This is a genomic window from Salinivibrio kushneri (genome assembly GCF_027286325.1).
Lineage (GTDB): Bacteria > Pseudomonadota > Gammaproteobacteria > Enterobacterales > Vibrionaceae > Salinivibrio > Salinivibrio kushneri_A.
This window is the reverse complement of the sequence record NZ_CP114588.1, coordinates 286845-748217: the sequence shown is the minus strand read 5'-3', so window position 1 is coordinate 748217 and position 461373 is coordinate 286845. Positions and strand designations below refer to the sequence as shown.

Here is a 461373-nt window from a genome sequence, read left to right as displayed (position 1 = left end):
CAACGGATAGCGAAGTCGCCCGTTAGCGGTTAAGCTAACCTTATATTTAATACATAGATTTAAAAAAATACAGAAACGGGGTGAATCATGTATCAGAAGCAAGTTGAGATTACTGCAGAAAACGGCCTACACACTCGCCCAGCGGCGCAGTTCGTAAAAGAAGCGAAAAGCTACGACGCTGAGATCACCGTTGAGTCTAACGGTAAGAGCGCGAGCGCAAAAAGCCTATTTAAACTTCAAACCCTTGGCTTGACCAAAGGCACTAAGGTGACTATCTCTGCTGAAGGTGCGCAAGCACAACAGGCCGTTGATCACCTAGTAAAACTGATGGACGAGCTGGAGTAATCCGGCTCTTTTTCTATCGGTTTTAAGTTGGATAAACGTAAGGTAAAGCTATGATTTCAGGCATCCTGGCATCACCTGGTATTGCTTTTGGTAAAGCACTGCTGCTGCAAGAAGAAGACGTTGTCATCAATAAAGATAAGATTGATGCGTCTCAAATCGACAAAGAAATTCAGCGCGTATTGGATGCTCGCGAACAGTCTAAGACGCAACTTGAAGCGATCAAAGACAAAGCAAGGGAGACCTTTGGCGAAGAGAAAGAAGCTATCTTCGAAGGTCACATCATGCTGCTTGAAGATGAAGAGCTCGAAGAAGAGATCGTCAGCTTCATTAAGTCAAACCTAGCAACCGCTGATCACGCAATCTACAGCGTTATCGAAGAACAAGCTGTCACGCTTGAGTCACTCGACGACGATTATCTGAAAGAGCGTGCCTCAGATATCCGTGATATCGGTTCACGCTTCGTCAAAAACGCACTTGGCATCAATATGGTGTCGTTGAGCGCTATTAACGAAGAAGTGATCCTGGTTGCAAACGACCTGACGCCTTCAGAAACAGCACAGGTTGACCTGAATTATGTGCTTGGTTTTATTACCGACATTGGTGGTCGCACTTCACACTCTTCAATCATGGCGCGCTCGCTTGAGTTACCAGCGATTGTGGGAACCAATGATGCGACCAGCAAAGTAAAAAATGGCGACATGCTGGTGCTTGATGCGATTAACAACCAAATCGTTGTCAACCCATCAGATGAAGAGCTCAGCAAATTCAAAGCGATTCGTGACCAACACATCGCCGAGAAAGCTGAACTGGCGAAGCTTAAAGATCTTCCGGCCATCACGCTTGACGGTCATCAAGTCGAAGTGTGCGGTAACGTGGGCACCGTCAAAGACTGTGACGGCGTAAACCGCAATGGCGGTGAAGGTGTGGGCCTTTATCGCACCGAGTTCCTGTTTATGGATCGCGACGCGCTTCCTACCGAAGAAGAGCAATACCAAGCTTACAAAGCGGTAGCGAAAGCCATTGATGGTCACCCAGTGATCATCCGCACCATGGATATCGGCGGTGACAAAGATCTGCCTTATATGGACTTGCCTGAAGAAATGAACCCATTCTTGGGTTGGCGTGCGGTTCGTATCAGCCTTGATCGTCGCGAAATTCTCCGCGATCAGCTGCGTGCCATTCTTCGTGCTTCGGCGCACGGTAAAATCCGTGTGATGTTCCCGATGATCATTTCTGTGGAAGAAATCCGTGAGCTGAAAGAAGCCATCGAGACCTATAAAGCAGAGCTGCGCCAAGAAGGTCACGATTTCGACGCCGAGCTTGAAATCGGTGTTATGGTTGAGACACCAGCCGCGGCTGCGATCGCTCACCATCTCGCGAAAGAAGTGGAATTTTTCAGCATTGGTACCAACGACTTGACCCAGTATACCCTAGCGGTCGATCGTGGTAACGAGTTGATTTCGCACCTGTACAACCCACTGTCTCCGGCTGTATTGACGGTTATCAAGCAAGTGATTGATGCCTCACATGCAGAAGGTAAATGGACGGGAATGTGCGGAGAGCTTGCAGGTGACGAGAAAGCAACGTTACTATTGATGGGGATGGGTTTGGATGAGTTTAGTATGAGCGCCATCTCTATCCCTCGCATCAAGAAGATTATCCGTAATGCCAACTTTGCTGATGTGAAAGCGATGGCCGACAAAGCACTCACTTTGCCAACTGCGGCAGAAATCGAGGCCTATGTCGAAAAATTTATTGCGGAAAAAACCGCTTGCTAATATACAATCAGCAAAGAATTACTGCTTAGGAGCAACACTATGGGTCTGTTCGACAAACTGAAGAAGTTGGTGTCTGAAGACGGCAACGACGCAAGTGCCATTGAAATTATCGCCCCATTGTCGGGTGAGATCGTCAACATCGAAGACGTGCCTGACGTTGTGTTTGCTGAGAAAATCGTCGGTGATGGTGTTGCGATTAAACCATCAGGCGACAAGATGGTTGCGCCAGTTAACGGCACTATCGGTAAGATTTTCGAAACCAACCACGCTTTTTCAATTGAGTCAGATGACGGCGTTGAGCTGTTCGTACACTTTGGTATCGACACCGTCGAACTAAAAGGCGAAGGCTTTAAGCGCATTGCGGAAGAAGGTCAAACGGTGAAAGCCGGTGACACCGTGATCGAGTTTGATTTGGGCATGCTCGAAGAGAAAGCCAAATCAACGCTGACGCCGGTTGTTATCTCTAACATGGACGAAATCAAAGAGCTGACTAAGCTTTCTGGTGCTGTCACTGTGGGTGAAACATCTGTATTGCGCGTCACTAAGTAATTCGGTTTTCTTAGTGAGGAAAAACGCAGCTTCGTGCTGCGTTTTTTTATGCCCGCTAGATGCATGGCCTATGTGAACTGATAAAAAAAGTGCTTTACGCGCTGGCTTCTCAGCCAATAAAGGCTCGCCCACACTAACCAAAGCCCGTGCAAGGCAAGCAACCAATCAAACCGCCCACCCGTCATCATGAGCGTATGCGCCACTTGATAGGCTTCCCACGTCCACAACAGCCACACCCACCAATAACCTAAGTGCCAATGCTGTGTTAGCCATTCAGGCGCCTTGTCGCAGTTCCCCACTAACAGTAATAGCCCAAGCGGCACCAGGCCAATCCCTAAGCTGAGATAAAACGCAGAGGTGTCCGGATAGACCAGTGCAAGCAGCTCGCTGCCCTGCTCTCGGCTGACACCGGCCATCGCCAGTAGCCACCATGCGCGACTTAACAGTAGCAGGCACAGTACGGCGATCTGGGGTGCCTTGATATACCCTTTGTCGTCGAAATGATGAAACGTGTCCATAAAATTTTTGATTGAGAAGTCACGCATTTACCATGGCGACATGCGATAAAAACTGCAAGCGCAAAAGCAAAATTTGTTATTCTTGGGTGGAGTCATTTTTTCAGCGTTAGATGGAGCCTTCATGGCCAAAGCAAAAACAACGATTTCGCCAGAGACGCAACAAGACGCCATGCGTGTAGCCAAAGCCACACAAAAGCCTGGACAAACCAAGGCTCAGACGAAACTGATCGCGCAAGGGATTGAGAAAGGGATTGCGCAGTATAAAAAAGAACAAAAAGCAAAGGCGCGCGCACAGGATAAAGCACGTAAAAAGCAGCAAAAGCCAACACCGGCGGTCGAACATCCCAGCGAGCCTGCGCCTTCATCTCAGCCTACTGCACAGGATAAAGGGCACAGCCGTTTACCTTGGCTTTTACTCGTCGTAAGCTGGATAGGGTTTATTGGTTACACGCTCGTGGGGGCATAATGGGAAAAAATCTGCTCGGCCTCATTGTACTTTTTACACTGTTCGGCTGCTCGAAAGGAGGCCCCATGGCAAAACAACCGCCTGTCACTGCCTGTGGTGACAGCCCTAATTGTGTTTCAACAGAAGATAGGCGCGCGAAGTATCAGTTAGCGCCCTTGTCATTGGCTAGCACCGATATTGCCTTTACCACCATCGTCGAAAAGATTGCCGCCATGCCACGTGCAGAAGTGGTTTCAGCCCAGGACAACTACGCACACTTACGCTTCACCACTCGGGTGCTGCGCTTTGTCGATGATGTTGAAGTCTCACTCAGTGATAACCAGCTCGCGCTTCGCTCTGCTTCTCGTATTGGCTATTACGACTTTGGCGCAAACCGTCGGCGTGCTGATGCCATTCGACGTACACTGGTCGAGGCGAAACTGGTCCGTCCTTCAGGCGATCACTAATTGATATACGAACGAATGTCTCGCTTTTTATCCTCGACCCAATCGCGACGAAACGGGCCCCAGTCTTTTAGCTGGTAATAACCATCGTTATGGCGCTTGCCATCTTGGATAAATGTCATATCAATGCCTAGCCCTGACAACGATTTGAGCACATCCTGGATAGTGCGGCGCGGCCAGCCTGTCGCTTCAATTAAACGCGGCACGTTTGGGCGTTCCATTTCTTCTACTAATGCGGCGAGATACAAGCGCCGAGCGAATACCGGGTTGAGTTCCATACGAACCTCCAACAATTACGAATGATCCCATTATTCATGGCGCCTGCTAAGAGGTTTTGCGTTTGATCAAAACGCCATCAAATCGACGTGCTGCAGGCGCATTTACCCACACATTTCACACGGTTTGAGCCATTGCATGACGTACATACCTACCGCGCCAAGTGTTGCGTTCATTAGCCAGCAGTGTCACTCTTAAACCTTTGCCAACAAGCACGATAAGACCATGACAACTGTATTCGGGATTAAAAACTGTGACACCCTAAAAAAAGCTTTAAAGTGGTTGGATAACCAAGGCATCGACTACCAGTATCACGACTACCGAAAAGATGGCTTAGACGCACAAATGCTGCAGACTTTTGTCGCTGAGCTCGGCTGGGAAGCATTAATCAACAAACGTGGCACCACCTACCGCCAATTGAGTGATGAGCAAAAAGCCAATTTAGACCAAGCCAGCGCAGTTGCGATCATGCTCGATAACCCTGCGATCATTAAACGCCCATTGCTCGTACACAAAGGTAGCTATTATCTCGGCTTCAAAGAGAATCAATACGCTGATATTTTCGCGTAATGTGATAGCCGATTCATTTTTGTTGTAAGGACCCCCCGATGACTGACTCTGCCACGCTGGCTTTAGCAAAAGATCTGATAAACCGAGAATCGGTCACGCCGGAAGATGCCGGCTGTCAAGATCAAATGATTGCGCGATTAGAAGCCTTGGGCTTCACCATTGAGACCATGGTATTCGAAGATACCACCAACCTTTGGGCCAGACGGGGCACTGACGGCCCTTTGTTCGCCTTTGCCGGCCACACCGACGTGGTTCCCTCTGGTCCGCGTGAGCAATGGCACACACCACCGTTTGAAGCGACGGTGATTGATGACCATCTCCATGGACGTGGTGCTGCTGACATGAAAGGCTCACTGGCTGCTATGGTCGTGGCTGTTGAGCGTTTTATTGCCGAGCACCCTGATCATTCAGGCTCGCTCGCGTTCTTAATTACCTCAGACGAAGAAGGCCCGTTTATCAATGGCACCACCCGTGTGGTTGATACGCTAATGGCGCGCGGTGAAAAGATTGACATGTGTATTGTGGGTGAGCCGTCCAGCACCCATCATGTCGGTGATGTGGTTAAAAATGGCCGTCGCGGATCCATCACTGGGGATCTCTACGTCAAAGGCACTCAAGGCCATGTCGCCTACCCCCACCTTGCCACCAACCCGGTGCATCAGACGATGCCAGCGCTCACCGAGCTCGTGCAAACACTCTGGGACAAAGGCAATGCCTTTTTCCCGCCCACAAGCTTCCAAATCCCCAATATCGAGGCAGGCACGGGGGCATCCAATGTCATCCCTGGGGAGTGTCACGCACAGTTTAACTTCCGTTTTAGTACGGAACTGGACAGTGAAACCATCAAAAAACGGGTTTACTCGATTTTAGACGCTCACGGGCTCGACTACACGCTGGAGTGGACGCACAGTGGCGACCCTTTCTTGACCGATAAAGGTACGTTACTGGACGCTGTGGTGGCTGCGGTGGAAGAGGTGAACCATCAAACACCGGAACTGCTGACTACTGGTGGAACCTCTGACGGTCGTTTTATTGCGCAAATGGGGGCGCAAGTGATCGAACTCGGCCCGGTCAATGCAACCATCCACAAGGTAAATGAGTGCGTGAGCATCCCGGATTTAGAAAAGCTGACTGACATGTATCAAAAGGTCTTGGAGAAGGCACTACCTTGATGCCGACACCCGCACAGCTCACAGGGCAAGACGCCTCAGCGCTCACACCGATTAACAGTCGGCCTAATGCGCCCTGCCTGCACCAAGCGGTTTTAGCCGACTTTGCCGCGCTACAACAGGCGGCATCGCAAGCGGGGTTCACGCTCATGATAGCCAGCGGCTATCGCTCGTTTGCACGTCAGTTAGCCATTTGGAACGGTAAATTTAATGGCGAAAAACCGGTGTTAGACGCTGAGAGTCGTCCGTTAGATGTGTCACCACTGTCCGAGGAAGCGCGGGTCAAAGCGATACTGCGCTGGTCAGCCTTGCCAGGGGCAAGCCGCCACCATTGGGGCACAGACTTAGACGTGTATGACAAGCGTGCACTGGGGCCGGATCAAACGTTGGCGTTAACGCCGCCGGAATATGATGATGGCCCTCAAGCCGAGTTTTCTCAGTGGCTCAAGGTGCATGCCCCCAAATGGGGATTCTTCCTTCCTTATGCAGAAGATAAAGGTGGGGTTGCGAGAGAGCCTTGGCATATCAGCCATATCGCCACCAGCGCCGCTCTCTTGTCAGCATTTAGCCAAGACATGCTTGCCAGCGCGATCGGCAATGCGCCTATTTGTGGTAAAGAGACTATTCTTGACCAGTTGGATTGGATATATTCAACCTATGTCACCAATCTGTGCGAGGTGGAACAATGGAATGGCTAACCAACCCTTACGTCATTATTGCCATCGTAGTGGCTGTAGTGGTCAGCAATATCATGGCGCTCAAATATACCGCCAACGCAAAATTTGGCCTTAAGTATAAAGACAAGCCAGATAAAACCACGTCATCCAAGGAAAATGATGCGGATAGCGAACCATCGCAGTCTGATGAGCACAAAGACTAAAATAGCGCCACGTTAATGGCGCTATTTTTCTCACCAAAAAAGCAAACGTTTGCTTTTTAAAACCAAAAATTACAAGGTAAGGCCGATACGCTTTGCCACCTCGATGTAAGCATCCACGACACCACCGAGCCCCTGGCGGAAACGGTCTTTATCCAGTTTTTCACGGGTATTGGCATCCCATAACCGGCAACCGTCGGGACTAAATTCATCCCCCAGAACAATATTGCCCTGATGATCAACACCAAACTCAAGTTTGTAATCAACCAACAATAAATCACCGTCGGCAAACAACGCTTTGAGAACATCATTCACCTTATAGGTCAGTGATTTCATCGTCGCCAGTTGTGCTTGTGTGGCGTAGCCCAAAGACTCACACAGGGATTCATTGACCATAGGGTCGTGCAGCGCGTCGTTTTTTAAAAACAATTCAAAGGTCGGTGGCGTCAGTGCCGTCCCTTCTTCGACGCCGAGACGACGACAAAGCGATCCAGCAGCGATGTTGCGCACCACGCACTCTACAGGGATCATATCTAGCTTTTTCACCACGCACTCGGTATCCGACAACAGTTGGTCCATTTGGGTGGGAATACCTGCTTGCTCAAGCTTTTGCATGATGAAGTGATTAAATTTGTTATTCACTTCGCCTTTTCGCTCAAGCTGTTCAACACGCTCGCCATCAAAGGCCGATGTATCATTGCGAAAGTGCAGAACAAAGCGGTGCTCATCCTCTGTGGCATAGACAGATTTTGCCTTACCGCGATACAACTCAGCACGTTTTTCCATTACCTATACTCTCCATTAGGCGCTAAAAGTAAGGGACGCTCACGGCGTCCCTATAAAATTACTCTGATACTTGGCTCACTTGTGCAATGACCGCTTTTAGCGCTGGGCTCAGCGCTTCTAACGTCGCCTCATCGACAGGTTTACCATCGCTGTTGGTAACGTTAAGTGACGTGCGGTTGCCGAGATCGCCCAGCAACAAGGTATAGCTGTTGTCCGGGAACGAAATCGGATCAACGCCAAGGGATTGCCAACGCTCATCACTTGGCGCGACGTGACGGGTTTTCACCGTGCCCTGCGACTGGTTACGACTTTCTACCGTGAACCCTAAAGGCTTGATGATAGCAGGCAGCTTTTCCCACACCACGTCATAGGGTGCACGAGCAATGATCACCGGCAGACCGCTGCGGTCAGTGCCAAAGCTAATCGGAATATCAGACTGGCGCTGCTCAGCCAAACGGCGCGCTTCGGCACGCAAGGCCGCATCGTGACTCACCGTGATAAGGTTGGTCATCAAGGTGTTGTAGCGCTCTCGCAATGCAGGCGTGAGTGGCTCATCGCTGGCTTTCGCACGCGAGTCAATCATATTCACCCCTAACGCAAAGCGGCGACCTTGCTCAAGACGCGATAGACGAAAACGTGCTTGGTGAGCACTGTCCTCTTTCTCCCAAGCGATCCAACCGGTTTCAACTTGGTCTGCGGTTTGCGACGCCACTGGAATCGTCTGCTCGCTGACCAAACGCTCTACCGTTTGCCACACTTTATCGAGTTGTTTTTCGTTAGCAACGGCAAGGGTGACGCCGCGGCTATCACGTTGTATTCGTGCGCCAGGGATCAGATCCAGCACTTGGCGCGGCGGGCGAATATCAACATCTTTGCCCACTTCCCCTTTAAACTCTTGCGAAGGAATTTGATAGTTGGTGGAGAAATATGGCGCTTGATCCGGCAAGGTTTGCCATGGCGACAACGGGGTTGTTTGCAAATAGCCAAAGTCATCTTTGGCTTGACGACGCTGCTCGACGCCACCACTGCAGGCCACCACACTGGTGGCCATGATGGCACATAGGCCGAGCTTAAATACTGGTTTCATTGACACTCCAACGGCTTACACCGCACCTGCTACACGCAGTGCTTCTCGCACATCTGGACGCAAGTGCTCGCTTAATTCAGTTAATGGCAGACGAAGGTGTCCATCCGCAATCAAGCCCATTTCGCGGACAGCCCACTTCACTGGGATCGGATTGGCTTCGTCAAACAGGTGGCGATGTAGGGGGATCAAGGTTTCGTTAATGGCATGCGCTTGCTCAGCTTCACCCGCGCGCGCCAGTTTGATCATTTTAGCCATTTGCGCGGCCGCCACATTATTGGTCACGGAGATAACGCCGTGTCCCCCAGCCAGGACAAAATCTAGGCCAGTTAAATCATCGCCACTGAATAAGAGGAAATCATCGCCACAAAGTTCCCGATGAATCGCTACTCGGCTCACATCAGCGGTAGCATCTTTAAGACCAATGATGTTGTCGAATGCCGCCAGTCGCGCCACAGTCTCCGGTTGAAGGTCCACCGCAGTGCGCCCGGGCACATTATATAAAATTTGCGGCAAGTCGGTAGCTTCAGCAATGGCTTTGTAATGCTGGAACAAGCCTTCCTGGGTCGGTTTGTTGTAATAAGGGGTGACACTCAGGCAAGCAGCAACCCCTGAGCCGGCAAACATTTTGCTGAAAGTGATCGCTTCATGAGTGGCATTCGCCCCCGTTCCCGCGATAACCGGGATACGTCCGTCAGCAAACTCCAGGGTCTTCAACACAATTTTAATGTGCTCATCCACGGTGACTGTCGACGACTCACCCGTCGTCCCCACTGCGACAATCGCATCAGTGCCCGATTGGATATGAAACTCGACCAGTTTTTCCAGGCTAACGTAATCAACTTCGCCGTGTGCATCCATTGGTGTGACGAGCGCCACAATGCTTCCAGAAACCATGTTCGTCTCCCTTATTAGTGATGCTTGCAATGTTACTTTTGGCGCTGGGCAAACACAAGAATAACCCTGCGTCTAGGCATGTCTTAATCGACATTTTTTCATCGATAGACAATGTGCCTGATCGTTATAATCGAGGAGGGGGAAGTTTGCGTCAATGGGCAGTAAAATCCTGTCAAGTCAGTGATCCTATTATCAAAAACTTGCGTAATCTCGAGCACTCTCTATCATCGTCCATTCGGTTTACCGACAAAAAGGAAACGCAGCGCATGCAAACATTAACCGAAGGCGCACAAGCGCCCGATTTCTCACTACAAGATCAAAATGGCGATACGGTCACTTTGAGCCAGTTTCAAGGCGACAAGCGCGTGCTGGTCTATTTCTACCCCAAAGCAATGACACCAGGCTGTACCACGCAGGCCTGCTCGTTACGCGACACAAAAGCCGAGCTGGATGCACTTGATACCGTGGTGCTTGGCATTAGCCCAGATCCGGTGAAAAAACTGGCTCGTTTTGTTGAACGCGACGCGCTTAACTTCACACTGTTGAGCGATGAAGATCATGCCGTCGCCGATGCGTTCGGTGTCTGGGGACCGAAAAAATTCATGGGCAAAGAGTACGACGGCATTCATCGTCTAAGCTTTTTGGTCGGCAAAGATGGCAAGATAGAACATGTGTTTAACAAGTTTAAGACCAAGGATCACCACCAAGTGGTGCTTGATTACTTAAACCAAGCGTAACGTCAGTCGACGTTGGCTGCAAAGCAGCCTAAACGCCGTTCACCAAAAGCGCACGCACACCGTGCGCTTTTTTGTGATTAGCCTACAGGCTTTGCCAACGCCTCCGGGTATCCGCGGCGTGTTGCAAGCTCGCAAGCGGTATCGATTATCTTCGCAGTGTTGGGGCGCGACAGCGGGTGATAAGAGGTAGGAGAGATCCAACCTGCATCTTCAAACTGTGTCAGCACTTTATTAATCGCGGTCAGCGCCGACGATGCTTTGACAATTTCCAAGCGCGCATAACGCTCACCATCAAACGACACATCCGAGGCACGTAGCGAAGGATCATCGCCCGGAATTTGCTGTGCCCCACACAAGGGTTTGCCGCCTACTTCGGCCTGTTTAAACGCCGGTAACCACCGAGCAAAATGGTCAATGGCGCGATCAGTACGTTCGCACACTTCTTGCCAGTCCCATCCTTTATCGATGTTTTTCACATAACGCGCATCGACAGTCGGTTGTGCCGACTCCGCAGAGCTTTTCACCAAACCATGCTCAAACAAGGTCACGTCTTGAGTCATACCATGAAGTTGGAAGAAGCCATCTGGGTAGGGCGTCAATTGAGCCATACCTTGTGGGGTGCCCCGCTGGCCATGGACAATGATCTCTGGCCAGTGATATTCGGTACTTGTCCAGTGCGCGATATACGCGGCTTTGTACTCGACCAAACGCTCGCGACCAAACCCGGCCATATCATCGATCGTGCCCGTACGGAATCCGGCAGCATTGATCAGATAGTCAACCTCAGTGCTCTGTATCTGGCCAGTATGGTCTTTGTAGGTCACCTGCCACCCAGACGCCAAAGGCTGGGTATCCATCACTTTGTGATTGAAATTAAGCTGGCAATGAGGTGCGTCGGCAAGAGTCAACTGCGCTTCCGCTGCTAGGCGAAACACACTGAGTCCGTACTCTTGCACCAGCACTAACGGGTATTTCATTGCACTTAAATCGAGCGATTGCGCCACCGGCCACATCCACTGGTCCGCGGCATCCGTCACGCTGTGATAATCCTGGTTGCGTAATGCTTCCAGTTCGTCTTGCTGATACAAACGGAAATAATCGCTCGGCTCACCCATGACTTTATTGTCACTATCGAGCTTAACCAATTGCGCATAGCGCTCACGTAGGGTTTCTAGGCGAGCAATCACGCTGTCAAGTGAACCGGGATCTTGCTGAGGAACCGCCAACACGGTGGGCCGGCGATTGACCGAATGGGGGTACATACGCACCGTGGCCACTGACTGTTCAAGTAAGGTCAGGCATTGATCGAGTGATATGTCGCGGTACAAGTTGCCGCCCGCGTGCAAATGACAAATCGGTGGGCCACTCACCAAGCCGGTGCCCGCTTCAAACACCTGGGTATCCACGCCGCGCTCAGCCAAGCGCATTGCTGCTGTGGTCCCCGCAACACCGCCACCTATCACAGCGACGCGAAACTTTTCTACTTGCGTTTGTTCTTGACTGTGTTGTGCCATGCCAACCCTGTTTTCATTACTACTTCTGTGGGCCAAACTGATCACGGCATGTCAATGGTTACCTGCCGTTCAGCCCCTTTAATTAGGGGCATAGAGACAAGATGGATCACTCAACATCTGTCTTGGGATCGTCATCTAACTCAATCACTGGCAACGCTTGCCATACCGCTTTCACTAAGGTCGCTAATGGAATGGCAAAAAATACTCCCCAAAAACCCCAGAGTCCACCGAAAACCAGTACGGCTATTATGATAGCGACTGGGTGTAAGTTTACCGCTTCAGAGAAAAGCACGGGGACGAGCACATTGCCATCCAGCGCCTGAATGATCCCGTAGGCTATCATCACATACCAAAAGCCTGGCTCGAGCCCCCACTGGAACAAGGCAACAATCGCTATCGGGACGGTGACAATCGCCGCGCCAATATAAGGCACCAAGACAGAAAAGCCCGTCGCCACACTCAGTAGTACCGCATAGCGAAGATCTAACAGGCTAAAGGTCAAATAACTGGTCACCCCGACAATAATGATCTCTGTCACTTTGCCGCGGATGTAGTTGGAGATCTGCTGATTCATCTCATGGCCGACCCGGGAGGCAAGACGACGATTGCGCGGCAACAAGCCTTTGAACATCGCCAACATTTGCACTTTATCTTTGAGCAAAAAGAACACCAGCAGGGGGACTAAAATCAGGTATACCGCCACCGCGACTAAGTTCACCAAAGACGCCAATGAACCTTTTACCAGTGTTTCACCCAGGTTAAGCACTTTATTTTGCAAGGTATCGACGAAGGTGTTCACCATGTGTGGGTTAATCAGCTCTGGGTAGCGTTCTGGCAAACTCAGCATCAGTGCTTGCATGTTATTAAACATATTTGGCACATCGGCCACCAAGCTGACCCCCTGGTTCCATATGGTCGGCACCAACCCAAATAACGCCATCAAGGTTAAGCTGACAAACACAGTCAGTACCACCAGCACTGACAAAATGCGGGGCAAACCCAGCCGGCAGAGGCGATTTACCGGCCAATCGAGTAGATAAGCCATCACGATCGCCACCAGCAATGGAGCAAGCAAATTGCCAAAAAAGTAAATGGTAATAAAACCAAAAAGGAGGATCGCCACCAGGCTCACGGCATGTGGGTCAGAAAAACGTCGCCGATACCAGCGATGTAACATATCAAACATAAAAAGCCCGCTATTTCTTTGTGATGAGTAGCCGCGAAGCTGGCGTGTCTAACCACCTCATGCTGAAGCCTTCGCGTTTAAAGTACTTGGGGATATCGTCTTTCGCCCCTTGATCACCGAGTAAAATCACCAATTGCTCACCTGACGGCAATAACGCGGCAGCGCGCTTTGCTAGCAATAGCGCCATTGGACAAACATGTTCTCGCAAATCAAGTGTTTGAGATTCCATTCTGGCTCACCGGTCGGTATTATCGTCAGTATTGTAATGGACATTAGATAGAACGCCAACGAAACCCTTGCGGCTTTTGTCGGTCTGTACCTAAGTACATCCTGCATTTAAAGGTCATCACGCTTATGTCATCTCGCGCACCTTGCTCGAACAAAGGAACAAAGGCTCGTCGCCTACTCGCTTATGCACTGGCGGGCGTGTTAGCGAGCGCACCTGTGTCTGCACGCGTTGAGTCATACCAAAGCGATTTGCCTGATATTGGTACTGCCGCCGTCAGTACCTTATCGGTTGCCAAAGAGAAAGAATTTGGTGATGCCTACATGCGGATGCTAAGAGCCAGTAAGCCCATCATCAGCGATCCTTTGCTCAACGAGTACATTAATGGCTTAGGCCATCGACTGGTGGCGAATGCTAACGACGTTCGTACGCCCTTTCGATTTATTCTCATTGATAACAAGGCCATCAACGCCTTTGCGTTTTTCGGTGGCTACGTGGCCATGCACTCTGGGCTGTTCCTTCACGCAAAAACGGAAAGCGAGCTGGCATCGGTGATGGCCCACGAAATCGCCCACGTGACCCAACGTCATTTGGCAAGAAGCATGGAAGAGCAAGCACAAACCTCACCGCTCACGGTGGCCGCCTTAGTGGGGTCGTTGATGCTTGCCATCGCAGCACCTGAAGCTGGGATTGCAGCGGCACATGCCGCCACGGCTGGCAGTATGCAAAACCAAATAAACTTCACCCGTCGCAATGAAGAAGAAGCCGACCGGATCGGCATTGAAACCCTCGCGCGCGCGGATTTTAATGTACAAGCGATGCCGCGATTTTTCTCGCGATTGGCCGATGAATATCGCTATGCCAGTCAAATGCCTGAATACTTCAGCACGCACCCCTTACCCGCTTCACGGATCACCGACTCGCGTGCTCGTGCCCGCCAATACCCGCAAAAGCGGGTGCCTGTCTCGCCGGATTATCAGCTGGCGCGCGCGCGCATCGTCGCGCGATATAGCGGTATCGCCAGTCGCTCTGCCATGGATTGGTTTGAACGGCGTCATAAAGAGGCCTCGCCGGCCGAAAAACAAAGTCTCGATTACGGGATGGCGCTGCTTGATATTGATGCACGTCGGTTTGACGACGCGCGTGAAAAGTTAACCCCACTGATCAAGGCACAACCTAATAATCGATTTTTCATCGATGCGATGACCGATTTAAACATCGGTGAGAAACAGTACGACAAGGCACTATCACGCCTTGAGCAGGCGTTGAACCATCAACCTAACAACCGCGTATTGTTGCTCAATCGTGCCTACACCCTCGTCAAGGCTAAACGAGGAGGCGAGGCAATCTCGATGCTGGAGCGGTATACGCACCAGCACCCTGATGACAGCAACGGCTGGTTTTTGTTACAACAAGCCTACGAAAATACGGGGACGCATCGAGACGGCGAGCTGGCTGCACAAGGTGAGCGCTATGCATTGCGCGGACAGTGGGACAAAGCCATTCGTAACTATACCCAAGCCGCTCAGCTCGCAGAGTTAGGCAGCTTAGCGCAAGCACGGTATGATGCACGTCTCGACCAACTGCGTCGCCAGCAAGCTCGCTTTAAAGCGCTTAGCGATCGGTAATTCAATCAAAAAGGATCATTGTTGTGACCACCATTACCCTCTACCACAACCCGCGTTGCTCCAAAAGCCGTGAAACACTTAAATTGCTCGAGTCTCACGGTGTGACGCCTACCATTATCAAGTACCTTGAGAACCCACTTTCTGCTGAAGCCTTGTCAATGTTAAAACAGCAACTCGGACTCAACTCATTTCGGGAGATGATGCGAACCAAAGAAGCGGACTATAAAGCGGCGAATTTGGGCGATGCCTCAGTGGATGAAACACAACTGCTCAATGCCATGGTTAATAACCCTAAGCTGGTCGAGCGCCCGATTGCGGTAAAAGGCGAAAAGGCGGTGATTGGTCGTCCGCCAGAGAACGTACTAGCGCTGATAAAATGACAAAGGTATTGGTGCTTTACTACAGCCGGTCAGGAAATACACGTAAGCTTGCCCAACAAGTGGCTCGGGGCATCGAGGCTCAAGGCGTGGAAGCGGTGCTGCGTACTGTCCCTGAACTGCCCGCTTACCCTGATGGCCAAACCCCAGCCTCGACGGCGAAAGACCCTTTTGTCACTCGGCAAGATTTGTTGGATTGCCATGGCTTGGCCCTTGGCAGCCCTGTGCGCTTTGGTAACATGGCCGCGCCCTTAAAGCAGTTTATCGACAGCACCAGTGGCGAGTGGTTATCAGGTGCACTGATTGATAAACCCGCGGCCGTGTTTGGCGCGGGCTCTATGCTGCATGGCGGGCAAGAAACCACCCTACTCACCATGACAGTGCCACTACTTCATCATGGCATGATGCTGCTCGGTGTCCCACATAGCGAGCGCGCGTTACACACCACAGAAGGCGGTGGTTCACCTTATGGTGCGTCAAGTGTGGCTGATGCAAACCAGCCTTTAATGGCAGACGAAAAACAAATCGCCAAAGCCTTAGGCCAACGTCTCGCGCGTTTCGCGCAAACCGTTCACCATCACTTGGGATAAAAGGATAAAATTGTGACTGACTCTCGGCTTGCATTAATGCGTAAGCTCTCGTTGTTGAGTAACCTCGGCCTGATTGCCTGGGTGATAATCTGGCACGCATCGTTATCGCCCCACCCTCACCTTAATGCTTTGGCGGTGACCATCGGCTGGACCATTCCTCTTCTACTCCCGCTCCCGGGGATCGTGAAAGGAAAAGCCTTTACCCATGCGTGGGCGAACTTTATTTTGATGTTTTACTTTTTACACGCCTTAACCCTTATTTATGTTGATGAAGGGGAGCGTTGGCTAGCCGCGACTGAGCTCGTCTTAGTGACTTGTGCGTTCGCCAGCAACATTGTCTTTGCGCGTTGGATGGGAAAATCACAAGGCCTGAAGCTGCCACGTCTTTCCCAAGTAGAACGTGAAGAACGTCAGCGTTTTGAAGGCAAGGATAACGTCTCGTCTGACTGATCACTGACCTTTATCCTCGCCCTTGCCATGTTAACCGCCTCGGCGAAGCCAAGCACCGTGCTTGGCTTATACTGGGTACGGGCGGCGAGAGAAATACCGGTGACCACACTTGCTACATGGGGCAATCACATCTACGCGGCTATGGCGTGTTTGGTGTTGGCACTGTTCGCATTGCAAGACGCCCAACCCCACAATTTCGCCGGCTTCATACACACCATGATGCTGAAGGTCGTCGAATACTTCCCGCCACTCTAGCTGAGTGCGGTCGGTGATTTCTGCCAGTTGCTCCCAAATCGAGTTAGCAATCAGATCGTTAAACACCTGGCTATCAATGTCCTCGTCTTGGGACTTGTTATACTGCTCGCCAAAGGCTTTCACGTCGCGCTTAAAGTAAGCTTCAATTAACGCCCACTCATCTTTGGTCAGATCCGCGGCCGCTTTGAGGTATTGATCAGATAACTCGACCCAGCGAGACAAAGCCTCTGGACTGTTTTCCAGCGCCTCTTTTACCCGCTCAATGATACTTTGTTGGGGTTCTTTCTCTTTATTCATGGTTCCGTCCTGATTCAAGTGTTGTTGCGGTCTCTGCCTTTCGTTATTCTATGACGATATTTCTCTTTCAGGTTTTACCTTTCTCACAGAATCTCGGAAGCCATCGATGCAAAAACAATATAGCCCGCAAGATATTGAACAAAAAGTTCAAGCCCATTGGGACGACAATAAAACCTTTGTGGCTCATGAAGACCCTAACAAAGAAAAATTCTACTGTCTTTCTATGTTCCCTTACCCCAGTGGCCGACTTCACATGGGGCATGTCCGTAATTATACCATCGGTGATGTCATCTCGCGTTATCAGCGCCTGCAAGGCAAGAATGTGATGCAGCCTATTGGTTGGGACGCATTTGGTTTGCCTGCAGAAGGGGCCGCCATCAAAAACAAAACCGCCCCTGCGCCTTGGACTTACGAAAACATTGATTACATGAAAGGCCAGCTGAAAATGCTGGGCTTTGGTTACGACTGGGATCGCGAAGTCGCGACCTGTAGCCCTGATTACTACCGCTGGGAGCAAGAATTCTTTACCACGCTTTATAACAAAGGCTTGGTCTACAAAAAAACCTCGTCAGTGAATTGGTGTCCACACGATCAAACCGTGTTGGCGAACGAGCAGGTGCATGAAGGCTGCTGCTGGCGTTGTGACACCCCTGTGGAGCAAAAAGAAATTCCACAGTGGTTTATCAAGATCACCGATTATGCAGAAGAGCTGCTGCAAGACATCGACAAACTGGATGGCTGGCCAGAGATGGTAAAAACCATGCAGCGCAACTGGATTGGCCGCTCAGAAGGCGTTGAGCTGACCTTTGACGTGGAAGGTGAGCACCCTGCACTGGATGTGTACACCACCCGTCCTGATACCTTAATGGGCGTGACCTATGTCGGCATTGCCGCCGGTCACCCACTGGCCGATGCCGCGGCCAAGAACAACCCAGCCTTGGCTGAATTTGTACAAGAGTGCCGTAACACCAAAGTGGCGGAAGCTGAGCTTGCCACCATGGAGAAAAAAGGCATGGCAACCGGCCTGTACGCGACCCACCCCCTTAATGGCCGTCGCGTGCCTATCTTTGTCGCCAATTTTGTCCTGATGGACTACGGTACTGGTGCGGTCATGGCCGTGCCTGCCCACGACCAGCGCGACTTTGAGTTCGCCAGCAAGTACAGCTTGGATATTGAGCCGGTGATCCTGGACGAAAATGGCAACGCGCCTGACTTGTCTGAGCAAGCACATACCGAAAAAGGCAAGCTATTTAACTCCGGTGAATTCGATGGCTTAGACTTTGATGCCGCGTTTGATGCGATTGCCGCCAAGCTTGAGTCTTTGGGCAAAGGCAAGAAAACCGTTAACTTCCGTCTTCGTGATTGGGGCGTTTCTCGTCAGCGTTATTGGGGCGCACCTATCCCTATGCTGAACACCGAAGACGGTGACGTGGTGCCAGTCCCGACGGATGAACTGCCCGTGATCCTGCCAGAAGATGTGGTGATGGATGGGGTACAAAGCCCGATTAAAGCGGACAAACAGTGGGCGCAAACCCAATACCAAGGCAAGCCTGCACTGCGTGAAACCGACACCTTCGATACCTTTATGGAATCGTCTTGGTACTATGCGCGCTATTGCTCGCCACAAGCCGATCAGATGCTCGATCCAAGTGCTGCCAACTACTGGCTACCTGTGGATCAATATATCGGCGGCATTGAGCACGCCTGTATGCACCTTCTTTACTCTCGCTTCTTCCACAAGTTGCTGCGTGATGAAAACATGGTCGATAGCGACGAGCCGTTTAAGCAACTGCTCTGTCAGGGCATGGTGCTGGCTGATGCTTTCTATTACACCGATGATAAAGGTGTGCGCGTATGGGTGTCACCAACCGAAGTCACCGTCGAACGTGACAGCAAAGGCCAAATTGTTAATGCGGTAGATAGCCAAGGCAATGCGGTTACTCATGCGGGCATGACCAAGATGTCGAAGTCGAAAAACAACGGCATTGACCCGCAATTAATGGTAGAAAAATACGGCGCCGATACGGTACGCCTGTTCATGATGTTCGCCGCGCCCGCGGATATGACCCTAGAGTGGCAAGAATCAGGGGTCGAGGGCTCACATCGCTTCTTGCGTCGCGTATGGAAACTGGTTTACGAGCACAGTCAGCAAGGGCCTGTCGTGGCACTGGATGCTAGCGCACTCAACAATGAGCAAAAAACGCTGCGCCGCGAGGTGCACAAAGCCATTGCCAAAGTCAGTGATGACATGGGTCGCCGTCAAACCTTTAACACCGCTATCGCAGCGATTATGGAGCTGATGAACCGATTGGTAAAAGCGCCACAGCAAAGTGAACAAGACCGCGCGGTGCTCGACGAAGCCCTTAAAGCCGTGGTATTGATGCTTTATCCCATCACCCCACATATCTGTTTTAGCCTGTGGAATGCACTGGGCGAGACTCACATCGACGATGCGGCGTGGCCACAAGCCGACGAAGCAGCCATGGTTGAAGATGAGAAACTGATCATCGTCCAAGTTAACGGTAAACTGCGCGCCAAGATCACCGTCGCCGCTGATGCGGAGAAAGAGGCCGTAGAAGCCCAAGCGATGGCGGATGAAAACGTGGTGAAATTTACCGAAGACAAAACCGTGCGCAAGGTGATTTACGTGCCTGGCAAGCTGGTTAACATTGTTGCCAACTAACAAGGAGCGATGGAGTGAATCTGTTTAAGACAATGCTTCGCTCCCTGCTTGTCGCGATGGTCTGTTTGACCATCGCGTCTTGCGGGTTTGCCTTACGCGGCAGCTACAATCTGCCCGATGAGGTTGATAAGGTCTCATTAACCAGCTTTGACCCTTACGGCGAGCTCACCCGGCAAATGCGAAATGCCTTGCGTCAACACAAGGTCGATCTTGTCTCTCCTTCCAAGGAGGTGGCCAATATCCACTTGCTCGGTGAAAGCAATAGCGAAAAAACGCTATCGCTTTACCAAAACAGCCGCGTGGCGGAGAAAGAGTTTCGCTATGTTGCCCGTTATCGCGTCACGATCCCCGGTAAAGGGAGTTATAGCTATAACACCACTTTAAGCCGTAACTTTCTTGATAACCCACTGACAGCGTTGGCAAAGTCCGTTGAGGAAGATAAATTGGTCGCTGAGATGCGTACAGAGGCCACTCGTCAAATCATGCGTCAACTTTCCCAGCTAAAAGGCGATATTGCTGAGTTTGAGCGCCAGCAGGCCGAACAAGCGGCGATGAAAGATCTCGAGCAAGGTGACACGCCGACTAAGCCAGACGTTATCATTGAAACGCGACAAACCGAAACGAACCCCGCGCAATGATGAGAACCTACCCCGACCAATTGGCGCAGCAGCTCAGCCAGCCACTGCGCCAATGCTATTTGGTCTTTGGCTCCGACCCACTACTCAAGCTAGAAGCACGAGACGCTATCTCACAGGCGGCTCGCGCCCAAGGCTTTGAAGAGCATCATAAATTTGTTATTGATGGACAGCTCGACTGGCAAGAGATAATTGACTGCTGTCAAGCGCTTAGCTTATTTGCGTCTCGACAGATCATTGAGCTGACTTGTCCGGAAAACGGTTTAACCAGCGCACAGACTAAACAGCTGACCGAACTGGCGACTTACCTACACCCTGATGTGCTCTTGTTGGTTCAAGGGGAAAGACTCAATAAAAAACAAGAAAGCGCCAAATGGTTTTCAGCGCTCGCCCAACACGGCTTATACGTGGTGTGTAATACCCCGGATGCCCGTCAACTCCCGCGTTTTATTGAGCAACGGTGTCGCCAGTTAGGGCTAAAGCCAGACCAACCTGCGCTACAGTTGTTAGCACAATGGCATGAAGGAAACCTCCTCGCCTTAGTGCAAAGTCTGCATATCTTGCAGCTACTTTATCCTGATGGGGCACTCACCTTGCCTCGTATCGAGAGTTCGCTATCGCGCCATCATCACTTTACCCCCTTTCAGCTCACCGATGCGCTGCTAGCAGGAAAAGCACAACGCGCACAGCGGATACTTGATCAGCTTCATGCTGAAGGTGAAGAGCCCACCCTCCTTTTAAGACTGATCCAAAGGGAGCTAAAGCAGTTGTACACCATTCACGAGCAAGGACAAAAAGGCAGACCGCTGAATGCCATCTTTGACCAATTCCGTGTGTGGCAAACACGTCGTCCCATGCTCACTGCCGCTCTCAATCGGCTTAACAAAGCCCGATTGACCGCACTGCTGCGCCGCTTAGCGCAGGTAGAAGTCAGACTAAAAACGGATTTTGGTAGCGACCCTTGGCCGGATTTGCAGTATTTTTGTGCACTCATGTGCCAAGCGTCCGAACCACTGGCTCCCTAGCGTGTCCAAAGGGTTAGCAAATGGTATACTGGCCTAATAAGACCATCAGCAACACATAGAGGTTTTCTTTGCAAGCTAACGAGTTAAAACAGTTTGTGACCGATAAGGTCGATGAGTTAAAAGCCAGCGATATTGTGACCCTGGATGTACGTGATAAATCATGCATTACCGACTTTTTAGTGCTGTGTACCGGCAACTCCCGCCGTCACGTTGCCTCCATCGCCGAACATGTGTGTGAGCAGGCCCAAGCCGTTGATATCGACTCGCTCGGCACAGAAGGGCAAGATGACAGCGAATGGGTTGTGGTTGATTTAGGTGACGTCATGGTGCACGTCATGCAAGAAGAGCAACGCCAGCTCTATCAATTGGAAAAGCTCTGGAACTAAACCATGAAAATCCAATTGATTGCGGTCGGCAATAAAATGCCTAAATGGGTAGAGCAAGGCTTTGAAGAATACCAACGCCGCTTTCCGAAAGACATGCCACTCGAGCTGATTGAAGTGCCAGCCGGCAAGCGTGGCAAAAATGCCGACATTGCCCGCATCTTGCAAAAAGAAGGGGAAGCCATGCTGGCGGCGGTCAGTCGTGGCAGCCGCATTGTAACACTCGATATTCCCGGCAAGCCTTGGGATACACCGCAATTGGCTAACCAATTGGAAAAGTGGAAGCTTGATGGCCGCGATGTCGCCATTTTGATCGGTGGGCCAGAAGGGCTCGCGCCACAGTGTAAAGCCGCCGCCGAGCAAAGCTGGTCACTGTCACCACTGACCCTCCCCCACCCGCTAGTGCGCATCATTATGGCCGAGAGCCTGTATCGCGCGTGGAGCTTGACCACCAATCATCCGTATCATCGAGAATAAGCAAAGATGAAGCGCCAACGAGTTGAAATCCGAGACCACAGCGCCGAGGCGGCCTTGTTTGTACGACGCGCTATCGTCTGTTTTGTCGGTATTATGGCGCTGGTTGGGGTGCTCCTGACTAACCTTTATCATATTCAGGTGACCGAGCACCAAGACTACCAAACACGCTCGAACGATAACCGTATCAAAGTTGTCCCCGTCGCCCCTAACCGCGGGCTTATTTACGATCGCAACGGAAAGTTACTGGCTGAAAACCGCCCCGTTTATCACTTAGAAGTGACCCCTGAACAAGTCGATGATATGCCGGCAACCCTGGCTCAGCTAAAAGACTTACTTTCATTGACCGACAAAGACATTACGCGCTTCCAGAAAGAGCGTCGCCGCTCGCGACGTTTTAATGCCGTGGCATTGAAAACTCAGCTCACCGACAAAGAAGTCGCGATTTTTTCCGCGCACCAGCATCAGTTTTCTGGGGTGGAAATCAAAGCCTACTTAAAGCGCCATTATCCCTATGGTGACGCACTCACCCATGTGCTCGGATATGTCGCCAAGATTAATGATCGCGATATTGCCAAGCTAAGACAAAAAGGGGTGCTCAATAACTACAAAGCAACCCGAGATATTGGCAAGCTAGGGATTGAAAAATACTACGAGTCAACACTGCATGGTAAAGCCGGCTACCAAGAAGTTGAGGTGAACAGCCGTGGCCGTGTGATACGTACACTTAAATATGTACCGCCGCAGCCGGGCAAAGATCTGATTCTTAACCTCGACATTGACCTGCAGCTCTATGTGCGCGGCATCCTTGGGGATCGCAGAGGTGCAGTGGTCGTCGTCGACCCTGACACCTCGGGTGTCTTGGCCATGGTCTCCACCCCAAGCTATGATCCTAACTTATTTGTGCACGGTATTTCTGGCAAGCAATACCGGCAGCTGCTGAACGATAAAGATCGTCCCTTGGTAAATCGCGCCACTCTTGGCATTTATCCCCCCGCCTCGACGGTGAAACCTTTCATTGCTGTCGCCGCTTTAGAAGAAGGTGTGGTCACCACCAAAACCACGCGTAATGACCCAGGTTATTGGCGGATCCCCAACTCAGACACTCGCCCCTTCCGCGATTGGCTGCCGTGGGGCCACGGACGCGTAAACATCGTGCAATCGATCGAGGAGTCAGTTGATACCTTCTTCTATCAAATTGCTTATGACATGGGGATCGATAAACTCTCTATGTGGATGGAAAAGTTTGGCTTTGGCCAATACACAGGCATCGACATTCAAGAAGAAAGCAGCGCTAATATGCCTAACCGCGAATGGAAGATGAGCCGCTACCGCCAACCTTGGTACAAAGGTGACACGATTCCAGTCGGGATTGGACAAGGCTATTGGACGGCAACCCCGATGCAGATCGTTAAAGCATTAACGGTGCTGATCAACCGTGGCGAAGTCAAAGCGCCCAAACTATTAAACAAAACACGCGATGAACACGGCACCCACAAGCCCGACGCCGAGCCCTTTCCTCCGATTAAAGGCGTCGACGATAAATATTGGGATGTTGGCCTCAAAGGCATGCAACTGGTTAACCACGGCCGCAAAGGAACCGCGCGTCGTTCATTCCGTTCAGCGGAATATTTATCTGGCGGGAAATCAGGTACCGCGCAGGTATTCGGGCTGGGTGAAGACGAAGAATATAACGCGGACGAAATTGCTGAACACCTGCGAGATCATGCACTTTTCATCGGTTTTGCGCCCTTTGAAAGCCCAGAAGTCGCTGTCTCTATGGTACTCGAAAACGCTGGCGGTGGTTCGAGCAACGGTGGCCCTATTGCCCGCCGCATCTTCGACCATATTTTGTTAGAAGACAAAGAGACAAAAGAGGCTAAACAATGAGTTCACTTGCCCAAGTCAGCGCGAAACGCTCTTTGTTCGATCGCTTGCACCTCGACTTGCCGATGCTCGTCGGTATTCTATTACTCATGGGCTTCGGGCTTGTGGTGATGTATAGCGCCAGTGGGCAAAGCATGGTGATGATGGAACGCCAGGCCATTCGTATGTTATTGGCTTTGGCTGTCATGTTCGCCCTTGCCCAAGTACCGCCTCGTCACTATGAATTTTGGGCGCCGTATTTGTATGCGATCGGTGTGGTGTTGCTGGCCGCCGTTTTGTTGGTGGGCGAGACCGCAAAAGGGGCACAACGTTGGCTCGATCTCGGTTTTGTCACTTTCCAGCCATCAGAGATCATTAAACTTGCGGTACCGCTCATGCTGGCGCGCTTTATTGGCAAAGACCCGCTCCCCCCCAAGTTTACCCACTTGCTGATTGCGCTGGTGTTACTGTTTGTTCCCACTATTATGATTGCCAAGCAACCCGACTTGGGAACATCAATACTGATTGCCGCCTCAGGGGTGTTTGTTTTGTTTCTGGCCGGGATTAGCTGGAAAATTATTACAGCAGCAGTGATTGCGCTTGCCAGTTTTGTCCCTGTGCTTTGGTTTTTCCTGATGCACGACTATCAGCGCACCCGCGTACTCACCCTGTTTAACCCAGAGTCCGATCCCTTGGGGGCGGGCTATCATATCATTCAGTCTAAGATTGCTATTGGTTCTGGTGGCTTAAGCGGCAAAGGCTGGTTGCAAGGGACACAGTCCCAATTGGAGTTTCTCCCTGAGCGGCACACCGACTTTATTTTTGCCGTCATCGCTGAAGAGTGGGGGTTGATTGGTGTCTGCGTGTTGCTGGCTTTGTATCTCTTTTTGATTGGCCGAGGGCTGATGCTCGCCAGCCGCGCCCAAACGGCATTTGGCCGAATGATGGCAGGCAGTATCGTTTTAAGCTTTTTTGTTTATGTTTTTGTCAATATTGGCATGGTCAGCGGCATTCTTCCTGTGGTTGGGGTACCCTTACCGCTTATCAGTTATGGTGGCACCTCCATGGTCACCTTGATGGCCGGTTTTGGCATTCTGATGTCTATTCACACTCATCGTAAAATGTTATCCAGGGCATAAACATGCGAGCTATTATCATTTCTAGCGCTATCGTCTTATTAAGTGCATGCAGCAGTCAACAAGGTCGCTACGACATGCACAGTGATAAAGCACCTGAGACGGTGCCACAAGTTATTCACGCAGAAAACGCACAACCCAGATATGAGCCCTACAGCCTCGCAGGTAACAAGGATTACACGTTAAATGGTCAGCGCTACCAAATCTTACGTGATCCAAAAGGCTACCGAGAGGCGGGGATTGCTTCTTGGTACGGTGAGAAATTTCATGGCCATCGCACCTCCAATGGTGAAGTGTATGATATGTACTCCATGTCTGCGGCGCACAAAACCCTTCCGCTGCCCAGTTACGTGGAAGTCACTAACCAGAATAACGGTAAAACAGCGATTGTACGCGTCAACGATCGTGGGCCCTTTCACAATAAACGCTTGATAGACCTGAGTTATGCTGCCGCCAAAAAGCTGGATGTCCTAAAAACGGGCACCGCCCCCGTGTCCTTGCGCCTCCTAACGCCGAGCAAACCAGCGGATGACGAATGGCACTCCGCTCGCCATCATGCCTATTATGTACAACTCGCCGCGCTATCGAATGGCCTAAAAGCCAATCAAACAGCGGAACAATTGGCGAAAACCCATGGTCTACCTACACATATTGCCCGCCGTGATACCGTTTATCGTGTTCGCTTTGGTCCTTTTTATGATCGAGAAAAAGCGCAACAAGCGATGCGCGCGGCAAAGCAGCATCAGTTGCCGGGGGCATTTATCGTCACCGAAGCACTTGTTAATGGCGACACACCTGCCACAAGCGCTAAAACAAATAATCAATAAGTTAAAGAAATCGACCCTGTCCCTCTATTCGCAATTTGGTATAGTGAAGGCACAGTATCGACATCGATAACCGACATAAGTACTAACAATGATGAATAAAACCGTTTTCCGCATGCGTACACTGCTTTCTGCAGCCTTGTTCGCCTCTGCTACCGCTCAAGCCGCGCCTGCTGTTGTCCCTGATGCGCCGCAAATTGCCGCCAAAGGCTACGTATTGATGGATTATCATTCCGGCGAGGTACTGGCTGAAAACAACGCCTATCAACGCCTTAATCCTGCCAGTCTGACGAAAATGATGACCAGCTACGTGATTGGTCAGGAGGTTGAGCGTGGCAATATCTCAATGGATGATGACGTCGTCATTAGTGAGAATGCCTGGGCCAAAAACTTCCCCGGCTCTTCGAAGATGTTTATCGAAGTCGGCACCACGGTCAAAGCAGCCGATCTGAATCGTGGCATTATCATCCAGTCGGGCAACGATGCCTGTGTCGCGATGGCTGAGCATGTGGCTGGCTCAGAGGACGCCTTTGTCGATTTAATGAACCGCTGGGGCGAAACCTTGGGCATGGACAGCACCCATTTTTCCAATGTCCACGGTTTAGACTCCAAAAACCTTTACACCACACCGTATGACATGGCGCTGCTCGGCCAAGCCCTGATTCGCGATGTGCCTGCGGAATACCGAATTTATAAAGAGAAGGCCTTCACCTATAACGGCATCACGCAATACAACCGTAATGGCTTGCTGTGGGATAAGAGCCTTAACGTCGACGGTATCAAAACAGGCCACACCGAGGGCGCAGGCTACAACTTGGTCACTTCAGCGACTGAAGGAGACATGCGTCTTATCTCGGTGGTGATGGGCACGAAAAGTGCCAATGCCCGTAAAGCAGAGAGCAAGAAGCTACTCAACTATGGTTTCCGCTTCTTTGAAACCGTCGCGCCACACAAAGCCAACGAAACCTTTGTCACAGAAAAGGTCTGGATGGGTGATACAGACGAAGTCGCGCTAGGCGTCACTGAAGATACCTTTGTCACCCTGCCTCGTGGCAAGGCACAAGATCTTAAAGCCAGTTTTGTGCTCGACAACACTTTGGAAGCGCCTATCAGTAAAGGGGATGTCGTAGGCAAGCTCTTCTATCAAGTGGATGATGAAGACGTGGCTGAGTATCCACTCGTCGCGTTAAACGATGTTGAAAAAGGCGGCCTTTTTAGTCGCTTAATAGACTACATCGTAATGATGTTCAAAAACCTCGTCGGTTAATCGCTCTCCGTGCCGCCCACCAACTTGGTGGGCGGCTTGTTTTCTCGCGCTTGGCAGATTAGTATTTCGCGTTAATCGTGATCAATCGCACAAACGCGTGCCTCTATCAGCCTGCAGTTGGGAGTTAACATGCAAGAGCAACCGAAATTAAAAGATCTGTTGGAGTTTCCTTGCCAATTCACCTACAAGGTGGTGGGCCAGGCAAAACCTGAGCTACCCGATCATGTGTTGACCGTGATCCAGCGTCATGCGCCAGGCGACTACAGCCCTGCTGTTAAACCGAGTGCTAAAGGCACTTACCACTCTGTCTCTATCACTATTAAGGCGACATCCATTGAACAAGTGGAAACCTTATATAAAGAGCTGGGTGAGATTGAAATTGTCCGCATGGTTCTCTAATACGAATACCCACACGACTGGCGGCTTTAAATCACGCTGCCAGCCTCTATAATATCGCCACTGACAACAACACGGGAAATGGGTTTGCTGCACCAACTCGTTGTAAGGCACCTTGGCCGTCAACCATACCTACGCGTCTGGGAACAGATGCGAGACTTTACCGATCGTCGCGACGAAAACACGCGTGATGAAGTCTGGCTGGTTGAGCATGATCCGGTTTTTACCCAAGGACAAGCGGGAAAAACGGAACATGTGTTGGTCCCAGGAGACATCCCAGTCGTACAATCAGACCGAGGTGGGCAAGTGACCTATCATGGGCCAGGCCAGCTCGTCGCCTATTTCCTGATAAATCTCAAACGTAAAAAAGTCGGTGTGCGGGCGCTCGTTAGCCATATTGAAGATCTTGTGGTGAGCACATTAGCACACTTCCACGTTGACGCTTACGCCCGCCCAGATGCGCCTGGTGTTTACGTTAGCGATGCAAAAATATGTTCTCTTGGGCTCCGTATTCGTCGCGGGTGCTCATTCCATGGACTGGCACTCAACATCAATATGGACTTATCACCGTTTCAGCGTATTAATCCATGTGGTTACGCTGGTATGGCCATGACGCAACTGAGCGATCAGGTTGGCAAAGTCACGCTCGAGGACGTTCAACCTGTGCTGGTAGACACTTTAACTCAACAGCTGATGTATTCTGAGGTTGAGTTTACAACGGAAAGCAGCGATTTATGAGCAAACCGATTCAGATGGAACGCGGTGTTAAGTACCGCGACGCCGACAAAATGGCGCTTATCCCGGTCAAAAATATGCCGGCCGAGCAAAAAGAAGTGCTGCGTAAGCCTGATTGGATGAAGATCAAGCTCCCGGCTGAAACCGCACGTATTAAAGAAATCAAAGACGCGATGCGCAAAAACAACCTTCACTCTGTGTGTGAAGAAGCCTCGTGTCCCAACCTTGCAGAGTGCTTCAGCCACGGTACGGCAACGTTTATGATTCTCGGGGCCATCTGTACCCGTCGTTGCCCTTTCTGTGATGTCGCCCATGGTCGTCCTGTCGCCCCTGATAGCGAAGAGCCAAAACACTTAGCGCAAACTATCAAAGACATGAAACTGCGCTATGTGGTGATCACCTCGGTTGACCGTGATGATTTGCGTGACGGTGGTGCCCAGCATTTTGTCGATTGTACCCGTGAGATCCGCGCGCTCAATCCAGAGATCCAAATAGAGACATTGGTTCCTGACTTCCGCGGCCGTATGGATCGTGCACTGGATATCTTGCAAAACAATCCACCCGACGTCTTCAACCATAATTTAGAGACAGCGCCACGCTTGTACCGCAAAGCGCGCCCTGGTGCCAATTACCAGTGGTCACTGGATCTGTTGAAAAAGTTTAAAGAGATACACCCCAACGTCCCTACCAAGTCAGGTTTGATGATGGGATTAGGGGAAACCAAAGAAGAGATCATCGAGGTCCTCAAAGACTTACGTGCGCACGGTGTCACTATGCTCACTCTTGGCCAGTACTTGGCACCAAGCCGTCACCACTTGCCGGTAGAGCGTTACGTGCCACCTGAAGAGTTTGACGAGCTGAAAGAGATTGCCCTTGACTTGGGCTTCACCCATGCCGCATGCGGCCCGTTTGTTCGCTCTTCTTATCATGCCGATCTACAAGCGAAAGGTGTAGAAATTAAATAGACGTCCAGACTGTCGAGACAAAAAACCGCTAGTCTGGCTAGCGGTTTTTTATTGTCAGTTATCTTGGATGCTCAGTGACGTGATAAATAGTCCGCTCGCCCCACCCACTTATAGGTAGTCAGCTCCTCAAGCCCCATCGGGCCACGTGCATGCAGCTTTTGCGTCGAAACTGCCACCTCTGCACCAAGCCCAAACTGCGCACCATCGGTGAAGCGCGTTGAGGCGTTGACATATACTGCCGCCGAGCCGGCACCATTAATAAAGGTTTCTGCCGCCTGCAAGTCGTTGGTCAAAATGGCATCGGAATGGCTGGCATTGTGCGCGCGCATGTGCGCGAGTGCCTCATCCACACTATCAACCACCACCACTCCAAGGGTTGGCCCTAGCCACTCGGTATCAAAGTCCCCTGCCTGCGCCTCACGCAGTTGCGCCACGCCATCCAGATACGGTAACGCACTTGATCCAGCGACAATGTGCAGCCCATGCTGATTAAACGCCGTCAGCAAGCGAGCAAATAATTGTGCTGCCACGTCTTTGTGAACCAGCAAGGTGTCTAGCGCGTTGCAGGCGGATGGGCGGTCTGTCTTGGCATTGAGGATCACATCAGGCGCTTTATCGAGATCAGCACTGTGATCGACATACAAGTGGCTAATGCCAAACCCCCCGATAATTACGGGAATAGTACTGTTTTGTTTACACATTTTGTGCAGTCCGGCACCACCGCGTGGAATGATCATATCAACGTAGTCATCAAGGGTCAGTAACTCAGAGACCAGCGCACGATCAGGTTTTTCAATATATTGCACCGAGGCATGCGGCAGCCCCGCTTTCTCCAACCCAGTCTGTATCACCTTCACTAATACCTGGTTAGTCGAGAAGGTTTCTTTCCCTCCCCGCAGAATCGCTGCATTGCCCGTTTTTAAGCACAATGCCGCGATATCAATGGTAACGTTAGGGCGCGCCTCATAAATCACCCCAATCACCCCCAGCGGCTCTCGACGCTTTGACAACGACATACCGTTTTCAAGCAGCTTATGATCGATCATCTGGCCCACAGGATCGGCTAAGGCTATGACTTGCCTCACATCGCTGGCCATATTGGTTAAACGGTCTGGGGTCAGGGTTAAGCGGTCCAACATCGCTGGATCCATGTCTGCCTCCCGCGCGGCGGCAAGATCACTTTCATTGGCGGCTAAAATCGCTGTTTGCTGTGCGTCAAGCTCATCCGCAATCATCGCTAGCGCTTGGTTTTTGGTGGCCGTGGATGTCACAGCCAATTGATGTGCAGCCTCTTTAGCCGCTTTCCCCATATTTTGTAAATTCATTGTGTCCCCGTCTTTGCTTTTTTAATTGTCTACCACCACAAGATCATCACGGTGCATCGCAACTGGTCCATACTCATAACCTAGGATATCTGCGATTTGTTGGCTATGCGCACCGGCAATACGGCGCAAGTCACTGGCGGTATAGCGACAAATTCCTCGCGCGACGCATTTCCCCTCCACCGACAGAATACGTACCACCTCGCCGCGTGCAAACGTCCCTTTCACCGCAACGATGCCTTTGCTCAACAAACTGCTGCCTTTTTGCGTCACCGCAGTAATCGCCCCCGCATCGACAACGATATCACCCGCTGGCGGAGGTCCGGCAAGGATCCAGCGTTTACGGCTTTCTAACGGGCTTTCTAATGGCAAAAAACGTGTGCCCGCGTTATCGCCAGCGGTAACCTTTTGAATCACCTCAGGCTTACTTCCCGCGGCAATGGTCACTTCGACACCGGCTCGACGGCCAATATCAGCCGCTTGAAGCTTGGTTGCCATCCCGCCGGTACCAAGCCCCCCGACACTGCCCCCCGCTAATTTGCGGAGTGTTTCATCAATGGTATGGACTTCACGAATCAGCTCGGCATCGGGGTTTGAACGCGGATCGGCCGTGAATAGGCCAGGTTGGTCAGTTAACAGTAGGAGTTTGTCTGCATCCGCGAGAATCGCCACCAAGGCAGATAAGTTATCATTATCGCCCACCTTGATTTCGGATGTCGCAACCGCATCGTTCTCATTCACAATCGGAATGATGCCATTATCCAGTAAGGCCTGAAGCATATCGCGGGCGTTGAGAAAGCGTTCGCGGTGTTCTAGGTCGGCCCGAGTAAGCAGCATTTGACCGACTTGAAAGCCATATAAGCCAAACAGGTGCTCCCAGGTTTGTATAAGACGGCATTGCCCTACCGCCGCCAACATTTGCTTGTTGGCCACGGTGTCAGCAAGCACTGGGTAGCCGAGATGCTCTCTGCCTGCGGCAATCGCCGCGGATGACACAATGATCACCTGGTGACCTTGCTGGCGTAAACGCGCACATTGACGCACCAGTTCGACCATGTGTGCTTGGTCTAAGCGCGCAGAGCCGCCCGTTAACACACTGGTGCCAAGTTTTACCACGAGAGTTTGGGAAGAGACGTTGGCCGCAAGGTCACCGTCTTGAAATGCATCTTGAATTGTCATGGTTGCCTGATCCACAAAAGCGTATGCCTCTCTTTTATCAATCCCTTGTACATTTAACAAGGGCGGGATCAGGCAAATCGATAGTTATTCAGAACAAGCCAGCTCTGGCTCGGTTAACGCATGGCTGGGCAAAAGAGTAAGGTTTAATTCATCTTCTACCAAGGCGCACAATTTGGCATAAAAATTAGTCAGGGTTTTATCCACGGCCTCTTGCGCAGCTCGCGGAACAGGTTTGTTGACCCAATCTCCTTTTTTATCATACAAACCAAAGCCGTAACGATACTCCAAGCGGTCAGAGTGCGGAGTCAGCTCAAACCACCAGCCCCAAAATTCACGTGCTTCGGGATCTTTATTAGCATCCACACACACAGAGAGGCTATCGAAAAAGTAGCGTTCGGTGTCCGACTTTCCTTCGCGAAAGTACGGGCCCAATGCAGTAAAACGTGTTTTTAATCGTCCGTGTGAAAGCGGTAATTTATCGCTCATCGTGTCCTCCAATGGCACTGTGACGTCCTTGTTCATGGTATATCATGGGCTTAGCCATCAGGTGAACGACAATATCCCGCTTTCAGCGGTGGATCACATCTTCATTTTTCTCCCCCTCTCACGGATAGCACCTGTGCTATTCGTGCCGCAGTCACCCGATTAGAGCACATCCTCGAACCACTTAACGGTTTCGGTCAAGGCACGGTGATAACCATCGTGCAGTGGGGTATTCGGTAAGGTCATGGCTTTGCCACCACGACTGTATCTGGCGATCATTTGATTATCTGACTCCGGACAAACGGGATCATCTTTTAGGCTAAGCGCTAAGATCGGCACCTCAGTGCGTCGGCCAGTAAGCAACCCTTGGTTTTTTAGCGACCAGGCCTGTAAGCGCGTTTTTAATGTGTCGATTGGAATGCGGCGCCCCAAGCGTGATCCGAGGGTATCTAGGTACATAGGTGGCATTTTTTTCATTAAAGAAGCGTCTGTCAGTAACGCATGCACAATGCCACCAAGTGAGGCACTGGCTTTCACGCGATGCGGCTCTAAAAACGCCATTCTCACCGCAGGATTCGCACCAAAGCGAATGCCCATGGTCCCCACACGGTGATGATCCACCCAAGGCACATCGACTAGTTTATCCAACATCGCGGTGTGCAAACGGCTGGTATCTTCATTGAGATGCCAATGACAGCTATGTCCTACAGAGGGCATATCCAGGGTTAGCACAGCAATATCGGCGGGCGCGAAGTAGTCAACGAACAAGCGCCACAAGTCAGTTTGTAAACTATCTAAGCTGCCGCTTAAGATAACCACTGGCAGCGTGGCGTCGGTGCGGGGTAAATAGAGATAGCCTTTCAGTGATTTTCCATCTAGCCGAGTCTCCACCGTTTTCACTGTGAACGGCAGTTGTGCAATCGCGCTCTCGAACGCCTTGAATGCCAAGGTTTCCGACTGCAGCGCAAGGCTATCGCCTTTTAGGTGTGGGTATGCAGCAATGCCAAAATATGTACAAGCTTGCAGCCACTGCTCCCCGGCTTGCTTCGCCTTTCCTTCATCCATCAAGGCTTGGGCGGCTTTTTGATGCTGCATGCCAACCGCTGTCCATTCATAATTCCAGTTTCCCGAGCGGTAGCCTTCAACGGTATCGAGCAATGTTTCTACCGAACGCGAGTTGTCTGAGTGAGCGATACGGGCAAAGATGGCTTCCATTTCGAGTGGCTCAACCCCTTGCCACGTCCACTGACCACGACGGCGCATTCGATACCAACTCGACTCACTGTCACCATCAAATGCCGAGTAATCTGACTGTTGGGTTTGCTGAACGGCACCGAACAGGGTCGATGTCTCAGTGGCATGCTTGTGTTTAGCAAACAGCTTCACCGATAAGTTTTGTGATTCGTTGTCCGACACACCCACTCCTAGGATTTTTATGTAACGTGCTGTTAGTTTAAACCATACACATATCAAGGCCATGATTTTCCGCACTAATCAGTCATGCCGGCCACAGAAACCAAAAACGCCGCGTGACAACGCGGCGTTTTTTGAATGCATGGCAGCACGGTTATTTGGCTATCGGCTCAACATAACTAACGGCCATATCCCAAGGCTGTTCAATCCAGGTGTCTTGGGCAATATCGACCACATAGTCATCAACCAAAGGTTTCCCTGCTGGCTTGGCACTGACGGTGACAAACCGCGCTTTCGGGTATAGCTGGCGGACCATTTCTGCGGTACCACCGGTATCCACCAAGTCATCCACCACGATAAAACCTTCACCATCACCGGGCGCTTGCTTCACCACACGCATATCGCGTTGATGGTCATGGTCATAACTTGAAATACACACAGTATCGACGTGACGGATACCCAGCTCGCGCGCCAATATGGCAGCGGGTACGAGGCCTCCGCGGCTCACGGCAATAATCCCCTTCCATTGCTCTGCGGGCAGCAATTTCTCCGCCAATTGACGGGTATACATCTGCATATTGTCCCAAGTGATAATAAACTTATTGCTCATGGTGAAAACCTCATGGCGACTCTCGCCTTGTTATAACATCAATGTGGGCAGCTGTTTTACACCAAGAAAACGAACTTGAGTAAGAACAACCCCGCCAAAATCCAAATACTGACAGGGACTTCTCGCCCTTTGCCCGCAAAGGTTTTTACGGCACAAAACGCAATAAAGCCAAGTCCGATACCGCTTGCAATCGAATAGGTCAGCGGCATCAGCAAACAGACAACCACCACGGGGGCCGCTTCTGTGAGATCTCGCCAATTGATACCGACTAAGCCAGACATCATCAAGATCGCCACATAAAACAATGCGCCGGCGGTCGCATAAGCCGGCACCATCCCTGCAAGCGGCGCAAAAAAGAGCGCGAGCAAAAACAAGATGCCAACAACGACCGCCGTTAGGCCAGTGCGCCCACCCGCGGCGACCCCGGAGACACTCTCGATATAAGAGGTCGTGTTTGACGTGCCTAAAAGCGCCCCGACGGAGGTCGCGGTACTGTCTGCCAGTAAAGCACGATTTAAGCGCGGTAGTTTACCATCTTTGTCGAGAAGTTCCGCGCGCTGTGCCACACCCACTAAGGTTCCTGCGGTATCAAAAAGGTCAACAAACAAAAATGCGAACACAATCGAGACCAGCCCCACTTCCAATGCGCCAGAGAAGTCTAGCTGCATAAACGTCGGTGCTAAGCTCGGCGGGGCTGACATCACACCGCCATAAGATACATCACCAGCAACCACACCAATCACGGTGACCGCTAAAATGGCAATCATCACCGCCCCTTTCAAACCACGATGCACAAGCCCAATGGTCAGGAAAAATCCCAATGCAGCCATCGCGGGCGCGAACGCAGTGACATCACCGAGCGCCACTAGGGTGGCGGGATGGTCGACCACAATCCCAGCATTTTGTAAGGCAATCAGCGCCAAGAAAAGGCCAATACCGGCAGAAATCCCGGTTCTTAGTGACATGGGAATGGAGTTAATAATCCACTCTCGCACGCGCAATACACTCAGTGCGATAAAGCAAAGCCCAGAAATAAACACCGCCGCCAGCGCAACTTGCCATGAGTGCCCCATCTGCAGAACCACCGTATAGGTGAAAAAAGCATTCAAGCCCATACCTGGCGCCTGCGCCACCGGATAGTTGGCAACAATCCCCATCACCAAACAACCGATCGCTGCAGCAAGACAAGTGGCGACAAAGACCGCACCTTTGTCCATGCCTGTTTCGGCTAAAATCGATGGGTTGACGAATATGATGTACGCCATGGTTAAGAAGGTGGTAAACCCAGCAATCACTTCCGTGCGAAGATCTGTGCCATGGGCTTTGAGTTTAAATAAACGCTCTAACATCGGTTATGTCCCAAACTAAAAGTGGTGTATCGCTAGATACCAAAAGGAAAACGTTTGCGTGCTAAAATTTGGCGCAAATCTTACCGATCGATGGCGGAAATTTCCAGCGTAAAAAGATCGGAACAAGGGTAAATATCGCGGATTCGAACAGATAACTGTCAAAACCATCATTATTAAGTAGCGAGCAGAGCACAATAAAAAAAACGCCACACATTGTGTGGCGCCAGAATTAAAGCGTTTGCTTCTGGATCAGAAATGTCTCTGTAAGAGCGGGGGAATCGTAAAACTTACTTGCTGTACCCGAACGGTGCCGGATACGTAAAACCTTGTGTATAGACTGACTGCTGGTTCCAGTAATAGCTTGATACCATGCCTTCCATTTTTTACCTCTCTCAAGTTTAAACCAATGTTGTTCACATTTATCTCGGTTCCTTGGAGGCGAATACTCGGGTTCACTCCATGAACAACTGGCAAGCTTGGTTGCCAATGTCTAGATAATAACCCAATGGTAATTTATTTACAAGCATTATGGTGAGTTGAGTCACAAAAAGTTCATATGTGTAATTTAATTACGTTAAAAACGCCTAATAAAGCTGGCATAAGCGGTTTCTCTGAGTGACTGTTGTCGGCATAGAGACAGTGATATCCTTGGGATTGTTTTTCCATTCCAGATAGGCCTGCTACGAAAAAGGCCATAGATAAAATAAAATGGAGTCTACCGTGTCTGAAATCAGCCAATTATCACCCCGCCCCATTTGGGCATTCTTCGACCAGATCTGTGCTATTCCTCATCCTTCTTATCATGAGTCGCAACTTGCTCAATTTATTATCGACTGGGCCAAAGGGCGTGGCCTAGCCGTCCGTCAGGATCAAACGGGGAACTTATTTATTCGTAAACCGGCCACGCCCGGAATGGAAAACCGTAAAGGGGTGGTGCTCCAAGCTCACCTAGATATGGTGCCGCAGAAAAATGAAAATACGGATCATGATTTTACTCGCGATCCTATTCGTCCCTACATTGACGGTGATTGGGTAACGGCAGAAGGCACCACATTAGGTGCGGACAACGGTATTGGCATGGCTTCATGCCTTGCCGTACTGGACGCCGATGATATCGAGCATGGCCCGCTCGAAGTGCTACTCACCACCAATGAAGAAGCCGGTATGGACGGTGCATTTGGCTTGGAAGCAGGATGGCTAGACGGGGACATCTTGCTTAACACGGATTCAGAGCAAGAGGGGGAAATCTATATGGGATGTGCCGGTGGCGTCGACGCCAGCATGCACTTTCCGATAGAGCGTCAGGCAGACGATGAGGTACTTGCGCGTTTTACGGTGGGTATTAAAGGCCTAAAAGGCGGCCATTCGGGCGTCGATATTCACACGGGTCGCGCCAATGCCAATAAGTTACTGGCCCGCTTGCTCAGCCATCATCTTGGCGAAACAGATACTCGCCTACTTGCATTACGCGGCGGGACATTGCGCAATGCCATCCCACGAGAAGCCTTTGCCGATATTGCCGTGCCTGCCGATCAACAGCAAGCACTGGCTGCAGCCATCGATGACTTTGCCATGCTGATGAAAGACGAGCTCGGCCAGCTGGAGGAACAAGTCACTGTCATTCTTGAGCCATGTGATAACCCCGTTGCGCCATTGACACGCGCCGTACAGTCTCGCTTATTAGCGGCGTTAAATGCGGCACCAAACGGTGTTGTAAGAATGAGTGATGATGTTCCAGGCGTAGTCGAAACATCACTGAATTTGGGGGTTATCAACACCGAAGACGAGCGCATTACTGTGCTATTTCTGATCCGCTCCTTAATCGATTCGGGCAGAGAAATGATGCAAGGAACGCTGCAATCGTTGGCCAGCCTTGCCAATGTCACGGTCGAGTTTTCAGGCGCATACCCTGGTTGGAAGCCCGATCCAGACTCGCAAATCATGCATATCTTCCGTGACACCTATGAAGGTATTTATCAGCGCAAACCCGACATTATGGTCATTCACGCTGGCCTTGAATGCGGCTTGTTTAAAAAACCCTATCCAACCATGGATATGATTTCATTCGGCCCGACCATCAAGTTCCCGCACTCACCCGATGAAAAAGTGAATATCGACAGTGTGGCTCATTACTGGCAGCAAATGCAGGCGATTTTAAAAGCGATCCCCGCTAAATCGGCTTAACCCAGTAAGCTCAGTTGGGGGGCATTATCGTCCCCCAACCCTACCGATAGTCCAATTAGGCGTATACGCCTTCCCTCACCACGATAGAACGCCTCATTCAACAAAGTATCAAACAGCGCGCGGTCGAGTGACTCACAGCGGTGGGCAACCGTGGTCGTTTGAAAATCATTAAACTTGATTTTTATCCCCTGCCGACAAATGCGGCCATTGGCATCGGCTTTTTCCAAGCGTACTAACAATGCTTGGTACAGGTGCTCTATCCAGGGTAAGCAAGCCTCAAGCTGATCAATATCTTCGGATAGAGTCCGCTCTACGCCCACGGATTTGCGAATTCGTTCAACTTCGACCTCTCGCCGATCAATCCCATGAGCGCGCTGCCACAACACGGCACCAAACTTGCCCATTCGCTGTATCAGCATTGCCTGGTCACAAGCTTGAATGTCAGCACAGGTGAAGAGGTTCCACTCGTGCAATTTCGTCAATGTCACCCGGCCAACGCCAGGAATCGACTGTAAAGGGAGGTCACGGACAAAGTCATCGACCTGCTCAGGTGCCACGACACAAATGCCATCGGGTTTGTTTTTGTCTGAGGCAACTTTGGCGACAAACTTGACCGGTGCCACACCGGCTGATGCGGTGAGACCAAGCTCTTGATAAATATCGCGCCGAATCGCTTGAGCTATCCGCGTCGCAGAGTTTTGTAGACACACAGTGTCGGTGACATCGAGGTAAGCTTCATCCAAAGATAACGGCTCAATGAGATCGGTGTAGCGATGAAAGATAGCATGAAGCTGCTGAGATACTTGACGGTATTTGCGCATATCACCGCGCATGACGGTTAGCCCAGGACATAGTTTAAGGGCTTGAGCGGTCGCCATTGCCGAACGGATCCCAAATCGGCGCGCCGGATAATTACAAGTCGCTATCACACCTCGCCCATCCGCAGACCCACCAATCGCTAAGGGAATGGTTTGTAACGCAGGATTATCACGCATTTCGACGGCCGCATAAAAACAGTCCATGTCGATATGGATAATTTTCTTGCTCGCTCGGCGGTTTTTTGAGCTCGTCATTATGCTGTGTCGCTAACAGCCCAACCGTGGCGGTCACCACGGTGGGCACTCTCTTTAGATGATTTGGTTTTTCTTCCATTCACGCGTTTTTTCCGCGCGGTCTTCTCGCTTTTTCCGCGCATCGCATGGCTCTGGGCAGTCACACTCTTTCTCGATACCGACGGCCCCCAAGCCACCACAGCTACCACTGATCGTTTTCTGCTGCACGATGTAACCAATCGCCATACCGGCAATGACGAGTACAAAGACAGCAAAGGTGATAAGAAAAACTGACATAATTGCTCACCTACTTCTAGTCGTCACGCCCAGTTTTGCTAAAACTGGGCGCTAGTTCCACGCCTAATGCGTGTAATAGGCGCCAGTGCAGTCCTGCACTAACGGTTTAGATACGGTTTAAAGGCCTCTGAAGCCATTTCTGTAAACCCATCATCGGTTTTGACCACCATAAACGCGGGAATATCCGCTTGGTTGGCCAGCGCCATTGCCTTTTCCGGCCCCAACACCATAAAGCCCGTCGCTAAACCATCGGCAGTCATGCAAGACGGATCAAGCACAGTGACGGACACGAGGTGATGATTGATGGGCCGCCCGGTTTCAGGGTCGATAATGTGCGAATAACGTACACCATCTTGCTCAAAATAGTTACGGTAATCGCCAGACGTGGCGACGGCCATATCACCGGGCTGAATGATCTCTTGCACAGATTGCGCGCCAGCACTGGGTTTTTCGATGGCAATCCGCCACGGGTTTTGATCTTGGTTGACACCCTTTAATTGTAACTCACCGCCAATCTCAACCAAATAATTATCGAGACCAAGCGTGGCGAGATAATTGGCGACCACATCCACCCCATACCCTTTGGCTATCGTCGACAAATCGACATACAGATCAGGATGGGTTTTGGTGAGGGTGTTACCTTCGACCTGTAAGTGCTCCAACCCAACCCTTTCCATGCGTGAGGCGATGTCTTTGTCGCTCGGAATATTCTCTGGACGTTTCTCTGGGCCAAAGCTCCATAAGTTCACCAACGGGCCTACAGTGACATCCAGTGCCCCTTGAGTGAATTCATTCAGCCGAATCGCTTCTTTCACCACGGTCGCCGTTGCTGGCGATACGTCCATTGGTGTGTCAGCCTTCTGCTGATTGAACTGGCTAAGTTCAGAATCGGTACGATACGTCGACATCTGATCGTTAACCGTTTCCAAACGTGCATCAATCTCAGCTTGAACCTTATCTTGCGACGGGGTGTTCTCTGTGGCGATATACTTCACGGAGTAGTATGTGCCCATGGTCTCACCAGTCAAATGCACCAGCTCTGGCGCGCGATCGCAACCAGCCAAGCCCATAACGACGGCCAATAGCCATGCGCAGCGTAACCATAACGTCTTCATAGTGGTGTCCTTCGACATCAGTTTCATACGTAAAATGGCTGACCCATAGGCCAGCCATTAAGCGGTAAGACAGACTGTCGGTGTTTATCCGCCGAAGTCATCCAACAGGATGTTTTCGTCTTCGACACCCAAGTCTTTAAGCAAACCAATCACGGCGGCGTTCATCATCGGCGGCCCACACATGTAGTACTCACAATCTTCTGGCGCTTCATGATCTTTCAAGTAGTTTTCATAAAGGACATTGTGAATAAAGCCCGTGTCCCCTTCCCAGTTATCCTCTGGAAGCGGATCCGATAGCGCACAATACCACTCGAAGTTATCGTTTTGCTCTTGGAGCATATCGAAGTCTTCGACATAGAACATTTCTCGCTTAGAGCGCGCACCATACCAGAAGGTGATCTTACGATCGGTGTTCAGACGCTTAAGCTGGTCAAAGATGTGTGAGCGCATTGGCGCCATACCGGCACCACCACCCACAAATACCATCTCCGCATCGGTGTCTTTAGCAAAGAACTCACCGAATGGCCCAGAGATTGTACACTTGTCGCCTGGCTTGAGTGACCAAATATAGGACGACATCTGACCTGGTGGCACATCAGGATTACGTGGTGGTGGCGTTGCCACACGCACGTTCAGCATGATAATGCCTTCCTCTTCTGGGTAGTTTGCCATCGAGTACGCACGGATGATCTCTTCATCCACCTTCGACTCATAGCGGAAGAGATTAAACTTCTCCCAGTCTTCACGATATTCCTCAGGAATATCAAAGTCTGAGTATTTGATGTGATGCGGTGGCGCTTCAATTTGAATATAGCCACCAGCTCGGAATGGTACCGACTCGCCATCAGGGATACGCAGTTTCAACTCTTTGATAAAGGTGGCTTTGTTATCGTTGGAAATAACTTCACATTCCCACTTCTTCACCCCAAAGATTTCTTCGGGAAGCTCAATTTTCATGTCTTGCTTTACAGCAACCTGACATGAAAGACGCTCACCTTCACGTGCTTCACCTTTGGTGATGTGGTCAAGCTCGGTTGGCAGAATATCACCACCACCTTCTTTGATCTTCACGCGGCACTGACCACATGAACCACCGCCACCACAGGCAGACGATACAAACACACCAGCACCGGCCAGTGCGCCAAGCAGCTTACCGCCTGGCTGAGTCACGATCGCTTTTTCAGGATCGTCATTGATATCAATTGTGACGTCTCCGGTTGGTACCAGCTTGGATTTGGCGAACAAGATCACCAATACCAATGCCAGCACAATCAGAGTAAACATCACTACACCAAGAATAATGTCCATTGACTATTCCTTTTCTCGCAGTTTACCCGGCTTACAGTTGCACACCAGAGAAAGACATAAAGCCCAATGCCATCAGGCCAACAGAGATAAAGGTGATCCCCAATCCCCGCAGTGCTGGCGGCACGTCTGAATACTTCATTTTCTCACGGATACCCGCAAGGGCGACGATGGCTAACATCCAGCCTACCCCAGAGCCGAAGCCATATACGACTGACTCTGCGAAGTTATAATCACGCTGTACCATGAATGATACGCCACCAAAGATGGCACAGTTCACCGTAATAAGCGGCAGGAAGATACCTAACGCGTTATAAAGTGGCGGGAAGAAGCGATCTAATACCATCTCCAAGATCTGAACCAATGCGGCGATAACACCGATAAAGGTCACAAAGTTGAGAAAGCTAAGATCGATCCCTTTCACCAGTGCATCTTCGCGTAGGATCAGGTTATAGACCAAATTGTTAACCGGTACTGCGATAGTCAATACCACAACAACGGCGACACCGAGGCCGAACGCTGTTTTTACTTTCTTAGACACCGCCAAGAACGTACACATGCCGAGGAAGAATGCCAGCGCCATGTTCTCAATAAAGATTGAGCGCACCAGCAGGCTCAAATAATGTTCCATGTGCTGTTACTCCTTCGCTTCAACTTGTTCTGGTTTGAAGGTACGCACAATCCAAATCAAAAAGCCGATTAGGAAGAATGCAGATGGGGCCAGCAGCATCATACCGTTTGGTTGATACCAACCCCCTTCACTGACCACAGGCAGGATAGACACGCCAAAGACAGAGCCTGAGCCGAGCAGCTCACGGAAGAAGGCAACCGTCATCAGAACGAAACCATAACCCAATGCGTTACCTAAACCATCGATAAATGACGGCAGCGGCGACGATTTCATCGCATACGCTTCCGCGCGCCCCATCACGATACAGTTGGTAATGATAAGACCAACGAATACCGACAGCTGCTTGGATATATCGTAAACAAAGGCTTTCAGTGTCTGGTCAACCACGATAACCAATGACGCGATGATCGCCATTTGCACGATAATACGTACACTGTTAGGGATATGATTACGAATCAGCGATACGAACAAGTTAGACATCGCGGTAACAAACATAACCGCCAAGGTCATAACAAAGGCTGTTTGCATCTGCGTGGTCACCGCAAGCGCCGAACATACACCGAGAACCTGAAGGGCAATCGGGTTATTGTCTAGCACCGGCGACAGCAGATTTTTCTTCAGTTCTTTCGTTTCAGCCATTGGTCAGGCCTCCCTCACGAACTTTTGCTAAGAATGGACCAAAGCCCAAATCACCTAGCCAGAAATCAAATTGTTTCTCTACACCGTTACTGGTCAGGGTTGCACCCGATAGCGCGTCAATACCGTGCTCGCTATCACTCGGTGCTCCACCTTTAACAACCTTAATAGCTGGCTCGCCTTGATCGTTGAATAGCTTTTTGCCATCCCACTTCGCGCGCCATTTCGGGTTTTCAACTTCGCCGCCCAAGCCAGGAGTTTCCCCTTGCTCGTAATAGACGATGTCGGCCACCGTATTGCCATCCGGTTCGACCGCGACAAACGCATACATCATGCTCCATAGGCCAGAGCCTTTAACGGGCAGGATGAGGCGTTGTAAATCACCTGAGTCGTTTTTCACCAAGTAGATTTTTGCGATATCGGCACGACGGCCAAAACCAGCAATATTTTCTTCACTACTGAGTTTTTTCGACATCCCAGGGTCTTTGGCCGCTTCACGTTGGTCGTAGTCAGCAACTTCTTCGACGTTGGCCGCGTCAGGGCTAACAAAGTCGCCTTTCTCCAAGCTAACCAGGCGCGGTTCAATGTACTTGTTATAAGCATCATTGATCGCACTCTTACCGCCCGACACCTCAATGCCGGCAACCGAGAGGATGTTCTTTTGTACGTCTAGCTTTGCGTTCATCTGCTGCAAAGGACGTAACGCTACCGCTGCACCGGACACCACGATTGAGCATACCAAGCTCAACGCGATAACAACGATCAGCGTCTTCTTAATACTATCGTTACTACTTGCCATTACGAGCCAGTCTCCGTTTGATGTTGCCCTGAATCACCAAGTTATCGAACAGAGGTGCAAACAGGTTAGCGAACAGGATCGCCAGCATCATACCTTCAGGATATGCTGGGTTGACCACGCGAATGATCACAGCCATGGCACCGATCAATGCGCCGTACCACCACTTCGCTTTGTTAGTAAACGCGGCTGAAACGGGATCCGTTGCCATAAACATCATGCCGAATGCAAAACCACCCAGCACCAAGTGCCAGTAAAAAGGCATGCTAAACATCGGATTAGTGTCAGAACCAATCAACTGAAACAAGGTTGATGCCACGACCATGCCGGCGAACGTGCCCAAAATGATACGCCATGAGGCTATGCGCATGTACACCAAGGCCGCACCACCAATCAAGATGGCAAGGGTTGATACTTCACCGATAGAGCCTGGAATATTACCGAGAAAGGCATCCATCCAAGACATCGTTTGTCCAGTGACATTGTGTTGCAGTGCTTGTTCACCGCCTGAGTACCATTGGCTCAGTGCCGTTGCGCCTGAGTAACCGTCTGCAGCTGTCCACACCAGATCGCCTGAGATCTGCGCGGGATACGCAAAGAACAAGAACGCACGTCCGGCAAGCGCAGGATTTAAGAAGTTACGCCCTGTGCCACCGAAGATTTCTTTCGCAACCACCACACCAAAGGTGATGCCCAGTGCAGCCTGCCACAATGGCAAGGTTGGCGGCACGATAAGTGCAAAAAGAATCGAGGTGACGAAGAAGCCTTCGTTGACTTCGTGCTTACGTACGATGCAGAACAATACTTCCCAGAAACCACCCACAATGAACACAGTGGCGTAAATCGGTAGGAAGTAGGTCGCGCCTAGAATGGTTTTGGTTCCCCACCCCGCGGCGGTTAGCGGCCCCGCAATTGACTCCGTCAGCCAATAGTGCCAGTTCCCTTCAATGATTTGCGCAAGCTGTGCGCCTTCATATAAATGGTTCAGGCCCATGATGGCTTGGTTACCGGTGTTATACATGCCCCAGAACATCGCAGGGAACACGGCAAACCACACCATGATCATGATGCGTTTCAAATCGATGCTGTCACGTACATGCGCGCCGGCTTTGGTCACCATACCCGGGGTGTACAAAATGGTGGCGACCGCTTCGTACAGGGCAAACCATTTTTCATGTTTGCCGCCTGGCTCAAAGTGTGGCTCGATTTGCTCTAGAAAATTTTTAAGGCTCATCTGTTACCCTTCCTTCTCAATCTTTTCTAGGCTCTCGCGGAGCATTGGTCCGTACTCGTACTTGCCTGGGCAGACAAAGGTACAAAGGGCCAAATCCTCAGGATCTAACTCCAGCGCGCCCAGCTGTTGCATGCTATCTGTATCGCCAGCACAGATATCACGCAGCAGCATTGTTGGCTCGATATCTAGTGGCATTACTCGCTCATAATTACCGATTGGTACCATGGAACGATCACTGCCGTTGGTCGAGGTGGTCAAATTGAAAAGTTGGCCTTTGAATAGGTGGCCAAGGTAGGCACGCGTCACCGAGAAGCGGTTTTTACCTGGCGACAACCAACCAAACAGCTCTTTTTCGTTGCCTTCACGCAATACAGACACTTGCAGGTGGAAGCGACCCAAATAAGCATGCGGGCCAGAGGCTTTGGTTCCCGAGAGCACAGAGCCAGAAATAACACGGCTTTCACCCGCCATTAGCTCGCCATCAGTCAACTCATCAAGATTCGCGCCTAACTGCGTGCGCACCAAGCGTGGCTTGTTAACCATCGGGCCTGCCAATGACACCACACGGTCAGTGTTGATTTCACCGGTAAGGAACAAGTGGCCAAACGCAATCACATCTTGGTAGTTCAGATGCCACACCTTTTTCTCCATGCTTGCTGAGCGCAAGTGGTGGATATGGGTGCCAACTAAGCCTGCTGGGTGAGGACCAGCGAAGACATGTTGTTCAACGTTAGGTTGCTGACTGGTGGGTAACTCAACATCCGCCTTACAGACAAACACTTTTTTGTCAGTTAAGCGGGAGAGTACATCAAGACCTGCAACGAATGCCTCTTTTTGCTCATCAATGATCACCTTCGGATCCGCGGCGAGCGGATTGGTGTCCATTGCATTTACAAAAATAGCTTCCGGCAACGCATCAATAGCGGGCGAACGGCTAAACGGGCGCGTGCGGAGCGCAGTCCACATCCCCGATTCAACCAATTGATCAACTACCGCTTGACGCTCAAGAGACGCCAGTTGCGAAGCTTCATACTTGCTGAATGTGACTTGCTCGTTACCATCGACTTCAATGACGACAGATTGAAGAACACGTTTGGCACCGCGGTTGACTTCAACCACTTTACCAGCTGCTGGAGCAGTAAATACCACACCTGGGTTTTTCTTATCTTCGAAAAGACCCTGGCCTTTTTTCACCACATCACCCACTCGCACATGCATCGTGGGGCGCATTCCAACGTACTCTTCGCCAAGCAAGGCGACTTTCTTGACAGCTGGGCCATCATTTATCACCTGAGCAGGAGTCCCAGCAATGGGGATATCCAAACCCTTTTTTATTGTAATCATACGCACTTGCACTACATTAACGGGAAAAAGAATTCTGTTATTGCGCAGTTAAAGACACGACTTTCGACTGTATGGTGGCCTGAGGGCGCACCGTCGCAACATCCTGCTAACCATAACGTTACACAAAGGTAGCCTAGGTTAGTCTTTAAGCACGGCATTCTATCACTAACCCCAGTATTGATTCTATGGGTATTGTCACTAGGGCGTGGCAATTATGCATACCTGTTCAAACAATGCTCGTTGTAAGCTCACAGTTTTACTGTTGTTTTTTTGCTCGCCTTAAGGTTACGTTCCCCGACTACACGCCCTTAGCGTTGTGTGCCAAGGGGCGCGTTGACACGATCGCCACCGATGACTTTATGTAAGAATTTGTTGCCATAACGTGAAGAATCAACACGCCTAAGCATGTTGGCTAACCATTATTTCAAACCGCCACCGCGGCATGCTGGCGAATCTGGTGCTTGCGCCTGCTCTTGCCACTCTTCTGGGGTGTAAGTATGAATAGCCAATGCATGAATATCATTGGCAAGCTCGTCCGCCAAGGTGGTATTGATAGCACGATGACGCTGTATTAAACGCTTACCTTCAAACTCATCTGACACTACGACAACCTTGAAATGACTCTCTGCGCCTTCGGGCACATTGTGCATATAGCTTTCATTGCGGACATCAAGATGAACAGGCGCAAAAGCGTGTGCCAGTTTCTCTGTAATTTGCGTTTGAATTTTCATGGCTTCCCCAACCTATTAAGGGCAAGTTGCCCAGATCTTAGTCGTTATCGATAAAATTGCGAATTCAATAGCCTGATCACGTCATCATTAATGGCATACGCACCGAGTTTGAATTGCAGTTGTGGTGTGAGTGCGACAATATACGCAGTCTGTGACCTCCGACGCAAACGCTCTCATGAAAACACAACTTGCGATTCCAGGTAGCGAATCGACCCTGACATTGCACCGCTACCCACGCCGAAAAAATGAAACGCTGCAAGCGTTTGATGCAGCAGATGAATATATGGTGGAACACGCTAGCAACTGGCCATTAAAAGACGGGGCGCGGGTTTTAGTTCTCAACGATCAATTTGGCGCCTTAAGTTGTTGGGCATGCTCGCAAGGTTATGAAGTGATTCAAATCAGCGATTCTGTCGTTTCACAGCAAGCAACCACCGCAAACCTTAAGCAAAACCAGCTGCCGCCTATCCATCAACTTTCGAGCATGGAGGCGCTACCTACCGCCCTCGATGCGGTGATGATGCGGGTGCCTAAAAGCAGTAAAATGTTAGCGTGGCAACTCCAGCAACTGGCTTCTGTAACAACGCCGGCCACACGCATCCTCGCCGGTGCCAAGGCAAAAGAGATCCATACCTCCACACTGAATCAGTTTGAGCACTGGCTTGGCACCACCACCACCTCATTGGCGAAGAAAAAAGCACGTTTGATCTTCCCCACTGCGGACGCTCCTGCACAAAAACCGAACGATCCGTGCAGCTATGTCAATGTGCCTGAATTTTCGATGCGTCTGGCTAATTGGCCAAACGTTTTTTCAGCCAAAAAACTAGATATCGCGGCTTACTTAATGCTTCCGCAAATCCCAAGCTCGAACGAAGAAAGAAAAATTCTGGATCTTGGTTGTGGCAATGGTGTGCTTGCCCTGCAGGCGGCCCGCACCAATCCTCAGGCATACATTTATGCCGTCGATGAAAGCCATATGGCCGTCGCCAGTGCGCAACACAACCTTGAAAGCCATGGTATTGACCCAAGTCGCTTTGAATGTTCAGCACGGGATTGCTTGACCGATTTTGACCACACAGATATCGATCTTGTGCTGTGCAACCCACCGTTTCATCAACAACAGACCATCACTGATCATATTGCGTGGCAAATGTTTTGTGACGCAAAACGTGTTCTGACCACGAATGGAGCGCTTTTAGTCATTGGCAACCGCCATCTCGGCTATCATACTAAGCTAAAACGTCTTTTTGGTAACGTGACTGTCGTTGCGTCAAATAAAAAATTCGTTATTCTCAAGGCAGTCAACGCCCAAATTTAACAAAAGGATGCTGAACCCCATGAAGAAACTGATTATTGCCGCCGCCGTGTTGGTCCTTGCAGGCTGCTCGACACCTCGCGAGCCACAACTAACCATTGCACCGTCCCCAGCGTCATCCAATCAGCAACAGGTCAACAACCTTCCTGTGGTGGTAAAGAGTAAGGATTTACGGACGGCTCAGTTCGTCGCGGTGATTGATAGCGGTCGCTCTAATGTCAAACCTTTACATGCCAGCCAAAACTTGCGCGTGGTTCTTGAAGACACACTTTCACGCCAGCTTTCGGCACAAGGGTTCCGCGTTGTCGCAAATGGTCCTGGCATGCTCCGCCTCGATATTCTTGACGCCTTAGTCCGTGTTAAGCACACGGTGTTTAAACACGACATGGAAGCGTCCGTGCAACTGCAGCTGGTCGCTGAATCGCCTGATGGCCGCTTTGTTAAACGTTATACCGGCAAATCAACCCAGAGTGGCGTTAGCAGCGCCTCGCCTGATGATATCGAAATGGCATTAAACAACCTGCTGGAAGCTGTCTTACAAGACATCGCCAATGATGAGCAGCTGCTTGATCACATGAAAGCGCACTTTTAATCATGAAGTTACGCGCACTTTTATGGGCACTTGCACTGGTCGTGGCGCCAGTGCAAGCTAATGTGATGGTAGCCGTTGAAACGACCCAGGGAGACTTTGTCTTGCAACTAAATGAGGACAAAGCCCCCAAGACGGTCAGCAACTTTTTACGCTACGTCGAGGATGGCAGTTACGTCGGCACCCAATTTCATCGGGTGATCCCACGTTTTGTGGTGCAAGGAGGCGGATTTGATAAAGACCTCAATCGCCGCCCATCCTATGAGCCAGTCGATAATGAGTCGCGCAATGGTCTGCGTAACAGCCGCGCCACTATCGCGATGGCCAGAACCCAAGATCCCGACTCTGCCACTCGCCAATTTTATATCAATGTCAGTGATAATGGCTTTTTAGATGCAACCCCAACTAAGCTGGGGTATACGGTGTTTGGCCGCGTCGTGGAAGGGTTTAACACTATCCAGGCCATGACCGAGCAGCCAACCGTCACTATCCCTAGCAAACGGATGCAGGATGTGCCGCAGCAACCGATTATTATTACCGCTATCAATCGTGTCTCAACCCCCTAGTCTTTAAGTAGGCCAGCTTATTATGCAGTCATCCAAGCTAAAAACGACCTTGGCGGCCTACGCCGACCGTCGCCTGCTCTTTGTTTTTTTAATGGGGTGCTGTAGTGGTTTCCCTTGGGTATTAATTGGCTCCAACTTAAATGGTTGGCTGGCCGATGAGGGGTTATCGCGCACTGCTATTGGCCTTTTTGGCTCAGTGTTCGTGCTATACGCCGTCAACTTTTTGTGGGCGCCCCTGCTTGATAGGCTTAAAATCCCGGTACTGAATGAGAAGCTCGGCCATCGCCGCAGCTGGATTGTGGTGACACAATCACTGATGCTTTTGGCCACCTTGGCCTTGTCTCGGGTTAACATGCAAGGCCTGCAAGCGATTGACCCATGGGTCACCACCCTTGTGCTTTCATCGCTGATTTTTTCTATCGCCCTCGCGTCGGCCACACAAGACATTGCCATTGATGCCTTCCGCATCGATAACTTCGCCGAGCACGAAACCGAGAAGTTTCCGCTCGCCTCGGCGATGTCAGTCATTGGTTGGTGGACAGGTTATTCCGTGCCTGGCTATATCGGCTTTATTAATGCCGATGCCATAGGGTGGAACCAAGTTTATGTGATAATGGCCGGCTTTGTCGGCTTAATGATTCTCGCGACCCTGTATGTCAAAGAGCCTGTCAGTGATCGTGAACAGCGCCAAGACAATGCCACCAAACATTATCTCAGCCAGGGCTATAGTGGCTTCCAAGCCTGGTTTGCTGTGACGGTGGTGGAACCTTTTGCCGAGTTCTTCCGTCGCAACGGCATTAATGTAGCCCTCACGCTGCTGTTGTTTGTCTTTTTGTTCAAACTGGGCGAAGCCTTTCTCGGTCGCATGTCGATCGTGTTTTACAAAGATGTCGGCTTTACCAATGAGCAAATTGGTTATTACTCCAAGCTGGTCGGCTGGGGGCTTACCGTGGTTTACACCTTGATTGGCAGCTACATTAATCTACGCTTTGGCGTGATTAAAGGGCTGTTTATTGGCGGTGTTGCCATGGCATCCAGCAACCTCATGTTCGCCTGGATTGCAATGGTCGGCCCCAACGAGCACCTGCTCCTGGGTGCCATCTTGGTGGATAACTTTACCTCGGCCTTTGCCACTATTGCATTCGTCTCTTTCTTGACCTTCTTGACCGGCCGTGCGTTTTCGGCCACCCAGTATGCACTGCTCGCGTCCTTGGGGAACCTAGGTCGCACTACGGTCGCGTCGTTCAGTGGCATGATGGTCGACTGGCTCGATAGCTGGTCAACATTTTTCGTAATAACCGCGCTAATGGTGATCCCAGGACTGGTCATGCTGATCTACATCGGTAGGCACTTTCGCCAATCACCGTCACAAAATGAAAAGCGTGCTGGACACTGCCTAAATTCCCGTCGTGACTAACCCAGAGATATCACAGTGGAGTGCAAAATTTTGCGCGCCACTGTGATTGATTCAGTAACAATGATCACATAAAACTGTCATGCAACGGTTTACAATCCGCCGCTGATCACAGCCTTTTTTTGTGTCTATGTTTATTACATTCTTTATAGTGAACTTAATCAATATACTGCGTCTATCCAATGCGCACTGCGCAACAACAAGACCCAGCAGAGGCAGTCACTATGAAAAAATCCCTACTCGCACTCGCCGTTATCGCCGCCAGCGGCGTATCCGTTGCTAACGCCGCCGATTACTCGGATGACATCTACAAAAATGATCATAAATGGCTTCAGTTTAATGCCATGTACTCGATTGATGAAAAAGTACAGTTTGGTGATGACACCGATAAAGATCATAACTATCTAGAAATGGAGTTTGGCGGCCGCAAAGGCGTGGTCGATCTCTATGGTTATGTGGATATTTTTGACTTGGCTGAAGACGACAGTGATAACAACAATAAAAAAGGTGCATCGAAAGCGTTCATGAAGTTGGCGCCGCGCTTCTCAATTGATGGCATCACCGGACAAGATTTGTCGTTTGGCCCGGTACAAGAAGTCTACTTTTCAACCCTGTTTAACTGGGGCGGTGGCGATGGTGATGTCAACAACTCGTTCTGGGGTATCGGTGCCGATGTCGAGCTGCCGTGGTTTGGTAAAGTAGGCATGAACCTTTATGGCTTGTATGACATCAATAACAAAGATTGGAACGGCTATCAGTTCTCGACTAACTGGTTTAAACCTTTCCACTTTTTCGACAACGGTAGCTTCCTGTCATACCAAGGTTATATCGATTACCAATTCGGTGCCGATGACACCTTTAAAGGCAACAATCAAGCGACCCATGGCGGTGCGATGTTTAACGGCCTGTACTGGCACTCAGACAACTACGCCCTCGGTTATGGTCTAAAAGCCTATAATGATGTTTATCTTTTTGAAGATGGTAATGCCAACAATGTTGTAGGTGCAGTCGCTGACAGCTCAGGGATTTCTCACTACCTTAGCGCGACGTATAAATTCTAATCTTATCAGCGCCGGTCCCTGCCGGCGCTGTGCTCCCCGCCTTATATTGTCTATGATACACTGGCCTTTTAACCAGTAGGCGAGTGTCATGCGGATCACCTTGATAGGCGCGGGTGCGATCGGCACCTTATGGGCAGTAAAATTAAGCCAAGCTGGCCATCACGTTCATCTTATCACCCGCGATGGCGCTGATGAGCGAACGCTGAATCTTGACGGTCACTCCCTTATCTTGCCCGCCAACCAACCAGACTTACTTCGTTGCAGTGATCTTTGGCTGGTTTGCACCAAAGCCTATGACGTGCAAGCAGCCTTAACCCCGTGCTTTACTCATCTCGAGCCGGAAACCATGGTAATGCTGATGCATAATGGGATGGGACCGCACCAATGGCTCATTGATTCCCTACCTGCCAGCCAGCCGCTGCTACTCGCAACCACCTCACAAGGGGTATTTCGTACTGAAACAGGCGAATATCAACATACGGGCCATGGCCCCACGGCGCTCGGGGCAGGTAACAAAGCCGGTGAAGCCTGTCAGTTTCTTGCGGATGTGTTGGATCATGCCTTGCCGACAGCAACCTGGCAGACCAATATCATTGAATCGCTATGGTATAAACTGGCAGTCAATAGCGTCATCAACCCGCTCACCGCTTTACACGGGATCAAAAACGGTGAGCTGCTCAAGCTTGATTATGACCCTATTATTGATGCGCTGTGTCAAGAATTAGCCACTGTGATGCGGGCGGAGCGGATCCTCGCCTCTGCCACCGAGGTGCGTCAACGTGTGGAAACGGTCGCCAAGGCAACCGCTGACAACTACTCTTCAATGAATCGCGATGTGTTTTACCGTCGCCCAACAGAGCTGGAATACATTACGGGCTATGTGCTGCAACGCGCACAGGCACACCAGATCTCAACCCCACACCACCAGCAGCTCTACCAAGCCGTTCAACAAGTAGAGAGCAATAAGGAATCATCATGAGTGATAAACGAGTCCTGATTTGTATGGCCAATGGCACAGAAGAAATGGAAGCCGTGACCGCCATCGATGTGATGAAGCGTGCCGGATTTAACGTCACCGTGGCTAGCGCCGATCCGGAAGGCGCGCTCACGCTAACTTGCTCACGTGGCGTCAAGCTAGTTTGTGACGCCGCATTGGCAACGGTCGCCGACCAGCCTTTTGACTGTGTGATCTTACCCGGTGGAATCGAGGGCGCCCAGTGCTTAGGAGAAAGCAACCTGATCACCGAGATAATCAAGCAACAGCAGAGCGACAATGCGTGGGTGGCAGCCATTTGTGCCGCACCGGCGTTGGTGCTACAACGCCATCAGCTATTCCCGCAGTCACACATGAGCTGTCACCCCAGCGTCAGCGATCAGATCCCGGAGCAGTGGTTAAGCCGTCGCCGCGTAATGACCGATTATGATCATCGTTTGATTACCAGTCAGGGCCCAGGCTCGGCGATGGAGTTCGCGATTGAAATCGTTCACGTCCTCGGCGGCAAAGCTTTGGCTTGGCAAGTGGCTGAGCCGATGATGCCCCTGCCTCAACTGCACTATGAGAAGAAGTTTACTGAAAACTAAACACCGGACATGATCGCAAACAGGCAGCCAAATGGCTGCCTGTCTTTTTACTATGGTAAGAACCTACGCCTACACCCGATACACTTTGACATTCTCAAAGCCCATATCTTTAAGATACAGCGCTTGCAAGCGACTCATCACCCCTCGCTCGCAATAGAGCAAATAGGTTTTCGTTTGGTCAAGGTCGCCAAACTGAGTCGCCAATTTAAAGAAAGGAATGTGCACGATATCGACGCCTTCAATCTCAAGAGGTTTATCTTCTTGCTCTTCTCGACTGCGGATATCCAGCACCACTGCGCCTTTCTCAACCTCATTAACCAGCTCCGCTTCCGGTGCTTTCTCTTGGCTCAAGGTCTCGATGTCTCGGATATCCATCACGGTGGCGTTGTCAACCACTTGCTCAAGCAGGCTAAAATCAAACTTGGTTTCTTCGTGTTCAAGCTTGGCTTTTTCCGCTTTCACCGTTGGCTTTTTCGAAATCACGCCACAATACTCAGGCATGGTTTTGGCGAAGTCTTCTGTGCCAATTTTACGTGCTGTTTGAATAATGTCTTCTTTGTCCCAGTTAATCAGTGGGCGCAAAATCAAGCTATCGGTGACGTTATCAATCATGCGCAGGTTGGTCAGTGTTTGACTCGACACCTGCCCTAACGCCTCGCCAGTGACTAGCGCCTGAATACCAAACCGTTTTGCCACCATGGCCGCCGCACGCATAAACATACGCTTAAGCACCACGCCCATTTGCGCGTTATCAATGTTTTCCAGGATGCTGTTGACGACTGGCTCAAAATCAATCGAAATAAACTTCACTTTGGCCGACGAGCCAAATTTATTCCAAAGGTAATGAGACACCTGCTGCACACCCGTTTCATGCGATTTGCCGCCCAGGTTAAAGAAACAGTAGTGCACTTTACTGCCGCGCTTAATGTGCAAATAACTGGAAACGCCTGAATCGAACCCGCCAGAGATCAAGCTCAATACATCTTCTTGTGTACCGAGTGGAAAGCCCCCCAAGCCTGCATGACGATGCTTCACCACGTTGAGCTTGTCGTGGTCCACTTCCATCATCACGGTGACATCCGGTTTTTTCAGTTGCACGCTGGCCGACGGGACGGCTTGGTTTAAACCACCACCGACATAGCGCTCAAGATCGATAGAAGTAAAGTCATGCTGCCCACGACGTTTAGCGCGCACACAAAAGGTCTTCCCTTCGATTTGGTGACGCACACCGGCCAACGTGAGCTCATAGATATGGTGTAAATCGTTAAACAGGGTTTGCTCAACCTCAAGCACGGTTTGCACCCCTGGTGTGTTGGTCAGCACATCCAGAACCAATTGGCGCTCGTTAGGTTGTTTTAGCGTCACCTCAATGTGATCTCGACGGTTATATACCGCCGTATTATCAGTCCGACGCTTTAAAATATTACGAATATTGCACTCGAGGATTTTAGTAAAACGCTTTCTGACTGACTCACTTTTGACGATCACCTCAGGGTGAATTTTAACGATAAACTTCATAACCGGTTCGATACAGCTGGGAACAAAGCCGCGGATTATACAATAACCAGGCTGCCGCTGAAACCGGCTATTTTGACGTCTGAAGAAAGAGGACGTGCTCGGCGATAACTTGTCTTTACCAACAATCAGTTATCGCCGAGCGGCATGACTAAGGTGCATTTTGTGGCGCATTCTCAGTAGAGATTTCATCCGAGAAGGTGGGTTTTCCTTGTATCACAGCGATCTCCACACGCCGGTTCGACGCACGGTTTTCCGGAGAATTGTTGGGCGCACGCGGCTTGGTATCTGCCAGGCCTTCCACTTTCATACGTAAATGGTTAAAGCCAGGCACTTTTTCCATCTCCTGCGCCACTGACACCGCACGCTGTGCGGAAAGGTCCCAGTTAGAACGGTAAAGCTCCGACTCCAACGGTGTGCTGTCGGTATGCCCTGAGACTTTGATTTCCCCTGGCACATCTTTTACCAATTGCGCAATTTGGCGCACCATAGGACGGAACTTAGGTTGAAGAAACGCAGAGTTTTGTGGGAAGGCCCCTTTTTCGCGGATCCTTATCACCAACTGTTGCCCTAAGTTTTCTACTTCAACCGCTCCCTCATCGATTTCGCGTTGCAACGCCTGCATCAACGCTTTTTGCAGCTGCTCAAGTTGCTGCTGCATTCGCTGCTGCTCCAATTGTGACGCCACTTGGGCGCTGGTCCCGCCTTCCTTATCTGACGTATTGCGTTGGGAGCCGCCAGACCGATCATCTTCGCCCTCTTGAAAGTCTAAGGTGCGCTGCGTCATATCAATGGTTTGCTGCATGATGACTTCAATCGGGGTCGGCTCTGGGCGACCCGGACGGAACTCTTGGGCGATTACACTGGTTCCTTTAGGAATGTCTTTCACCTCGAGCACATTTTGTACCCCGAAAGCGAACTTCATCGACCCAGCAATTTGCTTAAACTTAAGCACATCCATCTCTGAAAATGACAAAAGAAGGACGAAAAAGCACATAAGAAGCGACATCAAGTCCGCAAACGTCCCCATCCACGGCGGTAAGCCGGGAGGCGGGCATTTGCATTCCTCTTCTTCTTGCTGTTGTGCCATGAAGACTCCTTACTTCGCGCTCGCTAAGGCCAGCGCCTCAGACCGATTAATTATCGACATCAACCTCACGCTTGCCCTCATTGAGATAGTTTTTCAAAAAGCCATCAATGACGCGCGGGTTTTGTCCATCTTGAATCGCAAGCAAGCCGTCCATGATCAAACGCCGATTCAATTTTTCTTGCTCCTTACGCAGCGCCAGTTTATTGGCAATGGGCGTCGCCACCATATTGGCGAGCATTGCACCGTACATGGTGGTCAACAAAGCGACCGCCATCGCCGGCCCAATCGCCTTCGGATCATCCATATTCGACAGCATGGCTACCAGCCCAATCAAAGTCCCGATCATTCCCATCGCGGGTGCTACGTCCGCCAGAGCACTGTAAAAGCCAATACCATGGTCGTGCCGCTCTTCGGTAAGGTTAATGTCTTTATGCAATGTGGCACGGACCACATCGGCATCATGACCATCAACGAGCAAGTCCACGCCCTTTTGCATAAACGAGTTGCTCACTTCCATCTCTTCTAAGGCGAGGAAGCCACCTTTACGCGCCGCGTCGGCCATCTCAATAATTTTGGCAATCAAATCCTCTGGGTCATCGGATTTGAACATGAATGCCTTACCTGCAATTTTGAAACAGGCAAAAAACTGCCCCATGGTGTACTTGGTGAGAACCACAAATAAGCTCCCCCCGATGACGATAAGCACCGATGGCACGTCAAAGTACATGTTCATGGTGCCGCCCAACAGCATCGCCATTATTACGAATGCAAACGAGCCGATAATGCCGATGAGCGTCGCTATATCCACGTCAGTCTCCCTTCAGTTACATCAAGTCTTTGTTTTTCATTTTTTTGGGGTATTGGTTATATCGGCAACCAACCCTATAGGTTTAGCGTAAATACACAGATACCAACAAGGATAACATGCCTTTTACTGCGGTGGCGTAAAGCACACAAAAACACATCGAGTGGTTTGACCGCCTGTGGCCACTGAGTTACCGTCTAGCCTCTCTTTTCTAATTTTATGGCATCATGGCTGTGAAGAAACCAGAAAATATGACCTTTGAGGACACGCTCAAAGAGTTGGACACGATTGTTGGCGCGCTCGAATCCGGTGAGCTTCCCCTCGATACCGCGATGAAACGCTTTGAGCGTGGTATTGCACTCACTCGCCAAGGACAAAAAACCCTTGCAGACGCCGAGCAGCGCGTCGAGATCTTGCTCTCGCAAGAAGATGATGGGCCACTAACCGAGTTTTCTCCTCAAGACGATGATTAACACTGTTGTACACGATGCGCTGCGCGAAACGCAAACGCGAAGCAATCAACAGCTTGAAGCGTGGCTCGACACCTTCCCCTCGCAAGATCAAGCGCTTATCCAAGCAATGCGACATGGTTTACTCTTAGGTGGCAAGCGGATTCGTCCCTTTTTAACCTATGCCACTGGGCAGCTGTTTGGCATTGACTACGAGCAGCTCGACACGCCTGCTGTCGCGGTGGAGTGTATTCACGCGTATTCGTTAATTCATGACGATTTACCCGCCATGGACAACGACAGTTTGCGCCGCGGCCAGCCAACCTGCCATGTTGCCTTTGATGAGGCGACCGCGATCTTGGCTGGCGATGCCTTGCAAACACTCGCCTTTACCGTGCTGTCTGAAGGTCGGCTCAATCCAGCCGCCCACCCTTATCGTATAGAGATGGTGAAGACCTTGGCGGCCGCCAGTGGCGCCTCAGGCATGTGCTTGGGGCAAGCACTTGATTTAGCAGCTGAAGGGCGCGCCGTTGACCTTGAAGCGCTTAAGCGCATTCACCGCAATAAAACCGGTGCGCTGATAAAAGGCGCGGTAAAACTCGGGGCCTATGCGGCCGGCGAGACTGGCGTTAGCCACTTGCATGAGCTTGAGCGTTTTGCCGATGCGATTGGGCTCGCATTTCAAGTGCAGGACGATATTTTGGACATCACCAGTGACACGCAAACGCTAGGGAAACCGCAAGGATCAGATGTGAACGCGGATAAAAGCACTTATCCGGCACTGCTGGGGCTGGCTGGTGCGCAAGAAAAAGCCGAACTACTTTACCAAGAAGCACTACACGCCTTGGAGGCAATCCCCTACAATACCGAACAACTGGAAGTTTTTGCCCGATATATCATCGAGCGCAACAACTAGCATGATTAATAAAAGCGCCGAACCATTATGACACTGGATATATCAAAATACCCCACTCTCGCTCTTGCTGATACGCCGGAAGAATTGCGTACCTTACCACGCGATCACCTGCCGCAGCTTTGTGAAGAGTTACGGACCTACTTACTTAACACAGTCAGTCATTCAAGTGGCCATTTCGCGTCTGGGCTTGGCACGGTGGAACTGACGGTGGCGCTACACTATGTCTATAATACTCCGTTCGATCATTTGGTGTGGGATGTAGGTCATCAGGCCTATCCACACAAGATCCTGACCGGCCGACGTGAGCGCATGCAAACGATCCGGAAAAAAGACGGTTTGCATCCCTTTCCGTGGCGAGAAGAAAGCCCCTATGATGTGCTGTCTGTGGGCCACTCATCGACATCTATCAGTGCCGCCTTGGGCATGGCCATCAGCGCACAAAAAGAAGGCCAGAACCGGCGTGTGGTTAGCGTGATTGGTGATGGCGCAATCACGGCTGGCATGGCATTTGAAGCCATGAACCATGCTGGCGATATCAAACCCGATATGCTCGTGGTGCTTAACGATAACGAGATGTCGATTTCTGAAAATGTCGGCGCGCTGAACAATCATTTCGCCCAACTCCTCTCTGGCAACGTCTACACCAGCATTCGTGAAGGTGGCAAGAAAGTGCTATCAGGCGCACCGCCAATCAAGGAGCTGGTACGCCGCGCGGAAGAACACCTGAAAGGCATGGTTGTCCCTGGCACCATGTTTGAAGAGCTGGGCTTTAACTATATCGGCCCGATTGATGGCCACGATGTCGAAGAGTTGGTCAAAACCCTCAAAAACATGCGCCATTTAAAAGGGCCGCAGTTTTTACACGTGATGACCAAAAAGGGCAAAGGCTACGAGCCAGCGGAAAAAGATCCGATTGGTTACCATGCAGTGCCCAAGTTTGATCCCAGCGTACACACACTGCCTAAATCCAAGCCGACCAGCCCAACGTTTTCTAATGTGTTCGGTGATTGGCTATGCGATATGGCGGAACAAGACGACAAACTTCTCGCCATTACCCCGGCGATGCGAGAGGGCTCGGGCATGGTGCGCTTTTCTAAAGCGCACCCAGATAAATACTTTGATGTTGCCATCGCCGAGCAGCACTCGGTCACACTGGCCGCAGGCATGGCAATCGGTACTTATCACCCAGTCGTTGCCATCTATTCAACCTTCTTACAACGCGCCTATGATCAAGTCATCCACGACGTGGCGATTATGAACTTGCCGGTGCTGTTTGCCATTGATCGTGGCGGGATTGTTGGCGCAGATGGCCAAACTCACCAAGGGGCTTTTGATTTAAGCTATTTACGCTGTGTTCCCAACTTGGTGGTGATGACGCCAAGTGACGAAAACGAGTGTCGGCAAATGCTGTACACCGGCCACATTCATAACGGGCCGGCAGCGGTGCGATACCCTCGCGGCAGTGGTATCGGTGCAGAGATTGAACAGGCGATGCAAGCGATGCCGATTGGCAAAGGGGTGATTAAACGTCAGGGAACGCGGTTAGCGATGCTTAACTTTGGCACCTTGTTGCCTCACGCATTAGAAGCGGCTGAAGCGCTGGATGCCACCTTGGTTGATATGCGCTTTGCCAAACCACTGGATGAAGCATTGCTCATCGAAATGGCCAACACGCACGACTACCTCGTTACGGTAGAGGAAAACGCAATCGCCGGCGGGGCGGGCTCTGGCGTGATTGAAGCCATGATGCGTCATGGTGTTATCAAGCCAGTACTACAAATCGGCCTACCCGACCGTTTTATCTCTCAAGGCACCCAGCAAGAAATGCACGCCGAGCTTGAGTTAGATGGTCCCGGTATTAAAGGACAAATTCAGCGTTATCTCACTAAGCTGGCGCAATAGCGTCTCACGAGTCAGGCGTAACACCGTAAACACCAAAAACCCGCCTATATAAGCGGGTTTTTTCATGCTTTATCGCACGATTGAGGTCAACGCCAGCGCGATGGCGATAGCTTTATTTAGTGCCAAAGATCTTATCACCCGCATCGCCAAGACCGGGGACAATATAGCCTTTGTCATCCAGCTTTTCGTCAATCGCTGCCGTGTAAAGCTCAACATCAGGGTGTGCCTTTTTCAATGCCTCAATTCCTTCTGGAGCAGACACCAACACCAAGACTTTAATTTGCTGACAACCTTGCTCTTTGAGTAAGTCGATGGTCGCAATCATCGAGCCCCCCGTGGCCAGCATAGGGTCGACAACCAACGCCATGCGCTCATCGATATTGCTTGCCAACTTATGAAAATACGGCACAGGTTCGAGCGTTTCTTCATCGCGATACACACCGACCACACTGATGCGAGCCCCTGGCACGTGCTCAAGCACCCCATCCATCATGCCCAATCCAGCGCGCAAAATAGGCACCACGGTGACTTTTTTGCCTTTGATCTGATCGACATTAACCGGGCCGTCCCAGCCATCAATCGTCACGGTTTCTGTATCGAAGTCAGACGTCGCTTCATAAGTCAGCAGACTGCCGACTTCGGTGGCAAGCTCGCGAAACCGTTTGGTGCTAATATCTCGCTCGCGCATCAAGCCGATTTTATGTTTGACTAACGGGTGCCTTACTTCCACGACCTTCATCTTAGACTCCTTACAAAAAACAAATTCTCGGTAGTATACATGAAAGGTTTTTGCTAGCGTAGGCTCAGGGCTTGACATATCGCCCAGATTCTCACCAAACAGCTGACGCAAACGTTTTCCTTTCTCTGAATGCACTGATAGAATAGCGCCGACTTTTGACTTCCAACTCCGGCGAGGAATTGCAGTGAGCGGTAAACAATCATCTCTTAGCTATAAGGACGCTGGCGTCGATATTGACGCGGGTAACGCACTAGTCGACCGCATTAAAGGGGTAGTAAAACAAACGCACCGTCCCGAAGTCATGGGAGGCCTAGGTGGCTTTGGCGCGCTTTGTTCATTGCCAACTAAATACAAAGAACCGGTATTGGTCTCTGGTACAGACGGTGTGGGTACCAAACTACGCTTGGCACTGGATGCCAATAAACACGACACTATCGGCATCGATCTGGTTGCAATGTGCGTTAACGATCTGATCGTTCAAGGGGCTGAGCCTCTCTTTTTCCTCGACTACTACGCCACAGGTAAATTGGATGTTGACGTTGCCGCCGACGTTGTGACCGGCATTGCACAAGGCTGCCAGCAAGCAGGCTGCGCCCTTATCGGTGGTGAGACGGCAGAAATGCCGGGCATGTACAGCGGCGATGATTACGATGTGGCTGGTTTTTGTGTCGGTGTTGCTGAGAAGTCTGCAATCATTGATGGGCGCCAAGTCAGCGATGGCGACGCCTTGATTGGCCTAGCGTCGAGTGGCCCGCATTCAAACGGCTACTCACTGATCCGAAAGATCCTCGAGGTCAGTCAAGCAAATCTGAGTGACGATCTAGAAGGCCAACCACTCATCAATCACTTGTTAGCCCCGACCCGCATTTACGTCAAATCGGTATTAACGCTCCTTGAACAGACCCCGGTACACGCTATTTCTCATATCACCGGTGGCGGCTTTTGGGAGAACATCCCCCGCGTATTGCCCGCTGGAACCAAGGCAGTGATCGACAACACCAGTTGGCAATGGCCGGCTGTGTTTAACTGGCTGCAAGAAAAAGGTAACGTCAGTGACTACGAAATGCTGAGAACATTTAACTGTGGTGTGGGACTTGTGATTGCACTGCCTCAGGCTGAAGCTGAAAACGCGATTGCCCTGTTAAATCAAGCCGGCGAAACCGCCTGGCAGTTGGGTCATATTGCTCACGCGACGAGCGACGACGCACAGGTGGAGCTGAAAGCATGAAACGCATTGTCGTATTAATTTCCGGCAGCGGTTCTAATTTGCAAGCATTGATTGATAGCGTCCACCAGCAACACGCGCACATTACTGCGGTGATCGCTAACAAAGCCGATGCGTATGGTCTGACACGAGCTGAGCACGCAGGCATAACGGCTCAAGTCGTCGCCAATGCCGATTATGCTAGCCGGGAAGAGTATGATGCGGCGCTTATTAGAGCGCTGGATGCTTATCAACCCGATCTCGTGGTACTGGCGGGTTTTATGCGTATTTTAACCCCAGGTTTCGTTGCCCACTATGCGGGCCGGATGCTCAACATCCATCCGTCATTGCTTCCTAAATATACAGGGCTGCATACCCACCAGCGCGCCATTGATGCTGGCGATAGTGAGCATGGGACATCGGTGCATTTTGTCACTGAAGAGCTCGACGGCGGTCCAGTGGTACTTCAAGCTCGTGTGCCTATTTTTGAAGACGACGACGCTGAGTCTGTCGCCGCGCGCGTCCAACAACAAGAGCACAGGATCTATCCACTGGTGGTCAAATGGTTTGTCGACGGACGCCTTAAAATGACAGAAGACCGCGCCTGGCTTGACGGCCAAGCTCTTGGACCAGCAGGTTACGCCGCAGACGCATAGCCCCTCTCCTTTAAAAAAAGGCGCATTTGCGCCTTTTTTAATGACTAGGTTGCCGAGGTTTGGTTAGCGCAATACACCTCACCAAAGTGAAACACACAATATTCCCCCTCCGCCATCTTATGCCAGCGTTCGTTATTGGTTAGGGGCTGCGTGGCAATCACCGTCACCACATCATTCGGCGTGGTTTGCTCATGAAAATCGACCGTCATCTCTTGGTCGATCAGGCTAGCTTTGCCAAACGGGGCGCGACGTGTGATCCAGTGAAGATTATTGGTGCAATAAGCCATGACATAGTCGCCATCGCTAAATAGCATGTTATACACGCCCAATGCACGTAAACGGTCACAACGCGACGCAATAAAATCAAACACCTCGCACATGTTGTCTGGCTGCTGAGGGTAATGCTTGAAAAGCTCGTTCAACAGCCAACAAAAGGCTTTTTCGCTGTCCGTTTCCCCGACAGGCTTAAAGTGCCCAGTATCCAGGCTCTCAAACCCAGATAACTGGCCATTGTGGGCAAACGTCCAATAACGCCCCCAAATTTCGCGAGTGAAAGGATGTGTGTTTTCTAAGCTAATCCCACCTCGATTTGCTTGGCGAATATGGCTAACCACCGCACAACTTTTTATTGGATAACTGGTAACCAGCTCTGCGACCTTGGATTGGCTACTGGGTGCCGGATCTTTAAAGGTGCGAAACCCTTTGCCTTCATAAAAGGTGATCCCCCAGCCATCGCGATGCGGACCCGTTTTACCGCCGCGCTGAATCAAGCCAGTAAAGCTAAAACAAATATCGGTTGGGACGTTGGCACTCATGCCAAGCAGCTCGCACATTCTTTCATCTACCTCCGCGGGGTTACGCTGCCATTTCCTTTTCCACTAGCTGGATAAGAATATGGATAATTTTGATATGGACTTCCTGAATACGATCCGCATAACCAAAGTGAGGCACACGGATTTCGATATCGGCGAGACCTGCCATTTTGCCACCGTCTTTTCCCGTGAGCATAATGGTCTTCATGCCTTTTTGTTTGGCGACATCAATGGCATTGAGGATATTCCCCGAATTGCCCGATGTAGATAGCCCAAACAACACGTCGCCTTTCATACCCACCGCTTCGAGATAACGCGAGAAAACATACTCGTAGCCAAAGTCATTCGACACGCACGAAATATGGCTTGGGTCTGAAATCGCGATGGCTGGATAACCAGGACGGTTTTCTCGGTAGCGCCCAGTCAATTCTTCAGCAAAGTGCATGGCATCACAATGCGAGCCACCGTTGCCACAAGAGAGCACCTTGCCACTAGCCTTAAAGCTATCGGCCAGCAGTTTAGCGGCTTTCTCGATTTGCTCAATGTTATTGTCATCGCTTAAAAACGCTGTTAACACATCGGCAGCTTCTGTCAGCTCACCGCGAATAATATCTTGGTACATGGCACCTTCCCACTGTTAACAAATATCTGACGATCTCGCCTAACAGGCATCGCGTCACATGACTGTCAGTGTACCCGCATCGTTTTGCGGCTGTCGACTGCCGCGCCCTCCCGACAAGCGAGCCAGGTCACGTTTGCTTGAATGGCAACCTATCTTGCCAGTTACACCCGTACCAAGGTGGTGATTTTCTCACCTTGCAAGCCAAGTCACACCGTACCATTTTACAATTCGTTAATTATTTGCTTACATTGAGTGGTACGACCTCTTACCACAAACCGTAAGAGCCAACCAAACCTTAAGGAGATGACGTGATGGCAACAGGGTTATATATCGCCGCCATGCTAATACTGGCCGGTGTACTCGCATACCATCGTGCTAAGCTGCTGGTATCGACTGCCGTGCTTGCAGTCGGGCTAGTTGTAGGGACAATCATGGGCAGTGTCGGGGAGATCACTTGGTTGATCTTTGCCGTGATCGCGTTGCCGCTCAATATCGTGACATTTCGTCGCAACTGGCTCAGCAAGCCCGCTTTCAAAGCATTTAAATCCGTGATGCCGGAAATGTCAGCGACGGAAAAAGAAGCAATTGATGCGGGCACAGTCTGGTGGGAAGCGGACCTGTTCCGTGGTGCGCCGGATTGGAACAAACTGCATGACATTCCCGCCCCCACGCTGAGTGCGGAAGAACAAGCATTTTTAGATGGACCGGTCAACGAAGTCTGTCGCATGGTCGATGACTACCAAGTCACACATGAGCTGGCCGACCTGCCTGAAGATGTTTGGCAATACCTGAAAGACAACAAATTCTTCGCCATGATCATCAAAAAGCAATATGGTGGCCTAGAATTCTCTGCCTACGCGCAATCCTTGGTGCTGCAAAAACTATCAGGTGTGTCTGGCGTGCTGTCATCTACCGTGGGTGTGCCTAACTCATTAGGCCCAGGTGAATTGCTCCAGCATTATGGCACTACCGAGCAAAAAGACCATTACCTTCCTCGTTTAGCGCAAGGTAAAGAGATCCCTTGTTTTGCATTGACTAGCCCAGAAGCGGGGTCTGATGCAGGCTCGATTCCTGACTATGGTGTGGTCACCAAAGGCATGTGGCAAGGTGAAGAAGTGCTGGGGATGAAAATCACCTGGAACAAACGCTATATCACCCTCGCCCCGGTTGCGACCGTTCTTGGTCTGGCATTCAAACTGCGCGACCCTGAGCACCTGTTAGGTGATCAAGACGAGCTCGGCATTACCTGTGCGTTGATCCCAACGGATCTCGAAGGGGTTGAAATTGGCCGCCGTCACTTCCCGCTTAACGTGCCTTTCCAAAACGGCCCAACTCAAGGTAACGACGTCTTCGTACCGATGGACTTTATTATTGGTGGCCAAAAAATGGCCGGCCAAGGCTGGCGTATGCTGATGGAGTGCCTATCAATTGGTCGCGGTATTACCCTACCATCCAATACCACGGGGGGACTAAAGTCAGCCGCCCTAGCAACAGGGGCTTACGCACGCATTCGCCGTCAGTTCAAACTCCCCATTGGTAAAATGGAAGGGATTGAAGAGCCTCTCGCGCGCATTGCTGGCAATGCTTACGTGATGGATGCCGCCAGCGCGCTGACGGTGACCGGTATCGATATCGGCGAGAAGCCCTCGGTGATTTCTGCCATCGTTAAGTATCACTGTACCCACCGCAGTCAACAGGGTGTGATCGATGCGATGGACGTCGTCGGCGGCAAAGGTATCTGTCTGGGACCGAAAAACTTCCTGGGGCGTAACTATCAAGGCTCACCCATTGCGATCACGGTAGAAGGCGCCAACATCCTGACGCGCTCAATGATCATCTTCGGTCAAGGTGCGATTCGTTGTCATCCATTCGTGTTGGATGAGATTCGTGCCAGCGAAAATAGCGATCAGCAAGCCGCCCTCGCCGCATTTGACAAGGCCTTGTTTGGTCATGTTGGCTTTGTGTTTAGTAACGTTGCGCGCGCGTTCTGGCTTGGTCTTACTGATGGTCGTTTGTCAAAAGCGCCACGCAAAGACGCAACACGTCGTTATTACCAGCAGATGAACCGTTATAGTGCCGCACTCGCGCTACTTGCCGATGTCTCTATGGCAGTATTAGGCGGTAACCTCAAGCGTAAAGAGCGCCTGTCAGCACGCCTAGGTGATGTGCTGAGCCAGCTCTATCTTGCGTCAGCTACCATGAAACGCTATGCCGATGAAGGCTACCAGAAAGAGGACCTCCCTCTGGTGCATTGGGGCATGCAAGACGCCATGTACCAAGCTGAACAAGCACTGGATGGTTTTATCGCTAACTTCCCTAATAGAGTGGTTGCCGGCTTGGTACGCGTACTGGTATTCCCGCTGGGTAAAGGACGCCGTCAACCTGGGGACCGTCTCGATGGAAAACTGGCGGTGATCTTACAATCACCCAGTGCAACACGTGACCGCCTCGGTCGTGGCCAATACTTCGAGCCTGGTAATGCGATTGGTAACATTGAAAAAGCGCTGCATGATATTTTGAACGCTGAACCTATCCACAAGAAAGTCTGCGAAGGTATCGGTGAAAAACTGCCGTTTATGTTCCTTGACCAGGTTGCGGATAAAGGCTTAAGCGCCGGTGTCATTACCGAGCAAGAAGCCGAACTATTGCGAGAAGCCGAGCAAGGCCGACTTGAAACGATCAATGTGGATGACTTTGATCCGTCAGAGCTGCCTGCAGCGTCGGTCAAGGAGAGCAAGATGCATAACGCGGCCTAACCGTATTTTCTTGCATCGATAGCTTGACGTAAAAAAGAGAGGGCTTCCCTCTCTTTTTTTATTTCCCCGAATAGATGCGCTTCCTCACTCGACCGCGCTAGTCGTTTTTATCCGGTCTATCCATGTCAAGCTCACTTCCTTGAGCTTCTCCGTCGCTGTCCAATGGAGGCGCTTCCAGCTCTTGCGCTGCTTCAGCCAGTTTGCGCGCTTTGCGTTTTCGCAAGATAAACCAGGTTGCGGCCCCCATCAGCATCACCAACAGATTCCCCAACCCAATAATTAACAAGGAAGTGGTTCGAGCTTCTTCTCGCTCCCGTTGTTGGCGGCGCTTTTCCGCCGCTTCCATCATCGCTTTTTCACGCGCTTCGCGCTCTGCTTCGGCTTGTTCTAGCGCTGCGTAGTCGGTAACTGCAAAGGTTTGTTCGGGAAGCGGGAAAACTAACGGGCGTCCCGACAACTGATCGGTTGCATACAAGGTTGTTCGCCACTTGTATTGTCCAGGTGTGCTGGCATAAGGAATATCGAGTGTAATCGTTTGTTGTTTTTCCTCCGCGGTGGTTTGATACACCGTGGTTTTGCCTTCCGTATCGGTAAACTTAGCGTGAACAGAGACACTACCAGGCTCGATACTGGCCTGCTCGGACTGCACGATCAATTTGTGCGGCTCCCCATCCTCTTGGCTTTGTTTAAACGTAGCCATCAAAGGTGTCGGGTAGACCAACACTTGTTGCTCTAAAGTACGGAAAAAAATGCCATTGCCCGAGGTCACGCGTGCGCGGTATTTGCCTGGCATGACGTTAATCGGCAAAGACACGGTAAACACCCCGTCATTCGGTGCTTCATCAAGCCCCGAGCCGTCGTCACTAAATTGCCCCAATGCTTTGGGCTGTGGACGCTGATCAGGGTTAAGCGACTCCGGATCTTCGACGAACTCAGTGAAGTGTACGGTCAAATCAACACGCTCAATGAAGTCACGCAAGTTAAGTGGCTTATCCCCCAGCATGAGCTGTGCGGTAAACTTCACCGCCTCGCCTTGATAAAGACGACTGGGTAAGTCTTCAACCTGCATACGCAAATCGCTTAGAACACGGACTTTGTTGTCAGGGCTGACTCGGCCAATCGCTTGCCATGGTCCTGGCATGGGGTCGGTAATCGACACGATATCCATGTCTGATTCTTGGTGCCAAGATACTTTCTCTGGGTGGCGCCATGCATAATACTTGGTGCCGTCCGGACGTACCAACACGACCGGCATGCTTGGCTTTTCGCGATAAATCACGAAGGCCGCACGCTCAATGGTTGGATCAACACGGAAGCGATTTTCCAGCAGACGAATTTCTTGCTCGTTAGCGTGTGCCAACAAGGGAAAACAAACACACACCGCCCACCATCGCTTCTTCATGCATTCTCCTACTGCCGCCAAAGACAGCTACCATTTTGCTCGATAAAGTCTAAACGCGCTTCATGCGCACTCATTTCATCGGCCGATGCGGGAATAACCTTTAGCGATTTCTGACGCTTAACGGTTCTTGGTGCCATTGGACTCGCATTATCCGTATCAGTACCGGCATTAAACGACAGGTTAGTTTGTCCCCCTGTCATTAATAGGTAAACGTCAGCGAGGATCTCCGCATCCAACAATGCGCCGTGAAGCGTTCGCCGAGAGTTATCAATACCGTAGCGATCGCACAACACATCAAGGTTGTTACGCTTTCCAGGGAAGATTTTCTTCGCCATCGCTAAGGTGTCTGTGATGGTGCAAAGCTCAGTGGTTTGCAGTGAGACACCTAGGTTTTTGAATTCATAATCCATAAACCCCACATCAAAGGGCGCGTTATGAGCGATCAACTCCGCCCCTTGAATAAAATCGACAAAGGCTTGATGGATTTGCGCGTATTGCGGCTTGTCGGCCAAAAAGGCATCGGTGATACCGTGCACCGCAATCGCCTCAGGGTCGATAGCACGAGTGGGCTTTATATAGGCATGAAAGTGCCGCCCCGTGAGCTTACGGTTGATGATCTCTACCGCGCCGATTTCAATAATATTGTGGCCTTGGTAATGCGGCCCCCCTTCGCGGTTCATACCGGTAGTTTCGGTATCAAGCACGACGAGGCGATCGTAATTCGCTTTCATGGCAATAACTGTGTCAAACTTGGCTCAGATGAATAGCTAATAGTATCAAAGATGACCAAGCAGGTAGAAATTTTCACAGACGGTTCTTGTCTCGGCAACCCAGGTCCGGGCGGGTATGGCGTGGTGATGCGCTATAAACAACATGAAAAAACCTTGAGTGCCGGTTTCACCCTCACCACCAACAATCGCATGGAGCTAATGGCCGCCATTGTCGGCTTAAATGCGCTCAATACAAGCTGTAACGTGGTTCTCACCACAGACAGCCAGTACGTTCGACAAGGGATCACCCAATGGATCCATAATTGGAAAAAACGCCAATGGAAGACGGCGGACAAGAAACCGGTGAAAAATGCCGATCTGTGGCAACAGCTTGATCAAGCGGCATCTAAGCATCAAATCACGTGGAACTGGGTAAAAGGCCACGCTGGGCACCCGGAAAATGAGCGTTGTGACGAGCTCGCGCGCGACGCCGCCAACCACCCTACAAACACCGATGAAGGCTACCAGCCTGTAGACTAATCCAATTTTTAACCGCCGTTGGGAACAACCCCGCCCAGCGGTGAGACAGCTTGCTTGAGTTTCCAACGAGGCTTAATCGGTTTTAACGGGTAGCTACGCTTACGGGCAATAATCAAATAAATGGCGCCGAGCGCTGGTGTCACCATACTGGCGCTACTCTCTATCCAAGCATGGCGAGCGCTGGGTCGATGAGTCGGCCATAGTCCCATTTGGTGCGCCTCAACCACCTCATAATTCATCACACTCAACCAATCTTTAACGCGAAGAGGTGAAAACATACGTCCCGACCACGGGAGCCGTTGATGCCTGCCACGTAGAAACTTTTTTACGCCCAATAAGCTTGTGGGATTAACACCCGATATAATCAAGCAACCGTCATCAATCATCACGCGATCAATCTCTCGCAATAAACGGTGCGGATCATCGCTATAATCAAGTTGGTGCGCTAATACACACGCATCAAAAGATTTCTCGATAAATGGCAAGGCATAGTGTGTCGCGGTCACATTGCGCATTGGGTTATGTTGGTCGACACAGACTTGGTGTTGAATGTTACACTGTTCACTGACTAGCTCGCAGCTTAAGCCGCCCAATTTCAGCAAGTGGTAGCCAAATAAGGTCGGCAGCCATTCATCCAGCCGAGTTTGCAATTGGGTGCGCGCCCAATCACCGTAAGCAACTTGGTCCCACGTATAGGGATAGTCAAACTGATGTTCTATGCGCGCTGGTTTCATTGATTAAGGCTCATTCTATCGCTGGAGAACCCAATGCTTCATGTAAAAAGCATACCTGCATTTAACGATAATTACATATGGCTCATTATTAGTGAAGATAATCGCTGCGCCGTGGTCGATCCAGGTGAGGCAAGTCAGGTTATTGACTACCTCAAAGCGAATTCATTGACTTTATCGTGCATTCTTATCACGCACCACCATTGGGATCACACCAATGGTATTGACGATCTTGTACGCTATGCGCCAAGCGCGAAAGTGATCGGCCCCGATGTTCAACCTATCCCGCGACTGACGATGGCTGTCAGCGACGGTGACCAAATTGATGTCTTTGACCACCGCTTTCTCGTGGTCGGCGTCGAAGGACACACAGACGATCATATTGCCTTTGTCGGAGACGGTAAGCTGTTCTGTGGCGATGCGTTATTTTCAGCCGGTTGTGGCCGTTTACTCGGTGGCACCGCTGAGCAATCGCTTAACTCATTGAAAAAAATGGCATCATTACCCATTGAAACGCAAGTATATTGCGCCCATGAGTATACCGCCGCCAATGTCGCGTTTGCGCTGACTGTAGAGCCTGAAAACGACGCATTACATCTATACCGGGAAGAAGTGAACCGCTTACGCGCCCAAGGTAAGCAAACACTCCCCAGCACTATTGAGCGAGAAAAGCGTATTAATCCGTTTTTGCGAACCCAAGAACCGACAGTCATTCAAGCGGTCGCTGGTCGCACCACAGCCGACGATGAGCTTGCCGTTTTCCGTGCGCTGCGTCAGTGGAAGGACGAATTTTGAGCTGAGTCTCTTGTCATCAATGAGACCAGCCCCTATCATCATCGGCTATTTTGGACGAAGGTTTTATGCAATGAAGTACCGTTTTGTTATATTGAGCACGCTGTTGCTGAGCGGCTGTCAGTCTATCGGCGACGCTCAAAATACGGATATCGCCTCCGAGGCACCGCCCGTTGTCGCAAAAGAAACAACGCGCTCGCCTGATAAAGCCACAGAGACGCCCAAGAAAACCACACCAACAACGCCCACGGTACTTTCCCCGCAAAAACAGGATGATGTGTGGCAACGCATCAGTATGCAGCTTTCGCTTCCAGTGCCTGATAACGCCTCGGTGCGCCGTTATCGTAATTGGTACTTAAAGTACCCTAATCACCTTGCTACTGTGGCTGAACGCGCCACGCCATTTTTACACCTAATCGTGGAGAAAGTCGAAGCGCGTAACATGCCACTGGAGCTAGCGCTGCTTCCTGTCGTAGAAAGCTCATTTGACCAGTTTGCTTACTCGCATGGTCGGGCTGCTGGCCTTTGGCAGTTTGTTCCAGCAACCGGCCGCCGGTTTGGCCTAGAACAAAATTGGTGGTACGACGGCCGGCGTGATGTGATGCAATCAACCGATGCGGCGCTCGATTACCTCGAGTATTTGCATGGCATGTTTGACGGCAACTGGTTACACGCTATCGCTGCATATAACTCCGGTGAAGGACGCGTGGCTCGTGCTATTCGTCGCAACGAGCAACGTGGTCAACCCACCGACTTTTGGCATTTAGATCTCCCCAAAGAAACCAGCAGTTATGTGCCTAAGCTGATCGCGCTTGGTGATGTGCTACGCAACCAAGAACAATATGGGCTAGACGTGCCAGAAATCCCGAACCAGCCTGCACTCACCTTGGTCGATCCTAAGATGCAAATGGATCTCGCCCTCGCGGCGAACTATGCCGGATTAAGTGTTTCTGAGCTACAAAGCCTTAACCCCGCGTATAACCACTGGGCAACATCACCATCAGGGCCCACCCATTTGTTGTTGCCCAACGAAAATGTGGAACGCTTTAACACTGAGTTGGCTAAAAATGACAACCAAGGGCTTCGCGTGGAGCGCTATGCAGTAAAGTCAGGCGATAGCCTGAGTGAAATCGCGGCTGAGTACAACACAACGGTCAAGGTTTTAAAACGCGCTAACCAACTCCGCTCCTCACGTATTCGCGTGGGTCAGCGCCTGATGATCCCTGTTTCGCTGAAAGATGAGTCACAATACACGCTAAGCGCACCACAGCGCCTCGCAGCATTGCAAGCAGCGGAGCGAGATGGCCATAAGCGCACCCACACCGTACGCCAAGGCGACAGTTTTTGGACAATCGCCCGCCGTTATGACGTTGATTATCGTCAGCTCGCTAAGTGGAACGGCATGAGTCCTCGCGATACCCTCAGCATTGGCCAGAAGTTGGTCGTTTGGGATAAAGAAGGGGATGCACGTCGCATCCGTACAATTACTTACCGAATTCGCCAAGGTGATTCATTGAGCAGTATTGCACAACGCTACAATGTATCAGTTGCCGAGCTGGTTAAATGGAACCAGTTACGCCAGAACGCGTATATCCAACCAGGGCAGAAGCTAACCCTGCATATCGACATTTCTCGGAGTAGCGGCTCATGATGCAAGCCTCAGCCAATCCATTGTTTGCCTTAAGAGACATCGTCCTTCGTCCCAGTGCATGCTTTGCTGCATTAAGCCAGCGCCCGGTATGGGGCTGGTTGGCTTATTTGCTCATGTGCCTCAGCGCTATTGCATTTTGGAGTGCTTATTTTGACCACACTAACCTTGCCGCGCTGCAGCAAGCACTCGCGCAACAATTGTCGATGCCGCCTGCAGACGCCGAAAAGTGGTTACAACGTGAAACACTCCTTGCCTCTGAAGTGCTCGGAGATTGGTTTGGCCGAGCGGCAGTCATTTTTGCCTTAGCACTTTGGTTTCGGTTAGCCACGAAACAAGACGCCCCTAACTTTGGCTATCGTCACTGGCTCGCAGCATCTTGCTTTATCTTTATACCCGCGGTCGTGGGCGATTTAGCAAGCTATACCAATATGACCTTATCATCCGGTTTTATTTTGCCGGCTCATGCGGACTTAAACAGTCTTAATGGCTTACTCAAATTGCCGCTCGCCTCCTCATGGAGTGCATGGGCAGCAAGCTTACCGCTGCTGCTCCCGTGGTACTGGGTATTAAGTATTACGGTTATCGGCACTTGGACACCACTCAATCATGGCAAAGCGATTGTCGTCGCCACCCTGCCTTGGGTTGCCGTCTTTGCCAGTTGGGCCATCATCATAGCACTAAGCTAGGAACATTCTGCGAGGGGAATCCCCTCGCTGCCTCTATCCTGTGACTTTCAATTGTGCCTCTATCGCTGCGTGATCGGAGGCACCATTATCTATCGCACTCGCCTTTTCTACCGATAATCCACGGTAGAAAACATGATCCAGCGGCAACCCAAATTTAGTCATTCGCTCATCGGGGTGATAACGCATTTCTTGCAATGACAGACGCGTAACCATCGCTCTCACCGCGTCTAACCGCCGTTGAGACCACGTATTAAAATCACCGGCTAAAATAATAGGCCCATCGACACGCGCCAATGCTTGCTCCAATGCAGCCAACTGCTTCTTATAAGCGGCCATTGCATAAGTAAAGTTAATGCTATGGATATTCACCACCGCAAGGCGTTGTCCATTGGAGAGCTGGTATTCACTATATAGAGCACTTTTAGGAAGGCGCAAATACGGCTCGACCGCGGTATACGCACAACTGTGTAAAGGATTCACTTTGGAAAGATTCATCACCCCTGCAACGGCATCTTGCATCGCAAACGCATAAGCTTGGTCATAGTGCAAGGATGCTTGCGTGATCCAACGCGCTAATTGTGGACCAAAGCTTGCCTCTTGTAACAACATCAATCGGTGAGGTTGATGATACTGACTTAACGCCGTGTCCCACTGAGGACGCTGTTGTTTATAAATATTCCATACCAATAATGAAAAACGGCCTTGTTCATCAAGTGGTAAAGAATGTGTGTAATCAACGCACTGGCGATGTATACCAGACACCGTATGGAGCTGGGTGCTGTCAGGCACGGTGAAGTAGCCATTGACGCCAATCACCGCAGCAGGGACAAAAATAGCACTGCCCCATGCCACTACCTTACCAATACGTCTTTTCATTGCTTAATCACCACCATAACGCTTGCCAGTGTGAGTATAGGTTGTTACTAGAATGAGCGCCGATTTTGCGATCACGAAGGCTGAAAGACAAGTGATTGCCCTGACTTATTACTTGCTGCTTACTTCAACTCAGAGATAGGATAGAAAAGAAATAATAACAAAGTGCATTCATGGAGCGACGCCTATGCTTAACAACCTCTTCGTATACGGAACCCTGTGTCCAGAGGGCACAAATCACCATGTGCTCTCGGATGTCCATGGTCAATGGTTCCCTGCAAGTATACAAGCAATACGCACTGATCGTGGTTGGGGATCGGCCTCAGGTTATCCTGGCATTGAGCTCAGCGACTCTGTCAAAGATCGTGTTGAAGGCTGGCTTTTAAAAGCTGAGGACTTATCTCACTTTCTACCTAAACTCGATGCATTTGAGGGCTCTGGTTACCAGAGAGTGATTGTGGAAGTCGAATATCACAGTGAGAGCCGAACAGAACCAATGCATACCACGGCATTTGCCTATGAGCTTTGTTTTAGTCACCAGCCCGATGCAACAGGCCCAAGCCAATTTGTGGCCAAAAACTATTAGAAGACTTGTTTGAATAGATCAAAAAAAAGCACTGACTGATGTCAGTGCTTTTCAAGTGGCAGGGGTAGAGGGATTCGATCGGACTGGCGACCCAGCCCCCAACACGCGGACTTTGATGTCACACCAAAAACCACCCATAAGTTAGTCTATCGGTAATATTGAAATCAAAAAAAAAGCACTGACGGATGTCAGTGCTTTTCAAGTGGCAGGGGTAGAGGGATTCGAACCCCCAACACGCGGATTTGGAATCCGCTGCTCTGCCAATTGGAGCTATACCCCTATAAATAGTGGCGGAGTGGACGGGACTCGAACCCGCGACCCCCGGCGTGACAGGCCGGTATTCTAACCAACTGAACTACCACTCCGCACCAATTCTGTCTCATCAAAGTCTTACGCAAACCTGCTTTGATGATTAAATCGCGAGCTATGCGTAGGGATTTTTGAAGCGAGACGCGCAGTGTATGCCAATACATGAGCATCGCAGCTATCAAAAATCGCAAGCAATAGGCGCAATTTATAATCAAAGCCTGGCGATGTCCTACTCTCACATGGGGAGACCCCACACTACCATCGGCGCTGCTTCGTTTCACTACTGAGTTCGGCATGGAGTCAGGTGGGTCCAAAGCGCTATGGTCGCCAAGCAAATTCGGTAATCTAGAAAGCTGTTCGTTCTCGCCACAATCAACTGGCTTATTTCAAGTCCAACCCAAAACCTCTTGGGTGTTGTATGGTTAAGCCTCACGGGCAATTAGTACAGGTTAGCTCAACGCCTCACAGCGCTTACACACCCTGCCTATCAACGTCGTCGTCTACGACAACCCTTTAGAGAGCTCGAAGCTCTAGGGATGACTCATCTCGGGGCCAGCTTCGCGCTTAGATGCTTTCAGCGCTTATCTGTGCCGAACTTAGCTACCGGGCAATGCGTCTGGCGACACAACCCGAACACCAGCGGTTCGTCCACTCCGGTCCTCTCGTACTAGGAGCAGCTCCCCTCAATCATCCAACGCCCACGGCAGATAGGGACCGAACTGTCTCACGACGTTCTAAACCCAGCTCGCGTACCACTTTAAATGGCGAACAGCCATACCCTTGGGACCGACTTCAGCCCCAGGATGTGATGAGCCGACATCGAGGTGCCAAACACCGCCGTCGATATGAACTCTTGGGCGGTATCAGCCTGTTATCCCCGGAGTACCTTTTATCCGTTGAGCGATGGCCCTTCCATTCAGAACCACCGGATCACTATGACCTACTTTCGTACCTGCTCGAGCCGTCACTCTCGCAGTTAAGCGGGCTTATGCCATTGCACTAACCTCACGATGTCCGACCGTGATTAGCCCACCTTCGTGCTCCTCCGTTACGCTTTGGGAGGAGACCGCCCCAGTCAAACTACCCACCAGGCACTGTCCTCACCCCGGATAACGGGGCTAAGTTAGAACATCAAACATACAAGGGTGGTATTTCAAGGATGGCTCCACAGCAACTGGCGTCGCCGCTTCAAAGCCTCCCACCTATCCTACACATGTAGGCTCAATGTTCAGTGCCAAGCTGTAGTAAAGGTTCACGGGGTCTTTCCGTCTAGCCGCGGGTACACAGCATCTTCACTGCGATTTCAATTTCACTGAGTCTCGGGTGGAGACAGCGTGGCCATCATTACGCCATTCGTGCAGGTCGGAACTTACCCGACAAGGAATTTCGCTACCTTAGGACCGTTATAGTTACGGCCGCCGTTTACCGGGGCTTCAATCAATGGCTTCTCTTGCGATAACCACATCAATTAACCTTCCGGCACCGGGCAGGCGTCACACCGTATACGTCATCTTTCGATTTTGCACAGTGCTGTGTTTTTAATAAACAGTTGCAGCCACCTGGTATCTGCGACTGCCCATAGCTCCATCCGCAAGGGACTTCACCGCGGGCAGCGTACCTTCTCCCGAAGTTACGGTACCATTTTGCCTAGTTCCTTCACCCGAGTTCTCTCAAGCGCCTTGGTATTCTCTACCCGACCACCTGTGTCGGTTTGGAGTACGGTTCCTACTTACCTGAAGCTTAGAGGCTTTTCCCGGAAGCATGGCATCAATGACTTCACCACCTTGGTGGCTCGACATCGTGTCTCGGCCTTGATTTCCCGGATTTGCCTAAGAAATCAGCCTACGCACTTGAACCTGGACAACCATCGCCAGGCCCACCTAGCCTTCTCCGTCCCCCCATCGCAGTAAGCAGCAGTACGGGAATATTAACCCGTTTCCCATCGACTACGCCTTTCGGCCTCGCCTTAGGGGCCGACTTACCCTGCCCCGATTAACGTTGGACAGGAACCCTTGGTCTTCCGGCGAGGAGGTTTTTCACCCCCTTTATCGTTACTCATGTCAGCATTCGCACTTGTGATACCTCCAGCATGCCTCTCAGCACACCTTCAACAGCTTACACAACGCTCCCCTACCCAATATCCATAAGGATATTGCCGCAGCTTCGGTGTATCGCTTAGCCCCGTTACATCTTCCGCGCAGGCCGACTCGACCAGTGAGCTATTACGCTTTCTTTAAATGATGGCTGCTTCTAAGCCAACATCCTGGCTGTCTGAGCCTTCCCACATCGTTTCCCACTTAGCGATAACTTTGGGACCTTAGCTGGCGGTCTGGGTTGTTTCCCTCTCCACGACGGACGTTAGCACCCGCCGTGTGTCTCCCGGATAGTACTTACTGGTATTCGGAGTTTGCAAAGGGTTGGTAAGTCGGGATGACCCCCTAGCCTTAACAGTGCTCTACCCCCAGTAGTATTCGTCCGAGGCGCTACCTAAATAGCTTTCGGGGAGAACCAGCTATCTCCGAGTTTGATTGGCCTTTCACCCCTAGCCACAGGTCATCTCCTAACTTTTCAACGTTAGTGAGTTCGGTCCTCCAGTTGATGTTACTCAACCTTCAACCTGCCCATGGCTAGATCACTCGGTTTCGGGTCTAATGCAAGCAACTCGACGCCCAGTTAAGACTCGGTTTCCCTACGGCTCCCCTATGCGGTTAACCTTGCTACTTACATTAAGTCGCTGACCCATTATACAAAAGGTACGCGGTCACCCCACATGGAGGCTCCCACTGCTTGTACGTAGACGGTTTCAGGTTCTATTTCACTCCCCTCACAGGGGTTCTTTTCGCCTTTCCCTCACGGTACTGGTTCACTATCGGTCAGTCAGGAGTATTTAGCCTTGGAGGATGGTCCCCCCATGTTCAGACAAGATATCACGTGTCCCGTCCTACTCGTTTTCACGTCTAAGGCGCCGTCGGTTACGGGGCTATCACCCTTTATTGCCAGGTTTTCCAACCTGTTCACCTAACGCCTAAGCCGCTTAAGGGCTGCTCCGGGTTCGCTCGCCGCTACTGCCGGAATCTCAATTGATTTCTTTTCCTTCGGGTACTTAGATGTTTCAGTTCCCCGAGTTCGCCTCTTAGCGCTATGTATTCACGCTAAGATACCTGCTTATGCAGGTGGGTTTCCCCATTCGGACATCGATGGCTCAAATGCTTCTTACCAGCTCACCATCGCTTTTCGCAGGTTAGTACGTCCTTCATCGCCTCTGACTGCCAAGGCATCCACCGTCTACGCTTAATCACTTAACCATACAACCCCAAGAGGTCTTTTTTACGTCGAGATTGTCTAAAAAAGAAATCTGCGTCGCAAAACCACTGAGTGTTGAATCATCAACTAATTAAGGTTTTGTTTTTGCCGGACTCAAAATAGAGACTTTGCTTATCACTAAGACAAAGCCCAAGCACACTTGATTGTGTGAGTGACATTTCTGTCACTGATTGAGAACTTTACTGTCATTCTTTAAGAATGACTTGTCAGCTTTCCAGATTGTTAAAGAGCATGTGAATCTATCAAAAAGATAAATCACTTTAATTTTTGCTTTCAGACAGCAGTCATCGCAACAGATGTCAACTGCTGTAAAAACAAAGAGTAAAGTGGTGGAGCTAAGCAGGATCGAACTGCTGACCTCCTGCGTGCAAGGCAGGCGCTCTCCCAGCTGAGCTATAGCCCCATTTGGTGCTGCTTTTCTCTTGCAGAGAAAATGGTGGGCGATACCGGGCTCGAACCAGTGACCCCCTCCTTGTAAGGGAGGTGCTCTCCCAACTGAGCTAATCGCCCATCCTTCAGACTTGGTGGAGCTAGGCGGGATCGAACCGCCGACCTCTTGCATGCCATGCAAGCGCTCTCCCAGCTGAGCTATAGCCCCGCGTCTGAGAAAATGGTGGGTTGTACAGGATTCGAACCTGTGACCAATTGATTAAAAGTCAACTGCTCTACCAACTGAGCTAACAACCCAATGGCGTCCCATAGGGGAGTCGAACCCCTGTTACCGCCGTGAAAGGGCGGTGTCCTAGGCCTCTAGACGAATGGGACACGCTGATATGTTTGGGAACATATCCTCTTTAATGCTTCAACCTATACAATCTGTGTGAACACTCGCAAAAATAGCGTCAGTAAGGAGGTGATCCAGCCCCAGGTTCCCCTAGGGCTACCTTGTTACGACTTCACCCCAGTCATGAACCACACCGTGGTAAACGCCCTCCCGAAGGTTAAGCTATCTACTTCTGGTGCAGCCCACTCCCATGGTGTGACGGGCGGTGTGTACAAGGCCCGGGAACGTATTCACCGTGGCATTCTGATCCACGATTACTAGCGATTCCGACTTCATGGAGTCGAGTTGCAGACTCCAATCCGGACTACGACAGACTTTAAGGGATTCGCTCCACTTCGCAGCTTCGCTGCCCTCTGTATCTGCCATTGTAGCACGTGTGTAGCCCTACTCGTAAGGGCCATGATGACTTGACGTCGTCCCCACCTTCCTCCGGTTTATCACCGGCAGTCTCCCTGGAGTTCCCACCATTACGTGCTGGCAAACAAGGATAAGGGTTGCGCTCGTTGCGGGACTTAACCCAACATTTCACAACACGAGCTGACGACAGCCATGCAGCACCTGTCTCAGAGCTCCCGAAGGCACCAATCCATCTCTGGAAAGTTCTCTGGATGTCAAGAGTAGGTAAGGTTCTTCGCGTTGCATCGAATTAAACCACATGCTCCACCGCTTGTGCGGGCCCCCGTCAATTCATTTGAGTTTTAACCTTGCGGCCGTACTCCCCAGGCGGTCTACTTAATGCGTTAGCGCCGAAAGCCAAAGTCTTAAACCTCAACCTCCAAGTAGACAGCGTTTACGGCGTGGACTACCAGGGTATCTAATCCTGTTTGCTACCCACGCTTTCGCATCTGAGCGTCAGTCTTTGTCCAGGGGGCCGCCTTCGCCACTGGTATTCCTTCAGATCTCTACGCATTTCACCGCTACACCTGAAATTCTACCCCCCTCTACAAGACTCTAGCCTGCCAGTTTCAAATGCGGTTCCGAGGTTGAGCCCCGGGCTTTCACATCTGACTTAACAAACCGCCTGCATGCGCTTTACGCCCAGTAATTCCGATTAACGCTCGCACCCTCCGTATTACCGCGGCTGCTGGCACGGAGTTAGCCGGTGCTTCTTCTGCAGCTAACGTCAAGCAATGCACGTATTAAGTACACCACCTTCCTCACTGCTGAAAGTGCTTTACAACCCGAAGGCCTTCTTCACACACGCGGCATGGCTGCATCAGGGTCTCCCCCATTGTGCAATATTCCCCACTGCTGCCTCCCGTAGGAGTCTGGGCCGTGTCTCAGTCCCAGTGTGGCTGATCATCCTCTCAAACCAGCTAAGGATCGTTGCCTTGGTAAGCCATTACCTTACCAACTAGCTAATCCTAACTGGGCCCATCCCAACGCGATAGCTTACATGTAGAGGCCACCTTTGGTCCCAGCTCGTAATGAACTAAGACATTATGCGGTATTAGCCGTCGTTTCCAACGGTTATCCCCCTCGTCAGGGCAGGTTCCCAGCCGTTACTCACCCGTCCGCCGCTCGACGTCCAGCAAATCCACCGAAGCTTCAATGCTGCCGTTTCCGCTCGACTTGCATGTGTTAGGCCTGCCGCCAGCGTTCAATCTGAGCCATGATCAAACTCTTCAATTTAAGTTTTGGTGTTTGCTTTCCTATAAAGGAAAGACAAACGGCTCGATAAATACTGTTTTGTTCGTCTCTTACGAGACCAACGAATTGACTGTGCCGAACAACTATAAAAGTTGTCGTTTGGTCACTCAGTTCATCGAATAAATCTTTTTGTCTATTCTCAACGAGTGCCCACACAGATTGCATAGGTCAAATTGTTAAAGAGCGCCGCCCAATCTTGAGCGGGAGTGGCATTTTACGCCACTTTGACATCGAGTCAAGCGTTTTGTTTGCTTGGCTATTTTGCCGTTGTTAGCGCGGCTTGCCGTGCCAACGAGAAGCGAATTATAGAGACTTGTTTTTTTGATGCAAGCGTTTTTGTTCAAAAAAATCTAACTGTGCAAATAATCGCCAAGACACTGTTTGCATGTCGTTTTAACGATTAGCAAGCCAACCGGGTATATCAGCGATAGAGTCAACAACATCAGTTGCTAATGCGACACCTTGTTCGGTGACAGGTTTGCCTGAGCGCACGAGCAAACGGGTTGCAACTCCTGCACACTCTGCGGCTTTCATGTCATCCGCTTTATCTCCCACCATCACCGAGCGTGACATATCAATGTCGAGCTCTCGCTGGGCATCAATCAACATACCCGGCTTGGGTTTGCGACAATCGCAATCAATTCGATATTCACCGACGCCTTCAGTGGCATGATGTGGGCAGTAATAAATCCCATCAAAGTCCACGCCTTTGTCGGCAAAGTTCCAATCCATCCATTCCGTAAGCTGTAAAAAGTCTTGTTCAGAGTAATAACCACGCGCGATACCGGCTTGGTTAGTTACCAGCACTAATAAGTACCCTTTCTCTTTTAGGGCGCGGCATGCACCGAATACACCTTCGATGTACTCAAATGTATCGATATCCGCCACATAGCCGTGGTCGACATTGACCACACCATCGCGATCAATAAAAACAGCGGGAAAACTCACTCACACTTCCTCTTTCGATATCAGACGATAATTATGACACGCTGCGTGGTTGCTTGCATCTTTGCACACTCAATGAAACTCGCGTGTTAAGATTAGCACGCGTTTATTAACCGAACTTCACCCTATGCAAGATACTTTCTCTATCTCTCCCATTGGCACCTTGATTTCTCCCTTTAAGGAAAAGTTTGCTGTGCCACGACAACCGGGCCTAGCACCCAGTGCTTTGGCGTATATTGAATTACGCGATGATGCGAATCAGCTTGATGCCGTAAGGGGCATTGAGCAGTTTTCTCACCTTTGGGTGCTATTCTTGTTCGATCGCAATTTAGATAACGGTTGGTCCCCGACAGTTCGTCCCCCTCGTTTAGGTGGAAACGAGCGAGTCGGCGTGTTTGCCAGTCGTGCGACCTTTCGTCCTAATGGCATCGGGATGTCGGCGGTAGAGCTGGTTCGCGTTGAGTCCACATCGGGTCAAGTGCGGTTAGTTGTACGAGGGTGCGATCTTGTCAATCGAACGCCAATTATCGATATCAAACCTTACATTCCCTACTCTGACTGCATTGATAATGCTCAGGGCGGATTTGCTCATCAAACGCCTACCTTGATGCCGGTGCATTTCTCCAAGCCCGCCCTCGCGACACTCTCTCAACATCGTGATGGCGCATACCAACGCCAAGTGATTGAGGAGGTGCTCGCACAAGACCCTCGCCCTGCCTATAGAAAGGGCAAGCCAGATACTAAACACTATGCAGTCCATCTTTTCGATTTCAATGTGCGTTTCATGGTGTCTGACGACCAGATTCACGTTGAGGCCATAGAAGCTTTTGTCGAAACTCCCCCGCGCTGTTAATATGCCCTACTTATTATTGATCGCTAATATCAACGGATAACTTTACATGCGTACCAGTCAATATCTGCTTTCTACTTTGAAAGAAACCCCTAGCGACGCAGAAATTGTCAGCCACCAGCTGATGTTGCGTGCGGGTATGATTCGAAAACTCGCTTCAGGCCTTTATACCTGGCTGCCCACCGGTGTTCGCGTGCTTCAACATGTTGAGCGTATTGTTCGTGAAGAAATGAACCGTGCCGGCGCCGTTGAGACCATGATGCCTGTAGTCCAACCAGCAGATTTATGGCAAGAAACCGGGCGTTGGGAAAAGTTTGGCCCTGAGCTGCTACGTATTGCTGATCGCCATCAACGTGATTTTGTCTTAGGCCCCACGCATGAAGAAGTGATTACGCACTTGGCGCGCAACGAAATCAATTCATACAAGCAGCTGCCGCTCAACTTGTACCAAATCCAAACCAAGTTCCGTGACGAAGTACGTCCTCGTTTTGGTGTCATGCGCTCTCGCGAATTCACGATGAAAGACGCGTATAGCTTCGATATCGATAAAGCAGGTATGGAGCAGAGCTATGAGAAAATGCGCGCGGCTTATTGCGCCATCTTTGATCGAATGGGGCTTGACTACCGTGCCGTGTTGGCAGATACCGGTGCCATTGGCGGTTCCGCCTCGCACGAGTTCCATGTTTTGGCAGACAGTGGTGAAGACCTGATTGCTTTCTCGACCGAGTCTGAATACGCAGCGAATCTAGAAAAAGCCGAAGCGCTCGCCCCCCAGGCACAAGTCGATTCCCCCACGCAAGCAATGACGTTGGTCGATACGCCGAATGCGAAAACTATCGCTGAACTGGTTGAGCAGTTTGATCTCCCGGTCGAAAAAACAGTTAAGACGCTTTTCGTCAAAGCGTCTGAACAAGTAGAGTCCGATCTTATCGCGCTGATCATCCGTGGCGATCATGAGCTCAATGAAGTAAAAGCGGAAAACCTACCTGAGGTGGAAGCACCGCTCACTTTCGCCACCGAAGAAGAAATTCGCACACTTGTTGGTGCAGGCCCTGGCTCTTTGGGTCCGGTAAACCTACCCGCGCCTTTCATCGTTGATCGCAGTGTTGCAGTGATGAGCGACTTTGGTGCCGGTGCAAACACCGACGATAAGCACTACTTCGGCATTAATTGGGGACGCGATGTAGAGCTAGGTCAAGTCGCTGATCTGCGCAATGTCATCGAAGGCGATCCTAGCCCTTGTGGTAAAGGGACATTGATGTTTAAACGTGGCATCGAAGTGGGCCATATCTTCCAGTTGGGTAATAATTACTCACAAAAGATGAATGCAGGCGTGCTAGGCCAAGACGGTAAGAACGCCATGTTGGAGATGGGCTGTTACGGCATTGGTATTACGCGTGTTGTGGCTGCTGCCATTGAGCAAAACCATGACCAAAACGGTATTATCTGGCCAGATGCTATCGCTCCCTTCAAGGTGGCCATTGTCCCGATGAATATGCACAAGTCTGAGCGTGTCCGTGAAGCGGCTGAAAAGTTATACGCCGATCTTACCGCAGCCGGTATCGAGGTACTCTTCGATGATCGTAAAGAACGTCCAGGGGTGATGTTCTCAGACATTGAGCTAGTGGGTGTGCCGCATACCATCGTAATCGGCGAGCGCAGCATGGATAATGGCGTGTTCGAGTATAAGCATCGCCGAGAGGGCGAGAAAGTGCCTTTCTCCATTGACGATGCACTGACTTTTATTCAGTCAAAGCTTGACTGAATAGCGCTGAAAGTAAGCATGTAATGCCCCGCCCTGCGGGGCATTTTTGTATCAGCTAATCGTCTCGAGTGCTTTGTGGTATGCCTTTTCAGCAAAGTCCCAGTTGACCACTTGCCACCAAGCATTGACATAATCTGGGCGCTTATTCTGATAGTTAAGATAATAAGCATGTTCCCACACATCACAACCTAGCAGAGGCTCTCCTTTCACCTCTGCGATATCCATCAATGGATTATCTTGATTAGGTGTCGATGTAATCGCAAGCTGTCCATCTTCTTTCACCACCAGCCACGCAAAGCCTGAACCAAACTGACCTATCGCAGCCTGACTAAAGGCCTCTTTAAACGCATCAAGTGAGCCGTAGGTCGCCACAATGGCATCGTAGAGTGGCCCTTCAGGTGCGGACTTAGGGTTAGGCGTCATTGATTGCCAATAAACCAAATGGTTGTAATAACCTCCGCCATTATTACGAATGCCAGCAGGCAGCGTTGAGACCTCAGCAAATAAAGCCTCAAGCGATTCACCATTACGCGCCGTCTCTTCGATCGCTGCAACAAATTTATCGAAATACGTCTTGTGGTGACGCTGATGATGAATGCGCATGGTTGCCTCATCAATATGGGGCTCTAGCGCATCATAGGCATAAGGAAGATCGGGAAAAGAGTAAGTCATGGTGTTGCTCCATCGATGATTAAGACACCACCACTCTAGATCGAAGTGATAACGATTTTCAACCTCGTTATCATTAATGATGTTTAGGGTCTGTGATATACCGCCGCGCGTGAGATGAAACAGCATCTATAATCAAACTGTTAGAGTGGTAATAACGGTAGGCCTATGTCAAAAAACAAACCTAAAATTGCCTTGGTGCTCACCGGCGGCGGCGCACGAGCGGCTTATCAAGTGGGGGTCTTATCGGCAATCGCTCACTGGTATCCGCGGGTGCATACGAGTCCATTTACCATTTATTGCGGCACATCCGCGGGGGCTATCAACGCAGTGTCTCTGGCAAGCTATGCGTCATGTTTTCGACTAGGTGTCAAAAAATTGTCTTGGCTGTGGCACCGGTTGAATACATCTCGGGGGCTCGCTAGTCAGCCCAGTGCACTTGTCGGTCATCTTTTGTCGCAGACCGGACAACGCTTTCAATCTCATTACCAACCCACTCAGCCTTTCGGGTTACTCAATAACCGACCGCTAAGAGAATTGCTCAATCAAACGATCAGCTTTAACAAGCTTAACTATCAATTACTTGCTGGTCATTTAAATGGCTTGTCTGTCACTGCCTCAAACTACCAAACGGGGCAATCGGTGAGTTTCTTTCAAGGCGTACCTCATATCAAACCGTGGGAAAGAGCCCGTGCAGTGGGAAAGCGAAGTCAAATTTCCACCGAACACTTATTGGCCTCTTCAGCCATTCCTTTCATTTTTCCCGCCTCTAGGATTGGCCACGAGTTTTATGGTGATGGTGCAATTCACCAAATTTCCCCGTTGCGTCCCGCTGTCAAAATGGACGCGGAGCGGATTTTAATTCTGGATCTGACCACAGGGATACGGCGGCCTGAACAAATAAAACACACCGCACCAGGTTTAGCGATGCTCGGCGGTCATTTAATGAATGCTATCTTTGCGGACACGCTCTCGGCAGACTTAGAGCATTTACAACGGCTGAATCACGTTACCAGCGCGTTGTCCCCCGACCAAAAAGAGCGCCTAGGGCTGCGCCACATTGATGTTCTCCATCTTCGGCCTTCTGAGCCATTTGAACCCATGGCGAGCCGTTACTACAGCCATATGCCACTCGCGCTGCGCAGCTTACTTAAACTTTTGGGGATTAATGCTAGCCAAGATGCCACCTTTGCCAGTTATCTGTTATTTGAACCGGCATACCTTCGCCAGTTGATTGACATTGGCTACCGTGATGCACACAATCACCAGTCTGAGATCCTTTCTTTATTGACAGATTAGTTACTTTAAAACAGTATCCTCACTCGCATCCATCCATCACCATTAGCAAAAACATATAGACTGGCACGATACCTGCTTCATAGATTGAAACCGACGTTGTTACTGAGTAGTTGATCACGCATGAATGCCTCGCACATCAAACAATATACAAACTCTGATCGCGCCCCACGGATTGTCCCGCTGGGTGCCGATCAACGTTTGTTGTTGTTACAAAAGTTGCAAGGCCATCTTGATATCAAAGTCTTGTTTGAAATCTACGCGCGTGAGCTGGAAAAGCAGATCGATATTGGGCGAATTATTTGGGAGCATGATGATATCTCCAACATCATTCGTCGTGGCGCTCAACACACATTTCGTCAGACGTTTTCCATCAAGTTCAATAAGCAGCCTTTAGGGGTTTTGCAATACTCTACCCCTTACAAGCTCGATCCCGATGAAATCAGCTTACTCCATACTTATCACAAGCTGCTCGCTGGTCCACTGAATAATGCCGTTGAATATACGCGGGTGAAAAACATGGCATTGCTCGATGGTCTCACCGGTCTACATAATCGCACCAGCTTTGAACAAGACCTTCAGCATGCCGTCGCCGTCTGTGAACGGGAAAACATTGGTCTGGTCATGGTGATGTTCGATATGGACAACTTCAAACAAGTTAATGATACCTATGGTCATTTGGATGGCGATAAGGTATTGCGCCGTTTTTCATTGCTGGTCAAAGAAGCCGTGCGTGGCAGCGATCGTTGTTATCGACTCGGCGGCGATGAGTTTGCCGTTATCTTGCAACCTGCCAGTAAAAGCTCGGTGAAACACGTGACCTCACGAGTGAAGAGCTTAGTTGGCCAAGATCATTTGTTATCAAGTCACCAAATTAGCGCGTCAGTTGGTTTCTCTGTCTATCGACAAGGTGATAATAACTTGTCGCTCTATGAACGTGCTGACCAAAGTATGTACCGGCAAAAACGCGCACGTTAGCGCTTTCCTCTCCCCAACGAGATTGGGTATAGTGATCCTCATCATTACTTGAGGAGAACACCATGAAAATAGCAGACTGCTGTGACTTAATTCGCCAACGCTATGCGGAAATTGGCAGTGGCGAACAAGGCTATATACCGGCGGCGATCCATTGCGCATTAAAAGCCCTCAACGATATTGCACAAGACACTGAGATCCAGCAAGCGCGTCGAGAGCAAGCCGCATTTGCCGCAGCCAACTTGTTGATCAGCGATCACGAGGACTAAGATGGATTTAAACAATTACGCCACCATGGACCCTGTCATGCTGATGAGCATTGTCAATATGAAGCTACGTGACGAGTTTGACAGCTTAGAGGATCTGGTTCGTTATTATGATATCGACAAAGCCGTGTTGTGCACGCGGCTCGAAGAAGCAGGTTTTACGTATATCGAAGACGCCAACCAATTTCGTTAAGCCCAAGCCTACGTAAAAAGCGGACACATGGTCCGCTTTTTCTCTTAGTTGGGTCTCCCCATTATGCTTGTTAGCCCAACGAGACCCAAAGAACGGTTGCCACGAGGACAGGACAAACGAACTTGACGTAGACAGGCCATATCTTCCAAAACATCCCCTGCTCAATATCCTCGTACCCTTCACGCAAGGCTGACAGTTTGCGGTCACGCGACCAAATCCACCCACCGAACAAGCAGAATAACAAGGCAGCAAAAGGCTGGAAGTACTGTGTCGCCACTTTCGCCACAAGACCAAATAAAGTGCCAAAGTGAAACACGATAACGGCACTGAATGCAGCAATCAGTCCACCCAGTACCCAGCTGGTGATTTTACGGCTTGAGCCTAGCCGTTCACTGGCGAGCGCAACTGGGCACTCGAGCATCGAGATAGAAGAAGTCAGCGCCGCAATGGTCATCAACAAGAAAAAGACCAAAGACACGTAAGGCCCTGCAGCGCCCAAGCTTTCAAACAACAAAGGTAATACGGTAAATACCAGTGTATCGGCACTCAGCAAGCTACCATCTTGAGCATAAATTTCCACGCCCTGATTCATCGCCACGAACATCGCAGGCAGAACCACCAGACCCGCAATGACTGCCACCGCTGTATCGACCAAGGTCACACTCAATGCCATCTTAGGTAGGTTTTCTTTCTGACTGAGATAAGAGCCGTAAATCAACATCGAGCACCCACCAATGGTTAGCGAGAAAAAGCCTTGCCCCATCGCTGCGAGGAGCAGATCTCTGTCCATGATCTTGGAGAAGTCAGGAATAAGGTAGTGCTTTAAGCCCTCGGTCGCGCCGGGGAGTGTCATGATGTAGAGGAACATCGCGGCAAACAGCACGAATAACGCTGGCATCAAACGGGTTGACCAACGCTCAATACCTTGTTTCACACCTGCTTGCACGATAAAGATAGTCAACACATAAAAGAGGATAGCGCCAAACAAGTTACGTGAAGCCGAGAAGCCTTTTAACCAAGCTGCCACGTCGGTAAAGTGCAAGATCTCTGCAACCGCCGCAAGGAGAAAAGACACTAACCAGCCCCCAACAATGCTATAAAACGCCAGCACCATACAAGGAACAGCCAGTCCCACTAGGCCCACACCACTTCCTAAGCGCTTCATCAAGGGATTATCACTGAGTGCACGCATGCTATCCAACGGGTTCGCACGCCCATGACGGCCAATAGCCATTTCCACCACCAGCATGGGAAATGCCACTAGCAAAATCATTAACAAGTAGACGAGTAAAAAGGCGCCTCCGCCATTACTGGCCGCTTGAGTGGGAAATCCCCAAATATTACCCAGCCCCACTGCAGCACCTGCTGCAGCAAGAACAAAGCCAATTCTAGTACCGAATAATTCGCGACTTGATGCCATTACTGCTTACCTTATGTATCATTAGACTAGTACATTAAGTAATTCGTCACGATTAAGCAAGACAAGATAGCCTAACTGCTCAATTAATCATCACCAGTTCAGTGTTCTACTCTCACCCAGTTAGCCCGAGGTTTGCTCTAACACCTTGTGACCGAGCGATGTTGAGTGAGCGAACCCACTACGTGACAGGGGGATTAAGGCTCATGCTGCCAAACAAGCCGCCAATGTTTACCGCTTGCGGTCTGGCTAACATACCTATCGGCAATGGCCACCACTGTCTCGCCATCGCAAATAATCGGTTGGCGTCGACGTAACCAGCTGGGGATCCCGGCTTCTTGATAAAGTTTTTTTAGCTTTCGCCGCCCTTGTCGGCCAGCAGGATGAATCGATAAGCCACGGGGGTTAAAGTGTACATGCAGTACCTGCGACGCGAGATCTCCCAGCGCGAGCCCTTGCGCTGTCGATGAATAAGGCAGTAAGTATAAGGTACCTAGCCCATCTGGCAGTGCTAGCGGCTTTTCTGACGTCAATGTTCCCTGCCATTGGGATAAGTCCGCATAAGGCATCACGATATAAAGCTGTTGCTGGAAGCGGCGAATGCTCACCGCCCCAACGCTCAAGCTTGGATTAGCATCCGGTTTAGCGTTGATGACATCTGAGAGCAATGCCTGTAACTGGGCCTGCGTTAAGGTAATACTGTGACGCTTTAGCCAATGGCGCAGCATGGCCTGCGTGAGTGCTAAATCGTCTTGTGGTAATGCGGTAATAGCCAGACTGCCCGCTTCTGTCTCCGCTTGTGTCACCATCGGCTCTATCAGTCGCGCCAACAACGACGCTTGTTCACCACACAAGCGCTGAGTTCGCTCAACAGCTTTACGAAACCCTGGCCAACGAGCATCCGCTTGCGGTAACCATTGGTGGCGCAAAAAATTGCGATCAAAGCGGGTGTCTTGATTACTCGGGTCGTCCACCCAATCGAGTTGATGTTGGCGCGCATACACCTCAAGGCTCGCCCGTGATTGCGTCAATAAGGGACGCACAAGATAGCCTTGACCCAAAGGTCGCACGGCTGGCATCCCTGCTAACCCTTCCAGACCACTGCCGCGTTTCAGGGCGAGGAAAAAGGTTTCAACCTGATCATCACTGTGCTGGGCGGTTAACACCAGTCCATCGGGCTCAAGCAGGTGCGCGATCGCCTGATATCTTGCTTGTCTTGCCGCATGTTCCACACTCAGCGACGTATCCAAGCTCACCCTTTCTATACAGCAGCGAAATCCGGCATTGTCCGCCCACATCTGGCACTGCTCAGCCCATTTATCTGCATCAGGATGCAAACCGTGATGAACATGAACCACAAGGTAATCATGTTGGGGGTGCTGGTCGCGATACTGGGTTAATAATTCTAGCAACACGCGAGAATCTAATCCGCCACTCAGCGCCAACACCACCTGTCGCGGTGCCGACGTCAGTGGAGCTAATGTGTCACTCAGTTGATGGTAAAGCATAGCCATTCGTCATTGATATAATCTGTCATTGTTGCCGCCGTTTACATAAAAGAAAAGGGCCCGCAGGCCCTTTATCGCAGCTCATTCCATCACGATTAGCAGTAACCGTAGTTGAGCAAGCGCTGATAACGGCGATCCCGCAAGCTTTCGGTATCAAGACTGTCTAAATCGCTTAGCTGGGTAAGCAGTGTTTGCTTAATGCTATCAGCCATCGCGTTAATGTCGCGGTGTGCACCTCCCAGAGGCTCAGTGATCACACTATCAATCAAGCCAAGTTCTTTTAGACGTGGCGCGGTAATTCCCATTGCATCAGCAGCTTGCGGCGCTTTCGCAGCATCACGCCACAAAATAGACGCACAGCCTTCGGGGGAGATCACCGAGTAGGTGGAGTACTGCAGCATATTGACATAATCACCCACGCCAATCGCCAACGCACCACCAGAACCACCTTCACCGACCACATTACAAATCACGGGTACGGTTAGGCCCGCCATTTCTTTGAGGTTACGGGCAATCGCCTCTGATTGGCCTCGCTCCTCGGCACCTACCCCTGGGTAAGCCCCTGCAGTATCGATAAAGGTAATCACCGGCATATTAAAACGCTCGGCCATTTTCATCAGACGCAGTGCTTTGCGGTAGCCCTCGGGCTTAGGCATACCAAAGTTACGCTTGACCTTTTCATTGGTGTCTCGCCCTTTTTGGTGGCCAATCACCATCACTGGACGCCCTTCTAATCGTGCCATTCCTCCTACCAGTGCTTTGTCATCAGCATAGGCGCGGTCGCCAGCCAATTCATCAAACTCATGGAAAATACGATCCAGGTAGTCATAGGTATAAGGGCGTTGAGGATGACGCGCAAGTTGTGCCACCTGCCACGCGCCTAAATCACCAAAAATTTTTCGCGTCAACTCTAGGCTTTTTGTTTCCAGTTGTTCAATCTCTTTATCTAAGTTAACCGCGTCTTCTCCACCCCGCTTGGAAACAGCGCGAAGGGCCTCAATTTTGGCTTCTAGTTCTGCGATAGGTTGTTCAAACTCTAAAAAATTAAGACTCATACCAAGAGAATCCTATTGGTCACCGCCAGTGTACGCGACACGTCACCAGCCTGGCTTAGTTAAACTCTAATTCGACCTGTTCGTTGCCGAGCAAGCCTTTCAAGGTGTCGATTAATTCATCGGTTGGCGTTACGCGCCACTCTGCGCCTAAACGTAACCGCGCGCGCGCATCGTCGCGCTGATAGTAAAGATTCACAGGCACTGTACCGGATCGGTAGGGTGCCAGTGCATCATGAAATCGCTCAAAAAAGGGCGCATCGACTTGATCCGAGGTCATCGAAATCCCTAAACAACGCGCATATTTTTCCCGCGCCTGACTGATGTCCATCACTTCACGGGCGGTCATTTTAAGCCCCCCGTTGAAGTCATCAAAGCTGACCTGTCCTGAGACCACTAAAATCCGATCTTTCTCCACCAAGTCGAGATATTTGTCGAGTACATCAGAAAAAAGCATCACTTCCATGCGCCCCGAGCGATCATCGAGGGTTAAGATCCCCAAACGCGAGCCCCGTTTGGTGGTCATTACCCGTGCAGCGATCACCAACCCTGCTACCGTCGAGACCACATCACGCTTCGTTGCATGGGCATCTTCTAGCCGCCACGTGATGTAGTTTTTTAACTCTTTGCGATAGCTGTTGACCGGATGGCCGGTCAAATACAAGCCCAGCGTTTCTCGCTCCCCTTCTAGCCACACTTTATCTGGCCACGGGTCAGCGTGTGCATAGGCATGCTCGACTTCTTCAGGGGCATCAGTCAACACCCCAAACATATCGGTTTGCCCGTAGGCTTCCGCTTGATGATGTTGGCTCGCAGCACGGATAGCCTCATCAACCGAGGCCATCATCGCGGCACGGTGAGGACCCAACTTATCCATGGCACCGGCACGGATTAGGCGTTCAATCACACGTTTATTGACTTTTTTGGTATCAATGCGAGCACAAAAATCAAACAAGTCTCGGAAATACCCCTCTTGCTCACGCGCAGCAACAATCGTATCGATAGGGCCTTCGCCGACGCCTTTTATCGCGCCAATGCCGTAAACAATTTCACCTTTCTCATTAACGGTGAAATGATGCAATCCAGCATTAACATCAGGCGGCAAAACGGTCAGTTTCATGCGCCGACACTCTTCCACCAGTCCCACGACTTTATCGGTGTTATCCATGTCTGCGGTCATCACCGCCGCCATGAATTCAGCAGGATAGTGGGCTTTTAACCACAGTGTTTGGTATGAGACCAGCGCGTAAGCAGCGGAGTGCGATTTGTTGAAACCATAGCCGGCAAATTTTTCCACCAAGTCAAAGATCCGCATGGCAAGTTCGCCATCGATGCCGTTTGCAATCGCCCCTTTTTCAAAAATGTCTCGCTGCTTGGCCATTTCTTCTGGTTTTTTCTTACCCATGGCACGACGTAGCAAGTCTGCCCCGCCCAAGGTATAGCCTGCGAGCGTCTGAGCAATTTGCATCACCTGCTCTTGATAGAGAATGATGCCATAGGTGGGCTCAAGCGTTTCTTTTAATGAGTCGTGTTGCCACTTTTCATCTGGGTAAGACACGATTTCACGGCCATGCTTACGGTCGATAAAGTTATCCACCATCCCCGATTGCAACGGACCAGGCCGGAACAAGGCCACCAATGCGATCATATCTTCAAAGCAGTCAGGCTGAAGGCGCTTAATCAGCTCTTTCATGCCACGCGATTCAAGCTGGAATACCGCGGTCGTCTCTGCCTTACGCAGCATCTCAAATGACGCTTGGTCCGCCATCGGGATCGCGGCGATATCAATAGGATCTTTCCCTTGACGCTGTAAGCGCGGATTTATCATTCCCAGCGCCCAGTCGATGATGGTCAGCGTCCGCAGACCCAAGAAGTCAAACTTCACCAGGCCGGCCGTTTCCACATCATTTTTATCGAACTGGGTCACCGGATGATGCCCTTCACTGTCGCAATAAAGGGGAGAAAAATCGGTAATCGTGGTGGGTGATATCACCACCCCGCCCGCGTGCTTACCGGCATTTCGGGTAACCCCTTCGAGCATCCGCGCCATATCAATCAGCGCTTTGACTTCTTCATCGCTGTTGTACACCTCAACCAACTGGGGCTCGGCGTCAAAGGCTTTCTCGAGGGTCATTCCAGGATCGGGTGGTACCAGCTTTGAAATCCGGTCCACAAAGCCATATGGGTGCCCTAACACGCGTCCCACATCACGGATAACGGCTTTCGCGGCCATGGTACCGAAGGTAATGATCTGCGATACCGCATCACGCCCGTACATTTCAGCGACGTGATCGATCACTAGATCACGCTTATCCATGCAAAAGTCGACGTCGAAGTCGGGCATGGAGACACGTTCGGGGTTCAAAAAGCGCTCGAAGAGGAGATCAAACTGGAGTGGGTCAAGGTCGGTAATTTTTAGCGCATAAGCCACCAAAGAGCCGGCCCCTGAGCCGCGCCCTGGGCCGACAGGGATATCATTGTCTTTTGACCACTGGATAAACTCCATCACGATCAAAAAGTAGCCGGGAAACCCCATTTGGTTGATAACCCCAAGCTCGCGCTCTAGCCGTGCATCATAGTCGGGGCGTCGGCGCGCTCTTTCCGTTTCATCAGGAAAGAGAAAGGCAAGACGCTCTTCCAAGCCTTCTTGTGAGCGCTTGACCAAGTATTGGTCAATTTCCATTCCCTCTGTCGGGAAGTTAGGCAAAAAGTACTCATCCAATCGCACCGGAACGTTACAACGCTTGGCTATCTCGACGCTATTAGTCAACGCCTCGGGAATATCCGCGAAGAGATCACACATCTCTTGCTCGGTACGCAAATATTGTTCAGCGCTGTATTTCTTGGGACGGCGAGGATCATCGAGAGTAAAGCCATCGTGAATCGCAACCCGGATCTCATGCGCATCAAACTCTTCAGACGAAATGAAGCACACTTCATTGGTCGCCACCACGGGTAAGTCATGATCGGCGGCAAAATCGACCGCAAAGTGAAGATAGACTTCTTCATCCTGGCGCCCGGTGCGCACCAGCTCCATGTAATACGCATCCGGAAAATAGGTTTGGTAAAAGTGCGCACACTCTTTTGCCAGCGCTTGATTGCCTTTAAGCAAGGCTTTCCCCAAGTCACCACGGCAGCCGCCGGATAACACAATCAATCCTTGTGCATGCTCCATCAGCCACTGCTGATCGATGACTGGGCGATGCTGAACATGCCCACGTAAGTAGGCCTTGGAGATCAGCAAGGTCAGGTTCTTATAGCCCGTTTTGTCGGCTGCTAACAAGGTCAGCTGACAAAGCTCCTCGCCAAACGCCTCTGATTGCACTAAGAAATCAGCGCCAATTATCGGTTTCACACCGACATTGTTTGCGGTGTTGTAGAACTTAACCAACCCACACAGGTTGCTAAAGTCAGTAAGCGCCATGGCAGGCATGCCCATTTCCGCCACTTTTTTTACCAGTGGCGGCACCTTGGACAAACCATCAACCATGGAAAAGTCACTGTGAATACGTAAATGGACAAAACGTGGCTCAGACATACGGCTCGTTACTTAACGGTAATAAGGGCTGGGATCACACGACTAGTCAATGCCCAGTGCGCGCTTAACGGGTTTAAAACTTTTACGGTGCATAGGTAATGCGCCATGCTCGGCCAACGCTGCCATGTGGACCTTGGTGGGGTAGCCTTTGTGTTGCGCAAACCCATAGTTCGGGTAAGCCGCGTCCAACATAGCCATTTCATGGTCGCGGTCTACCTTAGCAAGGATCGAGGCGGCACTGATTTCTGCGACCCGCAAGTCACCTTTCACGACAGCCTCAGCAGGCATCGATAATGACGGTACCCGATTACCATCAATTAACGCATAATCCGGCGTGACCGACAAGCCATCAACCGCGCGCTGCATCGCCAGCATGGTGGCATGTAAGATGTTGAGCGAATCAATCTCTTCGGGTTCGGCGCGCCCGACGGCCCACGCCAAGGCTTTTTGTTTGATTTCATCATACAAAGCAAGACGCTTTTTCTCGCTCAGTTTTTTTGAGTCCGTCAAGCCAGCAATAGGCTGCGCGGGGTCTAAAATCACTGCCGCTGTGACAACGGCCCCGACCAGTGGCCCACGGCCTACTTCATCGACACCAGCAATGAGCTTTGCATCTGGGTATTCAAAAGGGTGTTCAGTCATGATTGTCTAATAACGTTAGTACGGCATTGGCTGCAGATGTATCCGCATCTTTGCGAATGGTGTGATGCAACTCAGTAAAGGTGGCCAACAAAGCCTGGTTATCACTATCGAGTTGGGCGCTGACCGCATCGGCTAACGCCTCTGGTTGACACTCGTCTTGCAACAGTTCAGGCACTAAAGGCGCATCAGCCAGAATGTTGGGTAAGGAAACATACTTTGTTTTCAGCAAGCGTTTAGCAAGCCACGCTGTAACCGGCTTGACTTTATACCCCACCACCATCGGGCGTTTAAGCAACATGCACTCTAATGCCACTGTTCCTGAGGCAAGCAGCACCGAATCAGCGGCGCTAATCACGTGGCGCGCCGTATCATCAATCAATGTGAATGAAAGCTCAGGCGCCATGGCCTGCCACGCCTGTTCAAATTGCTGTCGCCGAGTTTCGTTAACAAGCGCCACCACAAATCCCAAATCCGGATACCGCGCCGCCAGTTGCTGACACGCTTGTATAAACGGCGGGGCTAACATCGACATTTCACTACCACGGCTGCCAGGCAGCACGGCTAACCAACGTTTTTGGCTATCTAACCCAAGGACACGCTGCGCCGCGAGTTTGTCCACCTGCATCGGAATGCTATCGGCCATGGTGTGGCCGACAAACGCACAAGGCACATTAAACCTATCGTAAAATGCTTTCTCGAAGGGCAAAAAGGCCAGAACAAGATCCGTCGCCGCGGCAATCTTAAAAATCCGCTTTTGTCGCCATGCCCACACTGATGGGCTAACATAATGGACGGTCTTTATCCCTGCTTGTTTTAACGACGCCTCGAGACGTAGATTAAAATCTGGGGCATCGATACCAATGAAGACATCCGGTGGATTGGCGGTAAAATGCTTAACCAACTCTGTTTTTACTTTCAGCAAACGTGGCAGCCGTCCTAGCACTTCCACCAGCCCCATGACAGACAGCTCTTCCATATCGAATAGGCTGTGACAGCCTTGAGCCATCATTCTTGGGCCGCCAATACCGACAAACTCAACATGGGGGTGTTGGGCACGCATCGCCTTTATCAGGCCTTCACCTAAAACATCGCCGGAGATTTCCCCGGCGACAATTCCAACTCGTAATGGGCGTTCACTACTGGGTAACATTAACGAATAACGCCTCGCGTCGAGCGCTCAAAAAAGTCAATAAACAGCGCTAGCGCCGGCTCGCTTTCCGCTTGCTCGGCCAGCTCTTTTTTCACTTCTTCCAGTGTCTTACCTGAGCGATACATGTTCTTATACACCGAACGAATTGCACGGATAGATGACTTTTCAAAGCCACGGCGTTTGAGCCCCTCAATGTTGATGCCAAATGGCGCGCAGTGATTCCCCTGCGCCATCACATAAGGAGGAACATCTTGCACGACTATCGACCCTCCACCGAGCATCGCGTGACTGCCAATGACGCAGAACTGGTGAATGGCTGACATGCCACCGACAATCGCATAATCATCGACATGAACGTGGCCCGCTAAGGTGGCGTTGTTGGCGAAAATACAATGATTACCGACCACACAATCATGGGCGACGTGGGCATTAATCATAAACAAGTTGTCGCTGCCAACTTTGGTTTCGCCTTTATCTTGAACGGTACCACGGTGCATGGTGACACTTTCTCGAATGGTGTTACGATCACCGATTTCGAGCGTGGTTGGCTCTCCAGCATATTTAAGGTCTTGGCACGCTTCACCAATGGAAGCGAATTGATAAATGCGATTATCTGTCCCGATACGGGTCGGACCTTTGATCACAACGTGGGTCATCACCTCGGTGCCTGTCCCGATTTCAACCCCTTCGCCAATATAAGAAAAAGCGCCAATTTTTACGTTTTCGCCCAATACGACGCCGTCTTCGACAACCGCAGTGGGGTGAATGTAAGCCGTTTCGTGGATCACAATTAGATCTCTCTTCTTGCGCACTTCAGTTCCGCCGAGCAGACAACCTCACCGTCTACTTTTGCCACCCCATTAAAGGCCGCAATACCTCGACGCTCTTTAATAAATTCCACCTCAAGCACCAATTGGTCACCCGGTGAGACCGGACGGCGGAATTTCGCATTATCAATGCTTGCAAAGTAGTATAGCTCGTTGTCTTTCGGCTTACCGAAGGTCTTAAATGCTAATAGGCCGGTCGCCTGCGCCATTGCCTCTAAAATGAGTACGCCTGGGAAAACCGGCAATTGCGGAAAATGACCCGTAAATTGAGGCTCATTGACAGTGATATTTTTAATCGCGTGAAGGTATTGCCCTTCTTCAAAATCGATAACGCGATCAATCAACAAAAAAGGATAGCGGTGTGGTAACAGCTCTTTGATTTCGTTGATGTGTAGAACTTTGTTTTCGCGAGTCAAGGTAGTATTCCCGTTCAAATCCAATACTGACTTCATTAACGCAAAACGGCCCGCGTTACTAAGGCGGGCCTGTCATCTCGGCGTTAATCTTGTTTTTCGAGCTGATTTTCCAGCTCTTTGAGCCGTTTGTGCATCTCATCAATCTTGAGTACACGCGCGGCAGTCTTCCGCCACTCGCGGTTGGGCTGCAACGGAATCCCGGACGAATACATGCCCGGCTCAGTGATTGGCCGCATCACCATCGCCATTCCCGTGATGGTCACGTTATCTGTGATTTCCATATGGCCATTAAACACGCTGGCACCACCAATGATGCAGTGTTTGCCTACTTTGAGGCTGCCTGCCATCACGGTTGCACCGGCGATTGCCGTGTTCTCACCGATCGACACATTATGCGCAATCTGACACTGGTTGTCGATAATCACCCCGTCGGCAATTTCGGTATCATCCAATGCGCCTCGGTCAATGGTGGTGCACGCGCCAATTTCAACGCGATCACCTATCACTACACGACCAAGCTGCGGGATTTTCACCCACTTGCCTTTATCATTGGCATAGCCGAACCCGTCCGCACCAATCACGGTACCCGCTTGAATCAAGCAATCTTGCCCTATCACTACCTCATGATAGAGCGTGACATTCGCCCAAAGCTTGGTCCGCGCGCCTACTTTTGTCCCTTTGCCAACAAAACACCCTGCGCCGATTTGCACGCCATCGCCAATAAGCGCACCAGATTCAATCACCGCGTTAGGGCCGATGGCAACGCCTTCTCCCAAGACTGCATCGTCAGCCACCACCGCCGATGCGGCAATATCGGTGGCACAAGCAGGCGTCGAGTCAAGAATCTGCGCCACTTTGGCATAAGCCAAATACGGGTCTGACACCACCAGCGCATTGCCTTGACAATAAGACAAGTCCCCTTCTTTGAGCATCACGGCGCTGGCGCGGCATAGTGCCAAATTTTTACGATATTTAGGGCTGGATAAGAAGGTAATTTGCCCTTCTCCCGCTGAATTCATCCCTGCAAGCGAGGTTATCGTTACAGCGCCATCTCCGTGGAGCTGTGCATCCAGTTTATCCGCTAATTCAGCGAGAGTAATCGAAACCATGGGCTCCTCGACTTTTATTTAACTGCGTTGATCACTTTTTCAGACAAGTCATCGCTTGGGTTAGCGTACAAGACGGCATTGGCGTCAATCACCATGTCATAGCCCTCTTGCTCAGCCACTTGGTCGACCGCTGTCTTGAGCTTTTTGACCAGTTTAGACTCTTCTTGACCACCACGCTTGCGTTGATCTTCTTGGAGCGCTTTCACTTTCAGCTTGTAATCCGACTCCATCGACTGAAGTTTACGTTGAAGCGTCACTCGCTCGTCTTCGCTCATCAGCTCACCATTGCGCTTGAGCTTTTCTACGCCCTCGGAGAGCTTTTCTTTCAAACGCTCAATTTCAGCCACGCGGTCTTTAAATTCACCGCGTAGTTTTTCGTTGAGGTTGTTTTTCTTCGCCAGTTGCGACATCACGGCCCCGGTTGATACGTAGCCCACCTTCTGTGCAGCATCAGCCGCTGATGCGTACATGGACGTCGTCAATACCGCGACACTCAGTCCCGCTGCTTTCAAAAATGATTTCACAATAGTCTCCTTTCTGATCATCAGAATGTGCGCCCGATCGTGAAGGTAAAGAACTCTTCATCGTCGCCAGGCTGGCTTGTAATAGGTTTTGCGATGGAAAATACCAAAGGTGCCATCGGGGACATCCACTGCAATGCCATACCATAAGAGGCACTGATATTGGATGGATCTGAGTAGTCTTTTGTGCCTGCGGGATAGCCCATGTTGATAAGTTCTTGGCGATCAAACTCAGTGTCCCACACTGAGGCGGCATCAATAAACACACTGGTACGGATTTGCTCGCGTGCTTCCTCTGAGGCAAACGGCGTTGGCACAATCAACTCAGCACTGGCGCGTGCCATGGCGTTACCACCGACGGCGTCACTCGAGCCATAGCTACCTTCTGAGTACTCCACGTCTCCGTCTGACTGCTCAGATCCTCCCTCCGACTTGTCTTTGTAGACCGCTTTCGGGCCTACCGTATTCGAACGGAAGCCACGCAGTGACGAGAAGCCCCCCGCGTAATAGTTCTCATAAAACGGCAGCATGTGATCTTGGCCATTGGTTTGGCCATAACCGTTACCATACGCAAGTCGGCCACGCATCAACAGCGTAAACTCGTGCTCTTGTGTCAGCGGCACGTATTGGCGGATGTCATACTGCATTTTAAAGTACTGTACATCCGAGCCGGGTACCGTCATCCGATACGATGCGCGTTGGTAGTTACCTGCGGTTGGGAAATAGCCGCGGTTGAGGTTATTGCGCGTCCAGGATACTGAAATATCAAAGTCGTCAACTTCCAGGCCTTCATTGTGATTAAGGTTATCTTGGTGAAGGTCTAAGAACTTATCAATTTGATAATAACTGCCGAGGTTCTCAATCTTGTTGTGCGTGTACCCTAACGAGAAATCAATCGAGTTCAGCTCATCAGTCCAAAAACCCCACGTGAGGTTGGTACCGTAACTTTGGTTGGTGTACTCAACGATGTTGGCGTCGCGCGCTTCAAATTCGTTATAGAATACCTTACCGCCTAGGCTTACACCGTCGAGCGTAAAGTAAGGGTCACGGTACTCAAGCGTCAGGTTTTTGCGATAGTCGTTGACCATGGCGTTGATACCAAAGCGGTTCCCCGTACCAGCAAAGTTATCTTGCTGTAAGCCGAGCTGTAAGCTCGCGCCTGACTCGGTGCCATAACCGATACCAAAGTTGATGCTGCCTGAGTTAGCTTCTTTAACTTTGTAGTTAACGTCGACTTGATCATCCGTGCCGGGTACGCGCTGAGTGTCCACTTCAACATTCTGGAAAAAGCCGGTTCGACTGAGACGCTCTTTACCACGGGTAACCGCTTTTGAGTTAAGCCAAGTGCCTTCAAGCTGCCGCATTTCACGGCGTAACACTTCATCTTTGGTGGTGGTGTTGCCAGAAAAGCGCACATTGCGCACATAAATACGCTTACCAGGCTCAACATTGACCGTTAACGATACCTGCTGATTATCATCATCAAAGCTGGGTAACGTGTTCACTTTCGGATAAGCAAAGCCTGTCTCACCCAAATGCCGTTTAATCGCTTCTTCAAGGGCGGTCACCTTATCGCCGTTGTAGGTATCACCACGGGTAAAAGTGACTAATGAGCGGTAAACGTCTTCATTTTGTGGATCACCACGAAAATCCAAGTCCGCCACTTGATAAGGTTCACCTTCATTGACGTTCAAGGTGATGTACACACCTTTTTTATCCGGTGAAATCGCCACTTGGGTGGATTCAACACGGAACTTCAGGTAACCGCGATTAAGATAAAAACTGCGTAGTTTCTCAAGATCGCCCGCGAGTACCTGCTTCTGGTACTTCTCGTTGGCGAGGAAGTTCCACCACGGCACATCAGCGCGCAGGTCAAAATTGTCCCGGAGTTGCTCATCGCTAAAGACATCATTGCCGACAAAGTTAATTTGCTCAATCTTGGCGGACACGCCTTCGGTGAAGACAAATTTCAAATCAGCACGATTGCGCGGCAAGGGGGTCACCACGGCTTTCACCGACGCACTGTATTTACCCACACTGTAGTAAAAGTCTTCGAGGCCTTTTTCGATTTTGCTCAGTTGGGTGCGATCGAGCGCTTCGCCAACACGAAGGCCTGACGATGTCAGGTTCTCTTTTAGCTGCTCTTCCTTGATCGCCTTGTTTCCCGAAAAAGAGATACTGGCGATGGTCGGACGCTCTACCACTTTGACCAGCAGGGCATCGTCATCACGATACACGCGAACATCTTCAAAGTTACCTGAGGCAAAAAGCGCATTGATGACGTCTGCGACATCTTCATCGTCTACCTTGTCGCCGACCCGTACAGGCATCGACAATAAAGCAGCCCCTAAACTGACTCGTTGTAGCCCCTCAAAGCGGATATCGCTGACCTGGAATGCGTCAGCATGCGCCATACTACTGCTTACTAAAAGAGACGCTATTAATAGTTTTTTCATCGCCATCTGCTATCTGACTTATCCTTGAATACTAACCGTTTAAAGTCGGGCGAAGTCGTTAAACAATGCCACTGCCATTACCATCATCAACACGGCAGCGCCGATTCGATACCCAAAATCCTGCACACGCTCCGAAACGGGTCGTCGTGTGACAGCCTCAATCCCAAAGAACAGCAAATGGCCGCCATCCAATACGGGCAGAGGGAGTAAATTGATAATGCCCAGGTTCACACTAATCAGTGCCATAAACCCTAAAAATGAGATCAACCCGATCTCCGCGGTCATCCCCGCGCCTTTTGCTATCGATATAGGGCCGCTCAAGTTATTCACCCCTACATCACCCGTAATCAGCTTTTTGATCATATTGACCGTCATACTGATTACTTGGCCTGTTTTCTGTACCGCTTCAGGTATCGCGGCTAATGGCCCATATTGCTGGGTGAACCGATATGATTCGGGCCACGCTTCCAGTTGCGGCGCAATACCGGCGTAACCTGTCACTTTACCATCGACCTGACGCGCATCAGGGGTTAACACAACAGACTCTCGCTGTCCCTCTCGCATGACCATCAATGACAACCCTTGATTCGGGCTGGCTTTAATCACCTCGACCAAGCGCTGCCATGACGACAGCTCCGTGTCACCCACTGCAATAATTTTGTCGCCTTGCTTGAGACCCGCTTGCTCTGCCGCACTTCCTTCAACCACTTGTGCGATCGATAAAGTAATCGCAGGGCGATAAGGCGTGATCCCCAATGTCGTCAGAGGCGATTGTTTTTCTGGATTAAACTGCCATCGGCCTAAATCCAATTGATAATCTCTGTCATAACTGGATGTGGGCGCCGGCTTAGCGGTGAGCGTCATGCTCTCATCACCGATATGGCCGATCAATGCAAAATTAACAGCTTGCCAATCAGCGGTTTCGACGCCTGAAACCTGGGTTAGTTCCATCCCTGGCTCAATTCCCGCTTCTGCGGCGATCGAGTTGGGTGCAATTTCACCAATCACAGGCTTTACCGCAGGAACACCTATCATCATGATCAGCCAGTAAGCGAAAACGGCGAATATGAAGTTAGCAACTGGGCCGGCGGCGACGATCGCACTACGCTGCCATAAAGGTTGGTTGTTAAAGGCCAGAGGTTTATCCGCCTCTGGCACCGCCTCAATACGCTCGTCCAACATTTTGACATAGCCGCCAAGGGGGATCGCGGCAATCACATATTCGGTGCCGTCCTTACCAAATTTCCGCCACAATGCGCGACCAAAACCAATGGAAAAGCGCTCTACTTTCACCCCACAACGGCGAGCGACCCAGAAATGGCCAAACTCATGAATCGCTACCAGTATTCCCAGTGCGACGATAAACGCCGCTGCATTCCATAGAAAACCGCTCATTGTGCCACCTTAACAATCTGCTCATCCGCAGTCATGCGCGCTATTCTATCCAGCTCAAATAAGCAATCCAAGCTTGTCGGTGTCGGGAGAGATAACTGGGTCATCACCTGCTCATTGATGCGAGCAATATCCATAAATCCGACTTTTCCTGCCAAGAAGGCCGCTACGGTTTGTTCATTGGCTGCATTCAAGCTTGTCGTTGCCGCCTGCCCTTGCTCACACGCTGCCATGGCGAGCGATAAGCATGGATAACGCTGTGCGTCGGGGGCCATAAAGGTAAATTCACCAATTTGGGTAAAATCGAGCGGGGCGACAGGTGCTTGTACTCGTTCGGGGTATCCCATCGCATGCGCAATGGGGGTGCACATATCCGGTGTTCCTAATTGTGCTAACACCGAGCCATCACACATCTGCACCATGGAATGGATCACTGACTGAGGGTGAATCACCACCTCCAGCTGGTCAGGCTTGGCATTGAATAACCAACGCGCTTCAATGTATTCCAGCCCTTTATTCATCATGGTGGCGGAATCGACCGAGATTTTCGGCCCCATCGACCAGTTAGGATGCGCGACCGCTTCTTCGATACTGACAGCCGCTAAGCTATCCGGATCGCGATAACGGAATGGGCCACCCGATCCCGTTAATAAGATTTTACTCACGCCTGCTGCGTTAAGATCGCAACGTCCAGGGGCTTGCTGTACCGCGTGAGGCAAGCATTGAAAAATGGCATTGTGTTCGCTATCAATCGGCAACAGCTCTGCACCATACTGGTGGACAGCATCAATAAAGAACTGCCCTGACATTACCAAGGCCTCTTTATTGGCAAGTAGCACACGCTTTCCTGCCTTCACGGCGGCCATGGTCGAGGGCAATCCCGCTGCGCCAACAACGGCGGCCATCACCATGTCAACGTCTGGTAGCGATGCGAGGTGACACAGGCTCTCGGTGCCGCCAAGCACTTCGGTGCGTAACCCTTTTTCTGCAAGCGCTTTGCTCAGTTGGTGCGCCGCCCCTTCATCCGCCATTGCAGCGTAAGCAGGCTGCCAACGTGCACACAAAGCGATCATCTTTTCAACATTGGTATGAGCCGCCAATGCCGTTACGTCATACTGCTCAGGGTTCGCTTCTACCACTTTCAATGTGCTGGTGCCAATCGAACCTGTCGCGCCTAAAACGGTAATTTTTTGCATGTAAACGACTCGTTTCACTTAATTCGCAAACGCGAAATACAACACGGTAAAAACGGGAAATGCGGCTGTCAGACTATCAATACGGTCGAGAATACCGCCATGACCAGGAAGAAGGTTACCGCTGTCTTTGACCCCTGCCACACGCTTAAACATGCTTTCAGCAAGATCCCCCAACACCGAGGCTAAAGCCGTCACCACCGCAATCGCTAACAACACCCCAAGGTTGGCAAAATGAAGCTCTAAGACGTAGGCGCCAAGCCAGGTCACCCCTACCGCCGCTGTCAGCCCGCCAAGCAATCCCTCTAGGGTCTTATTTGGGCTCACCGCCGGTGCCATTTTGTGTTTGCCAAACTTCTTTCCGGCAAAGTAAGCACCGCTATCCGCACACCAAACCAGCACAAACACCAGCAGTACTAATTTAGCGCCGTAGTAAGTGGAAAACTGATAATCCGCTGCACGCAATAACAATACACTCCACATAAAAGGAAGCATGGTGAGCAGGCCAAACATCAGGCGAAGTAGTTTGCTGTGGGTCCAATAGCTGCCTGAGCGTGGGAATGCGAGCACGAGGACAGTGGCAAACAGCCACCAAGCAGCGCCTGTTGCGGCGACCGCAAAAGGCGGTAAACGTACGTGCCCCAATGCCATGGCGTCAAAAGGGAGAGCAAACAGAGACAATGCCAACGCAGCAGCGGGAATGATAAAAGTAAGCAGTCGTGACGACGCTGAAACAAATTGCGTCCACTCCCAAAGTCCAATAAGCGTGACGACCGCTATCGCTGCCACAAAAGCAGGAAACGGTAAGTAGAAGACGCCCGCGACCACTAACGGGACTAAAAAGGCCGCGGTTAAAACTCGTTGTTTGAGCAAACTGATTCCTCGTGGTTACTTATCCGTGGTTATCATGGCTTTTATTTGCTCGCCCGTGCAGCCAAACCGTCGTTCTCGGTTGACGTACCAAGCCACAGCATCATACAAACTCTGTTCGTTGAAGTCCGGCCAATACTGCTCGGTAAAACACAGCTCGGCATAAGCGGCTTGCCATAAAATAAAATTACTGATGCGGCACTCTCCGCTGGTGCGGATCATCAAATCCACATCCGGTAAGTCAGCCAGCATCAAATAGCGAGCAATATCTTGCTCACCGATATCGTTCGGTTGCAACTGCCCTGCCGCGACTTCTTCGGCCACTCGGCGCGTTGCTTGGGTAATATCCCACTGCCCACCATAGTTAGCAGCAATATTGAGTACTAAACGGTCATTATCGGCCGTTAGTGCTTCGGCTTCGGCGATTTTGGCCTGCAGTGACGGGCTAAAGCGAGAGGTATCACCGATGATGCGTAATTGCACCCCATGACTGTCGAGTCGTTTGACCTCACGAGAAAGCACATTGATAAACAGCTCCATCAATACACTCACTTCGTCTTCAGGGCGACGCCAATTCTCACTGCTAAACGCAAATAACGTCAGGGCTTTTACCCCTAGTTCAGACGCGGCTTTCACCGTTTTACGCACCGCTTTTACACCCGCCTTATGTCCAAACACACGGGCTTTGCCTCGTGCCTTAGCCCAACGCCCATTGCCATCCATGATCACGGCAATGTGCTGCGGTAAAGCGGCAGACTCGAGCTGCGCATCAAGAGACTGGGAACTCATGTTTCTCCTTGGCAAATAAAAAGCGCTGTACTGCACGCACAGCGCTTTAGCATCGGCGGTAAAGTCTAATGAGATTTAGACTTCCATCAACTCTTTTTCTTTTGCATCAAGAAGTGCATCAACATTCTTGACCGCTTCGTCAGTCAACTTTTGAATGTCATCTTGCGCACGACGCTCGTCATCTTCAGAGATTTCTTTGTCTTTAAGCAGCGCCTTAAGCTCATTGTTAGCGTCGCGGCGAATATTACGAATTGCCACACGGCCTTGCTCACCTTCGGCACGCACCACTTTCACCATATCTTTACGGCGCTCTTCAGTCAGTGGCGGCAAAGGAACACGGATCACGGTGCCTGCAGAGGCTGGGTTGAGGCCCAAGTCTGAGGTCATGATTGCTTTTTCAACCGCTTGTGTCACTTGCTTGTCGTACACGCTAATCGCCAACGTACGCGCATCTTCCGCCACGATAGAGGCGAGCTGATTCAAGGGGGTCGGCGCACCGTAGTACTCAACAGTGATCCCTTCAAGCAAACTCGGGTGGGCACGGCCTGTGCGCAATTTACCTAGCGTGTGTTTTAGCGCCTCTACACTTTTATCCATACGCGATTTCGCGTCGTCTTTTATGTCATTAATCACGGGAGTATCCTTGCGATTGAATTAGTTTGTAAGATTATGCCACCGATACCGGCTTAGCTGTTAGTGATCAAAGTGCCTTCTGCCTCGCCCATCACGACACGGCGTAATGCACCTGGCTTGTTCATATTAAAGACACGAAGTGGCAGCTTATGATCGCGTGCTAACGTAAATGCGGCCAAATCCATCACTTTCAACTCTTTTTCTAAAACATCTTGGTATGTTAGCGAGTCATAAAGCGTTGCATCCGGGTTTTTGGTTGGGTCATCGCTGTAAACCCCATCGACCTTGGTTGCTTTGATCACAATATCAGATTCAATTTCAATACCGCGTAAGCACGCTGCCGAATCTGTGGTGAAGAAAGGGTTACCTGTCCCTGCGGAGAATATCACCACGCGACCATTGCGAAGCTGGCTGATCGCTTCTGCCCAATTATAGCTATCACACACGCCATTCAAGGGAATGGCTGACATCACTCGCGCGTTCACATAGGCACGATGAAGTGCATCACGCATTGCCAATCCGTTCATCACGGTGGCTAACATACCCATGTGATCGCCCACAACACGGTTCATTCCCGCCTCAGCAAGACCAGCACCACGGAATAGATTACCGCCGCCGATAACCAAACCCACCTGAACACCCAGCTCGACCAGTTCTTTGATTTCTTGTGCCATACGGTCTAGCACAGTGGGATCGATACCGAATCCATCATCGCCCTGCAGGGCTTCACCGCTAAGTTTAAGTAAAATTCGTTGATAAGCTGGCTTAGGATTTGTAGTCATTTCACTACCTTTCTATTAGGCACTAGTTAGGGAAGAAGGTTATGGAAGACCGCGGCGAGCACCGCGGTCTGAGTCAGAAAAATTAGCTTTGTTGTGCCGCAGCAACTTCTGCAGCAAAGTCTACTTCTTCTTTCTCGATGCCTTCGCCCACTTCAAAGCGGATGAAGTCGGTCACTTCGGCACCTTTTTCTTTCAGCATCTGGCCCACAGTTTGTGATGGATCCATCACGAATGCTTGACCCGTCAGAGAAATTTCACCGGTGAATTTCTTCATGCGACCAGCAACCATTTTCTCTGCGATGTCAGCAGGCTTGCCTGATTCCATTGCGATATCAACCTGAATTTGCTTCTCTTTCTCCACCACGTCGGCAGGTACGTCTTCAGGGTTAACATAGTCAGGCTTAGACGCTGCAATGTGCATAGCCACGTGCTTGATGGTTTCTTCGTCCGCTTTTGCCGCAACGATAACACCGATGCGACCGCCGTGACGGTAAGAACCCACTTTCTCGCCTTCGATGAATGAAACACGACGGATATCCATGTTTTCACCGATTTTAGCGACCAGATCAGCACGCTGCTGTTCAAATTTTTCTTTCAGTGCGTCGATCTCAAGGCCTTCAGCCAGTGCTGTTTCAGCAACTTGATCAGCAAATTCCGCGAAGTTTGCGTCTTTTGCAACGAAGTCAGTTTCACAGTTGATCTCAACGATCGCTGCTTTGCCTTCGTTTTCTTTCACTAGGATCACGCCTTCAGCTGCAACACGGCCAGCTTTTTTCGCTGCTTTTGCCGCACCGCTCTTACGCATGTTCTCGATTGCTACTTCGATATCTGCGTTCGCTTCAACCAGTGCTTTTTTACATTCCATCATGCCAGCGCCAGTGCGCTCGCGAAGTTCTTTAACCAGGGCAGCGGTAACAGTTGCCATTGTTCAATCCTCGATTCGAAACTATTTGGGTAAAAAACAGGGGCCCGAAATCGGCCCCTGCTAACCATACTTAGCTTACAGCATGAAAGATGACACGCTGATGGCTAAGAACGCTCACAAGGAGCTGTCGTCTTATTCAGCGACTTCAACCAGCTCGTCTTCTGCTTGCGCAACGATGTCTTGGCTACGGCCTTCTTTGTATGCGTCAGACGCGGCATTCAGGTAAAGCTGGATAGCGCGGATTGCGTCATCGTTACCTGGAATGACGTGGTCAACGCCGTCTGGGTTAGAGTTAGTATCTACCACTGCAAATACTGGGATACCCAGGTTGTTCGCTTCTTTGATGGCAATGTGCTCGTGATCCGCATCGATAACGAACATTGCATCAGGAAGGCCGTTCATGTTCTTGATACCACCCAGTGATTTGTCGAGCTTTTCCATCTCACGGGTGTACATCAGTGCTTCTTTCTTGGTCAGCTTCTCAAACGTACCGTCAGTAGACTGAGTTTCCAGGTCTTTCAGACGCTTGATAGATGTACGAACGGTTTTCCAGTTAGTGAGCATGCCGCCCAACCAACGGTTGCTTACATAAAACTGCTCGCAGTTTTCTGCTGCCGCTTTTACCGCTTCGCTTGCTGCGCGCTTAGTACCAACGAACAGGACTTTACCTTTACGCTCACCGATTTTTGACAGTTCAGCCAAAGAATCGTTAAACATTGGTACAGTTTTCTCAAGGTTGATGATGTGCACCTTGTTACGTGAACCAAAGATGAAAGGCTTCATTTTTGGGTTCCAGTAACGAGTTTGGTGACCGAAGTGTACGCCCGCCTTGAGCATGTCGCGCATTGAAACAGTAGCCATGATAATTTCCTCTTGGGGTTAGGCCTCCACATATCCCATCCACCGACCCGCTTGAGGGCACCCCGGTCAATGTGTCGATATGTGTGTGATTTAAAATAAAAAGTGTTGAGTGAAGACCATCAAACTGAAACCCAGCTCGGCTAGATTGATCACAATGACGGTTTTCGGCGCGCTTTATACCACAAAAACACCAGCAAAATCCAGCAATATTGCGCATTCGGTCAAGCGTGGTTGCCACTAGATGTCATCGGGATCCCGCCCCTTTTGGTTTCCAGAACGCAGATGGCTTGGTACCATAGCGCTACGATCATACGGCTGCTCACCTCATTCACTGCGACAAGCGTAGCAGGTCTGGGCGGCTGTGCTCGATGATACCAAGCGTGAAAATATCGGGCTCTCGTTCTCATCGTCATCATTGAGCGACCCAAATTAAAGTGAGAAAGCAAAATGACAATCCCAATTAAAACAGAAGAAGAAATTGAAAAAATGCGCGTCGCTGGCCGCTTGGCATCCGACGTGCTCGTTATGCTTGGCGACTATGTAAAACCCGGTATCACCACCCGTGAGCTGGATGACATTGCTCACAAATATATGACCGAAGTACAAGGCACGACGCCGGCCACATTGGACTACCACGGTTTTCCAAAATCAATGTGCACATCAATTAACCACGTGGTTTGTCACGGCATTCCGAATGATAACGATGTGTTGCAGGATGGCGATATTGTCAATATCGATGTCACTGTGATTAAAGACGGCTACCATGGCGACACCTCGAAGATGTTTTTGGTCGGAGAGGTCTCTTTGGAAGACAAACGTCTTTGTCGTGTGACACAAGAAAGCCTCTATCACGCGATCAAAAAAGTAAAGCCTGGGGCGACCGTAGGTGAGCTCGGAACCGCTATTCAGAAATTCATTAAAAATAGCAATACACGCTACTCTATCGTCAAAGAGTACTGTGGCCATGGCATTGGTGCGAGCTTCCATGAAGACCCTCAAGTGGTCCACTACAAAAATAATGATCGCACTGTACTCAAACCTGGCATGTGCTTCACCATTGAGCCTATGATTAATGCAGGTAAATACGGTACCGTGCTTGATGAAGACGACGGCTGGACGGTATACACCATCGACGGTAAGAAATCGGCCCAGTGGGAGCACACCCTGCTGGTCACCGAGACTGGCGTCGAAGTATTAACGTTGAGAGAGGAAGAAAACCTCCCGCGTTACATCAACCACTAATCCAACCATTAAAAGCCGGCTTCGCTCCGGCTTTTTTTTGCGCAAAGGATCGCCATGACAGACACAGTGATTACGCCACAGCACCTCGGGGATGATCAGCTCGACCCCATTACCCTAAAAGCCCAATTTCAGCAATTGCTTGAACAGCAAAAACAGGATTTTTTGGCGAATGTCCCTGTAGCGGAATTGGTATACCAGCGCACCGATTACATGGATGCCTTACTGGCGCGCTTGTGGCATCACTTTGGGTTCGCACACACCTCACTTGCCTTAGTTGCGGTGGGGGGGTATGGCCGGCGCGAACTGCATCCACTGTCAGATATTGATTTGCTCCTGCTCTGCCAAGCCCCATTAGACGCTCACCAACAACAAAGTTTAAGCGATCTGCTTACCCTTTTATGGGATTTAAAGCTTGAAGTCGGCCACAGTGTACGCACCGTCGACGAGTGCATTCGTGTTGGGCTTGACGATCTGACTGTCGCCACCAACTTGCAAGAGTCCCGCTTGTTATGTGGTGACGCTCAGCTTTTTGATGCGCTTGAAGCGCGCGTGCATGATGACAGCTTTTGGCCCAGCGAACGGTTTTATCAAGCCAAAGTTGAAGAACAAAAAGCCCGCCACCGCCGCTATCATGACACCGCCTACAAGCTTGAGCCTGATTTGAAACTCAGCCCTGGCAGCCTGCGCGATATTCACACCCTATCGTGGATTGCGCGCCGTCACTTTGGTGCCACCAGCTTACGAGAGATGAGTGATTTTGGCTTTTTGACCGACGCGGAATATCGCGAGCTCAATGAGTGCCAGAATGTATTGTGGCGTATTCGATTTGCGCTTCATCTTGAGCTTCGCCGCTACGACAACCGCCTGACCTTTGCACACCAAACATCGGTCGCGGAGCTGCTTGGCTATCGTGGTGAAGGCAACCGTGCGGTCGAAACCATGATGAAAGACTTCTTCCGCACGCTTGGGCGCGTCGGCGAGCTTAACAAAATGCTGTTACAAATCTTTGACCAAGTGATCATCGACAATGGCCGCACCGGTGAGGTTGAGGTGTTAAGTGACGATTTTCAGCGATGTGGTCGCACCATTGAAGCACGCAAGCCCGCCTTGTTCCAAGCGCGACCGGAAACCATTCTCGATATGATGCTGCATATCGCCAATGACACCTCGATTGAAGCGATTGCGGCGCCAACTTTGCGTCAGTTGCGTACAGCAAGACGTCGACTCAATCATTTTTTGTGTCAGCAAGAAGACGCGCGCGAAAAGTTCATGGCCTTGGTTCGTCATCCCAACGCGCTGCACAAGGCCTTTGGTTTAATGCATCGCCACGGGGTGATGTCAGCCTACTTACCACAGTGGAGTCAAATTGTTGGGCAGATGCAGTTTGACTTATTCCATGTCTACACGGTTGATGAGCACACGATCCGCCTGCTCAAACATATGCGCTTATTTGATGATGAGGCCAACCGAGACCGCCATCCGATCTGTTGTGATGTCTTCCCCCGTTTAGCACGCCGCGAGCTTTTATTGATTGCAGCCATTTTCCATGACATTGGCAAGGGACGTGGCGGGGATCATAGCGAAATTGGCGCCATTGAATCGCATGATTTTTGTTTAGAGCATGGTTTGTCAAAGCCAGAAGCGAATATTGTTAGCTGGCTGGTACGTAACCACTTACTTATGTCCGTCACCGCACAGCGCCGCGATATATACGACCCAGATGTGATTACCGACTTTGCCAAAGAAGTGCGTGATGAAGAGCGTCTGGATCTTCTCCTGTGTCTCACCGTGGCCGATATTAATGCCACCAACCCAGATTTATGGAACAGTTGGAAGCGGACACTGATCGCAGAGCTGTATTACTCAACGCAAAAAGCGCTACGGCGCGGCTTGGAGAATCCACCTGATGTGCGTGAACGCATCCGTCATAACAAACACTTGGCCGCCGCCATGTTGCGCAAGCAAGGCCATAGCCCGAGGGATATAGAAGTGTTATGGCAGCGTTTCAAGGCGGACTACTTTCTGCGCCATACCCATAAACAAATTGCTTGGCACAGTGAACATCTCCTTCATCACGCCGGCGATGTCCCACTGGTGTTAGTGAGTAAAAAAGCCACCCGTGGCGGAACCGAGATTTTTGTTTACTGTCAAGATAGGCCCAGTTTGTTCGCACGCGTGGTGGCTGCTCTCGATAAGAAAAACCTTAGCGTCCATGATGCACAAGTGATGACCAGTAAAGATGGCCACGCCCTCGATACCTTTATGGTGCTAGACCAAAATGACGATGCCATTCCTCTTGACCGTCACCCGAGCATTATCGAAGGGGTCAGCAAGGCGCTGGGAGAAACAGGCACCATTACTATTCCCAAACGGCGAGCACCGCAAAAGCTCCAGCACTTTTCGGTTAAAACCCAGGTACTTTTCTTACCCACGAAAAACGGTCGTCGCACATTGATGGAGCTGGTCGCACTCGACACACCGGGGCTACTGGCTCGAGTGGGTGCCGTCTTTGCGCGCCAAGCTGTCAGTGTCCATGCCGCTAAAATTACTACAATTGGTGAGCGCGCCGAAGACTTTTTTATCGTCACTGACGCAAAGAACCAAGCGTTGACCTCAGAGCATCAGGAGCAGTTAAAAGCGGCACTGGAGAAGGCACTCGCTCGCGCCAAGTAACGAGCATCCCCATAAACAATGCTAAGCGACGGTACGTTCGTCGCTTAATAAAAACAACATACAACCATGAGGTGGCTATGTATCAGCAGTTGAAAAACATTGGCATTGAACATCCGGAAAAAATTGAGCGTTATTCACTGCGCCAAGAAGCCAGTTATGACACGCTCAAAGTGTACTTCAGCAAGCAAAAGGGCGATCTTTTTGCGCGAAGCATGAAGTTTAAGTATCCACGCCAGCGGAAAAATGTGGTTGTCGACAGCGGCACCGGCCGGTCTCGAGAGGTCACGGAGATCAATCGCAGCCTGTCCCTAGTGATCGATGAACTGGATCGCATCGTTCAGCACGAGCACACAGAGCAAGACGTGAAGCGAAAGGTACTCACCGATCTTCGTCATCTAGAAAAAGTGGTCGCCAGTAAGATTGCCGAAATCGAAGCCGAGCTAGATAAGCTCTAACACGAAATGTTGTGCGGCCTGCAAGGTGCGGCCTGCAAGGTGCGACCTGCAAAGTGCGGCCTATCACGGGCTGCTTACGCCAAGGAGGGGGCTAGGCACATCCCATTCCAGTGCCGACAGCACACGCTGCCACGTAATATCGAGCGGGGCCTGGACCTGAACTGTCTCTGCGCTAACTGGGTGGATAAACTGCATGTCACTGGCATGCAGCAACAGCTGGTGACAATCAAAGTGTTCCCGAAAAACGCGGTTATGCCTGCCATCACCATGGGTAGTATCACCGATAATTGGGTGACTTAAATGATGCATATGGCGACGTAACTGGTGCTTTCTCCCCGTTTGTGGCTGCATAGCGACCAAACTATAACGGCTGGTTGCATAGCGCCCAGTGGCAATAGGAAGCTCTACCCTTGCCAGCGGTTGATAATCCGTCACGGCCGGTTTTGCTGTGGGCGGCTGGCTCGCATCTTTATCCGCTATCTTATCTTGCTCTTCCACCAGTGGGTAATCGAGTCGACCGGCTTCTGAGATCCAACCTCTGACTATCGCATAGTAGGCTTTTTTAATCTGCCCTTGCGCAAACTGTGGCATCATCAAGGACGCCACCTCGCTAGATAACGCAAACACCAACACACCAGACGTCGGTTTATCGAGCCGGTGCAACGGATAAACACGCTGGCCAATCTGGTCCCTGAGCGTCTGCATCACGAAACGCGTTTCCCCTTTATCCAGCCAAGAACGATGGACCAACATCCCTGCGGGCTTGTTCACCACAACCAAGGACTCATCGCGGTATAAAATGGATAATGGTTGTTCACTCATCATTGGGTTAACAGCGCGTCAATACGATAAGTTACTTTGACCACCGCTGTCGCCCCTTGCTGCTCTTTCATCGCTTCTTCCACATAGGGGGCGATTTCAAAATTCCTTGGCAGTGGCTGGCGAGCAACAACCAATGCACGCATTTTAGGCAGAAATATCCACTGCAACCACTCATGACAATCGAGCGTGTCCACCGCAAACGGTTCGCGACTTGCCAACCGTTTTGGCGATGGTGGTACCGACTGGAGCAGATCACACGCATCTAACACTTGCTCAAGCTCATCCAGAAGTTGCTCACATTGTTGGTAAAGTGTCATTGACAACCCCATCATTACTCAAATAAGAAACCGCGAAGCATAGCATGATCCCAGCCAAGACAACATCAACAAGACAAGCATCTAGCCAGGAAAAACTGATATACTCGCGCGCATCAAGCGATAACTAAGAGCGGACATCATGGAAACGGTTCACGCCCTCAGCACCCTATTTGACCACGCCGATTGCCAATTCAGTGTTTACGACTTAGGTCGTCGTGTGTGCCAGCTGGATGAAACGACCTTTCGTGCGGTTGAGGCCAATCAGCAACCTTACCCTCACCCCTTACGCCAACATGCCCACATGGCTGTCGCTTTCTGGCCATCAGGCGGCGCTCCATGGGTATGGTTCTTAAAAATGCCTCTCGATGAACGCGGCCTACTCAATCACACCGCGATGGGAGATTTTTTACAGTATGTCAGCGCGGCCATGGGAGAGCGCTTAACCGCGACACCGAATAAAGAGCAGCGTGAGAAACTGGCCAACAATCCCTATACGTTTACGCCCACCGACGACAAGATGGCGATGTTCCATGCCACATTGACCTATCAACTGGGACGGCCAGCCAGCCAGTATTATGATCATGCGCAGCATTACTTAAATGGCGAGCTTGGCTGGGATAATTGGCAAGGTGTTGGCCTGCAAGGGCTCGCTGATACCTGTGTACGCATGGCCGAGCAAAACAATGCCACCCGTGTCCGCAAAGCGCTGAATAGCCTTCCAACGACGCCGCTGTATGCCCTACTAGGCTGTTTAGAGCATTGCCAAATCAATGAAAAACTCGCGGCAAGCGTGCGCGATATGTTTAGCCAAATGTGTCAGGCTCAGGAAGTAGACCTTTTCTTGGTCAGCGCCCTACTCCGCGCGCATGCTGGTGCCCCAGAAGCCACGCGTCATCATTTAATAGATGCCGTGCTGGAGAAACCCGAGCTGCATCATCGCGAGATTTTTGTTGCGATTGCGGGACGCTGCTGGGACAGCTTGACGGACGACACAGTGTTAGATCGCTTCTTGATTGCGCTTGCCGATCAGCACGATACCGCACTGTTTCAACAAATCTACGCTGATCTTGTGATGCTGCCGCCGCTTCGTGGCGCACTGCTTAGCCGTTTACACGGTGATACCTCTGCGGCACTTACCCAGGCAATGTCACGTATGCAACAAGCTGTCAGACATACCTCTAATGATCACTGATCTGCTAACCATTGTCTTGGTCGTTGTCGTCGCCTTGCTGTTCTGGCAACAGCGGCGACAATCCGAGCAAGCGCACCAGTACATTCGCCAATACTGCCAGCGGATGGAGTTGCAATTATTGTCTATTGCACGAGGCCGTCACACCCTACGCAGAACCGAACAAGGGTGGCAATGGCTCACCCAGTACTGGTTCGAGTTTTCTGCCACCGGGGATGATCATTATATCGGTCACGCTCAGCTTAAAGGGTTAAGATTAAAGGCGATAGACACACCGGTTCATGCGATGCCAAGAGCAGACCAAACCGGCAGTTAGATACTCCCCAAAAACGCTAACCATGTTGATAATAAAAAGGCGGAGAGAATAATTCGCGCGACGTGAAAAGCTGTACTAGATTAGAAGTATGGTGCACACGCAAGGTTAGTGCTAACGGCGCGTGACAGGGAGTCGCCGGTGTCGGTTTAACCGACTAGAAAAAGGAAAGGGCGCAGCTTGCGCCGCGCCCTAGAGTTTTACTTGCAGCCATCCTGCTACTAAAAAGGTGCTCCCTGCATCATTCCTTGATCAGTCGCCGATTCCTTCAGCGTCGTTCCATGTCTCTCCGTCTTGGAGGTGTCCTTTCGTCATCCTGACAAACCGAAATTCCCGTTTTCGATAAGCTCTCCATCCTGGAGGTGTCCATGACTTCGTCCTGAAGTAGTCCTTAAGCCCCCATCCTGGGTTGTCCTAAGTCTTCCTGACGTACAAGCTTCCTGCTTGTAGAGAACGGCTCCATCCGTTGTCCTTTTTGCAATCCATGCCAGCGCTTCTTCCTGAAGTACTGCCTCATCCTGAGGTACCAAGTCCTTGGTGATTCCTGTTCCCTGTGTCAGTTCCCTTCCGACACCGATAAGATTACGCGACTGAGCGTTTGGTACAAGCCATTCTCACCTGTTCAATCTCTCATTTTTTATCTTAAACAAGAAAATAAACGGTAAATACATGTAATAAAAGAAAAAATAAATACAAGAAGGTCAATTTTCGTAGCAAGATTCTGCTTTTGTCCCACGCTCTTGTAAGAGATATCTCACACAGAGTAGGGAGCTTTTCTATTCATTGCTCTGTGCTCACAGTCACCGCTTTCATCACAGCACTAGGTGAAGGCTGCTACTATAGTGAGTATAGACGCGTATCAAGCAACTAGGAGGGACAATGGAAACCTTTCAACATGACTTACAGCACCTTTTTGAACAACTGGGCTTGGCAACCGATAAGGCCTCAATTGAGCACTTCCTATCCAGTCACTGCTTGGTTGAAGGGCAAACACTGGTCGATGCCCCATTTTGGAATGCTGCGCAACGGGCGTTTATTGATGAAGCCATAAAGGAAGACGCGGATTGGGCGGAGCAGGTTGATACCCTTGATGCGCTGCTGAGAAAGCCCTAATCTCTCTCTTTTCTGTCATGTCGCTAGGATTAACTGATGAGCTATCAAGCTGAGCTGGCGCGAGCACTCAAGGTGCTCGACGCAAAAGGGCAAACCGTCACCGTGGCAAAGGTGAAAGCCCAATTGACAACACAAGTCCCCTTACCCTTGATTATCCAAGCGGTGAAAAATGCGAAGACCAACACACCGTTACCCGAGATGCCCGTCGATGATATCAGGCTATCTGATGCTGCGCGTATCAGCCAACTCGAACAGCAAGTGGCCGAGTTGAGCGAGCGATTAGCGACGCTAGAAGCCCAGTATTCAAGCCGCTAAGCCAGTTTAAAGTCCCAAGAAAGGTTGGAGACTAGCCGGCAACGATCGCACTTAAATAGAAAGATATCGTGAACCGGAGCCTTAAGCCGCCAAGGCTCCCCACACTTGGGACATGGGCGTTCAAGCTCACTCTCTCTGTCTTTACCACCAACACGATATTGATAGTAGTAGGTTGGTGTTCCCGTTAAGTACTCTATCCGCCCTCTAAGATCCCAACCGCGCTGGAATAACCGAGTTTGAGGGTTTGCTAATTCATTAAGCCCAGCAAACTCGGCGTCACTGGCGCCGGCCATTTGTAATTCATCACAGGCTTGCCATTCTGTTTGCCATTTTATCACCGCTTTGTGATCACCGTTAAAGGTGGCGGGTAAGCGATAAAGCGGAATGGGTAGCAGCGTATCGCCACAACGCAGCGGCGAACACGTGTGAACAAAGGTGGTGTAAAGCACTTGCCAAGTCGGTGAGACACTCGGAGCGGCTTGTTCTGAGTTCAAATCGCGTCCCAACACACGCACTTTCGGTTGGGTTAAGCACGCGTCGGCCAGCTGCTGCAACGCACGTTTCACTTGTGGGCTGTGAAAGCGTGGGTGCAAGGCATCTTCATCGGGACATACAACACGAAGCTGAAACTGGCCTTCTTGCATCAAGATCGGAAACTCGCGTCCGAGCACTTGGCCATTATAACGTAATGCATCCATGAGGCCATTGATCGTACGGTCAACCGCACTAACGGTGGTATTATCAAAGCACTCAAAGGTCAGTTCCGTGATAATCATGCCACATCAACCTCTAGTGCCGAGAGAAATGCGTCAAGATTGGGGGCGATCACATCACGCGTGCCTTTATTAAGGGTTTCTCTTATCACTTCCCCGCTCATGTTATCAATCGCTATGATCACCATTTCATCCGCGGTGGTCGCGATGAACACACTCGGCGTAAGCTTGCGCTGACGCTGCATCATCAGATGTCCCAAGATGTTTTCTTGTAAACGCGCCAAGTCATCGTCACTCCACACCTGAAGCAAGCTTAGCGGCTCCCCCTGATAACGCACCGATAAATCTGCACAATAGAATGCGTTATAAAAGTCTTTAATATCACTGTGCAAACGCAAGGCTATCGCTTGTTCTACATTGGTAAAATCAGCTAACGCGTCGCGCTTGACCGGTTGCCACTGTAATTGGTGGTCATTTTCGCTCACGATACAGGGAGATGGCAGCCCAATGTAAGCATCTGTACAGGGTAAATGTTGATAATGACGCTGCCATACCGCCATATAATTCTGTGTTAGCGCCCAAAGGGCACGATGTACTGTGTTCTCCATTCGCAACCTATAGCAAGATTCAGTAAACTTTACCCATTCTACTTGAATCAATAGCAGATCCGTATGAGCAATTATCAAGATGCCGATGCCCTCGCCAATTTATCGCTTGGCGAAAAAACAGATTACCCAACCCAGTACGATCCATCACAACTGCGTGCTGTTCCTCGCGCGCTAAATCGTCAGGCCATCGGACTAGATAATGCGCCGATGCCCTTTACCGGTTACGACACCTGGACCCTATATGAGCTGTCATGGCTCAACAAAAATGGTTTGCCCCAGGTCGCGATTGGCGAAGTCCGCCTCCCAGCCTCAAGCCCCAACTTAATCGAGTCAAAATCATTTAAGCTGTACCTCAATAGCTTTAATCAAACTCGCTTTGACAACTGGCAGCAAGTAGCTAACGCATTGCAAACCGATTTGTCCGCTTGTGCGGGTGAAGAAGTGGATGTCACCTTGTCACCGCTCAGTGAGTTAGAGGGAGAAACCATTGCAGGCTTGGCGGGTGAATGCATCGATCACCAAGACATCAGCATTGATGACTACACATTTAATCCCGACTGGCTTGACGGTGCGGCTCAAGGCGCGATTGTGTCTGAGACCCTCCACAGCCATTTACTCAAATCAAACTGCCTTATTACTAACCAGCCAGACTGGGGCTCGGTGAGAATCGCTTATAAAGGCAAAAAAATAAATCGCGAGAAGCTACTTCGCTACTTGGTGTCATTTCGCGAGCATAATGAGTTTCACGAGCAATGTGTGGAGCGCATTTTTATGGATATCATGCGTTTTTGTCAGCCGGAAAAGCTCACCGTTTATGCCCGTTACACGCGTCGCGGTGGTTTAGACATTAACCCATATCGTACAAATATGGGTAAAACACCAAGTGAAAACAATCGTTTGGCAAGACAGTAATACCACAGGCTGCCATCAGGCAGCCTTTCTCTCATCGCTTTACATAGAGGATGGCGCATGCGCATCAGCCGACTACTCGTAGGCCTGCTTTTTTGGTTAACGTCGATAACGGCGTTCGCTTCAATCCACTCCTCACCCGTGCTCACTAATGCGGAAAAACTTCTCGAAACGTCTCCGGCGCAATCGTTGGAAATCAGCAATCGTTTTTTAGCCCAACGCCGCCTAACCACCGGCGCGAATCGCTCACATGTGAATAACGACACGGATCGCTCGATTCGCACGCCCTTGCATACCGTATATGCCTATTTGATCAGTGCCCGAGCTTATGCTTATCTCGATCAACCTATAGAGGCTAAAGCCGCGCTACAAAAAGCGTATCAAGTGGTCGATGAGTACGATTTAAAACACGTAAATGTACAAGTCTTGCTGACCGAGGCCTCGCTTATCTGGCACCTTGAACGTGACTCCACACGTGCCCTAGCGATACTCGATGCCGCCCAAAAAGCCATTGAAACCTTGCCAGAAAGCAGCTTAAACGGCCAAGCAAGCCGATTTAAAAGCGCTTTACTGCGCGCCAATATTCTCGCGGCAACCGCAGACAGTGAAACCGCGCTTGTCGCTTATGAAAATGCACGCAGCCAACTTAACAGTGATCCTCAAGACTTACGGGATAAAGTCGAGTTTCAGCTCTCATTAGGTGGTTTTTTACTCGACCAAAAGCAACATGAGAGTGCTTTGACCGAGCTACTCAGTGCTTTCTGGATAGCCAGCGAGAACGAATACACAGCATTGATTGCCGATGCCAATATGAAGCTGGCTAAACTGTATAATCAACAAGGTGTGCTCAATCAAGCCCTTGAGCACGCAAATCAAGCCGCTGCCTTTTTTGAGCATTTTTCATTAAGCCGACGTCTATCAGCGTCGCAGCGCCTGTTAGCCACCATTTATGAGCAACAAGCCCGTTATAATTTCGCCTTGGTGCATTATTTTAATGCGCTTGAAATTGAGCAAGCACTCGGTCGCCTCCAACCGCTTGCCCAAGTACACCTCGCCATCGCCCGCACTTATTATCAGCTAGAGCACTTCCCGCTCAGTGACAGGTATATCCAAGATGCGTTAAGGCTGGTCGGTAGCCTACCCAACTCTCCCCTGACCACACAGGCAATGTTGTTGCAGGGACGTATTCATCTTGCACTGTCTCAACCAAAGCAAGCAGAGAAAGAAATTCGCACCGCGCTGGAGCGAGCAGAGGTAGAAAAAGACCACCAAACCATGACGATGGCGCATCATGCCCTCTCCAGAGCCTTAGAGTCGCAAGGCAAGTATCAAGCGGCCCTGATGATGCAACGTGATTATGAAAAGCTACGCGCACAGCAAACACAATCAGAGCAACAACAACAAGCCGATACTTTTAAACAACAACAGCGTGTGGTCGAACGGCAGCTACAGATGGATGAACTGCAACGTCAGCTAGATAGCGCACACCAAGAGCAGCTTCACCTACAAAAGGTCAACTATTTCCTATTAGGTAGCCTTGGGGTGTTAGTAGCCATTGTTTATCTTCGTCATCGTGCCGCGGTGATGCGTCAGGTAGAACTCGAAGAGCTGCGTGATGACTTTTATACTCACCCACGCACCGGGCTGAGAAACTTACGCATGCTGAATGCTAAATTGCCGCGATCGTTGGAAAAAAGTAATGCCAACTTTGAACAATGGTATCTAAACGACATGATCCACCAGCCACTGAGTGATCGGCTACGCTTTGCCATGTTCGACGTTGCCTTGCTAAAAGCGTTATTTTTGCGCCTCGGCTATCAAAGGGCGCAGGATATCGAGCGTCAGCTTGGCGACTACTTGTCCGATCGTGTCACCCAATCTGGCCGCTTATATCATTTCGCCGATACCTTGTTCATTTATATCGAGACCAATTGGGACCAAGACACCCAGCCCGATGCGCTTGCGCATTTTGTGCAGTCTTTGATCGCAGACTTTGTCAGCCATTATCAAAGCAGTCAGCCACAAGCGGTGAGTGAAGGTGACCAACCCCCAGCACTCACTCCGCAAGTTGCCATTGGTCTCGCGGAATACCCTTTTTTACCGCGCGCGTACACATCGATTAACGACCAAGAACTAATCGAGATTTTATTAACGGCCACCCATCAAGCCAGTGATCTCGCGCAACAGACTGGGGAAAGTCATTGGGTACACTTTAGCGCGATTAACACGGCCCCTGCAGCGAGCTTTGTGAACACCAACTTACGTCATGCTTGTTTGAAAGGCATTGACTCTGGATTGGTAAAGGTTAAATCTTCAGCTAACGACTTATTGAACTGGCAGAAGGATCACGAATCTGATAAAAAGCCATCGTCAGTTATTGATGATCGTAGCAATAAATCGGTATAGCTACGGATAGTTAGTGAAACTGTTTTCGCTACCAATGGCGCCAAAACGCGAATATAATCAGGTATTTCCTCGATAAAATGACTAAGTCCACTCCATCACCGTTGTCGGCTCAAACCGCTCAGGCGGGTAATAATGCGTCGCCCTCAGCGTATCGGGAGCTGGCGCTTAGGTCGCGTAGAGAGATCCATAGCCTTAAACGGCTGGTTTCGCGCTTCATCGCCACGTGCTCGGGTAAAAATAACTTGGTCGACCAAAAACTGGCCGAGTTCCGTGACGTATTGTATTCAACGCAGGATGTTAGCGCGTTGCTTCCGCGTTTAGCCGTTATTGAACGCATGGTGGGTCATCAAAACATGACACAAGCAAAAGCACAGTCACACCTCGATGAGCAGTTTCATACCAGTGGTGAAACACTACAGCGAGTGACAGGTCTTCCCGTTCAATTGAAACGTGACTTGCGAGATCTATTGGCACAACCGGCGAACGGTGATACCGAACGCACACAACACCTCATAAAATTACTTCAACTGTACGAACGCGCTGTGACCTTGCAAGTGGCAAGGCCCCGCACTCAGCAAACACCAGACATCGACAACGATCAAATACGCCGCGTCGCTGATGAACTACAAAACCTGATTACAGAGCTCGATATCGACGGTCAAGCAGGCGACAAGTTGCTTGAAATCCGCCGTGAATTGCTGACCGATATATCACCGGCTACCGTGGTCTCTTTGACGCTTGCGGCACTCAAACTGATTCTGGAAGCCACCCAATCAGAGCGGCAGGCTTCACAGCAATTTCTCAGTCAAGTCAATGATGACCTAGTATCAATAAGCCAACAAAATACCCGAGCGCATGATCACGCGACGCAACTGCGGCAGGCACATCAAGATGTCGATCAACGACTCGATCGCACCATTACCGATATTGAACGCGAACTCAAATGGAAAGACGCGGAAAAAGCCAACCCAGAAGCCGCATTGACCCAAGCGCTTGCAGAGCTGAAAGTGATCGCGCAAGAAAACAAAGCGCTCAAAAATCGCGAACAAGCCTTGGAAGAGCAGTTGGCACACAATCAAAACCAACTTAGCGCCTTAGCAGAGCAAACCCTCGATCAACACCGTCGCGTCGGTGACCAAGAACGTAAACGCCTGTTAGACCCACTTACCCGTGTCTACAACCGTGCCGCCCTAAACGATCGTTTGGAGCATGAATACCGGTTATGGAAAAAGTACCAACGCGAGTTTTGCCTTGCCGTCATTGATCTTGACCACTTTAAACAAGTGAATCAGCAATTTGGCTACGAAGTCGGTGATAAAGCCTTGAAAATTATCGCGCGTAGCATTTATCAATGTCTGCGCGACACCGACTTTATTGCCCGCTTTGGTGGCGAAGAGTTTGTAATTTTACTGCCCGATGCGGACGATGAAACGCGGACCGATATTTTGGCCAATATTAGCCACACCATTCGCAAACTCCCGCTGAAGTTTAAAAACGAGCGCGTTTCAATTAGCGTCTCAATTGGTGCCACCCTCTTCCAAGGTGAGGATACCCCCACGCCGGTGCTAAAGCGTGCTGACCAAGCGCTCTATCAAGCGAAAAACAGTGGTCGCAACCAAATCATCTGGTGTTAAGTTTTACTGGTCAATTGTGGCTAGCGTGTGTATTTTTAATTAACACACTGATTTTTATAGCACCGCTCGACAGCCTTGCTTGCGTTAAACAGGATGTCGGCGTGTAAGAGGTTGTCGCTATGATCACACACATTAGTCCGATTGGAACGATGGATCTGCTTTCTCAAATCGAGGTCGATCGTTTAAAAGCCAGCGCCAGCAGTGATCTGTACCGCTTATACCGCAACTGCTCATTGGCCGTTTTAAATTCAGGTAGCCATACAGACAGCTCCAAAGCTCTGTTAGAAAAACACGCCAACTTTGAAATTCGCGTATTGCGCCGAGAGCGGGGCATTAAACTCGAGCTGGTGAACCCGCCGGATCATGCCTTTGTCGACGGTAAAATCATTCGCGGCATTCAAGAGCATATGTTCTCGGTACTACGCGACATTATTCACGTCAATGTGCAGCTCGAGCATAGTCCTGCCCTCAACCTCGACAGCTCACCGCATATCACTAACCTAATATTCGGTATCTTGCGGAATGCAAAAACGCTCCGTCCAAGGGTCGATCCTAATCTAGTGGTTTGCTGGGGTGGGCATTCGATCAACGACATCGAATATCAATACACGCGAGAAGTGGGCCATGAGCTTGGTCTGCGTGAACTGGATATTTGTACGGGGTGTGGCCCAGGTGCGATGGAGGGGCCAATGAAAGGTGCAGCCATCGGTCATGCCAAGCAACGCACTTATGACAGCCGGTTTATTGGCTTAACTGAGCCTTCTATTATCGCTGCTGAGCCGCCGAACCCTATGGTTAATGAGCTGGTGATCATGCCCGATATTGAAAAGCGCCTAGAGGCATTTGTCCGTATCGCACATGGGATTGTCATTTTCCCAGGCGGCGCAGGAACAGCGGAAGAGCTGCTTTATATTCTTGGCATCATGATGCATCCTGATAATCGCTCACAACCTTTGCCTATCGTGTTAACCGGCCCGAAAGAAAGTGAGGATTACTTTCGCGATATCGATGCCTTTATTCGTGATGTCTTGGGCGAGGAAGCCACCCAGTATTATGAAATCGTGATTGACGATCCGGCTAAAGCCGCACGATTGATGAAAAATGCCATGCCCGCCGTCAAAGAGCATCGCAAAGCCACCGGCGATGCCTATTCGTACAATTGGTCATTAAAAATCGAGCCGGACTTTCAACATCCCTTTGCGCCAACACACGAGAATATGGCTAACCTTAACTTGCACATGAATCAGCGCCCAGAGTTACTCGCTTCAGCATTACGCCAAGCATTCTCGGGCATTGTGGCGGGGAATGTGAAAGACGAGGGAATGCGCAATATCGAGCAACATGGCCCGTTTAAAATCGATGGTGACAAGTACTTAATGGCAAAAATGGACAAACTGTTACAAAGCTTCGTCGACCAACAACGGATGAAGCTACCAGGCACCGCCTATGTGCCGTGCTACGAAATTGTCTCTTAGCCCTAATACGCGCACTGAGCCGGCGAGCTGCAGGTAACCGGCATAACGCACACTGCGTTATGCCGCTAACACAGGTATAATGCGCGGCTCATGCTGCGCGTTATTACTGGTTTTTATTATGTCTAACCTCCATGTTGTCATTATCGATGCAATGAACCTCATCCGCCGTGTCCACGCGGCTCAGCCCGAAGGCGATGCCATCGACACCACGGTGAATGCCTGCATCAAAACCCTCAATAAAATCATCAATCATAGCCAGCCGAGCCATATTATTGCTGTCTTTGATCACATGGGTAGTGATCGTGGCTGGCGCGCAGAGATCCTGCCGGCATACAAACAACACCGTAAGCCAATGCCTGCAGTGCTCGAACAAGGGTTAGATGCCATTCAAGATGCATTTTGGCAGTACGGCGTCGACTCGTTGCTTTCTCAGGGCGATGAGGCTGACGACATGATTGCCACCCTCGCCTTAAAAGTGGCCGAGCGCCAGCAAGATGTCACGATAGTATCGACTGACAAAGGCTATTGTCAGCTATTACAACCGACAGTCCGGATCCGCGATTACTTTCAGCAGCGCTGGTTAGATCTCGCATTCGTCCAGGCGCAGTTCGGCGTTCGCCCGGAGCAGCTTTGCGATTTTTGGGGGCTCGCGGGGATCAGCAGCAGTGAGGTCAGTGGCGTGCCAGGTATCGGTCCCAAAACCGCGGCCAGCTTGCTGAGCGACTATGCCACTATCGATGCGGTGTTCGCTGCCGAGGATCTCGCGCCAAAGTGGCAGAAAAAACTCAACGGTCATTATGAGCTGGCTCAACGTTGCAAACAGGTCGCGCAACTAAAAACGGATATCCCACTAGGCTTTAACCTACAAGATATCCGTTTTGAGCCCGCTACAGAGGGCCAATCCTCGTAACCGTATTCAGTGGTGATGGATAAACATGAAGCTCGGTATGCAGAGCTAAGAGAAACCCAGACAGCACTTAGCGCTGACGTTTTACCCGCCGTAAGTGCACTGTGATTTCCTCGCGATCATGATACAGATGCTTCGCGCGCATTTCATACGCCACATTATAATCATCAAGAAATGCACCTAAGGTCTCGAGGTTTTCTGTCACCTGCTCATAGCGACGACTCATCGGCAATTTCAAATTAAAAATTGCCTCTTTCGCCCACCCTTCAATCAACCACTCACCCATCAATTGGGCTACACGAGAGGGCTTTTCAATCATATCGCACACCAGCCAGGTAACATTCTTACGCGTCGGCTCGAACTTAAACCCATCTTCAGCGTGGTGAAAGACTTGTCCGGTTTCCATCAATTGCTCATCCATTGCGCCATTATCGACCGCGTGTACGAACATTGAGCGTTTAACCAACTGATAGGTCCAGCCTCCGGGGCACGCACCTAAGTCGACCGCCCACATGCCAGGCGCTAAACGCGTCTCCCACTCTTGCTTGGGAATAAAGTGGTGAAATGCCTCTTCCAATTTTAAGGTCGAGCGACTCGGCGCATCGGCAGGAAACTTCATCCGCGGCAGTCCCATGTAGTGCGGAGAGTTATTAGTTGTGAGTGAGTAGCCAACCAAACAGGTACCTGGGGCAGTAAAGCACAGATGGATAACCGGCTTTTTGGGGTTATCTTTTGCAAGCAGCACACCGTTTTTACGCAAAGCTTGGCGCAGTGGCACGGTGAATTTACGACAAAACTTCAACAGGGCTTTTGCTTTATCGTTATCTGGGGTTTCCACCCGTAAGTCGCCGCCTTTGGGTAAGCGATCGCCCACGGCCAAAATCGGTGAGATGCGATCGTCAGGATCAAGCTCAGAAAGAGAGGCGGTGATAGCGATCATTTGCCGAGCAAAAATCAGTGAGTCGAGAGGGAGATCACGCACAACACGCTCCGCATCGCTCTCTTGATAGCACTCAAACAGGACATACGCACTGTTATTGACCACGCGCGGGAACCCATACACCCCCATGTCGGTGGTTTTTTGTTGGATCTCGGCGGCACAGTCTTTCTCGAACCCCGCACGACAATAAAGCAGAACCTGATTCATAACACCCTCTGGCTCGAACATATCACCACGCTGTGTGGCGGTAAAAATAAGCTGCGCATTATATCTGCCATCCAGACCAGAAAGAAATGCCCGCAAGGCTTTTATTCATTTGAGCGGACTCAGCGCTGATGAGCGCGCCAAGCCCCTATGGCTAGCCCCGCCCAGCCGATCAGAAAACTCACACCGCCCATCGGAGTAATAGGTCCAAGCCAATACCAAGATGTCAGCGCCAGCAGGTATAAGCTACCACTAAACGCCACAACACCGATAAACCAAGCCCAAGCCACAATGGCAAAACAGCGAGAAGAAACCTGGGAGGCAACACTGCAAACTCCCAATAAGGCGAGACTGTGCCACATTTGATACTCAACCCCGGTTTTAAAAATGGCTAACTGATAGTCTGACAGCACCGCTTTTAAACCATGAGCCGCAAACGCACCCAGCCCCACCGCGAGGCCGGCACCTATCGCTGCGAGGCTCACCCAGTGATGTAACTTCATACTTGTCCACCTTGCTGCTCGATAAACCTAAATGCACTGTCGACGGCAAACTGGCGGTTGCCGACCTCAGTATGTCCAGAGGCTTTACGGGGCTTCAAACTATGATCACCATCCGGTGCGATGACCACCTCAATCGATGGCGATAAAGCATAATTGTTGATATCTTCTTCACGGCCAAAAGTGTCACGTGCACCTTGTACAATCAGCAGTGGACGCTCCACGGACGCCAAATGCTCACCTTTATACTTTTCTGGCTTCCCTGGCGGATGGAATGGAAAGCCAAAGCAAATCACCCCGCTGACGGAGGCGTGATCCGTCAAATGGCTCGCCATACGTCCCCCCATTGATTTACCCGCTAACCATAATCGGCTACCGGCTGGCCTTACGTCATCCACGTGCTCAATCATCGACTCAAAATGAGCCAACAGTTTGGGTGCACGATCCGGTGGGCGTTTTTTGCCATCTTGCTCGCGCTTTTCCATGTACGGAAAGTTAAACCGCACGACTTTGCAGTGCTTCGCCATCCGCGCAGCCATATCAGCCATGAACTCGTGATCCTTTCCAGCGCCCGCTCCATGGGCAAAAATCACCCAGTCTGTTGCCGTTTCCGGCCCATCAACATTCAAACCTGTCATAAATTCATTTTCTCTTGTTCTTTCGCTGCCGTCGCCAACATCCATTCTCGGAACGCGGTAATACGTCCGGTATCGGCATCGCGCTGCTGGCTAACCAAATAGAAGCCATTGTCACTCTTTAATACTTGCTCAAAAGGCTGCACCAAACGCCCAGATGCTAACTCTGGTTGAGAAAGCACATTGTTTCCTAGTGCGACACCTTGCCCATGTGCCGCCGCCTGCAACACCATGGATGAATGACTAAAAATAGGCCCATGCTCAACATTCACTTCATTGAGTTGGTGTGCTTTAGCAAACGCTTTCCATTCTTTGCGTGAGCGGTCATGCAATAAAACATGATGAACCAAATCATCTGGGGTTTGCAGAGGCTGCCCAGACTCCAGTAGCAGTGGCGAACACACAGGCAGCAAGCATTCTTGATACAAAAGATCGCAGCGTAATCCGGACCAGTGTCCCCGGCCATAGTAAATGGCAACATCGACATCATCAGTCAGAGACCCCTCTTCCAAATCAACCGCTTTTATCCGAACATCAATATCAGGATGCGCGGTATTAAAATCAGCTAATCGAGGTACTAGCCATTGAATGGCAAAACTGGGCGGCAAACTAATCGTCAGCGCCCCTTTGGCACTGCGTTCCAGCACTTTATCCGTCGCATAAGAAAGCTCAGAGAAAATATCTTTTATATCAAGAAAGTACCCTTGTCCTTCTTCGGTCAATAGTAACGAGCGATTACGCCGGCGGAAAAGCTTCAAACCGAGAAACTCTTCTAATGCCTTGATTTGATGACTAACAGCCGCTTGGGTCACAAACAGCTCTTCTGCTGCTCGGGTAAAGCTCAAATGTCGCGCGGCCGCTTCAAATACACGCAGCGCGTTAAGTGGGGGAAGACGCCTCGCCATATGCTGACACCTCTATGCATTAATTTTTCTAATCGTTGGCATTATAAATTGTCGATTGCTGATATACCAGCAAACTCCTATAGTGCTCCCCGCATCCACTTGTGACGTCTCTCTATTTAGACTGTTTCCGTGGTTGCGATGTTGTGTTTGCATTTGTCTAACACTGGTTAGACAGGTAGTCGTATCTACCACTTTTAACTTCCTGTATTTTGACATTGTCTGTCATTACATATTTGTTAGCACTGAGCGTCGCTCAGTGCTTTTTTTTGTCTGTAATAGAGCATGAACCAACAACAGACTTGAGTTACATCCACGAGATAGCGATCATAGACGAGATTTTATTTCGGACGATGACTATGACCGACGGTTTTGATCCCCATTCCCTACGCGCCCAGTTTCCCGCTTTCAATACGCCAGGCTGGGTATATCTAGACAGTGCCGCCACTGCCCAAAAGCCGCAGTCAGTAATTGATGCGATCAGTCGCAGCTACATGATGCCAACGGCAAATGTACACCGCGGTCAGCATCAAGCTTCCTTATCGGTGACCGAGCGTTTTGAGCAAGCACGGCGAGATGTGGCACATTTTATCGGTGCCAACCCACAAAATGTGGTCTGGGCCCGTGGTGCGACAGAAGCCATCAACCTGGTCGCCTATGGCTTAAGCCACGCGCTTGTCCCGCAAGATGAAATTCTCGTCAGCGAAATGGAGCACCATGCCAACCTGATCCCTTGGCAATTGATGGCGCAGCGCACCGGTGCTCAACTGGTAAAAATCCCTTGCTGCCCTCGCACGGGTAGATTAGATATGAAGGTATACCAACAACGCTTATCCGTGCGGACACGCATTGTTGCGATCAGTCATGTCAGCAATGTCACCGGCACCCGCCATCCTATTGAGGAAATGACTCAACTTGCGCACAAATATGGTGCAACCGTGATCATTGATGGCGCACAGGGCATCGTCCATGAGCCTGTTTGTATGCAAACACTGGACACTGACTATTATGTTTTTTCTGGCCATAAACTTTATGGGCCCACAGGAATTGGTGTCTTGTATGGAAAAACGGAAGCTCTCAGCGCGCTCGCGCCTTTCCACGGGGGCGGAAAAATGATCACAGACGTGTCGTTTGACCACCATACGCTCGCCCCCATCCCCGCTCGTTTTGAAGCAGGCACACCTAACACCGCAGGGGCCATTGGCCTTGCAGCTGCCATTGATTGGTTCAAACAGCAAGACAGCCAAGCAGTAGACGCACACATAGCAAGCTGTTACCAACAACTCATAGACGCTTTACGCACACGGCCGCGCATTCGTTTGATCGCGCCACAGGCGTCCAGTTCCATGGTCTCTTTTGTTGTTAGCGACGAGCATCATGCCGATGTCGCTGAGTTGTTGGCCCAGCAAGGTATTGCTGTTCGCTCTGGCCACCATTGTGCCCATCCTTTTATTAAGGCGCTTGGTGTCGATGGCACCATCAGGGTTTCTTTAGCGGCCTACAATACACACCAGGATATCGCACAGTTTATTGCAGCATTAGATAAGACCCTAGATTTACTAGATATTTAACCATAAGGCAGGACAGATAATGGCGTTACCCCACCACCCTTTTGGCACCGAGCTTAACCAAACGACTGTCACCGAGATGCTCGCGCAACACACCAGCTGGGAAGATAAATACCGACAATTGATTTTGTGGGGAAAACGGCTGCCAACCTTTACCGATGCCCAAAAACAAACAGCAAACCAAGTAAACGGCTGTGAGAGTGCGGTTTGGTTTCTGCATCAGGTCGAGGGGGACACCCATTACTTTGCCGCCGATTCCAATGCCAGAATTGTTAAAGGCTTATTAGCGATCGTGCTTGCCTGTGTTCACGGTCAACACGGTAATGCCATTCACACCCTCGATATAGACCGCGTTTTCCAACAAGCGGGACTTGCGCACCATTTAAGTGAGTCACGCACCAATGGCTTGCACGCAATCATTGAATACATTCATCAGATCACTCGTTAGCTTCCAAGATCACTCTTTAGCCCCTTACCCGCGTGGTGGCCTGTCGCCACCGCTCTCTACTCACCTCGCAAACAGTGATCATTTCCTGACCACTGTGCCTACTTTAAAAGGCAATCATCAACATAGAGTCGCAAGTCATACTGGTAATACAATGGATTTCATGAACTTAGCCAAGCCGTGGGTAATTCGAACAAAAACCAATAAATAAACATAAAATAAACATAATATTAACAATAAATTGCAGTGTTTCGTTATTAGTTTGACCAAGATCTCGAATGCAGAACATGAGGTTTTTATACTTTGCGTATTTGTCTAGATTCGTTAGCTTAGAAGCAGGCAGTCATAAAAGGGTCACACCAATCCGTTAGGCTGCCTAACAATATCGGCAGAATGATAAGTTGATTTTTGGCACAACTATTGCTGCTGTGAGAAAAAGATGACTGTAATTCTGGTTTGAAGTGGTTCCAGATGCGGCTTCAGGCATCTCGTTTAGTTTGCTTGTTGTAGTGAATGGAGTCATAAATGAAAAAACTGGCATTAGTAACCGGCGCGAAAGGTGGAATCGGATCGGCAATTACCGAGAAATTGGTGGAAGATGGATACCGCGTCATCGCGAGCCACTTTACAGGGGGAGCGGAGTGCGCCCAGGAGTGGTTTGAAGAAAAGAAATTTAACCACGATCAAGTTCGTCTGTTTGAGCTTGATGTCACCGATACCGAACAATGCGCCTCACGGATTGCCAAGCTTTTAGAAGAAGAAGGCACGGTGGATGTACTGGTAAACAATGCTGGTATTACCCGCGACAGTGTGTTCAAGAAAATGAATGCCTCACAATGGCATGACGTCATTAATACCAACCTCAATAGCCTCTTTAACGTCACTCAGCCCTTATTCGCCGCCATGTGCGAGAAAGGAGGAGGACGCATCATCAATATCTCATCGGTCAATGGCCAGAAAGGTCAATTTGGCCAAGCCAACTATGCCGCAGCCAAAGCCGGCATGATGGGCTTCAGTAAGTCACTCGCGGCAGAAGGCGCGCGGGCCGGTGTTACTGTCAACGTCGTGGCGCCAGGCTATACCGCCACACCAATGGTTACCGCCATGCGCGACGATGTGTTGGAGTCAATCACCAACCAGATTCCAATGAAGCGCTTGGCCAAGCCAGAAGAAATTGCGGCATCGGTGGCTTACCTTGCCAGCGACGCAGGTGCTTACATTACGGGTGAGACGCTGTCGGTAAACGGCGGCCTCTACATGCAATAAATCAAGGATAGATTGATGGAACGTATTTTTATTGTGGCGGCAAAACGCACCGCCATCGGTGCCTTCTCAGGTACGCTCAAAGACGTCCCAACGGGGCAACTCGCCGCTTATGCCATCAAAGGCGCACTAAGTGAAACATCACTTGCCCCAACCGCGATTGATGAAGTCATCGTAGGCAACGTGGTTAGCGCAGGACAAGGGATGGGGATTGGTCGTCAAGCTGCGATTTACGCGGATATCCCGCCCCATGTCCCCGCCTATTCAATCAACATGGTCTGCGGCAGTGGCATGAAAAGTATCATGGATGCTGTCACCCACATCCGAGCTGGCGATGCACAAGTTGTCGTCGCGGCTGGGGTTGAAAACATGTCTCAAATCCCATTTGCGGCAGCGGGCAACCTCCGCACTGGGCAAAAAATGGGCAACTTTGCCATGAAAGACTTGCTCATTAATGACGGCCTCACGGATGTGTATAACCAATATCACATGGGGGTGACCGCTGAGAATGTTGCGAAAGAAGTCGGGATTACCCGTGAGCAACAAGATAGCTTTGCGCTTAGCAGCCAACAAAAAGCCGTTTCAGCCATTGAAGCGGGTCGATTTAAAGATGAAATCATCCCGATTGAGATCAAACAGCGCAAGCAAACCATTACTTTTGATACCGATGAGTACCCAAAAGCAGACGCCACACTAGAAGGCCTCAGCAAGTTGCGGCCCGCCTTTGATAAAGAAGGCTCAGTAACGGCCGGTAACGCCTCTGGTATCAACGATGGCGCGAGTGCGGTGATCCTCGCGTCTGAGTCCGCAGTCAAAGAACACGGGCTGACTCCCCTCGCGGAAGTAGCCGCCTACGCTCAGCACGGTGTCGATCCGAGCATCATGGGCTTAGGCCCCGTAGGGGCTGTCAATACGGCATTAGAGAAAGCCAACCTGACCCTAGACAACGTTGATTTGTTTGAGCTTAACGAAGCATTCGCTGCACAAGCACTGGGGGTCATACACCAATTGGCGGAGCACCATAAGACAACACCTGATGCGATATTGGCGCGCGCCAATGTCAACGGCGGTGCCATTGCACTCGGTCACCCGCTAGGGGCATCAGGTAACCGAATCGTGGTGACCTTGCTACACGAGCTCGCGCGAAGAGGCGAAACCCATGGGGTTGCTTCTTTGTGTATTGGCGGCGGCATGGGTACAGCTTTAATTGTTAAGCGTACACAAGCATAAACGGACACTTGCGACCTTGGGTTAACAACCCATACACAACACTATCAGGAGATACACCATGTACACAGATATGTTTAAAGCGTTTTCTGAGCAATCTGAAAAAGCCCTGGCTCCCTATGTTAATTTCAACAAGTTGGTAGCCAAAAATGTTGAGACGCTGACTGAGCTACAAATGAATGCCATGCGCACCTATAGCGAGCTCGGTCTAGAGCAAATGAAAGCAGCCAGCGAAGTGAAAGATGTCTCTAGTATGACGTCATTCAGCAGCCAGCAACTGGCCGCTTTGACCAAGCTGTCTCAGCAAATGATGGATGACAGCGCCAAGCTGCAAAACATCGCCAAAGAGTTTAAAGAAGACATCGACAAACTCACGGCTGAAAACATGAAAGCCGGCACCCCAGCATAAAGGCAGGGTTTTTTGCACTAGCGCCTGCTGTCGCGGACAGCAGGCCCTTATAGTGCTTATCCGATCAAGAGGGCAAGACTATGTTTCATCACTTCTTTTCGGACTACCTTGCCAGGCTGCAAGAACAAAACCAGCAATGGTGGCAGGATCTTGAGCAGGGCAAGGCAGCCGTAAATACACCGTTCAATCAAGCCATGCAGGAAGTCAGCCTGCAAGACACTGCTCAGTTGCTGGAAGGCGCGGCTCAACAACCCGCTGCACTTCTACAAGTGCAAATGCAGTGGTGGGAACAACAAATGCAAATCTGGCAGAACGCCATGCTCGCTCGTGATAACACGGGAGAGGTCGTGAGCGAAGGCAGTGACGATAAACGTTTTAAGGATAAGGCTTGGCAGGAAGATGTCCTTTATAACTTTATCAAACAGTCCTATCTGCTGTTTGGGCGTACCTATATGGAAACCATCGACGCCATTGAAGGCCTCGATGACAAAACCCGTGAGCGTCTCTCATTTTTCTCGCGCCAGGCGATCAACGCCATGGCCCCGAGTAATTATATTGCGACTAACCCTGAACTGCTCAAAATGACACTGGAGTCTCAGGGTGAAAACCTACTGCGCGGTATGGAACAGCTTAAGCAAGATATGGAGTCTAGCGCGGATATTCTAAAAGTGCGCATGACCAATAATAACGCGTTTCGCGTGGGTGATGATGTGGCCAACACCCCTGGCGACGTGGTGTATAAAAATGAGTTATTCGAACTCATTCAATATCGTCCGATGACGGAAAAAGTGCATACCACTCCCATCTTGGTCGTGCCTCCGTTCATCAACAAATACTATATTCTCGACTTACGCGAGAAAAACTCACTGGTTCGTTGGTTGGTTGAGCAAGGGCATACGGTATTCTTGATGTCGTGGCGTAATCCCTCTGCCGAACAAGCTGAGATTGGCTTTGAAGACTACGTGACCCAAGGCACCGTCAAGGCGGTCAGTGCCATCGAAGACATTACCGGCCAATCGCAAATAAATGGCGTGGGCTACTGTATTGGCGGTACCGTTCTGGCTTGTACTATCGCTTACTATGCCGCGAAGCGCATGAAAGCACGGATCAAATCGGCGAGTTTCTTCACCACCTTGCTGGACTTCTCGCAGCCAGGCGAAATTGGCGCCTACATCAATGACAGCTTGATTCGAGCCATTGAAGCGCAAAACACGGCGCGAGGCTACATGGATGGTCGTTCACTAAGCGTTACCTTTAGCTTATTGCGCGAGAATAGCTTGTACTGGAACTACTACATTGAGAATTACCTCAAAGGTAACAGTCCCGTCGACTTTGATTTGCTGTATTGGAACAGTGACAGCACCAACGTGGCCGCCAAGACGCACAACTTTATCCTGCGCGATTTGTACCTTGAAAACAAACTGGTGCAAGACAAGGGAGTGAAAGTTGGTGGTGTCTGGATTGATCTTAACAAAATCAAGGTACCGAGCTATTTCATTTCAACCAAAGAAGATCACATCGCGCTTTGGCAAGGCACTTATCGAGGTGCACTGAATGTTGGCGGCAATAAAACCTTTGTTCTGGGCGAGTCAGGGCATATCGCCGGTATCGTGAACCATCCCGTTAAGAAAAAATACGGTTTTTGGACCAACGATAGCTTGCCTGACAGTGCCGATGAGTGGCTCGATAACGCCTCTCACCACACCGGCTCTTGGTGGACCCACTGGGAAAAATGGTTGCGTAGCTATAGTCCAGAAGAGCAAGTGGAGCCATACCCAACAGGCTCTGAGACTTATCCCGTACTTGATACGGCACCTGGCGAATATGTTCGCCACGTTCTGCCCATCGAAGCGGAGACTCAGCAAAGTAAGGCGACGCCAACACCTGAAGAAGAACAGGCCTGATCACACGTCACAGCCTGCGTCCCAATATTGAGAATGGGGGTGTACACTCAGAGGTAAACGCTGAGGTGCACCCCTTTTTTTATATGATTGAACTACACTCAAAGCCATGGAAGCAAAACGGTGTAGCGTCAATATGAGATGGCTAGGGTACTGTCTATTAACCACTCTTCTTTTCATTTCGGTGAGCATACAGGCTCAAACACTGCGCCTGGCATCGGGTGAATATGCTCCCTTTATCACCCAAACTGAGCCTAATGGGGGCCCAATAACGGCGATCGTGATACAAGCGGCACAAGAGGCAGACATCGCGGTATCACTGGGTTACTTCCCATGGCATCAGTCGATGGCTCTCGCTCAAACCGGCGAATGGGACGGCACAATAGGCTGGGCCTACACAAAAGAACGAGCGAATAACTTCATCTATTCGGACCCGATTTATACCGAAAGCGTTGGCTTCTTCTACCTTACCGAACGCGAGTTTGATTGGCAGTCTCCTAAAGATCTGGGTGGCTTTGCTATCGGTGTGACTAAAGGCTTTATTGACGTTAAAACACTGACTGAACTGCAAAAGTCAGGCATCGACGTTAAAATCCAAGAGTTCCTTGATGAAGAATCAAAAATCGATGCACTACTCGCTCAGCAAATCGACTTAGCGTTAGGCAACATAGACGTACTCAAAAGGGTGATCGCACAAGAGGTTGAGCCTAAGCAAAAACAAAAGATTGCCCATCATCCGCGCCCAATAAGAATTACTCCGCTATACGTTTTGTTTAACCGACAAACAAAGCAAGGCTATGATCAGGCCGAACGCTTTAACAAAGCATTACGGCGACTCAAAGCGGATGGGCGGTATCAAATGATTTGGAGTCATTTTCGCCAAGCCCACTACAATCAGTAGTCCTTGGCTGTCACGACGTTTTATATCTTGGAGGTGTTATGTGGCGAATAATGCTCGTGACCCTGCTCCTTTATTTACCTTCCATCGCCACCGCACAAGTTCAGCTAAAACTGTTGGCAGGCGATTACCCCCCTTTCCTCTCAGATCGCTTAGCGCATCAAGGAGTGGTTGCCTATATCGTTAAAGAGGCAGGCCGGCGACAAGGGCTAGAGATAGAGATCGAGTTTACACTTTGGCAGCAAGCAAAAATGAAGGCGCAAGAGGGTGCGGTTCATGGGACGGTTGGCTGGGGCTACACCCCAAAACGTGAAAATGACTTTGTTTACTCTGCCCCCATCTATACCGAAACCGTGGTGTTTTTTCACCTCAAAAACCGCCACTTTGATTGGCAGTCGTTAGCCAGCTTAAACGGCTTACGCGTTGGAATTAGCGAGAGCTATATAGAAGATGCCATGCTCGCCACCTTTAATCAGCAAGGTGGCGATGTAGTGATACGCCGGTACCCTAACGAAGTAGAGAAGCTGCGCAGCTTACTCACTGGCGAAGCAGATGTGATTATTGGTAACCAATATGTGGTGATGAACACCCTACGCACTGTGATGCCTGATGACACGCGTCAGCACATCACCTTTCACCCTACTCCGCTGCGTGTCACTCCTCTCCATGTTCTACTGAGTCGCCAGCATCCTGAAAGCACACGCTGGGTAGAACGCTTAAACCGCGGTATTCATCAACTCAAAAGCAGTGGCGATTACCAAAGAGCATGGAGTGCGTTTCGTATGGGCGAATTTGGCTTGCGCGCACTCCCCTCAGAGTAAAGCAGACTCAGCTAGCCTGCTCGCGACGCTGATCAGCGGCAATTAGCTTTTGTAAAATGCGCGAGACAGCGACAAAACCAAAACTCGCGGTCACCATGGTTGCCGCTCCAAAACCACTGGCACAGTCCATGCGTTTGGGTCCCTCGGCTGACACTTTGCTTTCACACACACTGCCATCAGGCTGAGGGTATTTGAGCTGCTCGGTGGAATAGACGCAATCAATGCCAAACTTACGCCCCTGGGTTTTCGTGAAACCATGAAAACGACGAAGGTTGTTACGCAGCTTGGCCGCGAGCGGGTCTTGAATCGTTTTAGTCAAATCCGCCACTTGGATCTGGGTAGGGTCGATTTGACCGCCTGCCCCCCCAACGGTTAACACCTTAATTTTATGTCGTTTACAATAGGCAAGTAACGCCGTTTTCGGTTTAATACTGTCAATCGCATCCAACACATAATCAAACCCAGAATGGATATAGTCGGCGAGGTTATCTGGGCTGATAAAGTCATCGACGACGGTAACCTGACACTCTGGGTTAATCGCCGTTATACGCGCTGCCATCACCTCGCTTTTACTTTGTCCAATGGTCTCTTTCAGTGCATGAATTTGACGATTGGTGTTGGTGACACACACATCATCCATATCAATTAATGTAATCGCACCCACACCGGTTCGCGCTAACGATTCTGCTGCCCACGAGCCAACACCACCAATGCCAATCACACAGATGTGGCTTTGACTAAATACTTCGAGCGCACGCTGGCCGTAGAGCCTTGCGGTGCCTCCAAAACGCTGCCAATAGGCATCTGATAACTGGCGTGTCATACCCGTCTCTTTGTTCATCAAACCGAGGGGCGTTATACCGACTTGCTCGATAATTGTCTAGCGGGATCCCGCTCAAAGCGGTCACAAAGCCAATGCACCACTTGGCTAACGCCTGCAGCGCGCTGCTTGTAGCTTGCACTGTAGAGGTAATACCCATAACCGCTATCAATACCTAACCCCAAAGGATTCACCACTTTTCCTTGTCGTAGACTGGTTGTCGCCATAAAGGTAGGAATTAATGCCATCCCCATGCCTTGCTGCACCCCCTCCAATGCCATAAAAAAGTGCTCAAACCCCGCGCCATACTGGGGGTTGCTATCCGTTAAGCCAAATTGCTGCCAAAAATATTCCCACAGTGTCGGCCTGGTCAGGTGAGAAAGCACCGGCACCGTGGCAAGTAGCGCCGCACGTTCAATGGGCTGAGGGACAATAGCGGCAGCGGCTAATAAAGATAGGTGTTCATTAGCCAGACAGATTGACTGGGCGCCTGCTTGTTGATGTGGCTGGCAACGAATGAGGATATCGACCTCTTTTTCTTTCCCCTGAGGGATAGAGTCGCTGGCACTGACTGTCACCGATACCGAAGGATAACGAGCTTTAAAGTCTTGCAGTTGCGGAATTAACCACAGACTGGCAAAAGAGGGTGGCACCAGCAAGCTAACTGACTCTTGCTGTACACTCTGTTGACGTGCATACGCCGTGGCATTAGCAATTTCATGGATCCCTGAGGAGACTGATTGAAGATAAGTCTCTCCAATGGCATTGAGCACCACCCCATACGCGGTCCGCGCAAACAAGGGTTGTCCAATCCACTGCTCTAACTGTTGGATTTGTTTACTGATAGTACTTTGACTGACATGCAATGCCTTGGCCGCTTCCGAAAAACTGCCTTGCTGGGCGACCACGACAAACGCTTGCAAAGCTCGCATCGATGGCAAACGCGCTTCCATTCCCATTCCTTTTTTTCATACCTGGTGAAAATATATCCTTTGTCACACAAAATACAATCGGGCCATACTCACAGGCAAACGTCACTATGAGACAATCGTATGAGCCACGTATTCCATCGCCACTGTCATCAAGCTCTTCCGACTATCGCAAGTGGTAGCGGCATGTATCTGACTGACACGCAGGGAAAGCGCTACCTAGATGCATGTGGTGGTGCCGCAGTATCTTGCCTGGGTCACCACCATCCTGCGGTATTGGATGCGATTCGCGCCCAACTCGAGGCTATTCCCTATGCGCATACTGGCTTTTTTACCTCCAAGACCAGTGAAGCACTGGCCGACATGCTCGCTGACTTCGCACCGGAGACGATCAATCATGCCTACTTGGTCAGTGGCGGATCAGAGGCGATGGAAGCGGCCTTAAAAATGGCGCGCCAGTATTGGGTCGAAGTTGGCCAGCCGCAGCGCCAACACTTTATTGCCCGACGCCAGAGTTATCACGGCAACACACTTGGCGCGCTGTCCGTGGGTGGCAACGCATGGCGTCGCGCACCCTTTGCACCTTTGTTAATGGACACTAGCCTGATTGCGCCCTGTTACGCCTATCGTGATCAACGCGCAGATGAAACCGCATACGAGTATGGTCAACGTGTGGCTAACGAGCTTGAAGCCATGCTGTTAGAAAAAGGACCGGATACCGTGATTGGGTTTGTCGCCGAACCTGTGGTGGGCGCGACAGCCGGTGCATTGACCGCAGAAGCAGGCTACTTTACACGTATTCGTGAGATCTGCGACCAGTACAATATTTTGCTGATCCTTGATGAAGTGATGTGTGGCACAGGACGCACTGGGCGCTTTTTCGCCTTTGAGCATGAACATATCGTTCCAGATATTGTGGCTATCGCCAAAGGGCTTGCCGCCGGTTATCAACCTATTGGCGCGACGCTTGTGGCCGATCCTATCTACAACGCGATCGCTAACGGTTCAGGCTTTTTCCAACATGGCCATACCTTTATGGCGCATCCTACCGCCTGTGCGGCAGGACTCGCCACATTAAAAGCTATCCAGCAAGACAACCTAATAGACGCGGCCGAACAGCAGGGAGAGGCGTTAAAAGCCGCCCTGAGTCATCACTTCCATTCTCATCCTTTTGTCGGCGACATTCGTGGCCGAGGACTCTTTCTCGCGCTCGAGTTAGTGGCAGATAAAGCGTCGAAGCAGCCTTTTTCGTCCACATTACCGCTGGTGAAACAAATCAAACAAACCGCGCTGGAAAACGGCCTGATGTGCTACCCCATGGGCGGCACCATCGATGGCAAGCAAGGGCACCATATATTATTGGCGCCTCCCTACATCATTAAACAGCCGCATATTGATGAAATAGCCGAAAAACTAAGGATAACCCTAGACACCTGTCTGCCACACTAAGCAGTCAGTCTTGCTCTTAATTCAGGCTTAAGGAGAAAAGATGACCGACACACGCACCATCATGGTTGCTCCCAATGGCGCGCGGCTGCAGCCTTCACAGCACAGTGCCGTCCCCATTGATTCGCCATCACTGATTGACTGCCTGCAAGCTTGCGCCGACGCCGGTGCCGCCATGGCGCATATTCATGCACGAGATAAATCTGGCGCGCATAGTCTGGACCCCACGCTCAATCGTCGGCTTTACCAACAAGTCCAAAATGCGGTCGGAGATCGCATGGTCATCCAACTCACCACTGAAGCTGTCGGCCGATATACTCCTTCACAACAAATCGCATTAGTAAAAACGGTTGAACCTGAAGCTGTCTCTGTTGCGCTTCGCGAACTGGTTCCTGACCCACATGACACCCATGAGGCCAAAGCGTTTTTTTCTTGGTTACACCATTGCAAGATCTACACTCAGTTCATCCTCTACCACCGACACGATGTTGAGCGCTACACACAATTGCGTGAAGCTGGGATCATTCCGACTGGTGGGCATCATCTACTTTTCGTCGCTGGGCGCGATAAATCGCCACCGTTTGGCCACCCAGAAGACATCGTCGCCATGTGGCAAGCACTCCCCGACCATGACAACGTGCCCTGGTCAGCCTGTGCATTTGGCCACAATGAGATCCGCTGCCTGACGACTGCAGCGCTTCTGGGAGGAGACATACGAATCGGCTTTGAAAACAACACCCAACGCGTTGATCAACGCCAAGCCATAGATAACGCAGCTCAGATCACAGATTTACGCAACACACTGGAAAAGCTGGGATATTGTACTAAACCTGTACAAGCACTAAGGCAAATCATGACCCAATCGTTTTAACCCAATACAATTGCTTGCAAATATTGTTAAAAGATTGAAAAAATAGCGCGGTGACACTTTTTTGTCATATTGTCATTGAGTGTCATACCAACTTCGAGGGTGCGCCCGGATAGCAACCTCTAACTTAAAAAGGAATCTTAAGCATGAAAGCGATGAAACCTACCCTGATTGCGCTCGGCTTTTCAGCCGCACTAGGAACCGCGGCAAGCGCGCAAGCAAATCAGTTTGTGACTATTGGTACTGGCGGTGTGACCGGTGTTTATTACCCAACCGGTGGTGCGATTTGCCGTCTCGTCAATAAGAGCAAAGATGACCACGGTATTCGCTGCTCAGTAGAGAGTACAGGCGGTTCAATCTATAACATCAATACCATTCGTGCTGGCGAGTTAGATATGGGTATCGCCCAATCTGATTGGCAATACCATGCTTACAAAGGCACCAGCAAATTTGAAGACCAGGGCGAGTTTAAAGAGCTGCGCGCTGTTTTCTCCATCCACCCAGAACCGTTTACCGTGGTAGCACGTGCCGATGCGGGCGTAAAAACCTTTGATGATCTGGAAGGCAAGCGCGTTAACATTGGTAACCCAGGCTCAGGCCAACGTGGCACTATCGAAGTACTGATGGATCAAATGGGCTGGGACATGGACAAGTTCGGCCAAATCTCTGAGCTAAAGGCGGCGGAACAATCCAAAGCGCTGTGTGATAACAAAATCGATGCCATGGTGTACACCGTGGGTCACCCAAGTGGTGCTATCCAAGAAGCGACTACCGCATGTGACAGCGTATTGGTGGAAGTTGCCAACGACGCCGCGAAACAGCTAATTGAAGACCGTGACTATTACCGTCAAGCGACTATTCCTGGTGGTATGTACCGCGGTAACGATAATGACGTCACCACCTTTGGTGTTGGTGCGACGTTCGTTTCTTCCACACAAGTCCCAGAGGACGTTATCTACAACGTCGTGAAAGCGGTGTTTGAGAACTTTGACGATTTCCGCCGTCTGCACCCTGCATTCGCTAACCTGAAAAAAGAAGAGATGGTGAAAGACGGCCTGTCTGCACCACTCCACCCAGGTGCAGCGCGCTACTATCGTGAAGCAGGGTTAATTGAATAAATAACCTCCCGCTTACCAAAAAGCGAGCGTTAAACGCTCGCTTTTTTATTGCCTCTAGACTCTCAATTTATCTTGTCCGCGAGGGCTGACTTACTATTTGTGGCGCTAAGGCGTCCAGTTTCCAAACCCGACCAAAGTGCTTGTAGTGCCCGGCTTGCTCGCCTGCTTCACTCCCCATGCCATGATATAAATCCAAGTGATTTTCTTTCACCGCCCCACCGGTATCTAATGCCATTAACAGCTTGAGTACATGCTCGCCTGTCCAGTTGCCTTGCTCATCCAACTGAGGCACTTCAGCAAGTAGCACACTCCCCATCGGTAAATAACGTCTATCCGCCGCCACAGACGCGCCGGCTTTCAATGGAATACCTGCCGTGCCACTCACGGGATCTGCAGCCTTAGGGGTAAAGAAAACATAAGAGGGGTTTTGCTCGAGTAATTCACGCACTTCCTCTTTACTGTGGGCTGCCACCCACTCTTGGATCGCTTTTAGCGACATTTTTTCGCGCGGGACTTCACCTCTCTCGATCAGCACCTTTCCAATGCTGACATAAGGGTGACCATTCTTGCCACCGTAGGCAAAATACTCCAGTTGGTCGTTATCACCAAAATGCACAAAGCCGCTGCCTTGTACTTCCATAATAAAACTATCGATAAGAGAGGCACTGTAGCCCAGCTCTAAGCCCTGCCCATCCAAAGCTCCTGCATAGATAGCAGCACGGTCTGGACAATCATCACCACATGGGGGTTTGGCGTAGACAGGGTATCGGAACAAGGCATCCGGTTGGTGGCGCATCTCTATCACCGGAGAAAAATAACCGGTAAACATGACGTTACCAAAGTCATCCCCCCCGGCCATTTGGTTCACCCCTAAGCCATAATCCGCAAGCGCCTCAATCTCACCTCCCGCGTCCAACCAGGCTTGCAAACGCTGATAAACCGCTTGATGCTCCGCCACTAACGAGGGGGAGTTAGCGGTCACCTCCGCTAACTGCTCATTGAATAAACTAAAGTCTCGCGGACTTTCAGAGACCACTTGTGGTACTGGGGTGAGAATAGATTCAAATCGCCCATCAACATATTGTTGACCCCGGTCGGTAGGACGCATACACCCTGCCAACGACGCCACACACGCCATCACGACTAACGCTTTTTTCACACTATATTCCAATCAGTGAGTTAATAGCGCTAAGGCTCGCAAAAACCACCCAGCTTGGCAATCAGTTATCGAGGCTAAGTTTGTAACTGTCTGCAAACCAATACAGATTTATTGTGACCCTATTCAGCTTACTTCCTATACCCAGGCGACATTCATCAAAGTGTCATATATTTATTATGTACTATCCCTGCAACAAAACTGCATAGAAAGTGCAACATGGAGGAGTACAGCAGCGATGGATTTAAAAGTTGGGCGGTCAACACTACTTGATAGTGATGCAGTGGAGTACCAATGGATCCGCATGATGGCGAGCGAAGGCTGCACACGCCAGGTGATTAATACCAGTATTCAGCGTTGTCTGGGTGGTGACGCTGAAACCGCCGATCTCTTGCGGAAGGTAGCGACAAAACAGTGCTCGGTCAACGAGCTGCTCACCACATTGGAATCACAGCACTACTGATCTGGGTCGCGTAGCGGATAACGCTTCCCTCTTATGAGCGCTTATCTTTGGCAAAAAAGGAAGTGTAGTGCGCAGGCTCAACACGTTCGAGTGTTTTTTCATCTTCAACTCGGTATAGGTAGGTTTCAGTACCTATCGAGTATTTAAGCTTAGTGCCATCAAACTGGTACTCGGTGGTGGCTTTACTTCCATTGGTATAAACGCCATCAGGGCGTATTTCAAACCGATCGGCAGCGTAGGAGGCGACATCCTGCTCAACCCACTCACCATAAAGCTGTTTGTCTGTCATATGTGGCGCAAACAGCTCTGGCCGAGTGGCCACGGTAAAACTCACCCAGCCCAGTACGAGAACAATCACCAGCATGACAAATTGTTTGGTTAACCGCACGATACAACCCCACTTATTGGTTTTATTGCAATTTTAACGAACTAACTGACCTACATTGATAAATCACTTGCGAATCTTGAGAGATAGTTCCCAAACATTGCACGAATAATGATAAACGTAGTGCAAAAAACATCACGATGCAGAGCGCATCGTTACCTCTCCTCTGCAATTATCTGTTTGCTTGGGGGTTGACACGCACCAAACAAAAAGAATAAAAAGGCACTATTAGTGAATAATTAAACGGATGCGCGCGTGAAAATAAGAAGTACCGCACTGGTTAAAGGATTTCGCCAATCGGCGCCGTATGTCAACGCTCACCGAGATAAAACCGCGGTGATCATGCTGGGTGGCGAGGCCATGACGGATGAAAACTTTCAGAATATCGTCAATGATATCGCCCTACTCAATAGCCTAGGCATGAAGCTGGTATTGGTGTTTGGCGCCCGTCCACAGATCAATCGCGCTCTCAATCAGTACGGACTGGAAACGCCTTATCACAAAGGAATACGCATCACCGACAACCACGCACTTGAGGTGGTCAAACAAGCAGCCGGCCAAGTGCAGCTCGACATTACGGCGCGTTTATCTATGGGGCTCAACAACACCCCAATGGCGGGCGCCCAGATTAATGTGATCAGTGGTAATTTTGTTATCGCGCAGCCGTTGGGCGTCGATGATGGGATTGATTATTGCCATAGTGGCAAAATTCGCCGCATCGATATTGACGGCATTCAGCGCCAGCTCGATCAAAACGCGCTCGTACTGATGGGGCCGGTAGCCAGCTCAGTCACAGGCGAATGCTTTAATCTCACCTCCGAAGAGGTGGCGACTCAGGTCGCGATTCGGTTACGCGCAGACAAGTTGATTGGCTTTTGCTCCGAACAAGGGGTCTTAAACCAAGACAATGAGGTGATTTCTGAGTTACTGCCCACCCAAGCCCAGCCACTTCTAGAAGCGAGAGAAGCCGCTGGCGATACTGGCTCTGGCACCAGTCGTTTTTTACGAGGCGCAATTGCCGCGTGTCGCGCAGGCGTTACGCGTAGCCATTTGATCAGCTATAAAAAAGATGGGGCATTAATCCAAGAGCTGTTCTCGATTGAGGGGATCGGCACCCAGATCGTGATGGAGCGTGCCGAAAAAGTGCGCCAAGCCCAGATTGACGATATCGGTGGGATCTTGGATTTGATCAGGCCTTTGGAGCAACAAGGGATCCTAGTGCGCCGCTCGCGAGAACAATTGGAGCAAGAAATCCCACGTTTTACCATCATCGAACGGGATGGGTTAGTAATAGGCTGCGCCGCACTCTATCCGTTTAGTGACGCGCGCACCGGCGAGATGGCATGTGTTGCTATTCATCCAGACTACCGTGATGGCGACCGCGGCGTCATGCTCCTCAATCACCTCAAGCAACGTGCTAAAGCCAAAGGGCTCGAGACCATTTTTGTGCTCACCACCCACAGTTTACATTGGTTTTTGGAACAAGGCTTTTTGCTCTCTGATGTGTCAGCACTCCCCAACACTCGCCAAGAGCTGTACAACTATCAGCGCCGCTCTAAGGTGCTGACCTTAGCGCTTTAGCGGATATCGCTACACTCAAGGCGCTATCAAAGCATCCGGCAAACCACTATACCTTGCGGTGCGTGCGCCCACACCGTGGCGCAGCACCGGCCAAGACGCGTAAAGATCAAGCTGGCGCTTCGCCCGCGTGATGCCGGTGTAAATCAGCTCGCGGGTGATCACCGGTGAAATGGTGGGCGGACATACCAACACCGTATGCGCAAACTCCGAACCCTGTGATTTATGCACCGTCATCGCAAACGCAGTTTGATGGGCGGGCAGACGGCTGGCAAGCAAATAGCGCACCTCGCCATCGTGGGTTTCAAACGCTACTCGCGTAATCCCCCCTTGCTGCAACGCAATCCCAATGTCACCGTTATACAACCCCAGAGCATGATCGTTTTGCAAAATCATGATCGGTCGGCCGTGGTACCAAGTGTCACGCTCTTTGGCGATCAGCCCTGCCGACGCCAAGTGCTGCTCAATGGCTTGGTTGAGACCAGCAACGCCAAATGGACCTTCAGTCAATGCACACAACAAACGAAATTGGCTAAAGGCACTCAGCACGTCCGTCATCGATGACGGATTTTCGAGCGTTGCATTATCGAGTGTGGTTAAGTAATCGCGATATCCTGTCACCGCTTGTTGCATCAGGGCCTGATAGCTGTCATCACTCAACACATGGTGGGCAATATCGCTATAGCCGCGTTTTAACACCGCCCCCACCTCAGCCATTTCTCCTCGGTTCACCGCAAAGGCGAGCTGGCCAATGCCGGATTGGGCATCAAAGCGATAACTCTTGCGCAGCAGACACAGAGCACTGGCAATCGCTGGCGCGTGCGGGTTTTCGGGTACGTCAAAGCCTGTTAGCTGGCTTAAACGCGCTGCTTGCGCCGCTGGATAGCCCGCCTCGGCGTACTGACAAATATCGCCTAGCACCGCCCCCGCTTCCACAGAGGCAAGCTGATCTTTATCCCCCAGCAAAATAATACGTGTTGAGGGCGCCAAGGCATCGAACAGCTGTGCCATCAAAGGCAAGTCCACCATTGAGGCTTCATCGACAATCAACACATCCGCATGCACGGGATTATTTTTATGATGGCGAAACGCCACTCGCTGCGGAATCGCCCCTAATAATCGGTGAATGGTACTGGCTTGGGTCGGCAGCGCCGCTTTCACGTCATGATCAACAGGCAAGGCGGCAATCGCCCGCCCCAGTGATTCAGTCAATCGGTTAGCCGCTTTACCGGTCGGGGCCACCAGCTTTATCGTGAGCGCTGCAGACGTTGTACGCTCGGCGTGGTGCGACGCCACCAGCGCCGCCAACAAACGGGCGACGGTGGTGGTTTTACCCGTACCCGGCCCACCCGAAATCACCGCAAAAGGCTGGGTCAACGCGGTGGCTGCCGCCACTTTTTGCCAGTCTATCTCTGCCTGTGAGGCGGCAAATAAATTATCTAGGGTTTGTCTGGCCTCATCCGGTACTGGCAGCGCCGTCAGACGCTGGCGAATATGCCCTGCCACTTGCTGCTCGGCATGCCAGTAGCGATGCAAATACAGTCGGTGTCCGGCAAGCACCAAGGGCGTCGCCTGCGTCCCGTCAGACACCACCGACGCCTGTGCCAATTGCTCGCTTGGCACTTGGCTATCAATGTGCGCCAATAAAGGCTGCCAAGCGATGTCACTGGGTGGCTGCCACTGGTGCAAATCAAGGCAGACATGGCCTTTGCCCACTTCGCGGCTCAGCAGTGCCGCCCATACGGTGATAGCAGCCTTATCTAATTGGGTGTCTTCTTCGCCCATCAAACAAGCAAATTGCACATCAATCGCTCTTAATTCCCCGCGCTGGTAAAGTGCCATTAATGCTTGTTTCATATCGACTCTCCAGCAAAGAGGTTGTCCAAGGCGTCAATCAGCGCCTTGTCGGGACGGTGCGCGAACACACCGGTCTCGCCGCTATCACTGGCGCCTCGTAAAAAGAAATAAAACACGCCCCCCACATGGGTGTCGTAATCATAATCTGGGATCCGCTGGCGCAAAAAGCGGTGCAGCGCCAAGGTATAGATCTGGTACTGAAAGTCGTATCGGTGCGCGATCATCGCCTCTTTGAGCGCATCAGGATGATAATCGGCCACGCTGTCCCCTAAATGGTTCGATTTCCAATCCAGTACGTAATACTTGCCATCGGCGCGGAAGGTCAGATCGATAAAGCCTTTTAACATCCCGCGCGCCGTGTCAAAGGTTAGCTGGCCAGCACGCGCTGATAACGCATCATATCGCGCGGCGAGTCGGTTCAGTCGCTGGCAGTCCAGTGCGGCCAAAGGCATCACGAACTCCATCTCCGTTAACCGACTGGCGTTGTCAATTTGGTTCAGCCTCAGCCCTTGCTCATTAAGCGGGTGCTTCAATACCTGAGTCATCCACTGCTGCAATATCGGGCACCACTGCGGGTCATAGTTTTCCAAGCTAAGGTGATGGGTGATGAGTTCAGCGACCTCTTCACCCATCAAATCAGCGGTAAAGTCCACCTCTTCAAATAAGGTGTGTAAAAAGGTACCGGCTCGCGCGCCTTTGGGAAACGCAAAAACTGACCAAGGATCCACCGCCACATCCGCTGTCTCCTCGTCAGCGAGATCGTCGTCCGCGTCCAAGTCGTAACTGGCTAATGTTGGCAAAGCACTGATGTGATGGCTTTGTTTTAACAGCCCTGAGTAACTGGTTAAGCGCCACTGACGGTCAATCTTGCCGTCAAACTGACGGGCGGTTAGCGCCTCGTGCGCCCCCGTTTGAGGGGTATAACGGCTCTCATCCGGTTCAGGCGGCGCGACCACCGCCACCGCATCGCTTGCGCTCGCCAATCCAGCCAAACTCTCGGCCAGCAAGCTAGCATCACCGGCTTCTCCATGCTGGAGCAAATAACCGAGGGCCGTTAAGTGCAAAGCCGAGTCTTTTTGCCGACTGTTACCTTGTTTAAGAGGCGCACAGCCGATAAAACACCCATACACAGCACGGGTCACCGCCACATACAGCAAGCGGATATCTTCAGCCAGCCGCTCTTTTTCAGCGCGCTCTTTGCCTTCATCGACATTATCCAGCGCCAGCACCGGCTGATACTGTTCATCATGATAAAACGGTTGGCTACTTTCGCGATATTGACAAGCGAACGGCAAGTAAACCAGATCGTATTCCAAGCCTTTCGATTTATGGATGGTGACGATTTGCACCAAATCACGCTCCGACTCCAACCGCACCTGCTGCTCTTCCGATTGTTGAGCCGGCTCGGCCATTCGCTCTTGTAGCCAACGGATCAGCGCGTGTGGGTTGTCCAATTGCTGGCTGGCACTTTGCAGCAACTCCGCGATATGCAAAAAATCGGTCACACAGCGCTCGCCTTGCGGCATCGCCAACCAGTTTTCTGCCACTTGGCGGGCACTGGCGACTTGGCGAAGCATCGGCATCACCCCACGGCGCTGCCAGGTATCACGGTAATGGCTAAAGGCCACCACCTCTTGCTCCCATAAGGCTTCGTCTTGATTGAGTAACGCCAGCTGCTCAGCGGTCAGGCCAAATAAAGGGCTGGCTAGCGCTGCCCGCAACTTACGCTCGTTTTCAGGCTGCATCACCGCCACTAAAATGCGCTCAATATCGCTGGCGACGGGGCTGGCGAACACATTATCACGGTTAGAAAGATACACAGACGCCACGCCTTTTTCGGCCAGTGCTTGCTTGACCAGCTGTGCCTCGCGTCCGGTACGCACCAACACGGCGATATTGTGCGGCTGAATGTCGGCTCGGCCGGACGGAGTTTGTAGATAACTATTGCCCGCCACCGATTGGTTGAGTACCTGAGTAATATGCTGTGCGGTACTCACCGCCAAGGTCTGTTCAAAATCTTGCTTGGCACACAACTCATCCGGGCTGTGATGCCAAAAGGTGAGCGCGGGCTGCTCGTTTCCCTCCACCACCAGCGCTTTTTGTTTGGCGCTAGGCGAAGAGGCCACCTCTAAAAAGGGAATACTGTCTTGATAGACAAACGGTGCCTTGGCACGTGAGAACAAGGCATTGACTCCGCGTACCATGCCATCTGTCGAGCGCCAGTTGGTGGCGAGGTTATAGTGATCACTCACCTGTGCACGGGCATGAATATAGGTGAAGATATCGGCACCACGAAAGGCATAAATCGCCTGTTTAGGATCGCCAATCATCATTAAACCGGTGCGCTCATCCTCTTCCTCTGTGTCTGTGTCTGTCTCTGCGTCTGCGTCTGCGAATACAGGGGCATCGTCCGCCACTGGCGGCTGATAGACAGTACTAAAAATCTGATATTGCAGCGGGTCGGTGTCTTGGAACTCATCAATCATTGCCACTGGATATAAGCTGCGAATACGTGCAGCCAACTGGCCTTGGCTATCTTGGTCAAGTGCGCTGGCAAGTTGAGAAAGGAGATCGTCAAACGAGAGCCACCCTTGGCGACGTTTTTCTTGGCGGAGCAGCTGCCTCACTTCTTTAATCGCCAGCGCGGTTAAACCCGGTTTTAACGTCGGCGGCTGATCAACCAATGCCTGAATTTGATCAAATAGCGCTAGACTCGGTGGTTCTGCTTTACTCTTGGCCGCTAATGTCTGTTGAGCGAATTTTTCCAATTTGTCAGGCAATTGGTAATCAAGCGTCTCGGCATTGGCCCATTGTTCCACCGCATTCAGCCAGTTTGCCAGATGATCTTTGCGATAACTGCGGCCATCGAGTTTAGCGGCGCTGAGTTGTTCGGTGATCTGCTCCCCCGCCTCGCGCCATGCGCGCTTCACCCCGTCAATCTTGGCAATCGCCGCTTGGTGTGCCGCCATAAGATCTTCGCCGAGATCTGGCGCCTTGACCGTGACAGCCGGCCCGGATAAATAGGGCGCAATCTCTTTTAATAAGGCCTCTGGCGCGGGCCAGTAGCTGCTCACCACACCGGCTAACGATTTAGGCAGCGGATAAAAACGACGACGCCAAAAATCGGCCGCCGCGCGCGCTTTGATCTGTCGCTCGTCGGTGACAAATTCATGACTGAACAGGCTGCCCGACTCAAACGCATTTTGGGTCAGCATCCGCTGACAAAAACCGTGAATGGTATAGATGGCCGCCTCGTCCATCTGACGTTCGGCCTCTAACAGTCGCTGCGCCGCGGTTTTATGATCGCTAATCTCTGCCAGCAAAGGTTCAATGATAGGATCGTCACTCTTACCGCGCATAAAGGCAAAACGCGCCTCATGAATGCGACGCCGAATACGGTCTTTTAGCTCTTGGGTTGCCGCTTCGGTAAACGTCACCACCAGTATTTGCTCGACCCGACACGGCGCTGTGCGGCCATGCCCAAGCAACAATCGCAGGTACAAGCCAGCAATGGTAAACGTCTTTCCGGTGCCAGCGGAGGCTTCGATTAATCGGACGCCATCAAGTGGCAAGGTGAGCGGGTTGAGGATCTGCGGTTCCATATCATTATTTCATCGCCTAGTCTGCCCGCTATTGTAGCAACCCCTTGGGGTAAAACATATTCTAACTACGTTTACCCCGCTGAGCTCGCTAAGATTTTCCTGCCCAAATCATCGACTTTTATTTATACTCACACCACCCCAAATGATATTAATACTCATTATCAAGGGTTGATATTTATTTTTATTTCTATTAATAATGGTTCGCTTATAACTATCATTCATATACAACTCATACAGGGAGTACCACCATGCCGCTCATCCACCGACTTTCGGTGCGTAATAAGCTCTTACTTTTAGTTGGCTTAGCCGTATTGAGTCTCGTCAGTTTGGCCGCTTACCTTTCTTTTTCCCATTTTGAGGCCATCAAGCAAGAGCGCATCGCTCAAATGCACAAAAAAGTCGATATGGCCTGGCACTACCTAGACGCCATGCACCGGCAATACCCCAACCAAAACACGCCCCCCGAATCTGTTCTTCATGCTGTCAGCGCACTCAAATATGGCCAAACCGGCTACTTTTTTATCGTCGATCGCAATGATGTGATGATTGCCGGTGCCGAAAGTGCAGTAGGCAAAAACACGCGGCAAATTGTTGATGCCGACGGCCAATCGATTTTACCCGCTCTGACCCAGGCCGCTAATCAAGCTAATGGTGGGCTCGCTCGCTATACTTTCCAAAAGCCGGGCAGTCATCAAGCGGTTGAAAAGCTCAGTGTGGTAAAGCGTTTTGGTCCTTGGAATTTGATGGTAGGCTCAGGGTTTTACCTCGACGACCTGCGCGCACAAGCCTGGCAGCAAGCACTTAAAGCAGCAGGCGTTACCGCCTTGATTAGTGCGGTGATGATCGTGCTAGCCAGCGCTCTCACTCGTGCAATGCTGACACCATTGATGGCGCTACGCGGCGTCATATCCTCACTCGCAGGTGGCGACCTTACTCAACGCGCAACAGTGCATGGTAATGACGAAATTAGCGACATGACTCGGCATACCAACCAAGCTTTAGATGCACTGCAGCAGCTAATCTCGCAAGTAGATGCCAATGTGAGCGAACAACATCAAGGCAGTGAAGAGGTGGCAAGCCTTGCTGCCAGCACCGCCCGTGCGGTTGAAGAGCAAAACCGCACTCTCGACTCTGTGGCAAGCGCCGTTGAAGAGCTTTCTACCGCCGTGCGTGACGTGCAATACCTTACCGAGTCAAATGCTTCGCAAACCGATAGCGCCACACAGCTCATTAACGATGTCGATAGCAGTTTGCAACGCGCCACCAGCGCGATGGAAACCGTGCAGCAACGTGTTGATGATACGTCCGAGATCTTGCGTGAACTCGCCGATTCCACCCAACAAATCAGTGATGTCACGACTGTCATCAACACCATCTCTGAACAAACTAATCTACTCGCGCTCAATGCAGCGATTGAGGCAGCACGAGCGGGTGAAGCGGGACGTGGATTTGCAGTGGTTGCCGATGAGGTTCGCCAATTAGCGCAATCCACGCAAGAGTCGACCACGCGCATCAGTGATATTGTCGGCACGCTGCAAACTCGAGCTGAAAATGCGGTGAGTAGTATGGCGGATGGTCAACAACAAACACAGACCTGTGTCAGTGACGCGCAAGCGGCGCGCCGTGACATGGGTGCGTTGCAAACTCAGGTTCAAGAACTTGCCGCTTTGAATGGCCAAGTGGCCACCTCAACCACTCAACAAGCAGCGGCCGCTGAGGAAGTCGCCAAAAACCTGGCAGCTATCACCGAGGTGTCTCATCAAAATGCCCAAGCCAGCGATGACACCCGTGATCTGACTGACAAAGCACTGTCACTCAGCCACCGTGTCAAGCAAGGTCTCTCTCAGTTTTCGCACTGATAAAGCCTTAATAATGAGAGGATCACCAAGGCTACTTGGTAACTCCTTGGCGGTGAGCGATGATTCACTCAAAAGCGAACATAAAAAAGGCCAGCATGGCTGGCCTTGGTTCATTGATTGAGACTCGAGGTTTACGACTGAAGCCAAACTGGGTTGGTCCATGCCGTGCTGCCGTCTTTGTCTTCCACTTCTAAGTTGATCCAACCCTCTGCATCCGCAGGAATAGGCAGTGATAGCTCAAGACGCTGTGTGCTCTCTTCAGGGTTAATGGTAATGCTGTTTAGCACCTCACCACCTTGACCGATTAAGCGCACTTCTTTGAGGCCATCAGCGGCGACAACGTTAATATCCCATTTATCACCTGCCTTGGCGGTTTCACCAAACATGATGTTTTGTGGGTACAGGATTGGCCCCTGGGTGGCATAGCCGTGACCGGCTTTTAACGCTTTAGCAAAAGCGAGCGGTGTCAATTCACCATCAACGCTAGCCATCATACGAATACGACCGGTGAGCTGGTTCCACGCATCATGGGTATCGGTACCCGCAGTGAGGTACATGGCTTCGCCTTGATCCCAAAGCTTGTGCGCTTTTTCAAGCGTCGGCTCGTTATCGACACGTGCGTTAAGCTCCATCAGGTCGAAACGGTCGGTCTTACCACCCGGCACCGCATCCTTAGCGATATTGGTGAAGTAGCCATAATCGTTATATGGATGGTTCATCGGCACCACTTCTGCCCCCATATCATGTGCAGCATCAATCAAAGTATGCACGTCATCAGTACCCGGATCGACCGTCAGCGCGGCGCCATTGTCGATGGGGAATGGGTTCATGTGACCCCACGATGGTGAGATTTCAATCGATGGAATGAAAGGCACACCACGTTTTGCTGATAAGTCAGCAAACACTTTGTGATTAATGGTGGAGTCGTGATCACTGATAAAGGTCAGATCCAAGTCGGTTGCCAACTGAGCACGCACCACGATTTCTGGTGGGGTTACCCCTTCCAAAACATTGCCGTGGTGGTGCAAATCAGCACCATACCAATGGTTACGATTTGGGAAGGTAACCTGTGGCACTTTCACCACTTGTTGGTTGGTTTTGCCCGACTCGAGCGTCACGTCCAAGGTTTGTGATTCTGCGGTAAAGCCCGCACCGGCGTTAATGCCCAGCTTGTATTCACCCGGTGCCAGTTTTAGCTCAGCATGGCCTGCTGGCAGCAAGTCCGTGAAGAAGGTGCGTTTACCCAAAAATTCAACCGGTGGCGCTTGGCCTTCGATGATGGTCACACGCGCATCTTTGGCTACACCAGAGGCGGCTTCTTCTACGTTAAGCGCAAGCGTCGCTGGGCTTTTCAGAGACGTGAAGTCCAATGTTTGTTCACTGTCAGCACTCACGGTAATGGATTGCGGCTGGCTATTCGCATGCCCGGTTGCTGTGCCGTACACTTGGTACTTGCCTTCCGGCAATGCCATGTTGTACTGGCCATCTTTAGCGAGCGTCCACGCGTAAGGGTGACCGTCTTTCTCAATCATCACAATTGCATCGGCAGGCACGTTACCGTTGTCGGCGCGAAGTTGGCCGCTAATGGTGCCCGTCGCTTCGCCATGACGCTCAGCTTCGGCTTTAACAATTGGTGCCATATCACCGTTTGGAACAACCTGGAGCTTTGAGTCAAAGGTACGGGTTTCACCGGCTTTAAGCGTGTGGCCCAAATACATATCGCGGCCATTGTATTTGATGCGATCAAAGTAAGGCGCATGCAGTGCGAACGCCCAATCTCGGTCATACGCCACCATGCGATCGGCAAGGGCATTATCGGCCATCGCTTCTTCATTGCCTTCAAGCCCCGGCACTGCGAACTGATAACCCGTATCCGGCCAGATTGTGTGGCCTGATTCCAGCTCAAGATCGTCTTCGCCTTGGTTGCTCATCACGGTTTTCAGCCCAATCGAATCAGAGCCAGCTTCCAAGGTATACCAAGTGGTAATGTCGACCTTGTCGAAGTTACGGCTCACTTTGATCACCGCTTTTTCATCGCTGTCTTCAACAATATCAATCGACTTGCGATCGTTCGGCCAGGCCGACCAGCTATTAGGGATGAAATCTGCAAAAGCGACTCGGTCTAGATCAATTTTGCCATTTTTCACCGCCGCAAGATCCACCAAGGTGCCACGTGGCACACCCCATGGTGGCGCAGACTCGACCGCCAACGCGAACGCGACATGCTCGTTCTTCACAGTGATGTCTTGAGCGTGGGTTGCCTCGCCATCGGGGATCGCAGTCTTGCCTTGAGTAATACTGACGTCGGCGTGCGCTGAGGCACCCAGCAACAGGCCAGAGACTAAGGTTGCCACTGCGCTTTTTGAGAATTTATGCATGAAGGCACTTCCTTTTTTTCATGGTTTGTTATGTGAATTTTCGATGACATTGTGCGTTAAGTTAATTACACGTTCAAATAAAAAACATCACAAAAACGCCACAAAACCACACCTTTAATATGTCCACTAACAATTAAAAAATACACAACAATATGATTAAAAAGGAATTTAACTGAATAGCAACTATTCAAATGGTCGTTTAAAAAATATTTAGACCCCAAATAGATTGACCCCTAACGAGAGGCGGATCGCGCAATCTATAACCAACAAGTTGGTAACAATTGTCACTCTAAAAGCAGAAATATCGATGCACCTCACGCCTTACATATGATGATCGCCCGATCGCATCAATGACTAATCAATCAACATAAAAGAATAAATAATCAAAAAAATCAATAATCACGCGTTTAACGGCAATCTAAGTACAACATAGAGCCAAGCGTGAACTTGGCTAATAAGAGAGAAGCGGACAGCGGAGAGCGGAGAGTTAAGAGTGTGAGGTGGAGACAGAGGCCGTATCACTCCTACGAGGCGGGCCTCTCTGGGTGCTAGTGTTTTTGTCGCTGCGCTAGCATCGGCATTAAGTGGCGATCGCCTGTTGCTAACAGCGCTTGGCCGAGGCTCTCTCGCCATTGCGACCAAACACGGTAAACGTAAGGATCTTGCCCTTCGCCAGGATTAAAGCCCCCCACAAACCCCTCGCGTATCGCTTTCAGCGCTTTCTCTTGGCCGGTTTCACTGTTATCAAAGCCTTTTTTGCCATCTCGGGCTTTTATCCCCGCGCCGACTGAGCTTGGCAGATAGGTAAGCGGCTGGTTGAGGCCATGTTGATAGTCTTCAACCAAAGCTTGTAAGTGTGCAAGCGCGTCATCTTTGCTGAGTGGGGAAAACTCGATGGTTTCTTTCACCCCCACCAGCGTACTCGGCACGGCTTCGCCCATCGCGCATTGGCATAAATGATCGATCCATACCGCAAGCTGATGACGCACGGTCAGATCGCCGCAATGAAAGCGGACCAAGCTGTCTTGATAACGCCGGTTGAGCCAACCTTGCAGTTGTACCTCACCCGACGCAGTGGGAAGGGTCAGATTAAGCTCAATATCGGGGCGCGGCGCGGCGAGTAAAGGCGTTAAACGTTGGTACATATCACGGATCACCGTGACTTGCGTATCCAAGGTCAGTTCGCCAAAGTACGCCAAAGGCAACTTGCCCTGCCCACGCTGTCGAGCCATAAAATCCTGCACACTTTGGGGACTGTCATCGGTTTCAATAAAGTGCGCTAACAGCTGATCGCGTAGCTGAAAGCGGTGCAAGGTATCTAAGCTAAAAGGTTCAAATTCTTCTAACGGCGCTTCTAACTGCTCAAAGAAGACTTTCAAGCGGCGTTGGAAAAAATAACGCACGGGCAACCGCCAAAAGCGCTGCAATTCAGCCAACTCAATCACGGGATCCTTGTGGCTGTCCGGATCAGGGTTTAACGCATCGCCAATAAATGCCGGCAGTTGTGTCCCTTGTCCTTGAGCAGCCGGTAGCCACTCTTGTGCATAACTTCCAGCACCGGAAAAGGCATCAGGGCTAAAGGGCGTTAGCGGATGGAACTGGATAAGTTTTTCTTCCAACTGCTGACGTGACTGGACTTCGGGTAAGTCGCGGTCACCGGCCAAACAGTAGCCTTGAGTACAATATTCAAGCAACTCGGTGACCAGTACCGATGGGACTTTTAAGCTGTTGTCTTGCACTGAGCGACCGACATAACTGATATATAAACGCTGCTGTGCTGACTGCAGCGCTTCTAAAAACAGGTAACGATCATCGTCGCGGCGCGATCGATCCCCCGCCCGCGTGCGACCGACCATCAAATCAAAGCCGACACTGGGCACTGTGCGCGGGTACACGCCATCATTCATCCCAAGCAGACACACCACATCAAAGGGAATGGAGCGCATCGGCATCAAGGTACAAAAGTTGACCTGACCGGCCAAAAAGCGCTGGCTGACTCGCTCGTTATTGAGGCGATCATTAAAGTAATCGCGCACCACGGGCAAGGTTAGCGTGTGGGTAAAGGCGGCATCGCTAAGCTGTGTCAGCCAACTGTCTAACTGGGTACGGATCAATTTGACCGCTAACTCTTCATCGCCTTCAATGGCGAAGCAATCATCCAACATTTGAGTCAACCGCGCCACCCACGCCTTGCCATCGCATTCAATCGCCAATTGCTGCTGGTAGTGAATCAAGGTGTCGATAAACAATCCTAAACGCCCGGCCAGCTCCGCATTAAGTCCTTGGACTTCATCATAAGGGACAGTGTCTGCAAACAAGCCGGCCTCACTCGGCATCGCGTAGCCGAGTAACATACGTTTCAGGCCAAATAGCCACGTATTCTGATACTGCTCGGGCAAGGCAAATTGGCTCGCGGTATGGGTATCAAGCCCCCAGCGAATGCCGGTTTCTTCCACCCACTGCTTAATCTGATCAAACTGTTGGCTGTCGATGGCAAAACGGCGCGATACCGCCGGCACCTCAAGAATTTCCAATAGCTCTGCCGCACTGCATCGACTATCAGGCAGGGTGAGCAGACGCAAAAAGGCGGCTAACACCGGGCTTTCTTGATCGGCGCTGCGATCTGAGATGGAAAACGGAATAAAACGCTCACTCGGTGCATTACCAAACACCGCTTGAATGGCGGGGCTGTAGGCATTGATATCCGCCACCATCACAATCACATCGCGGGGGCTCAGTGATGGGTTGGCCTCAAACATCGCCAGTAGCTGATCGTGCAGCACTTCGACTTCGCGCATCGGGCTGTGACAGGCATGAATTGCGATCGAAGCATCATCTGGCTCGATTTCTGTTTTCGCCGCACTGGTTTCAGTCTGCTTGGGATCGCCCGGCTCATTCAAATCCAAAATATCGGCTTGGATGTGATGCAGAAGATTATCGCGAGTGACCTCAACAAAGCCGCTATCAATCTCATTACAGGCCATTTCCGAGAGCAGCAGTAAGTTATCGCGTCCCAGTTTTCCCATCGACGCCAGCAAGCTATTCCCTACTTCACCGTGCTCAGGCTCATCAAGCCCCAGTGCCAATTGGCTCTCGGCGGGGATGTCTTCAATTCGGCTGATCTTATCCCGCGCCAATGCGGCACGTTTAGCCAGATAGCGCTTGTCGCGAATATCGCCCCAATAATAACGGCATGGATTGGTGAACATAAAATGCACCTCCACATGCTCGCCCAGTGCTTGCAACGCATCCAGATAGCGTGGTGGGAGCGCGGAGATGCCAAACACGAAGACCCGCTCAATATCAGCCAGTCCCTCAGGTTTGTGCTGATGACTGGTTAAGGTATCGATAAACTCTTGATACAGGTTGGCGCGATGATAAGGCGATTGACCCAACGCCAAGGTGTGATCGTATAAGCGGCGCCACAGTTTTTGCTGCCAAGGCTGCACATCGTCAAGCTCAGGCACCGGTTGTTCTTGCTCCCATGCCAGCACCCACTCGGGGCGATAGACCAAATACTGGTCGAAAATATCGGCCACTTTTTCGGCCAGCTGGTAAGCACGCTGCTGATCCTGGCTGTCTTCCAAATACGCGGCTAAATCAGCGAACTCTGGCGCATCCAGACAGCTGGGTAAGATATCCATCAGCTTCCATGTCATCGCCTCTTTATTGAAATCACTGCGCTCAGGCACGCCATCCAACACCCGCACAAACAACTGCCAGATAAAGGTGGCGGGAAGTGGGAACTCGACGTTAGCGACAATTTGCTGCTCGTTGGCGAGTGCCATTTTTAACCACTGCGCCATGCCGGGGCTTTGCACCAGAATAAGTTCTTTTTGAAAGGGGTCAGACAGCGGACGCTGTTGGATCAGAGAGACCAACAGCGATTTCAACAGATCGAGCTGATTAGAGTGATAAACAGTAAACACAAGGCGCTCACATGGGAAAGATAACTGGCATCGATTGTGGCCGATTGCCGTACTAAGCGCAAACCGCTACCGACACGCCGCGACCTCGCACACGACTTGCTAACCGTGTGATAGCACAGCAAATCGCTGCGCGATTAAACCCGATTGTCACCCACACTGAATGCGATCAGCTGGCTGATATGGTTCAGTGAACGACCCGACTCTTGTTGCCACTCATTAAATGCCTGTTGCGCCGCTTGCATCGCCCGCTTGGTCTCTCGGCCGCTATCAACGATTTTAGTCGCGCGCAGGTAGTGCTCGATATCGCGGGTGAACAAGAAGGTGTCCTTGCCCATTCGGCGCAAGGTATAAGCCCCCGTATTACCGCCTAAACGCTTACCGTGCTTTTTTAAATACTGCCATAACCCGACAATATCTTCGCTGGGCCAATCGGCGACAAACTGACTAAAACTGCCGTGCGATTGCTGCACGCGGTGGATCATTTCCGCGTTGTGTGGAATGGTCATCACCTTGGTGAGGTGACGAATAATCGCTGGGTTGGTGGCTTTTTCTTCCCACATTTCCGGCGGCATCAGCAGCATTTTCTCAATATCAAAGCCCCAGAACACCTCTTCAAATCCGGGCCATTTTTTACGCACTACCTGCCAACTAATGCCCGATTGAAACACCTTCTGGCTAAACGCGGCTAACCAGCGATCATCCGGTATCTCACACAAGGCATGACGCGCAAGCGGCGCCACTAGCATGCGTTCTAACTCATGTTGGCCACCTTTACGCTCAGCGGCACGTTGATAAATGGTGCTAAATTTTTCTCTCATGTCACAATCATGGCAGGGTCGGTGGACAATGCCCCTTATCCTACTGTATAAAAAGACAGTGAATCAACGAAGAGAGGGTAATTATGGCCGTTATCGTCAAGTACGTGGTCGAACGCGAAGGAGAAGAAAAGATGACATTTACCTCCAAAGCCGAAGCCGACGCCTACGACAAAATGTTAGATATGGCGGATGCGATGTTCGATCTGATTGGAGAGAGCGAGCTGGTGGACGACGAAGAAAAGCGTGAAGCCTTGTCGCTATACCTTGCTCAACACAAAGACTCCGTGCTCGAAGCGCTGGGTGCCAAACGCAAGGCGGCAAAGAAAAAGCCGGCTAAAAGCGAGACCAAAGCGGACACAAATAGTGACGACAAAGACGCCGACGCGGCCTAATGTTGTGATTGCAGACCCTTTTAACATCCGCGAAAGAGCAAGCCTATTTGGCTTGCTTTTTTTATGCTTGTTTCCTGGTGCCTATGCATCAACATGAATCGGTGCGCTGACCTGTAACGGTTTTTGCTTTCACCAGCCGTTAAGCGCTTCCAACCACCGCCGCTTGTCTTTAAGATGAAGTGTTTGATGTTTTAAGCCCAACGACACAAGGAGATCTCCCCCAATGGCAAGCTTTGCTCTGGCACTCGGTACCGCCACTCAAAACCAGGACGGTAAAATCATTGAAGCCTATTTCCCGGCGCCCCTGCTTAACCCTAGTGATGATCTGGTGAGTGCCCTAAGCGCGCTAACCGATTATAGCGCCGGTAATCAGGTACTAGAGATTGCACCAGAAACCTGCGCTGCAATCAGTGAAGCCTTCGCTGCCGCTGGCGCTCAACAGGCAGCTAACTTTGCGAGCAAGGCTCAACAAACCACACAACCGCTGGTGCTGGTTATTCTAGAAAACGACAGCAAACCCGCATCGGTGGCGGAAGGCTTTTTAAAGCTTCAGCTGATCTCACACCGCTTGGTCAAACCTCACGGTGTGGTGCTTGACGGGCTCTTTGGCCTGCTGCACAACATTGCTTGGACCAACCAAGGCCCGATCGACTTGCCAGAGTTGCCTGAGCGTCAAATGGAAGCCCGCCTGAAAGGCGAAACGCTGACCGTTGAGTGCGTGGATAAATTCCCGAAAATGACCGATTACGTGGTGCCTGCCGGCGTGCGTATTGCCGATACCGCCCGAGTGCGTTTGGGTGCCCATGTGGGCGAAGGTACGACAGTGATGCACGAAGGCTTTATCAACTTTAATGCTGGCACCGAAGGCAAAAGCATGATTGAAGGCCGCATCTCTGCAGGTGTGATGGTCGGTCAAGGTAGCGATATCGGCGGCGGTGCATCGATTATGGGTACGTTAAGTGGCGGCGGCCAGATTGTGATCTCAATCGGTGAGAACTCACTCTTGGGTGCCAACGCTGGCCTTGGCTTCCCCTTGGGCGATCGTTGCACCATCGAGTCAGGGTTGTATGTTACCGCAGGCACCAAAGTCACCATGCTCGACGCCGACGGCAATGTGGTAGAGAGCATCAAAGCACGTGACTTAGCGGGTAAATCCGATCTCTTGCTACGCCGCAACTCCAAAACGGGAGCGGTTGAATGCCTCACCAACAAAACAGCGGTCGAGCTCAACCACGAGCTGCACGCCAATAACTAATTAAGCGCGCGTTTAGCGTTCTTCAAAGGCGGCCAACTTGGTCGCCTTTTTTATGCCCATTTTGCTTGAACCACTATTGCATCACCGCAATGCGCCAAAAAGCATCAGCAGGTTTGTGGCACATTGTTAACCACAAGTAAAAGGTAGGGAATACATAGGCGCGACGCGCCCCTGACTGGCGGGTGAATCAGCATTCGTGACCTCTCCCAACGTAGCATTTTTATCAGTGAGTTCAAGGCTTTTCCGGCCTTTTCGATGTCAGGATTCGTGAGTGCTCACAGATCCTCCTATCAACATCTCTCCCCCCTTTAAACATGAGCTAAGTCACGTTATCAATAATGGAAAGCGGTAATCTGAAGATGAACCTAATACAGGGGAACAAAGAGGAAAGAGTATGAGAGTGGAAATTGCAGGCAAAAACATCGAAATCACTCCCGCCATCCGTGAGCGCATCGAAAGCCGCTTTGAAAAGCTGGCCAAGTGGCAGGTGGCACTCATCAATCCTCATGCTGTGATCAGTAAGGAGCCAAACCACCAGTTCAAAGTAGAAGCCAAAGCTGGGCTACCAGGTTCAACATTGGTTGCCTCTGCCGAAAGCGACGACATGTACAAAGCGATTAACGAGGTGGGCCAAAAACTCGAGAAGCAACTGAATAAGGTCCAACACAAAGGCGAAGCGCGCCGTAATGATAAATCAGCCGCGACGGTTGCGATGGAAGAAAATCCAGCCGATGAGGAAATCTAACCCTCAGCGCAACACCTAAATCGCTAAACATGTTAGCCCCGCCTTTGCGGGGCTTTTTGATCCTTGACACGCCTGCCTGCGCCCCATATGGTTAATCCATACGCAAACATAACAACACAACGCCCAATGCTGATTCTCGCTCGTTTTTTTCGCTTCTTTTTTATCTCGCTAACGCGGGAGGAAGCGTGCTAAGCCCAATCAGCCTGGCGCACTAACCTCCCAACCGGGAGGTTTTTTTGTATTAGAACAAGGATAATGTATGCCAGACACACCACGCCCACTGGATGAGATACGCACACGGATAAGTCAGCTTGATCAAGAGCTGCTGACGCTATTGGCCGAGCGACGTCGCTTAAGCCTGGATGTCGCCAAAAACAAAGTCGCGGTGCAAAAACCGATTCGCGATCAAGCCCGCGAACAAGCCTTATTAGAAAAATTGGTGACCAAAGCGCAAGATCACCAGCTAGACGCTCACTATGTATTGAGCCTGTTTCACACCATTATCGAAGACTCGGTACTGATTCAGCAGCGCTACCTGCAAAACCTGGCCAACCCAGACAATCAGCGTCCAGTGGCACGGGTTTCTTTCTTGGGTAACCAAGGCTCTTACTCCTATCTCGCTGCGCGCCAATACTTTAGCCGCAAGCAAACCGAACTGGTGGAGATGGCCTGTGACAGCTTTAAAAAGGTAGTAGAAACGGTAGAAACCGGCCATGCCGACTACGGTATCTTACCCGTAGAAAACACCAGCTCTGGCTCAATCAACGAAGTGTACGATCAGCTGCAGCACACGCGTTTATCGATTGTCGGTGAGCTGACGCTGCCTATCGACCACTGCCTGCTGACTGTCGGCGACCAAGACCCAAGCCAAATTGATACCTTGTATGCCCACCCGCAGCCGCACCAGCAATGCAGCGAATACATTGACACCTTGGGTAACGTGAAGAAAATCTACTGCTCCAGCACCGCTGAGGCTATGCAACAAGTGGCGGATTTAAACCAGCCCAATGTGGCCGCGATTGGCCATGCTGCCAGTGGTGAGTTTTACGGTTTAACCGCAATTAAGGGCGAGATTGCCAACCAACAGCAGAATCATACCCGCTTTATTGTGGTGGCCCGCAAGCCGGTAAAAGTGTCGTCACTGACCCCTGCCAAAACCACGTTTATTATGTCGACCTCACAGCAAGCCGGTTCCTTGGTCGAATGCTTGATGGTATTGCGCGAGCGTGGCATCAATATGACCAAGCTCGAATCTCGCCCCGTGCTCGGTAACCCGTGGGAAGAGATGTTTTACGTCGATGTTGAGGCCAATATGGCTAGCAACCTGATGCAAAGTGCACTGGACGAGCTCACCACCCTGACCCGTTATCTAAAAGTGCTCGGCTGCTACCCGTCAGAAACCATTTCCCCCACCGAGGTATCGCTGCCGGACAGCCACGACTAACCGCGAGTGGCCATTAACGCCAAAAGCCCACGATGTGGGCTTTTACTAATTAATTACCATTGTATCGCCTAAACGACCGTGTGAAGTCCATGCTGAACGCCCCCAAAATAGTCAAATTTTCGCTCAATAAGGTCGAAAAACTGACCGTCCTTTTTTTCATAATAACGAAACAACGCGTAAGCAATCAGGTCCGCGAGTTGAATCAATCTTGTTGCTTCAGAATCGATAAAGGCAGGGACTTCTGCCATATTCCTCAGACGCCCCCAGTCATGACCATCGAGTTTAAACGCTTTAGCGAGTGCTTGAATCGGTGCTTCTTTGCTGCTTTTGTCAAAAAGAATCAGACCTCTTTGGGTATTATTGAAGTGAACATGTTGTCTGGCTAAGAAATGATCGAAGCGGGTTACAATTTGTTGAAAGGTATAATGAACCGGATCATTTGGAGAGATGGCACCTTTTCTTACAACTGAAGCAAATATTCTAAATTTACGCCCATCAATTAAGCTAAGAGCCTGTTTGATGGCTTCTAGGCGCAACTCTTTATCAAATTTCCGCCAAAAGCCTCGCCCCGCAAGCATTGGTGCGCCGTGGAGTTCAACAGCGTGGGGGTCTTGTGGATTGAAGATTGCCGCGATTTTATCTAACTCAAGAGAAAGCCAATGTGCAGAGCGCTCGAACACACTGAAGCCAGCGAGAACAAAATGCTCTTGGTCTGCGCCACCAGGAGTGCCTGATTCATCTGCGTACAACAAAAACATATACGAACCCCTAAGATAATAGAGAGTCGCTACGAAAGGAAATGGGGGGAAAGAAGGCGGCGGAAAGAGCTACGAGCTCAGCGCACTACAACAAGGCAGCACACCATAGATTGTTTCCAACCGCTCGGTAACTATATCCCTAAATCACAGACTCTGCAACGATAGTTCTAATACGCTTTCGACCGCTTGCTGTAGCCTCAAACACGCAATAACCGTACATCTCATAGCGACGAAATAATACATTCGAATCCGCTTAGCCTACTACAAAGACTCACTTTTCCACGTGCGAGCCTGATTATAAATACCCTATCACTTTATCCATGCGATCCAGTTCTTAGTCCGTCATATCGATATACAAGCTATCTCACTTTATCTGTGTGGCTCTCTACCCTCCTGCCCCTTGAAAAGGTAAGCCTTGACTAAGTCGCGGTGCGATGGGTGGCGTCGTTGGCTTGTCGCAACAGGCCTTGGCTTTCTTGTAAAAAACGTGGGGCATAGTCGCCAAACCAGTTTTCTACTTGCGCGAAGGCATCAACAAAGGTGGCTTTGTCGTGTTGTTCAAGCAAATCAATCGCTTCGCCAAAACGCTGGTAAAAGCGCTTGATCATCGCCAGGTTTTGCGGCGAGGACATAATAATATCCGCATACAGACCCGCATCTTGGGCGAACAAGCGCCCCACCATCGCAAGCTCTAAGCGATAAATCGGTGAACTTAGTGCGGTGAGCTGATCTAAATTGGGGTTTTCTTCTGCCAAATGGACCCCGTAAACAAACGACGTAAAGTGGCGCAGTGCTTGGATCAACGTCATACCTTCATCATGCTCAATGGCACTGATCCGATTTAACCCGGCGCCCCAGATACGAAATTGCTCAAGCAACCATTGGTACGCCTCAGGGTGGCGGCCGTCGCAATAAACAATCACCTGCTTGGCAAGGCTGGCCACATCTGGACCAAACATCGGGTGCAGCCCGACCACGGGCCCTGAATGCGCTGCTAACATCGCTTGTAGCGGACCTGATTTGACTGAGGTGAGATCCACTAATAAGCAATCGTCTGGCAGTTGGGTCAGTTTACTAATGACCGTTTCCGTGACGTCAATGGGTACCGACACTACCACCATTCCTGCATTGGCCAGCAGGGCGTCGGCATGCCCCCAATCATCTTTATCCAGCACAGTGACTTGGTAACCAGAAAGCGCAAACAAACGCGCAAACAAACCACCCAGCTGCCCTTTACCGCCAATGACGACGATCTGGCGTAAATCCGGGTTTAGACACTTAAAGCCAGAGTCGTTTTCACTGCTGTACGACTCGCGCATGGTACGACGCAGCACATCTTCAATTAAATCCGGTGGCACGCCTTGCGACTGTGCTTCTTGACGACGCGAAGCGAGCATCGCCGCTTCACGGTCCGGTGCATAAATGGGCAAGCCATGCTGGCTTTTTACCTCTCCCACTTCTGCTACCAGCTCTAAACGGCGCGCGAGCAGGCTCACCATCTGTTTATCGACATCGTCTATTTGATCGCGCAGTCGGCTTAGTTCCGCCACCATGATTTAGTCCTGTTGAATCCGTTGTTGAAGAGAGGTTGCCAGCTCTTGGTGAGCATGACGGAGCAATTGTTCGGTAGACGCCCAATCAATGCAAGCATCGGTGATCGACACCCCGTATGCCATCTCATCTTTCGGCAGATCCGCTGATTGGTTGCCAGCGTTGAGGTGACTTTCAATCATCAAGCCAATCACAGAGCGATTACCTTGTTTGATTTGATGGATCACATCTTCCGCCACCAGCGGTTGCCGACGATAATCCTTGCGAGAATTCGCGTGGCTACAATCCACCATCAGGGACGGGTTAAGCCCCGCGGCTTCCATTTGCTGCTCACATTCGGCAACGGAGACTGAGTCGTAGTTAGTTTGCTTGCCGCCGCGCAAGATCACATGGCCGTTCGGGTTACCTTGGGTATTCAGTAATGCCACTTGCCCAGCTTGGTTGATCCCCATAAACCGGTGCCCAGACGCAGCGGCTTTCATCGCATTGGTGGCGGTGGCCAGATTGCCATCCGTGCCATTTTTAAAGCCGATTGGCATCGACAGGCCACTGGCCATTTCACGATGGGTTTGCGACTCGGTGGTACGCGCACCAATCGCCGCCCAGCTAAACAGATCGCCAATGTATTGCGGGCTGATAGGATCCAGCGCTTCAGTGGCCAGCGGGATCCCCATTTGCGCTAAATCGGTAAGCAGGCCACGCGCTTGCTTTAAGCCTGATTCCACATCAAAGCTTCCATCCAGGTGGGGATCGTTGATCAAGCCTTTCCAGCCAGTAGTAGTGCGGGGTTTTTCAAAGTACACCCGCATCACGATAAACAATTGGTCGCTCAGCTCATCCGACAAGGCTTTCAGACGACGCGCATAATCTTTTGCTGCCTCCACATCATGAATCGAGCAAGGGCCACACACCACGAGTAAACGATGATCGCGTTTGTGAATAATATCCGCCACGGTTTGGCGCGCTTGGCTGATCGCCGCACGCGTGCTTTTTTCAATCGGAAATTGCGCGCGAAGTGCTTCTGGCGTGAGCAGAACTTGCTCATCGCGGATATGGACATTGGTCACCGAATCTTGCTGCATAGCCTTGCCTTTAATTGTTCATTAAGTTTTACACAAACAATACCAGGCTCCATTTTAAAAGCAACAGCTAGTGTACTATTTAATTTACTTAGTAAACTTAAGTTTACATTGGAATTTGAGATAGAGTCTTAAACCGTCAACCGTTACTATAACCTATCCGTGATTTTTGTGTGGGTGGTTATGGCCCTGGTTCTTTCCCTCTTGCAGCAAATGAGCGTTTATCTGGTGATCGCCTATTTGCTGAGTAAAACGCCGGCGTTTATGCCGCTGCTGAGCATCTCAGGACGGCTGTCGCATAAGGTCGTTTGTTATTTCCTCTTCTCTGGTTTTTGTATTCTCGGTACCTATTTTGGCCTAAGCATCCAAGACGCGATTGCCAACACCCGTGCTATCGGTGCAGTAATGGGCGGCTTACTGGGCGGACCGGTCGTGGGCTTTTTGGTTGGGCTAACCGGTGGCTTACATCGATATAGCTTAGGCGGTTTTACCGATCTCGCTTGCGCTATATCGACGACCGCCGAAGGCTTGATTGGTGGCTTTATGCACCGCTACTTAGTGTCCCGCAACCAAACCAGCCGTTTGTTTTCCCCTACCGTGGTGTTAGGGGTGACCTTTGTCGCCGAGCTGGTGCAAATGGCGATTATCCTCGCGGTGGCTGAGCCCTTTAGTCGTGCATATGAGCTCGTCAGTGCGATTGCTGCGCCCATGGTGATTGCTAACTCGGTCGGTGCCGCGATGTTTATGAGCATTATTGTCGACCGAAAAACCCTGTTCGAGCGCTATTCAGCGGCGTTTTCCAGTAAGGCGCTAAAAATTGCTGAACGATCGGTCGGTATTTTAAGTAGCGGCTTTAATCAGCAAAGCAGTGAACAAGTGGCTGCCATTATTCAGCAAGAGACAGGGGTCGGGGCCGTCGCAATTACCGATCGCGAAAAGATCCTCGCCTTTACCGGTATTGGCGATGATCACCACCTGCCAGGAACACCTATTGCCTCAGATTACACCCGTCGCGCGATTGCCGATGATCAATTAATTTATATCGATGGCGCCGATACGCCCTACTGCTGTTCGCTGTCACCTTACTGCAAACTCGGTTCAGTGCTGGTGATCCCATTGCGCGGCGGTGACGGTTATGTGCTAGGCACGGTGAAGCTTTATGAGCCTAAACGGAAACTCTTCTCGGCGATCAATGTCACCATGGGTGAGGGGATCGCGCGACTCCTCTCCAACCAGATTTTGACGGGGCGTTATCAGCGCCAACAAAGCTTGCTCACCCAAGCCGAGTTAAACTTATTGCGCGCCCAAGTGAACCCACACTTTTTGTTCAATGCCTTAAATACTATTAGTGCAGTGGTCAAACGTGAGCCGGAACGTGCTCGCCAGTTAATCCAGCACTTATCCACCTTCTTTCGCAGTAATCTCAAGCAAAATCGCGAGACGGTGTCGCTTGAGCAAGAGCTGAATCACCTTGATGCGTATTTAGAACTCGAACATGCCCGCTTTGCCGATCGTATGAGCGTTGAGAAGCAGATTGATCCGGCTATCTTGCACGCGGTGATCCCAAGTTTTACCTTACAACCTTTGGTTGAAAACGCGGTGAAACATGGGATCAGTCAATTAATGGCAAACGGTAAAATTGTGATCCGTGGCTGGCAAGAAGGCGAATGCCTGTATTTACAAGTGGAAGACAATGCTGGGCTTTATCAACCCACGGTGCAGCACACAGGACTTGGGATGCGGATTGTCGACAAACGCGTGCGCGGTCTATTTGGTGGCCAATATGCACTAAAAATGACCTGTCAGCCCGATGTGTGGACACGGGCAACCGTTACCCTCCCCTTAACGTATCAAGCGCCCAACAAGGAGAGTCAGGCATGATAAAAGCACTGATTGTTGATGATGAGCTACACGCCCGTGAAGCCTTGGAAGACGAGCTACTCGCGCTTGGCGGCGTTGAGGTGGTTGGACAGTGCAACAATGCCATCGACGCACTAAAAACCATCAACCAAATCCGCCCCGATGTGGTGTTTTTAGATATTCAGATGCCGCGCGTGACCGGCTTAGAACTTCTCGCGATGCTCGACCCCGACACCATGCCTAAAGTGGTCTTTGTCACTGCCTATGATGAATATGCGGTGCAAGCGTTCGAGGAGAATGCGTTCGACTATTTGCTCAAGCCCGTCGAGACCATACGATTGAAAAAATCACTGGAAAAGCTCACGCGCGAACTGAGCCAGAAGCAAGACTACCAAGTGATCACGCCCGCGTTGGATTTACTCCCTTGTGCCGGACATAACCGGATTACTCTGATCCCTCACCAAGAGGTGGAGGTCGCACGTACCGCACTAAGTGGGGTCGCGCTACTCACGGCAAAAGGCGAGTCTATCACGCACCTTTCACTCAAAGTTCTGGAAGACAAAACACCACTGATACGCTGTCATCGCCAATACTTAGTGCATCCGGCTGCTATCCGCGAAATCCAGTTGCTCGACAATGGCCTTGCCGAAGTGATCACTCAATCTGCGTATGTGGTGCCTGTCAGCCGACGCTATCTCAAGTCATTAAAAGATAAGCTCGGGCTGTGTCAGTAAGCCGTGTTCACCGTGCGCTAGTAGAAAAGCCCATTGGTTTGGTTTTGAAAATCATTATAGCCGCGCTGCCATTCCATCCTAAAGCGCTGGGAGCCAGGACGACTTTCACACACGCCCATATAGGGGTTGCCATCTAATCCCAATTGGTAGGCATGGGTAGGATCGCAGTAAGCATCAATACCCTGAATATAGCCTTGCTCGTAATCGAGATAGTTGGCATTGATGGTTTCGCCGGCGTCGGTGGCTAACGTCCGCAAATCGCTCAACGAGCGCTGTGGCAATCCGCGCTGTCCATCTTGCTCGCCAAGTCCATACCAGTTCTGCTCATCGACCAAGCCTTGGGTGGTCGACGCGGCGCATCCGACCAAGAGTACAACAACCCATAGTGAAAAAATCGTTTTTATCATGCTTAACCCTTACCCTACATAAAAAGCCCCAGCAAAAGCTGAGGCTTAGATCTTAGCGTATTTGCGCAGATATTGCCGTAAGACCAATCATTTAGATAAAAATCAATCGACGCTAATCAAGGCTGCTCGCTCTGGTGACATGGCAATCACTTCTCATCCGCGATCAGTTGTGGATTAGGCTTATACCCCACAAAGAAAGCGATAGTGGCAGCAATTGTCGCCCCCACGCCGATGATGGTAGCGATATTCATCGGCAAGCCAAACCCGATTTCAGCATTGGCCAAGTAAGTGACGGTCACTGCGGTCATAAACATTGCTGGAATGGTGCATACCCAGTGCAATTTATCGCGTTTAATCAGATAAGCTGCCGCGGCCCATAGCATGATCATCGCGGTAGTTTGGTTCGCCCAGCCGAAGTAACGCCAAATCACGCCAAACTCCGCTTTGGTGATCAAAAAACCGACCACAAACATGGGGATCGCAATCATCAGGCGCTTCACCATCGGTTTTTGCTGAATTTTCAGAAAGTCGGCGATAATCAGACGCGCGGAGCGGAAAGCGGTATCACCCGAAGTAATCGGCAGCACTATCACGCCTAAGACCGCCATAATGCCTCCGACGGTGCCTAGGAGCGAGGTAGAAACCTCATGCACCACCGCAGCCGGGCCACCGTTAGCCAGCGTTTGATTAAGCGCCTCACTCGACTCATAGAAGCTCAAGCCCAGGCTACACCAAATAAGTGCAATCACACCTTCACCGATCATCGCGCCGTAGAAGATAAAACGCCCTGACTTTTCATTTTGCATGCAGCGCGCCATCAAGGGCGACTGGGTGGCGTGGAAGCCGGATACTGCTCCACAAGCGATAGTAATAAACAGCAATGGCCACAGTGGTAGATCGGTTGGGTGGAAGTTGGTCGCAAAGTCTAACCCTTGGCTGTAGAAGCTGTGATCGCTCACGGCCAAGCCGATGATCAAGCCGACCGACATAAAGACAAGCAAGGCACCAAACACGGGATAAAAACGGCCGATAATTTTATCAATGGGTACCACTGTCGCCAGCACATAATAGGCAAAGATAATACCGACCCACATCGCCACGCTCATCTCTGACAAGCTACCCAACAACTTGGCGGGACCGAGCACAAATACCACGCCGACCAACATCAACAGCAACACCGCAAAGAAGTTCATAAAATGTTTAGCGAAGTTGCCCAGATGTTCACCAACCACAGAAGGCACAGAAGCCCCATTTGCGCGGACGCTCAGCATGCCTGAGAAGTAGTCATGCACAGCCCCCGCAAAAATGCAGCCAAACACAATCCATAACATGGCGACAGGGCCGTACAAGGCACCGAGAATCGGGCCAAAGATTGGGCCTAATCCAGCAATATTCAAAAGCTGAATCAGGTAAACTTTTTTGTCCGACAGCGGCACATAATCCACGCCATCGTTCATGCTCATGGCCGGTGTCGCTTTTTGCGGCTTAGGCCCAAATATTTTGGTAATAAAGGTGCCGTAAGTGAAATAGCCCACAATCAAGGTCACCACGCATAATAAAAACCAGGACATCGCTGTTCTCCGTGTCGTTAGCAGCTAAGCTGCCAATCTTTTAGTAGGGTACAGGTGCCATTTTGCCTACCTAGCCGCCACATTCATCTGCTTTGTCGGTGAGTGGTCACATGGCCGAGTAAACGGTTGTAAGTGCGATTGAGCGGTTGAGCGGTTGAGGACAATAAAAAAGCCCGTCCATTTGGACGGGCTTTTTGAGCAATAAACGCCGAGGGCGATTACTTCTTGTTAAGACGCTCTTTGATTCGAGCTGACTTACCAGAACGCTCACGCAGGTAGTACAGTTTGGCACGACGTACTGCACCGCGACGTTTAACAGTAATGCTGTCGATAACTGGCGAATGGATTTGGAAAGTACGCTCTACACCTTCACCGCTTGATACTTTACGTACGGTGAATGCAGTGTGTAGACCACGGTTGCGCTTAGCGATAACCACACCTTCATATGGCTGCAGACGCTCACGGTTACCTTCTTTTACTTTAAGCTGTACCAGGACAGTGTCACCTGCTTGAAACTCAGGCAGGTCTTTTTTCATTTGCTCTTCTTCGAGCTGCTTGATGATGTTACTCATTGTTTATAACCCTAGAATAAACTGAAACTCAATTTGATTCGGCACTTGCACGGTGTTCTTTGATGAACGCGGCAAGTAGTGATTCCTGTTCGTCAGTCAGAGCTAGGTTTTCCAGGAGCTCTGGTCGTCGTAACCAAGTGCGACCTAGCGATTGCTTTAATCGCCAGCGACGAATGTCCTTGTGATTGCCGGATTTTAGCACCTCTGGTACCCCCAACCCGTCTAACACTTCTGGACGTGTGTAGTGTGGACAGTCTAACAACCCGTTAGCAAAGGAGTCTTCCTCTGCTGACGCCATGTCCCCGAGTACACCCGGTACAAACCGAGCAACCGCGTCCACCAGCGTCATTGCGGGCAGCTCGCCCCCACTGAGCACAAAATCTCCCACTGACCATTCTTCGTCTACATGGGTTTGAATAATGCGCTCATCTACCCCTTCATACCGGCCGCAAATCAAAATAAGTTTGTCATTGCTAGCCAGTGATTTGACCCCCGCTTGGTCGAGCTTGCGCCCTTGCGGAGAGAGGTAAACCACTTTCGCTTTATCGCCTGCGGCATGTTTGGCAGCGTGAATAGCATCGCGCAACGGCTCAACCATCATCAACATGCCGGGGCCACCGCCGTAAGGTCGGTCATCAACCGTACGGTGCTTGTCTTGAGTGAAATCACGCGGATTCCACGTTTCGACGTTTAACAGCCCTTTTTTTACCGCTTGGCCCGTGACTCCAAAATCAGTGACCGCTCGGAACATCTCAGGAAACAGGCTAATAATGCCAACCCACATATTTCCGCTCGCTTACTGTTGGAGTTTAAAAACCAGGATCCCAGTCAACTTCGATCCGTTGAGCAGTGCGATCAATTGACTTGATAACCTGCTCTTCAAGGAACGGAATTAAGCGTTCCTTTTTGCCAAAAGCATCTTTGAGGTTGGCTTTGACGACAAGTACGTCGTTAGAGCCGGTTTCGAGCATGTCAGTCACCGTACCGAGGTGATAGCCTTTTGCATTCACCACGTCCATGCCAAACAGCTCACGCCAATAAAACTCTTCATCTGACAAAGCAGGCAGCGACTCAGTCCCTACTGCAATCTCAGCATTGGTCAGCATCTGCGCGTCTTCGCGCTGATCCAGCCCTTTGAGCTTGGCAACATACCCCTTGTTGTGGCGTTTCCAGTCTTCTAACTCGAAACGTTGCCACTGCCCGCGCACCTGGATAAACCAAGGAGAGTAGGCAAAAATGCTCTCAGCTTCTTCAGTGTAAGAAAAAATCTTGAGCCAGCCACGAATACCGTATGACGCGCCTAGCTTGCCAACCACGATAGTATCTTGCTCACTCATTTCTTCTTTTAACCCTGACACTGGAGACTTACGCTGCTTTCGCGGCGTCTTTAACTAGCTTAGCCACACGGTCAGAAACCGTTGCGCCTTCGCTAACCCAGTGGTTTACGCGATCCAGGTCAAGGCGTAGTTTCTCTTCCTGGCCTTGAGCTACAGGGTTAAAGAAACCGATTTTCTCGATGAAGCGACCGTCGCGCGCCTGGCGGCTGTCAGCTACAACGATTTGATAAAATGGGCGTTTTTTCGCGCCATGACGTGCCAAACGAATGGTTACCATATCGTCCTCATTTGCATTACTTAATAAAATTGGCCCCGTTTCGCGTAAGCAATGCGGGGCCTCGTGCCAAAATAAAGCTCGGGAATTTTACTCTTTATTGCTGTGAATGCAACTGGTTTAGTCAAATTTCCACCAGTTGTCCCAAGCCTCACAGCGAGTTGATCTGCCTGCCAGCACTGGGCTGACAGGCAAGTCCGCTATCTGATTAGCCCATGAATCCGCCAGGCCCGCCTGGGCCACCACCCGGTGGCATCATGCCTTTCATTTGGCGCATCATGTTGCGCATGCCACCTTTTTGCATCTTCTTCATCATCTTCTGCATTTGAGTGAACTGCTTAAGAAGACGGTTCACATCCTGCACTTGGGTACCTGAACCTGCAGCAATCCGCTTTTTACGCGACCCTTTGATGATTTCTGGACGCTGGCGCTCACGTGGTGTCATCGAATTGATGATCGCTTCCATCTGCAAGAACATTTTGTCATCAACGTTATCTTTCACGTTGTCGGGCACATTCGACATCCCAGGCAACTTATCCATCATGCCCATCATGCCACCCATGCCCTTCATCTGCTCAAGCTGGTCGCGAAAATCAGCCAAGTCGAAGCCTTTTTTCTGCTTAAACTTCTTGGCCATTTTCTCGGCTTTGTCTTTATCGACATTACGCTCGAGATCTTCGATCAACGACAGGACATCGCCCATCCCCAAGATACGGGATGCCACCCGGTCAGGATGGAAAGGCTCCAGTGCGTCGGTTTTTTCACCTACACCCAGGAATTTGATCGGCTTGCCGGTGATATGGCGCACCGATAATGCCGCACCGCCACGGGCATCACCATCGACTTTGGTCAATACCACACCCGTTAACGCCAACGCATCATTAAAGGCTTTGGCGGTATTTGCCGCATCTTGACCTGTCATCGCGTCGACCACGAACAAGGTCTCTACTGGGTTGACCGCACTATGAACGTCTTTGATCTCGTCCATCATGGCATCATCAACGTGCAAGCGACCGGCGGTATCGACAATCACCACGTCGTAGAACTTCAGCTTGCCGTGGTCAACGGCCGATTTGGCAATATCGACGGGGTTTTGATCGGCGCTAGATGGGAAGAAATCTACCCCGACTTCACCCGCCAAGGTTTCCAGCTGTTTAATCGCCGCCGGGCGATAAACGTCTGCAGACACCACCAAGACTTTCTTTTTTTCCTGCTCGGTAAGCATCTTACCCAGCTTGCCCACACTGGTGGTTTTACCCGCCCCTTGCAAGCCTGCCATCAAAATCACTGCTGGCGGCTGGGCCGCAAGATCCAATTTTTCATTGGCATCGCCCATCACCGCTTCTAACTCGGCTTGGACAATTTTGATAAATTCCTGCCCAGGCGTCAGGCTTTTAGACACTTCAATGCCAACGGCACGCTCTTTGACGCGTTTGACAAAATCACGGACCACAGGGAGCGCGACATCGGCTTCCAGCAGCGCCATACGCACTTCGCGTAGGGTCTCTTTGATATTGTCTTCCGTTAACCGACCACGGCCGCTCACATTTTTGAGCGTCCGGGATAAACGTTCTGATAAGTTTTCAAACATGCGTTACTCGCCCACTCGTCCTATTGGCCCATGATTTTTCATCTGGGTGCAATCGCTGTCGCGAAATTACTGAGATTATACCGCAATCCCCCCATCGCTTGCATGTATCGATAGCGACGAAGATTGAGGCAAGGTATACTCACACCTTCATTCTTATTGATTAACTGACTGATCGGTGACGATGGAAATTCTGACAGCCTTATTGGCATCAATGCTTTATCTGGCCGCCATTTTGCAGATCATCCCCGGCTTGTCCAGCAACAATCAAATTAGTGCGAAGCCGGTCTTTTTCACCGCCTTGGCTGCGCTGGCGCTGCATGCCTACCTGTTAAAAGACCTGATTTTATCAGGCACGGGGCAGAACCTTAGCATGCTCAACGTCGCCTCCTTGGTGAGTTTTATCATTGCGATGATGACTACCGGACTAATTTTTAGGTTGCGGCTGTGGTTCTTGCTACCGGTGGTTTATGCCTTCGCAGGGCTAAACCTTGCGAGTGCGACACTGCTTCCTGGCGCCTTTATTACCCATCTCGAATCGCATCCAGAGGTGCTGTTGCATATTTCTCTGGCGCTGTTCGCTTATTCAACCTTGATGATAGCCACCTTATATGCGCTACAACTGGCATGGTTAGACTATCAGCTCAAACACAAAAAACGTCAGGTCATTAATCACAATGTCCCTCCTTTAATGATGGTGGAGCGGCAGCTTTTCAACATCATTTTGGTGGGTCAGGTGTTATTAACCTTCACTTTAATGACTGGATTGCTCTTTGTCGATGATATGTTCGCGCAAGGGAAAGCGCACAAAGCCTTCCTTTCTATGGCCGCTTGGGTCGTGTATGGCGTTCTCCTTTGGGGACATTATCAATCAGGCTGGCGTGGACGTCGGGTGGTCTGGTTTAGTATTGTGGGCGCCTTTCTACTCACTTTAGCCTATTTTGGCAGCCGTTTTGTCCGTGAGATCCTGATCGCGGGGTAAGACAGTGCGCGCATATGGCAAAGGGCAAACGGCCCCATAGGCGCGTGGCAGTAGTGTACACTCGAGCATAGGCTCTGATCTTCAAACAAACGTAAGGAACAGTTCGTTGGACGACATATCGACGGGAATTTTAATTTCCCTTTTGGTATTGCTTATCGTCATTTCCGGTTATTTTTCCGGGTCTGAGACAGGCATGATGGCCCTTAACCGCTACCGGTTACGCCACCTTTCTAAATCAGGCCATAGCGGCGCTAAGCGAGTCGAAAAACTGCTCACTCGGCCAGACCGGCTGATCGGGCTTATCCTGATTGGTAATAACCTGGTCAATATTCTTGCCTCGTCGATCGCGACCGTTTTAGGCTTGCGCCTTTACGGTGATGCCGGTATCGCGATCGCCACCGGCGCTCTGACCATGGTGATTTTGGTTTTCGCTGAGGTGACCCCAAAAACACTTGCCGCCCTCTACCCTGAGCGGGTTTCATTTATCAGCAGCTTTGTGCTGACCATCCTGATGAAAATTTTCTATCCGTTGGTCAGTTTGGTGAATTTTATTACCAATGGCTTTTTACGGATACTGGGGTTAGGCGCCAAGGCGGATGGCAAAGACAGCTTAAGCACCGAGGAACTGCGCACGATTGTTAATGAAGCAGGCAGTCTGATCCCTCGCCGCCACCAGCATATGCTGCTGTCGATTCTTGAGTTAGAAGAAGTGACCGTGGATGACATTATGGTACCCCGTAATGAAATCACCGGGATCAATATCAATGATGACTGGAAGTCAATCATGCGTCAGTTCACGCATGCTCCGCATGGACGGATGGTACTCTATCGCGACACCATCGACGAAGTCGTTGGCATGCTGCGGGTGCGCAAAGCGTACCGCTTAATGGTAGAGAAAAACGAATTTAACAAAGAAACGCTGCTTCGTGCCGCCGACGAAGTGTACTTTATTCCTGAAGGCACACCACTGAACGTGCAAATGCTGAAGTTCCAGCGCAACAAGCAACGTATTGGTTTGGTCGTTGACGAATATGGCGACATGATCGGCTTGGTGACTTTGGAAGATATTCTCGAAGAGATCGTGGGCGAATTTACAACATCATTGTCACCGAGCTTGGCAGAAGAAATTACACCATTGACCGACGGAGGGTATCTGATTGAGGGCAGCGCCAATATTCGCGACTTGAATAAGAGCCTTAATTGGGCCCTGCCGACCGATGGGCCGCGTACTCTCAATGGACTCATCCTCGAACACCTGGAAGATATTCCTAACAACCGCTTAAGTGTGGAAATTGATGGCCATCATATTGAAATTGTCGACGTCGCAGACAATATGATTAAGCAAGTCAAGGTGTTACCAGCCAAGCAACCACAAGCCAGTTTAGACAGTTAGTTTGACGCCATCGCATCAGCGATATCACAACAAGTAAGCTGAGCAAGTCATAACAACCGTGAAATAAACGGGAAAAGGTGGGGCATTCCCCACCTTTCTGTCTTACTCTTTTTCATTCGCCACATGATCGACCGGTGCATCAGCCATCATCAAGAGCTGTTTTCCGTACAGGTGTAATGCCGTAATGCTTCAATAAAGCTGGCCTCTTTGATCGGTTTAACAATCACATAGTCTGCGCCCGCTTGATAAAAGGCCTCATGCACATGGCCGTACGCATCTGCCGTGCAAGCATAGATAGGGACAGCGAGCCCCAAGGTTTTACGAATCGCTTTCGTCGCATCAATGCCGCCAAGCTTGGGCATATGATTATCCATTAATACCAAATCATAATCTGCCTGTTGGAGACGTTCGAGCGCCTGCTCCCCATCTTTCACCCAATCAACATCAATCTGGTATTTTTTGCAAAACGCTTGAGCCACCATGGCATTGATTTTGTTATCCTCGACCAGCAACAACCGCTCTATACCCAAAGACGCGGGATCAAAGGGGTCAACCTCTACGGCTTGTTCGGGTTTAGCGTGTGTCACGGTCACAGGCACAGTGACCATAAAGCGGCTACCTTTATCTGGCTCACTGGTCACATCAATGTCCCCCCCGAGCAAGTCGAGTAAGCTTTTCACGATAGATAATCCCAAGCCACTGCCTCCGTATGTCCGCGTGACGCTGGAGTCAGCTTGTACAAAAGGGTCAAACAAGGATGCTAGCGCTTGTTGATTCATCCCCACCCCCGTGTCAGTAACCTCTATATGTAAGCTTGTTTGCTCACCCGACTCGACCAATTTGATGTTCATCCCCACCTTGCCCACATGGGTGAATTTCACCGCATTGCTCATCAAGTTGAAAAGGATCTGAGTCAGGCGTGATTGATCAGAACAAACCATGGTGTCACCCGCAACGGGCGCATCAATCGTCAATCCAATCTGTTTACTCTCACAAATCGGGGTATAGATATTCTCAACCGTGCGAATCATGTCGTGCAGATAAAAGTCGCCGTGCTCGATGGTCATCTTTCCTTGTTCTATTTTGGAAAGATCCAGCACATCATTCAACACAGTGAGTAAGTGCTCACCACTTTGGTAGAGGCTCCCTAAAAGCTCTTTTTGCTCTTTCTCTTTCGCCTTATCACTCAATATCTGGGTGATGCCTAAGATACCATTGAGCGGTGTTCGAATTTCATGACTCATCTTAGCTAAGAACTCAGACTTGGCACGGGCAGAGGCTTCTGCCGCTTCTTTGGCGCGTTGGCTCTGTTGCTCCGCTTCAATCAATGAAGTGATTTCTTGCCCCTGTCCAATCACCGCTTTCACTTGGTTGTCGACCATTAAAGGCGCCAGGTTCCAACGATAAACCCGACGATCAATCTCGATATTGACCCCTTTTAAAATCGTACCGTTAACTGACCGTTTAAGATGCGGTGAAATGGCATACATGAATTGGTCATATAACCAACTGGACGCATGGATCTGCTCATCATAATTCAGCTTTAATTTGGCCGCGGGGTTAATACGTGTGATGGCAAAGTCGGTGTCCCAAACGATGATAGGTGACAAGGCATAATCAAACAGATCTTGCAGGGAGCGCTCTTTTTCATACAAGGCATCAAAGGTGGACTCCAAGGTCTTACCGATATGGTTAAACTCTTCAATATCCGAGCCCGCAAAAGGCAAGGTACGCTGTCGCGAACGCGCACCTTGGGTATAACGCATCAATTTTTCCAGTGAATCCGCGATGCGCGTTTGCACAAATCGGTTCACCCAAATCGCTGCCACGATAATCACCATCGTGGTCAACAGCAGGTTAATTCCCATTTGGCGTTGCAGTGCCACCACATTGTCATTTTGCTGTGCCGACAATAGCGCTATTTTTGAGGGCTCACCGGCGATGTGTAACTTGGCTTGGCTCACCAAATAGTGACGAAATGCCTGGCTCTCTCCTGGCGCAGGAAGCGTAAGATCGCGACCAATGTCATCGTTGCCGCTCAGTGTCGAGGCAAGCGTGACATTATCAGCAGACAGCCACACCGCTTGCGTACCGCTGGCGCGCTGCAAACTTTTGACAAACGAGAAGTTGCCATTAAGCATCACCACCACATATAAGTAACCACCCAGCTTGCCACTAGACTGAAACACGATTGGCGTTCGCCGCATCAACAAATAACTTTGCTCCACCTCTGTGGTTATGGTGGTTAACGTCCAGCGGTTAACGCCTCTGAGTTGCAGACGTAACTGTTCCAGCTCGTCACCATCAATCCCATGAAACAAGCTACTGCCATCATGCCAAAGCACCCGATCGTCTTTGGCGATAAAGCGGAAATCGGGGGTGTTGGCCACGTCTTGTTGCTCTTGTTCGATAAAATAGTCATCCAACGCCGCGCTGTTCTCATTCGCCACCATTGACTGCAGTGTCGCACTCGCGGCATTGGTATTTTGGTGGATTTGTAGTGATGTGAGACGACTGTCAAACACATTTTGCAACAGGCGAGAAGTCTGCGTCAGCGTGCGGGTGATTTCTTGATTAATCCCCGCCAAAGTAAGCTGATAACTCTGTATATACACCCCGGCCGTCACAAAGAGGAAAAAGACCACAATCAAACGGGTCAGTAATTGAGACAGTGACAGCTTCGGCGAACCCGATATGGCCATTTTTTAGTCCGAATACCTAAATGCTTTTTTCTTAAGTGCCTCTATTCGCTTGGGATCATCGTAGCGAGTGACCACTTCAAACCGCCCAGAATAGACCACAGGCACAGGTTGATGTTCAATGTCACGTTTGATCGCCTCGGCCATGGCAATCCCTGTATCATCATTCATTCTCATCACAGTCACATCAAGTTGACCGGCGGCAATCGCGTCAAGTTCTGCTGAGCCCCCGCCCCAGCCATTGAGTCCAACCGTGTCACGGCCTAGCTCATCGAGGGCCTGGACAGCGCCAAACGCGACGTCGGTTGCACACGCGTAAATAAAGTCGAGCTTTGGATTATTGTTTAGCATCGCTTTGGCCGCCTGGTAACCCGACTCTCGGTCACCCTTGGTGTAATAGGCAGACAGCAAGCTGCTATCAGCGTGCGAGCTCATGGCCTCAATAAAGGTATCTCCCCGTGCATCACTGACATAACCTTGCGAAAAATAAAGCACCGAATAATTCACGCCTTCAGGATATCGCTCCTGGTAATAGGTTGCCAATGCACGGCTACCACGTTGGTGATCAAACCCCACATACAAGAATGGCTGATTATCTTGCCACGCTTTTACGGGCGTGGTGATATTTTGCAAAATAAGCTTGGTTTTGTTCTGGGATAACACATGGTTAATAAACTTACGGTGGCGCACGCTATTCAAGGTAAAAATGAGGTAATCGGCCCCATCACGTAACGCTGCATACAACGAGGCACTTTGTTCACGAATATCGGTATTGGGGCGCGTCGTGACTTGTTGGAGCTGATAAGGGATATTGAGCGCAGTCAGCCGCCGCTCGAAGGCACGTACGTTACGCTGCCAGTAGTCGGATATTTGCTCGCCCGGCACCACCACAGCGATTTTTATTGGATCCATGGCACCGAAAAAAGGAACCGGCTCTGCTTGTACGAGAGCGTCCAATTCGGTGGTTAGACTTTTTTGCTCAGGGTGCAGCGCAAGGTACTCATCATAAGACCAAAAGCCATTGAGTGATCCGTGGGCATTCGACATCACCATCAGCAAGGTGATCCCGGTTAACCAACGGAAAAAACGGATCGCGTCATTTAGATGTCTGGTGCGTAAACTCACTTTTATCCCACAGCCTTTTTGTTTCCAAGTCAGTGTCAGCTTAGCGAAACCCGTGCACGGACGCAGCGAGAAAAGCGAGAAGCGTGCTTGATGAGGCAAAAAAGAAGCAACAAAGCCTACACTTCCCAGGCATTTATCTAGCAATCAAGACAAAAAAGGGAGAAAGCCATAAATACCAAGAAAAACGGCAGCCCAATATGGACTGCCGTTGACGTTCAAGGCTGAGGCGCGCTAGTCAACGCGCAACGTTTGTAGCATGGACTCAGGTAAGGAAAGATCATCGTTTTTATTCACGGTCACGCCTGCATCGATGATGGTACGAGCGATATCTTTCGCCTCGCTGAGTGAGTGCATCTCATATGTCCCGCATTGATACTCGTTGAGCTCAGGGATCTTGTCTTGCGACGGCACAACCAGCACATCTTCCATCGCCAGTTCCCATGCTTTCGCCACCTCAGGCTCTTGTGGTTCGCCAATCAGACTCATGTAGAAGCCAGTACGACACCCCATCGGCGAGATATCAATGATCTCAACCTTATCGCTGTTGAGATGCTTACGCATAAAGCCAGCAAACAGGTGCTCGAGCGTGTGGATCCCTTTTTCTGTCAAGTGCTCTTCGTTAGGGCGACAAAAACGAAGGTCAAACACAGTGATAGTATCACCGCTGGGCGTTTGCATCGTTTTGGCAACACGCACAGCCGGCGCATGCATGCGAGTATGGTCAACCGTAAAACTATCTAATAGTGGCATCTTACCTCCTTTATCCCTCGCGATGACCTTAGAATGGCCACCAGCTCAGATTATCCTCGAGTCGTTGTCGGCAACCTTTTAATTGCCAACCGTAGTCCTTTGCTTGTTGTTCGACTTTACGCGCCACGCGTTTTAACCCGGGTTTCCCCTCAAACGAGCCGCGCTGAAATCCACCTCTACCTTCATGGTAAGCCAAATACTGACGATACACATCCCACTTAGACACCCCGAGTTGGCGGTAGGTTGCATCGGTATACCAACCAATAAACTGTAACGCATCGGCAAAGTCAGTGCGGGAGCCGCCATTGTCTGTGGCTTTTTGATAATCAGACCACGCAGGATCTTGCGCTTGCGCATACCCATACGCACTGCTCACTCGCCCCCAAGGTAAAACCCCTAGTACATAATCACGAGGCGGTAAGGCATCATGAACAAACGCGCTTTCCTGCTTAACAAATGCCATCGCGACTTGGATGGGCGTCCCCCAATCTTCTTCCATTTCGACCGCCGCTTCAAACCAGTCGGGGTGCTGGTCGAAAATATCACAAAGATTGTTAGGGTTGTCCGGCGGCGGTGTGGCACATCCGGATACGCCCACAACAAGAAAGAGGGCAGCTAAACGACAGATCAAGCGCGCTCTGGTCATGGTGAGCCTAGTTACCAGCTTTCGGCCATGGGCACATCTTTAAAGTAAGCATTCAAAAAGGATTCAAAGGTTTGAGTATCACTCTCTTCTACCGCTTTTTGACGCGCGACGCTCTCTTTCGCTTCTTGTAAAAAGTCTGCATCACTGTGGATCTTGTAGGGCACATCCGCTAGCGCCGCTTTATGGTCACACGCAAGACCCAATCCCAAGCCGCCAATACCACCTTGCGCTATCACGTCCGCGAGCACCCTACCTGATAGGGTAAGCTCTGGGTTATCAAAGCAGGCGATCATCTTGTCACATACTGTTTCATAACGATGGTCCCCAACGGCTTGATCCATCACTTTCGCCAACTGCTTAAGCTCACCCATCACTTGTAACCCCCACGCTGCTTGCGTCAGGGTCTCGCCCTCACATCCTGTGGTCAGGGTTAAGCCTGGTTTGCGGCCTTCGAGTACAATTTTGTTCCAATTGTCACGCCAGCAATTGAGCTCAGGGTCGGTCATCGGCTCAGAAGGCGATAACGCACACCAGGAGACAAAGAGATCAAGAAAATGGATCTGATCCTCTTCAATCCCCACCGGGCTGTATGGATTGACGTCCAAAGAGCGCACCTCAATGTACTCGACACCGCCTCGCTCAAGCGCCTCGGTCGGCTTTTCACCGCTTTCGGCATTCCGTTTGGGGCGTATAGGCGCATAGAGCTCGTTTTCAATTTGCAGCACATTGGTGTTGAGCTGACGATACGTCTCGCCATCACGAATACCTAACTTGGCAAACGCCTGTGAGGGAGTACGAATCGCGCTTCTTAATCCTTCAAGGTATTGCTCTAGGGTGTTAAAACCAATTTTCAGATCCGCTTGCGCATTATTGGTATACCCTAAATCACTCAAGCGCAGCGACGTTGCATAAGGTAAGTAACACGTACCTGACGGCATATGTTCAAAGGGCAACTGGCTTTCCGCATGCTTGATAAACGAGCCACATAACGCAGGTGACGCACCAAATAGATAAGGGATCATCCAACCATGGCGGTAATAATTACGAATAAGATCAAAGTAACCTTGGGTGACTGACGCTTGGCTTACTGTGTCTGAGTGGTACAAATGCTGCCAAAATGTCTCAGGCAAAGAAATGTTAAAATGCACCCCTGAGATCACTTGCATCACACTGCCATAGCGATGCTTGAGCCCTTGGCGATACAAGGTCTTCATCCGCCCAATATTTGAGCTGCCGTATTGCGCTAAGGTGATATCGTCTTCCGATGCCACCACGCATGGCATTGACATGGGCCACAATTGTTCGTCGCCCATTTGCTGATAGGTAAAGCGATGGATGTCCTGTAACTCGTCCAGCATCCCTTTCACCGAGGTGTTAACAGGCGTAATAAACTCCAACAGCGATTCAGCAAAATCCGTCGTGATCCAACGGTGTGTCAGCGCGGATCCAAGCGTCTCTGGATGCGCCGTCTGCGCTAAATGCCCCGCTGGTGTAATGCGTAATGCCTCGCGCTCCAATCCGCGGCCAATCCCCTTTAAGGCATCTGGGTTTTGCGCTAAACGCGCTAACCGTTGGGTAAAGTCAGTCAAAATGTATCTCTTATTTTTTTAAGCTGCGTGGCGGTCAATATAAACAAGCTATTACTCAAAAGCCATCACGCAGCGGAGTAAGTTTATCCAAATAGGCTTATCGGTAATCAAGTGCTAACGTGCGCACTGGCAAGCCAAGTTGACGTAAGCTATCGCCAAGGCGAGACGCATCCCCGACCACAATGATTTGATAGTCGTTAGGATCAAACCAACGTGCCGCTTGGGCATTCAGCTGTTGCAATGTGATTGATTGCAATAACGCTTTTTGTGCCTCACGGTAGTTGTCGTCTAATTCAAAGGCCTCAATATGCGCGATCAAGCCTGCTTTTTCCCATGGCGTTTCATAACGCAGCGCATCACGCTGACCACTAGATTGACGCAAGTAAGCCAATTCTTGTGCGGAAAAGCCATTTTCTTGTGCATGCGCCATTTCTTGCCATAGCGCTTTGATCGCATCGTGTGTCGCATCTGCGCGCACATCGGTACTGACTTCTATAGTGCCTGTCTGCCGGCCGCCATAAACACCACTGTGCGCGCCATAGGTATAGCCTTTATCTTGACGCAAGCTTTGATTCAGGCGTGCATTAAAATTGCCCCCTAAATTAAAGTTGGCTAAGCGGGTTTTAAACATCGAGCCAGTGGCATCGTAGGGCATACCATGGCGCACCATACGAATACTGGTTTGTGGTGCTTGCGGCTTATCCACCAGCCAAATTTGTGCCTGGTCGTAGTCTTTCGGGACGGCACGCGCCACCTGAGCCGTAGGTTGCATTTGCGCTTGCCACGGCGTGATCCGGTTGGCTAAGTTGATCGCATGTTCACGAGAAAGATCCCCCACCACGATCAGTTGGCTGCCTTTCAATACGTAGTGCTGACGGTAGAAGTGTTTAACATCGTCAAGTGTCATCGCTGCAATATCTTCCGCGACGCCTCCCTCTGGGGCACGGAAGGTGGCATCTTGATATAACAGCTGGTTTGTCGCTTGGCTGGCTAACCAACCTGCATCATCAGCGCGAGATGCCATGCCCTCCAATAACTGAGCTTTAACACGGTCAAAATCTTTTTCTGCAAACGTCGGTGCACGCAAGGTTTTGTTTACCAGTTTAAGGGTCTCTCCCAGGTGCTTTTTCAGTGACGTTACTGTGATTTGTGTGTAGTAACTGTCTGCAGCGACATTGACTCGACTGCCCAGCTTGTCTAGCGCTCGCGTCAGCTCAGCGGCTGACATACCTGCCGCGCCCTCGGTAACCATCGTTGCCGTTAAGTTAGCGATGCCTCGCTGATCGTTAGGCTCCATCAAGGTGCCGGCGGGTAAACGAAGCTGCAAGGTGACCGTGGGTGTCTCGCGACTCACTGTGCCTGCCAGGTGAATACCATTGTCCAGGTCTGCCCGATAAATGCGTGGCACATTGACCGTGACACTCCCATTAGGAGCCGGGATCTGGGTGCGATCGAAACTTTCTGGGGTATCACGTCGTGCTAACGTGTCGTGCTGGTTTTGCGTCTGTGCTTGGTCATATTCTGGACGTTGATAGATAAAATTCGCTGGCGCAGCGACCAAGTCCGTCCGTCCAATAGGGACCACACTGGTATTTACTGCGGGCTGATCTTTTATCCACTGCCGATAGCTTTCCATCACCTTGTCAGGGGTCACCGCATTAAGGCGTGCAAGGCGCTGATTCATACGGTTTGCATCACCGTAGAGCGTATAGTCACTTGCTAGCTGTGATACCTTGCCGTCCACACTTTGCAGCGCAAAGATATTATCGGCTTCCACCATGGATTGAATTTGGTTGATATCCTCGTCACTCACCCCTTTTACCTCAAACTGCGCCATGGTTTGTGTTAACAAGGTACGGATTTCAGCCAGTGATTGGCCTTGGCGGCCGACACCGTAGATATCAAACGTACAGGCCAGCTCACCACACTGGTGCGATGCACCTGCACTTAACAACTGCCCAGTTTGTACAAGAGATTGATAAAGCACACTGTCACGCCCTTGTCCCAATACATTGGCCAGCACTCCCAGGCGCGTCGTGGTATCGGTCTCAGGCACACTGGTAGGAAAGGTCATCAGTAATACCGGTTGTGAGACCTTATCTTCCAATGTCACAAAGCGAGGGCCGTCCAACGTGACCGATTGAGGTTTCGCCTCTGGTATTGATGGGCCTCGAGGAATATCACCAAAGTATTTTTTCACCCAAGCAAGGGTTTGCTGAATATCGATGTCGCCACCAATGGTGAGGGTGGCGTTGTTAGGGCCATACCAGCGTAAGAAAAACTGCTTAAGATCCGTCACATCTACACGGTTAAGATCCTCGACGTAACCAATCACTGGCCATGAATACGGATGGCCCTCAGGATAGAGTGCTTGATTAATGGTCTCGTTAACGCGGCCATAAGGGACATTATCTATACGAAATGCCCGCTCGTTTTTCACCGTGTCACGTTGCACTTCAAATTTGCGCTGAGAGACAGCATCCAGCAAAAAGCCCATGCGATCAGATTCAAGCCAAAGGACACGCTCTAATTCGTTGGCTGGCACCGTTTGATAATACTGGGTGGTATCACGATTGGTTGAGCCATTGTTATAGCCTCCCACTTCTTTTATGCGCTTACCGTGATCATCCACATGCTCTGAGCCCTCGAACATCATATGCTCAAAAAAGTGTGCGAAGCCTGATTTTCCCGGCTCTTCTCGGGCAGAACCGACGTGATAGCGAACATCAACGTTAACAAGAGGGTCGGAGTGGTCCTCATGCAACAACACCGTCAGTCCATTATCTAATTTAAATTGCTGATAAGGGACTTGGGCGCTGCCCGCGGGGGGCGAAACGGTTTTGATCCACGTAATGCCCTCAGGCGTTTGAGTCGGCGAAGAGCCTGTAAGCTGACACCCTGACAAGACAGATAGTAAGAAAAATGTGGCGAGCAATAAACGTGGCATATAATAATTCCTAACCTGCTACCCAACGGAATGAAATCACAATCACTAGGTAGCGTGATGCTTTTGCAATAAAGATGACCACCCAACACCAAGACTGTCGAAGGCGCAGCCAACCAGCCACCACGCATAACGGATCACCAATCACCGGCACCCAGCTTAGCAGCAGCGCGGCATAGCCGTAGCGTTGCAGCCACGCGAGCGCTCGACGGTGCCATGATTGATGCGGCTGATAATCGGGCAGCCAGCGCCCGATAGCGTAATTGGTCATGCCACCGAGCGTGTTGCCTACCGTGGCAATCGCCACAACGATCCCATCCACGAATGCGTGCTGGGTTATTAAATATACCAGGTTGGCCTCAGAGCCACCTGGCAATAAGGTCGCACTTAAAAAGCTGGTGGCAAACAAGGTTGCCAACAGCATCCAATCGTCCATTCGACCCCATGCATTATCATTGGTTCAGCACCTGCCACCACGACAAAGCGCTCCCACGGGCTTGGTGGTTAACCCGAGGGCATTTCTAACACGCGCTTACCACGTGTATGCCCTGTTTCTAACGCTTTGTGCGCCTGTGCGCCCTGTTCAAGCGGATAGACGGCCGCGATATCTATCTTCAGATCGCCCTGATCAAGCATGTCGAGCAAGCGCTGAGTCTGCCAAGTATTTGGATCAACCAACATACCTGTCGCTTTCAGCCCTCGCTCGGCAGCAGCGGAGGTAATGGTATCGCGCGTATTAGTGGGGACGGTGACGATACGCCCACCTGTTTTCAGGCTTGCTAATGCATCAATGGCGGCGTCTCCCCCCACCAAATCAATCACCAGATCAAATTCACCATTAGCAGTGGCCCAATGCGCTTGATGGTAATCGATCGGTGTCGCATCCAGTTGACGTAAAAAGGCATGATTGTTTTCAGAGGCTGTGGCATAAACCTGCGCCCCAAGACGAACGGCTAACTGTACCGCAAGGTGCCCCACGCCCCCAGCGCCCGCTAAAATCAATACTTTTTCATCACGCACCAGTTTACCATGCTCAAGCGCTTGCCAAGCCGTCAACCCTGCCAACGGCACTGCAGCGGCATCCACCATAGGCACACTCGGCGGCACGGTTGATAACAACCCAGCATCGGCGACCACATATTGGCTGTATCCCCCGCCTTCCGTTGGGAAGCCAACCATCCCAGCGACACGATCCCCCACATCAAACTTGCTTTCATTGGTGCCATTCGCCACCACCACCCCGGCAACATCATAGCCCGGCACCCAAGGTAGCTTGTCTTGATTGTGCTCTGCAGCCCAACCAAGCCCGGCACGCGTTTTTGCATCAATGGGGTTAACCCCAGCAGCTTTTACTTGAATCAACACCTGCTCTTCAGAGGGAGATGGAATCGGACGATTGACCGGGGTAAGTACCTCGGGCGCACCAAATTCAGTGATTGCAAGTGAGAGATTATTCGACATATTGACTCCTTTCGCATGCCATTGTGCTTATGCTGGCGTACAACGTTATGGTATTTGCCTTAACGACGAGATTAAGCACAGAGCCATTGCAAAGCGTAAACCTCTAGTCTTAACAAAAAAAGCGGCAGACTCAATGCCTACCGCTATTTTCTTTTTATCTACTCGGTGTCAAATCACCCGGGCATTAGCCCACCAAGGCCAACAAGATACCAGCCGCGACCGCAGAGCCCAACACACCGGCCACGTTCGGCCCCATCGCATGCATTAACAAGAAGTTATGCGGGTTGGCATCGAGTCCTACTTTGTTAACCACTCGGGCCGCCATCGGTACGGCTGAAACGCCGGCTGCACCAATCAACGGGTTGATAGGGTCACGACTAAAGCGGTTAAGGAGTTTGGCCATTAAGACCCCAGTCCCGGTACCGATGCTAAACGCCACTGCGCCCAATACCAAGATGCCGAGGGTTTCAAACTGAAGAAACTTATCGGCTTCCAATTTGGAGCCTACCGCCAGACCAAGAAAAATGGTGACAATGTTGATCAGCTCATTCTGGGCAGTGCCCGATAAGCGATCCACCACGCCACACTCTCGCATCAAGTTACCGAGGCAGAACATACCAACCAGCGGTGTCGCCGAAGGCAAGAATAAGATGGTCATCATCAGTACCGCCAGCGGAAACAGCACTTTCTCGGTTTTCGACACATGACGAAGTTGCTTCATCTCAATCTTGCGTTCGCTGTCAGAGGTAAACAACTTCATGATTGGTGGCTGAATAATGGGCACCAGAGCCATATAGCTATAGGCTGCGACGGCAATGGCCCCGAGCAAGTCCGGTGATAAACGGCTCGCCAAGAAAATTGCCGTTGGCCCATCCGCGCCACCAATGATCGCAATGGAAGCGGCATCTTGGAGGCTAAACGCCATGCCTGGTACCAAGTTAAGCAATATGGCGCCAAACAAGGTGGCAAAAATACCAAATTGTGCCGCCGCGCCGAGCAACAAGGTGCGCGGGTTAGCGATCAGCGCACCAAAATCGGTCATTGCTCCCACCCCCATAAATATCAGGAGTGGGAACACGCCAGTATCAATCCCGACATGGTAGACGTAGTAGAGCAGACCGCCCGGTTCGTTAAAACCGGCATTGGGTATATTCGCCAATATAGCGCCAAAACCGATAGGTAACAAAAGCAAGGGCTCAAAGCCGCGTCGAATCGCCAAAAAGAGCAATAGACAGCCCACGGCAATCATTACAAGCTGTGGCCACTGAAAGTTTGCCAGTCCAGTTTCCGACCACAGGATCATTAATCCTTCCATGCTGCCCTCTTATCCTAGGTGCAATAGTGGCATACCGACGGTCACGGCATCGCCTTCTTTCACTTGTACGTCTTGGATGGTGCCCGCATGGGCGGCTCGTACTTCGGTTTCCATCTTCATCGCTTCCAGGATGATTAAGACATCACCTTCCTGTACATGCTCACCTGGCGTGACCATCACCTTAAAAATGTTACCTGCTAGAGGCGCCGTAACTGGCTCTAGGTTGCTTGGCGCAGCTTGAGGGGCTGGCGCACTCGCCGAAGTCGACGCCTGACTGACTGGCTGAACATCACCCAGCGCACCATCAGGCCCCACATCGACCTGATAAACCTGACCGTTAACACGCACACTATAGGTTTCCACGTCGTCACTGCCTGATGGCTGAGGAGCCGCGGGCGTAGGGGCTGGCTCCCCGGTAGGTGCCGGTTCAAACGCAGCCGGGTTGCCTCGGTTTTGTAAGAACTTCCATCCCACCTGAGGGAACAGGGCGTAGGTCAGCACATCATCAATGGTCTGCTCCGCCAAGGTGACATTCTCGGCCGCGGCTTTGTCGGTCAGTGTTTGGGTCAAAGCCTCCATTTCCGGTTCTAGCTTGTCAGCAGGACGACAGGTGATCGCCTCTTCGCCGTCTAACACGCGAGCTTGGAGGGTGGCATTAACCGGCGCGGGTGCTTTCCCGTATTCCCCTTTTAAAAGGGCTGCCGTTTCTTTGGTAATACTCTTGTAGCGCTCACCGGTTAGCACGTTAATCACCGACTGAGAGCCAACAATTTGCGAGGTCGGGGTGACTAAGGGGATATAGCCTAAATCTTCACGAACCCGTGGAATTTCCTCCAGCACCTCGTCCATTTTGTCGGCCGCACCCTGCTCTTTAAGCTGGCTTTCCATATTGGTCAGCATGCCGCCGGGCACTTGTGCAATCAAAATACGTGAGTCGACGCCTTTAAGCTGCCCTTCAAATTGCGCGTATTTTTTACGCACGGTGCGGAAATAAGCGGCAATAGACTCAAGCTTATTCAGGTCGAGGTTCGTTTCGCGCTCAGTGCCTTCAAGCATCGCCACCACGGTTTCCGTCGGCGTGTGCCCGTAGGTTTGGCTCATTGAAGAAATGGCGGTATCGAGTACATCCAAGCCCGCTTCGACCGCTTTGACGGCTGTGGCCGTCGATAACCCTGTGGTGGCGTGACAGTGCAAGGATAAGGGAATATCACAAGCCGCTTTGATACGGCTCACAAGCTCATGTGCTTCATAAGGTTTTAACAAACCTGACATGTCTTTAATGCACAACGAGTGACAGCCAAGATCTTCCAACTGTTTAGCCAAGTCGGTCCACGTGTCCATGGTGTGCACAGGACTGGTGGTGTAAGAGATCGTGCCTTGCGCATGCGCACCGACGTCCACCGCCGCACCAACCGCTGCTTGGAAGTTGCGCACATCGTTCATCGCATCAAAAATCCGGAACACATCCATGCCATTTGCATGTGCGCGCTCGACAAACTTGTGTACCACATCATCGGCATAGTGGCGATAACCTAACAGATTCTGACCACGTAGCAGCATCTGCATCGGGGTATTTGGCATCGCTTTTTTGAGCTCTCGCAAGCGCACCCAAGGATCTTCCCCCAGATAACGAATACAAGCATCAAAGGTCGCCCCACCCCAGGTTTCCAATGACCAAAAACCAATTTGATCCAGCTCGGCGGCAATCGGCAACATATCGTCCAAACGCAGACGTGTGGCAAACAACGACTGATGGGCATCACGCAATACCACATCGGTAATAGCTAACGGCGTAGACATAACAAACTCCTTTTTTATATGTGCCTGACCACTCAACGGTGACGTTGGCGGTACTGCTGAACAGCCACAGTGATTGCGGCAATCACATCCGATGAAGGTTGTGATGCGTCAGGTGCTGCTTGGGCTTTGGGCTGAGTGGCCGCTTTGGCCGCGGCAGGTGGGATAGGATCGCCAAAACGTTCCAGTTGGCGGACCAAAAAAATTAATATCGAGAGAAATACGAACACGACAACCATGCCAGTTAACATCAGCATCATCGCCTGTTCTAAAAGCGGGCCTAAATCCATGATTTCTTCCTTGTCACACTCACTTTTGCTTACATCTAAGCAGTGATTGTCCCCGTTATTATCCATTTATCTTGGGGGCAAATTCATCATCGGCGTTCAAAATACTAACAATTCGCATAAATGACAATCTGACTATTGCGTTTTTGTTACCTCATAACGTCCGTTAATGGGTATTTTCACTCACTGATTAAAAAAGATGGATAAACTGGATGTTTATGCAAACTCACGGCCAGCAGGCAAGTAGCAATGGCGCCCGGCTAAGCGTCACCGTATAGAAAAGCGATTCCAGCTTCACGACTGTGGCATTTTTGGAAAAAGCGTTTTTCCGAAAGCGACCAAGATCGTTGAAAGCTCGGTACTGATAGGCATTCCGAGATGATAAGCAGTCAGCTGATAAGCGTGTTGCAATAAGACGACGGCACAGAGAAAAGGGTAAAGACGTGAAAACTGTCTGTTTTGCACGATTGGTGTAAAGTCATGTCACAAGGGGATATCGCGAAGAGAAGCAAAATGGCGCGTCCGGGAGGATTCGAACCTCCGACCGCCTGGTTCGTAGCCAGGTACTCTATCCAGCTGAGCTACGGACGCGCTGACGGATTTGCTTAGGATTGAAGATGGCGCGCTCGGGAGGATTCGAACCTCCGACCGCCTGGTTCGTAGCCAGGTACTCTATCCAGCTGAGCTACGAGCGCGTGTCGACAATCTTACGTTCATCATGAACAATCTTGCGGGTCTTCCGTGAAGAGATGGCGCGTCCGGGAGGATTCGAACCTCCGACCGCCTGGTTCGTAGCCAGGTACTCTATCCAGCTGAGCTACGGACGCACATCTTAACTACAAGGCAGGCTTGTAAATCATGGCGGTGAGGGAGGGATTCGAACCCTCGATACGGCTACAAACCGTATACTCCCTTAGCAGGGGAGCGCCTTCAGCCACTCGGCCACCTCACCGCAAGTAGTGGCGCGTCCGGGAGGATTCGAACCTCCGACCGCCTGGTTCGTAGCCAGGTACTCTATCCAGCTGAGCTACGGACGCGCATCTATCTTGCTTGCAACAACATGGCGGTGAGGGAGGGATTCGAACCCTCGATACGGCTACAAACCGTATACTCCCTTAGCAGGGGAGCGCCTTCAGCCACTCGGCCACCTCACCGTCGCTGCGGGTGCACATATTACTTTGAGCCACATATATGTCAAACACTTTTCTGGCAAAAATCGTCTTGCCACCAACAAATGGACAATTATCACCCACAGCCTGATTTTATTGTTGGATTTATCGCCGCTTCATTCTGATTTTATGGAAAAAGCAGCGATAAAAAAGGCCGACCTAGGTCGACCTTTTCTTGCCTTGTTAGTAGTCGTTTTGACCACTTGCAGGCGTGCCTTTCTCGGCCTGAATACGCATGTAGATCTCTTCGCGATGTACCGAAACATCTTTCGGTGCGTTCACACCAATACGGACTTGGTTACCTTTCACACCCAGTACGGTGACAGTCACTTCATCACCAATCATCAAGGTTTCGCCCACACGGCGAGTTAAAATCAGCATGCTTCTACTCCTTGAGTATCAATCTTTTACTTATTCAATTAGTGTCTGAGCCAGATAACCCGCCAGCGTATCGGCTCGTTACCTGTGATCGTTGGATTCTTTCCCTGCTAATGATGCCAATACGGGCGCCAAAACGTCCGTATTCACACTATGGCTGAATTATCAAACCATATCCAGAAAGGGGCAGAGAAATTTACTGTTTTATCATCATGCCGTTAGCCGAGAAGGCGATTGACCTGAGATAACAGTGTAAGAGAAATCTGTACTGCATTGGCTGGCGTGGCGATAAAATCTAACCAGTATCACGTCTTACGCCAGTGCGTCGCTTAAGGCGTTGCACTATACAGAATCAGAAAAAAAGTGCAATTATTAATCTAGATCACAAAAAAGGGTCGCATTACGCGACCCTCTTGACTTTTGTGGAAAAACAAAGGTGGCTTAAAGTTGCTCAGCGAGCCACGTCTCCGCAGAGGCTAACGCACTCGGCAGTGCACTCACATCACTACCACCGGCTTGCGCCATATCAGGGCGACCACCGCCTTTGCCACCTACTTGCTGCGCAACAAGGTTGACCAGTTCACCCGCTTTTACCGTGCCGGTAAGATCTTTGGTGACACCCGCAATCAGGCCGACTTTGTCGTTGGCCACATTGCCGAGCAGCACAATGCCACTGCCCATTTGGTTTTTCAGATCATCTACCATGCTACGTAGTGCTTTGTTATCCGCGCCATCAAGCTGGCTAATCAGCACTTTTACCCCGTTTAGCTCACGGACTTGATTAATCAGCCCAGCACTCTCTTGTGCGGCCAGTTTCTGCTTAAGCTGCTGAATTTGTTTCTCTAAGGCTTTCGCTTTGCTCTGGGCATCGTCAAGCTTGGCTTCATAGTCTGCCTGTTGCTGATAAACGCTATCAATGGCCGCTTGCCCGGTAATGGCTTCGATACGACGCACACCGGCCGCGATACCCGCTTCAGAGACGATTTTAAACATCCCAATGTCGCCCGTACGCGTCGCGTGTGTCCCGCCACACAGTTCGATAGAGAAGTCGCCCATGCTTAATACGCGCACCTGGTCATCGTATTTCTCACCAAACAGTGCCATCGCGCCTTTTTGCTTGGCCGCGTCAATATCCATCACCTCAGTGTGTACTGCATTGTTTCGACGAATTTGCTGGTTCACGATCCGCTCAACCGCTTTGAGTTCATCGGCGGTGACCGGCTCAAGGTGTGAGAAGTCAAAACGTAAGCCGTCAGGGCGAACCAAAGACCCCTTCTGAGCAATATGCTCACCCAGTACCTCACGTAGCGCAGCATGCAGCAAGTGAGTCGCAGAATGGTTCATCGCTACCGCGTGACGACGCGCAGCATCCACGCGAGCGGTTGCTTGTGTCCCGACACTCAGTTGCCCTTCCGACAAGCTGCCGTAGTGCGCAATGGCTTGCCCCGCTTTCTGGGTATCCGTCACGGTGAAGCGCCCTTGGTCTGTTTCAATCACCCCTGTATCACCACACTGGCCACCAGCTTCAGCATAGAAAGGGGTATGGTCAAGGATCACGACCGCTTTATCGCCAGAGACCAAGCTCTCAACGGAGTCTCCGTCGACAAAGATCTCAGTAATCTGACCGGAGCCTTCTGTCCCTGTGTAACCACAAAAATCAGAGCCATGCTCCACTTTTATTGCTTGGTTATAGTCAGTGCCAAACTGCCCCGCTTCCCGCGCGCGTTGACGCTGAGCTTCCATCGCCGCTTCAAAGCCAGCTTCATCAATCCGATAACCGCGTTCACGCGCAACATCATTGGTTAAGTCTGCCGGGAAGCCGTAAGTGTCATAGAGTTTGAAGACAGTTTCGCCATCCAACTCGTCACCCTTAACCTTGTCCAAGGCCTCTTCCAACATCAGCATCCCGCGCTCAAGCGTGCGGCCAAAGTTGTCTTCTTCAATCTTAAGCACTTTTTCCACCATGGTTTGTTGTGCACGCAGATCTTCTCCTGCTGTGCCCATGATGGTGGCGAGAGGGCCAACCAGCTTATAGAAAAACGCCTCTTTGCTGCCAAGCTTGTTACCATGACGAACCGCACGACGAATGATTCGGCGCAACACATAGCCTCGCCCTTCGTTAGAAGGCATCACGCCATCAACAATCAAATACGCACACGAGCGGATGTGGTCAGCTACCACACGCAAAGACTGATTAGTCAGATCTTCAACGCCGATGATGTCAGCGACTTGCTTAATCAATTGCTGGAAAACATCGATTTCATAGTTGGAATGGACGCCCTGCTTGATTGCCGCAATCCGCTCAATCCCCATGCCAGTATCCACTGACGGCTTAGGTAAGTTCTCCATGGTGCCGTCAGCTTGACGATTGAATTGCATAAAGACGATATTCCAGATCTCAATAAAGCGATCTCCGTCTTCTTCTGGCGTCCCTGGAGGACCGCCCCAGATATGCTCACCGTGATCATAGAAAATTTCGCTACATGGTCCGCATGGCCCAGTATCACCCATTTGCCAGAAGTTATCTGACTCGTAAGGCTTACCGCCTTCTTTATCACCGATACGCACAATGCGATCCGCTGGGACACCAATTTGCTGATGCCAAATATCAAATGCTTCGTCATCGGTTTCGTATACAGTTACCAACAGCTTTTCTTTTGGTAAGCCAATGGTTTCAGTGAGAAACTCCCAAGCAAACGCAATGGCTTCTTTTTTGAAATAATCACCAAAGCTGAAGTTACCCAGCATTTCAAAGAAAGTATGATGGCGCGCGGTAAAACCGACGTTTTCAAGGTCGTTGTGTTTACCACCCGCACGCACACAGCGCTGTGCTGACGTTGCGCGCGTGTAGTCACGCTTTTCAACCCCTAAAAAGGTGTCTTTAAACTGGTTCATTCCTGCGTTGGTGAACAAAAGCGTTGGGTCATCGGCTGGCACGAGCGACGAGCTAGGCACAATCTGGTGCCCTTTGCTTTCAAAGAACTTGAGAAACGCTGTACGGATCTCATCAGTGCTCATATACATTGGCTAATCCTGATAATCGAATATTGCGTTAGCAACCAGATATGGTCGTGACGCGATGGAAGCATGGTTTTATTTACGCCATTGTAAACAACCGATCGCGTGCGGAAAAGAGACAGAGTGGGATTGGTTTAGAAATGCGTGTCCGGATCGTAACTGAGTGCGTATTGGATTTGATCAAAGTTAAAGCCACGTGACTGTAAAAAGCGCATGCGCTTCGCTTTTTCTTTTTGGTCCGTTGGCGGAAGGCGACCATCTAGATCGGCATATTTGCGCTGTGCGGTTTCTCTGGCTAGCGCATACCAGTCAACCTCCTGCTCCTGTTCGGCGCGTGCTAACAACTCAGTGTCGATGCCTTTTCGCTTGGCGTCTTGGCAAATGCGTAACCAGCCATGGTGTTTACTCACACCTTGTCGCAACAAGCTGGCAGCAAAGCGTGAGTCGTCAAGCCAACCACGTGCGAGGCACTCATCAAGGGTCAGCGCAATCGCGTCTTGATCAAACCCGCGTTGAGTCAGTTTTTGCTGCAATTCGTGAACAGAATGATCACGGCGGGCCAACAAGCCCACCGCTACTTCTTGGCACGACGCGGCCATTACAGCTGGTCGTCCTCGGTTTCTGCCTCCGCGTTCGCGTCGACCGCTTCGTTATTTAGCGCGGTTTGCAATAGCATCTCACGCAAGGTGGTGTCGATTTCTTCAGCAACGTGCGGGTTTTCTTTTAGGTACTTGCAGGCGTTTGCTTTGCCCTGGCCAATTTTATCGCCTTTGTAGCTATACCAAGCACCGGCTTTTTCTACCAGCTTATGTTTCACGCCCAAATCCACTAATTCGCCTTGCAAGTTAATACCTTGGCCATAAAGGATTTGGAACTCAGCTTGTTTAAAGGGCGCAGCAACTTTGTTTTTTACCACTTTTACGCGGGTTTCGTTGCCCACCACTTCGTCACCTTCTTTAATTGCACCAATGCGGCGAATATCCAGGCGAACCGAGGCGTAGAATTTTAACGCGTTACCCCCAGTCGTGGTTTCTGGGTTACCAAACATCACACCAATTTTCATGCGAATTTGGTTGATGAATACCATCATGGTATTGCTGTTTTTGATGTTGGCTGTGAGCTTACGCATCGCTTGTGACAACATACGCGCTTGCAGACCCATGTGTGAGTCGCCCATCTCGCCTTCAATCTCAGCTTTAGGTGTCAAAGCCGCTACCGAGTCAATCACGATCATGTCGACAGCGCCCGAGCGTGTCAGTGCATCAGCGATTTCCAACGCTTGCTCACCGGTATCTGGCTGAGAAACCAAAAGGTTATCGATATCCACACCCAGCTTGCGCGCATAAATAGGGTCAAGGGCATGCTCAGCGTCGATAAAGGCACAGGTCTTACCCATTTTTTGTGCTTCGGCAATCGCTTCTAGCGTCAGCGTCGTTTTACCTGATGACTCTGGGCCATAGATTTCGATAATACGACCAAAAGGCAGGCCACCTGCACCTAGGGCGATATCGAGAGACAAAGAGCCGGTCGATACGGTTTCGATGTCCATCGTGCGGTCATCACCCAGACGCATGATTGAGCCTTTGCCAAATTGCTTTTCGATTTGTCCGAGTGCGGCTGCGAGCGCCTTTTCTTTGTTATCGTCCATTTCAGTCTCCAGGAAATAAAACGCTATCGCTATGCGATGAAAGCTATCAGTAATTGGGGCTAAGTATACTGTCCATTTATACAGTGTCTAGCCCTGTATAGAAAAAATCTTTGTGATGCGACACGCCTCCAGTTACGGAGACAAGCGCGTCAGAGCATGTGACAAGGCATGCACGACCGTTTGTTCACGGACCGCGCGCCTATCACCCTCAAAATGACACACTTCAGTGTCGGTTTCGCCGCCATGCCAAGCCCATGCGAACCACACGGTGCCAACAGGTTTATCCGCACTGCCACCACTCGGACCAGCGACACCGCTAACAGCAATCGCCAAGTCAGCGGCAGCTTCATTGAGTGCGCCCTCTGCCATGGCCGTTACCACAGGCTCACTGACCGCGCCGTATTGGGTCAATAAATCGTCTGGCACATGCACCTGTTGATGCTTAGCCTGGTTGCTGTAGGTGACCCAAGCTTGCTGAAACCACTGCGAGCTACCCGGCACGTCCGTCAAGCAGTAAGCAATACCGCCACCGGTGCAAGACTCTGCGGTGGTCACCGTTAAGCCCGCATCCAATAAGGCGTCGCCGAGTTGCTTTGCTAGCGAGAATAACTGTTCCACCATTCACTCCTTTTGTTTAGGGTGAAGAAACCAGTACCGCAACTTTACCCTTTGCCGTACGATCACGTATTCTACCTACCCTTTTCAACGTTCCATTTTGCAGGTCTAGTCGTGACAGTACAAGCGCTCGAAAAGCACACCCCGATGATGCAACAGTACCTCAAACTCAAAGCGCAGCACCCTGAAGAGCTGCTGTTCTACCGCATGGGGGATTTTTACGAACTCTTTTACGACGATGCCAAACGTGCCTCTCAGCTTTTGGATATATCGCTGACTAAGCGCGGCAGTTCAGGCGGAGAACCGATCCCCATGGCGGGTGTGCCCTTTCATGCCGTGGAAGGATATTTAGCTAAGTTAGTGCAATTGGGCGAGCCGGTGGCGATTTGTGAGCAAATTGGCGATCCGGCCACGAGTAAAGGGCCGGTTGAGCGCCAGGTAGTGCGCATCGTCACCCCCGGTACGGTATCGGATGAAGCGCTGCTTAGCGAGCGGGTTGATAACTTGGTCGCCGCACTGACCTGTCATAACGACCAATTTGGTTTTGCCACCCTAGATATTACATCAGGGCGCTTCGTTCTGACTGAACCTGCCACCTACGAGCAAATGCAAGCTGAGCTGCAACGCACGCAACCGGCAGAGCTGCTTTACCCAGAAGACTTTCCCTACCCTGATTTACTTGCGGTGAGCCGCGGCGCAAGGCGCCGACCGATTTGGGAGTTCGATCTCGACACAGCTCGCAGTCAACTGACCGGTCAATTTGGCACGCGCGATTTAGTCGGCTTTGGCGTGGAAGACTGTGCGTTGGGGCTCTGTGCCGCCGGCTGTGTGTTGCAGTACGCCAAAGAAACACAGCGCACTGCGCTTCCCCATATCCGTGCCATCATCAAAGATCAGCAAGACACCTCTGTGGTGTTGGACGCTGCCACACGACGTAATTTAGAGATCACCCAAAACCTTGCTGGCGGCACCGACAATACGCTAGCTGACGTTTTGGATCGCACGACGACGCCGATGGGCAGTCGCTTACTGAAGCGTTGGCTGCATCAACCCCTGCGCGACCCTCAAGTGCTCAACCAGCGTTTGGATGCAATCGGTGCGCTACTTGATAGTGGTCTGTACATCGATTTAAGCGCCGCACTCAAACCGGTTGGCGACATTGAACGCGTACTGGCTCGCTTGGCAATGCGATCCGCTCGCCCGCGTGATATGGCAAGGTTGCGCACCGCGTTAGCACAGCTGCCTGAAATACAGGCACGGCTCACCGAGCTGGATCATAGTGCGTTTTCTGATTACCTCACCGCCACCACACCGATGCCAGAGCTGCAAGACTTACTCAACCGCGCAGTGGTCGAAAACCCGCCGGTAGTGATCCGTGATGGCGGCGTGATTGCGCCAGGTTACAACGCGGAACTGGATGAATGGCGTGATTTATCGGAAGGCGCATCACGCTACTTAGAAGAACTAGAAACCCGCGAGCGCGAACAATATGGCATCGATACCCTGAAGGTGGGTTATAACCAAGTTCATGGCTTTTACATTCAAATTAGCCGTGCGCAAAGTGACCGAGTGCCCGCGCACTATATCCGCCGGCAAACGCTTAAAAATGCTGAACGTTACATCATCCCCGAATTGAAAGAGCACGAAGATAAAGTCTTAAGCTCTCGTTCTAATGCATTAGCGTTAGAGAAACGGCTGTGGGAAGAGTTGTTTGATCTATTACTGCCACATTTGGCTCAACTGCAACATGCTTCTGAGGCATTGTCTGGCCTTGATGTTCTGTGCAACCTTGCTGAACGCGCTGAAACTCTCAATTATCATCGCCCAGTGCTCACCGATAAGCCGGGCATCGATATCGAAGCCGGCCGCCATCCAGTGGTAGAGCAAGTAATGAATGACCCCTTTATCCCTAACCCTATCGCCTTAAGCCCTGAGCGCCGAATGTTGATCATTACCGGACCGAATATGGGGGGTAAATCCACGTATATGCGCCAAACCGCGTTGATCACCTTGCTGAGTCATATTGGTGCTTATGTGCCCGCTGACCGTGCAACCATTGGGCCCGTCGATCGTATTTTCACTCGTATTGGCGCCTCTGATGATCTCGCTTCCGGCCGCTCAACCTTTATGGTGGAAATGACGGAAACCGCCAATATTCTCCACAATGCAACCGCTAACAGCTTGGTGTTGATGGACGAGATTGGCCGCGGTACCAGCACCTACGATGGCTTATCTTTGGCGTGGGCCAGCGCGGAATGGTTGGCAGAGAAAATCCAAGCGATGACCTTATTTGCCACCCACTACTTCGAGCTCACCGAACTGCCAGGGCAAATGGAAGGCTTGGTGAATGTGCATCTTGATGCCATGGAACATGGCGATGACATTGCGTTTATGCACGCTGTGCAGGAAGGGGCGGCCAGTAAATCATATGGCCTGGCGGTTGCAAGCCTCGCCGGCGTCCCCAAGCCGGTGATTCGTCGTGCCAAGCACAAACTGGCACAACTGGAGCAAAGCGGTCACCAAACGGTTCATGCTGAACAAACGGTCGGTGATCCAGCATCCGCTCAGCTCGCCTTGCTGCCTGAACCCAGCGAGCTGGATAACGCAGTCGATGCGTTAAACCCTGATGAGATGACGCCGCGTCAAGCCCTAGACGCCCTCTATGCGCTAAAGGCGTTACAGCAATCTCGCTAATCGACTACGCCGTCACTTTGTGAACGTTACGACTGCAAATAAAAAGGGACAGCCAATGCTGTCCCTTTTTGTTGTCTGTGAATACGTGTTGACTCCGCGCAACGGGTAACTCGATTATTGCTCAACATTAAAGAGCGATTCGATGCTCAGCCCTTGATGTGTCAACATGTCGCGCAAGCGGCGGAGCCCTTCCACCTGGATTTGACGTACACGCTCGCGAGTCAAACCAATCTCACGTCCCACATCTTCCAGCGTTGACGCTTCGTGACCCAAAAGCCCGAAACGACGTGATAACACTTCTCGCTGCTTAGGGTTAAGCTCTTGTAGCCACTGCACAATCGACTTTTTCATGTCATCGTCTTGTGTGGTGTACTCTGGACCGTCTTGCTTCTCATCCGGAATGATATCTAGCAAGGCTTTTTCTGAATCGCCACCAATGGGGTTATCCACAGAGCCAATACGCTCGTTAAGACGAAGCATCCGATTGACGTCTTCCACTGGCTTATCGAGCTGCGCCGCGATGTCCTCAGCGGTCGGTTCATGATCTAGCTTTTGTGCCAGTTCGCGCGCCGTACGTAGGTACACGTTAAGCTCTTTCACCACGTGAATAGGCAGGCGAATGGTGCGCGTTTGGTTCATGATGGCACGTTCAATGGTTTGACGAATCCACCAAGTTGCATAGGTTGAAAAGCGGAAGCCGCGTTCAGGGTCAAACTTCTCTACCGCGCGAATGAGGCCGAGGTTTCCTTCTTCGACCAAATCGAGCAGCGCCAACCCGCGGTTTGAATAACGACGTGAGATTTTCACCACCAAGCGAAGGTTACTCTCAATCATGCGTTTGCGAGCGACTTCGTCACCACGCAGGGCGCGACGTGCGTAGAGCACCTCTTCTTCAGCGGTAAGCAATGGCGAGAAGCCAATCTCGCTGAGGTAGAGTTGGGTGGCATCAGAGGCCTTTGAAGTGGCCGCTTGTTGCTGTACTGCCTCTTCGACTTCTTCGAGCACCTCGTCAGCTTGTGCCTCTACGGTGTCGAATTCAACGTCTTGGTTCAAGCCGTCCAGTTTCTTTGCGGTATTTGTTTGGCTCATAGCGCCTCCCTTATGACGTAGCAGCTAAGCAGAACTCATTTCTGCTTATACCGGCCCCGTCACATTGGTGGCTGCGGCGATATCACCTTGATTACTCTGTGCTACCGCTTTGGCAGATAATGTAACGGATTGACCGATTTTCCTTTGTAGCGAATTTCAAAATGCAACCGAACACTGTTTGCACCAGAACTGCCCATGGAAGCTATTTTCTGCCCCTTTTTGACAGCTTGGCCTTCTGAAACATAAAAACTATCGTTGTGCGCATAGGCGCTTAGATAATCATCATTGTGTTTCACTATTATTAACTTACCGTAACCCCGAAGTGCGCTTCCGGCGTACACGACTTTTCCATCTGCCGCTGCCTGAATGCCCTGTCCTCGTTGTCCAGCAATATCTATGCCCTTATTGCCTCGCTCTGTGCTAGAAAATCGGGACACCATCCGGCCTCTGGTTGGCCATTGCCAGCTTATTTTTTGTTGGTTTGATGGGCTGGCGGTCCGCTTGTTAACAGCTTGTTTACTTTTTTCTTTAGTTTGACTGTACCTCGACGATGACCCCGATTCAACGCCTTTTGTGCGTTCACTCGCGGTTTTAGACTTCTTTTTTTCCTCGAATTTGCTAGGGTTAGCGCTTTTTCTAGAAGATACTGCTGCCACGCTCGCACTTGCAGCTGACGTTGTGGCAGAGGCCACATTTGTGGCGCCTGATGTGGATTGGGCCACATCAGGACGTTGATAAGCGGGCTTCCACAACGCCAGTGTCTGCCCGGGGTAGATGGTATAGGGAGGCTGTAAATTATTGTGTTCGATGATGTCGTCAATATCACGATCCGTGATGTAAGCGATATAGTAGAGAGTATCGCCCTTCTTCACTTCGTAATAACTGCCGCGATAGCTGCCTCTATCGACGCTGGTATAGTCTGGTGTCACACTGGATACCGGTGCTGGCCCTCGCCAGGAGCAACCAGATATAACCACTAATAGTGACAGTAAAAGCGCGATTTTCATCTGTTTTTAAACACAGCTCCATCTCTGAGACAGTTTATGCCAGCTCACCTGCCACTAGGGGAACAAATTTAACCGATTCAACTGTCTCGGTGTGAAAAGTGGCGCCTTGCCGAGTAACTTTCATCAGTGTTTGCTCATCATCACCAATAGGGATCAACATTATGCCGCCATCATTGAGCTGATCGCATAACGCATCAGGCACGTGGGCAGCGGCCGCCGTTACCATGATCGCATCATAAGGGCCCTTCGCCGGCCACCCTTGCCAACCATCTCCATGTTTTGTTGAGACATTATAAATATCTAGCTGCTTTAAGCGCCGTTTGGCTAGCATTTGTAATGGCTTGATCCGCTCGACAGAATAAACATGATCGACCAAGTTAGCGAGAACTGCCGTTTGATAACCCGATCCGGTGCCAATTTCCAAAATGCGACTGTCGCGTCGCAAATTGAGCAATGATGTCATCTTAGCCACAATATAAGGTTGTGAAATAGTTTGTCCCCACCCAATAGGTAACGCATTGTTACCATAAGCTTGGTGGGTCATGGCTTCAGAGACAAATAAGTGCCGAGGCACCGCCTGCATGGCGTCTAGAACGTCGGTGTCGTTGACACCTTGTTGCTGCAAAAATTGAATAAGTGATTGCTCTTGACTCAACGTCTGCTTCCTTTATCACTGAGTATAAGTCTATTGAAACGGTCGCCGCCTCAATGCGGCTCACCAACGATGACGTGTTTGCCGTCTACTCACTTAACCATTGCGAAAACACGCCCAAAGTATCATGCGCAGTTAAGTCTACCTGCAGTGGCGTAATAGAAACGTATTGCGCCGCAATGGCGTGAAAATCGGTTCCCGGCCCTGCATCTTGGGTTTGACCTGGCGCACCGACCCAGTATATCGGTTTGCCCCGCGGATCGCTTTGTTTTATCACGTCTTCAGCGTGATGGCGGGCGCCAAGCCGCGTCACCTTCCACCCCTCTAGACTATCGATTGGTACATCGGGCACATTAATATTAATTAAGCGGTGGCTGGGGGCTGCATGCCGTTGGTTCTTGGCTAAGAATTGCTTCACGACGTGTGCGGCTGTCTCAAAGTGCTGGTGGCCACATAGCGAGACAGCAATAGCCGGCGCGCCCAGGAAAAAGCCCTCTGTCGCCGCGGCCACTGTCCCCGAGTAAAGCACATCATCCCCAAGGTTCGCGCCATGGTTAATCCCGGTAATCACAAAGTCCGGCTCCCAAGGGAGCAGCTGGCGTAATGCCAAATGGACTGAGTCAGTGGGAGTGCCTTGAACTGCATAGCGCTGGGGACCCAGCTCACGCACTCGCAACGGATTTTCTAGCGTCAGTGAGTTAGACGCACCTGAGCAATTGCGATCAGGCGCGGCCACCACCACATCCGCAATGGTCGATAAGGCCTTGGTCAAGGTTTGGATCCCTTGAGCGTGATAACCGTCGTCGTTACTAATCAATATTCGCATTCTGTTCTCCTTGTTGGCTTGCGACGACGAGCTCTCGCATCACCGCGGTGGCGAAGGCCCCTGCAGGTAAAAAGAAACTCACGGTTAAAGTGTCCGCATCGTGTGTCCAGGCCATCGCCTGCGGCACTAAACACAACAAACGGCGATCATGACGCATGCGATTATCGCGAATCACCGCGAGTAATTCAGGCTCTTTGTCTACCACCGCTTGCTCAAATTGCTGAGCTTGCGCCGCTGTCGGTAGCGCATTGTCACCAGTTAAGGGACCGGTAATGCCAGAATGATAACTGCCCTCTTGCTCAACCAGATGCGGTTGCTGTTGTTCATCAAAGCACAAGTCGCCAATCAGGGTAGAAGCAAAGACACCCGCTTCTATCCGTGCAGACACCACCTGATTAAACAGCAGCGATCGCGCCGCCGATAGGTAAAAGCTACGCTTGCTCTTGTCACGGACTTTTTTCTCGCCACGCCCCCAGGCACGCGCCATCTCAACATTGTTGCCATCACGCCCAAAGCGCTGTGCACCAAAATAATTAGGTACGCCCTGCTTTGCGATGGCCTCTAGCCGCGGCAGCAAACCCTGTGGTGAGTCAAGATCGCGAATACACAATGTAAATTGATTGCCGGTCAGATCGCCGGGACGCAACTTATGCTGATGGCGGGCTGTCCCTTCAATACTCACGACGCCTGGGTGATTTTGGACAAACGCGGTTAAATCCGGATCCGCTTTACCTGGCAGGTGAACACTGAACCATTGCTCAGTGACAGCGTGGCGGTCTTTTAGCCCAGCCCAGCTCACTTGTCGTGAGGTAACACCACAGGCTTTTGCCAACTCATTGGCCACGTACTTAGTGTTTTCTCCGCGCTTTTTTATCCGCACCAAAAAGTGCTCTCCTTGGCCTGAAGGGGTAAAGCCAAGTACCTCTGAGACAATAAAATCGTCCGGTGACGCTTTCAAGGTGCCAGACTGGGTCGGTTGACCATGTAAATATGCCAAGGGCGCGAGTAAGTCCGTCATACAGCCTCTTTGTTTAATAGCACCACAGCCTCACAAGCAATGCCCTCTTTTCGTCCGGTAAAACCGAGACGCTCTGAGGTGGTTGCTTTGACGTTGACTGCATCGATTGTCACGCACAAATCGCTGGCAATGGCTTCACGCATTGCGTCGATATGTGGACCCATTTTCGGCGCTTGGGCGATAATAGTAATGTCAGCATTACCAAGCCGGTAGCCTTTGCGCCGTACTTTGCTGTATACATCGCGAAGAAGCATGCGGCTGTCAGCCCCTTCCCATTCGTCACTGGTATCGGGAAAGTGCTGGCCGATATCGCCTGCTGCAATCGCGCCTAACAGGGCATCACACAAGGCATGAAGCGCGACGTCACCGTCTGAGTGCGCGACCAAACCTTGTTCATAAGGCACGCTAACCCCGCCGATGATAACAGGGCCGTCTCCGCCAAATTTGTGTACATCAAACCCATGTCCAATTCGAATCATGATTTGCCTTCTTGTTGTGAAAGGTAAAACTCGGCCAGCCACTTATCCTCGGGGTGAGTGACTTTAATGTTGCTGGCACTGGCAGGGACCAACACCGGCTTCCCCCCGAGCGCTTCAACGGCAGACGCCTCATCCGTCACTTGCTCACCGGCCTTCGCGAGGGCGTTTGTAAGCAGGTGGGTTAGAAACATTTGCGGGGTTAATGCATGCCAAAGTGCCTCTCGCTCCACCGTATGGGCCACCTGTCCTCGCACGTCCGCACGCTTCATGGTGTCTCGAACAGGCGCGGCGAGCAAAGCGCCATCTGGGTGAGACTGTGCCTGTTCAATCAAGGCATCAATATCAGCATGCGACACACAAGGACGCGCGGCATCATGCACCATTACCCACTGTGTGTTGACCACCTTTAGCCCAGCTTGCACAGACGCAGCGCGGGTCGCCCCTCCCACGACAACATGGACATTCGGACGCTCACTCAAGTTTGTTTGCGCAAAGTAACTATCGTCAGCACCAATGGCGATGATCACATCAGTAATGGCAGGATGAGAGAGTAACCGCTCAACCGTATGCTCAATCAACATTTTGCCGGCTAAAGAGAGGTATTGCTTCGGGCAGCTAGCTTGCATCCTGCTTCCAACACCTGCGGCTGGTACCACGGCACTTATTCCGGGCTGTAAAGCAGTGTTGGGCTGCAAAGGAGATTGTTCGACCACAAGTTATCTTCTTTGGTTGTACCGCCAGTCAACGGCTGACAGTTACTGGGATTTATCGACTAATCGGAAAAATGTCTCGTCCGGCTTTATCATGCCCAGCTCATTGCGTGCGCGCTCTTCAATCGCTTCTTGCCCACGCTTCAAATCCGCAATTTCTGCGTACATTTGCTGGTTACGCTTAACGAGTTTTTGGTTGGCTTGTTGCTGTACGGCGACATTGGCTTCAATTTGCCAATAGTCTGTCACGCCATTTTTACCCAGCCACAGTTCGTACTGCAGCCACACCAGCGTGAGAAACAGTGCAACCGATAGCAGCCTCATACCTGTACTCCTTCCAATATCGGCTCAAGGTATTCAAACCCTGATAAACTAACCGCATAGGCTAGCGGATCCGCTGGCTGGTGTCATGGTTTTCCTCAATGAAAAAAGCCGCCCCGTTAGACGGGACGGCTTGGTCAAAAAGGTGCTTAAGTGCCGATTATTGGCCTTTCACTTCTTTTAAACCGTTGAACGGTGCTTTTTCGCCCAACGCATCTTCGATGCGGATGAGCTGGTTGTACTTCGCAACACGGTCAGAACGGCTCATTGAACCGGTTTTGATTTGACCTGCAGCTGTACCTACCGCCAAGTCAGCAATGGTTGCGTCTTCGGTTTCACCTGAACGGTGAGAAATCACGGCAGTGTAACCAGCATCTTTCGCCATCTTGATCGCCGCCAAGGTTTCGGTCAGAGAACCGATTTGGTTAAATTTGATCAAGATAGAGTTCGCGACACCTTTGTCGATACCTTCTTTTAGGATCTTGGTGTTAGTTACGAACAGGTCATCACCGACTAGCTGTAGCTTGTCACCCAGCAGCTCAGTTTGGTGCTTAAAGCCGTCCCAGTCAGACTCGTCCAGGCCGTCTTCAATAGACACGATTGGGTACTCTTCAGCCAGTTTCGCCAAGTAGTGGTTAAACTCTTCTGACGAGAAGGTTTTACCTTCACCCTTCATGTTGTAGATGCCTTGCTCTTTGTCATAGAACTCAGACGCCGCACAGTCCATCGCGAGGGTGATATCTTTGCCCAGCTCGTAGCCTGCTTGCTCAACCGCTTCTTTAATTGCAGCAAGTGCCGCAGCGTTTGACTCTAGGTTTGGCGCAAAACCACCTTCGTCACCTACCGCAGTGCTTAGGCCTTTGGCTTTCAGTACTTTTGCTAGGTTATGGAATACTTCCGCGCCGATGCGCAGTGCTTCTTTCAGGGTTTTCGCACCCACAGGCTGGATCATGAACTCTTGGATATCAACGTTGTTATCCGCGTGCTCACCACCGTTCAGGATGTTCATCATTGGCAGAGGCATTGAGAACTGACCAGCAGTGCCGTTTAGTTCAGCAATGTGCTCAAACAAAGGCATGCCTTTCGCAGCCGCAGCCGCTTTCGCGTTGGCCAGAGACACCGCGAGGATAGCGTTGGCACCAAACTTAGATTTGTTATCGGTACCGTCGAGATCGATCATCACTTGGTCGATATCGGCTTGGGCTTTCGCGTCTTTACCTTGTAGGGCTTCTGCGATTGGGCCGTTAACCGCTTCAATCGCTTTTAGAACGCCTTTACCCATGAAACGTGACTTGTCACCATCACGCAGTTCTAGCGCTTCGCGAGAACCCGTTGATGCACCTGAAGGTGCTGCCGCCATACCGACAAAGCCACCTTCTAGGTGTACTTCAGCTTCAACGGTTGGGTTACCGCGTGAATCGATGATTTCACGGCCTAGAACTTTAACGATCTTAGACATTGTGATTCCTCTCGTCTGTCATTGTTTTTAAAAATAAAAGCGGCTGCCTAGGTTCAGGCGACCGCTCGAATCTCGTTTATAGCTCACCGCGCTGTTTTTTGCCTGCTGCCGCAACAAACCCGGCAAACAATGGGTGGCCATCACGTGGTGTCGACGTGAACTCTGGGTGGAACTGGCACGCAACAAACCATGGGTGCTCAGGATTCTCGATGATCTCCACCAGCTTTTTATCTGCAGAAAGGCCTGAGATTGAAAGCCCCGCTTTTTCTAGCTGCGGACGCAATAAATTGTTCACTTCATAACGGTGGCGATGGCGCTCGTGGATCTGCGTGTTGCCATAAAGCTGATGCGCTTTAGAGCCTTCGGCAAGGTGGCAAAGTTGAGCACCAAGGCGCATGGTACCGCCCAGGTCAGAGGTTTCACTGCGCTCTTCGACTTTGCCTTCTTCATCGACCCACTCAGTGATCAGTCCCACCACCGGGTATTTACTCTCTTTGTTAAATTCGGTCGAATTTGCCCCTTCCATACCCGCGACATTACGCGCGTATTCAATCAGAGCGACTTGCATACCGAGGCAGATACCCAAGTAAGGAAGTTTGTTTTCACGGGCATACTGTGCTGCCAAGATTTTGCCTTCCACGCCTCGGTCACCAAACCCGCCTGGTACCAAGATAGCATCCAAGCCTTGCAGCATTTCAGTGCCACGCGTTTCAAGATCTTGCGAATCAACATACTTGATATTGACGGTGAGGCGGTTTTTCAACCCACCATGCTTCAAGGCTTCGTTGACGGACTTATATGCATCAGGCAGCTCGATGTATTTACCCACCATACCAATGGTCACTTCGCCCATGGGGTTGGCTTCTTCGTAGCTCACTTGCTCCCACTCTGACAGGTCAGCTTCCGCCGCTTCAATGCCAAAACGGTTACAAACCAGATCATCCAAGCCTTGAGAACGGATGAGTGATGGGATTTTGTAGATAGAGTCTACGTCTTTCATGGTGATCACGGCTTTTTCTGCCACATTACAGAACAGCGCAATTTTGGCGCGCTCATTAGCCGGGATCGGACGCTCACTACGGCACACCAACACATCAGGCTGGATGCCAATTGAGAGTAGCTCTTTTACTGAATGCTGAGTTGGCTTGGTTTTCACTTCACCCGCAGCCGCCAGATAAGGAACCAGAGTCAGGTGCATAAACATGGCATGCTCGCGGCCAACTTCAACGGTCAGCTGGCGAATCGCTTCCAAAAATGGCAGCGACTCAATGTCACCGACAGTACCGCCGATTTCCACAATCGCAATATCGTGACCTTCACCACCCGCGATGATGCGGTCTTTGATTGAGTTAGTGATGTGTGGAATCACCTGAATGGTCGCTCCCAGGTAATCTCCACGGCGCTCTTTGCGCAGTACATCCGCATACACACGACCAGAGGTAAAGTTATTACGCTTGGTCATTTTGGTGCGGATGAAGCGCTCGTAGTGACCGAGATCAAGGTCGGTCTCCGCGCCGTCTTCCGTGACGAATACTTCCCCGTGCTGGGTAGGACTCATTGTCCCTGGATCCACGTTGATATAAGGGTCGAGTTTCATGATAGTGACGTTAAGGCCACGTGCTTCAAGAATGGCTGCTAATGAGGCTGCAGCAATACCCTTACCGAGGGAGGATACAACACCGCCCGTAACAAAAATGTAGTTCGTCGTCATGCTAAACCTGAGAGTTGGATTTAGAGGAAATTAATGAAGTTCTGGACGGGATATTATGATACCAGACCCCATTGACTCCCACAATGTGAAAGCTACCACACACCTTGATGTTTTTAATTGTCACAAATCAATTATGCCAATTACAGGATATTTACTTACTTGCTTTTTTAACCAACTGCCATGCCGATTCTAGTTCATCCAGCTGACATTGTTGAATGTTTTTTTCACTATCACGTAAGTGCTTTTCAACACCACGAAAGCGAGCTTCAAATTTTTGATTGGCACGGCGTAACGCTTGCTCCGCATCCGTTCCCAAGTGACGAGCCAAGTTCACCACCGCGAATAACAAATCCCCAACTTCTTCCTCCACACGCGCCTGATTGACAGAAGTTTGCGCCAGCTCTTGCTCGACCTCTTCAATCTCTTCCCGCACTTTATCTATCACAGGGGCGACAGTCGGCCAATCAAAGCCCACACGTGCACAACGCTTTTGCAATTTATACGCTCGTGTTAAAGCGGGTAGCCCTTGAGTCACCCCATCGAGCACACTTTCCGGTTGCATAGAGGACGACTTCTCGGCGCGTTCTTGCGCTTTGATCCCCTCCCAATCTGGGGCTAATAACGGCCGTCCCTGCGAGTCTTTCGGACCAAAAACATGGGGATGGCGACGCGTGAGCTTGTCACAAATGCCGTTCACCACATCCTCAAAATCAAACTGGTTTTCTTCCCGCCCCAATTGACTGTAGAACACAATTTGAAAAAGTAGGTCACCGAGCTCATCTTTTAGGTCTGACCAGTGTTGGCGCTCAATCGCATCCGCGACTTCGTACGCTTCTTCTAAAGTATGAGGCACGATGGTGTCCGCAGTTTGCGCTCTATCCCACTCACAGCCGTTGTCGGGGTCACGTAAGGTCGCCATGATGGTCAGTAGTCGCTCGATGGATGCCATGAAAGTGTTCCTTATAAAAAAAGCGCCCTGTCAAGACAGGGCGAAGTGTTAGCGAAGACGTTTGGCCTCGACCACGTCTTTAACTTGCTCAAGCCGGTTAACCACACGGCTTAGGGTATCGAGATCAGAGATTTCTAAGTCAAAATCCATGATAGACATTTGCTTTTTGTAATCCACTCGGCTTTGCATGCCCGCGACGCGTGCTTTCTCATTGCTTAGTACGGTGTTGATGTCTTTCACCAGCCCGGTACGCTCATTGGCAGATAAGCGGATCCGCACATGGTATTGACCAATGTGTCCTTTGCCCCAAACCGTGGCAATAATGCGCTCAGGCGCATGATGACTCAGTTCGTTAAGTTGTTCACAGTCAGCGCGATGTACGGAAATCCCCCGCCCCTGGGTGACAAAACCTTTAATCTCATCACCAGGCAATGGCTGACAACAACGCGCTAAGTGCGTCATGAGGTTATCGACCCCTTCAACCACCACCGCATCACGGTGTGCTTTTGCCGAGCTCGGTTTTTGTTCGCTTTGTTGTAACTTTTCTAATAGCTGCTGCTCTTCTTCTTCCAAGCTTGGCTTGTTGATCAGGCTATTGATGTGGTTAACCACTTGGTTAATACGCAAATCCCCGCTGCCTATTCCCGCATACAGTTCATCTAGGGTATTAACGTTAAAGCGTTTTAGTGCCAAGTTTGCATCTTTACTGACACCGCCGATTTTTTGCAGCTCGGTATCCAAGATCTCTTTACCAGCGGCGATGTTCTTATCTTTATCTTGTTTGCGGAACCAAGCATTAATTTTGGCGCGCGCTCGACTGGAATTCACAAAGCCATGGCTGGGGTTTAGCCAGTCTCGAGAAGGGTTAGGCTCTTTTTGGGTAATGATTTCTACCTGATCGCCCATCTGAAGGTGGTAAGTGAAAGGCACAATACGCCCCTCCACCTTGGCACCAATGCAACGATGCCCCACTTCGGAGTGAATATGGTAGGCAAAATCTAAGGGGGTGGCACCATTGGGTAAGTCCACCACATCACCGCGCGGCGTAAAGGCGTAAACCCGATCATCGAAGACTTGGCTGCGTAATTCATCGAGCATTTCGCCCGAGTCTGACATTTCTTCTTGCCAGGCTAACAGTTTACGTAGCCAGGTGATTTTCTCATCGTACCCACTACGACCACTGGCCGCCCCTTCTTTGTACTTCCAGTGTGCGGCGACCCCAAGCTCTGCATCATCGTGCATTTGCTTGGTGCGAATTTGAATTTCTACCGGCTTGCCTTCAGGCCCTAGCACCACAGTATGAATAGACTGGTAGCCATTGGGCTTGGGGTTAGCGACGTAGTCATCAAACTCCTTGGGCAGATGGCGGAATTTGGTGTGCACCGCCCCTAACGCGGCATAACAATCTTGGAGTTCTTCGGCGATAATGCGCACCGCTCGCACGTCGAACAGCTCGTCAAATTGCAGATTTTTTTTCTGCATTTTGCGCCAAATGCTGTAAATGTGCTTAGGACGGCCATAGACTTGCGCATTAATGTTGGACGCTTCCATGGCCTGCTGAAGATCTGCTACAAAGGCGGTGATGTAGTTCTCACGGTCAATCCGTCGTTCCGCAAGCTGTTTGGCTATTTGTTTATACGTTTGCGCATGTTGATAACGGAATGCGTAATCCTCCAGCTCCCACTTCAACTGGCCAATCCCTAACCGGTTAGCCAACGGGGCGTAGATGTTCGCACTTTCTTTTGCCGCTTGTTGGCGAACAGACTCCGATGCGTCTTTCACCTCACGCAGGTAACAGATGCGCTCAGCCAGTTTTATCACCACGCAGCGAAAATCTTCCACCATCGACAACAGCATACGTCTGACATTGTCGACCTGAGACGAGGTTGCTTCTGTCTCGGTTTGGGTGTTTAAGTGACGGATAGCGGCTGTCTGTTGTACCCCTTCAATCAGGGAAACGATCGACGTCGAATAGGTGTCAGCCAGGGTCTCTAAACTCACGAGTCTGGCTTCCACCACGGGAAAAAACAGGGCAGCCAATAAGGTATCAGCATCCATGCTTAAGGTGACGAGAATTTCTATCATCTCTCGACCACGCCACAGTGGTTGGCTGAGCTCTGACTCATCCTCACTCAGTGCTCGGCAGTATTGGTAAGCATCCACCAACGCTTGGGTGGTCGATGCGTCTTGCCCTAACCGCTTTACCCAAGTACTGAGTTCAAACGCTTCGTCTTCATGTAGGTGGGCTTCTCGTACCGCAACCATAACCGTTCCTATCCTTATCTCTCAAACTGACCAGAAAGGCGTATCCGTATCGACCGGCCACAAGGGCCACGCTTATTCATGCCTACTTTTTCTTTACCGGCATAAACAAGGCCATCGACTCCATGTGTCCTGTTTGTGGAAACATATCCAACATACCCAGCTTAACCAGTTGATAGCCATTATCGAGCAATACACGTGCATCACGTGCCAACGTTGCAGGGTTACAAGACACATAAACAATATGTGAAGCATTAGATTGTGCCACAAAGTCTATGACACCAGCAGCCCCTGCGCGTGCGGGATCGAGTAAGATTTTGGTAAAACCCTGTTGCACCCACTCATCCGCGAGCTGGTCGCTGTTTAAGTCTGCTTGGTAAAAATAGGCATTATCACAATCGTTGGCCGCTGCGTTATCCGCCGCTTGATTGACCATCGCTTGTACGCCTTCAACGCCAACCACTTGGTTAACATGCTGAGCCATCGGCACACTAAAGTTACCCAAACCACAAAAAAGATCCAACACGCGATCGTCTTGCTCTAGTGCTAACCACTCGAGTGCCTGCGCCACCATTTGTTGATTGACCCTAGCGTTCACCTGAATAAAGTCACTGGGCGCAAACGCTAATTGGCAGCCAGCCACTTGATAGGAGGGCGCTGGCCCTGTCAGACGCTCAGCATCCATATCACCTTGGTGCAGGTACAAGGTACAACCTAGTGCCTGCGCCCATTCCATTAAGGTATGGCGGTCGTCACTGTGTAAAGCCTTAGTGGTACGCAGCGACACCACACGCGTATTATCGGCATCAATGAGATCTACATGCCCTAAAATTCGGCGGCCACGCAGGCTATCTAAACAGGCGCGCAGTCCAGCCAAGATTTGATTTAATGACTCGCTTAACACCGGACAATGACTGACATCGATAATGGTGCTGCGCTGACGCGCACGAAAGCCCATCGCCAATGCGCCTTTTTTATCAACTTGTAAGCTAATGCGCGCACGGCGGCGATAATGCCACGCTGCACCCTCTATCGGCGTTGACAGCGTTATCTCATCACCGGCAAATTTTTGCATCAGCTCATTGAGCGCTTGCTGCTTATGCGCTACCTGCCCTTGATGACTCAAGTGCTGCAGACTGCAACCGCCACATTGCTGATAGAGCGGGCAACCAGGCTCAACGCGCTGTGTTGCGTGGCTATCTAACTTAATTAATTGACCGCGCGCGTATTGGCGCTTTTGCTCGGTCAATTGCACCAGGGCTTGTTCACCGGGCAAGGTTCCCGGGACAAAGACAGGTTTTTTCTGCCAAAAACCGACACCGTCGCCATGATGATCCAGGCGTTTTATCGTCAGTAGTTGATGCTTTTGCTCAACCTTTTTCTTTTTCTCGGGCTTAAAAAAGCGCGCCATGATTTATTCCAGTGTTAAAAGCTTGTCATCAAGCCAGTCAAGAGATCCTGCCAGTGGGAGTTGTGATAGTTCGCTGACTATTTTGTGATTGAATCATGTACACTGGCGGCTAAATGTCGTGATTATTTTCCCATAGTTTATCTAGCATGACCAAATATGGCCTCCGCACCCGTGTCTCCGTTCTGACCATCGCCCCGACTCTCATTGTCGGCTTACTTCTGAGTGCGTTTTTTACCAGCACCCGCTACCAAGACCTCGAACAGCAGCTGACCGTCACCGGCTCTGCGATCATTGAGCCACTGGCGATTGCCAGTGAAGTGGGGTTAAAAAATGATAGTCGTGAAAATGTGCGTCGGTTAATTGGCTTTGCTCACCGCCAACACTCGCAATTTGTGCGCAGTATTGCTGTGTTCGATCGCCGCAATGAACTCTTTGTGACCTCAAATTATCACCGCGATCTGGCCATGCTCTCGGTTGACAGTGGGCAACCCATCCCTACACAACTGCAGATAAGCCAACAGCAGGATACCTTGATACTGCGCGCCCCCATTTTGGAAATTGGCCGATTTACCCCCGGGCTCAATGTTGAGCGGCCGCTTGGCTATATTGCCATGGAGCTGGATTTAAGCTCGGTGCGGTTAAAGCAATACCAGGAAATGATCACGGCACTGGTGATGGTCGCCTTGGGCGGTATATTGTCGTGCTTTTTTGCCTATCGCTTAATTGCGGATGTCACCCATCCAATTGGTAACATGGTGACCCTAGTCGATAGAATTCGGCGCGGCCATCTCGATGTTCGAATTGAAGGTGAACTGCTCGGCGAACTCGACACCTTGAAAAACGGCATCAATGCAATGGCCATTTCGTTGTCAGAGTATCATTTAGAAATGCAGCAAAGCATTGATCAAGCGACCTGTGACCTTCGCGAAACGCTCGAACAGCTGGAAATACAAAACGTTGAACTCGATATCGCCAAGAAAAATGCGCAAGAAGCGGCGCGGGTAAAATCCGAATTCTTGGCCAATATGTCGCATGAACTGCGTACCCCACTCAACGGGGTGATTGGCTTCACCCGTCAAATGCTCAAAACCGAGCTCAGTAGCAGCCAGCGTGACTATTTGCTCACCATTGAAAAGTCGGCCAACAACCTGCTCACTATCATCAATGACATCCTCGATTTTTCTAAGCTAGAAGCAGGTAAACTGCTGTTGGAAAACATCCCGTTTGATGTTCAAGACATGCTTGATGAGGTGATGCGCCTACTTGCCCCAATGGCGCATGAGAAAGGGTTAGAGCTTACCCTACGCACCGATGCGCGCATTCCTGCTGGGGCTGTGGGCGATCCACTCCGTATTCAACAAGTGCTGATAAACCTTATCGGTAATGCCGCCAAGTTTACCGAGCGCGGTAATATTGATGTCAGTGTCGATCTCAAGCAACTGCATGATGAAACCGTCGAGTTACAGCTCATGGTTAAGGATACCGGTATTGGTATTTCCGAACGCCAGCAAGCACAGCTTTTCCAAGCCTTTAGGCAGGCAGACGCCAGTATCTCACGCCGCTACGGTGGTACAGGGCTAGGCCTCGTGATCACACAGAAACTGGTCCAGCAAATGGGGGGAGATATTGGCTTTACCAGTCGTCTGCACCAAGGATCAAGTTTCTGGTTTACCCTGCAGCTCACCCAAACTGATTTACCGGTGTCTCAACCGCTCGACATTGAGCCTTTGGTCGGTCGCGATATGGTGATCATTGAGCCTAACGCGCGCACCCGCGAGATTTTACGCAAGCGCCTGACGCAAGTGGGGCTGAATGTGGATACCGCGTCAGGCACCAATGTACTGACCGATCGCCACTATCACTTTGCACTGCTCTGTTTCGACGCGGGAAGCATGCCGGATCTTGATGCTATGCAACAAGCGGTGCAGGTCTGCGAACAGCAAGCGCAATCCGTGGTAGTTTGCTTGCCCACCACAGAGCTAGAAGCCTCGGAGCATTTGTTAAAAGCCGGGGTGAGCACTTGTATTGCTAAACCTATTCCGCAACGTAAGCTGCTGGAGGCGTTAATCGGCTCGCCTGAAACCGCGCCGCTTCCCCTGCCCAAACCCAGTGCGTCACAAAAAGCCCCTTATACGGTGATGACGGTGGATGATAACCCAGCCAACTTAAAGCTCATCACCGCATTACTGGCCGAACGGGTCGAGAAAGTGGTCACTGCTGAAGATGGCGTGAAAGCGGTCGCGCTAGCCCACCAACAAGCGTTTGATATTATTTTGATGGACATTCAAATGCCAGAAATGGACGGTGTCACCGCCAGCCAGGAAATTCGCAAAGCGGGGTTCAATCAGCAAACACCGATTATTGCGGTGACCGCCCACGCGATGCCCGGTGAACGTGAGCGTCTCCTTGAAGCGGGGATGGACGATTACCTGACTAAGCCGATTGAAGAAGCTATGTTAGAAAGTACCCTCGCACGCTGGCTGCATCTTGATGAAGCGGCCTCTCAAGCGCAAAGCGTCCCATCGCCAAGCCCGTCAGCCAACCAAGACCAAAGTGTGCGACACCTAGATTGGCAACGCGCACTCAATCAAGCGGCAGGCAAAACGGATCTGGCGAAAGAGATGCTAACCATGCTACTGGCGTCGTTCGACTCGGTGAAAGAGGCCGTTGAGCAAGCGTTGGCGGGAGAGTTAGAGACTGACCAGTTATGGCACGCTATTCATAAGCTCCACGGCAGCTGTGCTTATAGCGGTGTCCCGCAGCTAAAAAGCTTATGTCATGAGCTAGAAACTCAATTAAAAGCAGGCGCGGATATGGCCGCTATCGAGCCAGAGCTGTTGGAGTTACAAGATGAGATAGCGCATGTAGAGCAATTGGCACCACAATACTTGGGTACCTAGCAAAACGACTAAAAGAAGAGGAGTGTGAGCCTGCCAGGCTCACATAATCGCCACACCGCGTAAAGCATCTCGCTAACGTTGTGGTTACGCGGTTTCCAGCACCACATGGGCAATAGCATACGCTTTTTCATCGGATAGCGTCAGCCAGCAATGTGCGATGCCTCGCGCATGCGCCAGTTCCGCCGCGCGCCCCGATAAGCGCAATGTAGGCTGGCCCGAGGCCTGATTGGTAATAGTAAAATCGTGAAACGTCACGCCATTAGCAATGCCAGTGCCCAGCGCCTTAGCAGCAGCTTCTTTGGCCGCAAAGCGCTTAGCCAGAAAACGGCCGGGCATCTTATGGCATGCCAGATTGGTTTGCTCTGTCTCGGTAAGGATCCTGGCCGCAAACCGCGGTTGACGCGCGAGCGCTTTTTCCACGCGCGCTATTTCCACAATGTCTGTGCCAATCCCTGCGATCGCCATTTATCGACGCGCCGCTTCCATAATGGCTTTCATGTCCGCGACCGCTTTTTGCAAGCCATCGAACATCGCTCGGCCAATAATCGCGTGGCCAATGTTCAGTTCATGCATTTCTGGCATCGCCGCTATCGGGGTAACGTTGTGGTAGGTTAAACCGTGACCGGCATTCACTTTGATCCCCAAATCAACCGCATAACTGGCCGCCGCGGAAATTTTCTTAAGCTCGGCTTGGCGATCATTGTCATTGGCGGCATCGGCGTAATGCCCGGTGTGAAGTTCAATAAACGGTGCACCGCACTGATGAGCAGCTTCAATTTGCGTGCGATCGGCATCGATAAATAAAGACACTTTAATCCCTGCGTCAGTCAGCTTTTGCGTGGCCGCTTTCACTTTATCCAGCTGTCCCGCAACATCGAGCCCACCTTCGGTGGTCAGCTCTTCACGCTTTTCAGGCACCAAGCAAACAAACTCTGGCTGGGTCTCCAAGGCAATGTCGACCATTTCATCGGTCACTGCCATTTCCAAATTCATCCGAGTTTGCAAGGTTTCTTTGAGCAAACGAACATCACGATCAGTGATATGGCGGCGATCTTCACGCAAGTGAACCGTGATCCCTGCCGCGCCTGCACGCTCTGCCAACTCAGCCGCATGAACCGGATCCGGATACGCAGTGCCACGCGCATTACGCACGGTTGCGATGTGGTCAATGTTCACACCCAAGTAGATTTTATCCATGATTATTTCCTTCTAAACAATTCTCTGCTTTTGAGCGGCTTGGGGCCAAGATAAGGCTTGAGCGCCATGCGAGTAAAACGCTTGGCGGCACGTAGCTGTTCGACGGTTTCAAAATGGCGTGTCGCCAACGCCCGCAGGTCAGCCCCCGTAAATTGCCGGTGTTGGCTTTTCATAATCGATGCCACAAAGCCTTGCTGCTCGCGATATAAGTACGTCATGTTATCGTTAATCGGGTCACCGCTGCCAGCACAATGAAGAAAATCAACGCCATAGCCCAAGGCTTCTAACAACGCGAGTTCAAAACAACGCAGGGCTGGCTCAGGGTTACTGTAGCGAGCCAGCTGGGTCAGTGCGGTCACATAGTCATGAAATAGCGCAGGGTACGGCGTGTGAGGCTCCAGTACGCGCATCACCAGCTCATTGAGATAGAAGCCGGAATACAAGGCATTGCCTGATAGCGGCAAGGCGAGGCCTGTGGCTTCGGCACTGCGTAAAGTGCGCAGCTCACCACGTCCGCCCCATTTGAGCAGTAATGGGGTAAAGGGCTGCAATGCACCTCGTATCGCCGAGCGTGGCCGCCGCGCCCCTTTGGCAAGCAGAGTAACGCGACCCTCATGCTCAGAAAAAATGTCTAACAGCAGACTGGATTCACTGTAAGGGCGCGTATGCAATACAAAGCCACGTTGAAACCCGTCCACTCACTCTCTCCTCCTGGCATGGGCACCTGAATCAGTGGGTTACTTAGAGATCGTCGATGTAACCGAGGCTGCGTAGCGCGCGTTCATCATCGGCCCAACCTGACTTCACTTTTACCCAAAGCTCAAGGTAAACCTTGCGCTCATACAGCTCTTCCATGTCTAGACGCGCTTCACGGCCAATGCGCTTGATCTTTTCGCCGCCTTTACCAATGACCATTTTCTTTTGGCCATTGCGCTCCACCAAGATCAAACCATTGATATGAAAGCCGTCCGTTTCTGGGTTGTAGTCAAAGCGCTCAATTTCGACGGTGACCGAGTAAGGCAGCTCCTCACCGGTAAAGCGCATCAGCTTTTCGCGGATAATTTCAGAGGCCATAAAGCGCTGAGAGCGGTCTGTGACGTACTCTTCAGGGAAGTAAAACTCACTTTCCGGTAACGCGTCGCGCACCTTCTGTTCAACCACATCGATATTGGTGCCATGTTTCGCGGACACCGGGATCACGTCAACAAACTCCATCTTTTCCGACAAGGTTTGAAGGTGTGGAAAAAGCTCGGTTTTCTCTTTCACATTATCGACTTTATTGACCAACAACACCGTTGGCAGACCAGAGCGCGCTAACTTGTTGAGCACCATCTCATCGTCTTTGGTCCAATGGGTGCCATCGACCAAAAATAACACCAGTTCGACATCGGTTAATGAGCTGTTCGCCGCACGGTTCATCAATCGGTTGATCGCGCGCTTTTCTTCGATGTGCAGCCCTGGGGTATCCACGTATACCGCTTGATAGTTATCACGGGTATCGACCCCCATAATGCGGTGACGTGTGGTCTGCGGTTTCCGCGAAGTGATCGACAGCTTTTGCCCCACTAAGCGGTTCAGTAATGTTGATTTGCCGACGTTCGGACGGCCTACAATGGCAATAAAGCCACAGCGCTGTGTATCAGTCATTATGTTAACTTCTGTAATGCGAGTTCTGCAGCCGCTTGCTCTGCCTTGCGACGGCTGCTACCTTTTCCTATCACAGAACACTCCAGTCCTGATACTTGGCACTCTACGGTAAATTCTTGGTTGTGTGCCTCACCACGCACTTTCATCACCGTATAGGACGGCAAGGGTTTGCGCTTACCCTGCAGGTGTTCTTGCAATCGGGTTTTCGGATCTTTTTGACTCGCGCCAGGCTCAATGGTCTCGAGGCGGTGTTGATACCACTGCAGGATGATCTCCTGCACTCGGTTGATATCACTGTCCAAAAAGATCGCGCCAATCAAGGCTTCCACGGCGTCAGCGAGAATCGAGTCACGACGAAACCCGCCACTTTTAAGTTCTCCTGGGCCAAGGCGCATCACTTCGCCCAGAGAAAACTCACGTCCGATCTCCGCCAAGGTGTTACCACGCACCAAGGTGGCACGCATTCGGCTCATGTCGCCTTCATCCACTTTCGGAAAACGGTGGTAAAGATCCTCGGCAATCACAAAGCTCAAAATCGAGTCGCCCAGAAATTCGAGACGCTCATTATGGGTGCCATTGGCACTGCGGTGCGTTAACGCCAATTCGAGTAACGCAGCGTTGCTAAATTGGTAGCCGATATCACGCTGCAACTTATCTGTTAGTTTTGTCATCATAGTCCAGAATTAATCAATTCCACCAATACGGTTAAAGCGAATGCCTGTCGGTACCCACGACGGTAGCCAGCTATCACTGGGGCGCTCAAATTCAAAGCTGACCCAGATAGCAACGGCTTTACCCACTAGATTACGCTCAGGGACAAAGCCCCAAAAGCGGCTATCTGCGCTGTTATCACGGTTGTCACCCATCATAAAATAGTGCCCGTCTGGCACGACCCAGCGGTTGACGCCTGGACGTGGCTGGTATGCACTCACGCGGTCACGTTTTTTCGGGTGGACAAGGATCTGGTGAGGTTGTTCACCCAGTTGCTCCTGCGCTTGTACCAAGTTAATACCCGCTTGAACAAACTCGCTTGGCTGGATGTCATCAATCGGCACTGGCTGGCACTGGGATTCACCCTTCGGCTGAATACACAGGCGCTTGTCTTCATACACCACGGTATCACCGGGCAGCCCGACCGTGCGCTTAATGTAATCGATATTGGGTTGAGGCGGATATTTAAACACCACAATATCACCGCGCTCTGGTTTGCCGGTTTCGACAATTTCAGTATGAAAAGCCGGATCACGTAAGCCATAGGCAAACTTTTCCACCAAGATAAAATCCCCTACCAGTAAGGTGGGCATCATCGACCCAGATGGAATTTGAAACGGCTCATAAATAAACGAGCGCAGTACCAGTACCACCGCGATCACTGGAAAAATAGACGCCATATTTTCAACCCAACTCGGTTGAGGCGCCACTTTTGCCACTTGCTCGGCATCCAGTTCACGCGCTGACACCTTGAGGGTTTCCCCTGCCGCTTGGCGGCGGCGCGGTGCCCAACGGTATTTATCTAACGCCCAAACAATGCCGGTGACCAAGGTCACCAGCACTAAAATCAAAGAAAACGTATTGGCCATAATGGAATCCGTCGTTATTTATCTTTGCCCACGTGCAAAATGGCCAAAAAGGCTTCTTGCGGCAGTTCGACATTACCGACCTGCTTCATTCGCTTTTTACCTTCTTTTTGCTTTTGCAGAAGTTTCTTCTTACGGCTCACGTCACCACCGTAACACTTCGCGGTCACGTTTTTGCGTAGCTGTTTCACCGTCGAACGGGCAATAATATGGTTGCCAATCGAGGCTTGGATAGCAATATCGAACTGTTGGCGAGGAATAAACTCTTTCATTTTTTCCACCAACTCGCGACCACGCGGCTGGGCGTGAGCACGGTGAGTGATGATCGCCAACGCATCGACGCGTTCACCGTTTAGGAGGATATCCACTCGCACCATATCAGACACTTCATAGCGCTCGAAGTTATAATCTAACGATGCGTAACCACGTGAGGTCGATTTAATCCGGTCAAAGAAGTCGAGGACCACTTCAGCCATCGGAATGTCATAGGTCAGCGCCACTTGGTTGCCGTGATAGACCATATCGACCTGCACACCACGCTTTTCGACACACAGTGAAATGACGTTACCGACAAATTCACTCGGCACCAAAATATTACAGCGCGAGATCGGTTCACCAATGGTTTCTATATCATTGATAGGTGGCAGTTTGGATGGGCTGTCGACGTAAATGACCTCGCCATCATTTTGAGTCACCTCGTACACCACAGTCGGAGCCGTGGTGATAAGATCGAGGTTATACTCGCGCTCCAACCGCTCTTGGATGATTTCCATGTGCAGCATGCCAAGGAAACCACAACGGAAACCAAAGCCCAGTGCCGCCGAGCTTTCCGGCTCAAAGAACAAAGAAGCATCGTTGAGGCTCAGCTTATCCAAGGCATCACGGAAGCTTTCGTAATCATCCGATGAAATTGGGAAAAGCCCTGCATATACTTGCGGCTTCACTTGCTGGAAACCTTCAATGCGTTTTTCACAGCCATTTTTAGCATGGGTGATGGTATCGCCCACTGGTGCGCCGAGGATATCTTTGATCCCACAGATCACCCAGCCAACTTCACCGGTTTGCAGGCCATTAAGCTCTTTACGCTTAGGCGTGAAGATGCCAATGCTGTCCACGTTCCATTCCTGGCCCGTGCTCATGATTTTCACTTTGTCGCCTTTTTTCAGCGAGCCTTCACGGATGCGCACCAAAGACACCACGCCGAGGTATTTATCAAACCAAGAGTCGATAATCAGTGCTTGGGTTGGCGCCTCAGGATCGCCTTCAGGTGGCGGGATCTGGCGTACAATATCTTCAAGGACATCATCAACGCCGATGCCGGTTTTCGCCGAGCAGCGGGTGGCGTCAATGGCCTCAATACCGACAATGTCCTCAATTTCTTGCGCCACGCGATCAGGATCAGCAGCCGGCAAGTCAATTTTATTCAGAACAGGCACTACTTCTAGGTCCATATCAATGGCGGTGTAGCAGTTGGCCAGCGTCTGTGCTTCAACCCCTTGTCCTGCATCGACCACCAGCAAAGCACCTTCACACGCCTTGAGCGAGCGTGACACCTCATACGAGAAGTCAACGTGCCCTGGCGTATCGATGAAGTTGAGCTGATACACATCGCCGTCTTTGGCTTTGTAGTTCAGTGTCACACTTTGTGCTTTGATGGTGATACCGCGTTCACGTTCCAGATCCATTGAATCAAGAACTTGATCTGCCATTTCCCGGTCAGTTAGGCCGCCACATACTTGAATCAGTCGGTCAGAAAGCGTCGACTTACCGTGGTCAATATGGGCGATGATCGAAAAGTTACGAATATGCTTCATGTGTTGGTGTGACTTACTCGTTATCAATAAGAATGGGATCCTAAGATCAAGTGAGCGGGATTCTACCGAAAATAGTGGCTAGTCGCTATCCTGCTGTGTGGTATTTATGACTGACAAATCTGAGACCGGCTCCCCCATCACGCGTAACAGTTGGGGCTGCTGCTGATCTTGGGTACCGATGCGCGGAGCGAGGTAACGTGCAAGGCCCACGCCAACCGCCCCCAGCCCCAGGCTGAGCGCGATGACGCCACCCTCACCGCTGCCGGCAAGCGTGGCGAATAAAAATTGCCCGAGCAGTGCCCCTGTTAGCATCATCACCAAAGGCACCATGTAGACCAATAAGGCGGAACGTAATAACGTCGCCTCCCCCAAGCCGATTTCAACTAAGGTCCCGGCCGGTAAGGGTTTTGGGGCACGTACTTTAAGATGTTTAACCTTACCAGGAAGCGCTTTGGACACAATACCAGTACCGCATTGGCTTTGTGACTGGCAGCTGCCGCAACTGGTTTGTTGCTGACAGGCCAATGACAACCAACCATCTTGGTAACCGGTGACTTCTGCCAATGCTTTGATCATGGTTCGACCTTCTGTTTTGACTGACTCGCAGGCATAGCAGTAATACGAACAGACTCCGCCACCCGTTTGGCTGTCTCAGGCGGAATATCGCCGACAACGGTGATTTCTGCGTTGCCACTGGTCACGCTATGCAGTGTACGTCGACCTTGACGAACAATTTGCTGGCGAACCGAGACATCATCGGCTTTGGCAAGATACACCGAAAAACTGAACAAACCGTCACTAAACATCTGACTCTCGACTGCTCGCTTGGTCATCATTAAGCGGTGGCGATTGCTATACACTGGCTCAAACCCATCAGGCAGCCCAGTCACCTTCCAGTCAAGCGCTGATCGCTTCGTCGCCTGAGGCAAGGTCAGTACCGGCGGCAAGCTAAGCTCCGCCAGCTTTTGCATCGAGGCACTGATTTGCGGTGAAACCACTAACGACAAGGCGCGATATTGCTCTAGTGGGTCGCCGTCACGGTCGAGCAAATCCGCCCTGACAGGCAACTTGCTGTTCTCATCTAGCCATAGTACGTACGAATAGCGCTCCCCGTCTTTCGGGGTAATGCGCACCACTTGGCAATCCATCCCCGCTTCACGCGCATGTCCCATCGATACAAAGTCATAGTGGTTAGCCAGTACATCGATATCGGCCTGAATCAGGGTGGGCAAAGGTGCCACCATATGATCACTGGCAATGGTGAAGGGGTCGTAACCGGGTTCAAAGTAGCTGATCTCACCGCCACGACGAATCACTTCACGAGGCGGGCCACTAAGATACATGAGGTGACCGTAGGCATGCTCCCCAACTTGGGCATGACGAAAGCGAAGCGGCTCGAGGCTGTTTTTACCTACCAAGATGTAGGACACTTCGTAATCTAGGGTATCGCTTGCGGTATCCATTTGATGTAACAAAGCCTCGGCAGAGGGTTCGGCCGAGGCTTGCGCTGACATCAAACTGACCAGCGCAAGCGCACCGATCAGAATTTTTTTCATTGTTTATTACTGCTTGTCGACGGTGCCATAGTCTGATGATCAGACAGCCTATCCTTATTCAAGCGCAGCTGCAATTCATAGTCTTTGAGCATTGCATTGACGCGACGACGCTGCTCCATCAGTTCTGCCTCCGAGGGCGTGGCACGCAAATCATTACGGCTCAAACTCACGGGTTCAGCAGCACCGGCAAAAGGAATGGTTTCGAGTACTGGTGGTTGGGTTTGGGTACTGGCCACCGGCGAGCTCGATTCAGACTGGTTATACTGCTGCACACCGACAATCACTGCCAGCGAGACACAGGCAGCGACGCTTACTTGCGTCAGCTGTTGCAGCCACCCTGGTAAGTGACGACGCGCTTTTTCCGGACGCGGTTGCGCCTCGTGCATCGGTAGCACATTACTATCAAGGTGATCACCATGATAAGCAGGTTCTGCTTCCAGCGCGGACGCCACAGAATCGGCAATGTTCCATTGCAACGAGCTAGGAGCATCACCACGCATCACATCGCGAATGGTGCTAAAATCACTCCAAGTCTGTTGTGCGTTATCATCTCGCTCAATGTCGTGGATCACTGAGGTATCCACTAATTCGCCATCCAACAACGCTGAAATTTTTTCTCTATCCGTCATTCAAGTCACCGTCATGCAGCCAGTAAAACTCGTTACCGTTTCATCAGTGGTCGGATGCGTTTTTCAACCGCTTCACGCGCTCGGAAAATACGCGACCGCACCGTACCGACTGGACAATCCATTACCTGTGCAATTTCCTCATAGCTGAGCCCATCGAGCTCACGTAAGGTAATTGCGGTTCTTAAGTCGTCGGGCAGTGTTTCTATCGTCGAAAACACCACCTGTCTCAATTCATCTGACAACATCAAGTTTTCAGGGTTCGATATTTCTTTTAAAGAACCCCCACTTTCGTAATTTTCTGCTTCGTCGGCATCAATATCACTGCCTGGCGGTCGTCGTCCTTGCGCCACCAAATGGTTCTTCGCGGTATTCACTGCAATGCGATACAGCCAAGTATAAAACGCACTTTCGCCACGAAACCCCGGCAGTGCACGATAGGCTTTAATAAACGCCTCTTGCGCAATATCCGGAATATCACCGCTGTGTGTGCCTACATAGCGGGCGATAAGGTTACATACCTTATTCTGATATTTGACGACTAACAGATTGAAAGCTTGCTTGTCACCATTCTGTACACGTTCTATTAGAACCTGGTCGGTTAGCTGCTCGCCCATTCGAGCGTTTACTCCTTGGTTGATCTTTCCGCCCGATTATCGAAATTCTAGGCCCGACGTTGTCAGAGCGCGGTTAAACCCGCTTGCGAGCTTTCGCACACGTTTCGATAGCCTGCTCGGCGAAAAGTTCCTCACCATGTTGGTTTTATTATGTGTTAAATCACATTACTGTGACGGAATGGCCAAAGGGAACGTCTTTGGCTGGGGGCATTGTCGCCCGAACCGTACCATGGTTGCAAACTTTCACCCAAGCCGACTTGGATTTGATCTTACCGCGCGCGGCAGCGTCAAATTGGTGTAACATTGGGGGCGCAGAAAGAGGATTAGGGATCATGACGACCACAACCCAAGAACATCAATGTGACGTGTTAGTCATCGGCAGTGGTGCCGCTGGCTTATCATTGGCGCTTCGCTTAGCGCCAACCCACAAGGTGATTGTATTAAGCAAAGGCCCGCTCAGCGAAGGGGCAACGCTTTACGCACAGGGCGGTATTGCCGCGGTGTTTGACGAGCAAGACTCGGTCGAGTCTCATGTCGAAGATACCCAAATTGCCGGCGCAGGTATCTGTGATACAAACGTGGTCGATTTTATTGCCCGCAACGCGAAAGATTGTGTGCAATGGTTAATCGATGGCGGTGTCCCGTTCGATCAAGAAGACAGCGATGATGACACCCCACGTTATCACCTCACCCGAGAGGGTGGTCATAGTCACCGACGCATTTTGCATACTGCAGATGCCACAGGCATGGCCGTGCAAAACTCTCTGCAAGACAATGTCCGTCAGCACCCAAATATCACCTTGCTCGAACGGCACAATGCGCTAGATATTATCACCCGTAAAAAAGTTGGCTTAGGTGGCGCTAACCACGTGCTTGGGGCTTACATCTGGAACCGAAACCAAGAAGTGGTTGAAACTGTGCGCACTAACTATGTGGTGCTTGCGACAGGCGGCGCATCCAAAGTGTACCAATATACGTCCAATCCAGATGTATCATCCGGTGATGGCATCGCCATGGCATGGCGAGCAGGCTGTCGCGTCGCCAACCTGGAATTTAACCAGTTTCACCCAACTTGCCTCTATCACCCTGATGCGCGCAACTTTTTGCTCACTGAAGCGTTGCGCGGTGAAGGCGCGCACCTTAAACGCCCAGATGGCTCGCGGTTTATGTCAGACTTCGACTCACGTGGCGAGCTTGCCCCTCGTGATGTGGTGGCCCGCGCGATTGACTACGAGATGAAGCGCCTTGGCGCTGACTGTATGTATCTCGACATCAGCCACAAAGATCCAGAGTTTGTGATCAAACATTTTCCAACCATCTACGAAAAGCTCAAGCAATACGGCATCGATCTGACCAAAGAAGCGATCCCTATTGTCCCTGCCGCCCACTACACGTGCGGTGGCGTGATGGTGGATAAAAACGGCACCACAGACTTACCCGGCTTATACGCGATTGGGGAAGTGAGCTACACCGGCTTACATGGCGCCAACCGTATGGCATCTAACTCGCTGCTGGAGTGCGTGGTGTATGCATGGTCAGCTGCGGAACATATTCAAGCGCACTCAGATCATATCGAGCCTCATACTGCCCTGCCGCCATGGGATGAAAGCCAGGTGATTTGTTCCGATGAAGAAGTGGTGATCCAGCATAACTGGCATGAGTTACGTCTTTTTATGTGGGATTACATGGGCATTGTCCGTTCGACCAAACGGTTAGAACGCGCGTTGCGCCGCATCGAATTACTTAAGCAAGAAACACACGAATACTACGCCAATTTCCGGGTCTCAAATAACCTATTGGAATTACGTAACTTGCTACAAGTGGCGGAGTTAATGGTTCGCTGCGCGATGCAACGAAAAGAAAGTCGTGGGCTGCACTACACCATTGATTACCCAGAGCCTAACGAGCAATCCGGCCCTACCATATTAACCCCGGATCAGCCCTGTTAGCGGGTTTTGACTACTCCTTCGGCCCTGAATGAAGAAGGCCAGCCTCATAAGGCTGGCCTTTTTACTGGACATTATCGCGCTTATTCGCTTTTAAACTCTCTCACCGCACGCTCAAGGTGCGCCGCTTCTTCAGCCACCTTGTGTGCCGCTTCGCGATTTTGGTTCGCTCGTTCCGTGCTGTTTTGCGCGATATCTTGAATGTTGTGCACGTTCTGATTGACTTCCTTCGCCACCGAGCTCTGCTGCTCTATTGCGGTAGCAATGTGGGTGCTCATATCCATGATATTCTGCATATCTTCCATGATTTGCGACAGCTCTTGCGAAGCCGCCTCTACCTTACCCACGGATGTTTCACCATCTTCTCGGCTTTGCTCCATGCGTTCGGACACCGACTGGGTTTGCTCTTGCAACGAGGTGATAATGCCAGAAATTTCATCGGTCGATTCGCGAGTACGGGTCGCCAGCTGTCGCACTTCATCAGCGACCACCGCAAAGCCACGCCCTTGCTCGCCGGCCCGCGCCGCTTCAATCGCCGCGTTAAGCGCCAGCAAGTTGGTTTGCTCGGAGATATCTTTAATCACATCCAGCACCGAGCCAATGGTCTCAGACAGCTTACTCAGCTCAAGCACCTCATTACTGGTGTTACTGAGGGTTTCTGCCAGTGTCATGATCATCGCTTTGGTATCATCGACCACTTTTTGCCCGTTCTCCGCACGGCTTAAGCTGGTGCGCGCATTATCTGCTGCTTGATCCGTGTTGCCCGCGATATCACGAATGGTGCTTTCCATTTCATTCATCGCTGTCGCCGCATGAGTGGTTTCATCTAATTGGGTGGCCATGGCAGCGCCTGTTTCCTCGGTGCGAGATTCCACCTGCTCTGCACTTTGATTCAGCGCTTGCACCGCACGGCTTACGTCGACCACCATTTGTTGCACACTGGTGAGCATTTGGTTGACGTCTTTGGCCATCAATGAGATCTCATCGCGCCCATCTTCATCCGCGCGTAAGGTCAGATCGCGCTGCTGCGTGATGGCAGCCATTTGCTCACTAAATCGATAAATACGTTGTTGAATGCCACGGTTCATCCACAAGGAAATCACTGTCATCATCAATGCAAGGATCACTACCACTGAGCCGGTAAACGTCACTGTCTGGCGCAAAGCTTGCTCAACGGCCTGCTCATATTCTTGACTTAACACATCAAACATCTCTTCCACTTGGTGCGTTTTGCCACGAATTTGCCCCAGTAGGCCTTTATCTGCCGCTAACCCTAATGTCTTTTTCTGGGCGACAATCTTGTCCACTTGCGCCTGATGCGCTTGAAACAAAGCCAGCAAGTCACCACGAAGGTAATCTTCGAGCTCTTGCATTTGACTCTGGTATTCGTCGATGTAGTCAAGGTTGCTGCTTTGTACAAACAGTTTGGCATCTGCGGCTAATAAGCGGGCGCTACTCTCAAGCACAATGTCATTTTTGCTTGCCGCTACCATTTTGTTGCTCGCGTTTTGCATCTGTCCGCGGATCCCCTGCTCAGGAGTTAACCCCAATGTTTGGTAGCCCTTACTCAGGTCGCGAAAGCCATTGGCATACCCTTTCATCGCACTCTTCACTTTATCAATGGTCGCTGTTTGCAGACCCAGCGAAGCACTGCGGGCGCGGAAATCACTCAGCAGCTGATTGAACGCATCAACGTTGTTATCAAAACGGGAGAGGTACTTGGGGTCCATGCGCGCGAGAAAGTCTTTCTCATTGCGGCGTAAGTTAAGCAGTATGACTTCAAGATCAGAGACCGTCGTTAACTGCGTGTGCATTTTTTGTAGCCGCGTTTCCGCTTTCCATGCAACGGCGGCAACCGCAAGCAGTGCTAGCACCGACATCACGGTGAGTGACAAGAGTTTTTGTTTAATATTCATAGCGACCCTACAGCATTATCTGAGCGAAAGAGTTTTTAACCCGTGTCTTTTGAATATCGGTGATAACGTCAAAAAGTAAAGCAACGCAATCGGTTTGTCACAAATATGTCACACGCTATCCTAACCTTGCCGACAACAGTGACGATAAATAAGACGAAAGTGATAATCTGGTATGCCCCAACGCCAGATATATAGGTACTGGGCATCAGGTTGGGTGGTGAGTACGAGTAACCAAGGTGTGGCATAAAGGCAGGCCAGCTGTCGACACTGGCCATGAGGCAATACGGCCCAGCCTTCGGAGGAAAAACGAAACACGCCTTCATAGGTGGCAAGGTGCCAATAAAAACAGCGTAATTCTCGCGTTACCCCAATGACGAGCACAGCGCGAGCACTCAGAGGAAGGTAAACATGTACCATCAACAGCCATGCTACCGCCAGTCCGAGTAAAAGCAGCCCGACAACGACATAACGCGGACAATGCAGGTGGCTATGTACGTAACTTGCTTCGGTTATAAGCAACGACCTTATCGACGACCGACTTCATCTTGGGGTCATCAGGTTTACCATGCCCCATCAACCAGGCAAACAGATCCGGATCAGCACTTTCTAAAAATGCGACAAAATCTTGTTTTTCTTGCTGATTGAGTGTGTCGTAACAGGCTTCAAAATAAGGCATTACCAACACATCCAGCTCCAACATGCCACGGCGACATGCCCAACGAACCCGCGCTTTATCCTCGGTATTAACCATTGCTTACCTCTATCAATGATGTCAGTGGTTGCATACTATCAATGCCGCCATCAGGCGACTACTTTTGCCGGAAAACAAACAGCGAATCTGAGAGCTCTCTAGCGTTAATCGGCAATAGACCCCAATAGCCCTACAATACAAAGGCTGACAAGCTTTATGCTCCGGATTAGTATACGGGGCAGAGTCTATGTTTTCTCAACCAAGAGCGTGAGTGATATGAGCGAATGGTATCAAAGCGTGGCCTTTCAGCCCGCGGACACACAGCCTAGTGACCAACAACCCGAACTTGCTATTGTCGCCCTAGATAACTGGGCGCTCACCAAAGTAAGTGGCGACGATACAAAAAGCTACTTGCAAGGTCAGCTTACTTGCGACATTGCAAGCCTTGGTGAGGACGAATCAACCCTTGCGGCTCATTGCGACCCCAAAGGTAAAGTCTGGTCGGTGCTGCGCTTTTTCCACTTCCAAGACGGACTGGCCATGGTGCAACCAGCGTCAATTGAAGCCACCCAGCTACAAGAAGTGAAAAAATACGCCATTTTTTCAAAGATTGCGTTTGAAAAAGTCGATGTCGTGTTGCTCGGTATTGTTGGCGCACAGGCAGACAAGTGGGTGGCTGAGCACGTTGGTTCTCAAGGTAACGTTCGCCAAGGGCAATCAGGCACCGCGGTGTGCATTGCGCCAAACCGCTGGTTACTCGCCGTGGATACTGACACTGCCTCTGAGTTTGTCAATCAAGGCCAAGCGACATTGCTGACCCATGAATACTGGGACAAATACGACATTGATGCCGCCTTACCGCGTATCGAACAGGCCACCAGCGGCGAGTTCATCCCTCAATCGTTAAACTTGCAAGCGCTGAATGCCATTAGCTTTACCAAAGGCTGCTACACCGGCCAAGAAACCGTCGCGCGAGCCAAGTACCGAGGCATGAATAAGCGTGCGATGTACAAACTCAGCGGTCACGCCGACCATACACCGGTCGCAGGGGATAAAATTGAGCGTGCGGTGGGCGACAATTGGCGTTCTGGAGGGACGGTAATCGCTGGCTACCGAGAAGCAAATGGCCGTGCCACGGTATTGGCTGTACTGCCAAACAACCTGGATGACGACACCGCTTTCCGCCTCGCCGAGTCGCCATCACACGCTTGGCAACGCGATCCACTACCTTATTCACTTGAGGATAATGATTAAGCCGTGAACGCGGGTTCCAATTGGCAAACACCGGTGACGGCCACGCTAGACAGTGCCCATATCGGCTACCAAGTCTTGTGGCAGTCACAGGCAACTCAGTCGATAGAAGACACCGCTGCACAACGCGGTATTTGTGCGTCGCACATGCTCAAAACCATGGTGTTACGGGATATGGGCGGACGTTATGCGGTGGCCTGCGTACCAGGCGACCAACAAGTGAGCCCGCCTAAAGTCCGCCAGTTGCTGGAATGTCGGCGAATGACCCTCGCCACAGAGCAACAAGTGCAGAGCGTCACCGGCTATGTGCGAGGCGCAGTGGCGCCAGTAGGGTTATCGCCTGAGCTTGCGGTTGTGTTTGACGAGCGAATTTGGCGTTATGACACCGTCACAATCAGCAGTGGCGATCCTCACGCTGGTTTATGGGTGAAGGTGAGTGAGCTCATCACGCTTTGCCAGCCTCGATGCGGCGACATATGCCGCGCTCAAGACGGCTAGATTCAGGAGTGACGCAACGGATGGCGCAAAAACAATGGCGTAAATATGACCTTAATTTGTTAGTGACGTTTGTCACCTTGATGGAAACCCGCAGTGTGACTCGCGCAGCGGAGCGATTATCCCTCGGTCAATCAGCGATGAGCCATAGCTTGTCACGATTACGTGCGATGCTTGACGACCCCTTGTTTGAGCGACGTGGACACCAGATGGTACCCACTGCACGGGCGTTGGATATTGCCCCGAAGATAAACGCCTTGCTGGATAGTCTCGCCACGGATGTACTCACCCCGCCTGCCTTTGAGCCCATCCATTTTGACGGCCAAATTCGCCTGGGGCTTACCGACTATGCTGAGCTTATCTTCGCACCTGCGTTATTCGACACCCTCAACCAACAGCTTCCCTTAGCACAACTTAGCTTGCGCCCCGTTGACCGTCGTCAGTGCTTAGATGCGATTAAAAATGATGATGTCTATGCGGTGATCGGAGTCATCCCGGACAACAGCGATATTCTCGACAGCCAGGTATTATATCGCGAGCAACACGTGTGTCTGTTTGACCCTCAAAGTACAGGACTGGATGCGCCCATCAGCTTGGCTGATTTTGTTGCCACACCGCACGCCTTGGTAAGCACACACGGCCAGCTCTCTAGCCCAATCGATGCGAGCCTAGAAGCGCTAGGCTACCATCGACAAGTGGTGATGGGATCGCAGCGCTTTTTGACTGTGAGGCAGTTGCTAAAAGGGCGACAACTATTATGCACCGTGCCAGAGCTTATGGCGCGGCTTGATACCTTCAACGATGCTAATCACCTGGTATTCAGCCCGCCCCCTATAGAGGTACCAGGCTTTGATATTGGCCTAGCATGGCGACATCAAGCGAGCGGTCATCCCAAAATGCAGTGGCTCATTGATCAGATCACCACCATTGTCGACAAGCGCGTGGCTTCCCTAAAAGCGTCATCAACCCTGTCTCACTGGCAAAAGGAAACCTAATGAACATCGTCTCTCTATCGACCCTTAATCCCGATTACGTGGCGCAACAGGTCAGTGAAACGTTCACGCATAGTGAGGGGGCCGACACCGGTGAAGTCATCCGACAATTGGTGGATAAGCTGCTCGGTGAAACGCCCTGTGAAGACTGTCATGGTTGGGGGCTAATTGACGGTGAGCGGTTAGTGGGCGCTGTCTTTTTCTCACGGTTGACCTACCCGCATACGGACAAGGTTGCGCTGCTCTCCCCGATGGCTATCCACCCGGATTATCAGCGTCAAGGACATGGAAAAGCATTGATTCGCGCCGGGCTTCAACAGTTACGCACATTGGATTACCAGGCGGTGATGACCTACGGGGATCCTGCTTTCTACACCCAGCTAGGGTTTCACGCTGCCGACCCTACCGAGATCGTGCCACCACATCGATTAAGCTACCCACACGGTTGGCTGGCCCAGTCGCTTACTAACAGTGACTTGCCGGCATTAGGCTCCAAACCGTGCTGCGTAGCGGCCTTTAACCAAGCGGATTTGTGGTAGGCTGAAATGAATGTTTTTTTAGGCAGTGTCATCACAACGACATAAACCCACTTCACAATCGGTGCCGTTTTCACACCCATATAGGGTGACAGCCACTCACACCAGTAAGAAGAGGTTATGCGCGTTTTTAATCGCTACTCACCCAAGCTTGTCGCTAAACATGTCACACGATTATTCTCGGGTCGCGTTTATATTGCAGGAAGAGGCCGGTTTGATTTTGATAATGGTTGGTTAAAACCACCAGAGCACGCCACCATCAGCCACTACAAAACCGTGAAAGAGGTGAATAGCTTTATTCGAGATGTTTATCAAGAAGCCATTGGTGAGCCTGAAGATCGCCGGTCGTTGCCCGCCTCTCGCTAATCAAAGACGCCACAACGAACAAGGATCCGCCTGGCGGATCCTTTCTGATTATGCGCCTAGCACTGCACATTTTTCGGCTTAAAACTGCAGCTTTAATCGGCGTCTTGGTCACCTAGCGTTTCTTCATAGCTTTGCGCGTCAAGCAAGCTGTCAATCTCTGACTCATCCGTTGCTTGGATCTGGAACAGCCAACCGTCACCATAAGGGTCACTGTTAACTAGCTCAGGTGTGCTGTCCAACTCTTCATTAACCGCCACGACCTGACCAGATATTGGCGCATAAATATCCGAAGCCGCTTTAACTGACTCCGCGACAGCACAATCATCACCCGCATCAAAGGTGTCGTCCTCGTCGGGTAAATCAATAAACACCATGTCCCCCAAAAGCGCCTGGGCATGATCGGAAATACCAATGGTGTATAGGCCTTCCCCCTCGGGGCGCACCCATTCGTGTGTGGCGGTAAACTTTAATTCAGATGGGATATCACTCATAATTTTGTTCCTTGTTACACCCAATGACAACTCACACCGTCAATCGGCACATTCAACATCTCACTCACAACCCGAACGCATGCCTACTTGGCAATGGGCTTTGTGGTATTTAGCATATTCTCTGTTTTTCGCCAATTTCAGCCATCACGCAATCATGAAAAAGTCGCCGTGCGCGTGGCAGGCTTTGCTAGCTCAGGCAGGTCTCCCTCCAACCCTAACGCGCGTGCCATGAAAGGCTGTTTCGCACCTGGTAGATGATTGACCGCACGCATGCCAAGGCCCCGTATTAGCTTTTTCATGGGGTTATCGCCTGCAAACAAGCTTCGGAATCCTTGCATGGCAGCGATCATTTGTACGGCTTCTGCTTTGCGCCAGCGCTCATAATGACGCAGCCCCGCATAGTGACCGATGTCTTTCCCTTTGGCGGAAAGCGCCGCCAATGTCTGCGCCAACGCAGCGGCATCCAACATCCCTAGGTTCACCCCTTGTCCTGCCAATGGGTGAATGGTATGCGCGGCATCACCGACCAGCGCAAGACGCTCTGCCGCAAAGTTCTGCGCATAACGCATGGTAAGCGGATAGCTGGCGCGCGGTCCTACCACCTCACATAACCCCAGCTTGGCATCAAACGCGGCGGTTAATGCCCGATTAAATGGCTCTGAAGCCATCGCGACATAATCGCGCGCTTGCTCGGGTGGGATAGACCAAACAATCGAACATAAATGCGGGTCTGAAAGCGGTAAGAAAGCAAGGGGGCCATCCGGCGTAAACACCTGCCGTGCCACCCCTTGGTGCGGTTCAGCCGTACGCACCGTCGCCACCACCGCATGGTGACCATAGTCTCGCTGCACCAAGGGAAGCTGTGCGTGTTCACGTACCCAGGAACGGGCACCATCCGCCCCCACCACTAGCTTAGCGGTCACACCACCTCCCGAGGCCAACTGCAACCAGGTTTCACTCTCACCTTGTAGCATGGATTGACATTGCTCCGGCATCAGCACGGTCACATTGTCCTGCTTTTGCACTTTATCGAGCAAAGCCAACTGGATCACACGGTTTTCAACGATATGACCAAGGTTCTGCTGCCCAAACGCTTGTGCATCAAAGTGAATATCAGCAAAACTGTCTTTCTCCCACACCCGCATTTGCTGGTAGCTGGCGGCGCGGCGAGACACAATGCCGGGCCATACCTCAAGGGTACGAAGTATGTTTTCACTGGCGCGGCTCAATGCAGATACCCGGTTTTCAGGGACATCACTGAAGGTCGTATCGGGCGCTTTGCCTTCTATCACCAACACCCGTAAATCGGTATCGGCTAACGAGGCGGCCAGTGTCAGGCCTACCATACCGCCACCGACAATCGCCACATCAACGTTGATCATTTTCATCTCGGTTCTACCCATCCTATCGTGCGTTGCACTAGCGGTTGTTTCACACAGTCTAATGCTGACATCAGCCCCAAACCGGCATTACGCGCGCCAGCGAGGAACGGACTGTCATTGGAAAAGAGGTGAACCAACCCTGATGTCAATGCCACAGTGGCATCTCGGTCTGGTATTCGTTGTTTGGCATAAGTCATCAATGTTGGCATCGCACCGATATCATCACCACGCGCTGCCGCCTCCGTCAGCGTGTGCGCTAACGTCATGACATCTCGCAAACCAAGGTTAAAGCCTTGTCCGGCAATCGGGTGTAAGCTTTGTGCAGCATTCCCTACCACGGCCACTCGATGACTCACCGGGCGAACCACTTGGTTGAGCACCAAAGGGTATGTGTGGCGCTCTCCAACATGCAGCAATTTGCCCAAGCGCCAACCAAACACCTGCTGCAGCCGATGCACAAACGCATCATCACTCACTGGCATAAGCGCATCTGCTTGCTCGGCTGTCATACACCACACCAACGAGCAACGCCCTTGCGACATGGGAAGAAGGGCGACGGGGCCGGTTTGGGTGAAACGCTCGAACGCGTGACCTTGATGAGGAAGCGCTGTCGACACATTGGCAATCACTGCCACCTGGCCAAAATCGTGTTGCTGACGCGGAATATTGAGCTGCTGGCAACATGACGAGCGCCCACCATCAGCGGCAATCAGCACGGATGCAGTCAGAGATTGTCCCTGCTTTAATCGCACCGTTACCGCCTCGACGGAACGCTCAATGGCAACCACGGCATCAGGACAATACACATCGATAGCCTGGCGGTTTTGCAGCTTTTGGTGTAACACCGCACCTGCATCGGCCAGTTCAATCACCTGGCCAAGATACGGAACGCCTTGCGACTGAGCATCGATGCGGGTTTGTCCCGCGTGGCCGCTATCTGACACATGAATATGCTGAATCGGCGTACCAAAGGGGGCAAGTGACTCCCAGAGTCCTAGTTTTGAAAACGCCGCGCAGCTGCCTTGTGCCAACGCAATACTGCGCGCATCATATCCTGGGTGCTCGCGATGGTCTGGCACCATGGCCTCAATCACGGCAATACGCAGTGTACCCCCGCTTAATGTGTCTATGGCTAGGGCGGCAGTCGCCCCCGCCATCGCGCCACCCGCGATCACTATGTCGTAGGATTTCATCCCCGTTATCCCTCACCCTGAGTCACGCTATGCCTTAGACGAAAGGCGCTTATTGAGATTAATGCAATGTTTTGGGGGTGTCGTCGTTATCCGGACGCGCACCGAGCTCTGCATGCACAACCATGCAGCACACACGTACATGCTCGACAACTTGCTCCAGTAATTCGGCTTGTTCTTGCATGTCGCCATCTTCATCGACGCCAAGCTGAGCCACATCTTTGAGATCGCCCAACGCTTCTGTCACGTCCTTAGATAAGGTACGACCTTTGGTTCCGATCAGTCCCACCCCAGCTAAAAACGCATTAATCCACTCCACCAACGCTTCGGCTCGAGCCACGACACCTGACTGTTCGTCATCAGGCACATAAATGTCCAAATCCAGATCGCTGCCAGTTAGCTGTGCTTTCAGTTGATGATAACTTTGCATCGCAAGCGTCTTCGACTCCATCGGCCACCCCATGCCTTGGTGGGTATAGTCATACAGCATGGTCAGCCAACTGCCATCTTCCAGCTCTAAGCCGCCACTGAGCATGCCGGCAATTAAGCCATGCATCTCTGCTGGGGTCACGGCCAAACTATCCGCACTCAGTGTGTCTGCTGTTGTCGCATAAGCGGGTAAACGGGTATCAGTCACGATCTTGCCCTTGGTCATACGTTAAAAAATGAAAGGACACAGTTTAGCATTTCACACCAGCAGGCTGAATCACTGCGATAAAAAACCGATATTGACATCAAAAGGCTGATAGCAGCAGCGACCTCAAGTCTGCCAATTTGCGTCACGCAGTGTATCGACCCGGGCGCGTCCATCACGATGATAAAGATCAATCACATCAGCAAGAAGGAAGATAAGACGCGAGCTAATTCACATTTATGCTCAAAGGGCTTGTTCGTGCCATCCAGCCACAATAGAGGGGTTGAGGCCAACATGTTTGATTAAAATCCCGGCACCAACACGGTGGATGATCTTCGATGTAGTGTATTGGCAGAAATAATTGCTAGAATAGCGCCATATTACTGTGTACTGGGCCCTCGAACTGTCGGGCCGCATGAGGAGCCAGCTTGGGACTATGAGCACACAACCGGTTGAAATTAAAATTCTAGATCGTCTTGTTCGCGTCAATTGTCCGCCAGGACAAGAGCAAGCGCTTAAAGATGCAGCAAGCGAGTTCGATCAACGGTTGCATCGGCTGGCTGAGCGCACTAAAGTGTCCAATACAGAGCAGCTAATCGCCATCGCGGCTCTCAATGTTTGTCATGAATTAAATGATGCCAAACAGTCGTTGGAGACATTACAAGATCAGGTAACGCAACGGACCGCCCTGATGACGTCCCAACTGGACAAAGCAATGGCGTCGCAAGGATCGCAAGAATAATCCAATTCCCTGGGGTGTTTGTCAGCGGATCTACGTCCCTGAGCCGATAAGCAAAACCAAGGGTGCGTTGTTATAGGCTACTGAGCAAGCTCGGCATGTACCGAGAAGCCTACGGCTTATACTACCCACCCGCCTTGAACCAGCGGGTTCAAGGGCCATCGATCCCAACGGCACCCCGGGGTCCTCTTCTCCACCCTTTGGCTAGCATTAAGGACAGTTATGCAGCCTAGACAACACATTCGACACACTATCCGCAAAGCGCGTCGTCAGCTTTCTCCTGCGCAACAAAAGCAAGCTGCACAGACGGTTACGCAGCGATTTATGGCGCTGCCCGACGTGAAAAAAGCCACGGACATTGCCCTGTACCTCTCCTTTGACGGCGAGCTAGATACAATGCCTGTCATAGAGGCATGTTGGGACGCGAATAAAAATGTCTATTTACCTGTCGTTCACCCCTTTAGCCGCGGTCACTTATTGTTTCTCCTCTACACTCCCACTACTCCAATGCGGGTTAATGGGTATGGGATCGCCGAGCCCCAGCTCGACATTCGCACCTTGATACCCAGCGAAAAACTAGGGGTGATTGCCACGCCCTTGGTGGCATTTGATGCTAAAGGGCAGCGCCTTGGCATGGGAGGCGGGTATTATGATCGTACCCTCGGGATATGCGCACCGGATGCGGTCGCGGTTGGGCTCGCGCATGATTGCCAGCAATGGCCCACGTTACCGACCGAGCAATGGGATGTGCCTTTACCCCATATTTTGACCCCTAGCCAACATTGGCACTGGCCAATACGTATTTCGCGACCTAGCCCCTGACGCCATCTCGCGGCTTCGCTATAATCACGCTCAATCCCTTTGATTCAGGAGTTACCATGACCCAAGACGAGAAGAAGAAAGCCACTGGCGAAGCCGCGGTTGAATATGTAAAACCCGGCAGCATCATTGGTGTGGGAACGGGGTCGACCGTGAACTACTTTATTGATGCCCTTGCCCCGATTAAAGAGCAAATCAAAGGCGCGGTCTCGAGCTCTGAGGCATCGACTGAGCGACTGAAAGCCTTGGGCATTGAGGTTCTCGACGCCAATGAAGTGGCAAGTTTAGATATCTATGTTGACGGCGCCGATGAAATTAATGCGCGCAATCATATGATTAAAGGTGGCGGTGCTGCCCTAACGCGTGAAAAAATCGTCGCAGCAATCGCCAAAAAGTTCGTATGTATTATCGACGATACCAAGCATGTGGATGTACTCGGCGAGTTTCCACTTCCCGTTGAAGTGATCCCCATGGCACGCTCTTATGTCGCGCGTGAATTGCTCAAGCTAGGGGGTGACCCGTGTTACCGTCAGGGTGTGATCACGGATAATGGCAACGTCATTCTCGACGTCCACAATATGAAAATCCAAGATCCAAAAGGATTAGAAGACGCCATCAATGCCATTCCTGGCGTGGTGACGGTTGGCCTATTTGCCAATCGCGGCGCAGATATCGTCCTTACAGGGACAGATTCTGGTGTGAAAAAAGTGGCAAGCTGAGTGCATAACACAGCAAATCAAATGCTTACGCCTCACCGGTAATATCAAAAAAAGCCAAACGTTTGCGCTCAATGTAATCAATAAGTTAAAAGCACCTTTTTTAAGGTGCTTTTTTTATGGCCTAGAACGGATAATTCTTACCCCACATGTGAATTTTTGTTATCTTGGTCACTGTTCTGATACCGGCACATCGCATGCCCTGCGGTCTTTTGACGTAAAAGATCAACCTAATGACCAGGTCAATCAACCGCCACTCCCCTTCGCCATCCACGCGAGGGAATAAGGTACGATGCGCCCCGGCACTCAGGCGCAACATTGCTACCATTATTGTTTCTAAGGAAGAGAACAGCCCGCATGTCACACTATTCACTGGACAAGAATAAAATCAAAATCTTATTACTCGAAGGCGTCCACCCGACTGCAGTTGAAGCGTTCAAGCAGGCCGGGTACACCAACATCGAGTACCACAAAGGCTCACTCACCGGTGAGGATCTTGAAGAGGCCATTCAAGACGCACACTTTGTTGGGTTACGATCTCGCACCCAGTTGACCGAAGCTGTCTTTGCAAAAGCGAAGAAGCTGGTGGCGGTTGGTTGCTTTTGTATCGGTACCAACCAAGTCGACCTTGATGCCGCGGCTAAGCGCGGAATTCCCGTCTTTAACGCACCTTTCTCCAACACCCGCAGTGTCGCAGAGCTGGTTTTGGGTGAGATCCTGCTGCTCCTACGCGGGATCCCCGAAAAAAATGCCAAAGCGCATCGCGGTGAATGGCAAAAATCCGCTGACCGCTCCTTTGAGGCTCGCGGTAAGGTGCTCGGTATTATTGGCTATGGCCATATCGGCACCCAGCTGAGTATCTTGGCGGAAAACTTAGGGATGCGTGTGTATTATTATGATGTTGATAATAAGCTCTCTTTGGGCAACGCCATTCAAGTTAACTCGCTCACAGAGCTGCTTAATCGCAGTGATATTGTCTCGCTTCATGTCCCCGAGACACCAAGCACGCAGAATATGATTGATGCCGAGGCCTTTGCCCGCATGAAGCCGGGGGCGATCTTTATTAATGCCTCACGCGGCACGGTGGTCGACATCGATGCCCTATGTGGCGCGCTAGAAAGCAAGCATTTGGCTGGGGCAGCAATCGATGTTTTCCCGGTTGAACCAAAAACCAACAAAGACGCATTCAGCTCTCCGCTACAAGCGTTTGATAATGCATTACTCACACCGCATATTGGTGGGTCAACCCAAGAAGCGCAGGAAAACATTGGCCTAGAGGTTGCAGGGAAATTGGTTAAATACTCCGACAACGGTTCGACCTTGTCATGCGTCAACTTCCCTGAAGTGTCATTGCCAGAACATAAAGGCCGCTCGCGCTTGCTGCATATTCACGCTAACCGTCCGGGGGTGCTGACCAAAATCAACACCACCTTTGCCGACGAAGACGTCAATATCGCCGCACAGTACTTACAAACATCGTCGCAAATTGGTTATGTGGTGATTGATGTTGAAGACAGCGATCATGCCTACAAGGCACTGAAAAAACTTAAAGCCATCGAAGGCACCATTCGCGCGCGGATCCTGCACTGATTTGTGCCAGAAATAAAAAAGCCCCTGCTGGGGCTTTTTTATTGTTCGCTTTTTGTTACTGACAACGCTTATTGCTCGTCGCGCAGAAAGACGAGCTCATTGCCTTTCGAGTCGGCTTCACTGAAGTAATATCCCGCCACATCAAACGCTTTAATGTCCGCCACTGAGCTCGCGCGCTGATCAATTAAATACCGCGCCATCATCCCGCGTGCTTTTTTGGCATAGAAGCTGATCACCTTGTACTGACCATTCTTATAATCTTTAAACACCGGCGTAATGATGTCGCCTTTGAGCACCTTCTTGTTGACCGCTTTAAAGTATTCATTGGAGGCAAGGTTAACCAACAGCCGGCTACCTTGCGCTGCCAAATCATTATTTAGCGCCTCTGTGATGATATCTCCCCAGAACTGATAGAGGTTATCACCGCGTGGCGTCGACAACTTGGTGCCCATCTCTAAGCGGTAGGGCTGCATCAAGTCGAGCGGGCGCAATAGCCCATACAAGCCAGATAACATACGAAAATGGTCTTGTGCCCAATCGAAGTCTTGCTCAGACATCGAATTCGCATCTAGCCCTGTGTACACATCACCTTTAAAGGCGAGTGCAGCAGGTCGTGCATTCTCTGGGGTAAAGGTTGGCGACCATTCAGAAAAACGAACAGCGTTTAGACTGGCAATTTTATCACTGACTTTCATGAGCGAGGCAATGTCTGCCGGCGTCAGCTGGCGGCAAACCCTAATCAACGCCTCTGAGTGTTCAGTGAGCTGAGGTTGGGTATAACGGTCTGTCGGCAATGGCGTTTCGTAATCCAAGGTTTTTGCAGGAGAAACCACTATCAGCATGTTGCTCGCCCTTTTGTTATTTATCTTTTGCTAAGCCTATCATTCCCGCATAAAAAAACCACCGCTGACCGCCCGCCAGGCTGGCTTATTTTCTCGCCTTTAACGTTTAGGGAGCGGCCACGCCTTATCGTCCAGTTGGCTGTGTAGCTCTGGGAAACGGCGGCTATCAAACACAGGTACTCGACCCAATGAACGCTGGGTGTGATAATCCTGAGCGAGACGCTTGACGATGCCCGATAACAAGAAGATCGCAATCATATTTACCAGCGCCATCATCCCCATTGACGCATCGGCGAGTGTCCACACCAACGGCAGCTCTGCCAACGCACCAAACATAACCATCCCTAAAACCACCGCGCGAAAGTACGGCAACGCCGGTCGACATCGGTGATCAATAAACAATAAATTGGTTTCTGCATACGAATAATTGGCAATAATGGAGGTAAAGGCGAAGAAGAAAATCGCGACTGCGACAAACTGCTCCCCCCAATCACCCACTTGGGCACTTAAGGCTCGCTGGGTTAACTCTACCCCTGTAATTTCGCCACCGGGAATATACTCCCCAGACAAGAGAATGATCGCGACCGTTGCCGTACAAATCACCAGAGTATCGACAAACACCCCGAGCATTTGTACATAACCTTGGGAAACGGGATGAGGCGGATAAGGCGTCGCCGAAGCGGCGGCATTCGGCGCTGACCCCATGCCCGCTTCATTCGAGAATAAGCCGCGCTTGATGCCTTGAATCATGCCCTGTGCCAGGGTGTAACCCAATGCTCCTGATGCCGCTTCGTGAAGACCAAATGCACTCTCTACTACCAGCATGAATACCGCAGGCACCTGCTCAAGATGCGTGACGACCACATACAAGGATAACGACAAATACAGTAGTGCCATCACGGGCACGATCACTTCGGCCGTTCGCGCTATCTGGCGCAAGCCACCATAAATAATCAACCCGCTGACCAGCACTAAGCCTGCGCCCACATAGGCAGGCGGCCAGGCAAAGGCCACTTGTGCCGCTTGTGATATAGAGTTGGCTTGCACCGAATTAAACACTAGGCCAAATGCTAAGATCAGCAATACTGAGAAAAGTACGCCCATCCAACGCATACCTAGCCCATGCTCCATGTAATAGGCCGGACCACCGCGAAAATAGCCGTCGGGATCCTGTACCTTATATACTTGCGCCAGCGTACTCTCTGCAAAAGCAGTCGCCATACCGAGAAATGCCATTAGCCACATCCAAAAGATCGCCCCCGGGCCACCTAAAGACAGAGCCACCGCCACCCCGGCCATGTTCCCCGTCCCCACGCGAGCGGCAAGACCAGTACACAAGGCTTGAAAAGACGAAATACTGCTTCCCTCACGACGTCTACTATGACGCATGACCGAAAACATATGAGAGAAGTGGCGAAACTGGATCCCTCCTAGTTTCAAGGTAAAAAAGATCCCACCACCGATGAGCACATAAATGAGTACCGAGCCCCAAATCAGATCATTAATAAAAGTGAGTAGGCTCAATGGACTGTCCCTCGTCGTAGTTAAGTAAGGATAATGAGCAATGCGGCGCAATCTTCGCGTGAACCTCTTCCTAGGTCAATTCAAACCCATCACGGCTGGGGCAACCGTCACTCATTTTAAAAATCAGTGATTGTGGTCTCATAAAAACTTCATCGGACTGCCACAAATGAGAAATACTTCAATTTTACGTTAGGGGAAGCTGTGGTACTTAAAAACTGACCGCAAGGTGAAAAAGAGGTGACTATGGAAAACATTGCCTTTAACGATTTGTTCGAGCAAGACAAGCCACAACGCAACGGACGCGCGAAACCAGTCAAACGTAAATGGAGAGAAATTGAAGCGCTGAAAGACAAACAGCGGCTTAAAAAAGAATTGGAAGAAATCGATATTTTTGGCGATTTCTCTCAACTGGACCTCGATTAACTCACCCTCAACATAGGATTGCTAAAAGGTGCTCACTGAGCACCTTTTTTTCATCATCCCTCAGCGACTTCGACTACTCCGCCTCGAGATAAGGCTGCCAATCAATCGGGGTTTTCCCCTGCGCTTGCAACAGCGCATTGGTTTGTGAAAAATGCTGACAACCAAAAAAGCCACGATGCGCGGATAGCGGTGATGGGTGAGGCGCGGTGAGTACATGATGCCGCTGACGGTCAATCGCTTTGCCTTTTTTCTGGGCATGCGCGCCCCATAATAAGAACACCACGCCTTGGCATTGCTGATTCACGGCCTCAATGACACGATCCGTAAAGGTTTCCCACCCAAGTTTGGCGTGGGAGTGCGCCTTCCCTTGCTCCACGGTCAGCACAGTATTGAGCAACAACACGCCTTGTTCGGCCCAGCTTTTTAAATAACCGTGAGAAGGCGTCGTAAAGCCCTCAATATCGGTCGCCAGCTCTTTGTAAATATTGACCAGTGACGGTGGTGTCTTCACACCTGGTAGCACGGAAAAACACAATCCGTGAGCTTGGTGCGGCCCGTGATACGGGTCTTGGCCCAGAATCACCACCTTTACATCGCCCAGCTCAGTATAGCGAAAGGCGTTAAACACATCTTCCTTAGGCGGAAAAACTGTCACGCCATTCGCACGTGCTTGCTCAACATAGGCCAAGGTTTCTCTAAAGTAATCTTGTTGTTTCTCACCAGCCAGCACCTGCTGCCACGTTTGCGCCTGAGTCATGGTTGCTCCTTTTCATCACACTGGCGCTATTCTAACGAGGCAGCGAGGCAAAATCAGTGTGTGGCGCGATCTTTTGTTCGCTCGGTGTGTGAATGGTAGTGGCGCTGACAGCGACCTTGTACTGCGCGGTTAGGGGTCGGCAAGCTAGCACGCGTTATCGTTGTCTTGATCATGGGGCATTCCTCATCATTGCGGATTCATCTTTCCCTATGAAATATTGATGCCAACTTTAAAAAACAAAAACAATCAATACCTTACATAAGTTCCGTATTAACTTGTGCCAAAAGGTGAACACACGTGGTGCAAATTTGCCTCATTAGCGCGCACACATCATTGTCTCATCATTAAAACTTTCATATGTAATTTTATTACCACATTTTTAACCAAAACGCTGCGGCATCTATCGCATCGACGGAGGGCGCGTGCTACAGTAAACACATTAGATAGACAAAGATTGATATAAGATAAATATCATAATGTTAAGAGTTAAATAAAATTGATTTATGTCAATAAAACCCCACTCTATAAAGGGTATATATAGTCACTCAAAATGATGAAATCTTACATCATAATAGTCACTATCATAAAAGGGGATAGGCCATGATCACTGGTATTCAAGTAACCTCAGCGGCCAATGATGAACTCGTTAATTCTATTTGGCTGATCGATAAAGACACCGATCAAGCACGTTGTGTCTGTGCCAAACAAGGCTTTGAAGCGGATCAGGAAGTTGCCCTATCTTCTTTGGGTGAATTCGATTACCGCGAAGTGAATATCGAAACACAAGCCATCAACGAAGGCGGCCAGCACCTTAATGTCAACGTACTAAAGCGTGAGACACTGGAAGATGCGGCTAAACACCCAGAGAAGTACCCACAGCTAACGATCCGTGTCTCTGGCTATGCGGTTCGCTTTAACTCACTGACCCCTGAGCAACAGCGCGACGTGATCACCCGTACTTTTACCAGCTCTCTATAGCCGTTCAACCAACGCTAACCAGACTGTGTATCAAATCAAACAGCCCGCAATCGCGGGCTGTTTTTGTATTAATAATGGTAATCTGTGGCTAGGCCTTACCCATTCACTTCAAGCAAGTAATCTCTTAGCGTTTGGAAATCAGCCTCTTGCTCGCGTGAAAGCAACGTCATTTGCGCATGCTTTGCCAGCGGCCCGGGAAGAGGAATATCTTTACCGAGGATCGCGTCGACCGACTCTTTAAATTTTGCCGGGTGAGCCGTGCACAAGAAGATCCCCTCTTCCCCTTCTTTCAGCTGCTCCGCGAGCAATCGGTATGCAATGGCACCATGGGGTTCACACAAGTAGCCCGCCTGAGAGAGTGACTTTAAGCTCTCAGCCGTTTCCTCATCGTCAGCACGCCCTGAGGCAAGTTCACTCAACGTCCACTGCTCACGGCGGAAAAGCTCTTCGATACGTGGCCAGTTATTGGGCTGACTCACGTCCATCGCGTTGGACAACGTGGCGATGGTTTGCTGCGGTGCCCACTCGCCTGAATCGAGGTACCGTGGCACGGTGTCATTAGCATTGGTGCCAGCGATAAAGCGCTTTATCGGCAGTCCCATCGCTTTAGCAAGCAAGCCTGCAGTGAGGTTGCCAAAATTACCACTGGGCACCGATATCACCACTTGGTCTCGCTTGTGTGGAGGCATTTGCGCCACCGCTTCGAAGTAGTAACAAATCTGTGCCATTAAGCGGCTAATGTTGATGGAGTTGGCCGAGTTAAGGCCAATGGTCTGACGAAGCTCGCTATCATCAAAGGCTTGTTTCACCATACTTTGGCAGTCATCAAAGGTGCCATTGATCGCGACCGTATGAATATTGCCTCCGAGGGTGCAAAAAAGCTTTTCCTGCAGCGGGCTGATTTTGCCTTTCGGGTACAAGATAACCACGTCGATATTATCAATGCCGTAAAACGCGTGAGCGACCGCGGCTCCCGTGTCCCCTGACGTTGCGGTAAGGATGGTGATCTTTTTGCCATCAGATACCGCCGCTAGCGACTGCGCCATAAAACGGCCACCAAAGTCTTTAAAGGCCAGTGTCGGGCCATGGAAAAGCTCTAGCGCATGAATATGGTCATCCACTTGTTCAAGTGGCGCGGCAAAGCTAAACGCATTACTAACCAGTTCGCTGATTTGGCTTTTGGGTAGTTCATCGCCAATGAGCGCGGATAAAATCTCGCTACTACGCTCCACCAAGGGCATGGCCAGTAATGCCTCGATGTCGTCGAAATACGGCAGCTTATCGGGAAAGAATAACCCTTGGCCGCGACCGAGCCCTTGCTGGACAGCTTGCGAGAATGACACGGTTTCACTGTGATCTTTGATGTTGTATAGCTTCATGCCTGACTTCCTATTTCTTTCGCGCCCTGTCCATCAATGCGACATACATGAACAAAGCCATCATTATTTTGTACATAGTGCTCGCGCAACCACTGCGCTAACCGCTCTGCCACCTGCAAATCATCACAAATGCTAAATAGCGTCGGTCCTGAGCCCGAGATCCCTGTCGCCAATGCACCACAGCTGGCCGCATAGTCGCGAGCGTCCACAAACCCCGGCAACAGTTTTTGCCGATACGGTTCAGCAACCACATCGCAAATTAAACTCGCCGCCAGTTGAGGCTGCTGGGTGTGGCACGCGTGAATAAAGCCGCCGAGGTAGCGACCATGAGCGATCACATCTTGCCGACGATACTGGGCGGGCAAGATGGTACGCGCCTCTGCGGTCGACACTTTGATGCCCGGGTAAGCCATCACCCAATACCAGTTTTCAAAGTGTGGCACCGCCTGACTAATTACCCCTTGGCTTTCCAACATAAGCTGCAAACCACCCAGGTAACACGGCGCGACATTGTCATAGTGTAAGCTGCCAGATATGGACGCTTCCATTTCCCCCATGAGCGTTAACATGGTGGTCTCATCAAGCGCATCGTCATGAAAACGATTAAGGGCATCGAGCGCGGCAACGATCGAGCATGCACTGGAACCAAGCCCTGATCCTATGGGCATATTTTTTTCCAGTACCATCGCCACCGGCTTCACAGAGAGGTGGTTAGCTTTTAGCGCCTCGACGTAGGCCAAGTAAGCCTTATAGACAATGTTGTCCTGCTCATTAGAGGGCAGCTTATCAGTAAAGCGGCCTTGGCAGCGCAATGAAAACGCATGATTTCCACCGTCAGCCACTTCCACCACATCACCCAGTAAGCTCCCATCAACCGGGCTCACCGCGGCGCCCAGCACATCGAACCCTACGCTCACATTGCCAATAGAGGCAGGCGCATAAACACGGACAGCCATGACTAAACTCCTAACTTCCAACCCAGGGTACGCATTAAGTCCGCAAACACCCCAGCAGCGGTCACGGCTGTTCCCGCGCCATAGCCGCGCAGTACCAATGGAATTGGCTGATAATAACGGCTATAGAAGGCCAATGCGTTCTCACCCTCTTTAATCTTATTCATCGGGTCATCGTCGGATACGGCTTGGATTTTGACAAAGCAGCGCCCGTCTTCAATACCACCGATATACCGCAAAACTTTACCTTCTTTGGCGGCTTCCTCTGACCATTGTTTAAAGTACGCATCGGCTTGAGGCAAGCGGGCCATGAAACTTTCAACATCGCCAGACTGATCAAAGCCAGGCGGAAGCGCTGGCTCGACCTCGACATCGTCAAGTTCGAGCTCCATGCCGGCTTCACGAGCCAAAATCAAGAGTTTACGTGCCACATCCATGCCCGACAGATCGTCCCGCGGATCCGGTTCGGTAAAACCATTATCACGCGCCACCTTGGTCGCGTCACTAAAGCTGGCACCTTCATCCAGCTTCCCGAAAATATGCGAGAGCGAACCCGATAAAATGCCAGAAAAACGTGACAATTCATCCCCCGCTGCAATCAGGTTCTGTAGGTTCTCAATAACTGGTAAGCCAGCCCCCACCGTGGTCTCATACATGAACTTTCGGTGGGTCCCACGCGCCGCCTGACGCAGTTGGTGATAGTAAGCCATGCTGCTGGTATTGGCTTTCTTGTTGGGGGTGATCACGTGAAAGCCTGCACGCAAAAAGTCTGCATATTGATCGGCGACCTGCTGATCGGCAGTGCAATCAATCAATACAGGGTTAATAATGTGATTACGCTGAACCAGTTGGATCATGCCCGCCAAGCTAAAGCTCGATAGATGATTCGGTAACTCATCACGCCAACTATTAAGATCAATGCCTTGGCTGTTTAACCACATCCCTTTGCTGTTGGCTAGGCCACACACTCGCATCACAATGCCTTGTTGCTTGAGTTTGGCTTGCTGACGGCGAATTTGCTCAATCAGCTCGCCACCCACACCACCAACACCAACGATAAATACATCCAAGTGATGTTGACTATTAAACAAGTTTTCATGACAGGCTTTGACTGCTTCTGAGACCCGCTCTGAAGGGACAACGGCAGAGATAGCACGTTCCGAGGAGCCTTGAGCAATGGCGACGATATTAACATTCACTTCCGCCAACGAGGTGAAAAAGCGCGACGCGACCCCTTTCGAGGTGCGCATGCCATCGCCCACCAAAGAGACAATCGACAGATCATCAATAAACTCGACCGGCTCGAGTAGGCCATCTTTCAGCTCAAGCTCAAAATGGTTACTCAGCACCTTGTCAGCTTTTGCTTTGTCCTGGCTTTGAATACAAAAGCTGATGCTGTATTCAGAGGAAGACTGAGTGATCAATACAATCGATACCCCTGCCGACGACATCGCGCCAAACACGCGTGACGCCATCCCCACCATGCCTTTCATACCAGGGCCTGATAGGTTAACCATGCTCAGATCGCTTAACGTAGTGATCCCTTTGATGGCCAGTTTATCTTCACCACTGTCTTCACCAATTAAGGTGCCTTCGGCCTGAGGATTGGTGGTGTTTTTGATTAAACAAGGAATATGGAAGCGTGCGATTGGCGCAATGGTTTTTGGGTGTAACACTTTTGCGCCAAAATACGATAGCTCCATCGCTTCTTGATAGCTCAATGACTTAAGCAAACGCGCGTCCGGCACCAACCGAGGGTCACAGTTATAGACACCGTCGACATCCGTCCAAATTTCGCAACACTCAGCGCGTACACAAGCGGCGAGAACCGCCGCCGAATAGTCAGATCCATTGCGGCCTAACGTCACCAGTTCGCCGTTGTCATTGCCAGCCATAAACCCTGGCATCAGGCCAATATGCTTGGCTGGGATGGGTGATTGTTTAAAGCGCTGTGAGGAGGCTTCGATATCCACTTCTGCACTTAAATGACTTCCCGACGCGGCAAAGTATTCGACCGGATCGATATCAAAGACTGCATAGCCGCGCGCCTCGAGTAAAGCATGCATCGCGGCGACCGATAAGCGCTCGCCTTTACTGACCACGCGCGCATAAGTGCTATCAGGACAAAGGCCCAATAAGCTCATGCCATGTACATATTGACGAAGTTGGCCAAGGCTGCGAGTTAACTTATCGAACAGTGGCTGAGTCTCAAGGTTGGGCTGCCGCTCAGCAAGGCCATGGAACAAGCCGACGAAAAGCTGCTCAAGCTCTTTGAGTGGCAATTCGGCTTCCCCGTGCTTCACCGTGCTCTCGACCACAGAAACTAGAATGTTTGTGACTTTCGCGGGGGCGGATAACACGGCAGACACATCGCTCTGCCCTTGGTTACTGACGATGATATCGGCTGCGCGACTGAAGCGCTCGGCATCGGCAAGCGACGTGCCACCAAATTTTAAAACTCGCATCCGTTTGGGACCTCTCTCTTTAAGATAAAAAAAGCCCGTACCTTTGGAGGTACGGGCTTTTTTGGAAATTCTGTGCGTATCAGCCCGCACCAACACACGTTGTGCCAGTAATAATAATGGTGGTTGTGGTGGTCTGGGTGCTGATCGTTAGTTGCATGTGTGTTGCGTTTATCATTTGTTTTGTTTGATTCTCTCTAGGTGTATCGAATCATGTTGCCAAGGTCAACAAAAAAGTGATCCTGATTGCTTTTTAAACAAAACTCTGCGAGCTTGAACGAGGGAGCAACCAAGACCGCAAGGAGCGCGAATGACCCAAGAAGCCATGGCGCAGTTAGTCGCAAATACCATTCTACAAGGCTCGGATGCTATGTATGGCCGGTTTCTCGATGTCACATCGGGCGCACAGGAGCGCTTTGAGCAGCAAGACTGGAAAAGTGTTCAGCAAGCACTGAAAACCCGAATTCAGTTTTATGACCACCACGTTGGTCTTGTTAGCCAGCAGCTAGGGGCCATGCTGGGAAAAGAACATGCGACGCGCTCCTTTTTGATGGCGGTGAAAGCGGCCTACGTCACCCTACTTGATGACTACCCACGCTATGATATTGCGGAGAGTTTCTTTAACTCTGTCTACTGCCGGATTTTTGAACACCGCAACATTCGTCGCGATAAACTGTTCGTACAAAGCTCCCAAGGGGGGCGGATCCCTAAATACCCCACTCCCTTGTTAAGGCGCTTTCAGTCGCAAGCCGGTATCTATGCCACCCTAGAGCGCATGTTAGATAGCACACCATTTACGCTACCTTGGCGAGATAAGAGCGGGGATCTCAAGCGTATCACGCAAATTCTCCAAGCACGGTTTGGCCCACAGCTCACCATGAGCTTTACCCTCGAAATGGTTCGCCAACCTTTTTTCCGCAACAAAGGCGCTTACCTTATCGGTCGGCTCGATATGGCTAACCAGCGCCGGCCTTTGGTGCTGCCGCTGGCGATTTCCGAACAAGGAGAGCTGTACATCGATGCCTGTATTACCGACAGTGATGATGTCAGCATTGTGTTTGGTTTCGCTCGCTCTTATTTCATGGTGTATGCCCCTGTCCCGGCGGCGTTGGTGGACTTTCTTAATCAATTGATGCCCAACAAAACCCCCGCTGAGCTTTACACGGCTATCGGTTGTCAAAAACATGGTAAAACCGAGCTATATCGCGAATTTCTCTACCATCTAGATAACTCGGATGATTTATTTGATATTGCCCCTGGGGTAAAAGGAATGGTGATGTCAGTGTTTACCCTGCCTTCTTATGGGTTCGTGTTTAAAATCATCAAAGACAAGTTTGCGCCGCAAAAACAAATGACCCACGCCCAAGTCAGGGAAAAATACCGCCTCGTAAAAGAGCACGATCGAGTTGGGCGCATGGCTGATACCCAAGAGTATCGCAACTTCATTTTTCCCCGTGACCGGTTTAGCGACGCCTTGATTGACGAACTCCTCGAGGTTGCGCCGTCTTGCGTTAGCGTCACCGATAACGAAGTGCGCATTCGCCACCTATACATGGAACGGCGCATGATCCCGTTAAACCTCTACCTTGAACAAGCAGAGCCTGAGGCCATTACCCAAGCGGTACAAGAATATGGCGATGCACTCAAAGAATTGGCCGCCGCCAATATCTTTGCCGGCGATATGCTGTTTAAAAACTTTGGCGTCAGTCGCCACAACCGGGTCATTTTCTATGATTACGATGAAATAGCTTACCTCACCGAGGTAAATTTCCGCCGTATTCCCCCGCCTCGCTATCCAGAGGACGAACTCGCCGCTGAGCCTTGGTATAGCGTGGGAGAAAATGACGTGTTCCCGGAAGAGTTTCGTACCTTCTTGCTGGTTAACCGCACCGTTGCCGACGAATTTGACCGCCTCCACCCTGAGTTATTTGAAGCCAGTTACTGGCAGCAACTGCAAAGCCAGGTAAAGGCAGGATATTTTCATGATGTGCGTCCCTATAGTGAAGAAAACCGTTTGAATCACACCAGTGTGTCGCCAAAAACGGCCTGATATTTGCTCAATGGTAGTGTGCTAAATGCACACTGACGATTTATCGCCTTTATTCGCCAATATGGTGGCGAATCGTCAACATATTGACAGACTTAGTCTTCAAGCGTCATCACCACGAGCGAGGAGTGAGACAAAATTCGGCAGCGGTATCTATTTTTTGTCTACACTGATCACAGCGCATCAGCGACTTCTAAGACTGAGCTAAGCCTAAAAAGAACAATGAGGCACAGGATTTGAGCATAAAACAACTAGGACTGTTGGCCCTCGTCTTACAAGCTGTGGCAGCACCTGCTTGGGCTAATCCGTTCGATTGGCAAACACCGCCACAAGGAACGCCTGATCATTTCTTTATCCAGTCTATTCCGTCAGCCACGCAAGGCTTTGACAGTTGGACTATTCAGTCAGGCTACCGTTATCCGCTTAACAATATGTCGATTTACATGGGTACCCAAGTAAAAAGCGAAAACGACCGACACACCACGCAACAGGGGTTATTGAGCGGGATTGAATACCGTTTTACCGACAAGCTACGTCTCTCGAGCCAGATTAGTCGTGGCAATGACGATACCCTGATCAATCAATGGGGCGTAAACAGTCGCTACCAGTTGAATGAGTCGATTGATGTCAATGCCGGGCTTGATGTCGAGTTTCGGCCAGAAGCGTCTCCCGAGTCGGTCTACCAACTCGGAGTTGGGCTACACTTTTAATTCTTGGGCTCGATCAGCTGGCCAATGGCTCTGTACACACCACCACGCCATTGTAATCGGCGTATAAATAATGTCCCGCCATCACTGGTACCCCTTCAAGCGCCAACGCGACATCAACCTCACCTTGGTCCCGTTTTTGCGTTTTAATCGGGCAAACACCCAGCGCTTTAATGCCGATGGGCAAGGATGACAACGTCGCCACATCACGAATAGGCCCGGCAATCACGACCCCAGCCCAACCATTATCTACCGCACTTTGCGCGATAAGATCGCCCAGTAAGGCTCTATCCATCGCACCAGAGCCATCCACCACCAGCACTTGCCCTTCACCAGGGGTTGCCAATATCGCTTTCACTTTTGAGTTATCGTGATGGCAACGTACCGTACGCACCCGCCCTTCAAAACAAGATTTAGCACCATAATCATGCCATTGCATCGGTAGCCATTGCACCGCGTCAGGGTAGTTATCACATAAGTCAGGTAGTTTATCGTCCATGATTTTTCTCCTTGGTATTAATGAGGGCATGTCTAGGGGGTTACCACATTAAATAACGATGAAAATCGCACATTCAAGGATTGCGGCGAGCACTCGCTCATCAATACTGGTAACAACCACAGCGTGTCCGCCTCTACCCAATAGATAGCGTTTTGCTCCCATTGTTGCGCCAGAGCAATCGCCTCATCCTTTTCTAAAGCAACCGCGAACCCCGGTTCATACCAACTCCCATCTGGCGCACCGCCATTCATTGGCCAGTAGCGTACTCCTTGCTGCGTCATCGCGTTTTCAAGCTGTGCATTGCGCGATTGATTCTCTTTCTCAGATAAAGGTTGGCTACGCGGATTAAATGCGGTAAGAATAGCAAATGCTTCGGCATCTGGCGTTTGAGGGGCGTGAAACGCGATCGATTGGTAAGTTTTCCACAATTCTTGCTGGCTATCAGGATCACACATTGTTTACACCTGCTCGTAACTCATACTATGCTTATTGACTAATTATGCGCGGTTATTCATGAAGTTAAGTTAAACCACATCGCTAGCTGACATTTAACATGCTTTTGATTGGGGTCAATAAAGGATGAAAAAAATCATCAGCCCTTATCCTAATATATTGTTAGCGTGCTGTTAAATGAATACAATTGGCGGTAATTAATGGATATCAGAGTGATTGGCTTGGTGGTGCACTCATACTGCCACGCCCCGTCTTAAGCTGGAACTCACGGTGCGTTGTCTAGCATCGACGAACACTTCTCTATGGATGGCGTGCCATATGTTAGTTGCGAGGTTCACGGTAGACACTCCTCGCATTTTTGTAATTTTTTTTCACAGGCTAGGCCGTCTAGACTGTGAAGTGCAACCGGATTCTATTTAGATATTAGGTATCGCCAATGCAAACCCCGCAAATTCTGATTGTAGAAGATGAACAGGTCACACGTAACACGCTGAAAAGTATCTTTGAAGCGGAAGGTTACAATGTGTTTGAAGCCAGCGATGGCGACGAAATGCATCAAGTCCTGTCTAACCATCATGTTCACTTAGTGATCATGGACATTAACTTGCCAGGTAAAAACGGCTTGTTGCTCGCGCGCGAGCTGCGTGAACAAGGCGACATGGCGCTAATGTTCCTCACTGGACGCGACAATGAAGTCGACAAAATTCTCGGACTAGAAATCGGTGCCGACGACTACATTACCAAGCCCTTCAACCCACGCGAACTGACCATCCGTGCGCGTAACCTGCTCACGCGTGCAATGAGCAGTGTCAACGACAGTGAAGAAAAGCGTAACGTGGACGTGTATGTCTTTAACGGCTGGACGCTCGACATCAACAGTCGCTCACTGATCAACCCTGAAGGGGAAACCTTTAAGCTACCTCGCTCTGAGTTCCGCGCCCTGCTCCACTTCTGTGAAAACCCAGGCAAAATTCAGACGCGTGCCGAGCTACTAAAGAAAATGACGGGCCGTGAACTTAAACCGCACGATCGTACCGTAGATGTGACAATCCGCCGGATCCGTAAACACTTTGAATCACACAGTGATACGCCGGAGATTATTGCCACTATCCACGGAGAAGGTTATCGTTTCTGCGGTGAAATCGAAGAGCAATAAGCTTGCCTGTTTGAAAGATGGGGTGAATGTCCCGCAGAATTCAAATAGAGACAGAAAAGGCGCCGGTTAGGCGCCTTTTCTCTTTATGGACAGGGAGTTGACTCACCCCAACCATGGTTACTTTTGCTCATCTAACCAAGCTTTTAGCACATCCAAATCATGCTGATAACCATCTTTGATTTCATCAATCCAATCAGCAATGTTTTCCCACCACGCGGGGAGCTCGGGGGATTGTGCTTTTTGCGCCACTTTTTGAATATGCTTGAGCCCCACCGATCCTGCTGCACCTTTAATCTTATGCGCTTCAGAGACAATACCCTCTTGATCTCTTGCCGTCATATTAGAGTCGAGGATGGCAATATACTCTGGCATGGTTGACTCAAACATCTCAATGCTTTGCCTCACAGGATCTATACCCACTAACTCCACATAACCGGTGAGCATATCCATATCAAGTAATCTCTCTGCTTGTTCATTCGCGATAGGACGACTGGGCGCAGGGGTATCCGCTGTCTCGACGTCAGTCAGCGTGGTTGATGATAGCGCATATTGTTCAATCACCTGGTTCAGCGCACTCACACTAATGGGTTTACTGATGGCATCGTCCATTCCTTTGGCGAGATAGCTGTTTTTATCATTGATGACATTAGCCGTCAGGGCAACCAAAGGTGGCAATTGCGCATACTGCTCTCGCCAGCTAGCGGCGATATCAAACCCGGTCATATCGGGCAATTGAATGTCGAGCAACGCAAGATCGAAAGCATCCGGCGAGAACACATCTAAAGCCGATTGCCCATCACGCGCAACGGTCACCTGATGCCCCAGACTTTCCAATAAACTGGTGGCCACCGTAATATTAAGTTCAATATCCTCTACCAATAAGATACGTAACGTATTCTCCACAGGCGTCAATGCCGGAGTCTCGGCTTCTCCAGGCTCGCTCAGCGGTACACGGAGTGTAACCGTAAAGGTACTGCCCTCACCCTCTTCACTGTCGAGGGTAATGTCGCCATCCATCAAACGCGCCAATTTGCGCGATACCGCCAAGCCAATCCCTGTACCTACAGCGTGCAGATTTTCCCCTGCCTGTTTCACTTGGTAATACATGGCAAAAATCTTGTCTTGTTCATCAGCGGGGATCCCGATACCACTGTCTTCGACTTCGAAACACAAATCGGCATGGTCGCCTGTCACATCAGCACTGACGGTAATAATCACACAGCCTTGCTTGGTAAATTTGACCGCGTTACCGACGAGGTTCCATAGAATTTGTCGCAGCCGCGTCGTATCAACCGCCACATAGTCAGGGAGTTCGGTTACTCGCTCAAGCTCAAAGCGTAAGCCCTTTTGCTCGGCCATCAACTCTGAAATATTCTCGATTTCGCTGACAAATTCATTTAAATCCACACTCGTGGGGTGCAGAGAAAGACGCTTGCGATCAGATTTATCTAAATCAATGATGTCGTTAAAAATATTGCCCAGCGTGATTGCACTGACATAAATGGTACGCAGATAATTACGTTGCTTATCATCCAGATTTGACTCCAGCAGCATACGGCTTAAGCCAACAATCCCATTGAGCGGGGTGCGCAATTCATGACTAATGGTCGAGATAAACGCGGTTTTTTCTCGACTCGCTTTTTCCAGCGCATCTTGGTAGCGCTTACGCTCGGTAATTTCACGGCCAAAACCAAGTAGCCCAAGGTGCCGACCATCTCGGGCAAAGAAAGGCACTTTGCGTAATTCAAAATACGCTTTACGCCCGTCTTGATATTCAAGCCATTGCTCATAGGTTATCGACACATTGGCGTCAAAGACTTGCTGATCGGTTTCTACCACTTTTTCAGCAATATCTTCGCGATAGACATCCCAAGGTGTCAGCCCTTTGAGCGTTTTCTCGTCATAACCCGTTAGCTCTTCCATCGCGCGGTTACAGCCCGAGAACTGGCCATCAGCATTGCGGTAATAAATCAAATCCGGAGACGCATCGATAAAAGAGCGCAGTAGCGCGGTTTGCTCTGCTAGCTCAAGCTGGGCTTTTTCACGCTGATAAACTTCGTTTTCTAGATCTTTAATCGCTTGTTGGCGGGCATTCTCAGCCTTCTCACGCTCTTCAATTTCAGAATTGAGTTGCTCAATGTTTTCGGTCAATTGGCGGTTAAGGCGCATATCTCGCGCACGCATCTCTTCTAGCTTCGAGACCAACTTAGAGAGCCGCTGACGTGATTCTTCCAGCTGATCAACCACCACTGACAAAAAGTAGACCGCCCACGGCGTGATAATGAGGCCAAAGAAAATCGATCGGATGATATCAATGTTTTGAACCGTGCCCTCAAGGACCAAGGTGATCCCCACTTGGACCACAACAGCCAGCGCCACTAACGCCAGGGCGAGTAACATGCTAAAGCGCACAATCCCTAGTTTGACCAACAAATCGACATAGTATTGGGCAAGGACTTTCAGTTGTTTCATAAAGGCTTATTAACCGCCAGGTTCAAAGTGAATAGACTCAGCGACCGAGGCTCGCGGAGCGTTTGATGGGCGTGAGTGGGCGCTGCCATGCTCCACACTCACACGATTTCGGCCATGATGTTTGGCTTGATAGAGAGCACGATCAGCGTATTGGACTAAATCACCATAGTCCTGCTCCGGCGCTGGCGTCACACAAGCTACTCCCAGGCTCATCGTAAGCCGTCCATTCGGCGTACCATCTAAGTGTTCGATATCAGCCGCCAGTACAGCCTGTCGTGCTCGCTCGGCAACATCCATGGCACCATTAATGTCTGTTTGCGGTAATACGATCGCAAACTCTTCTCCGCCATAGCGCGCCACCATATCCATCGGACGATGCACAGACGATTTTAAGGCGTCAGCGACTGTCTGTAACGCCCAGTCCCCTTGTTGGTGACCATAGTAGTCGTTATACAGCTTGAAATGGTCAATATCACAGAGAATAAAGGCAAGTGGCGTACGCTCTCTCACATGCGAGCGCCACAATACGCTCAATTGTTCGTCAAGACGACGTCGATTGGCAACCTGCGTTAAGCTATCGACAAAGCTCAAATCTTGCAGCGCCATGATAGCGTCGGCTAACTGCTGCTGTGTCTCTTTGCGCTCGGTAATATCCCGCGCCATCAACAGCACAGCCGGCGCCAACGTCACCGGATCTTGAATGCGCGATTTCGTCACTTCATACCAAGTTTGCTCGCCCGTGTCCGTTAAAATGACATCTTCATACGTCACGGTCTCGCCACTTTCTAACACTTGCTTATCGCGCGCTTTGTGTTGGTCAAAAATGTCTGGGTCCACCACATGTTGCGCTGGTGCATTTTCAAGGGCGTCGATGGTGGTGCCAAGCGCGTCTGCATAGGCTTGGTTACAAGCAAGGTGGTAATAGTCTTGGTCAAATATCCCGATAGGGTCGACGCTGGCTTGGAAGATTGCACTGAGCAAATTACTTCGTTGCTCCAGCACTTGCTCAACCGAATGACGCTGTTGTGCTTCTTTTTGTAACCGCTCCTGCATCTGGTGCCAATTGGTTACATCATGGCTGATACTCAATGTGCCTATCACTTCCTGCTTGTCATTTTTCAGCGTCGTGATATTTGTTTCTAATAAGCAACTCTCATCGTGGTGTTGTGTCGCCCAGGTACGCACGGTTCGCGGCTCAGAGAGCGGCTCACCGGCTTGCCAAAGCACAGCCTCCTGCTCACGCCCCTGCCAGAAGCGATCAAAGGCGGCGTTAGTGCCCACCACATTTCCCTCAACATCCTGAAAGCATACGAGCTCCGCCAAGGAATTAATCACGCTTAAAAGCACACCTTGTTCTTGTTGTTGTAGGTGCCATTGAGTATTGGATTCGGACGCAGAAAATGAAATGAGCCAAGCACGTTTGCCGCGACAGCGGATCGGCAAGCCCGACAAGGTCACCTTAACCCGCACTCGATTAGCCCCCGGCGCTCTCACTTTGGCTTCAACGTTAGAAAATGGCTGAGGCCAACGCCGAGATACCATAAATGCACGAACAGCTTGCTGCTGTTTCTCGTTGGCGGTTTTAAAGCGGTTGTGGCTGCCCACCAGCGAAAAAGACTCCACACAAGGTGCATTGGCATACAAGATATCGCCATCATCGGCCGTGACAATCGCATGTGGCGTGTCTAATCCGGCCATATACACCCGCCAGTCGGATAACGCCAGTGTCGCTCGACGCGCGCGCCAACCGTAGCCAAGTAAAGCGCCTAACACTAAAACCAAGCTAAAACTAAAAAACGCCATGCCACTCCTGTCTGCCCTATTGCTGTCCCTGATCGTATCACGCACTACCTCACCGGCGACGTATTCTGCCACAGTTTTGATAGAACGCGTGATTGTCCTGTTCACAGCTTTACGAATATCATTTGTTATTTTATTACATCAATTGACAGTGCTTTTTGCTATGAAAAAGGAAGCATATAACGCACCCTTCTTTATTTGTTATCAAAGCTAGAATATCTACTCGAATTCGCCTTTTATTTAATAATTATTTAACAAAATAGCATAATTGCGAATAGATATTATTTATCAAAAAAAGCGTATAAAACAGTTTAATATCAGTTAGTTATAATCATGGCGAACTTTGATTGTCATGCATAAAGAATGCATATAAAAATTTGACCTTTGCAAGGTTTGCCGTTAATTTGGAAGGTCGCTGAATAGCGCTTTGCCCGTGCATTCTCTGTCAATCCATCTATAAAACAGTGAGTTAGGGACTAAATCACCCTCTTTTCTCGTTAAAAAATCACAACATAACGAGCGCACAATCACAAAGCGAAGCTGTTCAGAGTGGTCAGGAGGATCACGACAATAAATGCAATCACTGCGCGTAACGCAGTAGCAAGGGAGAATTGCAATGTCGCTGTACAACCCAATGTTGGAAAAAGATAACTGTGGTTTTGGCCTTATCGCCCATCAAGAAGGGGAGCCAAGCCACAAACTGGTTCGTACCGCCATCGCTGCACTTGACCGCATGACCCACCGAGGTGGTATCAACTCTGACGGCAAGACAGGCGATGGTTGTGGACTGCTGCTGCAAAAGCCCGACCGCTTTTTCCGCCTTATTGCCGAGCAAAATCAATGGAAGCTGAGCCGCCTATACGCGGTGGGCATGATTTTTCTCAGTGCCGATCCGGCAAAAGCCCAACAAGCCAAACAACGCTTCGAGCAAGAAATCAACGCTGAAACCCTCTCAGTGGTGGGATGGCGGACAGTACCGACCAACCCAGACGTACTCGGGGATATCGCCAAACAGTCTCAGCCCGTCATTGAACAAGTGTTTATCAATGGCCCAGCAGGCTGGCGCGCACGCGATTTAGAGCGACGCCTGTATATCGCGCGCCGCCGTGCAGAAAAAGCCTTGGCGGACGATGCCGACTTTTATGTCACCAGCCTATCCACACAAACCATTGTTTACAAAGGTTTGTGTATGCCTGCGGATCTACCACGCTTTTATACCGATCTCGCGGATCTGCGCTTAGAGTCATCAATTTGTTTGTTCCACCAGCGTTTCAGTACCAATACGCAGCCACGCTGGCCGCTCGCCCAACCCTTTAGGTATCTCGCCCACAACGGTGAGATCAACACCATTGAGGGCAACCGTCAGTGGGCACGCACACGTGCATACAAGTTTAACTCCCCTTTATTACCCGACTTGCATCAAGCCGCGCCGTTTGTGAATGAATCAGGATCTGATTCCTCAAGCCTCGACAACATGATGGAAGTCTTTCTCGCCGGCGGGATGGACTTATTCCGAGCCATGCGTCTGCTGGTTCCGCCCGCGTGGCAAAACCACCCAGATATGGATGACGAACTCCGGGCGTTTTATGACTTCAACTCCATGCATATGGAGCCTTGGGACGGACCTGCGGGGATCGTTATGTCAGATGGCCGCTATGCGGCCTGTAATCTTGACCGCAACGGCCTGCGCCCAGCGCGCTATGTGGTTACCAAAGACAAGTTTATTACGCTCGCCTCCGAGATAGGCATCTGGGATTACGCCCCTGACGAAGTGTCAGAAAAAGGCCGGGTCGGCCCGGGTGAGCTGTTAGTGATCGACACCCGCGAGGGTAAAATTTGGCATTCGGGTGAAATCGATAACGAACTGAAAAGTCGCCACCCGTACCGTGAATGGCTGGATCAACACGTACGTCGTCTCACCCCCTTTGAAGACTTAGACCCTGACACCAGCGAAGGCAGTCGCAACCTCAAAGACGCCCAGCTTAAGACCTATCAAAAGCTGTTTGGGATGTCGAATGAGGAAGTCGACCAGGTCATCAAAGTGCTCGGGGATATTGGCCAAGAGGCTACCGGCTCTATGGGCGATGATACGCCGATGGCCGTTTTATCATCACGCCCGCGCTGTGTGAGCGATTATTTCCGGCAAAAATTTGCCCAGGTGACGAACCCGCCGATTGATCCGCTGCGTGAAAACCACGTGATGTCACTGGCCACCTGTATTGGCCGTGAAATGAACGTATTCTGCGAAACCGACGGTCACGCTGAGCGAGTGGCGTTTAAATCGCCTGTCCTCTTGTTCTCAGATTTGGTCCAGTTGCTCGAGTTAGACGATACCTATTATCGCAACAGCATTTTGGATATTAATTACGATCCAAATGAGAAAGATCTTCACCAAGCTATCTTAGATTTATGCGATGAAGCCGAGCGCTGTGTGCGTGATGGAACCGTCTTGGTGGTGCTGTCTGACCGCAGCATCAATAAAGACAAGCTCCCTATTCCCGCCGCCATGGCGGTTGGTGCAGTACAAAAACGCTTAGTGAACCAAAACCTGCGCTGTGACGCCAACATCATTATCGAAACCGGCAGCGCTCGCGACCCGCACCAGTTTGCGGTATTACTCGGGTTTGGTGCCACGGCGGTTTATCCTTACTTAGCCTATGAAACATTGGCGAACTTGGTAGATATCGGCGCCGTCGATAAGCCGTATCGCGATGTGATGGTCAATTTCCGTAACGGGATTAATAAAGGCCTTTACAAGATCATGTCAAAAATGGGGATTTCGACCATCGCCTCTTACCGCTGCTCACAGCTATTCGAGGCGGTCGGCTTACACCAAGATGTGATTGAGCTTTGTTTCAAAGGCGTAGCCAGCCGTATTCAAGGTGCCAACTTTGATGATTTCCAACAAGACTTGGTCAACCTATCTCGTCGGGCATGGATCAAGCGTAAACCGCTTGAACATGGCGGTCTGCTTAAGTATGTCCACGATGGCGAATACCACGCGTATAACCCAGATGTGGTGACCAACTTGCAAAGCGCGGTGCGCTCCGGCGAGGCCATGGATTACAAGACCTACGCCAAAACCGTGAACGAGCGTCCTGTGGCGACCTTGCGCGATTTAATGCAACTGAAAAAAGCGGCCTCACCGGTTGCGCTCGAGCGCGTTGAGCCGGCAACGGAACTGTTCAAACGCTTTGATTCGGCGGCGATGTCTATCGGAGCCTTGAGCCCGGAAGCACACGAAGCGCTGGCCATCGCCATGAACCGTCTCGGCGGACACTCAAACTCGGGCGAAGGGGGCGAAGATCCTCGTCGTTTCAATAGCGAGCGCAATTCACGCATCAAGCAGATTGCATCCGGGCGCTTTGGCGTTACTCCGCACTACCTGACCAATGCGGATGTGCTGCAAATCAAGGTTGCTCAAGGTGCCAAACCGGGTGAAGGCGGGCAACTGCCAGGCCATAAGGTGACAGCAGAAATTGCTAAACTGCGTTTCTCCGTCCCAGGCGTGACCTTAATTTCGCCCCCACCGCACCACGATATTTATTCGATTGAAGACTTGGCACAGCTGATCTTCGATTTAAAACAAGTGAACCCGCAAGCAATGGTTTCGGTCAAACTGGTTTCAGAACCCGGTGTTGGCACCATTGCCACTGGGGTCGCCAAAGCATATGCCGACCTGATTACGATCTCAGGGTACGACGGTGGAACAGGCGCGAGCCCGCTCACCTCGGTTAAATATGCCGGCAGCCCATGGGAGTTGGGTCTTGCTGAAACCCAGCAAGCACTGGTTGAAAACGGCTTACGCCATAAGATCCGCTTACAAGTCGACGGTGGTCTAAAAACGGGGTTAGACATCGTCAAAGCGGCTATCTTGGGGGCAGAAAGCTTTGGCTTTGGCACCGCGCCAATGGTCGCACTTGGCTGTAAATACCTTCGTATTTGCCACCTCAATAACTGTGCCACCGGTGTCGCTACTCAGGACGAAACCTTGCGTAGTGAATACTTTAAAGGCCTCCCCGAGCAAGTGATGAACTTCTTCAAAGGCCTAGGTGAAGAAGTGCGCGAGCTGCTAGCCGAACTAGGGGTCGAGAAGCTCACCGATCTGATTGGTCGAACGGATCTCCTTGAGGCAGTTGATGGCTTTACAGCCAAGCAACTGAAACTCGACTTGAGCCACATTCTCGAGGCACCGACACCTTGGCCAGGTAAGACCTTATATTGCAGTGAGCCGAACACGCCGTTTGATAAAGCCGAGCTAAACCAAGCGCTACTCGGTGAATTGGGTGAAGCCATTGCCGCCAACCACAGTGCCAGCATCTACAAATCTGTCCGAAATACCGACCGTTCAGTCGGTGCTAGCTTGTCAGGGGCGATTGCTAAGCGTTATGGCAATGCGGGCATGGCCGCCAACCCGCTGGATGTGCAGCTGCAAGGCACCGCGGGGCAATCTCTCGGGGTATGGAATGCCGCAGGGGTGAACATCACCCTTATTGGCGATGCCAACGACTACGTGGGTAAAGGCATGAGCGGTGGACAAATTGTAATCCGTCCCCCCGTCGGCTCAGCATTTGCCAGTCACGAATCTACCATCATGGGTAACACCTGCTTATACGGTGCGACGGGCGGTAAATTGTTTGCAGCGGGTAAAGCCGGTGAACGTTTTGCCGTGCGTAACTCTGGCGTCCATGCCATCGTGGAAGGCGCGGGCGACAATGCATGTGAATACATGACGGGAGGCATTGTGGCCATTCTCGGTCGCACTGGGGTCAACTTTGGCGCCGGGATGACCGGTGGCTTCGCGTACGTGCTCGATGAAGAGGGGGACTTTAATGGTCGCATTAACCCTGAGTTGGTTGAAGCCCTGTCGCTGGAGGCTTTGACTATCCATCAAGAGCACCTTCGTGGCCTGATAGCCCAGCATTTCGAGCTGACCGGCTCAGATCGTGCACAGCAGCTGCTCGATGACTTTGACGCTTGGGTACATCGCTTTTACCTCGTCAAGCCAAAAGCCGCGGATGTAAATACCTTATTAGGCCACCAAAGTCGCAGCGCTGCTGAGCTGCGCGTTCAGGCGCAGTAAAAGGAGGGACCCATGAGCCAGAACATCTATCAGTTTATTGATGTGCAGCGCATTGACCCGCGCAAAAAAGCGATTGAGACCCGCAAAATCGAGTTTGTAGAGATATACGAGCCGTTTACCGAGAAAGAAGTCTCAGCACAAGCCGATCGCTGCCTTGATTGTGGCAACCCCTACTGTGAATGGAAGTGCCCAGTGCACAACTATATTCCACAGTGGCTCAAGCTTGCCAACGAGGGGCGGATTATAGAAGCGGTTGAGCTATCGCACCAAACCAATAGCTTGCCGGAGGTCTGTGGCCGCGTGTGCCCACAAGATCGTCTGTGTGAGGGGGATTGCACCCTCAACGAGGACTTTGGCGCGGTAACCATCGGCAATGTCGAGAAGTACATCACCGATAAAGCGTTTGAAATGGGCTGGAAGCCTGATATGTCACACGTTGAGTGGACCGATAAAAAGGTCGCGGTAATTGGAGCCGGTCCTGCAGGGCTCGCCTGTGCCGACGTGCTGGTCCGCAATGGGGTGAAACCTGTGGTCTTTGACCGCTACCCTGAAATTGGCGGCCTGCTGACCTTTGGTATTCCATCGTTTAAGCTCGAAAAAGATGTGATGCGGCATCGCCAGCGTGTCTTTACCGAGATGGGCGTCGAGTTTCGCCTCAACACCGAAGTGGGTAAAGATATTGACATGCAAACCTTGGTCGATGACTACGATGCGGTCTTCTTAGGGGTAGGCACCTACAAGTACATGCGTGCAGGGCTGGCCAATGAAGATGCGCCCGGCGTCTTTGACGCGCTCCCCTTCTTAGTTTCCAACACCTACAAGGTGATGGAACTGAATGACGCACCACCGTTCATCGATATGGCCGGTAAACGAGTGGTGGTACTCGGTGGTGGCGATACTGCGATGGACTGTGTTCGTACCTCGATTCGCCAACAAGCCGCCAGTGTCACCTGTGCCTACCGCCGAGATGAAGAAAACATGCCAGGCTCACGCCGTGAGGTGAAAAATGCCCGCGAAGAAGGGGTGAACTTTATGTTCAACCTGCAACCGCTGGGAATTGAAGTTGATGGTAATGGCAACGTGAGCGGGGTCACCGTGGTGAAAACCCAACTGGGCGAACCTGATGCCGCGGGGCGCCGTCGCCCAGAGCCGATTGAAGGCAGTGAGCATGTACTGGAAGCAGATGCGGTGATCATGGCCTTTGGTTTCCAGCCACACGCGATGGAGTGGTTAGAACCTTATGATGTCGCCCTGGATGAGCGTGGTCGCATCCAAGCGCCGGCAAAAGGTGACATCTTATATCAAACCACTAACCCCAAAATCTTTGCCGGGGGCGATGCGGTAAGAGGCTCAGATTTGGTGGTCACCGCCATTGATGAAGGTCGTAAAGCCGCTGAAGGCATCATGGACTACCTAGAAGTATAGTCCTGCGGCAATCAACCCGTGTGAAACCACATCGAGATAATCTATTCAGAAGTGCCTCAAAGGAGGCACTTTTTTATTGCCTCATGTACACTATCGGCATTTATGCGAACAGGATTATCACCATGAAAATCGGCATCATTGGCGCAATGGAGCAAGAAGTCACTCTACTGCGCGACAAGCTGGAAAACAGCACAACCCATCAAGAAGGCGGCTGCACCTTTTATTCGGGGACGCTACAAGGCCATGATATCGTGTTACTTCAGTCTGGCATTGGTAAGGTCGCTGCAGCGGTCGGCACGAGCTTGCTGCTATCGCAATTCAAGCCCGATTGGGTAATCAACACAGGTTCAGCGGGTGCGTTTGAGCCCTCACTCAACCTAGGTGATGTGGTGGTATCTTCCAAAGTCTGCTATCACGATGCGGATGCCACTGCATTCGGCTATCAAATGGGACAGGTTCCTCAGCAACCGGCTGTCTTCGAGTCCGATGAAGCGTTAATGCAACTTGCGGAGAAAGCAGTGGATAGCCAAACACATGTGGTACGTGGCTTGATCTGTACCGCCGATACCTTTGTCCACACTGATGCCCACCGACAACATATCCATACCCACTTCCCGGATGCGGTGGCCGCAGAAATGGAAGCAGCGGCAATCGCGCAAGTGTGTGCCCAGTTTGCCACGCCTTTTGTGGTGGTGCGTGCCATCTCTGATGTGGTCGCTGAAAAAGAGTCACCCATGACCTTTGAAGAGTTTCTGCCATTAGCGGCCAAAAGCTCATCGGCCATGGTGGAAAACATGGTCGCAATGATCGACGCCTGATCGCACGCCCCCATGGATGATTTGCTCAATCCGCAACATTGGATGACCTACGCCGCCGACCAGGGCCGCTTATGGGCTCTGTGGTTGGCGGTATTAGTGCACTGGCTACTCCCCCTATCCAGCCAGTATTCCCCTTTTCAATACTGGCGACAGTATGCAGAGTTGCTCGCGGGTCAAGTCAACAAAGACACAGACCCTAAGCGTCAGCGTAAGCTTGCCGGAGCGCTCGCCTTAATGTTGATGGGTGGCACCCTCGCCATTTTTTTAATCGCCACCCGTGAGCTCGTGTGGTCGCGCCCCCTGTTCGATGGCATATTGCTCTGGCTCGCACTTGATTGGCGGCCAATCGATAAGTTTGGCCACGCCATCGCCCATGCGATAGACCAACATGACAAGGGCGCAGCGCGCGCGTTGCTCGCCACACGCGTCAACCGTGAAACCGAGTCTCTGTCATTGATAGGAATAGGGAAAGCGGGCGCGGAAACACTGCTTCTCGGCACAGCGCGGCACTGTGTTTGCGTGATATTTTATTATCTACTCGCCGGCGGTGTCGGTGCCTTGCTATACACTAGCTTGGTACACCTTCACCGCGTTTGGACCCCAAGCCGCTTAAGCTATTACCCGTTCGGGCTCGCCAGCGCCCGCTTATTGAACCTGTTGGATATAGTGCCAATGGGGCTGTTTGCTGTGATCGTGGCAATGAGCCGTCAACCTTGGTCACACCTAAAAACCGGCTGGCAGCAAGGCAGACGCTGGCGAACGCCTGGTTCAGGTTGGCTACTCGCGTGTGCAGGTAGTCGCTTCCAGCTCTCTCTAGGCGGGCCGGCTGTTTATCAAGGTACTAAGACCTTGAGAACCAAAATTGGCTATGGGGTCACCCCGGCGTGTTATCACCTTTTATTGCTGCGCTTGAAGTTAACCCACAGTGTTTTAATCTGGCTCGGGTTATGCTCCCTGGTTTTAATCGTTTAAGGACACTGATTGATGCCACGTTTTCGTGCCCTTTGTACCCTTTTTCGCTTGCAAGCCTGCTGGCTTGTCTTGGCCTTAACATGGATGCCTTTTGCTCACGCCACCCCGTTGCGAGTGATTAGTCTTGCCCCCCACGCCACAGAGCTGGCTTATGCCGCTGGGCTTGGTCCCAATATGGTCGCTGCAAGTGCTTACAGTGATTATCCGAAGCAGGCTCAATCGCTTGAACGCGTGGCCAACTATCGGGGCGTCAAACTCGAACGCATTATCGCCCTCCAGCCAGATCTTATTTTAGCTTGGCGCGGCGGGAATCCGCCCAAACCCCTAGAGGCCTTGGCGGAATTAGGCTTTACCATCCGTTACCTCAACCCAGACACGCTCAGTGATATTGGTCAGTTTATTCGCGAGCTGGGTCATTATAGTGAGACCCCAGACGTCGCCACGCGCAATGCTAACGCCTTTGATCAAAAACTGGCACAATTAAACGCCCAGTACCGCAGTGCAGAGCTCGTTCCCTACTTTTATCTTCTCAGTGATACGCCAATGATGACGGCTAGCGATCGCGCATGGCCGAGTCAGCTGTTTCACCTGTGCGGTGGCAAGAACATTTTCGCCGACAGCCCCGCCGCTTACCCACAGGTGAATATGGAACAAGTCATCACACGTGCGCCCAAGGTGATGTTCCACACGGGCGAGACACAACCTAAAAGTTGGCAATCCTTGGTTGAGTTGCTACCAAATCATGCGCACACGTTCACTTGGTCTCTTAACCCAGATTGGCTGACACGCGCCACACCGCGTGCGTTAGATGCCGCTGAGCAAATCTGTACCGCTCTTGATAAAGTACGTCACGCGCAATAGGACTTAGCATGACTCAGACCATGATCTTATATTTATTCGATTTATTTGGCACCGCTGTCTTCGCGATATCTGGCGTACTGGTGGCGGGCCGTTTGCGTATGGATCCGTTTGGTGTGGTCGTCCTTGCCTGTGCGACGGCCATTGGCGGCGGGACGGTGCGAGATATGGCGATGGGCGCCACACCTGCATTTTGGATCACCGACACCACCTATATCTGGGTTATTTTAGCCACTTGTGTAGCAACCATGCTGCTTATCCGTCATCCGCGACGCCTGCCTTGGTATGTACTGCCTTGTGCCGACGCCATTGGGCTGGCGGTCTTTGTGGGTATCGGTGTCGATAAAGCTCTTAGTTATGGCGCATCTCCCTTGGTGGCGGTGATCATGGGCGTGATCACCGCCTGTGGCGGCGGCATTATTCGTGATGTGCTCGCGCGCGAAGTGCCTATGGTGCTGAGAACAGAAGTGTATGCGACTGCCTGTATTGCTGGCGGCATTGTTCACACCCTTGCAGTGCAAGTCAGCCCAGGCACTGTCACTGCCTCTATTGTGGGTATGGTCACCACGCTATTGATTCGCTTAGCCGCGATCCGCTGGCATTTGTCCTTGCCACCGTTCGCGCTAGACAGATCATAAAGCAATGATTGGGACAGTATGCCGAGACTGGACAAACAGTGGTTGAAATTTAGACAACACACCCTAAGGTCTGTAATACAGTCTCAATAAAGGAGCCACTATGATCAGCATTGCCATCATTTATCATTCTGTCGACGATCATACTCATGCGCTAGCCACCACTATTGCGGAAGGCATTCATGCCGGCGATGCCGAACCTGTGGTTTACCGCATTGAGCCAGACATGATAGAAAACGGACGCTTTATCGATGACAAGGTGTTTGAAAAGCTTAAAGACGTTGATGCGATTGTTTTCGGTGCGCCCACCTATATGGGCGGACCAAGCGCGCCATTCAAGGCGTTTGCCGACGCGTCTAGCCCGACGTGGGAAAACCAAGACTGGCGAGGAAAGTACGCGGCAGGCTTTACGGTGGGCACCTACCCAGGTGGCGATCAGCCTCAGACACTGCAGTATTTTCAAACCTTAGCCAGCCAGCATGACATGCTGTGGCTCAGCCTAGGTCGAGCCAATATCGGGGTAGAAAACATTAACCCAAGTGGCACAAGCCTTGGGGTGACTGCACACACCCCGGACGATGATCAACTTAGCGAGGCTTGCCTACAAACGGCGTTTTACCTTGGTCAACATATGGTTCGTGCACTAAAAGGCGTTTGGCATACCTAGTCGCTAAGCACTTGCCCCACTACCGGTGGGGAGTGATTGACATAAAAAACCCTCGCGTACATGCGAGGGTTTGATATGTTGGTGGCCGCTTACGGCGCCAGATAGGGTAGAGCTTAGCTGAGTGTCACCCGGGCAAACTTGCGCTTACCCACTTGGTAAACCGCTTCCCCCGCTGCCGGCACTAGCTTGGTATCTTCCACTTTTTCACCATCAATTTTCACTGCGCCTTGGCGAACCATACGCAGTGCATCAGAGGTGGAGTTAACTAGCCCTGCTTCTTTTAACAGGTTAGCAATCGCCATACCTTGCTCGAAGGTAAAGCTTGGCATCTCATCCGGCATCGCCCCTTTTTGGAAACGATTGACGAACGTTTGCTCAGCGGCCTCTGCGGCATCGTCTGAGTGGAAACGTGCAATGATTTCTTTTGCTAGCAAGATCTTAATATCACGCGGGTTTTTCCCAGCTTGTACGTCTTGCTTAAACTGCGCCACTTCCTCAAGCGGACGGAAAGACAACAGCTCGTAGTAATCCCACATCAAATCGTCAGAGATAGACATGATTTTACCAAACATCTCATCAGGGCTCTCGCTCACACCAATATAGTTATGTGCTGACTTAGACATCTTTTTAACACCGTCTAAGCCAACCAGCAAAGGCATGGTCATCACCACTTGCGGCTTTTGTCCTGCTTGTTTTTGCAGCTCGCGCCCCATCAGTAAGTTGAACTTCTGATCGGTGCCCCCCAACTCAACATCCGCTTCTAGCGCGACGGAGTCGTGCCCTTGCAGCAATGGGTAGATAAACTCGTGGATAGCAATAGCTTGGTTGCTGGTATAGCGCTTTTTAAAATCATCACGCTCAAGCATACGGGCAACGGTGGAGCTTGCCGCCAAACGAATCATGCCATCAGTGCCCAGCTCACCCAACCATTTCGAGTTAAACTCAATACGTGTTTTCGCCGGATCCAGAATTTTGAATACCTGCTCTTTATAGGTTTCTGCATTTTGCAGCACCTGCTCACGTGTCAATGGTGGGCGGGTGGTGTTTTTACCGCTCGGGTCACCGACCATGCCGGTATAATCACCAATCAAAAAGATCACTTCATGGCCAAGCGCTTGAAAAGCTCGCAGCTTATTGAGGATCACTGTGTGGCCTAAGTGGATATCTGGTGCTGTAGGATCAGCGCCCAGCTTGATGCGAAGAGGACGATCCTCTTTTAGCTTTGCCACCAGCTCGTCTTCCGGGATTACTTCATCTACGCCACGTTTTAGTTCTGCTAGCGCGGCTTCCAGGCTCGCCATAGTCTTCTGCTCCTACCCAATAGGCAAAAATGTGATAAACCGACATATTACTCGAATAGCGACAGTTTTTGAAACCAGTTAAACTGATAGAATGTGTGCCGGGTGTGCGCAGTGGCTGCTATCAAAAAATGTGGTCTTTGTGTCAGCCGTGTCAAATCTACTTCAGGGCATCATCCCCAATAAAACCGATTGGGCGTCTGACTGTCATAACTTTATTCGTAGTGATTCAACCATAGTCTTCATGCCGTTAAATAAACTCGCAGCCTTACCCAAGTTACATAAAGTCATTATCGGTGCCTTGAGCGCATTCATTGTCTTATTAGTCCTGGTTCCCGAGGGCGCTGACACACCACGTCCAAAACCGAATTTTCAACCTGGTAAGCATTACCCATTACCCGTTGAGGCAGTCTCGCTCCTGCCCCCCCAAGATGAGATGCCCGCGCAGTTTAAGCGCAATATCAACTGGCAAACCTATGAAGTGCAGCCTGGTGAGAGCATGGCGCTGCTTTTTAATCGTGCCGGCTTAAGCCCTACCACCCTCTATCGTTTGGTTAATGCCGACGAAAGAACGCAAACCCTCGCTTATTTAAACCCTGGCGATGAAGTGCGCCTTGGTGTGGATGACGACGGTGAGCTGGTGCAACTGATTCAACCGCGAGGCAGCAACGAAACCCTGATTGTTAATAAGATTGATGAGACCTATCAATCACGGATTGAAACCAAGCACGTGGATACGCAGCTAAATTTTGCGCGCGCCACCATCAAATCAAACTTCTGGCAAGCAGCCTCTGATGCCGGATTAAACCCAAATCAGATCATGCAACTGGCGGGCATTTTTGGTTGGGATGTCGACTTTGCCCTCGATATTCGCAACGGTGATAGCTTTTCGGTGCTCTACGAAGAGGAGTTTGTCGAAGGCGAGCATATTGGTAGCGGAAATATTTTAGCGGCCACCTTCACTAACCGTGGTGATACCTTCACGGCAGTACGCGCTAAAAATGGCAAATACTACACACCGAGCGGCAAAGCGATGAAAAAGGCATTTTTGCGCTCGCCGGTTAACTTCCGTTACGTGAGCTCAAACTTCAACCCGCGTCGTTTGCACCCAGTTACCGGTCGAGTGAAGCCTCACCGTGGCACCGACTATGTTGCACCAGTCGGAACCCCAATTAAAGCCGCCGGGGACGGCGTGGTGATGAAAGCCTCATACAACCGCTTCAATGGTAATTATGTGTTTATTCGCCATAGCTCAACCTACATCACCAAGTATTTGCATTTGACCAAACGCAAAGTGAAAACGGGTCAGCGAGTCAAACAAGGGGATATTATCGGTACACTGGGGTCGACAGGGCGTGTCACTGGTGCACACTTGCACTACGAGTTCCTCGTTCACGGTGTCCATAAAAACCCGCGTACGGTAAAACTGCCTGAAGCTAAGTCTCTTCAAGGTGAAAAAAAGGAAGCCTTTGTGCGTTTGGCTGAGTCACGCATGGCGCAGTTAAGCAAATTTAACCAGCTGTTGGCCACGGTTGGCAGCCTTAACCATTATAACCGCGGCAGCTAATCAGCTCTGTGGATCAAAAACGGCGCCTACAGGCGCCGTTTGTGATTATCGTCAGCGGTATCGCCATTTCACGTTTAAACGCTAAATGACGCACCACAGCCACAAGTCGTCGTGGCATTAGGGTTATCAATGAAAAAGCGCGACCCTTCAAGGCCTTCGGTGTAATCCACTTTGCCACCCATCAAATATTGCAAGCTCATGGGATCGACCACCAGCATCACACCGCTTTTTTCGATCTCCATATCTCCTTCATTGACGTTTTCATCGAAGGTAAAACCATATTGGAAGCCGCTACAGCCACCACCGGTGATATAGACGCGCAATTTCAGGTTTGGATTTTCTTCTTCCTGAATCAGCGTCTTTACCTTGGTTGCCGCGGCCTCAGAAAACTCTAACGGCAAAGGTGCTTCGCTCATTGTTACCTCACATGCTCTTTGTGCTAATGTTGGGATTATCTAATACCTGAGTAAAGTGTTCAAGTATTGTGCGTTTGATCGCAACTGTGATCAGTACGTATTAATTGCCAATCTTGTCTCAACGAAATCATACTCTACCTCGCCAGCGTTCCGTATCTTTGGTTAAAATACGCCAACGCAATTTAGGCTAAGCCTTCCCAAACAGGATATGTCATGACCAAATCAGCACAACTTTTTCAACAAGCTCGACGCACCATTCCTGGTGGCGTGAATTCTCCCGTGCGTGCTTTTGCCGGTGTCGGCGGCGACCCTGTCTTCATGGAGCGTGCTGACGGCGCATACATTTTTGATGCCGACGGCAAAGCTTATATCGATTTTGTCGGCTCTTGGGGCCCGATGATCTTAGGTCATAACCACAGCGCAATCCGCGAAGCCGTAGTCGACGCTGCCCAACGAGGCCTCAGCTTTGGTGCCCCCACCGAGAGTGAAACCACCCTCTCAGAGCTGGTGGCTGAGCTGGTGCCTTCAATGGAAATGGTACGTATGGTTAACTCTGGCACTGAAGCGACCATGAGCGCCATACGTCTCGCACGCGGGTTTACCAAACGCGATAAGTTCATCAAATTTGAGGGTAACTATCACGGCCATGGCGACTGCTTACTGGTCAAAGCCGGCTCAGGCGCACTCACCCTTGGCGAGCCGAACTCTCCAGGGGTACCGGCGGATTTTGCCAAGCACACACTGACCTGCACCTATAACGACCTTGACTCGGTGCGCCAAACGTTTGAGACCTACCCTGACGAGGTGGCGTGCATCATTGTCGAGCCCGTGTCCGGGAATATGAACTGTGTGCCACCGCAACCGGGTTTCTTGCAAGGCTTGCGTGAGCTGTGCGATGAGTTCGGTGCCTTGCTGATTTTTGATGAGGTCATGACTGGCTTCCGCGTAGCATTAGGTGGCGCGCAAGCTTACTACGACGTAAAACCTGACTTAACCACACTAGGCAAAATTGTCGGTGGTGGTATGCCAGTGGGGGCCTTTGGCGGACGTCGTGAGGTGATGGAATACTTAGCGCCGACGGGTCCGGTATACCAAGCGGGGACACTGGCAGGGAACCCAGTCGCCATGGCGGCCGGTCACGCCTGTTTGTCTGAGCTACGTCAGCCTGGTAACCACGATTACTTGACCCATGTGACTGGCCAACTTGCGGAGGGTTTTCAATCGCTCGCCGACAAACATGGTATTGCGCTGACCACGAACCAAGCAGGCGCGATGTTTGGCTTTTTCTTCACCGAGCAAGAAACAGTGACCAGCTTTAAAGACGTGCAACAGTGTGATACTGAGCGCTTCAAACGTTTCTTCCACCTGATGCTCGAGCAAGGCGTGTACTTGGCCCCTTCTGCGTTTGAGGCTTGCTTTACCTGCTTAGCACATGGACAAAAAGAAATTGATGCCACACTCGCAGCGGCTGACCATGCGTTCGCCACGTTAGCGGCTGACGCCTAATCCCGTCATGGTATAGCGGCATCACCTTGATGCGAAAAGCCCCACAGGTTACTGCGGGGCTTTTTTTGCATTCAAAGGTATAAATATTGCCCTCATCATGGGCACTGCATCGAGGTTTACCCTAAAATATTGAGCGGCCAATTCGAGCCGATAATAGCTCCAATGCAGCCGTTCCCGCCAGTGAATTACCCGAAGGATCGAGCTCCGGCGACCAGACGGCAATCGACATCTCGCCAGGCACAATGGCAATAATGCCACCGCCTACCCCAGATTTACCTGGCATGCCAACTCGGTATGCAAACTCGCCCGCGCCATCATATAAGCCACAGGTTGCCAACAGCGCATTCAGCTGTTTGCTTTGTGTCGGGCTCAAGATAGCCGTGCTATCACTTAGTGGTGTCCCTTTATTGGCAAGATAGAAAAACGCCTTCGCCAAGTCCACACAGCTCATTTCTAAGGCACAGTAATGAAAATAGTTGGTTAATACCGGCACCACGTCATTATCAAAATTGCCAAACGCACGCATCAGATACGCAATCGCCGCGTTTCTGTCACTGTGCAGCATTTCTGAATCCGCCACCGCCTTGTCGTAACACAAATGTGGATTACCCGCGAGGTGGCGCACAAACTCAAGCATCCGTTGACGAGGTGCTGACTGGCGCGTGTGCAGCATGTCACTAACGACCAACGCACCAGCGTTAATAAAAGGATTGCGCGGGATCCCTTGTTCCATCTCAAGCTGGATTAACGAGTTAAACGCTTGTCCCGAGGGCTCTTTGCCCACACGCGTCCAGATCTCTTCAGCTTGATAGTTTTGCATCGCCAGTGTCAGACTCAACACTTTGGAGATCGACTGAATAGAGAATGCCTCATCGGCATCGCCGGCGCGGATCACTTCGCCATCGTTGTAGCAAACCGCGATGCCGAGTTTTTGGTGAGTCACATCGGCTAATGCAGGAATATAGTCTGCCACCTTCCCTTGTCCAATTAATGGCCGAACATCGTCAAGAATTTGCTCGAGTAATTGTGCATTAGGTTTCAAGGGCAGGTTCCTTCTACAACATAGGACAAAAAAGCCAACCGCAGGTTGGCTTTAGCGTGTAACAGATACCGATTGGCACACGCGCCTTTTAGGCAATGCGCGTGTATTTGATATCCCAAACACCGTGGCCAAGGCGCTGCCCACGCTGCTCAAATTTGGTGAGAGGACGATCGTCAGGGCGTGGCACATAAAGGCCATCTTGCGCCATGTTCTGATAATGGGGCGCGGCCTCCATCACTTCAATCATATGTTCGGCATAGTTCTCCCAATCGGTGGCCATATGGAAAACACCGCCCACTTTTAGCTTGTCACGTACCATTTCCGCAAACGGCAGCTGGACGATTCGGCGCTTGTGGTGACGCTTTTTATGCCAAGGATCAGGGAAGAACAGTTGCACGGTGTCGAGGCTTTCTTTGGGTAGCATTTGCTCAAAGACCTCGACCGCATCGTGACACATCACACGCAGATTGGTGACGCCCGCTTCTCGTGCGGCCATCAAACAAGCGCCCACGCCTGGGGTGTGAACTTCAATACCCACAAAGTTTTTCTCGGGGGCATTTTTAGCCATCTCCACCAAGGAAGCGCCCATACCGAAACCGATTTCCAGCACCACCGGGTTGTCGTTGCCAAACACCTGCTGCCAGTCAAGCTCGGTCGCCTCGAAGTCAATGCCCATGGTCGGCCAAGACTCGTTGAGCGCTTGCTCTTGGCCTTTGGTTAAACGGCCTTCGCGACGTACAAAGCTGCGTACTTTACGAATAACTTTGCCATCCTCGGTCAGTTCGGTTTTAGTGACTTCAGTCATGATTGAGTGCCTGTGATGCAGTGTTAGTGATGGTGGTGAAAAAGACCATCGATTGTTGGAAATCTAAACGGACTGCGCATTATGCAAAGTTTTCGCCATTGCGCAAGTTGGCACCACTGATCCTATTAGTGTGCCCGCTCGTTAGTGTACCCTGTGGCCTGCCTTTGTGCACGCGTGAGCAAAACAATAAGAGAGAGCACAGTGAGTCAATCTTTTTCCGACGCCATTTTAAGCTGGTATGAGCAATATGGCCGCAAAACCCTGCCTTGGCAGCAACACAAAACCCCGTATAAGGTCTGGCTCAGCGAGATCATGCTGCAGCAAACCCAAGTGAGTACGGTGATCCCGTATTTCGAACGGTTTATGGCGCGCTTTCCAACGGTCACCGATCTCGCCCATGCCGAGCAGGATGAAGTCTTACACTTGTGGACAGGCCTAGGCTACTACGCCCGCGCCCGCAATTTACATAAAGCGGCACAAGTCATCGCCAATGAACACCATGGCGTGTTTCCCACCACACTTGAGCAGGTAATGGCACTGCCAGGTGTCGGGCGTTCGACCGCCGGTGCCGTGCTCTCTTTGTCACTCAACCAACCCCATCCGATTTTAGACGGTAACGTCAAACGCACCTTGGCACGTTGCTTTGCCGTTGAGGGCTGGCCCGGGAAAAAACCGGTAGAAAACAAGTTATGGGAGATTGCCGAAACACTCACGCCCACCACGGATACCGATAAATACAACCAAGCCATGATGGATATGGGCGCCATGGTGTGTACTCGCAGCAAGCCCAAATGCGAACTATGCCCAGTAGCAGATCGCTGTGAAGCGCGCGCCCAAGGCCGTCAGCTCGACTTTCCTGGTAAAAAACCGAAAAAAACCTTGCCCGTCAAACAAGCCCATTTCTTGTTGGTTCAGCATCAAGATGAAATCTGGCTTGAGCAACGACCGCCAAGTGGGCTGTGGGGCGGGCTATGGTGCTTACCCGAAGCGGCGGAGCACACCCTTGATGCACAGATAGCCGACAAGCTACAAGGGGTCACCCCCACCGACATCGAGATATTAACCGCATTTAGGCACACGTTTAGTCACTTTCACCTCGACATTGTCCCAGTGAGAGTCAGTGTTACTGAAAGGCCGCAAATCATCATGGAAGCGAACCAAGGGCTTTGGTATAACTTGTCGCAACCAGCAAAAGTTGGGTTAGCCGCACCAGTGAAAAAGCTGTTAACCTTATTAGAACACGAGCGCCAACAACATCTCACAGGCGATGACAAGGAGCCTAGATTATGAGCCGTACCGTATTTTGCCAACGTCTACAAAAAGAAGCCGACGGGCTAGATTTTCAGCTTTATCCCGGAGAGCTGGGTAAGCGCATTTATGACAACATTTCCAAAGAAGCTTGGGCTGAGTGGCAGAAAAAACAAACCATGCTCATCAACGAGAAAAAACTCAACATGATGGATCCTGAGCACCGTAAGGTTATCGAAGAAGAAATGGTGAAGTTTCTATTCGAAGGCCAAGATGTGCATATCGACGGTTATGTGCCCCCCGAGGCCTAATTAACGCGGCCCCGTCCACACTCGGGCATCGCCAAGGCTACAAAACACCCGCATTGTGTTAATCTCAGTGCGGGTGTTTTTTATACTAATGCAATAAACGATGACGCGAATACTTTGCTTGTTGGTGTGCTGTTTTAGCACCTTGCTGTCCGGTTGTAGCCGCGAAAGCGTAGAAAAATACGTGGGCGTGGATTATCAAACCACCAATCGGTTTGCTAAAAATCTAGCGCCTATCCCCGGCCAGTTCGAAAAAGACATCGACGCCCTGAATCAACTGATTAGCCAGTTCACCGGCAAAATTGAGGTGCGCTGGGGCGAAAACCAAGTGTTCGTGTCAGGCAAGCGGGATTACGTCAAATACACAGACAATTACAAAAGTCGGGCGCGCATTGATTTTGAACGCGGTGTTATCCGCGTGGAAACCGTCGCCACTGATGCACCGAAGTCTCACCTCAAGCAAGCCATCGTCACCACCTTGCTCACGCCAAGAGATCCGGCCTCTGTCGATCTGTACTCTGCAGCGAAAGTGCCGCTTACCGGCCGCCCTTTCCTCGAAGGCCAAGTGGTGGATCATGAAGGAAAAACCATCACCTGGGAATGGCGCGCCAACCGTTTTGCTAATTATCTGATTGATAAGCGCTTAAAAAAGAAAAAAGTACGTTTTCAAAACATGTATTACGTCACCATTCCCATGGTCAATGATCATGTTGCCAAGCGCAGTTATCAATATGCTGATATCGTCCGCCGTGCATCGAAGCGTTACGGTATCTCTGAAAAACTGATTTATGCGATCATTAAAACCGAGAGTAGTTTTAATCCTTATGCGGTGAGCTGGGCCAATGCATATGGCCTAATGCAAGTGGTGCCAAAAACGGCTGGCCGCGATGTATTCAAGCTGGTAAAGAAGCGCAATGGTCAACCTACGCCTAAGTATCTTTTTGATCCTGAGCGAAATATTGATACAGGCACTGCCTATTTTTACATTCTCAAAAACCGTTACCTCAAAGCGGTGCGCGATCCACTGTCTCTGCACTACAGCATGATTTCCGCCTATAACGGCGGGACAGGTAATGTCCTGCGCACATTTGATACTAATAGACGTCGAGCCATGCAGGATTTAAACAAGCTGCGTCCTAATCAAGTCTATTGGGCACTGACCCATCGCCATCCCTCTTCGGAGTCTCGGCGCTACTTACAAAAGGTCACCCGCTATCAAAAAGAGTTTGCTCAACTCCCCCAATAAATGGCGGTGTGCGCTGATTTTTGCCTGTTTTTGTCGCACTTCGCTGGGTTTTTATCCAAACAATGCGATATCAGCACTTTTTTCAAAAAAACAGTTGACGGTGAGACGGAAAATCCGTTTAATAGCGCCCCGTTGGCCCGGATAGCTCAGTCGGTAGAGCAGGGGATTGAAAATCCCCGTGTCGGTGGTTCGATTCCGCCTCCGGGCACCATATAATGAAATAATGGTGTGACACACAGTATTTCGCGATTTGTGTGCCGGCTTAGCTCAGTTGGTAGAGCAACTGACTTGTAATCAGTAGGTCGCCAGTTCGACTCCGGCAGCCGGCACCATTGCCTCGATAGCTCAGTTGGTAGAGCAGGGGATTGAAAATCCCCGTGTCGGTGGTTCGATTCCGCCTCGAGGCACCATTATTCCCCCATAGTTCAGTTGGTAGAACGGCGGACTGTTAATCCGTATGTCACTGGTTCGAGTCCAGTTGGGGGAGCCACATTTAAAGAAAGCGCTAACCGAAAGGTTGGCGCTTTTTTTTGTTTGGCTATCGCCAAATATGTCACTCATTCACATGTAATTTAAACACTACATCGACCTGACGCCCCTCATCACTGTAAATGACTTCCTCACAGATTGATTGCACCAGAGTAATCCCTCGACCGGAAAGGCTATCTGCATCATGATTTTTATCATGTAAGTGCCAATGATAGTCGAACCCGTCTCCCGTGTGTGACAAACGCATGTTAAATAAGCCTTGTTCGGGCTGATAAACTAAATCGAGTTTAATCACATAATCTCCGCTCAGCGCATTTAGCTTGGTTTGGCGCTCGCTAAAGTAATGCAGTAGGCCATCCACATCATCTTTACTCACCGATTGCATGCCTAAAATACCGTAGTCAAGCGCATTGGTAATAAGCTCTGACGCCACGGTACAAATTAAATCTAAGTCGGTACTCTCCCCGACCATCCCTTTCACACGCCCGCGTATATCCCTAACGATATCGGCTTCTTTTAGTAAAGCGGTATCAAACACAATGTGTGTTGTTGAAGGCACAACCGAATAAGTCACGCTCTTTTCAGGAAGAGGCTCACGAGCAGGGGCTATCAGCGGGAAGGTCAGCTCGAGCATGGACACATCATCGGTGACACCATTGTCACCGGCAAAGGCGGTTAAGGTGCGTTTGGCCTGTGCTATCAAACTGCCTTGACAGCCACTTAAGGTACGGATCAGCCCGACTTCGCCTAGCGCCTTACCCATACCATTGCGCGCTTCTATCACGCCATCGGTCGCAAAAAACAAGCGTTGACCCGGCTGAAGGACTAATCGAGTGATAGTGGCATCAAACTGCCCTTTTGCTTGTGCGCCTAATGCCATATGCCGGCCTTGGTATGAGGCGAGTATTTGTCCGTGTTTATCCAGACAATAGGCATCGGGTAGCCCGCCACTCCAAACGTTAACCGTCAGGCCATCTGGCATCACCTCCACCAACGCGCCGGCAAGTAAGGTGCCAACTGGCATAAAAGTACAGATATGCTCATTTATTTCAATGGCCATATCACCGACAGGCAACCCTCGTCTTGCCGTGGCGATAAAGGTTTTAACTGCAGGGATAGTACTGATAGCGGCAGGTAGGCCATGCCCAGTGGCATCCGCAATCATAATATAGAGTCCACCAAATGGTCGGCTGAGAACCATGGTCACATCACCATTAAAGAGGCTAAATGCGCCTGAGAACGTCTCGACACCCGGTACGCCATCAACATTGAACGACATCAAGCGTTCAAATATCTGGCTCGCCATGGCATGCTCGTAAACGGTGGTTTCTTGAAATTGCTTGAGTTGGTCGCGTTGATGGCTCACTTCTCGGAACAAGCGAACGTGGCGCAAATGCGTGCGTACCTTGGCGATTAGCACGGCGGTGTCAACGGGTTTGCTGACAAAGTCATCCCCAACTTTCAAACAGTTGGCAAAGATATCAGAATCACTCACCCCGGTAAGGAACACAATCGGCAACAATTTTTGCGGATAGCGACTCCTTATCTCTTGTGCCATGTCAAAGCCATTGAGCTTGGGCATATTCACATCTGAGATGATAAGATCAGGAAACATCCCAGGATCAATATTCTCAAGGAGCGATAACGCTTCTTGGCCATTCATCGCCATACTGATATTGTCTGTTTCGCTCTTTAATGCCGCGGCAATATAGTGTACTAATGCCGGCTCATCATCCACCAACAAGACGTTCATAGGCGCTTACTCACTCAATGTGGAATTTCTTTTCAAACTTGGCAATCAATAGCACCCGTTTTATCGCATCAGAGCAATTGACCAACTTTATCGCGCCATTAGGCTTATTAAGATAATCTTGCATATTGAGCAATATCCCCAGTCCCGCACTGTCCATATAGGTCGCTTCCCGTAAATCGACAATCACGTCCTTCCCTTTAAGATCCACATAGGCGTTACGCACTTCCTGAACCAAAGCGAAGTTAAACTCTCCCTTAACATGCAAAACAGCTTGTTTTCCATCACTCGATATGTCGCGCTTAATACTCATCCTGCATCCTTAAAACAATTCAATGTCGCCCTCATCCAGCGACGCTTGCTTCGCTGGGGCTCGTGCGGCAGAGCCTGCCTTTTCCTCTATCTCATTAACCTGTTGGTTAAGCTGCTGCCAGTCGATGGTGTCGTCCGCCATGGTATTAATAATCAGCTCGTTGAGCTCTTCTAAGATGTGCAAGTTATCAAGTATGTGCCCACCTTGTTGCGATACAATGTCAGCAAACTGGAGGTTTTTGATACACGTGTTCACTTCACTTTGTACTTGCTCGCCCAGAGAGGAAACGCGTTCTATCTCTTTACCCACGTCATCATTAACCTCTTTAACCCCCTCAAGGAGCGAATCAATATAATCTTTCGAGCGAATTGACTCGGTCATATCGAGCGAGGCAATTTCCCCTACCGTCGCCTTGGTTTTATCGACGCTATCTTGAGCCAAATCGATGTGTTTATGGATTTCGGTATTCAGGTCGGTCGCTTTAATTGCTAAAGAGCGAACTTCTTGCGCCACAACTGCAAAACTGCGCCCATTCTCCCCCGCACGCGCTGCTTCAATCGCGGCGTTAAGCGCCAATAAGTTGGTTTGCTCCGACATTGCCTGCACATCATCCAACAGCTGGAATACTTCATTGAGCTTGCCGGACATCTCTTCGATGATGTAAATCGACGCCACGCTTTTATCACTGACCTTCACCATGATGTCGATGTAGCCATCAATGGCTTTTTCAGTGGCTGGCAACACCTTGGTGAGGCTGTATTCACTCTCATCGTTATAGAGCAGCTCATTGGCCATTTTGGTCGCTGTGTTGACCTGATCACGACAGGCGCTTTGCATCGCGAAAAAGCTGTTGTTAAGGCTTTCTACCGAGTTATCAATCACCTCTCGTTGGCGTGAGAGTTGCTCGCGGATAGGGACGAGTTCAATGGAGAGTATATGGTGGATACGACGCAAAATTTGTTTGGGCTCGTCGTCCTCCTCAGAGCTATCAGCTGAGCCACGCTGAGTGACGGGTTGAGCTACCTGGCGTAATTGCCATAGATGCCAGCCCATGCTGACGAGCACAAGCCCAGCAAGCGCCATGATCTGCCAAGACATTGACCAAAGCGCTAACGCAACCACACTGACCATCGTCAGTGCAGGTGGCCAAATCAATGTGTAGCGATTAGCGTCCATATACGGCCTCCACTAAAAAATTTGCCACTTCCGTTAAACACAGCGTCTTTGCCACGCCACCAAGTTCGATCGCGACTCTTGGCATTCCCCATACCACAGAGCTGGCTTGGTCTTGCGCGGCGGTAAGTGCACCGGTTTGATACATTTGCAGCAAACCATTTGCGCCGTCTCTGCCCATCCCGGTTAGTATCACACCAATAGATTTCCCTCCCACCGACTCTGCGATGGATGAGAACATCACATCGACCGATGGACGATGCCGCTCAACCGGGTCACTATCAGAAAGCTGACAATACAAATGCCCTTGCCGGTTCACAACGGTAAGGTGTTGGTTACCCGGCGCCACATAGACATGCCCTTGTACCAAAGGCATCCTTTCCGAGGTTACCTCCTCAACCTGCAAACGGCACGCACGGTCTAACCGTTTGGCGAAAGGGCCACAAAACGCCGCTTTGATATGTTGAGTTACCACAATCGGCGGCATATGCGCCGGCAAACGTTCTAGGACACCGCGCAGTGCCTCCGTTCCTCCCGTCGATGCCCCCAGCCCAATCACTTGATAGCCCCGACGGTTGTAATGCTGACGATCGATGGTGACATTCGGCTGTTTATGCCAACTCTTCGTTTGTCCAACATTGGCCTGGGCGGCCATTTTCACTTTGCTGACCAGCTCATCACGCTCGCGAGTGATCGCGGTCGCGCTATTCGCTGAGGGCTTGGGCACATAATCCACCGCGCCGATTTCCAGCGCTGCTAAAGTGACATCTGCACCATGCTGGGTCAGGGTCGAGACCATGATCACTGGCATCGGCCGCAAGCGCATCAGGTTTTTAAGAAACTGAATGCCATCCATTTTGGGCATTTCAACATCGAGTGTAATCACGTCTGGATTAAGCTTTTTAATCTTTTCGCGCGCCTCGTAAGGGTCTGCCGCGGCGCCAACCACTTCTAATTCAGCGTCACTTTCTAAGCATTCTCTTATCAAGGTTCGATAAAGCGGCGAGTCGTCAACGACTAAGACTTTGTAGCGATATTGGCTCATCAGAATAGCTCCACATCTTGCTCGTCGGCGCCATCATCGTAAGACTCCTGCAGCAAGCGCTGGTTGTATTGCGTTTCTTCCGCCACCAACTCTTTTTGGCTCAACGATTGAATCTTCTTTACCCACGCCTTACCCGTGCGCGGCTCGAAAAGTACCCGGCGTGGAAATGCCAACCCAAGGTCTTCAGATATCAAGGGGAGTTGCTCATTGATGACATATTGGCGAACAAAATCGATATTCTTACGGCCAATCGCGATGTTTTGCCCCATGATATTGCCACCACCAAACAGCTTCACCCGCAGCCGGTTTTTCACCGCACCTTGTTGCAGCAAAGAGTTGATCAGAATTTCCATCGCGTAGTTGCCATAGCGCGCGGCACGCGATAAATGCTGATCGGGTGTCCAGGTGGATTCCGCCTCTTCCCGTCTGAGCGGCAACATAAAATGGTTCATGCCTCCGACTTGAGCCAAAGGGTCCCAAATACACGCGGCAATACATGAACCCAAGCCTGTGGCAATTAGCTCATCATCAGAGCTAACATACACATCGCCAGGCTGGAGCTTCACCATGTGCTTATCGTGCTCGGGGCTGAAAAAACGTTTTAGTGTTTTCTCGTGCGCATGGTGATGTAATTCCAATGCTTGATGCATATCACTCCCGTTTGCGATACATGGTGTGGCCTAAGTTATCGAACTTCTCTGCCATCTTTCCGATCCCTTCAGAGTGGCCGATAAAAAGCACGCCGCCGGGAACAAGCTGCTGCCAAAACCGCTCAATGAGTCGCTGCTGTGTATCGCGCTCAAAATAGATCATCACGTTGCGACAAAAGATTGCATCCATTGCTTGCTTATGTGGCCACTCTCCTTTTAAATTCAGCTGCTTAAAACTGATCACATCACGAAGCTGACGCTTAGCTTTAAATAACTCTTGCTTGATGCCTTTTCCTTTTAAAAAGCCGTTCTGCAAATACGCTTTGGGGATGGTGTGCGCCACTTCCAAACTGTAAGTACCATTACTGGCAATATTGAGCACCTGGGTATCTAAGTCAGTGGCAAGAATTTGTACATCTAGTTGCCCCTCTAACATCCCATGACCCGCTAGCACGGAGGCGATGGTGTAAGGCTCTTCACCGGTCGAACAGCCCGCAGACCAAATCCGGATACGCTTTTGCTTCGCCGCCTGCCACTGGGGGATCAGTTGATGCGCTAAAAACTCAAAATGATGACGTTCACGAAAAAATTGGGTTTTATTGGTGGTTAGCGCGTTAATGAAGGCCACACGTTCATCTTTGCTCTGCTCCACCAGTGCAAAATAATCATCAAAAGTCGCCATCCCTGTTCTGCGTAAGCAGCGTGCCAACCGGCCATACACCATGCTTTTCTTTTTATCCGCAAGAAAAATACCCGTTTCGTTTTCCATAAACGTCTGTACATAGTGAAAATGCCGCTGGCTAAAATCATAGGCGCCAGCCGACGAAGCATTCACTGGCGCTGACATGATTAAAACTCCTCCCACTCATCACTGACTTCATTGCTCGACGACTTTTGACTGTTCACCGCCTTGAGACGCGCTTTGGCGGCCTCACCATTGCGGTAACTGTCACTGCTCGCTCTAGGCGCTGTCTTAGTCGTGTGAGTCGGGGTAGCCTTGGGTTTCGAGCTCGGGGTTTGAATATCTACGAGCTTGTCAGCGTCAATATCCACTTGGAAGAAGCCAATCAAGTTAATTAACTCCGCGCCCTCTTCTCTCATCGACTGACTCGACGCGGCCGCTTCTTCAACGAGCGCAGCATTTTGTTGCGTCATCTGATCCATACGTGCCACTGAGCGTGTGATTTCATCAATGCCCGTGGCTTGCTCTTGGCTCGCCGCATTAATTTTGTCAATCAGCTGAGACACCTCGGAGACAGAGGCAACAATTTCCTCCAGCATTTCGCCAGATTCGTCCACCAGCTTCGACCCTTGCGTGACTTTCTCGACACTGTCTTTGATCAAGTCTTTGATCTCTTTCGCCGCACCGGCACTGCGTTGCGCCAAGTTACGAACCTCGCCAGCAACAACGGCAAAGCCACGCCCTTGTTCACCCGCACGCGCAGCCTCTACCGCCGCATTCAAAGCGAGCAAGTTGGTTTGGAAAGCAATTTCATCAATCACCCCAATGATGTCAGCGATTTTCTTGCTGGCATCGTTAATTTCAGCCATTGCATCCACGGTCTCTTTGACCACTTCACCGCCTTTGCGCGCTTTTTCGCTGGCTTTACTGGAGAGCGTATTGGCCGATGATGCACTTTCCGCATTCTGCTTCACGGTTGCTGTCATCTGCTCCATACTTGCTGCGGTTTCTTGCAAGTTAGCCGCCTGCTCTTCAGTACGCTCACTCAGATCGTTGTTCCCCTCAGCAATTTCTGCTGAGGCTGACGCCACCCGTGCCGACGAATGCGTGATCTTTTCAACCATGTTACGAACGTTATTAATCGAGGCATTGACCGCTTGGCTAAGATCTTCGAAATCGCCTTTGTAATCTTCCGGCATGGTCGCTTTAAGGTCCCCTTTCGAGACCCCTCGCATCACGCGAATACACTCGTTAAGCGGATCAACGAAACTATCCAGTAGCTGGTTGATACCCTCACCGAGTTTTGCCATCGAACCACGGTACTTGCTGGTATTCATCCGATCGCTTAGATTGCCATCCGCCGCTTTTGCGATAAGACGCTCGACTTGGCGCTGGCCATCCATTTGCTCGGTAATGTCCTCCCATTGCAGCGCAGGGCCAATGTACTCATCGTCATCGTCGTAAAGCGCAATGCAATTGAGCGCAAATTCGAGCTCTCCGACCTTAATTTCCGCTTTAAATGGCATCCGGTCGGGGTTAGCAATCACAGACTGTTGGTGCGCTGGGTTTTTGTGGAATTGGTCAATGCTAGTGCCCACCAGTTTGTCGGCAGAGAAGCCAGGGAAGATCTCGCGCATTTCATCTTCACGGCTATTAAACAATTCGGTCACCGCTGGGTTGAGGTAACGAATAATGCCGTCTTTATCTGCCAGCATCACATTGGTGGTCATTCCCTCGACCACGGCCGCCAATAATGAACGTTCTGACTCTTTCTTACGTCTTTCAGTGACATCACGCCACTCAATCGTGGTGCCTACATGCTTACCGTGACGGTCGTAACTGGCGGTGGCATGAAACTCAAAACGCGCATCTTTAAAGCGAATATCTCGATTGATAGGCATCTTGTCAGAGGATTGGAAGGTTTCACGCTGCAGTTGAGGAAAGAGATAATCAATGTGCTTGCCAAGAATATCGTCACGGCTGGCTACAAAGGCACTGTTTTTAAAACGAAAAGTTTTCTCATGTTGTTTACACAGTTTCACCGCTTGCTCATTCACATGGGTGATTTCGCCCTGTCGTCCCAATAAAACGAATGCACTGTGGGTGTTATCCAACGCGCCTTTAAGGCGTTGGTGCTCTTCGCTTTGATGGGCGCGTGCGGTCACATCACACAGCTCAACACTGTAGCCTTGCCCATCGGCGACTTTACTGGCCGATACGCGAAGTTTACCCGCCCCCAAGTCAACCGTTTGGACCGAAGGTTTGTCATCAATAAGCTGCTGCCACTGTTGGTAATCCACCAAATCCGCCGCCAGTATGCTGCTCATCGGTTTACCAAACAGCACGTCACTTTGCGCGGTGAAATCGACATTGCCGTGCTCGCGAATCGCTGCCTGATAACATTGCAACAGCTGCAGCGCACGTCGATTAATCAGGGTGACTTGCTGCTGACTGTCTAGCATCACAAGTGCAGCAGGCGCGACATTAAGTGCCGCTAACAGCTGCACATTCTGTTTGGTCTGTTGGTTGTCTTGCTGTACTTCCCTTTTAAACCACGCCATATTCTAGTCCTCGTTTGCGCTTTCCGGTTGTGCGCTTTGTTGTAACTGGTCAAAGTCGAACAACTGTTCCAAATTAATCAACACCAAGTGCCTGTCATTCACCGACGCAATCCCTTCCATGTACCACTCATCATGCTGATGAAGTCCCGGAGGGGCTTTAATTTGCTCTTTTTCCAAGTTGTGCACCTCGGCCACCGCATCCACGACGATACCGAGCGACACCCCTTGTTGGTTGCGAACGATAATGATGACGCTCATGGCAGAGAGTGTCGCCGGCGTCATACCAAAGCACTGACGAATATCCATAATGGGGATGTATTCGCCCCGAAGCTCCAACACCCCCAGCATATGCGGCAGCGTGTTGGGGATCCGACGGACTTCCGACCACCCTCTCACCTCTTTCACATCGAGAATATGGACGCCGTATTCTTCATCCTCGAGTAAGAAACTTAAGTATTCTCGCGATTGCGCCATACCCTCACCTATATCCATCGCTCGATACGCAACAACTCATCCACATTCACCAACGACATCACCCGATCGCCGACATTGAGCAGGCCACTGACGTAGGCAATCACTTGAGAGTCACCGATGGGGGGCATAATCTGTCCCTCCCCTTGGTCAACCACATCGGAAACGGCATCGACCACTACGCCCATCACCTTGTTATTGGCTACCTCACTGGCGCGCAAAATCAGCACCACGGTTTCTCGGTGATAATCGACCTGTTTGGCCTGAAAGCGAATACGTAAATCCATCACGGGCACTATCATTCCGCGTAGGTTGATCACGCCCAATATAAAAGTGGGCGAACGCGGGATCAGTGTCGGTGACTCCCATACCCGAATCTCCTCTACCGTTTGGATATCAACGCCATACAGTTCGCCATCCAGTTCGAAACTCAGATAGTCACTGCCTTGCAGTTGCTCTACTCGGTCATCAATATCGAGCACATTGTCTGATTCCATTACCGTCTGCATCGCCTCTCCTTATGCCGCGGCGATATGACCGCTGGCATCGCTGACACGTGCTAAAAACTGCGTGATTAAGCCTTGGATATCTAAAATGAGTGAGACAGAGCCATCCCCCAGAATGGTCGCGCCTGAAATACCAGGCACGCGGGCATAATTTGACTCCAAGCTTTTAATAACCACCTGTTGCTGGCCCAATAACTCATCAAGCAACAAGCCCACTTTTTTATCTCCCGCTTCCACCAGGCATAGCAATTGTTTGTCGAGATCGTCGCCACTGCTGCCCAACCCAAACTCTTCTTTTAAGCGCAAGATAGGAATGTTTTCTTCACGTAACCGATACAACTGCACACCTGATGCGGTCTTTATCTGGCGGCTATCAATTTGTAGGGACTCAATAATAGAAATCAGTGGTACGACATATACTTGCCCCTCTACTTTGACCAGTTGACCGTCTAAGATAGCCAGGGTTAACGGCAAGCTAATTTTGAAAGTGCTGCCTTGCTCTGGTGCAGAGTGCACATCAATGTTGCCGCCGAGCTGTTCAATGTTGCGGCGCACCACATCCATCCCTACGCCACGCCCAGAGACATCAGACACTTGCTCTGCCGTTGAAAAACCTGGGGCAAACAAGAGGTTAAAAACATGTGTATCGGTCAGCTCACTGAGCGGGAGGTCGTCTGAAATCAGCCCCTTATCCAGTGCTTTACGCCAGATCCTTTCTTTGTGTAATCCAGCGCCATCATCACTGACTTCAATCACAATCGATCCGCCCTGGTGGTAGGCATTCAGATGCACAGTCCCTGTCTCAGGCTTGCCTTTTCCCGCACGGACTTCTGGGGTCTCTAAGCCATGATCCACCGCGTTGCGCACCAAATGAACCAGCGGATCGGCAATCCGCTCGAGCACGGTTTTATCTAGCTCGGTGCTCTCCCCCTCAATCACCAGCTCCACCCGTTTCCCCAGTTGCGACGACAAATCTCGAATCAAACGGGGGAAGCGGTTGAAGGCAAAGCTGATGGGTAACATGCGAATATCGAGTACGCTTTCTTGCAACTCTTTAGTATTGAGCATCAGTTGCTCAAGTCCAGATTGCAGTTGCTCCAAACGCTCGGGAGAAAAATCACTGCTCAATTCTGCCAACATCGACTGGGTAATAACCAACTCCCCCACTAAGTTGATTAAGTTATCGACTTTGTCGATTTCAACGCGAATGGAGGAAACACTGGTATCGCTTTTCGCTGGTGGCTTACTGGCTTTTTTCGTAGCCGGCTTGGGATCAGGTGACGATGAGCGAGGGGAGGATTTGTCTTGCGGTTGTGATGATACGGCTTGTTGCTCTACCTCAACCGGTTCAGTATCCGCATCGCTCTCACCTTCAGCGCCGATGGGGCGAATAGTGAGATCGCATTCATCTTCCACCCACTCAAAAATCGCGGTGATTTCTTCTTCTGGGACATGACCATCAACGCGGATGTGCCAACGCAAGTACAGCTGCTCCGGGTCTAACTGTTCAAAGCTTGGCAGGTACGTCTGATCGCACGTTACCTCTGCGCCCCCGGGGAGTGCATGGAGTTCACGCAATATACGTACAGGATCATTGCCAGAAAATAGCATGTCTGGGTGCGGAACAAAGGTAATCGACCATTCTTCATGTCCCGTTGCCGCCGACGCTTGCTGTCCGAGATCTTCTGTATCTGCTTCTGTTAGCTCAGAGGCTGTTGACGCCGCACTATCGCTATCCATAATTGCGTTAAGTGCAGCAGTAACGGCATCTCGCTCGCTTTTGTCGTACTCAGCCTCATTTTCGTAAGCTTCAAGCATCGCGAGGATACAATCACCGCCACGCAATAATACATCTATCGTGTGGCTGTCGAGCTGTCGCTTTCCCTCTCGAGCCTCGTCAAGCAAGGTTTCCATCACATGAGTGAAGTGACTAATATCGTCAAGATTAAAGGTGGCAGCACCACCCTTAATCGAGTGCGCAGCACGGAAAATGGTATTAATGGATTCAAGATCTGTCGCACCCGGATCAAGCGCTAAGAGCTCTCTTTCCAGCACTTCGAGGTTCTCACGACATTCCTCATAAAAGATGCGTCGCAACTGGTCCATATCCATGGCCATATCACCCTCCGTTGATGCGCCTTACAGCACGCGCTTTAGTGTTTTCAGTAAGGTATCTGGGTTGAATGGTTTAACAATCCATCCTGTCGCGCCCGCTGCTTTACCCGCTGATTTTTTCTCAGCGGACGCTTCGGTAGTGAGCATCAATATCGGGGTAAATTTGTACTGCTGTACGCCTCGTACTTGTTTAACAAACTCAAAACCATCCATCACCGGCATGTTGACGTCGGAAATGATGAGATCAAACTTTTTAGACTTTGCTTTTCGCAGTGCATCTGCACCATCATTCGCTGTTTCAACCTGATAACCCGCCTCTTTTAACGTGTGGCTCACCATTTGCCGAATAGATACCGAATCATCCGCTGCTAGTATATTTGCCATCCTTTTACTCCCACTCCGTGTATCAAGTATTTAGCTTTAATAAAGTCGTCATTCCGGCATGTTGCGCCGACATGTGTAGGCAATCTGGAACGTTTTGCCACTGGATGTCATCACACGAAAGTACCAGCCCCAGTAATAATTGAAGCCCTGCACCATCGACCCTGCCCAATTGGCTGGCATCTATCACGCATGACGGATTGTCAGTCTTTTTCGCCTCCCAATCCGCCTTTATTTGCTGTACCTGGGAGATATCGAGAGACTCTCCGAGTTCTATTACCATGACTGAATCGCCCTAAGCTGTTGTCAAAACAAGGCATCTCATTTGCTTGTTGAATAAGTGTAGCAACATTCAATGGAACGACTTGTATTAGTCCTTACTTTTCAGGATGGATTATCGATAGATGGATGATCTATGAAACCAGCAAGGGTAAAAATATCACTAGAAAAACAAAGGGATAACAAAACAACTATTTACCAAATATAAGTAAATCAACATCTTTGCATTCCTTTCTATTCATTCAAAAGAATGAGTAAGATCACAAAAACAAGCAATTTAAAAACGTGGGAATAATACTTATTTCAATGTAATGAAGCAGTTAAATATACTTTGACACGAGCCGGTTAATGCTATTTAATAGGTCGCCTTGGCCCGGATAGCTCAGTCGGTAGAGCAGGGGATTGAAAATCCCCGTGTCGGTGGTTCGATTCCGCCTCCGGGCACCATGTTTACGAAAATCCCTGCTCACACGAGTGGGGATTTTTTTATGCCGACACCGTGTCGGTGACCTTGCAGGCCGCGCTCGATTCCGCCTCCGGGCACCATGTTTACGAAAATCCCTGCTCACACAAGTGGGGATTTTTTTATGCCGACACCGTGTCGGTGACCTTGCAGGCCGCGCTCGATTCCGCCTCCGGGCACCATGTTTACGAAAATCCCTGCTCACACGAGTGGGGATTTTTTTATGCCGACACCGTGTCGGTGACCTTGCAGGCCGCGCTCGATTCCGCCTCCGGGCACCATGTTTACGAAAATCCCTGCTCACACGAGTGGGGATTTTTTTATGCCGACACCGTGTCGGTGACCTTGCAGGCCGCGCTCGATTCCGCCTCCGGGCACCATGTTTACGAAAATCCCTGCTCACACGAGTGGGGATTTTTTTATGCCGACACCGTGTCGGTGACCTTGCAGGCCGCGCTCGATTCCGCCTCCGGGCACCATGTTTACGAAAATCCCTGCTCACACGAGTGGGGATTTTTTATGCCGACACCGTGTCGGTGACCTTGCAGGCCGCGCTCGATTCCGCCTCCGGGCACCATGTTTACGAAAATCCCTGCTCACACGAGTGGGGATTTTTTTATGCCGACACCGTGTCGGTGACCTTGCAGGCCGCGCTCGATTCCGCCTCCGGGCACCATGTTTACGAAAATCCCTGCTCACACGAGTGGGGATTTTTTTATGCCGACACCGTGTCGGTGACCTTGCAGGCCGCACCTTGCAGGCCGCACCTCTACAAACATGGTGCGGCAACTTGCCGCGACAGCGAACATATTCCGCCCTCTAACACTTTTTGCTACGCTTTAAGTGGGCTTCCGTTCAGTGCTATAGCGATTAGGCTTTTTACTCAGTAGCGCCTATTTATGGTAATCTGTCGGGGTTTCATTCTTGTCTTTTACCTCATGGATCGAGTGTCATTAACGCATGTCAGCCAATAGCATCAAACTTTCAACAGAGCGACTTCAAGCCGGTCTTTACATAAAACTCCCGCTAAAGTGGCGCGATCATCCGTTTATGCTTAATCGTTTTCAAATAGAAAGTGAGGGACAAGCGAAGGTAATACGATCACTCCCGATAAGCTTTGTCTACTACTACCCTGATAAGAGTACGGCGGCTCCCTTACCTGCACTGGCAGAAAAAAAAGAGAACCCAGATGAAGTCGACCCGAATGCGGTCAGCCGCGAAAAAGAGGCGATGGAGCAGGAGAAACAGCAACGGATAGAGGAGCAACGCCGCTTTCGAATCCGCATCCAAAAAGTGCAAAAACACTATCAGCGCTCAATGGCTCAATTGCGCGCCATCAATATGAAAGCCGCAAACCGCCCTCAGGCAGCGAATGAGGATGTCCGCATGCTCGTCGATAGTATGATGGTCTTTGGTAGCGAGTCGAATGTCACCCTGCATCTGATGGACGATCCGAGCCTAGCAGAAGACATGTATGCACACTCACTGAATGTGGCCGTTCTCGCGTTAATGTTGGCACGCAGCAACGGGTACGACAATGACCAGCTTCGCTCGCTGATCACCGGCGCGGTGTTGCATGATATCGGGACAAAGAAGGTGCCGTCGGCCATCGTGCGAAAAAAGGAGCGACTGACGGAGCCGGAGATGAATTACTACCGTCAACATGTTAATTATGGGACGGAGCTGGTATCAGAAATGAACGAGTGTACCCCTGAGGTAGAAACCATCATTGCCCAACACCACGAGTTTGCTAACGGCAGTGGTTTCCCCAAAGGCTTATTAGGCGATGACATCGACGAAGCGGCACAAATTGTCAGTATGGTGAACTTTTTTGACCGCTTATGTCGCCCTCAGTTTGGCGCGCCAGCACGGATGCCTTTTGCTGCCTTATCCCATCTTTTTAAAGACAATAAAGCCAAATTCAACCCACGTCTGCTGGCATTATTTGTCAAGATGATGGGCGTGTATCCGCCGGGGACGGTGGTGAAGCTGTCGAATGACGATGTCGGCATTATTATTTCGGTAAACAGCTCTGCACTGCTTAAACCCAATGTGATGATTTATGATCCGGATATTCCTTCCGATCAAGCCACCATCATTGACATGCGCGAGAGTGAGCTAGAGATAGACACGGCTGTGCCTATCTCTAAATTGCCAGACGCGGTGAAAGAGTACCTGAAGCCGCGCACCCGAATTGCCTACTTTATGGACGCAGACGGCTAAGCGACGACGCATTAGTCGCCACTGGGATCAGCTTTGTCCGCTTTCTCGACGGCTCGATGCAACTCCACCATCAGGTTATCAATAAGGCGTGTATTGCCAAGGTAGGCAGCGACCAAAATGACGGCTTGCCGGCTGTCTTCAGTCACGTGCGCAAGAGAAGTAGCATCACGAATATAGAATTCGTCAGGTTGTAATCCCGCTGCACGCAGTTGATCATGGGCATCTTCAATTAGATCATCAAGATCACGACGCCCATTACGCATTTGTGCACTCATCCAGCGCATGGTTTTTGCCAGTACTGGCGCACGTTGACGCTCATCGACGGTTAGGTTGTTATTACGAGAGCTCATTGCCAAACCATCGCTTTCACGCACGGTAGGTACACCAATAACCTCAATCGGCATGGCCATATCTGCCACCAATTTGCGGATCACCGCCAATTGCTGAAAGTCTTTTTCGCCAAAACAGGCCACCGTGGGCTGCACCAAATTAAAGAGTTTGCTCACCACGGTGGCGACACCACGAAAATGGCCGGGGCGGGAGGCGCCTTCTAACATGGTAGAGAGCCTTGGCACCTCGACCGTGGTGTGTGCATCCAGCCCATGTGGATATAGCGTATCGGCCGTGGGTGTAAACACCAGGTCTACGCCCTCTTCACGCAACTTGGCCAGATCATCGTCCAAGGTACGCGGGTAGTTGGCTAAATCGTCCGCGCGATCAAATTGCATCGGATTGACAAAAATACTCACCACCACCACATCGCCTTGCTCGCGGGCTTTACGCACCAAGGTTAAGTGCCCCTGATGGAGATTCCCCATGGTCGGCACAAAGGCGATGCGCTTAGCTGCTTTTTGCCACTGACCAACTTGGTCGCGCAGTGGCGCCACCTCAGAAATTACCTGCATACTCGGTCTCTCTATTTAAACGTGTGGGCGGAACCGGGAAATTCGCCACTCGCCACTTCTTGCACATACTTAGCCACCGCAGCGCGCGCATCACCGGTCTCTGCCAAGTAGTTTTTCGAGAACTTAGGCATGTAGTTTGCCGATACACCGAGCATATCATGCATGACCAAAATTTGACCATCAGTGTCACCGCCGGCACCAATGCCAATCACCGGCACAGACACCGTATCGGTAATACGTTTAGCCAGTGAGGCGGGAACGCATTCAAGTAAGATAATCTGTGCACCGGCCTTCTCTAGCGCGACCGCATCGGCCACCATTTGCTCGGCTTTCTCTTCCTCACGGCCTTGTACTTTAAAGCCACCAAAGATATTCACCGATTGCGGGGTGAGGCCCAAATGCGCACAAACCGGCACGGCGCGCTCAGTCAGCATTTTCACCGCATCAACCAGCCATGACCCGCCCTCGATTTTGACCATATTAGCGCCCGCTTTGATCAACTCCGCGGCATTGGCACAGGCTTGCTCAGGGGTGGCACAGCTCATAAATGGCATATCGGCCATCAATAAACTATTTGGACTCCCCGCTCGGACACAACGGGTGTGATACGCCAGCTCGTCAACCGATACTGACAAGGTATCGCTTTTGCCTTGCAACACCATGCCTAACGAATCGCCAACTAATAAAACAGGTACATCCTGCTGCTCAAATAATTGAGCAAAGCTCGCATCATAGGCAGTCAAGGACGCAAATTTCTGCCCTTGCTGCTTCCAAGTGATCAGATCGGTAATTGTGATTTTTTTCATTGTGTCTCCCAAAGCCTGAAACTGGGGCCCACCGATTAAGCGTGCTCGCTGATACGGGTTAAACCATTGCGATCAACGCGCGTCAGGCACGCGGCGAGAGTGCTGCCATCTGGCAAGCACAAGTCGGGGGCGATGTCGGCAAGTGGATAAAGCACGAACTCACGCACTTTCATGCCATAATGTGGCACCGTCAGTCGCGGCTCGTCGATGACGCGATTGCCATAGAGTAGAATATCAAGGTCCAAGGTTCTCGGTCCCCAACGCTCTGCTTTGCGTTCCCTGCCATAATCAAGCTCAATGGCTTGTGTTGCGTCTAATAGTGTCAGAGGGTCAAGCTGAGTGTCCAGCGCCGCGACGGCATTAACATAATCGGGCTGATCAGTCGGCCCCATGGGTTTGCTGGTATAAAGGGCTGATGCTGCCACAAAGCGACTCTGCGGCAGTGTCTTTAACGCAGCAATCGCCTGCTTAGCTTTTTCGACAGGCTCACCGAGGTTGCTGCCAATGGCGATATATACCCGATTCATGCGTCTGAATTTGACTGCGGTTTACGCCGACGTGGCGGCCCCTTACGCCGGCGAGACTTGGGTTTACGCGTATTATGAACTTTATTGATCGCACGCACCATTTTTTGGCGGCCACTTTGATCCGCACGCTGAAAGTCTCGCCACCACGCACACAGCGCTTCGGTCTCTTCACCTTCGACCGCACCGCGCATCTCAAGCAAATCAAATGCCGCACGGAATTTTTTCTCGTCCAGCGTTTTAAACGCACGCGCACCAGTGCGACGAGTCATACGCATTTGCAATTGCCATACTTCACGTATCATGGCGGTGAAGCGCCGTGGAATGGCGATGGTCTTCACTTGCTCATCCACAATATCACTGGCGGCCACCATGAAGGCATCGTAGTAGCTCAAACCACTCTCGAATGCCATTTCTTCCGCCCGTGTCACCAAGGGATACCAAAGCATGGCGGCAAATAAGAAAGCCGGATTAATGCGCTGTTCGTTGGCCACCCGCTTATCGGTTGAGCGTAATACCTGCTCTAGCATTTGCTCTGTTTGACTGGTTTGTGTCTCGGTAAAGTGCGCTGACACCGCTGGGAAGAGTTGCTGAAATAAATTGGACTCGCGCAACATTTGATACGTCGCGAACCCTTGACCGGACTGCAACAACTTCAAGCTTTCTTCAAACATTCGAGCGGCTGGGATATCTTGCAATAACGGTGCAAGCTCGACAATGGGCGCTGCTGTCGCGTTGTTAATCGTCATATCGAGCTTAACCGCAAAGCGCACTGCGCGTAGCATCCGTACTGGATCTTCACGGTAGCGCGTTTCAGGATCACCGATCAGGCGGATGACGCGGTTGTTGAGATCATCAAGACCACCAGCGTAATCCCGAATAGAAAAGTCGGCGATATTGTAATACAGCCCGTTCACCGTAAAATCACGGCGCTGCGCGTCTTCATCGATGGTGCCATATACATTGTCACGCAATAGCATCCCATCTTCTGAGCGAGCAGTTTGCTTATCTTTTTCGCCTTTGCCGTGGTGGCCTCGGAACGTGGCGACCTCAATCACATCGCGCCCAAATAAGATATGGGCGAGACGAAAGCGTCGGCCTATGAGTCGACAGTTACGAAACAGCTTTTTGACTTCATCCGGCGTTGCGTCTGTCGCAATATCAAAGTCTTTGGGTTCACGCCCCAACAAAAGGTCTCGCACACCGCCACCAACGAGGTACGCTTCAAAGCCCGCTTTGTGCAGGCGATAAAGCACTTTCAGCGCATTTTCGCTGATACCTTTTCGCGAAATGCCATGTGCTTTGCGGGGGATAACTTCCAACTTAAGATCCTCAATTGCGCGTGTTTTACTATCACGATTCAGAACCTTACGGCAAAAGCTGGTCACTCGATTAAAGATAGCTCACCTCGTATTTAATTGTTCGGGCCATGAAACAGCGGCATATAATATATCAGGGTGGGCCATTTTAGAATGCTGTCGTCACTTCCGTTTTTCTCGGTATCTGTGCCAACGACCAACGCTTAACCGCCAGGTCTAATAATTGGGTGGGCGTAGCCACCTCAGTGTCGGCCACTGCATGCAAACCAAGAAACGTCATCGCTGCGCGTAAAGCAGGAAGCGGCGCTTGGTTATCAATGGCAGGAGCCCGGTTTTGCTTAGAAAGCTTGTGTCCCTCTGCATTGACAGCCAGAGGAAGATGTAAATAACGCGGCGCGGGTTGGCCGAGTTGTTGGTACAACGCAATATGGCGCCCTGTCGGCATAATCAAATCCGCCCCACGCACAATATCGGTCACGCCTTGGTCGATATCATCCAATACCACCGCCAGATTGTATGCATATAAGCCATCACGCCGCTTAATAATAAAGTCTTCGTTGGCCAGGTGCGCATCCAGGTGGAGCGTGCCGTGCAATCGGTCATTGAAGGCTAACACCTCCATGGGGCTTTTTAGCCTCACCGCGGCCCCGTCAGGGCCTTTGTCTTTATCGCGGCACCACCCTGGGTAGACGCCGCCCGCCTCTTTGATTTGCCGACGCGTACAGGTGCAATAATACGCTTGTCCCGATGCAAGCCAAGCCTCTATTTGTGCTTGATAATCAGAAAGGTGCTGGCTTTGATAACGCACCTCTCCGTCCCACTCAAAACCAAACGCCTCCAGCGTGCGCAAAATGTCATTGGCTGCTCCCGGTTGCTCCCGAGGCGGATCGATATCTTCAATCCGTACCAGCCACTGCCCATGGTGTGCACGCGCATCTAAATACGAGCCAAGTGCCGCCACCAATGAGCCAAAGTGCAGCGGGCCCGACGGGGAAGGGGCAAAACGGCCAATATAAGCGGTCTGAGAAGTCATGATAAGCGCATATACAGTAGGTGCAACGCCTGCAGCGAGTGTGAATAGCGCAAATTGTACGGGGATCTTGCGCTAACACAAGCACCCAAAAATACAAAAAGGGAGCCGAAGCTCCCTTTTATCTGTCTGATTTTCTCTCTGCTAACCACGGCTAGAGATCGATGAGTGCAAATATAACGGGCAAGCGTTAGCCAGCCATTTGCTTTTCTTTTAGCTCAGCCAGTGTTTTACAGTCAATACACAACTCTGCTGTTGGGCGAGCTTCTAAGCGGCGCACCCCAATTTCGATACCACACGAGTCGCAAAAGCCGAAGTCATCATCTTCGATACGCTGCAATGTCTTATCGATCTTCTTAATCAGCTTGCGCTCGCGATCGCGATTACGCAGCTCTAGGTTGAATTCCTCTTCCTGTGCTGCACGATCGACAGGATCGGGGAAATTAGCCGCCTCATCTTTCATATGATTCATGGTGCGGTCGACTTCTTCCCTGAGCTGATTACGCCACGCATTGAGGATTTTACGGAAATGCTCAAGCTGAGCCTCTCCCATATACTCCTCTCCAGGTTTCTCCTGGTATGGCTCTAATCCGGCAATGGCCAGGATGCCCAGCGATTTCTTTTCTTTGCTTTCTGGCATTCAGCTTCTCCTAAAAAACCTTGACATGACCCGTGTCTGTCAAATGAGGGCGCTATCTATAGCAGAAAGCCTTTAGGGTGGCAATCTTTGATTTACGCCGCGCAACGCCCAATGTGAACATGCTTACACTTTTGCGTTATGACTAACAAAAGGTACGGAATTAACCAGATTTAGCTCACTCGGCGACATCTGAGCCTGATAGCAGAGCACTTCTACCCCTGACGCCAGCGCCTGATTTAATAACTGGTTATAATCCGGGTCGATATGGGGGGCGCCTGTGACTTTTTCAATCCCTGAGTGCAAAACAACGAATAATAAAACCGCACGATGTCCTTGCTCTGCCATCGCCATCAGCTCACGCAGGTGCTTTTGCCCACGTGTCGAGACGGCGTCCGGAAACGCACCCCAGCCGTCTTCTCCCAATAATGTGACACTCTTTACTTCTATATAGCAGTCAGGTTTGTCATCGTCACGTAATAGTAGGTCTATGCGGCTGTTTTCACTGCCATAGCGTACTTCCGTCTGTAATTGTCGATACCCCACTAGTTCAGGGATACGATTCGCCTGCACCGCTTCAACCGCCAAGGTGTTGGCGCGCGCCGTGTTAACACAAATCCAGTGTCCCTGCTGGGTATAATTGAGCTCCCAACTATGCGGGTATTTACGCTTGGTATTATCGGAGGTGGAATACCAAACGGTATCTCCTGGCGTCGCACAACCGGTCATCGCCCCTGTATTGGCACAATGCATGGTCAGCGACTCGCCATTAGCCAGCGTGACATCGGTTAAAAAACGTTTATAGCGGCGTACTAAAGTTGCCGACGCTAGCGGTGGGGAAAATTGCATCTGCCGTTCCTGCTGATGATTAACAAAGGCTGAATTGATGTAGGCATTGGTATAACGCCCGCCCCTCATTATCTCTGGGTATCGATTCATCCGACGCGGAGGAGGGCGAAGCATATAACCCAAATTGTTGACAGGCAAATGTCTGGGCAGGAAGCGTCGGTAAGTCCAGTGCATTGTCATCTTTGACACCACGACGCAAGGTAATATGCGGGGTAAACGCATGACTGTCCGCTTTAGCGGGCCAAACGGATAAGGTTTGTAAATGATTGGCCAGCTCAAACAATGCCGACGGTGGTTGGTTGAACGTTACACACGCAATCTTCGGCTGTTCCCATATTTCAACACCAGAGGTAGTGAGAGAAAACGCAGGCAGATCCAGGTTACTTGCCGCAGCTTGGAGCGCGGGGAGCTTGGTATCAGGGACCTCCCCCAAAAACGCCAAGGTGAGATGTAAGTTCTGATCGGGCACCGCGCGCCCCACTCCAAAAAGGTGATGGTTGTAACGCACGAGGCGATCCCGAGCGGCCTGATTGGCTTTCTCGTCCAAACCTAATGCGAAAAATAGTCGCATGGGCTCTCCTTTTACGCTCAGTCCGTTAAAATAGTCACTTTGATTCTGACACAAAGGGTAAACTCTTGTCGCAGCTTCCCATTGATGCCGTGATACCTGACCTGATAGACGGGCTCACGACCCATCCGCAGATCCTCTTATCCGCACCACCAGGAGCCGGTAAGTCGACGCGCTTACCCCTTGCGTTACTTGAGCAAGCATCACTGCAGGGAAAAGTCGTGCTACTGGAACCCCGTCGGCTCGCCGCTCGCAATATTGCCCACTTCCTCGCCCATCACCTGGGTGAACCTATTGGCCAAACCATAGGTTTACGCATGCGTGGGGAGACAAAAGTCAGTGCTAAAACGCGTGTAGAGGTGGTCACTGAGGGGGTGCTGACACGTTTGCTACAAACGGATCCCATGCTTGATGGCGTGAGTGTGATCATGTTCGATGAGTTTCACGAACGCAGTCTGCATGCCGATCTCGCGCTCGCCTTGAGCCTAGACTGCCAAGCTGGCTTGCGAGATGACCTACGCCTGGTGATCATGTCCGCGACATTAGATAACCACGCCCTGCGTCAGCATTTACCCGATGCCTTACCCCTCACCACCGAAGGACGTAGTTTTCCGATTCATTATCATTACCATCCGATTTCACGGCATTCACAATGGGCGCATGCGGTGGCCAGCGCAAGCCTCGATTTTATCGCTCAACACGCGGGATCAGCGCTACTCTTTCTCCCCGGTGTGAGCACGATAAAACAGGTTTATGCCGCCCTAGAAGGACGCCTGCCTGATGACATGGATTTGCATCGTCTCCACGGCAGCCTTGACGTCTCAGCACAACACGCTGCGATCGCACCTCCCTCTCCTGGAAGGCGTAAGTTAGTGCTCACAACCAACATTGCTGAAACCAGTTTAACCATCGAAGGGATCCGGTTAGTGATCGATGCGGGACTTGAGAGGATGGTTATCCATCAAGCTCAAACGGGTATCGATAAGCTAGTAACACGGCAGATCACGCGCAGTGCCGCCATTCAACGAGCAGGCCGCGCCGGCCGCCTTGAGGAAGGACAGTGCCTGCGCCTATATAGCGAAGAGCAGTTTCAACGCTTACCTGCCGCTCCCGCTGCCCCGATTTTGCGGGAAGATTTAACCGATCTTGCGCTTAATGTGATCCAATGGGGCTGTGATGTGAAGGATTTACATTGGCTTGACACGCCCCCTACCCAACACTGGCAAGCCGCGTGTCTGCGACTGACACAATTGGGGCTGATTGATACGCGCCACGCGTTAACGGCCTTGGGGCAACGGGCAAGTCAGTTAGCTGCCACTCCCCGCGCTGCCGCGATGCTAGCCCGTATTGAAAGGTCGCAGGCTTCGGTGTTATCCACGGCGTGTTGGCTTGCCGCTTGGGCCGACAAACCGATGACATCAGGCGTATCACTGGCGCTGGTTGACCAATTACAGGCGGTCATGTCTCACAAAGACTATCAAGACCGCGCCCAGTCACTAGCACGGGCACTTGGGATAACGTTACAACGCCCACTCGATGAAGCCATATTGCCACTGCTGGCAGCGAACATTTGGCCAGATAGAATCGCATTGAGACGGGGAAAAGCGGGGCGCTTTATGATGGCCAATGGTCACGGTGTGACGCTCGATAGTCAAGACGCACTCAGTCGCACCGAGGCAATCGTGGTTTGTGATGTGATGGCCGGTGCTCAACACGACAGCCGCGCCTTCAGTGCCATCGCGCTATCACTGGACACGCTACAACAGATGCGCCCCGACTTATTACGTCAACATGAGGTTGTGGAATGGGATGACCACCGCGGCATGCTAAAAGCAGAAAAACAGCAACGCCTCGGCGAATTAGTACTTTGCCGTGAGCCACTTAATACACTCAGTGCTGAGCAGCAGGCGCAAGGATTATTAGACGCCGTGCGCCAAAAAGGCATTAATGCATTGAATTGGCAAAGCGGCAGCCAGTCCTTGCTCACCCGCGCCCGCTGCGCGCAAGCCTGGGGACTGGATATCATGCTACCGCCACTGAGTGACGACGACTTATTGGCATCCCTCGATACCTGGCTGGCGCCTTTTATCCATGGCATGTCACGTTGGCAAGCCCTGCAGCAGTTGGATCTCAAGCCTGTGCTGGAAGCTTGGTTCGGCTTTGCTGTCACCCAACAATTGAACGCGGCGCTGCCCACACATATTACCGTCCCAACCGGCTCGCGTTATCCACTGCGCTATACGCCAGAAAGTGCGCCCGTTTTAGCGGTCAAAATGCAGGAGATGTACGGACAGGCTCAGACACTCACCCTGGCTAACGGCAAGGTGGCGGTGCAAGTGGAGCTACTCTCCCCCGCTGGACGTCCGCTACAAATCACCCAAGATCTGGCGGGGTTTTGGCAAGGCAGTTACAAAGAGGTGCAAAAAGAAATGAAAGGGCGCTACCCTAAGCACCTTTGGCCTGATGATCCGGCCAACCATGTGCCAACCCGAAAAACCAAGCGCCATTTTAATCAGAGTTAAGCTATTGTATGGCAGAGAAAAAAACACGTTCACGCGCGAGCAACAAAAAACGTTCATCACCCAAGCGCCAGCCCAAGAAGGCGCCGACTAAGCCAAGTTGGGGAAAACGCCTGTTAGGCTTGGGGCTAAAGTGCAGCCTCGTCGGTATTGCCGCCGTGGTTATTTTAGGTATTTACCTGGATGGAAAAATCCAAGACAAATTCAGCGGCCAGATTTGGCAGCTTCCTGGGGTCGTTTATGGCCGAGTGATCAATCTGTCTCCTGGCAGTGACTTTTCCCTCTCACAGTTACGCCAGCAACTGGATGCGCTTAATTATCAGAAGGTACGCACCCCAAAACGCCCTGGCGAATACTCGGCGTCAAGCACACGGCTTGAGATCATTCGTCGCCCATTTGATTTTGAAGATGGCCCCGCGCCAGCGCGTCATGCCATGCTAAGCTTTGCTGACGGGCAAGTGGGTAAAATCACCGAGGTAAGCAGCCAGCAGCCGCTAGGATTACTGCGTATCGAGCCCAAGCTACTGGGTATGATGGAGTCCGGTATTCGTGAGCAACGCTTATTCTTGCCACGAGAGCGTTTTCCTGAGTTTTTAGTTGAAGCCTTAATTACCACGGAAGACAGAGACTTCTATCATCACGAAGGTGTTTCTCCTACCGGTATTTTGCGCGCCTTGGTTGCCAATATTCGCGCAGGGCGCACCGTACAAGGTGGCTCGACGCTTACCCAACAGTTGGCTAAGAACTTGTTTCTCACGCGTGATCGCACCTTGTGGCGTAAGGTACAAGAAGCCTACATGGCACTGATCCTGGATTTTCGCTATAGCAAAGATAAAATCCTTGAAGCCTACCTTAACGAAGTTTACCTCGGCCAAAACCGTGGTGAGCCCGTGCACGGCTTTCCCTTAGGGGCACGTTTGTATTTTGGCCGTCCTATTAGTGAGCTACGGGTCGATCAACTCGCATTGCTGGTTGGCATGGTAAAAGGGCCGTCCTATTACAACCCCTTCCGCCACCCTGAGCGCGCGAAAACACGACGCGATCTGGTGTTGCGCTTGATGCTCGAGCAAAATCTGCTCACCAGCGCCAATTATGATGCCGCCGCCAGTCGCCCGCTCGATATTCAAGCCGCCCCGACGCTCTCGCGTCCTCAGCCCGCCTACTTTGATCAACTCAAAGAGGAGATCCGCCAGAATGTCGGCGATAAATACGCCGCAGGCGAAGGGCTACGTATATTTACCACGCTCGACCCTGTCTCACAGCAAGCGATTGAAGGCGCAGTAGTCGATAAGGTCAAAGCACTTAAAAGCCGAGCAGGTAACAAGCTTGAAGCGGCAGCAGTGATTGCCGACCGCCGCAGCGGTGAAGTCCGTGCCATGGTCGGCGGCGCGCGCCCAGGCTTTGCAGGTTTTAATCGCGCATTAAACGCCAAACGCCCCATCGGCTCGCTCTCAAAGCCGGCGGTGTATCTGACTGCATTGAGCCAGCCCGAACGCTTCCAGCTGACCAGCAAGATTGATGATAAACCTATTCGCCTCGAGGGCAGCCAAGGCAGTAGCTGGCAACCGCGTAACTACGATCGTCAATATCGTGGCCGTGTTTCCTTACTCACCGCCCTTGCCAAGTCCTACAACGTGCCGACGGTGAATCTTGGCATGCAGCTGGGGTTAGATGAAGTGATCAATACCTTCGGCAAACTGGGCGCCAATACCGATAGTATCCCCGAAGTACCGTCATTGCTCCTCGGCGCATTTAGCATGAGCCCGTTCGATGTCACTCAGGTCTATCAAACCCTCGGCAGCGGAGGGCAACGTGCCCCTTTAACCGCCTTACGCGCGGTCACCACCAAAGAGGGGCAAAGCCTCTATCAAAACTGGCCAAAAGCGGAGCGTGTTGTGCCTCAGCAAGCGGGCTGGCTGACGTTGTACGCGATGAAACAGGTGGTTCAGCAGGGGACGGGACGCTACTTGACGCGTCGCCATGGCAATGTGGCACTCGCGGGGAAAACCGGTACCACAGATGATAACCGTGATAGTTGGTTTGTCGGTATCGATGATAAAGAAGTGACCACGGTGTGGCTTGGCCGCGACGATAACCAATCAACCGGGCTTACCGGTGCGTCGGGGGCATTGCGTGTCTATGATGATTACCTCAGTCGCCGAGGCGCCAGTGCGCTGACGTTATCATGGCCGGCTAACGTCACCACAGTCGCCGTGACTCAGCAAGGCAGTCAATACCAACTAAATTGTCGTGGTGAAATATCGCTGCCGGTTTGGGATATTGATGGGCAGTTTGCCAAGCGCTGTGGTCAGTCAGATCCGGTCGGGTGGCTGAAAGGTCTATTTGACTAAGCGTCAGCACACCATCAGGCGTCATCGTTCAAGCTCGCAATAAAAAGCCCCGGCCATCATGGCCGGGGCTTTTTATCCGATATCAACTCGGATTATTGGTACTGTTAGGTCGTTAACTACGCAAGCCTGTTCCTTTGGAAATCAAACCCCACGCCAAGGCATACAGCCCGATGATGAACAGCATCAGCACCCCAAACGATGTCATGATGCCGACATCTGACACGCCAAGAAAGCCGTATCGAAACGCGTTTACCATGTACACAATGGGATTGAGCTTAGATACCCCCTGCCAAAACTCAGGCAGCAGGGAGAGCGAATAGAATACCCCACCGAGGTAAGTTAATGGCGTCAAGATAAAGGTAGGGATAAGACTAATATCGTCAAAGGTTTTGGCGAAGATAGCATTAATCAGTCCACCCAGGGCAAACACCGCCGAGGTCAACACTACGGTGGTAATCACAATCAACGGATGCGCTATCTGCAAGTCGACGAAAAACAGGGAGGTCATGGTCACCAACGCCCCCACCGCTAACCCACGACACATCCCGCCACCGATATAACCGGCAATGATCACGTAGTTAGGGATCGGTGCTACCAAAAGCTCTTCAATATTATGCTGAAATTTGGCACTAAAAAACGAAGAGGCCACGTTGGAGTAAGAGTTGGTGATCACCGACATCATGATAAGCCCCGGCACGATATACTCCATGTAGGAGAAGCCTTCCATCTGGCCAATCCGCGAGCCAATCAGATTACCGAAAATGATAAAATAGAGGCTCATGGTAATCGCTGGCGGAACCAAGGTTTGCACCCAAATACGGGTAAAGCGCGCCACTTCTTTATGAATCAAGGTTCGAAAGGCCACCCAATACAAAGCATTCATGCACGCTCCTCCCCATTTTGCTGAATTAAGGTGACAAATAGCTCCTCAAGGCGATTTGCCTTATTGCGCATCGACAGCACCTGCACGCCTTGTTGCGACAACTGATCAAAGACAGGGGTCAACCCGACTGACTTATTCACTTCAACTTCTAGGGTATTAGTATCGGTTTTCTGCCAGTTAACACCGTTTAAGGTGCTCAGCTTATGCCCGGGTTGTAAATCTAGGATAAACGTCTCTGCATCCAGCTTCGCCAGCAAGGCTTTCATGGAGGTATCTTCTACCAGCTCTCCTCGATTGATGATGCCGATGTTGCGACACAAGGTTTCGGCTTCTTCAAGGTAATGAGTGGTGAGAATAATGGTGATCCCTTGCCGGTTAATCTCGGTGAGAAAGTCCCACATTGAACGACGTAGCTCAATGTCGACACCAGCGGTTGGCTCGTCCAAGATCAACAGACGAGGCTCATGCATCAACGCACGGGCGATCATTAAGCGACGCTTCATGCCTCCCGACAAATTACGGGCAGGCTCATGGCGCTTGTCCCATAAATCGAGCTGCGAGAGGTATTTTTTCGCGCGTAATTTGGCTTGGTCGCGGGGCACACCATAGTAACCCGCTTGGTTCACCACGATCTGCTCCACTTTCTCAAACTGGTTAAAGTTAAACTCTTGTGGCACCAGCCCGATTTGTTTTTTGGCTTCCACCTTTTGGGTATCGAGATCGTAGCCAAAAATACTCACCTGCCCCTGGGTTTTATTCACCAGTGAGCTCAAAATGCCAATGGTGGTGGATTTACCCGCCCCATTTGGCCCCAATAGCGCATAAAAATCGCCCTCCTCGACAGAGAGCGATACCCCTTTTAGCGCCTTAACACTGGTCCCATAGGTTTTGACCAGGTCTTTGATGTCGATGGCTTTCATAAGCTCCCGTTCTTTTAAGGCATGACCTCGGTCACTCGGTGCGCGGCACGGAGTGCATCATAACGGCTATCAAAGGTGTGATCGTCGGTGAGCCAATTTTTAACATGCAAGCGCTCAAGCTGATCCCGTGTTTTTTGGTGGGGGCAGAGCAGAAAAACTTGGCAACTGGCGTCAACCGCATCTTTGATCGCATTTTCAAGCGCGAGGCCAACGGTCATATCAATCATGGGCACGTCACTGAGGTCTAAGATCATGACATCAAATTCCTCGATTTTACTGTGCTGACGTGCAATCGCTTTAGAGACACTGAATATCATTGGGCCTGAGAGATAGAAAAACAACACTTTTCCGTTGGCGCTGTCCAATAAAGCCCTTTCCATCTCGCTCAGGGGGACGTCATCTTCATCCGCATCACTGATGGCTTTTACCTGCTTTTCTTGCTCACGGCTTAAGTGCTCAATGGCAATAATATTGGCAATGAATACACCCACGCCCACTGCCACAATTAAGTCCACCAACACCGTCAGTATCATCACTCCATACATGATCACGGTTTGATGCAAGCTGACTTTGTGGGCACGCTGGATAAAGGTGCGGTCAAGGATATTGAAGCCCACATAGATGGCGATACCTGCCAGCACTGCCATCGGGATGGGCTCGGTCAAAAAGCCTGCGACCAAGATTACCGCCGCTAGAATAAGGGCGCGCACAATGGCCGCAAACGGTGAACGTCCGCCTACTTGCACATTAACAACCGTGCCCATGGTGCCACCCGCTCCCGGCAAAGCGCCAAATAATCCCGCCACCATATTGGCCAGCCCCTGACCACGCAACTCTTTATCCGAGTCGTGCTCTTCGCGCGTCAACGAGTCAGCGATTACCGCAGAGAGCAAAGTATCAATACAGCCCAAGGTCCCCAACACTAACGCATCCACCACCATGGTGGTCAGTACCTCACTGTCGATGTGTGGCAGCATCAAGGTTGGCAAGCCAGTTGGGATCACACCAATTCGGCGAATCGCCTCGAGATCAAACCACCACATTGACAGCAAAGTCACCACCACCAAGGCAACGAGTTGTACCGGCATATAACGGCGATATTTTTGTGGGAAAGAAAAGAGGATCCCAAGCGTAAGCAGCCCCAATAAAAGCTCACTGCGCTGAGTGTGTGCAATCAGCTCAGGCAACGTCCTCAGTGTGCCCAGCACGCCTCCTTCAGGGGGCACGTGTCCCAACAAAGGCGGCAGCTGCAAAATGATCAAGATAACGCCAATACCGGACATAAACCCAGATATCACGCTATATGGCATTAAAGTAACGTACTTTCCAAGCTTCAAGGTCCCCAAGATCACTTGGAATAAGCCGGCCATCATGACCACGGTAAAGCCCATCGCCATGCCCCCTTCGGGGTAACGTGACACCATGGTGGTAAGTACCGCGGTCATGATCACTGTCATCGGACCGGTCGGCTCTGAGATAAGGGTTGAAGAGCCACCAAATAACGCGGCAAAAAGCCCCACCAAAATGGCGCCCCACATCCCGGCTTCCGCGCCTGCACCAGACGCTACCCCGAACGCCAGCGAGAGGGGCAAAGAAATAACCGCCGTGGTGACGCCCCCAAACAGGTCCCCTTTCAGGGTCCAGTTCTTGAATCGTTCGAATTTCAAAACAGCTGATCCTTTCAAGTCGTATGCAGTATCACGGCCATGACGGCTTTACTCACTGGCACGGGGGGTCCCCAGTGCGCGCGCCAGTATATAGGAATGTGCACAAGATCAAATCAGGAGAGGAAACGCATGGTTAGTTTTCAACCAAAAAGAATAAAATGATGAGAAATGTGGCAAAGATTCACTAAATATCTTGTATTTAAGTGATCGTGATGACGTGTTTTTTCTAAGCGGGTAACGCGTGGATCACCCTAAAAAGCCATGACAGCACACAAACCCGCTCATGGCGCCAGTTAGCGAGTTTGCGTGCATTGACGTGTAACATACGTTGAACAGCCCGCTATGGCATCACTTCTACCAAGCGGTTGGCCGCCTCGAGCGCCGGTTTGCGTGTGGTAAAGATATGCGCCTCTCGGACCCAATCACCGATATGAAGGCGCTGCAGCTGCTCGCGCGTTTCGTCGTGCGGACACAGTAAAAACACCGTGCACTCAGCCTCACGCGCATCTTTAATCGCGTTCTCTAATGCCAAACCAACGGTCATATCCAACATGGGCACATCGCTTAGGTCCAGAATCATCACACGGAACTCGTTGATGTGGGCATGCTGGCGTGCAATTGCTTTCGAGACACTGAAAATCATCGGTCCTGAAAGATAGAAAAACAACACTTGGCCATTGCTCGCATCAAGCAGCGCACGTTCTTCGTCATCCAGCGGCACTTCATCATCTTCGGCATCACTGATGGCCCGTACTTGCTTGGCTTGCTCTCGGCTTAGGCGCTCAATCACCAATAAGTTGGCAATGAATACCCCTAGGCCGACGGCAACAATCAAGTCAACAAACACCGTCAGCGCCATCACGCCATACATAATACCGGTTTGTTGCAAACTGATTTTATGGGCGCGGTGAAGAAAGCTCCAATCGAGGATATTAAACCCGACATATACCGCAATGCCCGCGAGTACCGCCATCGGGATCGGCGCGGTGAGCGCACCTGCCACCAATACCACCGCGGCTAACATCGCCGCCCGCAATATCCCCGACAAAGGAGAGCGCGCCCCCACTTGCACATTCACCACGGTGCCCATAGTGGCCCCCGCGCCAGGGAGCGCACCAAATAACCCGGCAATCATATTGGCAATGCCCTGCCCGCGCAGCTCGCGATCAGAGTTGTGCTCTTGCCGAGTCAGTGAGTCAGCAATTACCGCGGTTAATAAGGTATCAATACACCCTAAGGTGCCCAGCACGAGGGCATCAATCACCATCGCGGTAAAATGCTCTGTCGTGATATGCGGGATCACTAGCGAAGGTAAGCCAGTGGGGATTTCCCCAATACGACGAATGCTGTCGGTATCAAACAATAAAATTGAAACCAAAGTGATACTGACGAGCGCGACAAGCTGTGCGGGAATAAAACGGCGATATTTCGCCGGAAAATAAAACAAGATGCCAAGGGTCAGCGCCCCGAGAAATACCTCTTTAAAATCGGCATTAGCGAGTAAGTCCGGCAATGCTTTAAGTGTGCCAAGCGCCCCGCCAGAAGGTGCCGCTTGCCCCAGCAAGGGGGCAAGCTGGAGCAAAATCAAAATCACCCCAATCCCTGACATGAAGCCGGATACCACACTGTAAGGCATTAAGGTGACGTATTTCCCCAGCCTTAAGCTGCCAATCAGTACTTGGAACGCCCCCGCCATCATGACGACGGTGAATGCCATAGCTACGCCCCCTTCCGGGTAACGCGCCATCATGGCGGTTAATACCGTGGTCATGATCACTGTCATTGGGCCGGTCGGTTCAGAAATCAGCGTAGACGACCCGCCAAATAGCGAGGCAAACAACCCGACTAAAATCGCGCCCCATAGCCCCGCTTCCGCGCCAGCCCCAGAGGCGACACCAAATGCAAGTGCCAATGGTAATGAGATTATCGCGGTGGTTACCCCACCAAATAGATCCCCTTTTAATGTCAGCTGTGCAAATCGTCCTTTATCAAACACTCACTACCCTCTACTGCATTGATGATGGAAAAGACAGTATACGAGTTTTCTTGGATTAACCGATCCGAGCAGTGGCTTTGAAGGTAAACAGCGTGATCTATTGGGCGTGACAGATGTAAAAGAATGTGAATATTGATCTCAGTGTATTTCACACTCGGTCATTAAGGTATAGTGGTAAACGACTACATTACCAAAAGCTTGCGTGAATATGGCCCAAATCAAAGCGTTGTTCGCCAATAATAAAGCCTGGTCAAAAGACATTCGTGATACTAACCCACAGTTTTTTGCCGACCTTGCCAAAGAGCAACACCCTGAATACTTATGGATTGGTTGCGCCGATAGTCGTGTGCCCGCAGAGCGCTTGACTGGTCTCGACTCTGGCGAGCTTTTTGTCCACCGTAATGTCGCCAATCAAGTTATTCATACCGATTTAAATTGCCTATCCGTCGTGCAGTACGCCGTCGACGTGCTGCAAATCAAGCACATTATTGTTTGTGGGCATTACGGCTGCGGCGGGGTACATGCGGCTATAGAAAACCCTGAGCTGGGTTTAATTAACAATTGGTTGCTACATATTCGCGACCTCTACCTCAAACACAAAAGCTACCTGAGCCAATTGCCTGCGCAAGCACGCGGTAATCGACTGTGTGAGATCAATGTCGCAGAGCAGGTTTATCATCTGGGCAATTCAACGATTTTGCGAGCCGCCTGGGAACGCGGCCAAGATGTAAAGGTTCATGGCTGGTTTTACGACACCACCGATGGGATCTTGCGGGATCTGGGGATGACCGCCAATAGTCGGGAATCGCTAGAAATAAACTACCAAGCGGCAATGTGTGAACTTGTGCCTGACCAAGTCGAGTATTAATCCTTCCCTACGTCTCTAACAAGGAAGGTTGGCACTCGCCTGTATCATGGGGTCAAAAAAACCGAGCATAGGCTCGGCTTTCTCCTTTCGCATTCCTTGAACCCTTTAGTCCAACGGAATCACTTTACCAACGTACGGCAGATGGCGGTACTTTTGCGCATAATCGATGCCCACACCGACCACAAATTCATCTGGAATCGTAAAGCCCAGCCAATCAACCTTGACGTCGACTTCTCGGCGCTCAGGCTTATCTAATAAGGTACAAATACGTACTGAATTTGGCTCGCGCAAAGACAGGATTTCACACACCTTACTCAGCGTATTGCCGGTATCGATGATATCTTCGACTAAGAGTATGTCTTTGCCTTTAATATCATCATCCAAATCTTTCAAAATACGCACATCACGCGTACTTTCCATGCTGTTGCCGTAGCTTGATGCAGTCATAAAGTCGACCGCATGCGGCATGTCAATCGCACGGCATAAATCCGCCATGAAAACGAACGAGCCACGCAGCAGCCCCACTAATACCAACTCCGGTGAGTCTTTATAGTGCTCGCTGATCTCGGCGCCCAAGGCTTTCACTCGCGCCTGAACGTCCTGCTCTGAAATCATCACTTCAACGGTGTGTTTCATATCTGCCCCGATGGTTGTCTCTCCACAAAAGGGAGGTCACTAACAAAGGTGGCATAGTCTAGCACTAAATCGATTGCGGATCCCAGCGAGCGCGTTTTCATCGCTTATGCACCCGCACACTAGTTGGGTATCACACTGATTGATAAGAAAAAATAATCCATGCCTTTGTTTTTTGTAATGAATGACTTTTTTTGCAGACAAAATTACGTTTTTACGGCCTAGATCAGGCTTCTAGCCGTTGTCAGGCCATAAATGGCTGGTATAAACTCAACCCCGCTAATAATAAAGTCATTAGCACAAACAATAATTAATTTGTACAAACCAAAAATAAGTTGGCAGGTTTTAGGATGGCTCAATCAAATGAGAGAACAAGGACGCGGCTATCGCCCGAGCGCCGCAAAGAGCAGTTATTAGGGTGTGGCTTAGATGTGTTTGCCAAACGCGGGATTGGTCGTGCGGGGCACGCCGATATTGCCGAAATGGCAGATGTCTCCGTCGCAACAGTATTTAACTACTTCCCAACCCGTGAAGACTTGGTGGAAGAGATCTTGGCCCAGACCGAGAAACACTTCATTAAACTCATTAATGAGTGCACCGAGCAAGATCAATCGATGCGAGCATCGCTAAACTGCATTACCTCGCAAATTATCGACACGGCACTGGCAGACAAAGCTTGGATGAAAGTCTGGTTTGAGTGGAGTACCTCTATTCGCGAGGATATTTGGCCACGCTTTGTCAAAGGCAGTCGAGACGCGATGGATCAGTTCGAACAAGTGTTCCAGCATGGGATGGCAAAAGGTGAGATGGTCGACCGTCACCAACCGCGTGAGCTTGCCAGTATGTTGGCTGGGGTGTGCTATGTGCTATTTTTACAGGCGCACCAGCAACCAGACAAAACGGCTTTAAACGCCATGGCTCAACACTATATTGATGTACTTTGCCAGCAAAGCTAATCGTAGTCGCGCCGTAAAAAGCCAACCCTTCGGTTGGCTTTTTTGGTTCTGGTGTCTTAATCGTCAATAAAACTCGGCCCATCATTGAAAAGGACTGGTTCGTGAGGGCGAATATGTAAACTGACTTTATCTCCCACCAATAGCGGCTCACGCGCGTGTACCGACAGTTTTTGACCATGGATATCGATGGTATAACGGCTGCTGTCACCCATAAACTGTTGGGATAACACCTGTCCTTCCCCCTTCTCATCAGCACGGATACTGAGAAACTGCGGTCTCAGTAGCCACCAATGCGCGCCTGGATGACAATGCACCGGACGAGGCCAAGGGCCGAGCGGTGTCTGCATTTGTTCTTGCGACGAGACCGTTACGGGCACATAAGAGCCCTGGCCAAGAAAATCAGCGACGAAACGGCTCGCAGGTTGGTAATACACCTCTGTGGTATCGCCATACTGTTCAATGAGCCCCTGATTCATTACCGCCAGCTTATCGGCAAACGCGAATGCTTCCTCTCGGCTATGCGTCACAAGGATCGCCGTGACGCCTTGGGATTTAAAAATGCGTCGGATTTCTTCAATTAAATCATGACGAACCTGGGTATCAATATTTGAAAAGGGCTCATCAAGCAATAACAGATCGGGTTCATAAGCCAGCGCTCTCGCAATCGCCACGCGCTGTTGTTGGCCGCCCGAGAGCTGGTGAGGATAGCGGTCACCCAGCTCCGCCAGACGCACCAGCTTGAGCATCTCAGTCACTTTTTCACTTCGTGCTGCCGTGCTGAATCCAGACAGACCAAACCCCACATTGTCTGCCACCGTAAGGTGTGGGAACAGCGCATAGTCTTGGAAAATCATCCCAATATTGCGTTGCTCTGGCGGGATTGAATGCTGATTATCGTCCATGAGTTTGCACCCAATCGATAGCTTTCCTGAGGATAATGGCATTAATCCTGCCATTGCTTTTAGCAACGTCGTCTTCCCGCAGCCACTGGCGCCGAGCAAGCACACAATTTCTCCCGGCGCGACTTGCAGCGACAAATCCTTTAAAACAGGAGTGCCGTTATAACTGCAGGTCAAATTCTCTATCGCGAGCGCACACTTCATTGATATTTTTGCTCCAATGACCGGTTAATCAGGATAAGGGGGACCAAACCAACCACGACCAACAAAATCGCAGGCAAGGCGGCATACTCTAGGTGCTCATCCGAGGTAAAGTTGTACACATAGGTGGCCAGTGTTTCAAAGTTAAAAGGGCGCAATAAAATGGCCGCATTGAGCTCTTTCATCGACTCAATAAACACCAACAGCATCGCAATGAGCGTGCCGCGCCGAATTAGGGGTAAATGCACACGGCGAATCACCCCTGTGGTGGTGCACCCCATGGTTCGCGCCGCCATATCCAATGAAGGAGGAATTTTGGCCATGCTTGATTCAATGCTGCCAATGGCGACGGCACTGAACCGCACAACAAAGGCCACCAATAAGGCCACCATGGTGCCAGATAATAGGAGGCCAGGCCGTCCCCAGCCGTAATGGGTGGCGATATCGTTAATGAAGTGATCGCCGCGCGTCAGCACTAACATCACGCCAATCGCGAGCACCGTCCCCGGCACCGCATACCCCATAGACGCCAATCGCATGGGCGCCACACTGACCCCATGCCCACGCAGGCGGCGATACACATTGACTGTCCACGCAATGCCAACGGCAATGAGCGCCGCTAAACTTGAGGTATAAAAGCTGTTATAGCTAAAGGTGGCAAATTCGCTGACCGCATTTTTTTCGTAGTAGTGCCATGCATACACCAAAAGCTGTAACAGGGGTAAAATAAACGCCAGTGACAGCAGACTCCAGCACCACGCTAACACACCGACTTTGCGCCAGCCTGTTAAGGGCATTTTCTCAATCGCATCACTGCTCGAGCTTGGACTAAATTGTGCTTGTTTACGTCGCCCATAACGTTCAGCACTGATCAAAAGGAAGATAGCAACCAGCATGATCGCAGAGATTTTGGCGGCAGCGGTTAAGCTCGAGTAGCTCAACCAAGTATCATAGACTGCGGTTGTAAGGGTGCTGACCGCAAAGTAATTGACCGTACCAAAATCGCCCAGCGCCTCCATCGCCACCAAAGAGGCCCCCACCGCAATCGCCGGCCGTGCCAACGGTAAAGAAATGCGACGAAAGCTTTGCATCGGCGAGCAACCGAGCAAACGCGCTGAGTGGGTCAAGGTGACACTTTGCTCCATAAACGCGGCACGGGTGAGCAAGTAGATATAAGGGTATAAGACTAACGCCAGCACAAAACACGCACCCGGCAAGGTACGCATATCGGGAAACCAGTAATCATTGACCGTTTGCCATTCAAACAGTGCCCGCAAGCCACGTTGCAATGGGCCTGCGTAGTCAAACCAGTCAGTGTAGATATAGCCAATAATATAGCCCGGCATCGCAAGCGGAAGCACCATCGCCCACTGCAGTTGTCGGCTGCCCGGTACCTGATACATGGCCAGCATCCACGCGGTGGGCACCCCGAGGATAATCGCAATCGCCACCACGCCAGCCACTAACAAGCTGGTGTTCAAGGTATAAGTCGGTAGTACGGTATCAAACAGATGAGGGAAAATATCCCCGGTGTCGCCTACCGCGGTATAAAAGATCGCTAAGATCGGCAAAACCAGCAACAGAGCTAAGCTCCAACTGCTGGTTTTTATAATGGGTAATCTATCTCGCATGGCCTACTACATTAAGGCGTCAGAGAAAGACAACAGGGGCGGCATCCGCCCCTATGCAATGGCTTACAGGTCGAACTGCACTTCATCCAGCAGTTTCACTGACTGGCTGTAGTTATCCGCAATCGCCTCAAGCGGCATTGGGTCATGCTTGTAGTCGCCCCAAGACGCCACCAGCTCAGACTGCTCAACACCCGGCTTCACAGGCTCTTCGAAGTTCACCTCAGCATACATATGCTGTGCTTTGTCTGACGTTAAAAATTCCATTAGTTTTAGCGCGTTTTCTTCGTTCGGCGCGTACTTCGCCATCGCCATGCCACTCACGTTCACGTGCGTACCGTGCGCGTTTTGGCCAGGATAGTTCAAGTAAACCGCTTCCGCCCACGCTGTTTGTTCTTCGTCATTCAGCATTTTACCTAGGTAATAGCTGTTGCCTAGCGATACATCACACAGGCCTTCTTTAATCGCTTTCACTTGTGCACGATCATTGCCTTGTGGTTTACGCGCGAGGTTGTCTTTTACGCCCTCTAACCACTCTTTGGCTTTCGCTTCACCGTGGTTTTCAATGATGGCTGATACCAAAGAAACGTTGTATGGGTGTTTGCCTGAACGGGTGCAAATCTTGCCTTTCCATTCTGGTTTTGCCAAGTCAAGGTAGTCAAAATCATCACCTAGTTTACCCACACGCTCACGTGATGAGTATACCGCACGGGCACGTGTTGTCAGCGCAACCCACTTGTCTTCACTATCACGGAACTGCTCAGGCACGTTTTGGTCGATCACCGCGCTCTGTACAGGCTGAACCACGTCTTGATTAACCAGCTCTTGAAGGCGTGAAATATCAACGGTTAGCAAAACGTCAGCCGGGCTGTACTCACCTTCTTGCTTAACCTTTTCCGCCATGCCTTTTTTGGCGAATTTAACATTCACCTCAATGCCGGTCTCTTCGGTAAACGCATCGAACATGGGTTCAATCAAGAAAGGTTGGCGATACGAGTAAACATTGACTTCTTCGGACGCAACCGCGGCGCTGGTTCCTAATAGGCTTGCGGTGATAGCCGAGGCAATCAGTAGTTTTTTCATCGTGGCAGTCCTTAAATATGATGATAAATGATAACGAATCTCAGTTTCGTTAGTATACAACTAATGACTCAGGGCTCAATATGATCAGACGCAAAAACAAAGAAACCTTACATCCAAAAATGTAAGGTTTCGTTTCAGAGTTTAATCGAGTTAAGTGTAACTGACTATTTTACGCTAACAAATTCGGGATATGCATCAATGCCACAGTCATGTAAATCCATCCCTGACATTTCTTCTTCTTCGGTAACACGGATACCCATGGTGTTTTTCAGCACTAGCCACACGAGGAAACTTGCCGCAAATACCCAAGCAAAAATCACTGCCGCACCCAAAAGCTGCGCACCAAAGGTTGCCCCTGTGTTACTTAAAGGCACAACCATCAAGCCGAAGAAGCCACACACACCGTGCACAGAGATAGCACCAACAGGGTCATCAATTTTAATCTTATCAAGACCAACGATACTGAAGACCACAACCACACCTGATACCGCACCAATGATCAGCGCTGCCACAGGTGAAGGTGATAGCGGATCCGCGGTGATGGCCACTAAGCCGGCTAACGCACCGTTGAGTACCATGGTCAAATCCGCTTTCCCCCACATGGTTTTACACACCAGCAAAGCAGCAATCGCACCCGCAGCCGCAGCCGCATTGGTGTTCAAGAAGATTTGCCCGACCGCGGTCGCGTTTTCAAAATCCGACACCATCAACTGTGAACCACCGTTAAAGCCAAACCAGCCGAACCACAAGATAAAAGTACCTAGGGTAGCGAGGGGCAGGTTTGAACCAGGGATGGGATTGATTTTGCCATTTTTGCTGTATTTCCCTTTACGCGCCCCCAAGAGCAGAACACCTGCGAGTGCCGCAGCGGCACCGGCCATGTGAACAATCCCAGAGCCAGCGAAGTCGCTAAAGCCTGCTTCTGAGAGAAAGCCACCGCCCCAGGTCCAATAACCTTCAACCGGATAAATCACCGCAGTTAAGATGACAGAGAACACCAGGAACGCCCACAGCTTCATACGCTCAGCCACCGCGCCTGACACCACAGACATCGCTGTCGCCACAAACACCACTTGGAAGAAGAAGTCTGATTCAAGCGAGTGATCCGCGTCCGCCCCTTGCGTGCCAATCAAGGTACCGAAAGACGGTATAAAGCCACCACCGCTGTTATCCACGTACATGATGTTGTAGCCCACTAACAGGTACATGGTACATGCGATGGCATAGAGGCAGATATTTTTGGTCAGTATTTCAGTGGTGTTTTTTGAGCGTACTAGCCCTGCCTCTAACATGGCAAAGCCTGCTGCCATCCACATCACTAGCGCACCGGATAAAAGAAAGAAAAAGGTGTCGAGCGCGTAGCGCAATTCAGTCACCGTGTTTACCAGTTCCATTGTCTTTACTCCCTGTTTTTAAATTGCTTCCAGATCCATCTCACCAGTACGGATACGCACCGCCTGCTGAAGATCAAAGACGAAGATTTTGCCATCGCCGATCTTGCCGGTTTGTGCAGCCTTAGAGATCGCGTCCACGACACTGTCGACATGCTCGCTCTGCACCGCGATTTCTAATTTTACTTTGGGTAAAAAGTCGACCTGATACTCAGCACCGCGGTATAACTCTGTGTGCCCTTTTTGACGGCCGAAGCCTTTCACCTCTGAGACAGTCATGCCGTCAATGCCAGCATCCGCCAACGCTTCACGTACGTCATCAAGCTTGAATGGCTTGATAATGGCGCTAATCAGTTTCATATCCTTCTCCTGAGTCCTTGTGTTTGCATCATCGTCTAACTATCAAGAGCCGTGCCAATAATTAATTAGTTAATATTCAATAACTTAAAAAACAAATAGAAATAAAGGCGGTGATTTGCACCATATAAGTGCGAATTATTCACCAACACAGCGCATACCCGCGGGAGCGGTACACGATTGCACCAATGGGGAACATAGAAGCGAGAATAAGGATAAAAAACGGGGAAAGATTCATCGATTCAAAGCACGCACACGGTAATACGTGCTCATCGATGACTAGCTAACTCAGTGAGCCCGCTTAACGTCGACCGTAACGGGCAATAAAGTCTTGGTAGGCGTCTAGCATTTCCAAAAAGTCTTGGTAACCACACGCGGCGTAGCTTTCTTCATCATAAAAGGTCAGCGCTTGCTCATTGAGCATGATTTGCGCGTCATCCGAGGCAGGTTGCAGCATCGCATTCGCCACCACCACGACCTCATCATGATTGGCGGTAAGCGTGAACGTATGCCCGCGCCACTGCTGCTCTGACTCAAGTTGCTGCAGAGTATGTAGACAGGCTGTCACTTGCGTCAGCTCCGTGCCGAGTTCATCCAATAGCCAACGTCCTATGGCTTCATGTCCCATAGAAAAAACAATCCGGTAGCTGTCATCAAAACTGTTGCGAGAAAATTCGTAATCCACACTGACCTCCAAATTTGGCACGCTATTGTCCGGCTTTTTCCTATAATTGCCAAGCCGAGGCTGTCATCAAGCTGTCACTTCAACCATACTTAAATGGAATAACAGTAAGCAGTAAAGGATAGGCTAATGCATATCGTGATCGCACCTGATTCATTTAAAGAAGGCCTCAGTGCTCGCCACGTTGCTCAGGCGATCGAGGCTGGCATCGCGCCTATTTTGCCTAACGCCCGTTTCTCTCAACTGCCAATGGCTGACGGGGGTGAAGGCTTTGCACAAAGCTTTCTCGACCAACTTGGTGGCGAGCGTTATCACTGCGAGGTTACTGGACCCGATTTTCGCTCGGTGACCGCCGATTTTATTATCAACCGCGAGCATCGGCTTGCGGTTATTGATGTTGCCAGTGCATCTGGGCTGCCTTTGGTGCCTATTCACGCACGCAATCCACGTCATACCACCAGCTTAGGCACCGGTGAGCTCATTCGTGCCGCGCTTGACCATGACATTGATGAGATCATTATCGGCTTGGGGGGCAGTGCCACCAATGACGCTGGTGCAGGGATTCTGACCGCCCTGGGCGCCAAGCTCCTTGATGGCGCGGGCAAACCAATACCGCCTACAGGAGAGGGCCTGGGTGCACTGATGACGCTGGATCTTGACGGACTGGATGCTCGCCTTAACACGGTCAAACTCACTGCCGCCTGCGATGTAGACAATCCATTATGTGGACCGCATGGCGCTACCACCGTCTTTGGGCCACAAAAAGGCGCCCAGGAAGAAGACATTCGAGAATTGGAGCAATACCTGCACCGCTTTGCCAGTATTTGCCACCTACAATTGGGACAGTCCATTTGCCACTTTTCAGGCGCTGGCGCGGCTGGCGGGATCGGCGCGACACTCGGCGGGTTACTCGGCGCGCAGCTTGAGCCAGGGGTGGAATTGTTACTCTCACGCACCCATGCCCACCACGTATTGATACAAGCCGATTGGGTGATCACAGGCGAAGGCCGTGTCGATGGACAAACCCAGCACGGCAAAGTACCTGCCGCTGTTGCTAGAATCGCACATGCCCATCGTATTCCCGTCATCGTGCTCGCAGGCAGCGTGGGTGACGATTGCGAGGCGCTTTACCAGCAAGGCGTCACGGCGATATTTCCCATTCAAGCCGGCCCCTGTGAATTGAGCGACGCGCTAATGAACAGTAAAAAAAACCTCATTCGTACCAGTGAAAACATCGCACGCATGATCCGACTCTCCTCCCATCGACCCACAACCGCTTAACACGCATAAAAAAAGCGCCCCTGTAGTGGGGCGCTTTGAATGATCCTGTGAGTAAAAGGCGGTTATACCGCGGCTTTAATAATCACATCATCCGCTTTTTTGGTGTAGGCATCCATCTGATGGAAGTTGAGGTAGCGATAGGTATCGCTGGCGGTCGCGTTAATTTGCTCCGCGTACTCAAGGTACTCCTCTTTGGTCGGAATACGACCAAGGATCGCGCCGACAGCAGACAACTCTGCTGACGCAAGATAGACATTCGCGCCCGTGCCAAGTCGGTTCGGGAAGTTACGCGTCGACGTTGAAAGCACGGTAGATTTTTCTGCCACTCGCGCTTGGTTACCCATACACAATGAGCACCCTGGCGTTTCGATACGCACCCCTGCCCGACCATAAATGCCGTAATAACCTTCCGCCGTCAGCTGATCTCTATCCATCTTCGTTGGTGGTGCTACCCACATACGGGTCGATAAACTCCCTCCGAACTTGTCCAGCAGTTTACCCGCCGCGCGGAAGTGGCCAATGTTGGTCATACAGCTGCCGATAAAGACTTCATCAACACTGTCACCTGCCACATCTGACAAGCTACGTGCATCATCTGGGTCATTCGGCGCGCACAGAATTGGCTCTTTGATATCAGCCAAGTCGATCTCGAGCACATGTGCATACTCGGCATCTTTATCTGCTTCCATCAAACTTGGGTTTTCCAACCATTGCTGCATAGCTTGAATGCGGCGCTCGATGGTACGGCGATCGCCATAGCCCTCAGAGATCATCCACTTAAGCATCACAATGTTCGACTCAAGGTATTCAGCCACAGAGTCTTGCGATAACTTGACGGTACAGCCAGCCGCTGAACGCTCCGCGGATGCATCTGAAAGCTCAAACGCCTGCTCAACCGTCAGGTGCTCAACCCCTTCGATCTCCAAAATACGGCCAGAGAATTCGTTAATCTTGCCCGATTTCTCCACCGTCAGCAGCCCTTTTTGAATGCCAAAATAAGGGATAGCATGAACCAGGTCGCGTAGCGTCACCCCGGGTTGCATTTCACCTTTAAAGCGCACTAAGACCGATTCTGGCATATCCAGTGGCATCACGCCGGTCGCGGCCGCAAAGGCCACGAGACCTGAGCCTGCCGGGAAAGAAATCCCCAGCGGGAAGCGGGTATGTGAATCCCCCCCCGTTCCCACGGTATCAGGCAGCAGCATGCGGTTGAGCCATGAGTGGATCACACCGTCACCGGGGCGCAGCGCCACGCCACCACGGTTCATAATAAAGTCTGGCAGCGTGTGGTGGGTTTCCACATCTACCGGCTTTGGATAAGCAGAGGTATGGCAGAACGACTGCATGGTCAAATCAGCGGTAAAGCCAAGGCAGGCCAAATCTTTCAGCTCGTCGCGAGTCATGGGCCCGGTAGTGTCTTGCGAACCGACAGTCGTCATTTTTGGCTCACAATAGGTATTCGGGCGCACGCCCTCAACACCACAGGCTTTACCTACCATTTTTTGTGCCAAGGTAAAGCCTTTGGTGGAATCAGCCACCGGACGTGGGCGACGGAACACCTCAGACGGCTCAAGCCCTAAGCATTCGCGGGCTTTGTCAGTCAGGCCTCGGCCAATGATCAATGGAATACGTCCGCCAGCACGCACTTCATCGTACAAGATGTCTGTTTTTAGTTGGAAGGTAGATAGGACATCATCGGTGCCGTGCTTGCACACTTTGCCGTCGGCCGGATACAGGTCAATCACATCGCCCATGTTGAGCTTGCTGACATCAAGTTCAATCGGCAGAGCGCCCGCATCTTCCATAGTATTAAAGAAAATAGGCGCGATTTTGCCACCTAAACAAAAACCACCTGAGCGCTTGTTAGGGACGTTAGGAATGTCGTGCCCCATAAACCACAACACTGAGTTAGTTGCCGACTTACGAGACGAGCCAGTACCGACCACATCACCGACATAAACCAGTGGATGACCTTTTTCTTCCAGCTTTTTCATTTGCTCGATCGGGCCAATCTCTCCCGGTTTGTCCGGGTGAATACCTTCACGCTCGTTTTTCAGCATCGCCAGCGCGTGCAGGGGAATATCAGGACGTGACCATGCATCTGGCGCGGGTGACAAGTCATCGGTGTTGGTTTCACCCGAGACTTTGAACACCGTCAGTGTCACTTTTTCAGGAATTTGTGGTTTTTCCAGGTACCACTCAGCGTTCGCCCACGACTCCATCACTTGCTTGGCGTAGGCGTTGCCTGCTTTCATTTTGTCTTCAACGTCGTAAAACGCATCGAACATCAATAAGGTATGAGACAACACTTTCGCCGCAATCGGCGCAAGCTTGTCATCATCAAGTAAGGTGATCAGCGGCTCGATGTTGTAGCCACCTTGCATGGTGCCAAGTAATTCAGTGGCACGCTCGGGGCTAATCAACGGAGACTGCGCTTCACCTTTTGCCAGTGCGGCCAGAAAGCCTGCTTTCACATAAGCGGCTTCATCCACACCGGGTGGGATTCGGTTTTCCAGTAAATAAATGAGGGTTTCTTCTTCGCCAGCGGGCGGGTTTTTCAGCAGTTCTATCAAACTGGCGGTTTGCTCAGCGTTCAGCGGTTTAGGCACAATACCCTGAGCGGCACGTTCTTCGACGTGTTTACGGTAGGCTTCAAGCACGACTATTTCCTCTTTTCTCGGTCAGATCGTGTGATCCAACATCCTTGGAAAGTGTTAGTACTCGTATCACGCTTATCCGGCGAAGTTTATTAAAATTTCCAGCAAGACGAGGGTTCGAGCACGTAACCGCTGCGTGAGGATAGCATTTTTAACCTAAAATTAAAATCTACTCGTTTTGTGAAACATAATACTTAGGTCTAAGTGACGCTGTACGCTATTCCCCACCTCTGAGTTTTCTTTACCCAGAGCAGGTCGCAGTTGTCGCTGATTCTACACCGCTTTTCGCCATAGCGCAGTGATCCGGCTACCATTGCTTTCTCATCTATCACCCGCAAACGACAGCGCACTTTTACCGCTTTATGTTGAAATCGCGAGGAGAGTGTCATTTTTATCAATAACTCTAAGCAACGGCTTCAATTTTATTGTTTCATGGTCGATACATAACCAATCATTCACCCATAACTGCTAACTTAGATGTTAGTGCCATAAACATCATCACATTTTTGTCACGCTAACCTATCGTCTGTTAATAGACCAAATAGAGAGAAGGGCATGAAGCTAAAGCAACTCACGATTAAACAAAAACTCGTGCTGGCATTTGTCTCAGCGGTGATCGCCTCCACCGCCATCATCAGTTACATGAGCTTGAGCCAAGCACGCGACATCATGGAAAAGCGCCTGTTAGAAAATGAGCTTCCCACCACCCTCACCCAGTTTAGAGATACCATTGATAGTGAGGTCAACCAACTACAATCCGCTGCACGTCAGCTGGCTTCTAACCCTGTGATGCTAGATATCATCAACCAAGATATTACGCCCGCAGAAGAAAACCGCGTGATCAAACAGCTCAACGTATTACGTGAGCAATACGGTTTGAATGATGCCTCCATTGCCAACCGCAATACTGGGCAATATTGGAACCAAAACGGTTTTTTGCGAGTGTTAACGCGTGAAAAGGATAGTTGGTTTTACAACTTCCTCGATAGCGGCAATGCCACCATGGCCCAAGTTTTCCAAGAAGAAAATGGCGAACTCAAGCTCTTTGTCAACTTCCAACAGCTGAATGGTAAAGGATTGGCCGGTTTCTCACGCTCGCTGGAGGACATGACCCGCTTTTTGAATCAGTTTAAAATTGAACAGTCTGGTTTTGTCTTCTTGGTCAACGCTGACGGTCTCGTGCAACTGCACCGCGACACCAATCTGATGGGCGAGCAAACCTTAAGCGATATTTATGGTGGTCAAGCCCGCAGCTTGCTGCAAAAAGGTGACTTTAACCTGCTCGACACCAGCATTAATGGTGAAGAAGTGCTGCTCGCATCCAGTTATGTGCCCTCCATGGATTGGTTTGTTATTGCAGATGTCCCTGCCGAAGAGGTTTACGCACCTCTCAATGAAACGCGTAATCAAATCCTGATGGTATCGGTCGTCGTCGGTCTCATTTTTATCGTCGTTGCCGTATGGCTCGCTGCGACCATTACCAAACCGATCCAATACGTGGCCAATGTGTTCCGTGAGATTGGTGAAGGTGAAGGGGACTTGCGCCAACGTGTAGATATCAACAGCCAAGATGAGATTGGTCAACTGGCCTCTGGTTTTAATAGCTTTGTCGAGAAAATCCATCGTTTGGTCTCAGACGTTGCCCGTACCGGTGGCGAGTTACGCAGTGCGGCCGAGCAAGTGTCATCACAAGCCGGCGCCACCCAATCACAAAGCGAGTATCAGCGGGATCGTACGGTGCAAGTGGTCACCGCCATCAATGAAATGGGGGCCACCGTCAATGAGATTGCAGGCAATGCGGCCAGCGCTGCCAGTGCCGCCAACCAAGCCTCTGATGATGCGGCAAGTGGCCAAGGCGTGGTGACCCAGGCACGGGATACCATTGCTCGACTGGCTGATGACATGGAAAATATGTCGAAAGTGATCAGTGCTTTGGCTGAAAACACCGATTCGATCGGCGGCATTTTGGATGTGATTCGCGGGATCTCCGAGCAAACCAACTTACTGGCGCTGAATGCGGCGATTGAAGCGGCGCGAGCCGGCGAACAAGGACGCGGCTTTGCGGTTGTTGCCGATGAGGTACGCAGTTTGGCCAGCCGTACCTCTGATTCCACCGACGAAATCCAGACCATGATTGACCGTCTTCAGCAAGAAGCGCGCAACGCGGTGGATGCCATGGAGCAAAGCCGCACCATGACCGCTGAAGGGGTGAATGCTTCCGATGAGGCCTCACAATCGCTCAATGCAATCAACGAGCAAATTGTGCAAATCTCGGACATGAACACCCAAGTGGCTACCGCGACTGAAGAGCAGTCAACCGTGGTCAACGACATTAACCAAAATATCGAAGAGATTAACCACAGCTCGCAGCAAACCGCTGATACTGCCAATACCATGGCAGAAGCCAGTGAGTCACTGCGCGATCTTTCCAAACGTCTTGATACTTTGGTAGGGAGCTTTAAGCTCTAAACCATTGCGATGCTACCGACCAACGCACGTAGCGGGCCTTGGCCCGCTTTTTTGTTCACGATCTACACGGGTTCACAGATACAAAAAAGCCCCGCATTGCGGGGCTGAGTCAGAAAAATATAAACGCGTGGTTTATTTCTTTTTCTTCGCTTTCGGGTTAGGCATATCAGTGATTGAGCCTTCAAACACTTCTGCAGCCAAACCAACCGATTCGTGCAAGGTTGGGTGAGCGTGTACTGTCAATGCGACATCTTCGGCATCACAACCCATCTCGATAGCAAGGCCAATCTCGCCTAACAGTTCACCACCGTTAGTACCAACAACCGCACCACCGATCACACGGTGGGTGTCTTTATCGAAGATCATCTTAGTCATGCCGTCTGAACAGTCAGACGCAATCGCACGACCTGAAGCCGCCCATGGGAAGGTCGCCACTTCGTAGTTAATGCCTTCTTCTTTACACTCTTTCTCGGTTTTGCCGACCCACGCCACTTCTGGCTCAGTGTACGCAATCGATGGGATCACTTTTGGATCGAAGTAATGCTTCTTACCTGAGATAACCTCTGCAGCCACATGGCCTTCGTGTACACCTTTGTGCGCCAGCATAGGCTGACCCACGATGTCACCAATCGCATAGATGTGCGGCACGTTGGTGCGCATTTGCTTATCAACATTGATAAAGCCACGATCGTCGACTTCAACACCCGCTTGGCCCGCATCAAGCAGCTTGCCATTCGGGCTACGGCCGATAGCAACCAAGACAGCGTCATAGCGCACAGGCTCTGCTGGGGCTTTCTTGCCTTCCATGGTGACGTAGATGCCGTCTTCTTTGGCTTCTACCGCAGTCACCTTGGTTTCCAGCATGAGGTTCATCTTCTTGCTGATACGCTTAGTAAAGACTTTGATCACGTCTTTATCTGCCGCAGGGATCACCTGATCGCACATTTCGACTACATCAACCTGTGAGCCAAGTGCGTGGTACACGGTTCCCATTTCTAGGCCGATGATACCGCCACCCATTAACAGCATTTTCTCGGGTACTTCTTTGAGCTCTAGGGCGTCGGTGGAGTCCCAAATGCGTGGGTCATCATGCGGAATAAATGGCAGCTCGATAGGACGAGAGCCGGCCGCGATGATGGCATTATCAAAATTGATGGTGGTGTTTTCTTCCCCTTCGACTAACAGGGTGTTGGCGCCAGTGAAACGGCCTGTGCCATTGACGACTGTCACTTTACGCTGCTTGGCCATACCGCCTAAGCCGCCAGTCAGTTGACCAATGACCTTATCTTTCCAAGAACGGATCTTGTCGATATCGGTTTGTGGTTCGCCGAATACCACGCCGTGCTCGGCCATGGCTTTGGCTTCTTCAATCACTTTGGCAACGTGAAGTAGGGCTTTAGATGGGATACAGCCGACGTTTAGACACACACCGCCAAGGTTGTTGTAGCGTTCAACCAATACGGTTTCCAAACCTAGGTCGGCACAGCGGAAAGCGGCGGAGTATCCAGCAGGACCAGCGCCAAGGACGACGACTTGCGCTTTGATTTCTTTACTCATTCTGACCTCGTTATAGTCTTATTCCCTGACAGGCTAAGAGCGGTAATTTTTTATTGTTGTGGGTATCTGGGAGCCACAGTTTACAGCCATGTTAATGGGCTGAAAAATAAAAACCCATAGCCTGTGAGCTGCACAACAATTCCCGACCGACCTTTAACCGGTCAGTCGGGTTGTTGGTATTGCGATTAGAGTACCAAACGGCGAATATCAGACAGTAGGCCGTTGAGGTAGCTAATAAAACGCGCACCCTCGGCACCATCAATCACACGGTGGTCGTAAGACAGCGACAGCGGCAGCATCAAGCGAGGCTCAAAATCCTTACCATTCCATACTGGCTTCATTTCTGACTTAGACACACCCAAGATAGACACTTCTGGTGCATTAACGATTGGCGTAAATGCCGTACCGCCGAGGCCACCTAGGCTAGAGATGGTAAAGCAACCACCCTGCATATCTGACGCCGTCAGCTTACCGGCACGAGCTTTCTTCGATACCACCATCAGCTCTTCAGACAGCTCGTGAATGCCTTTTTTGTTGACGTCTTTAAAGACAGGCACAACCAGACCGTTTGGTGTGTCAACCGCGATACCGATGTTGACATACTTCTTCATGATCAGGCTTTCACCGTCTTCAGACAGTGACGCGTTGAATGAAGGGAAAGCTTCCAGCGCTTTAGCCGCCGCTTTCATGATGAACACCAATGGGGTGATCTTCATGCCCGACTCTTTCTTCTTCTCGATCGCGTTTTGCTCTTTACGGAACGCTTCCACTTCAGTGATATCAGCGTTATCCCACTGGGTCACGTGCGGGATCATCACCCAGTTACGTGCCAGGTTCGCACCCGAGATCTTCTTGATGCGAGACAGTGGCTTCACTTCGGTTTCACCGAATTTGCTGAAGTCCACTTTCGGCCAAGGGAGCAGGCCAAGTGCGCTGCCGTCGCCTGAGCCAGACGCTGAACCAGACTCAAGACGCTTCAGCGCCTCTTTCACGTAGCCTTGCACGTCTTCTTTCAGTACACGCCCTTTACGGCCAGTACCTTTGACTTTCGCCAAGTTAACACCGAATTCACGCGCAAGACGGCGAACAACAGGTGACGCATGGGCGTACTCTTTGTTTTCGACGAACTCGTCTTTACCGGCGTCAGCTTTAGCTGCTGCTGGGGCTTCCGCTTTTGGTGCTTGCGCAGGCGCAGATTTTTCCTCTGCAGCAGGTGCCGCTGCGGGTGCGCTACCCGCCACCTCGAACACCATGATGTGCGAGCCAGTAGACACTTTATCGCCCGCGGCGATTTTGATCTCTTTAACTGTACCTGCAAACGGTGCAGGGACTTCCATTGACGCTTTGTCGCCTTCAACGGTGATCAGTGACTGCTCTTCTTCAACCGTATCGCCTACAGCGACCATGATGTCAGTCACTTCGACTTCATCACCGCCAATGTCAGGAACGTTTACGTCTTTGTTTTCCGACGCGGCTGGGGCCGCAGGTGCAGCTTGTGCAGGCGCCTCAGCAGAGGCGCTGCTGCCGACTTCAAACATCATGATAAGAGAGCCAGTTGACACTTTGTCACCCGAGGCAATCTTGATCTCTTTAACGGTACCCGCAAACGGTGCCGGCACTTCCATTGAGGCTTTGTCGCCTTCAACGGTGATCAATGATTGCTCTTCGTCGACGCTGTCGCCTACCGCCACCATGATGTCGGTCACTTCAACTTCATCGCCGCCGATATCAGGCACGTGCACTTCTTTGATTTCTGATGCGGCTGCTGGGGCAGCAGCAGGTGCCGCCTCTTGCGCTGGCGCGCTTTGTGCAGCGCCTTCCGCTTCAAAGATCATCATCAAAGAGCCGGTGGTGACTTTGTCACCCTCGGCAATTTTAATTTCCTTGACCACACCCGCTTGTGATGCAGGGACTTCCATGGATGCTTTATCACCTTCAACGGTGATTAACGACTGCTCTTCTTCAACCTTGTCACCCACGCTGACAAGGATCTCAGTCACTTCTACTTCATCCGCACCGATGTCAGGTACATTAATCTCGATTGACATTATTTCAGCCTCTTACGCGAACAGCGGGTTTACTTTGTTGGTATCGATGTCGAATTTCTTGATAGCGTCAGCTACCAGTTTCTTATCAACATCGCCACGCTTAGCCAGCTCATTAAGTGCCGCAACAACCACATAACCTGCGTTCACTTCGAAGTGACGACGGAGGTTTTCACGGCTGTCAGAGCGGCCAAAGCCGTCTGTACCCAACACTTTATAAGATTCAGCAGGGACAAACGCACGAACTTGGTCAGCGTAGTTCTTCATGTAGTCGGTAGCAGCAATCGCTGGCTCTGTGCCCATCACGGTTTGGATGTAAGGCACTTTGCTTTCTGCATCTGGGTTTAGCATGTTGAAGCGATCGACATCTTGACCGTCACGTGCCAGCTCATTGAACGAAGTCACGCTGTATACGTCAGACGCCACACCGAACTCATCGCTAAGCAGTTTCGCCGCTTTGCGCACTTCAGTCATGATGGTGCCAGAGCCCATTAACTGAACTTTCGCTTTGTCGCCCGTGTAGGTTTCTAGTTTGTAGATACCTTTACGGATACCTTCTTCCGCGCCCTCAGGCATGGCTGGCTGATGATAGTTTTCATTCATCAGCGTCAGGTAGTAATAGATGTTTTCTTGGTCAGGACCGTACATACGACGGATACCGTCTTGCATGATCACTGCCACTTCGTACGCGAAGGTTGGGTCGTAAGAAACACAGTTAGGTACAGTGCTCGCCAGAATATGGCTGTGACCGTCTTCGTGTTGTAGGCCTTCACCGTTCAGGGTAGTACGACCGGCAGTAGCACCCAATAGGAAACCACGCGCTTGCTGGTCACCCGCCATCCACGCCATGTCGCCAACACGTTGGAAGCCGAACATTGAGTAGTAGATGTAGAATGGGATCATTGGCAGATCATTAGTGCTGTAAGAGGTCGCTGCCGCTACCCACGATGACATCGCGCCTAGCTCGTTGATCCCTTCTTGCAGTACTTGGCCGCCTTGGTCTTCTTTGTAATAAGACACCACGCCACGATCTTCTGGGGTGTAAGTCTGACCGTGTGGGTTGTAGATACCTACTTGACGGAACAGGCCTTCCATACCGAAAGTACGTGCTTCGTCGGCAATGATAGGCACAATGTTTTTGCCAATGCTTTTGTCTTTCAGCAGTACGTTCAAAGAGCGCACAAATGCCATGGTGGTCGAGATGTCACGCTTTTGCTCAGACAGCAATGCGGAGAAGTCGTCCAGTTTTGGCAGCGTCAGCTCTTTAGTAAAGTTAGGCAGACGTTGCGGCGTGTAACCGTGCAGGGCTTTACGGCGCGCATGCAGGTATTCGTGCTCGGCAGAGCCTTCTTCCAGCTTCAGGTACGTCAGGTTTTGTACGTCTTCATCAGACAGCAAGTCTTGCAGGCCAAGGCGGTCGCGCATAGCGTGAACATGAGTCATGTCCATTTTCTTCACTTGGTGCGCGATGTTTTTGCCTTCTGCCGCTTCACCCATGCCATAGCCTTTAACGGTTTTCGCTAGGATAACGGTTGGGCGATCGTTGCACTCTTGGGCCGCTTTAAAGGCCGCAAACAGTTTTGATGGCTCATGGCCACCACGCTTAAGCGCAAAGATTTCTTCGTCAGTCATATCCGCAACCAAGGCGGCTGTTTCTGGGTACTTGCCGAAGAAGTGCTCACGCACGTAGGCACCATCTTTTGATTTGAAGGTTTGGTAATCACCGTCGATGGTTTCATTCATCAACTGCAGTAATTTACCCGAGGTGTCTTTGGCCAGCAGTTTATCCCAGCCGGAACCCCAAACCACTTTGATCACGTTCCAGCCAGCGCCTTTAAAGAGGCCTTCCAGCTCTTGAACGATTTTACCGTTACCCATTACAGGGCCATCAAGGCGCTGCAGGTTACAGTTAATCAAAAAGCAAAGGTTATCCAGTTTTTCACGCGCCGCGAATGATAGCGCACCGCGTGACTCTGGTTCATCCATCTCACCGTCACCGAGGAACGCGTAAACACGCTGCTCAGAGGTGTCTTTTAGACCACGGCCGTTGAGGTATTTGAGGAAACGCGCTTGATAGATAGACGCGATGGGACCCAGACCCATAGAAACGGTTGGGAACTGCCAGAACTCAGGCATTAGTTTCGGGTGTGGATATGAAGACACCCCTTTGCCATCAACTTCCTGACGGAAGTTGTCGAGCTGCTCTTCGCTCAAGCGGCCTTCAACAAAGGCACGCGCATAGATACCTGGAGAAATATGACCTTGATAATACACCAGGTCGCCACCGTCTTTCTCGTTAGGCGCACGGAAGAAGTGGTTAAAGCAGGTTTCATAAAATGCCGCCGAAGACTGGAATGATGCCATGTGGCCACCCAGCTCTAAATCTTTCTTGGACGCACGCAACACGATCATGATTGCGTTCCAACGAATGATAGAACGGATACGGCGTTCCAGATTCACATCACCTGGGTAAGCAGGTTCTTGATCAGCAGGAATGGTATTTACATAGTTGGTGGTCACGCCCGTTGGCATGTCAACACCGTCTAAACGTGCTTGCCCTAATACTTGCTCCAGAAGGAACTGGGCACGTTCTACACCTTCTTCACGAACGACTGACTCAAGAGCTTGCAACCACTCTTGTGTTTCAAGTGCGTCCACGTCATGTTTCATGACTTCAGACATGGCGATCTATCCTTTCGTTGATTGACTCGTACAAAACAAACGTTGTCGCAGCTGCAGTGCCTTTCGCGTTTCTATAGATGCGAATAAGGCTACTCCAACTCGTCCTTGCGTTGTTGAATTCGACGTAGAGACCGTTCGCGACGGCTTTCTTCTCGACCAAGATCCAACAGAGTTTCCTCAATGTAAGCCAAGTGTGCATGCGACGCTTGTCTGGCTTTTTCTGGTTCACCAGCGGTAATCGCATCCACTATCTCAGCTCGGTGTCGGCTGACGTTTTCCACCGTCTCTTGACGGCGATAAAGTAGCTCAAAATTTTGCAAAATATTCTGTTCCAGTAACGGCGCGAGACTACGCATAATATGAAGTAACACCACATTATGCGCCGCTTCCGTTACGGCAACGAGATACTGCATCACAGCCGATGCTTCTGCCTCTAAGTCCCCGTTTTTCTGCGCTTGACGAATGGCATCATGACAGTCTTCTATACGAGAAAAATCCTCTTCTGTGCCCCGTAGTGCGGCAAAATACGAAGAAATGCCCTCTAGGGCATGTCGTGACTCCAGTAAGTCAAGTTGGGTTTCTGGATGGTCCGCCAATAACTCTAGCAGTGGCTCAGAGAAGCGTTGCCAAAGGCGTTCACTGACAAAGGTGCCGCCACCTTGCTTGCGCGTCAGTAGCTTTTTCACTTCAAGCCGTTGAATCGCTTCGCGCACTGACGGGCGAGACACATCAAATTGCGTCGCTAACTCTCGTTCAGGCGGTAACTTCTGGCCTGGAGACAAGGTCCCTTCCAGAATTAAGCCTTCGAGTTCTTTTTCAATTACATCCGAGAGTTTAGGTTGACGAATTCGCTGATATGCCATTGTATTTATTGACCATCTGCACCCAGAGCATGGTGCTTAGCTGCAGAAACTGACTGATTGTAAATTGGTAAGACCAATTACTTTATTGATCCCTAAAGTTACCAGACAGCGGGTATTCTGTCCACCTGAACTTTGATTGACATCATGGAAACCTGTGTATTTTTAGCCTGACAGCCACGAATACTCAGCCCCTCAAAATTGGTCAGACCATTTGTGTCGGTCAACGCCATAGGCATTTAAATCAGTGCGTGTAACTTTTTCCAGTCAAACGCCGCGCCAGGATCCGTTTTACGTCCTGGGGCAATATGTTGGTGTCCTGTGATTCGATCACGGGTAATGGCTGGGTAGTACTGCATCAGCGTCTGCGTGATCGCCGCTAACGATTGGTACTGCTGTTCGGTGTATGGATGTGTGTCTGTGCCCTCTAGCTCAATACCGATAGAAAAATCGTTACATTGCTGCCGACCGTCAAAACACGAAGCGCCAGCATGCCATGCACGCGCACTGAATGGTACAAACTGGATCACACTTCCATCTCGTCGGATCAGTAGGTGGGCAGAGACGCGAAGCGATGCGATCTCGGCAAAATAAGGGTGTTCAGCCGGATCGAGGTGCCCTTGAAAAAACTGCTCAATATAGGGGCCATCAAACTGACCGGGCGGCAGGCTGATGTTGTGGATCACCAGCAAGGAGATATCGTTACTATCCGGACGTTGGTTATGATGAGGAGACAGGCAAGCGCGCGCGCCTACCAACCAATGATTGTCAATCTGTGAAAAAGACATACCCGATCCGCTTGAGCAAAATCGCTACTTTATCTGGTCAGCTGGAAGATTGGAATACAAGCAACAGCGCGCTGACGGATGGGTTTTGGCGTAATACATAGCGGCATCGGCTTGATTCATCATCTGCTGCAGCTCAAGCCCATCCGTTGGGAAGCAACTCACACCAATACTAATGGCCAATGACAACGAGGTATCTGCAACTTGTATCGGAGCATGCATTTCGTCTTGGATACGTGTGATCACTTCATTCAACGCCGATTTGTCCGCTAATAAATCCAGCCAGACAATGAACTCATCACCGCCCAAGCGGCCAACCAAATCAGACCGGCGCACGGACTGTTTTAGGCGCTGACTGACCACCTTGAGCAACTCATCACCGACGCCATGCCCATAGGTGTCATTCACTTGCTTAAAGTTGTTCAAATCAATGAACAGTAAAGCGGCATTAGTTTGCGCGCGGTTAGCACGCATCAACGCCACATCTACATGCGATTCGAACGCGCGTCGGTTGAACAAACCGGTCAGCTCATCGTGTTCAGCAAGGAATTTAAGCTGATGCTGCTGTTCGCGAAGCTGTTGGGTTTGCCGTGCGACTTCTTCGCTCAGCTGTTTCTTGTCCACCATGGTATGGCTCAGCGCACGTTTCATGTCATTGACATGATCAGCCAATTCAGTCAGCTCATCTTTATCAGTCAAGGTTAATTCCGTGGTCAAGTCACCTTGTTTGATTTGCGTAATCGTTGAATGCAATGCTTTTAGACGGTGCGTTAGCCGCCGCCGTAAGCTGGTCACAAACATGGTTACCAACAAGGCTAACACCACCAGTACGCCACCATGTACCACCAGTAGGGTTTTCTGTTGCTGCCCCGACTGGTGCATAACTTGCTGACGCACCGAAAAAGCGGTTTCACTCATCGCCTGCAGCAGCACATTAAAACGCGAAAACAGCATCAAACGCCTGTCATCCACAGAGGGGTTACCATCTAGCTGATCAGCGGTAATCCCCAATAAGCGGTCAATGCTGTTTGCCGCGAGTCGAATCGACTGCGCGGACTGCGGCGGTAACGCCTCTTTATCACTGTTTAGTTGCGCCCGCAATGCGTTGGTGGACTGATGTACATCTTGGCGCGTTTGTGTGCTGGGGTATTGACGATATAACCATAAACGGCCTCGCAAGCTATCAATCTGCGAGTGTACCGCCACAATACTGTCTAACCGTGCTTGGATTTGATTTTGCTTGTAAAAAAGCTCCACCGTAATTAACAGCGTAACAAAAGTAAGCGCCGTACAGGCATAGACAACAATACTGAGCTGCTGACCAATCCTCATTCTAATAAACTCACTTTTTGCGTGGCCTCAACCAAGGGGCCTGGGTTGAGTATGTGGCGGAATGACGGAGTGTTCCCTTCCACTAAACCCGCCTCTTGCGCCCATCGCGCTTGGTTTTTTAACCGCAGTAACAATGAGTCATTCAATGAAAGGCGGAATAAGTAATCTTGCCATAGCCAACTGAGTTTATCGTCTGACATGTCAAGGTACGCGGAGACCTGTGCCTTAGCCCGTTCTGGGTGCTGATGAATAAAGCTCACCGCGTCGTCTAGGGCACTGACAACCCGTTGCATGTCCTGGTGTTGCTTATTGACGAGTAAGCGATCGCTGACCAGTAGAAAAGAGAGGCTGTGCAAGCCTTTACTGTCAAGCGACTGCACCGGCTGGTTGGACTGCTTGAGTAGCTGATAGCCATAGGGCTCCCATATGGCTATCGCATCCACTTCCTCATCGAGGAGCGCCTTGGGCAGTGTTTCAGGGGAATAGTAGACTTTTTCCACCTGAGCTCTGGGTATATCGTGCAATTGCAGCAAAGAATCAAAGAAGTATTCACTGGCACTCGACGCAACAATGCCCACGCGTGCCTTGTCGAGTGCGTCCACCAGCGAGCTGCTAATCTCACGGCGAATAGACCAGAGTTTTACGTCGTTATCTGATTCGACAAAGCTGGTTAGCACATTAAAGTCATCGCGCTCAAAACTGTTAAACATCACCACCGTCTCCGAGGTAGTGGCTAAATCCACTTCCCCTGACATTAAGGTTTGAAAACTCTTTACGCCCCCATGAACCGGCTTAAGGGTCATATCGATACCCTGCTTTTTAAACAAACCTTGCTCCTTAGCCACAATAATCGGTGCCGATAAGGGAGTGAGCGAGACCGCAATGGTCAGTGACGATAATGGCTCGGACACCGGTGGCCTTAGTTGCTGCCAAGCACGAAAACCAATCAACGCAATCGCTATCATGGCCACCAGCGCTAACCCTCGCTTCATGGCATCACCTCTTTGACTGTTTCTGCCTAAAGTGTAGACAATTTAAAAGACAGAATATGATTAAAAAAATAGACGAATGTGAGGAAACGAGAGAGAAAAGCTGCATTTCGTTATCACCAGCGTTATCATTCGACCACTTTTTGATGACCGCGGTAAGCCATGATGACATCAACCCCTTTTCATGCTGTCCATGACAGCGAGCGCCGCCTGGCCTATCTCACTTCTCACCTCAGCGCCGATGTGACCCGCGCGGTGACCGACGCCCTACGAGAAGATCTGGGTGGCGAGATCGACGCCAGTAAAGACATAACCGCCAGCCTGATCCCGGCAGACTCGGTATCCACAGCGACATTGATCACCCGAGAAGATGGCGTTTTCTGTGGCCGTGCCTTTGCGGATGAAGTGTTTCATCAGCTCGGTGGCGACGTCACCTTGACGTGGCATGTCGAGGACGGCGACGCCATCACCGCCAACCAATCGCTTTGTACCTTACAGGGACCCTCGCGTGTCTTGTTGACCGGTGAACGCAATGCGATGAACTTTATTCAAACCCTCTCTGGATGTGCGAGTAAGGTCGCAACCTATGTGGCAGCACTCAAAGGCACCCACACCAAATTGCTCGACACGCGTAAGACCATTCCGGGGCTGCGTAGTGCGCTGAAGTACGCGGTTGCCTGCGGTGGTGGTCATAATCATCGCATTGGTGTCTTTGATGCGTATTTGATCAAAGAAAACCATATTCTTGCCTGTGGCGGGATAGAGAACGCCGTCAAAGCAGCGCGCCGGCTTAATCCTGATAAACCGGTAGAAGTAGAAACCGAAACTCTGGATGAGCTCAAACAAGCCATCGACGCTGGGGCCGATATTGTGATGTTAGATAACTTTAGTGTGCCGATGATGCGTGAAGCGGTGACCCTGAACCAAAATAAAGTGGCGTTGGAAGTCTCAGGAAACGTCACGCTTGAAACGTTGGCAGAATACGCCGCTACTGGGGTGGACTATATTTCTGTGGGCGCGCTTACCAAGCACGTGACCGCACTCGATTTATCCATGCGTTTTCAATAACACGTACGCTCACTCAGATTCGACCAGGCCGCCCGCGATGGGCGGCCTTTTTATCGCTCTTTTGTGGCAAAAAATTTGTGGTGAGTCGAACACTACATTAGAAAAAAATACTGTTACATCCAGCTTTTACCCTTCAGTCTCAAACTCATCTCTCCCCTCTTTTTCGCGCCGCGCTCACAAGCGTAAAGTCGCTGCACTCGCGGCCACCGCGTTGGCGGCCGACCATCATTGAGAGGAGAGAAATAGGATGAAAAAGCAACAAGGGTTTAGCTTGATTGAGTTACTGATCGTCGTCGGCATTATCGCAGCCCTGTCTGCCATCGCCGTCCCCGCTTATGTCAATAAACAAAAAATTGCTGAATTTAACTCAGGGTTAGCATCAGGCCGTGCTCTTCTTACACGGTTAGATCTTTATTTGGATGAAAATAGTGGCTCGACAGCGAGTAAATTTGGAGAAAAATTAGGTGACGCTACGAATCTCGGAGAGCTAGCAACAGTCACCGTCTCAGGTGCTAGTGAAGAAGGTGGAGAAGGCGAAAATGCCAAAGGGACTGAGCTGAAAGTCACGTTTAATGGAAATAGCTCTATTGACGGGACAATAATTACCTTTGAGAAAAACGACTTTGCTTGGGTATGTAAATACACAACGAAAGAAACTTTCGAAGATGGTGAGATTAAAGGATGTAAAAAAGCATAAGCAGACAATGATCCCAACCGCTCCGTTGTATCAAGCCGGTTTATTGACTGATGCCCAGCGCGATATGCTGGGCATTGGCGACAATACCTCGCTCAGTCTTGCGCATATACTCGATGCTGGGGTTGACCCCACCGCGCTCGCCCACACCCTTGCGAGTCAGCATCACCTGCCTTTTTCGGAAAGCCATCAGTACCCGTATAAAGACACCTGTTATGCCCTAGATAGGCGCGATTTGATTCAGCGTCACCAAGTGTTGCCGCTTGCCCAGCAAGGCCAAGAGCTATTACTGGGGGTCAGTGATCCAGATAACCAAGAAGCGGTCGCCGACTTTCGCTTTTCTACTGGGCTCAATGTCCGGTTAGTGGTGCTTAGTCAGCCGGATTTGGATGCCGCTTTGCGTCATTTATATGGTGCAGATATCGATGGCACGGGCGATGGCATGACCATCAGTGATCAGGACTTAGCGGCCCTAACCGTCACCGATAGCCCACAAGAAGACAGTGTCGAGTTACAAAGCGATCAGGCGCCCATCAGTCGTTATATTCAACAGATCTTGGTGGATGCAGTGCGCAAAAAAGCCTCCGACGTGCACTTCGAGCCCTTTGAGCATCACTATCGAATTCGCTTTCGCCAAGACGGTTTATTACACACCTATGCTCACCCTCCAGCGGGGGTCTCGCGGCGGCTGTCGACCCGACTCAAAATCTTAGCCCAACTCAATATTGCCGAACGACGTTTGCCACAAGACGGGCGCATTAAGCTGACCCTCACCGCCGATCATACGGTCGATATGCGCGTCTCCACCTTGCCAACCATTTGGGGTGAGAAAGTAGTCGTTCGTCTGTTAGATAATGGTCAGCAGCAATTGACGCTGCATGATTTAGGCTTAACTGAGTGGCAACGCCAGCGCTATCAAGACGCATTGGATAGGCCGCAAGGGATGGTTTTATTTACCGGCCCGACGGGAAGTGGCAAAACCGTTTCTTTGTATAGTGGGCTACGGTACCTCAATCAACCTGAGCGCAATATTGCCACCGTCGAAGATCCGGTCGAGATCCAGCTAGAAGGCATCAATCAAGTCAATGTTAATCCTAACATCGGTTTAGATTTCGCCACCGCACTCCGCGCTTTTTTGCGCCAAGATCCCGATGTGGTGATGGTAGGAGAAATACGCGACCTCGACACCGCTGAAATCGGGATCAAGGCCGCGCAAACCGGTCACCTAGTATTATCGACGCTGCATACTAATTCTGCGGCCGAAAGCATCACCCGTTTAGCCCATATGGGCATTGCGCCCTACAATCTTGCCAGTTCACTGACCTTGGTGGTGGCTCAGCGCTTGGTACGCTGTTTATGCCCGATTTGTAAACGGCCGCACCCGTCTGATGACCCACGTCTTCAGTACTTAGCCAACCTCTACCCAAGCTTAACCCCAAGCACCCTGTACCAAGCTAACTCTCAAGGCTGTTACCAGTGCTATCAAGGCTATCAAGGGCGTACTGGTGTGTACGAAGTGCTCCCCGTAACAGAAAAGGTTGCCAGCGCCATTTACCGAAATGCCAGCGCGATTGAGCTAACCCAACTGGCTACCGAAGAAGGCATGTGGCGATTGGCCGACTCTGGGGTTGCCAAACTCAACCAAGGGATCACCAGCATCCAAGAGCTTACCCGCGTTATTCAGCTTGCCTAAGGAGTCTTTATGGCCAAATCTACCCTGTTTCTTTTTCATTGGCGCCAGGCCGCCGCCCGTGGTGAAAAAAAAGGGCAATTGTTCGCCTATACCGAGCGAGACGCACGCCAAGAGCTAGCGAGTCAATCCATTGTCCCCACTCGCCTCATTCGCCGCCGGCTATCGAGTTTTCAGCAGCGCCGCCATAAAGCCAAAGCCGCGGATATCACCCAGTTTTCACGCGATCTCACCACCCTGCTAGAGTCTGGGATCCCCATCGTACAAGCCCTCAACCTCATCGCGCTCAATCAGGTCAAAGCCGAAATGCGCTTGCTGGTGCGTCATATCCGCCAGCAACTCGAGGCGGGTACCAATTTGAGCGATGCGTTGGCGCACGCGAGTCCCCTATTCGATCGCTTTTATTGCGATTTGGTCGCAACGGGCGAACAAACCGGGCAACTGCCGGAGATCTTTGCTCGCCTGACCCTATACCGTGAAAAGCAGGCACTACTTCGCAGTAAAGTGATTAAAGCCATGATCTACCCTAGCATCGTGGTCAGCGTGGCATTAGGCGTCAGTGCCTATCTGTTGGTGTTCGTGATCCCAAAATTTAAACATATTTTCAACTCATTCGGGGCAGAACTGCCTTGGCTCACGCGACAAGTCCTCGCCTTATCCGACATGGTGAGTCAGCACGCCTTAACCATCACACTAATGGTGACGGGCCTTGCCGCTTTGCACCTAGTGCTACAGCGCAAAAATGCGACTTACCAACATCACTATCATCGCTGGCTACTCCGGCTCCCCGTCATGGGTGACGTGGTGAGCAAAGCCTGCATCGCCAAGTTTTCTCGCACCTTAGCCACCACCTTTAGTGCCGGTATTCCGTTACTCTCTGGCTTACAAGCCGCAACAAAATCCATGACCAACGCTTATTATGCCCACGCACTTAAGGCGGTATATCAACACACAGCCACCGGTATTCCGCTTTACCAAGCATTGCGTGACAGTGATAGCTTCCCCGTGACGATGACACAAATGGTGATGATTGGTGAAGAATCGGGGTCGCTCGATCATATGCTTAACCGTGTCGCACAAATCTATGAAGCGGAGGTCGATAACACCGTGGACAACCTCGGTAAAATCATCGAGCCCCTGTTAATTTTAGTGCTGGGGCTATTGATTGGCGGCTTGGTGGTAGCCATGTATTTACCCATTTTCAATCTGATGTCTGTTCTTGGCTAGCCAAGATAGAGTCTGACAACGCAAGACGCTATGATGCGCACAAGGTTTATACCCAGAAGGTCCCATGTTGATATTCTCATCACCGTTATTCATTTTTTTTGCTGGCTTATTTGGCCTGATTATCGGTAGCTTTTTAAATGTGGTCATCGCACGTTTGCCCATCATGATGGAACGTCGTTGGCGTCAAGAATGCTTGGCGACGTTTCCCGATGCTGGCATTGACGCGCCTGATGCGCAGCGTTTTGATTTGTGTCTCCCCGCATCTCACTGTCCGGCCTGCAAGCAAACCATTCGCTGGTATGACAATCTCCCGCTTTTCAGTTGGCTGGTTTTAAAAGGCCGCTGCCGTCATTGCCAACACTCCATCAGTAAACGTTATCCATTGGTTGAGCTGACCAGCGCGATGCTTTGCATGCTCCCCGCATGGCTTATTCCCTCACCAGCATGGGCCATCGCGGTGATGGGGGCCAGCCTGACTTTACTGGCGCTGACCCTCATTGATTGGGAAACCCTGTTGCTGCCCGACCAACTCACCTTACCCTTAATGTGGGCAGGGATAGGCCTCGCCCTCACCGGCATCAGTCCTGTCACCCTCAGTGAGAGTGTCATTGGCGCCATGGTTGGTTATGTGAGCCTCTGGAGCCTCTTCTGGGCATTCAAGCTCACCACCGGCAAAGAAGGGATGGGGTATGGAGACTTTAAGCTTTTTGCGGCTTTGGGGGCTTGGGTCGGTTGGCAAGCCTTACCGCTACTGATTTTAGTCGCCTCACTGAGTGGCGCCATCGTCGGAGCACTATTGCTGCGCCAACAACGAAAAAGTCTGCAACACGCATTTGCCTTCGGTCCATTTATTGCGGTCGCAGGCTGGCTAAGTCTGCTTTGGGGCGATAGCCTGTTATACTGGTACCTTTCACAGATTTTGGGAGTGCGCTAATGGCCGTTGTGGTCGGGTTAACCGGAGGGATTGGTAGTGGAAAAACCACGGTTGCCAACCGTTTCGCCGCCAAGGGTATTGATATTATTGATGCCGATGTGATCGCCCGCGAGGTGGTTGCCCCCGATAGTGACGGCCTGGCCGCGATTGTTGGGCGCTTTGGCACGCCGGCATTAACCCCAGATGGCAGCCTAGATCGTGCTTGGCTTCGTGAGCGGGTGTTTAGTCATCCAAACGATAAGCAATGGCTCGATAACCTGCTTCATCCCATGATCCGCCAGCGCATGATCCAAGCCTGTGCGCAAGCCAATTCAGCGTATTGTTTGCTTGTGGTGCCCTTGTTAGTAGAGAATAACCTGATGTCATTGACGCAACGGGTGTTGGTCGTCGATGTGGACGAGCAAACACAAATCGCTCGCACGCTCGCGCGTGATCACGTTAGCGAACAACAAGTTCACGCGATTTTGGCCGCACAAGCCAATCGCGCACAACGCCTCGCCGTCGCCGATGATGTGATCGATAATACGCAAACCGAAGCGGAACTTGATCGACAAGTTGATGCCTTACATCACATGTATTTAACCTTGGCAACTCAGGCAAACGCCGACCCATAGTCGGACAGGACAGCTAAAACGCTTATGACCAGCCTCACTTTGTATGAACACCCACTCAATGAACAGGTGCGAATTTACTTGCGCCTGGAGTATCTGCTCGATCAACTGGACGAAGTGAGCGGGCTTTCCGCACCCTGCCACCATATCCAATTTTTCCGCAGCTTATTTGATCTACTGGAAATTTTAGAGCAGGTGCAAGTGAAAGCGGATCTCGCCAAGGACTTGGACAAACTCAAGAAAAAACTCAAAGCATGGGCTGACGTGCCCCAGGTTGATCAGACACAGCTCAATCAGCTCCTCGACCAACTTGGCGAGCATCAACGCGCGGTATTACAGGCCAAGCGCTTCGGCCAACCGTTAAAAGAAGACCGTTTTTTAACCAGCATCAAGCAGCGCTTTTCTATTCCTGGTGGTAGCTGTAGCTTTGATCTACCCAATTTCCACTACTGGCTTCATCAACCGCTTGCCGCTCGTCAAAGTGCGATTCAGGCCTGGATGGAAACCCTGGCACCATTACGTCACGCTTTGGCGTTCTGGCTGCAACTCACACGTGAAAGCGCACACGGCGGCACAGCGACGGTTCAACAGGGTTTCTACCAACAAGAAGCGGACGGGGCTTGCTTGATACGACTCAAAATTTCCCCCGACCTTGGGGTCTACCCGTTAGTATCTGGACACAAAAACCGCTTCGCGATCCGCTTTATGCCATTTGACGACGATCACGAGGTCGCCGACAATATGTCTGTTCATATCAGTGTTTGTTAAGGAGATCCACGTGAGTGATGCCCCTACCGTTGTCCAATGTCCAACATGCCAACAGCCTGTGGTTTGGGGAGAGATCAGCCCACATCGTCCATTTTGCAGTAAACGCTGTCAGCTGATTGATTTGGGCGAATGGGCCAGTGAAGAAAAAGCTATCCCCGGTGCCCCTGACCTTTCGGATGATGATCTCTGGTCAGAAGGGCAGCACGAATAAACGTTCTGCCCCTGTCCACTTTTCTACAATGCCTCTCCTCTCTCGCGCTCAGAACCGAGCGCGAATTTTTTCTAATACCGCATCGTTGGCATCGGGAAACGGATAGTTATCCAATTCGGCAATCGGTGCCCAAATACCCTCTTGCCCCTCACAGCCTTGGGGCTCACCGTCAAAGTCACAGACCAAGAAAAAATCCAAACTTAATGCTTTGTCGGGAAAGTCAAAGTCTAACGATATAAAGGGGCTGACCGCTTTTGCAGTAATCCCAACTTCTTCGTTTAATTCTCTTAACAATGCGCGTTGCGGGGTTTCACTCCCTTCAATTTTTCCGCCAGGAAACTCCCACTTTCCCCCTTGATGGGCGTGAGCATGACGGCGAGTGATAAAGACTTTGTCTTGTGTCGGATTAACAATAATGCCAGCGGCAATACTTACCCGTTTCATGGCCTCTCCTGATAATAAAAAAAGGCCGATAAACGGCCTTTTTGATAACGCATGGTCAGGGCTTAGATTCTACCGTGACATTGCTTAAATTTCTTCCCTGATCCACAAGGACAAGGCTCATTACGACCGACTTTGCGACCATCACGCACCACGGTCTCGTTGCCACCCTGTTCGGCGCTGTCGCTATCATCAAACTGGTTATCGGCTTGCGCATGGTTAACTTGCTGCTTTTGCGCAGCCTGCTCAGCACGTGCTTTGCGCTCAGCTTCCATACGCTCAACGTCGTCCGGCTGTTGCACGCGGACACGGCTGAGCGTTGTCACCACATCGGTTTTCAGCGCTTCTAGCATCCCCTCAAACAGCTCAAACGATTCGCGCTTGTACTCTTGTTTCGGGTTCTTTTGTGCATAGCCACGTAAGTGAATACCTTGACGGAGGTGATCCATCGCCGCGAGGTGCTCTTTCCAAAGCGTATCCAAGGTTTGCAGCATCACCGCTTTTTCAAAGTTACGCAGGGTTTCTGCCCCTACCGCCTCTTCTTTGCCTTTATAAACCTCAATCAGAGCAGTCAGAATGCGCTCGCGCAGTAACTCTTCGTAGAGTTTGTCGTCTTCATCCAACCATTGCTGAATCGGCAGTTCGAGATCAAAATCCGCTTTAAGGCGCTTTTCAAGGCCAGCAATATCCCACATTTCTTCTAGTGATTGTGGTGGTATGTACTGGTTCACAATGTTATTGACCACATCCTCGCGGTTGTGCTCGATCATTTCGCTGATATCTTCAGAAACTAAGAGCGCATCACGTAGCTCGTACACCACTTTACGCTGGTCGTTGGCGACATCATCAAATTCGAGCAGTTGCTTACGAATATCAAAGTTACGCCCTTCCACTTTGCGTTGCGCGTTTTCAATGGCTTTGTTGACCCATGGGTGCTCAATGGCTTCGCCTTCCGCCATCCCTAATCGTTTCATCATGTTAGAGACTTTTTCTGAGGCGAAGATCCGCATCAAAGAGTCTTCCATCGACAAATAGAAACGGGTTGAACCTGGGTCACCTTGACGGCCGGCACGACCACGTAGCTGGTTATCGATACGACGTGATTCGTGACGTTCAGTACCAATAATATGTAAACCGCCGGCTTCAACGACCTGGTCATGAAGCTGCTGCCACTTCTCCTTCGCCGCTTCTACTTGCGCGTCGGTCGGGTTTTCGACATCACCCAGCACTTGTTTCCAGCTGCCACCCAACACGATATCGGTACCACGACCGGCCATGTTGGTAGCAATTGTCACCGCACCCGGGTAACCGGCTTGCTCAACAATATCCGCTTCATGGGCGTGGAATTTAGCATTAAGCACCTGGTGCTTGATGCCGTCTTTTTTCAGCGCATTGGACAGTAATTCAGATTTTTCAATCGACACCGTCCCGACCAACACCGGCTGACCGGCTTTAGAGCGTGTCTTGATGTCTTCCGCAATAGCGGCGAACTTTTCTTTTTCGGTCATGTAGACCTGATCGGCGTGATCTTTACGCACCATTGGCCGGTTGGTCGGGATAACCACGGTGTCTAGGCCATAAATAGACTGGAACTCAAACGCCTCGGTATCCGCGGTCCCTGTCATGCCTGAGAGTTTGTCATACAAACGGAAGAAGTTTTGGAAGGTGATCGAGGCCAGAGTTTGGTTCTCGTTTTGAATCTTCACCCCTTCTTTGGCTTCCACCGCCTGGTGTAAGCCTTCCGACCAACGACGTCCCGGCATGGTACGCCCAGTGTGCTCATCCACGATGATCACTTCATCGTCTTTAACGATGTAATCAACGTCGCGCTCAAACAAGACGTGCGCGCGTAATGCGGCATTAATATGATGAATCAGGCTGATATTGGCCGGAGAGTACAGGGTATCATCCTCTCCCATCAAGCCGTTTTTCTTGAGCAAGTCTTCGACAAACTCTTGCCCGTTTTCGGTCATGTACACTTGCTTGGCTTTCTCATCGACCGTGAAGTGGCCATCACCTTGATAATCTTCGGTATCTTCTTGCTCTTGCTGTTTCAAACTTGGGATCAAGGCATTGATACGCTGATACATCTCCGAGCTGTCTTCTGCTGGCCCAGAAATAATCAGAGGCGTACGCGCCTCATCAATGAGGATCGAGTCAACCTCATCGACAATCGAGAAATAGCGATCGCGTTGCACACGGTCTTCTGCGCGAAATGCCATGTTGTCACGCAAATAATCAAAACCGAATTCATTATTGGTACCGTAAAGTACATCACATGCGTAAGCCGCTTTCTTCGCTTCTGGTGGCATGTTAGGCACATTAACGCCAACCGTCATTCCTAAAAACTCAAACAGCGGACGGTTGGTTTCAGCATCACGTTCCGCCAAGTAATCATTCACCGTCACAATGTGAACCGATTTACCTGTCAGTGCGTTCAAATAAGAAGGTAGCGTCGCGGTCAGGGTTTTACCTTCACCGGTGCGCATTTCTGCAATTTGGCCATTGTGAAGCACAATACCGCCAACCATTTGCACGTCAAAGTGGCGTAGGCCAAACACACGTTTGGACGCTTCTCGTACAGTGGCAAAGGCTTCAGGAAGGAGGTCATCAAGCGCAGCCCCTTGGTCAAGGCGCTCGCGGAATTCAACGGTTTTTGCTTTTAACGCATCATCATTCAATGCTTCAAATTGGGGTTCGAGTTTGTTGATTTCATCAACAACTTTTCGCAGCCGACGCAAGGTGCGGTCATTACGGCTTCCGATAACTTTAGTCAGGACTTTCGATAACATGGCGTTGCCGGTACTCTTTTTAATGGTTTTCCCACATGGGCGGCCGCTACACAGCCTCTATGCTGGCGTGTTTCAGTTCAAACGCGGGTTGGCTTAAGCTCATCGATTCAACACTAGATGCCAAAACGCATCTTCTTTAAGTGGAGCCCAATTGGACAGAATTCAAGGGCGATAACGCCACTTCACAACGATTTCCACGTGACTGAATGTAAATGTGGTAGATGGCACGGAAAAAATACGCTGCCATCGCCTAACCCATGCGACACTTACCTGTGAATGGTTTGTTCACTCTCTGGTGATCACCTCAGGACATACCGATATATCAACCCGGTAGGCTACATGCCGAGGTGGAGCATGTATGATAAGGTAAATTACTTTCACATCCTATGACAAATCCCATACTCAAGGGATCAATTAGTGAAAATTAGACGCTGTGCGCCCGTTCAGGCACCGGATTGATGAGAAAAAAGGCAGTTATCGCGCGATGAGAGACCACCGTCCCCGCTCTACCCTGCACCTGCTGGAGAGCGACCCTAACAATATTGCTCAGCGAGCGGTTGAGCTTGCGAAGCTAAACAAGCTGATCTTGGCGTTATTACCCGGTGAAACGTCTAAGGCTTGTCGCGTCGCGAACTATCGTGATGGCGTATTAGTGGTTGAGGCGGGCAGTGCCGCTTGGGCGATGCGACTTAACTATGAACGGCAGCACTTATTGTCGGTATTGCGTAATAAGGGTCTGGCAAGCCTGACAACCATTGAAGTGAAAATTAACCCGGCACTTGCGGCTGCCGATCGAGAAGACAAAGAAACAGCGCCGCCCCGCCACCTTAGCCAAGCCTCTGGTGAGCTACTGCGTGCGCTAGGTAACGGCGCCTCTCCCAAGCTAAAAGCACGGTTCGAAGCCTTAGCTAAACTCGCCGAAGATCAAAAAAAGCCAGAGTGACCTCTGGCTTTCTATATTATCAATTGCTTGGTATTCGCCGTTTACTTTGCCTCAGCGTTTACTTCGCCTCAGCATGGTGCATTGCGCCTTTACCGTGCAAACGCGCACTGAGCAGACTGAGGGTTAGGCCAAAACCATCCCCGGCTCCGCAAATGCCACTGGAGAAGTCTCCGTTTCTTCAAACGTAACCCACTCCCACGCTTCTTGGTCCGCTAACACCGCGCGCAGCAGTTTATTGTTCAGTGCATGGCCCGATTTATACGCACGCATTTCACCAAGAATGCTGTGACCACACATGTAGAGGTCACCGATAGCATCCAGCACCTTGTGCTTGACCAATTCGTTGTCAAAACGCAGACCTTCCTCGTTCAAGATGCGGTAATCGTCCAGCACAATGGCACAATCGAAGCTGCCACCCAGACACAGATTCTGTGACTGCAAGTACTCGATATCACGCATAAAACCGAAGGTACGAGCACGGCTTAAGTCTTTAATAAAAGACTGACTAGAGAAGTCCAGCACCAAGTTTTGTTGCTCTGATTCAATCGCGGGGTGGTCGAATTCGATAGCAAAATCAAGACGGAAGCCATTGTAAGGCAATAACTCCGCCCATTTGTCATCGTCTTCAATGCGAACAGGCTTTTTAATGCGAATGAACCGTTTTGGTGCGTTTTGGACGTCGATACCCGCAGACTGCAGCAAAAAGATGAACGGGCTTGAACTGCCATCCATAATCGGAATTTCTGGCGCGTCCACTTCGATAATAATGTTATCGATCCCCATGCCTGCAATCGCTGCGCTGAGATGCTCAACGGTTGAGATGCGAACACCCGCGTCATTGACTAAGGCGGTGCACAACATGGTGTCGCGCACATCCTCAGGGTTAGCCGGAAAATCTACCGGCGGCTCCATGTCTGTGCGACGGTAAATCACACCGGTATTGGCAGGAGCCGGACGCAGAGTAAGCGTAACCTTACGCCCAGAGTGGAGACCCACACCAGTCGTTTGGACCATACTTTTCAATGTTCGCTGTCTAATCATCGGCTTATCTCAACTTTTTCTCAAAAAAGTGTGCTCTGCGTCACTCATTACCCTGTCACCTTAGACAAGGGGAGCGTGATGGTAGCACATCACTGGCTACAAACCAAGCAATTGCGATTAGTCAGCTTGTTTACGCAAAAACGCAGGAATATCGAGATAATCATGCTCGGTCTGCGATTTTGGTGCTGCATTCGATGATGCAGCAGCAGGCTGCTCTTTCGCCGCAGGGTTTGCACTTGCCGCCTGTGGTTTCTCTTGCAAAGGCTGTGCCTTTTTCGGCTCTGCCTGTGCTTGCCCAGACTGTGAATTGGTGACCAAGGTGATATCTGGCTTGCGCTCATTACCAATCCCGGTTGCCACCACAGTCACACGCAGCTCATCGCTCATCTCTGGATCCATCGATGTACCGATCACCACTGTTGCATTGTCTGATGCAAACGCTTTGACGGTATTACCCACGGTCTCAAACTCATCAAGACGCATATCAAAGCCTGCGGTAATGTTCACCAGCACACCACGCGCGCCAGCAAGATCGATATCTTCAAGAAGCGGGCTAGAAATCGCCATTTCTGCTGCTTCTTCGGCACGGTCTTCACCGGTTGCCACGCCGCTACCCATCATTGCGTGTCCCATTTCTGACATCACAGTGCGTACGTCAGCAAAGTCGACGTTGATGTGGCCTGGGCGAGTGATCAACTCAGCAATCCCTTGCACAGCATTACGTAGCACATCATTTGCTTTGGCAAAGGCATCGAGCAAGGTGATCCCGCGACCTAACACCTTGAGCAGTTTTTCGTTCGGGATCGTGATCAGCGAGTCAACATTTTTTGACAGCTCTTCGATACCCTGCTCTGCAAAGGCTAATCGCTTCTTACCTTCAAAGCTGAATGGTTTGGTCACTACAGCAACGGTCAGAATGCCCATCTCTTTCGCGATTTCCGCGATGACCGGCGCGCCGCCTGTCCCTGTACCACCGCCCATTCCGGCTGCGATAAATACCATATCGGCACCTTCGAGCTCAGCTTTAATCGCATCGCGATCTTCAAGGGCAGAATCTCGGCCTACTTGTGGGTTTGCCCCCGCACCTAGGCCTTTAGTGATGTCACCACCAATTTGAATGACCGTACCTACGCTGCTTTTACGTAGTGCTTGGGCATCCGTGTTAATGCTAATGAAGTCAACCCCTTCGATTGACTCACGCACCATATGCTCAACGGCGTTACCACCGCCACCGCCAATGCCGACGACCTTAATCACCGCATCGTCAGACATTTCCATCATCGGTTCAAACATGAGTTCTCTCCGTCCTTCCTGTTCGCATCAGGGTTAAAATTCTTTCTTAAACCAGCTACTCAGCTTATTAATCCAGCTAGCCACAGCCCGCTTTTGTTCTGGTTCACTCGTTTCTGTCAGCAAGCTTTCTTTGCCGTAGTGTAAAAGCCCAACCGCGGTTGCATAACAAGGCGCTTGCACGTAGTCGGTCAATCCTGTGACATTCACCGGTTGTCCCACTCTCACCTGGTTTTGGAAAACACGTTCTGCGCATTCAACCAAGCCGTGCATTTGTGATGCACCCCCAGTGAGCACAATCCCCGCTGCCATTTGATGTTTAACACCATCGCTACGCAACTTCTCTTGGATAGCGACCAGCTTTTGGTTCACCAATCCTAGGAGCTCTGAGCAACGCGGCTCAATCACCTCTGACAAGGTTTGTCGCTGCAATGTCCTTGATGGGCGTCCTCCCACACTTGGGACATTGACTTTGGCGTCCTTGTTCACCAGCTCACTCAATGCACAGCCATATTTCACTTTAATGTCTTCTGCATCGGCCAGCGGTGTGCCAAAGGCATACGCGATATCACTTGTAATCACATTGCCCGCATAAGGGATCACCTCGGCATGGCGGAGGGCGCCTCCTGTCCATACAGCAAGGTCCATGGTGCCGCCACCGATATCGACGACACAGACACCCAACTCTCGCTCATCCGGTGTGATCACGGCATGGCTTGCTGAAAGCCCGGAGAAAATCAGTTGATCAACGCTAAGACCACAACGTTCGACTGCTTTCTCAATATTTTTTGCGGTGTCATTGTGACATGTGATGAGGTGCACACTCGCTTCCATCCTTACCCCGGATAACCCGAGCGGATTTTTGATCCCTTCTTGATAATCAATTTTGTATTCTTGTGGGATCACATGCAGCACGCGCTGCTCATCACTGATTTTGACCGACTTCGCGGTATGAATCACATTGTCTATGTCGTCTTGGGTAACATCTTCGTCCGATATTGTCCCCATTCCTCTCTCAGTTTGGCAGTGAATATGCTTCCCTGACAAAGAAAGATAGACAGAGCTGATCTGGCAATCTGCCATCATCTCGGCTTCATTCACCGCTCGCTGAACAGATTTAACCACAGACTCTAAGTCGTTCACGCCACCTTTATCCATACCGCGCGACGGGCTGCTGCCCACACCCAGCACATTGATGGTGCCATCTGGCAGCACTTCACTGACCAAGGTAGACACTTTGGACGTACCGATATCGAGCCCAACTATCAGTGACTTGTCTGTCGTTTTATTCATTCAACCATCTCTTAATTTTGGCTATTCGCGTCGTCTGCCTCTGTTTTCCAGCCTACCGCTGCCCCTGTGTCATACCGCAAATCTACATAAGCAATGGCTTTGTCTTGCGCCTTTATCCGAGGGTATAAACTGACCAGTCGCGCCAGCCGTTCTTGTCGAGCTTTACGCCCTAACTCAATCCGTACGCCATCTCGTGTCACAATGCGCCATGAGCGCCGTTTGTTCAGTGATAACGCCTGAATTGATAAGCCAATTCGCTGTAATTTACGTTCGAGCTCTCGGCTCGTTCGCAAGACTTCTTCCGATGTGCCGGTATTGCCATGTAACGACACCAGCTTTTTATCGGCGACATCTTGCGGGGCACCATTGAAAACCGTCCCGGCTGGCGTCAGCAATTTTTGCCCGTTCCAAATCGCGCTAGCCTGGTATTCAGTAATATGTACCTTTAAGGTATCGGGCCACTGTTTCCTTACCGCAACCTGTTTCACCCACGGGAGTGCCTCAATATTCGCTTGGATGCGATTCACATCCTGCAGCATAAAGCTTTTTAGCTCGCCGCCTGACAACACCGCTTGGCGAACTTGATCAACACTGACATGTGTTTGGTCACCTTCCATCACCAGTTGCGACAAGGGGAGCTGCTGCTCATCACTCATCCAATCAATCACACGGACAATCCCCAGCAACATTAGGGTAATGACCCCAACCAGGAACGCGAGTGACGCGCCTTTTTGCCGATCCAGTTTTATCACTGTTTGTACGCGTGTCAGGGCATTGACCATGCTCATACCTATCTTATCGCCTTGTGTCGATGCGACTTGACACTCACAGCGAAAAAACCGAATGATTATAGCGATCCTGCGTGACGCTCTCCAACCCAAAGATGCACTTTCATCACTAAGCTGGGATCGATTGCGCGCCATTTTCCCACAAAGACGATAAAAACCGATGTTTGTTCTCGCAACAACCGATACTGACCGCTATTTTTATCTCGTCAGCTACTATTTATTGCGCCATTTTAGCCTTGTCTAGCTGCTTTGCCGCTAAATTTTTTGCCACTTTACCAATATCACCCGCGCCTTGTGTTAAAACCAAGTCATTAGGTTGCAGCACGTTGGCCAATGCAGAGGGTAATGCCTCAGCATTAGGCACAAAAATAGGATCCAGCTTACCGCGCGCGCGAATGCTACGACATAAGCTTCTACCGTCAGCACCTGCAATCGGCGTTTCTCCCGCCGAGTACACATCCAACATCAGCAACACATCCACTTTTTCCAACACATTGGCAAAGTCATCATAAAGATCGCGTGTCCGGCTGTAACGGTGTGGCTGAAAAATCATCACTAAACGATGATCTTGCCAGCCTGCTCGCGCCGCTTTAATGGTAACGTCCACTTCACTGGGGTGATGACCATAATCGTCCACCAGCAAGGCCGTTCCCTCATCCACCGCAAACTCACCGAGCTGATCGAAACGTCGACCCGTACCAGCAAAATTGGCCAAGGCGCGTAAGATTGCGTCATCGTCCACACCATCTTCGGTTGCAACCGCAATCGCTGCTGCCGCATTGAGCGCATTATGTTGGCCAGGAGTGTTCAAACGGATAGTTAGCGTTTGGCGATGAGGGCGTGTCACTTTAAACACACCGCACTGCCCATGCTGATGGTAATCATGTAAACATACATCGGCATCGTGCGAGAACCCGTAGGTGATCACTTGCCGCCCAATCGCGGGGATCAATTCACGCACCACAGGATCATCAATACACACCACTGCCAAACCATAAAACGGCAGATTGTGGAGAAAGTCGATAAAGGTCTGCTGCAACTTCGCAAAGCTGCCGCCATAGGTATCCATATGGTCAGCTTCTATGTTGGTGACAATCGCCACCATTGGCTGCAGGTGTAAAAAAGAGGCATCACTTTCATCCGCTTCTGCAATCAAATAGCGACTGCTGCCTAACCGCGCGTTGGTCCCAGCACTTTTCACTAACCCGCCATTGACGAACGTGGGATCCAGTCCCGCCTCGGAGAAAATCTGAGTGACCATCGCGGTGGTGGTGGTTTTGCCGTGGGTGCCGGCAACGGCAATTCCGTGCCGATAGCGCATTAATTCGGCAAGCATTTCCGCCCGACGCACCACAGGAATGCGCGCCGCCTTTGCCGCTTCCACTTCCGGGTTATCCGGTTTAATGGCTGTCGACACCACCACAACACTGGCTTGTTCGACATGGCTCGCTTGATGCCCGATAAAAATCTGCGCCCCCATGGATGCCAATCGCTCTGTGACGATATTCTGTGCAAGATCCGAGCCGGTTATTTGGTAACCTTCATTAATCAGCACTTCAGCAATACCACACATGCCTGCACCACCGATCCCCACAAAGTGGATCCGCTTAACCCGGCGCATTTCCGGGATCATGGTGCGAATTTTTTCCAGCTGCTGATTATCCAATTTACCCATTCTCTATTCTCTATTTGTTGGCGTGCGTGACGATGACGTCCGCGACACGGGCATCTGCATCAATGATGGCCGCCTCTCGCGCTGCCGTCGCCATCGCTAATAAGCGCGGACGGTCAAGCTGGTTAATTGTCTCAGCCAATGTGCTCGCTGTCAGTGATGGCTGTTCAATCATTAAAGCCGCACCGCGGGTGACTAAGTAGTCACCGTTGAGAGCCTGTTGCCTATCTGCGTGCATGAAGGGGACGAAAATCGCCCCAACGCCGGCCGCCGCCAGCTCAGAAACCGTCAATGCCCCGCTGCGGCAAATCACCACATCCGCCCACGCATAGGCCTCGGCGACATCATCAATAAATTCACTAACTTCAACGTCGCTGACTCCGGCTTGCTGATACGCATCACGTGTGTGGTTAGCGTTATGCTTGCCTGCTTGGTGGCGAACCGTGACCGCTTGCTCGGTGAGCGCAATAGCCTCTGGCACCGTTTGATTAAGGATCCGCGCACCTTGACTGCCTCCCATGACTAAGACACGCAAGGCGCCTTCTCGCTCACTCAAACGTTGCTCGGGCGCAGCAAGATCGCACACGTCTCGACGTACAGGATTACCGACCACTGTCGTGCCATCGAAGGCGCCTGGAAACGCTTGCAATACTTGCTTGGCTACCTTAGCCAGCCAGCGGTTGGTTAACCCTGCCACCGCATTTTGCTCGTGCAGGATCACTGGCACACCACTTAACCACGCGGCAATCCCGCCTGGGCCACTGACATAGCCACCCATGCCTAATACAGCGTCGGGTTTAAAGCGCTTGATCACTTGCCGCGCTTGCCAAATCGCACTGACAATCATCCAAGGGGCTCGTAGCTTGCGCATCAGCCCAGATCCAATCAAGCCTTTAACACGAATAAATGCGATCTCGATGCCATATTTAGGCACCAAATCAGCCTCCATGCGATCAGCCGTCCCTAACCAGCAGATCTCCCAGCCTTGTTTTTCTAAATACTTGGCAACCGCGAGCCCGGGGAACACATGGCCACCGGTACCACCCGCCATCACTAATAATCGTTTTTTACTCATTATTCTGTTCTTTACCTTGATAAGGGTTTCGTTGATGCGCTTGCGAGGTGGCCAGGCGGTACTCGTGGTCAATACGCAATAGCAAAGCAACTGCCACTGCCATGGTCACCAGACTGGATCCGCCGTAACTGATCAAGGGCAATGTGAGACCTTTGGTTGGCAACATACCAGCGGCAGCGCCTACATTGACCATGGTTTGAAACGCAAACCAAATCCCAATTCCGAAGGCGAGAAACCCACCAAATAACTGCGTTTGCTCTAGGCAACGCTTGCCAATAAACAAGGCTTTAAACACCAAGTAAAAAATCAGACACAAAATCACACTGACGCCCACCAAGCCAAGCTCTTCGGCAATCACCGCAAACACGAAATCGGTATGGGCTTCTGGCAAGTATTCCAGTTTTTGAATCGAGTTACCTAGCCCTTGTCCAAACCAATCCCCGCGCCCAAATGCCATTAAGGATTGGGTTAGCTGATAGCCACTGCCAAACGGGTCTTGCCATGGGTCTAAAAAGGCAGTGACGCGGCGCACCCGGTAAGGCTCAGCGACAATCAAGCCCCCGACCAAGGTCAACCCGGTGATCAGCAGTGCAATAAACTGCCACAGCTTCGCCCCTGCAATAAATAGCATCCCCACGGTGGTAACAAACATCACCACCACCGAGCCTAAATCAGGTTGCGCCAACAATAAGCTTGCGAAGAACAAGAGCACTGCCAAGGGCTTAGCAAAACCACGAAAATGTTCACGCACTTCACCATGGCGACGTACCAGGTAGCCAGCCAGAAAAACAAACAAGGATAACTTGGCAATCTCTGCGGGCTGAATGTTGATCCCGGCAATCGAAATCCAGCGCGCCGCGCCGTTAACAGACCGACCAATGGCGAGGACCGCCAGCAGCAGCAGCGACGAAAGCAATAACATATAGCCGCTATAACGCTGCCATAATCGCACTGGGATATACATCACCACCACGGCCGCAATGATGGCGACCGTCAGATAAAAAGCATGACGCTTAGCAAACAAAAACGGGGCATCGGCCAGCCTAAGTCCAACCGGTAAAGACGCCGAGGTCACCATGACTAACCCAATAACCATTAACAGCAGCGAGGTCCAGACTAACTGGCGGTCGTACAACACCCCAGGAGATGGTGTGCGTAGCCACTGCCAGCAATATTGGGGAAGTCGGCTTACTGTCATGCGTGCCTCGCGATCATCGATTCTACCTCGGCGATAAAGGCATCCCCACGAGCAGCAAAATTAGTGAACTGATCCAAGCTTGAACAAGCGGGTGATAACAACACCATATCTCCGGCACAGGCTTGATGCGCTGCAGCATCGACCGCTTGGTGCAGCGTTTCCACACACTGCGCCGAATTATCGAGCGCCGCCAACTGCGTTTGATCTTTGCCAAAGCAGTAAAGCGACACGTCCAGCGTCGCCAACACAGGTTGCAACAGACTAAAGTCCGCGCCTTTACCATCGCCCCCGACCAACAGGTGTAACCGCCCTTCAATATCTAGGCCATCGAGCGCGGCCAGGGTACTGGCCACATTGGTGGCTTTTGAATCATTGACCCAAAGCACGCCCTGGTGCTCGGCGACCTTTTGACAGCGGTGCGGGAGGCCGGCGTATGTACTCAGTGCCGATTTTTGCCCCTGCTGACTGATGCCAACACTGTCAGCCAATGCCATCGCCGCCAGCCCATTCGCCACGTTATGACGTCCCACCAGCCCCAGCGAAGAGACAGGCAATAATGGCTGGCCGTGCGCCGATAGCCACGCTTCACCTTGGTGAGTGATAAGGCAGTAGTCACCTTGATGAAAACCAAACAGACGCATGGAGGAGGCGCTGTTTGTTTGCAGACCCTGGCGTGTTTGCAGATCATCGTGCGTTTGCGGATCATCGGCATTGGCAATCAAAGTGGTCGCATGGGTAAAAATACGACACTTGGCGGCACGATAATCAGCCAAGCTGTCGTACCTATCCATATGATCTTCTGAGAAATTCAAAAAGGCCGCGCCATCTAGAACCAGCGAGTCAGTGGTCTCGAGTTGAAAGCTGGACAGCTCTAACACATACAGCTCGTGACCGCGGTCGAGCAAATCTAACGCCGCGACACCGATATTGCCACCCACCCCGACGTCAATCCCACTCGCTTTCGCCATTTCGCCCACCAGCGCCGTGACAGTGCTTTTACCGTTGGAGCCGGTGATTGCCACTACTGGCTTATCGCAGTACCAGGCAAATAGCTCAATGTCTCCCACAATAGGCGTAGCCGCTGCATGGACTGGCGCCAACGCTGGCGTCTGCAGCGAGATCCCTGGGTTAATCACCACCAAATCGGCATCGGCTAACCACTGCGCCTGCCAACTGCCTGTGTGCAACTCGACGTTATCTGGCAGTTGGTCTTGCCCCGGTGGCTGCGCGCGCGAGTCCATCACACGGATGCATGCCTTAGGGTGACGGCGTGCAATAAAATGCACCACCGACAGGCCGGTCACACCCAAGCCCATCACTACGATATGGCGAAACTCGGTTAATGAACGCTGGCTCGCGGCTGACATGATTAGCGTACCTTGAGTGTGGCCAGTGCAATCAGCACCAGCATCAACGAAATAATCCAAAAGCGCACGATCACGCGCGGCTCCGGCCAGCCTTTTAGTTCATAGTGGTGATGGATCGGCGCCATGCGGAAAATACGTTGGCCACGCAACTTATAAGAACCAACCTGTAAGATCACTGAGACCGTTTCCATCACGAACACTCCGCCCATGATGATCAGTAGCAGCTCTTGACGCACCAATACGGCGATAGTGCCGAGCGCGCCGCCGAGTGCCAGCGAGCCTACATCACCCATGAAGACTTGCGCCGGATAGGTGTTAAACCACAAAAAGCCAAGGCCAGCACCGACAATCGCGGCACATACCACCACCAGCTCACTGCTGTATTGGATATACGGAATATGCAAGTAGCTGGCAAAGTTGACGTTCCCGGTAGCCCAGGCAATAAAGGCAAACCCACCGGCGACCATCACCGTGGGCAGAATCGCCAATCCATCTAGGCCATCCGTCAAGTTTACCGCATTGCTGGTGCCGACAATCACAAAATAGGTAAAGACCACATAAAACAGGCCAAGTTGCGGCATTACGTCTTTGAAAAACGGCACCACCAACTGAGTGGCCGCGGTGTCTTTTCCGTGCGCATACAGCGCAAACGCCACCCCTAAGGCAATGGCGGATTGCCAAAAGTACTTCCAGCGCGCCACCAAGCCATCGGTATTTTTGCGCACCACCTTACGGTAATCATCGACAAAGCCCACCGCGCCGTAGCCGAGCAATACCACCATCACCGCCCACACATAAGGGTTAGCTAAGTCTGCCCATAAAAAGACGGTTAAACTGATGGCAGCAACAATCAGCACCCCGCCCATGGTTGGCGTGCCACGCTTGCTAAAGTGAGACTCAGGGCCTTCTTCGCGTACCACTTGGCCAATTTGCATCGATTGTAAACGTTTAATCAAACGCGGTCCGGCCCACAGCGAGAACAGTAACGCCGTCAAGGCACTGACAATTGCCCGAAACGTGAGGTATTCAAACAAGCGCATTGAAGGTAAAAGGTTTTGTAACGCCTCCGCTAACCATAAAAGCATTAGCAAGCCTCCTTGATGGCGGTAACCACGGCTTCCATCGCCATTCCGCGAGCGCCTTTAATTAAAATTGTGTCTGGTGTGTGTGTGTTCATCATGGCTACTACATGCGCGATTAGCGCCTCTTTACTATCAAAATGGTCGCCGCCGCAGCATTCGCTGATCACACGGCTATCGTTTCCGGTCGTGAAAACACGGTCTAACTGTGCCTTTTCAGCATGTTGTCCCACTTCACGGTGCATTTGTTCACTGTATTGCCCCAGCTCAGCCATGTCCCCCACAATGAGCCAGCGCTCCCCAGGGTAGCTGGCCAGTACATCTATTGCTGATTTCATCGCCGGCACACTGGCGTTATAGGTATCATCAATCAACCGCAACCCCGGACGAGGCTCTGTCACCTGAGTGCGTCCCGCCACGTTTTCTACGGAGGCGAGGCCGTTGACCACATCGTCCAAACTCACCTCCGGTAGCTGCATCGCCGCACAACCGGCCATCAATGCATTGGTGATGTTGTGCACCCCGGGTAATGGCAAGGTGACCGTTTTTTGCATCTCGCCATCACTGAGGGTGATTTGATAACAGCCTGCATCGGTGAGCACGCTCTCTATTAATCTCAATGGCGCAGCCTCGGTGTCAGTGACGGGGATCACCTGCTTGTCAGCCAAGACCGCTTGCCACTTTTCGTCGCCGTGGCTGTGCTGATTGACCAGAGCAATGCCACCTTCTGGCAGACCTTGGTAGATCTCTCCTTTGGCAATTGCCACTCCTTCCAGCGAGCCAAAGCCCTCAAGATGTGCCGCAGCCAGGTTGGTCACCATAGCGATATCCGGTTTCACCAACGCGGTGGTATAAGCGATTTCACCAATATGATTCGCGCCCAGCTCAATCACCGCATACTGGTGCTCAGGGGTCAGCCGGAACAGAGTCAGCGGCACACCAATATCATTATTAAAATTGCCTGCAGTGGCTAAGGTCGGGCCTTTTTGTGTCAGAATAGCTGCCAGCATTTGCTTTACCGTGGTTTTACCGCAGCTGCCGGTAATGGCAATGGTGGACACCTGACACTGGCTTTTTACCCACGCGCCCAGCTGGCCAAGCGCGATACGTGTGTCCTCCACCAGCAATTGAGGGATCGCCACATCCAGCGGACGCTCGACCACTATCGCCGCCGCACCGGCCGCTTTGGCTTGATCCGCAAAGTCATGGCCATCAAAGCGCTCCCCTTTTAAGGCAACAAACATCGCCCCTTCGCCAAGCTCGCGGGTATCTGTGGTAATGGCATCAACTTGAGGGCTCGCCGGTATCAACTCACGTTGTAAAATCGTCGCGTTCACCGCGTGCGCGAGGGTATCGAGTGAGGTCCGAATCATGATAACTCCTTGAGTTGCGCCGCCACCGTCTCTCGGTCGGAATAGTGCACCTTGCCGTCCGCTAAAACTTGATAATCTTCATGGCCCTTGCCTGCGACTAAAACAATATCCTCGGCTTTGGCTTGGCGAATAACCTGGCTCACCGCGCCGGCGCGATCGTGTTTTACCCATGCGCGCTCTGGCGTCTCCATGCCCGCAAGCATGTCTTGAGTAATGGTCTCAGGGTCTTCGCTACGTGGGTTATCGTTGGTCAATACCACATGATCGGCGTGCTGCTCAGCCAAACGGGCCATTAATGGCCGCTTGCGTGTATCACGGTCTCCGCCACAGCCAAAGATGCACCACAGCGCACCGTTACAATGGCGACGCAAGGCAAGCAGCGCTTTCTCTAACGCATCGGGCGTGTGAGCATAATCAACCACGACTGTCGGTTTGTCAGCGGCGAGAAAAACCTCCATCCGCCCCGTGACAGCTTGCAGCTGCGGGCTCACGGCCAATAACGGCGCCAGTGGATAGCCCAGCCCTAATAAGGTGGCCAAGCTCACCAGCAAATTGCTGACATTAAAATCTCCCACCAAAGCAGCATGAATTTCGCCTTGCCCCCAGGATGAGTCGATCTGCACCCGTACACCATCGCTGGCATAAGCCACCGATGTCGCGCGCACAAATCGGCCTGCATGGGCATCCAGTGAAGCTGCATCCATGGCGACCGCAATCGCCTCGGGCCATTGCTGTAGCCAGGTGCGACCAACACTATCATCCGCATTGATGACTTTAAGTGGCGAACCTAACTCAAACAGTTGTTTTTTCGCCTCGGCGTAGGCATCCAGTGTGCCGTGATAATCAAGGTGATCATGGCTTAAATTGGTAAACACCGCCGCATCAAAAGCAAGGCTGGCGACGCGTCCTTGTGCTAGGCCGTGCGATGATACTTCCATCGCCACATGGCTGGCCCCTTGCTGAACAAAGTCTGCCAGCTGGGCTTGAATGCTAATTGCGTCCCCAGTGGTGTTTTCGGCCGCTTTCAGCGCGCCGATAAAACCGTTGCCTGTGGTGCCCATCACCGCCGTGCGCTTATCTAACGATTCAAGCCACTGAGCAATCAGTTGTGACACCGTGGTTTTGCCGTTGGTCCCAGTCACACCAATCACATGCAAGTGCTGTTGGGGGTCGTGATAAAAACGGGCGGCCATCGCAGACAGTGCATGGGGTAAGGCGCACACAGTGATCACTGGGACTTGGCCGTGCCAGTTTACCTGGTCATGTTCGCCTTGTTGCACCACGGCCGCTGCGCCTGCCTCAATCGCAGCCTGAATAAACTGACGACCATCGACCTGATGGCCTTGCACCGCCACGAACACATCGCCATCACCGACGCAGCGACTGTCGAGTGTCATCTGTTTTACTGGGACGCTCGGCGCATCTACCAGCCACGGACTCAGCCATTGGTTTAAATCATTCATTCTGGTTCACTTCACTTGCATACTTAGCCACTTGCAACCCAGGGCCTGTGCCCGCATCCGGTGCAATGTTTAAGATCTGGAGTGCGCTTTTCATCACATCAGAAAACACCGGCGCCGCGACCTGGCCACCATAATACTTGTCGCCTTGAGGCTCGTTGATCACCACTACCATCGCCAGTCTGGGATCACTAATCGGTGCCAGCCCCGCGGTATAACCGATATACTCATCGCCATAACCACCTGCCACCGCCACTTTGGCGGTACCGGTTTTCGCGCCGACCCGATAACCATCCACCGCGGCACGGCGTGCGCTCCCGCCTTCTTGGGTCACGCCCTCTAGCATTTGCAGCACTTTATACACATTCGCACGCGAGGCGACTTGTTTCCCCTCAGTGACCCCCTCGCGCTTTAAAATACTTAGCGGTCGATTGATGCCCAACGAGCCGAGCGTGGCATAGGCACGCGCCAGTTGCGCCGGCGTCACTGACAAGCCATAGCCAAAGGCCAGCGTCGCCCGTTCAAAGTCTGACCAGCGGCGGCGTGAGGGAAAGTGTCCTACCGACTCACCAACCAACTCGACGCCAGTACTTGCCCCCAAGCCAAAGCTGCCGTATTCACCCAATAAGGTTTCCACGGGCATCGCCAACGACAGCTTACTGACACCGATGTTGCTCGATTTTTTGAGGATCCGCGCCAGGTTGGCTTTACCCACTTTGGAGACGTCGCGCACACGACTGCCGCCGATTTGCATGATGCCATTGCCGGTATCAATCACGGTGTCCATATCCGCGACACCGTTTTCCAACGCGGTGAGCACCACAAAGGGCTTCATGGTGGATCCAGGTTCAAACACGTCAGTGATCGCGCGGTTGCGCATATTAAAGCTTTTCAGCGAGCTGCGATTATTAGGGTTATAAGAGGGGGCGTTAACCATCGCCATCACTTCGCCAGTTTTGACATCCACCATCACCAACGAGCCAGACGTGGCGCGATAGTCGGCCACCGCTTGCTTAATCGCACGATAGGCGATGGCTTGCAAACGCTGATCGATACTGAGCGTGAGCGATTGACCTTCTTTTTTGTCTTCAGTGGCAATATGTTCAACCACACGACCAAACCGGTCTTTGCGCACGGTGCGCTTGCCATGCTCTCCGGCAAGCCAGTCATCAAAACGCCGCTCAATGCCTTCCAGACCATGACCGTCAATGCCTGTCATCCCCACTAAGTGGGCACTTACCTCAGCACTAGGATAAAAGCGACGAGACTCGGCTTTCAGTCCCACGCCGGGCAAGTCTAGCTTGTTCACATACGCGGCCATCGCTGGACGCACTTGGCGCTGTAAATAAATAAAACGCCGCTTACGGTTCGCTTGAATCTTGTCAATCAACGCCTGGCGGTCTAGACCCAGCACGTCGGCCAGTGCATACCAGCGCTCAACGTTGTTGAGCCCTTGGTGTTTAAACACCGTCACCGGATCGGCCCACACCGCCTGTACGGGGACACTGACCGCCAACGGCTCACCTTGGCGGTCTTCAATCATCCCACGAGCAGAATGCACTTGTTCAACCCGTACTGAGCGCAAGTCACCCTCATGACGCAGCCTGTCGGGCTCAATGACTTGGATATACGCCGCACGTGCCACCAATGCAACCAAGGCAAACGCGATAAACACGCAAATAAGGCCAAAGCGCCACTGTATCAGCACAGGTGGCGCTTTCGGCGTACGGCGATTGGCAGGCTTGTTAGAACGTTTTTTCACCGGCTATTACTCAAAGACCGTTTGACGATCACTTCGTTATCACTGGTCGGTCGAATCATGCCAAAAGACTCACGCGCAACTGCCTCGACATGGCTATGTTCAGATAACGCGTTTTCTTCTAGCAATTGATTTCGCCACTCCACTTCAAGCGTTTCGCGCTGCTCAAGCAACGCATCTTGTTTGGCAATCAAACTGCGCGTCGATTGCGTCATCGACACCACAGCGATCGCTGATATCAGCACCGCGACCAACAAACCCAACGGCAACTTGCCGATGGCCAGTACGTCCTGACGAATTTGTTTAGCAAGGCTTGGCCGCGGCTCCATGATTTACCCTAATTTCTCCGCGATACGTAATACCGAACTACGCGCACGTGCGTTTTGCGCCACCTCTTCGGCAGACGGTTTAATTGCCTTACCGATGGGCTTCATCGCCGCCGAGCCAAGCTCCGCGATCTGTGCTTCAGTCAAAGGCACCCCTTTGGGCACGTCAGGCCCCTTACTTTGCTTGCGAATAAAACGCTTCACCATTCGATCTTCTAACGAGTGAAAGCTGATCACAGACAAACGGCCACCGGGGGCAAGGCTTGCCAGTGCACCTTGCAATGCCTGCTCAATCTCATCTAATTCACTGTTGATATAAATGCGAATCGCTTGGAAGCTGCGCGTCGCTGGGTGCTTTTTCTTTTCTCTAAACGGCACCGCATGATCAATCAGCTTGGCTAGCTGATTGGTGGTGGTTAGCGGGGTCGCTTCTTCATCCTCACGATGACGCACAATCGCATTGGCAATTCGGCGGGCAAAACGTTCTTCACCAAACACTTTTAACACCCAAGCAATGTCGTCTGGGCTGGCGGTTTCTAACCACTGCGCCGCTGACTGGCCGCTACTGGGATCCATGCGCATATCTAAAGGGCCGTCATGCATAAAGCTGAATCCGCGGCTAGGATCGTCCAGCTGCGGAGACGACACGCCCAGATCGAGTAGTATGCCATCCACTTTTTCACTCAAGCCCCGGTCACGCAGATAGGCGTCGATGTCAGAAAAAGGGCCATGAATGATTTGAAAGCGAGGATCGTCAATGGTGTTGGCTTCTTCAATCGCGCGAGGGTCGCGATCAATGGCGTACAAACGCCCGTTTTCACCCAGCTGCGATAAAATATGGCGAGAGTGACCGCCGCGACCAAAAGTGCCATCGACATAAATGCCGTCTGGCTTTATCGCGAGGCCGTCTACCGATTCGTTCAATAGGACGGAAACATGGGTATACTGTTCTGACATAAGTTCACTTCATTATTTACAGAGAGAGGTCAGCTAACCGCTCACTGATCATCGGTGTTGATTCCGCCTGTGTGTCCATATCCTGGCGAATTTGTGCCTGCCATGTCTGCTCATCCCAAATCTCAAACTTATTGAGTTGGCCCACCAGCATCGCTTTGCCCTCAAGCCCGGCGTACTGGCGCAACGTTGCGGACAACAATAGCCGGCCTTGGCCATCCATCTCACAATCAAAGGCATGGCCGAGTAGCAATCGCTGCAAGCGCCGTTCTGCCGGCTGAAAGCTCGACAGCTGTGCAAGCTTGTCTTCTATTACTTCCCACTCTGGGACGGGATACAAGGCCAAACAAGGGAGCTGGTGATCGATCGTACACACAAACTGGCCGTCACAATGGTTAATTAACCCATCGCGATAGCGAGTTGGCAGGGCTAGCCGCCCTTTTTTGTCGACCGATATGGCACTGACGCCGCGTAACATGGCGCTATTTTCCCTTTTTCACCAAGATTATCCACTTTACACCACATTTTCCCACCCAGAAGTGTACGTAGCAGGTAAAAAGAAAGTCAAGCAAGCCATCACAGTGACAAAGATCACACCTGGGAGGATTAAAGAGATATTTCAGCGGGTTAATCAGTCACCAATCCAACCAGCCGCATCAGGTTATAACCAAATCGTCTGATTCAAGCGCTGAAAAAGAGAGGGCGAGCCCAAAAGGCTCGCCCGATAAAGAGGTGAGTTGGCCTATAAGCCGGGTTCTGTACCGTAAAAACGGCGGTAACCATTCGTCTAGGCCTGCAATCGCTCACAGGCTCCAGCAACCTACCCGTCCCCAAACGCGGGCCGCGCCAATAGGGACCTATTTGGTCTTGCTCCGGGTGGAGTTTACCGTGCCACGAACTGTTGCCAGCCGCGCGGTGCGCTCTTACCGCACCCTTTCACCCTTACCTGTGCTCCGAAGAGCCATCGGCGGTCTACTCTCTGCTGCACTGGTCGTAGGCTCGCGCCTCCCAGGCGTTACCTGGCACCCTGCCCTGAGGAGCCCGGACTTTCCTCCCCTTTATCAGTCTCCCGTGGGACATCAATAAAGCAGCGGTTACCTGGCCAACTCGAGCGGGGGAGTATATAGAAGAATCACCACGCAAGCCAGCGTAAATCACGCTTAGCTACAGATTCTCCAAGCCCCACTTATAGAGTGCGTTCTTTTTAACCGAATACAATTCCGCGACTAATGCCGCCGCCTTTTTCAGGGGTAGCTCAGCGGCCAATAAACCGAGGGCATGACACGCCGCCGAGGGCAACGCGCTCTTATCGGCACGATAACCTGCTACCAATAACACCATTTCACCACGCAGCCGGTTGGCATCTTCATTTAACCACTCAATCAGTTCGCCTAAAGGCGCCCCGTGAATGGTTTCAAAGGTTTTGGTCAGTTCACGCGCCAAGACCACGCGGCGCGTCTCACCCAACACTTCACGCATATCCGCCAAACTGTCGCGAATACGGTGCGGCGACTCATAGAAAATCAAGGTGCGAGGATCATCGGCCAAGGTGCGGAACGTATCCTGACGTGCTTTTGTCTTCGGCGGCAGGAACCCTTCAAAGCTAAAGCGGTCTGAAGGCAAACCAGAAGCACTTAATGCGGTGACCACCGCACAAGCACCTGGCAGAGGCACCACTCGCACGCCCGCTTCACGGCATTGCGTGACGAGATGGTAGCCAGGGTCGCTAATCAACGGCGTTCCCGCGTCCGAGACTAATGCAACTGACTGGCCTTGTTGTAAGCGCGCTAATAATGCCGCCGCTTTTTGTTGCTCGTTATGCTCGTGCAACGCAAAAGTCTTCGCATTGATAGAAAAATGCGAGAGCAGCCGAGCGGTATGACGTGTGTCTTCGGCAGCAACCAGATCCACACTGGCTAAAACATCGAGTGCACGCTGGGTAATATCCGCCAAGTTGCCTATCGGTGTCGGCACAATATACAGCGTGGGGTGAGCATGGTCGGATAGATTTGCATCAGTCATTTGTTTAACAACCCTTCGGCGATTAAGATAGGGGCAACGTTGTCACGGTTGAAACATGTTCATGGTTAAACTTACCCAGAAGCGTCAAAGTGTAACACGACTTATCACCCCTGTAGCCCTAGCGTTAGCGCTGGCTGCGTGTAGTGCACCGACGTCTACGCCAACCGCGCGTGATGTCATCAGTCAGCCGGCAACGGAGAATTCGACATTCTACCTGTTGCAAGCAGAAACCAGCCAAGGTGAGAAGCAAAACGACTGGTATTTGCTGGCGATAAAAGCACTGCTTAATGAGCAACAGCTAAACCAAGCCGACGTGCTATTGCAACGCTTGTCGGAGCGCCAACTCAACACCGAACAACGCATTGAGTGGACCTTAGCGCGTGCGCGCTTTCTAGCGCAAACCGGCCAACTCGCTGACGCCAGCCAGGTACTGGTGCTTTCTCCCAATTGGCAGCTTAAAGACAGCCAGTATGTGCGCTTTTACCAGCAAAAGGCCAAGATTGCCCGCCAGCAAGACAATGCGCTCGGCGCGGTAACCCATCAATACCGACTCGCCAGCTATGTGGATAAAAACCAAGCACAGCAAGCCTGGAACACCTTATGGCAAGATTTACAGTTACTGAGCCAAAATGAAATCAAGCAGCTGCAAAACAGCGACGATGACATTCTTGCCGGCTGGGTTGAGTTACTCGATATCGCTCGTCGTTACACAGGCGATGTGGCTGAGATGCAAAGCCAGTTGGATGCCTATTTAGCGTCGCACCCTGCGCACCCAGCCAATCAGTACCTCCCAGACAACTTGGCGGACATTCAAGCGCTGACGATTACCCAACCCACCCATGTTGGTGTAATGCTGCCACTGACCGACAAGTTCTCCGAACAAGGGGATGCGATTCGTGATGGCTTTGTCGAAGCCATGCTGGATGCTAATGCTGAGCAACGTCCCAAGATACGCTTTTACGACACCAACGCCTTGGATATTGATACGCTCACCCAACGCATCACCCATGACGGCGTCGATTTTGTCGTCGGGCCTTTGCAAAAACACAAGGTAGTCGCTGTGAGCAACGCCATTGCTGGACAAGTGCCAGTGTTAGCGCTCAATGAACCAACGGATGATCGCTACCAGCAAGGGGTATGTTATTTCACCTTATCCCCCGAGCAAGAAGCAGCGCAAGCAGCCGATCGCTTGCACCAACAGGGGTATCAATTCCCGCTGGTGCTCTATCCTGATTCTGCCTTTGGACAGCGAATGCGCGACGCCTTTTCCACGCGTTGGCAATCACTCACCGACACCGAGGTAGAACAAGCACCGTTGGGTGATCGCGATAAAATGCAAGCGCGCATCCGTGATATTTTCGGCTTAGACGCCAGTCAACGTCGGATAGCCCAAATGAAGCAGCTCACCGACTTGCCGTTGCAATCACAAGCACGGAGTCGTCGGGACATTGATGCCGTGTATATGGTCGCCGGTGCCGCCGAGCTTACCTTGCTCAAACCCTTTATCGAAGTGGCCATTAATCCGGATGTGCAGCCACCCAAGCTGTACGCCAGCTCACGCAGCAACAACCGCGCAGATGGCATGGGACAATTAGCCGAGCTGCAGGGCATCGAGTTTAGTGATATTCCGCTGCTGATTAGCACCCAAAGCGCAGCGTATCAGCAATACCAGCAGCGCCATCCTTCGCCGAGCAATAACACCACGCGTTTACACGCGCTTGGGATGGATGCATACGGCCTGCTGAAAGGGTTACCGCAAATGCAGGCACAACCTGGCTACCAGTTTAGTGGCCAAACAGGCCAATTATCACTGGCGGATAACTGTGTTATCCATCGACAACTGGACTGGGCGCGGTTTGGCAAGACAGACATCGAGCCCATTACGAACCAAACCAAGCAGGATGCGCAGTGATACGTCCTCAGCCTAGAGCGAAAGGGCAAGCTTACGAAGCACAAGCTTGCCAGTACCTCGTTCGCCATGGGCTGACCACTTTGGATAAAAACGCGCACAGTCGCCGTGGAGAAATCGACTTAGTGATGCAAGACGGCACCTGCTTGGTGTTCGTCGAAGTCCGTTTTCGCCAAGGGCGCGGATTTGGTGGCGCAGCAGCCAGCATTACCGCCGCCAAGCAGCGACGCTTAATTCTGGCGGCAGAACGCTGGATGCAATGTCGCGGTATAAAAAGTACACAAACCGAATTTCGCTTTGACGCCGTCACCTTTGATGGCAGTGTTGAGGCGGTCAACTGGATTAAAAACATCGTTCAAGGGTAAGTCATGCTAGAGAGCATCAAAGAGAGCTTTACCGAAAGTATTCAAACCCAGATAGCTGCCGCTGAGGCAATCCCTGAGTACCTGTCACAATCGGCTCAGGTGATGGTACAAAGCCTGCTTAATGGCAATAAAATCCTCTGTTGTGGTAACGGTGGCTCAGCCGCCAATGCCCAGCATTTTGCGTCTTGCCTGCTTAATCGCTTTGAAACCGAGCGCCCGAGCTTGCCAGCATTAGCACTGACCACAGACACCACTACTTTAACGGCGGTGGCCAATGACTATAGCCATGACGAAGTGTTTTCTAAGCAAGTACGCGCCTTAGGACAAGCTGGCGACATCTTGCTGGCGATTTCCACTAGTGGTAACAGTAAAGACATCATCAAAGCCATGGAAGCCGCGGTGACCCGTGATATGACCATTATTGCGATGACCGGAAAAGACGGCGGAGAAATGGCCGGATTGCTCGGGCAGCGCGATGTCGAGATCCGCATTCCGTCACAACGTACCGCACGGATCCAAGAAGGGCACTTACTTACCGTACACTGCTTGTGCGACCTTATCGATCAGGTGCTCTTCCCTTCTCACGGAGAATAAACCATGCGCCTGATAATCACCTTGATGTTTGTGCTTGCCTTGCAAGCGTGCTCAACCGTTTACTCCTCCGACCCACGCACCACCGGCGAGGAGTGGCAGGACACACAAATTGGCCTAAACACAGCGGGGATTGTCAATAAACCGCCGTTTAGAAATAAAATTCGTGCAAAAGCGGCCGCTTTTCAAGGGCAAGCACTGTTAGTGGGGCAAAGCACCGATCCGGCTCTGACCGAGCAATTGGTTGAGCGCATTCGCGCATTGGACAATGTCGACGTGGTCTACAACGAAGTGCGCGACGCACCCATGATTGGTCTTGCCGATATTAGTACCGACGGCTGGCTCACGACCCGCGTGAAAGCCGCGTTTGTGGCGGATGATCAGTTGCGTTCGGTCAATATCAAGGTGATCACCGAAGCCCGAGAAGTGTTTTTAATGGGAGCGGTTACCCAAGCGCAAGCGGACAAAGCGGTGGACATCGCCCGCAATGTACGTGGCGTCGAGCGCGTGATCAAAGCGTTCCAGTATGTCGGTGACGAGAGCTCGCCATAAGACAGGCCTCCCGCTCACAACAAACAACCTATCTGTCAGCCGACCTCTGTGTCGGCTTTTTTACGTCGGTGCGTATCCACCTGCTTCGTCACCCGCTCTCCCCCTATGGTTATCGTTTTTCGTCAATCACGCTGCTTTCTCTTTAACCCTTTTCTTTCTTTTTCATCTTCAAGAAAAAACATCAGCGCTACATCTAGCCTTTAATTACATACAAATCAGTTACAAACACTAATGATAATGGTTTTTACTAGAATTTTTGTTAGTGAATTTTACTTGCGCCTGATATAGTCCCGCCACAATTAAATGAGAACTATTTGCATAGGAGTATGACATGCATTTACGTTTAAACCCGCTAACCCTTGCGATCATCACCGCGGGCACCCTTAGCCTCCCCACACACGCCCAAGACGCACAGCCTGTCGAAACGGTAACCGTCACCGCTGACAGCCTGCAAGGTAATATGGCGGTCAGCGCTGAAGAGCTTGAAGCCCGTCAGGCTCAAGATTTGGAAGACATGTTCCGCGACAACGCCAGCATCAATGTCGGTGGTGGCGTCGGTGCCGGCCAGAAGGTTTATCTGCGCGGGGTTGAAGACACAAACCTCAACATCACCGTCGATGGTGCTGCACAAGGGGGTTACTTATTCCACCACCAAGGCCGTTTAAGCATTGAACCCGAGCTTCTCAAGCGCGTTGGGGTTGAGTCAGGTCCAGCGAGCGCCGACAGTGGCCCTGGTGCGCTGGGCGGCAGTGTACGTTTTGAAACCAAAGACGCACAAGACATGCTACGTCCCGGCCAAACCATCGGGGCTCGACTTTCAGGCGGCCTTGAAAGTGCAGCCAATGCTACCTCTGGCAGCTCTGCCGTCTATGGTCGCTTAGGTGAGTCCCTGGGGATTCTTGCCTACATGAAAGGGCGTAACAGTGATGACTATCGCCACGGCGGCGGAGACCTACAGCCAGCAACAGCGAGCCAACAACGCAGTTACCTGGTGAAGTTGTCACTGCTCAATCACGGCGATCACGATGTCCGCGTCAGTGCCGAGCGTCGTACTGATCAGGGCGATTACTTTGTCCGTGCTCATATGCCCTATTTCAGCCGCCAGTCACGCAGCTATCAAGAAACCGAGCGCGAAACCTTATCATTCCAACATCGCTGGGCGCCGGATTCTGACTGGATTGAATTGACCACCAAGCTGTATCAAAACACCTTGGATCTGGATCGGATTGAAAGCGAAACCTTTAGCCGTGCCCGTCAAATCGGCGGCGATATTCGTAACCAAATGCGCTTTGATACCGGCGCAGTGCAACATGCGCTCACCGCGGGTATCGATATGTTCGAGCAAAAAACCGAAAACCTCGATTACGACGAAGCCAACGGTGCCAACAATCAAGACAAAGCACGTAATATCGGCCTGTTTTTACAAGATAGAATGACAGTCGGTGACTTTGGCATTGCATGGGGCGTACGCTTTGATGATTACCACACCGATTACGGCCAAGCCGGCGACGTCGATGGCAGTGAGGTTTCACCCAACTTGCAGCTGAGCTATCAAGCCACAGACAACCTGCGTCTGCATGCCGGCTACGGCGAAGCCGTGCGCGGTGCCAAAACGCGGGAAGTGTTGCTGATTGGCGGTGCTGTTGAGGTAGATAAAGATCTACAGCCTGAGCACGCCAAGCAAGCTGAAATCGGCGCGGAATGGCAAGGCTATGGCATGTTGACCGAGCAAGACACCCTAAATTTAGCGGTTACCGGCTTTAACACTCAAATAGAAAACTACCAAGCGTACGATCGCCGCAGTGACCCAAATTATCTTTACAACCTCGAGGATGAGGTCACGAGCCAAGGCATCGAGGCGCGCGTGGGCTGGGCACTCAATCAGTTCGATACGCAGCTCAGCTATAGCCATGTCAATATGGAAGATGAAAACGGCGATCCTCTAGGCGACGCAATGGCAATCGGCGCGTCAGTGGGTAACACTTGGGTGTGGGATACGCAATATCAGCTGGTTGATACGGATGTGAGCTTAGGCTATACCCTAACAGGCGTTGAGCGCTTGACCGATGTGCAAGACGGCGATCACGAGAAGCCTGGCTATGTAGTGCATGACGTGCGCGCGCAGTGGCAGCCAGCCGCCTACCAAGGGCTGACGGTATCATTGGCGGTCAACAACCTGCTCGACAAAGAATACAGCGAGCACAGCTCGTTCACCTTAAACAGCGGCAGCAGCATGCCTGAGCCAGGGCGTGACCTACGCCTAGGCATGAGCTATCGTTTCTAAGCGTTTACTGTCCTATCCGAAATACACAAAGGGCCGACAGCATGTCGGCCCTTTTTTGATCCCTTTATAGGGCTCGCTGCCCAAGCGATAGTTTGCGCCTGACAAGCTACAACTTGCGCCGAAGTAGCAGCAAAGTGATCACTAAGAAAATCACACTTGGGGTAATGGCACCAACCGCTGGTGGTAATTTGTATACCAAGCTCATTGGCCCAAAGACCTCATTGGCAATATAAAAGCCAAAACCAAAGATCACCCCAGAGAGCACGCGCGCCCCCATGGTCACGCTCCGCAGTGGCCCAAACACAAAACTGAGCGCCAGCAACATCATGACTGCAATCGACAACGGCTGTACCGCTTTACGCCATAAAGCAAGCTCGTAGCGAGAGGCATCTTGTTGAGACGCCTGCAAGTAAGTGACGTAGCTGTACAAACCTGACAAAGAGAGCTCCTCGGGTTTCACCGTCACCACTGCTAACTTGTCGGGGGTCAGCGTGGTTTTCCACACCAGTTGATCTTGCTGCACGTTAGAAATCGCTTCGCGCTTTTGCATCCGAGTAATGGTGACATCTTTGAGCATCCAACTGTCTTGATTAAGGTAGTCAGCACTTTCGGCAAACACCACATTGGTCATGTTTTGTTGATCGTCAAACTTCCAGATGCTCACGCCCGTGAGGTTATCTTGCTCATCGGCGCGGGCAATATAAATAAAGTCATTGCCGTCTTTCGCCCATACGCCGCGCCTCACCGACATCACATTGCCGCCTGATTTGGCAATGGCACGTAACTCTCGCGCGGCTTTTTGCGCATCGGGCGCGCCCCATTGACCCAATACCATCACGATGAGCATCAAGGGGATCGCGGTTTTAAGTACTGACATACCGATTTGCAGCTTAGAAATACCCGCCGCCTGCATCACCACCAGCTCGGAGCTGGATGCCAGCATCCCCAGCCCAATCAAGGCACCCAGCAACACCGCCATTGGGAAGAACATTTCAATGTCACGGGGCATACTCAATACCACGTATAAAATGGCTTTACCCATGGTGTAGGTGCCATCACCCACCGAGCGCAGCTGCTCAACAAATTTGATGATCGCTGACAACCCCACCAAGGTTGCTAGGCATAACGAGGAGGTGCCAATCAGCGTGCGACCAATATACCAATCAAGAATGCGAAACATCAGGCAGATCCTTTTAAGCTAGCTTTGAGTTTTCGCACCGGTAGCGAATCCCAACCGGCAAGCACCACAGCCAATAACAAGGCAGCGATATTGACACTCCAAAGCCCAATTTGAGCGGGGAGATCGCCATCTTCGACCGCCGATTTGGCGGCACTGATCGACAAAAAGTACGCCAGATAAATCAAAATCGCGGGGAATAGCTTAGCGAACCGTCCTTGGCGTGGGTTCACCGCCGACAATGGCACTACAATCATGGTCATCAACGGAATACACAGCACCAAAGAGATACGCCACTGCAGTTCAGCGCGCGCTTTTAAGCTCGATTCACCAAACAGTTGCAGCGTAGGCACCGCATCCCAATCGCGACTTTTCTCGCGCACCTCACGCTGACCAATCAGCACCTGATAGTTCTCGTAGGTGGTCACGCCATAGTTAAGCTGGGTCGGCAATCCCTCAGTGCGGGTGCCGTCGACCAAGTCCAGCACTTGGCGGCCATCGTCGAGCTCAGAGACATAACCTTTGTCAGCCACCACCACATTGGGCAGCAAGGAGCCACGCGGCACCGGCTGGGCAACAAACACCTGATTGAGGGTTTGGCCATCATCTTCAATGTTATCGACAAAAATGACCGCTTCGCCGGAAGGGGCGCTTTGAAACTGACCTTGCACCAGCAGCTCCAGCCCCGATTTCGCTTCCAGCTGCTCCATGACTTCTAACTCTTGGTTATTGGCCCACGGTGTTAGCCAGAGTGCGTTAAAGGCGGCCACCGAGCCGGTAATGATCGCCAAATAAAGCGCCGCGCGGATCAAAAACTCGTTACCGATCCCGGTGGCGTTCATCACGGTGATCTCACTCTCGGCATACAGGCGGCCAAAAGTGATCAAGATCCCGATATACAAACTTAGTGGCAACATCAACATCGCCATCGACGGCATGTACAAACCTACTAAGGTAATAATTTGATCACTCGGGATCGATCCCTCCGTGGCATTGGCCAGCACACGGATGAACTTTTGGCTGAAAAAGACCAGAAATAACACAAATAAGACTGCAACTTGTGTCTTAACCGTCTCCCGGATCAAATATCGAACAATTATCAAAGCGAAGGCACCTATGGAAAACTTGTTTTTTTACTCGAATAACTATAGTTTCTGGTTTAATTAGTTGTTTTCTAATCTTTCGGCCATTTGTTGACCGCCGGCTGATCCGGGCGCATGTAGAGCGTTCAACAACATAGAAGCGGCATTATCCAACATTTGGTCTCAATTGTCTTTAGGATCTAGGAGTACAAATGGAGTTCAGTGTAAAGAGCGGTAGCCCCGAAAAGCAACGCAGTGCCTGTATTGTCGTCGGTGTATTTGAGCCTCGCCGCCTCTCCCCTGTGGCCGAGCAGCTCGATAAAATCAGCGACGGCTACATCAGCGCCTTGCTGCGCCGCGGTGATCTGGAAGGAAAACCCGGCCAAGTGCTCCTGCTGCACCATGTCCCGAACGTCCTGTCTGAGCGTGTCCTGCTAGTCGGCTGCGGTAAAGAACGTGAGCTGGGCGAGCGCCAATACAAAGAGATTATCAAAAAAACCATCAATACCCTGAACGAAACGGGGTCGATGGAAGCGGTCTGCTTCTTAACCGAGCTGCACGTCAAAGGACGCGATACCTACTGGAAAGTGCGCCAGGCGGTTGAGAGCACCAAAGACAGCCTGTACACCTTTAACCAATTCAAAAGCGTTAAGCCAGAAATTCGCCGCCCATTGCGCAAAATGGTGTTCAACGTGCCAACACGTCGTGAACTAAACCTGGGTGAGCGCGCTATCGCGCACGGTTTGGCGGTTGCCTCTGGTGTTAACGCCTGTAAAGACTTGGGTAACATGCCACCAAACGTGGCCAACCCAGCGTACCTTGCCTCGCAAGCGCGTCGTCTTGCCGACGACTATGAAACGGTCACAACCCGTATCATCGGTGAGCAAGAAATGGAAAAACTGGGCATGCATTCGTACTTAGCCGTGGGCCGAGGCTCCAAAAATGAGTCGATGATGTCTATCATGGAGTACAAAAATAACCCAGACCCAGACGCCAAACCGATTGTCTTGGTGGGTAAAGGCCTGACGTTTGACTCGGGCGGTATTTCCATCAAGCCTGGCGCCAACATGGACGAAATGAAGTACGACATGGGCGGTGCTGCGTCGGTCTTTGGGGTGATGCGCGCGCTGGCCGAGCTCAACCTGCCGATTAATGTTGTTGGGGTGCTGGCTGGCTGTGAAAACATGCCCGACGGTCAAGCGTATCGTCCAGGTGATATCCTCACTACTATGTCAGGCCAAACCGTGGAAGTGCTCAACACCGACGCTGAAGGCCGTTTAGTCTTGTGTGACGCCCTGACCTATGTTGAACGTTATGAGCCAGAATGTGTGATTGATGTCGCGACCTTAACCGGGGCGTGCATCATGGCCTTGAGCCACCACATTAGCGCCTTGATTGCCAACCAAAACCCACTGGCGCACGATATCATCAATGCTTCAGAGCAAGCCGGTGACCGTGCGTGGCGCCTGCCAATGACTGACGAGTTCCAAGAGCAGCTCGACAGCCCGTTTGCCGATATGGCCAACATTGGCGGTAAAGGTGGCGGCACCATCACCGCCGGGTGTTTCTTGTCGCGCTTTGCCAAGAAATACAACTGGGCGCACCTAGATATCGCCGGTACCGCTTGGAGAAGTGGCGGAAAAGAAAAAGGCTCAACCGGTCGTCCGGTGCCGCTGTTGGTTCAATTCTTACTGAACCGCTCTGGCCTAGAAGTGGAAGAGTAAGGAGAAGGAGGCCAACCGGCCTCCTTTTTTGTTCACACTTTATTCAATACTGGTGTCTGTGCGCACAATCGGCTATGTTGTTGGGCTCGCGCTACCCGGACACCCTGCTTTTGGGACGGAGGCCGTTTCTCATATTTAGGAGCGTATATGCCCACCGCCACCTTTTATTTGCTATCGCCGCCTGATCCAGCCGACGATACCGAACGCCCGGGGCTAACACCCGAACACGAACAGCAAGCGCGTGAAAACAAAGACAGTGACACGCAAAAGCGTGACACACAAATCATAGTAGCAACCGCTATCGAACTGGCTTTTTACTACTATCAACAAGGGCAACGCATTTACCTGGCCGCGCACGACCAAGCCCAAGCGCATCAACTCGATGATTTGCTGTGGCAACGTGACCCAGATGTATTTTTGCCCCATAACTTGGTCGGTGAAGGGCCGCGAGGCGGCGCACCGGTGGAAATCGGCTGGCCTGGCGTACGCCATACGGGTCATCGCAGCGTGCTTATCAATTTGGCGACAGAGCCATCAAATTTTGCGCCTTCGTTTGCACAAGTGGTAGACTTCGTCCCTTGCGATGAGACGCTCAAACAGCACGCGCGTCACCGATATAAAGCATACCGACTGGCAGGCCTGCAACTTCATACCCTGGCCATCGACCAATCGCCCAAACCTTGACGATCTTTCAAGAGCGCTATGGAAAAGACATATAATCCACAATCAATCGAAAAAGCGCTGTATCAGCGCTGGGAAGAGGCGGGCTATTTCCGACCTCATGGTGATACCAGCAAAGATGCATTCAGCATCATGATCCCACCTCCAAACGTGACCGGTAGCCTGCATATGGGCCACGCGTTCCAGGATACCATTATGGATACCCTGACCCGTGCCGCACGGATGAAGGGCAACAATACCTTATGGCAAGTGGGAACGGACCACGCCGGTATCGCGACGCAGATGGTCGTGGAGCGCAAGATCGCCGCCGAAGAAGGCAAAACCAAACACGATTACGGTCGTGAGGCCTTTGTTGACAAAATTTGGCAATGGAAAGGCGAATCCGGTGGCACCATTACCCAACAGTTGCGCCGTTTAGGGGCCTCTGTCGACTGGGATCGCGAACGCTTCACCATGGATGAAGGCTTTTCTAACGCGGTGAAAGAAGTGTTTGTTCGCCTGCACCAAGAAGACCTGATTTACCGCGGTAAACGCCTGGTGAACTGGGATCCTAAGCTGCATACGGCCATTTCCGACTTAGAAGTGGAAAACAAAGACAAGAAAGGCCACATGTGGCACTTCCGTTATCCACTCGCTGATGGCGCTCAAACCGCTGAAGGCAAAGATTACATCGTGGTGGCGACCACCCGTCCAGAAACCATGCTGGGCGACACCGGTGTTGCGGTCAACCCAGAAGACCCGCGTTATAAAGACCTGATTGGCAAGCACGTGCTGCTGCCTGTGGTTAATCGTCGCATCCCAATTGTGGGCGATGAACACGCCGACATGGAAAAAGGCACCGGGTGTGTGAAAATCACCCCTGCGCACGACTTTAACGACTACGAAGTCGGCCAGCGCCACCAGCTACCGATGATCAACATCCTGACCTTGAACGCCGACATTCGCGATCAAGCAGAAGTGTTTGATCACAAAGGCCAGCCAAGTGATGCTTTCGATAGTGCCCTACCAGAAAACTACCAAGGCCTAGAGCGTTTTGCCGCACGTAAAGCGATCGTCGCCGAATTTGATGCGCTGGGTTTATTGGATGAAATTAAAGATCACGATCTGACTGTGCCATATGGCGATCGCGGCGGCGTGGTGATTGAGCCAATGCTGACCGACCAGTGGTATGTGCGCACCGCACCATTGGCAGAGCCGGCGGTAAAAGCGGTTGAAGACGGCGATATCCAATTTGTGCCTAAGCAGTACGAGAACATGTACTTCGCGTGGATGCGTGACGTGCAAGATTGGTGTATTTCACGCCAGCTTTGGTGGGGCCACCGCATTCCTGCCTGGTACGACGACCAAGGCAATGTGTATGTAGGCCGTGACGAAGACGAAGTACGTCGCGATAACCAGATTGGCGACGATGTGGCGCTACGCCAAGACGAAGACGTGTTGGATACGTGGTTCTCATCCGCGCTTTGGACCTTCGGTACCCTAGGTTGGCCAGAAAACACCGATGCACTGAAAACCTTCCACCCTACCGATGTGTTGGTGTCAGGCTTTGACATCATCTTCTTCTGGGTGGCGCGCATGATCATGATGACCATGCACTTCATCAAAGATGAAAACGGCAAGCCACAAGTGCCGTTTAAGACCATTTACATGACTGGTCTTATCCGCGATGAAAGTGGCGCCAAGATGTCAAAATCCAAGGGTAACGTGCTCGACCCGCTCGATATGATTGACGGCATCAGTGTTGACGAGCTGGTTGCCAAGCGTACCGGCAACATGATGCAGCCAAAGCTGGCAGAAAAGATTGAAAAGGCGACCCGTAAAACCTTCGAGAATGGCATCGAAGCCCACGGTACCGACGCACTGCGCTTTACCCTCGCGGCACTGGCCTCAACCGGTCGTGATATCAACTGGGACATGAAGCGCCTTGAAGGGTATCGCAACTTCTGTAACAAGCTGTGGAACGCCAGCCGTTACGTGCTGATGAACACCGAAGAGCAAGATTGCGGCATGAGCGGTGGCGAGATGCAATTCTCACTGGCCGATCAGTGGATCGAGTCTCAGTTCCAGCAAGCGGCGAAAGACTTCAATACTCATCTCGACAACTATCGCCTCGATATGGCGGCCGGTGTCTTGTATGAGTTTATCTGGCACCAGTTCTGTGACTGGTACTTGGAGCTCACCAAACCCGTACTGTGGAAAGGTGACGACGCACAGCAACGTGCCACCCGTTACACTCTGATCACCGTATTGGAAAAAACCTTACGTCTCGCGCACCCTGTGATCCCATACATCACGGAAGCGATTTGGCAGAGCGTCAAACCACTGGTTGACGGTGTCGACGGCGACACCATTATGAACCAGCCGTTGCCGCAATTTGATGCCAGCCGTGTTAACGCGCAAGCCTCAGAAGACATTGAGTGGGTGAAGCAGTTTATCGTCAGCATCCGTAACCTGCGCGCAGAATACGACATTGCGCCAAGCCAGCCGCTTGAGGTGATGTTAAAAGCCGCAGATAGCCGTGATGCTGAGCGTGCGACCCGCAACCGCACTACCTTGAATGCTCTGGCGAAACTCGGCAGTTTCACCGTGCTTGACGGTAGCGAAACCTTACCTGCGTGTGCCTCTGCGTTGGTCGGCAGCTCAGAGATCTTGATCCCGATGGCAGGTTTGATTGATAAAGACGCCGAGTTAGCACGTCTGGATAAAGAGATCGCTCGCGTAGAAGGTGAAATCAAGCGTGTTGAAGGCAAGCTGGGCAACGAAAGCTTTGTCGCCAAAGCACCTGAAGCTGTGGTGGCGAAAGAGCGTGAAAAGCTCGATGGCTACCGTGAGAGCCTCACCAAGCTTGGTGAGCAAAAAGCGACCATCGCCGCGCTATAATCCTCGGCTCACTCAGCCTATCAAGCCACACCGCTCGGTGTGGCTTTTTTATGCCCCACCTCCGCGAAAAATTGGCTTGGTCAGTTTCTAAACGCTTGTTATCCCGAGCACTGATCGCCGTTGATAGCTCGCCTCTATGTAAAAGATAGTGAGAACCGTTTTTATTTATCGACAGTCTCTGTGCATACTGTCAGTGTTGATTAAACGCGTGTTGCTAATAAGGAGCTACACCATGAAGAAGACACTCAGTTTTGCCGCTATCCACTTTTCTATCGCCTTTACCGTGGCCTATGTGCTGACCGGCGATATCATCATTGGCAGCCTGATTGCGATGACCGAACCCACCGTCAATACCGGGGCGTTTTATCTTCATGAAAAACTCTGGCAGCTTAGCCGCCAAGCGCGCCCCGCGGTCAAAACGGCCAGCTTTGCGGTCGTGCACTTTAACGTTGCCTTTTTGGTGGGCTATTTAATCAGTGGCGATTGGTTGGTCGGTGGCGCACTGGCGCTGGTTGAGCCAAGCATCAACACCTTGGCGTACTTCTTCCACGAAAAGGTGTGGCAACGTCGCCATGCGGTAAAACCCGCACCGCTTCACTTGGGGCATCATCATTAAAAAAAACATCGGTTTAATCACGGTATAACTAACACCAAGGGGAGCACTGTCAGTGGTTAAAAGGCAGTATCTCCTTGTTTCACCAAAAAGACATTTACGACGACGCTGTCAATATTGTATCCCCCTGTCAGTTTTTCCTTCAACATTCGTGCTGCGTTGTGAAAGCCAACCTGGTGAGATAGATTACTGATACATGTATTATTTGGAGTGTCTTGATGGCCAAGGATAGTCCCCAATATTTACGCGAGCCAAGCTCACACGCACCTTTAACCGTGCGCTTAATGACACCAAACGATAACCCTGCGATTGCCGATGTGATTCGTCGCGTCTCTGCCGAGCACGGCCTCAGTGCCGATGCCGGGTTTATCGTCGCTGATCCCACTCTTGACTGCCTCAGCGAACAATATACCCACCCGCATGCCGCTTATTGGGTGATTGAGGCCGATGGGAAAATCCTCGGCGGTGGCGGTGTTGCCCCTTTGCCGGGTCACGATAGCGTGTGCGAGCTGCAAAAAATGTATTTTTTGCCCGCACTGCGAGGCAAAGGGATGGCGAAAAAATTAGCGATTCAGGCGATGGAAACAGCGCGTGCATGGGGCTATCAACGCTGTTATCTCGAGACCACCGCCAACCTCACCGCCGCCATTGCCTTGTATCAATCACTCGGCTTTACCCTGTGCCCGCGTATGGGCAACACCGGCCACGATAGCTGTGAAGTCACCATGATAAAGACGCTCTAACCCCCCCCTCCAGGCACAAAAAAAGCCACGTTTTCGTGGCTTTATACTCAGTCGTTCAACCGGATCGCGCGTTACTCGCCCTCAGGGCCTTCCTCTTCATCCGACTCGAAGTAAGTGCCCCAGCCGTCGTAATCAATGTTGTGCTTATCAGCTAACGCCACCAACTTTTCAACTTGCTCATCAATGCGCTCAGCATTCAAAGCCGTTTCCATCACTGCATCAAAGCAAACGATAGTGCCGCCCTCTTCCAGCTCAAGCTCTTCAGCCTCGGCCACTTCAAAGCCCATTTTAAAGGCTTCTACCGCCGCATCTTCTAGCGCTTCAAAAGTATCGGCACACAGGTGGTGCTCAATGGTATACAGCGCATCAGGATCACTGCCATCGGCGAGAAGCTCCTCGATGATCATCCGCGTTTCTTGGTGTTGTTGTTCGATAAGTTCAGCCTGTGACATAGACGCGACTCCAGAAAATGAATACCGGCGCAATATGGCACGGTTTAGCAAAAAATGCCACGGCTCATCATGGTCTCGCTGATGAGAAAACCGCCAAGTTAATGAATTTTCTGTGACCTTGCTAGTCCGGCGAGATTGTTAGTGATTTGTAACATTGACCTCCCCCGAGAAGGTTGTCATTATTCGAGCATCCAAGGAGGAGATGAGACACGCCCACCCTGTGCAAACGGCCTGCATTCCCAGCTAACCGGTGAGCACACCGCCCGTGTGTGCAATACGCTGTTTGTCTCATTACCTGGCCCGTATTAAGGAAAAAGAGGACCTACCATGAGTGAGTTTTACGTTGGATCTGAAGTTGGGCAACTGAAGCGTGTACTGCTTCACCGCCCTGAACGAGCGTTGAACCACCTGACGCCATCTAACTGCCATGAACTGTTGTTTGATGATGTGCTGGCTGTTGAGCGCGCGGGGGAAGAGCATGACATGTTTGCCCGCACCCTGACCGACCAAGGCGTCGACGTGTATCTGCTCCACGATTTACTGGTCGAAACCCTGGCCGTGCCCGAGGCCAAACAATGGCTGCTCGATACTCAGCTCAATCACTACCGCCTCGGATATCAGTTCGCCAGTGATGTACGCGCCTACTTGGCAGACATTGACCACAGCACCCTGGCTGACATTCTGCTCGGTGGTTTAAGCTATATCGACTTGCCCGTGCAATCATCCTCAATGATGCAGGCCATGCACGATAAAACCGACTTTGTGATTGAGCCGCTGCCCAACCATCTATTTACCCGCGACACCTCGTGCTGGGTGTATGGTGGCGTATCACTCAACCCCATGGCGAAACCGGCGCGCCAACGTGAAACCAACCATCTGCGCGCAATTTACCGCTGGCACCCTGAATTTGCGGGCAGCGCGTTTATTAATTACCTCGGTGATGAGGTACGTGACTACGATAACGCCATGATTGAAGGCGGCGATGTGCTGGTCATTGGCCGTGGCGCGGTATTAATTGGCATGTCTGAGCGCACCACCCCACAAGGGGTTGAGCAACTGGCGCGTAGCCTGCTGTTTAGTGGCCAAGCCAAAGAAGTGATTGCGGTTCAGCTGCCGAAAAACCGCTCGTGCATGCACCTAGATACGGTGATGACCCACATGGACGTGCACACCTTCTCGGTTTATCCCACCGTGATGCGCCCCGACTTGCCATGCTGGCGCCTAACCCGCAAAGGCGAAGACAGCCTAAACGTAGAAGCGCAGTCTTGCTACCTCACCGCGATTGAAAAAGCACTCGATGTCGGCCCGCTCAACATCATTACCACTGGCGGTGACAGCTATGCCGCCGAGCGTGAACAATGGAACGATGCCAACAACGTGCTCACGGTCAAACCAGGGGTGGTGATTGGTTATGAAGGCAACACCTACACCAACGAGAAATACGACAAAGCCGGGATCAAGGTGCTCTCTATCCCGGGCGACCAGCTGGGTCGAGGCCGCGGTGGTGCACGCTGTATGAGCTGCCCGCTTGAACGCGACGGCATTTAACCTCACGCCTTTCACTTTAACGCCCGGCCACTTGGCTGGGCGTTTTTTTGCCACTCGCACACCTTGGTACCAAAAGTGACACATTTCATGCTGCGGTTGCGCCTTTTTTATGAACTCGCCTCACATCACATTATTTTCTAAATAGCATTATTTCTCATTTACGTCGCATGATGGCCTTAGTCAGCATCCGCTGGCGTCAGTTGGAAACACAACAAAAAGGAAACGCGATGAAGAAAAATACGCTCATTGCCCTATTATTGGCTGGCATCACCCAAGCTTTGACTCCCACTTTTGCGGCCAATGCCGATAATTCAGTGGTTGATATAAAACGCGACACCGCCAAACAACTTAGCCAAGACTATGCGCTATTAGCACCTGTGCTCCACCGTAGCATTAATGCCTATGGCTTGAATGCGTCGCTACAAAGCCTCACCCAAACGCGCGCACATCAGCTTAACGATCAACTGCGCGCCGCCGACCGCGCCTTGCGAGAGGCACAAGGGGTCGAAGACGTCGCCGATCAGCTGCTTGAAGTGCGTCTGGCAGACCCCAGCATGCTCGCGCGCTGGCAAGCCGGCCAAGCGCCGCTGTTTGCCTTTGAACCAGCAGGCGATGATAAAACCTGGACCCAGATTGAAGCCTACGACACCGAGGGCAAGGTACACTGGCTAGATGTTCATCAGTTGCCTGACCGCCCTATTTTGGTGGTGGATGCCAATGGTGAGGCCTCACTTAAAGCTGGCCTAGAAGTGATGCGCCGCACCTTGGCCGAGCAAGCCCCAGCGCCCCGTATGCGTCGTCACGCGCCAATGATGGCACAAGGCCCGGCCGAGCCTATTGACACCACAGTGCTCAAATCAATCCGCCTTGAAGACGACCAAGAGCCTTGGATCTCCGGCGCGGCCGAGGTTTACGCGATTGTCACCGGCGTGAACCCCAGCCGTGACGAACCCACGCTCGATATTGTCGATATGCCCTATTTGGATTACGACCAAACCACCTATCATCCTAATCAGGTGATGATCCACTGGGAGCGTTATCGCTGGGGCGCGGCAGACGTGATCTTGATGGAGCAAGACGACGGCACCAACTACAAAGAATTGGCCTTGAAGTTAAACGAAGTAGCGAGCGACATCATTGCCGCCATTCCCGATTTAGAGGTACAAGCCTATGGCGTGATCACCAAGATCACCGGCAAAATCATTGAAGCCATCCCCGACGGCTGGCTCACCAACGATGATGACTTTGTGGACGTGTACTACACCCTACTCAAAGACCGCGAATACCGCGACCACCCCAGCGCCGGCGGCAACACCACCGCCACCTGGGAACCACTGACCATCGAACCGACAGAATAATCTTGGACTGGGGATAGAAAGCCAAAACGCAGCCTTGGGGCTGCGTTTTTTGTATGTGGTTTTTTACTCGTTCCCACGCTCTGGCGTGGGAATGGATACGGGATTTGAACCATGAACTGAAATCGTTACAAAATCATCAAGCCGAACTTGTCGAGTTTGGTTCCCCTGCATTTTCCATTAAAGAAGCTCACTCATTTCTGGCACACTGTCGGCTTGCGTTAGCAAGTATTCACACTCTGTTTGGATGAGTGACACACACAGCTCTATGTGTTCACGTTCCCCATCGTCGATTCCTTGAGCTTCGGTAAGGTCAACCGCTTCCTTCAGGGCATTTTTTATAGCACCAACGGTTTCTACCATTATGGAAGCCATTTTAGTGCCTGAATAACCGAGTAGAGCACCGAACTCGGCTAAATCATAGCTGGTGATTGGACGTTGGAAGTTACCTTTCGGCGGACTTTGAAAGTCTTCACTTTCCCAATCGCCAATCGACATTGCAAAATATTGAGGGATACTGGCGGCCCGCCCCTCATCAGCAGACAATTCACCGCTTCGCGAATTGCGCTTTACTCCCTCTTGAGCGATGGCTTCTATGTTCACTAAATCATAAAAAGGGGTCAGCTCTAGGCCTTTAGGAGTGACGAAGAAGCTAATATTTTTACCATGAGCATCATAGTTTAGTGTTGCGAGATTAAAGAGCATCCATTGGGTAAGCTTTAGATTGGTGATTACCGTGTCTATAGTTTTAACGCTCAGTAGGCGTGGGAAAGAAACGCCATCACGCATATACACGCCATCGCCTTCATCCCCATTCTGACGCTCGTATTTGTAGCCTGGAGGTAAGTCAGTTGCCTGACAGCCATCAATCACATGTTTTCGTTGAACGACATCACGAGCCTCGATATAGACACGATCGAACCGCTCTATGCTCAGTGTCCTCGTCTTCCCAATGCGAGTTAACTCGACATTAGCGACGTCCAAACCAGATAGCTTGGCTAATGTCATACAGAAGAACTCATTAACAGCAATACACGGTGCTTTACCGCTTTCAAACTTCAGAATACAGTTGGAACTCAATTTTCCCTCCCCAAACCCCCATTCATCGCCGCGCTTAAGTACGTTTAACTTGTTTTGCACACCTGCAACCGAAAGGCGAACCTTACCGTCCCAATAAACCAATGGCGCAAAGTTACGCTCTAGTCGGTCTACTAACTCCTCATTAGGTACAGGTCTAAAGCTAGTTTCTTGAGGCTCCGAACCTGACACTCGAAAAGATAATGCGCCAGATGTTTCTGCACCAAGCTTACGAATCAGCCCGAACGTGTTGCTTTTGGAGATAGTGGTGTTTTGTATCATCTCCTCAAAGGCTTCTCCTTCAGGAAGGAGATTTCTAAGATAGTTCTCGATACTGCGTGGCGAAGCCTGATCATCGAAAGGGATGTGTGGTGAAATCGGGAACCCCGTGTGTTTCCATTCATCTTCATAGATGAATGAGAACTCTGTTTCTGTTCCGACGGGGAGAATCAAACGACCAATTTTGGTATTCGTACCGATAAACACGTCTAGCTGTTGTAACTTACTCATACCAACCGTCCTCACTGCTTATCACGCTGTTTTCCGCTTGGAAGGTTATTTGGCTATGTGGACGAGCAAATAGATTTAGGTCGATAAGGCGTAACGACAGCCCTAAGATGTCCATGAGGACAAGTACATTGGCAAAGGTGACACTGGTATCGCCTTTTTCTATCTTCATGACTGTTCTACGAGATAAGTTGGCTTTTGAAGCGAGATCATCGATACGCCAACCTCTATCGGTGCGCTTTGAGCGAATGGCGCTCCCCAGCGTTTCCATACTAAACTCGGTATTCAAATCAGGCATAGGTTGTGCCTTTACACTCTTACCTTTTTTCATAAGTGCCTTTTAATGTACTTTTGTCATTATCGAGTTCGCCTCAACACATAAGTTCAATATAACTCACTTTTGTGGTGAATGTATAAGAAACAATCTATAAGTGCAATTTAAGTTACTTATGGTTGGTTTGTGGGTTTAATCTCTCCTTGTTCTCTATGGGAGAGATTTATCCGCCAGAAGGACACATTTGGCAACAGCGCAGTATTCGGATTAGTACTGGGAGGAGACAGAGAAGAGTGCGTGATCGGGGCTTACCTGACCCATTACCTGATCCATAATCGTCAGGTACAAAAAAGGTTAGTAAACACTACGCTTACTAACCTTATAGAATCTGGTGGCCCCTCCCAGATTTGAACTGGGGACCAATCGATTATGAGTCGTGATATGGCTGTTTTCGATAAAATCTCACATCATCTCATATTAGTTTATTTGTGACTTAATTCAACTAGTTACAAACACCTCTTCAGTTTGTCTTTTCTCGCATAGTCTCATTCAGGTACGCTCTTGTTTGACTAATTGTTTGACTAAAAATCGCCGTAGTCAAACAAGGGAATCTTTGAGTGAGGGAATGTGCCATGTTAACGGTAAGTGCTATTCGGGGGCTAAAACCCAAAGCCAAACCCTACTATGAGTGGGACAGTAATAGTGAACGCGGAACGGGCAAGCTGGCAGTGCAAGTCACGCCAAAGGGCGGCAAGCGTTTTGTGTTTCGTTACTTTATGGACCGCAAAGCGAAGTTCATTCCGTTAGGCCAGTTTCCTGCGCTGTCGCTTACTGAGGCAAGGGCAAAACAGAAAGAGCTGGGGGAGTTGCTTTTACAAGGGATTGACCCGAAAGAGCAAATCGAAACGCAAAGGCGTGAACAGGAAAGCGCAAAACGCGAGGAGGCAAGGAAGGGTTCAATACAGCAATTGTTTGAAGCCTATGTCGCACAAATGGTGCGGGACGGTAAGCGTACCCACAAAGCGGTTCTCGCATCTCTTGAGAAGGAAGTGTATCCGATTATACCTCCTTCCACCAAAGCCAAGAATATCACCACGCACGAGTTAAAACTGGTGTTGGCGGAAATGATAAGGCGTGGGGCGAGAACGCAGTCAAACCGTGTACGCAGCTATCTGATGGCCGCGTTTAACTACGGACTAAGGCACGATAACGATCCTGCTAACTTCATTGATGAGGCAAAGTTTGGGTTGGTGTTTAACCCAATGACGGCTATCCCCAAACAGAAAGATGCAGAGCGCGTGGGTAATCACTACCTCAAAATAGGTGAAGTGATCCAGCTAATCGCCGACCTGAACGGGGAATATGAACGGTTTAGAATGGGTGATACTATCCGGTGCCTCATTTTGCTTTGCCTCTATACTGGGGGCCAGCGACCTTACGAGCTGGCGGCTTCGAAGTGGGAAGCGGTAGATTGGCAACAGAAATCGCTATTGGTAAGTCGTGATCTGTCTAAAAATAAGCGAGAGCACATCATTCCCCTGACTGAATCCGCGCTGGTGGTTCTTCAACAACTGCGCGAGGCAAGCCAAGACTCTGACTTCATTTTTCCGCACCGCTTAAACCGCGATGAGCATATCCGAATGGATTCGCTTTCTCAGGCCGTTACTCGATACAGAGAGGCAACGCCTTTTGTTTCGTCATTCACTCCCCGCGACATTCGCCGCACCTGTAAAACCCTGATGGGAGAGATTGGCATTTCCAAATCACTGCGGGACCGCATTCAGAACCATGCACTAAATGACGTATCCAGCAAACACTATGACCGCTATGAATACCTGCCCGAGAAGCGAAGAGCTTTGGAATCATGGGAGCAACGATTAAACGAAAACACAACTGTCACCAATGTAGTGGCATTTGTAGGGAGGGATTAAACCATGTCAACAAAGAAAAAAACGGATGCCCAATTGCCACCGTTATTACCTCTTGAATACTGCTCAGTGGCGCGAGCGGCGAGGTTGTTAGGTTGCGAGGAAGAGGACATCTATCATTGGCATGAGGTGGGGGCCGTTAAGCTGTGTGTCGAGCTTGACGATGAAACATGCAGAGCAACATTGAGGCCAAAAACTGAGAGCTTCAGAGAAATAGCACTTTTTCAAAATTTCTCATCGGACATAGAACTTATCGAAAGCTTGGATGAGGGTGAGAACTTTGAGTCGGAGTTTTGCTCGTTAATTGGTGTAGGGCCTATGGCTTTAAGTGATCCCCATCTCCCTCCATTTTTAACTTACGATGCTTTAGCTAGTGGACTATGGGTAGTAAAGGACCAACTGTTTTTCAATGGCGAATACACACTGGTTAGCCCAACTGATTTGAATCACATACAGTATGAGGGTGGCTTGAGAGATGTAGAATTGGCTCGTATCTCTATACCAGATTTGAGCTCGGAAAGGCTTGTGCTTAAATCTGACCTCGAAAAGCTACATAGAGCGATACATGGTGTGGAAGTTTTAAATACTCGCTACAACAACCAAGAAATTGCCACTGCCCTGCGGCAAGCGGAGCAGGAAGCTCAGAGTATTCGACCACCTAGGATTGAAAAAAAACAGGCCCACCTAATACGTTTACTTATCGAGTCACACCCTAATTTAGGGGCTGAAGTTATAGAAAATCCATACGCGGCATGTGATGTGCTGGAGGCCCAATTTGCAAGAGACGGAATTGGCCCTATCGACGCAAACCCTGTCACCGTAGGAAATTGGATTTCAGGTAAACGAAAGAAATGAGTAAAGATAGTTTAAAGTTATTAACTACAAATAATACTTAACTAAGTGCGTACCCACCCGAAAATTCATCCTTATATTAGCTAGCCATGTTCTCAAGTTAACCGATGGAGTAATAGAGCATGGCAATAAACCGCATTGTATCTCTTAAAGAAATGTCAGCCCTTGTCGGGCGCTCCCCTAAAACCATTTGGCGCTGGTGGCGCAAGGAGCAATCATTCCCTGCCCCTCGGCAAATCAACGGACGCACGATTGGCTGGCGTGAAGCTGACTATGAGGCGTGGCTTAATGGGGAGTGGCAACAATGAGTAAACTTCCTGCACCAAGTAAGGCCGAACTGTGTCTGTTAGAGCTTTTACGCCGTGGTAAAGCTGGCCTACATCCGCTGGACGTGAATATCCGAGATCTCACTCATGCCAACTTGCTGGATGAGGCCGGCAAGTTTTGGAGTATCACGTTGCCAACGGATATGAGCCTTCTCCGCATTCGTCATGATGTGCGCATCGCCGATCAGCCCGCACCGTTTACCAGTGTGCGCGGCTACAAGGCCATGTTTAAACGCTACTGGCTTACTGATCTCGATGCGGCAAAAAGCGCGATTTATTTGCTTAACAACTGGCGAGCCAAACGGGGAGCTGAGCCGTTATCAAAGCGCGATTGCAATGCGCTGCTAGCCGCTTTTCAGTCGGAGCCACAAGCGTTAGGTGAGGTAGCGTAATGACGAGTTTAACCAAGCATCCCGTTGATCACGCAGAGCTGGCAGATAAAGCCTTGTGTCAGCTAGAGAGCCTAACTGTCGTACTGGGTACTGCTCATTTTGAGGACGTTGATAACCAACATTGTAAGGGGGTTATATGGGCAATGCAGGAGCTCGCGACAACGGCTAAACGTCACTTACAGGCTAGCCGAGACGATATACCCCCGCGCCGCCGATAGTAAAAAATCATTCAAACCAGTGGCTGTCAGTGTTGGCAGCCATTTCTATTGGCAGTGGCAAAAGTAAGTAACTGCTATCAGCTAAACCTCTGTTCTAATGGTACTGAGACGAGGTGAGATATGTTTTCAAGGTTTCTTAAGCGTATTTCTACTTGTTTCAAAGCGCTTGGTTACTGAGAGCGACTTGGCAGCCTTGCAATCACGTTGATAGTGGCCACTTACCGATCCTGGGGAAGTATGTCGGGTTTTATTAATATCTTCCACCCAATATCCATATCACTGATAAGAGAAATAAGGGCAATACACTTTGGTTCGCCGACTTCCGATGCGTGCGAAGCGACTTTGAAGCCGCAAACGGTGATGAAAAAGGAGCTGGTGGAGTAATGAAAAGGAGAGCAGGAATTGCCCTACTCCACTAATACGGGATTTTTCAAAACCAAAGACGGTCGCTGCTGGGAGGTCAATACTGGGCCAAACTTGTCGCCGCTCTACACTGACATTCTCCAGCGTTTGGTCGGTCAGTTGGAAGCGATGGAATCTCACTACGCGAGAGTATTCTGCTTTCGTTTTGATTTGCACTTAACCGAATACACAGACAATAGCACAACGGTGAGCCGCTTGTTCTCGCTGGTGGTGCAAGCCTTAAAGCGGCGCTACAAAACGCCTAACATTGGCTATCTATGGGTGAGAGAGCATGAAAAGGCCAAACAACAGCATTACCATTGCGTGCTCTTTCTTGATGGCTCAAAGGTGAATCACTTCCATACCATTCAAACCACCATTGACGATTACTGGGCAGCCTTTGAAGGAGGCCATGTACAAGGATGCGGTTTTAAAGTACTACCTAGAGGGAGCTTACACGCCAAAGCTGAGATCATCTACTGGCTCTCGTATCTCGCTAAAGTGCGTGGCAAAGCCAACGACAAAGGGAAACGATATAGGCCCGGCCAGGCTAAACGTTATGGTATCAGTAGGGTTAAATTCAAACCGAAGAATTGCGCACTTGTAGACAAAAAAGAAAAACCGGACACCGATGACATCTTTGCGTCGCTAACCTTTGTGGGGCGCGGGTCGTGAGTCAAAAAGTGCGCAAAACACTGCGCAGTTTTGAAGGGTGAAAGTGCGCAGTTGCAGACAAGGCGAACTCTGTTAACACCTCTCCACATTTGTTGCCGCCGAGTGCGTAAAATAGTGGTGATCTTAAATTCGATACTCAGAGACAACGTGATGTGGGATAAAACCTCGTCAAAACTTAACGATTGACGACATACTCGTTTGTTAGCTTATGTTTTCCAGTGTTTCGATGAACTCTTCGTGATTTGACCAATAATCTGAATTCTCAATATGCCAGCATATATGCTCGGATAGACCATCCAAATCAGAAAATAGGTTTAATTTGTTAATTCCGTACTGATTTAACTCAAATTTCAACTTATCTCGATAGTTTTTCTTGATAATAATCCGTTCGATATACTCAGCTTCAGAAGTGTCAAGCATCGATTCCTCTGGGGTTGGATGTAATGTGAATAAACCACTTTGACGGCTAATTCTAGGTACAACTGCGTAAGGTTTATACAACACAACACCGCCGCGATAATCTTCCAGTCTGCAAGACGCATCACTAACGAACTTTGTTGATTTATAACAATAGATTACAGCATCTGAATTTGCTGGACCGTTTACAGCAAAGTAAGCAGCTACTAAAGGGTTATATGTCCAATCCATTAACCTAGTTGGTAAACCATGATGCTGAGCTACAGCGAGCCACTCCCACTCAGATGTTGGGGAACTCTCCGTTTTAAATTCAACTGCTCGTCTACGCCAAGCCTTAAAGTAAGTCAGATCATTTTGCTTTGAGTAAGGCAATCTACCTGCTTTTGGCTTGAGCTCCCAATCTGGGTCGCTATGACCTCTAAATACCCAACGATTATCTGCTCTATATTGGCTCAATGCAGAATGTAAATCTTCAAAGCTACTTACTTCTTTTGTTTTCATTTTACCTCCGAATAAGCTAACGCCTAGCTCACCGGAAAAATGCGAGCGCAGCGAGTATTTTGTCCGGTGCAGCTATTTGTTAGCGGACTCATTACCTTCCGCGCTAGGTTTTTCAGTATCTTTACTGACTAAGGATACAGAAATCACTAAACCGATAAGAACGGCGAGCAAAATCACACCCATTATACTTTGAGCAACCACAGTAAGTTTAGACACAACTGCTGTTGGCGTGATATCCCCATACCCCAGAGTTGTAACTGTGACCGCACTAAAATATATAGAATCAACGGTCGATTCTATCGGTTTAGAAAAGCTCCCTTCTATGTTTTCTGATACCCACCGGTACAGACCAGAAAAAAAGAAAATCACTCCAAAGTACAAAACTAAGACAGATGAAATACGGTTTCGTATTGCTATCCATTGCTCATTCGGTATGTCCCTTCTCAGTGATGAGACATTTTCGATTACAAATATTGATGCCACACCACCTATCAGAGTAGCTAAGAAGTACGCTCCGTAACCACTCAATATGGATATTAGTCCATCACCAACATTGTCAAGATTGCTCAGCAACAAAAACCGGGAGTGAAGGTGATAATAGATTGCAACTACAATCGGATACCAAATTAGTGCTTCTAAATATATTGGCAAAGAAGGTTTCTTAAAGTCCGTTTTTGATTTCCCTTTTCTCATTATGAGATGCATTGATTTTGGCATATATCGCATGATTCTGGAAAAGCAAAGCCACATCAAGGGAAGAACAACAAACAATGCGATTTCCAAAGAATCATCATAGTAAATGACGCTAAAGATAAAGGCATGAAAGTACAAAAACGGAATAGCGCCAAAAACCAACAAAAACTTCAGTGTACTTTTTAGTTCTTCTTTCATAATAGATCGATGATAAACCTCTACTCGCTAACGCCAAAAACAGCGGCGCATTTATGCGTCCGCCTGCTTTTTCTTGTTAGGCTTTGGAAAATATTGGTCACCACCTTCAAGCCACCTAGCGTCAATATTGTTCCCTTTGATTTCATTTATATAGCTTAACTCAAATCCATAACCTACTTCGGGGTAATCACTTCGAATTACAACACCAGACTCGATATAGATCATCCTCTTCTCATATAAATAGTCACAGCCAAAAACACACAATGGCATGACTATATGTGGATCTGTTCTTTCATTTTCGGCACAGTCTTTTCGCTTTTTCTTGTGCGCAGTAACTAATGACTTCACTGAAAACTCTTTTTTACAAATTGCGCAATGCTCTTTTTCTTTTCCCTCAAATAGCCACTGACTTAAAATATGGTGTTCTTTTCTTGTTGTCACGCTATTAGCACCATCAGTACCATCAGATGAAGCTTTAATTAATCTTTGTCGAAAAACTTCGTACTCATCAGCCAATTCGGAACTACTTACGCTTTTTCCGACTAGCCTGTAACGGTAGTGATATCGACCTTGACTCTTATCGACGAAAATTAAAGGTGAGTGAAATACAGCTTTATCAATAGTTGGTTTTTCAAAATCTAAAGATATCAAATATTCTGATATCGTGGGGTAGTCATTTACGTCAGATTCAGCGAGATATTTACTAACAGCCCGTTCTATATCAGTGAGTTCTGCTGGCTCAACATTTATGTGAACGATGGAGCTTTTAATTTGTGTGTGCTTAGATCTTAACAGGTACTGTTTTATTACTTCTTTTGGGGGGTAATTTCTTTTCTTTGGAGCTGTTCTTCTTCTTAATGAGTTTTCTAGGACTATTGCCAAAGTATCTAAGTCTTCTTCGCTAGTGATATTTTTAATTTTCTCAAGGCTATTAACGATCGTGTTGTCTCTAGATTCAAAGAGGTAATAGTCCTCACCATCATGTTTATAAAACCATGAATCTGAGTGTGATTTAATTGCATTCAATACTATTTTGGTATCAATTTCTTCCAGATCTATATCTTCCATAAAGTATTGCAGCTTAGCAATTCCAAGCAGTCCTGGTATTGTCTTGGATTTTTTATAGGCTTTTTGTAGAAACTTGACTCTTGATTTTGTTCCAACAATTACTTCGCTGTTCTCGCTATATTTGGATCTAGTCAGCTCCTGAAAATCAACAGTATATATTTCATATTCCTTGGCTTCGCCAAGATCATTGAGCAGTCTTATTAGAGCGACTATATTTTGAGTCCCATCAAAGACACCGTATATCCCCATATATTTCTTTAAATCTTCAAAGGAATGGACGGGAGACGAGTTCAAATATTTAGAGAACTTACTCAACTGAGAAAAGTCGCTTAATTTAGCTGATTTTTTGAATTTCGAATTTAATATTTGTCGTGGACGCTCCGACCGCCTACCCTCGGAATTTCCGACGTTAAACTCAATGGCTGCATCCTCTAAGGTAGGCCATAGATCTTTTCCAAACCCATAAAAGTAGAGAATTAAATCTATATCTCTCGACTTTGTATTTAATTCTTTGAGATTCGCATGCAAATAATCTCTTAGTTCTTTCTCGACACTCATTTAACTTCCTATGTAGAAGAGCCTAACGCCAAATTAAGGTGTGAACAACGCTAACACCTTACCTAAGGCATTGTGCCATAAACACTAAACTGGCTTGAAGTGAGAGCACCAAGCGTTGTGAATCACTCTTAAATTTATTGTATGGATAATCTCACCCGAATTTGGGTAAAGTGAGACCCAGGCTTTAGCTGCAACTAAAGCTTTCTAATGTGCAGTTCGATTGAATGCTGGCTCCTCTGTCGAGAGACCGATAACAAACATGAACGCACCTTAGAACTCCAAGCACCAAACTCGAATACTCGACTGGGTCTCGAACCCGTATTACGCAAACAAGAGTTAGCTTATTATGAATACTTCATCCAATCAAAACATCTACATCGGCGTCGATACCGGCAAAGCGCAACTCGACATCTACGTCAGACCAACTGCGCACTTCTTCTCTGTGCCAAACACTGATAAAGGCATTAAAGATGCATTGAAAATCATCAAGCCATATCAGCCTGAGCGCATCATCATTGAAGCCACTGGCCGATTAGAAATGTCCTTTGTGCTCGCGTGTATTGAAGCCAATTTACCCATCGTACGCGCCAACCCTGTGCACATTAAACGCTTCGCCGGCGCCATTGGGCGCAGAGCGAAAAATGACCGCTTAGATGCTGAGTTAATCGCACATTATGGCGACGCCATTAAGCCTGAAATCACCATTATCAAGGCGGAAAATATACGTCTAATGAGTGACTTAGTCACCAGGAGAAACCAGCTCCTATCTATGCAAACGATGGAAAAGAACCGCTTGCAGATACTGCCCAAAACCTTGCATTCAACCATCAAACCCATGCTCACTGCGATGAAAAATCAAATCACCAACATCGAACAAAAACTCGTGAAGTTGATTGAAGCATGCCCTGAATATCAGACTAAAAATACGCTCTTACAAAGCGTGCCTGGCATTGGTAGCATTGCGGCAGCATCTATCATCAGTAACGTCCCTGAGCTGGGCTATATAACTAACAAACAAGCGGCATCACTCATTGGTGTTGCACCCGTGACAAAAGAAAGTGGGCGATATAAAGGCAAACGAGTGATCCAAGGTGGACGTGCTCAAGTTCGCACCGTGTTGTATATGGCGATGATGTCTGCGATGCAATGTAATCCTGTTTTTAAAGCCACGTATACCCGATTAGTCGCCGCTGGAAAGCCGAAAAAAGTCGCCATTATTGCCTGTGTGCGCAAGATGGTAGTGATCTTAAATTCGATGCTCAGAGACGGCGTGATGTGGGATAAAAATCTCGCAAAAATTTAGGATTGACGACATACTCGTTTGTTATGCCAGTGGCTGAATTGATAGACTAAACTCGTTTTGAGCTATAACGACCTCTTTGTAATTTACGTTCGCCCCTAGCTTTTCTTGGATATACTCTCTCGTATTACTTGGCATTCTATAACCAAAAATTATCGATTTTACCCATTCTGGCTGTGACTTAACTAGAGCAAATTCGCCAAAATCTTTTATAATTTGACCCTGAGAGTTTTTGCCCAAACTAAACCTATACTCTTGTTCGTACTCCCATTCTCGTAGTTTAACTTTGAGCGCCTTCCAAGCTTGTATTGCTAACTCATCTTTTGAGCGTAACCCGATCGTAGACTCTATCAGTTCAAGAATGTCCAACGTTGGCAAACTGTCTCGGTAGTCTACCTTTTCTGGTTTTACATGTTCACCGTCCCATTCGATGCAAAATCCATTATGAGAATTAGCGTAATGAGACCACATTAGGTTGTTTTTTGGATTGTCTGTTAAACAATAGAAAAGATAGCCGTCTAAAATCTTGTTCATTTCTGCATGTAAGAACTCGAAGTTTTTCACCGCCTCTGGGCCCATATACAACGTCTTGAAAGTACGCTTGTTTTGGCCAGAAAGCTTTTGATAGGTAAGTCTGACTCGTTCACGAGTCGGCCGACGAAAAAGTACTTTTGAATCAAACAAATCATTGAAATTTGTTCTACGTGAAAACGTAACCTGATTTTCAAATAGGTTGATCAGAGAATACTCTTTATCTAGTTCATCATGCGAATAAACTGGACAATACTTATAGTAACTACTCAATGCTTTTCCTCTTTGAATGGCATAACGCCCGCATTTGCGGCTGGTTTTGAGCGCAGCGGAAAACCAGTCCGACAACATGCGTTTGTTAGTGCTTTTTTCATGACAGTGCTCTACGGCTAACTGAGAAGAACTGATTTATTGCGCCAAGATCTTTGTCACACTCAGAATCTATATTCCCATGAAGATTGAGCATTTCTGAATACAGCCAATAGGCCATGTGATGATGTTTACTCATAAATTCTTGTAGAATTTCACTCTGAACCCGGTTATTGGTACAGTGAAACGAGCACTTATTTCTTGCTTTCCTCAGGTCTGATGCAAACTCACCATCTAGGGTTAGTGATACGTGGCCATCAGGATTGATTTCTCCCGACTTAACTAGAGCATTGAAACGATTCAACGATTTCTGTGCTTCACACTGAATTTCTGGATCTGTTACATCTGATTTTGAATTTTCAGAAACAGAGTTCTGATCTTCAATTTTAACCAGAGCTAGCATTGACTCATAAAGGTGACCAACCCACCTTGCATATGCGTCAAATATCTTTATTTTCGCAAGCACATTAGTGTCGTCGAACCTGTCAGTGATGAAACCACCTGCATAACCGAAAAATTCATCAAAGGCCAACTTTGCTCTTACGAGCTCGAATTTTATGCTTTTTCTATATTCAATGACTTTGTTCGTATCCATGATGTTCCCCTGAGCACTAACATTGTATTAGCGCGCATACTCGATTTCGCAAAATCGTTATCCGCACCATTTTCTACCTAACCGAATGATCCCACGCGGATTTTTCCTCTTTAATCGATACGGCTCTTCCGCGAAAGTGTGCATGCCGCCTATCACTCCTCACGTATTCACACTATCCCCAAGCGTGAGTCTGTAAGCGTCTGACTAATAGGATCTTTTTGTCATCCGTTCTGAGATAGTGTGAATCTGTCACGGATAAACGCGCACGTTTTTGGCTGCATCTAACCGATAAGCTGGTTAACCGTCCAGTGTTTAGCCATGCTACCGCCGATCAGTTGTCGGCACCTAACACGCCATCGAGTTGGTAGATTTGAAGCTAGTGTATCAAGGGCTGTTTTGGTTTTCGTGCGCTATTGTCCAAAGTGTTAGATAAGCCATATTTTGTGAGATGGGTACAAGAAGTTACCTAGGGCACAGGGGGTTAGTCGTTTTGGTGGGCGTTTGTATAAGCAAGTGGAAAGAGGACTGCTAGCAGGATTGGAGTGTTGAGCATCTATCAGAGTTACTCCGCTGATTTTTTCTAATGCGAAAACGGGAGTTGTACCCGTTCCTTGTTTGACTAAGTGTTTGACTAAAAATCAGCAGGTACAAAAAAGGCGTAGTAGGTACTAACCTGCTACGCCTTGCTATGACTGGTGGCCCCTCCCAGACTTGAACTGGGGACCAATCGATTATGAGTCGACTGCTCTAACCACTGAGCTAAGGGGCCGAATGGAATGGGATTATAGGGGAAGGCTCACAGGGTGTCTAGCTGTAAGGGGGGCGAATTCAGTATGCTTTTTGAGCACTTAGCGTGTTGCGGATAAACAAGCGCCGCCAATGTGGCGGCACTCACGCTTTGCTTGCTTAGGAGGTTACCGCCTTATTGCATGGCGGGGTCTTGGCTGTCTTCTGCCGGCCAGGTGCTGTTGTCATCTTCTGGCATTGGCTGCGTGTCGCAATCCGTGCCGCCGTCTGGGCAGGTTACCACGGGTTGGTCGCCTTGTGGTTGGCTCGCTTCGTTGGCCATCGCGGGGCCGGCGAGGCCAACCATCATCATGAGTGCGCTAAGAGTCAGTGCTTTGTTTTGTGTTTTCATCATGTTCTCCTTCCTAGTATTGTCGTTTGCCCTTGAGGACATGAACACTATCTCGTACTCATCGCGCGGCCCTGTCATTCTCTCGCTATAAGGCGGTAAAAGGATTGTCTAGTTTGTCGCCAACTTATCAGCATTGTCAGCGCTTGATTAAATCCCTCCTTCGCGGTCAGAAAATCATCAAAACGGTGTGTTATTGGTCAATTCATGGCCTTTATGCTCGGTTTTGTCACTTGCATCTTGCTGGCACGCGCTTTACCATCAGAGAATAATTAAACATAAATATCGATTTAATATTCAATTTGGCGCGTTATTTAGAGATAGATATGAAAAGCGACCTCTACCAGCAATCACTGCTCACCTTACTCGACTTGTCACCTCAGCAAATCCACGATCTGATTGATAATGCCGCCGCACTTAAAGCGGCCAAAGCTCGTGGGGAGGAAACCCCACAGCTCACGGGCAAAAACATTGCGCTGATTTTTGAGAAAACGTCGACCCGTACCCGCTGTGCCTTTGAGGTGGCAGCGTTTGACCAAGGCGCACAGGTCAGCTACCTCGGCCCTAGCGGCAGCCAGATTGGCCATAAAGAAACCATGAAAGACACCGCGCGGGTGTTAGGGAGAATGTACGATGGCATTCAATACCGTGGCTTTGGCCAAGAAGTGGTCGAGACGCTCGCCGCACATTCCGGAGTGCCAGTGTGGAATGGCTTAACGGATGATTTTCATCCCACCCAGGTGTTGGCCGATCTGCTCACCATGCAAGAGCACAGCGACAAGCCGCTTAATCAAATCGCGTTTGCGTATGTGGGGGATGCGCGCAACAACATGGGTAATTCGCTATTGGTCGGCGCGGCGAAGATGGGGATGGATCTGCGCCTGATTGGCCCTAAAGCCTACTGGCCTGAGGCCGATTTGATTGCCGCCTGCCAAGCTATCGCCGCCAATACGGGCGCGACGCTCACCTTAACCGAAGACACCGCAGCGGTGAACGGGTGTGATTTTGTGTATACCGATATCTGGGTGTCGATGGGTGAACCCGAATCGGCCTGGGCGCAGCGTGTGGCTGATCTCACCCCTTATCAGGTGAATCCAAGCTTGATGGCCGCCACCGCAAACCCACACGCTAAGTTTATGCACTGTTTGCCTGCCTTCCATAACGATGAGACCGGTGTGGGTAAACAAATTGCCGATCAATACGGGCTCAATGGGCTGGAGGTGACCGACGCGGTGTTCGAATCTGAGCAGTCGATCGTCTTTGATCAGGCAGAGAACCGACTGCATACCATCAAGGCTGTGATGGTTGCCACACTCGTCAACGCAAGCACGTAAACGATTGCACTTTTGCTTGCACGACATAAATAGGGGCGTATAATTCGGCCAGATTTCACTACACGGCCAGAAGTTATGTTGGTTATTCCACCCACAAACAGCGATTTATCCGCCCCATTGCGGGACGGTATCCGCATTGGTCGTGATCGTAAAAACCTCCGTTTCGGAGGTTTTTTTTTGCCTGTAGCACACTGCAAAGAAAGGGACTCGCGTTATGGCCAATACGCTTTATAACAAACATATTATTTCCATTCCCGAGCTCAGCCGCGACGAGCTGGAGTTAATCGTCGCCACGGCGGGCGAGCTTAAAGCGCGCCCTAACCCGACGCTGTTGAAGAATAAAGTGATTGCCAGCTGCTTTTTTGAGGCGTCGACGCGCACACGTTTGTCGTTTGAAACCGCGATTCAACGTCTTGGCGGCTCGGTGATCGGCTTTCCCGACGGTGGCAATACCTCGTCAGGCAAAAAAGGCGAAACTTTGGCCGACTCGGTACGGGTGATTTCCTCGTATGTCGATGGCTTTGTGATGCGCCACCCCAAAGAAGGTGCGGCGCGGTTGGCCTCGGAGTTCTCTGAAGGTGTGCCGGTGGTGAACGGCGGTGATGGCGCTAACCAGCATCCAACCCAAACCCTGCTCGACCTGTTCTCGATTTACGAAACCCAAGGGCGGCTCGATAACCTCAATATTGCCATGGTGGGCGATCTGAAATATGGCCGTACTGTGCATTCGCTGACGCAAGCCTTGTCAAAATTCGAGGGGAACCGCTTTTTCTATATCGCCCCAGATGCGCTGGCGATGCCTGAGTATTTGTTAGATGAGCTGACTGCCGCGGGCCACCCGTATAGCCTGCACAGTAGCATCACCGATGTGGTGCCTGAGCTGGATGTACTGTATATGACGCGGGTGCAAAAAGAGCGCTTTGATGAATCAGAATACGCGCACATTAAAGCGGCGTTCATTTTAAATGCGGGTATGCTGCGTGATGCCAAACCCAACATGAAGGTGATGCATCCGCTGCCGCGCGTGGATGAGATTACCGTGGATGTCGATAAGACCCCGCACGCCTATTACTTTGAGCAAGCTGAGAACGGCGTCTATGCGCGAGAAGCCCTTCTGGCACTGGTATTAAACGAACAGGTTGAAGGAGTTGCAAAATGAGCACGGATAACAAACTACAAGTTGAAGCCATCTGTCACGGCACGGTGATCGATCATATCCCGGCGCATATTGGCTTTAAGATCTTAAACCTGTTTCAAATGCACGGTAGCGATCAGCGGATCACCATTGGTCTGAATCTCCCCTCGTCGGCGTTGGGCAGCAAAGATCTGATCAAAATCGAGAACGTGGTGATCAGCGAAGATCAGGCCAGTCAACTCGCGCTGTATGCGCCACAGGCAACCGTCAATCAAATCGAAGACTATCAAGTGGTGGCCAAGCTGCCATTGACCTTGCCGGAAGTCATTCAAGGCGTGTTCCGCTGCCCAAACTCTAACTGTATTACCCACGGTGAGCCGGCGGTGGATAGCTCGTTCCGCGTGCTGAGTGAAGCAGATGATGTGAAGCTACGCTGCAAATACTGTGAGAAGGTGTTCTCACGCGAGATCATGACTGAGCGTCATTGATACCGCTGCAGCGGATACAGGCGTCGTGAGGCGCCTTACCTTCGCTACCCGCACGGCGGGCACAAGGTCTAGGCGTAAGGCCTAGGCATAAAAAAACCAGCACTTGGGTGCTGGTTTTTTGTGTCTCACCTTCAAGGGGAACTTGCGACGCGGTTATTTCACCACGGTCAGCGTCGGCTTGCCTTTTTTGCTTGGCGTGGCCGGCGTGTCGTCTTCGTCATCCGCTTGCGGCAGTGCTTCAGGATCATCAACGCTGTCGACCGACACCAAAGACGGCTCTTCGTCGTCTTCTCCCTCGCTGGATGGAGCGGTTTGTTCAAACATCTCCTCATCATCAGCGTGGGCGTAGGCTGGCTCCATATCAAACATGGTGCCCGCGCCATTTTCACGTGCGTAGATGGCGAGCACCGCAGCCATAGGCACCAGCACTTGCTGGGGCTTGCCGCCAAAGCGCGCATTAAAACACACGTGCTCGTTGCTCAATTCCAAGTTACCGACCGCACGCGGGGCGATGTTGAGGACAATTTGCCCGTCTTTAACGTAATCAAACGGCACTTGTACGTCCGGTAAGGTCGCATCCACCACCATGTGGGGGGTAAGATCGTTATCTAGTAACCAGTCGTAAAACGCACGCACTAAATACGGGCGACGTGGTGTCATCGCAAATTCTGATGTAGACATTATTGACCTGTTAGTCGCATTTCACGTTCAGCTTCTGTCAGTGAGGCGAGAAACGAATCACGCTCAAACAGACGCGTCATGTAATCTTTTACTTGCTTCGCACCTGGGCCAGTTAGCTCAATGCCTAGTGCAGGCAAACGCCACAGCAGCGGCGCTAAATAGCAATCTACCAGGCTAAACTCTTCGCTTAAGAAGTAAGGATCTTCGGCGAATACTGGAGCCAGAGCCAGAAGCTCTTCACGCAGCTGCTTACGCGCTTTGTCGGCGTCGTCAGCACTGCCTTCCATAATTTGGTCAACCAAGGTATACCAGTTACGCTTGATGCGGTACATCATCAAACGGCTTTGTGCACGGGCAACAGGGTATACCGGCATCAATGGTGGGTGAGGGAAACGCTCATCCAAGTATTCCATGATGATATCCGCGTTGTACAACGCTAACTCACGGTCTACCAAGGTTGGAACAGAGTTATAAGGATTTAAGTCAACCAGATCTTCTGGCAGATTATTCGGATCCACCAGCTCGATTTCTACACTGACACCTTTCTCTGCGAGGACGATGCGTACCTGATGACTATAGAGATCAGATGCGTCAGAGAATAACGTCATCACCGAGCGTTTATTGGCAGCAACAGCCATCAACCCCTCCAGGATGTTCAATATCAATAGAAAGCAATGGGGACCTAAAGTCCCCATTGCGGATTAGCAACACACTAGATTAACCGATCAGTGCACATCGCGCCAATATTCTTTCTTGAGGAAGTACGCCAAAATCAAGAATACCACGAAGAAACCAATCACCCACCAGCCCAGTTGCTGGCGCTCTAGCTTCACCGGTTCCCCTGAATATTCAAGGAAGTTAACCAGATCGCGCACCGCATTATCGTACTCGCTGGCACTGAGTTCGCCGTTACCGTCAGATTTGAGGCCAACAAACTCTTCCACCGGCTCACCGTCCACCATACGTGTTTCGTACACTTTACGGGGTGTGCCTTGAAGCTCTTCGAGCACGTGTGGCATACCCACGTTCGGGAACACGGTATTGTTCACCCCAAATGGGCGCGATGGGTCGACGTAGAACGAACGTAAATAGGTATATAGCCAATCCACGCCACGCACACGTGCCACCAAGGTTAGATCGGGCGCAGGTGCACCGAAGTATTGCGCGCCCGCCTCTTGTGTCATGGCGTTTTTCATCAACTCGCCGTAATCGGCATTCTTATCGACAATCAGGTTATCTTCCATCAAGTCTTTAGGAATATTGAGATCTTCGGCCACACGCTGATAACGCTGATACTGCGTAGCATGGCAGCCAAAACAGTAGTTCATGAACAGTTTGGCGCCACGTTGCAATGAGGCTTTGTCTGTCAAATCATTGTTGGCTTCGTCCAAGTGGACATTACCACCGGCGGCCATCGCCAAAGAGGGCAACAGCGCGCACAAGATTACAATCCATTTTCTCATTTGAATGTCACCCTCTCTGGTAGCGGTTTCGTTGCCTCATTTTTGCTGTAGAAGAACAACAGCACGAAGAACATGAAGTAACAGAAGCTGAAGATCTGCGCCAGCAAGGTGTACGTTGGAGTTGCTGGTAACGCGCCCAGAATACCCAGAGCAATAAAGGCAATCACAAATTGGACGATGTTCGCCAAGTGCAGCTTGCTGCGGTAGCGGTATGAGCGCACACGGCAGCGATCAAGCCACGGCAGGATGAATAGCATCACAATCGACGCGCCCATGGCAATAACACCAATCAGCTTGTCTGGGATCGCACGCAAAATCGCGTAGAACGGCGTGAAGTACCAAACAGGGGCAATGTGCTCAGGGGTCTTCAGCGGGTTAGCCGCTTCAAAGTTGGGTGGCTCAAGGAAATAGCCGCCCATTTCGGGATTAAAGAAAATCACGTAGGCAAACAAAATGCCGAACACGCCCACACCAATCAAGTCTTTCACGGTCCCGTAAGGGTGGAAAGGAATCGAATCAATGATGTCGTATTTCTTGGTGTAATCCGGGTGGAACTTGAACTGCGACTGGTAGTTATCACCCATTTTGCCTTTTGGCAATTTGGTGTCGATACCGTCTGGGTTGTTTGAGCCCACTTCGTGCAGTGCAAGCACGTGCAACGCCACCAACAGTAAGAGCACAATCGGCAGTGCAATTACGTGGAGGGCAAAGAAACGGTTCAAGGTTGCGCCAGAGACAACATAGTCACCACGAATCCACAGTGTCAGATCATCACCAATAACCGGGATGGCCCCGAACAAGGAGATGATAACCTGTGCGCCCCAGTACGACATTTGTCCCCATGGTAGCAGATAGCCCATGAAGGCCTCAGCCATCAGTACCAGGAAGATCAGCATACCAAATAGCCATAACAGCTCACGTGGCTTTTGGTAGGAGCCGTAAATCAGGCCGCGGAACATATGCAGGTAGACCACCACAAAGAAGGCCGAGGCCCCGGTGGAGTGCATATACCTCAGGAGCCAGCCGTACTCCACATCACGCATGATGTATTCAACAGAAGCAAACGCGCCTTCCGCTGAGGGTACGTAGTTCATGGTTAGCCAAATCCCAGTAAGAATTTGGTTAACCAGAACCAGCATTGCGAGCACACCAAACATATACCAGAAGTTGAAGTTCTTCGGCATTGGGTACTCAGTCATGTGTTTGCGATACGCATTCATCGCTGGAATGCGTTTCTCAACCCAGTTCAGCAAGTTTTCCATTACGCAGTCCCCTCATCTTGTCCCACGAGTACCCGTTTGTCGTCCAAGTACATATAAGGTGGAACGACCAGGTTCAGTGGTGCAGGTACGCCTTGGAATACGCGTCCTGCCATGTCAAATTTGGAACCATGACACGGGCAGAAGAACCCGGCTTTCACCCCACTCACTTGCTCACTGAAGCTGTCAGGCAAATAGGTTGGCGAGCAACCTAGGTGGGTACAGATACCAACCGCGACAAAAATTTCAGGTTTAATAGAGCGGGTCTGGTTGGCTGCGTATTCTGGCTGTTGCGGCTGTGCCGAACCGGGATCACGAAGCTGGTCCTCGAAGCTAGACAGCTCTTCGACGACCGCGTCACTACGACGCACGATCCACACAGGTTTTCCTCGCCACTCAACACGGATCATTTGTCCGTCTTGTAGCTTGCTGATATCGACTTCGACAGGCGCGCCCGCCGCTTTGGCTTTCGCGCTTGGGTTCCAAGACTTAATAAAAGGTACGGCAACTGCTACGGCCCCTAAACCGCCAACAACTGACGTCGTCGCAGTCAGGAAACGGCGTCGGCCGGTATTCACTGGCGCATTGCTCATCCAACATTCTCCCATGTGCTCCCGCTTGGATTTTTATTGTGTCCTTTGCGTCCATGGAGCGTACGGCTTACTTAAAAACGAATATGTAATAACGGCTGACTGGGATCAGTTCGATTAAATCTTAGCTGCTATTACGTCGGCTAGATGATAGAGAAAACCCTACTTTTTGACAAGATAAAGCTACCTTTTTGTAACAAATGTGAGCGGTGTGCACAGAATTGAGGAAAGGGTAATAAAAATGTTGGAAAGTGAGTGCTTATACACTGTTTTGAAAGGAAATAAATGAGTATTGCACGCAAGAATGCTGGCTGAATTGATTGTCTCGTCCTAAAATAGGTTGACAGTTTTTAGGCCAGCTCCAGTAGCTGGCCTTTTCTATTATGCACCTGATTGGGGGTTGTCATACTTAAACTCAGGTGCGGTCTCATTTCGTTGTATATCGCTATCGATTCTTTTACCAGTACTTTCAGCTCTGCCAGTGTCTTACACCGGTACAGTAAAAACTCCTGCTTCAGTATGCCATTGATTCTTTCCGCTAACGCGTTTTGGTAGCAATCATAACCATCCGTCATCGACGACTGGATTTGACTCTCCTGTAACGCATTCTGATAAACGGCTGAGCAGTATTGCGAACCTCGGTCTGAGTGATGTACCGCATTGCCGATATAGCGCTTATCTTTGACGGCCATTTTCAGCGCTTTCACTACATTGTCTACTTTCATATCTTCGCTCACGTGATAACCCACTATCTTGCGTGAACTGGCATCGGCCACCAGTGACAGGTAATGCACACCTTGGTCTGATTCAACATAAGTTATGTCGCTAACCAGTACATGCGCAGCATCATGTAGTCCGTCTTCTTTTAGCAGGTTAGGATGTTTCTTCATCCAGTGCTTACTACACGTTGTTTTTGTGTAGCTTTTCTTGGGTCTAACCAGTAAACCTTCACTTTTCAGATAGCTAAAAAACCCGTCTCGCCCTAGTTTAATGCCATGTTCAACTAGCTTGGGCTTTACCAACGCGTAGAGCTTACGCGCCCCTAACCTCGGCATATATTTACGCCAGTATTGGACCCAGTCTTTGATGATTGATAGTTCAGCTCTTCGGCTTTCCATTCGAGCAACGGCTTGGTAGACACCTTGTCGAGAAACGCCTGCGGCACGACATGCCGACGCTAACTTGATTTTGCTTTTGGCTTTGGCTTGCCAGATGTACCGGATAAGTACTTTTTTCTGAGGCCGGCTCCGTACTCATTGTCCATGATATCGACCATACCGTTGAGGATTTGGTTACGCAGTTTCTCTTCGGCTAACTCACGCTCAAGGCGCTTGATAGTTTCGGCTGGGGTTTCTTTTGAATGTGGCATAAGGGGATGCTGAAATGGTTTCGACCAATCGAGTCTACCATGTTTTCTGAGCCAGACGAGCACCGTTGAGCGGCCCTGAATACCAAAACGGGCTTGCGCTTGTTTGTAGGTCATTTCACCTTTTTCAACACGCTCAACAACGCCTAATTTAAAGGCTAAGGTGTAATCACGTTGCGTACGCTTACGGCTTGAGTTACTTGATGTTGTCATAAAGAAGTCCTCTTTATGTCAACGTATTTCAGGACGGGACAGATGGATAAAAAAAGCCTGGCGTTGCCACCAGGCTTTTTGCAGCAAATCTGACTGGAACGTCGATTAACGCTTCGAGAACTGCGGGCTGCGACGTGCTTTGCGTAGACCCACTTTTTTACGCTCAACGCGACGAGCGTCACGCGTAACAAAGCCAGCTGCACGTAGAGCAGGACGTAGTGACTCGTCATACTCCATCAGAGCACGAGTGATGCCGTGACGGATTGCGCCAGCTTGACCAGAGATACCACCACCAGAAACGGTGATGTACAGGTCTAGCTTCTCGGTCATTTCTACCAGCTCAAGCGGCTGACGAACGACCATGCGAGCGGTTTCGCGACCGAAGTAAGTTTCGAGAGAACGCTTGTTGATCTCGATGTTACCGCTGCCCGGCTTGATGAAGACACGCGCTGCGGAGCTTTTGCGACGGCCGGTGCCGTAGTATTGTTCTGCCATTGCTTTATTCCTCTTAGATGTCTAGTACTTGCGGTTGTTGTGCCGCGTGCTTGTGCTCAGAACCTGCGTAAACTTTCAGTTTACGGTACATAGCACGACCTAGAGGACCGCGTGGCAACATACCTTTAACGGCTTTTTCAATAACCAGTTCAGGTTTTTCCGCGATCAGTTTTTCAAAGCTGATTGACTTGATGCCACCAATGTAGCCAGTGTGGCTGTAGTACATCTTGTCAGACTTTTTGCGGCCAGTAACAGCCACTTTCTCAGCGTTGATAACAACGATGTAGTCACCGGTGTCAACGTGAGGAGTGTATTCTGGCTTGTGCTTGCCACGCAGACGCGTTGCAATTTCAGTGGCCAGACGGCCCAACGTTTTGCCTTCAGCGTCTACAACGAACCAGTCGCGTTTTACAGTTTCTGGTTTAGCAACGAAAGTTTTCATGCTAATGATTACCCGATTAATAAGTTTCACTTCAGGAGCCTAAGCTCCCACTGTTAAGCGCCCATACATCACCCCTTCGAGTGGTGGTACACTCGGCCTAAGCCTTTCAACAGTAACGGTGGGTCGCGAGATTATAGGGAAGAGTGGAGAAAAAATCACCTCCTTTTGGCAAAAAAATTCGGTGGATTTTCATCAGTTGGTTATTGTTTGGCTACCGCCTACCCTTACCTCGCAGGGCGCGCGCCATCAGAACGCTTGCGCCCCGAATGCCATCCTATTTTAGGGCAAGTGTGGCAAGGCAAGGTAGTCATGGCTTTGCATTTCAATCAAGCGTGATTGGCAGCGCTTAAATTCAAACGCCAGCCGCTCGCCTTGATAGAGGCTATCCATGGGCACCGCCGCCGAGATGATTAGCTTCACGCTGCGCTCGTAAAACTCATCCACCAAGGCAATAAAGCGCCGCGCGGCATCGTCTTGCGCACCGGTCAGCTGAGGCATATCAGCCAGCAACACCGTGTGGTAAAAGCGTGCTAGCTCCATATAATCGCTCTGGCTACGTGCGGATTGGCAAAGCTCAGCAAAGCTAAAATGCACCACCCCATCGCCGTTTTCGATGGTTTGCAGCGGCCGATGATTGACCTCAATCACATCCTGTTTCACCCCACCCTCGCCATTGAGCTTTTTAAAATAAGCGTGCATTTGCGCCGTCGCGGCGTCATCTAAAGGGTGGTGAAAGATCTCGGCTTGCTCTAACGTGCGTAAACGATAATCGACCCCTGAGTCGACATTCACCACCTCACAATGCTGGTTAATCAAGGCGATCGCCGGTAAGAAGCGCGCACGTTGCAACCCATTCCAGTAGAGCTCATCTGGCACAATGTTAGAGGTGGCCACTAGGGTAATGCCACGCGCAAACAAGGCCTCCATTAACGTCCCCAGAATCATCGCGTCGGTAATGTCAGAGACAAAAAACTCATCAAAGCACAGTACTCGGGTTTCTCGGGCGAACTTGTCGGCGATTTGTGGCAAAGGGTCAACCTCACCATCAAGCATTTTCAGCTCTTGGTGCACACGATGCATAAAGCGGTGAAAATGCATGCGCATTTTATTTTCAAACGGCAAGGCATGATAAAAGGTGTCCATTAAATAGGTTTTGCCGCGCCCCACGCCGCCCCAAAAATACAGGCCTTTTACAGGTGTCACAGGGACCGGCTCACGCTTACGCCAAGGCAGCCAGCTGCGCTTTTCGGACGTGGCGGGCGCAATGGGATTGGCGACCAGACGGTGATAGAGATCATCAAGCTTCTCTACCGCCATACGCTGAGCGGGGTCTTCAATAAAATCGTTGTGGGTCAGATCGTTATTATAATGTTCGAGTGGCGTCATTCCGTGAAAGCCTCATTGATTATCGCCTCCACGCATAGTAACACGCCCGATAAAAAACGTAACATATCGACAAAAACGCGGGGCGGTCGCACTCCAACACACAATCCGCCCGCTGCCAGTACCGCCAATAAGCATCGACGTGTATAGTGAGCTAAATCTTCCCTTGCTGAGTAAATGGGGAATGTACGATATTATTAGGTAGGCAAGTGATTTTACTTGTCGTGACTGACCCGTCAGTGGTATCTGTGGGCGGTCAACTTGTGACTACAAGGAGCAGTTATGGCCTGGATTAACAGCCTGATCTTTCTCGTCATCGGTATCGCGGTAGGCTTCTTCATTGCCCGCATGACGACACGCGATCTCAAACAACAAAAAAACATGAAAAGGGAGCTAGAAAAGTCACGTTACGAGCTGGAGCAATATCGCCAAGAGCTGGTTGATCATTTTGCCCAAAGCGCGGAGTTGCTCGATACGCTTTCCAAAGATTACAACAAGCTCTATCAACACATGGCAAAGACCTCGACCGATTTGATGCCAAACTTGCCCGATCAGGACAACCCGTTTGCCAAGCGATTGGGTAAAATCACCGAAGTGAAAGTCGATACAACCAGTGAGCCGCCGAGAGACTACTCAGGCAGTGCCTCTGGACTACTCAAAAGCGGTGAAGGGTCACGCGCGACGAGTTGATGGAGGATTGAACTTTTTCAGATAGCCCCCACTCTCACTTCATACCTGACAATCGGAGTGTGAGTCTATGATGAAGAAGTCTTTACTAGCGATGAGTATCGCCGCGCTGACTCTTGGCGCGGCCTTTTCCCCTCTCCCAAGCCACGCTGCCCTACCGCAAACCGTTAACGGCGAAGCCATGCCGAGTTTGGCGCCGATGTTGGAGAAGGTCTCTCCGGCCGTCGTCAGTATTGCCGTTGAAGGCAATAAAGTCGCCAAGCAGCGTATTCCAGAAGCTTTTCGTTTTTTCTTTGGCCCGAACATACCGCCCGAGCAAGCCCAAGAGCGTCCATTTCGTGGGCTCGGCTCAGGGGTAATTGTTGATGCGGATAAAGGCTATATTGTCACCAACCACCATGTGATTGATGATGCCGACCAAATTCGCGTGCAGCTCAAAGACGGACGCGAGTACGATGCCACCTTGATTGGCAGCGACGAAATGTCTGACATTGCCCTCCTCCAGTTGGATGAAGATGCCGATAACCTTACCCAAATTCCGCTCGCGAACTCTGACGAACTGCGCGTGGGCGATTTTGCGGTGGCGATTGGTAACCCATTCGGGCTGGGCCAAACTGTGACGTCGGGGATCATCTCAGCACTGGGACGCAGTGGTTTGAACCTAGAAAACTTTGAGAACTTTATTCAAACCGATGCGGCGATCAACAGTGGTAACTCGGGAGGCGCCCTGGTTAACCTTAATGGCGAGCTCATGGGGATCAATACCGCGATTTTAGGCCCCAACGGTGGTAACGTCGGGATTGGCTTTGCGATTCCGGTGAATATGGCGAAAAGCCTTGTCGATCAAATTATCGAATACGGTTCAGTGCGCCGCGGCATGCTGGGGGTGACTGGGCGCGAACTCACCTCGGAACTCGCCGATGCTTTTGGTCTTGCCACTCAGCACGGCGCCTTTGTTAGCCAAGTGATGCCAGAGTCTGCGGCAGAAGAAGCAGGCTTAGAAGCCGGTGACATCATTGTGTCGGTAAACGGTAAAAGCATCCGCAGCTTTGGTGAATTACGCGCCAAAATTGCCACCTTGGGCGCGGGCAAGCCAGTGACCTTGGGGGTTATTCGCGACGGTGAAAACCTAGAAATGGATACCACCCTTAAAGAAGCGAGCCAGACGCAAACCAAGGCTGATAACCTGCATAAAGCGCTCACCGGTGCTGAGCTCAAAAATCACGACACCGAACCGGCCGGGGTGGAAGTGACAGCGATTGAAGAAGGCTCCCTCGCCGCGCGCTATGGCTTGCGTGAAGGCGATGTGATTGTCGGCCTCAATCGCCACAAAATTGAGAACCTCGGCGACTTGCGCAAACTGCTGGAAGACAAGCCTAGCGTGTTGGCGCTCAATATCGTCCGCGAAAACAGCTCGCTGTACCTAGTGATCCGCTAGTCCGCGAACGCACGTCTAGCGAACGTCAATTGATGCCTGCCACCTCGGCAGGCATTTTTTTGCCCAGACAGCGGTGATGATTTCCCCAACCCTCACTGACAATGCTATTCTCTAGCTCCGCGTTAAGTTGCTTGAGGATGGCATTGTTTATGCTGGCGTTATTGATTCGCTCTGTGATTATTGGCTTGGTGACAGCTGCCCTGTTATTAGTGGCGGTGCCAGACTTACGTTCTGGCCTGTTATCCGACTTTTCTTTTGCCGACAATGACGACGAAAAGCCAGTTGAATTGGTGTCATTTAATTATGCGGTTAAACGCGCATCACCTGCGGTGGTCAACATCTACACTCGCAATTACACCGGCAACGACAGGCTAGCGCTTAACACCCAGGGATTAGGCTCAGGGGTGATCATGAGTGCCAAAGGCTATATTGTCACCAACTATCATGTGGTGGCGGAAGCCGACCAAGTGATTGTTGCCCTGCAAGATGGTCGTATTTTCACCGCGCAAATGGTCGGCAAAGACCAGCGCACCGACTTAGCGGTGCTTAAGGTGCAAGCCGATAACTTACCCGTAATCCCGGTCAACGATCGCTACCAACCTGCGGTGGGTGATACGGTGCTCGCGATTGGCAACCCCTATAATCTCGGACAAACCACCACTTATGGCATTATTTCCGCCACTGGCCGTACCGGGATGAGCTTTTATGGCCGCCAAGATTTTTTACAAACCGATGCCGCGATTAACCGAGGGAACTCTGGGGGAGCCTTGGTCAACAGTCGGGGCGAGTTAGTAGGCATTAACACCGCCTCGTTCCAGCAAGCCACCGATTTGGAAACCTACGGGATCTCGTTTGCGATCCCCTACGGGTTGACCGAAAAAATCATGAACAAACTGATTGCCGATGGCCGAGTGATCCGAGGCTATATCGGCATTGATGGTCGCGATGTGAATCCGGTGATGGCACGCCTGCTCGATGCCGAGCAACAACGAGGGGTAATGGTGTCTGGGGTCGACCAAGGGGGACCGGCGGATAAAGCGGGGATCCAACCGCAAGATTTAATTATTAAGATTGATGGGCAAGCGGTACGTGGCGCACGCAGTGCCATGGATATGGTCACCGATACTCGCCCAGGCTCAACGCTCGATGTGACCCTCATTCGTGATGGCGACACCCTGACACTGCCCGTCAAGGTGGGCGATGAAAGGCAGCGCCGCTAGGGCTATCCGCCGCTCTCTGCACTTATCGGCTCACGCCATCAAAAACGCCAGCTCAATGCTGGCGTTTGTGTCTCGAGTGTGAGGCGAGGTTACTCCGCGTCAATCCGCTCAATTTTCGCGCCTAACGCTTGAAGTTTATCTTCGATGCGCTCGTAGCCTCTATCGATATGATAAATGCGATCGACAATGGTCTCGCCCTTAGCGATACAACCAGCAATCACTAAGCTCGCCGAGGCGCGCAAATCCGTAGCCATCACTTGCGCACCGCTTAAGCTATCGGTGTCACCACAGATCACGGTGTTGCCCTCAATTTCTGCATGGGCACCCATGCGCTGCAGTTCAGGGACGTGCATAAAGCGGTTTTCAAAGATGGTTTCGGTAATAATGCCCGTACCCTTGGCCACCAAGTTAAGCAAGCTAAACTGGGCTTGCATGTCGGTCGGAAAGCCTGGGTGTGGCGCTGTGCGTACATTCACCGCTTTTAGCTCACGGTCAGTCATATCGAGCTCAATAAAGTCATCACCGGTGACGATCTTAGCCCCCGCCTCTTCGAGCTTGTGCAATACCGCTTCGAGTAACTCGGGCGAGGTATGGCGACAAATAATATGCCCACCAGACACGGCCGCAGCCACCAAGAAGGTGCCGGTTTCAATCCGATCAGCCACCACCGAGTGCTTACCGCCGCCGAGGCGCTCTACCCCTTCAATTTCAATCCGATCCGTGCCTGCACCTGACACCTTGGCACCCAGCATGTTGAGGAACTTGGCGGTATCAACAATTTCTGGCTCACGCGCCGCGTTTTCAATCACTGTGGTGCCGTTAGCCAAGGTGGCTGCGCTCATGATGGTAACCGTTGCGCCGACGCTGACTTTGTCCATCACGATATGGGCGCCTTGTAAGCGACCATCGACGGTGGCGCGCACATAGCCTTCATCCAAGGTAATAGTGGCACCCAGCTGCTCAAGGCCATTGATATGCAAGTCCACCGGGCGTGCCCCAATCGCGCAGCCGCCTGGCAATGACACTTCGCCTTTACCAAAGCGTGCCACCAACGGCCCAAGCGCCCAAATAGACGCGCGCATGGTTTTCACCAAATCATAAGGGGCGCATAGCTCGGTAATGTCGCTGGCATCCACATGCACAGAGCCGTTACGATTGACCTTGGCACCTAAGCGAGATAACAGTGCCATGGTGGTATCAATGTCACGCAATTTAGGGACATTCGCCACCTCGACCGGCTCTTCAGCCAGTAGTGAAGCAAATAAAATCGGGAGGGCGGCATTTTTCGCGCCAGAAATGGCCACATCACCTTTTAGCGGGCCATTGCCCGTCACTCGAAACTTTTGCATCAGACCCTCTTACAACTGCATCAGCTTTTTATCGCGCGCCCATTCACTCGGGGTCATCGCTTTAATACTGACAGCATGGATATCATTACGTGCAATATGCGCCATCAGCGGTGCATAAATCGTTTGTTGCTTTTTCACACGTGACATCCCGTCAAACATCTCTGCCACAGCAATCACTTCAAAGTGGCTGCCATCGCCTTTCACGTGCAGCTCGTCCACTGACAAAGCTGCCTCTAAAATGGCTTTAACTTCGCTTGCTTCCACGTTTAAACCCCTTCTTGATGCTCAGCATCGTCAAAAAATGTTTCTAAATTGCTCAGCGTTAACAACAATTTAAGCTGCTCTGGCACCCCTTGATAACGCACCTGTTGTCCTTGACTACGTAGTTGCTTATCAAGGTGTAGCAACATCGCCATACCAGCCGAATCGACGCGCGACAGCGCGCTTAAATCCAGGCTCAAGGCGGTGTCGGTGGGGAGCCACTGGTCACGCTGACGCCAAAAGTCAGGCACTGTGTCACGATCTAATCGCCCTGACAAGTGATACTGTTGCCCGTCCCCAGCGGTTAGGCGGATGCTCATGAGGCGTCCTGTTTTTGCTTGTCTTCTCGACGGATGGGGCGATCTGCCAAGGTTTTTAATTGTTCAATGACCGAATCAATGCCATCACGACGTAGCGGCGCTTTCCACTCCGACTGCTTAGACTGGATCATACTCACACCTTCAGCGGTTACGTCATAGGCTTGCCAATTTCCTGTCCGAGTATTTTTACGTAAGCTAAAATCAAGGCGAATTGGTGGTCGTGACGAGTCAGTAATGTCCACCCGCACTTTGACAATTTTATCGTCCGGAGCAATCGGCTGATCTTTTTGTACCTCGACGTCCTGGTCATCATACTCGAGCAGGATTTGGGCATAGGAAGCAATCATGTATTCAGTGAATGCCTCGGTAAAGGCATCACGCTGCGCCGGTGTCGCTTTGCGATAATACTGCGCCCCTAACACCAGCGATGCCGCATACCGGGTATGGATATAAGGCAGCAACTCGTCTTTGACCACATCGCGCAGCAAGTCTGGATCGGCGCGGAATAAGGTGCGATCTTTACGCAAGCGACTAAAGGTGTTGTCCGCGACTTGCTCAATCAGCTGATAAGGGTTGGATTGATCAACCGGCTCGCTGGCCTGCGCCAAAGAGCCAAGGCTAGAAACCATGAGGCAAACGACGCTGCCCAGTGCGATCAATATCTTCTTCATGCTGTTTACTCCTTGTCACCCATGCTGTAGAGGAATTGACCGATCAAGTCTTCTAGCACCAGTGCCGATTTGGTGTCCTGAATTTTGTCCCCTGCATCGAGATAGCCAATACCGAGGGCTTCATCCACGAAACCTGGGGTAATGCCAATGTACTGCTCACCCAGTAACCCTGCGGTATAAATCGATGCCGAGCTTGATTCGGGAAAGCGCCCGGCGTCTGCGTTTATTTGCAAGGTAACCTGCGGAACATACGTCTCTGCATTCAATGAAATATCTGTGACCTGACCGACCGTCACGCCGCCCACTTTGACGGGGGAGCGCACTTTCAAGCCACCAATATTGTCAAACTCAGCGGTTAAGGTGTAGGTATCCGCCCGTCCCCAACGTTGGACGTCTGCCACTTGAAACGCCAAAACCAATAACGCTGCAATGCCAGCAATGACAAAGCAACCTACCCAAAATTCTGTTTTACGACTCTGTTGCATGATTAATTCCCAAACATGAGTGCAGTAAGGACAAAGTCTAGGCCAAGCACGGCCAACGATGAATGTACCACAGTGCGTGTGGTGGCGCGGCTGATCCCTTCCGATGTCGGTGTGGCATCATAGCCGTTAAAAAGGGCAATCCAGGTCACAGCCACTGCAAATACCACACTTTTGATCAGTGCGTTGCCCACGTCATAACCTAGATCGACCGACGCTTGCATCACCGACCAGAAACTGCCGTGATCAATGCCTTTCCAGTCGACGCCGACCAACTCGCCACCCCAAATGCCCACCAGCATAAAAATCACTGCCAGCAGTGGCATGGCAATCACGCCCGCCCAAAAGCGCGGGGCAATCACCCGACGCAGCGGGTCGACCGCCATCATCTCAAGGCTAGAGAGCTGCTCAGTGGCTTTCATTAAGCCAATTTCCGCAGTCAGCGCTGACCCGGCGCGGCCAGCAAACAACAAGGCGGTCACTACGGGGCCAAGCTCACGCAGCAGCGACAAGGCCACCATTTGCCCAAGGCTGGTTTCCGCGCCAAAGTCTGATAAGACCAGGTACCCTTGCAAACTCAGCACCATACCAATAAACAGGCCTGAGACCATGATGATCGCCAGTGAGCGAACCCCCACCGAATAAAGCTGCTTGATCAATAGCGGGAAGGTTTTGCTCGGTTGCGGACGGCCAATCAGTGCACCGGTCATCACAAAGGTTGCTCGGCCCATGGACTCAGCCACACGCATCGCCCGGCGGCCCACATCTTCAATTTGTGTTTTGATCACCGGAAAATCTCCTGCGTTAGCTCGCCTGCGGGATAGCGAAAAGGCACAGGGCCATCAGCATGGCCTTCTAAAAATTGTTTGACCCATGGGTCAGGATTGTCACGCAGCGACTGGGGCGAACCACTGGCAATAATGCGGCTATCGGCCAGTAAATAAACATGATCAGCAATGCTCATGACCTCGGGCACATCGTGCGAGACCACCACACAGGTGAGCCCCAGCGCTTGGTTAAGCTGGCGAATCAAAGTAACCAATACGCCCATGGTAATCGGGTCTTGGCCGACAAAGGGTTCATCAAACAAAATCAGTTCAGGATCGAGGGCGATTGAGCGAGCGAGTGCCGCACGACGTGCCATACCGCCAGACAGATCACTGGGCATTAACGCTTGCGCCCCACGCAACCCCACCGCTTCTAGCTTGAGCATCACGATGGTGTGGATTAGCGACTCGTCTAAATCGGTATGTTCGCGCAGTGGGAAAGCGACATTATCAAACACCGTCATATCGGTGAATAGCGCCCCTGATTGAAACAGCATGCTCATCCGCTGACGGACTTCAAACAACTTGCGTCGTCCCAAGGTAGGAATGGCGTGGCCATCAAACACAATCTCGCCCGTATCCGGTTTAAGCTGACCGGCAATCAAACGTAGCAAGGTGGTTTTACCAATGCCTGAGGGCCCCATGATCGCGGTTACTTGACCACGTGGCACTTGCAAATCAATATTGTCAAAAATGCATCGATTGCCCCGTGAGAACGTCATCCCACTGATATCTATCAGGCTCTGTGCTGCCATGGCCGCATCTCATGGTTGTTATAAAGGAACGAAATGAAGTGGCTGATAATAAGGCGTCACCCACCCTAACACAAGCCACGCCGCACCTCAGCGCCCGCAGGACGTGACTTATCCCTGATAATAGCAGCTTCTTTTCGCTTTTCGTGTCAAACATCGGTCAGCCTACGTCCGGCAAATGTAACGCCAAGTCAGTGCAGGTATCGCCGGACACGTTCCCCGTCAGCGACTATGACTATCGACAACCTCTGTGTTAGTCACCCCCCATGTCATCACTGCTATTTCATTATGACCATTTCATGGCGACCGTTTCACGGCGACCATTTCATGGCGACAACTCTCATGTTGATGAATGAAATCACCGATTTCATCGCTAAAGCACGGGCTTTTCGCTTCACATTTACCCCGTTAGCCGTCAGAATTGCACCTCATTTGTACCCAATTAGAAAACGCAAAGGATAGGTGTCATGGTCATAGCGGTTGCCATACTTATTGTTGGACTCATCGTGCTAGTGTGGAGTGCCGACCGATTAGTGTTCGGTGCGGCAGCAATCGCGAAAAACTACGGCGTCTCTCCGTTGGTGATCGGGATGACTATCCTGGCCATGGGCTCCTCCGCCCCCGAGATGATGGTCTCGGCCAACGCCGCCTTAGCGGATAAAACCGACACCGCCGTGGGGAATGTGTTGGGCTCTAATATCGCCAATATTGCGCTGATCCTCGGCTTTACTGCACTGATCAAGCCCCTTTCTATTGGCTCAACCATTATTCGTCGCGAGCTGCCTTTAATGCTGGGGGTCACCATATTGGCCGGGGTGCTGCTTTGGAACAACCACCTCGGCTTTTTTGAAGGGGTTGGGCTGTTCACCCTGTTTGTGATCTTCATCTTAATGATGCTGAAAATTGGCAAAGACTCTGGCGGCACTGATCCGATTCTTGCCGACCAGCAGTCGGATATCCCTAACGATGTCAGCAATCAAAAAGCTGTATTGTGGATCATTATCGGCTTGCCGTTACTGTTAGTGTCATCGGATCAAGTGGTCGACTCGGCGGTAACCATCGCACAATACTTTGGCATGAGCGATCTGGTGATTGGCTTGACCATCATCGCCATTGGCACCAGTTTGCCTGAGCTCGCCGCGTCGATTGCCGGCGTGATGAAAGGCGAGGATGACTTGGCCGTCGGCAACATCATCGGCTCAAACGTGTTCAATATTCTCGCGGTGATGGGGATCCCTGGGTTACTCAACCCCTCGGCGATCAGTGAGTATGCCATGAGCCGCGATTATTATATTATGTTGGTGCTTTCTATCATGTTGCTGATTTTTGCACTCGGCAAATCGCGCAGTATCAACCGCATCGAAGGCGCTGTTTTTCTCCTTTGTTATATCGGCTATCAGGGCTACCTATTTGTGAATGCGGCAGCCTAAACGGACACAAGTATGAGTGATTACAGTTTTGATTTTCGCCGTGCCGGGCTTGATGTGCTCAACATTGAGCAAGACGCGATTGCCCAACTAAAAACGGCGATTGACACCCACTTCGAGGCCGCGTGTGAGCTTATTTTGCACGCTACCGGCAAAGTCGTGGTAATGGGCATGGGTAAATCCGGCCATATTGGTAAAAAAATTGCTGCGACATTGGCTAGCACGGGCACACCTGCGTTTTTTGTCCACCCAGGGGAAGCCAGCCACGGCGATCTGGGCATGATTCACCAAGGTGATGTGGTACTTGCTATTTCTAACTCGGGTGAAGCAGGGGAAATTTTAACCCTGCTGCCCGTGATTAAACGCCTCGGGATCCCCTTGGTCTGTATGACCGGCAACCCTAATTCCAGCATGGGTCAGCTCGCGAAAGTGAATCTTAATATTCATGTCCCGCAAGAAGCCTGCCCATTGGCCTTGGCCCCCACCTCCAGCACCACCGCCACCTTAGTGATGGGCGATGCCCTCGCGATGGCGTTGATGCAAGCCAGAGGCTTTACCGCGAACGATTTCGCCCTCTCCCACCCAGGTGGCGCATTAGGGCGTAAACTGTTATTACGCATCAGTGATTTGATGCACCAAGACGAGCGCTTGCCCGTGGTTAAAGAAACCGCCACGGTTCGTGATGCCCTGTTAGAAGTGTCAGAAAAAGGCCTGGGCATGACAGCGATTGTTGATAGTCATGGGCAGCTGACGGGCGTGTTTACCGATGGCGATTTGCGTCGCTTGCTGGATATGCGTATTGACCTGCACACCACCACCATCGGCTCGGTGATGTCGACAAATCCGGTCACCATTGAACCGGAACTGCTGGCGGCAGAAGGACTCAAACTCATGGAAGAGCGTAAAATTAACGGGTTGCTGGTTGCCAAAAACGGCCAGTTACTTGGCGCCCTTAACATGCATGACCTTTTAAAAGCCGGAGTAATGTAATGGCTTCCACTGTGATTGACACCCTTTATGGCCCTGTGGCCGCCGACGTATTTCAACGCGCCGCGGCGATAAAGTTGCTGATTTGCGATATTGACGGGGTTTTCTCCGATGGTCGCGTCTACATGGGCAATCATGGCGAAGAGCTCAAGGCGTTCCATACCCGTGATGGGTATGGCATCAAATCGATTATGAACGCTGGCATTGAAGTCGCCGTGATCACTGGCCGCCAATCGCAAATTGTCGCGAACAGAATGCACGCCCTCGGTGTCCAACATGTGTATCAAGGGCAAAGTGACAAGCGTGTGGCGTATCAAGACTTATGTCGCCAGTGTGATGTTTTACCCGCCCACACCGCCTATATTGGTGATGATCTGATTGACTGGCCAGTGATGGAAAAAGTGGGCCTATCATGCTGTGTGGCTGATGGTCACCCACTCCTGAAGCGCCGCGCGCACTTTGTCACGCAAACAGGTGGTGGCTTTGGCGCGGTGCGTGAAGTGTGCGATTTGATGTTAGAGGCGCGTGGCGAACTCGACCAACACAAGGGCTTGAGTTTATGATCCGGCGGCTGGGCCTGCTTATACTGATCGTGCTTTGCGCAGTGAGCGGTTACTATTTATTGGTTCAGCATGGTTGGCAACGGGTACAACAGGTGACACCTGATGCCGAAAAACCTCTGTTTACTGGCGAAGCGATTGAAACCGTCCAATACAATGCGGATGGCGTGCGCAGTTACACTGTGCAAGCCAAACACCTTGAACATTACGCCAAAATTGACGAGACCCATTTCAATGAGCCCGTGCTTTGGACCTATAAGGAAGGCAAAGAGGAAGAGTGGCGTGTGAGCGCTAACTACGCGGTTTTGTCCGACGAACACCTGCTGACCATGACAGGTAACGTACGCATTTTTAACCTACTACCGAATGCACAAATTAACTCGGTAGCCACCGATTCGGTGACCTTGAATCTCACCACGCGAGATTTTTGGTCCGAGAGTCCGACGACGATCACCGGCACCCGTTTTCAAACCAAGGGAAAACGGGTGAAAGGAAATTTCGGTAACCACCAGATGGAATTGTTAGACGATGTTAGAGGCCGATATGAAACGACCCCTCGTTAAAGCGCTGGCAGGTGCCATGTTGCTGCTGTCGCATTACTCACTGGCACTAAGCAGTGATACTGAGCAACCTATTTATATAGAGTCAGAAAGCCAGCACCTAGATATGGCCACAAACACGGTGACCTTTACCCAAAACGTGGTGCTGACCCAAGGCAGCATTAAAATCCTGGCCGATAAACTGATCGTGATTCGCCCCCAAGGCCAAGAGGGTGATGAAACCATCGAAGCCTATGGTAAGCCGGCCACGTTTGAGCAAACCATGGACGATGGCAAAGAGATTCATGGCGAAGCCAACAAACTACGCTACGAAGTCGGCAATGAGTTTCTCAAAATGTCGACCAATGCGATGCTCGAGCAAAGTGGTAACCAAGTAGAGGGCAATGTGATCACCTATGAAATCGACAAGCAACAGCTTGTGGCAGAAAGTGATAGCACCAAACGGGTGACCACCATTTTGCAGCCAAGTACCAAAGAGTCCTCCTCCAAGGATTCATCCACGACAGACGCGCAATAAGAGGCGACATGGCAACACTTACAGCGGCCAATTTGGCAAAAAGTTATAAAGGGCGAAAAGTGGTCGCCGATGTCAGCTTGGAAGTGAAATCCGGTGAAATTGTTGGTCTTTTAGGCCCTAACGGTGCGGGTAAAACCACGTCGTTTTACATGATTGTCGGCTTGGTCGCTCGTGACGAAGGGGCCATTTATATCGATGATAAAGACATTAGCATTCAGCCGATGCATAACCGCTCACGCCTGGGGATTGGCTACTTGCCACAAGAGGCCTCGATATTTCGCAAGCTGAGCGTCTACGATAACCTGATGGCAGTGCTGCAAACCCGCAAGTCTCTGAGCAAAGAAGAGCGTCAGGACAAAGCGGAAGATTTGCTCGATGAGTTTAATATCCAGCATATCCGTGACAGCCTGGGCATGGCCTTATCGGGGGGTGAACGCCGCCGGGTAGAAATTGCACGCGCCTTAGCCGCTAACCCGAAGTTTATTTTGCTAGATGAACCGTTTGCCGGGGTCGACCCAATATCGGTAATCGATATCAAGAAAATCATCGAACATTTACGTGATCGTGGCTTGGGCGTACTGATTACCGACCACAATGTGCGCGAAACGCTCAGTGTCTGTGAACATGCTTACATTGTCAGCCAAGGACACTTGATTGCACACGGTACCCCTGATGAAGTGCTCAACGATGAGCATGTTAAACGGGTCTACTTGGGTGATCAGTTCAAACTGTAATGGATCCAATCACCCCAGCTCAGTGGGTCGGTTGGGGTAAAATATAGTGGACTTGCTCACGCTAAAAACTGCCAATCATGGCTATAGTTAATAAAGAGCGCTTGCCCTGATAGCCAGAGCAAGCGTTTTTAACCTCTTTGGTCGTTGAAATAAGGAAAGGTGTACAGCCTCTATGAAACCCACGCTTCAGCTTAAGCTTGGACAACAACTCGCAATGACACCGCAGTTACAACAGGCGATCCGTCTGTTGCAACTGTCGACGCTGGACTTGCAACAGGAAATCCAAGAAGCGTTGGAAAGCAATCCGCTGTTGGAGCATGACGAAGGCCAAGAGCAAGAGGCCAATCAGCGCGAGCAACCCCATGATCAAGACGCGGGCGCACAAGAAACCGCGACCGCCAGTGCGGACACCATGGAAACGTCTGACGCATTTGAAAAAAACGAAATGCCGGACGATCTCCCCGTCGATACCACTTGGGATCACTTATACTCTGCCGGCACAGGCAATACGGGCGTCGGGGCGAGCGGTTACGATGACCAACCGGTTTATCAAGGCGAAACCACCCAAACGCTTTACGACTACTTGAAATGGCAGCTCGAGCTCACGCCCTTCTCCGAAAACGATCAGGTGATTGCGATGGCGATCATTGATGCAGTGGACGACCAAGGTTACCTGTCAGTGAGCACCGAAGAGATCTTAGATAGCTTAGGCAGCGAAGAGATTGAGCTCGACGAAGTCGAGGCCGTGCTTAAACGTGTGCAACATTTTGATCCTCTAGGCGTCGCCTCTCGCTCACTGCAAGAATGTTTAATGCTGCAACTGGCGACATACGATGCCGATACCCCGTGGCTTGAGGAAGCGCGGAAGGTGCTGACCGAGCACATGGACTTACTCGCCAACCGTGATTATCGCCAGTTAATGCGTGAAACCCGCCTGAAAGAGCCTGAGCTTAAATCCGTGATGCAGTTGATCCATAGCCTCGAGCCACGCCCAGGCAACCTCATTGTGACCAATGAGGCCGAATACGTGGTGCCTGATGTCTCCGTGTTTAAACATCAAGGTCAGTGGGTGGTCCAAATTAACCCCGATAGCGTGCCCAAGCTCAAAGTGAACGAGCAGTACGCCGCTTATGGCCGTAATGGCTGTAGCCCCTCTGATAGCCAATTTATTCGCTCACACTTGCAAGAGGCCAAATGGCTAATTAAAAGTTTGGAGAGCCGTAATGACACTTTGCTGAAGGTCGCACGCTGTATTGTCGAACATCAGCACGACTTCTTTGAGTACGGGGAAGAGGCGATGAAGCCGATGGTGCTTAACGACATCGCCTTGGATGTCGATATGCATGAGTCAACCATTTCCCGTGTCACCACGCAAAAGTTCATGCATACGCCGCGCGGTATTTTCGAGCTGAAATACTTTTTCTCTAGCCACGTCAGTACCGACAATGGCGGCGAGTGCTCATCCACAGCGATTCGCGCACTGATCAAAAAATTGGTCGCTGACGAGCCGGCTAACAAGCCGCTTAGCGACAGTAAGATTGCCACATTGCTGGCCGAGCAAGGCATTAAAGTTGCACGACGGACCATTGCTAAGTACCGAGAGTCACTGGGTATTGCGCCGTCAAACCAGCGTAAGCGTCTGCTATAGGCGCCTCAACAGAAGGAAAGTGTGTATGCAAATCAATCTGACCGGACAGTCTGTCGACGTCACGCCACCACTACGCGAGTATGTGGAGACCAAGTTTGCTAAACTCGAGCGCTTTTTCGAGCACATTAATAATGTCCATGTTGTACTGAATGTCCAAAAGCTCGACCAGATTGCAGAAGCAACGCTCCACGTGAACAACGGGGAGATCCATGCAAAAGCACAATCGCATGATATGTATGCGGCCATCGATGGGCTGACCGATAAGCTGGTCAAGCAACTGAGTAAACACAAAGAAAAGCTCAAACAGCACTAAGCTATGGAACTGAAAGAAGTACTGTCAGTGGACTGCACCCGCAGTGCCGTCCACTGCTCTAGCAAGAAACGCGCCCTGGAAATTATCAGCCAGGTTGCTGCGGACAAGCTAGGCACCAACGCACAAACTTTGTTTGAATGCATGCTAAGCCGCGAAAAGCTGGGCACCACCGGCATTGGGGCAGGCATTGCCATTCCCCATGGCCGCACCCTCGACAGCCAACATGCCGTGGGCGTGCTGCTACAATGCGCCGAGCCGATTGAGTTTGATGCCGTCGACAAACGACCCGTTGATCTGCTTTTCGCGCTGCTAGTACCGGACGAACAGTGCAAAGTACACCTGCAAACCCTGTCTGCGATTGCCGAGAAGCTGAATGACAAAAAGCTGTGTCGTCAACTACGAAATGCCAATTCAGACCAAGAACTGTACAATATCATTACTCAATAATGGGCAACGCTGACGGGAGCGAACTATGATGCTAAAAATTGTCAGTGGCCGTTCCGGCTCAGGAAAATCAGTGGCGTTGCGGGTACTGGAGGATCTTGGCTACTATTGCGTCGATAATCTGCCCGTCAACTTACTGCGTGACTTTGTGGTCTCGCAAGACGATGCCGACGCCAAAATTGCGGTCAGTCTCGATATTCGCAATCTTCCTAACGCTAAAGAGCCAGTTGCCGACACCTTGGCGGCGCTACGCGAAATCTGCGATGTCACTGTGTACTATTTAGATGCAGACGATAAAGATCTGATTAAACGTTTCAGCGAAACCCGTCGGTTGCATCCCCTCACTCGACACAACCTCTCGTTAGAGCAGGCCATACAGGCTGAGAAGCAGCAAATGGCGCCGATTAAAGAGCACGCTGATCGGGTGATTAACACCACGGGCTTATCGATTCACGACTTAAGTGAGTCTGTCCGTTCACTGGTACTGGGGCGCACAAGTAGCGACTTGGTGATGGTGTTTGAATCGTTCGGCTTTAAGCATGGTTTACCGGCCGATGCCGATTATGTGTTTGATGTGCGCTTTCTCCCCAACCCACACTGGGAGCCCGCGCTTCGCCCTCATACAGGGCTCGAGAAGCCCGTGCGTATGTTTCTCGCCGCCCAACCTGATGTGGCCATGTTAGTGGCGCAAATAAAAGGCTTCCTCGAGTCGTGGCTTCCTGCACTTAAGAATAACAATCGTAGCTATGTGACTGTGGCCATTGGCTGTACCGGGGGAAAACATCGCTCTGTCTATGTGGCGCAGTATCTGTCGGATTACTTCCAAGAGCTGGGCGAGCAAGTGCAAACGCGTCACCGTACCTTGGAGCAAAAACAGTGACCTCGGTATCGGCTCAAGTGTGCATTCGCAACCGTTTAGGCTTGCATGCACGCGCCGCCATCAAGCTGGTTGAACTGGTGCAAGCGTATGATGCCGATGTGGTGCTGCAAAGCGCGGATAAATCCGCCACCGCTGACAGTGTGATGGCAATGCTGATGCTGGAATCCGCGCAAGGTGAAACCATTACCGTGTCAGCCACCGGTCCACAAGCATCACCTGCCCTCGATGCCGTGAAAGCATTATTTGAAGCCGGCTTCGACGAAGACAGCTAACGCCTCCGCAACCACTGCGCTGACCAGCGCGGTGAATGGTGCTAAATCCCGTCTATCACCGATTTGTCATGCGACAGACTCCCCTGATTAGGTTAGAATTTTAGTCATTGCATTTGGGGGAGTGGCCGATGGCAGAAACATTAGAACAAGAACAAAGTAACCTAACCCACCAACGGCTCCAAGAAGTCACTCAATTGCTTGAGCAAGGCATGTTTGTGCGCGTACGCCGTATGCTCGAGGACATGGAGCCAGAAGACACGGCTCATCTTTTAGAGGCCTCTCCACCGAAAGGACGCCTGGTACTTTGGCAGCTCACCGACCCGGAAGATCAAGGTGAGATCCTTGATGAGCTCTCAGAAGATGTGAAAGACGGCATCATGGTTCGCATGGCCCCTGATCAGCTCGCGGCAGCGACAGAGGGAATGGAAACCGATGATGTGGCCTACTTGCTGCGTAGCCTACCGCAAGACGTTTCCCAAGACGTACTGGCGGAAATGGATGCCCAAGACCGGACGCGGGTACAGCAAGCCCTGTCTTACCCCGAGGAGTCTGCTGGCGGGATCATGAACACTGACGTCATCACCATTCGTGATGATGTGACCGTGGATGTGGTATTACGCTACTTACGGATGCGCGGTGAGTTACCCGACACCACAGATACGCTGTATGTGATCGACCCAAACGGCCGCTTGATTGGTAATTTGCCGATCAGTGCCCTGTTGGTGAATCAACCGGACACTGATATCGCTGACATTATGGATGCGCCGGATGAGGCGATCAGCGTCACCATGGATGACGGTGATGTCGCCAGCCTGTTTGAACGCCGTAATTGGGTCTCAGCCCCCGTGGTGGATGAGCACAACCACTTGGTCGGTCGAATCACCATTGATGATGTGGTCGACATTATTCGTGAAGATGCTGAGCACTCGATGATGAGCATGGCCGGCCTCGATGACGAGGAAGACACCTTTGCCCCCGCGTTTAAAAGTGCGCGTCGCCGCAGTATTTGGCTGGGGATCAACGTGCTGGCAGCGTTAACCGCGGCCTCGGTCTCCAACATGTTTGAAGGCACCTTGGATAAAATGGCAGCCATCGCGGTGTTGATGACCATTGTCCCCTCAATGGGCGGTGTGGCCGGTAACCAGACCGTTGCCTTGGTGATTCGCGGCCTGGCCGTTGGCCATATTGGTGACTCCAACACCCGCTGGCTGCTGGCCAAGGAAGCCACCGTTGGCATGATTAACGGCCTAGTCTGGTCGATGATCATTGGCGGTGTCGTGGTGTTATGGAAAGGCAGCCTTGAGCTGGGCTTGATCATCTCAGGGGCGATGATGGTCAACTTGTTTGTCGCGGGTATTGCTGGGGTGGCGATCCCCACGCTACTGAAAAAATACAATATTGATCCGGCATTGGCCGGTGGGATGGCGCTCACCACGGTCACCGATGTGGTCGGTCTGCTCGCCTTCTTGGGGCTGGCTACCTTGTTTATCACTTAGCAGTGACAACCACGGTGTGTGTGCACCTGCCACGACACACAAGAAACAAAAAGGCGAGCCATCTGGCTCGCCTTTCTCATTGGATAGTTTGAAACCGAGTCATTACTCGTCCAAGAAGCTACGCAATGTCTCAGAGCGGCTTGGATGACGTAACTTACGTAGCGCTTTCGCCTCAATCTGACGAATACGCTCACGGGTCACATCAAACTGCTTACCCACTTCTTCTAGGGTATGGTCGGTATTCATCTCGATACCAAAGCGCATACGCAGTACTTTCGCTTCACGCGGGGTCAGACCGGCCAACACGTCATTGGTTGCCATCTTGAGGTTATTCGACGTTGCCGAATCCATCGGTAGCTCCAAGGTAGTGTCCTCGATAAAATCACCCAGATGTGAATCTTCATCATCACCAATTGGGGTTTCCATCGAGATCGGCTCTTTAGCGATCTTCAACACCTTGCGAATTTTATCTTCCGGCATCAACATCCGCTCAGCCAGCTCTTCAGGTAACGGCTCTCGGCCCATTTCCTGCAGCATTTGACGCGAAATGCGATTGAGTTTGTTGATGGTCTCAATCATGTGGACCGGAATACGGATGGTTCGAGCTTGGTCCGCAATCGAGCGCGTGATTGCCTGACGGATCCACCAGGTCGCGTAGGTTGAGAACTTGTAACCACGGCGATATTCAAACTTATCCACCGCTTTCATCAAGCCAATGTTACCTTCCTGGATAAGATCCAAGAACTGCAAGCCACGGTTGGTGTACTTCTTGGCAATCGAGATCACCAAGCGCAAGTTGGCCTCAACCATTTCTTTTTTCGCACGGCGTGCTTTCGCTTCACCGATAGACATACGACGGCTGATATCTTTGATCCGTTCAACCGACAAGCCTGTCTCTTCTTCGATGATCTTCAGCTTTTGCACACAACGACGAAGATCTTCTTCGTAACGCGCCACGCGCTCTGCGTAAGGCTTGCCAGAGTTCAGCGCTTCGTCAATCCATGCATCCGATGACTCATTGCCGGCAAACAGTTGGACGAAGGTTTTCTTCGGCATTTTGGCCTGATCGACACAAAGACGCATCACCAAACGCTCTTGGGTACGCACTTTGTCCATCGTTTGACGCATGTCATTAACCAAGCGGTCAAACTGTTTCGGGATCAGACGGAACTGCTTAAATGTCTCTGACAGCGCATCGATCGACTCTTTAGTACGCTCATCATAACGACCGTACTGCTGGATCGCGCCTTCCATTGCCGCATAGGTGCGACGAAGTTCGCTGAACTTCTCACGCGCCAACTCAGGATCGATACCAACATCTTCATCACTCTCATCGTCTTCGTCGGTATCGTCTTTGTCTTCGTCCTCATCATCTTCGTCTTCAAGCTCTTTTTCACTGAGCTCGGAGCCGATATGAGTCGCGGTAGGTGCCACGTCATCCTGGTTCGGATCGATAAAGCCTGAAATAATGTCGGTTAAGCGAAGCTCTTCGGCTTCCACTTTATCGAACTGGTCTAACAGCGATGCAATCGAGGCCGGATATTCTGCCACTGAGCATTGCACCTGGTTGATACCATCTTCGATACGCTTGGCGATATCGATCTCACCCTCTCGGGTCAGTAGCTCAACCGTCCCCATTTCACGCATGTACATGCGAACGGGATCCGTGGTGCGCCCAATTTCACTCTCCACGCTAGAAAGTGCTGCCGCCGCCGCTTCGGCTGCGTCTTCGTCGGCCACGGTTTCTGACATCATCAATTCATCGGCATCTGGCGCGGCTTCCACCACTTGAATGCCCATGTCATTGATCATCTGAATGATGTCTTCTATTTGGTCGGAATCGACAATGTCTTCCGGGAGGTGGTCATTAACTTCGGCATAGGTCAGATAGCCTTGCTCCTTGCCTTTTGCGACAAGCAACTTCAGCTGTGACTGCGGATTTTGATCCATAGACGATATCCAACTTCGGGTCTGAGTGAAGAATTTAGTATGCGGAAACGCAAACCGCCAATTTTAACAAATGTCACCTTTGCTGGCTACTTTCTAAACGGACTGGCTCTGTATCAGTAGCATCAGTTCCCGCTTCTCTTCGACTGATAAGCCGACGGTATTTGACTTCGCTTGCAACTTGGCTATTTGTTGTTCGACACACTGGGCGAGTATTTTATCCAGTGAATCGCAAAAAAGTTCTGACGCATTTTCATCGTCAACATGTAGATCCCAGCCAGCCAAGCGGGCTAGCAAGGGCTCTTGTTTCGTTCCCCGCCAGCGCTCAAGCAACTGACCGGTAGTGATATGGGGGCGCTGTCGACAAATCTCAAGGATCGGGTTTAACAACGCTAACCCAGGTAAATCAATGGTGTCGGCCGAGGGCAACAGCGGTACTTCTTGGCCGAGTTTAGGGTACTGCACGAGTAGCGCAATCACCTCACGCATCGGTGTACGCTTGATATCTGGCTGGCCATGGACTTTCACCGGCTGTCCCTGACGACGAATCAAGGTATCCAGCTGATGGTCATCCATAATCCCGAGCTTCTGACCTAAGGTATTACGCAAATAAAGACGGAGCGTATCACCCGGCACTTTTTCAATCAGTGGCACCGCCAAGTTGGCCAGTTTGGCTTTGCCCTCTTGGCTACTGGTATCCACCTGCTTGAGCAAGGTGTTAAACATAAAGGTCGATAAACTTTGCGCTTCGCCAAGACGCTGCTCAAACCCTTCTTTGCCTTCTTGGCGGATGATCGAGTCAGGGTCGTCACCGTCGGGTAAAAACATAAATTTTAACTGCCGGCCATCTTGGATATAAGGCAACGCTTGCTCCATAGCCCGCCAAGCAGCATCACGCCCAGCCCTATCGCCATCGTAGCAACACAGTATAGTACCGGTTTGCCGGAAAAGGGTTTGAATGTGCTCCCCCGTGGTCGAGGTGCCCAAAGAGGCCACCGCATAATCCACGCCAAATTGCGCCAACGCGACCACGTCCATGTACCCTTCTACCACGAGTATACGCTCTGGATGACGATAGCGTTGCATCACCTCATACAAGCCGTATAGTTCACGCCCTTTATGGAAAATCGGCGTTTCTGGCGAGTTGAGGTATTTGGGCGTGCCATCACCTAATACGCGCCCGCCAAAACCAATTACTCGCCCACGGCGATCACGGATGGGGAACATCACGCGGCCACGGAACCTGTCGTAGCTATGACCGTTATCGTTCTCAATCAGCATACCCGCGGTCAGTAACTGACGAATATCCGCCTGATTGCGACCAAAGCGGCGTTTAATGGTGTCCCATTTATCTGGGACAAAACCAATACCAAACTGTTTGACCACTTCTCCGGATAGGCCACGCTGTTTGAGGTAATCAATGGCCACTTGCCCGGCTTCAGTGCGTAGTTCGCCACTGTAGGTACGGGCAATGGCTTCCATCATCTCGTAGATCTGACGCTTGTCATCACTAGGCATACTAGGACGCGTGTTGCCGCTTCCTGTTTGCTCACGAGGTACCTCTAAACCTAGCGTGCCAGCAAGCTCTTCGATCGCATCAGGAAATTCGAGTCGCTCGAACTCCATCACAAAGTCAATGGCATTGCCGTGCACACCACACCCGAAGCAGTGATAAAACTGCTTGTCTTGGCTTACACTAAATGAAGGCGTCTTTTCGTTATGGAAAGGGCAACAGGCACTGTAGTTTTTGCCTTTTTTCTTAAGCTTGACCCGTGCATCAATGATCTCAACGATGTCGAGACGTGAAAGCAAGTCATCTATGAATGCGCGCGGGATTCTGCCTGCCATAACCTGAAATTTATAGGGAGAGAAGCAAACAAGCCGCGCCGTCCAAAATAGGAAAGCACGGCTTGTTATAGAGTGGGAAAAGGTTAGCCTAGGTGTGCTTTAACACGTTGACTTACTTTTCCCATATCAGCACGACCTTGAACTTGGGGTTTTAATATCCCCATCACTTTGCCCATGTCTTGCATTGACGATGCACCGGATTTTTCAACCGCTGCTTTCACCAATGCATCGACCTCGTCATCGCTTAGAGGTTGGGGTAGAAATTCTTCTATCACCGCAATCTCGGCAAGCTCTGTCTCGGCAAGATCATCACGACCGGCTGCTTGGTACTGGGCTACGGAATCACGGCGCTGCTTCACATTTTTGGTCAGCACAGCCAAGATATCCTCGTCGCTGAGCGACTGGCGGGTATCCACTTCTTGCTGTTTAATGGCTGCCAAAACAAGGCGGAGCGTCCCTAGACGCGCCTTGTCTTTTTGTTTCATCGCCGTTTTTTGGGCGTCTTTTAAACGTTCAAGCAATTCCATAGCACCTTCCTGAATCTGTCTTTATTAGTACAGACGTACGCGGCGTTGGTTTTCGCGTGCCAACTTCTTCAGGTGACGCTTCTGAGCGGCAGCTTTAGCGCGTTTGCGAACGGTAGTTGGCTTTTCAAAGTGCTCGCGACGGCGAACTTCAGAAAGAATACCTGCTTTTTCACAAGAGCGCTTAAAGCGACGCAGTGCTACGTCAAATGGTTCGTTTTCACGTACTTTAACTACTGGCATGTGCCTTTCACCTCGGGGGTTGTCAGTTACTGCTGGCGAACAATTGGCCAGCCTTGATTAAAAATGGTGCGAAATTCTAATCCGAATAGGGGGCGATTGTAAAGCGCATCTGGCGAATTACTTCTAAGCCATGTAAGATTGCGCGCACGGTCAGCCTGCGCTGACACTGTCTTCTTCGCTTTGGTCATCACATTATACGTGGGCAATGACTGTAAGCACTCGATCTATCGGCTGTTATTCTGAGGTTATGATGCGCATTCTAGGCATAGAGACATCTTGTGACGAAACCGGCGTCGCCATCTACGACGACCACGCAGGCCTTTTGTCACATAAACTTTACAGCCAGGTTAAGCTTCACGCCGATTATGGTGGTGTGGTGCCTGAACTTGCCTCGCGTGATCATGTTAAGAAAACCTTGCCGCTGATTAAAGAGGCCATGGCTGAGGCAAACCTCACTCCCGCCCAGATTGACGGTATTGCCTATACCGCTGGTCCGGGGTTGGTCGGTGCCCTGCTTGTGGGCTCAACCATTGGTCGAAGTCTGGCCTATGCTTGGCAAGTCCCCGCTGTGGGCGTTCACCATATGGAAGGCCACCTTCTCGCCCCGATGCTTGAGGACAATCCTCCACCGTTTCCGTTTATCGCTCTGTTAGTCTCCGGTGGCCACACACAATTGGTCGAAGTAAAAGGCATTGGCCAATACCGCATTCTTGGCGAGTCAATTGATGACGCCGCCGGTGAGGCGTTTGATAAAACCGCCAAGCTGATGGGACTTGACTATCCGGGAGGGCCCTTGCTGTCTAAACTGGCAGAAAACGGGACCCACGGCCGTTTTACCTTTCCACGCCCGATGACTGACCGTCCCGGTTTAGACTTTAGCTTCTCAGGGTTAAAAACCTTTGCCGCTAATACCATTGCCGCCAATGACACCAACGAACAAACCCGCGCTGATATTGCCTATGCGTTTCAAGATGCTGTGGTCGATACCCTGGCTATCAAGTGTAAGCGTGCGCTCGACCAATGCGGTCTTAATCGCTTAGTGGTCGCTGGCGGCGTGAGCGCCAACCGTCATTTACGGGAAAAGCTGGAGACGCTGACGCAAAAGCGCGGCGGCGATGTGTTCTATCCTCGCCCTGAGTTTTGTACCGATAATGGCGCGATGATCGCTTATGCGGGCATGCAGCGGCTTAAAAATGGCGAACACATGGGTTTAGGTGTAAAAGCGCAGCCGCGTTGGCCACTCGACACCCTTGTCGCGGTCGAGAGCGACGACTAACCATTCGTCAAACCAGACACAAAAAGGCAGCCTAGTGCTGCCTTTTTTGCTGTTAATGTGCCAGCGTATAACCAGCCTCTCTGTCGCTAACGTCGCCACCAACCGAGAAGCACCGGTTTTTCGTCGCCATCCAATAAGCGCCGGATATTGTCGTAGTGACGAAACAAAATCAAACACGAAAGCATGGCGACGGGCATGGTAAATTGCGGCTTTATCCACCAGGTAAATAGCGGGGCGACGATCGCTGTCACGATGGCACTGAGTGACGAGTAGCCCGTCAACACAAGTACCAGCCCCCAGGTCGCCACCAGCAGGCCAGTTAAGCTCAAACCAATCGGCGCCATCGCGCCAAGTGCGGTCGCCACCCCTTTACCGCCACGGAAATGGAAAAAGACCGGATAAATATGTCCAAGACAGGCGGCAATCGCGATAAGCCCCAGTAGAAATGGGTTAATGCCAATCAGGTAGCTTAGCCAAACGGGGATCATCCCTTTCAGCATGTCACACAGCAGCACCCATGCCGCGGCAAAGCGCCCACCGAGGCGATAAACGTTAGTCGCACCTGGGTTTTTCGACCCCTGGTCTCTTGGGTCTGGCAAGCCAAACGCACGACAAACCAGCACGGCACTGGACACAGAGCCAAGTAAATAGGCAGCGATGATGATGGCAATGGCCAGTGCAGTCATGTGAAATCCCTAGAGTTTGTGCCGCATTCGTTGCTATAGTGCGCCAACGTTCATCGATAAACCTATCATGGATCGGAACGCATTGCGTATCCATCTGTCAATGAACTCGTCCAATAATACGAACTTTCTTACCACAGTGGTATCCGACCTGTCACGGAGTGTGAAAAAACATGGATTCCGTATTCATAGAGCAACTCGACGTGTACACCACTATCGGTGTCTACGATTGGGAACAGACCATCCAGCAAAAGCTGGTGTTCGATATTGAAATGGCGCACGATAATCAACCCGCTGCCCAGCAAGATGACGTGGCGCTAGCGCTTGATTATGCCAGTATCAGTGAGGCGGTTATCGCCCATGTACAAGCCAGCCGCTGTGCGTTAATCGAGCGTGTGGCTGAAGAGGTTGCCCACTTAATTCAAACCCAGTTTGGCGTCCGTTGGATTAAAGTGCGGGTGGCGAAACCAGGCGCGGTCGCTCAGGCCAAGAATGTAGGTGTAGTCATAGAGCGAGGCATACGGTGACACAAGCATTACTTAGTATTGGCTCTAATATTGAGCGAGATATTCATATCGAACAAGCCGTTAAAGCATTGCGTCAACTCGACCCACACTGTCGATTTTCCCGTATTTTTGAAGCCGAACCGGTGGGATTCGACGGCCCCAATTTTTATAACCTTATTGCCGAGCTTCACACCTCGCTTTCGTTGCAGGACTTTTGGCAAGCCGTTCGTGACGTTGAATCGCAACAAGGCCGAGAACGCAACGATCCTAAATGTCGCGATCGCACCATTGACATCGATTTACTCACGTTTGGCGAACACTGCCAAGCCAAAGGGCCTATGTTGCCTCGAGACGATATCTACAAATTTGCCTTTACCCTTTGGCCACTCGCCGAGCTCTGCCCTGACCAAGCCATTCCCGGTGATGGCCGTACCTTCGCCCAGCTTTGGCAGGCCTTTGATCAAGACCAACCACTGTGGCCGATTGAGACGCCGACTTATTTGAAGGATATTTAAGCATTATGAGCCTCTTTGAAGCCTTTTTTTTGGCCTTGATTCAAGGGTTAACCGAGTTTCTTCCTATTTCCAGTTCCGCACACCTTATCCTGCCTTCTCAGCTTTTTGGCTGGGCGGACCAAGGCCTCGCCTTTGATGTTGCTGTACATGTCGGCACACTGGCCGCGGTGGTGGGGTATTTTCGCCGTGAAGTGTGGAATCTCCTTAAAGCCTTTTTCGCCTCGCTCAAAGGCCAGCACAGCCCGGATAGTCAGTTGGCATGGATGATCGTGTTAGCCACCATTCCAGCGTGTGTAGCCGGTTTGTTTTTAAAAGACGTGATTGAGCTTTATCTGCGCGCAGCCTGGGTGATCGCGGCGACGACACTGATTTTTGGTGGCTTATTATGGTGGGCCGATCGCAACGCGACACAGACGTGCGATGAATATCGTACTACTCCTTATCGCGCTGTTTTGATCGGGCTGGCGCAAGCACTTGCTTTAATCCCTGGCACATCGCGTTCGGGGGCCACCATTACCGCAGCATTAATGCTCGGTTACACGCGCGAAGCCGCGGCACGGTTTTCGTTTTTGATGTCGATTCCTATCATCACACTCGCTGGCTCCTACCTGGGGCTGCAATTGGCGACCAGCCCAGAGCCGGTGGCCATGGGTGCGATCGGTGTGGGCCTATTGGTGTCGTTTGTCAGTGCTTACGCATGTATTCACGCCTTTTTAAAGCTAGTGACACGGGTAGGCATGCTTCCGTTCGTGATTTACCGCTTGGTGTTGGGAGCCCTGTTACTGGTGTTTATCACCGGATAAAAAAACACCAAGCACGGAACGCGTGCTTGGTGGTCTCATACCGCGGGATTGATGGGCGACCGAGGCGTTACTCCCCCGCGATTTTCATCGCATCAATGATCACTGAACCAGTTTGAATTTGGCTTCTCGTCTCGATATCAGTGCCAATCGCGACAATGTTCGCGAACATCTCGTTGAGATTACCGGCAATGGTGATCCCACTCACCGGGTATTGGATCTCGCCGTTTTCCACCCAAAAACCTGCCGCACCGCGCGAGTAATCGCCAGTCACCGGGTTCACCCCTTGTCCCATCAACTCCGTCACCAATAATCCCGTGCCTAATGTTTTTAGCATGGCATCGGCATCTTGGCCGGTGTGACTAACGTACCAGTTGTGAATGCCGCCAGCATGGCCGGTGGGTTCCATATCCAATTTGCGTGCCGCGTAACTGGTGGCGAGATAGGTATTTAAAACACCCTTTTCAATGATGCGTCTGTCTTGCGTGATCACCCCTTCACTATCAAAAGGCGCACTCGCTGAGCCTTTTAGCACGTGGGGAAGTTCGTTAATGGTGAGCCAATCAGGGAAAATCTGCTCGCCTTTTTTATCCAGTAAAAAAGAAGATTGACGGTAAAGGGCTGAGCCACTGATCGCCATCACCAAATGGCCAAACAGCCCAGTCGCCACACTGCGGTCGAACATCACCGGCACTTGGCACGTCGAGACACTGCGTGGGTTAAGGCGCGCCACGGCGTGTTTGGCCGCTTCGACGCCGACAAAAGCAGGTGTCCATAAATCCGCTTTGTCTCGTGCCACCGTGTAGCTCATGTCACGCTCCATCCCCGCGTCACTTTCCGCGATCACTGAGCAGCTTAACGCTTGGCGGCTTGAAGGGTAACTGCCGAGCATGCCATGGCTGTTGCCATAGACACGGACTCCATAGTGGCTGTCATAACTGGCACCATCACTGAACTTGATTCGGCTGTCATGGCTCAGTGCCGCTTGCTCGGCTTCAATCGCCAAGGCGGCAGCAGCATCTGGCTCAGGTTCATCGGGATAGAATAAGTCCAAGTCGGGGTAGTCAAACGCCATGAGCGCTTTGGGCGCTGGGCCGCCGAAAGGATCCGGCGAGGTATAACTGGCGATCTCAAGCGCCGCTTCAACGGTTTTCGCAATCGCTTTTTCCGACAGATCGGTGGTCGATGCACTGCCTTTTCGCTGATCCCGGTAAACGGTGATCCCAAGGGCACCATCTTGATTGAACTCTACATTCTCAACTTCGCCCATTCGCGAGCTCACGCTGATGCCGGTACTTTTGGTAATCGCCACTTCCGCCTGGTCACTCTTGGCCGAGGCCATGTCGAGCGCACGGCTGACAGCTTGACGAAGTTGCTGTTCTTGCTCGGCGACTTGTTGTTTCACACTCATAGTTGACCTTTTTGATTCGCATTCAAGTTCGACACACGTCGCGGTGCGAGCCTATGATAAAAAAGCCCGCGTTTGGGCGCGTTTCTTGTTAACATACGTGTCATTGCACATTCTCACTGAGGTTGAACATGGGCCGTAAAAATAAACCCGCTCCCTGGGAGGAAGAGGAAGAGATCATCTGGGTCAGCAAGTCCGAGATGAAACGCGATATGCTTGCCTTGCAAGAACTTGGCGAAGCGCTGGTCAAGCTTAAACCAGCCGTGTTAGAGAAATTCCCGCTCGACGATGACTTGCTCAGCGCCATTACCGACGCACAACGCTTGAAAAACGAAGCGCGCCGCCGTCAACTGCAATATGTTGGCAAGTTAATGCGCTCTCGCGATCCTGAACCGATTCAGGCTGCGCTTGATAAATTGCAAAACAAGCACGCGCAGCAAACGGTTGAGCTCCACAAGCTTGAGCAACTCCGTGACCGCATTATTGACCAAGGCGACAGTGCGATCAGCGATGTGCTTTTGCAGTACCCTGATGCCGATCGTCAACGCTTACGCCAGTTGGCGCGCCAGGCCAAAAAAGAGCAACAGCAAAGTAAGCCGCCCAAGGCCTACCGCGAGATTTTCCAGTATCTCAAAAGCTTTTACGACCAAAGCTTATAACATCAAACGCCAGTGCCTCGCACTGGCGTCCTTGGTTACGATTCAGTCCCGCCGACTGTCATCGCATCCAGCTTCAATGTCGGCTGTCCAACCCCGACAGGGACACTCTGTCCCGCTTTGCCACACACACCCACACCAGGGTCAATGGCCAAATCATTCCCCACCATCGAGACTTGCTGCATCGCTTCGATACCGCTGCCAATTAAGGTCGCGCCTTTCACTGGGGTGGTGATTTCACCGTTCTCAATTAAATACGCTTCTGAGGTGGAGAACACAAACTTGCCCGAGGTGATATCGACTTGACCACCGCCAAAGTTTGGCGCATATAAGCCACGCTCCACACTCGCAATCATCGACGCTGGCGAGCTTTCACCGCCGAGCATGTAAGTGTTGGTCATCCGCGGCATCGGCAGGTGCGCATACGACTCACGACGGCCATTGCCAGTGGGCGCAACGCCCATCAAACTGGCATTGTGCTTGTCTTGCATATAGCCTTTGAGCACCCCGTTTTCGATTAACACATTGTACTGACCTGGGACCCCTTCATCATCGATACTCAGTGAGCCGCGACGATCATTCATGGTGCCATCATCGACGATGGTGCACAGCGAGGAGGTTACCTGTTCGCCAAGGCTACCGGTAAACACCGAAGACTCTTTACGGTTAAAGTCCCCTTCAAGGCCATGGCCCACCGCTTCATGTAAGAGTACGCCCGGCCAACCCGCACCCAGTACCACGGGCATGGTGCCGGCCGGTGCCGCCTCGGCGCGCAAGTTGACCAGTGCTAAACGAATCGCTTCATCGGCAAATTGCAGCGCGCGTGACTTACCCGCATCCTCTTGCAAGAATACGTCATAGCCATAACGGCCACCGCCCCCCGCGCTGCCGCGTTCGCGGCGTCCGTCTTGTTCAACCAACACAGAGACAGACAAGCGAACCAGTGGGCGAATATCGGCGCCATAGGTGCCATCAGTGGCGGCCACCAGCACTTGCTCATAAAGGCCATTCAAGCTGGCATTCACCTCTTTCACTCGAGGCTCTTTGGCACGGATATAGCTGTCTATTTCTTTGAGTAGGGCGATCTTTTGCTCGCGCGTTAAGCTCGCAAGCGGATCCGTCGGGCCATAATACGGTTTGGCCTGTACCGCTGAAAAAGCACTCACTTTGCCATGCCCACCTGCTGGGGCAATGCCGCGTGCGGCAGTGGCACTTTGCATCAAGGCGTCCGGGGTGAGCTGATCCGAGTAAGCAAATCCGGTTTTTTCACCGATGATCGCTCTCACACCGACCCCGCGGTCGATATTAAATGAACCATCTTTAATGATGCTGTCTTCCAAGGCTAAAGATTCGTGCCATGTGGATTGGAAGAAAATATCGCCATAGTCAATCTGGCGACCGCTCAGGTGCGCCAACGTCGCATGCAGTTGCGACTCACTCACGCCCGCCGGGCGCAGCAAGGTTTCTTCGACCTGTTCCAGACTCATTCGTTTACTCTTGGTTGTGGCTGCCGAACCGACAGCCGAGAAAAAAGATAACGCGCCGAGGGTGCGCTATTTCAATTGGCTTTGCAACCGGGTATGAGACAGTACGGGCATCTTATGCCGAATGGATTCCCCTACGCTTAAATCAAGTTCCGCCCAAGTCACACCGGGTTCACTGCCCAACGAGGCGACCACTTGCCCCCATGGGTCAATGATCATTGAGTGCCCCCAAGTTTGGCGCCCTTTGCTGTGCTCCCCGCACTGACCGGCAGCGATCACCCAGCATTGGGTTTCTATTGCACGTGCCCGCAATAAGGTTTCCCAATGTGCTTGACCGGTTACCCGAGTAAAGGCCGCCGGCACAGTAATGATATCGGCTCCTTGCGCGCGTAAGGCTTGGTACATAGGCGCGAAGCGGACATCGTAGCAAATACTTAATCCAAGACAGCCAAACGGCGTATCCAATGTTGCGAGACGGTCACCGGCATCAAAATAGTCTGACTCACAGTAACGACCATGCGCATCAGCCACTTCCACATCAAATAGATGCAATTTGTCATAGCTGCCGCGTAAGTGCCCAGCGTTATCGAACACTAAGCTGGTACTGCTTAACATGCCGTTGTCATTTTGAATCGGAAACGCCCCCACGATCAGCCAAAGATCATAATGGTGAGCCAGCTCGGCAAGCTGCTGTTGTAAAGGCCCATGACCCAACCGTTCAGCATGGCGCTGATAATCCTGCTTACCGCCAAACACCAGGGCATTTTCGGGGGTAAGGACCAGCTTAACGCCTTGTTCACTCAAGCGATGTAAACTGGCTTGCAATGTCTTCATGTTGTGGATGGGATCAGCGCTGGATGTCATTTGGACAACACCTGCTTTCATCATGCTCACTCCTTGGCGTTTTCTGCTTGTTGGCGCAATCGCTCCGTCGCATCAGCTGGCAGTGCTAATGCCTCTTTGTCGCGCGACACTTCCCTGATATCTGGCGTCCCTATTGGCCCGCTCACTTGGTAACGGACTTGGGTGAATACATCGACCACGGGAGAGATGGCCGTGGTAACGGCTAATACATACAGCGCCGTTTGCGGCGTCACCGCAAACGCACTAAGAACAGGGATCCCTGAGGTAATATCCGGCGTAAACCGCACATCGGCGTTCACACGGTTGGTCACCAAATTGGCAATCCCTTTAATAACCATATCACCGGCTATCCCATCCATGCGGATATTATCCGTCACAACCACGCCATTTGTGATCACCGCCCGCCCGGTAATGTCATCAAAGGCCAAACCATCTTCAAACACACCGGAGAAATCGAGCTGGATTTTACGCAAGATAGAATCAAGGCTGAACAGCCCCAATAGTTTACCGGCGCCTCCTACCCCACTTAAATAGCCATCTTTAACATCCGAGCGAATGTCACCATTAAGGCTCGCAATATCGACCTTCCAAGGCAGGCCAGCATAATCTAACGAGGCTTGAGTCGAAAAACTGGCGTCTTGGATCCCGCCACTGATGCCAAACCGCCCCATTAAATCTGAGGTGCTTTCGCCTCCCAAGGCTATGGTCAACGCGGTTTGATTGTAGCCTTGCTCGTCAATCAGCCAATGGCCGCTGATTGACGCGTGGTTTTTCCCACTCTCTAGCGTCAGGGAAGAAAGATCGACTTGTGAGGGTTTCTTATCGAGTACCGCCTCGATGCGCCCAAGCCGATACCCTTGCAACCACAGATCCTCAATCACTAAGTGTGTCGGCGGAATGGCAGCGAGCAAGGCTTTATCCTCGGGGGTGGCTCGTGTGTCCACGGGCTCAAACAAGGGCGAGTCATCCGTTTCACCCTCCTCTGCCAACTGGCGATTAATATGCCACTGATCAATCGCGACATTCAGCCTTCCTTGTGTCGGCCAGTTGGCTTGTCCACTAAGCTCTCGACTGCCCATTAACACCTCCCAACCCTCGGCTTTGTGTCGCGCCGCTAACGACACATCATGAAACGCTAAAGGGTCGGCACTGACCGTATCAATCTTGGCGTTAATCCGGCGCGGCATTGGTAAAGCGGGATACTGGTCACTTCCACTCGGCCAAGATTGACTCACCCGCTGCCAAACACGCTTCCAAGCCGCGACATCAAGTTGCTTAAGGTGCAGGTCCGCGCGGTGACCACGGGTTGCGAGCAAGGTGTTAGTTTGCGTGCCAATTTGCCATTGGCTCGCGGTAAACTGGGGGCGACGACCCTGGGTGTTGATGCGGGCTTGATAACTCACACTAGGCAGCGCCACACGTCCGGTCAAGCCTTCGCTGTTGCCACTGGCTTCAATGCGTGCGTGGCCCTTTTGCCAACGTGGCTTACTAAGCGGTGCGGGCAACGTCGACTGTAGCGGTGTGGTATCGACATCCACACCAAGCTGATAATCAAAACCGGTGTCATTTAAGGTCAAGTCAAGCCCAGCTTGCCAACGTGCGCCCCCACCCAAATAGGCCTTGAGGGGTAGCGAGAGCGTGTCCAGTAATGGCACCACATCCCAATCGGCGTCTATACCCAGATCAAGCTGATAGCCGGACGCCACGGTTTCACCGGTAAATTGGAGGCTGATGGGTTGCCCTAACCATTGTGCTTGCATCGACTGCGTAGTGAGGGTGTCGTCGCTAAAGGCCAGCTCGCCGGATAAGTTATCCAGTTGCATGGCCGGAGCCTGAATCGATACCTGGTTGCCGGTAAAGCGGACTTTGCCCTCGGCATGAGGTTGCTCACCATTGAGCGGGATGTCGAGTCCTAGGTTAGCATTAACCAGCCCATCGACTTGCACATGGGTCAAGGCCGCGCCAACGGTATCGACTAACGGTGTCGCCAGCATGTATTGACGGACAGCCGATCCGGTCGCGGCCAGTGACGCGTTAATATCCAGGTAGCTATCCGGCTGGGTCATATCGGCAATCTCAGCCTGCACGTGGCGACTGACAGCGTCCCCCAAACGCACATGCTCACCCTCAATCGCTAAGCGCGCGTTTTCAAACAATAAGGTCGCATCCAGCTCCGTTAAGGTTGGCCAGGCGGTATTAAAGCTAAACGCCCCGCCGCGAAGTGGCACCATGGCTTGGAAAATACCGCTGTGATCCTGGTAAGGAAACGCATCGAGGGCACCAAACCAAAGAATTTCACTGTCTTTGGCCCGTCCGGCTTGAATGGCGCGAGAAAGGTAATCGGTTAATGAGTCAGGCAATGCTCGGGTGGGAAGATAGCGCCATGTTTGTCCCGCATCCGATACATCGGCTTGCACGTACAACGCCAAAAAAGGCGCACCTTGTGACGGAATATCCAGACGAAACGCGCCTGAGCCTTGCACGTCTGCCCCCTTGACCACTGCCTGCTCACTCCATACTGACAAGCCTTGCTTGTTTTGCTGCCAGTTGAGGGTCAACGCACCGTGCTCAAGCGGGAGCGGCGCTTGAAAAAAGTCGCCGTAAGGCAGAGATTGTGCCCCCAGCGCCAGCTCTGCTTGGCCTTGTCGGCCTTGCCCCGAGATCATCGCGCTCAGGCCTTGGAACGCTGGCAGGTAGCCCCAGCGCTTGGCCGAGATCGCCTCCAGGGTCGCTTGATAACGTAACGGGGAGTCAGGTGCTTTGCTCAGCGCTAAAGAACGGATCTGACCTGATGGGGACAACGCAGCCGCCACACGGTGCTGTTGCGCTGATTGACTGGCAAGCCCAAGCAAAGGACGTAAAGAGGCAATATCGACGTTGGCTGCATTGAGACGCCAGTTGTCCAACGCCCCCTGCCAAGATAGCTGTGACAGCGCAGCTTGGGTGGTCGCACCCGCTTGTACCCATAGCCCATCAGAGTCAACCCGCCAGCGTTGATCATCCATCGCTCGCAACTGGATGTGGCTGTCTTTAATGGCCCATTGTTTGGCTTGATTGTCACCGTCTTGCCAAGCGAGTGCGAAGTTATCAATCGATAGCAAGCCGTTGTCGACATGCCCTTGCTCCACCCTCACCCAGGCTTTTGCGTCTAAACGCGCGGTGTTGATGGTGGCGGACGGCGTGAGTTGTTGAGTCAGCCAAGGAGCAATATCCATCGCCTCACTGGCCAAATAAAAGTCTCCCGTTAGCGTACTCAAGCCGTCGGTTTCACGGAAAGCCGCGTTGACTCGCACCTTGTCTAGTTGCGTGCCTTGCATGCCAAGCCTGGCTTGTACCTGGTGCTCACCTTGGTTATTGCGCCAAAACAAGTCACTGATCACCAGTGTCTGCGCTTCTAGCGAAGGGGTTACCAGGATCACCTTGGCATTGGGGATCGAAAATTGTCCCAACCGCGCCAAGAATAAGTCTTCTAGCCGCTCGCGAACGCCCGCTCGGGTGTTTTTATCCGGTAGTTGACCGGTATCGAACACCAAGCCGTCGAGTGTGACATGGGAAAAAACGGGCTGGCGCCGAATCAGGCTGGCAGAGACATCCAATTGCAAACTGATTGCATGAGCGGTTAACAGCGGGGGACCGTTGTCGCTAGTGGCTAGCGCGACGTTTTCAAGTTGCAGTGACGGTGTCAGATTGCGCCACTGGCCGGCAATACCATCCAGTTGCGCACTAAAGCCAGTTTGCTCCGACACCCACTGTCTCAGCGGGGCTTGCAAGATCTCCATATTGGGCAATAGAAAGCGCAAACCGCCGATTAGCAGGGCGGTTATCACTATCAAACTGATGACGCTGACCGTTAGCCAGCGCATACCCCTTCTCACCCAGGTCATGGATTACATCATTACTACGTCAAACTGTTCTTGCGTGTATAAAGGCTCGGATTTCACTTTCACTTGCTTACCAATAAACACTTCCAACTCCGCCACAAGGTGCGAGTCTTCTTCTGCCAATGCCTCAATCACCGCAGGAGCCGCGTACACCACAAACTTATCCGCTTCATAAATGCGGTTAACGCGAGTAATTTCACGTAGCACTTCGTAGCAGACAGTTTCCACGGTTTTGACCGAACCTCGCCCATCACAGGTTGGACAGCCACCACACAGCACATGTTCAATACTTTCTCGCGTGCGTTTACGTGTCATTTCCACCAGCCCTAACTGAGTAAAACCATTGATATTGGTTTTGACCCTGTCTTGGCTCAGTGCCTGCTCGAGCGAATGCAAGACGCGGCGTCGGTGTTCATCGGTACTCATATCGATAAAGTCGATAATGATGATCCCACCCAAATTTCTCAGCCGCAATTGACGAGCGATCGCACGCGTAGCCTCAATGTTGGTATTAAAAATCGTCTCATCCAGGTTCCGCCGCCCAACAAATGCACCGGTGTTGATATCAATGGTGGTCATCGCTTCCGTCTGATCGATGATCAGGTAGCCACCCGATTTGAGCTGGACTTTGCGCTCTAACGAGCGTTGGATTTCATTTTCGGTGTCGTACATGTCAAAGATCGGCACTTGTCCGTCGTAGTACACCAATTTATCGGCCAGCTCAGGCACAAACTCTGACGTGAACTCTTGCAGCTTTTCATAGGCAATCTTGGAATCGACCCGGATCAAATCCAACTCGGTCCCGACAAAGTCACGCACAATGCGCTGAGCCAATGCCAGCTCACCGTACAACATGGATTTGGCTTGATAACGCGTGCGGCGCTCTAACACCTTATTCCACAAACGTTTTAAAAAGGCGGCATCTTGCGCCATTTCATTGTCTGTTGCCCCTTCAGCAGCGGTGCGAATAATAAAGCCACCGAGCTCGTCGCAATAGTCACTGACGATGCTTTTTAGTCGCTTACGTTCGTCTTCACTTTCAATACGTTGTGATACCCCAACATGGGCGGCACCTGGCATGAAAACCAAGTAACGCGAAGGCAAGGTAATATCGGTGGTGAGACGCGCGCCTTTGGTGCCCAGCGGATCTTTGACCACTTGCACCACAATATCTTGTCCTTGGCGAACCAGCTCGGAGATATCGCGCACTTGGAATTGTTGCTTCTCATTTTCCGAGACACACTCGGTATGGGGAACAATATCTGAGGCATGTAAAAACGCCGCTTTCTCTAAGCCAATATCGACAAAGGCTGCCTGCATACCAGGCAACACACGACTGACTTTGCCTTTGTAGATATTGCCTACAATGCCACGCTTTGCTTCACGTTCGATATGGATTTCTTGGAGGTTGCCCCCCTCAATCATCGCCACCCTCGTCTCGCTAGGGGTGACGTTTATTAGCAGTTCCGCACTCATGGTTTCCCCGAATCTCTCAAAAGTGGGGCCTAGCGACAGATATGCGCTCAGACCGAAAATTGTTTGAGCAGCTGCTCGGTTTCATACAGTGGCAAACCAACCACGGCGTGATAGCTTCCATCAATTCGAGTGACAAATTTACCGCCCAGCCCCTGAATCGCATAGGCGCCGGCCTTATCAACTGGCTCACCCGATTGCCAATAAGCCTCAATCTGCTCATCACTGAGCGTACAAAACCACACTTTGGTGGTCACAACAGTGGTGATCTGCTTCATAGCATTGGCGACAGTCACTGCCGTCATCACCTGGTGCTCTCTTCCAGAGAGTTGCTGAAGCATTCGGGTCGCCTCCGCTTTATCACGCGGCTTTTCGAGGACCTGCTCGCCGTCAACCACAATGGTATCGGCACCGAGCACCGGGGTATGGCCACCTGTTTGCCCGACCCCAGCCCGTGCCTTGTCTTGTGATAAACGTGACACATAGGCGTAAGGCGACTCGCCAGGCTGCTGTTGCTCCTCCACATCCACCACCACGCGGGCGAAATTCACCCCCATACCAGTGAGTAGTTCGTGACGTCGAGGTGACCCCGAGGCCAGGTATAAATCACAGCTCATGATACCTCTTTACGATTAGTGCGTTAGCGAATGGCAAAGCGACGGCGTAAACGGCGCAATAACAGAAAGATCCAAGGCCAGAGTATAAAGTTAAGCACACCCGCCCAAAGCTGCTCAGGGTTAAACTGTACGTTAGACACCAAGTACTCCGCCCAGAACTCGATCAATTTTCCCGCCAAGGTCAGTAATGCCAACAAGAGTGCCTGCTGCCAATACGACATGTTGCGTAACAATTGAAAGTTCAGCGCCACGATGTAAACCAAAATCGCCATCATCAAGCCGCGCACCCCAAGGGTCGACCCTAACATCAGATCCCACAACAGGCCGAGTACTAGCGCGGTACCGACATTGACCCGATGAGGTAATGCCAGCACCCAATAAAAAGTAACCAGTAATACCCAAGAAGGGCGAAAGGGGGCGAGTTCCCCCGGCCAAGGAGCGGCTTGTAAAATCAGCGCAATGATAAAAGAGAGCCAAATTACAAACTGGCCGCGAAATGTCACATTTGCCATTACGGCGATTCTCCCTCGGCATCGGACGATGGTGCGGTGTCAGGTGATGGTGCAGTGTCTGATGACGGCTGCGCGACAGGCTGGTCCGGGCGCGCGTTCTCGCCCTTTTCAGGGGTTGGCCACACCAAAAGCAGATAACGCAGACGATCAAACTTCACCGCTGTGGTGGCGCGTACTTGCGCAAATGGGCGCTTATTATCAAACGAAAATTCCGTCACCGTACCAACCGGGTAGCCTTCAGGAAAGACTCCGCCCAGACCTGAGGTGACTAACTTGTCACCCACTTTAATGTCCGTGCTGCTAGGAATATTGTCTAAGCCAATGTAGTGGGCCGACCCGCGCCCAGACGCAATCACTCGTATGTCATTACGCATGACCTGAACAGGAATGGCATGGGTTGGATCGGTGAGCAGCAGCACTCGGCTGTTGTGGGCACCCACATACGCAATTTGGCCAACCACACCGTGCTCGTTGATCACCGGTTGCCCTTCATAAACCCCATTGGTCCGCCCTTTGTCTAGCATGACTTGATGTTTATAAGGATCCGAGTCAACGGCCATCACTTCGGCGACCATCTTCCGTTCATCCCGAATGAACGACGAGCCCAGTAGCTCGCGTAGACGCTGGTTTTCGCGCTCTGTCTGCGCTAAAAGAAGCTGATCACTTTCCAGTTGTAACACCTGCTTTCGCAATGCTCGGTTCTCTGCCACTAAACGTTGGTGAGAACGAAACTGCATCACCAGTTCGTCTAAGGTGTCGCGCGGAACGTTGGACGCATATTGTAACGGCGCCACCAGCGTGTTTAGGAAATAACGCACCCCAGCGAACGCATCAAGACGACTATCAGCCAGCATAAGGCTGACTGATAGTAAAAGAGCGAAAAACAGGCGCAATTGCAGAGACGGACCTCTGCCAAACATAGGTTTCATAATGAAAACGACCTGTTTGTAGGCACAATCACGTTAATCTTCGCTAAAAAGATCACCGCCGTGCATATCGATCATTTCCAGCGCTTTGCCCCCGCCACGTGCTACACAGGTCAATGGGTCTTCGGCGACCACCACAGGAATACCGGTTTCTTCGGTCAGCAAGCGGTCAAGATCACGCAGCAGCGCACCACCACCGGTGATCACCATGCCACGCTCTGAAATGTCAGACGCCAGCTCCGGAGGGCATTGCTCAAGCGCGACCATCACCGCAGAGACAATCCCAGTCAGAGGCTCTTGCAGCGCTTCGAGAATTTCATTGGAGTTAAGCGTGAAGCTACGCGGCACCCCTTCCGCAAGGTTACGACCACGCACTTCAATTTCACGGACTTCATCGCCTGGATAGGCGGAACCGATTTCATGTTTAATCCGTTCTGCGGTGGCTTCACCAATCAAGCTGCCGTAATTACGGCGAACATAATTGATAATCGACTCATCAAAACGATCGCCACCAATACGCACCGACGATGAATAGACCACGCCATTAAGCGAGATCACCGCCACTTCAGTGGTACCACCGCCGATATCGATCACCATCGAGCCAGTGGCTTCGGATACTGGCAGACCTGCACCAATCGCCGCCGCCATCGGCTCATCAATCAAGTAGACTTCACGGGCGCCAGCACCCAAGGCCGACTCACGAATCGCGCGGCGTTCAACTTGGGTCGAGCCACATGGTACAGCCACCAGTACACGCGGGCTTGGGCGCATATAGCTGTGATCGTGCACCGATTTGATAAAGTGCTGCAGCATCTTTTCAGTGACGTAGAAATCAGCAATCACACCATCCTTCATCGGGCGAATGGCCGCAATGTTACCCGGTGTACGACCTAGCATCTGCTTCGCATCATGACCCACAGCCGCTACGCTCTTGGGCGAGCCTGCTCGGTCTTGACGAATAGCGACAACAGACGGCTCATCCAGAACAATGCCCTGTTCTTTTACGTAAATCAGTGTATTGGCGGTTCCCAAGTCAATGGATAGATCGTTGGAAAACATCCCGCGAAGTTTCTTAAACATGATGGTCGATTAATCCTGCAAGCTATGAAATCAGACAAATTGAGCTAAATGTATCAACGCGCACGGTAAGCAGCAAGATACGGTGCTGTAAACCTGAATGAGATCTGTGTTTTTTTTCAATGCGCTGTCATTTTGATGATTTTTCCATCAAAAACGCATTATTCCTGTTGTCTTTTTTGGGTTGGTGACTGACACGATGCCTGCGTCACCAACTGAGTAGACGCCTTCATTGATGCCGTTGCTTCGCGATAGGTCAAATAACAGGCCGTCGCGGGCTGCTCGTGAAACAGCCAAATAAAATCGACGCGATCTTGCTCCGGGTAGCGTCGAATATGCCACCGTGTTGCATCCTGCAGCGTCGTCACTAATTTGGGTAAGCCGCTGATCGTTGGATAACCATAAGCGATATCGATCTGCGTGCCGTTGACGCTCAGTGACTGTGAAGCTTGATGGCTTATCTCATTTTTTTTCGCTAACGCATGGGTGTGCGTCATGACGCTTTCAATGCCGCTTTTTAACCCTTTTAGTGCTGACACATTGGCATCCGCCTCATAATCGTAGAACTTAGGGATCGCAATCACCACCAGTACCGACAAAATACTGACCAGTAATAACGCTTCTAACCACCCACGTCCCGATTGATACGATAGCTTGATGGTTTGGGTCATCGTTTTCCCCACCGGCGGCGCTTTTTCTGCGCCGGATGTGGCGACATTTCCGCCCCCAGCAGTCGCCCTTGTCCGCCTGCTACGCCAAGCTCTTTCACTACAGACCATTCCTCATTGGTTTCCACACCCACCGCGAGTACCTCTGTGGGGGTAGCTTCACACGCGCCTAGCACACTACGTATATACAGCTGGTTCTCTGGACGTTGGTGAATATTACGAACCAGACTGCGGTGAAGCTTGATATAAGCTGGTTGAATATCTTTTACATAGTGAGTGCTCACTATCGTTCGGCCAGCTTGGTCAACAACTAGACGGCACCCTAACGCGGCAATCATTCGTAAGCAAGGCCGCGCCGCATCAAAGTGTGAAACCAGGGCACCTTCGGACACCTCCACGAGCAAACGATTCAAGGTACTGCGTGGCGTTTGTAATAAAGCATCGCGTAGCCATACCACAAACTCACGTTGGCAAAGTGAGTACGCACTCACATTAACGGCATAATTGTCGATATAGTCACGTGTTTTTAGCCACCACAGCGCTCGGCCAAGGGTGGCTTTATCAAAGGCCACATCCATGCCGACCAACTCCACGCCTGGCCAAAAACGCGATGCCTTGAGCACCTTGCCTTTTTCGTCCTTAATTCGGCTTAAAAGTTCATAGTGAAGACGGGTTTTGCCATCTCGAGCAAACACCGGCTGTCGATAAAGCATCGGGCCTTCTCCCGCCATCACCGACTCCAACAACGTCCGCCAGCGCACACTGCCACGTTTATCCAGTTGGCTGAGTTGCTTATCGAACTGGGACCAACCATTCTGCCCAGTTAGCGTCGCCGCTTTTAACGCGCGTTCAGCTTCATCCATTAATCGCCCACGTCGCTCGCTGGCGCCAAATGATGTCATACCAAGGTGAAACCAGTTGTCTTGATCAAGTGCCTCAGGTGGTGCGAGCTTATCTAAGGCATTGGTGATCTGAGCGAGAAACGGATGGACTTCATCCCCAGCTTGGTTGACCAGCAATATGGCAAAATCCGAGGCAAAATAGCGCGCCAGCACCGCATCGGGAAAACGCTGAATCGCATTGGATAAGACATTACCAATCGCTTGGATCAGTTGATCGGCGGCTTCTTGTCCGTGCTGCGACACTAACTCTTCCCACTCAGCAACACGGACCAAGATCACACTACCTTGGCTAGCGTCATCGCTAGCCAGGGTGTGCAAACGGTTATCAAACATTACCCGATTCGCCGCACCGGTGAGCTGATCAAGAAAGGTGTTGGTGCGAATAAAGGTATCAAAGCGGCTTCGCTCTTGGCGGGCTTCTTTGAGCTCCTCGATAAGCTGGGTCAATGCCGCACTGGCAGGGATAGGCCACTCTCGGCTATCGCCTTGCTGCGCATCGTCTAAACGCCCTGCTAAAATCAGCCGGCCACGCTGCTCAAGCACCTCACTGCCATACAACTGACGTCTAAGCCAGCGGATCCCCCACGCGAGCCCCAGCACAATCACCAAAATCGCCGCCGATAACGATGACAAAGGGCCAATCGAGTAAGCAAACTCGGCATAGGGCGGCACGAAGGTCAACTTGACGGCAAAGCCAGGATTGCTTTCCAAAGGAATATCGCGCGAGATCACCTGCTGATTAGCGACTGTCTGGTATTGAATTTGTTCGTATTGATACAAAATCCCAGCATCCGAGTAGATCGTTAGGGAGGTCACATTACTGGCTTTCAACATCTTGGGCAGCCAACGCGAAAAGTATTGGTTATCGCGCTGATCGCTTGCCATCTCTTGATCAATCACCTCCACCATGCCATCGACATAGTGAGAGATAAAATCAATACCGAGCTGGCGAAAACTGATCGCACCGCCAATAAACAACACAAAAATGGCGCACACCACAATAAGGGTGACAAATGCTACGAGTCGGTTGGTCAGCTTCATACCGCTGACTTTGATCGCATTGGCTGTTCTATCCATGATTCTCTGCTGACTTGGGTCGCCTTTGGGGGCTATTAGCCGCTATTATCAGGCTTGGTTATCATAATGTGAATGCCTAGCCCACGAATCGGTGGCTGTCTTTTTATTCAACGAGGACTCATGGACTGGATTACCTGTACACAAAGCTTTATCTGTGTGGTGGATCATGGCTCGTTAGCCCAAGCGGCGACGAAGCTACATACATCAAGCTCTGCGTTATCAAAACGCCTTAGTTGGCTAGAACGTCAACTGGGCGTTCAATTACTCAAGCGCACCACACGCAGTCTATCGATGACGGATGCAGGCGATCTTTTCTATCATCGTGCCAAAACGTGGGTCGACGACTGGCAACAATTGGTCAGTGAGACCACCTCAACTTTTGGTGAGGTGAGCGGTGTGTTGCGTATCGGTGCGCCATTGGTGACAGGGAACCGCTTTCTGGTCAACTTTATTGCTGAGTTTCTTGAGATTTATCCGAAAATCAAAGTTGAACTCACCACCCTCACACCCGGGCAGCTTCCCGATCTCAACCTAGATGTGGTGATCAGCCGTGAGCTCGAATATTTCAACTCCGCCAGTTATATCGCCGCCAAATTATTTGATTTTCAACCTGGTTTTTTTGCCGCCCCTGCGTATTTAGCTCGCCATGCCCCGATCACCACGCCCGAGCAATTAACCCAACACAATATTTTGCTATACGGTAATTCACATCAGCCGCAAGAACGGGTGTTTGAAGATGGCACACGCTTACAATTGTCCGGAAATTTCGTCTCACCTAACCCTGAAGCCTTAGTCAGTGCCGCGGTGATTGGCATGGGGATCATTTTGGGAGGCGCTGGGACGGTGCAAAAAGAAATCGACCAAGGCTTATTGGTTCCGGTGCTACCCGCGTTAAAGCAGCCGCGTTCCTCCGCCTATGCTTACTACCCAAAATTGGAGTATAACCACACCAAAACCAAATTATTTATCGATTTTATTAAACAGAAAGTTAAAGATTTGTACGTTTAGCGCGCAGGTAAAGCATGAGGTAACGCCAAATATTATCGGGGCTTAGCCGATTTTGGAAAAAGTATTTTATCTTTTATCTATATATCGATAACAATCTCTGCGCTAGGGTTAGCCAAGACACTCAACTCAACAAGGCACACGCTCCATGGCCTATTATAACCCTAAGTACCCTGATACCCCCGCTCTTAAACGCGCAGCAAAACGGCGTATCCCCGCCTTCGCCTTCGATTACCTTTGTGGCGGTTGCCACGATGAGATTGGCGTGGCGCACAATGCCGGGGCGTTTGAACACGTAAAACTGCAATCTGACTTGCTTGCGCCGACCCCAGAGATCGACTTATCCGTCGAGTTATTTGGCCAACGCTATGCCGCGCCTTTTGGTGTCGCCCCCGTCGGACTGCAAGGGTTAATGTGGCCCAAGGCGCCGGAAATTTTGGCCAAAGCGGCCTATCAAGCAAAGCTTCCTTATGTACTCAGCACCGTATCCTCAGCGAGTCTCGAGACCATCGCTGAGATCTCTGAGGGAACGGCGTGGTATCAACTCTATAACCCCACGGATGCCAAGATCCGTCAAGATCTCATGGGTCGCATCAAAGGTGCAGGGTATAAAGTGCTGGTCGTCACTGTGGATGTGCCGACCTTTGGTTATCGCCCTCGCGATATAAGAAATGGCTTGGCGATGCCACCGAAAATGAACTTACGCAATATCGTGCAAATGATGCAATGTCCAGTATGGAGCTGGCAGACCTTACTGGCCGGTGTACCTGAGATGCAAACCCTCAAGCCTTACATGCCAAAAAACATGCCCACCAGCGAACTGGCCAACTTTATGAATAATACAGTGATGGGCGCTGTCGATTTTGACAGTCTTAAGGTCATCCGTGATAACTGGGACGGGCCACTGGTGCTAAAAGGTTTGGTCAACCCAGACGATGTCAAACAAGCGGTCGCGCTCGGTGCCGATGCGGTGGTCCTATCCAACCATGGGGGACGTCAGCTGGATGTCGGTGAGTCACCGCTGGATACCATTCAAACCATCAAGCGCTTATATGGTGACAAAATTAAACTATTGATGGACAGTGGCGTACAAAGCGGCGGCAATGTCGCCCAAGCCATGGCAATGGGCGCCGACTTTACCCTGCTTGGCCGCACCTTTGTCTATGCCTGTGGTGCAGTAGGTCACCATGGAGGAGAGCATGCAATAGACATGCTTACCCAACAACTGACGCAAGTGATGGGCCAGCTAAAATGCCCAACGCCGACGCAACTGCCGCACTTTTTAAAAACAGGCCCTGGCGTCGCCTAGCCCAGTCGGCTCCGAGACTCACCAAAACGCAAAAAGCCCCAGCAGGGGCTTTTTCGTTGCAACAACCGTGACGTCAACACGCCATTTCACGCCGCGCGTTTTAGAACGGAATATCGTCGTCAAAATCAGGCAGGTCGTTATATTGCTGCTGAGGCTGAGACTGTGGCTGCGGTGCCGACTGCTGCTGCGGTGGCTGTTGGTTAAAGTTTTGCTGTGGTTGTTGAGGCTGCTGAGGCTGTCCCCATCCACCTTGTTGCTGCGGTGACTGCTGCATCGGCTGACCTTGGTTCTGACCACCACGGCCACCCAGCATTTGCATGCTGCCGCTAAACGGTTGTACCGCGACTTCCGTGGTGTAACGGTCTTGCCCGTTTTGGTCTTGCCATTTGCGTGTTTGCAATTGGCCTTCGATATACACCTGAGAGCCTTTGCGCAGATATTCACCCGCGACTTCGGCGGTTTTACCGAACAGCACAACGCGGTGCCACTCTGTTTTCTCACGCATCTCACCGGTGTTTTTATCACGCCATGACTCTGAGGTCGCGAGGCTGAGGTTCGCCACCGCACCGCCGTTGGGGAGGTAACGGATTTCCGGATCGTTGCCCAAATTACCAATCAAGATGACTTTGTTTATGCCACGGCTGGCCATAGGTGACTCCCACTGTTCTTGGTTGCGCGCGAAATGATTTCGCAAATTGGATAAATAAGGAGGAAGTCTAGCACGAGCACCCCAGAGGTTCGAAGCTTTTCCACGCGATCTGTTTCCATATTCTTCAGTTAACGCGTCAGCACAATGGGTTATCACTCGCAGCGTATACCTCAAAGATAAAAATGGTTTAGACTGATGGAAAGCTTGCCCAGCCTTGACGTCGGTGATCACCCACTGACGTCACACGCAGATACGCATGTTGAGTCATCATCAGTAGGATGCTTATGAACCAAGCCGAAACCACCTCAGATAGTTACACACTGCTTCTTATCTCTCAGCCCAGCATGTCTGTGTCTGCACTGATGACATGCTTGGAAAAAGAAATCCATAGCGAGGTCGAGCTCGTCACGCCCGATGCGATCACCGATAAACTCACCGCTCGCCCAGGCCTAGTGCTGGTGGACTTAAACGCCTTTGATGACATTGCCACCGAGCAGCTAAAACAATCGCTAATCCCATTTGCCGACCAACATGTCTTTGCGCTGCTCAATGCACATGATTTAAGTGCCAAAGAGCTCGCCAGCTGGCCATTTATCAAAGGGGTATTTAAAAAAGAAGATGAGATCCGACACCTGTGTTACGGCATCGAAAAAATGTTCTCTGGCGAGTACTGGCTGCCCCGTCACAAAATGGCCGCGTTAATCCACTATTATCAACAACACCACCAACAAGCGATCGACGAGCAGGCCATTGTCCTGACCAACCGCGAGCAACAAATACTACGCCATCTAGTCACAGGCGCTTCCAACCAAGATATCGCCAGTGCACTTGATGTCAGTGAGCACACCGTCAAGTCTCACCTTTATAACGTGTTTAAGAAAATCAATGTCAAAAACCGGGTACAAGCGGTATTTTGGGCAAAAAACAACTTATCCTTAATTGGCTCGACGGGGCTTGAGGGCTATCCTGGCGCTGACGACGATCACCGCTAGTTGGGTCAAACTCATCAATCAAGGTAGGATGTCGCGTCACTCAGTTAAAAAGGAAGTCAGGGGATGGGATTTGATGTCTTTAACGGGGATGCGGATGGGCTCACCGCGCTGGTGCAATGGCGCTTGGCACACCCGCAAGCAACCACTTTAATTACCGGTGTTAAACGCGATATTGCCCTGTTAAAACAAGTACCCACCGACACCGAACAGGTCACTGTACTCGACGTTTCTATGGCGAAGAACCAAGCCGCACTCGCGACATTACTCGCAGCTGGCACGCGCGTGTTCTATGCCGATCATCATCAAAGTGGCCCCATCCCAGACTCGTCCTTGCTAGACGCGCATATTCATACCAGTGCCAATACCTGTACCGCGCTCATTATCGACAAGCTTGTCGGTGGTCAGTATCGAGAGTGGGCGTTGGTTGGCGCGTATGGCGATAACCTGGATCGCACCGCCAATGCCCTCGCTCGGCAGTCTGGCCTCGACGAACATACACGCGCCCGCTTAGAGCGGCTCGGCCACTACCTCAACTACAACAGCTACGGTGCAAGCTTAGATGATCTGATTATCCCGCCCGCGGTGCTATACCGTCACCTGTGTGGCTTTACCACCCCCGATGCCTTTATGCGCGCCTATCCAGACATGGTGATGGAATTGGCCGATGCGTATCAACACGATCGGGAGCGCGCCCAAACCCTCACTCCAGAGCGTAGTGATGAAAGCGCCCAGCTGTACCTGCTTCCTGATACCGCATGGGCACGCAGAATCAGCGGCATGTTTAGCAACCAGTTAGCCAACCGCAACCCTGACCACGCCCATGCTGTGCTCACCCCTATGCCTGAAGGAGATTGGATGGTCAGTATTCGTGCGCCTTTAAATCGCCCTACTGGGGCCGCGCAATTGGCAGAGCAGTTTGTCACGGGCGGAGGACGGGCCGCCGCAGCAGGGATTAATGCCCTTCCTTCTGCGTCCCTATCAGCCTTTACCGATGCCTTTATGACGCATTTTTCAGCACATGCCGGGTAAGCAACGCGGGTGTTGTCACGCTATCTGGGGGCATTGGTGCGTAGGACTTGCTTAGCCGCACTGAACCCAGCAAACTATTGACCCAGATAACATTGTTAGCAGCCGCTTGCTAACAACCCGCTTAGGGGTGTCGACCGCGTTATAAACCGCTCGCCAT

At 51.0% G+C, this 461373-nt stretch carries 422 protein-coding genes, 19 tRNA genes, 3 rRNA genes, 2 other RNA genes and 1 other annotated feature; of the genes, 183 read left to right on the top strand and 263 right to left on the bottom strand.

Features of this window, described 5'->3' with window-relative positions; translation table 11 throughout:
* Positions 1-87 precede the first annotated feature (87 nt).
* From ptsH to crr, 3 genes are read left to right on the top strand one after another with little or no spacing between them, the layout of a single operon-like run.
* On the top strand, positions 88-345 hold the full coding sequence (ptsH, locus tag N8M53_RS03685) for a phosphocarrier protein Hpr (protein ID WP_269579527.1): 258 nt from the start codon (positions 88-90) through the stop codon (positions 343-345).
* 50 nt (positions 346-395) lie between these two features.
* A complete protein-coding gene (gene ptsI / locus N8M53_RS03680) occupies positions 396-2123 on the top strand; it encodes a phosphoenolpyruvate-protein phosphotransferase PtsI (protein ID WP_269579526.1) in 1728 nt (575 codons plus the stop codon).
* A 39-nt stretch (positions 2124-2162) separates the two neighbouring features.
* A complete protein-coding gene (gene crr, locus N8M53_RS03675) occupies positions 2163-2672 on the top strand; it encodes a PTS glucose transporter subunit IIA (protein WP_069361104.1) in 510 nt (169 codons plus the stop codon).
* 68 nt (positions 2673-2740) lie between these two features.
* Here crr and N8M53_RS03670 read toward each other — a convergent pair whose 3' ends face one another.
* Positions 2741-3190 (bottom strand): DUF2919 family protein, encoded by a 450-nt coding sequence (locus N8M53_RS03670; RefSeq protein ID WP_269579525.1) that lies wholly within the window; start codon positions 3188-3190, stop codon positions 2741-2743.
* A gap of 121 nt (positions 3191-3311) precedes the next feature.
* On the opposite strand from N8M53_RS03670, the gene N8M53_RS03665 reads away from it, so the two are divergent.
* Together N8M53_RS03665 and N8M53_RS03660 are read left to right on the top strand one after the other, a co-directional pair.
* A complete protein-coding gene (locus tag N8M53_RS03665; protein ID WP_269579524.1) occupies positions 3312-3656 on the top strand; it encodes a DUF2956 domain-containing protein in 345 nt (114 codons plus the stop codon).
* A 65-nt stretch (positions 3657-3721) separates the two neighbouring features.
* On the top strand, positions 3722-4102 hold the full coding sequence (locus tag N8M53_RS03660) for a DUF1499 domain-containing protein (protein WP_269579523.1): 381 nt from the start codon (positions 3722-3724) through the stop codon (positions 4100-4102).
* Here N8M53_RS03660 and N8M53_RS03655 read toward each other — a convergent pair.
* Positions 4099-4377, bottom strand: a complete 279-nt coding sequence (locus tag N8M53_RS03655; RefSeq protein WP_025740011.1) for a winged helix-turn-helix domain-containing protein — start codon at positions 4375-4377, stop codon at positions 4099-4101. The genes N8M53_RS03660 and N8M53_RS03655 overlap by 4 nt on opposite strands.
* A gap of 223 nt (positions 4378-4600) precedes the next feature.
* Here N8M53_RS03655 and N8M53_RS03650 point away from each other — a divergent pair, with 223 nt between their 5' ends.
* The 4 genes from N8M53_RS03650 to N8M53_RS03635 are packed head-to-tail and all read left to right on the top strand — an operon-like array spanning position 4601 to position 6994.
* On the top strand, positions 4601-4945 hold the full coding sequence (locus tag N8M53_RS03650; protein ID WP_269579522.1) for an ArsC family reductase: 345 nt from the start codon (positions 4601-4603) through the stop codon (positions 4943-4945).
* A 38-nt stretch (positions 4946-4983) separates the two neighbouring features.
* The gene (dapE, locus tag N8M53_RS03645) at positions 4984-6117 is read left to right on the top strand and encodes a succinyl-diaminopimelate desuccinylase (protein WP_269579521.1); all 1134 of its coding nucleotides are present in this window, start codon (positions 4984-4986) and stop codon (positions 6115-6117) included.
* A complete protein-coding gene (locus N8M53_RS03640; protein ID WP_269579520.1) occupies positions 6117-6812 on the top strand; it encodes a M15 family metallopeptidase in 696 nt (231 codons plus the stop codon). Before dapE ends, N8M53_RS03640 begins: the two co-directional genes overlap by 1 nt.
* Positions 6800-6994, top strand: coding sequence for a DUF2897 family protein (locus tag N8M53_RS03635; protein ID WP_269579519.1), 195 nt, complete (start codon positions 6800-6802; stop codon positions 6992-6994). Before N8M53_RS03640 ends, N8M53_RS03635 begins: the two co-directional genes overlap by 13 nt.
* Before the next feature lie 69 nt (positions 6995-7063).
* Here the strand turns inward: N8M53_RS03635 and purC are convergent, their stop codons facing one another.
* Genes purC through dapA form a run of 3 tightly spaced genes read right to left on the bottom strand, consistent with a single transcriptional unit; the run spans position 7064 to position 9758 of the window.
* Positions 7064-7777 (bottom strand): phosphoribosylaminoimidazolesuccinocarboxamide synthase, encoded by a 714-nt coding sequence (gene purC / locus N8M53_RS03630; RefSeq protein WP_069361112.1) that lies wholly within the window; start codon positions 7775-7777, stop codon positions 7064-7066.
* A 58-nt stretch (positions 7778-7835) separates the two neighbouring features.
* Complete coding sequence (gene bamC / locus N8M53_RS03625) at positions 7836-8864, bottom strand: outer membrane protein assembly factor BamC (protein WP_269579518.1); 1029 nt, start codon at positions 8862-8864, stop codon at positions 7836-7838.
* Positions 8865-8879: 15 nt separating this feature from the next.
* Positions 8880-9758, bottom strand: coding sequence for a 4-hydroxy-tetrahydrodipicolinate synthase (gene dapA, locus N8M53_RS03620; RefSeq protein ID WP_269579517.1), 879 nt, complete (start codon positions 9756-9758; stop codon positions 8880-8882).
* A gap of 266 nt (positions 9759-10024) precedes the next feature.
* Between dapA and bcp the strand changes: the two genes are divergently transcribed.
* A complete protein-coding gene (gene bcp, locus N8M53_RS03615) occupies positions 10025-10495 on the top strand; it encodes a thioredoxin-dependent thiol peroxidase (protein WP_269579516.1) in 471 nt (156 codons plus the stop codon).
* 77 nt (positions 10496-10572) lie between these two features.
* Here bcp and N8M53_RS03610 read toward each other — a convergent pair whose 3' ends face one another.
* The 3 genes from N8M53_RS03610 to N8M53_RS03600 all read right to left on the bottom strand — a co-directional run bounded on the left by N8M53_RS03610 (position 10573) and on the right by N8M53_RS03600 (position 13424).
* Positions 10573-12009: an FAD-dependent oxidoreductase gene (locus N8M53_RS03610; protein WP_269579515.1), complete on the bottom strand. Its 1437-nt coding sequence runs from the start codon at positions 12007-12009 to the stop codon at positions 10573-10575.
* 106 nt (positions 12010-12115) lie between these two features.
* Entirely contained in the window at positions 12116-13195 is a 1080-nt protein-coding gene (locus tag N8M53_RS03605; protein ID WP_269579514.1) for an AI-2E family transporter, read from the bottom strand.
* Positions 13196-13205: 10 nt separating this feature from the next.
* Positions 13206-13424: a sulfurtransferase TusA family protein gene (locus tag N8M53_RS03600; protein WP_269579513.1), complete on the bottom strand. Its 219-nt coding sequence runs from the start codon at positions 13422-13424 to the stop codon at positions 13206-13208.
* A 125-nt stretch (positions 13425-13549) separates the two neighbouring features.
* Between N8M53_RS03600 and N8M53_RS03595 the strand changes: the two genes are divergently transcribed.
* From N8M53_RS03595 to N8M53_RS03580, 4 genes are read left to right on the top strand one after another with little or no spacing between them, the layout of a single operon-like run.
* Complete coding sequence (locus N8M53_RS03595) at positions 13550-15049, top strand: M48 family metalloprotease (protein ID WP_269579512.1); 1500 nt, start codon at positions 13550-13552, stop codon at positions 15047-15049.
* A 23-nt stretch (positions 15050-15072) separates the two neighbouring features.
* Complete coding sequence (arsC, locus tag N8M53_RS03590) at positions 15073-15429, top strand: arsenate reductase (glutaredoxin) (RefSeq protein ID WP_269579511.1); 357 nt, start codon at positions 15073-15075, stop codon at positions 15427-15429.
* Positions 15426-16016, top strand: coding sequence for an NAD(P)H:quinone oxidoreductase (wrbA, locus tag N8M53_RS03585; RefSeq protein ID WP_269579510.1), 591 nt, complete (start codon positions 15426-15428; stop codon positions 16014-16016). The genes arsC and wrbA overlap by 4 nt, the downstream gene beginning before the upstream one ends.
* A 36-nt stretch (positions 16017-16052) precedes the next feature.
* Complete coding sequence (locus tag N8M53_RS03580; protein WP_077668172.1) at positions 16053-16466, top strand: DUF2069 domain-containing protein; 414 nt, start codon at positions 16053-16055, stop codon at positions 16464-16466.
* A 66-nt stretch (positions 16467-16532) separates the two neighbouring features.
* Here N8M53_RS03580 and N8M53_RS03575 read toward each other — a convergent pair whose 3' ends face one another.
* The gene (locus tag N8M53_RS03575) at positions 16533-17018 is read right to left on the bottom strand and encodes a zinc ribbon-containing protein (RefSeq protein ID WP_077668171.1); all 486 of its coding nucleotides are present in this window, start codon (positions 17016-17018) and stop codon (positions 16533-16535) included.
* 106 nt (positions 17019-17124) lie between these two features.
* Here N8M53_RS03575 and leuS point away from each other — a divergent pair, with 106 nt between their 5' ends.
* The 12 genes from leuS (at position 17125) to lipA (ending at position 29407) form a co-directional block, all read left to right on the top strand.
* The gene (gene leuS, locus N8M53_RS03570; protein WP_269579509.1) at positions 17125-19701 is read left to right on the top strand and encodes a leucine--tRNA ligase; all 2577 of its coding nucleotides are present in this window, start codon (positions 17125-17127) and stop codon (positions 19699-19701) included.
* A 14-nt stretch (positions 19702-19715) separates the two neighbouring features.
* Complete coding sequence (lptE, locus tag N8M53_RS03565; RefSeq protein WP_269579508.1) at positions 19716-20339, top strand: LPS assembly lipoprotein LptE; 624 nt, start codon at positions 19716-19718, stop codon at positions 20337-20339.
* A complete protein-coding gene (gene holA / locus N8M53_RS03560) occupies positions 20339-21361 on the top strand; it encodes a DNA polymerase III subunit delta (protein ID WP_269579970.1) in 1023 nt (340 codons plus the stop codon). Before lptE ends, holA begins: the two co-directional genes overlap by 1 nt.
* Positions 21362-21429: 68 nt before the next feature.
* On the top strand, positions 21430-21747 hold the full coding sequence (rsfS, locus tag N8M53_RS03555; RefSeq protein WP_046073734.1) for a ribosome silencing factor: 318 nt from the start codon (positions 21430-21432) through the stop codon (positions 21745-21747).
* Positions 21748-21750: 3 nt separating this feature from the next.
* Positions 21751-22221, top strand: coding sequence for a 23S rRNA (pseudouridine(1915)-N(3))-methyltransferase RlmH (gene rlmH, locus N8M53_RS03550; RefSeq protein ID WP_269579507.1), 471 nt, complete (start codon positions 21751-21753; stop codon positions 22219-22221).
* A gap of 6 nt (positions 22222-22227) precedes the next feature.
* A complete protein-coding gene (gene mrdA, locus N8M53_RS03545; RefSeq protein ID WP_269579506.1) occupies positions 22228-24108 on the top strand; it encodes a penicillin-binding protein 2 in 1881 nt (626 codons plus the stop codon).
* Complete coding sequence (rodA, locus tag N8M53_RS03540; protein ID WP_269579505.1) at positions 24105-25223, top strand: rod shape-determining protein RodA; 1119 nt, start codon at positions 24105-24107, stop codon at positions 25221-25223. The genes mrdA and rodA overlap by 4 nt, the downstream gene beginning before the upstream one ends.
* Before the next feature lie 2 nt (positions 25224-25225).
* Positions 25226-26047, top strand: a complete 822-nt coding sequence (locus N8M53_RS03535) for a septal ring lytic transglycosylase RlpA family protein (protein WP_269579504.1) — start codon at positions 25226-25228, stop codon at positions 26045-26047.
* Between the two features lie 112 nt (positions 26048-26159).
* Positions 26160-27311: a serine hydrolase gene (locus tag N8M53_RS03530; RefSeq protein ID WP_407690284.1), complete on the top strand. Its 1152-nt coding sequence runs from the start codon at positions 26160-26162 to the stop codon at positions 27309-27311.
* A 129-nt stretch (positions 27312-27440) separates the two neighbouring features.
* Positions 27441-27710, top strand: coding sequence for a DUF493 family protein YbeD (gene ybeD / locus N8M53_RS03525; RefSeq protein ID WP_269579503.1), 270 nt, complete (start codon positions 27441-27443; stop codon positions 27708-27710).
* A gap of 84 nt (positions 27711-27794) precedes the next feature.
* Positions 27795-28445, top strand: coding sequence for a lipoyl(octanoyl) transferase LipB (gene lipB, locus N8M53_RS03520; protein ID WP_269579502.1), 651 nt, complete (start codon positions 27795-27797; stop codon positions 28443-28445).
* Positions 28442-29407, top strand: coding sequence for a lipoyl synthase (gene lipA, locus N8M53_RS03515; RefSeq protein ID WP_077668164.1), 966 nt, complete (start codon positions 28442-28444; stop codon positions 29405-29407). Before lipB ends, lipA begins: the two co-directional genes overlap by 4 nt.
* Before the next feature lie 71 nt (positions 29408-29478).
* On the opposite strand, the gene N8M53_RS03510 is transcribed toward lipA, so the two are convergent.
* The 6 genes from N8M53_RS03510 to N8M53_RS03485 form a co-directional block, all read right to left on the bottom strand.
* Positions 29479-30732 carry a glutamate-5-semialdehyde dehydrogenase gene (locus tag N8M53_RS03510; RefSeq protein ID WP_269579501.1) on the bottom strand — a complete coding sequence of 418 codons (1254 nt, stop codon included), beginning with the start codon at positions 30730-30732 and terminating at the stop codon, positions 29479-29481.
* Positions 30733-30753: 21 nt separating this feature from the next.
* Positions 30754-31908, bottom strand: a complete 1155-nt coding sequence (gene proB, locus N8M53_RS03505) for a glutamate 5-kinase (RefSeq protein ID WP_269579500.1) — start codon at positions 31906-31908, stop codon at positions 30754-30756.
* 84 nt (positions 31909-31992) lie between these two features.
* On the bottom strand, positions 31993-32394 hold the full coding sequence (crl, locus tag N8M53_RS03500) for a sigma factor-binding protein Crl (protein WP_269579499.1): 402 nt from the start codon (positions 32392-32394) through the stop codon (positions 31993-31995).
* A 159-nt stretch (positions 32395-32553) separates the two neighbouring features.
* Positions 32554-33807, bottom strand: a complete 1254-nt coding sequence (gene frsA, locus N8M53_RS03495) for an esterase FrsA (RefSeq protein WP_077578615.1) — start codon at positions 33805-33807, stop codon at positions 32554-32556.
* A 151-nt stretch (positions 33808-33958) separates the two neighbouring features.
* A complete protein-coding gene (gene gpt / locus N8M53_RS03490; protein ID WP_077771082.1) occupies positions 33959-34414 on the bottom strand; it encodes a xanthine phosphoribosyltransferase in 456 nt (151 codons plus the stop codon).
* A 56-nt stretch (positions 34415-34470) separates the two neighbouring features.
* Entirely contained in the window at positions 34471-35763 is a 1293-nt protein-coding gene (locus N8M53_RS03485) for an NCS2 family permease (protein WP_269579498.1), read from the bottom strand.
* A 708-nt stretch (positions 35764-36471) separates the two neighbouring features.
* Here N8M53_RS03485 and N8M53_RS03480 point away from each other — a divergent pair.
* The gene (locus N8M53_RS03480; protein ID WP_420066595.1) at positions 36472-37947 is read left to right on the top strand and encodes an aminoacyl-histidine dipeptidase; all 1476 of its coding nucleotides are present in this window, start codon (positions 36472-36474) and stop codon (positions 37945-37947) included.
* On the opposite strand, the gene dinB is transcribed toward N8M53_RS03480, so the two are convergent.
* The 10 genes from dinB to bolA all read right to left on the bottom strand — a co-directional run bounded on the left by dinB (position 37944) and on the right by bolA (position 47088).
* Positions 37944-39020, bottom strand: coding sequence for a DNA polymerase IV (gene dinB / locus N8M53_RS03475; protein ID WP_269579496.1), 1077 nt, complete (start codon positions 39018-39020; stop codon positions 37944-37946). The genes N8M53_RS03480 and dinB overlap by 4 nt on opposite strands.
* A 54-nt stretch (positions 39021-39074) precedes the next feature.
* Entirely contained in the window at positions 39075-39296 is a 222-nt protein-coding gene (gene nqrM, locus N8M53_RS03470) for a (Na+)-NQR maturation NqrM (protein WP_046073749.1), read from the bottom strand.
* A 98-nt stretch (positions 39297-39394) separates the two neighbouring features.
* Positions 39395-40411, bottom strand: coding sequence for an FAD:protein FMN transferase (locus N8M53_RS03465; RefSeq protein WP_269579495.1), 1017 nt, complete (start codon positions 40409-40411; stop codon positions 39395-39397).
* An 84-nt stretch (positions 40412-40495) separates the two neighbouring features.
* Positions 40496-41719 (bottom strand): NADH:ubiquinone reductase (Na(+)-transporting) subunit F, encoded by a 1224-nt coding sequence (gene nqrF / locus N8M53_RS03460; RefSeq protein ID WP_077668158.1) that lies wholly within the window; start codon positions 41717-41719, stop codon positions 40496-40498.
* Between the two features lie 31 nt (positions 41720-41750).
* Positions 41751-42347 carry an NADH:ubiquinone reductase (Na(+)-transporting) subunit E gene (gene nqrE / locus N8M53_RS03455; protein ID WP_046073752.1) on the bottom strand — a complete coding sequence of 199 codons (597 nt, stop codon included), beginning with the start codon at positions 42345-42347 and terminating at the stop codon, positions 41751-41753.
* A 6-nt stretch (positions 42348-42353) separates the two neighbouring features.
* Positions 42354-42986, bottom strand: coding sequence for an NADH:ubiquinone reductase (Na(+)-transporting) subunit D (locus N8M53_RS03450; RefSeq protein ID WP_077456976.1), 633 nt, complete (start codon positions 42984-42986; stop codon positions 42354-42356).
* The gene (locus N8M53_RS03445; RefSeq protein WP_077668157.1) at positions 42979-43782 is read right to left on the bottom strand and encodes a Na(+)-translocating NADH-quinone reductase subunit C; all 804 of its coding nucleotides are present in this window, start codon (positions 43780-43782) and stop codon (positions 42979-42981) included. The genes N8M53_RS03450 and N8M53_RS03445 overlap by 8 nt, the downstream gene beginning before the upstream one ends.
* Positions 43772-45013 carry an NADH:ubiquinone reductase (Na(+)-transporting) subunit B gene (locus N8M53_RS03440; protein WP_077668156.1) on the bottom strand — a complete coding sequence of 414 codons (1242 nt, stop codon included), beginning with the start codon at positions 45011-45013 and terminating at the stop codon, positions 43772-43774. Before N8M53_RS03440 ends, N8M53_RS03445 begins: the two co-directional genes overlap by 11 nt.
* Positions 45014-45016: 3 nt before the next feature.
* The gene (locus tag N8M53_RS03435) at positions 45017-46357 is read right to left on the bottom strand and encodes a Na(+)-translocating NADH-quinone reductase subunit A (protein ID WP_108743429.1); all 1341 of its coding nucleotides are present in this window, start codon (positions 46355-46357) and stop codon (positions 45017-45019) included.
* A gap of 419 nt (positions 46358-46776) precedes the next feature.
* On the bottom strand, positions 46777-47088 hold the full coding sequence (bolA, locus tag N8M53_RS03430; protein WP_077578618.1) for a transcriptional regulator BolA: 312 nt from the start codon (positions 47086-47088) through the stop codon (positions 46777-46779).
* A 175-nt stretch (positions 47089-47263) separates the two neighbouring features.
* On the opposite strand from bolA, the gene N8M53_RS03425 reads away from it, so the two are divergent.
* The 7 genes from N8M53_RS03425 to N8M53_RS03395 all read left to right on the top strand — a co-directional run bounded on the left by N8M53_RS03425 (position 47264) and on the right by N8M53_RS03395 (position 53614).
* On the top strand, positions 47264-48406 hold the full coding sequence (locus N8M53_RS03425; protein WP_269579494.1) for a methyltransferase: 1143 nt from the start codon (positions 47264-47266) through the stop codon (positions 48404-48406).
* Between the two features lie 19 nt (positions 48407-48425).
* Entirely contained in the window at positions 48426-48995 is a 570-nt protein-coding gene (locus tag N8M53_RS03420) for a YajG family lipoprotein (RefSeq protein WP_046073758.1), read from the top strand.
* Between the two features lie 2 nt (positions 48996-48997).
* Positions 48998-49558: a peptidylprolyl isomerase gene (locus tag N8M53_RS03415; RefSeq protein ID WP_269579493.1), complete on the top strand. Its 561-nt coding sequence runs from the start codon at positions 48998-49000 to the stop codon at positions 49556-49558.
* A 22-nt stretch (positions 49559-49580) separates the two neighbouring features.
* Positions 49581-50975, top strand: coding sequence for an AmpG family muropeptide MFS transporter (locus tag N8M53_RS03410; RefSeq protein WP_077578621.1), 1395 nt, complete (start codon positions 49581-49583; stop codon positions 50973-50975).
* A 221-nt stretch (positions 50976-51196) separates the two neighbouring features.
* Positions 51197-52033 carry an outer membrane protein OmpK gene (locus N8M53_RS03405; protein ID WP_269579492.1) on the top strand — a complete coding sequence of 279 codons (837 nt, stop codon included), beginning with the start codon at positions 51197-51199 and terminating at the stop codon, positions 52031-52033.
* A gap of 88 nt (positions 52034-52121) precedes the next feature.
* The gene (locus N8M53_RS03400; protein ID WP_077578622.1) at positions 52122-53012 is read left to right on the top strand and encodes a 2-dehydropantoate 2-reductase; all 891 of its coding nucleotides are present in this window, start codon (positions 52122-52124) and stop codon (positions 53010-53012) included.
* Positions 53009-53614 carry a DJ-1 family glyoxalase III gene (locus N8M53_RS03395; RefSeq protein WP_269579491.1) on the top strand — a complete coding sequence of 202 codons (606 nt, stop codon included), beginning with the start codon at positions 53009-53011 and terminating at the stop codon, positions 53612-53614. Before N8M53_RS03400 ends, N8M53_RS03395 begins: the two co-directional genes overlap by 4 nt.
* A 69-nt stretch (positions 53615-53683) precedes the next feature.
* On the opposite strand, the gene thiI is transcribed toward N8M53_RS03395, so the two are convergent.
* The 3 genes from thiI to pomA form a co-directional block, all read right to left on the bottom strand.
* Positions 53684-55132, bottom strand: a complete 1449-nt coding sequence (gene thiI / locus N8M53_RS03390) for a tRNA uracil 4-sulfurtransferase ThiI (protein WP_269579490.1) — start codon at positions 55130-55132, stop codon at positions 53684-53686.
* 148 nt (positions 55133-55280) lie between these two features.
* Positions 55281-56219, bottom strand: a complete 939-nt coding sequence (locus N8M53_RS03385) for a flagellar motor protein MotB (RefSeq protein WP_077456988.1) — start codon at positions 56217-56219, stop codon at positions 55281-55283.
* A 46-nt stretch (positions 56220-56265) separates the two neighbouring features.
* A complete protein-coding gene (gene pomA, locus N8M53_RS03380) occupies positions 56266-57027 on the bottom strand; it encodes a flagellar motor protein PomA (protein ID WP_077771094.1) in 762 nt (253 codons plus the stop codon).
* 224 nt (positions 57028-57251) lie between these two features.
* Here pomA and xseB point away from each other — a divergent pair, with 224 nt between their 5' ends.
* Genes xseB through dxs form a run of 3 tightly spaced genes read left to right on the top strand, consistent with a single transcriptional unit; the run spans position 57252 to position 60291 of the window.
* Entirely contained in the window at positions 57252-57497 is a 246-nt protein-coding gene (gene xseB / locus N8M53_RS03375) for an exodeoxyribonuclease VII small subunit (RefSeq protein WP_069361156.1), read from the top strand.
* On the top strand, positions 57490-58389 hold the full coding sequence (ispA, locus tag N8M53_RS03370) for a (2E,6E)-farnesyl diphosphate synthase (RefSeq protein WP_269579489.1): 900 nt from the start codon (positions 57490-57492) through the stop codon (positions 58387-58389). Before xseB ends, ispA begins: the two co-directional genes overlap by 8 nt.
* Positions 58390-58416: 27 nt before the next feature.
* The gene (gene dxs, locus N8M53_RS03365; protein WP_269579488.1) at positions 58417-60291 is read left to right on the top strand and encodes a 1-deoxy-D-xylulose-5-phosphate synthase; all 1875 of its coding nucleotides are present in this window, start codon (positions 58417-58419) and stop codon (positions 60289-60291) included.
* Positions 60292-60403: 112 nt separating this feature from the next.
* Here dxs and upp read toward each other — a convergent pair whose 3' ends face one another.
* Positions 60404-61030 (bottom strand): uracil phosphoribosyltransferase, encoded by a 627-nt coding sequence (upp, locus tag N8M53_RS03360; RefSeq protein WP_077771097.1) that lies wholly within the window; start codon positions 61028-61030, stop codon positions 60404-60406.
* A 184-nt stretch (positions 61031-61214) separates the two neighbouring features.
* Here upp and purM point away from each other — a divergent pair, with 184 nt between their 5' ends.
* Both purM and purN read left to right on the top strand, forming a co-directional pair.
* A complete protein-coding gene (purM, locus tag N8M53_RS03355; RefSeq protein ID WP_269579487.1) occupies positions 61215-62258 on the top strand; it encodes a phosphoribosylformylglycinamidine cyclo-ligase in 1044 nt (347 codons plus the stop codon).
* Positions 62255-62890 carry a phosphoribosylglycinamide formyltransferase gene (purN, locus tag N8M53_RS03350; RefSeq protein WP_269579486.1) on the top strand — a complete coding sequence of 212 codons (636 nt, stop codon included), beginning with the start codon at positions 62255-62257 and terminating at the stop codon, positions 62888-62890. Before purM ends, purN begins: the two co-directional genes overlap by 4 nt.
* Positions 62891-62934: 44 nt before the next feature.
* Here purN and N8M53_RS03345 read toward each other — a convergent pair whose 3' ends face one another.
* Both N8M53_RS03345 and lpcA read right to left on the bottom strand, forming a co-directional pair.
* The gene (locus N8M53_RS03345) at positions 62935-63723 is read right to left on the bottom strand and encodes a class II glutamine amidotransferase (RefSeq protein ID WP_269579485.1); all 789 of its coding nucleotides are present in this window, start codon (positions 63721-63723) and stop codon (positions 62935-62937) included.
* Positions 63724-63745: 22 nt separating this feature from the next.
* Complete coding sequence (gene lpcA / locus N8M53_RS03340; protein ID WP_269579484.1) at positions 63746-64324, bottom strand: D-sedoheptulose 7-phosphate isomerase; 579 nt, start codon at positions 64322-64324, stop codon at positions 63746-63748.
* Positions 64325-64635: 311 nt separating this feature from the next.
* Between lpcA and fadE the strand changes: the two genes are divergently transcribed.
* The gene (gene fadE / locus N8M53_RS03335; protein WP_269579483.1) at positions 64636-67080 is read left to right on the top strand and encodes an acyl-CoA dehydrogenase FadE; all 2445 of its coding nucleotides are present in this window, start codon (positions 64636-64638) and stop codon (positions 67078-67080) included.
* A 97-nt stretch (positions 67081-67177) separates the two neighbouring features.
* On the opposite strand, the gene N8M53_RS03330 is transcribed toward fadE, so the two are convergent.
* Together N8M53_RS03330 and dnaQ are read right to left on the bottom strand one after the other, a co-directional pair.
* Positions 67178-68482, bottom strand: a complete 1305-nt coding sequence (locus tag N8M53_RS03330) for a TIGR03503 family protein (protein WP_269579482.1) — start codon at positions 68480-68482, stop codon at positions 67178-67180.
* 8 nt (positions 68483-68490) lie between these two features.
* A complete protein-coding gene (dnaQ, locus tag N8M53_RS03325) occupies positions 68491-69213 on the bottom strand; it encodes a DNA polymerase III subunit epsilon (protein ID WP_269579481.1) in 723 nt (240 codons plus the stop codon).
* A gap of 51 nt (positions 69214-69264) precedes the next feature.
* On the opposite strand from dnaQ, the gene rnhA reads away from it, so the two are divergent.
* Complete coding sequence (gene rnhA / locus N8M53_RS03320; RefSeq protein WP_269579480.1) at positions 69265-69732, top strand: ribonuclease HI; 468 nt, start codon at positions 69265-69267, stop codon at positions 69730-69732.
* 8 nt (positions 69733-69740) lie between these two features.
* Here rnhA and N8M53_RS03315 read toward each other — a convergent pair whose 3' ends face one another.
* The gene (locus N8M53_RS03315) at positions 69741-70466 is read right to left on the bottom strand and encodes a methyltransferase domain-containing protein (RefSeq protein WP_269579479.1); all 726 of its coding nucleotides are present in this window, start codon (positions 70464-70466) and stop codon (positions 69741-69743) included.
* Between the two features lie 33 nt (positions 70467-70499).
* Here N8M53_RS03315 and gloB point away from each other — a divergent pair, with 33 nt between their 5' ends.
* From gloB to N8M53_RS03300, 3 genes are all read left to right on the top strand, one after another.
* Positions 70500-71258, top strand: a complete 759-nt coding sequence (gloB, locus tag N8M53_RS03310; RefSeq protein WP_269579478.1) for a hydroxyacylglutathione hydrolase — start codon at positions 70500-70502, stop codon at positions 71256-71258.
* 70 nt (positions 71259-71328) lie between these two features.
* Positions 71329-72906 (top strand): lytic transglycosylase, encoded by a 1578-nt coding sequence (locus N8M53_RS03305; protein ID WP_269579477.1) that lies wholly within the window; start codon positions 71329-71331, stop codon positions 72904-72906.
* A complete protein-coding gene (locus N8M53_RS03300; RefSeq protein WP_269579476.1) occupies positions 72903-73592 on the top strand; it encodes a YIP1 family protein in 690 nt (229 codons plus the stop codon). The genes N8M53_RS03305 and N8M53_RS03300 overlap by 4 nt, the downstream gene beginning before the upstream one ends.
* Positions 73593-73625: 33 nt before the next feature.
* Here the strand turns inward: N8M53_RS03300 and N8M53_RS03295 are convergent, their stop codons facing one another.
* Complete coding sequence (locus tag N8M53_RS03295) at positions 73626-74468, bottom strand: endonuclease/exonuclease/phosphatase family protein (protein ID WP_269579475.1); 843 nt, start codon at positions 74466-74468, stop codon at positions 73626-73628.
* Between the two features lie 184 nt (positions 74469-74652).
* Between N8M53_RS03295 and N8M53_RS03290 the strand changes: the two genes are divergently transcribed.
* Positions 74653-75051: a gamma-glutamylcyclotransferase family protein gene (locus N8M53_RS03290; protein WP_269579474.1), complete on the top strand. Its 399-nt coding sequence runs from the start codon at positions 74653-74655 to the stop codon at positions 75049-75051.
* A gap of 203 nt (positions 75052-75254) precedes the next feature.
* Here N8M53_RS03290 and N8M53_RS03285 read toward each other — a convergent pair.
* The 11 genes from N8M53_RS03285 to gmhB form a co-directional block, all read right to left on the bottom strand.
* A tRNA-Trp gene (locus N8M53_RS03285) sits at positions 75255-75331 on the bottom strand.
* A gap of 8 nt (positions 75332-75339) precedes the next feature.
* Positions 75340-75416, bottom strand: a tRNA-Asp gene (locus tag N8M53_RS03280).
* Positions 75417-75576: 160 nt separating this feature from the next.
* Positions 75577-75692 (bottom strand): 5S ribosomal RNA (gene rrf / locus N8M53_RS03275).
* Between the two features lie 86 nt (positions 75693-75778).
* Positions 75779-78665: ribosomal RNA gene (locus N8M53_RS03270) — 23S ribosomal RNA — on the bottom strand.
* Between the two features lie 346 nt (positions 78666-79011).
* Positions 79012-79087 (bottom strand) — tRNA-Ala (locus N8M53_RS03265).
* Positions 79088-79118: 31 nt separating this feature from the next.
* Positions 79119-79194: transfer RNA gene (locus tag N8M53_RS03260), tRNA-Val, on the bottom strand.
* A gap of 12 nt (positions 79195-79206) precedes the next feature.
* Positions 79207-79282 (bottom strand) — tRNA-Ala (locus N8M53_RS03255).
* Between the two features lie 13 nt (positions 79283-79295).
* A tRNA-Lys gene (locus tag N8M53_RS03250) sits at positions 79296-79371 on the bottom strand.
* Between the two features lie 2 nt (positions 79372-79373).
* Positions 79374-79449, bottom strand: a tRNA-Glu gene (locus N8M53_RS03245).
* Positions 79450-79530: 81 nt separating this feature from the next.
* Positions 79531-81100: ribosomal RNA gene (locus N8M53_RS03240) — 16S ribosomal RNA — on the bottom strand.
* Together the 16S, 23S and 5S rRNA genes with 7 tRNA genes alongside form the textbook arrangement of a ribosomal RNA operon.
* 411 nt (positions 81101-81511) lie before the next feature.
* Positions 81512-82066: a D-glycero-beta-D-manno-heptose 1,7-bisphosphate 7-phosphatase gene (gmhB, locus tag N8M53_RS03235; RefSeq protein WP_269579473.1), complete on the bottom strand. Its 555-nt coding sequence runs from the start codon at positions 82064-82066 to the stop codon at positions 81512-81514.
* Between the two features lie 124 nt (positions 82067-82190).
* On the opposite strand from gmhB, the gene tsaA reads away from it, so the two are divergent.
* Positions 82191-82916, top strand: a complete 726-nt coding sequence (gene tsaA, locus N8M53_RS03230) for a tRNA (N6-threonylcarbamoyladenosine(37)-N6)-methyltransferase TrmO (protein WP_269579472.1) — start codon at positions 82191-82193, stop codon at positions 82914-82916.
* Positions 82917-82962: 46 nt separating this feature from the next.
* On the top strand, positions 82963-84678 hold the full coding sequence (locus tag N8M53_RS03225) for a proline--tRNA ligase (protein WP_269579471.1): 1716 nt from the start codon (positions 82963-82965) through the stop codon (positions 84676-84678).
* Between the two features lie 51 nt (positions 84679-84729).
* On the opposite strand, the gene N8M53_RS03220 is transcribed toward N8M53_RS03225, so the two are convergent.
* Positions 84730-85350: a superoxide dismutase gene (locus N8M53_RS03220; RefSeq protein ID WP_269579470.1), complete on the bottom strand. Its 621-nt coding sequence runs from the start codon at positions 85348-85350 to the stop codon at positions 84730-84732.
* Positions 85351-85515: 165 nt separating this feature from the next.
* Between N8M53_RS03220 and N8M53_RS03215 the strand changes: the two genes are divergently transcribed.
* From N8M53_RS03215 to N8M53_RS03200, 4 genes are all read left to right on the top strand, one after another.
* Positions 85516-86646, top strand: a complete 1131-nt coding sequence (locus tag N8M53_RS03215) for a patatin-like phospholipase family protein (RefSeq protein WP_269579469.1) — start codon at positions 85516-85518, stop codon at positions 86644-86646.
* A gap of 120 nt (positions 86647-86766) precedes the next feature.
* On the top strand, positions 86767-87621 hold the full coding sequence (locus tag N8M53_RS03210) for a GGDEF domain-containing protein (protein ID WP_269579468.1): 855 nt from the start codon (positions 86767-86769) through the stop codon (positions 87619-87621).
* Positions 87622-87683: 62 nt separating this feature from the next.
* Complete coding sequence (locus tag N8M53_RS03205; RefSeq protein WP_046074194.1) at positions 87684-87887, top strand: YaeP family protein; 204 nt, start codon at positions 87684-87686, stop codon at positions 87885-87887.
* A 1-nt stretch (position 87888) separates the two neighbouring features.
* Complete coding sequence (locus tag N8M53_RS03200) at positions 87889-88077, top strand: DUF4250 domain-containing protein (protein ID WP_046074193.1); 189 nt, start codon at positions 87889-87891, stop codon at positions 88075-88077.
* A 70-nt stretch (positions 88078-88147) separates the two neighbouring features.
* Here the strand turns inward: N8M53_RS03200 and N8M53_RS03195 are convergent, their stop codons facing one another.
* The 19 genes from N8M53_RS03195 to rpsB form a co-directional block, all read right to left on the bottom strand.
* Entirely contained in the window at positions 88148-89497 is a 1350-nt protein-coding gene (locus N8M53_RS03195; protein ID WP_269579467.1) for a sodium-dependent transporter, read from the bottom strand.
* 194 nt (positions 89498-89691) lie between these two features.
* Positions 89692-91002, bottom strand: a complete 1311-nt coding sequence (gene tilS, locus N8M53_RS03190; RefSeq protein ID WP_269579466.1) for a tRNA lysidine(34) synthetase TilS — start codon at positions 91000-91002, stop codon at positions 89692-89694.
* A 95-nt stretch (positions 91003-91097) separates the two neighbouring features.
* On the bottom strand, positions 91098-92057 hold the full coding sequence (gene accA, locus N8M53_RS03185; RefSeq protein ID WP_077486849.1) for an acetyl-CoA carboxylase carboxyl transferase subunit alpha: 960 nt from the start codon (positions 92055-92057) through the stop codon (positions 91098-91100).
* Positions 92058-92112: 55 nt separating this feature from the next.
* The gene (gene dnaE, locus N8M53_RS03180) at positions 92113-95592 is read right to left on the bottom strand and encodes a DNA polymerase III subunit alpha (protein WP_269579465.1); all 3480 of its coding nucleotides are present in this window, start codon (positions 95590-95592) and stop codon (positions 92113-92115) included.
* A gap of 42 nt (positions 95593-95634) precedes the next feature.
* Positions 95635-96234: a ribonuclease HII gene (gene rnhB, locus N8M53_RS03175; RefSeq protein ID WP_077771349.1), complete on the bottom strand. Its 600-nt coding sequence runs from the start codon at positions 96232-96234 to the stop codon at positions 95635-95637.
* Positions 96227-97384 carry a lipid-A-disaccharide synthase gene (gene lpxB, locus N8M53_RS03170; RefSeq protein WP_269579464.1) on the bottom strand — a complete coding sequence of 386 codons (1158 nt, stop codon included), beginning with the start codon at positions 97382-97384 and terminating at the stop codon, positions 96227-96229. The genes rnhB and lpxB overlap by 8 nt, the downstream gene beginning before the upstream one ends.
* Complete coding sequence (gene lpxA / locus N8M53_RS03165; protein WP_269579463.1) at positions 97384-98172, bottom strand: acyl-ACP--UDP-N-acetylglucosamine O-acyltransferase; 789 nt, start codon at positions 98170-98172, stop codon at positions 97384-97386. Before lpxA ends, lpxB begins: the two co-directional genes overlap by 1 nt.
* 2 nt (positions 98173-98174) lie before the next feature.
* Entirely contained in the window at positions 98175-98627 is a 453-nt protein-coding gene (gene fabZ / locus N8M53_RS03160) for a 3-hydroxyacyl-ACP dehydratase FabZ (RefSeq protein WP_046074224.1), read from the bottom strand.
* A gap of 83 nt (positions 98628-98710) precedes the next feature.
* Positions 98711-99736, bottom strand: a complete 1026-nt coding sequence (gene lpxD, locus N8M53_RS03155; RefSeq protein ID WP_077667284.1) for a UDP-3-O-(3-hydroxymyristoyl)glucosamine N-acyltransferase — start codon at positions 99734-99736, stop codon at positions 98711-98713.
* 14 nt (positions 99737-99750) lie between these two features.
* Positions 99751-100260, bottom strand: a complete 510-nt coding sequence (locus N8M53_RS03150; RefSeq protein ID WP_046074184.1) for an OmpH family outer membrane protein — start codon at positions 100258-100260, stop codon at positions 99751-99753.
* Between the two features lie 20 nt (positions 100261-100280).
* The gene (gene bamA, locus N8M53_RS03145) at positions 100281-102719 is read right to left on the bottom strand and encodes an outer membrane protein assembly factor BamA (RefSeq protein WP_269579462.1); all 2439 of its coding nucleotides are present in this window, start codon (positions 102717-102719) and stop codon (positions 100281-100283) included.
* 33 nt (positions 102720-102752) lie between these two features.
* Entirely contained in the window at positions 102753-104108 is a 1356-nt protein-coding gene (rseP, locus tag N8M53_RS03140; RefSeq protein ID WP_269579461.1) for a sigma E protease regulator RseP, read from the bottom strand.
* Positions 104105-105301, bottom strand: a complete 1197-nt coding sequence (gene ispC, locus N8M53_RS03135; RefSeq protein WP_269579460.1) for a 1-deoxy-D-xylulose-5-phosphate reductoisomerase — start codon at positions 105299-105301, stop codon at positions 104105-104107. The genes rseP and ispC overlap by 4 nt, the downstream gene beginning before the upstream one ends.
* An 18-nt stretch (positions 105302-105319) precedes the next feature.
* Positions 105320-106171, bottom strand: a complete 852-nt coding sequence (locus N8M53_RS03130; RefSeq protein WP_269579459.1) for a phosphatidate cytidylyltransferase — start codon at positions 106169-106171, stop codon at positions 105320-105322.
* 15 nt (positions 106172-106186) lie between these two features.
* Positions 106187-106957, bottom strand: coding sequence for an isoprenyl transferase (locus tag N8M53_RS03125; protein ID WP_077667290.1), 771 nt, complete (start codon positions 106955-106957; stop codon positions 106187-106189).
* A 75-nt stretch (positions 106958-107032) separates the two neighbouring features.
* Entirely contained in the window at positions 107033-107590 is a 558-nt protein-coding gene (gene frr / locus N8M53_RS03120) for a ribosome recycling factor (protein WP_077667291.1), read from the bottom strand.
* Positions 107591-107643: 53 nt separating this feature from the next.
* Complete coding sequence (gene pyrH / locus N8M53_RS03115) at positions 107644-108372, bottom strand: UMP kinase (protein WP_269579458.1); 729 nt, start codon at positions 108370-108372, stop codon at positions 107644-107646.
* Positions 108373-108454: 82 nt separating this feature from the next.
* On the bottom strand, positions 108455-109297 hold the full coding sequence (gene tsf / locus N8M53_RS03110; RefSeq protein WP_046074176.1) for a translation elongation factor Ts: 843 nt from the start codon (positions 109295-109297) through the stop codon (positions 108455-108457).
* Between the two features lie 132 nt (positions 109298-109429).
* Positions 109430-110158 (bottom strand): 30S ribosomal protein S2, encoded by a 729-nt coding sequence (gene rpsB / locus N8M53_RS03105; RefSeq protein ID WP_077667292.1) that lies wholly within the window; start codon positions 110156-110158, stop codon positions 109430-109432.
* A 447-nt stretch (positions 110159-110605) separates the two neighbouring features.
* Here rpsB and map point away from each other — a divergent pair, with 447 nt between their 5' ends.
* From map to N8M53_RS03090, 3 genes are all read left to right on the top strand, one after another.
* Positions 110606-111400, top strand: coding sequence for a type I methionyl aminopeptidase (gene map, locus N8M53_RS03100; RefSeq protein ID WP_269579457.1), 795 nt, complete (start codon positions 110606-110608; stop codon positions 111398-111400).
* Between the two features lie 54 nt (positions 111401-111454).
* The gene (glnD, locus tag N8M53_RS03095) at positions 111455-114073 is read left to right on the top strand and encodes a bifunctional uridylyltransferase/uridylyl-removing protein GlnD (protein ID WP_269579456.1); all 2619 of its coding nucleotides are present in this window, start codon (positions 111455-111457) and stop codon (positions 114071-114073) included.
* Between the two features lie 77 nt (positions 114074-114150).
* Positions 114151-114528: a DUF3461 family protein gene (locus N8M53_RS03090; RefSeq protein ID WP_269579455.1), complete on the top strand. Its 378-nt coding sequence runs from the start codon at positions 114151-114153 to the stop codon at positions 114526-114528.
* A gap of 63 nt (positions 114529-114591) precedes the next feature.
* Here the strand turns inward: N8M53_RS03090 and truC are convergent, their stop codons facing one another.
* Both truC and N8M53_RS03080 read right to left on the bottom strand, forming a co-directional pair.
* Positions 114592-115353 carry a tRNA pseudouridine(65) synthase TruC gene (gene truC, locus N8M53_RS03085; protein WP_269579454.1) on the bottom strand — a complete coding sequence of 254 codons (762 nt, stop codon included), beginning with the start codon at positions 115351-115353 and terminating at the stop codon, positions 114592-114594.
* Complete coding sequence (locus N8M53_RS03080; protein ID WP_269579453.1) at positions 115350-115667, bottom strand: YqcC family protein; 318 nt, start codon at positions 115665-115667, stop codon at positions 115350-115352. Before N8M53_RS03080 ends, truC begins: the two co-directional genes overlap by 4 nt.
* Positions 115668-115806: 139 nt before the next feature.
* On the opposite strand from N8M53_RS03080, the gene N8M53_RS03075 reads away from it, so the two are divergent.
* From N8M53_RS03075 to N8M53_RS03060, 4 genes are all read left to right on the top strand, one after another.
* Positions 115807-116859 (top strand): DUF3549 family protein, encoded by a 1053-nt coding sequence (locus N8M53_RS03075; RefSeq protein WP_269579452.1) that lies wholly within the window; start codon positions 115807-115809, stop codon positions 116857-116859.
* Complete coding sequence (locus N8M53_RS03070) at positions 116849-117172, top strand: DUF3301 domain-containing protein (RefSeq protein WP_269579451.1); 324 nt, start codon at positions 116849-116851, stop codon at positions 117170-117172. Before N8M53_RS03075 ends, N8M53_RS03070 begins: the two co-directional genes overlap by 11 nt.
* A gap of 876 nt (positions 117173-118048) precedes the next feature.
* The gene (locus N8M53_RS03065; RefSeq protein ID WP_269579450.1) at positions 118049-118282 is read left to right on the top strand and encodes a DUF2789 domain-containing protein; all 234 of its coding nucleotides are present in this window, start codon (positions 118049-118051) and stop codon (positions 118280-118282) included.
* Between the two features lie 36 nt (positions 118283-118318).
* Positions 118319-118597 (top strand): hypothetical protein, encoded by a 279-nt coding sequence (locus tag N8M53_RS03060; protein WP_269579449.1) that lies wholly within the window; start codon positions 118319-118321, stop codon positions 118595-118597.
* Here the strand turns inward: N8M53_RS03060 and N8M53_RS03055 are convergent.
* Together N8M53_RS03055 and syd are read right to left on the bottom strand one after the other, a co-directional pair.
* Positions 118594-119373 (bottom strand): Zn-ribbon-containing protein, encoded by a 780-nt coding sequence (locus N8M53_RS03055; protein WP_269579448.1) that lies wholly within the window; start codon positions 119371-119373, stop codon positions 118594-118596. The genes N8M53_RS03060 and N8M53_RS03055 overlap by 4 nt on opposite strands.
* Positions 119370-119918: a SecY-interacting protein gene (gene syd / locus N8M53_RS03050; RefSeq protein WP_269579447.1), complete on the bottom strand. Its 549-nt coding sequence runs from the start codon at positions 119916-119918 to the stop codon at positions 119370-119372. Before syd ends, N8M53_RS03055 begins: the two co-directional genes overlap by 4 nt.
* Positions 119919-119981: 63 nt before the next feature.
* Between syd and queF the strand changes: the two genes are divergently transcribed.
* The 5 genes from queF to xni all read left to right on the top strand — a co-directional run bounded on the left by queF (position 119982) and on the right by xni (position 127252).
* The gene (gene queF / locus N8M53_RS03045; RefSeq protein ID WP_269579446.1) at positions 119982-120830 is read left to right on the top strand and encodes an NADPH-dependent 7-cyano-7-deazaguanine reductase QueF; all 849 of its coding nucleotides are present in this window, start codon (positions 119982-119984) and stop codon (positions 120828-120830) included.
* 57 nt (positions 120831-120887) lie between these two features.
* Positions 120888-123233, top strand: coding sequence for a tetratricopeptide repeat protein (locus N8M53_RS03040; protein ID WP_269579445.1), 2346 nt, complete (start codon positions 120888-120890; stop codon positions 123231-123233).
* Between the two features lie 77 nt (positions 123234-123310).
* Positions 123311-124867, top strand: coding sequence for a sensor domain-containing diguanylate cyclase (locus N8M53_RS03035; RefSeq protein WP_269579444.1), 1557 nt, complete (start codon positions 123311-123313; stop codon positions 124865-124867).
* A gap of 119 nt (positions 124868-124986) precedes the next feature.
* Positions 124987-126342, top strand: coding sequence for a nucleotide 5'-monophosphate nucleosidase PpnN (gene ppnN, locus N8M53_RS03030; protein ID WP_077607288.1), 1356 nt, complete (start codon positions 124987-124989; stop codon positions 126340-126342).
* Between the two features lie 118 nt (positions 126343-126460).
* A complete protein-coding gene (gene xni, locus N8M53_RS03025; protein ID WP_269579443.1) occupies positions 126461-127252 on the top strand; it encodes a flap endonuclease Xni in 792 nt (263 codons plus the stop codon).
* A 67-nt stretch (positions 127253-127319) separates the two neighbouring features.
* Here xni and rlmM read toward each other — a convergent pair whose 3' ends face one another.
* The 4 genes from rlmM to N8M53_RS03005 form a co-directional block, all read right to left on the bottom strand.
* Complete coding sequence (gene rlmM, locus N8M53_RS03020) at positions 127320-128396, bottom strand: 23S rRNA (cytidine(2498)-2'-O)-methyltransferase RlmM (RefSeq protein WP_269579969.1); 1077 nt, start codon at positions 128394-128396, stop codon at positions 127320-127322.
* Positions 128397-128515: 119 nt separating this feature from the next.
* Positions 128516-128896 carry a DUF423 domain-containing protein gene (locus N8M53_RS03015; RefSeq protein ID WP_269579442.1) on the bottom strand — a complete coding sequence of 127 codons (381 nt, stop codon included), beginning with the start codon at positions 128894-128896 and terminating at the stop codon, positions 128516-128518.
* Positions 128893-129531 (bottom strand): alpha/beta fold hydrolase, encoded by a 639-nt coding sequence (locus N8M53_RS03010; RefSeq protein ID WP_269579441.1) that lies wholly within the window; start codon positions 129529-129531, stop codon positions 128893-128895. The genes N8M53_RS03015 and N8M53_RS03010 overlap by 4 nt, the downstream gene beginning before the upstream one ends.
* A complete protein-coding gene (locus tag N8M53_RS03005) occupies positions 129528-130433 on the bottom strand; it encodes a transcriptional regulator GcvA (RefSeq protein WP_269579440.1) in 906 nt (301 codons plus the stop codon). The genes N8M53_RS03010 and N8M53_RS03005 overlap by 4 nt, the downstream gene beginning before the upstream one ends.
* 356 nt (positions 130434-130789) lie before the next feature.
* On the opposite strand from N8M53_RS03005, the gene N8M53_RS03000 reads away from it, so the two are divergent.
* From N8M53_RS03000 to N8M53_RS02965, 8 genes are all read left to right on the top strand, one after another.
* Positions 130790-132001: an aminotransferase class V-fold PLP-dependent enzyme gene (locus N8M53_RS03000; RefSeq protein ID WP_269579439.1), complete on the top strand. Its 1212-nt coding sequence runs from the start codon at positions 130790-130792 to the stop codon at positions 131999-132001.
* A gap of 19 nt (positions 132002-132020) precedes the next feature.
* Complete coding sequence (csdE, locus tag N8M53_RS02995) at positions 132021-132446, top strand: cysteine desulfurase sulfur acceptor subunit CsdE (protein WP_269579438.1); 426 nt, start codon at positions 132021-132023, stop codon at positions 132444-132446.
* A 522-nt stretch (positions 132447-132968) separates the two neighbouring features.
* Positions 132969-133709: an SDR family oxidoreductase gene (locus N8M53_RS02990; protein WP_269579437.1), complete on the top strand. Its 741-nt coding sequence runs from the start codon at positions 132969-132971 to the stop codon at positions 133707-133709.
* A 15-nt stretch (positions 133710-133724) separates the two neighbouring features.
* A complete protein-coding gene (locus N8M53_RS02985) occupies positions 133725-134936 on the top strand; it encodes an acetyl-CoA C-acetyltransferase (protein ID WP_269579436.1) in 1212 nt (403 codons plus the stop codon).
* A gap of 58 nt (positions 134937-134994) precedes the next feature.
* Positions 134995-135342: a phasin family protein gene (locus tag N8M53_RS02980; RefSeq protein WP_046074153.1), complete on the top strand. Its 348-nt coding sequence runs from the start codon at positions 134995-134997 to the stop codon at positions 135340-135342.
* A gap of 80 nt (positions 135343-135422) precedes the next feature.
* Positions 135423-137246, top strand: a complete 1824-nt coding sequence (phaC, locus tag N8M53_RS02975) for a class I poly(R)-hydroxyalkanoic acid synthase (protein ID WP_269579435.1) — start codon at positions 135423-135425, stop codon at positions 137244-137246.
* A 277-nt stretch (positions 137247-137523) separates the two neighbouring features.
* Entirely contained in the window at positions 137524-138144 is a 621-nt protein-coding gene (locus N8M53_RS02970; protein ID WP_269579434.1) for a substrate-binding periplasmic protein, read from the top strand.
* A 38-nt stretch (positions 138145-138182) separates the two neighbouring features.
* The gene (locus tag N8M53_RS02965) at positions 138183-138962 is read left to right on the top strand and encodes a substrate-binding periplasmic protein (protein WP_269579433.1); all 780 of its coding nucleotides are present in this window, start codon (positions 138183-138185) and stop codon (positions 138960-138962) included.
* A 7-nt stretch (positions 138963-138969) separates the two neighbouring features.
* Here N8M53_RS02965 and tcdA read toward each other — a convergent pair whose 3' ends face one another.
* Together tcdA and N8M53_RS02955 are read right to left on the bottom strand one after the other, a co-directional pair.
* Positions 138970-139785: a tRNA cyclic N6-threonylcarbamoyladenosine(37) synthase TcdA gene (tcdA, locus tag N8M53_RS02960; protein WP_269579432.1), complete on the bottom strand. Its 816-nt coding sequence runs from the start codon at positions 139783-139785 to the stop codon at positions 138970-138972.
* Between the two features lie 32 nt (positions 139786-139817).
* The gene (locus N8M53_RS02955) at positions 139818-140735 is read right to left on the bottom strand and encodes a LysR family transcriptional regulator (protein WP_269579431.1); all 918 of its coding nucleotides are present in this window, start codon (positions 140733-140735) and stop codon (positions 139818-139820) included.
* Positions 140736-140834: 99 nt separating this feature from the next.
* On the opposite strand from N8M53_RS02955, the gene N8M53_RS02950 reads away from it, so the two are divergent.
* From N8M53_RS02950 to N8M53_RS02940, 3 genes are all read left to right on the top strand, one after another.
* The gene (locus tag N8M53_RS02950; protein WP_269579430.1) at positions 140835-142160 is read left to right on the top strand and encodes an aspartate aminotransferase family protein; all 1326 of its coding nucleotides are present in this window, start codon (positions 140835-140837) and stop codon (positions 142158-142160) included.
* 40 nt (positions 142161-142200) lie between these two features.
* Positions 142201-143028, top strand: a complete 828-nt coding sequence (locus tag N8M53_RS02945; RefSeq protein ID WP_269579429.1) for a 3-keto-5-aminohexanoate cleavage protein — start codon at positions 142201-142203, stop codon at positions 143026-143028.
* A 143-nt stretch (positions 143029-143171) separates the two neighbouring features.
* Positions 143172-144143 (top strand): TAXI family TRAP transporter solute-binding subunit, encoded by a 972-nt coding sequence (locus N8M53_RS02940; RefSeq protein ID WP_269579428.1) that lies wholly within the window; start codon positions 143172-143174, stop codon positions 144141-144143.
* A 67-nt stretch (positions 144144-144210) separates the two neighbouring features.
* On the opposite strand, the gene mltA is transcribed toward N8M53_RS02940, so the two are convergent.
* Positions 144211-145302 (bottom strand): murein transglycosylase A, encoded by a 1092-nt coding sequence (gene mltA, locus N8M53_RS02935; RefSeq protein WP_420066594.1) that lies wholly within the window; start codon positions 145300-145302, stop codon positions 144211-144213.
* Positions 145303-145537: 235 nt separating this feature from the next.
* On the opposite strand from mltA, the gene N8M53_RS02930 reads away from it, so the two are divergent.
* Positions 145538-145762, top strand: a complete 225-nt coding sequence (locus tag N8M53_RS02930; RefSeq protein WP_269579427.1) for a hypothetical protein — start codon at positions 145538-145540, stop codon at positions 145760-145762.
* 31 nt (positions 145763-145793) lie between these two features.
* On the opposite strand, the gene N8M53_RS02925 is transcribed toward N8M53_RS02930, so the two are convergent.
* Positions 145794-146150, bottom strand: a complete 357-nt coding sequence (locus N8M53_RS02925) for a DUF2850 domain-containing protein (protein WP_269579426.1) — start codon at positions 146148-146150, stop codon at positions 145794-145796.
* A gap of 252 nt (positions 146151-146402) precedes the next feature.
* Here N8M53_RS02925 and argA point away from each other — a divergent pair, with 252 nt between their 5' ends.
* Positions 146403-147728, top strand: coding sequence for an amino-acid N-acetyltransferase (gene argA, locus N8M53_RS02920; RefSeq protein WP_269579425.1), 1326 nt, complete (start codon positions 146403-146405; stop codon positions 147726-147728).
* Positions 147729-147743: 15 nt separating this feature from the next.
* Here argA and recD read toward each other — a convergent pair whose 3' ends face one another.
* Both recD and recB read right to left on the bottom strand, forming a co-directional pair.
* A complete protein-coding gene (recD, locus tag N8M53_RS02915) occupies positions 147744-149582 on the bottom strand; it encodes an exodeoxyribonuclease V subunit alpha (RefSeq protein WP_269579424.1) in 1839 nt (612 codons plus the stop codon).
* Positions 149579-153184 carry an exodeoxyribonuclease V subunit beta gene (gene recB / locus N8M53_RS02910; RefSeq protein WP_269579423.1) on the bottom strand — a complete coding sequence of 1202 codons (3606 nt, stop codon included), beginning with the start codon at positions 153182-153184 and terminating at the stop codon, positions 149579-149581. Before recB ends, recD begins: the two co-directional genes overlap by 4 nt.
* Before the next feature lie 248 nt (positions 153185-153432).
* Between recB and N8M53_RS02905 the strand changes: the two genes are divergently transcribed.
* Positions 153433-155043: a methyl-accepting chemotaxis protein gene (locus tag N8M53_RS02905; RefSeq protein WP_269579422.1), complete on the top strand. Its 1611-nt coding sequence runs from the start codon at positions 153433-153435 to the stop codon at positions 155041-155043.
* A gap of 131 nt (positions 155044-155174) precedes the next feature.
* Here N8M53_RS02905 and N8M53_RS02900 read toward each other — a convergent pair whose 3' ends face one another.
* The 3 genes from N8M53_RS02900 to N8M53_RS02890 form a co-directional block, all read right to left on the bottom strand.
* Positions 155175-157421, bottom strand: coding sequence for a CehA/McbA family metallohydrolase (locus N8M53_RS02900; RefSeq protein WP_269579421.1), 2247 nt, complete (start codon positions 157419-157421; stop codon positions 155175-155177).
* A 548-nt stretch (positions 157422-157969) separates the two neighbouring features.
* Positions 157970-161350 (bottom strand): exodeoxyribonuclease V subunit gamma, encoded by a 3381-nt coding sequence (gene recC / locus N8M53_RS02895; protein ID WP_269579420.1) that lies wholly within the window; start codon positions 161348-161350, stop codon positions 157970-157972.
* Positions 161351-161484: 134 nt separating this feature from the next.
* Positions 161485-162168: a DNA-3-methyladenine glycosylase I gene (locus N8M53_RS02890; protein WP_269579419.1), complete on the bottom strand. Its 684-nt coding sequence runs from the start codon at positions 162166-162168 to the stop codon at positions 161485-161487.
* 83 nt (positions 162169-162251) lie between these two features.
* Between N8M53_RS02890 and N8M53_RS02885 the strand changes: the two genes are divergently transcribed.
* The 4 genes from N8M53_RS02885 (at position 162252) to pheA (ending at position 166004) form a co-directional block, all read left to right on the top strand.
* Positions 162252-162560 (top strand): YebG family protein, encoded by a 309-nt coding sequence (locus N8M53_RS02885; RefSeq protein WP_077484446.1) that lies wholly within the window; start codon positions 162252-162254, stop codon positions 162558-162560.
* 223 nt (positions 162561-162783) lie between these two features.
* Positions 162784-163815, top strand: a complete 1032-nt coding sequence (dapD, locus tag N8M53_RS02880; protein WP_269579418.1) for a 2,3,4,5-tetrahydropyridine-2,6-dicarboxylate N-succinyltransferase — start codon at positions 162784-162786, stop codon at positions 163813-163815.
* A 394-nt stretch (positions 163816-164209) separates the two neighbouring features.
* Positions 164210-164560 carry a ribosome hibernation-promoting factor, HPF/YfiA family gene (gene hpf / locus N8M53_RS02875; protein WP_046074133.1) on the top strand — a complete coding sequence of 117 codons (351 nt, stop codon included), beginning with the start codon at positions 164210-164212 and terminating at the stop codon, positions 164558-164560.
* 259 nt (positions 164561-164819) lie between these two features.
* Complete coding sequence (gene pheA / locus N8M53_RS02870; RefSeq protein ID WP_269579417.1) at positions 164820-166004, top strand: prephenate dehydratase; 1185 nt, start codon at positions 164820-164822, stop codon at positions 166002-166004.
* Between the two features lie 68 nt (positions 166005-166072).
* On the opposite strand, the gene N8M53_RS02865 is transcribed toward pheA, so the two are convergent.
* From N8M53_RS02865 to N8M53_RS02855, 3 genes are all read right to left on the bottom strand, one after another.
* Entirely contained in the window at positions 166073-166762 is a 690-nt protein-coding gene (locus N8M53_RS02865) for a DUF3800 domain-containing protein (protein ID WP_082084423.1), read from the bottom strand.
* A 419-nt stretch (positions 166763-167181) separates the two neighbouring features.
* On the bottom strand, positions 167182-168315 hold the full coding sequence (gene tyrA / locus N8M53_RS02860; RefSeq protein ID WP_269579416.1) for a bifunctional chorismate mutase/prephenate dehydrogenase: 1134 nt from the start codon (positions 168313-168315) through the stop codon (positions 167182-167184).
* Positions 168316-168318: 3 nt separating this feature from the next.
* Positions 168319-169395 (bottom strand): 3-deoxy-7-phosphoheptulonate synthase, encoded by a 1077-nt coding sequence (locus N8M53_RS02855; RefSeq protein ID WP_269579415.1) that lies wholly within the window; start codon positions 169393-169395, stop codon positions 168319-168321.
* Positions 169396-169575: 180 nt separating this feature from the next.
* Between N8M53_RS02855 and N8M53_RS02850 the strand changes: the two genes are divergently transcribed.
* Both N8M53_RS02850 and btsR read left to right on the top strand, forming a co-directional pair.
* Positions 169576-171273 carry a sensor histidine kinase gene (locus N8M53_RS02850; protein WP_269579414.1) on the top strand — a complete coding sequence of 566 codons (1698 nt, stop codon included), beginning with the start codon at positions 169576-169578 and terminating at the stop codon, positions 171271-171273.
* Positions 171270-171986 (top strand): two-component system response regulator BtsR, encoded by a 717-nt coding sequence (btsR, locus tag N8M53_RS02845; RefSeq protein ID WP_269579413.1) that lies wholly within the window; start codon positions 171270-171272, stop codon positions 171984-171986. The genes N8M53_RS02850 and btsR overlap by 4 nt, the downstream gene beginning before the upstream one ends.
* 17 nt (positions 171987-172003) lie before the next feature.
* Here btsR and N8M53_RS02840 read toward each other — a convergent pair whose 3' ends face one another.
* From N8M53_RS02840 to ffh, 7 genes are all read right to left on the bottom strand, one after another.
* The gene (locus N8M53_RS02840) at positions 172004-172393 is read right to left on the bottom strand and encodes a DUF2799 domain-containing protein (RefSeq protein ID WP_269579412.1); all 390 of its coding nucleotides are present in this window, start codon (positions 172391-172393) and stop codon (positions 172004-172006) included.
* Positions 172394-172539: 146 nt separating this feature from the next.
* A complete protein-coding gene (locus N8M53_RS02835; protein WP_269579411.1) occupies positions 172540-173964 on the bottom strand; it encodes a carbon starvation protein A in 1425 nt (474 codons plus the stop codon).
* Between the two features lie 218 nt (positions 173965-174182).
* Positions 174183-174536, bottom strand: coding sequence for a 50S ribosomal protein L19 (gene rplS, locus N8M53_RS02830; protein WP_046074125.1), 354 nt, complete (start codon positions 174534-174536; stop codon positions 174183-174185).
* A gap of 28 nt (positions 174537-174564) precedes the next feature.
* Positions 174565-175320, bottom strand: a complete 756-nt coding sequence (gene trmD / locus N8M53_RS02825) for a tRNA (guanosine(37)-N1)-methyltransferase TrmD (protein WP_269579410.1) — start codon at positions 175318-175320, stop codon at positions 174565-174567.
* A 25-nt stretch (positions 175321-175345) separates the two neighbouring features.
* Positions 175346-175873 (bottom strand): ribosome maturation factor RimM, encoded by a 528-nt coding sequence (gene rimM / locus N8M53_RS02820; RefSeq protein ID WP_077666533.1) that lies wholly within the window; start codon positions 175871-175873, stop codon positions 175346-175348.
* Positions 175874-175901: 28 nt separating this feature from the next.
* The gene (gene rpsP, locus N8M53_RS02815; protein WP_046074122.1) at positions 175902-176150 is read right to left on the bottom strand and encodes a 30S ribosomal protein S16; all 249 of its coding nucleotides are present in this window, start codon (positions 176148-176150) and stop codon (positions 175902-175904) included.
* A 205-nt stretch (positions 176151-176355) separates the two neighbouring features.
* A complete protein-coding gene (gene ffh, locus N8M53_RS02810) occupies positions 176356-177738 on the bottom strand; it encodes a signal recognition particle protein (RefSeq protein WP_269579409.1) in 1383 nt (460 codons plus the stop codon).
* Between the two features lie 181 nt (positions 177739-177919).
* Between ffh and N8M53_RS02805 the strand changes: the two genes are divergently transcribed.
* Both N8M53_RS02805 and N8M53_RS02800 read left to right on the top strand, forming a co-directional pair.
* Positions 177920-178717 carry a cytochrome C assembly family protein gene (locus N8M53_RS02805; protein WP_269579408.1) on the top strand — a complete coding sequence of 266 codons (798 nt, stop codon included), beginning with the start codon at positions 177920-177922 and terminating at the stop codon, positions 178715-178717.
* Between the two features lie 106 nt (positions 178718-178823).
* Positions 178824-180110: an HlyC/CorC family transporter gene (locus tag N8M53_RS02800; RefSeq protein WP_269579407.1), complete on the top strand. Its 1287-nt coding sequence runs from the start codon at positions 178824-178826 to the stop codon at positions 180108-180110.
* 149 nt (positions 180111-180259) lie between these two features.
* On the opposite strand, the gene N8M53_RS02795 is transcribed toward N8M53_RS02800, so the two are convergent.
* The 22 genes from N8M53_RS02795 to N8M53_RS02690 form a co-directional block, all read right to left on the bottom strand.
* Positions 180260-182812, bottom strand: coding sequence for a LuxQ periplasmic sensor domain-containing protein (locus N8M53_RS02795; protein ID WP_269579406.1), 2553 nt, complete (start codon positions 182810-182812; stop codon positions 180260-180262).
* 3 nt (positions 182813-182815) lie between these two features.
* Complete coding sequence (locus tag N8M53_RS02790) at positions 182816-183862, bottom strand: substrate-binding domain-containing protein (RefSeq protein WP_269579967.1); 1047 nt, start codon at positions 183860-183862, stop codon at positions 182816-182818.
* Between the two features lie 303 nt (positions 183863-184165).
* A complete protein-coding gene (gene luxS / locus N8M53_RS02785) occupies positions 184166-184684 on the bottom strand; it encodes an S-ribosylhomocysteine lyase (protein WP_269579405.1) in 519 nt (172 codons plus the stop codon).
* Between the two features lie 28 nt (positions 184685-184712).
* Positions 184713-185330, bottom strand: a complete 618-nt coding sequence (locus N8M53_RS02780) for a hypothetical protein (protein ID WP_269579404.1) — start codon at positions 185328-185330, stop codon at positions 184713-184715.
* 11 nt (positions 185331-185341) lie between these two features.
* Entirely contained in the window at positions 185342-186919 is a 1578-nt protein-coding gene (gene gshA / locus N8M53_RS02775) for a glutamate--cysteine ligase (protein ID WP_269579403.1), read from the bottom strand.
* 97 nt (positions 186920-187016) lie between these two features.
* Positions 187017-189866 carry a M16 family metallopeptidase gene (locus N8M53_RS02770; RefSeq protein ID WP_269579402.1) on the bottom strand — a complete coding sequence of 950 codons (2850 nt, stop codon included), beginning with the start codon at positions 189864-189866 and terminating at the stop codon, positions 187017-187019.
* Positions 189867-189876: 10 nt separating this feature from the next.
* Positions 189877-190299 carry a YqaA family protein gene (locus tag N8M53_RS02765; protein ID WP_269579401.1) on the bottom strand — a complete coding sequence of 141 codons (423 nt, stop codon included), beginning with the start codon at positions 190297-190299 and terminating at the stop codon, positions 189877-189879.
* Between the two features lie 68 nt (positions 190300-190367).
* Positions 190368-191324, bottom strand: coding sequence for an NADP-dependent oxidoreductase (locus N8M53_RS02760; protein ID WP_269579400.1), 957 nt, complete (start codon positions 191322-191324; stop codon positions 190368-190370).
* Between the two features lie 184 nt (positions 191325-191508).
* Positions 191509-192639 (bottom strand): sodium ion-translocating decarboxylase subunit beta, encoded by a 1131-nt coding sequence (locus tag N8M53_RS02755; RefSeq protein ID WP_269579399.1) that lies wholly within the window; start codon positions 192637-192639, stop codon positions 191509-191511.
* A 9-nt stretch (positions 192640-192648) separates the two neighbouring features.
* Positions 192649-194439 (bottom strand): sodium-extruding oxaloacetate decarboxylase subunit alpha, encoded by a 1791-nt coding sequence (gene oadA / locus N8M53_RS02750; RefSeq protein WP_269579398.1) that lies wholly within the window; start codon positions 194437-194439, stop codon positions 192649-192651.
* 32 nt (positions 194440-194471) lie between these two features.
* Complete coding sequence (locus N8M53_RS02745) at positions 194472-194726, bottom strand: OadG family transporter subunit (RefSeq protein ID WP_269579397.1); 255 nt, start codon at positions 194724-194726, stop codon at positions 194472-194474.
* A gap of 511 nt (positions 194727-195237) precedes the next feature.
* Positions 195238-195314, bottom strand: a tRNA-Arg gene (locus tag N8M53_RS02740).
* A 27-nt stretch (positions 195315-195341) separates the two neighbouring features.
* Positions 195342-195418, bottom strand: a tRNA-Arg gene (locus N8M53_RS02735).
* A 55-nt stretch (positions 195419-195473) separates the two neighbouring features.
* A tRNA-Arg gene (locus N8M53_RS02730) sits at positions 195474-195550 on the bottom strand.
* A 32-nt stretch (positions 195551-195582) separates the two neighbouring features.
* A tRNA-Ser gene (locus N8M53_RS02725) sits at positions 195583-195675 on the bottom strand.
* Positions 195676-195683: 8 nt separating this feature from the next.
* Positions 195684-195760, bottom strand: a tRNA-Arg gene (locus N8M53_RS02720).
* A 24-nt stretch (positions 195761-195784) separates the two neighbouring features.
* A tRNA-Ser gene (locus N8M53_RS02715) sits at positions 195785-195877 on the bottom strand.
* Positions 195878-196075: 198 nt separating this feature from the next.
* Positions 196076-196273: a carbon storage regulator CsrA gene (csrA, locus tag N8M53_RS02710; protein ID WP_077484408.1), complete on the bottom strand. Its 198-nt coding sequence runs from the start codon at positions 196271-196273 to the stop codon at positions 196076-196078.
* 438 nt (positions 196274-196711) lie between these two features.
* Positions 196712-199294, bottom strand: a complete 2583-nt coding sequence (gene alaS, locus N8M53_RS02705; protein ID WP_269579396.1) for an alanine--tRNA ligase — start codon at positions 199292-199294, stop codon at positions 196712-196714.
* 128 nt (positions 199295-199422) lie between these two features.
* The gene (locus tag N8M53_RS02700; RefSeq protein WP_269579395.1) at positions 199423-199887 is read right to left on the bottom strand and encodes a regulatory protein RecX; all 465 of its coding nucleotides are present in this window, start codon (positions 199885-199887) and stop codon (positions 199423-199425) included.
* Positions 199887-200936, bottom strand: coding sequence for a recombinase RecA (recA, locus tag N8M53_RS02695; RefSeq protein WP_046074105.1), 1050 nt, complete (start codon positions 200934-200936; stop codon positions 199887-199889). Before recA ends, N8M53_RS02700 begins: the two co-directional genes overlap by 1 nt.
* Positions 200937-201068: 132 nt before the next feature.
* Positions 201069-201554, bottom strand: coding sequence for a CinA family protein (locus N8M53_RS02690; RefSeq protein WP_077578961.1), 486 nt, complete (start codon positions 201552-201554; stop codon positions 201069-201071).
* A 144-nt stretch (positions 201555-201698) separates the two neighbouring features.
* On the opposite strand from N8M53_RS02690, the gene mutS reads away from it, so the two are divergent.
* Positions 201699-204245: a DNA mismatch repair protein MutS gene (gene mutS, locus N8M53_RS02685; RefSeq protein WP_420066602.1), complete on the top strand. Its 2547-nt coding sequence runs from the start codon at positions 201699-201701 to the stop codon at positions 204243-204245.
* Positions 204246-204359: 114 nt separating this feature from the next.
* Here the strand turns inward: mutS and rpoS are convergent, their stop codons facing one another.
* The 13 genes from rpoS to rlmD form a co-directional block, all read right to left on the bottom strand.
* A complete protein-coding gene (rpoS, locus tag N8M53_RS02680; RefSeq protein WP_046074104.1) occupies positions 204360-205334 on the bottom strand; it encodes an RNA polymerase sigma factor RpoS in 975 nt (324 codons plus the stop codon).
* Positions 205335-205435: 101 nt separating this feature from the next.
* Positions 205436-206341 carry a peptidoglycan DD-metalloendopeptidase family protein gene (locus N8M53_RS02675; RefSeq protein ID WP_269579393.1) on the bottom strand — a complete coding sequence of 302 codons (906 nt, stop codon included), beginning with the start codon at positions 206339-206341 and terminating at the stop codon, positions 205436-205438.
* A 34-nt stretch (positions 206342-206375) separates the two neighbouring features.
* A complete protein-coding gene (locus tag N8M53_RS02670; protein WP_269579392.1) occupies positions 206376-206996 on the bottom strand; it encodes a protein-L-isoaspartate(D-aspartate) O-methyltransferase in 621 nt (206 codons plus the stop codon).
* Positions 206997-207081: 85 nt separating this feature from the next.
* The gene (gene surE / locus N8M53_RS02665; protein WP_269579391.1) at positions 207082-207819 is read right to left on the bottom strand and encodes a 5'/3'-nucleotidase SurE; all 738 of its coding nucleotides are present in this window, start codon (positions 207817-207819) and stop codon (positions 207082-207084) included.
* Positions 207803-208837 (bottom strand): tRNA pseudouridine(13) synthase TruD, encoded by a 1035-nt coding sequence (gene truD, locus N8M53_RS02660; protein WP_269579390.1) that lies wholly within the window; start codon positions 208835-208837, stop codon positions 207803-207805. Before truD ends, surE begins: the two co-directional genes overlap by 17 nt.
* On the bottom strand, positions 208834-209316 hold the full coding sequence (gene ispF, locus N8M53_RS02655) for a 2-C-methyl-D-erythritol 2,4-cyclodiphosphate synthase (protein ID WP_269579389.1): 483 nt from the start codon (positions 209314-209316) through the stop codon (positions 208834-208836). The genes truD and ispF overlap by 4 nt, the downstream gene beginning before the upstream one ends.
* Complete coding sequence (gene ispD / locus N8M53_RS02650) at positions 209313-209942, bottom strand: 2-C-methyl-D-erythritol 4-phosphate cytidylyltransferase (protein WP_269579388.1); 630 nt, start codon at positions 209940-209942, stop codon at positions 209313-209315. The genes ispF and ispD overlap by 4 nt, the downstream gene beginning before the upstream one ends.
* 129 nt (positions 209943-210071) lie before the next feature.
* Positions 210072-210350 (bottom strand): cell division protein FtsB, encoded by a 279-nt coding sequence (ftsB, locus tag N8M53_RS02645; protein ID WP_046074097.1) that lies wholly within the window; start codon positions 210348-210350, stop codon positions 210072-210074.
* A 157-nt stretch (positions 210351-210507) separates the two neighbouring features.
* The gene (gene eno, locus N8M53_RS02640) at positions 210508-211806 is read right to left on the bottom strand and encodes a phosphopyruvate hydratase (protein WP_046074096.1); all 1299 of its coding nucleotides are present in this window, start codon (positions 211804-211806) and stop codon (positions 210508-210510) included.
* Positions 211807-211882: 76 nt separating this feature from the next.
* Positions 211883-213517: a CTP synthase gene (locus N8M53_RS02635; RefSeq protein ID WP_269579387.1), complete on the bottom strand. Its 1635-nt coding sequence runs from the start codon at positions 213515-213517 to the stop codon at positions 211883-211885.
* Between the two features lie 151 nt (positions 213518-213668).
* A complete protein-coding gene (gene mazG / locus N8M53_RS02630; protein ID WP_269579386.1) occupies positions 213669-214466 on the bottom strand; it encodes a nucleoside triphosphate pyrophosphohydrolase in 798 nt (265 codons plus the stop codon).
* Between the two features lie 48 nt (positions 214467-214514).
* Entirely contained in the window at positions 214515-216731 is a 2217-nt protein-coding gene (relA, locus tag N8M53_RS02625) for a GTP diphosphokinase (RefSeq protein ID WP_269579385.1), read from the bottom strand.
* An 82-nt stretch (positions 216732-216813) separates the two neighbouring features.
* Positions 216814-218139 carry a 23S rRNA (uracil(1939)-C(5))-methyltransferase RlmD gene (gene rlmD, locus N8M53_RS02620; protein WP_269579384.1) on the bottom strand — a complete coding sequence of 442 codons (1326 nt, stop codon included), beginning with the start codon at positions 218137-218139 and terminating at the stop codon, positions 216814-216816.
* Between the two features lie 146 nt (positions 218140-218285).
* Between rlmD and barA the strand changes: the two genes are divergently transcribed.
* On the top strand, positions 218286-221039 hold the full coding sequence (gene barA / locus N8M53_RS02615) for a two-component sensor histidine kinase BarA (protein WP_269579383.1): 2754 nt from the start codon (positions 218286-218288) through the stop codon (positions 221037-221039).
* An 84-nt stretch (positions 221040-221123) separates the two neighbouring features.
* Here the strand turns inward: barA and acpS are convergent, their stop codons facing one another.
* From acpS to rpoE, 11 genes are all read right to left on the bottom strand, one after another.
* Complete coding sequence (gene acpS, locus N8M53_RS02610; protein WP_269579382.1) at positions 221124-221504, bottom strand: holo-ACP synthase; 381 nt, start codon at positions 221502-221504, stop codon at positions 221124-221126.
* Positions 221505-222236 (bottom strand): pyridoxine 5'-phosphate synthase, encoded by a 732-nt coding sequence (gene pdxJ, locus N8M53_RS02605; protein ID WP_269579381.1) that lies wholly within the window; start codon positions 222234-222236, stop codon positions 221505-221507.
* A 2-nt stretch (positions 222237-222238) separates the two neighbouring features.
* Complete coding sequence (recO, locus tag N8M53_RS02600) at positions 222239-222934, bottom strand: DNA repair protein RecO (protein WP_269579380.1); 696 nt, start codon at positions 222932-222934, stop codon at positions 222239-222241.
* A 43-nt stretch (positions 222935-222977) separates the two neighbouring features.
* Positions 222978-223883, bottom strand: coding sequence for a GTPase Era (gene era / locus N8M53_RS02595; protein ID WP_046074087.1), 906 nt, complete (start codon positions 223881-223883; stop codon positions 222978-222980).
* Positions 223883-224554 (bottom strand): ribonuclease III, encoded by a 672-nt coding sequence (rnc, locus tag N8M53_RS02590; protein WP_269579966.1) that lies wholly within the window; start codon positions 224552-224554, stop codon positions 223883-223885. Before rnc ends, era begins: the two co-directional genes overlap by 1 nt.
* 12 nt (positions 224555-224566) lie before the next feature.
* Positions 224567-225463, bottom strand: a complete 897-nt coding sequence (gene lepB, locus N8M53_RS02585) for a signal peptidase I (protein WP_269579379.1) — start codon at positions 225461-225463, stop codon at positions 224567-224569.
* Between the two features lie 14 nt (positions 225464-225477).
* A complete protein-coding gene (gene lepA, locus N8M53_RS02580; protein WP_269579378.1) occupies positions 225478-227274 on the bottom strand; it encodes a translation elongation factor 4 in 1797 nt (598 codons plus the stop codon).
* Positions 227275-227352: 78 nt separating this feature from the next.
* Positions 227353-227850 carry a SoxR reducing system RseC family protein gene (locus N8M53_RS02575; protein ID WP_269579377.1) on the bottom strand — a complete coding sequence of 166 codons (498 nt, stop codon included), beginning with the start codon at positions 227848-227850 and terminating at the stop codon, positions 227353-227355.
* On the bottom strand, positions 227847-228830 hold the full coding sequence (gene rseB, locus N8M53_RS02570; protein ID WP_269579376.1) for a sigma-E factor regulatory protein RseB: 984 nt from the start codon (positions 228828-228830) through the stop codon (positions 227847-227849). Before rseB ends, N8M53_RS02575 begins: the two co-directional genes overlap by 4 nt.
* On the bottom strand, positions 228827-229459 hold the full coding sequence (locus N8M53_RS02565) for an RseA family anti-sigma factor (RefSeq protein WP_269579375.1): 633 nt from the start codon (positions 229457-229459) through the stop codon (positions 228827-228829). The genes rseB and N8M53_RS02565 overlap by 4 nt, the downstream gene beginning before the upstream one ends.
* 32 nt (positions 229460-229491) lie before the next feature.
* Complete coding sequence (rpoE, locus tag N8M53_RS02560) at positions 229492-230073, bottom strand: RNA polymerase sigma factor RpoE (RefSeq protein WP_046074081.1); 582 nt, start codon at positions 230071-230073, stop codon at positions 229492-229494.
* Positions 230074-230405: 332 nt separating this feature from the next.
* Between rpoE and nadB the strand changes: the two genes are divergently transcribed.
* Positions 230406-232022 carry an L-aspartate oxidase gene (nadB, locus tag N8M53_RS02555; protein ID WP_269579374.1) on the top strand — a complete coding sequence of 539 codons (1617 nt, stop codon included), beginning with the start codon at positions 230406-230408 and terminating at the stop codon, positions 232020-232022.
* An 80-nt stretch (positions 232023-232102) separates the two neighbouring features.
* On the opposite strand, the gene N8M53_RS02550 is transcribed toward nadB, so the two are convergent.
* From N8M53_RS02550 to N8M53_RS02540, 3 genes are all read right to left on the bottom strand, one after another.
* A complete protein-coding gene (locus N8M53_RS02550) occupies positions 232103-233935 on the bottom strand; it encodes a methyl-accepting chemotaxis protein (protein ID WP_269579373.1) in 1833 nt (610 codons plus the stop codon).
* Positions 233936-234055: 120 nt separating this feature from the next.
* Positions 234056-234454, bottom strand: a complete 399-nt coding sequence (locus N8M53_RS02545; RefSeq protein ID WP_269579372.1) for a hypothetical protein — start codon at positions 234452-234454, stop codon at positions 234056-234058.
* Positions 234423-234686: a succinate dehydrogenase assembly factor 2 gene (locus N8M53_RS02540; protein ID WP_269579371.1), complete on the bottom strand. Its 264-nt coding sequence runs from the start codon at positions 234684-234686 to the stop codon at positions 234423-234425. Before N8M53_RS02540 ends, N8M53_RS02545 begins: the two co-directional genes overlap by 32 nt.
* Positions 234687-234902: 216 nt before the next feature.
* Between N8M53_RS02540 and ygfZ the strand changes: the two genes are divergently transcribed.
* From ygfZ to N8M53_RS02515, 5 genes are all read left to right on the top strand, one after another.
* Positions 234903-235880, top strand: a complete 978-nt coding sequence (gene ygfZ / locus N8M53_RS02535; RefSeq protein WP_269579370.1) for a tRNA-modifying protein YgfZ — start codon at positions 234903-234905, stop codon at positions 235878-235880.
* A 3-nt stretch (positions 235881-235883) separates the two neighbouring features.
* Positions 235884-236375 (top strand): aminoacyl-tRNA deacylase, encoded by a 492-nt coding sequence (locus N8M53_RS02530; RefSeq protein ID WP_269579369.1) that lies wholly within the window; start codon positions 235884-235886, stop codon positions 236373-236375.
* 20 nt (positions 236376-236395) lie between these two features.
* A complete protein-coding gene (locus N8M53_RS02525) occupies positions 236396-237367 on the top strand; it encodes a LysR family transcriptional regulator (RefSeq protein WP_269579368.1) in 972 nt (323 codons plus the stop codon).
* Positions 237367-237903 carry a GNAT family N-acetyltransferase gene (locus N8M53_RS02520; RefSeq protein WP_269579367.1) on the top strand — a complete coding sequence of 179 codons (537 nt, stop codon included), beginning with the start codon at positions 237367-237369 and terminating at the stop codon, positions 237901-237903. The genes N8M53_RS02525 and N8M53_RS02520 overlap by 1 nt, the downstream gene beginning before the upstream one ends.
* 117 nt (positions 237904-238020) lie before the next feature.
* Complete coding sequence (locus tag N8M53_RS02515) at positions 238021-238266, top strand: DUF1107 domain-containing protein (protein ID WP_269579366.1); 246 nt, start codon at positions 238021-238023, stop codon at positions 238264-238266.
* A gap of 92 nt (positions 238267-238358) precedes the next feature.
* Here the strand turns inward: N8M53_RS02515 and gcvH are convergent, their stop codons facing one another.
* The 4 genes from gcvH to N8M53_RS02495 all read right to left on the bottom strand — a co-directional run bounded on the left by gcvH (position 238359) and on the right by N8M53_RS02495 (position 241966).
* On the bottom strand, positions 238359-238748 hold the full coding sequence (gene gcvH, locus N8M53_RS02510; RefSeq protein ID WP_332301571.1) for a glycine cleavage system protein GcvH: 390 nt from the start codon (positions 238746-238748) through the stop codon (positions 238359-238361).
* Positions 238749-238909: 161 nt separating this feature from the next.
* Positions 238910-240145 carry an FAD-dependent 2-octaprenylphenol hydroxylase gene (locus N8M53_RS02505; RefSeq protein WP_269579364.1) on the bottom strand — a complete coding sequence of 412 codons (1236 nt, stop codon included), beginning with the start codon at positions 240143-240145 and terminating at the stop codon, positions 238910-238912.
* A complete protein-coding gene (gene ubiH, locus N8M53_RS02500; RefSeq protein ID WP_269579363.1) occupies positions 240142-241332 on the bottom strand; it encodes a 2-octaprenyl-6-methoxyphenyl hydroxylase in 1191 nt (396 codons plus the stop codon). Before ubiH ends, N8M53_RS02505 begins: the two co-directional genes overlap by 4 nt.
* A gap of 58 nt (positions 241333-241390) precedes the next feature.
* A complete protein-coding gene (locus N8M53_RS02495; protein ID WP_269579362.1) occupies positions 241391-241966 on the bottom strand; it encodes a UPF0149 family protein in 576 nt (191 codons plus the stop codon).
* Positions 241967-242399: 433 nt separating this feature from the next.
* Here N8M53_RS02495 and zapA point away from each other — a divergent pair, with 433 nt between their 5' ends.
* From zapA to serA, 5 genes are all read left to right on the top strand, one after another.
* Positions 242400-242705, top strand: a complete 306-nt coding sequence (gene zapA, locus N8M53_RS02490) for a cell division protein ZapA (RefSeq protein ID WP_269579361.1) — start codon at positions 242400-242402, stop codon at positions 242703-242705.
* Positions 242706-242708: 3 nt separating this feature from the next.
* Positions 242709-242891, top strand: a non-coding RNA gene (gene ssrS, locus N8M53_RS02485) — 6S RNA.
* Between the two features lie 33 nt (positions 242892-242924).
* Complete coding sequence (locus N8M53_RS02480) at positions 242925-243524, top strand: 5-formyltetrahydrofolate cyclo-ligase (RefSeq protein ID WP_269579360.1); 600 nt, start codon at positions 242925-242927, stop codon at positions 243522-243524.
* Positions 243525-243580: 56 nt separating this feature from the next.
* Positions 243581-244240: a ribose-5-phosphate isomerase RpiA gene (rpiA, locus tag N8M53_RS02475; RefSeq protein WP_269579359.1), complete on the top strand. Its 660-nt coding sequence runs from the start codon at positions 243581-243583 to the stop codon at positions 244238-244240.
* Between the two features lie 354 nt (positions 244241-244594).
* Complete coding sequence (gene serA, locus N8M53_RS02470; RefSeq protein WP_269579358.1) at positions 244595-245827, top strand: phosphoglycerate dehydrogenase; 1233 nt, start codon at positions 244595-244597, stop codon at positions 245825-245827.
* A 68-nt stretch (positions 245828-245895) separates the two neighbouring features.
* Here serA and yaaA read toward each other — a convergent pair whose 3' ends face one another.
* Together yaaA and N8M53_RS02460 are read right to left on the bottom strand one after the other, a co-directional pair.
* A complete protein-coding gene (gene yaaA, locus N8M53_RS02465; RefSeq protein ID WP_269579357.1) occupies positions 245896-246669 on the bottom strand; it encodes a peroxide stress protein YaaA in 774 nt (257 codons plus the stop codon).
* A 99-nt stretch (positions 246670-246768) separates the two neighbouring features.
* Positions 246769-248193, bottom strand: a complete 1425-nt coding sequence (locus tag N8M53_RS02460) for an alanine/glycine:cation symporter family protein (RefSeq protein WP_269579356.1) — start codon at positions 248191-248193, stop codon at positions 246769-246771.
* A 243-nt stretch (positions 248194-248436) separates the two neighbouring features.
* On the opposite strand from N8M53_RS02460, the gene N8M53_RS02455 reads away from it, so the two are divergent.
* Positions 248437-248616, top strand: a complete 180-nt coding sequence (locus N8M53_RS02455; protein WP_046074061.1) for a DUF3545 family protein — start codon at positions 248437-248439, stop codon at positions 248614-248616.
* A gap of 73 nt (positions 248617-248689) precedes the next feature.
* Here N8M53_RS02455 and ung read toward each other — a convergent pair whose 3' ends face one another.
* The gene (gene ung, locus N8M53_RS02450) at positions 248690-249373 is read right to left on the bottom strand and encodes a uracil-DNA glycosylase (protein ID WP_269579355.1); all 684 of its coding nucleotides are present in this window, start codon (positions 249371-249373) and stop codon (positions 248690-248692) included.
* A gap of 600 nt (positions 249374-249973) precedes the next feature.
* Between ung and grcA the strand changes: the two genes are divergently transcribed.
* Positions 249974-250351: an autonomous glycyl radical cofactor GrcA gene (gene grcA, locus N8M53_RS02445; RefSeq protein ID WP_077667334.1), complete on the top strand. Its 378-nt coding sequence runs from the start codon at positions 249974-249976 to the stop codon at positions 250349-250351.
* A gap of 95 nt (positions 250352-250446) precedes the next feature.
* On the opposite strand, the gene thrC is transcribed toward grcA, so the two are convergent.
* From thrC to thrA, 3 genes are read right to left on the bottom strand one after another with little or no spacing between them, the layout of a single operon-like run.
* On the bottom strand, positions 250447-251730 hold the full coding sequence (thrC, locus tag N8M53_RS02440; protein ID WP_269579354.1) for a threonine synthase: 1284 nt from the start codon (positions 251728-251730) through the stop codon (positions 250447-250449).
* Positions 251727-252686: a homoserine kinase gene (thrB, locus tag N8M53_RS02435; protein WP_269579353.1), complete on the bottom strand. Its 960-nt coding sequence runs from the start codon at positions 252684-252686 to the stop codon at positions 251727-251729. Before thrB ends, thrC begins: the two co-directional genes overlap by 4 nt.
* A gap of 2 nt (positions 252687-252688) precedes the next feature.
* Positions 252689-255148 (bottom strand): bifunctional aspartate kinase/homoserine dehydrogenase I, encoded by a 2460-nt coding sequence (gene thrA / locus N8M53_RS02430; protein WP_269579352.1) that lies wholly within the window; start codon positions 255146-255148, stop codon positions 252689-252691.
* Positions 255149-255172: 24 nt separating this feature from the next.
* Positions 255173-255289, bottom strand: a sequence feature (Thr leader region).
* A 166-nt stretch (positions 255290-255455) separates the two neighbouring features.
* On the opposite strand from thrA, the gene aceK reads away from it, so the two are divergent.
* Positions 255456-257195, top strand: a complete 1740-nt coding sequence (gene aceK, locus N8M53_RS02425) for a bifunctional isocitrate dehydrogenase kinase/phosphatase (protein ID WP_269579351.1) — start codon at positions 255456-255458, stop codon at positions 257193-257195.
* Positions 257196-257428: 233 nt separating this feature from the next.
* Positions 257429-257902, top strand: coding sequence for a hypothetical protein (locus N8M53_RS02420; protein ID WP_269579350.1), 474 nt, complete (start codon positions 257429-257431; stop codon positions 257900-257902).
* Positions 257903-257915: 13 nt separating this feature from the next.
* On the opposite strand, the gene N8M53_RS02415 is transcribed toward N8M53_RS02420, so the two are convergent.
* On the bottom strand, positions 257916-258398 hold the full coding sequence (locus N8M53_RS02415; RefSeq protein ID WP_269579349.1) for a putative 4-hydroxy-4-methyl-2-oxoglutarate aldolase: 483 nt from the start codon (positions 258396-258398) through the stop codon (positions 257916-257918).
* A 32-nt stretch (positions 258399-258430) separates the two neighbouring features.
* Positions 258431-258853, bottom strand: a complete 423-nt coding sequence (locus tag N8M53_RS02410) for a DUF3293 domain-containing protein (RefSeq protein WP_269579348.1) — start codon at positions 258851-258853, stop codon at positions 258431-258433.
* A 434-nt stretch (positions 258854-259287) separates the two neighbouring features.
* Here N8M53_RS02410 and arcA (N8M53_RS02405) point away from each other — a divergent pair, with 434 nt between their 5' ends.
* Positions 259288-260007, top strand: coding sequence for a two-component system response regulator ArcA (arcA, locus tag N8M53_RS02405; RefSeq protein WP_077771223.1), 720 nt, complete (start codon positions 259288-259290; stop codon positions 260005-260007).
* A gap of 117 nt (positions 260008-260124) precedes the next feature.
* Here the strand turns inward: arcA (N8M53_RS02405) and arcB are convergent, their stop codons facing one another.
* Both arcB and N8M53_RS02395 read right to left on the bottom strand, forming a co-directional pair.
* Entirely contained in the window at positions 260125-262479 is a 2355-nt protein-coding gene (gene arcB / locus N8M53_RS02400; protein WP_269579347.1) for an aerobic respiration two-component sensor histidine kinase ArcB, read from the bottom strand.
* A gap of 9 nt (positions 262480-262488) precedes the next feature.
* Positions 262489-264282, bottom strand: a complete 1794-nt coding sequence (locus N8M53_RS02395) for a diguanylate cyclase (RefSeq protein WP_269579346.1) — start codon at positions 264280-264282, stop codon at positions 262489-262491.
* 613 nt (positions 264283-264895) lie between these two features.
* Between N8M53_RS02395 and gltB the strand changes: the two genes are divergently transcribed.
* The 7 genes from gltB (at position 264896) to N8M53_RS02360 (ending at position 274737) form a co-directional block, all read left to right on the top strand.
* Positions 264896-269362 carry a glutamate synthase large subunit gene (gltB, locus tag N8M53_RS02390; RefSeq protein ID WP_269579345.1) on the top strand — a complete coding sequence of 1489 codons (4467 nt, stop codon included), beginning with the start codon at positions 264896-264898 and terminating at the stop codon, positions 269360-269362.
* Positions 269363-269374: 12 nt separating this feature from the next.
* Positions 269375-270787 carry an FAD-dependent oxidoreductase gene (locus tag N8M53_RS02385; RefSeq protein WP_269579344.1) on the top strand — a complete coding sequence of 471 codons (1413 nt, stop codon included), beginning with the start codon at positions 269375-269377 and terminating at the stop codon, positions 270785-270787.
* 122 nt (positions 270788-270909) lie between these two features.
* On the top strand, positions 270910-271605 hold the full coding sequence (mtnN, locus tag N8M53_RS02380) for a 5'-methylthioadenosine/S-adenosylhomocysteine nucleosidase (protein WP_269579343.1): 696 nt from the start codon (positions 270910-270912) through the stop codon (positions 271603-271605).
* Positions 271606-271617: 12 nt separating this feature from the next.
* Positions 271618-272577, top strand: a complete 960-nt coding sequence (locus tag N8M53_RS02375; protein ID WP_269579342.1) for a cobalamin biosynthesis protein — start codon at positions 271618-271620, stop codon at positions 272575-272577.
* A gap of 12 nt (positions 272578-272589) precedes the next feature.
* The gene (gene btuF / locus N8M53_RS02370; RefSeq protein WP_269579341.1) at positions 272590-273438 is read left to right on the top strand and encodes a vitamin B12 ABC transporter substrate-binding protein BtuF; all 849 of its coding nucleotides are present in this window, start codon (positions 272590-272592) and stop codon (positions 273436-273438) included.
* Positions 273439-273458: 20 nt separating this feature from the next.
* A complete protein-coding gene (locus tag N8M53_RS02365) occupies positions 273459-274073 on the top strand; it encodes a TRIC cation channel family protein (RefSeq protein ID WP_269579965.1) in 615 nt (204 codons plus the stop codon).
* A 100-nt stretch (positions 274074-274173) separates the two neighbouring features.
* A complete protein-coding gene (locus N8M53_RS02360) occupies positions 274174-274737 on the top strand; it encodes a flavodoxin family protein (protein ID WP_269579340.1) in 564 nt (187 codons plus the stop codon).
* Positions 274738-274850: 113 nt separating this feature from the next.
* On the opposite strand, the gene tyrS is transcribed toward N8M53_RS02360, so the two are convergent.
* On the bottom strand, positions 274851-276038 hold the full coding sequence (tyrS, locus tag N8M53_RS02355) for a tyrosine--tRNA ligase (protein WP_269579339.1): 1188 nt from the start codon (positions 276036-276038) through the stop codon (positions 274851-274853).
* A gap of 241 nt (positions 276039-276279) precedes the next feature.
* Here tyrS and N8M53_RS02350 point away from each other — a divergent pair, with 241 nt between their 5' ends.
* The gene (locus N8M53_RS02350) at positions 276280-277602 is read left to right on the top strand and encodes a peptidoglycan DD-metalloendopeptidase family protein (protein ID WP_269579964.1); all 1323 of its coding nucleotides are present in this window, start codon (positions 276280-276282) and stop codon (positions 277600-277602) included.
* Positions 277603-277676: 74 nt separating this feature from the next.
* Here the strand turns inward: N8M53_RS02350 and erpA are convergent, their stop codons facing one another.
* On the bottom strand, positions 277677-278018 hold the full coding sequence (erpA, locus tag N8M53_RS02345) for an iron-sulfur cluster insertion protein ErpA (RefSeq protein WP_021022145.1): 342 nt from the start codon (positions 278016-278018) through the stop codon (positions 277677-277679).
* A 213-nt stretch (positions 278019-278231) separates the two neighbouring features.
* On the opposite strand from erpA, the gene hemL reads away from it, so the two are divergent.
* Complete coding sequence (gene hemL, locus N8M53_RS02340; protein ID WP_077771214.1) at positions 278232-279524, top strand: glutamate-1-semialdehyde 2,1-aminomutase; 1293 nt, start codon at positions 278232-278234, stop codon at positions 279522-279524.
* Positions 279525-279645: 121 nt separating this feature from the next.
* Here the strand turns inward: hemL and glsB are convergent, their stop codons facing one another.
* Complete coding sequence (gene glsB / locus N8M53_RS02335; RefSeq protein WP_269579338.1) at positions 279646-280566, bottom strand: glutaminase B; 921 nt, start codon at positions 280564-280566, stop codon at positions 279646-279648.
* An 88-nt stretch (positions 280567-280654) separates the two neighbouring features.
* Entirely contained in the window at positions 280655-281371 is a 717-nt protein-coding gene (gene trmB / locus N8M53_RS02330; protein WP_269579337.1) for a tRNA (guanosine(46)-N7)-methyltransferase TrmB, read from the bottom strand.
* 201 nt (positions 281372-281572) lie between these two features.
* On the opposite strand from trmB, the gene mutY reads away from it, so the two are divergent.
* The 7 genes from mutY (at position 281573) to N8M53_RS02295 (ending at position 284663) form a co-directional block, all read left to right on the top strand.
* Positions 281573-282661 (top strand): A/G-specific adenine glycosylase, encoded by a 1089-nt coding sequence (gene mutY / locus N8M53_RS02325; protein ID WP_269579336.1) that lies wholly within the window; start codon positions 281573-281575, stop codon positions 282659-282661.
* Entirely contained in the window at positions 282658-282930 is a 273-nt protein-coding gene (locus N8M53_RS02320) for an oxidative damage protection protein (protein WP_046074030.1), read from the top strand. Before mutY ends, N8M53_RS02320 begins: the two co-directional genes overlap by 4 nt.
* A gap of 100 nt (positions 282931-283030) precedes the next feature.
* Entirely contained in the window at positions 283031-284173 is a 1143-nt protein-coding gene (mltC, locus tag N8M53_RS02315; RefSeq protein WP_269579335.1) for a membrane-bound lytic murein transglycosylase MltC, read from the top strand.
* A 135-nt stretch (positions 284174-284308) separates the two neighbouring features.
* Positions 284309-284384: transfer RNA gene (locus tag N8M53_RS02310), tRNA-Phe, on the top strand.
* A gap of 45 nt (positions 284385-284429) precedes the next feature.
* Positions 284430-284505 (top strand) — tRNA-Thr (locus N8M53_RS02305).
* Between the two features lie 2 nt (positions 284506-284507).
* Positions 284508-284583 (top strand) — tRNA-Phe (locus N8M53_RS02300).
* A 4-nt stretch (positions 284584-284587) separates the two neighbouring features.
* Positions 284588-284663 (top strand) — tRNA-Asn (locus N8M53_RS02295).
* 63 nt (positions 284664-284726) lie between these two features.
* Here the strand turns inward: N8M53_RS02295 and N8M53_RS02290 are convergent.
* The 12 genes from N8M53_RS02290 to N8M53_RS02235 are packed head-to-tail and all read right to left on the bottom strand — an operon-like array spanning position 284727 to position 296592.
* Positions 284727-286415 carry a SpoIIE family protein phosphatase gene (locus tag N8M53_RS02290; protein ID WP_269579334.1) on the bottom strand — a complete coding sequence of 563 codons (1689 nt, stop codon included), beginning with the start codon at positions 286413-286415 and terminating at the stop codon, positions 284727-284729.
* A 10-nt stretch (positions 286416-286425) separates the two neighbouring features.
* Complete coding sequence (locus tag N8M53_RS02285; protein WP_269579333.1) at positions 286426-286725, bottom strand: STAS domain-containing protein; 300 nt, start codon at positions 286723-286725, stop codon at positions 286426-286428.
* Positions 286726-286734: 9 nt separating this feature from the next.
* Positions 286735-287901, bottom strand: a complete 1167-nt coding sequence (locus tag N8M53_RS02280) for a methyl-accepting chemotaxis protein (RefSeq protein ID WP_269579332.1) — start codon at positions 287899-287901, stop codon at positions 286735-286737.
* The gene (locus tag N8M53_RS02275; RefSeq protein ID WP_269579331.1) at positions 287891-288943 is read right to left on the bottom strand and encodes a protein-glutamate methylesterase/protein-glutamine glutaminase; all 1053 of its coding nucleotides are present in this window, start codon (positions 288941-288943) and stop codon (positions 287891-287893) included. The genes N8M53_RS02280 and N8M53_RS02275 overlap by 11 nt, the downstream gene beginning before the upstream one ends.
* Positions 288943-289593: a chemotaxis protein CheD gene (locus N8M53_RS02270; protein ID WP_269579330.1), complete on the bottom strand. Its 651-nt coding sequence runs from the start codon at positions 289591-289593 to the stop codon at positions 288943-288945. Before N8M53_RS02270 ends, N8M53_RS02275 begins: the two co-directional genes overlap by 1 nt.
* A gap of 1 nt (position 289594) precedes the next feature.
* Positions 289595-290440 (bottom strand): CheR family methyltransferase, encoded by an 846-nt coding sequence (locus N8M53_RS02265; protein ID WP_269579329.1) that lies wholly within the window; start codon positions 290438-290440, stop codon positions 289595-289597.
* Positions 290441-290442: 2 nt separating this feature from the next.
* Positions 290443-292836, bottom strand: a complete 2394-nt coding sequence (locus N8M53_RS02260; RefSeq protein ID WP_269579328.1) for a methyl-accepting chemotaxis protein — start codon at positions 292834-292836, stop codon at positions 290443-290445.
* A 3-nt stretch (positions 292837-292839) separates the two neighbouring features.
* A complete protein-coding gene (locus tag N8M53_RS02255; protein WP_269579327.1) occupies positions 292840-293310 on the bottom strand; it encodes a chemotaxis protein CheW in 471 nt (156 codons plus the stop codon).
* Positions 293311-293318: 8 nt separating this feature from the next.
* Positions 293319-293816 (bottom strand): chemotaxis protein CheW, encoded by a 498-nt coding sequence (locus N8M53_RS02250; RefSeq protein ID WP_269579326.1) that lies wholly within the window; start codon positions 293814-293816, stop codon positions 293319-293321.
* Between the two features lie 9 nt (positions 293817-293825).
* Entirely contained in the window at positions 293826-295931 is a 2106-nt protein-coding gene (locus tag N8M53_RS02245; protein ID WP_269579325.1) for a chemotaxis protein CheA, read from the bottom strand.
* 21 nt (positions 295932-295952) lie between these two features.
* Positions 295953-296312 carry a response regulator gene (locus tag N8M53_RS02240; RefSeq protein ID WP_046074018.1) on the bottom strand — a complete coding sequence of 120 codons (360 nt, stop codon included), beginning with the start codon at positions 296310-296312 and terminating at the stop codon, positions 295953-295955.
* A gap of 22 nt (positions 296313-296334) precedes the next feature.
* Positions 296335-296592 (bottom strand): STAS domain-containing protein, encoded by a 258-nt coding sequence (locus N8M53_RS02235; protein ID WP_269579324.1) that lies wholly within the window; start codon positions 296590-296592, stop codon positions 296335-296337.
* A 367-nt stretch (positions 296593-296959) separates the two neighbouring features.
* Here N8M53_RS02235 and N8M53_RS02230 point away from each other — a divergent pair.
* The 3 genes from N8M53_RS02230 to N8M53_RS02220 all read left to right on the top strand — a co-directional run bounded on the left by N8M53_RS02230 (position 296960) and on the right by N8M53_RS02220 (position 299274).
* Positions 296960-297035, top strand: a tRNA-Phe gene (locus N8M53_RS02230).
* Positions 297036-297087: 52 nt separating this feature from the next.
* The gene (locus N8M53_RS02225; protein WP_269579323.1) at positions 297088-297591 is read left to right on the top strand and encodes a hypothetical protein; all 504 of its coding nucleotides are present in this window, start codon (positions 297088-297090) and stop codon (positions 297589-297591) included.
* Positions 297592-298011: 420 nt separating this feature from the next.
* Positions 298012-299274 (top strand): HD-GYP domain-containing protein, encoded by a 1263-nt coding sequence (locus N8M53_RS02220; protein WP_269579322.1) that lies wholly within the window; start codon positions 298012-298014, stop codon positions 299272-299274.
* Between the two features lie 11 nt (positions 299275-299285).
* Here N8M53_RS02220 and panC read toward each other — a convergent pair whose 3' ends face one another.
* The 8 genes from panC to thpR all read right to left on the bottom strand — a co-directional run bounded on the left by panC (position 299286) and on the right by thpR (position 305915).
* A complete protein-coding gene (panC, locus tag N8M53_RS02215; RefSeq protein WP_269579321.1) occupies positions 299286-300179 on the bottom strand; it encodes a pantoate--beta-alanine ligase in 894 nt (297 codons plus the stop codon).
* Between the two features lie 11 nt (positions 300180-300190).
* Positions 300191-300985: a 3-methyl-2-oxobutanoate hydroxymethyltransferase gene (gene panB / locus N8M53_RS02210; protein WP_269579320.1), complete on the bottom strand. Its 795-nt coding sequence runs from the start codon at positions 300983-300985 to the stop codon at positions 300191-300193.
* Positions 300986-301020: 35 nt separating this feature from the next.
* A complete protein-coding gene (gene folK, locus N8M53_RS02205; RefSeq protein ID WP_269579319.1) occupies positions 301021-301512 on the bottom strand; it encodes a 2-amino-4-hydroxy-6-hydroxymethyldihydropteridine diphosphokinase in 492 nt (163 codons plus the stop codon).
* Positions 301509-302873 carry a polynucleotide adenylyltransferase PcnB gene (pcnB, locus tag N8M53_RS02200; protein ID WP_269579963.1) on the bottom strand — a complete coding sequence of 455 codons (1365 nt, stop codon included), beginning with the start codon at positions 302871-302873 and terminating at the stop codon, positions 301509-301511. The genes folK (N8M53_RS02205) and pcnB overlap by 4 nt, the downstream gene beginning before the upstream one ends.
* Positions 302874-302976: 103 nt before the next feature.
* Complete coding sequence (gene gluQRS / locus N8M53_RS02195; RefSeq protein ID WP_269579318.1) at positions 302977-303861, bottom strand: tRNA glutamyl-Q(34) synthetase GluQRS; 885 nt, start codon at positions 303859-303861, stop codon at positions 302977-302979.
* A gap of 187 nt (positions 303862-304048) precedes the next feature.
* Positions 304049-304498 (bottom strand): RNA polymerase-binding protein DksA, encoded by a 450-nt coding sequence (gene dksA, locus N8M53_RS02190; protein ID WP_046074011.1) that lies wholly within the window; start codon positions 304496-304498, stop codon positions 304049-304051.
* 123 nt (positions 304499-304621) lie between these two features.
* A complete protein-coding gene (sfsA, locus tag N8M53_RS02185; protein WP_269579317.1) occupies positions 304622-305344 on the bottom strand; it encodes a DNA/RNA nuclease SfsA in 723 nt (240 codons plus the stop codon).
* Between the two features lie 19 nt (positions 305345-305363).
* Entirely contained in the window at positions 305364-305915 is a 552-nt protein-coding gene (gene thpR / locus N8M53_RS02180; RefSeq protein WP_269579316.1) for an RNA 2',3'-cyclic phosphodiesterase, read from the bottom strand.
* A 65-nt stretch (positions 305916-305980) separates the two neighbouring features.
* On the opposite strand from thpR, the gene hrpB reads away from it, so the two are divergent.
* Together hrpB and mrcB are read left to right on the top strand one after the other, a co-directional pair.
* Entirely contained in the window at positions 305981-308434 is a 2454-nt protein-coding gene (gene hrpB, locus N8M53_RS02175) for an ATP-dependent helicase HrpB (protein ID WP_269579315.1), read from the top strand.
* An 8-nt stretch (positions 308435-308442) separates the two neighbouring features.
* Positions 308443-310782, top strand: coding sequence for a penicillin-binding protein 1B (mrcB, locus tag N8M53_RS02170; protein ID WP_269579314.1), 2340 nt, complete (start codon positions 308443-308445; stop codon positions 310780-310782).
* Positions 310783-310894: 112 nt separating this feature from the next.
* On the opposite strand, the gene N8M53_RS02165 is transcribed toward mrcB, so the two are convergent.
* From N8M53_RS02165 to N8M53_RS02150, 4 genes are all read right to left on the bottom strand, one after another.
* A complete protein-coding gene (locus tag N8M53_RS02165; protein ID WP_069363391.1) occupies positions 310895-311665 on the bottom strand; it encodes an ABC transporter permease in 771 nt (256 codons plus the stop codon).
* Positions 311662-312585, bottom strand: a complete 924-nt coding sequence (locus tag N8M53_RS02160) for an ABC transporter ATP-binding protein (RefSeq protein ID WP_269579313.1) — start codon at positions 312583-312585, stop codon at positions 311662-311664. The genes N8M53_RS02165 and N8M53_RS02160 overlap by 4 nt, the downstream gene beginning before the upstream one ends.
* Positions 312586-312599: 14 nt before the next feature.
* The gene (locus N8M53_RS02155) at positions 312600-314252 is read right to left on the bottom strand and encodes a SulP family inorganic anion transporter (RefSeq protein WP_269579312.1); all 1653 of its coding nucleotides are present in this window, start codon (positions 314250-314252) and stop codon (positions 312600-312602) included.
* Positions 314253-314592: 340 nt separating this feature from the next.
* Positions 314593-316248 carry a SulP family inorganic anion transporter gene (locus tag N8M53_RS02150; RefSeq protein WP_269579311.1) on the bottom strand — a complete coding sequence of 552 codons (1656 nt, stop codon included), beginning with the start codon at positions 316246-316248 and terminating at the stop codon, positions 314593-314595.
* Positions 316249-316456: 208 nt separating this feature from the next.
* Between N8M53_RS02150 and can the strand changes: the two genes are divergently transcribed.
* Positions 316457-317116 carry a carbonate dehydratase gene (gene can / locus N8M53_RS02145; RefSeq protein WP_269579310.1) on the top strand — a complete coding sequence of 220 codons (660 nt, stop codon included), beginning with the start codon at positions 316457-316459 and terminating at the stop codon, positions 317114-317116.
* 105 nt (positions 317117-317221) lie between these two features.
* Here can and hpt read toward each other — a convergent pair whose 3' ends face one another.
* Positions 317222-317752, bottom strand: coding sequence for a hypoxanthine phosphoribosyltransferase (gene hpt, locus N8M53_RS02140; RefSeq protein WP_077771186.1), 531 nt, complete (start codon positions 317750-317752; stop codon positions 317222-317224).
* 347 nt (positions 317753-318099) lie between these two features.
* Here hpt and N8M53_RS02135 point away from each other — a divergent pair, with 347 nt between their 5' ends.
* Positions 318100-318705, top strand: coding sequence for a TetR/AcrR family transcriptional regulator (locus N8M53_RS02135; protein ID WP_269579309.1), 606 nt, complete (start codon positions 318100-318102; stop codon positions 318703-318705).
* Between the two features lie 56 nt (positions 318706-318761).
* Here the strand turns inward: N8M53_RS02135 and N8M53_RS02130 are convergent, their stop codons facing one another.
* The 6 genes from N8M53_RS02130 to N8M53_RS02105 all read right to left on the bottom strand — a co-directional run bounded on the left by N8M53_RS02130 (position 318762) and on the right by N8M53_RS02105 (position 324949).
* Positions 318762-319808, bottom strand: coding sequence for an ABC transporter ATP-binding protein (locus N8M53_RS02130; RefSeq protein WP_269579308.1), 1047 nt, complete (start codon positions 319806-319808; stop codon positions 318762-318764).
* Positions 319805-321436: an ABC transporter permease gene (locus tag N8M53_RS02125; protein WP_269579307.1), complete on the bottom strand. Its 1632-nt coding sequence runs from the start codon at positions 321434-321436 to the stop codon at positions 319805-319807. Before N8M53_RS02125 ends, N8M53_RS02130 begins: the two co-directional genes overlap by 4 nt.
* A gap of 63 nt (positions 321437-321499) precedes the next feature.
* Positions 321500-322516, bottom strand: a complete 1017-nt coding sequence (locus tag N8M53_RS02120; RefSeq protein ID WP_269579306.1) for a Fe(3+) ABC transporter substrate-binding protein — start codon at positions 322514-322516, stop codon at positions 321500-321502.
* A gap of 164 nt (positions 322517-322680) precedes the next feature.
* Positions 322681-323910, bottom strand: coding sequence for an ammonium transporter (locus N8M53_RS02115; RefSeq protein WP_269579305.1), 1230 nt, complete (start codon positions 323908-323910; stop codon positions 322681-322683).
* Positions 323911-323928: 18 nt separating this feature from the next.
* Positions 323929-324267, bottom strand: a complete 339-nt coding sequence (gene glnK / locus N8M53_RS02110; RefSeq protein ID WP_077771180.1) for a P-II family nitrogen regulator — start codon at positions 324265-324267, stop codon at positions 323929-323931.
* Between the two features lie 298 nt (positions 324268-324565).
* Positions 324566-324949 (bottom strand): YacL family protein, encoded by a 384-nt coding sequence (locus N8M53_RS02105; protein ID WP_269579304.1) that lies wholly within the window; start codon positions 324947-324949, stop codon positions 324566-324568.
* A 126-nt stretch (positions 324950-325075) separates the two neighbouring features.
* Between N8M53_RS02105 and N8M53_RS02100 the strand changes: the two genes are divergently transcribed.
* Positions 325076-326227, top strand: a complete 1152-nt coding sequence (locus N8M53_RS02100; protein ID WP_269579303.1) for a glycerate kinase — start codon at positions 325076-325078, stop codon at positions 326225-326227.
* Between the two features lie 62 nt (positions 326228-326289).
* Here the strand turns inward: N8M53_RS02100 and acnB are convergent, their stop codons facing one another.
* Positions 326290-328887, bottom strand: a complete 2598-nt coding sequence (acnB, locus tag N8M53_RS02095) for a bifunctional aconitate hydratase 2/2-methylisocitrate dehydratase (RefSeq protein ID WP_269579302.1) — start codon at positions 328885-328887, stop codon at positions 326290-326292.
* 552 nt (positions 328888-329439) lie between these two features.
* Here acnB and N8M53_RS02090 point away from each other — a divergent pair.
* Positions 329440-331353 carry a methyl-accepting chemotaxis protein gene (locus tag N8M53_RS02090; RefSeq protein WP_269579301.1) on the top strand — a complete coding sequence of 638 codons (1914 nt, stop codon included), beginning with the start codon at positions 329440-329442 and terminating at the stop codon, positions 331351-331353.
* Positions 331354-331485: 132 nt separating this feature from the next.
* Here N8M53_RS02090 and lpdA read toward each other — a convergent pair whose 3' ends face one another.
* The 7 genes from lpdA to N8M53_RS02055 all read right to left on the bottom strand — a co-directional run bounded on the left by lpdA (position 331486) and on the right by N8M53_RS02055 (position 341606).
* Positions 331486-332910, bottom strand: coding sequence for a dihydrolipoyl dehydrogenase (gene lpdA, locus N8M53_RS02085; RefSeq protein WP_269579300.1), 1425 nt, complete (start codon positions 332908-332910; stop codon positions 331486-331488).
* A gap of 185 nt (positions 332911-333095) precedes the next feature.
* Entirely contained in the window at positions 333096-334958 is a 1863-nt protein-coding gene (gene aceF / locus N8M53_RS02080; protein WP_269579299.1) for a pyruvate dehydrogenase complex dihydrolipoyllysine-residue acetyltransferase, read from the bottom strand.
* A gap of 12 nt (positions 334959-334970) precedes the next feature.
* Positions 334971-337637 (bottom strand): pyruvate dehydrogenase (acetyl-transferring), homodimeric type, encoded by a 2667-nt coding sequence (gene aceE / locus N8M53_RS02075; protein ID WP_269579298.1) that lies wholly within the window; start codon positions 337635-337637, stop codon positions 334971-334973.
* An 89-nt stretch (positions 337638-337726) separates the two neighbouring features.
* Complete coding sequence (gene pdhR, locus N8M53_RS02070; RefSeq protein WP_077578724.1) at positions 337727-338500, bottom strand: pyruvate dehydrogenase complex transcriptional repressor PdhR; 774 nt, start codon at positions 338498-338500, stop codon at positions 337727-337729.
* A gap of 236 nt (positions 338501-338736) precedes the next feature.
* Positions 338737-339285 (bottom strand): 1,6-anhydro-N-acetylmuramyl-L-alanine amidase AmpD, encoded by a 549-nt coding sequence (gene ampD / locus N8M53_RS02065; RefSeq protein WP_269579297.1) that lies wholly within the window; start codon positions 339283-339285, stop codon positions 338737-338739.
* Positions 339286-339309: 24 nt separating this feature from the next.
* Positions 339310-340614, bottom strand: coding sequence for a diguanylate cyclase domain-containing protein (locus N8M53_RS02060; protein ID WP_269579296.1), 1305 nt, complete (start codon positions 340612-340614; stop codon positions 339310-339312).
* Complete coding sequence (locus tag N8M53_RS02055; RefSeq protein WP_269579295.1) at positions 340611-341606, bottom strand: ABC transporter substrate-binding protein; 996 nt, start codon at positions 341604-341606, stop codon at positions 340611-340613. Before N8M53_RS02055 ends, N8M53_RS02060 begins: the two co-directional genes overlap by 4 nt.
* Before the next feature lie 159 nt (positions 341607-341765).
* Between N8M53_RS02055 and nadC the strand changes: the two genes are divergently transcribed.
* From nadC to yacG, 8 genes are all read left to right on the top strand, one after another.
* On the top strand, positions 341766-342671 hold the full coding sequence (nadC, locus tag N8M53_RS02050) for a carboxylating nicotinate-nucleotide diphosphorylase (protein WP_269579294.1): 906 nt from the start codon (positions 341766-341768) through the stop codon (positions 342669-342671).
* A gap of 247 nt (positions 342672-342918) precedes the next feature.
* Positions 342919-343368, top strand: a complete 450-nt coding sequence (locus N8M53_RS02045) for a pilin (RefSeq protein ID WP_269579293.1) — start codon at positions 342919-342921, stop codon at positions 343366-343368.
* Between the two features lie 7 nt (positions 343369-343375).
* A complete protein-coding gene (gene pilB / locus N8M53_RS02040; RefSeq protein ID WP_269579292.1) occupies positions 343376-345058 on the top strand; it encodes a type IV-A pilus assembly ATPase PilB in 1683 nt (560 codons plus the stop codon).
* A 9-nt stretch (positions 345059-345067) separates the two neighbouring features.
* Entirely contained in the window at positions 345068-346282 is a 1215-nt protein-coding gene (locus tag N8M53_RS02035; protein WP_269579291.1) for a type II secretion system F family protein, read from the top strand.
* Between the two features lie 64 nt (positions 346283-346346).
* Positions 346347-347216, top strand: coding sequence for a prepilin peptidase (locus N8M53_RS02030; RefSeq protein WP_269579290.1), 870 nt, complete (start codon positions 346347-346349; stop codon positions 347214-347216).
* Positions 347216-347830: a dephospho-CoA kinase gene (gene coaE / locus N8M53_RS02025; RefSeq protein WP_269579289.1), complete on the top strand. Its 615-nt coding sequence runs from the start codon at positions 347216-347218 to the stop codon at positions 347828-347830. Before N8M53_RS02030 ends, coaE begins: the two co-directional genes overlap by 1 nt.
* 24 nt (positions 347831-347854) lie before the next feature.
* Complete coding sequence (gene zapD, locus N8M53_RS02020) at positions 347855-348595, top strand: cell division protein ZapD (protein ID WP_269579288.1); 741 nt, start codon at positions 347855-347857, stop codon at positions 348593-348595.
* A 10-nt stretch (positions 348596-348605) separates the two neighbouring features.
* A complete protein-coding gene (gene yacG, locus N8M53_RS02015) occupies positions 348606-348806 on the top strand; it encodes a DNA gyrase inhibitor YacG (protein ID WP_269579287.1) in 201 nt (66 codons plus the stop codon).
* A 48-nt stretch (positions 348807-348854) separates the two neighbouring features.
* Here the strand turns inward: yacG and mutT are convergent, their stop codons facing one another.
* Together mutT and secA are read right to left on the bottom strand one after the other, a co-directional pair.
* Positions 348855-349250 carry an 8-oxo-dGTP diphosphatase MutT gene (gene mutT / locus N8M53_RS02010; protein ID WP_269579286.1) on the bottom strand — a complete coding sequence of 132 codons (396 nt, stop codon included), beginning with the start codon at positions 349248-349250 and terminating at the stop codon, positions 348855-348857.
* Between the two features lie 62 nt (positions 349251-349312).
* Positions 349313-352039, bottom strand: a complete 2727-nt coding sequence (gene secA / locus N8M53_RS02005; protein ID WP_269579285.1) for a preprotein translocase subunit SecA — start codon at positions 352037-352039, stop codon at positions 349313-349315.
* A gap of 484 nt (positions 352040-352523) precedes the next feature.
* On the opposite strand from secA, the gene N8M53_RS02000 reads away from it, so the two are divergent.
* Positions 352524-352982 (top strand): DUF721 domain-containing protein, encoded by a 459-nt coding sequence (locus N8M53_RS02000; protein WP_269579284.1) that lies wholly within the window; start codon positions 352524-352526, stop codon positions 352980-352982.
* A 123-nt stretch (positions 352983-353105) separates the two neighbouring features.
* On the opposite strand, the gene lpxC is transcribed toward N8M53_RS02000, so the two are convergent.
* The 17 genes from lpxC to rsmI form a co-directional block, all read right to left on the bottom strand.
* A complete protein-coding gene (lpxC, locus tag N8M53_RS01995) occupies positions 353106-354023 on the bottom strand; it encodes a UDP-3-O-acyl-N-acetylglucosamine deacetylase (RefSeq protein WP_077578710.1) in 918 nt (305 codons plus the stop codon).
* Between the two features lie 117 nt (positions 354024-354140).
* Positions 354141-355316 carry a cell division protein FtsZ gene (gene ftsZ, locus N8M53_RS01990; RefSeq protein ID WP_269579283.1) on the bottom strand — a complete coding sequence of 392 codons (1176 nt, stop codon included), beginning with the start codon at positions 355314-355316 and terminating at the stop codon, positions 354141-354143.
* Between the two features lie 33 nt (positions 355317-355349).
* Positions 355350-356606 carry a cell division protein FtsA gene (gene ftsA / locus N8M53_RS01985; RefSeq protein WP_046073971.1) on the bottom strand — a complete coding sequence of 419 codons (1257 nt, stop codon included), beginning with the start codon at positions 356604-356606 and terminating at the stop codon, positions 355350-355352.
* A gap of 11 nt (positions 356607-356617) precedes the next feature.
* A complete protein-coding gene (locus N8M53_RS01980; RefSeq protein WP_269579282.1) occupies positions 356618-357394 on the bottom strand; it encodes a cell division protein FtsQ/DivIB in 777 nt (258 codons plus the stop codon).
* A 217-nt stretch (positions 357395-357611) separates the two neighbouring features.
* The gene (gene murC / locus N8M53_RS01975) at positions 357612-359069 is read right to left on the bottom strand and encodes a UDP-N-acetylmuramate--L-alanine ligase (protein WP_269579281.1); all 1458 of its coding nucleotides are present in this window, start codon (positions 359067-359069) and stop codon (positions 357612-357614) included.
* Positions 359070-359079: 10 nt separating this feature from the next.
* A complete protein-coding gene (gene murG, locus N8M53_RS01970) occupies positions 359080-360144 on the bottom strand; it encodes an undecaprenyldiphospho-muramoylpentapeptide beta-N-acetylglucosaminyltransferase (RefSeq protein ID WP_269579962.1) in 1065 nt (354 codons plus the stop codon).
* Positions 360134-361339, bottom strand: coding sequence for a cell division protein FtsW (gene ftsW / locus N8M53_RS01965; RefSeq protein WP_269579280.1), 1206 nt, complete (start codon positions 361337-361339; stop codon positions 360134-360136). Before ftsW ends, murG begins: the two co-directional genes overlap by 11 nt.
* Positions 361336-362706, bottom strand: coding sequence for a UDP-N-acetylmuramoyl-L-alanine--D-glutamate ligase (murD, locus tag N8M53_RS01960; RefSeq protein WP_269579279.1), 1371 nt, complete (start codon positions 362704-362706; stop codon positions 361336-361338). The genes ftsW and murD overlap by 4 nt, the downstream gene beginning before the upstream one ends.
* A gap of 2 nt (positions 362707-362708) precedes the next feature.
* Positions 362709-363791, bottom strand: coding sequence for a phospho-N-acetylmuramoyl-pentapeptide-transferase (gene mraY, locus N8M53_RS01955; RefSeq protein WP_046073965.1), 1083 nt, complete (start codon positions 363789-363791; stop codon positions 362709-362711).
* Positions 363791-365158, bottom strand: coding sequence for a UDP-N-acetylmuramoyl-tripeptide--D-alanyl-D-alanine ligase (locus tag N8M53_RS01950; protein WP_269579278.1), 1368 nt, complete (start codon positions 365156-365158; stop codon positions 363791-363793). The genes mraY and N8M53_RS01950 overlap by 1 nt, the downstream gene beginning before the upstream one ends.
* Entirely contained in the window at positions 365155-366621 is a 1467-nt protein-coding gene (gene murE, locus N8M53_RS01945; protein ID WP_269579277.1) for a UDP-N-acetylmuramoyl-L-alanyl-D-glutamate--2,6-diaminopimelate ligase, read from the bottom strand. Before murE ends, N8M53_RS01950 begins: the two co-directional genes overlap by 4 nt.
* Positions 366614-368380 carry a penicillin-binding transpeptidase domain-containing protein gene (locus N8M53_RS01940; protein WP_269579276.1) on the bottom strand — a complete coding sequence of 589 codons (1767 nt, stop codon included), beginning with the start codon at positions 368378-368380 and terminating at the stop codon, positions 366614-366616. The genes murE and N8M53_RS01940 overlap by 8 nt, the downstream gene beginning before the upstream one ends.
* Positions 368377-368706: a cell division protein FtsL gene (ftsL, locus tag N8M53_RS01935; RefSeq protein WP_269579275.1), complete on the bottom strand. Its 330-nt coding sequence runs from the start codon at positions 368704-368706 to the stop codon at positions 368377-368379. The genes N8M53_RS01940 and ftsL overlap by 4 nt, the downstream gene beginning before the upstream one ends.
* A 3-nt stretch (positions 368707-368709) precedes the next feature.
* The gene (rsmH, locus tag N8M53_RS01930) at positions 368710-369660 is read right to left on the bottom strand and encodes a 16S rRNA (cytosine(1402)-N(4))-methyltransferase RsmH (protein ID WP_077771154.1); all 951 of its coding nucleotides are present in this window, start codon (positions 369658-369660) and stop codon (positions 368710-368712) included.
* Positions 369661-369676: 16 nt separating this feature from the next.
* Positions 369677-370135: a division/cell wall cluster transcriptional repressor MraZ gene (gene mraZ / locus N8M53_RS01925; RefSeq protein ID WP_077578698.1), complete on the bottom strand. Its 459-nt coding sequence runs from the start codon at positions 370133-370135 to the stop codon at positions 369677-369679.
* A gap of 251 nt (positions 370136-370386) precedes the next feature.
* An RNA gene (rnpB, locus tag N8M53_RS01920) (RNase P RNA component class A) lies at positions 370387-370767 on the bottom strand.
* Positions 370768-370821: 54 nt separating this feature from the next.
* Positions 370822-371679 (bottom strand): 16S rRNA (cytidine(1402)-2'-O)-methyltransferase, encoded by an 858-nt coding sequence (rsmI, locus tag N8M53_RS01915; RefSeq protein WP_269579274.1) that lies wholly within the window; start codon positions 371677-371679, stop codon positions 370822-370824.
* A 61-nt stretch (positions 371680-371740) separates the two neighbouring features.
* On the opposite strand from rsmI, the gene N8M53_RS01910 reads away from it, so the two are divergent.
* The 5 genes from N8M53_RS01910 to N8M53_RS01890 all read left to right on the top strand — a co-directional run bounded on the left by N8M53_RS01910 (position 371741) and on the right by N8M53_RS01890 (position 377380).
* Positions 371741-373591, top strand: a complete 1851-nt coding sequence (locus N8M53_RS01910) for a penicillin-binding protein activator (RefSeq protein ID WP_269579273.1) — start codon at positions 371741-371743, stop codon at positions 373589-373591.
* Positions 373588-373953, top strand: a complete 366-nt coding sequence (locus tag N8M53_RS01905; RefSeq protein WP_269579272.1) for a YraN family protein — start codon at positions 373588-373590, stop codon at positions 373951-373953. The genes N8M53_RS01910 and N8M53_RS01905 overlap by 4 nt, the downstream gene beginning before the upstream one ends.
* A 3-nt stretch (positions 373954-373956) precedes the next feature.
* A complete protein-coding gene (locus N8M53_RS01900) occupies positions 373957-374547 on the top strand; it encodes a phosphoheptose isomerase (RefSeq protein ID WP_046073955.1) in 591 nt (196 codons plus the stop codon).
* Positions 374548-374550: 3 nt separating this feature from the next.
* On the top strand, positions 374551-375096 hold the full coding sequence (locus N8M53_RS01895; RefSeq protein WP_269579271.1) for a BON domain-containing protein: 546 nt from the start codon (positions 374551-374553) through the stop codon (positions 375094-375096).
* A gap of 331 nt (positions 375097-375427) precedes the next feature.
* Entirely contained in the window at positions 375428-377380 is a 1953-nt protein-coding gene (locus N8M53_RS01890) for a TonB-dependent receptor domain-containing protein (RefSeq protein WP_269579270.1), read from the top strand.
* Positions 377381-377486: 106 nt separating this feature from the next.
* Here the strand turns inward: N8M53_RS01890 and lptG are convergent, their stop codons facing one another.
* Together lptG and lptF are read right to left on the bottom strand one after the other, a co-directional pair.
* Complete coding sequence (gene lptG / locus N8M53_RS01885; RefSeq protein ID WP_077578691.1) at positions 377487-378560, bottom strand: LPS export ABC transporter permease LptG; 1074 nt, start codon at positions 378558-378560, stop codon at positions 377487-377489.
* Positions 378560-379660: an LPS export ABC transporter permease LptF gene (gene lptF, locus N8M53_RS01880; RefSeq protein WP_077578690.1), complete on the bottom strand. Its 1101-nt coding sequence runs from the start codon at positions 379658-379660 to the stop codon at positions 378560-378562. Before lptF ends, lptG begins: the two co-directional genes overlap by 1 nt.
* Positions 379661-379851: 191 nt before the next feature.
* Here lptF and pepA point away from each other — a divergent pair, with 191 nt between their 5' ends.
* From pepA to N8M53_RS01855, 5 genes are all read left to right on the top strand, one after another.
* A complete protein-coding gene (gene pepA / locus N8M53_RS01875; protein WP_077578689.1) occupies positions 379852-381363 on the top strand; it encodes a leucyl aminopeptidase in 1512 nt (503 codons plus the stop codon).
* 147 nt (positions 381364-381510) lie between these two features.
* Positions 381511-382047, top strand: coding sequence for a DNA polymerase III subunit chi (locus N8M53_RS01870; RefSeq protein WP_269579269.1), 537 nt, complete (start codon positions 381511-381513; stop codon positions 382045-382047).
* Positions 382048-382065: 18 nt separating this feature from the next.
* Positions 382066-384924, top strand: coding sequence for a valine--tRNA ligase (locus N8M53_RS01865; RefSeq protein ID WP_269579268.1), 2859 nt, complete (start codon positions 382066-382068; stop codon positions 384922-384924).
* Positions 384925-385156: 232 nt separating this feature from the next.
* Positions 385157-385540, top strand: a complete 384-nt coding sequence (locus N8M53_RS01860; protein ID WP_046073949.1) for a DUF2061 domain-containing protein — start codon at positions 385157-385159, stop codon at positions 385538-385540.
* Between the two features lie 215 nt (positions 385541-385755).
* On the top strand, positions 385756-386280 hold the full coding sequence (locus N8M53_RS01855; RefSeq protein ID WP_332301569.1) for a GNAT family N-acetyltransferase: 525 nt from the start codon (positions 385756-385758) through the stop codon (positions 386278-386280).
* 71 nt (positions 386281-386351) lie between these two features.
* Here N8M53_RS01855 and rraB read toward each other — a convergent pair whose 3' ends face one another.
* Positions 386352-386732, bottom strand: coding sequence for a ribonuclease E inhibitor RraB (gene rraB / locus N8M53_RS01850; protein ID WP_046073947.1), 381 nt, complete (start codon positions 386730-386732; stop codon positions 386352-386354).
* Between the two features lie 327 nt (positions 386733-387059).
* Between rraB and arcA (N8M53_RS01845) the strand changes: the two genes are divergently transcribed.
* The gene (gene arcA / locus N8M53_RS01845; protein WP_269579267.1) at positions 387060-388280 is read left to right on the top strand and encodes an arginine deiminase; all 1221 of its coding nucleotides are present in this window, start codon (positions 387060-387062) and stop codon (positions 388278-388280) included.
* 227 nt (positions 388281-388507) lie between these two features.
* Positions 388508-389638, top strand: coding sequence for a DUF3103 family protein (locus N8M53_RS01840; RefSeq protein WP_269579266.1), 1131 nt, complete (start codon positions 388508-388510; stop codon positions 389636-389638).
* 177 nt (positions 389639-389815) lie between these two features.
* Here the strand turns inward: N8M53_RS01840 and N8M53_RS01835 are convergent, their stop codons facing one another.
* Positions 389816-391222, bottom strand: a complete 1407-nt coding sequence (locus tag N8M53_RS01835; RefSeq protein ID WP_269579265.1) for a HipA domain-containing protein — start codon at positions 391220-391222, stop codon at positions 389816-389818.
* Entirely contained in the window at positions 391215-391550 is a 336-nt protein-coding gene (locus N8M53_RS01830; protein WP_269579264.1) for a helix-turn-helix domain-containing protein, read from the bottom strand. Before N8M53_RS01830 ends, N8M53_RS01835 begins: the two co-directional genes overlap by 8 nt.
* A 575-nt stretch (positions 391551-392125) precedes the next feature.
* Here N8M53_RS01830 and N8M53_RS01825 point away from each other — a divergent pair.
* The 6 genes from N8M53_RS01825 to N8M53_RS01800 all read left to right on the top strand — a co-directional run bounded on the left by N8M53_RS01825 (position 392126) and on the right by N8M53_RS01800 (position 396286).
* Positions 392126-393424 (top strand): tyrosine-type recombinase/integrase, encoded by a 1299-nt coding sequence (locus N8M53_RS01825; RefSeq protein ID WP_269579263.1) that lies wholly within the window; start codon positions 392126-392128, stop codon positions 393422-393424.
* Positions 393425-393427: 3 nt separating this feature from the next.
* Positions 393428-394276: a hypothetical protein gene (locus tag N8M53_RS01820; protein ID WP_269579262.1), complete on the top strand. Its 849-nt coding sequence runs from the start codon at positions 393428-393430 to the stop codon at positions 394274-394276.
* Between the two features lie 119 nt (positions 394277-394395).
* Positions 394396-394581, top strand: a complete 186-nt coding sequence (locus N8M53_RS01815) for a helix-turn-helix transcriptional regulator (protein ID WP_077673846.1) — start codon at positions 394396-394398, stop codon at positions 394579-394581.
* Entirely contained in the window at positions 394578-394991 is a 414-nt protein-coding gene (locus N8M53_RS01810; RefSeq protein ID WP_269579261.1) for a hypothetical protein, read from the top strand. Before N8M53_RS01815 ends, N8M53_RS01810 begins: the two co-directional genes overlap by 4 nt.
* Complete coding sequence (locus tag N8M53_RS01805) at positions 394991-395209, top strand: hypothetical protein (RefSeq protein WP_269579260.1); 219 nt, start codon at positions 394991-394993, stop codon at positions 395207-395209. Before N8M53_RS01810 ends, N8M53_RS01805 begins: the two co-directional genes overlap by 1 nt.
* 402 nt (positions 395210-395611) lie before the next feature.
* Complete coding sequence (locus N8M53_RS01800) at positions 395612-396286, top strand: YagK/YfjJ domain-containing protein (RefSeq protein WP_269579259.1); 675 nt, start codon at positions 395612-395614, stop codon at positions 396284-396286.
* A gap of 201 nt (positions 396287-396487) precedes the next feature.
* On the opposite strand, the gene N8M53_RS01795 is transcribed toward N8M53_RS01800, so the two are convergent.
* The 3 genes from N8M53_RS01795 to N8M53_RS01785 all read right to left on the bottom strand — a co-directional run bounded on the left by N8M53_RS01795 (position 396488) and on the right by N8M53_RS01785 (position 399721).
* On the bottom strand, positions 396488-397204 hold the full coding sequence (locus N8M53_RS01795; protein ID WP_269579258.1) for an FRG domain-containing protein: 717 nt from the start codon (positions 397202-397204) through the stop codon (positions 396488-396490).
* Between the two features lie 72 nt (positions 397205-397276).
* Complete coding sequence (locus N8M53_RS01790; protein WP_269579257.1) at positions 397277-398095, bottom strand: potassium channel family protein; 819 nt, start codon at positions 398093-398095, stop codon at positions 397277-397279.
* 51 nt (positions 398096-398146) lie between these two features.
* Positions 398147-399721, bottom strand: coding sequence for a hypothetical protein (locus N8M53_RS01785; RefSeq protein ID WP_269579256.1), 1575 nt, complete (start codon positions 399719-399721; stop codon positions 398147-398149).
* Between the two features lie 346 nt (positions 399722-400067).
* On the opposite strand from N8M53_RS01785, the gene N8M53_RS01780 reads away from it, so the two are divergent.
* Positions 400068-401024, top strand: coding sequence for an IS110 family transposase (locus tag N8M53_RS01780; protein WP_269579255.1), 957 nt, complete (start codon positions 400068-400070; stop codon positions 401022-401024).
* A 21-nt stretch (positions 401025-401045) separates the two neighbouring features.
* On the opposite strand, the gene N8M53_RS01775 is transcribed toward N8M53_RS01780, so the two are convergent.
* From N8M53_RS01775 to N8M53_RS01760, 4 genes are all read right to left on the bottom strand, one after another.
* Positions 401046-401903, bottom strand: a complete 858-nt coding sequence (locus N8M53_RS01775; protein ID WP_269579254.1) for a DUF2971 domain-containing protein — start codon at positions 401901-401903, stop codon at positions 401046-401048.
* Between the two features lie 19 nt (positions 401904-401922).
* Positions 401923-402516: a hypothetical protein gene (locus N8M53_RS01770; RefSeq protein ID WP_269579253.1), complete on the bottom strand. Its 594-nt coding sequence runs from the start codon at positions 402514-402516 to the stop codon at positions 401923-401925.
* A 693-nt stretch (positions 402517-403209) separates the two neighbouring features.
* A tRNA-Ile gene (locus tag N8M53_RS01765) sits at positions 403210-403285 on the bottom strand.
* A gap of 153 nt (positions 403286-403438) precedes the next feature.
* On the bottom strand, positions 403439-403657 hold the full coding sequence (locus N8M53_RS01760; protein WP_131825349.1) for a hypothetical protein: 219 nt from the start codon (positions 403655-403657) through the stop codon (positions 403439-403441).
* A gap of 320 nt (positions 403658-403977) precedes the next feature.
* Between N8M53_RS01760 and argF the strand changes: the two genes are divergently transcribed.
* The 3 genes from argF to pyrI all read left to right on the top strand — a co-directional run bounded on the left by argF (position 403978) and on the right by pyrI (position 406608).
* Positions 403978-404985 carry an ornithine carbamoyltransferase gene (gene argF, locus N8M53_RS01755; RefSeq protein WP_269579252.1) on the top strand — a complete coding sequence of 336 codons (1008 nt, stop codon included), beginning with the start codon at positions 403978-403980 and terminating at the stop codon, positions 404983-404985.
* A gap of 214 nt (positions 404986-405199) precedes the next feature.
* On the top strand, positions 405200-406144 hold the full coding sequence (gene pyrB / locus N8M53_RS01750; protein ID WP_077606048.1) for an aspartate carbamoyltransferase: 945 nt from the start codon (positions 405200-405202) through the stop codon (positions 406142-406144).
* Positions 406141-406608 carry an aspartate carbamoyltransferase regulatory subunit gene (pyrI, locus tag N8M53_RS01745; protein WP_069363326.1) on the top strand — a complete coding sequence of 156 codons (468 nt, stop codon included), beginning with the start codon at positions 406141-406143 and terminating at the stop codon, positions 406606-406608. Before pyrB ends, pyrI begins: the two co-directional genes overlap by 4 nt.
* 153 nt (positions 406609-406761) lie before the next feature.
* On the opposite strand, the gene sspB is transcribed toward pyrI, so the two are convergent.
* The 9 genes from sspB to zapE all read right to left on the bottom strand — a co-directional run bounded on the left by sspB (position 406762) and on the right by zapE (position 414503).
* Positions 406762-407289, bottom strand: coding sequence for a ClpXP protease specificity-enhancing factor (sspB, locus tag N8M53_RS01740; protein WP_269579251.1), 528 nt, complete (start codon positions 407287-407289; stop codon positions 406762-406764).
* Complete coding sequence (gene sspA / locus N8M53_RS01735; RefSeq protein WP_046073932.1) at positions 407289-407927, bottom strand: stringent starvation protein SspA; 639 nt, start codon at positions 407925-407927, stop codon at positions 407289-407291. Before sspA ends, sspB begins: the two co-directional genes overlap by 1 nt.
* Positions 407928-408014: 87 nt before the next feature.
* On the bottom strand, positions 408015-408752 hold the full coding sequence (locus N8M53_RS01730) for a cytochrome c1 (protein WP_046073931.1): 738 nt from the start codon (positions 408750-408752) through the stop codon (positions 408015-408017).
* Positions 408749-410014 (bottom strand): cytochrome b, encoded by a 1266-nt coding sequence (locus tag N8M53_RS01725; protein WP_077772704.1) that lies wholly within the window; start codon positions 410012-410014, stop codon positions 408749-408751. The genes N8M53_RS01730 and N8M53_RS01725 overlap by 4 nt, the downstream gene beginning before the upstream one ends.
* Entirely contained in the window at positions 410014-410604 is a 591-nt protein-coding gene (petA, locus tag N8M53_RS01720; protein WP_046073929.1) for a ubiquinol-cytochrome c reductase iron-sulfur subunit, read from the bottom strand. The genes N8M53_RS01725 and petA overlap by 1 nt, the downstream gene beginning before the upstream one ends.
* A gap of 347 nt (positions 410605-410951) precedes the next feature.
* Positions 410952-412180 (bottom strand): IS3 family transposase gene (locus N8M53_RS01715; RefSeq protein ID WP_269579250.1). Its coding sequence is split into 2 segments (ribosomal slippage): positions 410952-411829 and positions 411829-412180, totalling 1230 coding nucleotides; the frame shifts between segments, so codons are not numbered across the junction.
* A 105-nt stretch (positions 412181-412285) separates the two neighbouring features.
* On the bottom strand, positions 412286-412675 hold the full coding sequence (rpsI, locus tag N8M53_RS01710) for a 30S ribosomal protein S9 (RefSeq protein WP_046073928.1): 390 nt from the start codon (positions 412673-412675) through the stop codon (positions 412286-412288).
* Between the two features lie 13 nt (positions 412676-412688).
* Entirely contained in the window at positions 412689-413117 is a 429-nt protein-coding gene (rplM, locus tag N8M53_RS01705; RefSeq protein ID WP_046073927.1) for a 50S ribosomal protein L13, read from the bottom strand.
* 279 nt (positions 413118-413396) lie between these two features.
* Positions 413397-414503, bottom strand: coding sequence for a cell division protein ZapE (zapE, locus tag N8M53_RS01700; protein ID WP_269579249.1), 1107 nt, complete (start codon positions 414501-414503; stop codon positions 413397-413399).
* Positions 414504-414782: 279 nt separating this feature from the next.
* Here zapE and zapG point away from each other — a divergent pair, with 279 nt between their 5' ends.
* The 3 genes from zapG to degS all read left to right on the top strand — a co-directional run bounded on the left by zapG (position 414783) and on the right by degS (position 417845).
* Positions 414783-415190 carry a Z-ring associated protein ZapG gene (gene zapG / locus N8M53_RS01695; RefSeq protein ID WP_046073925.1) on the top strand — a complete coding sequence of 136 codons (408 nt, stop codon included), beginning with the start codon at positions 414783-414785 and terminating at the stop codon, positions 415188-415190.
* Between the two features lie 70 nt (positions 415191-415260).
* Positions 415261-416625, top strand: coding sequence for a Do family serine endopeptidase (locus N8M53_RS01690; RefSeq protein WP_269579961.1), 1365 nt, complete (start codon positions 415261-415263; stop codon positions 416623-416625).
* Positions 416626-416774: 149 nt separating this feature from the next.
* The gene (gene degS, locus N8M53_RS01685) at positions 416775-417845 is read left to right on the top strand and encodes an outer membrane-stress sensor serine endopeptidase DegS (RefSeq protein ID WP_269579248.1); all 1071 of its coding nucleotides are present in this window, start codon (positions 416775-416777) and stop codon (positions 417843-417845) included.
* Positions 417846-417934: 89 nt separating this feature from the next.
* Here the strand turns inward: degS and murA are convergent, their stop codons facing one another.
* Genes murA through mlaF form a run of 7 tightly spaced genes read right to left on the bottom strand, consistent with a single transcriptional unit; the run spans position 417935 to position 422510 of the window.
* The gene (gene murA / locus N8M53_RS01680) at positions 417935-419194 is read right to left on the bottom strand and encodes a UDP-N-acetylglucosamine 1-carboxyvinyltransferase (protein ID WP_269579247.1); all 1260 of its coding nucleotides are present in this window, start codon (positions 419192-419194) and stop codon (positions 417935-417937) included.
* Positions 419195-419203: 9 nt separating this feature from the next.
* Positions 419204-419458, bottom strand: a complete 255-nt coding sequence (gene ibaG, locus N8M53_RS01675; RefSeq protein WP_269579246.1) for a BolA family iron metabolism protein IbaG — start codon at positions 419456-419458, stop codon at positions 419204-419206.
* 2 nt (positions 419459-419460) lie between these two features.
* Entirely contained in the window at positions 419461-419775 is a 315-nt protein-coding gene (locus N8M53_RS01670) for an STAS domain-containing protein (protein WP_269579245.1), read from the bottom strand.
* Entirely contained in the window at positions 419772-420446 is a 675-nt protein-coding gene (mlaC, locus tag N8M53_RS01665; protein ID WP_269579244.1) for a phospholipid-binding protein MlaC, read from the bottom strand. The genes N8M53_RS01670 and mlaC overlap by 4 nt, the downstream gene beginning before the upstream one ends.
* Positions 420447-420451: 5 nt before the next feature.
* On the bottom strand, positions 420452-420931 hold the full coding sequence (gene mlaD / locus N8M53_RS01660) for an outer membrane lipid asymmetry maintenance protein MlaD (RefSeq protein WP_269579243.1): 480 nt from the start codon (positions 420929-420931) through the stop codon (positions 420452-420454).
* 2 nt (positions 420932-420933) lie between these two features.
* Positions 420934-421677 carry a lipid asymmetry maintenance ABC transporter permease subunit MlaE gene (gene mlaE / locus N8M53_RS01655; RefSeq protein WP_269579960.1) on the bottom strand — a complete coding sequence of 248 codons (744 nt, stop codon included), beginning with the start codon at positions 421675-421677 and terminating at the stop codon, positions 420934-420936.
* Between the two features lie 35 nt (positions 421678-421712).
* On the bottom strand, positions 421713-422510 hold the full coding sequence (mlaF, locus tag N8M53_RS01650; RefSeq protein WP_269579242.1) for a phospholipid ABC transporter ATP-binding protein MlaF: 798 nt from the start codon (positions 422508-422510) through the stop codon (positions 421713-421715).
* A gap of 464 nt (positions 422511-422974) precedes the next feature.
* On the opposite strand from mlaF, the gene N8M53_RS01645 reads away from it, so the two are divergent.
* The 12 genes from N8M53_RS01645 (at position 422975) to mgtE (ending at position 432345) form a co-directional block, all read left to right on the top strand.
* On the top strand, positions 422975-423937 hold the full coding sequence (locus tag N8M53_RS01645; protein WP_269579241.1) for a calcium/sodium antiporter: 963 nt from the start codon (positions 422975-422977) through the stop codon (positions 423935-423937).
* A gap of 12 nt (positions 423938-423949) precedes the next feature.
* Positions 423950-424924: a KpsF/GutQ family sugar-phosphate isomerase gene (locus tag N8M53_RS01640; protein WP_269579240.1), complete on the top strand. Its 975-nt coding sequence runs from the start codon at positions 423950-423952 to the stop codon at positions 424922-424924.
* Positions 424924-425484, top strand: coding sequence for a 3-deoxy-manno-octulosonate-8-phosphatase KdsC (kdsC, locus tag N8M53_RS01635; protein WP_269579239.1), 561 nt, complete (start codon positions 424924-424926; stop codon positions 425482-425484). The genes N8M53_RS01640 and kdsC overlap by 1 nt, the downstream gene beginning before the upstream one ends.
* Positions 425481-426044, top strand: a complete 564-nt coding sequence (gene lptC, locus N8M53_RS01630; protein ID WP_077578663.1) for an LPS export ABC transporter periplasmic protein LptC — start codon at positions 425481-425483, stop codon at positions 426042-426044. Before kdsC ends, lptC begins: the two co-directional genes overlap by 4 nt.
* The gene (gene lptA / locus N8M53_RS01625) at positions 426025-426558 is read left to right on the top strand and encodes a lipopolysaccharide transport periplasmic protein LptA (protein ID WP_269579238.1); all 534 of its coding nucleotides are present in this window, start codon (positions 426025-426027) and stop codon (positions 426556-426558) included. Before lptC ends, lptA begins: the two co-directional genes overlap by 20 nt.
* An 8-nt stretch (positions 426559-426566) precedes the next feature.
* A complete protein-coding gene (lptB, locus tag N8M53_RS01620) occupies positions 426567-427292 on the top strand; it encodes an LPS export ABC transporter ATP-binding protein (RefSeq protein ID WP_046073911.1) in 726 nt (241 codons plus the stop codon).
* Positions 427293-427464: 172 nt separating this feature from the next.
* On the top strand, positions 427465-428940 hold the full coding sequence (locus N8M53_RS01615; protein WP_269579237.1) for an RNA polymerase factor sigma-54: 1476 nt from the start codon (positions 427465-427467) through the stop codon (positions 428938-428940).
* A gap of 25 nt (positions 428941-428965) precedes the next feature.
* Positions 428966-429253, top strand: coding sequence for a ribosome hibernation promoting factor (hpf, locus tag N8M53_RS01610; RefSeq protein WP_046073909.1), 288 nt, complete (start codon positions 428966-428968; stop codon positions 429251-429253).
* A gap of 3 nt (positions 429254-429256) precedes the next feature.
* Positions 429257-429700 (top strand): PTS IIA-like nitrogen regulatory protein PtsN, encoded by a 444-nt coding sequence (gene ptsN, locus N8M53_RS01605; RefSeq protein ID WP_046073908.1) that lies wholly within the window; start codon positions 429257-429259, stop codon positions 429698-429700.
* 25 nt (positions 429701-429725) lie between these two features.
* Positions 429726-430577, top strand: coding sequence for an RNase adapter RapZ (gene rapZ / locus N8M53_RS01600; RefSeq protein ID WP_269579236.1), 852 nt, complete (start codon positions 429726-429728; stop codon positions 430575-430577).
* Positions 430574-430849 carry an HPr family phosphocarrier protein gene (locus N8M53_RS01595; protein WP_269579235.1) on the top strand — a complete coding sequence of 92 codons (276 nt, stop codon included), beginning with the start codon at positions 430574-430576 and terminating at the stop codon, positions 430847-430849. Before rapZ ends, N8M53_RS01595 begins: the two co-directional genes overlap by 4 nt.
* Positions 430850-430977: 128 nt before the next feature.
* Positions 430978-432345: a magnesium transporter gene (gene mgtE / locus N8M53_RS01590; protein ID WP_269579234.1), complete on the top strand. Its 1368-nt coding sequence runs from the start codon at positions 430978-430980 to the stop codon at positions 432343-432345.
* Between the two features lie 102 nt (positions 432346-432447).
* Here mgtE and rpoD read toward each other — a convergent pair whose 3' ends face one another.
* From rpoD to rpsU, 4 genes are all read right to left on the bottom strand, one after another.
* Positions 432448-434295 carry an RNA polymerase sigma factor RpoD gene (rpoD, locus tag N8M53_RS01585; RefSeq protein WP_269579233.1) on the bottom strand — a complete coding sequence of 616 codons (1848 nt, stop codon included), beginning with the start codon at positions 434293-434295 and terminating at the stop codon, positions 432448-432450.
* Between the two features lie 93 nt (positions 434296-434388).
* On the bottom strand, positions 434389-436140 hold the full coding sequence (dnaG, locus tag N8M53_RS01580) for a DNA primase (RefSeq protein ID WP_269579232.1): 1752 nt from the start codon (positions 436138-436140) through the stop codon (positions 434389-434391).
* 83 nt (positions 436141-436223) lie between these two features.
* On the bottom strand, positions 436224-436667 hold the full coding sequence (locus N8M53_RS01575) for a GatB/YqeY domain-containing protein (RefSeq protein ID WP_269579231.1): 444 nt from the start codon (positions 436665-436667) through the stop codon (positions 436224-436226).
* Positions 436668-436691: 24 nt separating this feature from the next.
* The gene (gene rpsU, locus N8M53_RS01570; RefSeq protein WP_069588141.1) at positions 436692-436907 is read right to left on the bottom strand and encodes a 30S ribosomal protein S21; all 216 of its coding nucleotides are present in this window, start codon (positions 436905-436907) and stop codon (positions 436692-436694) included.
* Positions 436908-437157: 250 nt separating this feature from the next.
* On the opposite strand from rpsU, the gene tsaD reads away from it, so the two are divergent.
* Positions 437158-438183, top strand: a complete 1026-nt coding sequence (tsaD, locus tag N8M53_RS01565; RefSeq protein WP_269579959.1) for a tRNA (adenosine(37)-N6)-threonylcarbamoyltransferase complex transferase subunit TsaD — start codon at positions 437158-437160, stop codon at positions 438181-438183.
* Positions 438184-438269: 86 nt separating this feature from the next.
* Here tsaD and plsY read toward each other — a convergent pair whose 3' ends face one another.
* Positions 438270-438869, bottom strand: a complete 600-nt coding sequence (gene plsY / locus N8M53_RS01560) for a glycerol-3-phosphate 1-O-acyltransferase PlsY (protein ID WP_046073899.1) — start codon at positions 438867-438869, stop codon at positions 438270-438272.
* 170 nt (positions 438870-439039) lie between these two features.
* Between plsY and folB the strand changes: the two genes are divergently transcribed.
* The 3 genes from folB to N8M53_RS01545 are packed head-to-tail and all read left to right on the top strand — an operon-like array spanning position 439040 to position 440690.
* Entirely contained in the window at positions 439040-439393 is a 354-nt protein-coding gene (gene folB / locus N8M53_RS01555; RefSeq protein WP_269579230.1) for a dihydroneopterin aldolase, read from the top strand.
* Complete coding sequence (gene folK / locus N8M53_RS01550; RefSeq protein WP_269579229.1) at positions 439390-439887, top strand: 2-amino-4-hydroxy-6-hydroxymethyldihydropteridine diphosphokinase; 498 nt, start codon at positions 439390-439392, stop codon at positions 439885-439887. The genes folB and folK (N8M53_RS01550) overlap by 4 nt, the downstream gene beginning before the upstream one ends.
* Before the next feature lie 5 nt (positions 439888-439892).
* Positions 439893-440690, top strand: coding sequence for an undecaprenyl-diphosphate phosphatase (locus N8M53_RS01545; RefSeq protein WP_269579228.1), 798 nt, complete (start codon positions 439893-439895; stop codon positions 440688-440690).
* 67 nt (positions 440691-440757) lie between these two features.
* Here the strand turns inward: N8M53_RS01545 and pmbA are convergent, their stop codons facing one another.
* Positions 440758-442098 carry a metalloprotease PmbA gene (gene pmbA, locus N8M53_RS01540; protein WP_269579227.1) on the bottom strand — a complete coding sequence of 447 codons (1341 nt, stop codon included), beginning with the start codon at positions 442096-442098 and terminating at the stop codon, positions 440758-440760.
* A gap of 128 nt (positions 442099-442226) precedes the next feature.
* Here pmbA and yjgA point away from each other — a divergent pair, with 128 nt between their 5' ends.
* The gene (gene yjgA / locus N8M53_RS01535; protein WP_077772675.1) at positions 442227-442754 is read left to right on the top strand and encodes a ribosome biogenesis factor YjgA; all 528 of its coding nucleotides are present in this window, start codon (positions 442227-442229) and stop codon (positions 442752-442754) included.
* Between the two features lie 35 nt (positions 442755-442789).
* Here the strand turns inward: yjgA and tldD are convergent, their stop codons facing one another.
* From tldD to csrD, 10 genes are all read right to left on the bottom strand, one after another.
* Positions 442790-444238 carry a metalloprotease TldD gene (tldD, locus tag N8M53_RS01530; RefSeq protein WP_269579226.1) on the bottom strand — a complete coding sequence of 483 codons (1449 nt, stop codon included), beginning with the start codon at positions 444236-444238 and terminating at the stop codon, positions 442790-442792.
* 66 nt (positions 444239-444304) lie between these two features.
* Positions 444305-445123, bottom strand: a complete 819-nt coding sequence (locus N8M53_RS01525; protein WP_269579225.1) for a carbon-nitrogen hydrolase family protein — start codon at positions 445121-445123, stop codon at positions 444305-444307.
* A gap of 2 nt (positions 445124-445125) precedes the next feature.
* Positions 445126-448962, bottom strand: a complete 3837-nt coding sequence (locus tag N8M53_RS01520; RefSeq protein WP_269579224.1) for a YhdP family protein — start codon at positions 448960-448962, stop codon at positions 445126-445128.
* A gap of 24 nt (positions 448963-448986) precedes the next feature.
* A complete protein-coding gene (rng, locus tag N8M53_RS01515; protein ID WP_077578653.1) occupies positions 448987-450456 on the bottom strand; it encodes a ribonuclease G in 1470 nt (489 codons plus the stop codon).
* Between the two features lie 47 nt (positions 450457-450503).
* A complete protein-coding gene (locus tag N8M53_RS01510) occupies positions 450504-451070 on the bottom strand; it encodes a Maf family protein (RefSeq protein WP_269579223.1) in 567 nt (188 codons plus the stop codon).
* Positions 451071-451093: 23 nt separating this feature from the next.
* Entirely contained in the window at positions 451094-451582 is a 489-nt protein-coding gene (mreD, locus tag N8M53_RS01505; RefSeq protein WP_046073888.1) for a rod shape-determining protein MreD, read from the bottom strand.
* Entirely contained in the window at positions 451582-452511 is a 930-nt protein-coding gene (gene mreC, locus N8M53_RS01500) for a rod shape-determining protein MreC (protein ID WP_077578651.1), read from the bottom strand. The genes mreD and mreC overlap by 1 nt, the downstream gene beginning before the upstream one ends.
* 33 nt (positions 452512-452544) lie before the next feature.
* The gene (locus tag N8M53_RS01495) at positions 452545-453588 is read right to left on the bottom strand and encodes a rod shape-determining protein (protein ID WP_046073887.1); all 1044 of its coding nucleotides are present in this window, start codon (positions 453586-453588) and stop codon (positions 452545-452547) included.
* Positions 453589-453746: 158 nt separating this feature from the next.
* On the bottom strand, positions 453747-454256 hold the full coding sequence (locus N8M53_RS01490; protein WP_269579222.1) for a hypothetical protein: 510 nt from the start codon (positions 454254-454256) through the stop codon (positions 453747-453749).
* The gene (csrD, locus tag N8M53_RS01485; protein ID WP_269579221.1) at positions 454253-456232 is read right to left on the bottom strand and encodes an RNase E specificity factor CsrD; all 1980 of its coding nucleotides are present in this window, start codon (positions 456230-456232) and stop codon (positions 454253-454255) included. The genes N8M53_RS01490 and csrD overlap by 4 nt, the downstream gene beginning before the upstream one ends.
* Before the next feature lie 120 nt (positions 456233-456352).
* Here csrD and N8M53_RS01480 point away from each other — a divergent pair, with 120 nt between their 5' ends.
* On the top strand, positions 456353-457240 hold the full coding sequence (locus N8M53_RS01480; RefSeq protein ID WP_077772665.1) for a LysR family transcriptional regulator: 888 nt from the start codon (positions 456353-456355) through the stop codon (positions 457238-457240).
* A 145-nt stretch (positions 457241-457385) separates the two neighbouring features.
* Complete coding sequence (locus N8M53_RS01475; protein WP_269579220.1) at positions 457386-458546, top strand: alpha-hydroxy acid oxidase; 1161 nt, start codon at positions 457386-457388, stop codon at positions 458544-458546.
* Positions 458547-458646: 100 nt separating this feature from the next.
* Here the strand turns inward: N8M53_RS01475 and N8M53_RS01470 are convergent, their stop codons facing one another.
* Entirely contained in the window at positions 458647-459195 is a 549-nt protein-coding gene (locus N8M53_RS01470; RefSeq protein ID WP_077772663.1) for a single-stranded DNA-binding protein, read from the bottom strand.
* Positions 459196-459479: 284 nt separating this feature from the next.
* Between N8M53_RS01470 and N8M53_RS01465 the strand changes: the two genes are divergently transcribed.
* Complete coding sequence (locus N8M53_RS01465) at positions 459480-460187, top strand: LuxR C-terminal-related transcriptional regulator (RefSeq protein WP_269579219.1); 708 nt, start codon at positions 459480-459482, stop codon at positions 460185-460187.
* Positions 460188-460250: 63 nt separating this feature from the next.
* Positions 460251-461216, top strand: coding sequence for a DHH family phosphoesterase (locus tag N8M53_RS01460; protein ID WP_269579218.1), 966 nt, complete (start codon positions 460251-460253; stop codon positions 461214-461216).
* Positions 461217-461373: the final 157 nt, after the last annotated feature.

Bases quoted from the DNA above. Each gene is read 5' to 3' on its own strand.
- wrbA (WP_269579510.1), top strand. From the start codon at position 15,426: ATGACAAAGGTATTGGTGCTTTACTACAGCCGGTCAGGAAATACACGT.
- N8M53_RS02160 (WP_269579313.1), bottom strand. From the start codon at position 312,585: ATGAAAGCCATCGACATCAAAGACCTGGTCAAAACCTATGGGACCAGT.
- rlmM (WP_269579969.1), bottom strand. From the start codon at position 128,396: ATGAATCAGGTTCTGCTTTATTGTCGTGCGGGGTTCGAGAAAGACTGT.
- zapD (WP_269579288.1), top strand. From the start codon at position 347,855: ATGACCAGCCTCACTTTGTATGAACACCCACTCAATGAACAGGTGCGA.
- N8M53_RS03485 (WP_269579498.1), bottom strand. From the start codon at position 35,763: ATGTTAGAGCGTTTATTTAAACTCAAAGCCCATGGCACAGATCTTCGC.
- rraB (WP_046073947.1), bottom strand. From the start codon at position 386,732: ATGTCACAGGCTGAACTTATCGAACAACAACACCAAGAAACGCGGATG.
- N8M53_RS01525 (WP_269579225.1), bottom strand. From the start codon at position 445,123: ATGATGAAAGCAGGTGTTGTCCAAATGACATCCAGCGCTGATCCCATC.
- N8M53_RS02275 (WP_269579331.1), bottom strand. From the start codon at position 288,943: ATGAGCCAATATCGCTACAAAGTCTTAGTCGTTGACGACTCGCCGCTT.
- ubiH (WP_269579363.1), bottom strand. From the start codon at position 241,332: ATGAAATCCTACGACATAGTGATCGCGGGTGGCGCGATGGCGGGGGCG.
- luxS (WP_269579405.1), bottom strand. From the start codon at position 184,684: ATGCCACTATTAGATAGTTTTACGGTTGACCATACTCGCATGCATGCG.
- zapE (WP_269579249.1), bottom strand. From the start codon at position 414,503: ATGACGCCACTCGAACATTATAATAACGATCTGACCCACAACGATTTT.
- N8M53_RS01855 (WP_332301569.1), top strand. From the start codon at position 385,756: ATGGCCAAGGATAGTCCCCAATATTTACGCGAGCCAAGCTCACACGCA.
- aceF (WP_269579299.1), bottom strand. From the start codon at position 334,958: ATGTCAATCGAGATTAATGTACCTGACATCGGTGCGGATGAAGTAGAA.
- lptB (WP_046073911.1), top strand. From the start codon at position 426,567: ATGGCAACACTTACAGCGGCCAATTTGGCAAAAAGTTATAAAGGGCGA.
- sfsA (WP_269579317.1), bottom strand. From the start codon at position 305,344: ATGCAATTTTCCCCACCGCTAGCGTCGGCAACTTTAGTACGCCGCTAT.
- N8M53_RS02235 (WP_269579324.1), bottom strand. From the start codon at position 296,592: ATGGTAATAGAACTCGGAGAGTCTCTCGATATCTCCCAGGTACAGCAA.
- N8M53_RS01870 (WP_269579269.1), top strand. From the start codon at position 381,511: ATGCCCACCGCCACCTTTTATTTGCTATCGCCGCCTGATCCAGCCGAC.
- rpiA (WP_269579359.1), top strand. From the start codon at position 243,581: ATGACCCAAGACGAGAAGAAGAAAGCCACTGGCGAAGCCGCGGTTGAA.
- N8M53_RS03595 (WP_269579512.1), top strand. From the start codon at position 13,550: ATGTCATCTCGCGCACCTTGCTCGAACAAAGGAACAAAGGCTCGTCGC.
- N8M53_RS02280 (WP_269579332.1), bottom strand. From the start codon at position 287,901: ATGGACGCTAATCGCTACACATTGATTTGGCCACCTGCACTGACGATG.
- N8M53_RS03575 (WP_077668171.1), bottom strand. From the start codon at position 17,018: ATGAATAAAGAGAAAGAACCCCAACAAAGTATCATTGAGCGGGTAAAA.
- ispA (WP_269579489.1), top strand. From the start codon at position 57,490: ATGATTAACACTGTTGTACACGATGCGCTGCGCGAAACGCAAACGCGA.
- ftsB (WP_046074097.1), bottom strand. From the start codon at position 210,350: ATGAGGCTGCTATCGGTTGCACTGTTTCTCACGCTGGTGTGGCTGCAG.
- N8M53_RS02515 (WP_269579366.1), top strand. From the start codon at position 238,021: ATGCGCGTTTTTAATCGCTACTCACCCAAGCTTGTCGCTAAACATGTC.
- N8M53_RS02240 (WP_046074018.1), bottom strand. From the start codon at position 296,312: ATGGCAAATATACTAGCAGCGGATGATTCGGTATCTATTCGGCAAATG.
- rodA (WP_269579505.1), top strand. From the start codon at position 24,105: ATGAGTTCACTTGCCCAAGTCAGCGCGAAACGCTCTTTGTTCGATCGC.
- N8M53_RS01805 (WP_269579260.1), top strand. From the start codon at position 394,991: ATGACGAGTTTAACCAAGCATCCCGTTGATCACGCAGAGCTGGCAGAT.
- hemL (WP_077771214.1), top strand. From the start codon at position 278,232: ATGACCAAATCAGCACAACTTTTTCAACAAGCTCGACGCACCATTCCT.
- ampD (WP_269579297.1), bottom strand. From the start codon at position 339,285: ATGTCTTTTTCACAGATTGACAATCATTGGTTGGTAGGCGCGCGCGCT.
- rsmH (WP_077771154.1), bottom strand. From the start codon at position 369,660: ATGTCAGAACAGTATACCCATGTTTCCGTCCTATTGAACGAATCGGTA.
- N8M53_RS02955 (WP_269579431.1), bottom strand. From the start codon at position 140,735: ATGGAAGCGCGTTTGCCATCGATGCGAGCTTTGCAAGCGTTTGTCGTG.
- murA (WP_269579247.1), bottom strand. From the start codon at position 419,194: ATGCAAAAGTTTCGAGTGACGGGCAATGGCCCGCTAAAAGGTGATGTG.
- upp (WP_077771097.1), bottom strand. From the start codon at position 61,030: ATGAAGGTCGTGGAAGTAAGGCACCCGTTAGTCAAACATAAAATCGGC.
- N8M53_RS01640 (WP_269579240.1), top strand. From the start codon at position 423,950: ATGAGTGATTACAGTTTTGATTTTCGCCGTGCCGGGCTTGATGTGCTC.
- leuS (WP_269579509.1), top strand. From the start codon at position 17,125: ATGCAAAAACAATATAGCCCGCAAGATATTGAACAAAAAGTTCAAGCC.
- N8M53_RS03660 (WP_269579523.1), top strand. From the start codon at position 3,722: ATGGCAAAACAACCGCCTGTCACTGCCTGTGGTGACAGCCCTAATTGT.
- N8M53_RS02035 (WP_269579291.1), top strand. From the start codon at position 345,068: ATGGCCAAATCTACCCTGTTTCTTTTTCATTGGCGCCAGGCCGCCGCC.
- N8M53_RS02115 (WP_269579305.1), bottom strand. From the start codon at position 323,910: ATGGAACTGGTAAACACGGTGACTGAATTGCGCTACGCGCTCGACACC.
- N8M53_RS01615 (WP_269579237.1), top strand. From the start codon at position 427,465: ATGAAACCCACGCTTCAGCTTAAGCTTGGACAACAACTCGCAATGACA.
- recD (WP_269579424.1), bottom strand. From the start codon at position 149,582: ATGAAACAAGCATTAATGGCACTTTACCAGCGCGGGGAATTAAGAGCG.
- erpA (WP_021022145.1), bottom strand. From the start codon at position 278,018: ATGAGCGAAGCACCTTTGCCGTTAGAGTTTTCTGAGGCCGCGGCAACC.
- bamA (WP_269579462.1), bottom strand. From the start codon at position 102,719: ATGGCGATGAAAAAACTATTAATAGCGTCTCTTTTAGTAAGCAGTAGT.
- N8M53_RS03200 (WP_046074193.1), top strand. From the start codon at position 87,889: ATGGATTTAAACAATTACGCCACCATGGACCCTGTCATGCTGATGAGC.
- N8M53_RS03225 (WP_269579471.1), top strand. From the start codon at position 82,963: ATGCGTACCAGTCAATATCTGCTTTCTACTTTGAAAGAAACCCCTAGC.
- alaS (WP_269579396.1), bottom strand. From the start codon at position 199,294: ATGTATATGAGCACTGATGAGATCCGTACAGCGTTTCTCAAGTTCTTT.
- recB (WP_269579423.1), bottom strand. From the start codon at position 153,184: ATGGAACCGCAGATCCTCAACCCGCTCACCTTGCCACTTGATGGCGTC.
- lpcA (WP_269579484.1), bottom strand. From the start codon at position 64,324: ATGTACCAAGATATTATTCGCGGTGAGCTGACAGAAGCTGCCGATGTG.
- rnhB (WP_077771349.1), bottom strand. From the start codon at position 96,234: ATGACTGAACACCCTTTTGAATACCCAGATGCAAAGCTCATTGCTGGT.
- rpoS (WP_046074104.1), bottom strand. From the start codon at position 205,334: ATGAGCCAAACAAATACCGCAAAGAAACTGGACGGCTTGAACCAAGAC.
- N8M53_RS03055 (WP_269579448.1), bottom strand. From the start codon at position 119,373: ATGATTATCACGGAACTGACCTTTGAGTGCTTTGATAATACCACCGTT.
- yaaA (WP_269579357.1), bottom strand. From the start codon at position 246,669: ATGCTGATAGTGGTTTCTCCTGCAAAAACCTTGGATTACGAAACGCCA.
- trmD (WP_269579410.1), bottom strand. From the start codon at position 175,320: ATGTGGGTTGGCATTATTAGCCTGTTTCCTGAGATGTTCCGAGCGGTC.
- N8M53_RS03015 (WP_269579442.1), bottom strand. From the start codon at position 128,896: ATGAAGTTACATCACTGGGTGAGCCTCGCAGCGATAGGTGCCGGCCTC.
- lptG (WP_077578691.1), bottom strand. From the start codon at position 378,560: ATGTTTCGCATTCTTGATTGGTATATTGGTCGCACGCTGATTGGCACC.
- N8M53_RS03080 (WP_269579453.1), bottom strand. From the start codon at position 115,667: ATGACACTTTACCAACAATGTGAGCAACTTCTGGATGAGCTTGAGCAA.
- N8M53_RS03580 (WP_077668172.1), top strand. From the start codon at position 16,053: ATGCGTAAGCTCTCGTTGTTGAGTAACCTCGGCCTGATTGCCTGGGTG.
- tcdA (WP_269579432.1), bottom strand. From the start codon at position 139,785: ATGACACGCCAGTTATCAGATGCCTATTGGCAGCGTTTTGGAGGCACC.
- arcA (WP_269579267.1), top strand. From the start codon at position 387,060: ATGAGTGAGTTTTACGTTGGATCTGAAGTTGGGCAACTGAAGCGTGTA.
- N8M53_RS02060 (WP_269579296.1), bottom strand. From the start codon at position 340,614: ATGAGGATTGGTCAGCAGCTCAGTATTGTTGTCTATGCCTGTACGGCG.
- N8M53_RS03295 (WP_269579475.1), bottom strand. From the start codon at position 74,468: ATGAAAAGACGTATTGGTAAGGTAGTGGCATGGGGCAGTGCTATTTTT.
- bamC (WP_269579518.1), bottom strand. From the start codon at position 8,864: ATGAAACCAGTATTTAAGCTCGGCCTATGTGCCATCATGGCCACCAGT.
- N8M53_RS01495 (WP_046073887.1), bottom strand. From the start codon at position 453,588: ATGTTTAAGAAACTTCGCGGGATGTTTTCCAACGATCTATCCATTGAC.
- N8M53_RS02090 (WP_269579301.1), top strand. From the start codon at position 329,440: ATGAAGCTAAAGCAACTCACGATTAAACAAAAACTCGTGCTGGCATTT.
- N8M53_RS01725 (WP_077772704.1), bottom strand. From the start codon at position 410,014: ATGGAAAACTTGCTGAACTGGGTTGAGAAACGCATTCCAGCGATGAAT.
- N8M53_RS03445 (WP_077668157.1), bottom strand. From the start codon at position 43,782: ATGGCAAGTAGTAACGATAGTATTAAGAAGACGCTGATCGTTGTTATC.
- btsR (WP_269579413.1), top strand. From the start codon at position 171,270: ATGATAAAAGCACTGATTGTTGATGATGAGCTACACGCCCGTGAAGCC.
- ftsW (WP_269579280.1), bottom strand. From the start codon at position 361,339: ATGACAGTAAGCCGACTTCCCCAATATTGCTGGCAGTGGCTACGCACA.
- dinB (WP_269579496.1), bottom strand. From the start codon at position 39,020: ATGACGAGCTCAAAAAACCGCCGAGCGAGCAAGAAAATTATCCATATC.
- N8M53_RS01730 (WP_046073931.1), bottom strand. From the start codon at position 408,752: ATGAGAAAATGGATTGTAATCTTGTGCGCGCTGTTGCCCTCTTTGGCG.
- syd (WP_269579447.1), bottom strand. From the start codon at position 119,918: ATGGAGAACACAGTACATCGTGCCCTTTGGGCGCTAACACAGAATTAT.
- N8M53_RS02990 (WP_269579437.1), top strand. From the start codon at position 132,969: ATGAAAAAACTGGCATTAGTAACCGGCGCGAAAGGTGGAATCGGATCG.
- nadC (WP_269579294.1), top strand. From the start codon at position 341,766: ATGATGACATCAACCCCTTTTCATGCTGTCCATGACAGCGAGCGCCGC.
- N8M53_RS03070 (WP_269579451.1), top strand. From the start codon at position 116,849: ATGATCACTGATCTGCTAACCATTGTCTTGGTCGTTGTCGTCGCCTTG.
- sspA (WP_046073932.1), bottom strand. From the start codon at position 407,927: ATGGCTGTTGCTGCCAATAAACGCTCGGTGATGACGTTATTCTCTGAC.
- N8M53_RS02320 (WP_046074030.1), top strand. From the start codon at position 282,658: ATGAGCCGTACCGTATTTTGCCAACGTCTACAAAAAGAAGCCGACGGG.
- tsaA (WP_269579472.1), top strand. From the start codon at position 82,191: ATGCAAGATACTTTCTCTATCTCTCCCATTGGCACCTTGATTTCTCCC.
- N8M53_RS02835 (WP_269579411.1), bottom strand. From the start codon at position 173,964: ATGTCCTGGTTTTTATTATGCGTGGTGACCTTGATTGTGGGCTATTTC.
- N8M53_RS03410 (WP_077578621.1), top strand. From the start codon at position 49,581: ATGCAGTCATCCAAGCTAAAAACGACCTTGGCGGCCTACGCCGACCGT.
- plsY (WP_046073899.1), bottom strand. From the start codon at position 438,869: ATGACTGCACTGGCCATTGCCATCATCATCGCTGCCTATTTACTTGGC.
- N8M53_RS03655 (WP_025740011.1), bottom strand. From the start codon at position 4,377: ATGGAACTCAACCCGGTATTCGCTCGGCGCTTGTATCTCGCCGCATTA.
- nqrE (WP_046073752.1), bottom strand. From the start codon at position 42,347: ATGGAACATTATTTGAGCCTGCTGGTGCGCTCAATCTTTATTGAGAAC.
- N8M53_RS03450 (WP_077456976.1), bottom strand. From the start codon at position 42,986: ATGGCTGAAACGAAAGAACTGAAGAAAAATCTGCTGTCGCCGGTGCTA.
- N8M53_RS02350 (WP_269579964.1), top strand. From the start codon at position 276,280: ATGCCGTTAAATAAACTCGCAGCCTTACCCAAGTTACATAAAGTCATT.
- mlaD (WP_269579243.1), bottom strand. From the start codon at position 420,931: ATGCAACAGAGTCGTAAAACAGAATTTTGGGTAGGTTGCTTTGTCATT.
- N8M53_RS02270 (WP_269579330.1), bottom strand. From the start codon at position 289,593: ATGCATCAAGCATTGGAATTACATCACCATGCGCACGAGAAAACACTA.
- N8M53_RS02130 (WP_269579308.1), bottom strand. From the start codon at position 319,808: ATGAAGTGTGCGCTCGCGATAGAGAATTTGACCTGCAGTTATAACGGC.
- folB (WP_269579230.1), top strand. From the start codon at position 439,040: ATGGATTCCGTATTCATAGAGCAACTCGACGTGTACACCACTATCGGT.
- N8M53_RS03210 (WP_269579468.1), top strand. From the start codon at position 86,767: ATGAATGCCTCGCACATCAAACAATATACAAACTCTGATCGCGCCCCA.
- rseB (WP_269579376.1), bottom strand. From the start codon at position 228,830: ATGAAAAAAATTCTGATCGGTGCGCTTGCGCTGGTCAGTTTGATGTCA.
- N8M53_RS01510 (WP_269579223.1), bottom strand. From the start codon at position 451,070: ATGAGCTGTGATTTATACCTGGCCTCGGGGTCACCTCGACGTCACGAA.
- ung (WP_269579355.1), bottom strand. From the start codon at position 249,373: ATGACTCAGGCGCAAACGTGGCAGCAGGTGCTGGCTGGTGAGAAACAA.
- N8M53_RS03220 (WP_269579470.1), bottom strand. From the start codon at position 85,350: ATGACTTACTCTTTTCCCGATCTTCCTTATGCCTATGATGCGCTAGAG.
- N8M53_RS03510 (WP_269579501.1), bottom strand. From the start codon at position 30,732: ATGAATTTACAAAATATGGGGAAAGCGGCTAAAGAGGCTGCACATCAA.
- N8M53_RS03535 (WP_269579504.1), top strand. From the start codon at position 25,226: ATGCGAGCTATTATCATTTCTAGCGCTATCGTCTTATTAAGTGCATGC.
- mraZ (WP_077578698.1), bottom strand. From the start codon at position 370,135: ATGTTACGCGGCGTCAGTGCCATATCGGTCGACAAAAAAGGGCGGCTA.
- bcp (WP_269579516.1), top strand. From the start codon at position 10,025: ATGCAAACATTAACCGAAGGCGCACAAGCGCCCGATTTCTCACTACAA.
- N8M53_RS03290 (WP_269579474.1), top strand. From the start codon at position 74,653: ATGCTTAACAACCTCTTCGTATACGGAACCCTGTGTCCAGAGGGCACA.
- lipA (WP_077668164.1), top strand. From the start codon at position 28,442: ATGAGCAAACCGATTCAGATGGAACGCGGTGTTAAGTACCGCGACGCC.
- surE (WP_269579391.1), bottom strand. From the start codon at position 207,819: ATGCGAATATTGATTAGTAACGACGACGGTTATCACGCTCAAGGGATC.
- N8M53_RS02980 (WP_046074153.1), top strand. From the start codon at position 134,995: ATGTACACAGATATGTTTAAAGCGTTTTCTGAGCAATCTGAAAAAGCC.
- N8M53_RS02255 (WP_269579327.1), bottom strand. From the start codon at position 293,310: ATGGCGCAATCGCGAGAATACTTAAGTTTCTTACTCGAGGATGAAGAA.
- btuF (WP_269579341.1), top strand. From the start codon at position 272,590: ATGCCACGTTTTCGTGCCCTTTGTACCCTTTTTCGCTTGCAAGCCTGC.
- N8M53_RS03420 (WP_046073758.1), top strand. From the start codon at position 48,426: ATGAAGAAACTGATTATTGCCGCCGCCGTGTTGGTCCTTGCAGGCTGC.
- grcA (WP_077667334.1), top strand. From the start codon at position 249,974: ATGATCACTGGTATTCAAGTAACCTCAGCGGCCAATGATGAACTCGTT.
- N8M53_RS01890 (WP_269579270.1), top strand. From the start codon at position 375,428: ATGCATTTACGTTTAAACCCGCTAACCCTTGCGATCATCACCGCGGGC.
- coaE (WP_269579289.1), top strand. From the start codon at position 347,216: ATGGCCGTTGTGGTCGGGTTAACCGGAGGGATTGGTAGTGGAAAAACC.
- thrB (WP_269579353.1), bottom strand. From the start codon at position 252,686: ATGGCTGTCCGTGTTTATGCGCCTGCCTCTATTGGCAATGTGAGCGTA.
- N8M53_RS03010 (WP_269579441.1), bottom strand. From the start codon at position 129,531: ATGACAGGTTTGAATGTTGATGGGCCGGAAACGGCAACAGACTGGGTG.
- N8M53_RS02265 (WP_269579329.1), bottom strand. From the start codon at position 290,440: ATGTCAGCGCCAGTGAATGCTTCGTCGGCTGGCGCCTATGATTTTAGC.
- N8M53_RS01820 (WP_269579262.1), top strand. From the start codon at position 393,428: ATGTCAACAAAGAAAAAAACGGATGCCCAATTGCCACCGTTATTACCT.
- rplS (WP_046074125.1), bottom strand. From the start codon at position 174,536: ATGAGTAACATCATCAAGCAGCTCGAAGAAGAGCAAATGAAAAAAGAC.
- proB (WP_269579500.1), bottom strand. From the start codon at position 31,908: ATGACAATTCAAGATGCATTTCAAGACGGTGACCTTGCGGCCAACGTC.
- kdsC (WP_269579239.1), top strand. From the start codon at position 424,924: ATGGCTTCCACTGTGATTGACACCCTTTATGGCCCTGTGGCCGCCGAC.
- glnK (WP_077771180.1), bottom strand. From the start codon at position 324,267: ATGAAACTGATTAGCGCCATTATCAAGCCATTCAAGCTTGATGACGTA.
- N8M53_RS01840 (WP_269579266.1), top strand. From the start codon at position 388,508: ATGAAGAAAAATACGCTCATTGCCCTATTATTGGCTGGCATCACCCAA.
- N8M53_RS02965 (WP_269579433.1), top strand. From the start codon at position 138,183: ATGTGGCGAATAATGCTCGTGACCCTGCTCCTTTATTTACCTTCCATC.
- N8M53_RS02505 (WP_269579364.1), bottom strand. From the start codon at position 240,145: ATGAAAATGATCAACGTTGATGTGGCGATTGTCGGTGGCGGTATGGTA.
- N8M53_RS01815 (WP_077673846.1), top strand. From the start codon at position 394,396: ATGGCAATAAACCGCATTGTATCTCTTAAAGAAATGTCAGCCCTTGTC.
- thiI (WP_269579490.1), bottom strand. From the start codon at position 55,132: ATGAAGTTTATCGTTAAAATTCACCCTGAGGTGATCGTCAAAAGTGAG.
- N8M53_RS03215 (WP_269579469.1), top strand. From the start codon at position 85,516: ATGTCAAAAAACAAACCTAAAATTGCCTTGGTGCTCACCGGCGGCGGC.
- era (WP_046074087.1), bottom strand. From the start codon at position 223,883: ATGACTGATACACAGCGCTGTGGCTTTATTGCCATTGTAGGCCGTCCG.
- csrA (WP_077484408.1), bottom strand. From the start codon at position 196,273: ATGCTGATTTTAACTCGCCGTGTGGGCGAAACCTTGATGATTGGTGAT.
- aceK (WP_269579351.1), top strand. From the start codon at position 255,456: ATGACCCAAGAAGCCATGGCGCAGTTAGTCGCAAATACCATTCTACAA.
- tyrA (WP_269579416.1), bottom strand. From the start codon at position 168,315: ATGGTGGCGGAACTAAGCCGACTGCGCGATCAAATAGACGATGTCGAT.
- N8M53_RS02765 (WP_269579401.1), bottom strand. From the start codon at position 190,299: ATGGACGATTGGATGCTGTTGGCAACCTTGTTTGCCACCAGCTTTTTA.
- N8M53_RS02675 (WP_269579393.1), bottom strand. From the start codon at position 206,341: ATGAAAATCGCGCTTTTACTGTCACTATTAGTGGTTATATCTGGTTGC.
- aceE (WP_269579298.1), bottom strand. From the start codon at position 337,637: ATGTCTGAAGTCATGAAACATGACGTGGACGCACTTGAAACACAAGAG.
- N8M53_RS01790 (WP_269579257.1), bottom strand. From the start codon at position 398,095: ATGAAAGAAGAACTAAAAAGTACACTGAAGTTTTTGTTGGTTTTTGGC.
- lptA (WP_269579238.1), top strand. From the start codon at position 426,025: ATGAAACGACCCCTCGTTAAAGCGCTGGCAGGTGCCATGTTGCTGCTG.
- phaC (WP_269579435.1), top strand. From the start codon at position 135,423: ATGTTTCATCACTTCTTTTCGGACTACCTTGCCAGGCTGCAAGAACAA.
- N8M53_RS01860 (WP_046073949.1), top strand. From the start codon at position 385,157: ATGAAGAAGACACTCAGTTTTGCCGCTATCCACTTTTCTATCGCCTTT.
- bolA (WP_077578618.1), bottom strand. From the start codon at position 47,088: ATGAAAATTCAAACGCAAATTACAGAGAAACTGGCACACGCTTTTGCG.
- ffh (WP_269579409.1), bottom strand. From the start codon at position 177,738: ATGTTTGAAAACTTATCAGAACGTTTATCCCGGACGCTCAAAAATGTG.
- N8M53_RS03395 (WP_269579491.1), top strand. From the start codon at position 53,009: ATGAGTGATAAACGAGTCCTGATTTGTATGGCCAATGGCACAGAAGAA.
- N8M53_RS02890 (WP_269579419.1), bottom strand. From the start codon at position 162,168: ATGAGAGAAAAATTTAGCACCATTTATCAACGTGCCGCTGAGCGTAAA.
- rnhA (WP_269579480.1), top strand. From the start codon at position 69,265: ATGACCAAGCAGGTAGAAATTTTCACAGACGGTTCTTGTCTCGGCAAC.
- N8M53_RS01670 (WP_269579245.1), bottom strand. From the start codon at position 419,775: ATGAGCATCCGCCTAACCGCTGGGGACGGGCAACAGTATCACTTGTCA.
- rnc (WP_269579966.1), bottom strand. From the start codon at position 224,554: ATGACAAAACTAACAGATAAGTTGCAGCGTGATATCGGCTACCAATTT.
- panC (WP_269579321.1), bottom strand. From the start codon at position 300,179: ATGCAGGTAATTTCTGAGGTGGCGCCACTGCGCGACCAAGTTGGTCAG.
- N8M53_RS03665 (WP_269579524.1), top strand. From the start codon at position 3,312: ATGGCCAAAGCAAAAACAACGATTTCGCCAGAGACGCAACAAGACGCC.
- ftsZ (WP_269579283.1), bottom strand. From the start codon at position 355,316: ATGTTTGAACCGATGATGGAAATGTCTGACGATGCGGTGATTAAGGTC.
- N8M53_RS01770 (WP_269579253.1), bottom strand. From the start codon at position 402,516: ATGGATACGAACAAAGTCATTGAATATAGAAAAAGCATAAAATTCGAG.
- N8M53_RS01780 (WP_269579255.1), top strand. From the start codon at position 400,068: ATGAATACTTCATCCAATCAAAACATCTACATCGGCGTCGATACCGGC.
- rapZ (WP_269579236.1), top strand. From the start codon at position 429,726: ATGATGCTAAAAATTGTCAGTGGCCGTTCCGGCTCAGGAAAATCAGTG.
- ftsA (WP_046073971.1), bottom strand. From the start codon at position 356,606: ATGAATAAAACGACAGACAAGTCACTGATAGTTGGGCTCGATATCGGT.
- glnD (WP_269579456.1), top strand. From the start codon at position 111,455: ATGACAGACACAGTGATTACGCCACAGCACCTCGGGGATGATCAGCTC.
- N8M53_RS01460 (WP_269579218.1), top strand. From the start codon at position 460,251: ATGGGATTTGATGTCTTTAACGGGGATGCGGATGGGCTCACCGCGCTG.
- N8M53_RS02125 (WP_269579307.1), bottom strand. From the start codon at position 321,436: ATGCGAGATAGATTACCCATTATAAAAACCAGCAGTTGGAGCTTAGCT.
- pmbA (WP_269579227.1), bottom strand. From the start codon at position 442,098: ATGAGTGTGAAACAACAAGTCGCCGAGCAAGAACAGCAACTTCGTCAA.
- N8M53_RS01470 (WP_077772663.1), bottom strand. From the start codon at position 459,195: ATGGCCAGCCGTGGCATAAACAAAGTCATCTTGATTGGTAATTTGGGC.
- N8M53_RS03125 (WP_077667290.1), bottom strand. From the start codon at position 106,957: ATGAGTTCCCAGTCTCTTGATGCGCAGCTCGAGTCTGCCGCTTTACCG.
- N8M53_RS03300 (WP_269579476.1), top strand. From the start codon at position 72,903: ATGATGCAAGCCTCAGCCAATCCATTGTTTGCCTTAAGAGACATCGTC.
- pyrB (WP_077606048.1), top strand. From the start codon at position 405,200: ATGGCCAATACGCTTTATAACAAACATATTATTTCCATTCCCGAGCTC.
- rseP (WP_269579461.1), bottom strand. From the start codon at position 104,108: ATGAGCGGTTTTCTATGGAATGCAGCGGCGTTTATCGTCGCACTGGGA.
- dnaE (WP_269579465.1), bottom strand. From the start codon at position 95,592: ATGTCTGAGCCACGTTTTGTCCATTTACGTATTCACAGTGACTTTTCC.
- ptsI (WP_269579526.1), top strand. From the start codon at position 396: ATGATTTCAGGCATCCTGGCATCACCTGGTATTGCTTTTGGTAAAGCA.
- queF (WP_269579446.1), top strand. From the start codon at position 119,982: ATGAGCAATTATCAAGATGCCGATGCCCTCGCCAATTTATCGCTTGGC.
- ispF (WP_269579389.1), bottom strand. From the start codon at position 209,316: ATGATTCGAATTGGACATGGGTTTGATGTACACAAATTTGGCGGAGAC.
- N8M53_RS02385 (WP_269579344.1), top strand. From the start codon at position 269,375: ATGAGCCAGAACATCTATCAGTTTATTGATGTGCAGCGCATTGACCCG.
- N8M53_RS02000 (WP_269579284.1), top strand. From the start codon at position 352,524: ATGAGAGACCACCGTCCCCGCTCTACCCTGCACCTGCTGGAGAGCGAC.
- N8M53_RS02760 (WP_269579400.1), bottom strand. From the start codon at position 191,324: ATGTCGAATAATCTCTCACTTGCAATCACTGAATTTGGTGCGCCCGAG.
- N8M53_RS03405 (WP_269579492.1), top strand. From the start codon at position 51,197: ATGAAAAAATCCCTACTCGCACTCGCCGTTATCGCCGCCAGCGGCGTA.
- N8M53_RS02885 (WP_077484446.1), top strand. From the start codon at position 162,252: ATGGCCGTTATCGTCAAGTACGTGGTCGAACGCGAAGGAGAAGAAAAG.
- mrcB (WP_269579314.1), top strand. From the start codon at position 308,443: ATGGCAGAGAAAAAAACACGTTCACGCGCGAGCAACAAAAAACGTTCA.
- N8M53_RS03435 (WP_108743429.1), bottom strand. From the start codon at position 46,357: ATGATTACAATAAAAAAGGGTTTGGATATCCCCATTGCTGGGACTCCT.
- tilS (WP_269579466.1), bottom strand. From the start codon at position 91,002: ATGCTTTACCATCAACTGAGTGACACATTAGCTCCACTGACGTCGGCA.
- N8M53_RS03205 (WP_046074194.1), top strand. From the start codon at position 87,684: ATGAAAATAGCAGACTGCTGTGACTTAATTCGCCAACGCTATGCGGAA.
- hpt (WP_077771186.1), bottom strand. From the start codon at position 317,752: ATGAAACACACCGTTGAAGTGATGATTTCAGAGCAGGACGTTCAGGCG.
- lpxD (WP_077667284.1), bottom strand. From the start codon at position 99,736: ATGGTTTCGATTACTCTCGCTGAATTAGCGGATAAACTGGATGCACAG.
- nadB (WP_269579374.1), top strand. From the start codon at position 230,406: ATGACGACCACAACCCAAGAACATCAATGTGACGTGTTAGTCATCGGC.
- N8M53_RS01835 (WP_269579265.1), bottom strand. From the start codon at position 391,222: ATGAGTAAGTTACAACAGCTAGACGTGTTTATCGGTACGAATACCAAA.
- oadA (WP_269579398.1), bottom strand. From the start codon at position 194,439: ATGTCTACGCCGTTAGCTATTACCGATGTGGTATTGCGTGATGCCCAT.
- N8M53_RS02635 (WP_269579387.1), bottom strand. From the start codon at position 213,517: ATGACGACGAACTACATTTTTGTTACGGGCGGTGTTGTATCCTCCCTC.
- lpxC (WP_077578710.1), bottom strand. From the start codon at position 354,023: ATGATTAGACAGCGAACATTGAAAAGTATGGTCCAAACGACTGGTGTG.
- N8M53_RS02220 (WP_269579322.1), top strand. From the start codon at position 298,012: ATGTCAGCCAATAGCATCAAACTTTCAACAGAGCGACTTCAAGCCGGT.
- N8M53_RS03065 (WP_269579450.1), top strand. From the start codon at position 118,049: ATGGAAACCTTTCAACATGACTTACAGCACCTTTTTGAACAACTGGGC.
- N8M53_RS03480 (WP_420066595.1), top strand. From the start codon at position 36,472: ATGGAGTCTACCGTGTCTGAAATCAGCCAATTATCACCCCGCCCCATT.
- zapG (WP_046073925.1), top strand. From the start codon at position 414,783: ATGGCCTGGATTAACAGCCTGATCTTTCTCGTCATCGGTATCGCGGTA.
- N8M53_RS02525 (WP_269579368.1), top strand. From the start codon at position 236,396: ATGGCGCAAAAACAATGGCGTAAATATGACCTTAATTTGTTAGTGACG.
- N8M53_RS01910 (WP_269579273.1), top strand. From the start codon at position 371,741: ATGGTTAAACTTACCCAGAAGCGTCAAAGTGTAACACGACTTATCACC.
- N8M53_RS02375 (WP_269579342.1), top strand. From the start codon at position 271,618: ATGGATGATTTGCTCAATCCGCAACATTGGATGACCTACGCCGCCGAC.
- N8M53_RS03090 (WP_269579455.1), top strand. From the start codon at position 114,151: ATGTATCAGCAGTTGAAAAACATTGGCATTGAACATCCGGAAAAAATT.
- N8M53_RS01900 (WP_046073955.1), top strand. From the start codon at position 373,957: ATGCTAGAGAGCATCAAAGAGAGCTTTACCGAAAGTATTCAAACCCAG.
- N8M53_RS03040 (WP_269579445.1), top strand. From the start codon at position 120,888: ATGCGCATCAGCCGACTACTCGTAGGCCTGCTTTTTTGGTTAACGTCG.
- N8M53_RS03415 (WP_269579493.1), top strand. From the start codon at position 48,998: ATGAAGTTACGCGCACTTTTATGGGCACTTGCACTGGTCGTGGCGCCA.
- N8M53_RS03330 (WP_269579482.1), bottom strand. From the start codon at position 68,482: ATGAAGAAGCGATGGTGGGCGGTGTGTGTTTGTTTTCCCTTGTTGGCA.
- dnaG (WP_269579232.1), bottom strand. From the start codon at position 436,140: ATGGCAGGCAGAATCCCGCGCGCATTCATAGATGACTTGCTTTCACGT.
- N8M53_RS02940 (WP_269579428.1), top strand. From the start codon at position 143,172: ATGAAAGCGATGAAACCTACCCTGATTGCGCTCGGCTTTTCAGCCGCA.
- accA (WP_077486849.1), bottom strand. From the start codon at position 92,057: ATGAGTCTTAATTTTTTAGAGTTTGAACAACCTATCGCAGAACTAGAA.
- N8M53_RS01895 (WP_269579271.1), top strand. From the start codon at position 374,551: ATGCGCCTGATAATCACCTTGATGTTTGTGCTTGCCTTGCAAGCGTGC.
- nqrM (WP_046073749.1), bottom strand. From the start codon at position 39,296: ATGTCAGTTTTTCTTATCACCTTTGCTGTCTTTGTACTCGTCATTGCC.
- crl (WP_269579499.1), bottom strand. From the start codon at position 32,394: ATGAGCGATAAATTACCGCTTTCACACGGACGATTAAAAACACGTTTT.
- xseB (WP_069361156.1), top strand. From the start codon at position 57,252: ATGGCTGTGAAGAAACCAGAAAATATGACCTTTGAGGACACGCTCAAA.
- N8M53_RS01825 (WP_269579263.1), top strand. From the start codon at position 392,126: ATGTTAACGGTAAGTGCTATTCGGGGGCTAAAACCCAAAGCCAAACCC.
- mutT (WP_269579286.1), bottom strand. From the start codon at position 349,250: ATGAAACGGGTAAGTATTGCCGCTGGCATTATTGTTAATCCGACACAA.
- purC (WP_069361112.1), bottom strand. From the start codon at position 7,777: ATGGAAAAACGTGCTGAGTTGTATCGCGGTAAGGCAAAATCTGTCTAT.
- hpf (WP_046074133.1), top strand. From the start codon at position 164,210: ATGAGAGTGGAAATTGCAGGCAAAAACATCGAAATCACTCCCGCCATC.
- purN (WP_269579486.1), top strand. From the start codon at position 62,255: ATGAAACGCATTGTCGTATTAATTTCCGGCAGCGGTTCTAATTTGCAA.
- N8M53_RS01520 (WP_269579224.1), bottom strand. From the start codon at position 448,962: ATGCGCTGGCTAACGGTCAGCGTCATCAGTTTGATAGTGATAACCGCC.
- N8M53_RS01795 (WP_269579258.1), bottom strand. From the start codon at position 397,204: ATGAAAACAAAAGAAGTAAGTAGCTTTGAAGATTTACATTCTGCATTG.
- N8M53_RS02030 (WP_269579290.1), top strand. From the start codon at position 346,347: ATGTTGATATTCTCATCACCGTTATTCATTTTTTTTGCTGGCTTATTT.
- rimM (WP_077666533.1), bottom strand. From the start codon at position 175,873: ATGAGTGAGCAAGATACTATCGTGGTTGGCAAGCTAGGCGCGTCATAC.
- csdE (WP_269579438.1), top strand. From the start codon at position 132,021: ATGGCGTTACCCCACCACCCTTTTGGCACCGAGCTTAACCAAACGACT.
- hpf (WP_046073909.1), top strand. From the start codon at position 428,966: ATGCAAATCAATCTGACCGGACAGTCTGTCGACGTCACGCCACCACTA.
- N8M53_RS03610 (WP_269579515.1), bottom strand. From the start codon at position 12,009: ATGGCACAACACAGTCAAGAACAAACGCAAGTAGAAAAGTTTCGCGTC.
- N8M53_RS03000 (WP_269579439.1), top strand. From the start codon at position 130,790: ATGACCGACGGTTTTGATCCCCATTCCCTACGCGCCCAGTTTCCCGCT.
- N8M53_RS03635 (WP_269579519.1), top strand. From the start codon at position 6,800: ATGGAATGGCTAACCAACCCTTACGTCATTATTGCCATCGTAGTGGCT.
- ygfZ (WP_269579370.1), top strand. From the start codon at position 234,903: ATGAGCGAATGGTATCAAAGCGTGGCCTTTCAGCCCGCGGACACACAG.
- N8M53_RS02565 (WP_269579375.1), bottom strand. From the start codon at position 229,459: ATGACGGATAGAGAAAAAATTTCAGCGTTGTTGGATGGCGAATTAGTG.
- N8M53_RS01830 (WP_269579264.1), bottom strand. From the start codon at position 391,550: ATGAAAAAAGGTAAGAGTGTAAAGGCACAACCTATGCCTGATTTGAAT.
- petA (WP_046073929.1), bottom strand. From the start codon at position 410,604: ATGAGCAATGCGCCAGTGAATACCGGCCGACGCCGTTTCCTGACTGCG.
- ispD (WP_269579388.1), bottom strand. From the start codon at position 209,942: ATGCAAGCTAGCTGCCCGAAGCAATACCTCTCTTTAGCCGGCAAAATG.
- relA (WP_269579385.1), bottom strand. From the start codon at position 216,731: ATGGTTGCGGTACGAGAAGCCCACCTACATGAAGACGAAGCGTTTGAA.
- nqrF (WP_077668158.1), bottom strand. From the start codon at position 41,719: ATGGACATTATTCTTGGTGTAGTGATGTTTACTCTGATTGTGCTGGCA.
- N8M53_RS01865 (WP_269579268.1), top strand. From the start codon at position 382,066: ATGGAAAAGACATATAATCCACAATCAATCGAAAAAGCGCTGTATCAG.
- N8M53_RS03345 (WP_269579485.1), bottom strand. From the start codon at position 63,723: ATGTGCGAGCTGCTTGGCATGAGTGCCAACGTCCCAACCGATATTTGT.
- dxs (WP_269579488.1), top strand. From the start codon at position 58,417: ATGACACTGGATATATCAAAATACCCCACTCTCGCTCTTGCTGATACG.
- serA (WP_269579358.1), top strand. From the start codon at position 244,595: ATGTCACACTATTCACTGGACAAGAATAAAATCAAAATCTTATTACTC.
- N8M53_RS02930 (WP_269579427.1), top strand. From the start codon at position 145,538: ATGGATTTAAAAGTTGGGCGGTCAACACTACTTGATAGTGATGCAGTG.
- arcB (WP_269579347.1), bottom strand. From the start codon at position 262,479: ATGAAACAACTGAAAGTCCTTGCCCAATACTATGTCGATTTGTTGGTC.
- dapE (WP_269579521.1), top strand. From the start codon at position 4,984: ATGACTGACTCTGCCACGCTGGCTTTAGCAAAAGATCTGATAAACCGA.
- N8M53_RS03640 (WP_269579520.1), top strand. From the start codon at position 6,117: ATGCCGACACCCGCACAGCTCACAGGGCAAGACGCCTCAGCGCTCACA.
- mreD (WP_046073888.1), bottom strand. From the start codon at position 451,582: ATGGCAAATGTGACATTTCGCGGCCAGTTTGTAATTTGGCTCTCTTTT.
- murD (WP_269579279.1), bottom strand. From the start codon at position 362,706: ATGTCAGCCGCGAGCCAGCGTTCATTAACCGAGTTTCGCCATATCGTA.
- crr (WP_069361104.1), top strand. From the start codon at position 2,163: ATGGGTCTGTTCGACAAACTGAAGAAGTTGGTGTCTGAAGACGGCAAC.
- lptC (WP_077578663.1), top strand. From the start codon at position 425,481: ATGATCCGGCGGCTGGGCCTGCTTATACTGATCGTGCTTTGCGCAGTG.
- tsaD (WP_269579959.1), top strand. From the start codon at position 437,158: ATGCGCATTCTAGGCATAGAGACATCTTGTGACGAAACCGGCGTCGCC.
- dapA (WP_269579517.1), bottom strand. From the start codon at position 9,758: ATGGTTTCTGGAAGCATTGTGGCGCTCGTCACACCAATGGATGCACAC.
- N8M53_RS01575 (WP_269579231.1), bottom strand. From the start codon at position 436,667: ATGGAATTGCTTGAACGTTTAAAAGACGCCCAAAAAACGGCGATGAAA.
- pheA (WP_269579417.1), top strand. From the start codon at position 164,820: ATGCCAGACACACCACGCCCACTGGATGAGATACGCACACGGATAAGT.
- N8M53_RS01785 (WP_269579256.1), bottom strand. From the start codon at position 399,721: ATGAGTGTCGAGAAAGAACTAAGAGATTATTTGCATGCGAATCTCAAA.
- yjgA (WP_077772675.1), top strand. From the start codon at position 442,227: ATGGGCCGTAAAAATAAACCCGCTCCCTGGGAGGAAGAGGAAGAGATC.
- lepA (WP_269579378.1), bottom strand. From the start codon at position 227,274: ATGAAGCATATTCGTAACTTTTCGATCATCGCCCATATTGACCACGGT.
- ybeD (WP_269579503.1), top strand. From the start codon at position 27,441: ATGCAAGAGCAACCGAAATTAAAAGATCTGTTGGAGTTTCCTTGCCAA.
- N8M53_RS02165 (WP_069363391.1), bottom strand. From the start codon at position 311,665: ATGAATGCTTTGTATTGGGTGGCCTTTCGAACCTTGATTCATAAAGAA.
- sspB (WP_269579251.1), bottom strand. From the start codon at position 407,289: ATGTCTACATCAGAATTTGCGATGACACCACGTCGCCCGTATTTAGTG.
- mraY (WP_046073965.1), bottom strand. From the start codon at position 363,791: ATGCTTTTATGGTTAGCGGAGGCGTTACAAAACCTTTTACCTTCAATG.
- N8M53_RS03650 (WP_269579522.1), top strand. From the start codon at position 4,601: ATGACAACTGTATTCGGGATTAAAAACTGTGACACCCTAAAAAAAGCT.
- N8M53_RS01760 (WP_131825349.1), bottom strand. From the start codon at position 403,657: ATGATGAAAACACAAAACAAAGCACTGACTCTTAGCGCACTCATGATG.
- gltB (WP_269579345.1), top strand. From the start codon at position 264,896: ATGTCGCTGTACAACCCAATGTTGGAAAAAGATAACTGTGGTTTTGGC.
- N8M53_RS02360 (WP_269579340.1), top strand. From the start codon at position 274,174: ATGATCAGCATTGCCATCATTTATCATTCTGTCGACGATCATACTCAT.
- can (WP_269579310.1), top strand. From the start codon at position 316,457: ATGGCCCAAATCAAAGCGTTGTTCGCCAATAATAAAGCCTGGTCAAAA.
- secA (WP_269579285.1), bottom strand. From the start codon at position 352,039: ATGTTATCGAAAGTCCTGACTAAAGTTATCGGAAGCCGTAATGACCGC.
- N8M53_RS01475 (WP_269579220.1), top strand. From the start codon at position 457,386: ATGGCCTATTATAACCCTAAGTACCCTGATACCCCCGCTCTTAAACGC.
- mtnN (WP_269579343.1), top strand. From the start codon at position 270,910: ATGAAAATCGGCATCATTGGCGCAATGGAGCAAGAAGTCACTCTACTG.
- csrD (WP_269579221.1), bottom strand. From the start codon at position 456,232: ATGGATAGAACAGCCAATGCGATCAAAGTCAGCGGTATGAAGCTGACC.
- rsmI (WP_269579274.1), bottom strand. From the start codon at position 371,679: ATGACTGATGCAAATCTATCCGACCATGCTCACCCCACGCTGTATATT.
- N8M53_RS02250 (WP_269579326.1), bottom strand. From the start codon at position 293,816: ATGCAGACGGTAATGGAATCAGACAATGTGCTCGATATTGATGACCGA.
- N8M53_RS02840 (WP_269579412.1), bottom strand. From the start codon at position 172,393: ATGATAAAAACGATTTTTTCACTATGGGTTGTTGTACTCTTGGTCGGA.
- N8M53_RS02905 (WP_269579422.1), top strand. From the start codon at position 153,433: ATGCCGCTCATCCACCGACTTTCGGTGCGTAATAAGCTCTTACTTTTA.
- rlmD (WP_269579384.1), bottom strand. From the start codon at position 218,139: ATGGCGCGCTTTTTTAAGCCCGAGAAAAAGAAAAAGGTTGAGCAAAAG.
- N8M53_RS02850 (WP_269579414.1), top strand. From the start codon at position 169,576: ATGGCCCTGGTTCTTTCCCTCTTGCAGCAAATGAGCGTTTATCTGGTG.
- N8M53_RS01950 (WP_269579278.1), bottom strand. From the start codon at position 365,158: ATGATTCGGACCTCACTCGATACCCTCGCGCACGCGGTGAACGCGACG.
- rlmH (WP_269579507.1), top strand. From the start codon at position 21,751: ATGAAAATCCAATTGATTGCGGTCGGCAATAAAATGCCTAAATGGGTA.
- acpS (WP_269579382.1), bottom strand. From the start codon at position 221,504: ATGGCGATCGCAGGGATTGGCACAGACATTGTGGAAATAGCGCGCGTG.
- N8M53_RS02045 (WP_269579293.1), top strand. From the start codon at position 342,919: ATGAAAAAGCAACAAGGGTTTAGCTTGATTGAGTTACTGATCGTCGTC.
- lepB (WP_269579379.1), bottom strand. From the start codon at position 225,463: ATGGCCAATACGTTTTCTTTGATTTTAGTGCTGGTGACCTTGGTCACC.
- N8M53_RS02480 (WP_269579360.1), top strand. From the start codon at position 242,925: ATGCAGCCTAGACAACACATTCGACACACTATCCGCAAAGCGCGTCGT.
- trmB (WP_269579337.1), bottom strand. From the start codon at position 281,371: ATGACTGAAGTCACTAAAACCGAACTGACCGAGGATGGCAAAGTTATT.
- N8M53_RS03600 (WP_269579513.1), bottom strand. From the start codon at position 13,424: ATGGAATCTCAAACACTTGATTTGCGAGAACATGTTTGTCCAATGGCG.
- panB (WP_269579320.1), bottom strand. From the start codon at position 300,985: ATGAAAAAAATCACAATTACCGATCTGATCACTTGGAAGCAGCAAGGG.
- ispC (WP_269579460.1), bottom strand. From the start codon at position 105,301: ATGCAAAAAATTACCGTTTTAGGCGCGACAGGTTCGATTGGCACCAGC.
- tldD (WP_269579226.1), bottom strand. From the start codon at position 444,238: ATGAGTCTGGAACAGGTCGAAGAAACCTTGCTGCGCCCGGCGGGCGTG.
- mlaF (WP_269579242.1), bottom strand. From the start codon at position 422,510: ATGGCAGCACAGAGCCTGATAGATATCAGTGGGATGACGTTCTCACGG.
- N8M53_RS02805 (WP_269579408.1), top strand. From the start codon at position 177,920: ATGGAAATTCTGACAGCCTTATTGGCATCAATGCTTTATCTGGCCGCC.
- rpsP (WP_046074122.1), bottom strand. From the start codon at position 176,150: ATGGTAACCATTCGTTTGGCACGTCATGGCGCGAAAAAACGCCCATTT.
- dapD (WP_269579418.1), top strand. From the start codon at position 162,784: ATGGCAAGCTTTGCTCTGGCACTCGGTACCGCCACTCAAAACCAGGAC.
- pyrH (WP_269579458.1), bottom strand. From the start codon at position 108,372: ATGACTACAAATCCTAAGCCAGCTTATCAACGAATTTTACTTAAACTT.
- N8M53_RS01980 (WP_269579282.1), bottom strand. From the start codon at position 357,394: ATGAGCATGGTCAATGCCCTGACACGCGTACAAACAGTGATAAAACTG.
- xni (WP_269579443.1), top strand. From the start codon at position 126,461: ATGTCTAACCTCCATGTTGTCATTATCGATGCAATGAACCTCATCCGC.
- N8M53_RS01810 (WP_269579261.1), top strand. From the start codon at position 394,578: ATGAGTAAACTTCCTGCACCAAGTAAGGCCGAACTGTGTCTGTTAGAG.
- barA (WP_269579383.1), top strand. From the start codon at position 218,286: ATGACCAAATATGGCCTCCGCACCCGTGTCTCCGTTCTGACCATCGCC.
- thrC (WP_269579354.1), bottom strand. From the start codon at position 251,730: ATGAAGCTATACAACATCAAAGATCACAGTGAAACCGTGTCATTCTCG.
- truC (WP_269579454.1), bottom strand. From the start codon at position 115,353: ATGATGAGTGAACAACCATTATCCATTTTATACCGCGATGAGTCCTTG.
- N8M53_RS01465 (WP_269579219.1), top strand. From the start codon at position 459,480: ATGAACCAAGCCGAAACCACCTCAGATAGTTACACACTGCTTCTTATC.
- N8M53_RS03075 (WP_269579452.1), top strand. From the start codon at position 115,807: ATGGAAACGGTTCACGCCCTCAGCACCCTATTTGACCACGCCGATTGC.
- mlaE (WP_269579960.1), bottom strand. From the start codon at position 421,677: ATGCGTGTGGCTGAGTCCATGGGCCGAGCAACCTTTGTGATGACCGGT.
- murE (WP_269579277.1), bottom strand. From the start codon at position 366,621: ATGAATGATTTAAACCAATGGCTGAGTCCGTGGCTGGTAGATGCGCCG.
- N8M53_RS02455 (WP_046074061.1), top strand. From the start codon at position 248,437: ATGGAAAACATTGCCTTTAACGATTTGTTCGAGCAAGACAAGCCACAA.
- tsf (WP_046074176.1), bottom strand. From the start codon at position 109,297: ATGGCAACTGTTACCGCTGCCCTGGTTAAAGAACTTCGCGAGCGCACT.
- N8M53_RS01775 (WP_269579254.1), bottom strand. From the start codon at position 401,903: ATGTTGTCGGACTGGTTTTCCGCTGCGCTCAAAACCAGCCGCAAATGC.
- recA (WP_046074105.1), bottom strand. From the start codon at position 200,936: ATGGACGATAACAAAGAAAAGGCGCTCGCAGCCGCACTCGGACAAATC.
- N8M53_RS02945 (WP_269579429.1), top strand. From the start codon at position 142,201: ATGACCGACACACGCACCATCATGGTTGCTCCCAATGGCGCGCGGCTG.
- N8M53_RS02985 (WP_269579436.1), top strand. From the start codon at position 133,725: ATGGAACGTATTTTTATTGTGGCGGCAAAACGCACCGCCATCGGTGCC.
- folK (WP_269579319.1), bottom strand. From the start codon at position 301,512: ATGAATCGGGTATATATCGCCATTGGCAGCAACCTCGGTGAGCCTGTC.
- rpoD (WP_269579233.1), bottom strand. From the start codon at position 434,295: ATGGATCAAAATCCGCAGTCACAGCTGAAGTTGCTTGTCGCAAAAGGC.
- truD (WP_269579390.1), bottom strand. From the start codon at position 208,837: ATGACGGACTTACTCGCGCCCTTGGCATATTTACATGGTCAACCGACC.
- N8M53_RS03425 (WP_269579494.1), top strand. From the start codon at position 47,264: ATGAAAACACAACTTGCGATTCCAGGTAGCGAATCGACCCTGACATTG.
- N8M53_RS02770 (WP_269579402.1), bottom strand. From the start codon at position 189,866: ATGCCACGTTTATTGCTCGCCACATTTTTCTTACTATCTGTCTTGTCA.
- fadE (WP_269579483.1), top strand. From the start codon at position 64,636: ATGGCAACAGGGTTATATATCGCCGCCATGCTAATACTGGCCGGTGTA.
- dnaQ (WP_269579481.1), bottom strand. From the start codon at position 69,213: ATGAAAGCGAATTACGATCGCCTCGTCGTGCTTGATACCGAAACTACC.
- rpsI (WP_046073928.1), bottom strand. From the start codon at position 412,675: ATGGCAGAACAATACTACGGCACCGGCCGTCGCAAAAGCTCCGCAGCG.
- mltC (WP_269579335.1), top strand. From the start codon at position 283,031: ATGACGCGAATACTTTGCTTGTTGGTGTGCTGTTTTAGCACCTTGCTG.
- mutS (WP_420066602.1), top strand. From the start codon at position 201,699: ATGATGCAACAGTACCTCAAACTCAAAGCGCAGCACCCTGAAGAGCTG.
- N8M53_RS03005 (WP_269579440.1), bottom strand. From the start codon at position 130,433: ATGGCGAGGCGTCTTCCCCCACTTAACGCGCTGCGTGTATTTGAAGCG.
- N8M53_RS02575 (WP_269579377.1), bottom strand. From the start codon at position 227,850: ATGATCAAAGCATTGGCAGAAGTCACCGGTTACCAAGATGGTTGGTTG.
- ftsL (WP_269579275.1), bottom strand. From the start codon at position 368,706: ATGGAGCCGCGGCCAAGCCTTGCTAAACAAATTCGTCAGGACGTACTG.
- N8M53_RS02260 (WP_269579328.1), bottom strand. From the start codon at position 292,836: ATGGCGTGGTTTAAAAGGGAAGTACAGCAAGACAACCAACAGACCAAA.
- N8M53_RS03605 (WP_269579514.1), bottom strand. From the start codon at position 13,195: ATGTTTGATATGTTACATCGCTGGTATCGGCGACGTTTTTCTGACCCA.
- rplM (WP_046073927.1), bottom strand. From the start codon at position 413,117: ATGAAAACTTTCGTTGCTAAACCAGAAACTGTAAAACGCGACTGGTTC.
- lpdA (WP_269579300.1), bottom strand. From the start codon at position 332,910: ATGAGTAAAGAAATCAAAGCGCAAGTCGTCGTCCTTGGCGCTGGTCCT.
- N8M53_RS02745 (WP_269579397.1), bottom strand. From the start codon at position 194,726: ATGGATTTAGGCCCGCTTTTAGAACAGGCGATGATGCTGATGTTAACT.
- zapA (WP_269579361.1), top strand. From the start codon at position 242,400: ATGAGCACACAACCGGTTGAAATTAAAATTCTAGATCGTCTTGTTCGC.
- degS (WP_269579248.1), top strand. From the start codon at position 416,775: ATGCTGGCGTTATTGATTCGCTCTGTGATTATTGGCTTGGTGACAGCT.
- N8M53_RS02055 (WP_269579295.1), bottom strand. From the start codon at position 341,606: ATGAAGCGAGGGTTAGCGCTGGTGGCCATGATAGCGATTGCGTTGATT.
- N8M53_RS03440 (WP_077668156.1), bottom strand. From the start codon at position 45,013: ATGAGCCTTAAAAATTTTCTAGAGCAAATCGAGCCACACTTTGAGCCA.
- N8M53_RS03315 (WP_269579479.1), bottom strand. From the start codon at position 70,466: ATGAAACCAGCGCGCATAGAACATCAGTTTGACTATCCCTATACGTGG.
- mlaC (WP_269579244.1), bottom strand. From the start codon at position 420,446: ATGAAGAAGATATTGATCGCACTGGGCAGCGTCGTTTGCCTCATGGTT.
- N8M53_RS03400 (WP_077578622.1), top strand. From the start codon at position 52,122: ATGCGGATCACCTTGATAGGCGCGGGTGCGATCGGCACCTTATGGGCA.
- gpt (WP_077771082.1), bottom strand. From the start codon at position 34,414: ATGAGCAATAAGTTTATTATCACTTGGGACAATATGCAGATGTATACC.
- rng (WP_077578653.1), bottom strand. From the start codon at position 450,456: ATGAGTGCGGAACTGCTAATAAACGTCACCCCTAGCGAGACGAGGGTG.
- N8M53_RS02950 (WP_269579430.1), top strand. From the start codon at position 140,835: ATGAGCCACGTATTCCATCGCCACTGTCATCAAGCTCTTCCGACTATC.
- N8M53_RS02900 (WP_269579421.1), bottom strand. From the start codon at position 157,421: ATGCATAAATTCTCAAAAAGCGCAGTGGCAACCTTAGTCTCTGGCCTG.
- murC (WP_269579281.1), bottom strand. From the start codon at position 359,069: ATGGGTAAATTGGATAATCAGCAGCTGGAAAAAATTCGCACCATGATC.
- N8M53_RS02780 (WP_269579404.1), bottom strand. From the start codon at position 185,330: ATGACCAGAGCGCGCTTGATCTGTCGTTTAGCTGCCCTCTTTCTTGTT.
- mazG (WP_269579386.1), bottom strand. From the start codon at position 214,466: ATGGCATCCATCGAGCGACTACTGACCATCATGGCGACCTTACGTGAC.
- N8M53_RS03035 (WP_269579444.1), top strand. From the start codon at position 123,311: ATGACTAAGTCCACTCCATCACCGTTGTCGGCTCAAACCGCTCAGGCG.
- gloB (WP_269579478.1), top strand. From the start codon at position 70,500: ATGCTTCATGTAAAAAGCATACCTGCATTTAACGATAATTACATATGG.
- ptsN (WP_046073908.1), top strand. From the start codon at position 429,257: ATGGAACTGAAAGAAGTACTGTCAGTGGACTGCACCCGCAGTGCCGTC.
- N8M53_RS03305 (WP_269579477.1), top strand. From the start codon at position 71,329: ATGAAGTACCGTTTTGTTATATTGAGCACGCTGTTGCTGAGCGGCTGT.
- N8M53_RS02795 (WP_269579406.1), bottom strand. From the start codon at position 182,812: ATGGCCATATCGGGTTCGCCGAAGCTGTCACTGTCTCAATTACTGACC.
- gluQRS (WP_269579318.1), bottom strand. From the start codon at position 303,861: ATGACTTCTCAGACCGCTTATATTGGCCGTTTTGCCCCTTCCCCGTCG.
- N8M53_RS02120 (WP_269579306.1), bottom strand. From the start codon at position 322,516: ATGAAAAAACTACTGATTGCCTCGGCTATCACCGCAAGCCTATTAGGA.
- map (WP_269579457.1), top strand. From the start codon at position 110,606: ATGACAATCCCAATTAAAACAGAAGAAGAAATTGAAAAAATGCGCGTC.
- pilB (WP_269579292.1), top strand. From the start codon at position 343,376: ATGATCCCAACCGCTCCGTTGTATCAAGCCGGTTTATTGACTGATGCC.
- N8M53_RS01690 (WP_269579961.1), top strand. From the start codon at position 415,261: ATGAAGAAGTCTTTACTAGCGATGAGTATCGCCGCGCTGACTCTTGGC.
- argF (WP_269579252.1), top strand. From the start codon at position 403,978: ATGAAAAGCGACCTCTACCAGCAATCACTGCTCACCTTACTCGACTTG.
- N8M53_RS03465 (WP_269579495.1), bottom strand. From the start codon at position 40,411: ATGAAGACGTTATGGTTACGCTGCGCATGGCTATTGGCCGTCGTTATG.
- rpsB (WP_077667292.1), bottom strand. From the start codon at position 110,158: ATGGCTACTGTTTCAATGCGCGACATGCTCAAGGCGGGCGTACACTTC.
- N8M53_RS03385 (WP_077456988.1), bottom strand. From the start codon at position 56,219: ATGGCACAACAGCAAGAAGAAGAGGAATGCAAATGCCCGCCTCCCGGC.
- N8M53_RS03670 (WP_269579525.1), bottom strand. From the start codon at position 3,190: ATGGACACGTTTCATCATTTCGACGACAAAGGGTATATCAAGGCACCC.
- ppnN (WP_077607288.1), top strand. From the start codon at position 124,987: ATGATCACACACATTAGTCCGATTGGAACGATGGATCTGCTTTCTCAA.
- thrA (WP_269579352.1), bottom strand. From the start codon at position 255,148: ATGCGAGTTTTAAAATTTGGTGGCACGTCGCTTGCCGATGCCGAGCGC.
- N8M53_RS03060 (WP_269579449.1), top strand. From the start codon at position 118,319: ATGAGCTATCAAGCTGAGCTGGCGCGAGCACTCAAGGTGCTCGACGCA.
- mrdA (WP_269579506.1), top strand. From the start codon at position 22,228: ATGAAGCGCCAACGAGTTGAAATCCGAGACCACAGCGCCGAGGCGGCC.
- N8M53_RS02395 (WP_269579346.1), bottom strand. From the start codon at position 264,282: ATGGCGTTTTTTAGTTTTAGCTTGGTTTTAGTGTTAGGCGCTTTACTT.
- pdxJ (WP_269579381.1), bottom strand. From the start codon at position 222,236: ATGGATAAAATCTACTTGGGTGTGAACATTGACCACATCGCAACCGTG.
- N8M53_RS01490 (WP_269579222.1), bottom strand. From the start codon at position 454,256: ATGACCCAAACCATCAAGCTATCGTATCAATCGGGACGTGGGTGGTTA.
- N8M53_RS02855 (WP_269579415.1), bottom strand. From the start codon at position 169,395: ATGCAGCAAGATTCGGTGACCAATGTCCATATCCGCGATGAGCAAGTT.
- thpR (WP_269579316.1), bottom strand. From the start codon at position 305,915: ATGCGACTATTTTTCGCATTAGGTTTGGACGAGAAAGCCAATCAGGCC.
- N8M53_RS03530 (WP_407690284.1), top strand. From the start codon at position 26,160: ATGCGTACACTGCTTTCTGCAGCCTTGTTCGCCTCTGCTACCGCTCAA.
- ptsH (WP_269579527.1), top strand. From the start codon at position 88: ATGTATCAGAAGCAAGTTGAGATTACTGCAGAAAACGGCCTACACACT.
- N8M53_RS01545 (WP_269579228.1), top strand. From the start codon at position 439,893: ATGAGCCTCTTTGAAGCCTTTTTTTTGGCCTTGATTCAAGGGTTAACC.
- N8M53_RS02550 (WP_269579373.1), bottom strand. From the start codon at position 233,935: ATGAATATTAAACAAAAACTCTTGTCACTCACCGTGATGTCGGTGCTA.
- N8M53_RS02365 (WP_269579965.1), top strand. From the start codon at position 273,459: ATGATCTTATATTTATTCGATTTATTTGGCACCGCTGTCTTCGCGATA.
- N8M53_RS02700 (WP_269579395.1), bottom strand. From the start codon at position 199,887: ATGGCCGCGTCGTGCCAAGAAGTAGCGGTGGGCTTGTTGGCCCGCCGT.
- N8M53_RS02755 (WP_269579399.1), bottom strand. From the start codon at position 192,639: ATGGAAGGATTAATGATCCTGTGGTCGGAAACTGGACTGGCAAACTTT.
- eno (WP_046074096.1), bottom strand. From the start codon at position 211,806: ATGTCTAAGATCGTTAAAGTTCTAGGCCGTGAAATCATCGATTCACGC.
- lpxB (WP_269579464.1), bottom strand. From the start codon at position 97,384: ATGTTACCCAGTAGTGAACGCCCATTACGAGTTGGAATTGTCGCCGGG.
- N8M53_RS02865 (WP_082084423.1), bottom strand. From the start codon at position 166,762: ATGTTTTTGTTGTACGCAGATGAATCAGGCACTCCTGGTGGCGCAGAC.
- N8M53_RS02135 (WP_269579309.1), top strand. From the start codon at position 318,100: ATGGCTCAATCAAATGAGAGAACAAGGACGCGGCTATCGCCCGAGCGC.
- dksA (WP_046074011.1), bottom strand. From the start codon at position 304,498: ATGCCAGAAAGCAAAGAAAAGAAATCGCTGGGCATCCTGGCCATTGCC.
- N8M53_RS01480 (WP_077772665.1), top strand. From the start codon at position 456,353: ATGGACTGGATTACCTGTACACAAAGCTTTATCTGTGTGGTGGATCAT.
- N8M53_RS02520 (WP_269579367.1), top strand. From the start codon at position 237,367: ATGAACATCGTCTCTCTATCGACCCTTAATCCCGATTACGTGGCGCAA.
- arcA (WP_077771223.1), top strand. From the start codon at position 259,288: ATGCAAACCCCGCAAATTCTGATTGTAGAAGATGAACAGGTCACACGT.
- N8M53_RS02100 (WP_269579303.1), top strand. From the start codon at position 325,076: ATGCATATCGTGATCGCACCTGATTCATTTAAAGAAGGCCTCAGTGCT.
- mreC (WP_077578651.1), bottom strand. From the start codon at position 452,511: ATGAAACCTATGTTTGGCAGAGGTCCGTCTCTGCAATTGCGCCTGTTT.
- holA (WP_269579970.1), top strand. From the start codon at position 20,339: ATGAGAACCTACCCCGACCAATTGGCGCAGCAGCTCAGCCAGCCACTG.
- rpsU (WP_069588141.1), bottom strand. From the start codon at position 436,907: ATGCCAGTAGTTAAAGTACGTGAAAACGAACCATTTGACGTAGCACTG.
- pepA (WP_077578689.1), top strand. From the start codon at position 379,852: ATGGAGTTCAGTGTAAAGAGCGGTAGCCCCGAAAAGCAACGCAGTGCC.
- N8M53_RS02415 (WP_269579349.1), bottom strand. From the start codon at position 258,398: ATGGACGATAAACTACCTGACTTATGTGATAACTACCCTGACGCGGTG.
- N8M53_RS01645 (WP_269579241.1), top strand. From the start codon at position 422,975: ATGGTCATAGCGGTTGCCATACTTATTGTTGGACTCATCGTGCTAGTG.
- pdhR (WP_077578724.1), bottom strand. From the start codon at position 338,500: ATGGCATATCAGCGAATTCGTCAACCTAAACTCTCGGATGTAATTGAA.
- N8M53_RS02290 (WP_269579334.1), bottom strand. From the start codon at position 286,415: ATGAACGTCTTGTTGGTGGATGATGAGCCGGCATTAGTACACTATATT.
- N8M53_RS02245 (WP_269579325.1), bottom strand. From the start codon at position 295,931: ATGGCCATGGATATGGACCAGTTGCGACGCATCTTTTATGAGGAATGT.
- pyrI (WP_069363326.1), top strand. From the start codon at position 406,141: ATGAGCACGGATAACAAACTACAAGTTGAAGCCATCTGTCACGGCACG.
- N8M53_RS02410 (WP_269579348.1), bottom strand. From the start codon at position 258,853: ATGTGTGATCCTGATAGCCAGCAAGAATTGTGGAAAACTTACCAATCG.
- mgtE (WP_269579234.1), top strand. From the start codon at position 430,978: ATGGCAGAAACATTAGAACAAGAACAAAGTAACCTAACCCACCAACGG.
- N8M53_RS02285 (WP_269579333.1), bottom strand. From the start codon at position 286,725: ATGAGTATTAAGCGCGACATATCGAGTGATGGAAAACAAGCTGTTTTG.
- N8M53_RS02540 (WP_269579371.1), bottom strand. From the start codon at position 234,686: ATGGTTAATACCGAGGATAAAGCGCGGGTTCGTTGGGCATGTCGCCGT.
- tyrS (WP_269579339.1), bottom strand. From the start codon at position 276,038: ATGGCGAGCCTGGAAGCCGCGCTAGCAGAACTAAAACGTGGCGTAGAT.
- N8M53_RS02790 (WP_269579967.1), bottom strand. From the start codon at position 183,862: ATGGTGATGTCGAATGCCCACGGATCACTCAATGGCTTTTGGTCTTAT.
- rpoE (WP_046074081.1), bottom strand. From the start codon at position 230,073: ATGGGCGAGCAGCTAACCGACCAGGTTCTAATAGAACGTGTACAGAAT.
- N8M53_RS03195 (WP_269579467.1), bottom strand. From the start codon at position 89,497: ATGGCATCAAGTCGCGAATTATTCGGTACTAGAATTGGCTTTGTTCTT.